At 65.6% G+C, this 461,373-nt stretch carries 392 protein-coding genes, 2 tRNA genes and 1 pseudogene (1 of these 395 running past the window's edge); 157 read left to right on the top strand and 238 right to left on the bottom strand.

From position 1 onward, the window contains the following. The first annotated feature begins 77 nt into the window (after positions 1–77). Complete coding sequence (locus QX108_RS02510; RefSeq protein ID WP_315779007.1) at positions 78–665, top strand: HdeD family acid-resistance protein; 588 nt, start codon at positions 78–80, stop codon at positions 663–665. Positions 666–896: 231 nt separating this feature from the next. Then, positions 897–1,982 carry a 3-deoxy-7-phosphoheptulonate synthase gene (locus tag QX108_RS02505; RefSeq protein ID WP_315779009.1) on the top strand — a complete coding sequence of 362 codons (1,086 nt, stop codon included), beginning with the start codon at positions 897–899 and terminating at the stop codon, positions 1,980–1,982. A gap of 51 nt (positions 1,983–2,033) precedes the next feature. On the opposite strand, the gene QX108_RS02500 is transcribed toward QX108_RS02505, so the two are convergent. Genes QX108_RS02500 through epmA form a run of 3 tightly spaced genes read right to left on the bottom strand, consistent with a single transcriptional unit; the run spans position 2,034 to position 4,467 of the window. After that, on the bottom strand, positions 2,034–2,270 hold the full coding sequence (locus QX108_RS02500) for a hypothetical protein (RefSeq protein ID WP_315719984.1): 237 nt from the start codon (positions 2,268–2,270) through the stop codon (positions 2,034–2,036). 50 nt (positions 2,271–2,320) lie between these two features. Further along, positions 2,321–3,415: a lysine-2,3-aminomutase-like protein gene (locus QX108_RS02495; protein ID WP_315779011.1), complete on the bottom strand. Its 1,095-nt coding sequence runs from the start codon at positions 3,413–3,415 to the stop codon at positions 2,321–2,323. Beyond that, positions 3,412–4,467: an EF-P lysine aminoacylase EpmA gene (epmA, locus tag QX108_RS02490; protein ID WP_315779013.1), complete on the bottom strand. Its 1,056-nt coding sequence runs from the start codon at positions 4,465–4,467 to the stop codon at positions 3,412–3,414. The genes QX108_RS02495 and epmA overlap by 4 nt, the downstream gene beginning before the upstream one ends. Before the next feature lie 138 nt (positions 4,468–4,605). Between epmA and efp the strand changes: the two genes are divergently transcribed. From efp to QX108_RS02475, 3 genes are all read left to right on the top strand, one after another. Further along, complete coding sequence (gene efp, locus QX108_RS02485; protein ID WP_172109165.1) at positions 4,606–5,172, top strand: elongation factor P; 567 nt, start codon at positions 4,606–4,608, stop codon at positions 5,170–5,172. A gap of 53 nt (positions 5,173–5,225) precedes the next feature. Further along, a complete protein-coding gene (locus QX108_RS02480) occupies positions 5,226–6,857 on the top strand; it encodes a M23 family metallopeptidase (protein ID WP_315779015.1) in 1,632 nt (543 codons plus the stop codon). Between the two features lie 75 nt (positions 6,858–6,932). Then, the gene (locus QX108_RS02475; RefSeq protein WP_315779017.1) at positions 6,933–7,196 is read left to right on the top strand and encodes a hypothetical protein; all 264 of its coding nucleotides are present in this window, start codon (positions 6,933–6,935) and stop codon (positions 7,194–7,196) included. A gap of 277 nt (positions 7,197–7,473) precedes the next feature. Here QX108_RS02475 and QX108_RS02470 read toward each other — a convergent pair whose 3' ends face one another. Together QX108_RS02470 and QX108_RS02465 are read right to left on the bottom strand one after the other, a co-directional pair. Then, complete coding sequence (locus QX108_RS02470; protein WP_315719979.1) at positions 7,474–7,656, bottom strand: hypothetical protein; 183 nt, start codon at positions 7,654–7,656, stop codon at positions 7,474–7,476. Positions 7,657–7,716: 60 nt separating this feature from the next. Beyond that, positions 7,717–8,187 (bottom strand): carboxymuconolactone decarboxylase family protein, encoded by a 471-nt coding sequence (locus tag QX108_RS02465; protein ID WP_315779019.1) that lies wholly within the window; start codon positions 8,185–8,187, stop codon positions 7,717–7,719. A 53-nt stretch (positions 8,188–8,240) separates the two neighbouring features. On the opposite strand from QX108_RS02465, the gene QX108_RS02460 reads away from it, so the two are divergent. Genes QX108_RS02460 through QX108_RS02450 form a run of 3 tightly spaced genes read left to right on the top strand, consistent with a single transcriptional unit; the run spans position 8,241 to position 11,056 of the window. Beyond that, complete coding sequence (locus QX108_RS02460) at positions 8,241–8,768, top strand: MarR family winged helix-turn-helix transcriptional regulator (protein ID WP_409998477.1); 528 nt, start codon at positions 8,241–8,243, stop codon at positions 8,766–8,768. A 60-nt stretch (positions 8,769–8,828) separates the two neighbouring features. Further along, a complete protein-coding gene (locus QX108_RS02455) occupies positions 8,829–10,049 on the top strand; it encodes a lytic murein transglycosylase (RefSeq protein WP_315779023.1) in 1,221 nt (406 codons plus the stop codon). Then, on the top strand, positions 10,049–11,056 hold the full coding sequence (locus QX108_RS02450) for a hydrolase (protein ID WP_315779025.1): 1,008 nt from the start codon (positions 10,049–10,051) through the stop codon (positions 11,054–11,056). Before QX108_RS02455 ends, QX108_RS02450 begins: the two co-directional genes overlap by 1 nt. Before the next feature lie 5 nt (positions 11,057–11,061). Here the strand turns inward: QX108_RS02450 and QX108_RS02445 are convergent, their stop codons facing one another. Beyond that, positions 11,062–11,859, bottom strand: a complete 798-nt coding sequence (locus QX108_RS02445) for an NYN domain-containing protein (protein WP_315779027.1) — start codon at positions 11,857–11,859, stop codon at positions 11,062–11,064. A 293-nt stretch (positions 11,860–12,152) separates the two neighbouring features. Between QX108_RS02445 and QX108_RS02440 the strand changes: the two genes are divergently transcribed. Further along, positions 12,153–12,554 (top strand): hypothetical protein, encoded by a 402-nt coding sequence (locus tag QX108_RS02440; RefSeq protein WP_172131909.1) that lies wholly within the window; start codon positions 12,153–12,155, stop codon positions 12,552–12,554. Positions 12,555–12,769: 215 nt separating this feature from the next. Here the strand turns inward: QX108_RS02440 and QX108_RS02435 are convergent, their stop codons facing one another. Together QX108_RS02435 and recJ are read right to left on the bottom strand one after the other, a co-directional pair. Continuing rightward, positions 12,770–13,777, bottom strand: a complete 1,008-nt coding sequence (locus QX108_RS02435) for a serine hydrolase (protein WP_315779029.1) — start codon at positions 13,775–13,777, stop codon at positions 12,770–12,772. An 851-nt stretch (positions 13,778–14,628) separates the two neighbouring features. After that, positions 14,629–16,470: a single-stranded-DNA-specific exonuclease RecJ gene (gene recJ, locus QX108_RS02430; RefSeq protein WP_315779031.1), complete on the bottom strand. Its 1,842-nt coding sequence runs from the start codon at positions 16,468–16,470 to the stop codon at positions 14,629–14,631. Between the two features lie 308 nt (positions 16,471–16,778). On the opposite strand from recJ, the gene QX108_RS02425 reads away from it, so the two are divergent. Continuing rightward, entirely contained in the window at positions 16,779–17,864 is a 1,086-nt protein-coding gene (locus tag QX108_RS02425; protein ID WP_315719971.1) for a methyl-accepting chemotaxis protein, read from the top strand. A gap of 10 nt (positions 17,865–17,874) precedes the next feature. Here QX108_RS02425 and QX108_RS02420 read toward each other — a convergent pair whose 3' ends face one another. The 5 genes from QX108_RS02420 to QX108_RS02400 all read right to left on the bottom strand — a co-directional run bounded on the left by QX108_RS02420 (position 17,875) and on the right by QX108_RS02400 (position 22,788). After that, on the bottom strand, positions 17,875–18,594 hold the full coding sequence (locus QX108_RS02420) for a haloacid dehalogenase type II (RefSeq protein ID WP_315719970.1): 720 nt from the start codon (positions 18,592–18,594) through the stop codon (positions 17,875–17,877). A gap of 15 nt (positions 18,595–18,609) precedes the next feature. Further along, the gene (gene glpX / locus QX108_RS02415; protein WP_172109193.1) at positions 18,610–19,611 is read right to left on the bottom strand and encodes a class II fructose-bisphosphatase; all 1,002 of its coding nucleotides are present in this window, start codon (positions 19,609–19,611) and stop codon (positions 18,610–18,612) included. 204 nt (positions 19,612–19,815) lie between these two features. Then, entirely contained in the window at positions 19,816–21,132 is a 1,317-nt protein-coding gene (locus QX108_RS02410) for a homoserine dehydrogenase (RefSeq protein ID WP_315779034.1), read from the bottom strand. 39 nt (positions 21,133–21,171) lie between these two features. Further along, positions 21,172–22,392 (bottom strand): LL-diaminopimelate aminotransferase, encoded by a 1,221-nt coding sequence (locus QX108_RS02405; protein WP_015666831.1) that lies wholly within the window; start codon positions 22,390–22,392, stop codon positions 21,172–21,174. Positions 22,393–22,596: 204 nt separating this feature from the next. After that, positions 22,597–22,788: a hypothetical protein gene (locus QX108_RS02400; protein ID WP_315779036.1), complete on the bottom strand. Its 192-nt coding sequence runs from the start codon at positions 22,786–22,788 to the stop codon at positions 22,597–22,599. Positions 22,789–23,141: 353 nt separating this feature from the next. Between QX108_RS02400 and QX108_RS02395 the strand changes: the two genes are divergently transcribed. Together QX108_RS02395 and QX108_RS02390 are read left to right on the top strand one after the other, a co-directional pair. Then, positions 23,142–24,947, top strand: coding sequence for a class I poly(R)-hydroxyalkanoic acid synthase (locus QX108_RS02395; protein ID WP_315779038.1), 1,806 nt, complete (start codon positions 23,142–23,144; stop codon positions 24,945–24,947). A 73-nt stretch (positions 24,948–25,020) separates the two neighbouring features. Continuing rightward, positions 25,021–25,419, top strand: a complete 399-nt coding sequence (locus tag QX108_RS02390; protein ID WP_315719966.1) for an MAPEG family protein — start codon at positions 25,021–25,023, stop codon at positions 25,417–25,419. A gap of 8 nt (positions 25,420–25,427) precedes the next feature. Here the strand turns inward: QX108_RS02390 and QX108_RS02385 are convergent, their stop codons facing one another. The 6 genes from QX108_RS02385 to QX108_RS02360 are packed head-to-tail and all read right to left on the bottom strand — an operon-like array spanning position 25,428 to position 31,292. Further along, the gene (locus QX108_RS02385; protein WP_172109203.1) at positions 25,428–26,477 is read right to left on the bottom strand and encodes a LacI family DNA-binding transcriptional regulator; all 1,050 of its coding nucleotides are present in this window, start codon (positions 26,475–26,477) and stop codon (positions 25,428–25,430) included. After that, a complete protein-coding gene (locus QX108_RS02380; RefSeq protein ID WP_172109205.1) occupies positions 26,474–27,118 on the bottom strand; it encodes a ThuA domain-containing protein in 645 nt (214 codons plus the stop codon). Before QX108_RS02380 ends, QX108_RS02385 begins: the two co-directional genes overlap by 4 nt. Before the next feature lie 10 nt (positions 27,119–27,128). After that, positions 27,129–28,226 (bottom strand): Gfo/Idh/MocA family oxidoreductase, encoded by a 1,098-nt coding sequence (locus QX108_RS02375; RefSeq protein WP_315779041.1) that lies wholly within the window; start codon positions 28,224–28,226, stop codon positions 27,129–27,131. Between the two features lie 22 nt (positions 28,227–28,248). Next, a complete protein-coding gene (locus QX108_RS02370; RefSeq protein WP_315779043.1) occupies positions 28,249–29,097 on the bottom strand; it encodes a carbohydrate ABC transporter permease in 849 nt (282 codons plus the stop codon). Further along, complete coding sequence (locus QX108_RS02365; RefSeq protein ID WP_315779045.1) at positions 29,090–30,031, bottom strand: sugar ABC transporter permease; 942 nt, start codon at positions 30,029–30,031, stop codon at positions 29,090–29,092. Before QX108_RS02365 ends, QX108_RS02370 begins: the two co-directional genes overlap by 8 nt. Before the next feature lies 1 nt (position 30,032). Then, complete coding sequence (locus QX108_RS02360) at positions 30,033–31,292, bottom strand: extracellular solute-binding protein (protein WP_315779047.1); 1,260 nt, start codon at positions 31,290–31,292, stop codon at positions 30,033–30,035. Between the two features lie 163 nt (positions 31,293–31,455). Between QX108_RS02360 and QX108_RS02355 the strand changes: the two genes are divergently transcribed. Beyond that, positions 31,456–32,214 carry an SDR family NAD(P)-dependent oxidoreductase gene (locus QX108_RS02355; RefSeq protein WP_315779048.1) on the top strand — a complete coding sequence of 253 codons (759 nt, stop codon included), beginning with the start codon at positions 31,456–31,458 and terminating at the stop codon, positions 32,212–32,214. Between the two features lie 36 nt (positions 32,215–32,250). On the opposite strand, the gene QX108_RS02350 is transcribed toward QX108_RS02355, so the two are convergent. The 4 genes from QX108_RS02350 to QX108_RS02335 form a co-directional block, all read right to left on the bottom strand. Continuing rightward, complete coding sequence (locus QX108_RS02350; protein WP_315719960.1) at positions 32,251–33,477, bottom strand: threonine ammonia-lyase; 1,227 nt, start codon at positions 33,475–33,477, stop codon at positions 32,251–32,253. 118 nt (positions 33,478–33,595) lie between these two features. Beyond that, positions 33,596–34,588, bottom strand: coding sequence for an N-acetyl-gamma-glutamyl-phosphate reductase (gene argC / locus QX108_RS02345; RefSeq protein ID WP_315779051.1), 993 nt, complete (start codon positions 34,586–34,588; stop codon positions 33,596–33,598). An 11-nt stretch (positions 34,589–34,599) separates the two neighbouring features. Further along, a complete protein-coding gene (locus QX108_RS02340) occupies positions 34,600–35,250 on the bottom strand; it encodes an FMN-binding negative transcriptional regulator (RefSeq protein WP_315719958.1) in 651 nt (216 codons plus the stop codon). A 233-nt stretch (positions 35,251–35,483) separates the two neighbouring features. Further along, positions 35,484–36,014, bottom strand: a complete 531-nt coding sequence (locus tag QX108_RS02335; RefSeq protein ID WP_315779053.1) for a DedA family protein — start codon at positions 36,012–36,014, stop codon at positions 35,484–35,486. Positions 36,015–36,284: 270 nt separating this feature from the next. On the opposite strand from QX108_RS02335, the gene parE reads away from it, so the two are divergent. The 4 genes from parE to QX108_RS02315 all read left to right on the top strand — a co-directional run bounded on the left by parE (position 36,285) and on the right by QX108_RS02315 (position 40,554). Then, on the top strand, positions 36,285–38,348 hold the full coding sequence (gene parE / locus QX108_RS02330) for a DNA topoisomerase IV subunit B (RefSeq protein WP_315719956.1): 2,064 nt from the start codon (positions 36,285–36,287) through the stop codon (positions 38,346–38,348). Positions 38,349–38,588: 240 nt separating this feature from the next. Then, positions 38,589–39,380 (top strand): porin family protein, encoded by a 792-nt coding sequence (locus tag QX108_RS02325; RefSeq protein WP_315719955.1) that lies wholly within the window; start codon positions 38,589–38,591, stop codon positions 39,378–39,380. Between the two features lie 189 nt (positions 39,381–39,569). After that, the gene (locus QX108_RS02320; RefSeq protein WP_009027935.1) at positions 39,570–39,755 is read left to right on the top strand and encodes a hypothetical protein; all 186 of its coding nucleotides are present in this window, start codon (positions 39,570–39,572) and stop codon (positions 39,753–39,755) included. Between the two features lie 31 nt (positions 39,756–39,786). Continuing rightward, complete coding sequence (locus QX108_RS02315; RefSeq protein WP_315779055.1) at positions 39,787–40,554, top strand: glucose 1-dehydrogenase; 768 nt, start codon at positions 39,787–39,789, stop codon at positions 40,552–40,554. A 10-nt stretch (positions 40,555–40,564) separates the two neighbouring features. Here QX108_RS02315 and QX108_RS02310 read toward each other — a convergent pair whose 3' ends face one another. Beyond that, a complete protein-coding gene (locus tag QX108_RS02310; protein ID WP_409998476.1) occupies positions 40,565–42,055 on the bottom strand; it encodes a caspase domain-containing protein in 1,491 nt (496 codons plus the stop codon). A 490-nt stretch (positions 42,056–42,545) separates the two neighbouring features. Here QX108_RS02310 and QX108_RS02305 point away from each other — a divergent pair, with 490 nt between their 5' ends. Next, positions 42,546–44,027 (top strand): DEAD/DEAH box helicase, encoded by a 1,482-nt coding sequence (locus QX108_RS02305; RefSeq protein WP_315779059.1) that lies wholly within the window; start codon positions 42,546–42,548, stop codon positions 44,025–44,027. A gap of 331 nt (positions 44,028–44,358) precedes the next feature. Beyond that, positions 44,359–45,426, top strand: coding sequence for a GGDEF domain-containing protein (locus QX108_RS02300; RefSeq protein ID WP_315779062.1), 1,068 nt, complete (start codon positions 44,359–44,361; stop codon positions 45,424–45,426). A gap of 31 nt (positions 45,427–45,457) precedes the next feature. Here the strand turns inward: QX108_RS02300 and QX108_RS02295 are convergent, their stop codons facing one another. From QX108_RS02295 to QX108_RS02260, 8 genes are all read right to left on the bottom strand, one after another. Next, complete coding sequence (locus tag QX108_RS02295; RefSeq protein ID WP_315779064.1) at positions 45,458–45,973, bottom strand: TfoX/Sxy family protein; 516 nt, start codon at positions 45,971–45,973, stop codon at positions 45,458–45,460. A gap of 116 nt (positions 45,974–46,089) precedes the next feature. Beyond that, positions 46,090–46,479 (bottom strand): iron-sulfur cluster assembly accessory protein, encoded by a 390-nt coding sequence (locus tag QX108_RS02290; RefSeq protein ID WP_315779508.1) that lies wholly within the window; start codon positions 46,477–46,479, stop codon positions 46,090–46,092. A gap of 60 nt (positions 46,480–46,539) precedes the next feature. Next, positions 46,540–46,911 carry an SUF system Fe-S cluster assembly protein gene (locus QX108_RS02285; protein ID WP_315779066.1) on the bottom strand — a complete coding sequence of 124 codons (372 nt, stop codon included), beginning with the start codon at positions 46,909–46,911 and terminating at the stop codon, positions 46,540–46,542. Beyond that, entirely contained in the window at positions 46,908–48,155 is a 1,248-nt protein-coding gene (locus tag QX108_RS02280; protein ID WP_315779068.1) for a cysteine desulfurase, read from the bottom strand. The genes QX108_RS02285 and QX108_RS02280 overlap by 4 nt, the downstream gene beginning before the upstream one ends. After that, a complete protein-coding gene (gene sufD / locus QX108_RS02275) occupies positions 48,152–49,474 on the bottom strand; it encodes a Fe-S cluster assembly protein SufD (protein WP_315779070.1) in 1,323 nt (440 codons plus the stop codon). Before sufD ends, QX108_RS02280 begins: the two co-directional genes overlap by 4 nt. Positions 49,475–49,497: 23 nt before the next feature. Further along, the gene (sufC, locus tag QX108_RS02270; RefSeq protein ID WP_315779072.1) at positions 49,498–50,250 is read right to left on the bottom strand and encodes a Fe-S cluster assembly ATPase SufC; all 753 of its coding nucleotides are present in this window, start codon (positions 50,248–50,250) and stop codon (positions 49,498–49,500) included. A gap of 119 nt (positions 50,251–50,369) precedes the next feature. Further along, positions 50,370–51,866 (bottom strand): Fe-S cluster assembly protein SufB, encoded by a 1,497-nt coding sequence (gene sufB, locus QX108_RS02265; RefSeq protein ID WP_315719947.1) that lies wholly within the window; start codon positions 51,864–51,866, stop codon positions 50,370–50,372. 84 nt (positions 51,867–51,950) lie between these two features. Continuing rightward, the gene (locus tag QX108_RS02260) at positions 51,951–53,114 is read right to left on the bottom strand and encodes a cysteine desulfurase family protein (RefSeq protein WP_315779075.1); all 1,164 of its coding nucleotides are present in this window, start codon (positions 53,112–53,114) and stop codon (positions 51,951–51,953) included. Between the two features lie 118 nt (positions 53,115–53,232). On the opposite strand from QX108_RS02260, the gene QX108_RS02255 reads away from it, so the two are divergent. Together QX108_RS02255 and QX108_RS02250 are read left to right on the top strand one after the other, a co-directional pair. Continuing rightward, positions 53,233–54,096, top strand: a complete 864-nt coding sequence (locus QX108_RS02255) for a LytTR family DNA-binding domain-containing protein (protein WP_315779077.1) — start codon at positions 53,233–53,235, stop codon at positions 54,094–54,096. Positions 54,097–54,417: 321 nt separating this feature from the next. Continuing rightward, entirely contained in the window at positions 54,418–55,065 is a 648-nt protein-coding gene (locus QX108_RS02250) for an alpha/beta hydrolase (RefSeq protein WP_006614822.1), read from the top strand. A 388-nt stretch (positions 55,066–55,453) separates the two neighbouring features. Here the strand turns inward: QX108_RS02250 and QX108_RS02245 are convergent, their stop codons facing one another. Next, entirely contained in the window at positions 55,454–56,476 is a 1,023-nt protein-coding gene (locus QX108_RS02245) for an aldo/keto reductase (protein WP_315779079.1), read from the bottom strand. Positions 56,477–56,652: 176 nt separating this feature from the next. Here QX108_RS02245 and xth point away from each other — a divergent pair, with 176 nt between their 5' ends. Beyond that, on the top strand, positions 56,653–57,444 hold the full coding sequence (xth, locus tag QX108_RS02240) for an exodeoxyribonuclease III (protein ID WP_315779080.1): 792 nt from the start codon (positions 56,653–56,655) through the stop codon (positions 57,442–57,444). Positions 57,445–57,462: 18 nt separating this feature from the next. On the opposite strand, the gene QX108_RS02235 is transcribed toward xth, so the two are convergent. After that, complete coding sequence (locus QX108_RS02235) at positions 57,463–58,905, bottom strand: DUF1254 domain-containing protein (protein WP_315779082.1); 1,443 nt, start codon at positions 58,903–58,905, stop codon at positions 57,463–57,465. Between the two features lie 222 nt (positions 58,906–59,127). On the opposite strand from QX108_RS02235, the gene bla reads away from it, so the two are divergent. Further along, complete coding sequence (gene bla / locus QX108_RS02230) at positions 59,128–59,994, top strand: class A beta-lactamase (protein WP_315779084.1); 867 nt, start codon at positions 59,128–59,130, stop codon at positions 59,992–59,994. Here bla and QX108_RS02225 read toward each other — a convergent pair. From QX108_RS02225 to eno, 31 genes are all read right to left on the bottom strand, one after another. Continuing rightward, positions 59,949–60,809: an urease accessory protein UreD gene (locus tag QX108_RS02225; protein ID WP_315779086.1), complete on the bottom strand. Its 861-nt coding sequence runs from the start codon at positions 60,807–60,809 to the stop codon at positions 59,949–59,951. The genes bla and QX108_RS02225 overlap by 46 nt on opposite strands. Continuing rightward, positions 60,806–61,450, bottom strand: coding sequence for an urease accessory protein UreG (gene ureG / locus QX108_RS02220; RefSeq protein ID WP_315719939.1), 645 nt, complete (start codon positions 61,448–61,450; stop codon positions 60,806–60,808). The genes QX108_RS02225 and ureG overlap by 4 nt, the downstream gene beginning before the upstream one ends. Then, positions 61,447–63,153 (bottom strand): urease subunit alpha, encoded by a 1,707-nt coding sequence (ureC, locus tag QX108_RS02215; protein ID WP_315779091.1) that lies wholly within the window; start codon positions 63,151–63,153, stop codon positions 61,447–61,449. The genes ureG and ureC overlap by 4 nt, the downstream gene beginning before the upstream one ends. Before the next feature lie 3 nt (positions 63,154–63,156). Beyond that, complete coding sequence (ureB, locus tag QX108_RS02210) at positions 63,157–63,855, bottom strand: urease subunit beta (protein WP_315779093.1); 699 nt, start codon at positions 63,853–63,855, stop codon at positions 63,157–63,159. 12 nt (positions 63,856–63,867) lie between these two features. Beyond that, entirely contained in the window at positions 63,868–64,545 is a 678-nt protein-coding gene (locus tag QX108_RS02205) for an urease accessory protein UreF (RefSeq protein ID WP_315779095.1), read from the bottom strand. After that, on the bottom strand, positions 64,538–64,987 hold the full coding sequence (gene ureE, locus QX108_RS02200) for an urease accessory protein UreE (protein ID WP_315779096.1): 450 nt from the start codon (positions 64,985–64,987) through the stop codon (positions 64,538–64,540). Before ureE ends, QX108_RS02205 begins: the two co-directional genes overlap by 8 nt. 490 nt (positions 64,988–65,477) lie before the next feature. Then, positions 65,478–65,780: a putative quinol monooxygenase gene (locus tag QX108_RS02195; RefSeq protein WP_315779098.1), complete on the bottom strand. Its 303-nt coding sequence runs from the start codon at positions 65,778–65,780 to the stop codon at positions 65,478–65,480. After that, entirely contained in the window at positions 65,780–67,294 is a 1,515-nt protein-coding gene (locus QX108_RS02190; RefSeq protein ID WP_315779100.1) for an amidase, read from the bottom strand. Before QX108_RS02190 ends, QX108_RS02195 begins: the two co-directional genes overlap by 1 nt. 85 nt (positions 67,295–67,379) lie before the next feature. After that, positions 67,380–68,081, bottom strand: coding sequence for an ABC transporter ATP-binding protein (locus QX108_RS02185; protein ID WP_257164997.1), 702 nt, complete (start codon positions 68,079–68,081; stop codon positions 67,380–67,382). Further along, positions 68,078–68,806: an ATP-binding cassette domain-containing protein gene (locus tag QX108_RS02180; RefSeq protein ID WP_315779103.1), complete on the bottom strand. Its 729-nt coding sequence runs from the start codon at positions 68,804–68,806 to the stop codon at positions 68,078–68,080. Before QX108_RS02180 ends, QX108_RS02185 begins: the two co-directional genes overlap by 4 nt. Before the next feature lies 1 nt (position 68,807). Beyond that, positions 68,808–69,863 carry a branched-chain amino acid ABC transporter permease gene (locus QX108_RS02175; protein ID WP_315779105.1) on the bottom strand — a complete coding sequence of 352 codons (1,056 nt, stop codon included), beginning with the start codon at positions 69,861–69,863 and terminating at the stop codon, positions 68,808–68,810. After that, the gene (locus QX108_RS02170; protein ID WP_012044483.1) at positions 69,863–70,729 is read right to left on the bottom strand and encodes a branched-chain amino acid ABC transporter permease; all 867 of its coding nucleotides are present in this window, start codon (positions 70,727–70,729) and stop codon (positions 69,863–69,865) included. The genes QX108_RS02175 and QX108_RS02170 overlap by 1 nt, the downstream gene beginning before the upstream one ends. 65 nt (positions 70,730–70,794) lie before the next feature. Next, positions 70,795–72,033: an ABC transporter substrate-binding protein gene (locus QX108_RS02165; protein ID WP_172131936.1), complete on the bottom strand. Its 1,239-nt coding sequence runs from the start codon at positions 72,031–72,033 to the stop codon at positions 70,795–70,797. A 99-nt stretch (positions 72,034–72,132) separates the two neighbouring features. Then, positions 72,133–73,182, bottom strand: coding sequence for a substrate-binding domain-containing protein (locus QX108_RS02160; protein WP_315779108.1), 1,050 nt, complete (start codon positions 73,180–73,182; stop codon positions 72,133–72,135). Positions 73,183–73,382: 200 nt separating this feature from the next. After that, positions 73,383–73,859 (bottom strand): GNAT family N-acetyltransferase, encoded by a 477-nt coding sequence (locus tag QX108_RS02155; RefSeq protein WP_315779110.1) that lies wholly within the window; start codon positions 73,857–73,859, stop codon positions 73,383–73,385. A 48-nt stretch (positions 73,860–73,907) separates the two neighbouring features. Beyond that, the gene (locus QX108_RS02150; protein ID WP_376698633.1) at positions 73,908–74,624 is read right to left on the bottom strand and encodes a tetratricopeptide repeat protein; all 717 of its coding nucleotides are present in this window, start codon (positions 74,622–74,624) and stop codon (positions 73,908–73,910) included. A gap of 103 nt (positions 74,625–74,727) precedes the next feature. After that, positions 74,728–76,452, bottom strand: a complete 1,725-nt coding sequence (gene ilvD / locus QX108_RS02145) for a dihydroxy-acid dehydratase (protein ID WP_315779112.1) — start codon at positions 76,450–76,452, stop codon at positions 74,728–74,730. 235 nt (positions 76,453–76,687) lie between these two features. Beyond that, complete coding sequence (locus QX108_RS02140) at positions 76,688–77,659, bottom strand: tripartite tricarboxylate transporter substrate binding protein BugD (RefSeq protein WP_315779114.1); 972 nt, start codon at positions 77,657–77,659, stop codon at positions 76,688–76,690. 73 nt (positions 77,660–77,732) lie between these two features. After that, on the bottom strand, positions 77,733–78,974 hold the full coding sequence (locus QX108_RS02135; protein ID WP_315779117.1) for a threonine synthase: 1,242 nt from the start codon (positions 78,972–78,974) through the stop codon (positions 77,733–77,735). A 141-nt stretch (positions 78,975–79,115) separates the two neighbouring features. Further along, positions 79,116–80,537, bottom strand: a complete 1,422-nt coding sequence (gene lpdA, locus QX108_RS02130) for a dihydrolipoyl dehydrogenase (protein WP_315719924.1) — start codon at positions 80,535–80,537, stop codon at positions 79,116–79,118. Positions 80,538–80,792: 255 nt separating this feature from the next. Further along, positions 80,793–82,154 (bottom strand): pyruvate dehydrogenase complex dihydrolipoamide acetyltransferase, encoded by a 1,362-nt coding sequence (locus tag QX108_RS02125; protein ID WP_315779119.1) that lies wholly within the window; start codon positions 82,152–82,154, stop codon positions 80,793–80,795. 2 nt (positions 82,155–82,156) lie between these two features. After that, positions 82,157–82,462: a DUF5076 domain-containing protein gene (locus tag QX108_RS02120; protein WP_008963957.1), complete on the bottom strand. Its 306-nt coding sequence runs from the start codon at positions 82,460–82,462 to the stop codon at positions 82,157–82,159. Positions 82,463–82,473: 11 nt separating this feature from the next. Then, positions 82,474–83,871, bottom strand: a complete 1,398-nt coding sequence (locus QX108_RS02115) for a pyruvate dehydrogenase complex E1 component subunit beta (protein ID WP_035642138.1) — start codon at positions 83,869–83,871, stop codon at positions 82,474–82,476. A gap of 33 nt (positions 83,872–83,904) precedes the next feature. Then, entirely contained in the window at positions 83,905–84,927 is a 1,023-nt protein-coding gene (gene pdhA / locus QX108_RS02110; RefSeq protein ID WP_315719921.1) for a pyruvate dehydrogenase (acetyl-transferring) E1 component subunit alpha, read from the bottom strand. A 212-nt stretch (positions 84,928–85,139) separates the two neighbouring features. Beyond that, complete coding sequence (locus QX108_RS02105; protein ID WP_315719920.1) at positions 85,140–85,457, bottom strand: septum formation initiator family protein; 318 nt, start codon at positions 85,455–85,457, stop codon at positions 85,140–85,142. Between the two features lie 65 nt (positions 85,458–85,522). Then, complete coding sequence (locus QX108_RS02100; protein WP_315779126.1) at positions 85,523–86,314, bottom strand: aldolase; 792 nt, start codon at positions 86,312–86,314, stop codon at positions 85,523–85,525. A gap of 148 nt (positions 86,315–86,462) precedes the next feature. After that, positions 86,463–87,020, bottom strand: coding sequence for an NADPH-dependent FMN reductase (locus QX108_RS02095; protein ID WP_315779128.1), 558 nt, complete (start codon positions 87,018–87,020; stop codon positions 86,463–86,465). Between the two features lie 147 nt (positions 87,021–87,167). Beyond that, the gene (locus QX108_RS02090) at positions 87,168–88,337 is read right to left on the bottom strand and encodes a serine hydrolase (RefSeq protein WP_315779130.1); all 1,170 of its coding nucleotides are present in this window, start codon (positions 88,335–88,337) and stop codon (positions 87,168–87,170) included. 211 nt (positions 88,338–88,548) lie between these two features. Beyond that, positions 88,549–89,547, bottom strand: coding sequence for an MBL fold metallo-hydrolase (locus QX108_RS02085; protein WP_315719916.1), 999 nt, complete (start codon positions 89,545–89,547; stop codon positions 88,549–88,551). A 121-nt stretch (positions 89,548–89,668) separates the two neighbouring features. Next, positions 89,669–90,808 (bottom strand): zinc-binding dehydrogenase, encoded by a 1,140-nt coding sequence (locus tag QX108_RS02080; protein ID WP_315779132.1) that lies wholly within the window; start codon positions 90,806–90,808, stop codon positions 89,669–89,671. 35 nt (positions 90,809–90,843) lie between these two features. After that, entirely contained in the window at positions 90,844–92,127 is a 1,284-nt protein-coding gene (gene eno / locus QX108_RS02075; protein WP_315779134.1) for a phosphopyruvate hydratase, read from the bottom strand. 159 nt (positions 92,128–92,286) lie between these two features. Between eno and queF the strand changes: the two genes are divergently transcribed. Next, a complete protein-coding gene (gene queF / locus QX108_RS02070) occupies positions 92,287–92,763 on the top strand; it encodes a preQ(1) synthase (protein WP_315779136.1) in 477 nt (158 codons plus the stop codon). Between the two features lie 168 nt (positions 92,764–92,931). On the opposite strand, the gene QX108_RS02065 is transcribed toward queF, so the two are convergent. The 5 genes from QX108_RS02065 to QX108_RS02045 all read right to left on the bottom strand — a co-directional run bounded on the left by QX108_RS02065 (position 92,932) and on the right by QX108_RS02045 (position 98,141). After that, a complete protein-coding gene (locus QX108_RS02065) occupies positions 92,932–93,777 on the bottom strand; it encodes a hypothetical protein (RefSeq protein ID WP_315779138.1) in 846 nt (281 codons plus the stop codon). A gap of 205 nt (positions 93,778–93,982) precedes the next feature. Further along, the gene (locus QX108_RS02060) at positions 93,983–94,555 is read right to left on the bottom strand and encodes a hypothetical protein (RefSeq protein WP_315779140.1); all 573 of its coding nucleotides are present in this window, start codon (positions 94,553–94,555) and stop codon (positions 93,983–93,985) included. A 1,070-nt stretch (positions 94,556–95,625) separates the two neighbouring features. Then, positions 95,626–96,834, bottom strand: a complete 1,209-nt coding sequence (locus tag QX108_RS02055) for an MFS transporter (protein WP_315779142.1) — start codon at positions 96,832–96,834, stop codon at positions 95,626–95,628. Further along, positions 96,834–97,697: a 3-deoxy-8-phosphooctulonate synthase gene (kdsA, locus tag QX108_RS02050; RefSeq protein ID WP_315779144.1), complete on the bottom strand. Its 864-nt coding sequence runs from the start codon at positions 97,695–97,697 to the stop codon at positions 96,834–96,836. The genes QX108_RS02055 and kdsA overlap by 1 nt, the downstream gene beginning before the upstream one ends. Before the next feature lie 117 nt (positions 97,698–97,814). Beyond that, positions 97,815–98,141: an NIPSNAP family protein gene (locus tag QX108_RS02045; RefSeq protein ID WP_009028667.1), complete on the bottom strand. Its 327-nt coding sequence runs from the start codon at positions 98,139–98,141 to the stop codon at positions 97,815–97,817. 165 nt (positions 98,142–98,306) lie between these two features. Between QX108_RS02045 and QX108_RS02040 the strand changes: the two genes are divergently transcribed. Beyond that, on the top strand, positions 98,307–101,129 hold the full coding sequence (locus QX108_RS02040) for a DUF3857 domain-containing protein (protein ID WP_315779148.1): 2,823 nt from the start codon (positions 98,307–98,309) through the stop codon (positions 101,127–101,129). A 5-nt stretch (positions 101,130–101,134) separates the two neighbouring features. Here QX108_RS02040 and QX108_RS02035 read toward each other — a convergent pair whose 3' ends face one another. Both QX108_RS02035 and secG read right to left on the bottom strand, forming a co-directional pair. Then, positions 101,135–102,766 carry a CTP synthase gene (locus QX108_RS02035; RefSeq protein ID WP_172109298.1) on the bottom strand — a complete coding sequence of 544 codons (1,632 nt, stop codon included), beginning with the start codon at positions 102,764–102,766 and terminating at the stop codon, positions 101,135–101,137. A gap of 167 nt (positions 102,767–102,933) precedes the next feature. Next, positions 102,934–103,317, bottom strand: a complete 384-nt coding sequence (gene secG / locus QX108_RS02030; RefSeq protein WP_172109299.1) for a preprotein translocase subunit SecG — start codon at positions 103,315–103,317, stop codon at positions 102,934–102,936. Positions 103,318–103,527: 210 nt separating this feature from the next. Here secG and QX108_RS02025 point away from each other — a divergent pair, with 210 nt between their 5' ends. Together QX108_RS02025 and QX108_RS02020 are read left to right on the top strand one after the other, a co-directional pair. Beyond that, positions 103,528–104,094 (top strand): XRE family transcriptional regulator, encoded by a 567-nt coding sequence (locus tag QX108_RS02025; RefSeq protein WP_315719905.1) that lies wholly within the window; start codon positions 103,528–103,530, stop codon positions 104,092–104,094. A 2-nt stretch (positions 104,095–104,096) separates the two neighbouring features. Further along, positions 104,097–104,624 (top strand): GNAT family N-acetyltransferase, encoded by a 528-nt coding sequence (locus QX108_RS02020; RefSeq protein ID WP_315779151.1) that lies wholly within the window; start codon positions 104,097–104,099, stop codon positions 104,622–104,624. Positions 104,625–104,660: 36 nt separating this feature from the next. On the opposite strand, the gene tpiA is transcribed toward QX108_RS02020, so the two are convergent. Beyond that, a complete protein-coding gene (gene tpiA, locus QX108_RS02015; protein WP_315779153.1) occupies positions 104,661–105,416 on the bottom strand; it encodes a triose-phosphate isomerase in 756 nt (251 codons plus the stop codon). A gap of 223 nt (positions 105,417–105,639) precedes the next feature. Here tpiA and QX108_RS02010 point away from each other — a divergent pair, with 223 nt between their 5' ends. From QX108_RS02010 to QX108_RS01990, 5 genes are all read left to right on the top strand, one after another. Then, positions 105,640–107,550, top strand: coding sequence for a peptidylprolyl isomerase (locus QX108_RS02010; protein WP_315779155.1), 1,911 nt, complete (start codon positions 105,640–105,642; stop codon positions 107,548–107,550). A gap of 21 nt (positions 107,551–107,571) precedes the next feature. Beyond that, positions 107,572–108,585: an anthranilate phosphoribosyltransferase gene (gene trpD / locus QX108_RS02005; protein WP_315779157.1), complete on the top strand. Its 1,014-nt coding sequence runs from the start codon at positions 107,572–107,574 to the stop codon at positions 108,583–108,585. A gap of 16 nt (positions 108,586–108,601) precedes the next feature. Further along, positions 108,602–109,420 carry an indole-3-glycerol phosphate synthase TrpC gene (trpC, locus tag QX108_RS02000; RefSeq protein WP_315779159.1) on the top strand — a complete coding sequence of 273 codons (819 nt, stop codon included), beginning with the start codon at positions 108,602–108,604 and terminating at the stop codon, positions 109,418–109,420. A gap of 6 nt (positions 109,421–109,426) precedes the next feature. Continuing rightward, positions 109,427–109,909, top strand: coding sequence for a cyclic pyranopterin monophosphate synthase MoaC (gene moaC / locus QX108_RS01995; protein ID WP_315779160.1), 483 nt, complete (start codon positions 109,427–109,429; stop codon positions 109,907–109,909). 151 nt (positions 109,910–110,060) lie between these two features. Continuing rightward, a complete protein-coding gene (locus QX108_RS01990; protein ID WP_315719897.1) occupies positions 110,061–112,781 on the top strand; it encodes an EAL domain-containing protein in 2,721 nt (906 codons plus the stop codon). A 252-nt stretch (positions 112,782–113,033) separates the two neighbouring features. On the opposite strand, the gene QX108_RS01985 is transcribed toward QX108_RS01990, so the two are convergent. Further along, complete coding sequence (locus tag QX108_RS01985; protein WP_315779162.1) at positions 113,034–114,368, bottom strand: S41 family peptidase; 1,335 nt, start codon at positions 114,366–114,368, stop codon at positions 113,034–113,036. Between the two features lie 407 nt (positions 114,369–114,775). Here QX108_RS01985 and QX108_RS01980 point away from each other — a divergent pair, with 407 nt between their 5' ends. The 3 genes from QX108_RS01980 to QX108_RS01970 all read left to right on the top strand — a co-directional run bounded on the left by QX108_RS01980 (position 114,776) and on the right by QX108_RS01970 (position 119,432). Beyond that, positions 114,776–115,912 (top strand): alpha-hydroxy acid oxidase, encoded by a 1,137-nt coding sequence (locus QX108_RS01980; RefSeq protein WP_315779164.1) that lies wholly within the window; start codon positions 114,776–114,778, stop codon positions 115,910–115,912. Between the two features lie 45 nt (positions 115,913–115,957). Further along, complete coding sequence (locus tag QX108_RS01975; protein WP_315779166.1) at positions 115,958–116,587, top strand: HAD family phosphatase; 630 nt, start codon at positions 115,958–115,960, stop codon at positions 116,585–116,587. Between the two features lie 2,218 nt (positions 116,588–118,805). After that, positions 118,806–119,432 (top strand): LysE family translocator, encoded by a 627-nt coding sequence (locus QX108_RS01970; protein ID WP_315779168.1) that lies wholly within the window; start codon positions 118,806–118,808, stop codon positions 119,430–119,432. A 25-nt stretch (positions 119,433–119,457) separates the two neighbouring features. Here the strand turns inward: QX108_RS01970 and QX108_RS01965 are convergent, their stop codons facing one another. After that, a complete protein-coding gene (locus tag QX108_RS01965; protein ID WP_315719889.1) occupies positions 119,458–121,014 on the bottom strand; it encodes an ABC transporter substrate-binding protein in 1,557 nt (518 codons plus the stop codon). A gap of 596 nt (positions 121,015–121,610) precedes the next feature. Here QX108_RS01965 and QX108_RS01960 point away from each other — a divergent pair. Then, on the top strand, positions 121,611–122,198 hold the full coding sequence (locus tag QX108_RS01960) for a cytochrome b (protein WP_315779170.1): 588 nt from the start codon (positions 121,611–121,613) through the stop codon (positions 122,196–122,198). Between the two features lie 132 nt (positions 122,199–122,330). On the opposite strand, the gene aspS is transcribed toward QX108_RS01960, so the two are convergent. After that, positions 122,331–124,103 (bottom strand): aspartate--tRNA ligase, encoded by a 1,773-nt coding sequence (gene aspS, locus QX108_RS01955; RefSeq protein ID WP_315779172.1) that lies wholly within the window; start codon positions 124,101–124,103, stop codon positions 122,331–122,333. Positions 124,104–124,357: 254 nt separating this feature from the next. Here aspS and QX108_RS01950 point away from each other — a divergent pair, with 254 nt between their 5' ends. Both QX108_RS01950 and rnd read left to right on the top strand, forming a co-directional pair. Continuing rightward, on the top strand, positions 124,358–125,833 hold the full coding sequence (locus tag QX108_RS01950; RefSeq protein WP_315779174.1) for a protein adenylyltransferase SelO: 1,476 nt from the start codon (positions 124,358–124,360) through the stop codon (positions 125,831–125,833). Positions 125,834–126,232: 399 nt separating this feature from the next. Continuing rightward, positions 126,233–127,381, top strand: a complete 1,149-nt coding sequence (gene rnd, locus QX108_RS01945) for a ribonuclease D (protein ID WP_315719885.1) — start codon at positions 126,233–126,235, stop codon at positions 127,379–127,381. 86 nt (positions 127,382–127,467) lie between these two features. Here the strand turns inward: rnd and QX108_RS01940 are convergent, their stop codons facing one another. Then, positions 127,468–127,635 (bottom strand): hypothetical protein, encoded by a 168-nt coding sequence (locus QX108_RS01940; protein WP_172109316.1) that lies wholly within the window; start codon positions 127,633–127,635, stop codon positions 127,468–127,470. A 29-nt stretch (positions 127,636–127,664) separates the two neighbouring features. On the opposite strand from QX108_RS01940, the gene QX108_RS01935 reads away from it, so the two are divergent. Further along, entirely contained in the window at positions 127,665–127,841 is a 177-nt protein-coding gene (locus QX108_RS01935) for a hypothetical protein (protein WP_315719884.1), read from the top strand. A 21-nt stretch (positions 127,842–127,862) separates the two neighbouring features. On the opposite strand, the gene QX108_RS01930 is transcribed toward QX108_RS01935, so the two are convergent. The 3 genes from QX108_RS01930 to QX108_RS01920 are packed head-to-tail and all read right to left on the bottom strand — an operon-like array spanning position 127,863 to position 129,692. Beyond that, a complete protein-coding gene (locus QX108_RS01930) occupies positions 127,863–128,441 on the bottom strand; it encodes an isochorismatase family protein (protein WP_315719883.1) in 579 nt (192 codons plus the stop codon). Next, on the bottom strand, positions 128,441–129,064 hold the full coding sequence (locus QX108_RS01925; RefSeq protein ID WP_172131961.1) for a GNAT family N-acetyltransferase: 624 nt from the start codon (positions 129,062–129,064) through the stop codon (positions 128,441–128,443). Before QX108_RS01925 ends, QX108_RS01930 begins: the two co-directional genes overlap by 1 nt. Continuing rightward, complete coding sequence (locus tag QX108_RS01920) at positions 129,051–129,692, bottom strand: hypothetical protein (RefSeq protein ID WP_172131962.1); 642 nt, start codon at positions 129,690–129,692, stop codon at positions 129,051–129,053. The genes QX108_RS01925 and QX108_RS01920 overlap by 14 nt, the downstream gene beginning before the upstream one ends. A gap of 55 nt (positions 129,693–129,747) precedes the next feature. On the opposite strand from QX108_RS01920, the gene QX108_RS01915 reads away from it, so the two are divergent. Beyond that, complete coding sequence (locus QX108_RS01915; RefSeq protein WP_172131963.1) at positions 129,748–130,806, top strand: LysR family transcriptional regulator; 1,059 nt, start codon at positions 129,748–129,750, stop codon at positions 130,804–130,806. Here the strand turns inward: QX108_RS01915 and QX108_RS01910 are convergent. After that, positions 130,796–131,947 (bottom strand): autotransporter outer membrane beta-barrel domain-containing protein, encoded by a 1,152-nt coding sequence (locus tag QX108_RS01910; protein WP_315779178.1) that lies wholly within the window; start codon positions 131,945–131,947, stop codon positions 130,796–130,798. The genes QX108_RS01915 and QX108_RS01910 overlap by 11 nt on opposite strands. A gap of 361 nt (positions 131,948–132,308) precedes the next feature. Here QX108_RS01910 and QX108_RS01905 point away from each other — a divergent pair, with 361 nt between their 5' ends. After that, positions 132,309–132,518, top strand: a complete 210-nt coding sequence (locus QX108_RS01905; RefSeq protein WP_008961173.1) for a cold-shock protein — start codon at positions 132,309–132,311, stop codon at positions 132,516–132,518. Positions 132,519–132,722: 204 nt separating this feature from the next. On the opposite strand, the gene purN is transcribed toward QX108_RS01905, so the two are convergent. After that, complete coding sequence (gene purN, locus QX108_RS01900) at positions 132,723–133,376, bottom strand: phosphoribosylglycinamide formyltransferase (RefSeq protein ID WP_315719881.1); 654 nt, start codon at positions 133,374–133,376, stop codon at positions 132,723–132,725. Between the two features lie 13 nt (positions 133,377–133,389). Next, positions 133,390–134,463 (bottom strand): phosphoribosylformylglycinamidine cyclo-ligase, encoded by a 1,074-nt coding sequence (gene purM, locus QX108_RS01895; RefSeq protein WP_315719880.1) that lies wholly within the window; start codon positions 134,461–134,463, stop codon positions 133,390–133,392. 156 nt (positions 134,464–134,619) lie between these two features. On the opposite strand from purM, the gene QX108_RS01890 reads away from it, so the two are divergent. The 4 genes from QX108_RS01890 to ppx all read left to right on the top strand — a co-directional run bounded on the left by QX108_RS01890 (position 134,620) and on the right by ppx (position 139,773). Next, entirely contained in the window at positions 134,620–135,174 is a 555-nt protein-coding gene (locus QX108_RS01890; protein ID WP_315779181.1) for a CDP-alcohol phosphatidyltransferase family protein, read from the top strand. A 59-nt stretch (positions 135,175–135,233) separates the two neighbouring features. Continuing rightward, complete coding sequence (locus QX108_RS01885; RefSeq protein WP_315779183.1) at positions 135,234–135,911, top strand: DnaA ATPase domain-containing protein; 678 nt, start codon at positions 135,234–135,236, stop codon at positions 135,909–135,911. Positions 135,912–136,050: 139 nt separating this feature from the next. Beyond that, positions 136,051–138,246 (top strand): RNA degradosome polyphosphate kinase, encoded by a 2,196-nt coding sequence (locus tag QX108_RS01880; RefSeq protein WP_315779185.1) that lies wholly within the window; start codon positions 136,051–136,053, stop codon positions 138,244–138,246. Between the two features lie 27 nt (positions 138,247–138,273). Beyond that, positions 138,274–139,773 carry an exopolyphosphatase gene (gene ppx, locus QX108_RS01875; protein ID WP_315779187.1) on the top strand — a complete coding sequence of 500 codons (1,500 nt, stop codon included), beginning with the start codon at positions 138,274–138,276 and terminating at the stop codon, positions 139,771–139,773. A gap of 92 nt (positions 139,774–139,865) precedes the next feature. Here the strand turns inward: ppx and QX108_RS01870 are convergent, their stop codons facing one another. From QX108_RS01870 to ndk, 3 genes are all read right to left on the bottom strand, one after another. Beyond that, positions 139,866–140,288: a globin family protein gene (locus QX108_RS01870; RefSeq protein WP_172131969.1), complete on the bottom strand. Its 423-nt coding sequence runs from the start codon at positions 140,286–140,288 to the stop codon at positions 139,866–139,868. 356 nt (positions 140,289–140,644) lie between these two features. Further along, positions 140,645–141,508: a TerC family protein gene (locus QX108_RS01865; RefSeq protein WP_315779190.1), complete on the bottom strand. Its 864-nt coding sequence runs from the start codon at positions 141,506–141,508 to the stop codon at positions 140,645–140,647. A gap of 85 nt (positions 141,509–141,593) precedes the next feature. Beyond that, positions 141,594–142,016, bottom strand: coding sequence for a nucleoside-diphosphate kinase (gene ndk / locus QX108_RS01860; protein ID WP_011926284.1), 423 nt, complete (start codon positions 142,014–142,016; stop codon positions 141,594–141,596). Positions 142,017–142,300: 284 nt separating this feature from the next. Here ndk and QX108_RS01855 point away from each other — a divergent pair, with 284 nt between their 5' ends. The 3 genes from QX108_RS01855 to QX108_RS01845 all read left to right on the top strand — a co-directional run bounded on the left by QX108_RS01855 (position 142,301) and on the right by QX108_RS01845 (position 144,906). Continuing rightward, the gene (locus QX108_RS01855) at positions 142,301–142,585 is read left to right on the top strand and encodes a sulfur globule protein precursor (RefSeq protein WP_172109330.1); all 285 of its coding nucleotides are present in this window, start codon (positions 142,301–142,303) and stop codon (positions 142,583–142,585) included. Between the two features lie 200 nt (positions 142,586–142,785). After that, the gene (locus tag QX108_RS01850; RefSeq protein ID WP_315779192.1) at positions 142,786–142,971 is read left to right on the top strand and encodes a hypothetical protein; all 186 of its coding nucleotides are present in this window, start codon (positions 142,786–142,788) and stop codon (positions 142,969–142,971) included. A gap of 66 nt (positions 142,972–143,037) precedes the next feature. After that, positions 143,038–144,906, top strand: coding sequence for an ABC-F family ATP-binding cassette domain-containing protein (locus QX108_RS01845; RefSeq protein ID WP_315779194.1), 1,869 nt, complete (start codon positions 143,038–143,040; stop codon positions 144,904–144,906). A 43-nt stretch (positions 144,907–144,949) separates the two neighbouring features. On the opposite strand, the gene QX108_RS01840 is transcribed toward QX108_RS01845, so the two are convergent. The 3 genes from QX108_RS01840 to QX108_RS01830 all read right to left on the bottom strand — a co-directional run bounded on the left by QX108_RS01840 (position 144,950) and on the right by QX108_RS01830 (position 147,623). Continuing rightward, positions 144,950–145,450, bottom strand: coding sequence for a hypothetical protein (locus tag QX108_RS01840; protein WP_172109815.1), 501 nt, complete (start codon positions 145,448–145,450; stop codon positions 144,950–144,952). A gap of 207 nt (positions 145,451–145,657) precedes the next feature. Beyond that, the gene (locus tag QX108_RS01835) at positions 145,658–146,110 is read right to left on the bottom strand and encodes a DNA polymerase III subunit chi (RefSeq protein WP_172109333.1); all 453 of its coding nucleotides are present in this window, start codon (positions 146,108–146,110) and stop codon (positions 145,658–145,660) included. Positions 146,111–146,123: 13 nt separating this feature from the next. After that, the gene (locus QX108_RS01830) at positions 146,124–147,623 is read right to left on the bottom strand and encodes a leucyl aminopeptidase (protein WP_315719873.1); all 1,500 of its coding nucleotides are present in this window, start codon (positions 147,621–147,623) and stop codon (positions 146,124–146,126) included. A gap of 338 nt (positions 147,624–147,961) precedes the next feature. Between QX108_RS01830 and lptF the strand changes: the two genes are divergently transcribed. The 8 genes from lptF (at position 147,962) to QX108_RS01790 (ending at position 159,510) form a co-directional block, all read left to right on the top strand. Continuing rightward, a complete protein-coding gene (gene lptF, locus QX108_RS01825) occupies positions 147,962–149,131 on the top strand; it encodes an LPS export ABC transporter permease LptF (protein WP_315719872.1) in 1,170 nt (389 codons plus the stop codon). Next, a complete protein-coding gene (gene lptG, locus QX108_RS01820) occupies positions 149,128–150,225 on the top strand; it encodes an LPS export ABC transporter permease LptG (protein ID WP_172131973.1) in 1,098 nt (365 codons plus the stop codon). The genes lptF and lptG overlap by 4 nt, the downstream gene beginning before the upstream one ends. Next, positions 150,225–152,720, top strand: a complete 2,496-nt coding sequence (locus QX108_RS01815) for an LPS-assembly protein LptD (protein WP_315719871.1) — start codon at positions 150,225–150,227, stop codon at positions 152,718–152,720. Before lptG ends, QX108_RS01815 begins: the two co-directional genes overlap by 1 nt. A 120-nt stretch (positions 152,721–152,840) precedes the next feature. Continuing rightward, complete coding sequence (locus QX108_RS01810; protein ID WP_315719870.1) at positions 152,841–153,779, top strand: SurA N-terminal domain-containing protein; 939 nt, start codon at positions 152,841–152,843, stop codon at positions 153,777–153,779. Continuing rightward, entirely contained in the window at positions 153,779–154,780 is a 1,002-nt protein-coding gene (pdxA, locus tag QX108_RS01805) for a 4-hydroxythreonine-4-phosphate dehydrogenase PdxA (RefSeq protein ID WP_315719869.1), read from the top strand. The genes QX108_RS01810 and pdxA overlap by 1 nt, the downstream gene beginning before the upstream one ends. Continuing rightward, on the top strand, positions 154,777–155,637 hold the full coding sequence (rsmA, locus tag QX108_RS01800) for a 16S rRNA (adenine(1518)-N(6)/adenine(1519)-N(6))-dimethyltransferase RsmA (protein WP_315719868.1): 861 nt from the start codon (positions 154,777–154,779) through the stop codon (positions 155,635–155,637). Before pdxA ends, rsmA begins: the two co-directional genes overlap by 4 nt. A gap of 26 nt (positions 155,638–155,663) precedes the next feature. Next, on the top strand, positions 155,664–156,722 hold the full coding sequence (locus QX108_RS01795) for an alcohol dehydrogenase (protein ID WP_172184914.1): 1,059 nt from the start codon (positions 155,664–155,666) through the stop codon (positions 156,720–156,722). A 391-nt stretch (positions 156,723–157,113) separates the two neighbouring features. Beyond that, positions 157,114–159,510 (top strand): hypothetical protein, encoded by a 2,397-nt coding sequence (locus tag QX108_RS01790; RefSeq protein ID WP_315779197.1) that lies wholly within the window; start codon positions 157,114–157,116, stop codon positions 159,508–159,510. A gap of 69 nt (positions 159,511–159,579) precedes the next feature. On the opposite strand, the gene gmk is transcribed toward QX108_RS01790, so the two are convergent. The 7 genes from gmk to fabD all read right to left on the bottom strand — a co-directional run bounded on the left by gmk (position 159,580) and on the right by fabD (position 166,726). Continuing rightward, positions 159,580–160,239, bottom strand: a complete 660-nt coding sequence (gmk, locus tag QX108_RS01785; RefSeq protein ID WP_315779199.1) for a guanylate kinase — start codon at positions 160,237–160,239, stop codon at positions 159,580–159,582. 3 nt (positions 160,240–160,242) lie between these two features. Then, positions 160,243–161,130 (bottom strand): YicC/YloC family endoribonuclease, encoded by an 888-nt coding sequence (locus tag QX108_RS01780; RefSeq protein ID WP_315719865.1) that lies wholly within the window; start codon positions 161,128–161,130, stop codon positions 160,243–160,245. A gap of 122 nt (positions 161,131–161,252) precedes the next feature. Continuing rightward, positions 161,253–162,533, bottom strand: a complete 1,281-nt coding sequence (mltG, locus tag QX108_RS01775) for an endolytic transglycosylase MltG (protein ID WP_315719864.1) — start codon at positions 162,531–162,533, stop codon at positions 161,253–161,255. A 286-nt stretch (positions 162,534–162,819) separates the two neighbouring features. Next, on the bottom strand, positions 162,820–164,085 hold the full coding sequence (gene fabF / locus QX108_RS01770) for a beta-ketoacyl-ACP synthase II (RefSeq protein WP_172131979.1): 1,266 nt from the start codon (positions 164,083–164,085) through the stop codon (positions 162,820–162,822). Between the two features lie 220 nt (positions 164,086–164,305). Then, entirely contained in the window at positions 164,306–164,545 is a 240-nt protein-coding gene (locus QX108_RS01765; protein ID WP_006610957.1) for an acyl carrier protein, read from the bottom strand. 450 nt (positions 164,546–164,995) lie between these two features. Beyond that, complete coding sequence (gene fabG, locus QX108_RS01760) at positions 164,996–165,733, bottom strand: 3-oxoacyl-[acyl-carrier-protein] reductase (protein WP_172109347.1); 738 nt, start codon at positions 165,731–165,733, stop codon at positions 164,996–164,998. A 33-nt stretch (positions 165,734–165,766) separates the two neighbouring features. Next, positions 165,767–166,726 carry an ACP S-malonyltransferase gene (fabD, locus tag QX108_RS01755; RefSeq protein WP_172109348.1) on the bottom strand — a complete coding sequence of 320 codons (960 nt, stop codon included), beginning with the start codon at positions 166,724–166,726 and terminating at the stop codon, positions 165,767–165,769. 344 nt (positions 166,727–167,070) lie between these two features. Between fabD and rpsF the strand changes: the two genes are divergently transcribed. The 4 genes from rpsF to rplI all read left to right on the top strand — a co-directional run bounded on the left by rpsF (position 167,071) and on the right by rplI (position 169,509). Beyond that, positions 167,071–167,532, top strand: a complete 462-nt coding sequence (rpsF, locus tag QX108_RS01750) for a 30S ribosomal protein S6 (protein WP_315719863.1) — start codon at positions 167,071–167,073, stop codon at positions 167,530–167,532. A gap of 5 nt (positions 167,533–167,537) precedes the next feature. Continuing rightward, on the top strand, positions 167,538–167,777 hold the full coding sequence (gene rpsR, locus QX108_RS01745) for a 30S ribosomal protein S18 (protein WP_006610961.1): 240 nt from the start codon (positions 167,538–167,540) through the stop codon (positions 167,775–167,777). Between the two features lie 132 nt (positions 167,778–167,909). After that, a complete protein-coding gene (locus QX108_RS01740) occupies positions 167,910–168,866 on the top strand; it encodes a DUF2232 domain-containing protein (protein WP_315779203.1) in 957 nt (318 codons plus the stop codon). Positions 168,867–168,915: 49 nt separating this feature from the next. Continuing rightward, positions 168,916–169,509, top strand: a complete 594-nt coding sequence (gene rplI, locus QX108_RS01735) for a 50S ribosomal protein L9 (protein ID WP_315779205.1) — start codon at positions 168,916–168,918, stop codon at positions 169,507–169,509. A 60-nt stretch (positions 169,510–169,569) separates the two neighbouring features. On the opposite strand, the gene QX108_RS01730 is transcribed toward rplI, so the two are convergent. Continuing rightward, the gene (locus tag QX108_RS01730; RefSeq protein WP_315779207.1) at positions 169,570–170,367 is read right to left on the bottom strand and encodes a hypothetical protein; all 798 of its coding nucleotides are present in this window, start codon (positions 170,365–170,367) and stop codon (positions 169,570–169,572) included. 414 nt (positions 170,368–170,781) lie between these two features. Here QX108_RS01730 and QX108_RS01725 point away from each other — a divergent pair, with 414 nt between their 5' ends. The 5 genes from QX108_RS01725 to QX108_RS01705 all read left to right on the top strand — a co-directional run bounded on the left by QX108_RS01725 (position 170,782) and on the right by QX108_RS01705 (position 177,553). Then, positions 170,782–172,032, top strand: coding sequence for a cyclopropane-fatty-acyl-phospholipid synthase family protein (locus tag QX108_RS01725; protein WP_315779209.1), 1,251 nt, complete (start codon positions 170,782–170,784; stop codon positions 172,030–172,032). A 635-nt stretch (positions 172,033–172,667) separates the two neighbouring features. Next, positions 172,668–174,176, top strand: coding sequence for a replicative DNA helicase (locus tag QX108_RS01720; protein ID WP_172109353.1), 1,509 nt, complete (start codon positions 172,668–172,670; stop codon positions 174,174–174,176). Between the two features lie 45 nt (positions 174,177–174,221). Then, positions 174,222–175,409, top strand: coding sequence for an alanine racemase (alr, locus tag QX108_RS01715; protein WP_315779211.1), 1,188 nt, complete (start codon positions 174,222–174,224; stop codon positions 175,407–175,409). A gap of 822 nt (positions 175,410–176,231) precedes the next feature. Next, a complete protein-coding gene (locus QX108_RS01710; RefSeq protein WP_315779214.1) occupies positions 176,232–176,699 on the top strand; it encodes a hypothetical protein in 468 nt (155 codons plus the stop codon). 41 nt (positions 176,700–176,740) lie between these two features. Further along, positions 176,741–177,553: a hypothetical protein gene (locus tag QX108_RS01705; RefSeq protein WP_315779216.1), complete on the top strand. Its 813-nt coding sequence runs from the start codon at positions 176,741–176,743 to the stop codon at positions 177,551–177,553. A 55-nt stretch (positions 177,554–177,608) separates the two neighbouring features. On the opposite strand, the gene QX108_RS01700 is transcribed toward QX108_RS01705, so the two are convergent. Together QX108_RS01700 and QX108_RS01695 are read right to left on the bottom strand one after the other, a co-directional pair. Then, positions 177,609–178,922 (bottom strand): SCP2 sterol-binding domain-containing protein, encoded by a 1,314-nt coding sequence (locus QX108_RS01700; RefSeq protein ID WP_315779218.1) that lies wholly within the window; start codon positions 178,920–178,922, stop codon positions 177,609–177,611. Positions 178,923–178,945: 23 nt separating this feature from the next. Beyond that, on the bottom strand, positions 178,946–179,764 hold the full coding sequence (locus QX108_RS01695) for an SDR family NAD(P)-dependent oxidoreductase (RefSeq protein WP_315779220.1): 819 nt from the start codon (positions 179,762–179,764) through the stop codon (positions 178,946–178,948). Between the two features lie 94 nt (positions 179,765–179,858). Between QX108_RS01695 and QX108_RS01690 the strand changes: the two genes are divergently transcribed. After that, positions 179,859–180,437, top strand: coding sequence for a TetR family transcriptional regulator (locus QX108_RS01690; RefSeq protein ID WP_315779222.1), 579 nt, complete (start codon positions 179,859–179,861; stop codon positions 180,435–180,437). Between the two features lie 154 nt (positions 180,438–180,591). Here the strand turns inward: QX108_RS01690 and QX108_RS01685 are convergent, their stop codons facing one another. Next, positions 180,592–181,170, bottom strand: coding sequence for a GNAT family protein (locus QX108_RS01685; RefSeq protein WP_315779224.1), 579 nt, complete (start codon positions 181,168–181,170; stop codon positions 180,592–180,594). A 59-nt stretch (positions 181,171–181,229) separates the two neighbouring features. After that, positions 181,230–181,472: a hypothetical protein gene (locus QX108_RS01680; protein WP_315779226.1), complete on the bottom strand. Its 243-nt coding sequence runs from the start codon at positions 181,470–181,472 to the stop codon at positions 181,230–181,232. 27 nt (positions 181,473–181,499) lie between these two features. Between QX108_RS01680 and QX108_RS01675 the strand changes: the two genes are divergently transcribed. Next, complete coding sequence (locus QX108_RS01675; RefSeq protein ID WP_315779228.1) at positions 181,500–182,270, top strand: exodeoxyribonuclease III; 771 nt, start codon at positions 181,500–181,502, stop codon at positions 182,268–182,270. Positions 182,271–182,328: 58 nt separating this feature from the next. Here QX108_RS01675 and QX108_RS01670 read toward each other — a convergent pair whose 3' ends face one another. Both QX108_RS01670 and QX108_RS01665 read right to left on the bottom strand, forming a co-directional pair. Further along, positions 182,329–182,847, bottom strand: a complete 519-nt coding sequence (locus QX108_RS01670; protein WP_315719852.1) for a hypothetical protein — start codon at positions 182,845–182,847, stop codon at positions 182,329–182,331. A gap of 178 nt (positions 182,848–183,025) precedes the next feature. Beyond that, positions 183,026–183,751 (bottom strand): alpha/beta hydrolase, encoded by a 726-nt coding sequence (locus tag QX108_RS01665; protein WP_315779231.1) that lies wholly within the window; start codon positions 183,749–183,751, stop codon positions 183,026–183,028. Positions 183,752–183,855: 104 nt separating this feature from the next. Between QX108_RS01665 and QX108_RS01660 the strand changes: the two genes are divergently transcribed. Further along, positions 183,856–184,845: a helix-turn-helix domain-containing protein gene (locus QX108_RS01660; RefSeq protein WP_315779233.1), complete on the top strand. Its 990-nt coding sequence runs from the start codon at positions 183,856–183,858 to the stop codon at positions 184,843–184,845. A 13-nt stretch (positions 184,846–184,858) separates the two neighbouring features. On the opposite strand, the gene QX108_RS01655 is transcribed toward QX108_RS01660, so the two are convergent. Then, a complete protein-coding gene (locus QX108_RS01655; protein ID WP_315779236.1) occupies positions 184,859–185,152 on the bottom strand; it encodes a GlsB/YeaQ/YmgE family stress response membrane protein in 294 nt (97 codons plus the stop codon). 604 nt (positions 185,153–185,756) lie between these two features. Between QX108_RS01655 and QX108_RS01650 the strand changes: the two genes are divergently transcribed. The 3 genes from QX108_RS01650 to QX108_RS01640 all read left to right on the top strand — a co-directional run bounded on the left by QX108_RS01650 (position 185,757) and on the right by QX108_RS01640 (position 189,824). Next, the gene (locus tag QX108_RS01650) at positions 185,757–187,364 is read left to right on the top strand and encodes an amidase (protein WP_315799382.1); all 1,608 of its coding nucleotides are present in this window, start codon (positions 185,757–185,759) and stop codon (positions 187,362–187,364) included. Positions 187,365–187,461: 97 nt separating this feature from the next. After that, on the top strand, positions 187,462–188,262 hold the full coding sequence (locus QX108_RS01645; protein WP_315779240.1) for a hypothetical protein: 801 nt from the start codon (positions 187,462–187,464) through the stop codon (positions 188,260–188,262). Positions 188,263–188,318: 56 nt separating this feature from the next. Then, positions 188,319–189,824, top strand: a complete 1,506-nt coding sequence (locus tag QX108_RS01640; RefSeq protein WP_315779241.1) for an MFS transporter — start codon at positions 188,319–188,321, stop codon at positions 189,822–189,824. Positions 189,825–189,838: 14 nt separating this feature from the next. Here QX108_RS01640 and QX108_RS01635 read toward each other — a convergent pair whose 3' ends face one another. Together QX108_RS01635 and QX108_RS01630 are read right to left on the bottom strand one after the other, a co-directional pair. After that, a complete protein-coding gene (locus tag QX108_RS01635; RefSeq protein WP_315779243.1) occupies positions 189,839–190,657 on the bottom strand; it encodes an LssY C-terminal domain-containing protein in 819 nt (272 codons plus the stop codon). 204 nt (positions 190,658–190,861) lie between these two features. Then, on the bottom strand, positions 190,862–191,125 hold the full coding sequence (locus QX108_RS01630; RefSeq protein WP_315779245.1) for a hypothetical protein: 264 nt from the start codon (positions 191,123–191,125) through the stop codon (positions 190,862–190,864). Here QX108_RS01630 and QX108_RS01625 point away from each other — a divergent pair. From QX108_RS01625 to purF, 5 genes are all read left to right on the top strand, one after another. Then, complete coding sequence (locus tag QX108_RS01625; protein WP_315779247.1) at positions 191,124–191,402, top strand: hypothetical protein; 279 nt, start codon at positions 191,124–191,126, stop codon at positions 191,400–191,402. The genes QX108_RS01630 and QX108_RS01625 overlap by 2 nt on opposite strands. Before the next feature lie 39 nt (positions 191,403–191,441). Beyond that, on the top strand, positions 191,442–192,167 hold the full coding sequence (locus QX108_RS01620; RefSeq protein ID WP_315779249.1) for a sulfite exporter TauE/SafE family protein: 726 nt from the start codon (positions 191,442–191,444) through the stop codon (positions 192,165–192,167). 19 nt (positions 192,168–192,186) lie between these two features. Continuing rightward, positions 192,187–193,686, top strand: a complete 1,500-nt coding sequence (gene radA, locus QX108_RS01615) for a DNA repair protein RadA (RefSeq protein WP_315779251.1) — start codon at positions 192,187–192,189, stop codon at positions 193,684–193,686. 187 nt (positions 193,687–193,873) lie between these two features. Continuing rightward, entirely contained in the window at positions 193,874–194,500 is a 627-nt protein-coding gene (locus tag QX108_RS01610; protein ID WP_172109375.1) for a CvpA family protein, read from the top strand. Between the two features lie 59 nt (positions 194,501–194,559). Beyond that, positions 194,560–196,056, top strand: a complete 1,497-nt coding sequence (gene purF, locus QX108_RS01605; protein ID WP_315719842.1) for an amidophosphoribosyltransferase — start codon at positions 194,560–194,562, stop codon at positions 196,054–196,056. A gap of 3 nt (positions 196,057–196,059) precedes the next feature. Here the strand turns inward: purF and QX108_RS01600 are convergent, their stop codons facing one another. Then, entirely contained in the window at positions 196,060–196,314 is a 255-nt protein-coding gene (locus tag QX108_RS01600; RefSeq protein WP_315799381.1) for a hypothetical protein, read from the bottom strand. Between the two features lie 85 nt (positions 196,315–196,399). Here QX108_RS01600 and QX108_RS01595 point away from each other — a divergent pair, with 85 nt between their 5' ends. Then, positions 196,400–197,143 carry an SDR family NAD(P)-dependent oxidoreductase gene (locus QX108_RS01595; RefSeq protein WP_315779256.1) on the top strand — a complete coding sequence of 248 codons (744 nt, stop codon included), beginning with the start codon at positions 196,400–196,402 and terminating at the stop codon, positions 197,141–197,143. Between the two features lie 311 nt (positions 197,144–197,454). Here the strand turns inward: QX108_RS01595 and QX108_RS01590 are convergent, their stop codons facing one another. The 3 genes from QX108_RS01590 to QX108_RS01580 are packed head-to-tail and all read right to left on the bottom strand — an operon-like array spanning position 197,455 to position 199,885. Then, the gene (locus QX108_RS01590; RefSeq protein WP_315799380.1) at positions 197,455–197,703 is read right to left on the bottom strand and encodes a hypothetical protein; all 249 of its coding nucleotides are present in this window, start codon (positions 197,701–197,703) and stop codon (positions 197,455–197,457) included. A gap of 56 nt (positions 197,704–197,759) precedes the next feature. Further along, complete coding sequence (locus QX108_RS01585) at positions 197,760–198,998, bottom strand: patatin-like phospholipase family protein (RefSeq protein WP_315779260.1); 1,239 nt, start codon at positions 198,996–198,998, stop codon at positions 197,760–197,762. Next, a complete protein-coding gene (locus QX108_RS01580) occupies positions 198,995–199,885 on the bottom strand; it encodes a DUF3313 family protein (RefSeq protein ID WP_315719838.1) in 891 nt (296 codons plus the stop codon). Before QX108_RS01580 ends, QX108_RS01585 begins: the two co-directional genes overlap by 4 nt. Positions 199,886–200,063: 178 nt before the next feature. On the opposite strand from QX108_RS01580, the gene QX108_RS01575 reads away from it, so the two are divergent. The 3 genes from QX108_RS01575 (at position 200,064) to QX108_RS01565 (ending at position 203,287) form a co-directional block, all read left to right on the top strand. Next, positions 200,064–200,684 (top strand): TetR/AcrR family transcriptional regulator, encoded by a 621-nt coding sequence (locus tag QX108_RS01575; RefSeq protein WP_315779262.1) that lies wholly within the window; start codon positions 200,064–200,066, stop codon positions 200,682–200,684. A 95-nt stretch (positions 200,685–200,779) separates the two neighbouring features. Further along, entirely contained in the window at positions 200,780–201,916 is a 1,137-nt protein-coding gene (locus tag QX108_RS01570) for a hypothetical protein (RefSeq protein ID WP_315719836.1), read from the top strand. A gap of 144 nt (positions 201,917–202,060) precedes the next feature. Beyond that, the gene (locus QX108_RS01565; protein ID WP_315719835.1) at positions 202,061–203,287 is read left to right on the top strand and encodes an ABC transporter substrate-binding protein; all 1,227 of its coding nucleotides are present in this window, start codon (positions 202,061–202,063) and stop codon (positions 203,285–203,287) included. Between the two features lie 108 nt (positions 203,288–203,395). Here QX108_RS01565 and QX108_RS01560 read toward each other — a convergent pair whose 3' ends face one another. Beyond that, positions 203,396–204,658: a TCR/Tet family MFS transporter gene (locus tag QX108_RS01560; protein WP_315719834.1), complete on the bottom strand. Its 1,263-nt coding sequence runs from the start codon at positions 204,656–204,658 to the stop codon at positions 203,396–203,398. Positions 204,659–204,850: 192 nt separating this feature from the next. Between QX108_RS01560 and QX108_RS01555 the strand changes: the two genes are divergently transcribed. Next, positions 204,851–207,409, top strand: a complete 2,559-nt coding sequence (locus QX108_RS01555) for a hypothetical protein (protein WP_315779265.1) — start codon at positions 204,851–204,853, stop codon at positions 207,407–207,409. A 52-nt stretch (positions 207,410–207,461) separates the two neighbouring features. Here QX108_RS01555 and QX108_RS01550 read toward each other — a convergent pair whose 3' ends face one another. Beyond that, a complete protein-coding gene (locus tag QX108_RS01550; RefSeq protein WP_315719832.1) occupies positions 207,462–207,833 on the bottom strand; it encodes a c-type cytochrome in 372 nt (123 codons plus the stop codon). 218 nt (positions 207,834–208,051) lie between these two features. On the opposite strand from QX108_RS01550, the gene QX108_RS01545 reads away from it, so the two are divergent. Together QX108_RS01545 and QX108_RS01540 are read left to right on the top strand one after the other, a co-directional pair. Beyond that, on the top strand, positions 208,052–209,224 hold the full coding sequence (locus tag QX108_RS01545; RefSeq protein WP_315779267.1) for an FIST N-terminal domain-containing protein: 1,173 nt from the start codon (positions 208,052–208,054) through the stop codon (positions 209,222–209,224). Beyond that, positions 209,221–210,573: a hybrid sensor histidine kinase/response regulator gene (locus tag QX108_RS01540; protein ID WP_315779269.1), complete on the top strand. Its 1,353-nt coding sequence runs from the start codon at positions 209,221–209,223 to the stop codon at positions 210,571–210,573. Before QX108_RS01545 ends, QX108_RS01540 begins: the two co-directional genes overlap by 4 nt. Here QX108_RS01540 and QX108_RS01535 read toward each other — a convergent pair. The 5 genes from QX108_RS01535 to QX108_RS01515 form a co-directional block, all read right to left on the bottom strand. Further along, positions 210,527–211,249, bottom strand: coding sequence for a response regulator transcription factor (locus tag QX108_RS01535; RefSeq protein ID WP_315779271.1), 723 nt, complete (start codon positions 211,247–211,249; stop codon positions 210,527–210,529). The genes QX108_RS01540 and QX108_RS01535 overlap by 47 nt on opposite strands. A gap of 228 nt (positions 211,250–211,477) precedes the next feature. Next, complete coding sequence (locus QX108_RS01530; protein WP_315779273.1) at positions 211,478–212,164, bottom strand: response regulator transcription factor; 687 nt, start codon at positions 212,162–212,164, stop codon at positions 211,478–211,480. A 72-nt stretch (positions 212,165–212,236) separates the two neighbouring features. Continuing rightward, the gene (locus QX108_RS01525; RefSeq protein ID WP_409998472.1) at positions 212,237–213,367 is read right to left on the bottom strand and encodes a c-type cytochrome; all 1,131 of its coding nucleotides are present in this window, start codon (positions 213,365–213,367) and stop codon (positions 212,237–212,239) included. A 230-nt stretch (positions 213,368–213,597) separates the two neighbouring features. Next, a complete protein-coding gene (locus QX108_RS01520; protein WP_409998501.1) occupies positions 213,598–215,289 on the bottom strand; it encodes a PQQ-dependent methanol/ethanol family dehydrogenase in 1,692 nt (563 codons plus the stop codon). A 1,117-nt stretch (positions 215,290–216,406) separates the two neighbouring features. Beyond that, positions 216,407–220,150, bottom strand: a complete 3,744-nt coding sequence (locus tag QX108_RS01515; protein ID WP_315784615.1) for an autotransporter domain-containing protein — start codon at positions 220,148–220,150, stop codon at positions 216,407–216,409. Between the two features lie 211 nt (positions 220,151–220,361). Between QX108_RS01515 and QX108_RS01510 the strand changes: the two genes are divergently transcribed. The 4 genes from QX108_RS01510 to QX108_RS01495 are packed head-to-tail and all read left to right on the top strand — an operon-like array spanning position 220,362 to position 224,997. Beyond that, positions 220,362–222,095: a winged helix-turn-helix domain-containing protein gene (locus QX108_RS01510; RefSeq protein ID WP_315784618.1), complete on the top strand. Its 1,734-nt coding sequence runs from the start codon at positions 220,362–220,364 to the stop codon at positions 222,093–222,095. Between the two features lie 32 nt (positions 222,096–222,127). Next, entirely contained in the window at positions 222,128–222,463 is a 336-nt protein-coding gene (locus tag QX108_RS33480) for a cation:proton antiporter (protein WP_409998500.1), read from the top strand. A 45-nt stretch (positions 222,464–222,508) separates the two neighbouring features. Beyond that, a complete protein-coding gene (locus QX108_RS01500) occupies positions 222,509–222,871 on the top strand; it encodes a hypothetical protein (RefSeq protein ID WP_315784621.1) in 363 nt (120 codons plus the stop codon). Beyond that, complete coding sequence (locus tag QX108_RS01495; protein ID WP_315784624.1) at positions 222,868–224,997, top strand: pyrroloquinoline quinone-dependent dehydrogenase; 2,130 nt, start codon at positions 222,868–222,870, stop codon at positions 224,995–224,997. Before QX108_RS01500 ends, QX108_RS01495 begins: the two co-directional genes overlap by 4 nt. An 869-nt stretch (positions 224,998–225,866) precedes the next feature. Here QX108_RS01495 and QX108_RS01485 read toward each other — a convergent pair. The 5 genes from QX108_RS01485 to QX108_RS01465 all read right to left on the bottom strand — a co-directional run bounded on the left by QX108_RS01485 (position 225,867) and on the right by QX108_RS01465 (position 243,212). Then, on the bottom strand, positions 225,867–234,506 hold the full coding sequence (locus QX108_RS01485; RefSeq protein WP_315784627.1) for a calcium-binding protein: 8,640 nt from the start codon (positions 234,504–234,506) through the stop codon (positions 225,867–225,869). 48 nt (positions 234,507–234,554) lie between these two features. Further along, positions 234,555–235,130 carry a tetratricopeptide repeat protein gene (locus QX108_RS01480; RefSeq protein ID WP_315784630.1) on the bottom strand — a complete coding sequence of 192 codons (576 nt, stop codon included), beginning with the start codon at positions 235,128–235,130 and terminating at the stop codon, positions 234,555–234,557. Further along, complete coding sequence (locus tag QX108_RS01475) at positions 235,127–239,497, bottom strand: RHS repeat-associated core domain-containing protein (protein ID WP_315784634.1); 4,371 nt, start codon at positions 239,495–239,497, stop codon at positions 235,127–235,129. The genes QX108_RS01480 and QX108_RS01475 overlap by 4 nt, the downstream gene beginning before the upstream one ends. A 147-nt stretch (positions 239,498–239,644) precedes the next feature. Next, a complete protein-coding gene (locus QX108_RS01470) occupies positions 239,645–241,099 on the bottom strand; it encodes an HlyD family type I secretion periplasmic adaptor subunit (RefSeq protein WP_315784637.1) in 1,455 nt (484 codons plus the stop codon). Then, on the bottom strand, positions 241,086–243,212 hold the full coding sequence (locus QX108_RS01465) for a type I secretion system permease/ATPase (RefSeq protein WP_315784639.1): 2,127 nt from the start codon (positions 243,210–243,212) through the stop codon (positions 241,086–241,088). Before QX108_RS01465 ends, QX108_RS01470 begins: the two co-directional genes overlap by 14 nt. 203 nt (positions 243,213–243,415) lie before the next feature. Between QX108_RS01465 and QX108_RS01460 the strand changes: the two genes are divergently transcribed. After that, a complete protein-coding gene (locus QX108_RS01460; protein ID WP_315784641.1) occupies positions 243,416–243,748 on the top strand; it encodes a hypothetical protein in 333 nt (110 codons plus the stop codon). A 26-nt stretch (positions 243,749–243,774) separates the two neighbouring features. Here the strand turns inward: QX108_RS01460 and QX108_RS01455 are convergent. Together QX108_RS01455 and QX108_RS01450 are read right to left on the bottom strand one after the other, a co-directional pair. After that, positions 243,775–243,859, bottom strand: a tRNA-Leu gene (locus QX108_RS01455). A 136-nt stretch (positions 243,860–243,995) separates the two neighbouring features. Continuing rightward, a complete protein-coding gene (locus tag QX108_RS01450; protein WP_283814272.1) occupies positions 243,996–244,286 on the bottom strand; it encodes a FliM/FliN family flagellar motor switch protein in 291 nt (96 codons plus the stop codon). A 20-nt stretch (positions 244,287–244,306) separates the two neighbouring features. On the opposite strand from QX108_RS01450, the gene lipB reads away from it, so the two are divergent. Next, entirely contained in the window at positions 244,307–245,029 is a 723-nt protein-coding gene (lipB, locus tag QX108_RS01445) for a lipoyl(octanoyl) transferase LipB (RefSeq protein WP_315784644.1), read from the top strand. A 2-nt stretch (positions 245,030–245,031) separates the two neighbouring features. Here lipB and QX108_RS01440 read toward each other — a convergent pair whose 3' ends face one another. After that, the gene (locus QX108_RS01440) at positions 245,032–245,460 is read right to left on the bottom strand and encodes a tautomerase family protein (protein ID WP_315784647.1); all 429 of its coding nucleotides are present in this window, start codon (positions 245,458–245,460) and stop codon (positions 245,032–245,034) included. A gap of 110 nt (positions 245,461–245,570) precedes the next feature. On the opposite strand from QX108_RS01440, the gene QX108_RS01435 reads away from it, so the two are divergent. Together QX108_RS01435 and QX108_RS01430 are read left to right on the top strand one after the other, a co-directional pair. Then, the gene (locus QX108_RS01435; protein ID WP_315784650.1) at positions 245,571–246,428 is read left to right on the top strand and encodes a LysR family transcriptional regulator; all 858 of its coding nucleotides are present in this window, start codon (positions 245,571–245,573) and stop codon (positions 246,426–246,428) included. Between the two features lie 59 nt (positions 246,429–246,487). Continuing rightward, entirely contained in the window at positions 246,488–247,549 is a 1,062-nt protein-coding gene (locus tag QX108_RS01430; protein ID WP_315719739.1) for an AraC family transcriptional regulator, read from the top strand. 19 nt (positions 247,550–247,568) lie between these two features. Here QX108_RS01430 and QX108_RS01425 read toward each other — a convergent pair whose 3' ends face one another. Genes QX108_RS01425 through QX108_RS01415 form a run of 3 tightly spaced genes read right to left on the bottom strand, consistent with a single transcriptional unit; the run spans position 247,569 to position 250,248 of the window. After that, positions 247,569–249,005, bottom strand: a complete 1,437-nt coding sequence (locus tag QX108_RS01425) for a TIGR01777 family oxidoreductase (protein WP_315784653.1) — start codon at positions 249,003–249,005, stop codon at positions 247,569–247,571. Continuing rightward, positions 249,002–249,661: a DUF4166 domain-containing protein gene (locus tag QX108_RS01420; RefSeq protein WP_315784656.1), complete on the bottom strand. Its 660-nt coding sequence runs from the start codon at positions 249,659–249,661 to the stop codon at positions 249,002–249,004. The genes QX108_RS01425 and QX108_RS01420 overlap by 4 nt, the downstream gene beginning before the upstream one ends. A gap of 17 nt (positions 249,662–249,678) precedes the next feature. After that, positions 249,679–250,248: a GbsR/MarR family transcriptional regulator gene (locus QX108_RS01415; protein ID WP_315784659.1), complete on the bottom strand. Its 570-nt coding sequence runs from the start codon at positions 250,246–250,248 to the stop codon at positions 249,679–249,681. A gap of 152 nt (positions 250,249–250,400) precedes the next feature. On the opposite strand from QX108_RS01415, the gene QX108_RS01410 reads away from it, so the two are divergent. Next, positions 250,401–251,210 (top strand): class I SAM-dependent methyltransferase, encoded by an 810-nt coding sequence (locus QX108_RS01410; protein WP_315784662.1) that lies wholly within the window; start codon positions 250,401–250,403, stop codon positions 251,208–251,210. A 22-nt stretch (positions 251,211–251,232) separates the two neighbouring features. Here the strand turns inward: QX108_RS01410 and QX108_RS01405 are convergent, their stop codons facing one another. The 5 genes from QX108_RS01405 to QX108_RS01385 all read right to left on the bottom strand — a co-directional run bounded on the left by QX108_RS01405 (position 251,233) and on the right by QX108_RS01385 (position 256,122). Further along, positions 251,233–251,535, bottom strand: coding sequence for an acylphosphatase (locus tag QX108_RS01405; protein ID WP_315719734.1), 303 nt, complete (start codon positions 251,533–251,535; stop codon positions 251,233–251,235). Then, positions 251,532–252,398 (bottom strand): isocitrate lyase/PEP mutase family protein, encoded by an 867-nt coding sequence (locus QX108_RS01400; protein ID WP_315784666.1) that lies wholly within the window; start codon positions 252,396–252,398, stop codon positions 251,532–251,534. The genes QX108_RS01405 and QX108_RS01400 overlap by 4 nt, the downstream gene beginning before the upstream one ends. Positions 252,399–252,540: 142 nt before the next feature. Beyond that, positions 252,541–254,556, bottom strand: coding sequence for an acetyl/propionyl/methylcrotonyl-CoA carboxylase subunit alpha (locus QX108_RS01395; RefSeq protein WP_315719732.1), 2,016 nt, complete (start codon positions 254,554–254,556; stop codon positions 252,541–252,543). A 158-nt stretch (positions 254,557–254,714) separates the two neighbouring features. Beyond that, positions 254,715–254,930 carry a hypothetical protein gene (locus QX108_RS01390; protein ID WP_172108467.1) on the bottom strand — a complete coding sequence of 72 codons (216 nt, stop codon included), beginning with the start codon at positions 254,928–254,930 and terminating at the stop codon, positions 254,715–254,717. Positions 254,931–254,997: 67 nt separating this feature from the next. Further along, complete coding sequence (locus QX108_RS01385; protein ID WP_315784670.1) at positions 254,998–256,122, bottom strand: putative zinc-binding peptidase; 1,125 nt, start codon at positions 256,120–256,122, stop codon at positions 254,998–255,000. Positions 256,123–256,348: 226 nt separating this feature from the next. Between QX108_RS01385 and QX108_RS01380 the strand changes: the two genes are divergently transcribed. The 3 genes from QX108_RS01380 to QX108_RS01370 all read left to right on the top strand — a co-directional run bounded on the left by QX108_RS01380 (position 256,349) and on the right by QX108_RS01370 (position 261,548). Further along, positions 256,349–258,817, top strand: a complete 2,469-nt coding sequence (locus QX108_RS01380) for a PAS domain-containing protein (protein ID WP_315784672.1) — start codon at positions 256,349–256,351, stop codon at positions 258,815–258,817. A gap of 171 nt (positions 258,818–258,988) precedes the next feature. Then, complete coding sequence (locus QX108_RS01375; protein WP_315784675.1) at positions 258,989–260,269, top strand: MFS transporter; 1,281 nt, start codon at positions 258,989–258,991, stop codon at positions 260,267–260,269. 22 nt (positions 260,270–260,291) lie between these two features. Next, entirely contained in the window at positions 260,292–261,548 is a 1,257-nt protein-coding gene (locus QX108_RS01370; RefSeq protein ID WP_315784678.1) for an arsenic transporter, read from the top strand. A gap of 13 nt (positions 261,549–261,561) precedes the next feature. Here the strand turns inward: QX108_RS01370 and QX108_RS01365 are convergent, their stop codons facing one another. Next, complete coding sequence (locus tag QX108_RS01365; RefSeq protein ID WP_315719727.1) at positions 261,562–262,053, bottom strand: ferritin-like domain-containing protein; 492 nt, start codon at positions 262,051–262,053, stop codon at positions 261,562–261,564. Between the two features lie 215 nt (positions 262,054–262,268). Here QX108_RS01365 and QX108_RS01360 point away from each other — a divergent pair, with 215 nt between their 5' ends. Then, positions 262,269–264,125: an alkaline phosphatase family protein gene (locus tag QX108_RS01360; protein WP_315784681.1), complete on the top strand. Its 1,857-nt coding sequence runs from the start codon at positions 262,269–262,271 to the stop codon at positions 264,123–264,125. Between the two features lie 631 nt (positions 264,126–264,756). Here the strand turns inward: QX108_RS01360 and QX108_RS01355 are convergent. Both QX108_RS01355 and QX108_RS01350 read right to left on the bottom strand, forming a co-directional pair. After that, on the bottom strand, positions 264,757–265,881 hold the full coding sequence (locus QX108_RS01355) for a S1C family serine protease (RefSeq protein WP_315784685.1): 1,125 nt from the start codon (positions 265,879–265,881) through the stop codon (positions 264,757–264,759). Between the two features lie 162 nt (positions 265,882–266,043). Then, on the bottom strand, positions 266,044–266,607 hold the full coding sequence (locus QX108_RS01350) for a hypothetical protein (protein WP_315784687.1): 564 nt from the start codon (positions 266,605–266,607) through the stop codon (positions 266,044–266,046). A gap of 365 nt (positions 266,608–266,972) precedes the next feature. Between QX108_RS01350 and QX108_RS01345 the strand changes: the two genes are divergently transcribed. After that, positions 266,973–267,632 (top strand): peroxiredoxin, encoded by a 660-nt coding sequence (locus QX108_RS01345; RefSeq protein ID WP_315784690.1) that lies wholly within the window; start codon positions 266,973–266,975, stop codon positions 267,630–267,632. A 10-nt stretch (positions 267,633–267,642) separates the two neighbouring features. On the opposite strand, the gene QX108_RS01340 is transcribed toward QX108_RS01345, so the two are convergent. The 5 genes from QX108_RS01340 to QX108_RS01320 form a co-directional block, all read right to left on the bottom strand. After that, positions 267,643–268,029 (bottom strand): type II toxin-antitoxin system RelE/ParE family toxin, encoded by a 387-nt coding sequence (locus QX108_RS01340; protein WP_315784693.1) that lies wholly within the window; start codon positions 268,027–268,029, stop codon positions 267,643–267,645. Next, positions 268,030–268,314, bottom strand: coding sequence for a type II toxin-antitoxin system ParD family antitoxin (locus QX108_RS01335; RefSeq protein ID WP_315784696.1), 285 nt, complete (start codon positions 268,312–268,314; stop codon positions 268,030–268,032). It lies immediately after the preceding gene. Between the two features lie 83 nt (positions 268,315–268,397). Beyond that, positions 268,398–268,799, bottom strand: a complete 402-nt coding sequence (locus QX108_RS01330) for a DUF2177 family protein (protein WP_315784699.1) — start codon at positions 268,797–268,799, stop codon at positions 268,398–268,400. A 55-nt stretch (positions 268,800–268,854) separates the two neighbouring features. Beyond that, on the bottom strand, positions 268,855–270,816 hold the full coding sequence (locus QX108_RS01325) for a DEAD/DEAH box helicase (protein ID WP_315784702.1): 1,962 nt from the start codon (positions 270,814–270,816) through the stop codon (positions 268,855–268,857). A gap of 105 nt (positions 270,817–270,921) precedes the next feature. Beyond that, positions 270,922–271,431 carry a Spy/CpxP family protein refolding chaperone gene (locus QX108_RS01320; RefSeq protein WP_315719720.1) on the bottom strand — a complete coding sequence of 170 codons (510 nt, stop codon included), beginning with the start codon at positions 271,429–271,431 and terminating at the stop codon, positions 270,922–270,924. 109 nt (positions 271,432–271,540) lie between these two features. Between QX108_RS01320 and QX108_RS01315 the strand changes: the two genes are divergently transcribed. The 6 genes from QX108_RS01315 to QX108_RS01290 all read left to right on the top strand — a co-directional run bounded on the left by QX108_RS01315 (position 271,541) and on the right by QX108_RS01290 (position 280,409). Next, on the top strand, positions 271,541–272,017 hold the full coding sequence (locus QX108_RS01315; RefSeq protein WP_315784706.1) for a DUF6789 family protein: 477 nt from the start codon (positions 271,541–271,543) through the stop codon (positions 272,015–272,017). Between the two features lie 926 nt (positions 272,018–272,943). After that, a complete protein-coding gene (locus tag QX108_RS01310) occupies positions 272,944–275,028 on the top strand; it encodes a hydantoinase/oxoprolinase family protein (RefSeq protein ID WP_315784709.1) in 2,085 nt (694 codons plus the stop codon). Position 275,029: 1 nt separating this feature from the next. Continuing rightward, entirely contained in the window at positions 275,030–276,685 is a 1,656-nt protein-coding gene (locus tag QX108_RS01305; RefSeq protein WP_315784712.1) for a hydantoinase B/oxoprolinase family protein, read from the top strand. Positions 276,686–277,065: 380 nt separating this feature from the next. Further along, complete coding sequence (locus QX108_RS01300; RefSeq protein ID WP_315784715.1) at positions 277,066–278,067, top strand: TRAP transporter substrate-binding protein; 1,002 nt, start codon at positions 277,066–277,068, stop codon at positions 278,065–278,067. Then, on the top strand, positions 278,060–278,665 hold the full coding sequence (locus tag QX108_RS01295; protein ID WP_315719715.1) for a TRAP transporter small permease: 606 nt from the start codon (positions 278,060–278,062) through the stop codon (positions 278,663–278,665). The genes QX108_RS01300 and QX108_RS01295 overlap by 8 nt, the downstream gene beginning before the upstream one ends. Before the next feature lie 439 nt (positions 278,666–279,104). Further along, positions 279,105–280,409, top strand: coding sequence for a TRAP transporter large permease subunit (locus QX108_RS01290; RefSeq protein WP_315784718.1), 1,305 nt, complete (start codon positions 279,105–279,107; stop codon positions 280,407–280,409). 260 nt (positions 280,410–280,669) lie between these two features. Here QX108_RS01290 and QX108_RS01285 read toward each other — a convergent pair whose 3' ends face one another. Next, positions 280,670–282,373 (bottom strand): Cache 3/Cache 2 fusion domain-containing protein, encoded by a 1,704-nt coding sequence (locus QX108_RS01285; RefSeq protein WP_315719713.1) that lies wholly within the window; start codon positions 282,371–282,373, stop codon positions 280,670–280,672. A 123-nt stretch (positions 282,374–282,496) separates the two neighbouring features. Between QX108_RS01285 and QX108_RS01280 the strand changes: the two genes are divergently transcribed. Both QX108_RS01280 and QX108_RS01275 read left to right on the top strand, forming a co-directional pair. Continuing rightward, a complete protein-coding gene (locus QX108_RS01280) occupies positions 282,497–283,942 on the top strand; it encodes a deoxyribodipyrimidine photo-lyase (protein WP_315784722.1) in 1,446 nt (481 codons plus the stop codon). Between the two features lie 70 nt (positions 283,943–284,012). After that, complete coding sequence (locus tag QX108_RS01275) at positions 284,013–284,306, top strand: histone (RefSeq protein WP_315719711.1); 294 nt, start codon at positions 284,013–284,015, stop codon at positions 284,304–284,306. 171 nt (positions 284,307–284,477) lie between these two features. Here QX108_RS01275 and QX108_RS01270 read toward each other — a convergent pair whose 3' ends face one another. Continuing rightward, a complete protein-coding gene (locus QX108_RS01270; protein ID WP_172108421.1) occupies positions 284,478–284,921 on the bottom strand; it encodes a hypothetical protein in 444 nt (147 codons plus the stop codon). 215 nt (positions 284,922–285,136) lie between these two features. Here QX108_RS01270 and QX108_RS01265 point away from each other — a divergent pair, with 215 nt between their 5' ends. The 3 genes from QX108_RS01265 (at position 285,137) to QX108_RS01255 (ending at position 287,048) form a co-directional block, all read left to right on the top strand. Further along, a complete protein-coding gene (locus QX108_RS01265; protein WP_315719710.1) occupies positions 285,137–285,397 on the top strand; it encodes a hypothetical protein in 261 nt (86 codons plus the stop codon). A 120-nt stretch (positions 285,398–285,517) separates the two neighbouring features. Further along, a tRNA-Arg gene (locus QX108_RS01260) sits at positions 285,518–285,594 on the top strand. A gap of 227 nt (positions 285,595–285,821) precedes the next feature. Beyond that, the gene (locus QX108_RS01255; RefSeq protein ID WP_315719709.1) at positions 285,822–287,048 is read left to right on the top strand and encodes a tyrosine-type recombinase/integrase; all 1,227 of its coding nucleotides are present in this window, start codon (positions 285,822–285,824) and stop codon (positions 287,046–287,048) included. A 34-nt stretch (positions 287,049–287,082) separates the two neighbouring features. Here QX108_RS01255 and QX108_RS01250 read toward each other — a convergent pair whose 3' ends face one another. From QX108_RS01250 to QX108_RS01235, 4 genes are all read right to left on the bottom strand, one after another. Next, positions 287,083–287,307: a helix-turn-helix domain-containing protein gene (locus QX108_RS01250; protein ID WP_315719708.1), complete on the bottom strand. Its 225-nt coding sequence runs from the start codon at positions 287,305–287,307 to the stop codon at positions 287,083–287,085. A 512-nt stretch (positions 287,308–287,819) separates the two neighbouring features. After that, positions 287,820–288,533: a hypothetical protein gene (locus tag QX108_RS01245; RefSeq protein ID WP_315719707.1), complete on the bottom strand. Its 714-nt coding sequence runs from the start codon at positions 288,531–288,533 to the stop codon at positions 287,820–287,822. 423 nt (positions 288,534–288,956) lie between these two features. Further along, positions 288,957–289,202 carry a hypothetical protein gene (locus tag QX108_RS01240; RefSeq protein WP_172133231.1) on the bottom strand — a complete coding sequence of 82 codons (246 nt, stop codon included), beginning with the start codon at positions 289,200–289,202 and terminating at the stop codon, positions 288,957–288,959. Next, positions 289,199–289,879 (bottom strand): sigma-70 family RNA polymerase sigma factor, encoded by a 681-nt coding sequence (locus QX108_RS01235; protein WP_315784728.1) that lies wholly within the window; start codon positions 289,877–289,879, stop codon positions 289,199–289,201. The genes QX108_RS01240 and QX108_RS01235 overlap by 4 nt, the downstream gene beginning before the upstream one ends. Before the next feature lie 25 nt (positions 289,880–289,904). On the opposite strand from QX108_RS01235, the gene QX108_RS01230 reads away from it, so the two are divergent. The 5 genes from QX108_RS01230 (at position 289,905) to QX108_RS01210 (ending at position 292,820) form a co-directional block, all read left to right on the top strand. After that, positions 289,905–290,813: a protein-L-isoaspartate O-methyltransferase family protein gene (locus QX108_RS01230; RefSeq protein ID WP_315784730.1), complete on the top strand. Its 909-nt coding sequence runs from the start codon at positions 289,905–289,907 to the stop codon at positions 290,811–290,813. Between the two features lie 409 nt (positions 290,814–291,222). After that, positions 291,223–291,900: an IS66 family insertion sequence element accessory protein TnpA gene (gene tnpA / locus QX108_RS01225; RefSeq protein ID WP_315784734.1), complete on the top strand. Its 678-nt coding sequence runs from the start codon at positions 291,223–291,225 to the stop codon at positions 291,898–291,900. A 117-nt stretch (positions 291,901–292,017) separates the two neighbouring features. Further along, positions 292,018–292,326, top strand: a complete 309-nt coding sequence (locus QX108_RS01220; protein ID WP_315784737.1) for a hypothetical protein — start codon at positions 292,018–292,020, stop codon at positions 292,324–292,326. After that, positions 292,271–292,468 carry a hypothetical protein gene (locus tag QX108_RS01215; RefSeq protein ID WP_315785159.1) on the top strand — a complete coding sequence of 66 codons (198 nt, stop codon included), beginning with the start codon at positions 292,271–292,273 and terminating at the stop codon, positions 292,466–292,468. Before QX108_RS01220 ends, QX108_RS01215 begins: the two co-directional genes overlap by 56 nt. An 82-nt stretch (positions 292,469–292,550) precedes the next feature. Beyond that, the gene (locus QX108_RS01210) at positions 292,551–292,820 is read left to right on the top strand and encodes a hypothetical protein (protein ID WP_315729294.1); all 270 of its coding nucleotides are present in this window, start codon (positions 292,551–292,553) and stop codon (positions 292,818–292,820) included. A 65-nt stretch (positions 292,821–292,885) separates the two neighbouring features. On the opposite strand, the gene QX108_RS01205 is transcribed toward QX108_RS01210, so the two are convergent. After that, positions 292,886–293,518, bottom strand: coding sequence for a hypothetical protein (locus QX108_RS01205; protein WP_315719703.1), 633 nt, complete (start codon positions 293,516–293,518; stop codon positions 292,886–292,888). Positions 293,519–293,840: 322 nt separating this feature from the next. On the opposite strand from QX108_RS01205, the gene QX108_RS01200 reads away from it, so the two are divergent. Next, entirely contained in the window at positions 293,841–294,014 is a 174-nt protein-coding gene (locus QX108_RS01200) for a hypothetical protein (protein WP_172130570.1), read from the top strand. A gap of 53 nt (positions 294,015–294,067) precedes the next feature. On the opposite strand, the gene QX108_RS01195 is transcribed toward QX108_RS01200, so the two are convergent. From QX108_RS01195 to QX108_RS01125, 15 genes are all read right to left on the bottom strand, one after another. Further along, a complete protein-coding gene (locus tag QX108_RS01195; protein ID WP_315784743.1) occupies positions 294,068–294,487 on the bottom strand; it encodes a hypothetical protein in 420 nt (139 codons plus the stop codon). A gap of 54 nt (positions 294,488–294,541) precedes the next feature. Further along, the gene (locus tag QX108_RS33475) at positions 294,542–295,054 is read right to left on the bottom strand and encodes a lytic transglycosylase domain-containing protein (protein WP_409998471.1); all 513 of its coding nucleotides are present in this window, start codon (positions 295,052–295,054) and stop codon (positions 294,542–294,544) included. Positions 295,055–295,393: 339 nt separating this feature from the next. After that, complete coding sequence (locus QX108_RS01185) at positions 295,394–295,915, bottom strand: YbjN domain-containing protein (protein WP_315719700.1); 522 nt, start codon at positions 295,913–295,915, stop codon at positions 295,394–295,396. Between the two features lie 66 nt (positions 295,916–295,981). Beyond that, entirely contained in the window at positions 295,982–297,040 is a 1,059-nt protein-coding gene (locus QX108_RS01180; protein WP_315784745.1) for a peptidylprolyl isomerase, read from the bottom strand. Then, positions 297,037–297,636, bottom strand: coding sequence for a hypothetical protein (locus QX108_RS01175; protein WP_315784747.1), 600 nt, complete (start codon positions 297,634–297,636; stop codon positions 297,037–297,039). The genes QX108_RS01180 and QX108_RS01175 overlap by 4 nt, the downstream gene beginning before the upstream one ends. A 3-nt stretch (positions 297,637–297,639) precedes the next feature. Further along, a complete protein-coding gene (locus QX108_RS01170) occupies positions 297,640–299,514 on the bottom strand; it encodes a putative porin (RefSeq protein ID WP_315719697.1) in 1,875 nt (624 codons plus the stop codon). Positions 299,515–299,552: 38 nt separating this feature from the next. After that, complete coding sequence (locus QX108_RS01165) at positions 299,553–300,308, bottom strand: TonB C-terminal domain-containing protein (RefSeq protein WP_315784749.1); 756 nt, start codon at positions 300,306–300,308, stop codon at positions 299,553–299,555. Continuing rightward, complete coding sequence (locus QX108_RS01160) at positions 300,305–300,625, bottom strand: hypothetical protein (RefSeq protein ID WP_172130581.1); 321 nt, start codon at positions 300,623–300,625, stop codon at positions 300,305–300,307. Before QX108_RS01160 ends, QX108_RS01165 begins: the two co-directional genes overlap by 4 nt. Positions 300,626–300,803: 178 nt before the next feature. Beyond that, the gene (locus QX108_RS01155; RefSeq protein ID WP_172130583.1) at positions 300,804–301,208 is read right to left on the bottom strand and encodes an ExbD/TolR family protein; all 405 of its coding nucleotides are present in this window, start codon (positions 301,206–301,208) and stop codon (positions 300,804–300,806) included. Between the two features lie 5 nt (positions 301,209–301,213). Further along, entirely contained in the window at positions 301,214–303,190 is a 1,977-nt protein-coding gene (locus tag QX108_RS01150; RefSeq protein ID WP_315719694.1) for a MotA/TolQ/ExbB proton channel family protein, read from the bottom strand. After that, entirely contained in the window at positions 303,190–304,896 is a 1,707-nt protein-coding gene (locus tag QX108_RS01145; protein ID WP_315784752.1) for a ShlB/FhaC/HecB family hemolysin secretion/activation protein, read from the bottom strand. Before QX108_RS01145 ends, QX108_RS01150 begins: the two co-directional genes overlap by 1 nt. 338 nt (positions 304,897–305,234) lie before the next feature. Continuing rightward, on the bottom strand, positions 305,235–306,350 hold the full coding sequence (locus tag QX108_RS01140; RefSeq protein WP_315784754.1) for a FecR family protein: 1,116 nt from the start codon (positions 306,348–306,350) through the stop codon (positions 305,235–305,237). A gap of 120 nt (positions 306,351–306,470) precedes the next feature. Further along, positions 306,471–307,046: an RNA polymerase sigma factor gene (locus QX108_RS01135; RefSeq protein ID WP_315799379.1), complete on the bottom strand. Its 576-nt coding sequence runs from the start codon at positions 307,044–307,046 to the stop codon at positions 306,471–306,473. 95 nt (positions 307,047–307,141) lie between these two features. After that, a complete protein-coding gene (locus QX108_RS01130; RefSeq protein ID WP_315726126.1) occupies positions 307,142–307,843 on the bottom strand; it encodes an energy transducer TonB in 702 nt (233 codons plus the stop codon). A 330-nt stretch (positions 307,844–308,173) separates the two neighbouring features. Further along, positions 308,174–310,114 (bottom strand): substrate-binding domain-containing protein, encoded by a 1,941-nt coding sequence (locus tag QX108_RS01125; RefSeq protein ID WP_315784759.1) that lies wholly within the window; start codon positions 310,112–310,114, stop codon positions 308,174–308,176. Between the two features lie 421 nt (positions 310,115–310,535). Here QX108_RS01125 and QX108_RS01120 point away from each other — a divergent pair, with 421 nt between their 5' ends. Beyond that, positions 310,536–311,132 carry an RNA polymerase sigma factor gene (locus QX108_RS01120; protein WP_172130593.1) on the top strand — a complete coding sequence of 199 codons (597 nt, stop codon included), beginning with the start codon at positions 310,536–310,538 and terminating at the stop codon, positions 311,130–311,132. Between the two features lie 93 nt (positions 311,133–311,225). Here QX108_RS01120 and QX108_RS01115 read toward each other — a convergent pair whose 3' ends face one another. From QX108_RS01115 to QX108_RS01085, 7 genes are all read right to left on the bottom strand, one after another. After that, a complete protein-coding gene (locus tag QX108_RS01115) occupies positions 311,226–325,163 on the bottom strand; it encodes a filamentous haemagglutinin family protein (protein ID WP_315784763.1) in 13,938 nt (4,645 codons plus the stop codon). 260 nt (positions 325,164–325,423) lie between these two features. Then, positions 325,424–326,191, bottom strand: coding sequence for an STN domain-containing protein (locus tag QX108_RS01110; protein WP_315784766.1), 768 nt, complete (start codon positions 326,189–326,191; stop codon positions 325,424–325,426). Then, on the bottom strand, positions 326,140–327,753 hold the full coding sequence (locus QX108_RS01105; protein ID WP_315719686.1) for a PEP/pyruvate-binding domain-containing protein: 1,614 nt from the start codon (positions 327,751–327,753) through the stop codon (positions 326,140–326,142). The genes QX108_RS01110 and QX108_RS01105 overlap by 52 nt, the downstream gene beginning before the upstream one ends. An 11-nt stretch (positions 327,754–327,764) precedes the next feature. Next, positions 327,765–329,690, bottom strand: a complete 1,926-nt coding sequence (locus QX108_RS01100; RefSeq protein WP_315784769.1) for a hypothetical protein — start codon at positions 329,688–329,690, stop codon at positions 327,765–327,767. A 723-nt stretch (positions 329,691–330,413) separates the two neighbouring features. Continuing rightward, positions 330,414–331,772: a carbohydrate porin gene (locus QX108_RS01095; RefSeq protein WP_315784772.1), complete on the bottom strand. Its 1,359-nt coding sequence runs from the start codon at positions 331,770–331,772 to the stop codon at positions 330,414–330,416. A 12-nt stretch (positions 331,773–331,784) separates the two neighbouring features. Continuing rightward, a complete protein-coding gene (locus tag QX108_RS01090; protein ID WP_315784775.1) occupies positions 331,785–332,792 on the bottom strand; it encodes a transporter in 1,008 nt (335 codons plus the stop codon). A 2-nt stretch (positions 332,793–332,794) separates the two neighbouring features. Beyond that, positions 332,795–334,423, bottom strand: a complete 1,629-nt coding sequence (locus tag QX108_RS01085) for an inorganic phosphate transporter (protein WP_315784778.1) — start codon at positions 334,421–334,423, stop codon at positions 332,795–332,797. Between the two features lie 241 nt (positions 334,424–334,664). Between QX108_RS01085 and QX108_RS01080 the strand changes: the two genes are divergently transcribed. Genes QX108_RS01080 through fabI form a run of 4 tightly spaced genes read left to right on the top strand, consistent with a single transcriptional unit; the run spans position 334,665 to position 340,529 of the window. Continuing rightward, complete coding sequence (locus tag QX108_RS01080) at positions 334,665–336,086, top strand: bifunctional enoyl-CoA hydratase/phosphate acetyltransferase (protein ID WP_315784781.1); 1,422 nt, start codon at positions 334,665–334,667, stop codon at positions 336,084–336,086. Positions 336,087–336,089: 3 nt separating this feature from the next. Then, the gene (locus tag QX108_RS01075) at positions 336,090–337,316 is read left to right on the top strand and encodes an acetate/propionate family kinase (protein WP_315784783.1); all 1,227 of its coding nucleotides are present in this window, start codon (positions 336,090–336,092) and stop codon (positions 337,314–337,316) included. A 15-nt stretch (positions 337,317–337,331) separates the two neighbouring features. Then, positions 337,332–339,689, top strand: a complete 2,358-nt coding sequence (locus tag QX108_RS01070) for a DUF3141 domain-containing protein (protein ID WP_315784786.1) — start codon at positions 337,332–337,334, stop codon at positions 339,687–339,689. 12 nt (positions 339,690–339,701) lie between these two features. Beyond that, a complete protein-coding gene (gene fabI, locus QX108_RS01065; protein ID WP_315784789.1) occupies positions 339,702–340,529 on the top strand; it encodes an enoyl-ACP reductase FabI in 828 nt (275 codons plus the stop codon). Positions 340,530–341,283: 754 nt separating this feature from the next. Here the strand turns inward: fabI and QX108_RS01060 are convergent. The 5 genes from QX108_RS01060 to QX108_RS01040 form a co-directional block, all read right to left on the bottom strand. Further along, complete coding sequence (locus tag QX108_RS01060; protein ID WP_315784792.1) at positions 341,284–351,828, bottom strand: LysM peptidoglycan-binding domain-containing protein; 10,545 nt, start codon at positions 351,826–351,828, stop codon at positions 341,284–341,286. Positions 351,829–351,840: 12 nt separating this feature from the next. After that, complete coding sequence (locus QX108_RS01055; protein WP_172130631.1) at positions 351,841–353,256, bottom strand: hypothetical protein; 1,416 nt, start codon at positions 353,254–353,256, stop codon at positions 351,841–351,843. Then, the gene (locus tag QX108_RS01050) at positions 353,253–356,876 is read right to left on the bottom strand and encodes a hypothetical protein (RefSeq protein ID WP_315784796.1); all 3,624 of its coding nucleotides are present in this window, start codon (positions 356,874–356,876) and stop codon (positions 353,253–353,255) included. Before QX108_RS01050 ends, QX108_RS01055 begins: the two co-directional genes overlap by 4 nt. 7 nt (positions 356,877–356,883) lie before the next feature. Next, positions 356,884–357,639 (bottom strand): hypothetical protein, encoded by a 756-nt coding sequence (locus tag QX108_RS01045; RefSeq protein ID WP_172130635.1) that lies wholly within the window; start codon positions 357,637–357,639, stop codon positions 356,884–356,886. A gap of 224 nt (positions 357,640–357,863) precedes the next feature. Beyond that, the gene (locus QX108_RS01040) at positions 357,864–358,259 is read right to left on the bottom strand and encodes a hypothetical protein (RefSeq protein ID WP_315719674.1); all 396 of its coding nucleotides are present in this window, start codon (positions 358,257–358,259) and stop codon (positions 357,864–357,866) included. A 598-nt stretch (positions 358,260–358,857) separates the two neighbouring features. Here QX108_RS01040 and QX108_RS01035 point away from each other — a divergent pair. Then, positions 358,858–360,045, top strand: coding sequence for an acyltransferase (locus QX108_RS01035; protein ID WP_315784800.1), 1,188 nt, complete (start codon positions 358,858–358,860; stop codon positions 360,043–360,045). 150 nt (positions 360,046–360,195) lie between these two features. Continuing rightward, a complete protein-coding gene (locus QX108_RS01030; RefSeq protein ID WP_172109760.1) occupies positions 360,196–360,390 on the top strand; it encodes a hypothetical protein in 195 nt (64 codons plus the stop codon). A 27-nt stretch (positions 360,391–360,417) separates the two neighbouring features. On the opposite strand, the gene QX108_RS33470 is transcribed toward QX108_RS01030, so the two are convergent. Continuing rightward, positions 360,418–360,657 (bottom strand): GCG_CRPN prefix-to-repeats domain-containing protein, encoded by a 240-nt coding sequence (locus QX108_RS33470; RefSeq protein ID WP_409998470.1) that lies wholly within the window; start codon positions 360,655–360,657, stop codon positions 360,418–360,420. Positions 360,658–361,158: 501 nt separating this feature from the next. Here QX108_RS33470 and QX108_RS01025 point away from each other — a divergent pair. Together QX108_RS01025 and QX108_RS01020 are read left to right on the top strand one after the other, a co-directional pair. Then, positions 361,159–361,344, top strand: coding sequence for a hypothetical protein (locus QX108_RS01025; protein ID WP_172108389.1), 186 nt, complete (start codon positions 361,159–361,161; stop codon positions 361,342–361,344). Between the two features lie 173 nt (positions 361,345–361,517). Further along, on the top strand, positions 361,518–361,712 hold the full coding sequence (locus tag QX108_RS01020; protein ID WP_172108387.1) for a hypothetical protein: 195 nt from the start codon (positions 361,518–361,520) through the stop codon (positions 361,710–361,712). 80 nt (positions 361,713–361,792) lie between these two features. Here the strand turns inward: QX108_RS01020 and QX108_RS01015 are convergent, their stop codons facing one another. The 4 genes from QX108_RS01015 to QX108_RS01000 all read right to left on the bottom strand — a co-directional run bounded on the left by QX108_RS01015 (position 361,793) and on the right by QX108_RS01000 (position 364,278). Continuing rightward, on the bottom strand, positions 361,793–362,239 hold the full coding sequence (locus QX108_RS01015; protein WP_315719671.1) for a host attachment protein: 447 nt from the start codon (positions 362,237–362,239) through the stop codon (positions 361,793–361,795). A gap of 135 nt (positions 362,240–362,374) precedes the next feature. Then, positions 362,375–362,788 carry a DUF3775 domain-containing protein gene (locus QX108_RS01010; protein WP_172108383.1) on the bottom strand — a complete coding sequence of 138 codons (414 nt, stop codon included), beginning with the start codon at positions 362,786–362,788 and terminating at the stop codon, positions 362,375–362,377. 189 nt (positions 362,789–362,977) lie between these two features. Continuing rightward, the gene (locus QX108_RS01005) at positions 362,978–363,451 is read right to left on the bottom strand and encodes a hypothetical protein (protein WP_409998469.1); all 474 of its coding nucleotides are present in this window, start codon (positions 363,449–363,451) and stop codon (positions 362,978–362,980) included. Positions 363,452–363,567: 116 nt separating this feature from the next. Beyond that, on the bottom strand, positions 363,568–364,278 hold the full coding sequence (locus QX108_RS01000) for a hypothetical protein (protein ID WP_315784810.1): 711 nt from the start codon (positions 364,276–364,278) through the stop codon (positions 363,568–363,570). A 219-nt stretch (positions 364,279–364,497) separates the two neighbouring features. On the opposite strand from QX108_RS01000, the gene QX108_RS00995 reads away from it, so the two are divergent. Next, the gene (locus tag QX108_RS00995) at positions 364,498–364,881 is read left to right on the top strand and encodes a VOC family protein (protein ID WP_172108377.1); all 384 of its coding nucleotides are present in this window, start codon (positions 364,498–364,500) and stop codon (positions 364,879–364,881) included. Positions 364,882–364,898: 17 nt separating this feature from the next. On the opposite strand, the gene QX108_RS00990 is transcribed toward QX108_RS00995, so the two are convergent. The 9 genes from QX108_RS00990 to QX108_RS00950 all read right to left on the bottom strand — a co-directional run bounded on the left by QX108_RS00990 (position 364,899) and on the right by QX108_RS00950 (position 375,230). Continuing rightward, positions 364,899–365,351 carry a hypothetical protein gene (locus tag QX108_RS00990; protein ID WP_409998468.1) on the bottom strand — a complete coding sequence of 151 codons (453 nt, stop codon included), beginning with the start codon at positions 365,349–365,351 and terminating at the stop codon, positions 364,899–364,901. A 138-nt stretch (positions 365,352–365,489) separates the two neighbouring features. Beyond that, positions 365,490–368,171 (bottom strand): PAS domain-containing protein, encoded by a 2,682-nt coding sequence (locus QX108_RS00985; RefSeq protein ID WP_315784816.1) that lies wholly within the window; start codon positions 368,169–368,171, stop codon positions 365,490–365,492. A 113-nt stretch (positions 368,172–368,284) separates the two neighbouring features. Further along, complete coding sequence (locus QX108_RS00980; RefSeq protein WP_315784819.1) at positions 368,285–369,088, bottom strand: NUDIX hydrolase; 804 nt, start codon at positions 369,086–369,088, stop codon at positions 368,285–368,287. A gap of 2 nt (positions 369,089–369,090) precedes the next feature. Beyond that, the gene (locus tag QX108_RS00975) at positions 369,091–370,044 is read right to left on the bottom strand and encodes a dihydrodipicolinate synthase family protein (protein ID WP_315784823.1); all 954 of its coding nucleotides are present in this window, start codon (positions 370,042–370,044) and stop codon (positions 369,091–369,093) included. Positions 370,045–370,200: 156 nt separating this feature from the next. Beyond that, positions 370,201–371,079 carry an SDR family oxidoreductase gene (locus tag QX108_RS00970; protein ID WP_315784826.1) on the bottom strand — a complete coding sequence of 293 codons (879 nt, stop codon included), beginning with the start codon at positions 371,077–371,079 and terminating at the stop codon, positions 370,201–370,203. 130 nt (positions 371,080–371,209) lie between these two features. Continuing rightward, complete coding sequence (locus tag QX108_RS00965; RefSeq protein WP_315784829.1) at positions 371,210–372,070, bottom strand: MaoC family dehydratase; 861 nt, start codon at positions 372,068–372,070, stop codon at positions 371,210–371,212. A gap of 248 nt (positions 372,071–372,318) precedes the next feature. Beyond that, on the bottom strand, positions 372,319–372,720 hold the full coding sequence (locus tag QX108_RS00960; RefSeq protein WP_315784833.1) for a Zn-ribbon domain-containing OB-fold protein: 402 nt from the start codon (positions 372,718–372,720) through the stop codon (positions 372,319–372,321). Beyond that, on the bottom strand, positions 372,720–373,868 hold the full coding sequence (locus QX108_RS00955) for a thiolase domain-containing protein (RefSeq protein ID WP_315784837.1): 1,149 nt from the start codon (positions 373,866–373,868) through the stop codon (positions 372,720–372,722). Before QX108_RS00955 ends, QX108_RS00960 begins: the two co-directional genes overlap by 1 nt. A gap of 768 nt (positions 373,869–374,636) precedes the next feature. Continuing rightward, entirely contained in the window at positions 374,637–375,230 is a 594-nt protein-coding gene (locus QX108_RS00950) for a hypothetical protein (RefSeq protein ID WP_315784840.1), read from the bottom strand. Between the two features lie 111 nt (positions 375,231–375,341). Here QX108_RS00950 and QX108_RS00945 point away from each other — a divergent pair, with 111 nt between their 5' ends. Continuing rightward, a complete protein-coding gene (locus QX108_RS00945) occupies positions 375,342–375,764 on the top strand; it encodes a hypothetical protein (RefSeq protein ID WP_315784845.1) in 423 nt (140 codons plus the stop codon). Positions 375,765–375,898: 134 nt separating this feature from the next. Here the strand turns inward: QX108_RS00945 and QX108_RS00940 are convergent, their stop codons facing one another. Together QX108_RS00940 and QX108_RS00935 are read right to left on the bottom strand one after the other, a co-directional pair. Further along, positions 375,899–379,390, bottom strand: a complete 3,492-nt coding sequence (locus QX108_RS00940; protein ID WP_315784848.1) for an indolepyruvate ferredoxin oxidoreductase family protein — start codon at positions 379,388–379,390, stop codon at positions 375,899–375,901. 314 nt (positions 379,391–379,704) lie between these two features. Then, on the bottom strand, positions 379,705–380,349 hold the full coding sequence (locus QX108_RS00935; protein WP_172108360.1) for a trimeric intracellular cation channel family protein: 645 nt from the start codon (positions 380,347–380,349) through the stop codon (positions 379,705–379,707). Positions 380,350–380,486: 137 nt separating this feature from the next. Here QX108_RS00935 and QX108_RS00930 point away from each other — a divergent pair, with 137 nt between their 5' ends. Beyond that, positions 380,487–380,915, top strand: a complete 429-nt coding sequence (locus QX108_RS00930; RefSeq protein WP_315784850.1) for a hypothetical protein — start codon at positions 380,487–380,489, stop codon at positions 380,913–380,915. Positions 380,916–381,130: 215 nt separating this feature from the next. Beyond that, a complete protein-coding gene (locus QX108_RS00925) occupies positions 381,131–381,442 on the top strand; it encodes a hypothetical protein (RefSeq protein WP_315726122.1) in 312 nt (103 codons plus the stop codon). Between the two features lie 69 nt (positions 381,443–381,511). Here the strand turns inward: QX108_RS00925 and QX108_RS00920 are convergent, their stop codons facing one another. Continuing rightward, on the bottom strand, positions 381,512–382,330 hold the full coding sequence (locus QX108_RS00920) for an isocitrate lyase/phosphoenolpyruvate mutase family protein (RefSeq protein WP_315784852.1): 819 nt from the start codon (positions 382,328–382,330) through the stop codon (positions 381,512–381,514). 45 nt (positions 382,331–382,375) lie between these two features. After that, positions 382,376–382,690, bottom strand: a complete 315-nt coding sequence (locus QX108_RS00915) for an NIPSNAP family protein (RefSeq protein ID WP_315719657.1) — start codon at positions 382,688–382,690, stop codon at positions 382,376–382,378. A gap of 99 nt (positions 382,691–382,789) precedes the next feature. Between QX108_RS00915 and QX108_RS00910 the strand changes: the two genes are divergently transcribed. Further along, positions 382,790–383,464: a metalloregulator ArsR/SmtB family transcription factor gene (locus QX108_RS00910; protein ID WP_315719656.1), complete on the top strand. Its 675-nt coding sequence runs from the start codon at positions 382,790–382,792 to the stop codon at positions 383,462–383,464. A 162-nt stretch (positions 383,465–383,626) separates the two neighbouring features. On the opposite strand, the gene QX108_RS00905 is transcribed toward QX108_RS00910, so the two are convergent. The 8 genes from QX108_RS00905 to QX108_RS00870 form a co-directional block, all read right to left on the bottom strand. Continuing rightward, on the bottom strand, positions 383,627–383,878 hold the full coding sequence (locus QX108_RS00905) for a GCG_CRPN prefix-to-repeats domain-containing protein (protein WP_315719655.1): 252 nt from the start codon (positions 383,876–383,878) through the stop codon (positions 383,627–383,629). Positions 383,879–383,894: 16 nt separating this feature from the next. Then, complete coding sequence (locus QX108_RS33465; protein ID WP_409998467.1) at positions 383,895–384,095, bottom strand: hypothetical protein; 201 nt, start codon at positions 384,093–384,095, stop codon at positions 383,895–383,897. Between the two features lie 371 nt (positions 384,096–384,466). After that, positions 384,467–384,781, bottom strand: a complete 315-nt coding sequence (locus tag QX108_RS00895; protein ID WP_315719653.1) for a hypothetical protein — start codon at positions 384,779–384,781, stop codon at positions 384,467–384,469. A 55-nt stretch (positions 384,782–384,836) separates the two neighbouring features. After that, the gene (locus tag QX108_RS00890) at positions 384,837–385,553 is read right to left on the bottom strand and encodes an alpha/beta hydrolase (RefSeq protein ID WP_315784859.1); all 717 of its coding nucleotides are present in this window, start codon (positions 385,551–385,553) and stop codon (positions 384,837–384,839) included. Positions 385,554–385,729: 176 nt separating this feature from the next. Further along, a complete protein-coding gene (locus QX108_RS00885) occupies positions 385,730–386,188 on the bottom strand; it encodes a hypothetical protein (RefSeq protein WP_315784862.1) in 459 nt (152 codons plus the stop codon). Positions 386,189–386,583: 395 nt separating this feature from the next. Next, entirely contained in the window at positions 386,584–388,116 is a 1,533-nt protein-coding gene (locus QX108_RS00880) for an acyl-CoA carboxylase subunit beta (protein WP_172108336.1), read from the bottom strand. A 323-nt stretch (positions 388,117–388,439) separates the two neighbouring features. Next, the gene (locus tag QX108_RS00875) at positions 388,440–389,363 is read right to left on the bottom strand and encodes a sigma-70 family RNA polymerase sigma factor (protein ID WP_315784866.1); all 924 of its coding nucleotides are present in this window, start codon (positions 389,361–389,363) and stop codon (positions 388,440–388,442) included. Continuing rightward, positions 389,360–390,118 (bottom strand): SDR family oxidoreductase, encoded by a 759-nt coding sequence (locus QX108_RS00870; RefSeq protein ID WP_315784869.1) that lies wholly within the window; start codon positions 390,116–390,118, stop codon positions 389,360–389,362. The genes QX108_RS00875 and QX108_RS00870 overlap by 4 nt, the downstream gene beginning before the upstream one ends. A gap of 537 nt (positions 390,119–390,655) precedes the next feature. Here QX108_RS00870 and QX108_RS00865 point away from each other — a divergent pair. Next, positions 390,656–390,958: a hypothetical protein gene (locus QX108_RS00865; protein ID WP_172108332.1), complete on the top strand. Its 303-nt coding sequence runs from the start codon at positions 390,656–390,658 to the stop codon at positions 390,956–390,958. A 296-nt stretch (positions 390,959–391,254) separates the two neighbouring features. On the opposite strand, the gene QX108_RS00860 is transcribed toward QX108_RS00865, so the two are convergent. The 3 genes from QX108_RS00860 to QX108_RS00850 form a co-directional block, all read right to left on the bottom strand. Then, complete coding sequence (locus QX108_RS00860; protein ID WP_172108330.1) at positions 391,255–391,956, bottom strand: VIT family protein; 702 nt, start codon at positions 391,954–391,956, stop codon at positions 391,255–391,257. Beyond that, positions 391,953–392,357, bottom strand: coding sequence for an OsmC family protein (locus QX108_RS00855; RefSeq protein ID WP_315784874.1), 405 nt, complete (start codon positions 392,355–392,357; stop codon positions 391,953–391,955). Before QX108_RS00855 ends, QX108_RS00860 begins: the two co-directional genes overlap by 4 nt. Before the next feature lie 149 nt (positions 392,358–392,506). Next, positions 392,507–393,073, bottom strand: coding sequence for a cytochrome b (locus tag QX108_RS00850; RefSeq protein WP_315784877.1), 567 nt, complete (start codon positions 393,071–393,073; stop codon positions 392,507–392,509). A 252-nt stretch (positions 393,074–393,325) separates the two neighbouring features. On the opposite strand from QX108_RS00850, the gene QX108_RS00845 reads away from it, so the two are divergent. Together QX108_RS00845 and QX108_RS00840 are read left to right on the top strand one after the other, a co-directional pair. Continuing rightward, positions 393,326–394,531, top strand: coding sequence for a M20/M25/M40 family metallo-hydrolase (locus QX108_RS00845; RefSeq protein ID WP_315784880.1), 1,206 nt, complete (start codon positions 393,326–393,328; stop codon positions 394,529–394,531). Positions 394,532–394,644: 113 nt separating this feature from the next. Then, positions 394,645–395,190, top strand: a complete 546-nt coding sequence (locus QX108_RS00840; protein WP_315784883.1) for a GNAT family N-acetyltransferase — start codon at positions 394,645–394,647, stop codon at positions 395,188–395,190. Between the two features lie 23 nt (positions 395,191–395,213). Here the strand turns inward: QX108_RS00840 and QX108_RS00835 are convergent, their stop codons facing one another. Further along, positions 395,214–395,561, bottom strand: a complete 348-nt coding sequence (locus QX108_RS00835) for a hypothetical protein (protein WP_315726120.1) — start codon at positions 395,559–395,561, stop codon at positions 395,214–395,216. Positions 395,562–395,834: 273 nt separating this feature from the next. Between QX108_RS00835 and QX108_RS00830 the strand changes: the two genes are divergently transcribed. From QX108_RS00830 to QX108_RS00820, 3 genes are all read left to right on the top strand, one after another. Beyond that, positions 395,835–396,257, top strand: a complete 423-nt coding sequence (locus QX108_RS00830) for a PA2169 family four-helix-bundle protein (RefSeq protein ID WP_315784886.1) — start codon at positions 395,835–395,837, stop codon at positions 396,255–396,257. Between the two features lie 10 nt (positions 396,258–396,267). After that, the gene (locus tag QX108_RS00825) at positions 396,268–396,765 is read left to right on the top strand and encodes a nucleoside deaminase (protein WP_315784889.1); all 498 of its coding nucleotides are present in this window, start codon (positions 396,268–396,270) and stop codon (positions 396,763–396,765) included. A gap of 98 nt (positions 396,766–396,863) precedes the next feature. Continuing rightward, the gene (locus tag QX108_RS00820; protein ID WP_315784892.1) at positions 396,864–397,271 is read left to right on the top strand and encodes a DUF4174 domain-containing protein; all 408 of its coding nucleotides are present in this window, start codon (positions 396,864–396,866) and stop codon (positions 397,269–397,271) included. A gap of 836 nt (positions 397,272–398,107) precedes the next feature. Here QX108_RS00820 and QX108_RS00815 read toward each other — a convergent pair. From QX108_RS00815 to QX108_RS00780, 8 genes are all read right to left on the bottom strand, one after another. Further along, positions 398,108–398,971 carry a hypothetical protein gene (locus QX108_RS00815; RefSeq protein WP_315784895.1) on the bottom strand — a complete coding sequence of 288 codons (864 nt, stop codon included), beginning with the start codon at positions 398,969–398,971 and terminating at the stop codon, positions 398,108–398,110. A 127-nt stretch (positions 398,972–399,098) separates the two neighbouring features. Continuing rightward, a complete protein-coding gene (locus tag QX108_RS00810; protein WP_315784898.1) occupies positions 399,099–400,292 on the bottom strand; it encodes a hypothetical protein in 1,194 nt (397 codons plus the stop codon). A 536-nt stretch (positions 400,293–400,828) separates the two neighbouring features. Beyond that, positions 400,829–402,436 (bottom strand): glutamine-hydrolyzing GMP synthase, encoded by a 1,608-nt coding sequence (gene guaA, locus QX108_RS00805; protein ID WP_315784904.1) that lies wholly within the window; start codon positions 402,434–402,436, stop codon positions 400,829–400,831. A gap of 480 nt (positions 402,437–402,916) precedes the next feature. Continuing rightward, positions 402,917–404,218, bottom strand: a complete 1,302-nt coding sequence (locus QX108_RS00800; protein WP_315784907.1) for an RsmB/NOP family class I SAM-dependent RNA methyltransferase — start codon at positions 404,216–404,218, stop codon at positions 402,917–402,919. A gap of 14 nt (positions 404,219–404,232) precedes the next feature. Beyond that, positions 404,233–404,565, bottom strand: a complete 333-nt coding sequence (locus tag QX108_RS00795; protein ID WP_172108236.1) for an MAPEG family protein — start codon at positions 404,563–404,565, stop codon at positions 404,233–404,235. 151 nt (positions 404,566–404,716) lie between these two features. Next, positions 404,717–405,739: an NADP-dependent oxidoreductase gene (locus QX108_RS00790; RefSeq protein ID WP_315784911.1), complete on the bottom strand. Its 1,023-nt coding sequence runs from the start codon at positions 405,737–405,739 to the stop codon at positions 404,717–404,719. A 195-nt stretch (positions 405,740–405,934) separates the two neighbouring features. Next, the gene (gene guaB, locus QX108_RS00785; protein WP_315784914.1) at positions 405,935–407,422 is read right to left on the bottom strand and encodes an IMP dehydrogenase; all 1,488 of its coding nucleotides are present in this window, start codon (positions 407,420–407,422) and stop codon (positions 405,935–405,937) included. 251 nt (positions 407,423–407,673) lie between these two features. Continuing rightward, positions 407,674–407,922 carry a hypothetical protein gene (locus QX108_RS00780; RefSeq protein ID WP_315770931.1) on the bottom strand — a complete coding sequence of 83 codons (249 nt, stop codon included), beginning with the start codon at positions 407,920–407,922 and terminating at the stop codon, positions 407,674–407,676. A gap of 138 nt (positions 407,923–408,060) precedes the next feature. On the opposite strand from QX108_RS00780, the gene QX108_RS00775 reads away from it, so the two are divergent. Further along, a complete protein-coding gene (locus QX108_RS00775) occupies positions 408,061–409,548 on the top strand; it encodes a DHA2 family efflux MFS transporter permease subunit (RefSeq protein ID WP_315784917.1) in 1,488 nt (495 codons plus the stop codon). Between the two features lie 10 nt (positions 409,549–409,558). Here the strand turns inward: QX108_RS00775 and QX108_RS00770 are convergent, their stop codons facing one another. Continuing rightward, positions 409,559–410,731 carry a sialate O-acetylesterase gene (locus QX108_RS00770; protein ID WP_315784920.1) on the bottom strand — a complete coding sequence of 391 codons (1,173 nt, stop codon included), beginning with the start codon at positions 410,729–410,731 and terminating at the stop codon, positions 409,559–409,561. Positions 410,732–411,098: 367 nt separating this feature from the next. Between QX108_RS00770 and QX108_RS00765 the strand changes: the two genes are divergently transcribed. Continuing rightward, positions 411,099–412,460 (top strand): O-antigen ligase domain-containing protein, encoded by a 1,362-nt coding sequence (locus QX108_RS00765; RefSeq protein ID WP_315784923.1) that lies wholly within the window; start codon positions 411,099–411,101, stop codon positions 412,458–412,460. Here the strand turns inward: QX108_RS00765 and QX108_RS00760 are convergent. From QX108_RS00760 to QX108_RS00720, 9 genes are all read right to left on the bottom strand, one after another. Next, complete coding sequence (locus QX108_RS00760) at positions 412,445–413,503, bottom strand: acyltransferase (protein ID WP_315784926.1); 1,059 nt, start codon at positions 413,501–413,503, stop codon at positions 412,445–412,447. The two genes, QX108_RS00765 and QX108_RS00760, sit on opposite strands and share 16 nt — an antisense overlap. Positions 413,504–413,709: 206 nt before the next feature. Continuing rightward, the gene (locus tag QX108_RS00755; RefSeq protein WP_315784928.1) at positions 413,710–414,927 is read right to left on the bottom strand and encodes a hypothetical protein; all 1,218 of its coding nucleotides are present in this window, start codon (positions 414,925–414,927) and stop codon (positions 413,710–413,712) included. 54 nt (positions 414,928–414,981) lie between these two features. After that, a complete protein-coding gene (locus QX108_RS00750) occupies positions 414,982–416,481 on the bottom strand; it encodes a tripartite tricarboxylate transporter permease (protein ID WP_315719625.1) in 1,500 nt (499 codons plus the stop codon). Next, positions 416,481–416,969 carry a tripartite tricarboxylate transporter TctB family protein gene (locus QX108_RS00745; protein ID WP_172108208.1) on the bottom strand — a complete coding sequence of 163 codons (489 nt, stop codon included), beginning with the start codon at positions 416,967–416,969 and terminating at the stop codon, positions 416,481–416,483. Before QX108_RS00745 ends, QX108_RS00750 begins: the two co-directional genes overlap by 1 nt. After that, on the bottom strand, positions 416,966–417,934 hold the full coding sequence (locus QX108_RS00740; protein ID WP_315719624.1) for a Bug family tripartite tricarboxylate transporter substrate binding protein: 969 nt from the start codon (positions 417,932–417,934) through the stop codon (positions 416,966–416,968). The genes QX108_RS00745 and QX108_RS00740 overlap by 4 nt, the downstream gene beginning before the upstream one ends. Before the next feature lie 203 nt (positions 417,935–418,137). Then, positions 418,138–418,500 (bottom strand): hypothetical protein, encoded by a 363-nt coding sequence (locus tag QX108_RS00735; protein ID WP_315719623.1) that lies wholly within the window; start codon positions 418,498–418,500, stop codon positions 418,138–418,140. 82 nt (positions 418,501–418,582) lie between these two features. After that, positions 418,583–418,861 (bottom strand): DUF3551 domain-containing protein, encoded by a 279-nt coding sequence (locus QX108_RS00730; protein ID WP_315719622.1) that lies wholly within the window; start codon positions 418,859–418,861, stop codon positions 418,583–418,585. A gap of 102 nt (positions 418,862–418,963) precedes the next feature. Then, positions 418,964–419,659, bottom strand: coding sequence for an RlmE family RNA methyltransferase (locus QX108_RS00725; RefSeq protein ID WP_315784931.1), 696 nt, complete (start codon positions 419,657–419,659; stop codon positions 418,964–418,966). Between the two features lie 236 nt (positions 419,660–419,895). Further along, on the bottom strand, positions 419,896–420,969 hold the full coding sequence (locus QX108_RS00720; RefSeq protein ID WP_315719620.1) for a Ppx/GppA phosphatase family protein: 1,074 nt from the start codon (positions 420,967–420,969) through the stop codon (positions 419,896–419,898). A 200-nt stretch (positions 420,970–421,169) separates the two neighbouring features. Here QX108_RS00720 and QX108_RS00715 point away from each other — a divergent pair, with 200 nt between their 5' ends. From QX108_RS00715 to QX108_RS00650, 14 genes are all read left to right on the top strand, one after another. Then, positions 421,170–423,545: a xanthine dehydrogenase family protein molybdopterin-binding subunit gene (locus QX108_RS00715; RefSeq protein WP_315719619.1), complete on the top strand. Its 2,376-nt coding sequence runs from the start codon at positions 421,170–421,172 to the stop codon at positions 423,543–423,545. A 532-nt stretch (positions 423,546–424,077) separates the two neighbouring features. Beyond that, on the top strand, positions 424,078–424,362 hold the full coding sequence (locus tag QX108_RS00710) for a RebB family R body protein (protein WP_172108198.1): 285 nt from the start codon (positions 424,078–424,080) through the stop codon (positions 424,360–424,362). Between the two features lie 73 nt (positions 424,363–424,435). Next, positions 424,436–424,705, top strand: a complete 270-nt coding sequence (locus QX108_RS00705; protein WP_172108196.1) for a RebB family R body protein — start codon at positions 424,436–424,438, stop codon at positions 424,703–424,705. Positions 424,706–424,775: 70 nt separating this feature from the next. Further along, positions 424,776–425,045 (top strand): RebB family R body protein, encoded by a 270-nt coding sequence (locus tag QX108_RS00700; protein WP_172108194.1) that lies wholly within the window; start codon positions 424,776–424,778, stop codon positions 425,043–425,045. A gap of 73 nt (positions 425,046–425,118) precedes the next feature. Beyond that, positions 425,119–425,391, top strand: a complete 273-nt coding sequence (locus QX108_RS00695; RefSeq protein ID WP_172108192.1) for a RebB family R body protein — start codon at positions 425,119–425,121, stop codon at positions 425,389–425,391. A 67-nt stretch (positions 425,392–425,458) separates the two neighbouring features. Next, positions 425,459–425,680 carry a RebB family R body protein gene (locus QX108_RS00690; RefSeq protein ID WP_210265422.1) on the top strand — a complete coding sequence of 74 codons (222 nt, stop codon included), beginning with the start codon at positions 425,459–425,461 and terminating at the stop codon, positions 425,678–425,680. Position 425,681: 1 nt separating this feature from the next. Beyond that, on the top strand, positions 425,682–426,314 hold the full coding sequence (locus QX108_RS00685; protein ID WP_315784939.1) for a RebB family R body protein: 633 nt from the start codon (positions 425,682–425,684) through the stop codon (positions 426,312–426,314). A gap of 101 nt (positions 426,315–426,415) precedes the next feature. Beyond that, positions 426,416–426,760, top strand: a complete 345-nt coding sequence (locus QX108_RS00680; protein ID WP_172108188.1) for a hypothetical protein — start codon at positions 426,416–426,418, stop codon at positions 426,758–426,760. 4 nt (positions 426,761–426,764) lie between these two features. Next, positions 426,765–427,820 carry a hypothetical protein gene (locus tag QX108_RS00675; RefSeq protein ID WP_315719617.1) on the top strand — a complete coding sequence of 352 codons (1,056 nt, stop codon included), beginning with the start codon at positions 426,765–426,767 and terminating at the stop codon, positions 427,818–427,820. Between the two features lie 20 nt (positions 427,821–427,840). After that, positions 427,841–428,533 (top strand): hypothetical protein, encoded by a 693-nt coding sequence (locus tag QX108_RS00670; protein ID WP_315784944.1) that lies wholly within the window; start codon positions 427,841–427,843, stop codon positions 428,531–428,533. A 31-nt stretch (positions 428,534–428,564) separates the two neighbouring features. After that, a complete protein-coding gene (locus tag QX108_RS00665; protein ID WP_315784948.1) occupies positions 428,565–430,982 on the top strand; it encodes a hypothetical protein in 2,418 nt (805 codons plus the stop codon). Between the two features lie 106 nt (positions 430,983–431,088). Further along, positions 431,089–432,402, top strand: a complete 1,314-nt coding sequence (locus tag QX108_RS00660) for an NAD(P)/FAD-dependent oxidoreductase (protein WP_315784950.1) — start codon at positions 431,089–431,091, stop codon at positions 432,400–432,402. Positions 432,403–432,455: 53 nt separating this feature from the next. Then, complete coding sequence (locus QX108_RS00655; protein WP_315719613.1) at positions 432,456–433,340, top strand: hypothetical protein; 885 nt, start codon at positions 432,456–432,458, stop codon at positions 433,338–433,340. Positions 433,341–433,444: 104 nt separating this feature from the next. Then, positions 433,445–434,086, top strand: a complete 642-nt coding sequence (locus tag QX108_RS00650; RefSeq protein WP_315719612.1) for a hypothetical protein — start codon at positions 433,445–433,447, stop codon at positions 434,084–434,086. 934 nt (positions 434,087–435,020) lie between these two features. On the opposite strand, the gene QX108_RS00645 is transcribed toward QX108_RS00650, so the two are convergent. Both QX108_RS00645 and QX108_RS00640 read right to left on the bottom strand, forming a co-directional pair. Further along, a complete protein-coding gene (locus QX108_RS00645) occupies positions 435,021–436,613 on the bottom strand; it encodes a helix-turn-helix domain-containing protein (protein WP_315784954.1) in 1,593 nt (530 codons plus the stop codon). Between the two features lie 341 nt (positions 436,614–436,954). Continuing rightward, a complete protein-coding gene (locus QX108_RS00640; RefSeq protein ID WP_315784957.1) occupies positions 436,955–437,749 on the bottom strand; it encodes a hypothetical protein in 795 nt (264 codons plus the stop codon). A gap of 123 nt (positions 437,750–437,872) precedes the next feature. On the opposite strand from QX108_RS00640, the gene QX108_RS00635 reads away from it, so the two are divergent. The 3 genes from QX108_RS00635 (at position 437,873) to QX108_RS00625 (ending at position 441,419) form a co-directional block, all read left to right on the top strand. Further along, positions 437,873–438,367, top strand: coding sequence for a YaiI/YqxD family protein (locus tag QX108_RS00635; RefSeq protein WP_315784960.1), 495 nt, complete (start codon positions 437,873–437,875; stop codon positions 438,365–438,367). A 5-nt stretch (positions 438,368–438,372) separates the two neighbouring features. Further along, entirely contained in the window at positions 438,373–440,199 is a 1,827-nt protein-coding gene (locus tag QX108_RS00630) for an ABC-F family ATP-binding cassette domain-containing protein (RefSeq protein WP_315719608.1), read from the top strand. A 140-nt stretch (positions 440,200–440,339) separates the two neighbouring features. Next, positions 440,340–441,419: a D-TA family PLP-dependent enzyme gene (locus QX108_RS00625; protein ID WP_315784963.1), complete on the top strand. Its 1,080-nt coding sequence runs from the start codon at positions 440,340–440,342 to the stop codon at positions 441,417–441,419. A gap of 269 nt (positions 441,420–441,688) precedes the next feature. Here the strand turns inward: QX108_RS00625 and QX108_RS00620 are convergent, their stop codons facing one another. From QX108_RS00620 to QX108_RS00580, 9 genes and pseudogenes are all read right to left on the bottom strand, one after another. Beyond that, the gene (locus QX108_RS00620) at positions 441,689–442,915 is read right to left on the bottom strand and encodes a TIGR03862 family flavoprotein (RefSeq protein WP_315784966.1); all 1,227 of its coding nucleotides are present in this window, start codon (positions 442,913–442,915) and stop codon (positions 441,689–441,691) included. Between the two features lie 156 nt (positions 442,916–443,071). After that, positions 443,072–443,989 carry an SDR family NAD(P)-dependent oxidoreductase gene (locus QX108_RS00615; RefSeq protein WP_315784969.1) on the bottom strand — a complete coding sequence of 306 codons (918 nt, stop codon included), beginning with the start codon at positions 443,987–443,989 and terminating at the stop codon, positions 443,072–443,074. 137 nt (positions 443,990–444,126) lie between these two features. Continuing rightward, entirely contained in the window at positions 444,127–444,603 is a 477-nt protein-coding gene (locus QX108_RS00610; RefSeq protein WP_315784972.1) for a MaoC family dehydratase, read from the bottom strand. A 7-nt stretch (positions 444,604–444,610) separates the two neighbouring features. Next, complete coding sequence (locus QX108_RS00605) at positions 444,611–446,338, bottom strand: AMP-binding protein (protein WP_315784975.1); 1,728 nt, start codon at positions 446,336–446,338, stop codon at positions 444,611–444,613. Further along, a pseudogene (gene mmsB, locus QX108_RS00600) lies at positions 446,338–447,237 on the bottom strand (3-hydroxyisobutyrate dehydrogenase); the annotation flags it as partial. The pseudogene mmsB and the gene QX108_RS00605, both read right to left, overlap by 1 nt. Before the next feature lie 18 nt (positions 447,238–447,255). Beyond that, on the bottom strand, positions 447,256–448,332 hold the full coding sequence (locus QX108_RS00595; protein WP_315784978.1) for an enoyl-CoA hydratase/isomerase family protein: 1,077 nt from the start codon (positions 448,330–448,332) through the stop codon (positions 447,256–447,258). Further along, positions 448,329–449,474, bottom strand: coding sequence for an isobutyryl-CoA dehydrogenase (locus QX108_RS00590; protein ID WP_315784981.1), 1,146 nt, complete (start codon positions 449,472–449,474; stop codon positions 448,329–448,331). The genes QX108_RS00595 and QX108_RS00590 overlap by 4 nt, the downstream gene beginning before the upstream one ends. 169 nt (positions 449,475–449,643) lie before the next feature. Then, entirely contained in the window at positions 449,644–451,140 is a 1,497-nt protein-coding gene (locus tag QX108_RS00585; protein ID WP_315784984.1) for a CoA-acylating methylmalonate-semialdehyde dehydrogenase, read from the bottom strand. Between the two features lie 164 nt (positions 451,141–451,304). Next, complete coding sequence (locus tag QX108_RS00580; protein ID WP_315719597.1) at positions 451,305–451,961, bottom strand: TetR/AcrR family transcriptional regulator; 657 nt, start codon at positions 451,959–451,961, stop codon at positions 451,305–451,307. 151 nt (positions 451,962–452,112) lie between these two features. On the opposite strand from QX108_RS00580, the gene QX108_RS00575 reads away from it, so the two are divergent. The 3 genes from QX108_RS00575 (at position 452,113) to QX108_RS00565 (ending at position 455,580) form a co-directional block, all read left to right on the top strand. Next, entirely contained in the window at positions 452,113–452,883 is a 771-nt protein-coding gene (locus QX108_RS00575; protein WP_315784987.1) for an enoyl-CoA hydratase, read from the top strand. A 139-nt stretch (positions 452,884–453,022) separates the two neighbouring features. After that, positions 453,023–454,210 (top strand): acetyl-CoA C-acyltransferase, encoded by a 1,188-nt coding sequence (locus tag QX108_RS00570; protein WP_315784990.1) that lies wholly within the window; start codon positions 453,023–453,025, stop codon positions 454,208–454,210. Between the two features lie 86 nt (positions 454,211–454,296). Next, complete coding sequence (locus QX108_RS00565) at positions 454,297–455,580, top strand: MFS transporter (protein ID WP_315784993.1); 1,284 nt, start codon at positions 454,297–454,299, stop codon at positions 455,578–455,580. A gap of 2 nt (positions 455,581–455,582) precedes the next feature. Here the strand turns inward: QX108_RS00565 and QX108_RS00560 are convergent, their stop codons facing one another. Then, complete coding sequence (locus tag QX108_RS00560) at positions 455,583–457,142, bottom strand: acyl-CoA carboxylase subunit beta (protein ID WP_315784995.1); 1,560 nt, start codon at positions 457,140–457,142, stop codon at positions 455,583–455,585. Next, a complete protein-coding gene (locus QX108_RS00555; protein ID WP_315719592.1) occupies positions 457,072–458,055 on the bottom strand; it encodes an IclR family transcriptional regulator in 984 nt (327 codons plus the stop codon). The genes QX108_RS00560 and QX108_RS00555 overlap by 71 nt, the downstream gene beginning before the upstream one ends. A gap of 370 nt (positions 458,056–458,425) precedes the next feature. Here QX108_RS00555 and glsA point away from each other — a divergent pair, with 370 nt between their 5' ends. Continuing rightward, the gene (gene glsA / locus QX108_RS00550; RefSeq protein WP_315784999.1) at positions 458,426–460,288 is read left to right on the top strand and encodes a glutaminase A; all 1,863 of its coding nucleotides are present in this window, start codon (positions 458,426–458,428) and stop codon (positions 460,286–460,288) included. A 658-nt stretch (positions 460,289–460,946) separates the two neighbouring features. Here glsA and QX108_RS00545 read toward each other — a convergent pair. Next, on the bottom strand, positions 460,947–461,303 hold the full coding sequence (locus QX108_RS00545; RefSeq protein WP_315785002.1) for a Zn-ribbon domain-containing OB-fold protein: 357 nt from the start codon (positions 461,301–461,303) through the stop codon (positions 460,947–460,949). Beyond that, positions 461,300–461,373 carry the 3' portion of a thiolase family protein gene (locus QX108_RS00540; protein WP_315785005.1) on the bottom strand. Its footprint extends 1,063 nt past the window's final position, so only the last 74 of its 1,137 coding nucleotides appear in the window; its start codon lies beyond the right edge, outside the window; it ends in the stop codon at positions 461,300–461,302. The genes QX108_RS00545 and QX108_RS00540 overlap by 4 nt, the downstream gene beginning before the upstream one ends.

The raw sequence follows: 461,373 nt of genomic DNA, 5'->3' as shown, positions 1-461,373 counted from the left end.
CCGGGCAGCCCTGCCTCACCATGTGTAGGGCATGCGGACGCATGCTATCTGCGCGTCGGTTTGCCGGGAGTTCACGCATGCCCCTTCCCCAGGATACGATTCCGCCCGAGCTCGAGCGCATCAAGTCGCAGATGAGCGCGGCCGTGCGTGCGCATTGGAAGGCCTTTCTCATCGAAGGCATCCTGCTCGCGGTGCTCGGCCTGCTCGCGATGGTTCTCACCCCGCTGGCGAGCCTCGCGGTGACGATCTTCCTCGGCTGGATGTTCCTGATCTCGGGCATTGCCGGGCTGGCGCTCACCTTCTGGGCGCGCGGCATGCCCGGCTTCTGGTGGTCGCTGCTATCTGCGGTGTTGGCCATCATTGCCGGATTCATCCTGGTGGCACAGCCGGTCCAGGGCACGCTCACGCTGACCGTCGTGGTGGGCGTCTATTTCCTCGCGGAGGGCGTCGCCACCATCATGTATGCGCTGGAGCACCGGCGCGAGCTATCAGGACGCTGGTCGTGGCTGGCGATTTCGGGGGCCGTCGACATCGCGATCGCCGGCATCATCATCTCCGGCCTGCCGGGCACGGCGACGTGGGCGATCGGCCTGCTGGTCGGCATCAACCTGCTGTTCGGCGGGCTGTCGATGATCGGCATGGCGCTCGCGGCGCGCAACGCCTGAGGCCGGGAGGTCTCGATTTTCCGGATGACAAGCGGCCGCGCGGCCGCTATAGAGCCTGTCATGATCACCGTCGCCACCAGCTATTATTGGTACTTTAGCTACGACAGCTCGCTGGCGGCGGGAGGATCGCGCTCAATCTGACACATTGCAGCAAGATATCCGAACGAGCCGCCAGACCTGGCGGCTTTTTTATTGCCGGCAGGTGCCCACCAAGACACGCAGGAGCCCGCCGTGCTGAGCACCACAGACGATCTTCGTATCAAGGAAATCAAGGAATTGAGCCTGCCCGCGGAGGTGATGGGCGAGATTCCGCGGACCCTTACCGCCACCCGGGTGGTGATGGCCGCGCGCAACGCCATCCACGCCATCCTGACCGGGAGCGACGACCGCCTGCTGGTCATCGTCGGCCCCTGCTCGATCCATGATCCCGACGCCGCGATCGACTACGCCGGCCGGCTCGCGGCGCTGCGCGAGCGCCTGGGCGATCGGCTCGAGATCGTGATGCGGGTGTATTTCGAGAAGCCGCGCACCACCGTCGGCTGGAAGGGCCTGATCAACGATCCCGATCTCGACAACTCGTTCGACATCAACAAGGGCCTGCGCCTCGCGCGCAGCGTGCTCTCGGCGGTCAACAATCTGGGCCTGCCAGCCGGATGCGAATTCCTCGACATGACGACGCCGCAATACATCGCCGATCTCGTCGCCTGGGCCGCGATCGGCGCCCGCACGACCGAGAGCCAGATCCATCGCGAGCTGGCCTCCGGCCTGTCCTGCCCGGTCGGCTTCAAGAACGGCACCGACGGCAACATCCGCATCGCCACGGATGCGGTGAAGTCGGCCGCGCACCCGCATCATTTCATGGCGGTGACCAAGGGCGGCCGCTCCGGCATCGCGGCGACGACGGGCAACGAGGACTGCCACATCATCCTACGCGGCGGCAGCGGCCCGAACTACGACGCCGGTCATGTCGAGCAGGCCTCCGCCGAGCTGATCAAGGCCGGCGTGCCGGCGCGGCTGATGATCGACACCAGCCACGCCAATTCGAGCAAGAAGCCGGAGAACCAGCCGCTGGTGGCTGCCGACATCGCGCGCCAGCTGACCGATGGCGAGCAGCGCATCATGGGCGTGATGATCGAAAGCCATCTCGTGGCGGGCCGGCAGGACGTCAAGCCGGACGTGCCGCTGACCTACGGCCAAAGCATCACCGACGGCTGCATCGGCTGGGACACGACGGTCGAGGTGCTGGAGCGGCTCGCCGAGGCGGTTGCGGCGCGACGGGCGCTGGGCCGCGAGGCCGTGCGAGAGCGCTCGGCCTAAGGCCCATTGGCATGAATGAGCGGTGCGCCTCCGGCGCGCCGCTGGCCGCTCTCAGCAGCCGCGGCAGATGCTCTTGATCTTGCGATCGAGCTCGCGGTCTTCCTTGCTCATGCCGCTCATCGAACTGTCCTCGGCCTGCTCGGCCTTCGGCAGATCGCTCGGCCGCGGCTGGCGGCGCTTCTTCTGCATCTGCGTCGAGGGATCGCCGCTCGCGCCGCTGCTCTGCGCCAGCACGGCGCCATCGGTCACGAGGATCAGGAGCCCCATCGCGAGCGCAAGTTTCTTCATGTTGCTCCTCCGTGTCTGCGGATCGACTTCAGCGGAATCGCCGGGACACTTCATTCCCCGGCGGGCGGATAGAGGTGCGCCTCGCCGCAATAGTCAATCACACGATAGCGCGTTTGCGCAGCTGCGGCATGATCCTGCTCAACAGAATCCTCGGCAGTGAGGTATTGCGGCCCCACCGGCGCCTTGCCGTGGCCGCCGGGAATGTCGAGCACATAATCGGGCTGGCACAGTCCGGAGACGCGGCCGCGCAGCGACCGGATCAGGGCCTGCCCCTGCGCCAGGGTCGTGCGCAGATGCGCGGTCCCGGGTGCGAGATCACCATGGTGGAGATAATACGGCTTGATCCGCGTCTCGACGAAGGCGCGCATCAGGGCCTCCAGGGTCGCCGCATCGTCATTGACGCCGCGCAGCAGCACCGACTGGCTGACCAGCGGAATCCCTGCGTCGACAAGCCGCGCGCAGGCGGTGCGCACCTCGGCGCCGAGCTCGCGCGGATGATTGGCATGCAGCGCGATCCAGGTTGCCGCATTCTGCACCTTCAGCGCATCGACCAGCGCCGGCGTGATGCGCCGGGGATCGGCGACCGGCAGCCGTGTATGGATGCGGATGATCCGGACGTGCTCGATATCAGCGAGATCGGCCATGATCTCCTTCAGCCGCCGCGGCGACAGCATCAGCGGATCGCCGCCGGTGAGGATGACCTCCCAGATTTCGCCGTGCGCGCGAATATAGTCCAGCGCCGCGCGATAGGCGTCCTCCGACAGCGCATTGTCCTTGCCGGGCCCGACCATCTCGCGGCGGAAGCAGAAGCGGCAATACACCGCGCAGACATGCACGAGCTTGAGCAGCACCCGATCGGGATAACGGTGCACGATGCCCGGCACCGGCGCATGCGCGTCGTCGCCGATGGGATCGCCGCGCTCGCCGGGTGTCGCGACCAGCTCGTCGGCCGACGGCACGAACTGGCGCGCGATCGGATCGTCGGGATCGTCGGCGTCGATGAGGTCGGCCAGATGCGTCGTCACCGCCACCGCATAGCGTTCGGCGACGCGCTCCAGCACGGGCTGATCAGCGGGCGCCACGAGGCCCTGCGCGACAAGATCATCGGCGCTGCGCAACGTCGTCGGTCGCTCGATTCTGTTCATCGCTGCTCACCTGCCGGCGGCGTCCATACCACCTGATCGATCCTGACAGCGCCGGCCGCCAGCATCACCAGCCGGTCGAAGCCGAGCGCGACGCCGCTCGCCTGCGGCATCGCGGCCACGGCGGCGAGGAAATCCTCGTCCAGCGGATAGCGCTCGCCATAACGCCGCTGCTTCTCAGCCATCTCGTCCTCGAAGCGGCGGCGCTGCTCGGCCGCGTCCGTCAGCTCGCCGAAGCCGTTGGCCAGCTCGACGCCGCAGGCATAGACCTCGAAGCGCTCGGCGACGCGGGGGTCGCCGGCCTTCACCCGCGCCAGCGCGGCCTCCGGCGAGGGGTATTCATACAGCACCGTCAACCGCCCCTGCCCGAGATGCGGCTCGACATGCTCGACCAGCAGCTTGCTGAACAGGTCCGACCAGGTGTCGTCCGCGCTGATCCGGACCTTGCCCGCAGCGGCCGCCGCGAGCGCCTCACGGTCTCCCGTCCGGTCACGGATGGTGGCCAAGAGGTCGATGCCCGCATGGCGGGCGAAGGCTGCCGCCACCGTCAACAGCTCGGGCTCGGCGAACGGATCGGCGGTCCGGCCGCGGAAAGCGAACTGGCGGATACCGGTCGCCTGGGCGGCATGGGCGGTCACCACGACCGTATCGGCCATGATGGCGTCGTAAGGCGCCTCGGCGCGATACCACTCCAGCATGGTGAATTCCGGCAGGTGCAGGTCGCCGCGCTCGCGGTCGCGGAACACGCGGGCAAACTCGAAGATCCGGCGCTCCCCGGCCGCCAGCAGCTTCTTGCAGGCGAACTCCGGCGAGGTCCTGAGATACCGCTGGCGCTGGGTTCCATCAGCCGCCGTCAGTGCCGTGGCGGGGGCGTGCAGATGGGTCTCGTTGCCCGGCGACACCTGCAGGATGCCGGTCTCGACCTCCATGAAGCCCTGCTCGTCGAACCAGGCCCGCAGCGCACGGACGATGGCGGCCCGCGCCTGGAGAAACGGCCTGACGTCGGCGTGCCGCTGCGGCGACCACCAGGGCGAAGGCGCGGGCTCCCGGGACATCAGGGGATCGCCCGCCGGGGGCGCAAAAGACTGGCAACCCCGGACAAAATCAGTATGTTGCCGCCCGAAACCGCATCCCGCGTCACGTGGCGCCCCGGCCCTGCCCGGCGCCCCCTTTTCAGTGTCAGGAAAACAGCTTTGAAAGTCATCGCCAGCTCTATTCGCAAGGGTAACGTCATTGAGCAAGATGGAAAGCTCTATGTCGTCGTGACCGCCGAGAACATCCATCCCGGCAAGGGCACCCCGGTCAGCCAGATCGAAATGCGCCGAATCAGCGACGGCGTGAAGATCTCCGAGCGCTTCAAGACCACCGACCAGGTCGAGAAGGCAACGATCGAGGAGCGCAACTTCACCTTCCTGTACGAAGATGCCGACGGCTTCCACTTCATGAACCCGGAGACCTACGACCAGGTCCAGGTGCCGAAGGACGTGGTCGGCACGCAGGCGGCCTATCTCCAGGAGAACATGACCGTCAAGCTGTCGATGCACGACGTGGTGCCGGTGGCGATCGCCCTGCCCCAGCGCGTCACGCTCGAGGTCGTCGAGACCGAGCCGGTCACCAAGGGCCAGACGGCGTCGTCGTCCTACAAGCCGGCGGTGCTGTCGAACGGCGTCCGCACCGGCGTGCCGGCGCACATCACGGTCGGCACCCGCATCGTGGTGATGACCGAGGACGGCTCCTATTGCGAGCGCGCCAAGGATTGACGCATGATGGTGCGCGCAGCGATGGCATGATCTGACGCCGGGAGGCGTGGGGATTGGGGGCAAGGATCACCTTTATCACCGCAGCCCTGGCGGCGGTGATCACGCTGGCCGCGACCTCCGCGGGACGCGCGGCCGACTCCTTCGCCACGCCTGCCATCTCGCTTCAGCGCGCCGACTGGCGCGCAGCGCTCGACCAGCTTCGCTCCGAGCTCACGACGGCACCTGACGTCGCAGCCGATGTCGCGCTGTCGGCGCGCCGGCGCGACGTCAGCAGCGATGACCCGCGCCGACGGCCCGCTTTGGTCCAGCTCAACGGCGTGACCTCGACCGTCTTCACGGGGATCGGACGCAGTCCGGTCCCCGTTTTGCTGCCGCTCGACACGTCAGCCTATCTGAGCGCGCGCCGGCGCGGCGCGGTCGATCCGCAGACCCTGCCGCGCTACCAGGCCGACTTTCAGGCCGACCTGTTCGATGCCGGCCCCTCCGGCTACGACGCCGTGTTCTCGCTTGCACCGGAGGTGACCGCCGGCCTGCCGTCGCGGATCTTCGCCAAGCCGGTCGAGGTCCAGATCACCGGCTCGCTCATCACCTACGACATCGCCGATCCCGCCGGCGGCAAGGGCGAGGGCGTGAAGGCGCTGTCGGCGCAATATCCCGACCTGCGCCGCTTCATCCGCGAGGGCTATGTCCGCTACGCCTTCACCCGCTTCGGCGTGCCCTATGTGGTCTCGATCCAGTGCCTCGACAGCGCACTGCGGCCGAAGCGCCTCGCGTGCCGCGAGGCGTATCCGATCGCCGAACGCTTTCTGAGGGCGCTGCGCATCGCAGGCGGCCAACCGTCGCGCAACGCACCGGAGATCACGCCGATCGCCGCCGAGCGGCCGTCGGCGTTCGATGCCGACTTCACCTATCGTCCGGTCGGCGACATCGTCGTCAACTCGGGTGCGCGCGGCCAGGGCGGCCGCGCCGATCCGACCGCCTATTCCCAGATCCGCTATCCGCTCGACGCGCCGGCCTATGTGCATTCGCAATCGTTCGGCCGCCGCCGCACCAGCGACAAGTTCGACCAGCCCTGGAGCCAATATCCCTGGCGCGACAATTTCTGCGAAGCCCGCGACTTCAACGTCGGCCAGTGCGCCAGCGGGTTGGGCCACCAGGGCCAGGATCTCCGGCCCGGCGCATGTCCGGTCCGCCGCGACGGTCCCGACGGCTGCGATCCGCGGCGGCAGCGCGTGCTCGCGGTGCGCGACGGCGTGGTGATCCGGAGCGCCAGGCAACAGGGCGCCATCATCCAGGTCAACAGCGGCACCGAGCACGTCCGCTTCCGCTACATGCACATGAACCCGGCGGCGATGGACAAAGACGGCCTGCTCAACGGCCGCAGACTTCGCGAGGGCGAGCCGATCGGCGTGGTGTCGAACTATCTCGACCATCCCAACGGCACCACGCGGCATCTGCATTTCGACGTCCAGCTGTTCACGCGCGACGGCTGGATCTGGGTCAATCCCTACATGACGCTGATCGCGGCCTATGAGCGTCTGATCGGCGGCCGCGGCCGCGAGGTCGGGGTGGAGATCGCGGCAACGCCGCCCCCGGCGACGACCGGGTCACTCGGAGCGCCGGCACAGGACTCGTCGCCGCTCGGCCCTGCCGCCGATGCCGCTGCCGGGCGCGACCGGAACTGAACGCAACCGCGACTGCGTGACCTGCCGGAACCGACCTCCACCGCTGCGGGTTAGCAGCCAGATGGAGGATGACGGATGACCACGCGCACGCTTGATCGCCGGACCGGATTGGCGCTGATGTCGGCGGCCATCGCGCTGGTCTGCGTCGGGGCGCTCACCATGCTGGTGCGCGACCGCTGGCATCCGCCGGAGATCAAGTCCGCCGAGGCGGCCCGACACTCGATGACCGGCGAAGTCGCCCGCGCCGCCGGCGCCCGCGTGATGCCGACCGACCCGCGCCTCGCCGTGGAGCCGAAGCCCGAAGGTCCCAAACGCGCGCAGCCGGCCAATCCGTTCTGAGAGCACGAGTCTCCCGCCTGCGGCAGGGGAATCGCACGTGGTCAATTTGAGTGTGTCGCGAAACCGTCTCCACATCGTCATGCCCGGGCTCCGTCCCGGGCATCCACGTCGTTCTCAGCATGCTGGACGACGTGGATGGCCGGGACAAGCCCGGCCATGACGACGCAGAGGGAGATGGGCGCAAAACATCGATCGCCATATACGATAGCCCAGCCGCGGGGGGGACGCGACGCCGTCAGCCGCCTCGCAGCCCGCAAGCTGAAGCCATCGTCACGACTCAAGCCGACCACTTGTCCTCTTCACGCCGGTGCTCCTCGGCGTTGAGGCGCTCGGCGATCTCATGTGCCATCGCCTCGTCCTTCGTCGTGGCGATCGGCTTGCCGTTCTGACACCGCACCCGCTCCTTGTCGGCCTCGAGCGGGAAATCGTCCGGCTTGAGCGGCTCGTTCGCATCGGTCATGTGCGCCTCCTCGTCGTTTGAAGGCACAACTCGCACCGCTTCGTCGCGGTTCCCGACGACTCAGGAGGCCACGCGCGCCGGCCGCTCAGCCGGGGTCCAGCGGAACGCGACGCCATAGCGGTTCCAGAGGTTGATGACGCCGATCGCCGAGGTCAGGAACACCAGCTCCGCTTCAGAGAATTCCGCGCGCGCCAGCGCATAGACCTCGTCGCTCACGCCGCCCTCCAGCCGGGTCAGCGCCTCGGTGAAGGCCAGCGCCGCGCGCTCGCGCGCCGTGAACTGCGGCGCCTCGCGCCAGACCACGACCAGATTGATCTTGTCGACGGAGAGGCCGAGCTTCTCGGCCAGCAGCACGTGGTGCTGCACGCAGAACGCACAGCCGTTGATCTGCGAGGCCCGGATCTTGACGAGCTCCAGCAACTGCTTGTCGAGCCCGGCCTTGGCCGCCTGCTGGCTGACCGCGAGAATGGCGTCGTAGAGCTCGGGCGCCAGACTCCTGAAATCGGTGTACTTGCTGCGCGCATGTGACATGGTAGGTTTCTCATGTTATCAGAGGTCTGATAACTTATCAGGGGTCTGATGATATGCGCAAGGCACGGATGTTGACGTCCTCGCGATCGCCTCGAAAGCCTCGCCCCGCGCGCCGGAAGGCAGCCGCCCGCCCGCCTCTCCCGGGCGAGGGCAAGCGCGGCGAGGACGGCCACCTCGCTTATCTGCTGCGCCAGGCGCAGGCGGCGGCGCGGCTCTCGCTGGATCGCGCGCTCACGGCGACCGGCCTCACCCATCCGCAATTCGTGGTCCTGACGATGCTGAAGGCCTATCCCGGTCTGTCCGGCGCCGACTGCGCCCGCGTCGCGCTGCTGACGCCGCAGACCGTGAACGTGATCATCGGCAACCTCGAACGCTGCGGCGCCATTCGGAGCACGCCGCACCCCATCCATGGCCGCGTGCTGCAATGGAGCCTGACCCGCCAAGGTATCGCACTGCTGACCAGGGCGCGCCGGCAGGCCATGGCGCTGGAGCGCAGGCTCGCGGGCGGTCTCGGCGAGCGGGACCTCGCGATCATCCGCCGCTGGCTGGCGCGCGTCGCCGTGGATCTCCACGAGGCGTAAAGGTTCCGGCCCGCTTGAGGGCTTTGCCGCCGGCCCGCATCAGCGGGTAGAATGGGCGCCATGACACAGCCCGATTCCATGACCCGCCGCACCCTGCTCGGCTCCGGCCTCGGCGCCGCGGCGCTGCTCGTTCCGGCCTTGCCCGCCTCGGCCGCGCCGGCTGAATTCGAGGCCTGGCGCGACGGCTTTCGCAGCCGCGCCCTCGCCAAGGGCATTTCACAGGCGACCTGGACGCGGGTCATGGCGCGGCTCGAGCCCGACATGACCGTGTTCAAGGAGATGCGCAATCAGCCGGAGTTCAAGGAGCAGCTCTGGCAGTACATCAACCGTCGCGTCTCCGACTGGCGCGTCATCAATGGCAAGGCGGCGCTGGCAAAGAACGAGGCGCTGTTCGCCCGGATCGAGAAGGATTTCGGCGTCGAGCGCGGCACGCTGCTGGCGCTGTGGGGCGTCGAGTCCGCGTTCGGCGATCCCCTGGTGCAGCAGAACCACATGCGCCCGGTGTTTCCGGCGCTCGCCGCGCTCGCCTGGAACGAGCCGCGCCGCAAGGCCTATTGGGAGACCGAGCTGACCAACGCGCTTAGAATCGTCGATCGCGGCTGGAGCACGCCGGACGAGATGCGCGGCTCCTGGGCCGGCGCGATGGGCCACACGCAATGGATGCCCGAGGTCTGGCTCAATGTCGGCTTCGACTATGACGGCGACGGCAAGATCAACCCGTTCGGACGGCCCGACGATGCGCTCGGCTCGACCGCGCGCTATCTCGTCAACCGCGGCAAGTATCACCGCGGCGAGCATTGGGGCTGGGAAGTCCGCGCGCCCGGCAACATGTCGGGCAGCAGGACCTATGCGGCCTGGCAGGCCGCCGGCGTCACCCGCGCCGACGGCCAGGCCTTTCCGCAGCCTAACGCCACGGCGCAGCTGTGGATTCCGGTCGCGGGCGGCCCCGCCTTCCTGCTCGGTCCGAACTTCTATTCGGTGAAGTCCTACAACCCGGCGATGAGCTACGCGCTCGCGATCTGCCATCTCGGCGATCGCATCCTGGGCGGACCGCCGTTCCTGCAGCCCTTCCCCGGCTCCGAGCGCGCGCTGACGCTCGCCGAGGTGCAGGAGATGCAGAAGCGTCTCACCGCCGCCGGCTTCGACACCGGCGGCACCGACGGCCGCGTCGGCAACGACACCATGAAGGCGATCCGCGACTTCCAGGCCAAGGCCGGCCTCACGCCCGCCGACGGCTATGGCGGGCTGAAGGTGCTGGCGAAGCTGCGACAGGGCGGGTGATGGCCGCACAGCGCCGCTACGTCGCGGTCGTCCTTGCCGTGCTGACGTTGTTCAGTCTCTCGATCGCCGGATTTGCGTACCGCTTCGATGCGCTGACCACGCCGGCGCATCTCGCGGGCCTGCAATCGGCTGAACGCGACAACATCATTCTCCCGGCCGATCTCCGCTACAACGCCGCCTTCAAGCGGGCGCGCATCGCCGAGCTGGCGCCCGACATCATTGTCATCAGCAGCTCTCGCGCCGGCACCCTGCGCGACTGGATGTTCGAGCCCTATCGCTTCTACAACGCCGCCTTCACCGCCTGGACGACGCGGCAGCTCGTCGACGTGTTCGAACATCTGACCCGCGAGGTCCGGCCCCGCGCCGTCATCGTCGTGCTCGACTATTTCATGTTCACCGATGCCTGGGAGGATGCCTACGGCGCGCAGCGCACGATGGTCTACAGCTGGTCGCGCTACGTGTCGTTCAAGCTCGCCCGCCTGATCCGCGCGCTGCCGTCGCCGTCGGCCTTCCGCGAGCAGCGACGACCCGACGGCTTCCGCGCCGACGGCTCTTATCTCTATCCGCAGGACTTCATCGACACCGCACGCGAGAAATTCCAGACCGCGGCGCGCCTGATCGAATCCTCGCCCGGCGCACCGCAGATGTCGGAGCGGCAGAAGGAGCCGGTCGCGCGACTGGCGGCGCTCGCGCGCGAGCGCAACGTCCGGCTCATCGCCGTCCAGCTGCCTTACGTGCGCGCCGCGGTCGACTATCTCGACCATGACGAGGCCTATTGGACCTATTCAGGCGTCTGGCGCGAGTTCGAAAGCCGGCAGACCGCAGACTGGCTGCGCGGTCTCGGCATCCCCTTCGTCGACCTCGCGCGCTCGGAGATTTCCGACTCGTCCCGCAACTTCATCGATGCCTTCCACCCTTCGGAGGATGGCATGGTCAGGGTGCGCGACGTCCTCGCACGGCAGCCTGACGTCCAGGCCGTGCTGCCGGAGCTGAAGCCGGCGCAATAGCCGACTCAGCCCTTGGCCGATCCCTCCCGCTGCGTGGCCTTGGGCGCCCGCGCCTTGGGCTGCGAGCCCGTCGCCGCCTTCACCCGGATGCGCACCGAGCCGCCACCCTTGGACTGCTCCTCGATCTCGAAGCCGCCGGTCTTGCGCACGAGATCGCTGAGCTTGCGGCAGCCATAGGTGCGCGGATCGAAGTCGGACACCAGGTTGGAGAGCTGCTTGCCGACCTCGCCGAGCGCGACCCAGCCGTCCTCGCTCTCCATCTGCGTGATGACCTTCTTGATCATCGGCAACGCCGCGCTGATCGGCAGCAGCGGCTTCGGCGCCGCGGCGCTGTCGGCATCCTTGCTGCTGCCGGCATCGCTGCGCAAATTCTCGGTGTAGATGAACCTGCGGCAGGCCTGCCGAAAGCTCTCCGGCGTCTTCTGCTCGCCGAAGCCGAACACGTCGATGCCCTGCTCGCGGATGCGCGCCGCAAGCCGGGTGAAGTCGCTGTCGGACGACACCAGGCAGAAGCCGTCGAAGCGACCGCTGTGCAGCAGGTCCATGGCGTCGATCACCAGCGTGATGTCGGAAGCGTTCTTGCCGGTCGTGTAGGCGAACTGCTGCTGCGGTACGATCGCATGTCGCGCCAGCGTATCGGCCCAGGGCTTGGAGCGCGGGCTGGAGAAGTCGCCATAGATCCGGCGCACGCTGGCCTCGCCGATCTTGGCGATCTCCTCGAACAGCCCGTCCACGATCTTGGCCGAGGCATTGTCGGCATCGATGAGGACGGCAAGACGCGGCGAGCGGGCTTCGGAGGGCATGGATCGGTCTCTCAAAGGCATCTGGTGTCGTACGTATCACGCTCGCACGCTTGCGTCAGGCAAACTTTCTCTGCGGCTGCGGCGGAGACGCGTCTCCCGCAGAGTACCTTCATTCGCCGACGAGCAAGGCGGCCGCGTCCTTGGCGTATTCTCTCTGGCGGCCCCGAATCCATCGATGACCGTTCGTACACGAACAAATTGAGGGTTTCCGCCGCTATTCGGCGATCGTTTTCACCTTCCCTTAATTCGCACCGCACGACGATGCCGCGACCCAACGACGGGATCTGCGGCAGATGATGAAGGAAGGCACCTATTCCGCCTGGTTCAGGACCCCCAAGGGCCAGGGAACCGGCATCGTTGAGCTCGTTGGCGGCAAGGTCTGCGGCGGCGATACCGTGCTGAGCTACGCCGGAAGCTACGAGGCCCATGGCGATCGGTTTACCGCCATCATCAAGACCAAACGGCACGCCCCCGGACAGCCGTCGCTGTTCGGCCCGGACGAGCTGACGCTCAGCCTCGAAGGATGCTGCCGGGGCACGCCCGTCACCTGCTCCGGCTATGCCGCGGAAGCTCCCGACGTGCCGTTCGAGGCGCTTCTGCTGTTCTCGGCCTCCGACGACGCCGCGCCGCCGCCAGTTCCTCGGCCCACGCCGAAATTCAATCCCGATCAGCTGCCGAAGCCATCCTGGCGCTGATGTTCACGTCGCCCCGCGCGATCGTCATCGTGGCGGCTGTCCCCCCGCGCCCGTGTCCTCAGTCTTCGCGCGATTTATGCTAAAGGAATGGCTGCGCCGCTTGATCGTCGATATGTAAGCCTGCGAAAGCCCCGACGTGGTCCACAGCCGCTCGATCTCGCCCGGAGGGGCGTGATCGGATAGAAGGTCGATCGCCACGACCATCGCCGTGTCGCTCAAGGGACCGACGCGCTGATCCTGCTGACAAGATCGAGAAAGCGCTGTGTGCGAACACCTTGCTTGTTTACGGCAAGATCGACCAGCTCGACCAATATCAGATGTTTGGATGGAACGACCACGACCAGCTGTCCGCCGTAGCCCACGGCATAAAAGCCGCTGACACCCGATCGTACGCTGCTGAAGGTCCACCAGAGATAGCCGTAGCCGCGTCCGGGCTGCTCGGTGTCCGAGAGACGCCTCGTCGAGTCCGTCACCCATTTCGACGGGATCAGTTGAGCCCCATTCCAGCGTCCGCCGTTCAGGAACAGCAGGCCGAACCGCGCCAGGTCGCGGGCGCTCATCCGGAACAGATAGGCCCGATGGACCGACGAAGACTCCCCCAAATACAGGCCATCGTAAGCGGAGAAGTCCTCCATGCCGATTGGCCGGGCAATCCGCTTCTCGAAGCTCGCAAACACGTCGTCGACGGAGCGCTGATAGATCGTGCCGAGCGCGTTGAAGTCCCAGTTGTTGTAGTACCAGAAGCTGCCCGGCGGATGGCTCTCGCGCGCGGGCCGGAGCCGTTTCATCTCGGGCGTCTCATAGGCCGCGAGATGATAGACCCCGGAGCGCGCCATGAGCAGTTGACGAACCGTCGCGGTCTTCTCGACCGGCGAAAGGGCCGGCGGAATATCGTCGATCTCGAGCGCGGCAAGTGTGCTGTCGAGGTTGATCCCACCGTCTTCGATCGCAATGCCATACAACGCGCTCAGCAGACTCTTGCGGACGGACCGGACATTGACCTTCGCACCAAGGTCCCCGAACGAGGCAACAATGTCGTCGTCCCTGACCACCATGATCGCCGTCGGCTTCTGTTCGACCGCGAACTCCTGCACCTCGCGGGCGATGGATGCAGACCACGGCTTTTCATCCGGTCCTGCCGCCTGCCAATTCCGACCCGGTTCGGCGTGCGCCCAACACGATCCCAGCAGGACGGCTCCGAAAACTGCAGGCAAACGTCGCATGGACCCTCCTCAGCCGGCTCGTCACAACTCAACGTAGGGAGCGTAGTGGACGACAGTTGGAAGGTACAGTGGTCACGGCCCTGCGCCTTGCCCGGTGCGCAACACGTACCGGCGCGCGATGATCAATTTCGTCTGCGGCATCAGTCGGATGCCGGCCATCACCGCACCGGCCGGAAGATTTCGCTTGCTCTTATTCCGAAAATCGGAAATAACATGAGTGTCCCGTCCTCATGAGAGGGGCGCTTCGCGATCGTCATGAACGTGGAGGGCGGGGTGCGGTGGCCGCGATCGTGCCGCAGCGTGCTCGATGCGCGCGGACGAACGGCAGGTTGCGGACGTGAAGTCGCGTGGTCCTGGCGCCCCGAAGCTGGCGCCAAGCCTTCGGGGGATGATGAGCCCGCGGGCGACGGTGGCTAACAAGCCGGACACCGGGGAGATCGCGTATAAGCGTGAAGACCACCGCGCAGGGAATGCCGGTTGACCGGCCTACCTGTGGTGACTGCCGCCTGCTTTTTGTTTGCAGGCGGGCCATGGGTGAGGCCTTCACCCGGCATTCCCTGCGCCCTCTCTTATCAAGAGGGTCATTGACGATGCATCACTCGGGCGCGAATGCGCGGCGAGATCGAATGGTCGTGTTGCATTCGGTCATGCGAGGCACGATGCGCGCCACACACCCCGCTGTCGTCCCGGCCCCCGAGCCGGGACCCATACCCACAGGAAGCGGTGTGAGGCAGGATCGCAATGGGCATCTCGTCCTCTCAACATCCGCCGCGGCGTATGGATCCCGGATCGGCGCTCCGCCGACGCGCGCGTCGGCGGAGCTTGTCCGGGACGACACCGTGGATGTTGCTCTACCTGATCATCGCCGGCCCATGATCCGGCACGGCAACATCCAGCACGCGCAGCTGGACGCGCTCGACGCCCTGGTAGCGGTCGACGGTCAGCGTGCCCGCGACATGCAGGACCTGGCCGCGATGCTGAACCAGGGCGTTGCCGAGCTTCTGGCCCACGCTGCGGAATGCGATCGCATTCACGGTGGCCCCATCGCCGGACTTGAAGCGCAGCTTGAGATGCGCCTGCCCGACCTCGTCGGCATAGACCAGCTGATGCGACGGCAGCGCCACGATCGGCTCGGGATTGCCGCTGCCGAACGGCCCCGCGCGATTGAGCGTCGCCACCAGTTCCGGCGTCGCCGCGCGCGCGCTGATCGCCCCGTCGATCAGGATCTCGTTGACGTGACGTGCCTCGGCGACGTCGGCCGCAAGCTCGCTTTCGAGAAAGGCGCGAAACTCCGCCAGCCGCTCCTTGCGCAAGGTGACGCCGGCGGCCATCGCATGCCCGCCGCCCTTCATCAGGATGCCCTGCTCCACCGCGTGGCGCACCGCCTTGCCGAGATCGACGCCGGGGATCGAGCGGCCCGATCCGGTGCCGATGCCGCCCGGCTCCAGCGCGATCGCAAACGCCGGCCGCGCGAACTTTTCCTTGAGCCTGGACGCGACCAGCCCGACCACGCCGGGATGCCAGCCCTCCGACGCGGTCACGATCACCGCGCCCTTGTCCTCCAGGCCGAGCGAGGCCAGCGCCTCGGCCTCGGCCTGCGCCTCGGCGTGCTGCTCGATGATCCGGCGCTCGCTGTTGAGCCGGTCGAGCTCGGCGGCGATGCGCGCGGCTTCCGAGACGTCGCTCTCCAGCAACAGCCGCACGCCGAGATCGGCGCGGCCGATGCGGCCACCGGCATTGATGCGCGGCCCCAGCATGAAGCCGAGATGCCAGGCCTCGGGCGGGCCGTTCAGCCGCGCCACGTCCATCAGCGCGGTATGGCCGACATGATCGCGGCGGCGCATCGCGATCAGGCCCTTGGCGACGAAGGCGCGGTTGAGCCCGACCAGCGGCGCGACGTCGGCGACGGTGCCGAGCGCAACGTGATGCAGCATGCCGAGCAGATCCGGCTCCGGCCGCGTGCTGCTGAAGAAGCCGCGGCCGCGGAGCTCGCGATTGACGGCAACCAGCGTCACGAGAGTAAGCCCGACCGCGGCGAGATGCCCGAGGCCGGAGAGATCGTCCGGCCGGTTCGGATTCACCAGCGCCTCGACCTCCGGCAGCTCCTCGCCGCATTGATGGTGATCGATCACCACGACGGACATGCCCAGCCGCCGCGCTTCCGCGAGCGGCTCCAGGCTGGTCGTGCCGCAATCGACCGTCACGAGCAGCGTCGCGCCTTTGCTGGCCAGCGCGCGGATGGCTTCAACGTTGGGCCCATAGCCCTCGAAGATGCGGTCGGGAATGTGGATCAGCGGATCGAGCCCGCAATGGCGCAGATGCCACGCCAGCAGCGCCGCCGAGGTCGCGCCGTCGACGTCGTAGTCGCCGAAGATCGCAACCTTTTCCCCTTTCACCGCAGCATCGGCGATGCGCTGCGCCGCCGTCTCCATCTGCGTCACCGTGAACGGGTCGGGCATCAGCTTGCGGATGGTCGGGTCGAGGAAGTCGTTGACTGCGTCGAGCTCGACGTCACGCCCGGCGAGCACCCGGGCCAGCATCTCCGGCAACTGATAACGCTGCACGATCGCCAGGGCCCGCGCAGCGCCGCGCGTATCCAGCCGGTCGCGCCACAGCTTGTTGGTCAGCGACAGCCGCACGCCGAGGAACGCCGGCGGGGCGCTCAGAGGCAAGGCAAGGGCGGACGGTGCCATCGGATGAAGGGCCTCGGGTGCGGTCTGGCGATTCGAATTCGACGGCGCGAATCTACAGCAAGTCGGCGGCGTCCACAGGACCGGTCCAAGGAACCCACGGGAATCGCACTGCATCGTCCGTGGAAATCAGGACCAGAGGGGGTCAGCTGATGACATATAATGCGGTCTGCCTAAAATTACAGCTGTGTTCGGGACCGTGCATTAAACAGCCGTTAGGCGAACTCCGTAACATTTCAATCAAATTATACCGAGTGATTGCTCGCAGTCTCCGCATCTCGACTGAGACAGCGATGATATGGAGTTGTTCAATGCTAGCCGCGCCTGAGCTGAAGACCTCCCCCTCGATTGCGCCCTCCCCCACGCCCCCCCAGGACGAGACCGACGTCTCGGCGCTGATCGCGCGGCTGACCGGCGAGGTCAATCAGATCGCCTGCGAGAAGACCAAGTCGATCCAGCAGATCACCAACCAGATGAAGATGCTGGCGCTGAACGCGCTGATCGAAAGCTCGCGGGTGGGCGCGCAAGGCGCGGGCTTTGCCGTGGTGGCCCAGGAGGTGCGTGCGGTCGGCCAGCTGGTCGAGACCATCGCGCGCGAGCTGGAAGGCCAGCTCACGACGCGCACCGGCAATCTCAAGAGCTCAATCGAGCGCATGACCGAGCGGGCGCGCGGCGAGCGCATGGTCGATCTGGCGCTCAATGCCATCGAGCTGATCGACCGCAATCTTTATGAACGCACCTGCGACGTGCGCTGGTGGGCGACCGATTCCGCCGTGGTGGATTGCGCGGCCGCACCCGATACCGACAGCGTCGCCCATGTCTCCGAACGGCTCGCGGTGATCCTGTCGGCCTACACGGTCTATCTGGACCTCTGGCTGTGTGATCCCAGCGGCAAGGTGATCGCCAACGGCCGCGCCGATCGCTACAACGTCGTCGGCCAGAGCGTCGCCGAGACCAAGTGGTTTCGCGAGGCGCGCGGCCTGCGCTCGGGCGACGATTACGTCGCGGGCGACGTCGAGTGCCAGCCGCTGCTCGGCAACGCCCAGGTCGCGACCTATTGCGCCTCGGTCCGAGAGGACGGCAAGGCCCACGGCAAGCCGCTCGGCGTGCTTGCCATCCATTTCGACTGGGAGGCCCAGGCGCGGGCGATCGTGCAAGGGGTGCGCGTCAGCGAGAGCGACAGGGCCCGCGCGCTGCTGGTGGACTCCAATCACCGCGTGATCGCATCGTCGGATGGCCAGGGCATCCTCAGCGAGCGGGTGTCGCTGAAGCTCGACGGCAAGCGCAGCGGCTTCTACCAGGATGCGTCCGGCCGCATGATCGCGTTCCACGCCACGCCCGGCTACGAGACCTACAAGGGGCTCGGCTGGTACGGCGTGATCGTGTCGGGCGCGTGAGGCGGAGGGATCAGCAGCCGAGCCGGTCGGCGATGCCGTTGAAGTCAGCAGCGACGATGTCCCAGGCGCCGGTGGCATCGAAGTCGCGGGTCTGCAGCGGGCCGTATTCGGTGGGGCGGGCGACGAAGGCGGTCTTCAAGCCGTAGCGTTGCGCAGCTTCGAGATCGTTGTTGTGCGCGGCGACCATCATCACCTCGCCGGGCGCAAGACCAAGCAGACGCGCGGCGCCGAGATAGGTCTCGGGGTCGGGCTTGTAGTGCGCGAACAGCTCGGCTGAGAGGATCAGGTCCCACGGCAGGCCTGCGAACTTCGCCATGTTGGTAAGCAGCGCGACGTTGCCGTTGGAGAGCGGCGCAATGATGTATCTGGACTTCAGCCGGGTCAGCCCGGCGACACTGTCCGCCCACGGATGCAGCCGGTGCCAGCCGCGGGTGAGATGATCGAGATCGGCCTCGTTCAGGCCGGTGATGCCGAGCTGCGCGACGAGCGTCTCCAGCGAGCGCCGGTGCAGCACGTCGAGGATGACGTAGCCGCGCTCGGGGTGCCTGCGGACCTCGTCCATCGAGCCGACATAGAGCCCGCGCCAGCCATCGACCAGCGCGGTCCAGTCGCCCTGAATGCCGCGGGTCTTCGACCACGCGGTGAAGTCGTCGATCAGGCTGGTCCGCCAGTCGACGACGGTGCCGAATACGTCGAACACCAGCGCCTTGACCATGGGCAGCTCGGACATGGCAGCGCTCCGCCGTCAGTCGAGGTGGAACTTCTCGAGCTGCCGGTGCTCGGCGCGGATGTAGCGCACGGTGCCGGTGACCGAGCGCATCACGACCGTCTCGGTCTCGATCACGCCGTCCTTGCGGAACTTGACGCCGGAGAGCAGCGAGCCGGTGGTCACGCCGGTCGCCGCGAACAGGCAGTCGCCGCGGGCCATGTCCTCGATGCCGTAGATCATCTTGGGGTCGCCGACACCCATCTTGTGGGCGCGCTCGCGCTTCTCCTCGGTGTCGAGGATCAGCCGGCACTGCATCTGGCCGCCGATGCAGCGCAGCGCCACCGCAGCCAACACGCCCTCGGGCGCGCCGCCGGTGCCGAGATACATGTCGACGCCGGTGTTGTCGGGATCGGCGCAGTGAATCACGCCGGCGACGTCACCATCGGTGATCAGGCGCACGGCGGCGCCGGTCGAGCGCACGCCCTGGATGATGTCGGCATGGCGCGGACGGTCCAGCACCAGCACCGTGATCGCACCGGGCTCGACGCCCTTGGCCTTGGCGAGGCGGCGGACATTGTCGGCCGGGCTGGCATCGATGTCGACCACGCCCTTGGCGTAGCCGGGACCGACCGCGATCTTCTGCATGTAGACGTCCGGGGCATGCAGCAAGGTGCCGCCATCGGCCATGGCCATGGTCGCGATCGCGCCGGGCATGTTCTTGGCGCACAGCGTGGTGCCTTCGAGCGGGTCGACCGCGATGTCGACCTTCGGGCCGGCATTGAGGCCGACCTTCTCGCCGATGTAGAGCATCGGCGCCTCGTCGCGCTCGCCCTCGCCGATCACGACCGTGCCTTCGATCGGCAGCTTGTTGAGCTCGCGGCGCATCGCGTCCACGGCCGCCTGGTCCGCCGGCTTCTCCTGGCCATGGCCGCGCAGCCGCGCCGCCGACACCGCAGCGCGCTCGGTCACGCGCACCAGCTCCAGCGTCAGGATGCGCTCGAGCAACAATTGCTGCGGGACGGAAATCTGCGTCGACATCGGTCAACTCCTCAAGACGTCAAGGCGGCTCACCGCCATCAAATTCTACCAGCCGGATGCCGCCGTCGGGGGCAACTCACGGTTCGGCGGGCCGGCCCGGATGGCCGCTCCCAGCCGCTCGATTCCACCGGTTTGAGCATGAACCTAACCCAAACGCCACGCGTTTGTTTGAGCAGGGACAACCGGTTCCCTGCGCATCCCAGGTTAATTCTTCTCGATCCGGATCACCTGCGGCTTGCCGCTGATGACCTTGTCGCGCTGCACCGCCTGAAGCGCCTTGTGCACGGCGTCCTCATGCGTCGCATAGGTGATCAGGATCACCGGCACGGGCCCGCCCTTGGCGCCGGCCTTCAGCGGCTCGCTGCCGTTGGGGTGGCGCTGCACGATCGATTCGATCGAGATCTTCTGCTCGGCCAGACGGGTCGCGATCGTCGCGGCGGTGCCGGCATGGTCGCGCGCCATCAGGCGGATGTAGTAGCCGCCCTCGTGCCGCTCCATCGGCGCCTTCTCGGTCGCCTGCAGCTTGTCGACCGGTCGGCCGAACGGCGCGGCGCGGATGCCGCGCGCAACATCGGCGATGTCTGCCACCACGGCGGACGCCGTGGCCGCGCCCCCTGCTCCCGGCCCGACCAAGGTGATCGGCGGAATGCCCTCGCCGTCGATCGTGACCGCATTGGTCACGCCCATCACCTGGGCGATCGAGGAGGATTTCGGCACCATGGTCGGATGCACGCGCTGCTCGATCCCCTTGGCGGTGCGCATCGCGACCCCGAGCAGCTTGACGCGGTAGCCGAGCTCATCGGCGGCCTTGAGATCCTCCGGCGCGATCGAGGAGATGCCCTCCACATAGATGGATCTCTCGGCCACCTGGGTACCGAAGGCGAGGCTCGCCAGGATCGCGAGCTTCTGCGCGGTGTCGTGGCCATGAATGTCGAACGACGGATCGGCTTCGGCGTAGCCCAGGCGCTGGGCGTCCTTCAGGCACTCGTCGAACGACAGCCCCTCCTGCTCCATGCGGGTCAGGATGTAGTTGCAGGTGCCGTTGAGGATGCCATAGACGCGGCCGATGCCGGTGCCGGCGAGGCCTTCGCGCAGGGTCTTGATCACCGGAATGGCGGCGCCGACGGCGGCCTCGAAGTTCAGCGCACCGCCATGCTTCTCGGCGGCCTTGGCGAGTTTCAGGCCATGCTTGGCGATCAGCGCCTTGTTGGCGGTGACCACCGACTTGCCGGCCTTGAGCGCGGTATCTATCGCCGACAGCGCCGGATCGCCGGCGCCGCCCATCAACTCGACGAAGCAGTCGACCTCCGGATCAGCGGCCAGCGCCAGCGGATCCCGAGCCCACTTGATGCCCGAGAGATCGACGGCGCGCTTCTTCTTCGACCGCGCCGTCACGGCGACGACCTTCACCGGCCGCCCCGTCCGCTCGGTGAGCACGCGCCCCTGCTGCTCGATCAGACGAACGACCTCGACACCCACGGTGCCGAGGCCCGCGATGCCCACTCTCAGGGGTGCGACCATGGAATCAAAGAACCTGTCGAAAGGAACGTATGGGAGGGTTCAGCGCCGGTTGGCGATGGGAACGACGTTGTGCAACGTTTCGATGCCGCTTTCAAGGAAGCGGCGAACGTTGCGCGCGGCCTGCCGAATGCGCTGCTCGTTCTCGACCATCGCGATGCGGACATAGCCTTCGCCGTGCTCGCCGAAGCCGACGCCCGGCGACACCGCGACGCCGGACTTCTCGACCATGAGGGTCGCGAACTGCATGCTGCCGAGGGTCTTGAACTTCTCCGGCAAAGGCGCCCAGGCGAACATCGAAGCCTCGGGGGACGGAATCTCCCAGCCGGCCCGGCCGAACGACTCGACCAGCGTATCGCGGCGCTTGCGATAGACATCACGCATCTCGCGGATGCAGTCGTCGGGGCCGTTGAGCGCGGCGGTGGCCGCCACCTGGACTGGGGTGAAAGCGCCGTAATCGAGGTAGGATTTCACGCGCGCGAGGGCGGCGATGATGCGCTCGTTGCCGACGGCAAAGCCCATGCGCCAGCCGGCCATCGAGTACGTCTTCGACATCGAGGTGAACTCGACGGCGACGTCCATGGCGCCCGGCACCTGCAGCACCGATGGCGGCGGGTTCTTGTCGTCGAAATAGACCTCGGCGTAAGCGAGGTCCGACAGGATCAGGATCTCGTGCTTCTTCGCGAATGCGACGAGGTCGCGATAGAAATCGAGGCTGGCGACATAGGCCGTCGGATTGCTCGGATAGCAGACGATCAGCGCCAGCGGCTTCGGGATCGAATGAATGATCGCACGCTCGGCCGCCTCGAAGAATTGCGGTGTCGGTTCCGACGGCACCGACCGGATCACACCGCCCGCCATCAGGAAGCCGAAGGCATGAATCGGATAGCTCGGATTCGGGCAAAGGATCACGTCGCCCGGCGCGGTGATCGCCTGGGCCACGTTGGCAAACCCTTCCTTGGAGCCGAGCGTGGCGACGATCTGGGTGTCGGGATTGAGCTTCACCCCGAAACGACGGTCGTAATAGGCGGCCTGCGCCCGGCGCAAACCTACGATGCCGCGCGAGGCCGAGTAGCGGTCGGTCCGCGGCTTGCCCAGGGTCTCCTTGAGCTTCTCCAGCACATGCGGCGGCGCCGGCAGATCCGGATTGCCCATGCCGAGATCGATGATGTCGGCGCCGGCGTTCCGCGCGGCCGCCTTGGCCCGGTTGACCTGCTCGAACACGTAAGGCGGCAGACGGCGGATGCGATAGAAATCTTCCATGGGTCTCTCGGCTCCGGCAACCGGGGGCGGATCAGCCAGCATCGCTGGCACGGTGGCGGCGCTGCCCTGAAATCCGTGCTAGAACATGAACTTAGCACGGCCACGCGGCCTGGCTGGCGACGACACGCTGAGGTGCGGTTGATTCCGGTGTTTTATCATGGACACCGCGCCACGCCAGACAATTACGTCGCCCGTCCCGACCGCTTAGCGGTCCCTGGCACCGGGCGGTCCCGCCGACGCCTGGCGGTCGCGGGCAGCCTTGAGCTCCTGCTCGATCTGCGCTCGCTCCTCCGGGGAGATCATCCGCGTCTCGCGCTCGCGCGGAACGTCGTTGACCGGGAGATAGCCTCCGGGCTCCTTGGGCCGCACGATGGCGTCAGCTTCCAGCGACGGCATGTCGGCAATCGGGCTGGAACAGCCGGACAGCGCCAAGGGGGTGCAAAGCACCACGCTCGCTGCAAGGGCTCGCGCCCACCTCCTCCGCCCCTGATCCGCCGACGTCACGCCAAAGTCCTCACTGACTCCACAACCGCCAGCCGCAATGCGGTGCATTTTGCCGCAGCACAACCCATTGTCACTCGAAAGGTTGGCGGCTTGAACAGGAATTTCGACCGCCTATGAGATCAGTATGACCGAAGCAAGAGACTTTTTCGCAACGCAACACGTAGAAATCGAATTTACCGCAAACTCGCGGATTGTTGATCTCGCGCGGTGACGAAACGATTCCGACGCGATAGTGTAAGATTGCCATGACCGACGTTCCGAACAACACCAATTCACAAAAAACATTCGACGCCGAAGCCTTCGCGACGAACATCGCGAGAGCAATGGAGACCAGCGGCAAGGCCCTCGCTGCCTATCTCAAGCCGCGGGAGACGGGGGAGGTTCAGGACCGGCCGCCGACCGAGCTTGCCGAGGTGGTGAAGTCGTTCACGGCGGTCGCCGACTACTGGCTGTCGGACAAGGATCGCGCCAGCGACATCCAGACCAAGATCGCGAAGGGCTATCTCGACCTGTGGGGCTCAGCCTCGCGGCGCCTTGCTGGCGAAGAAACGCCTCCGGCGATCTCGCCGTCGCCGCGCGACAAGCGCTTCGCCGATCCGGAATGGAAATCGAACCAGTTCTACGATTTCGTCATGCAGGCCTATCTGCTGACGACGCAATGGGCGCAGGATCTGGTCCACAATGCCGAAGGACTCGATCCGCACACCCGCAAGAAGGCCGAGTTCTACGTCAACCAGATCACCAACGCGCTGGCGCCGTCGAACTTTGTCCTGACAAACCCCGAGGTGATGCGGCAGACGGTGGCCACGAGCGGCGACAATCTGGTGCGGGGCATGCAGATGCTCGCCGAGGACATCGAGGCCGGTAAGGGATCGCTCAAGATTCGCCAGTCAGACCCCGGCAATCTCGAGGTCGGCGTCAACATGGCGACGACGCCGGGCAAGGTGATCTTCCAAAATGAGATGATGCAGCTGATCCAGTACGCGCCGTCGACGGAGAACGTGCTGCGGACGCCGCTGCTGATCGTGCCGCCCTGGATCAACAAGTTCTACATCCTCGACCTGCGCCCGGAAAAATCCTTCGTCAAATGGTGCGTCGATCAGGGGCTCACGGTGTTCGTGATCTCCTGGGTCAATCCCGACAAGAAGCTCGGGAATAAGACCTGGGAGGACTACATGAAGGAGGGCCCGCTCACCGCGATGGACGTCATCGAGAAGGTGACGGGCGAGATGAAGGTGCACACGCTCGGCTATTGCGTCGGCGGCACCATGCTCGCGACCACCCTGGCCTGGCTTGCCGACAAGCGCCGCCAGCGTGTCACCTCCGCGACCTTCCTGGCTGCGCAGGTCGATTTCACCCATGCCGGCGATCTCCTGGTGTTCGTCGACGAGACCCAGATCTCGGCACTTGAGCGCGACATGCAGGCCGCAGGCGTGCTCGAAGGCAGCAAGATGGCGATGGCCTTCAACATGCTCAGGTCGAACGACCTGATCTGGTCCTATGTCGTCAACAACTACCTCAAGGGCCAGCCGCCGCAGGCGTTCGACCTGCTGCACTGGAATTCGGACGCCACCCGCATGTCGGCGGCCAATCATTCCTACTACCTGCGCAACTGCTATCTCGAGAACCGCCTGACATCGGGCACGATGGTGCTCGACAACACCCTGCTCGACCTCTCCAAGGTGAAGGTGCCGGTCTACAATCTCGCGACACGGGAGGACCACATCGCGCCGGCCGATTCCGTGCTCTATGGCTCGCAGTTCTTCGGCGGCCCGGTGAAGTACGTGCTGTCGGGCTCCGGCCACATCGCCGGCGTCGTCAACCCGCCCTCGTCGGGCAAATACCAGTACTGGACCAACGACCAGATCCACGACATCTCGCTGAAGGACTGGATCAAGGGCGCGCAGGAGCACAAGGGCTCGTGGTGGCCGGATTGGCGCGCATGGCTGAGCGAGCTCGATCCGGAAGAGGTTCCCGCACGCGGCGTCGGCACCGAGGCCTATCCACCGCTCGAGGACGCTCCCGGCTCCTATGTCCGCGTCCGCGCATAGCGCTGCCCCCCGCAATTGACTATAACCGCTCCGTCCCGCCGGGACGGGACGGATATCAGTTGAGGGGATCTCGATGACGCGCGAACTGTTCTGGCTGACGCTGACGGTCATTCTGACCGGGCTGCTGTGGGTTCCCTATATCCTGAACCGCTGCCAGATCCGCGGCCTCACCGGCGCGATGGCCAATCCGACCCGCAACGACAAGCCGCACGCGCCTTGGGCGACGCGGCTGATGTTCGCGCACGACAACGCGGTCGAGAACCTCGTGATCTTCGCGCCGCTGGTGCTGATCCTTAACGCGATCGACTACTCGACCAAATGGACCGTGCTCGCCTGCGCCGTCTATTTCTGGTCACGCGTCGCGCACGTCATCGTCTATGCGATCGGCTTGCCCGTGTTCCGCACGCTGGCTTTCGTGGTCGGCTTCGCGGCACAGGCGGTGCTGGCGGTCGCAATCTTCGGCTGGCTGTAACCCGTCAGCTACGGCAGATTATCCCGCAGGAAGATGTCGATGCGGATGCGCTCCTGATCGGGGCTGATCGGCTCGCCCGAGCAATGCGCGAGCAGGACCCGTGCCGCGGAGCGCGCCTCGTGGCCCGGATCCTGGTTGATGATGGCGTCGCACGTGCCGCGGACCAGGAACCGCCTCGTGTGCTGGGTCAGCTCATGCGTGATCCAGACCACCTCGCGCGCCCGGCCCGAGGCTTCCAGCGCATCGGCAATGCCGCGGTTGCCGGCGCCGCAGCAATAGATGCCGCGCAGGTCGCCATGGCGCGCGAGCAGCGTGGCAGTGAGCTCCCGCGTGCGCTCGCTGTCGTCGCGTCCCTCGAGGGCTGGCAAGGCGCGCAGGTTCGGGTACTCGCTGGACAGGATCTGGCTGAAGCCGAACTGCCGCTCGGCATGATCGCGCAGCGACAGCGATCCGGCGATGACAGCGACGGTCCCCTCCTGACCGCCGAGGTACCGTCCCATCAGCGTCGCCGCCGTCCGCCCCGCAGCCGGATTGTCGATCCCGACATAATGCAGACGGCGCGAGCTCGGCGCATCCGACACCAGCGTCACCACGGCAACGCCGCGGGCGGAGAGCTCGTCGATCGCGGCCCGCACTCTGGGATGGTCGAGCGCGATGACGGCGACGCCCTGATAGGCCGGCGACAAGGTCTCCAGCGCGCCGGCCAGCACGTCCGGATCGAACACGTCGACATGGATGATATCGATGAAGCCGCGCTGCCCGGCCAGCCACTCCGCGGTGTGCCGCACCTGCTCCGTCAGATTGGTCATGAAGCTGTTGCCGCCGGTCGGCAGCACGAAGGCAAAGCGGAAGCTCTGTCCGCGGGCGAGCCGCGCAGCGGCGATGTCGGCGCGGTAGCCGAGCTTCGCAACGGCGGCCTCGACCCGCGCAACCGTCTTCGCCCGCACGCCCTCGCGACGGTTGATCACGCGGTCGACGGTGGCGAGCGACACGCCCGCCGTCCGCGCGACATCTTCGAGCGTGGCCCGCACCGGCAACGGGGTCGCCTCAGCTGTCACGCGCGCGCCGCCCATAGCATGCCGCGGGTCATCAACGTCCGGATCTCAGGGACGTCGAGCTCGTAGGCGCGGTGGCCGAGGGAGGAGTAGAAGACCCTGCCCGCGCCATAGCGCTTCTTCCAGACCACCGGCATCACCACCCCCTCGATCCAGGGGGCGTGCTCGCCGGTGAAGGTGGTCGTGGCCAACACCTCGTTGGCCGGGTCGACATGCATGTAATACTGCTCGGAACGATGCTCGAAGCTCTTCAGGCCCTTCATGATGGGATCGTCCGGCCTGGTCAAGTCGACACGGTAATCGATGATATTGCCGGGGTGCGCGACCCACTGCCCCCCGCAGAGGAACTGGTAATCCACCGAATCGCGGAAGGCGTCGCACATGCCGCCATGATGACCGGCGAAGCCGACGCCGCTGCGGACCGCCGCGCAGAGGTTGAGCGCTTCGGCCTTTTCGATCTTGGACATCGTATAGATCGGGATGATCAGCGACAGATCGAAAATCGCGGGGTCCGCAAACGCCGCGGTCGTGGTCTCGATCCGCACCTCGAAGCCTTCCGCCTTGAGCCAGCCGCGGATCATCGAGGCGCACAAATCAGGGTCGTGCCCCGGCCAGCCGCCCCATACAATCATTGCCTTGCGCATGTGTCCGTCCTCAGTCGATCTGTCCGGTTTCGCGCCCCGCCGGCAGCATCGCCGGCCGCTCGACGCGGCTCTCGATCCTGACGCGCCGGCCTTCGCTGGCGGAGGTCTGGAAGGCCTCCATTACCTCCAGCACATGAAAGGCGAGCGCGCCGCTGGCGCGGTGCGGCCGCTCGTTCAGGATCGCGGTGGCCATGTCGGCGACGCCGATGGAGCGGAATTCGCCGTCGACGTGGCCGTGCGTCAGCGGCACCGTCTCCCAGTCGCCACCGGTCTTGGCGACCTGGACCTCGCCGCCGAAGCGGTTCGGGTCCGGTACCAGCATGCTGCCTTCCTCCCCATAGATCTCGATCGGCGCGTGTCGGTGCTTCGGCACGTCGAAGCTCATCGTGACCGACACCAACGCCCCGCTCTCGAATTCGAGCGTGCCCGCGACATGGGTGGCGACCTCGACCGGAATCAGCGTGCCATTCATCGGCTCGCTGGTGACGCGGCGCTCCGCACGCGGGCGCGCGGTCGAGCCCTGCACGCCGGCGACTGGCCCGAGCAGCTGCACGAGATCGGTGATGTAATACGGCCCCATGTCGAGCATCGGCCCGCCGCCCCGCAGATAGTAGAAGCCCGGCGCGGGATGCCAGCGCTCATGCCCGGGGCAGCCGAAGAACGCGCTCCCCGCCACGGGCTTTCCGATCGCGCCGTCGTCGATCAGCTTGCGCGCGGTCTGGTGTCCGCCGCCGAGAAAGGTGTCGGGGGCACAGCCGACGCGCAGGTTCTTCTGCGCGGCGAGCTCGATCACCTTGCGGGCCTCGGCGACATCGATGCCGAGCGGCTTCTCGGAATGGACGTGCTTGCCGGCATTCAGCACCGCAAGGCTGACATCGGTGTGGGCGAGCGGCACGGTGAGATTGACGACGATCTCGACGTCATCGCGCCTGAGGAGCTGGTCGACCCGCATGGCCGGCAGGCCGAAAGCAGCACCCTGCCGTTCGGCGACGTCGCTGCGCATGTCGGCGAGTGCCTTCACTTCCAGGACGGGGAAGCGCTGGGCCGCCTTCAGATAAGCGGAGCTGATGACGCCGCAGCCGACGATGCCGATGCCTACTCTTCTCATTGTGGTCTCCGTGAGGCCCCGTTCATCCCTTGACCGCACCCGACGTCAGGCCGGCAACGATGTGCTTCTGCGCCAGAAGGAAGAGGATGATGGTGGGGAGGATGGTCAGGGTGATGAAGGCGAGGATCAGGTGCCACTCGGACGAATACTCGCCCTGATAGACCATGATGCCGAGCGGCCAGGGATACAGCGCGTCGGAGTTGAGCATCACGAGCGGCAGGAGATAAGCGTTCCAGCTGTTCACGAAGGTGATGGTGCCGACGGTCGCCAGGATCGGACGCGACAGCGGCAGCGTCACATAGCGGAAGAACTTGACGTAGCTGCAGCCGTCGACCAGAGCGGCTTCGAGCAGCTCATAGGGGATGTCCTTGAAGAAGCGCCGCAGCAGCAGCACGCTCATCGCGAGGCTGAAGGCGACCTGCGGCAGCGCCACGCCGAAGTAGGTATCGAGCAGCCCGAGATCTCGCACCTTGATGAACAGTGGCAGCACCGCGGTCGCCGCCGGAAACAGCAGGCCTAGCGTCAGATAGCTCAGCAGCATCGAGCTTCCGAAGAACCGGACATGGGCGAAGGTGAACGCCGCCATGGAAGCGACGATCAGGGTCAGGGCCACCGTCAGGGTCGAGATGATGAGCGAGTTGCGAAGCAGCTGCCAGTAGCGACCGGACAACAGGATCTCGGCATAGTTCTGCCACTCCCAATGCTGGGGAAGGCCGAACGGATTGACGCGCAATTCGCCCAGAGATTTGAAGCCGCCGAGGAACGTCGCAAGCAGCGGCACCAGCACGAAGATGGCGACGAGTGTCAGGAACGCCGCCTTGAACAGTGCCGCGGGATCGAACGGCGCTGTTGTGGTCTCTGTCCTATTCATCGCGCATGAACCATCGCTTGTAGGTGAAGGCAAAGGTCACGCAGATCACGAACAGGATGACGCCGATGGCGCTGCCGTAGCCGACGCGCATGCGCGAGATGCCGTTGTTGTAGAGGAAGCTCACCATCGTGTTCGAGGAATCGGCGGGCCCTCCGCGGGTCAGCGGCATGACCAGGTCGAACAGCTGCAAAGAGCCAACGACGGCAAAGAACACCGACAGCCGGATCGTCGGATAGAGCAAGGGGACGACGACGTGACGCAGGCTCTGCGCCCGCGTCGCGCCGTCGATCCGCGCGGCCTCGACCAGGCTCTTGTCGATGCTTTGCAGCGCCGCGATGAACAGCATCATGTGGAAGCCGAAATATTTCCAGACGATGACGATCAGCACCGCCAGCATCGCCGTGTCGGTCGAGGCCAGCAGATGCGGCGGCTCGGCGCCGAAGCTGCGCCAGATCGAGGCGACCAGGCCGTAATCGCCGTCATAGACGAAGCTGAAGATCAGCCCGGTCGCGATCTCGGCGAGAATGTAGGGCATGAAGAACAGCATGCGCAGCGCCACCGCGCCGCGGAACCGCTCCGCGAGCATCAGGGCCAGCGCCAGGGCCAGCGGCAGCTGCACGCACAGCGAGACCGCGATGATCAGGCCGTTGTTGCGCAGCGCCAGCCAGAACGCGCGCGTCTCCAGCACAAAGCGGTAATTGTCGAGCCCGATCCAGTTGGTCGGCTTGCCGAAGCCGTTCCAGTTGAAGGCCGAGTACCAGGCGGCCTCGCCGATCGGCAGCACGACGAACAGCGTGAACAACATCAGCGCCGGCGGCAGGAACAGGATCAGGACGGTGAAGCGGCCGTCCCAGCTGGGCCCGCGCACCACCTGGGCGGCGCGCGATGGCTGCGCAACGCCCATCGCCGGCGAACTCGCAATCGGTCGCGCCACGTCAATTGCCCTGCTTGCGCGCAGCCTCGATCGTCTTGGCCGCCTCCTGCGGGCTCATGCTGCCGCCGGCGATCTCCGCCGAGGCGTCGTTGACGACGCGACCGACCGAAGGACCGAGGCTCTGATCGTAGAAGTTCTGGTGATAGTTCGACTTCGCCAGATTCGACGCGATCTGCTTCATGAAGGAGTTGTTGAGGCCGGCGTCGGCGCCCTGCACCACCGGAACGATGAAGTTGCCGGCCGCAAGCCGCGTCTGTACGTCCTTCGAGATGAAGTATTTGAGGAAGTCGACCGCTTCCTTCGGCGAGCCCTTCGTGATCAGCCAGCCGGTGATGCCGCCGAGCGTGTCGGTCGGCGCGCCCTTGCCGCCCGCCACCGTCGGAAAATCGAACCAGCAGATCTTGTCCTCGCCCAAGCCCACCTTGTCGGCCGCGAGCGCCCGCTGGAGATTGTAGACGGAGCTGATCGCGAGCGTCATCGCCGCCTTGCCGTCGCCGAAATAGCCCACGGCCTGCGGGTTCTTGAAGCCAAGGAAACCGTTCTGGAACGGCTGGAGATCGACCAGCTGCTTGAACAGCTCGCCGGACTTGACGAAGGTGTCGCCGGCGAAGCCGCCGTTCTCGCCGCGCAGCGCTGCCTCGAAGGCCGGCTTGCCGCCGATACGCACGGCGAGATGCGTCCAGTAGAAGTGCAGCGGCCATTTGTCGGCGCCGCCGACCACGATCGGGGTCACGCCCGCCGACTTCAAGGTCTTCACGGCCGCCAGCAGATCGTCCCAGGTCTTGATGGCAGCGGGATCGACCTTCGCCTTGGCCATCAGCTCCCTGTTGCAGACGAAGCCGACCTGCGACAACGCGGTCGGCAGGCCGTAGACGTGGCCATTGTCGGTGAAGGCCGCGAGCGCTGCCGGGGTCAGGCTGTCGCTGTAACCCTTCACCTGATCGGTGATGTCCTCCAACACACCGGCTTCGATCTGCGCCTTCAGGACGCCGCCGGCCCAGCTGTAGATGATGTTCGGCCGGTCCTTGGATTGCAGGATGGTCGGCAGCTTGGCCTTGTAGGCCTCGTTCTCCAGGAACTGCATCTCGACCTTGACGCCCGGATGCGACGCCTCATAGGCGCGGGCGACCTCCTCCCAGATCTTCACCTGGGCCGGGTTGACCTCGATGTGCAACCATTTGACGGTGGTGTCGGCGCTCGCGGCGTTGGCCCAGAGCAGGCATGCGGCAGCGGCGAGTCCCAGCTTCGCGAGCAGTCTCATCACAGTCCTCCCAACCATCTTCTTTTGTTGCGGTAATCCTGTCCTCAAATTTTGAGGTGCGCAACTAAAATTCTGATCTATGCACCTCACTCGGAGGCGTCTAAGCTTTGGAGTCGAGCTGGGCGGCGCGTCGCCCCACGAAAATCAAAGTCGGGAGATGTCCATGGCTGCCACTTATTCCGATCTCGCCCATAAGGTCGTTCTCGTGACCGGCGGCGCATCGGGAATCGGCGCAGCGACCGTGCGGCGCTTTGCACAGCAGCGATCCACCGTCGTGTTCTTCGACATCAAGGCCGATGAGGGCCGCGGCCTGGAGCGCGAATTGTCGGGTCAAGGTCTCAGCGCGCATTTCCAATGCGTCGACCTGACCGACATCGCCGCCTTGCGGGCAGGCGTCGCGGAGGCACGCAAGGCACACGGCGCGATCAACGTCCTCGTCAACAATGCCGCCAACGACGAACGACACAGCACCGAGGAGATGACGCCGGAGTATTGGGACGACCGCGTCGCGGTCAACCTGAAGCACCAGTTCTTCGCTGCGCAGGCCGTGCTGCCGGACATGAAGGCTGTGAATGCCGGCGTCATCATCAATTACGGTTCGATCTCATGGATGGCCGGACAAGGCGGCATGGCCGCCTACACGGCGAGCAAGTCAGCCGTGCTCGGCCTGACGCGCTCGCTGGCGCGCGACTACGGCCCCTACAATATCCGCGTCAACGCGATCGCGCCGGGATGGATTATGACCGAGCGCCAGCTCGAGAAATGGATGACCCCGCAAGGCGAGGTCGAGCTGATGCAGCGGCAATGCCTGAAGCGGAAGCTGATTCCCGACGAGCTCGCGAAGTTCACCGTCTTCCTCGCCTCCGAGGAGGCATCGGCCTGTACATCTCAGCACTACGTCGTGGATGGCGGCTGGGTGTGAGTGACTGCTCCGTCGGTCTATCGCGTCGCAGTCCCCTCAGGTGCAGCGCGCCTTGAAGTTGGCTGCGGTCAGCCTCGTCATCACGTCGTTGAGATGCGCCTGGTCGCGCGTCTCGATCACCAGCTCCAGCAGGGTCGCCTTGGCGGGCAGGTCGGAGAAGGTGCGCTGATGCGACACCTCGATGATGTTGGCGCCGGCATCCGCGAGCAAGGCCGACACGGCCGCGAGCTGCCCCGGGCGGTCGACGATGTCGATCGACAGCTGCGTCAGCCGCCCCTCGCGCGCAAGCTCGCGGGTCAGCACCGAGGCGATCAGGCGGGTGTCGATGTTGCCGCCGCTCAGCACCAGCCCGACATTGCGTCCAGCGAACTGCGCGGGGTGCGCGAGCACCGCCGCGAGGCCGACGGCGCCGGCGCCTTCGACCACCGTCTTCTCGATCGAGATCAAGGTGGCCAGCGCCCGCTCGATCTGCGGCTCGGTGACGAGCAGGATGTCGTCGACGAGGTGGCGGATGATCTCGGTCGTGATGCGGCCAGGCGACTTCACCGCGATGCCTTCCGCCAGCGTATCGCCGCGCATCGGCAGGCCGCTAGCGTTGATGGCGTTGAACATCGACGGATAGAGCTCGGCCTGCACGCCGATGATGCGCAGGCCCGGCTTGAGGGCGCGCGCCGCGACCGCCATGCCGGAGATCAGGCCACCACCGCCGATCGGCACCACCAGCGTGTCGAGCTCGGGGACCACCGCCAGCATCTCGAGCGCGACCGTGCCCTGCCCCGCGACGATCAGCGGATCGTCGTAGGGATGGATCATGGTCATGCCCTTGGCCGCACCGTGCTCCCTGGCGAACGTGCCCGCCTCCTCCAGCGTAGCTCCGGAGATCATGACGTCGGCGCCGTGCCGTTTGGTGTTCTCCACCTTCACCATCGGCGTGCCCACCGGCATCACGATGGTGGCGGGAATTCCGAGACGCCGCGCGTTGTAGGCCACGCCCTGCGCATGGTTGCCGGCGGACATCGCGATCACGCCGCGCTCGCGCTGCTCGGCTGACAGCGCGTTCAACCGGTTCAGCGCGCCGCGCTCCTTGAACGAGGAGGTGAACTGCAGGTTCTCGAATTTGAGCCAGATGTTGCAACCGCAGATCTCGCCCAACGTCCGGCTTTGGTTGCAGGCGGTGGCCAGCACCGCGCCGCCGATGGTGTCCGCGGCGGCGCGCACATCGCTCAACGTCACGGGCAGCGCGGTCAGATCGATGGCGGTCATGGCTCTGCCCATCCTTCAACGTGCATCATTGCACAGCGATGCCGACGAAGCGCCGGCGCTCGCACGATATTGCCGATACGAGCCGACCGCCGGCGCGGTCGGACGGTTCGCGTCGAGCTCAGGCCCCGAGATCGGGCAGCCCAAGCATCAGCCTCATGTTCTGCACGGCCGCGCCCGAGGCGCCCTTGCCGAGATTGTCGAGGCGCGCCACCAGCACCGCCTGGTGATGCTTGTCGCTCGCGAACACATGGAGCTCGAGCTTGTTGGTCTCGTTCAGCGCCTCCGGCTCGAGCCGGCCGCTCCTGGCCGCCGCGCCGTCGAGCGGCATCACCGAGACATACTTGCTGCCGGCATAGTGCTTTGCCAGGGCGGCCTGCAGGTCCGCACCACCGGGCTTGCCCGGCAGCGTGTCCAGTTGCAGCGGCACCGAGACCAGCATGCCCTGCCGGTAGTTGCCGACCGAGGGAATGAAGATCGGCCGCCGCGTCAGTCGCGAATAAAGCTGCAGTTCCGGCAGATGCTTGTGCTCGAGACTGAGGCCATAGAGCTCGAAATTGGGCGCGGTGCCGTTCTCGTAAGCCGCAATCATCGTCTTGCCACCGCCGGAATAGCCGCTCACCGCATTCACGGTGACCGGATAGTCCTGCGGCAGCAGGCCGGCATCGACCAGCGGCCGCAGCAGCGCGATGCCGCCGGTCGGATAGCAGCCGGGATTGGAGACCTTGCGCGCGCTCCGGATCTTGTCGGCCTGGTCGGCCGCCAATTCGGGAAAGCCATAGGCCCAGTCCGGCGCGACCCGATAGGCGGTCGACGCGTCCAGCACCTTCGGCGCCGACGAGCCCATGCCGTCGATCAACGCGACGGTCTCCTTGGCCGCGTCATCCGGCAGGCAGAGGATGACGAGATCCACCTCAGCCATCAGCTCGCGCTTGGCGGCGGGATCCTTGCGCCTGTCGTCGGCGATCGTCTTCACGACGATGTCGTTCTGATGCGCCAGCCGCTCGGCGATCCCGAGGCCGGTCGTCCCCGAGCCGCCGTCGACGAACACGGAACGGGTCGCGGCGCCGGTTGCGGTGTGAGCCTTCGGCGGGCTGCTATCGATCACGGTCATGACACGCTCCTTCAGGTCTGGGGTTCGCCGGCAAAGGCCTGGGGCCGCGCCTGCCGCATGAGAGAGGAAATCTGTTGCGAGCCGATGTCGGACTGCTCGCCGAGCCTGGCTGCAATCGCCGCGTAATCCGCTTCGGACTTGTGCTGATTGAGCTTGAAGCTGCCCTCGACGGTCTCGATCGTCATGACGATTCCGACGATCGCCTTGCGCATCGCCTCGAGGCGTCCCGCCGTCATCTTGTCCGAGGTCCACGGCTTCTTCGGCAGCAGGCGCTGCTCGAACTTGGCACTAACCTCGTCCACCTGCCGCGCAAGCTCAGCCTCGGACAGGATCCGCGCCGTGCCGGTCAGATGCACCGCCTGATAGAGCCAGGTCGGCACCTGGTCGGGCGACACGTACCAGTCGGCCGAGACATAGGCATCGGCGCCGCTCACGGCGAGCAGCCAGGGCGTCGCGCCGTCGGCAACCTTGGCCAACGGATTGTTGCGCGCGACATGAAAGAACGCCTGCGGCGTGCCGTCGTTCAGCGCCCCCAGGTGAAACGGCACCAGCGACGCAATCGGCTTGCTGCCGTCCCACGCGCAGACCGTGCCGAACCCGCGCGCGTCCGCAAAGCCGAGGCTCGCGGCGCGGTCAGGCTTGAAGGGCGGTGGCGTGTACATCGGAAACTCCTGCTGGACGAAGGAGCCGCCTGATCAATCGCGCTGCAAGGAGAAGGATTGCCGCGGGACCGGATCCGGCGGCAAGGGCTGTGATCTCAAACGCAGATCATCGCCCGTACCGCGGGGGTACGACGGCGCATTCCGGCGATCATGTTGGTCGCTGCGTGGATCATGGGCGCAGGCGTATAAGGCCGCACGGTTCCTGCGTCAAGATCGCAACTCTCCGGCGCGCATCAGACCGCACGCCAGAGCCATTCCATGATGCGGCCGATGATGTCGCCAAACAGCAGCAGCACCGCCGACCACATCAGCGCCGAGACGAAATTGGCAACCTGGAACACGAGATAAGGCATCTCGAAGATGCCGGCCGCCAGCGGCACCGAGGCGCGCAACGGCCCGAAGAACCGGCCGATGAAGATGCTCGGTACACCCCAGTCGCGCACGAAGGCTTCGCCGCGCGGCAGCAACTCCGGATAGCGCGACAGCGGCCACATCTGGGCGACACGATCCTTGTAGCGGTAGCCGAACCAGTAGGAGACCCAGTCGCCGAGCGCTGCACCGATGCCGCCGGCCAGCCACACCGGCCAGAAACTGATGCCGGTCGCCCCGATCAGGGCGCCGATCGCAACCAGGGCGCCCCAGGCGGGAATCAGCAGCGAAATGAAAGCGAGCGACTCGCCGAAAGCGAGCAGCAGGACGATCGGAGCAGCCCAGGCCTGATGGTCGCGCACGAAATCAGCAACCGCGCGGCCAAAATCTTCCATCTGCTCGATGCCTTTCCCGCTATGGAGCCCTAAGTCCTTGAAGGCTTTCGCGGTTCCCTGACTCAGACTGGTACGCCACCGGGCCCGCCCACTTCAAGTCACAACAACCGGCCGTCTGCGTGAACGAAGGTCCATCGGCCCAGGGAACGGGCGAAGGCGGTGCCGGAGCGCCCAGGGGCGATGTTTCCGGGGTCATTGTTTTATGCCCGTCCATGGCATAGTCAGGCTCAACGATTCGTTCCATCTTGCGCGAGCGCAACATCAAATTCCATGGGTAAGCCGTTGAAATCAGCTGCAAAAGCCAAGGGCAAGGGTGTCGCCGACCCGTTGGCGGCGTTCGCCGCCAAGGGCAAGGCCCCGGCCAAGCCAGCCGCCCGCGCGGCGGGTGCGGAGGGCGATTACACCGCCCGTGACATCGAGGTGCTCGAGGGCCTGGAGCCGGTGCGCCGCCGGCCCGGCATGTATATCGGCGGCACCGACGAGAAGGCGCTGCACCACCTGTTCGCCGAGGTCATCGACAACTCGATGGACGAGGCGCTCGCCGGCCACGCCACCTTCATCGAGGTCGAACTCGACGCCGAGGGTTTCCTCACCGTGACCGACAACGGCCGCGGCATCCCGATCGATCCGCATCCGAAGTTCCCGAAGAAGTCGGCCCTCGAAATCATCATGTGCACCCTGCACGCGGGCGGCAAGTTCGATTCCAAGGTGTACGAGACCTCGGGCGGCCTGCACGGCGTCGGCATCTCCGTGGTGAATGCGCTGTCGACCCGGCTCGAGGTCGAGGTCGCGCGCAACCAGAAGCTCTACCGCATGATCTTCGAGCGCGGCCATCCGAAGGGCAAGCTCGAGGAAATCGGCAAGGTCGCCAACCGGCGCGGCACGAGGGTGCGCTTCCAGCCCGACCCGACCATCTTCGGCGCCAAGGCGACGTTCAAGCCGCAGCGCCTGTTCAAGATGGCCCGCTCGAAGGCCTATCTGTTCGGCGGCGTCGAGATCCGCTGGAAGTGCGACCCGTCGCTGCTGAAGGGCATCGAGGACGTCCAGCCCGAGGCGACCTTCCATTTCCCCGGCGGCCTGAAGGACTACCTGGCGGCCGCGATCCACGCCGACACGCTGGTCCATCCCGACATCTTCGCCGGCAAGTCCGGCCGGACCGGCGGCCATGGCGGCTGCGAATGGGCGGTGGCCTGGACCGCCGACGCCGACGGCTTCCTGTCGTCCTACTGCAACACGATTCCGACGCCCGATGGCGGCACGCACGAATCGGGCATCCGCAGCGCCCTGCTGCGCGGCCTGAAGGACCACGCCGAGCGTGTCGGCCAAGGCAAGCGCTCAGCCAACATCACCTCCGAGGACATCATGGCGGGCGCCGCCATCATGCTCTCGGTGTTCGTGCGCGAGCCGGAATTCCAGGGCCAGACCAAGGATCGTCTCGCTACCGCCGAGGCTCAACGCATCGTCGAGCAGGCCGTCAAGGATCCGTTCGACCATTGGCTGTCCGGCAACCCGGTGCAGGCAAATCGCCTGCTCGACTTCGTTGTCGAGCGCGCCGAGGAGCGCATCCGCCGCCGCCAGGAGAAGGAAACGGCGCGCAAGACGGCCACCAAGAAGCTGCGGCTGCCGGGCAAGCTCGCCGACTGCACCGACGCCGGCACTGAAGGCTCCGAGCTGTTCATCGTCGAGGGCGATTCGGCCGGCGGCAGCGCCAAACAGGCGCGCGACCGCAAGAAGCAGGCTGTGCTGCCGCTACGCGGCAAGATCCTCAACGTCGCCTCCGCCGGCAAGGACAAGCTGACCGCCAACGCCCAGCTCGCCGATCTCGTGATGGCGATCGGCGCCGGCACCGGCACGTCGTATCGCGAAGAGGATCTGCGCTATCAACGCATCATCATCATGACCGATGCCGACGTCGATGGCGCCCACATCGCCTCGCTGCTGATCACCTTCTTCTACCGGCAGATGCCGCGGCTGATCGACGAGGGCCACCTGTACCTGGCCGTGCCGCCGCTGTATCGGCTGACCCACAACAGCAAGACGTTCTACGCCCGCGACGACGCCCACAGGGACGAGATCCTCAAGCGCGAGTTCAACGCCAACGCCAAGGTCGACATCGGCCGCTTCAAAGGCCTCGGCGAGATGATGCCTGCGCAGTTGAAGGAAACCACCATGGATCCGTCAAAGCGAACCCTGCTCCGGGTGACGCTGATCGCCGATGATCGCGACGGCACCGCCGACTCCGTCGAACGCCTGATGGGCACCAAAGCGGAGGCGCGCTTCGCCTTCATCTCGGAAAAGGCGGAGTTCGCAAGCGACGAACTGCTCGACGTCTAGCTTTTGACCCAACTTCTCGCATCGATTGCAGGTTCCACGCACTCGCGTGGGCCTGCTTTTTCTTTTTATAAACAATCTGTTACCATCGCGCTCGACGTCCCGCACCGCACTTTCCCCTCCACTGTGCTCAACCGGCAACAGCTTTTGGGCACCAATCGGCTATAGTTCAGGCACATCCGGCGAGGGAATCGCCGCCGCTTTCCGGTCTGTCCGACCCGTCGATCTCTTGGGGAATTGAATATGAAAAAGCTTTTGCTTGCTGCGACCGCGGTGGTGGCGATGACGGGTGCAGCGTCGGCTGCCGATCTGGCCGCCCGCCCCTATGCGAAGGCTCCGATGGCTGCGCCGGTCGCGCCGAGCTGGACCGGCTTCTACATCTTCGGCGGTGGCGGTGGCGGCCTCTGGAACGCTGACACCAACATCGTCAGCACTGCGACGGGTGCCGCTCTCATCGGCCTCAACCAGAAGCAGGGTGGCGAAGGCTGGCTGGGCACCGCCGGTGCCGGCTACGACTGGCAGGTGACCCCGAGCTGGGTGTTCGGTATCCTGGCTGACGGTCAGTTCGGCAGCATCAAGGGCACGATCCAGGATCAGGGCCCGTTCATCGCCGGCAACATCAAGAACGACTACTCGTGGGCCGTCGGCGCGCGCGTCGGTTATCTCGTTGCCCCGAACGTTCTGTCCTACGCCAACGCCGGCTACTCCAGCTCGCACTGGAAGGGCACCACTCTCCTCAGCACGGTCACTGGCGCGCCCTCCGGCCTGCACACCGACGGCTTCGATCGCAGCGGCTGGTTCATCGGCGGCGGCGTCGAGAACAACCTGAACTTCTTCGGCATCACCGCGCCGGGCTGGTTCATGAAGACCGAGTACCGTTCGGCCTTCTACGACCGCAAGAACATCACCGAGCGCGTGGATGGCACGAACGCCGCGTTCGGCCGCGACATCACCTTCAAGCCGTGGGTCCAGACCATCACCACCTCGCTGGTCTACCGCTTCAACTGGACCGGCCCGGTGGTCGCCAAGTACTGAGCCGTCCCCACTCGGCATCTCGAATTCGCTGCGAAAAGCCCCGGTTGATCTGGGGCTTTTTGTTTTGACGCGCGATCCGCTGGTCATCCGTCCCTTCCGCCGCTAGCTTCCTCTTCACAAAACTTCACAAAAAAGACGGCTGCAGCGTCTCCCATGCGGTGACGCCGGTCGACGAGGGAGGAAAAGGCCATGCGGAGATTCCTGATGATCGGCGGCCTGCTTCTGCTCGCCGTCGGCCTGCTCTGGGTTGGTCAGGGCACCGGGGTGGTGGCGTGGCCGCGGACCAGCTTCATGATCAACCAGCTGCAATGGGCCGGCTACGGTGTCGGCATGGGTGCGCTCGGCCTGGTGATGATCTGGCAGGGCACCTGCTGACCCTTTTTTCAAATCAATCTGGAGATGATGCATGGCGGGCCGTTTCGACCTCAAGGGCAAGGTTGCGATCGTGACAGGAGGCAATGGCGGAATCGGTCTCGGCATGGCCCGCGGGCTCGCTGAGGCAGGCGCCGATATCGCCGTTGTCGGCCGCAACGAGGTCAAGTCGCAGACAGCCGTGGCCGATCTCACCGCCCGGGGCGTCCGGGCCGTCGCGGTCACGGCCGATGTCAGCAACAAGGACGACGTCGCGGCGATGGTTGCGCGTGTCACGGCAGAGCTCGGCCGCATCGACATCCTGATCAACAACGCCGGCATGAGCATCCGCAAGCCGCCGCACCAGCTCGAGCTGGAGGAATGGCAGCAGGTGATCGACACCAATCTCACCAGCGCCTTTCTGTGCTCGAAGGCCGCCTACCCCGCACTCAAGGCCGCAGGCCGCGGCAAGGTCATCAATATCGGCTCGATGCTGTCGATCTTCGGCGCCAGCTTCGCGCCGGCCTACGCCGCCAGCAAAGGCGGCATCGTGCAATACACGCGCGCTTGCGCCTGCGCCTGGGCGCCCGACAACATCCAGGTCAATGCCATCCTGCCGGGCTGGATCGACACCGATCTGACGCGCGCGGCCCGCAAGCAGATCGACGGCCTGCACGACCGCGTGCTGGCACGCACGCCGTCAGGACGTTGGGGCGACATCGACGATTTCGCCGGGATCGCCACCTTCCTGAGCTCGCCCGCTTCGGACTTCGTCACGGGCACCGCGATTCCGGTCGACGGCGGCTATTCGATCATGGCGTGAAGCCGGCCCGTCAACGCCGGAAGCTCTTGATCTCGGAGACGCTGCCGTCGCGGTAGGTCAGCTCGACCGAGACGAACTTCGTCGCCGGCGGCAGCTTGAGGTAGGGCATGGCGTTGGAAGGGATCGCGATCGGATCGCGCATGTCGCAGCCGGGCATGTTCAGCACCTTGTCCGGCACGGTGCTGTCGATGCCGATGCGCACCTCGCGGATCGCGCAGCGGTACGACATCAGATGCGTGTAGTAGACCAGCAGGCCGTTGAACTCGCGGAACGACAACCAGCTGGTCGCGGTCATATCGAGGATCTTGCGCTGGTCGCGCACCAGCGCGACCTCCGGCTCGAAGCGGATCGGAAACGGCCCCTGCATCTCGCCTGATGCATCGACATAGCGGACCTGGATAGTGCCGGCCGGCGCATCCGCGGGCAATTGGATCGAGGGATTGGGCATGCGCTTGCGCGTGCGCGGATCGAGCACGTCCATGAAGCCGGTCTCGCGGAAGTCTCCGCTCTCCCCCATGCGCCAGGAAATGCCGAGCGTGGGATCGGCGATCGAGAAGGTGACCGTCCAGCCGCCATTGTGGCGCGAGAACATCGCAATCGGCGCGTTCAGGATCTCGTTGGCCGGAGGAATGCGCGGCGCGGAGACGGGAGGAAGCGCTGCGAGCTTCTGCTGCGGCTCGGCGGGCTTGTCGGCGGCGGCCGGCCCCTTTGCCATGCCGTTGAGGAAGACGTCGTCGACCATCTGGTCGAAATAGACCGGGATCTGCTTGTGACGCACGGTCTCGGCGAGCTCGCTGACCGCGCGCCGAGTCCGCTGCGCCACCTGCACCAGGTTGACGCCGGGCTGCGTCAGCTCCTTGGCGAAGGTGCGGGTGAATACCGAGTTCGGATTGGCGTCGTCGTTCGAGAGCCGGTCGAGCGCCGTCTGCCGAGGACCGGCCGAGAACACCGAGAACACGCCCTCGGGCAACTGGGTCATCGGCGCGAGGCCGCCGGCACCTGCGACCGCGCGCGTGCCCGAACGCTCGAACGGATTGTTGCGGCAGGCGTCGAAGACGAGAATCGAGGTGCGCGCCTTCTTGTTCTGCAGCCGCTCGATGATGCGGTCCGCGAGGATCGAGGCGTCGCGCACCAACTCTTCCTGTCCTTCAGTCGCAGCCGGCACGTCGGTCGGCAGCAGGAAGTTCTGGCCCGCAATTTCGAATCCGTGGCCGGCGTAGAAGAAGAATGCGGTGTCACCGGACTCGACGGCGTTGTCGAACGTCAGCAATGTCTGGCTGAACTGCTGGCGATTGAGATTCTCGGCGACCATGACGCTGAAGCCGAGCTGCTTCAGCGTGTCGCCCATCGTGCGTGCGTCGTTGACGGCCTTCTGCAGCTTCGGAACGAAGCGGTAGTCGTTGTTGCCGATCACGAGCGCAACGCGCTTCTCGGCTTGTGCGGCGGCTGGCGCCAGAACCACCACCAGCACCGCCAGCCCGCACGCCAGCCACGTCCGCATCGATCTCATCGTTCGTCCCTGCTCTCATCGCGTGGGCTGCCGCCTTCGATAGTCGGCGGTACGCCGCCCCCGGTTCATGCCCGAACCGCCTGCGGCCGCTCCTCCCCGCCGAACACACGCCGCAATTCCGTCGACAATTCGACCAGAGCGCTTTCCGCGACCGGCCGCCAAGAGCTTCGGAGCACCCGAATACGACAGCTCGACGACAGGTTGCCTGCAAATAATGCAAAAACATTAAGCTTTTTCGGCACTTCCTCCCCCTCTTCCATTGACTTTGCGGGATTCGCCCCTATCTTCCCGTTCAGCGCGGCCGGGATCGGATCCGATTCCCACACATTGACCGCGGGTCAGCGTAAGTCAGAACACCCCCAGCTTCCTTAGAGCATGCCGTTTCGGGGTTGAACGCGACCACAGCCTTTTACCCCTCGATTCCTAACGGCGGCGTCGAATAGAGGCCCCGTCGCCTGTTGGCGCGTGACACAGAGGCTCGATGTCCTTTTCCAATCTCGGCTTGTCCGACAAGGTGTTGGCTGCAGTTGCGGCCACCGGTTACACCACCCCGACCCCCATCCAGGAACAGGCGATCCCTCACGTTCTGGCGCGCCGCGACGTGCTCGGCATCGCCCAGACCGGCACCGGCAAGACCGCCGCTTTCGTCCTGCCGATGCTCACCATTCTCGAAAAGGGCCGCGCCCGGGCGCGGATGCCGCGGACCCTGATCCTGGAGCCGACGCGCGAGCTGGCCGCCCAGGTCAAGGAGAATTTCGACCGCTACGGCGCCGGACAGAAGCTCAACGTTGCCCTTCTGATCGGCGGCGTCTCCTTCGGGGACCAGGATGCCAAGCTGACCCGCGGCGTCGACGTCCTGATCGCCACCCCCGGCCGCCTGCTCGACCACACCGAGCGCGGTGGATTGCTGCTCACCGGCGTCGAGCTCCTGGTCATCGACGAAGCGGATCGCATGCTCGACATGGGGTTCATTCCGGACATCGAGCGCATCTGCAAGCTCGTCCCATTCACCCGCCAGACGCTGTTCTTCACCGCGACCATGCCGCCGGAGATCCGGCGCATCACCGAGGCCTTCCTGCACAATCCGCAGAAGGTCGAAGTGTCGAAACCGGCGACGACGGCGGTCACCGTCACGCAGCTGCAGGTGCCCTCGGGACGCGAGGCGCATCAGAAGCGCGAGGTGCTGCGCAGGCTGTTGCGGGATGCCAAGGATCTCAACAACGCGATCATCTTCTGCAACCGCAAGCGCGACGTCGCCATCGTTCACAAGTCGCTGCAGAAGCATGGTTTCAGCGTCGGCGCCCTGCACGGCGACATGGACCAGTCGGCCCGCACCGCGGCGCTCGATCAGTTCCGCAAGGGCGAGCTGCCCTTGCTCGTGGCCTCCGATGTCGCGGCACGCGGCCTCGACATTCCCGAAGTGAGTCACGTCTTCAATTTCGACGTTCCGCACCATTCGGATGACTACGTTCACCGCATCGGTCGTACCGGCCGCGCCGGACGGACCGGTACCGCGATCTCGATCGTCTGCCCTGCCGAGCAGAAGTCGATGGTCGCGATCGAGAAGCTGATCGGACAGAGCATTCCGACCATCGAAGGCGACTACGAAGTAACCGAGGCCGCGCGCGATGATGATACGCGTGAGCGCCGTCCGCGCGACAGTTCACGCCGCAGCCGCGGCAAGACACCGCGTGAGCGCGAGCCGCGTGAGCCCCGTGAGCGCGAGCACCGTGAACGCGAGCCGCGCGAGCGCGAGAGGGAGCCGCGTCCGGCCGCAGCCGCCCCGCGCTCGGCCCAGCCCGCCTCACCTCGACCCGCACCCAGCGCCCGGAGCGAGCAGCCGCGCAACGAGCAGCCTCGCAATGAATCCCGACGGCCGCGACGCGACCACGACAACGAGCCGGCCGATCATTCGCATCTGCCCGCGTTCCTGCTCCGTCCGGTCCGCGCGCCGCTCCCCTGAGCGGTCCAAGCTCCGGGCTCCGCAGACAGGGGCGCTCGGAGTTCCGCCCGCGTTTTCTTCTGCTGGTCTCACATGGGTTAAGTTGTTCGATCGCGAGTGCAGCGCGATCGTGACTGATGCTGCGTGCTGGCGACGCTCCGACGCAGCTAATTGCGCGCTTATGCAGCTCATTGAACATATGGAATGACGGCCATCCTGTAAGCGTCGCTTGACGTTTGCCCGTGACTCTACGGCCGTATTTACCCCTGGTTCACACACGTCCTTTAGCTTGGCCGGCATTGTTTAAATTCATTGCTGTGACGGCGACGCGGGCGATTGGGGAGAACCTGTTGTGGTCAATGCGCTTGATGAACACGAACGCACGATAGCCTTCGCCGAGGTCGCGCTCAGCCAGATCAAGACGTTGCGTCACGCGGCCAACCCGCGCAACTACGAGATCTGGTACGTCTATGCGACGGGCTACAATGCGCAGCTGAACGAGATCATCAACGGAACGCTGTCCCGCAACGGCAAGCTGTCCCAGGCCGATCTCGACCAGCTCTATGAATCCTATCTCGCGCATCTCAAGACGTCGGACCGCATCGACAAGGTCGGCGCGCGCGTCGTCGGCGAGATCGACGACCTGATGACCATGATCACGGACGCTCTCGGCCGGACTGCGAGCTACGATGCGAGCCTCGCAGGCGCCGACCGGATGCTCGCCGCGGCCAACAGCCGCGAGCAGCTCGTCGATATCATCGAGGCGCTCGCGCATTCGACCAAGCAGATGCGGGAGACCAACCGGGTTCTCGAGGAGCGGCTGTCGCTGTCCAAGGACGAGATCAGCGGACTGCAGCACAGCCTCGAAGCGATCCGTGCCGAGAGCCTGACCGATCCGCTCACCGGGCTCGGCAACCGCAAATATTTCGACCGGATGATCGAGACGGCGGTGCAGACGGGGCTTGCGACCGATCAGCCGTTGTCGCTGCTGATGTTCGACATCGATCACTTCAAATCGTTCAACGACTCCTACGGTCACCTCACCGGCGACCAGGTCCTGCGCCTCGTGGGAATGACCCTGAAGCACGCCATCAAGGGCCAGGACATCGCCGCGCGCTACGGCGGCGAAGAGTTCGCGGTCGTGCTGCCGAACACTTCGCTGCGGCAGGCGTTGACCGTCGCCGACCAGATCCGTCGCGCCGTGACCGCGAAGGAGCTGAAGAAGAAGTCGACCGGTGAGATCCTGGGTCGCGTCACCATTTCGGTCGGCGTGTCGATGCTCCGCGCCGGCGACGACACCGATGCGCTGATCGAACGCGCCGACGCCTGCCTCTATGCCGCCAAACGCGGCGGCCGCAACAAGGTGGTGTGCGAGAGCGATCCCGAATATGCGGCGGCCACGCGCGGCCAGGTCGCCTGACGGCAGCCGACCTGCGGCGTTGCCAGCACCCTCAGCGCGTTCGCGAAGCGGCCCCGCTGCGCGTCTTGCGGCCGGTCGCGGCCGCCTTCCCTGCGGCCGCCTTGCCGGCGCTCTTGGCAGCCTTCCGCGTCTTGGCCGGCTTCACTGCCTTCTTGGCCGCCCGGGGCTTCGCTTCACTTGGGGCTGGCTTGCTGCGCGACGCTCCGCGCTTCGTCCTGGTCCGTTTGCTCAGGGCGGCCCTCTGGGCTGCCGCAAACGCCTCTCTTGCCCAAACTGCAAACTCGTCGGTGTCGTCGAACAGATGCGCCGGCACCTGCCAGTACGACCGCACGGTCATGGTCCGCGCGCGCGTTTCGTACGAAAACGGCTTGGATCCTGCGGCCTCGAACTTCCCGAAGCTCGCTTCGTCGGCCCGCAGATAGAGGCCGCTGCGCAGTGCCAGCGCAAAGTTGATGCCGTCCGCAGAGATCCCGAAACCGGAAAACATCCGCCGGATCGTGACCGGACCGAAGCCCGCGAACAGATCGATCAGGAACTCGCGGTCCATCGCGACACCTCCCGCCAACACCCAGTTGCTCCCTGGGTTTGTCGGTCGGGAACGTGGCGCGTGTCAATGTCCGGAACGCGACAGGTCCGGATCCAGTGCTGACGGAAAGCGAACGGTCACACCTCGGCCGGCTTCAATTGCACCGACTCGCCGCACCCGCAGGCGCTGATCTGGTTCGGGTTGTTGAAGACGAACTGGGCCTGCATCTTGTCGGCCTGGTAGTCCATCTCGGTGCCCAGCAGGAACAGCACCGCCTTGGGATCGACGAGGATCTTGACGCCCTTGTCCTCGACGACCTCGTCGGTCGGCCGGACGTCGTGGGCATATTCGACCGTATAGGACTGGCCGGCGCAGCCGCCGTTCTTGACGCCGACGCGCAGGCCGATGATCTCGGACTCCGCGCGCTCGGTCAGCTCGCGGATGCGCGTGGCTGCCGCATCGGTCAACCGCATCACCTGGGGACGGGGCCGCGGCTTGGGCTTGCTGGCAACTGGCGTGTTCGTCATATCGGTCATCTGGTCAATCCCGGCGTTCGATCAATCCGACCGCCATTCAAACTTCGTGCCTCACCACATGTTGAGCACGAGGCGTGCCTCGTCGCTCATCCGGTCCGGCGTCCATTGCGGCTCCCAGACGATGCTGACGTTGACGATGCCGACGCCCGGGACACTCGCAATCGCGTTCTCCACCATCGTCGGCAGCTCGCCGGCCGCCGGACAGTTCGGCGTCGTCAGCGTCATCAGCACGTCGACGCTGCGGTCGTCCTTGATGTCGACCTTGTAGATCAGGCCCAGCTCGTAGATGTCGGCCGGGATCTCCGGGTCGAACACCGTCTTCAGCGCCGCGATGATTTCGCTGGAGAGCCGTTCGGTCTCCTCCATCGGCAGCGCCGAATGAGTTTCGATAGTCTGAGTTTTGACGTCGGCGGTGTCGGTCATGCAAACAAATCCTGCGCCTTGATCAATGCCTGTACCAGCTGATCGACCTCTTCCCTCGTATTGTACATGCCAAACGAGGCCCGGCAGGTCGCGGTGACGTTGAATCTCTCCAAAAGCGGCATCACGCAATGCGTGCCAGCCCGCACGGCGACGCCCTGGCGGTCGATCACGGTCGCGATGTCGTGGGCGTGCGCGCCCTTCATCTCGAACGAGATCACCGGCCCCTTGCCCTTGGCGGTGCCGATCAGCCGCAGCGAATTGATCTCGCGCAGCCGCTCTTGCGCATAGGTGAGCAGGTCGTGCTCGTGCGCAGCGATGCGCTCCTTGCCGACCGAGTTGACATAGTCGATGGCAGCGCCCAATCCGACTGCCTCGACGATCATCGGGGTGCCCGCCTCGAAACGGTGCGGCGGGTCGCCATAGGTGACGACATCGCGCGAGACCTCGCGGATCATCTCGCCGCCGCCATTGAAGGGGCGCATCGCGGCGAGCCGATCGTATTTGCCGTAGAGCACGCCGATGCCGGTCGGCCCGTACAGCTTGTGACCGGTGAAGACGTAGAAGTCGCAATCGATGTCCTGCACATCGATGGCCAGATGCACCGCCGCCTGACTGCCGTCGACCAGCACCGGAATGCCGCGCGCATGCGCGATGCGCACGACCTCCTTCACGGGCACGAGTGTGCCGAGCATGTTCGACATCTGCGTGATGGCGACCAGCTTGGTCTTCGGCGTGAGCAGCTTCTCGAACTCGTCGATCAGGAAGTTGCCGTCGTCATCGACCGGGGCCCATTTGATCACAGCACCCTGGCGCTCGCGCAAGAAGTGCCACGGCACGATGTTGGAATGGTGCTCCATGATCGAGAGCACGATCTCGTCGCCCTCGCCGATGTTCGGCCCGCCCCAGGACGACGCCACGAGGTTGATCGCCTCGGTCGCGTTGCGGGTGAAGATGATCTCCTCGCTGCGCCGCGCGTTGAGAAAGCGCGTCACGCGCTCGCGGCCGCCCTCATAGGCTTCGGTCGCGGCATTGGCGAGATAATGCAGGCCGCGATGCACGTTGGCGTATTCGCTGGTGTAGGCCTGCGTCATGCGGTCGAGCACCGCGCGCGGCTTCTGCGCCGAGGCGGCGTTGTCGAGATAGACCAGCTTCTTCCCATAGACCTGCAGCGCCAGCGCCGGAAAGTCCTCGCGGATGCGGGCGACGTCGTAGGAACCGTTGGCGACGGCCGGATGCGTGCTCATGCGCGCGCCTCCATCCAGTCCTGGGCGGAAGCGATGACGCGCTCGCGCAAATCATCGTCCTCGATCGCCTCGATGGCCTCACCGACGAAGGCCTGGATCAGCAGCGCCTGCGCCTGCTTCTCGGGAAGACCGCGGGCACGCAGATAGAACAACAGGCTGTCGTCGAGCGCGCCGGCAGTGGCGCCGTGGCCGCAAGAGACGTCGTCAGCGAAGATCTCGAGCTCCGGCTTGCTGTCGGCCTCGGCCTCATCGGACAGCAGCAGCGCCCGCGTCATCATCTTGCCGTCGGTCTGCTGCGCGTCCTGGCAGACGATGATGCGTCCCTGGAACACGGAGTGCGCGCGATCATCGAGCACGGCGCGAAAATTCTCACGGCTGGTGCAGCCGGGCACCGCGTGATCGACCACCAGCGTCATGTCGCCATGCTGCTTGTCGCGCAGCAGGTTGACGCCGTTGACGATCAGCTCACTGCCTTCGCCCGCCATGGTGAAGAACGCCTGCAGCCGGCTGACGGCGGCGCCGCTGGTCATGTTGAACAGGTTGAGCCTGGACTTGGCGCCGACCGTGAACAGTTCGAACGAGACGTTCACGGCGTCAGCGGCATCGCGCATCAGCCGGACATGCGACAACTGAGCCTCGTCGCCGACCCACACCACCGCGGCATCGTTGGCCTGGTAGGCGCCGGCGCCGGCGGCGGCGATCGCGCTCTCGACCAGAGCCACGCGCGCGCCCTGCCCGACCCGCACATGCGAGCGGCTATAGCGCGCCGTCTTGGAGGCGGTGGCGACATGAATGAGTTGCAGAGGCGACGAGAGCTGCGTGCCGTCGGCCACCGTGACCACGACGCCGTCGGTCACGAGCGCCGCGTTCAGCGACAGCATGGGATCGCTGGTCTTGGTGAGCAGCAAGTCGCCACGGGAGTCATTGGATTGCTCGTCGAGAACCGCGCGCAACATCCGCACCGTCACGCCGGAAGGCAGTGCCGCGAGATCCGACAGATCGGTGGCAACGACGCCATCGACCAGCACCAGCTTGGTCGCGCCTTCGATCGCAGCCTCTGCAACCGCAGCCTTCGCCCGCGTCAGCGCTGCGGCATCGGGCGGGCCCGCCAGCGGCAGAACCTCGCGCACCAGCGCGCGCAGGTCGGTGTACTTCCATTCCTCGATGCGCCGGTGCGGCAGGCCGGTGCGCTCGAAGGCCGCGAAGGCTTCGCGCCGGATCTCAGCCACCTTGCCGGTGCCGGGCAGCCGGCCCTGGGCGGCAGCGAACACGCTGCTCGCCGCCGGACCGCTGTCGTTCTTGACCAAAGCTACGTTCATCACAGATCCATTCAGGCCAGCGATCAGGCCGCGTCTTCAAACTGGGCGTAACCGGACGCCTCCAGCTCGAGCGCGAGCTCCTTGCCGCCGCTTTTCACGACGCGGCCCTTCGACATCACGTGAACGACGTCGGGCACGATGTAGTTCAGAAGCCGCTGGTAGTGGGTGATCACGATCATCGAGCGCTCGGGCGAGCGCAGCGCATTGACGCCGTCGGCGGCGATGCGCAGCGCGTCGATGTCGAGGCCGGAATCCATCTCGTCGAGGATGCACAGCGACGGCTGGAACAGCGCCATCTGCAGCACCTCGTTGCGCTTCTTCTCGCCGCCGGAGAACCCGACATTGACGCCGCGCTTGAGCATGTCCTGCGGGATGTTGAGCGACTTCGAGATCTCGCGGACCTTCTTCAGGAAGTCCGGCGTCGAATATTCCTCCTCGCCGCGCGCCTTGCGCTGCGCGTTCAGCGCCGTACGCAGGAAGGTCATGGTGGCGACGCCGGGAATCTCGACCGGATATTGGAACGCCAGGAACACACCCTTGGCGGCGCGCTCATCCGGCTCCATGGCGAGCAGATCCTCGCCCTTGAACAGGATCTCGCCGCCGGTGACCTCATAGCCCGGCTTGCCGGCGATGACGTGGGACAGCGTCGACTTGCCGGAGCCGTTCGGTCCCATGATCGCGTGGACCTGGCCGGCGTCGATTGTCAGCGTCAGCCCGTGGAGGATCTCGCGCTCCTCGACGCGGACCTGCAGGTTCTTGATTTCCAGTAGTGCCATGGTTGTCTCTTCTGTCTGTCCCTCGTCCCGAGGAGCGCCACAGGCGCGTCGCGCAGGACCGAGGCCCATAAAGCTGATGCTGGAAGAAGGCCGCTCAGCGGCCTTCTCACGATGCGGCCTTAGCCGACCGAACCTTCGAGGCTGATCGAGATCAGCTTCTGCGCCTCGACGGCGAACTCCATCGGCAGCTGCTGCAGCACGTCCTTGACGAAGCCGTTGACGACGAGGCCGACCGCTTCTTCCTGCGAAAGACCCCGCTGGATGCAGTAGAACAGCACATCCTCGGAGATCTTGGATGTCGTCGCCTCATGCTCGAAGGTGGCCGAGGAATTCTTGGCCTCGATATACGGCACGGTGTGCGCGCCGCATTTGTCGCCGATCAGCAGCGAATCGCAGGCGGTGAAGTTGCGCGCGCCGGTCGCCTTCCGATGCGCCGTCACCAGGCCGCGATAGGTGTTCTGCGAACGGCCCGCCGCGATGCCCTTGGAGATGATGCGGCTCGACGTGTTCTTGCCGAGGTGAATCATCTTGGTGCCGCTATCGACCTGCTGGAAGCCGTTCGAGATCGCGATCGAGTAGAACTCGCCACGCGAATTGTCGCCGCGCAGGATGCAGCTCGGGTACTTCCAGGTGATCGCGGATCCCGTCTCGACCTGGGTCCAGGAGATCTTCGAGTTGGCACCGCGGCAGTCGCCACGCTTGGTGACGAAATTGTAGATGCCGCCCTTGCCTTCCGAATTGCCCGGATACCAGTTCTGCACCGTCGAGTACTTGATCTCGGCGTCGTCCATCGCGACCAGCTCGACGACGGCCGCATGCAGCTGGTTCTCGTCGCGCTGCGGCGCCGTGCAGCCTTCGAGGTAGCTGACGTAAGCGCCCTTGTCGGCGATGATGAGCGTCCGCTCGAACTGGCCGGTGTTGCGCTCATTGATGCGGAAATAGGTCGACAGCTCCATCGGGCAGCGCACGCCCGGCGGCACGTAGACGAACGAGCCGTCGGAGAACACAGCCGAGTTCAGCGTCGCATAGAAATTGTCGGACGTCGGCACCACACTGCCGAGATATTTCTGCACGAGCTCAGGGTGCTCGCGGATGGCTTCCGAAATCGGCATGAAGATCACGCCGGCCTTCTTCAACTCCTCCTTGAACGTCGTCGCCACCGACACCGAATCGAACACGGCATCGACCGCAATCTTGCGCGTCTCGGGGCTGCCGGCGCCGGGCTTCGGCTCCACACCCTCCAGGATCGCGACCTCGCGCAAGGGAATGCCGAGCTTTTCATAAGTCTTCAGGATCTCCGGATCGATCTCGTCGATCGAGGAGAGCTGCTTCTTCGGCTTCGGCGCCGAATAATAATACAGATCCTGGAAGTCGATCTTCGGGTAGTCGACGCGCGCCCAGGTCGGCTCCTGCATGGTCAGCCAGCGGCGATAGGCCTCCAGGCGCCATTCGAGCATCCAGGCGGGCTCGTTCTTCTTGCCCGAGATGTAGCGGATCGTGTCTTCGGAAAGCCCCTTGGGGGCCTTCTCGGATTCGATGACGGTCTCGAACCCATATCGATATTGATCGACGTCGATCCGCCTGACGCGGTCGACTGTCTCTTGTACGGCTGGCATTCCATCCTCCGCTCGCGGTTTCAAGGACCGCGGTGGACATCTCTGGGAACCGTCTTACGACGTTTCGCAGACGAAATCACGCCCTTAGAATCGCTCAAGCGCTGTTTCGTCACGTCCCTTAAGTAGGGTCAGGGACAACTTTCGCCAAGCCTGCAGACAGCGATCCACCTCCGCCTCCGTCGTGGACCAGCCCAGACTGAGGCGCACCGCTCCCTGCGCGGCCGCGGAACTCACCCCCATGGCCTCCAGCACATGCGAGGGCTGAACCTTGCCCGAGGAGCAGGCCGAGCCGGAAGATACTGCAATACCTTCGAGATCGAAGCCAATCACGGCCGTTTCCGCCTTCAGACCTGGCGCAGTGAACAGCGTGGTGTTGGGCAACCGCGCCGCCTGCGCGGAAAATACCGTCACGTTCTCTGTCTGCCGGAGCCCGGCTTCGAGCCGGTTGCGCAACGCCGAAACGCGCACGTGCTCGGCCTCGAGGCTGGCCAGCGCTGCGCCAGCCGCCGCGCCGAACCCGGCCATGCCGATCACGTTCTCGGTTCCAGCCCGTCGCCCACGCTCCTGACCGCCGCCGCGCAGCAAAGGGATGACGTCGTCGACACCGGCGCCCAGCACCAGCGCGCCCACCCCCTTGGGGCCGCCGATCTTGTGCCCGGAAAGGGTGACAAGGTCTGCTCCTATCCCCTTGATATCCAGTGGAATTTTTCCAAATGCCTGGATCGCATCGACATGCAGCAGGCTACCCCCTCGGCGAACGATCTCGGCAACCTCCGAAACCGGTTGAAGCACGCCGGTCTCGTTGTTGGCGGCCATCACGGAGACCAGGGCCGGCGGACCGCCCGCCAGAAGCGTGTCCAGGCCGCAGAGATCGACCACGCCGGACGAATCGACCGGGATGGTCTGGACTGCCGACGGCGCGAACCGGCCGCCCGCGAGCACCGAGGCATGCTCGATGGCCGACACCAGCAGCCGCTCGGCCGGCCCCGCGGGGGCTTTGAGCCCCGGGCTCAAAGCGAGGACGTTGGCCTCGGTCCCCCCCGAGGTGACCACCACCCGGCGGGGCACCGTTCCGAGCCCGCGGGCGATCACCTCGCGTGCTTCCTCCATCAACCGCCTGGCTTTGCGGCCCTCGGCATGAACCGAGGACGGATTGCCGAGGAGATCCATGGCGGCGAGCATCGCCTGCCGCGCTTCGGGGCGCAGCGGCGTCGTCGCGTTCCAATCGAGATAGATCCTGTCGGCCATCGTCCGTTCTTAGCAAGTTGCACCGCGACCGGCCATCGCGGCCCTCCCGCGATGCTGCTCTGGCGCATGGCAACGTGGTAACGTCGCACACCGGGATTGAGATAGCGGCTGCGCCACCATGAACAAGCTCGTCGTTTCCGTTTTGAGTTCCGTCTCGCGTCCAACCGATCGCATCTTCTACGCGGCCGTCGCCGCGATCTCGCTCGGCACCGGCCTCGTCAACGCCCTTTCAGCCGCGCAGGATGCCGCGAAGCGAGGCGCGATCTATGATGTACGCACGCCGCTGCTGTGGGAAATGACGAGCATCGTCGCGATCATCCTGCTCGCGCCGTTGCTGCTCTTCGCCGTCCGCACCCTTCGCCGGCGTCCGGCCTGGTCCGTCCGCATCGCCATCGCACTCGGCGCGATCCTGGCGTTCTCCGCGCTCCACATCGCCGGCATGGTGAGCTTGCGTAAGCTCGCGCTGTGGGCGGCCGGCAGCAGCTATGATTTCCATATGTCGCTTGCCACACTGGTCTACGAGCTCCGCAAGGACGTGCTGACGGCGATCCTGATCGGAGGCGCGCTCTGGCTGTTCGATCGTGCCTACAACGCAGCGGGATGCGCAGTAGCGCCGAGCGAGGAGCGCCCGGCATCGGCACCAGCCTCGCTTTGGCTGCGCGACGGCGCGAACCGCGTCCGCATCATGCCGGCCGATATTCTCTGGGTCGCGTCCGCCGGCAACTATGTCGAATACGCCATGGCCGACGGCCGTCAGCACCTCGTCCGCGGCACGCTCTCGGCCGTCGAGACCGAGCTCGCCTGCTTCGCCCTGGTGCGCATCCACCGCGGCCGGCTGGTCAACATGGCCAGGGTCACGGCGCTCTCGGTCCTGCCATCGGGCGAGTTCGGCCTGACCTTCGACACCGGGCAATCGGTCCAGGGCAGCCGTCGCTATCGAGGCGCCGTGGCCCATCTGGAGCGAATGCCGGCGGCGCGCTGAAACGGCGGCGTGCGGAAAGTGAAAACTCCAGCATTTTCATTGGATTGCAGAGGCATCCGGGTGGTCGACAGCAGCACCGGTCCGGCGAACCTGCAGCAGCGGCCTCGGCCGCATTCGCCTCACAGTCCCCTTGCCGGGCGTTGAAAACCCTTGCTTTTTGCCCCGCGCGGCATGCTAGAAGGCCAACTTCCAGTCACGCCAGCGCCACTCCGTCCAAGCGCACGGAAGGCGCTCGATCACCACTTTTTCTGCTGATGTCGTCGGCGAGGCGCCAGATGAAGCACGGACGAAGTCGGTCGACGCTCTGCCAAGGATTCTCTGATGCCTGAAGTCATCTTCAACGGTCCGGCGGGCCGCCTCGAGGGCCGTTATCACCCGGCCAAGCAGAAGAACGCGCCGATCGCGATGATCCTGCATCCGCATCCGCAGTTCCATGGCACGATGAACCATCAGATCGTGTATCAGTGCTACTACGCCTTCGCGCATCGCGGCTTCTCGGTGCTGCGCTTCAATTTCCGCGGCGTCGGCCGCAGCCAGGGGTCGTTCGATCACGGCACGGGTGAACTGTCGGATGCCGCGTCCGCGCTCGATTGGGCGCAGACCATCAACCCGGAAGCGCGCGCCTGCTGGGTCGCCGGCTTCTCTTTCGGCGCCTGGATCGGCATGCAGCTGCTGATGCGCCGCCCCGAGGTCGAGGGCTTCATCTCGATCGCGCCGCCCGCCAATCTCTACGACTTCTCGTTCCTCGCGCCCTGCCCGTCCTCGGGCCTCATTGTGCACGGCGAGAAGGATGCGGTTGTTCCGCCGAAGGACGTCAACACGCTGGTCGAGAAGCTGAAGACGCAGAAGGGCATCGTGATCGACCAGCAGGTCATCCCCGGCGCCAACCACTTCTTCGACGGCAAGCTTGAGCCGCTGATGGAAACCATCACGGCCTATTTGGACATGCGCCTCGCCAATGTGAGGTGAGACCTGCGCGCGTCGTTGCGACCTCGATGTGAGGCAACCATTCGGGCCGTCTCGCGCCGCTCGAGGATCGGAGATGAGGCGCCGCGAGTATCAACGCGCCTCTCTCCTTGCTGGCGAGGGCCAGTCACGTATCGGCTGCATCTTCCGGCGCTGCGATGACGGACCAAAATTGATGCGGTTCGCCGGGACGACTTAGTGAGCCAAACATCGTCACATTGAAGACTGCGGGTCCGGCACAGTCGTGAGGCTCAACCGCCGATCGGTCCGGGGTCGACGCCCCCCGTTGTGGCGGCTCCAGAATGACCGGAACGCGGCCACGTGACGATCGAGTAATGATGTTACTGCCGGTCCCGCAGCGCCGTCAAATGGCTCGGCGTCGCATCCACCACTAGCGCCTTTCGTTCAGCATCGGAAAGCCGCGCTGGTGCCAGACCGGATAGGCGGCGGGGATATCGCTAGCGGCATCGAGCGCGGCCACCTGCTCCGCCGCGAGGCTCCAGCCGACGGCGCCGATGTTTTCCACCAGCTGACTTTCGTCGCGGGCGCCGACGATCAGGGTCGACACCGTCGGGCGCTGCAGCAGCCAGTTCAGCGCCACCTGCGGAATGGTCTTGCCGGTCTCCTTGGCGACGCCGTCGAGCGCATCGACGACGCGATACAGCCGCTCCTCCTCGAAATGCGGCCCGGTGCCGGCGATGTCATGGGCGCGGGTGCCGGGCTTGGCCGGCTGGCCCCTGCGGATCTTGCCGGTCAGCTTGCCCCAGCCGAGCGGGCTCCAGATCACGGCGCCGACGCCCTGGTCGATGCCGAGCGGCATCAGCTCCCATTCGTAGTCGCGGTTGAGCAGCGAGTAATAGGCCTGGTGCGCGACGTAGCGCGGGTAACCGTAACGGTCAGAGGACGACAGCGACTTCATCAGGTGCCAGCCGGAGAAGTTCGAGCAGCCGATGTAGCGGATCTTGCCGGCGCGCACGAGCTGGTCGAGCGTCGAGAGCGTCTCCTCGACCGGCGTGTTGTAGTCCTGGCCGTGCAGTTGATAGAGATCGATGTGATCGACGTCGAGGCGCTTGAGCGAGCCCTCGACCGCCTCGATCAAATGCTGGCGCGACGAGCCGTAGTCGTTGGGACCGTCGCCCTTCGGGAACGTGCCCTTGGTCGAGATCAGCAGCCGGTTGCGCTTGCCCTTGATGGCCTGGCCGAGAATGGTCTCGGCAAGGCCGCTCGAATAGACATCGGCGCTGTCGAACATCGAGACGCCATGATCGAGGCAGACGTCGATCAGCCGGCTCGCGCCGTCAGCGTCGGTCGCGCCCCAGGCCTTGAAGAAGTCGTTGCCGCCGCCGAAGGTCGCGGTGCCGAAGCTGAGCGCGGGCACGCGCAGGCCGGAATGGCCGAGACGTCGATGGTCCATGATGATCTCCCCTGGTGTTGACAGCATGAATACGCGGACAGGCGGCCGGCCGCCATGGGGCGCCCTGCATGACCTGGTTGCACCGCCCTGTGAGTCCGCCAGCCAATCGCCTTGACCCGGGGCCCTCCCGCTTGGTCTAACCGGGCCGATCTTCCGAGCCTGCTGGGAACCCGCCGATGCGCATCGCCACCTGGAACGTCAATTCGGTCCGGCAACGGATCGAGCACCTCGTCACCTGGCTCAAGGAGTGCTCGCCGGACATCGTCTGCCTGCAGGAGATCAAGTGCACGGACGACGCGTTTCCCAGGCTGGAGATCGAGGCGCTCGGCTACAACGTCGTCACCCACGGCCAGAAGACGTTCAACGGCGTGGCGCTGCTGTCGAAGCTTCCGTTCGACGAGACCAAGTCCGGTCTCGCAGGCGATGCCGAGGACGTGCATGCGCGGTTCCTGGAAGGCGTCGTCAGCCTCAAGAGCGGCGTCGTGCGCATCGCCTGCCTCTATCTGCCCAACGGCAATCCTGCGAACACCGAGAAATATCCCTACAAGCTCAAGTGGATGTCGCGGCTTCGCGACTATGCGCGCGAACGGCTGAAGACCGAGGAGCCGCTGATCCTCGCCGGCGACTTCAACGTTATCCCGGCGGCTGCCGACGTGTCCAATCCCGAGGCCTGGGTCGACGACGCGCTGTTCCGGCCCGAGACGCGCGAGAGCTTCCAGTCGCTGCTCGGCCTCGGGCTGACCGATGCGCTGCGCGCCGTCAACGACGCGCCGGGACAGTACACGTTCTGGGACTACCAGGCCGGCGCCTGGCAGAAGAACATGGGCATCAGGATCGATCACCTGCTGCTGTCGCCGCAGGCGAGCGACCGGCTGGTCGAGGTCGGCATCGACAGCTATGTGCGTGCCTGGGAGAAGCCGTCGGATCACGTGCCGGTGTGGGCCGATTTCGATCTTGAGACCGCCTAGCCCTCAATCGCGCAATGGCTAGGGCAGCCGGACGATTTCCGGCGGCGCCCAGGTCTGGGTGACGCTCACCTGGGGATCCGGCACGTAGACCCGCAGGATCAGATAGAACGTATCGGTCGACGGCGATTGCAGCCAGTAGGTGCCGGACGGAAGCTGACCGGGATCGGCACTCTGGATCAGGATCGTCATGCCGCCCGCGGCGTCACGGGCTTGGTATGCCGGATAGTAGCCGTTGATGGTGTAGTGGGACGAGTTTGCGACGAGATTGTAGTCGGAGCCGTACATCGTGATCGACCAGAAGCCGTGCCTGGTCACATCGCAAGGCGGGAAGTCGCCGGCGCCGAACATGATCCGGTAGTTGCTGCTTCCATTCAACTGACTGCCGAGATTATCGCTGAATGCGTTGAGATAGACGGCCTCGGCCGGATCGTTGGCGCAGATGCCGGCGAGCGACTGCAACGCACCGCGGGTAATGTAGTCGCTGCTCTGCCCGGCGCGCCCGAGATCCAGCGGCGGATAGGTCCAGCCGTTGATCTGCTTGCCGTGACCCTTGGCCATGGACTTGAGCATCGCCAGCCCGTCCTTGGCCGCACGTTGCAGCCCGGCCCGCGTCGCCTCGGACTGGCGTTCGACGTCCTGACCGGGACCGATGCCGACGGTCGCAAACAGCTTCAGGAGCTGATCCTGCGCGATGCCGGGCGGCAGGCCGGGCGGATCCTGCGTCATCGCAGCGTTCATTGTCCGCCACGCACCCGCCGTGTTGTTGTAGTCGAAGCCGTCGGGGACGAGCACATGGCTCGGCGTCGGCGGCGGCGTGTTGGGCCACAGCGACAGCGGCGTCAGCTGATACTGCGCCTGGATCGCGATCGCCTTGTTCAGATCCTCCTGGGTGGTGTCGTTGACCCCGGTGCGTCCGAGCAGGAAGATGCTCACCGTGCGAGAACGCGGCAGGACGTCGAGCACGTCATCGGGCACCGCGCCGGTCCAGCCGGGACCAGCGATCAGAAAATTGCCCGCCTCCGTGCCGGTGGAGCGGGTCCCGACATAGGCGAAATTGTCGGCATCCATGCACACCATTTCGATGCAATAGAAGCGGTCGGTCACCGCCGGCACCGAGATCACGATCGGATCCTGCGTCACGTCCAGCCAGGCGGTCGCATACAGCGTGTCGCAGTTGGGACTGCCGCCAGACTTGCTGTTCTCTGGGCTTGCGAGCTGCTCACTGCGGTGGAACGAGTTGACCGGCGCGTACAGATCGGGCTTGCCGGCTTGCTGGCTCACCTTCTGGCCTTCTTTCGTGGTCCAGAGCCAGCGCAATTGCGCGTTGTAGATCCACGGAAAGCCCCAGACATAGGCCTGCATTCCCAGCGAATACGCGTAGTTCTCCTGCCAACCGTCGCCTGCGGAGGCAGGCGCCGCTGCGCGCGCCGGACTCGGAGTGCCAATGATGAAATCGTCCATGGTGAATATTCCTCATCAATCGTTGTGACGACATGAAGTATGTGAATCAAAATCGATGGTGCCCTCGATCACGTCCCGTTCGACGGGCTTGAGGCGGGCAATATTTCAACAACAACCTAAGGTAGCGCACGTGATCTATCTTCGTCAACAGCGTCTCCCGCTTGGTTCAGCCGCTGCGCCGAGATAGTGTAGGATATCCGGGATCGCTGTCAGGAACCTCCATTGACCATCTACACACGGCGGCAATTGTTTCCGCTCGCACTCGTACCTCTGTTCGTCAGGCCGGCCTTCGCAGCCGACTTCCAAGAGACCATCGCGGGCATCGAGACCGACAGCGACGGACGTCTCGGCGTCGCGCTGTTGGACACCGCAAGCGGCGCGCTCAGCGGCCATCGGCTCGACGAACGGTTCCCGATGTGCAGCACCTTCAAGGCGCTGCTGGCGGCTGCGATCCTGACCAGGGTCGATACTGGCGCCGAGCAGCTCTCGCGGCGGCTCCCGATCACGCAAGCGGACATCCTGTCCTACGCGCCGGTCACCAAGCTGCATGTCGGAACATCGGGCCTTTCGATCGGCGAACTCTGCGAAGCGACCGTGACGCTCAGCGACAACACGGCGGCGAACCTTCTGCTTGCGACGCTCGGCGGCCCGGCCGGGCTCACGCGCGCGATCCGCGGCTTCGGCGACGCGATCACCCGGCTCGACCGCATCGAGCCTACCCTCAATGAGAGCGTGGCGGGTGATCCCAGGGACACGACGACGCCGGCGGCCATGGCTCAGACCTTGGCGAAGCTCACGACCGGAAACACGTTGTCGGGCGCGTCGCGCGATGTCCTGAATGGCTGGCTGATCGGCTGCAAGACCGGCGCCGCCAAGCTGCGCGCCGGTCTGCCTGGATCATGGCGCGTCGGCGACAAGACCGGCGCCGGCGACAACGGCAGCAGCAACGACGTCGCGGTGATCTGGCCGACGGGCCGCGCCCCTGTGATCGTGAGCTGCTATCTCACCGAGACCAAGGCCGGTGACGACAAGCGCAATGCGGCTCACGCTGCGGTCGGCCGCGCGGTGGCGGCTGCGCTCGGCGCCTGAGCGACGCGCACGCCGAGATCGATCTCACGGACCAGCGCTGCGATCGCGTCGAAGCCGGCGCGTAGCTGGCGCACCTCGCGAGCCGCGAGTCGCACGCCGACGCCAGCGTTGTCCGGCAGCGGGCTCGCGGCCGCATAGAGATCATCGATGCGCGAGAACGCGTCGGCAAGGCGCAGGCGAAGCGCGGCACGGTCGTGCGTCTGCGGCAGCATGAGCACGGCTGAGCCGAACGCGCGGCGCCCGTTGAACGGAGCGCTCGTGGGATCGCGCAGATGCATCCGGTCGATCAGCAGTGGCTCCTGCCCTTGCCGCCGGACGATGAGCATGGAATCGAGCTCGCGGAACAAGCGCCCCTGCCCGTTGGGGTCGTGCATGGTGAACGCGTCGGTGACGAGCGCCGAGGCATCGGCCGCACACTCCAGCTCGAGCACCTGTCGCAAGGCGGCGTCGGGAAACAGGATGCGCGGCTCCGGCCGATAGTCGAGCGACGCACCGGCCGCGACATGCAGCAGCGCCTGCTCCACGGCGCGCGCGCCCGGCTCGGCGCGATGCACCGAGGTCGCGCCCTGCGTGGTCACGCACACGGCCGCGCCCGCATGCAAGGTGAAGCGCTGCGTCAGCCGATCCTCGCCATGCACGGCGCCGCTGCCGGTCTGCAGGATGACGCTGAGGCAATCCGGCCGCGCCACGTCGGTGTGGAAGCTGCGCGTCAGCACGAACGGCCAGGCGAACAGCCGGCGATCGATCACGGTGCGGCCGCCGCGGCGGACGAAGGACAGGTCGAGCCGCGGCTTCTCTGGGCCAAGATCACTCACGTGCGGAACAGCACCTCGCGCTCGAGCAGATCGACGATCGCGTCGATCCCCTCGCCACGCCGGCAGTTGGTCAGCAGCACCGGCCGGCCGCCGCGCACCTCCGTGGCCTCGCGCTGCATCCGGGCGATGTCGACGCCGACATGCGGGGCGAGATCGACCTTGTTGATGACCAAGAGATCGGCGCGGATGACGCCGGGGCCGCGCTTGCGCGGGATGTCGTCGCCACCGGCGACGTCGATCACGAACATCCAGAAATCGGTCAAGTCGCGCGAGAACGTCGAGGCGAGATTGTCGCCGCCACTCTCCAGCAGGATCAGCTCGAGGCCGGGAAAGCGCCGCTCCAATTCGTCGGCCGCCTCGATGTTCAGCGTCGGGTCCTCGCGGATCACGGTGTGCGGACAGGCGCCCGCCTCCACCGCCGAGACGCGCTCGGGGTCGATCAGGCCGGAGCGGCGCACGCGCTCGGCATCCTCGGCGGTGACGAGATCGTTGGTGATGACGGCGATGTCGATGCCGCGCGCCTGCAGCGCAGGGATCAGCTGCTCGACCAACGCGGTCTTGCCGGAGCCAACGGGGCCGCCGATGCCGACGCGCGCGGCGGTCATCGGGGCATCGGCGCGGGTGAGAGCGAGACGGCTCATCGCAGCATGAACCTCCTGGCGAGCGGCACGGTCGTGGCAGGCGGACACATCAAGAGCTTGCCATCGGCGCGCACCTCGAAAGTCTGCGGATCGACCTCGACATGCGGCATCGCGGCGTTGCGGACCATGTCGGTCTTGCGCAGGCGGCGGACATTCTTGATCTGCACGGTCTCGCGTCCGAGTCCCAGCCTGTCGCGGACGCCGGCGTCGACCGCGAGCTTGGACATGAAGTTCACGCCGAGCCGCTGCGGCGCGGCGCCCAGCGCGCCCCACATCCGCTTCTGGATCATCGGCTCGGAGAGCCCAAGGCTGCCATTGCCGTCGCCCATCGCGGCCCACACCGGAAAACCGTCCTTGATCACCATGTAGGGCTTGAGCCCGAACGAGGCGCGCGGCCACAGCACGAGATCGGCCATCTTGCCGACCTCGATCGAGCCCACGACATGATCGATGCCGACCGCGATCGCTGGATTGATCGTGAGCTTGGCGACATAGCGCTTGATGCGCTCATTGTCGGCACGCGTCGTCGTCTCCTCCGGCAGCCGGCCGATGCGGTCCTTCATGACGCTGGCAAGCTGCCAGCATTTGGCGACGTTCTCGGCGAGGCGGCCCATGCCTTGCGTGTCCGTGCCGAAGATCGAGATCGCGCCCATGTCATGCAGGAAATCCTCCGCCGCCATCGACTGCGCGCGCACCCTGGACTCACCGAACATGACATCCTCGGGCGAATTGTAGTTGAGCTGATGACAGATCATCGTCATCGGCACGCCCTCCTCCATCCCGTAGGAGGTGTAGGGATTGGTCGGGTTGGTCGAGGACGGAATGACGTTGGCCCACGACACGACCTTGAGCAGATCGGGCGCGTGGCCGCCGCCGGCGCCCTCGACGTGGTACATGTGGATGGTGCGGCCATCGACCGCCGCCATCGTGTCCTCGCAGAAGCCGTATTCGTTGATCGAGTCGGTATGCAGATGGACGGCGAAATCGTTGCGATCCGCCGCGATCAGCGTCTTGTCGATCACGTCGGGCGCTGCGCCAAAATCCTCGTGGATCTTGACCGACATGCCACCTGCGGCGACCGCCTCCTCGACTGCTTCCGGGTTGGAGCCGCCACGGCCGAACAGCGCGTAGTTCAGCGGTGAGAACTCGATCGAGTTGAGGAAGTGGCCGAAGTTCGGCCCAGAGCCTGAACCGACGTCGAACACCGGCCCCGAGCCATTGCCGACCATCGTGGTGGTGCCGCCGGCGAGCGCATGATCGGACTGCTCCGGCGAGATCAGATGCGCGTGGCTCTCGATCGCGCCGGCGGTGACGATGAACGGACCGCCGGCGATCGGCGCGGTGGTATGGCCGACCACCATGTCGGGATGCACGTCCGGCATGATGTCGGGATTGCCGGCCTTGCCGATGCCGACGATGCGGCCATCGCGGATGCCGATATCGGCCTTCACGATGCCGATGACGGCATCGACGATGGTCGCGTTCTTGACGACGACGTCGAGCGCCTTGTGAGTGGACGTCCGGTGCGCGGCGACGGCCTCGCCGTCGCGGATGTTCTTGCCGGCGCCGACCAGGAGTTCATGGCCGTAGGTGGTGTAGTCGTGCTCGATCTCAGCCAGCAGGCTGGTGTCGGCGAGCCGGACGAGGTCGCCCTTGGTTGGGCCATATAGCTCGGCATAGGCTTTGCGGGTCAACGTGGCCATGGCTCAAGCTCCGAGATAGCCGCGCGACTGCGCGAGCTTCAGCGCGGCGTCGCGCGCGCCGGGGGCGTCGAGCGGACCGTTGACCAGCCCGGCCTGGCCGCGCACGATCCGGTCGCCGGTGATCGGGACCAGCCGCACCGACTTGAAAACGCCCGGCTCGAAGCGGATGCCCAGACCCGCCGGACGGTCGATCTTCATGCCCCAGGCGGCGGCGCGATCGAAGCGCAGCGCGCGATTGATCTCGAAGAAATGGGTGTGGCTGCGCACCTGGATGTCGCGATCCCCGGTGTTGACGACGTCGATGGTGACGGCCGGCAGCTCCGTGAACATCGCGATGTCGTCGCCGCCGACGATGATCTCGCCGGGCACGATCTCCTCAGCGGCTGCGCCTTCTGCCGGCTGGATCGGCTCGAATAGCGCCATCACCTTGGTGCCCTCGGCGAACATCAGCTCGACATAGAGCATCGGGATCATCTGGGCGACGCTGGGCTCGACGTCATCGGTGGTGAGCAGCCGTCCCGCCATGTCGCGGATCTCGGCATAGGGCAGATTGCGGCGCGCCGCGGTCATCACCTCATCGGTGATGTAGGCGACCGCCTCGGGATGGCTGAGCTTGATGCCCAGCTGGCGATTGCGCCGCGCCATCTGCGCGGCGTTGAAGATGACGAGACGATCGAGCTCCGTCGGCGACAGGTTCATCATGGCCAGGGCACCTCAGGTCGTGAACATCCGCACGTGCCGCAACGGCCCGCGCGACACGGCGATATCGATGAAAGGCGTGAAGCTCGACGGCATCGTGTCGTCGTCGGGCGTCTCAGTGAGCAGATCCGCGAGCCGCGCGCGGGCGCGCGCGAGGCTCTGCTGCGACTCGATGTGGCCGATCAGGCCGAGCCGGACGGCGGCGCTGACGAGGCCAGTGATCAGGGTCCAGCCTGAGACCAGCTCGGCGGCATCGAGGCTCAGGCCGGCGTCACGGCCGGTGATCGCCTGCACCGCGGCGAGGTGTCCAAGCCTCGGATCGGCCGAGACGCGTGCGCGATAGGACACCGACAACGGACCTGCGAGCTTGACCCAGACGCCGAGCAGCGCCCTGCCCGCGCGCCGCGATCCCTCGCGCATCTCGGCAGATGTTGTGGTGGCCTCCGCGAGACGGTCGACGGAAGCGATCGCGTCGCTGTCGCTCGCGTGCCACGCGCGGCGCAGCAGAATGCGATCCATGCTGGCCCAGCGTTGCGCGAGGTGGTCGGCGATGACGCCGTCGAGATCGCTGCGATCGGACAGCAGCCCATCGGCCGCCAAGCCCTCGATGCCCCAGGAAAACGCGAAGCCGCCGGCGGGAAAGGCGCTGTCGCCGAGCTGCAGCAGCGCGAGCGTCTCGCCACGGTCAAACATGCGCGCGCTCCACGACCTCGCCGGAGTCGAGCAGCGGCTTGATCCGCGCGCGATAGGTCTCGATCGGGGCGTCGAGCAGCACGACGAGGTGATCGCCCTCGAAGCGGACGCGCCAGTGCAGATTGCCGGCATGCCAGCCGAGCTTCAGCGCGCTCGCCTCGTCGCGCGCCTTCAGGCGCAGCACCTGCTGCTCGCCGAAACGGGCGATGATCGCGCGGTCGGAGTCGAGATGCAGCAGCGCGCCGTCGATGAGTTCCTCGTCGCGGTCGAGGCTGACGGCGCAGTCCGTGCCGCGATCGGTGGTCAGGCGGAAGCGCTTGCGGCCGGAATCTTCCGGCGGCACGAACAACAGCTCGATGCCGCCGCGATGCTCCAGCGTGTGCAGTTGCCGCGCATAGATCTTGTCGTCGGCGCGTCCCATAATGCCGTGCAGACGGAGCATCGGCGTGGTCCTCTTGTTGTTCAGCGCTCGAGGTTCGATTGGGGCCTCATGGTTCGAGACGCCCGCCAAGGGACGGGCTCCTCACCATGAGGGTTGAAAATCGAGAGTGGCTCGGCGATGTCGGTGCGCTCCCTCTCCCCGTTCTTCACGGGGAGAGGGCTGGGGTGAGGGGCAGCCACGAGCACCGGACCCAGCGGACAGCCCCCCTCACCCGGATTGCATCTTCGATGCAATCCGGCCTCTCCCCGCACGCGGGGAGAGGCGAGCAGCGCGCCTCGTGCTGGACTGTCCGAACAACTGATCATGGAGAACGTGCTCATTGACGTAGTTGAGAGCCGTCGGGGCTTACCCGGCCGAAGTCCATCCCTATTGGTCGAGTCTCGATACCCACGATATTTCACCGCGCCACACCCACCGCCCTCGTCCTGAGGAGCCCGCCGCTTGGCGGGCGTCTCGAAGGACGGTTAGTTTGGTCGCCTGTCTCAGCCCCCTACCGCATCGTTGCCGACACCTCCTGCGAGGTTACCAGAATGACCTCACCGTCGAGGATCGGCTTGGCGATGCCGAAGAAGGTCGCCACCGCGGCGGAGCCGTTGTGGCGGTCCATCGCGGCCTTGTCGGCGAAGCGCTCATAGGTGGTGAACAGGCCGGGCTCGGTCTCGCTCTGCGAGACGAAGAACCCGATCGTCTCCGGCTCGTTGGCCGCGACATGGGCCGCGACGGCGACGAGGGCGTCGCGCATCGTGGCCTCGTGTCCCGCCTTGGCCCTGATGACCGCGGTGATGGTGATCATCAGAAGGTCTTCCAGTCGCCGTCGGCCTCGAACGCCGCCGCCGCCTGGTAGATCGTGGACTCGGCGTAGTCCTTGCCGATCAGCATCAGGCCGACCGGGAGGCCGTCGGAGAGGCCGCACGGCAACGTCATCGCCGGATGGCCGGTGACGTCGAACGGGCTCGTCGTCGCGGTCATTTCGAAGGCGCGCTGCACGACTTCGGCGAGCGGCGCATCCTTGGCCGGGATCGGCGTTGCGACGCAGGGCAAGGTCGGCATCAGCAAGAGGTCGTAGGAGCCGAACATCGCGTCATAGGCCGCCTTGGCCTGGATCGCGATGTTGCGTGACTTGGCGTAATAGCGGCCGCGATAGTGCTCGAGACCCCACTGGCCGACCAGCATGGTGAGCTTCAAGGTCACCGACAGATCGTCGGCGCGGTTGCGCCAACCGGAATGCGCGTCGAGCAGGCCGACGTCATAGAGGCCCTTCCAGTTGAAGCCCATGCCGTTGCCGAGCATCATCTGCACCAGGAAGCCTTCCAGCGTGATCGGATTCCACGCCGCCAGCGCATGCATGTGCTCGGGGATCGAGACCTCCGACACCGACGCGCCCATCATGGCGAAGCGCTCGGCGCCGGCCTTGACCTTGCTGACCACGCCCTCCTGCATGTTCGGCGCGCTGAAGCCTTCCTTGAGCACGCCGATCTTCAGACCCTTCACACCCTTGCCGAGCGCCTCGGTATAGGCCGCGACCTTCGGCGCGTATTGGCGCGGATCGAGGCCGTCGGCGCCCGCGAGCACTTCGAGCAGCAGCGCGTTGTCCTTGACGTTGGCCGTCATCGGACCGGTGTGGTCGATCGTCGACTCAATCGGCATCACGCCGGTGTAGGGCACGAGGCCGTGGGTCGCCTTCATGCCGTAGATGCCGCAATAGGATGCGGGGATGCGGATCGAACCGCCCTGGTCGCCGCCAATGGACATATCGACCTCGCCGGCCGCCACCAGCGCGGCGCTGCCCGAGGACGAGCCGCCGGCCGAATAGCCCATCTTCCAGGGATTGTGCACCGGCGCCGGATCGGAGGTGTGGCTGCCGCCCGACAAGCAGAAATGCTCGCAGACGGCCTTGCCGACGATGGTGCCGCCGGCATCGAGGATGCGCGAGACGATGGTGGCATCAGCGGCGGGAATGAAGCCTTCGAGGGTGGTCGAGCCGTTCATCATGGGAACGCCGGCAAGCGCGACGTTGTCCTTCAGCACGACGGTACGGCCGGCGAGCTTGCCGGAGCCAGCGCCCTTCACCTCGGTCTTGATCGCCCAGGCGTTGTACTTGTTCTCCTTGGCCGGCGGCTTGGCGCCCGGTGTGCGCGGATATTTCACCGGCGGCAGCGGGTTCGGCAGTTCGTCGATGATGTCGTACTGATCGAACATGCCGCCCATCAGCGACAGATATTCGGCGGCCTCCTCGACCGTCATGTTCATGTGCAGGCTGGCGGCGAGATCGGCGACTTCCTCGGCATTCGGGCGTTTGATGGACATGAGTCATCCTTTCTTGTGAGGACAAGCTGGAGCAGAGACAGGCGTGTGCAGTTCAGTTGCGCCGGCGCAGCCGCGCCGGAATTGGCTAGCTCGGGACCATCAGACCTTCCCGGGCCAACAAAGTCTCACGGTCGAGTTCCTCGGTGATGCGTCCCTTCTGGATGTGCAGGATGCGGTCCGATAACGACGTGATGAATTCGAGGTTCTGCTCGACGACGATCAGCGACATCTTCCAGCGCGTCTTCAGCGCCAGCAGGGTCTCGATGATCTCCTCGATGATGGAGGGCTGGATGCCTTCGGTCGGCTCGTCCAGCAGGATCAGCTTCGGCTTGGTGCAGAGGCAGCGTGCCAGCGCCAGCAATTGCTGCTCGCCGCCGGACAGCGCGCCGCCGCGGCGGTCGAGCAGCCGCACCAGGCGCGGGAAATCCTGCAGCACGGCGTCAATGACGCCGCGATCCTCCTTCGGCGCCGCGGCGAGACCCATGCGCAGGTTTTCCATGACCGAAAGATCCGGGAAGATCTCGCGGCCCTGCGGCACCAGGCCGATGCCGAGCCTGGAGCGCTCATGCGGCTTGAGATGCGTGATGGTCTTGCCGGCGAACACGACCGAGCCGTCGGTGGTCGGCAGGTGCCCCATCAAGGTACGCAGCGCCGTGGTCTTGCCCATGCCGTTGTGGCCGAGGATGCCGAGATACTCGCCGTCGGCGACCGTGAGATCGACGCCGAACAGGATCGGGATCCGGCCATAGCCGGATTTGAGACCCTTGACCTCGAGAAGCGCGCTCATGCCGCTACCTTCTTGCCGAGATAGACGTCGCGCACGCGCTGATCGGCGAGCACCTTGTCGACGGTGTCCTCGACCAGCACGCGGCCCTGGTGGAACACGGTGACGCGCTTGGCGATCTGCTTGATGAACTCCATGTCGTGCTCGACGACGACGATGGCACGGGTCTTGTTGATCTCGCGGATGATCGCGGCCGTATGAAACGTCTCCTCGTCGGTCATTCCGGCGGCGGGCTCGTCGAGCAGGATCAGTTCGGGCTCGGCGGCGAGCACCATGCCGATCTCCACCCATTGGCGCTGGCCGTGGGAGAGCGTCGCGACGATGCTGTCAGCGTAGTCCGTCAGGCGGATCATTTCCAGCACTGCATCGACCGCCGGACCCTGCTGCCGCGGTGTCGCCTTGCGGCGCACCGCCATCCAGATGTTCTCGCGTACCGAGAGGCCGTTGAAGACGTTCGGGACCTGGGTCTTGATGCCGATGCCCATACGCGCGATCTCATGCGACAGCTTGCCCGCGATCGGCATGCCGCGGAACGCAATGCTGCCCGACGTCGGCACCAGCTGTCCGGTCAGCGTCTTGAAGAAGGTGCTCTTGCCGGCGCCGTTCGGGCCGATCAGGCAGCGCAGCTCCATTTCCTGCAAGGTGAAGGTGATGTCGTCATTGGCGACCACGCCGCCGAAGCGCATCGTCAGGTGTTCGGCCTTGAGCAGAGGGACGAGGTCCGCCATGTCATTCGGCTCCTGCAGGATGCGGCGCCGCCGCTGATGGCACCGGCGGGCCATTCGTCTTCGGTTTCTTGTCCGGGATCAGCCGCATCACCAGATCACGCGCGGTCGGGAAGATGCCTTTCGGCAGCAGCAGCACGAACACGACCAGCACGCCGCCGAGCACGAGGTTCGAGTTCAGCAGCTGCTGCGAGCCGATATAGGCGACGATGTACTCGATGACGACACAGCCGATGATCGGTCCCAGCAAGGTGCCGAGGCCGCCGACGGTGATCCAGATGATGATCTCCGCCGACAAAGACAGGCTGAAGATGGTCGGGCTGACGAAGGCGCCCCAGTTGACGTAGAGCGCACCGGCAAGGCCGGCGATAGCGCCGCCGAGAATGAAGGTCAGGCACTTCACCAGCCGCGGATCATAGCCGAGCAGCGAGGCCCGCACTTCGTTCTCGCGCACGGCGACGATGATGCGACCGGCCGGCAGAGCCAGCAACAGCCGCAGCAGCAGGAACACGCCGAGCAGCACATAGGCGGTCGTCCACCACGACTGCTCCGGCGACAGCACCGTCGAGGGATCGAACGGCATGTTGAAGGTCGGCACCGCCGGCATGCCGTTGAAGCCGCCGAGCAGCGCCTTGCCGATCTTGTAGGCGTCGCCCGAGGTCGAGTTGACCGAGTTGAACAGGATCAGGGTGACGGTCAGCGTGATGACGCCGAGATAGACGTCGGAGATGCGGCCGAAGAAGATGAAGTAGCCGAGGATCGCCGCGAACAGCGCGGGCACCACGATCGCCAGCAGGATTGCCGGAGTGGAGTCCTGGAAGTTCACGGCCGCGATTGCATAAGCGTAGCCGCCGAGGCCGAAGAAGGCGGTCTGGCCGAACGACAGGATGCCGCCATAGCCCCAGATGAAGGCGAGGCTCAGCGCCAGCACCGACATCGCGGCAAACAACGTCAGCTGCATCAGGCCGAACAGCTCGATCACGCTCGGCACGATCGCGATCACGCCGATGGCGACAACGGTGCCCGCGGCCTGGAGAGCGAGACGAAGGCGCTTGTCCATCACAGGTTCCCCTTGAAGAAGCGCCCGGAGATACCCTGCGGCAGCAGACGAATGAGTACGATCGCGGTGGTGAAGACGATGACCTCGCCATAGACGGGTGTGGTGAAATAGGCGCCGATCTGGTTGACCGAGCCGAACAGGCTCGCGGCCGACAATGTGCCGGAAAGGATCGCGGCGCCGCCGCCGACCACCGTCATGAACGCCTTGGCGACATAGGCGCCGCCCATGACCGGCGTGATGCCGGACACCGGCGCCAGCAGGCCTCCCGCGAGGCCGGTGACGGCAGCACCGAGCGCAAACGTGCTCATGTAGACCCGGGCCGGGTTGACGCCGAGCGTGGCGGCCATTGCCGGATTCTGCATCGTGGCGCGGGCCACGAGGCCGAAGCGGGTGTAGCGCATCACGCCGTAGATGATCGCCATCATCACCGCCGCCATCAAGGCGAGGAACAGCGTGTAGTAGCTCGACTGGTAGGAGCCGATCGAGAAGCCGCCGAGCGGCGTCGGCACGCCCTGCTGGGTGTTGCCGTAGATCGTGGTGATGATGCCGATGATCAGCAGGCTGAGGCCCCAGGTGGCGAGCATGGAATCGACCAGGCGGCCGTAGAGGAAGCGGATCAGGCAGCGCTCGATCACGAGGCCGACGATGCCGACGAACAAGGGCGCGACGATCAGCATCGCGATCCAGATATTCACCCCGGCATTAGCCGAGATCACCGTCGCATAGGCCCCCAACATGATGAACTCGCCATGGGCGAGGTTGATGATCTTCATCATGCCGAAGATGATCGCCAGCCCCAGGCACAGCAGGAACAGCGAGGAGATTCCATTGAGAACGTCGAGCGCGAGGATGACGTAGATCGCCATGCGTCAGGTCTTTCAGGGCAGTCCGGAAAATCCGGGCCCCGCCGGATGGCGGGACCCGGCAGGCGTCAGAGATTGATGATGTACTGCTTGACGTCGTTCGGGTTCTTGACGAGGTCGCAGACGCTTGCGGTGTCCGCCGGCTTGGCGTCGGTGTAGGTCTCCAGCACCGACCATTTGCGATCCTTCACCTCGGCGAGGAACGCGTTGCGGACGGTGTGATGGGTCGGCTTGTCCAGCGAGACCTTGCCGCTCGGACCGTCGAACACGAGACCGCTCTCGAGCGCTTCGATAACCTTCATGCGGTCGATGCTGCCGGCCTTCTTGACGCCCTCGGCCCAGAGCATGACGCCTTCATAGGTGCACGAGGCGAGCTCGCTGATATAGGGCGAGTCCGGATGCGCCTTCTTGATCTTCTCGACGAAGCTCTTGGAGGCCGGCGTGGTCAGCTCCTCGAAGTAGCCATAGGCGCCGATGATGGCGTCGCTCTCGGCGGCGTCGAGCGTCGAGGGCTCGTTGACGAGGCCGAAGGTGGTCGAGGCGATCGGGATCTTCCCCTTCATGCCGGCCGCGGTCCACTGCCGGTAGAACGCGGTGTGGTTGCCGCCGACCAGCGCCGAGAGGATGAGGTCGGGCTTGGCCGCCTGGATCTTCGAGATGGTCGAGCCGAAATTGGTGACGTCGAGCGGGAAGAAGTCGGTCGAGAGGATCTCGCCGCCATTGTCCTTGCAGTACTTGGTCATCCACTTCGCGGTGATCTGACCGTAATTGTAGTCGGCGGCGATGATGTAGGCCTTCTTGCCCGCCTTCTTCATCGCGCTCGGCACCAGCTTCTCGACGGTCTGTGCCGGCGTGGTGCCGGTGCAGAAGGTGTTGCGGTCGCAGACGCCGCCTTCGTACAGCGTGTTGTAGAAGTACAGCACCTTGAAGCGGTCGAAGGTCGGCCGGATCGCCTCGCGCGAGGCCGAGGTGATGCCGCCATGCACGACGTCGACCTTGTCCTTCACGGCCAGCTGCTGGGCATATTGCGAGTACAGCTGGATGTTGGACTGGGTGTCGTAGTGCATGACCTTCAGCGGCCGCCCGAGCAGGCCGCCCGCGGCGTTGATCTCCTCAACGGCGAGCTGCAGCGCGTAGACCATCGGTGTGCCGGAGGTGCCGATCGGGCCGGACTGGTCGTGCAGGCTGCCGACGGTGATCGGGTTCTCGGCCGCGAGCGCACCCGAGCGGAACACCGCAGGTGCTGCGATCAAGGTCGAGGTCGCGATGGCCGAGCGTTGCAGGAAACGACGGCGTGAAAGAGTCATAAGGGGTCCCCATGGGTTGGCGATGCTGGTTCACGAGCCGCACGAAGTTTAAATTTACAATATTTGAAATGGCAAGTTATTTTTTGACGCCGCCTGGGTCTAGCGCGATGCGACGACCGAAAAATCGTAGCCGTCCAGCTCGGCGAGATGGATCGGGTGGCGGCCGCCGACCACCGGCCGGGCCTCGTTGCCGCGGGCGGTGCGCCCCTGCAGGGTTCGTCCGAACACGCGCCGGAGATCGCGCGCATCGAAACTCTCGGCGCGCTCGATCAGCGCGGCCAGCGCGTGAATGCCCTCGTAGCAGGACTCGCCATAGCCGTTCGCCGGCGGCGGATTGTCGCCATAGGCCGTGTAGTAGCGCTCGAGAAATGCACCATTGTTGCGCGAGCGCAGTGAGGCGAAGTAGCTGGAAGCCACGTAGACGTTCTCGGTCTCGCTACAGTCGAGGCCATACACGATGGTCTCATCGAAGGCCGAGGAGAAGCGCAGCACGTGGCGGCTGAGGCCGGCGGCGCAGAAGGCGCGATTGAACGCGATGCAGTCGGAGCCGAGGAAGACCGGCAGGACGACGTCGCTACGCGTCGCCTTGATGCGGTCGAGCATCTCGTCGAAGTCATGCACGCCGACCGGCACGTAGTGCTCGCCGGTGACGGTCCCGCCAAATCGAGCGATCAGCCGCCTGGCGATCTGCAGCGAGGAGCGCGGCCAGATATAGTCGTTCCCGCACAGAAAGAAGCGGCGGGCGCGCTTGCACTCGGAGAGCCACTGGATGGCAGGCGCCAGCAATTCGCCGGCGGTCTCGCCGGTGGTCATGACATCGCTGTCCGGCGACAGGCCTTCGAACTGCGGCGTGTAGACGAATGGCACGCGGCCGCGCGCAGCTCGGGCGACTGGATCGCGCGCATAGCTCGGCAGCATTCCGACGAGGCCATCGACCGCGAGCTCATCGACCGCCTCCGCGGCCGCCTGCCCCGCGCTGGCGCCACTGGCACCTGCATCGATGACGACGAGTTCCACCGGCCTGCGGCGGATTCCCGCAGCCTGGTTGAGCTCGGTTACGGCCAGCCGCCCACAGGCTTCGGCCGAGGGCGCCCACAACCCTGCCGAGCCGCGCTGAGGAATGATCAGGCCGATCCGAACGTTGCGCAAACGTACTGCCTTCTGCTGTTGCAGAGGACTTGCACTCACAAATCGTGCCAAGCGCGATTCGGTGCCGGCGCAGTCGTTTGTGCATCAAAGTTCGCCGATTTTGGTCTGGGAGCCGAAGGCTGATCAAAACAGCAGCCACTCGTCGCCCAATCATTGGGCAACGGCAGACAGGACCATGATGACGAGCGGCGCGGTGCGACTCAGCCCACCGGGGCAATGAGCTTGCGCATCGGATAGGACGCGGCGGTGCCGAACTTCCCGGCGGGCGTGCCGACGTCGGCATAGCCGCGAGCGAGATAGAATCGGTGCGCGGTCTCGGTGCTCAGCAGCTCGATCTCACGGGCGCCGAGCGCCACGGCTCGCTGTTCCAGCGCGGCCACCAGAGCCGAGCTCACGCCGCGAAAACGCGCTTGCGGCGACACGTAGTTCGCCGTGATCTCGTTGGGATGAGCGAGGCCGCCGACAGCGAGAATCGTCCCCTCCTCGACCGCGACCAGCAGCGTGCGGCCCTGCCCGTCGGCCCAGCTGGCGACGATCTCCGGTGTCTTGTTGGCGAGCCAGCGGCCGAGGATGTCCGGATTGCCGCGATGATCCGCCCCGCACAATTCCATGATGGAGGCGCGTAATACGGCGCAGGCTGCCTCGGCATCATCAGGCGTCGCATCGCGGATGATCATTCCAGTCCCCCCGTCGCGCGGAGGGAATGCGATGCATTCCGCTTCCGCTTACTCGCGCTTGCCCTGCACCCAGCTCTCGAGCATCTGCAGTGCCGAGGCGCGGTCGTCGTCCGACGCCTTGGCGAAGGCGCGGTTGTAGCTTTCCTTGATCCAGACCTCGTCCGGACCGGCGCTGTCGCGCGCCAGAGTGAGCCACATCAGGCCGCGCGCCGGCTGCCGGGGCAGACGGTCGCCATTGAACAGCATCTGACCAAGCAAGGCCTGGGCCTGATGCTGCCCCTTCTGGGCGGCGAGGCCGAGCCAGCGCGCGCCATAGCGAAAGTCGTCGCGCGAGGCGTCTGCCGTCTTCAGGTACATCCGCGCCAGATCGTACTGGGCGTCGGCATTGCCGAAATAGGACGCCGCGTAGGAGAACATCTCGCGGGCGCGATCCGGATCCGCCTTCACCTTCGTGTTCGGAATGCCGCTGAGATAATAGCGGCCGAGCGCGACGAAGGCATTGGCCACGATCTGGGCCTGCGGCGCCGACGGGCTGTCCTCCGCATGCGCGTTGGCGATGCGGCTGAAATAGTCGAAGGCGCGCATGTCGTCGCGCGCGACGCCGTCGCCGGCGGCGTACATCCGGCCGAGCTTGAACTGCGCGACCGGGTGGCCTTCCTCCGCAGCATATTGCAGCGCAGTCAAGGACTGGGTCGGCGACGTCGAGGAGGTCGTCGCGGGCACGGTCTTGCGCAGCGCGCCAGCACCGGCCTGCGGTCCAGCCACGGCAATCGCCGGCTCCTGGTTGACCGGAGCGCCATCGAACGCGAACGACGACGTCGGCAACGCGAGCGGGGCAACCCCCAGCATCAATGCAAAAATGATCCGATCAGATGTCCGCATAGCAATACTTCTCTTGCGCACCACCTGGGTGGGTGACGGCACCCGCCACGGCCGGTCCAACCTGCTGGGCATATTTCCAAAGTGCACCTGACGTGTGATGGGTCTCACGCGGCGTCCACTTGGTCTTGCGTGTCGCCAGCTCGGCATCGCTCAACTTGACGTTAAGGATACCTGCCTCGGCGTCGATCTCGATGGTGTCGCCATCCTCGACCAGCGCGATCGGCCCGCCGACCGCCGCCTCCGGTCCGATATGGCCGATGCAGAAGCCGCGGGTCGCGCCCGAGAACCGGCCGTCGGTGATGAGCGCGATCTTGCCGCCCATGCCCTGCCCGGTCAGCGCCGCCGTGGTCTGCAGCATTTCCCGCATGCCCGGACCGCCGCGCGGCCCCTCATAGCGAATGACGATCACCTCGCCCTCGCGATAGGTGCGCTTCTGCACGGCCTCAAAGGCATCCTCTTCCCGATCGAAGCAGCGGGCCGGCCCAGTGAATTTCAAGTTCGACATGCCCGCGACTTTCACGATCGCGCCCTCTGGCGCGAGATTGCCTTTCAGACCGACCACACCTCCGGTTGCAGTGATCGGCTGGTCGGCCGGCCTCACCACGTCCTGGTGCGGATTCCACTTCACGCCTTTGAGGTTTTCGGCGATCGTCCGGCCGGTGACTGTGAGGCAGTCGCCGTTCAAATAGCCATGGTCGAGCAACGTCTTCATCAAGAGCGGAATGCCACCAGCCTCGAACATGTCTTTGGCGACATAGCGGCCACCCGGCTTCAAATCCGCGATATAAGGTGTCTTTTTGAAGATTTCGGCGACGTCAGATAAGTCGAACTTGATGCCGGCCTCATGCGCAATCGCAGGTAGGTGCAGCGCAGCATTCGTCGACCCGCCGGACGCCGCCACAACCGCCGCGGCATTCTCCAGCGCGGCCCGCGTGACGATATCCCGTGGCCGGATGTTGGCGGCGATCAGCTCCATGACCTTCTCGCCGGCGGTCATGCAGAACGAGTCGCGAATCTCGTAGGGCGCAGGCGCACCAGCGGAATATGGCAGCGCCAGCCCGATCGCCTCGGACACGGTCGCCATGGTGTTGGCCGTGAACTGGGCGCCGCAGGCGCCGGCCGACGGACAGGCGACTCGCTCGAGCTCGTCGAGATCGTCGTCCGACATCTGACCGACCGAATGCTTGCCGACCGCCTCGAACATGTCCTGCACGGTGACCTGCTGGCCGCGGAAATTGCCCGGCAGGATCGAGCCGCCATAGATGAAGATCGAGGGCACGTTGAGCCGGACCATCGCCATCATCATGCCCGGCAGCGACTTGTCGCAGCCGGCCAGGCCGACCAGCGCATCGTACGCATGGCCGCGAATCGTCAGCTCGACCGAATCGGCGATCGCCTCGCGTGACGGCAGCGACGAGCGCATGCCGTCATGGCCCATGGCGATGCCATCCGTCACGGTAATGGTGCAGAATTCGCGCGGCGTGCCGCCGGCGTGCGCAACGCCCTTCTTCACCGCCTGGGCCTGCCGCATCAGCGCGATGTTGCAGGGCGCGGCCTCGTTCCAGCACGAAGCAACGCCGACGAAAGGCTGGTGGATCTGGGCCGTGGTCAGGCCCATCGCGTAGAGATAGGACCGATGCGGCGCACGCTCGGGCCCTTCCGTCACGTGACGGCTGGGCAGCCTGCGCTTGATGTCGGTCTTCGCGTCCATCGCTGTTCTGGCCTCCCGGTGCTGCGGAGAACGCTAAAATCCTGGAAGTGGATTTCTTGCTACCTCACACGCACTGGTACTATTCTGATCAAAGTATTTCACGACCAGGTGTGGCCAAAAAGCGGCGCGTTTGCGGAGCGCCCGAGATTGTTACCAAAACTTCGTAAACTGTGGCGAGGTCGCAACATTCGTGGCTGTTGCGCAACCATCACAGGCGGAATGAAATACCGCCAGCCTATTCCGGCACCACACCTGCGCCTCTGATCATCGGCCACCATTTGGCGATCTCGTCACGCTGCAAGGTTCCAAGCGCATCGGGGGTGCGCCGATCCGCCGGCGGCATCTGCAATCCCAGGTTTTTCAATTGGCTTTGCACATCCGGATCATTCAGGGCGGCGACGGCCGCGCCATTGAGCGTCTCGACGACATCTTTGGCCGCTCCCTTCGGCAGCCACAGTCCCGACCACAACGTCATGTGGAAGCCCGGCAGGCCCGCTTCGTCGGTGGTCGGAATCTCGGGGGCCGTATCCAGGCGCTTGGCGTCGGTGACGGCATAAGCCCGGATCATGCCGGCACGCACCTGGTTGATGGCGTTCGAGGTCTGATCGACGATGAGATCGATCTGTCCGCCGACGAGATCGTTCATCGCCGGCCCCGTGCCACGATAGGGTACGTATTGCAGCTTGATGCCGGTGATCTGCTGGAAATAGAGCCCGGCGATATGGCTGCCGGAGCCGTTGCCGGCCGTGCCGGCGGAGGCAGGGTTCGGCTGCGCCTTCAGCCAGGCGAGCAATTCGGACAGCGATTTCGCCGGCACGTTGCTCTTGCTGACGATGATCATCGGATTGCTCGGCAGCAGCACGACCGGCTCGAGATCGGCGACGAGATCATAGCCGAGCCGGTAGACCGCGCCGTTGGCGACGTGCGTACCGAGATGGCCGAAGCTCACGGTGTAACCATCCGGCCTGGAGCGCACCGCGCGCCCGACGCCGATCGATCCGCCCGCGCCGGTGACGTTCTCGACCAGCACCGGCTGGCCGAGCGTCTGCTTCATGTGCTCGGCCAGGATGCGCATCATCGCGTCCGACGGTCCGCCGGCGGCAAACGGCACGATCACCGTGATGGCGCGAGAGGGGTAGGTCTCCGCAGCAGCGGAACCGACATACAAGGCAAGCGCCATCACCACAGCGCCAAACAGGCGTCGCATCGCGGTCCTCCCTGAGCGGCCTGATCCTTCTTGTCAGACGATCAGGCGCCAAGCCGCGATGCCGACCGTCCGATTAGAACTGAGTGTAGTCGATCGGCTGATGGCGATCGAGGGTGCGCTCGACCTTCGGCAGCGGATATTTGAGTCCGGTGGCGCAGTTGAACAGCATCACGCGGTCGCTCTTCGTGACGCGGCCGTCGGCGAGGCTCTGCTTGTAGGCGGCGTAGGTCGCAGCGCCCTCGGGGCACAGCAGGAAGCCCTCCTCGCGCGCGACCTCGTTCAGCGCAGAAGAAATCTTCTCGTCATCGACCGCAATCGCGAAACCTTTGCTCTCGCGGACCGCGCGCAGGATGAGAAAATCCCCCACGGCCTGCGGGACGCGGATACCCGACGCGATCGTGTGGGCATCCTCCCAGCGCGTCGCATGCTCGACGCCCTGCTCGAAGGCGCGCACCATCGGCGCGCAGCCGGAGGCCTGCACCGCGACCATGCGCGGACGTTTTGATCCGATGAACCCAATTCTCTCGAGCTCGTCGAACGCCTTCCACATGCCGATGAGGCCGGTGCCGCCGCCGGTCGGATAGAAGATCACGTCGGGCACGTCCCAGCCGAGCTGCTCGGCGAGCTCCAGCCCCATCGTCTTCTTGCCCTCGATCCGGTACGGCTCCTTCAGGGTCGAGGTATCGAACCAGCCGACCTTGGCCTTGCCCTCGCCGACGATTTTCCCGCAGTCATCGATCAGGCCGTTGACGCGATAGACGGTCGCGCCCTGCAGCTCGATCTCGCTGACGTTTACCTCGGGCGTATCGGCCGGGCAGAAGATCGTGGTCTTGATGCCGCAGGAGGTCGCGTAGGCGGCGAGCGCGGCGCCCGCATTGCCGTTGGTCGGCATCGCCATGTGGGTGATGCCGAGCGCCTTGCCCATCGACACCGCCATGACCAGGCCGCGCGCCTTGAACGAGCCGGTCGGCAGCCGGCCTTCGTCTTTCACGATGAGCTCGCCGCCGCCGAGCTTCTTCGACAGCTTTGGCAGATTGATCAGCGGCGTCATGACCTCGCCGAGGCTGACGATGTCCTGGCACTTTCGCACCGGCAGCAGCTCGCGATAGCGCCACAGGTCGGCGGGGCGCTGCGCCAGCGCGTCCTTGGTCAGCGCCTGCTTCACGCCGGCGAGATCGTAGCGCACCAACAGCGGCTTGCCGGCTTTCGACAGGTTGTGGACCTGGTCCGCCGGATAGTGATCGCCTTCCATCGCGCATTCGAGATGGGTGACGAAGGTCGGGCGCTCGGTGGTGAGATTGTCGCTGGATTTCACGGCGGAGCCTTCTTGTTGTGCTCGTCTGGTCATCTCCGTCATTGCCGGGCTTGACCCGGCAATCCATCCTCTTCGCAAAAGGTCTTCCGAAGCGCGATGGATGCGCGGGTCAAGCCCGCGCATGACGAGTGGGGAACTGAACTACATGTTCAGCACACGCCCATAGGCGTCGAGCACGGCTTCCTTCATCATCTCCGACAGGGTCGGATGCGGGAACACCGTGTGCATCAGCTCTTCCTCGGTGGTCTCCAGGTTCATGGCGACGACATAGCCCTGGATCAGCTCGGTGACCTCGGCGCCGACCATGTGGGCGCCGATCAGCTGGCCCGTCTTCTTGTCGAAGATCACCTTCACCAGGCCCTGATCCTCGCCGAGCGCGATCGCCTTGCCGTTGCCGACGAACGGGAAGCGGCCGACGCGGATGTCGCGGCCCTGCTCCTTCGCCTTCGCCTCGGTGAGGCCGACGGAGGCGACCTGCGGATGGCAATAGGTGCAGCCCGGAATGAGGTTCTTGTCCATCGGATGCGGATGCAGGCCCTTGATCGCCTCGATGCACACCACGCCCTCATGCTCGGCCTTGTGCGCGAGCATCGGGGGACCGGCGACGTCGCCGATGGCGTAAATGCCGGGGACGTTGGTCTTGCCGTAGCCGTCGATCACGATGCAGCCGCGGTCGGTCTTCACCCCGAGCTTCTCGAGCCCGAGATTCTCGATGTTGCCGACGACGCCGACCGCCGAGATGACGCGATCGAACTCGGTCGTCTCGATCTTGCCCTTGCCGTCGTCGATCGTCGCCACCACGCTGTCGCTCTTCTTGTCGAGCTTGGTGACCTTGGCGCCGGTCATGATCTTGAGGCCCTGCTTCTCCAGCTGCTTGCGGGCGAGGCCGGCGATCTCGGCGTCCTCGACCGGCAGGATCTGCGGCAGCACCTCGACCACCGTCACCTCGGAGCCCATGGTGCGGAAGAACGAGGCGAACTCGATGCCGATCGCGCCGGAGCCGACGACGAGCAGCGACTTCGGCATCTTGTCCGGCACCATCGCCTCGAAATAGGTCCAGACCAGCTTCTTGTCCGGCTCGAGCCCCGGCAGCACGCGCGGCCGCGCGCCGGTCGCGACGATGATGTGCTTGGCCTGATAGGTGCCCTCGCCCAGAGCGCCCTTGGGCGCCTCGACGTCGGACTTGGTCACGGTGATCTTGCCGGGCGCGTCGATATTGGCGCGGCCCCAGATCACCTGGATCTTGTTCTTCTTCATCAGGAAGCCGACGCCGTCATTGAGGCGCTTGGAGACGCCGCGCGAGCGCTGCACCACCGCCTTGGGATCGTAGGAGATCTTCTCCGCAGAGAGGCCATAGTCCTTGGCGTGCTGCATGTAGTGGTAGATCTCGGCCGAGCGCAGCAGCGCCTTGGTCGGGATGCAGCCCCAGTTCAGACAGATGCCGCCGAGATAGGACTTCTCGATGATCGCGGTCTTGAAGCCGAGCTGCGCGGCGCGGATCGCGGCGACGTAGCCGCCCGGGCCGGACCCGATGATGATGATGTCGAAGGATGTGTCGGCCATGACGGCTCCCGTTCAACTGAAATTCGTAGGTCGATGGTAGGTAAAGGCGCGTTGCGTCGCCTCCGCCATCCGACGATCTCATTATTAGTCAGCGGGCACGACTTGCTCTGCCCACCTTGCTCCTTGCGCCGTCATTCCGGGGCAAGGCCGAAGGCCTTGAACCCGGAATCCCGAGATTGGCTTGCGATATCCTCACCTCGAGATTCCGGGTTCGATGCTGGCGCATCGCCCCGGAATGACGGTCAATCGCTCCGCTCACACCATCATCATCACGGGGTTCTCGATCAGCTGCTTGAAGGCGCCGATCAGTTCGGCGCCGAGCGCGCCGTCGATCGCGCGGTGGTCGCACGACAGTGTCACGCTCATCATGCTGGCGATCTCGATCTTGCCGTTGCGCACGACCGGCCGCTCCTCACTCGTGCCGACCGCGAGAATCGTCGCGTGCGGCGGGTTGATCACCGCGGTGAAGTGCGTGATGCCGTACATGCCGAGGTTCGACACCGCCGTGGTGCCGCCCTGATATTCCTCCGGCTTCAGCTTGCGCGAGCGGGCGCGCGCGGCAAAATCCTTCATCTCGCCGGAGATGGCCGACAGCGTCTTGGTCTCGGCCTTGCGGATGATCGGGGTGATCAGGCCGCCCGGCATCGCCACGGCAACGCCGACGTCGGAATGCTTGTGCTTGACCATGCCGCCTTCGGTCCAGCTGACGTTGCAGTTCGGGATCTTCTGCAGCGCCACCGCCATCGCCTTGATGACGAAGTCGTTCACCGAGAGCTTGTAGAGCGGCTTCTTCTCCTTGTCCTTCGGCGCGGCCGCATTGATCTCCTCACGCGCGGCGAGCAGCTTGCCGATGTCGCAGTCGATCGTGAGATAGAAATGCGGGACCGTCTGCGTCGCCGCCGTCAGGCGCTGCGCGATCGTGCGGCGCATGCCGTCATGCGGGATGACCTCGTAGGAGCCCGGCTCGAACAGCGCCAGGATCTGCTTGTCGGACATGGACGGCGCCACGGCCGGCGCGCCTGCACCCGCAGCGGGAGCGGCCGACGGCGCGGCCTTGAGGCCCTTGCCGGACTTGGCCTCCTCGACGTCGCGCGCGACGACGCGGCCATGCGGACCAGTGCCGGTGATGCGGCCGAGATCGATGCCGGCGTCCTTGGCGAGACGTCGCGCCAGCGGCGATGAGAAGACGCGCGCGTGACCGTTGACCTGAGGAGCAGCAGCCGCAGGAGCGGCCGGCGCGGGAGCCGCAGCCGGCTTCGGCGCGGGCGCGGCAGCAGGAGGTGGCGCAGCGGCGGGAGTTGCGGACGCGGTCGGCTTGGCTTCAGCCTTGGGCGCAGCAGCCGCCGGGGCGCTGCCGGCCGCCTTGACGTCCTCGCCCTCACCCGCAAGCACGGCGATCACGTCGTTGACCGGCACGTCCTGGGTGCCCTCGGGCACGAGGATCTTGGCGAGCGTGCCTTCGTCGACCGCCTCGACTTCCATCGTGGCCTTGTCGGTCTCGATCTCGGCGATGACCTCGCCCGACTTGACCTGGTCGCCTTCCTTCTTGAGCCAACGGGCGAGGTTGCCCTTCTCCATCGTCGGCGACAGCGCGGGCATCAGAATGTTGATCGGCATGATCAGTGACCTTGTTTCGACCTGGGGCTGGTGGTGCCCATATCAGTCGGCCGAGCCAGCTCGGCTTCGAACATCTCGACGATGCGCTGCAGCGCCTCGTCTTCGGAATAATCGCTCTCGCGCGCATAGGCGCGCGCAGCATGTCGGGCGACGTCGACCAGGAGCAGCCCCCACACGTCGGGCTCCTCGAACGCACGCTGGAAGGCGATCGAGAGCCCGCCGTCGAGCACGAAGGCGCGCAACACTTCGGTGGCGTCCTCGCGGCCGACGACGTCGGGCGGCAGCGGCTGCTCCTTGGGTCCGGCCATCTGGGATTCCCTTAGCGGTAGCAGACGGACTTGGCGGCCTGCACGACCTCGGCCGCCGACGGCAGCGCGAGCTTCTCAAGATTTGCCGCATACGGCATCGGCACGTCCTTGCCCGACACGCGCGTCACCGGCGCATCGAGATAGTCGAAGGCGTGCTCCATGATGCGCGCGGCGATCTCGGCGCCGACGCCGCTCTGCGCCCAGCCCTCTTCCACCGTGACCGCGCGTCCCGTCTTCTTGACCGAGGCGATGATGGTCTCGGTGTCCATCGGACGCAAGGTGCGCAGGTCGATCACCTCGGCCTCGATGCCCTCCTTGGCGAGCTCATCGGCGGCCTTGAGCGCGTAGGTCATGCCGTTCGACCAGGAGATGATCGTGACGTCCTTGCCCGAGCGGGCGATGCGCGCCTTGCCGATCGGGATGATGTAGTCGTCGAGCTTCGGCACCTCGCCGGAGTGACCGTACAGCACCTCGTTCTCGAGGAAGATCACCGGGTTCGGATCGCGGATCGCAGCCTTCAAGAGGCCCTTCGCGTCAGCCGCGGAATACGGCGCGACGACCTTGAGGCCCGGAATGTGCGAGTACCAGGACGAATAGTCCTGGCTGTGCTGCGCGGCGACGCGGGCGGCGGCGCCGTTGGGCCCGCGAAACACGATCGAGCAGCCCATCTGGCCGCCGGACATGTACAAGGTCTTGGCCGCGGAGTTGATGATCTGGTCGATCGCCTGCATGGCGAAGTTGAAGGTCATGAACTCGACGATCGGCTTCAGCCCGGCCATCGCGGCGCCGACGCCGATGCCGGCGAAGCCATGCTCGGTGATCGGGGTATCCATCACGCGGCGGGCGCCGAACTCCTGCAACAGACCCTGGGTGACCTTGTAGGCGCCCTGATACTCGGCGACCTCCTCGCCCATGATGAAGACGTCGCCGTCCCTGCGCATCTCCTCGGCCATGGCGTCGCGCAGCGCCTCGCGGATGGTCTGCGTCACCATCTCGGTGCCGGCTGGCACTTCCGGATCGGGCTCGGCGACGCTCTGCGGCGCGGCCACGCCGGTCGGCGCGGGCGAAGCCTGCACGGAAACAGCGGCATCCGCCGGCGGCGCCGATTGCGCGGCCTTCATCTCGGCGGCCGGCGCCGAAGCCTTGCCGAGGTCGGCAGCCGTCTCGCCATCGGCGAGGATGGTGGCGATCGGCGTGTTGACGGCGACGTCGGCGGTGCCTTCGGGGATCAGGATCTTGCCGAGCGTGCCCTCGTCGGTCGCCTCGACTTCCATCGTCGCCTTGTCGGTCTCGATCTCGGCGATCACGTCACCCGACTTGATCGCCTCGCCTTCCTTCTTCAGCCATTTGGCGAGGTTGCCCTTCTCCATCGTGGGCGACAGCGCAGGCATCAAAACTTGAATAGGCATATCAGCTCCAGAGAAATCAGCTTGCGCGCGCGATTAGCGATAGACGTCGGTGTAGAGCTCGGCGGCATCCGGCTCGGGATCGGCCTGCGCGAAATCGGCGGCCTCGTTGACGATCTTGCGCACGTCGGCATCGATCGCCTTGAGATCCTGCTCGCTGACCTTGGCCGCCAGCAGGCGGTTGCGCACCTGCTCGATCGGATCCTGGTCGTGGCGGACCTTCTCGACCTCCTCACGCGTGCGATACTTCGCCGGGTCGGACATCGAGTGGCCGCGATAGCGGTAGGTCTGCATTTCCAGGATGTACGGGCCCTTGCCCTCGCGGCACCAGGCGACCGCCTTCTCGCCCGCGGCCTTCACCGCGCGGACGTCCATGCCGTCGACCTGCTCGCCCGGGATGTTGAAGGAGATGCCGCGCTTGGAGAAGTCGGTCTGCGCCGAGGCGCGCGACACCGCCGTGCCCATCGCATAGCGGTTGTTCTCGATGACGTAGATCACCGGCAGCTTCCAGAGCTCCGCCATGTTGAAGCTCTCATAGACCTGCCCTTGATTGGCCGCACCGTCGCCGAAATAGGCGACGCTGACCGAATCATTGCCGCGGTAGCGGTTGGCGAGCGCCAGCCCCGTGCCCAGCGACACCTGGGCGCCGACGATGCCGTGGCCGCCGAAGAAGTTCTTCTCCATGCTGAACATGTGCATGGAGCCGCCCTTGCCCTTGGAATAGCCGCCGCGGCGCCCGGTGAGCTCGGCCATCACGCCCTTGGCGTCCATGCCGGTGGCCAGCATGTGGCCGTGATCGCGATAGCCGGTGATGACCTGATCACCCGGCTTCAGCGCCATCTGCATGCCGACGACCACGGCTTCCTGGCCGATATAGAGATGGCAGAAGCCGCCAATCGCACCCATGCCGTAGAGCTGACCAGCCTTCTCCTCAAAGCGGCGGATCAGCAGCATGTCGCGCAGCGCAGCCAAATCCTGGTCTCTGGTGAATTCCGGCGGCGGGCCGTTGTCTCTGTCCTGCCCTTGTTCCTTTGCGGCGGTCTTCTTGGGTGCGGCCATGGCAATTCCGGATGAGAGAAAAAGTAGCTTTCTCTAGCTCAACTCCATGGCACGTAAAAGGACTGCGTGAACCACCATTCACTTTGCTGCGCCGCACTAAAACGACGCGAAATTATTGAATCCGATCGGCGCTGTTTTTGAAATTCCCTGCGTCAGCGGCTGCCAATTTTTAGGCAGTCACGTCATCGCCATCCGCCGCCAAGCGCCACGCGTCACTGCGGCCGAACGATGCGGATCAAATCACGCGGGTTGGCATAGCCGAGCACGAAGCGCGCGCGCTCATCGAGCATGTCGGGATCGACCCGGTCGGAGCGCAGCAGCGACACCCGCTTCTCGCCTTCCGCCCGCTCCTGCTTCAGCCGGACGAGCTCCGAGGTCAGCGCGACGATCTCCTGGTCGAGCTCCTGGCGGGCATTGAGCCCGTAGCGGCCGGTGTAGGCGTTGATACCGAAATAGCCGATGATGGCCGCCGCCATCGTGTAGAGGGCGAGCCCGGTGAGGAATGATTTCAGGCGTGCGCGGGAGACCATGGCCGGCAGAATGCGGCGCCCCCGGTTAAGGAATCGCTAACCCTGCTGGCCCGCCCGCTGTGCGCTCAACCGCGATAGGCCGGCTCCTCGAGGTCGAGCGTCCGCTTGATCGCTTCGAGATGCAGCCGGGCCGATTCCGCATCCCCCTCGCGCATCTGGCGCGCGGCGGCTTCGGCGATCTCGCGCGCGACCGGCACAACCTTGCGCCCGGTCGACAGCGCCAGGCACTGCACCTGGCAGGCGCGCTCGAGGTAATACAGATCGTCCCAGGCCTCGGCGATGGTGGGCGCCAGCACCATGACGCCGTGATGCTTCATGAAGACGATGTCGGCCTCGCCGATCGTGCCGGCGATGCGGTCACCCTCGCTGTTGTCGAGCGCGAGGCCGTTGTAGTTCTCGTCGACGGCGGTGCGGCCGTAGAATTTCAGCGCCGTCTGCCCGGCAAAGATCAGCGGTGCGCCCTCCGTCATCGAGAGCGCCGTGGCATACGGCATGTGCGTGTGGAAAGCGACCTTGGCGCGCGGCAGCGCCTTGTGGATGCGGGCGTGGATGTAGAACGCCGTCGCCTCGGGACGGCCGTCGCCGGCAATGACGTTGCCGTCGAAATCGCACACCAGGAGCTTCGAGGCGGTCAGCTCGCGGAAGGCGTAGCCGTAGGGATTGACGATGAAGAGGTCGTCATAGCCGGGCACCAGCGCCGAGAAGTGATTGCAGATGCCCTCTTCCAGCCCGTAGCGCGCGGCCATGCGGAAACAGGCCGCGAGATCGGTCCGCGCCTGCCAGACCGCTTCCGAATTCAGATCCGGCTGGTTCGCCCCGGGGGTTGACGTGCTGGCGGGTGTGAAGGCGTGGGCCATCGAAGATCCTTGGCAGCGCGCGTTCCCGCGCGGGTGACCGGCCCTTGCCTTGAAACGGATCGGGCAAGGCGCGTCAACGCCCCGCCCCGCTCATAACCGTCATGCAGCCGGCGACAGCGGGATGTGCCGCCGCCGGGCTGTCATGAGATCAGCCGTTCTGCTTGGCCACGAAGGCGGCGAAGGCGTCGAGATATTGCTGCAGCACCGTCTTCAGCGCGTCCTTGATCAGCTCGCCATTGCCATCGAATGCATCGCCGACGCCGTTCAGGTAGATCTCGGGCTGGCCCATCACGGGGCCCGAGATGCCCGGCATGATGTTCTGCAGGTGCTTCGCCGCGGCGACACCGCCGAGCGGACCCGGCGAGTTGGAGATCAGGCCGACCGGCTTGCCCAGAAACGAGCTCTGGCCATAGGGGCGCGAGGCGATGTCGATGGCGTTCTTCAGCACACCCGGAATCGAGCGGTTGTATTCCGGGGTCAGGATCAGCACGCCGTTCGAGGCCTTGAGCTTGTCGCGGAAGGCGAGCCACTCGGCCGGCGGATTGGCCTCGACATCCTGGTTGAAGAACGACAGGCCTTCCGGCGTGACCACTTCGATCCTGAGGCTGGCAGGCGCGAGCTTGGCCATCGCCTTGGCGATCTTGAGCGTGAAGCTCTCCTTGCGGAGGCTGCCGACGAGCGCGACGATGGAATACGGGGCGGGCATGGGGGAATCCTCTTGAGAACGAGATGGTGCGGCACTTAAGGCACGCGGCCGGGAACATGCAAGTGCATGGACTGGCGTGCCGGGAAACTCAGCGTTTCAGCGCGCGAGCCGCCTGACGGGGCCGCCTGAGGCCCAGCCGCTCCGGATTCAGCCTGCCCCCTTGATGCAGCGGGCGAATTCCGCGACGGCCTGATGCGTCAGCCAGATCGCCTGGCCGTCGACCGGCTGAGCCCAGCTCGAGACTTTCGCGATCACGATCCCGTTGGCGGCATCGACGAACAGGTTCTGGCCGTGAATGCCCATTGCGAACAGCAGTTGCGGCTGATCGTTGGTGACGTACCAGCCGCTGCGATAATGCATGTTGCGGCTGATGGCGGCAAAGCTGTCGCGCCACTGGCCGTCGCGCCAAGCCTGCGCATCGCCATTGTGCCTGATGTCGTCGAGCCAGGCTTCGGGGATGATCGCGTGCGAGCCGCGGCGGCCGCCCGACAGCACGAGCTGGCCCAGCCGGGCGAAATCGCACAACGTGGCGCAGAAGCCGCCGGTGCAGCGCGGCGCGCCGTTGCGGTCGAGCGTGATGAAGGCCTCGCCGCTCGCCCCCATCGGCTGCCACAGCAAGGTGCCGACCAGGCTTGCGAAGCTGCGGCCGGTGGCGCGCTCGATCGCCCACCCCAGCAGATCGGTATTCGAAGACACGTAGCTGAAGGGACCGCCATGCGGCTTGGCCTGCGCGCGCATCGTCGCAAGGAAATCGTGCAGGTTCGGCGTCGTGCCTGATGCCACCGGCTCCCAGCCGGCAGCGTCGGCATAGGCCTGGAGACCGGCGGCATCGAAGACGATGCCGGCGCGCATGTCGGTGAGCTCGCGGATGGTGGCGCCGCGATAGGCCGTACGTTCGACCTCCGGCACGTAGCGCGTGACCTCGGCCTCGATATCGATCTCGCCGCGGTCGGCGAGGATGCCGAGCATCAGGCCGGTGATCGACTTGGTCGCCGACATCAGGATGTGCGGCGTGTCGCGATCGGTGCCGCCGTCATAATGCTCGAACACGATGCGGCCGTCGTGCAGGATCAGGAGCCCGTCGGTCGCCGTGGCCTTGAGGAAACCATCGAGGTCGAGCGTGCCGCCCTTCGGCAGCTTCAGACTGAAGTCATCGAAGGCGACTGGAGCAGCCGGCAGCGGCCAGGCGCTGCCCGGTGCGCTCGCGATGTCGGCCGCCGGCAGGATCTGCCGGATATTGTGGAACGCCCAGCGGCTGAACGGCGCGGTGCGCCAGTTGGAGAGATCGGCGCTGGCGGGAGACGGATCGGTCGACATGCGAGGCCCTGCGGATGCGAGGCGTCCGACATAGGCGTTAGCGGCCGCAGGGGAAAGCCCGGCATTGCGCGTATGCAAAAACGAACAGGCCGCCCGGAGGCGGCCTGGCACAGTCTCTCCTGCGTCATTGCGAGGAGCGAAGCGACGAAGCAATCCAGAGTCCCGACCGAGCCCCTGGATTGCTTCGCTTCGCTCGCAATGACGGAGAAACTCAGAGCACCGGATTCCACGGCGCCGGGATCAGCCGGTACTTCGCGCCATCCTTCTCGACATAGCCCACCGAGGGGAAGGAGAAGTGGAAGCCGATCACCCTCGCCTTCTCGGCGGCGGCCATGTCGTAGAACTTGTGCCGCGTCTCCTGGGCCTGCGCCGCATCGGTGTCGAACATCACGTGCCAGTCGGGATTGCGCAGGAACAGCTCCGGCACGTTGGTGACGTCGGACTGGATGAACACCTTGGCGTTGCCCGAGGCGACCGCGAACGAGGTGTGGCCCGGCGTGTGACCGGGGGTCGCCAGCGCGGTGATCCCGGGCGCGACCTCCTTGTCCCACTCGTACTGTGTGACCTTGCTCTCCAGCCCGCCGAACACCTTCTTGAAGTTGGCGAAGTTGCCCTTCATCAAATCGGTCTGCGCCTTGGCGGCATTCTCGTCACTATTCCAGAACGCCCATTCCTTGGCCGGCACCTTGAGCTCGGCATTCGGAAACGCCAGCGAGCCGTCGGCGAGCTTGAGGCCGTTGATGTGGTCGCCATGCATGTGCGAGAGCACGACGACGTCGATGCTCTTGGGATCGACGCCCGCGGCGGCGAGGTTCTGCAAGGTACGGCCGACCGCGCCCTTGCTGGCCTCGAAGGCGCCGGCGCCGTTGCCGGTGTCGATCAGGACCAGCTTGGAGCCGGTGTTGATCAGCTGCGGATTGAAGGGAATCGTGATCATGCCCTTCGGCATGTAGGCGCTTTCGGCCGCTGCGAGCGCGTCGTCCTTGGCCGTGTTGACCACGAACTTGTCGGGCATCGGGAAGGTGCGCGCACCGTCATTGACGGAGGTGCATTCGTAGTCGCCGACCTTGTAGCGATAGAAGCCGGGCGCCTGGGCGCCGGCGGGCGCGACCGCTGCGCGCGCCTGCCCGCCGGTCAGCGATGGCAAGGCGCTCGCGGCGCCGGCAAGGGCCGCACCGGCCAGAAATCGACGGCGATCCAATTGGCTCATGACAAGTCTCTCCTCAGTGCTTGATGCGCGGCAGACACCGCCCCCTGAAAAACCGGGCGGATTGTCTCCGGCCGCGGGCCAAACGCAAGCCCGTCAGCAACGTCCGGGGAGCGACGTTAGGTCACTTATCTTTGTTGGGGGCGATAAGGAATTTTTCGCCGGTGGCCCGTTTGGCGTACGCGGCGAGGTTCGCCGGATCGAGCGATTCCGCGAGCGAGACCACCTTGGTGTAGTGGCTGGCGAACGTCGTCTTGAGCTCGTCGACGACGCGCTGCCGCAGCCGTTCGCCATCCGCCCGCCCGATCTTCATCAGGAACGGAAACAGCAGCCAGCCGCCGACGCTCCAGGTCATGCCGAAGCCGCGCGTGATCTCCGTCGGCCGGGTGTCCAGGCTGCCGTAGATGTAGACCTGCTTGTGCACGTTCGATCCGTAGCGGCTGTAGGGGTGCTTGCCGGACTTGTTGATCGCGGCTTCCATCGCATTGAGGATCTGGCCGGCGAGCTTGCCGCCGCCGATCGCGTCGAAGGCGATGGTGGCGCCGGTCTCGACCAGCGCCGCAATCAGCTCGTCCATGAAGTTGGGCGAGGTCGAATCGACCACGTACTTCGCGCCGAGGCCGCGCAGCAGCTCGGCCTGCGCCTGGCTGCGGACGATGTTGACCAGCGGAATGCCGTCCTTGAGGCAGATCTTGTTGAGCATCTGCCCGAGATTGGAGGCGGCCGCGGTGTGCACCAGCGCGGTATGGCCCTCGCGCTTCATCGTCTCGGTCATGCCGAGCGAGGTCAGCGGATTGACGAAGCAGGAGGCGCCCTCCTCCGGCGTCGTGCCCTCAGGCAGCGGCAGGCACTCGGAGACCTTCAGGCAGCGATACTGGCTGTACATCGCGCCGCCGATCGCCGCGACGGTGCGGCCCATCAGCGCCTTGGCGGCGTCCGAGGAGCCAGTCTTGACCACGACACCGGCGCCCTCGTTGCCGATCGGCATCGACTCGTCGACGCGGGCGGCCATGGCGCGCATGCCGGCTTCCGGCACCTTGGCCGTGATCACGGGGCGATCCTTGGTGCCCGATGCCTTGACGGTCGAGAGGTCGGCGGCACCGACGAGCAGGCCGAGATCGGACGGATTGATCGGCGCCGCCTCGATGCGCACCACCACTTCGTCCGGCCCCGGCTCAGGGGTCGGCACATCGACCAGCGACAGTTCGAGCTCACCGCTGCGCGTGATCAACGTCCGCAGTTGCAGGCCAGTCTCGCCACTCATCCGTGCCTCCCTGTTCTGTCGTCTTCAGCGCCGGCTCAAGCCAGCGCCTTCAGCGCCGCGCGGCCGGCGTACTTCGCCTGCGAATCCAGCTCCTGCTCGATGCGCAGCAGCTGGTTGTACTTCGCGGTGCGGTCGGAGCGCGCCAGGGAGCCGGTCTTGATCTGCCCGCAATTGGTCGCGACCGCGAGATCGGCGATGGTCGAATCCTCGGTCTCGCCGGAGCGGTGCGACATCACGGCGGTGTAGCCGGCCTTGTAGGCCATCTCGACCGCGGCCAAGGTCTCGGTCAGCGTGCCGATCTGGTTGACCTTGATCAGGATCGAGTTGGCGCGGCCGTTGCGGATTCCGTCGGCGAGGCGGTTGACGTTGGTGACGAACAAATCGTCGCCGACCAGCTGGCACTTGTGGCCGATCAGGTCGGTCAGCTCCTTCCAGCCGTCCATGTCGTCCTCGGACATGCCGTCCTCGATCGAGCAGATCGGATAGCGCGCGACGAGATCGGCGAGATATTTCGCCTGCTCCGAGCGCGAGCGGCTCTTGTTCTCGCCCTCATAGACGTACTTTCCGTCCTTGAAGAACTCGGTCGCGGCGCAGTCGAGCGCCAGCATCACGTCCTCGCCGGCGGTGTAGCCGGCCTTGCCGATCGCGCTCATGACGAAGTCGAGGGCTGCGTCCGCCGACGGCAGGTTCGGCGCGAAGCCGCCCTCGTCGCCGACATTGGTGTTGTGGCCGGCCTTCTTCAGCTCGCCCTTCAGCGTATGGAAGATCTCCGAGCCGCAGCGCAGCGCCTCGGCAAAGGTCGGCGCGCCCACCGGCATGATCATGAATTCCTGGAAGTCGATCGGGTTGTCGGCGTGGACGCCGCCATTGACGATGTTCATCATCGGCACCGGCAGGGTGCGCGCCGAGGTGCCGCCGACATAGCGGTACAGCGGCATGTCGTAGGAGATCGCCGCCGCCTTGGCGCAGGCCAGGGAGACGCCGAGGATGGCGTTGGCGCCGATCCGGCTCTTGTTCTCGGTGCCGTCCAGCTCGATCAGGATCTGGTCGATCTGGACCTGGTCCTGCACCGACATGTCGCTCAGCGCCTCGTAGATCTCGTCATTGATGGCCTCGACGGCCTTCAGCACGCCCTTGCCGAGATAGCGGTGCTTGTCGCCATCGCGCAGTTCGACCGCCTCATGGGCGCCGGTGGAGGCGCCGGAGGGAACCGCGGCGCGGCCGACCGAGCCGTCCTCCAGCACGACGTCGACCTCGACCGTGGGATTGCCGCGGCTGTCCAGGATTTCGCGGCCGATGATGTCGACGATGGCGGTCATGGGGGGTCCTCGTGAGGCGTTTCCGGGTGGGCTTTGCTGCGCCGCTTCTACCGCAAGGTCGGGAGGCCGAAAAGGCCACCTCACGCGGAAATCACGAACCGGATGACGCGGGCGCTCCGATTGGCTAAACGGGCGCCTCTGCGGCAGGGGACACGACACATGGCGAAAAAATCCAACCCATCCCTGACATCGGCCGGCCTTCAGCTGGGCCGCGAGGTGGCAGCCCCGGACAGCCCGGAGGCGGCCAAGCTCGACCGCGTTCCCAATCCGCAGAAGGACACCGATTACCTGGCCCGCTTCACGGTGCCCGAGTTCACCTCGCTATGCCCGGTGACGGGCCAACCGGACTTCGCCCATCTCGTCATCGACTACGCCCCCGGCCCCTGGCTGGTCGAATCCAAGTCCCTCAAGCTGTACCTCGCGAGCTTCCGCAACCACGGCGCCTTCCACGAGGACTGCACGGTGGCCATCGGCAAGCGCCTCGCCGCCGAGATCAAACCCAAATGGCTGCGCATCGGCGGCTACTGGTACCCCCGCGGCGGCATCCCGATCGACGTGTTCTGGCAGACGGGAAAGCTGCCGAAGGGCCTGTGGGTGCCGGAGCAAGGCGTGGCGCCGTATCGCGGGCGGGGGTGAGGCGCCGATTGCTCGTCCCTCCTGCGTCACACCCACCGTCATTCCGGGGCAAGGCCGCAGGCCTTGAACCCGGAATCTCGAGATTGTTTTGCGTCCGTTCCTTAGCTGGCCATTCCCAAATGCCAGTCGCAGGCGTCGGTTGCATCTCACTTCGAGACACGGTCATCGTCATTTTGCGTCATGGCCCGAACCTGCCAGCATTTCCATGAGGATCACCGTTATCCTCGCGGCGTCCGCATACGTAACGTTCGAGTCTATCTGCTGCGCCCTCTGAGCCACTTCATCTATGAATTGACGCGCAAGCTCCTCATTGTCGCTTCCACGCACGGCCCAAAACCGATTCACCAGCTCTGCATCTCGGACAAGCTCGATCGCCACAGGCCTCAACTCCTCGCGTGAGCGCATGAACCTTCGTGTGACGGTCTCCTCGGAAGCAGTGGTCCCAGCCTTCGAACCATTCACTGCCGGGCCGCTCATGATCCGGAGGGCGGACCTCGGTCGTCCTTGATCAGGCGTATTGGCTCGCTCCAGATCAGACTCGGTGATGACGCGCTGCCAGTCGCGATACTTGTCCGCACTGATGGGCACGCCGATCAGGTGATAACCCGAGGAGTCTTCGTACATCGCCACGACATACTCTTGCGCAAGCTGATGCAGCGTGCTGGGACCTCGCGCGTAGCTTCGATCGCCTCCGAACCTTGCCGTGATGCGCTCCATCTCTGGTCGCTTGCCACGGATGACGTCGAGCACCTGGAGCCACGCCGACCAGGGCTCGCGGGGAATGATCTGCGGAGGCTGTCCAGACTGGTCCGGCCCGACAAGATAGGCGGGCCGGCTCAAAACCCGCACCTTCGCCAATACGATCTGATCCTCTGACGACAGCGCTTCGGGTATCGGGATCGCCGGAGGCACCTCTTCCGAGAAGTAGGTGAGCAGTCCATCGGCCGTCGCCTTCGCGACAGTCGCGGTCCAAATCAGAACGGCACAGACCAGACAACCAGCCAACGATCTCATCACTCTCGACCTCGATCCGCCCTGGGACTCGGATGCCGCGTCGCAATTGCATACGACCCATTCATAGCATTGATCGCGCGAATTTTTCATGCAGCGTCACTGAATCCGGTCTGTCACCCAACCCAGCAAGCTGCCGCGGGCCGGTGTGACTGAGCAGCATCTCACGCCGTTTTGCATCCAGGCTCAGGGAGCAACCGTCCACCTCTCAATACACGTGATGGCCTTCGAACTTCGCCTTGTAGGCCGCCGGACACAGCACCTCGAACGTATTGATGATCTCGAGCGTCCTGCAGGCGGTGCAATTGCCGATGATCTTTTCGTTGCGATGATCCTTCCAGTCGGTGCGGATCATCGTCTTGCCTTCGCCGCTCCGCTCGGGCTCTCCCGTGCCGACCAGCGAGTAGTTGCCGAACTCGGTGTAGACGGTGTTCTTCGAGCACATCGCCCGACGCTTGAGCTGCTTGCCGGCGTTGATATCCATCATCTGCTTGGCGCAGCGCGCCACCTCGGCGGGCTTGATGTCGTCGGGCGGCGGCTCGCGCAGGCAGCTCTCGATCGCATCGTCGAGCTCGATGCGGAACGTCACCGCCGCACTGTCGCTGTCCGGATCGGTGCGCGTCAGAATGGTCGCATCGCCCCGATGCGAGCTGAGCAGGATCTTTGCCGGCGCTCCCGGGCTCACAGCGCCCTGCTCCGGCTTCGCCGGCGGCTGCGCCAGCGCACTGGACACGCTCCCTGCCATGAGTGCAAACGCCAACAGCCAACGCTTTGCCGTCATCCCGCCATTCTCCCCACGCTCGCGCGATTCTAGCGAGAACAAACCAGCAACACAAGCAGATAATACCTCAGGTTGCCGCGTGGCACTATGCTTCGCCACGCGCCGCCCAACCGACGCCGGCCGCGTCCCCTGAGTCGCCCGACGGGCATGCCCCTGCCGCTCGTCTCGCTCTCGTTCGCTTGTCTGACGGCTGCGCCCAAAGCAGCTTTTTCGCCAAGCCTCCAATCCGATGCCCCTCTCCAGGGGCTTCCGGTAAAAAGATTCTTGTTTCCATTTTTCAGAATTCATGATTGACTACCCCCATCCCGTCTCGATCTGAGGGGCGCTTCGCGGTCGTCACGGACGTTGAGGCGGGATGTGGTGGGCGTATCGGTGCTGCAGCGTGGCTTGGCTGCGCGGACGAACGGCATCGATGCGCACGGTCAAGTCGCGTGGTCCTGACACCCCGACGCTGGTGTCAAGGTCGAAGGGCTGGACGAGCCCTGCGGCCGACGGTGGCCAACAAGCCCGGAGCACCGGGGAGAACGCGAAGCAGCCGTTCCAACCATCGCGCGGGGAATGCCGGGATGTCTCGGCTGAACCTGTGGTACCTGCCGCCTGCATTTTTTTCTGCAGGCGGGCCATGGGGGCGGCCAGCTCCCGGCATTCCCCGTGCCCTCTTCGAGGAGAGGGCATGTCCAGAGGCAAAGCTCGGACGCAACTGCGCCGCGAGATGGCGGCGGTGCGTCCCGCGGCGAATGATGAGCCGGACACAGATGTCTCAGCCGCGCATGTTCAACATCGAGAGCAAGAAAGGGCGTCCTCGCTCTCGCCCACGGCGAACGCAGCGGACGATGGGCATTATGCGCTCCCCTGTCTCCACGTCGTCATGGCCAGGCTTGTCCCGGCCATCCACGTCGTTCGGCATGCTGAGAAGGACGTGGATGCCCGGGCCTTCGCCGCGCCGAAGCGGCTTCGGCCGCGCAGGCGGGACAAGCCCGGGCATGACGGAGAAACAAATGAGCAGCCCTTCCTGCGGCCCTGGCCCTACGTCGGCGAATGCGGCCATGCGCCCGCACCGGAGACGACCTTCACGTCGCCGCCGCATCCGCCGGCGGCCGTTGCCGCAGCAGCGCGGCGCAGGCGAAGCCGAGCGCGACCATCAGGGCGGCGGCGATGAGCAGCGTCGGCTGCTTGCCGCCATGCACCACGCCAAAACCGTAGGCGATCGGGCCGACGGTCTGTCCCAGGAAGAAGAAGAACGAGTGCAGCGACATCGCGGTGGCGCGGGCACCGATCGACAGCTCGCTGGCGAACACCTGCAGGCAGCCATGGATCATGTAGAAGCCCCAGCCCATCATCAGCATGCAGGCGAATTGCAGCTTCCAGCCGGGGCCGAAAGCGAGCGCGGCGAGTTGCAGGGCCACCAGGGCAGCGCCGGAGATCATCATGCCCTTGACGCCGAGCCGCGGCAGGAAGTTCGAGACGGTGGCCGTGTAGAACAGCCCGCCGACCGCAAAGCCCGCGATGACAATGCCGGCGATCGACAGCGAGGTCTCGCCGAGATCGAACAGGAACGCGGCGATGAACGGAAACAGCCCGAACACGCAGCAGCCTTCGACGAACACTGCCGGGAAGCAGAAGCGCGCATTCGGATTGGTGAAGATGGTGCGATAGCCCCTCTTCAAGGCGGCGAGATCGGTGGTCGCGGCGTGGGTGACCTTGGCGCCGCGGAAGCCGGCGGCGACCGCGAAGGAGGCGATCAGCCCGAGCGCGCCGAGGATCGCGAGCACGCCGCGCCAGCCGATGAAGTCGCCGATGATGCCGGACGCGGTCGCGCCGAGCAGGTTGCCGGCCATCGAGCCCGCCAGCGTGCGGCCGATCGCGACCTGGCGCTTGTCGGGCGCGACCAGATCGCTGGTCAAGCCGAGCGCCACCGGAAACACGCCGCCCGAGGCGATGCCGGCGAGGATCCGGCTGGCGAACAGCAGCGGAAACGAGGTGGCGAGCGCGCCGAGCACGCTGGCGACGCCGAGCAGCGCGAGGCACAAGGTCATCAGCCGCGCCTTGCCGAACAGGTCGGCGGCGGCGCCGATCGCCGGCTGGATCAGCGCGTAGATCAGCGCATAGCCGGCGGCGATGCCGGCCGCGGTGGCGATGCTGATCGAAAAATCCTCGGCGACATGCGGCAGCACCGGATCGAGCGCGCGCGTCGACAGCGCCGCCGAGAAGCCCGCCAGCGCGATGATGTTGACCGCTGGCGGAAACTTAGTCTCGGGCTTGGCGACGGGCTGGTGCATCAGCTGATGGCGCCCGCCGTCTGTCCCTTGGCAAGCGCGTCGAACGCCATCAGCGTCCGCAGCAATCCCTCGAACTGCGCCAGCGGCACCATGTTCGGACCGTCGGAGGGCGCATGATCGGGATCGGGATGGGTCTCGATGAACACGCCAGCGACGCCGACCGCCACGGCCGCGCGCGCGAGCACGGAGACGAATTCGCGCTGGCCGCCCGACGAGGTGCCCTGCCCGCCCGGCTGCTGCACCGAATGCGTCGCGTCGAAGATCACCGGCGCGCCGGTCGTCTTGGCCATGATCGGCAGCGCGCGCATGTCCGAGACCAGCGTGTTGTAGCCGAACGAGACGCCGCGCTCGGTCGCCAGCACGTTCGGATTGCCGGCGCCGGTGATCTTGGCCACGACATTGGCCATGTCCCAGGGCGCCAGGAACTGGCCCTTCTTGACGTTGATCACCTTGCCGGTCGCGGCGGCCGCGAGCAGCAGGTCGGTCTGCCGGCACAGGAAGGCGGGGATCTGCAGGATGTCGACGGCCTGCGCCACCTCGGCGCACTGGCTGGCGTCATGCACGTCGGTCAGCACGGGAAGGCCGAGCGAGGCGCGGATCTCGGCGAAGATCGGCAGCGACTGTGCCAGCCCGAGCCCCCGCGCGGCCGAGCCAGAGGTGCGGTTGGCCTTGTCGAACGAGGTCTTGTAGACGAGGCCGATGTTCAGGCGGCCTGCGATCTCCTTCAGCGCCGAGGCGACCTCGAGCGCGTGGGCGCGGCTCTCGAGCTGGCACGGCCCGGCAATGACCGCGAGCGGCAGCTGATTGCCAAACTTCACGGAGCCGAGGCTGACGACCGGCGCGGCAGAGATCGGAGCGTTCACGACTTCATCCTCTTTGAGCGCGCGACCATGGCCCGGCGCGGGCCTCCGGATCAACCCGGCGCGCGCCCGCGAATAGCAGGGTTGCGGGGATCGGTCATCCCCGCCCCTCGCCGGGTCCTATTTCAGCGCCGAGAACGCCGTGGGCACCAGGAACTGGCTGGTGATGTTGGCGACGATCTGGCCGTCCTCCTCGCTCTTGGCGCGCGCCGCGATCCAGGTCGGATCTGTCATGAACTTGGTCCATTTGGTCTCGCGCTCGGCGAGCGACTCCCAGGCGAGGAAATAGGTCAGATCCTGGTTGGATTCGCCGATCAGGGTCGTGAAGAAACCCACGGGGCGGATGCCGTGCGTCTCCCACAGCTTCAGCGTGGTCGTCTCGAAGCGCTTCAACAGCGCCGGCAAGCGGCCGGGAATGCAGCGATAGATGCGGCTTTCGTAGATCATGGCAACGGACCTCCCCTTCGTGATCGTTCAAGCGTGATCGATGCCGCGTTTTGGCAACAATTGCCGCGGTCGTCAAAGCCGTTCGGCCGCAGCGGGCCGTCGCGGTTCCCCACCTTGCGCAAAGCGCAACGCGCTTGCACAATCTCAATGGCATCGAGGTGGGGCATGTATCGTTCAGGGTTCATCCGGGTCGTCATTTTCATCGCCTGCATTCTGGCGTCGTACCCGTCCGCGGCGCAGCAGACGGCCACTCCGAATCTCGCCGAGGTCAAGCCGGCCGCCAACGCCTTCACCCTCGCCGATCCGGTCCCGTCCTGGGTGGTCGAGAGCACAGCTCCCGAGGTCAGCGCGCCGGCGCCGATCGTCATTCGCCTTTCCGAGACGCAGTATCTGGTCGATCGCGAGCCGGTCGTGTTCGTCCGCCGTATCACCGCCATCAACGACGCGGCCTCGCTGGCCGCGGCCGGCCACATCGCGATCTCCTTCGCGCAGGATTATGAGCGGGTTCAACTGCACTGGATCCGGATTCAACGCGGGCAGGAGCAGATCGACCGCACCACGACCTCCAAGCTGCGGTTTTTGCAACGCGAGCAAGGCCTCGAACAGGGCGTGTATAGCGGCGATGTGACGGCCTCGATCCTGATCGACGATCTGCGCGTCGGCGACACCATCGACCTGGCCTACTCCCACCACGGCCAGAACCCGGTGTTCGCCGGCAAGTTCATCGGCCTGACCAGTTGGGATCAATCCCATCCGACGCTCAGGCGCCACGTGATCTTCAGCCATCCGGTCAGCCGGCCCATTGCATGGCGGATGATCGGCGACCGCACCGGCTCGCCGGTCGTGCCGACCGAAACACTCCGCAGCGGGTTGCGCACGCTCGACTTCGACGAGCGCGGACTGCGCGAGGCCACTGCCGACCCGCAGACGCCGCACGACTATTTCGCCTTCCGTTTCTTGCAATTCTCGGAGTTCGGAAGCTGGCAGGAGGTCGCGCAATGGGCCACCGCCCTGTTCGAGGTCAACACCGCTGCGAACGAGGAGGTGGATGGCCTCGCCAAGACGATCGGCACCCTCGACTCGACTGATCAACGCGTCGCGGCGGCGCTGCAGATCGTGCAGTCGCAGATCCGCTACTTCTCGGTTTCGCTCGGCGAGAGCTCGCACCGACCCGCCTCCCCGGATATCGTGCTGCGCCGGCGCTACGGTGATTGCAAGGACAAGTCTTTCCTGCTCGTCACGCTGCTGCAGCGGCTCGGCATCCAGAGCCGCCCGGTCCTGCTCCAGATCGGTCGCCGCCGCGGTCTCGAGGAGGTGCTGCCCAGCCCCGAATTCTTCGATCACGTCATCGTCGAAGCCGTCGTCGACGGCAAATCCTACTTTCTCGATCCGACACGCCTCGGCCAACATGGTCGCCTCGACCGCATGGGCCAGGCGCATGCGGGGGTCCAGATCCTGCCGGTCGCGCCCGAGACCGAGCGCCCGTCCGCGATTCCCGTGCGCGCGGCCGACGAGGTCGACGACGATCTCACCGAGCGCGTGACAGTCGACAAGCTCGGGGACGACGCGCAACTGTCGGTGAAGCGCGTGTGGTCCGGGCTGAGCGCCGAACGGCTGCGCCTCGTCTTCGAACAGACGACGCGCGAGCTGATCGCGAAGCGGGTCGGTGACATGCTCGAGGACAGATATCCAGGGGCCGTTCTCGCCGCCGATCCCGCTGTCCATGACGACCAGGAGCAGAACATCCTCTCGATCGAGGCCACCTTTCGCGTTCCTAAGATCGCGACCGAGCGCAGCGGGACCTGGGTGATCCGCTACAAGCCGGACAACCAGTCGGGCACGCTGCCGCTGCCTCCCTCGGCGACACGAACCATGCCGCTGGGCATCTCCGCCCATCCCTATCACGCGCGATATCAGATCGAGATCACGCTGCCCGACGCCGTCAGTGTCGTGGCCGACCCCTACACGGAGACCGTGGCCAACGATCATTTCAGCCTGACCAGCTCGCGCTATTTCCGCGGCAACGTCGCCCGCAGTCAGGTCGAGCTCACGACGCTCCGGCCGTTCGTGGAGGGCAACAGCTATTCCAAATATGCCGATGATTTGCGCGCCGCCAACCGCGCCATCGTCGGCTTTTTTGCGTTCGGCAAGTCCGACATCAAATCCAGCGAGGCGGGAGCCGATCAGGCCACCGACCGTTTCCACCGCATGCTGCTGGACGCCGTCCAGAAGACGACCGACACCATTTCGAGCGGCAAGCTCACCGGGTCGGACCTCGCCGACGCGCTGTGCCAGCGCGGCAGCTCGCTGGTCGAGCTCGGACGCGTCGACGAGGCGATGCGCGACGTCGCCGAGGCGTTCCGTCTGATCCCCAATACCAGCGAGGCGTTCAGCTGCCGTGGCGGCGCTCTGTACGAGTCCGGACAGTTCGAGCGCAGCATTGCCGATCTCTCGAAGTCCATTTCGCTCGGCGCGATCACCGCCTCGAACTATCGCTCCCGCGGCGCGGCCCGATTCTACGCCGGACAGATCGAACAGGCCGGCGCCGATTTCGCCCGCGCGGTCGAGCTGGCCGAGGGCGACAACAAGATCTATTGCGAGCTGTGGCTGCTGGCCGTCTTGGGCCGCGCCGGCAAGCCCGTGCCGGACGCGATCGCGCAACGCGCAAGCGCGGCCGCCAAGGGACCGTGGCCGCTGCCGGCTTTGGCGATGATGACGGGCGCCCTGTCGCCGGACGACCTGCTCAAGACGTTCGACGACAAGAAGGGCGACGAGCGCAGGATGCTGCTGTCGGAGGCCTATTTCTACATCGGCCAGCACGACATGATGCGCGGCGACAAACAGGCGGCGAAGCTGAACTTCGAGAAGTCACGCGAGCAGGGCGTGATCCTCTACACCGAGCACATCGCCGCCGGTTTCGAATTGCAGCGGCTCGCCAAGGAGAGCGTCGGAGCCGCCGCGGCGCCCGCGGCGAAGCCCCTGCCCTGAGCGGCCTACACCAGCCGCGACTGCACCACCGCGGCCTGGATGAACGACGCGAACAGCGGGTGCGGCTCGAACGGGCGCGACTTCAGCTCGGGGTGGAACTGGACGCCGATGAACCAGGGATGGTCCTCGTACTCCACGATCTCCGGCAGCACGCCGTCGGGCGACAGGCCGGAGAACTTCAGGCCGTGCTGCTCGAGCCGGTCCTTGTAGGCGGTGTTGACCTCGTAGCGGTGACGGTGCCGCTCGGAAATCTCGGTCGCGCCGCCATACACCTCGGAGACGCGGCTGCCGCGCTTGAGCGCCGCAGGATACGCGCCGAGCCGCATCGTGCCGCCGAGATCGCCGCTCTTGGAGCGCTTCTCCAGCTCATTGCCGCGCAGCCACTCGGTCATCAGGCCGACCAGCGGCTCCCTCGTCGGACCGAACTCCGTGGAGTTGGCCTCGGTGATCCCCACCAGATTGCGCGCGGCCTCGATGACCGCCATCTGCATGCCGAAGCAGATGCCGAAATACGGCACGTCACGCTCCCTGGCGAACTGCGCCGCGCGAATCTTTCCTTCCGCGCCGCGCTGGCCGAAGCCGCCGGGCACCAGGATGCCGTTGACGTGCTCGAGGAACGGCGCGGGGTCCTCGTTCTCGAACACCTCGCTCTCGATCCAGTCGAGCTTGACGCGGACCTTGTTGGCGATGCCGCCATGCGACAGCGCCTCGATCAGCGACTTGTAGGCATCCTTCATGCCCGTGTACTTGCCGACGATCGCAATCGTCACGTCGCCTTCGGGATTGCGGACGCGCTCGTTGATCGTGTGCCAGCTGGCGAGCGCTGGCGGCACCCGCGGCTCGATGCCGAACGCGGCCAGCACCTCGTCGTCCAGACCGGCGGCATGATAGGCCTCGGGCACGGCATAGATGTTGTCGACGTCGCGCGCCTCGATCACGGCGCTCTCACGCACGTTGCAGAACAGGCCGAGCTTGCGGCGCTCTTCCTTGGGAATCGGACGGTCGGTGCGGCACAGCAGGATGTGCGGCTGGATACCGATCGAGCGCAGCTCCTTCACCGAATGCTGCGTCGGCTTGGTCTTCAGTTCGCCGGCGCTCGGAATATACGGGAGCAGCGTGAGATGGATGTAGATCGCGTGATCGCGCGGCAGCTCGTTGCCGAGTTGCCGGATCGCCTCGAAGAACGGCAGGCCCTCGATGTCGCCGACGGTGCCGCCGATCTCGACCAGCACGAAATCGTATTCGTCATTGCCCGACAGCACGAAATCCTTGATCGCGTTGGTGACGTGCGGGACGACCTGGATGGTCGCGCCGAGATAATCGCCGCGGCGCTCCTTGGTCAGGATGTCCTGGTAGATGCGTCCGGTGGTGATGTTATCGGCCTTGGTCGCGGGCCGCCCGGTGAAGCGTTCGTAATGGCCGAGATCGAGGTCGGTCTCGGCGCCGTCGTCGGTCACGAACACTTCGCCGTGCTGATACGGCGACATCGTGCCTGGATCGAGGTTGAGATAGGGGTCGAGCTTGCGAAGCCGGACCTTGTAGCCGCGGGCCTGCAGCAGCGCGCCTAACGCGGCTGAAGCCAGACCCTTTCCGAGCGAGGAAACCACGCCGCCGGTGATGAAGATGTACCGCGCCATGGGACCCTACCTTTAATGCCGCGCGCGCGATTCGCCAAAACGAATCGCCTGCAGCCCGCAACAACGTCGCGGGCCTGTGGGTTACGTCAAAATGTGAATGGTCTCAGGGACTTGAGACCGCCTCCTGATGCAGGGCGCCAAGTGCGTTCCTGCATGGCTTCCCCGCGTTATTGCGACTGCGGAGCGGACGGCGCGCTTGGCGCCGCAGGCGCCTGCTGCTCGTCGGCCTTCTTGAGCTGGTCGAGCACGCCGCCGCTGCCCGGCGCCACCGGCGTCGCGCCACCGGATTGCGTCTGGCCGGGCATGTTGCCGAGAATCGAGGTCGGCTTGCGCTCGAGGCCGGCGAGCCAGGTCAGTAGCAGGCTGGTGATGAAGAAGCCGACCGCCAGCACCGCCGTCGTGCGCGTCAGCAGGTTCGCGGTGCCGCGGCTCGACATGAAGCCGGCGCCGCCGCCCATGCCGAGGCCGCCGCCTTCGGACTTCTGCAACAGCACCGCGCCGATCAGGACGGCGACGATCATGAGGTGGATGACGATCAAGACAGTCTGCATGGTGACCTTCCGTCACAAGCCCTCGCTGGCCCCGACCGGAGGCCGGGATCGCGAGAGCTTCGCGGGCTATTCGGAAATTTGCGCGGTGTTACACGATCAAATCGGGCAACGCCACCCCGCAGATAATCGCAGCCGCGCTTCTCACAAGCGCCGACGCAAGCGGTGTCGCTTCGTCTTGAAAGCCGAACCACATTCCATTATCAGAGACGAATGGATCATATAATAGACGATTTCAGCCAACGGCTCGCCCGGCGCCTCCAACTGGAGCGCGACGGCCGCGGCTGGTCGCTGGCCGACCTGGCCGAGCGCTCGGGTGTCTCGAAAGCCACCATCAGCAAGATCGAGCGCGCGGAAGTGAGCCCGACCGCCGTGGTGCTCGTCAAGCTGGCCAGCGCCTTCGAGCTGACGCTGGCGGGCCTGATGCTCCGCGCGGAAGCCCAGCCGGAGCGCGTATCGAGAGCCGGCGAGCAGCCGGTCTGGCGCGATCCCGACACCGGTTATGTCAGGCGTCAGGTGTTCCTGCGCCCGGACCATCCGGTCGAGCTGGTGTCCGTCGAGATGCCCGCTCGCCGCAGCGTGACCTTGCCGGCCTCGTCCTACATCCACATCCGCCAGCTGCTCTGGGTGCAGAGCGGACGCCTGACGATCATCGAAGGCGCGGAGCGCCATGAGCTGGGCCCTGGCGACTGCCTGGGCTTCGGCCCGCCGATCGACACCACCTTCGCCAATGAGACCGATGCGCCCTGCACCTATGTGGTGGCGCTTGCCCGGAGTTGAGAATGTCCACGATTCGAATTGCACCCCTGTCCGATACGGCAGCCATTCGCGCCGGGCTGAATGAGATGCTGATCGAGACGGTGGCGAACGGCGGCTCGGTCAGCTTCATGCACCCGCTCAGCACCGACGACGCCGACGCGTTCTGGCGCGATTCGCTGTCGAGCGCCGCGCGCGGCGAGCGGATCGTGCTCGGCGCGATCGACGGCGATGCGGTGGTGGGGACCGTGACCTTGCAGCTCAAGCTGCCGCCGAACCAGCCGCATCGCGCGGAGATCGCGAAGATGATGACGCGTGTCAGTCACCGCAAACGTGGGATTGCCACTGCGCTGCTGCGCGCCGCGGAAGCCCTGGCTCGCCAGCACGGACGCACGATGCTCGTGCTCGACACAGCCGAGGACGGCGGTGCGTCGGAGCTCTACGAGGGTCTCGGCTTTCAGCTCAGCGGCATCATTCCGGACTATGCCGTGAAGCCGCATGGCGGCCTCACCGGGACCAAGATCTATTGGAAGCGGCTCGGGGAAGCGGCGTGACGCGCGGGTGCTCACGCGCGGTGTTGAGATGTCCCTTCAACACCCCTTCGCAATTGCGAGAAAATCCGCGGCCTTCAGGCTGGCGCCGCCGACCAGCGCGCCATTCACGTTCGCGACCGCCATCAGTTCGGCGGCATTGGAGGGCTTTACCGAACCGCCGTAGAGGATCCGCATCCGCGCCCCCTCCCCCTTGAAGCGATCGGTCAGCAGCTCCCGGATAAAGGCATGAATCTGCTCGACATCCTTCGCCGTCGGCGTCAGACCGGTGCCGATGGCCCAGACCGGCTCATAGGCGACGACCAGATTGCCGGCCTGCGAACCCTCGGGAAGGCTGAGGTTGAGCTGCCCGCGCAGGATGTCCAGCGTCTGGCCGGCATCGCGTTGGTGCTGGGTTTCACCGATGCAGACGATGGCGACCAAACCGGCACGCCAGACCGCCTCGGTCTTCTGGTGCACCACGACATCACTTTCACCGTGATCGGCCCGCCGCTCCGAATGACCGACGATGATGGCGCGCGCGCCGGCATCGGCCAGCATCTCCGCCGAAAGGTCGCCGGTATGGGCGCCCGACGCCTTGGCGTGGCAGTCCTGCGCACCGACAACGATCGCCTCGTTGCCATGCGCCTTCTCGGCAAAGGCCGACACCAGGGTCGCCGGCGGACAGACCAGTAGATCGGCCTTCGCCGTGACCTCCGCGGCCCCCGCCATCATCGCCTCGAACTCGGCGATCGAAGCCCTCAGGCCGTTCATTTTCCAGTTGCCGGCAATCAGGGGGCGGATGCGGTCGGTCATGGCAGGATTCCAGCAAGCGTTGTGACAGGAGATCGGCTAGCAGAGCCCCTGCAGGAGTACCAGAGCGGGAACGGTCTTCCCACCGCTTCAATCCGCCTCAGGCGCGAGGTTGCGACCGGGCGGCTGCCTCATTATAAGCCGTTCCAACTCGGTGACGCCCTTCCGCGGAATTCGCTCCAAGGTGCGGCCCCTTCATCCTTTTTCCTGCAGACAGATTGGACCCATGCTTCGAGGATTACGCAAGGCCTCATCAAACTGGCTCGGCAAGACCATCATGGCGGTGGTCATGGGCGTTTTGATCGTCAGCTTCGGCATCTGGGGCATCGCCGACATCTTCAAGGGCTTCGGCCAGTCGACGGCTGCAACCGTGGGACGCACCGAGATCTCGATCAACGAGTTCCGCCAGATCTATACCGACCGGCTGCAGCAGATCGGCCGGCAGATCGGCCGTCCGTTGACCACGGATCAGGCCCGCATGTTCGGGCTTGACCGCTCCGTGCTGCAGCAGACGATCGCGGAAGCTGCGCTCGACGAGCAGGCCCGCCGGCTCGGTCTTGGCCAATCCGATGCCGAGACAATGCGGGTGATCCTCAGTGACCCCAACTTCAAGGGCCCGAACGGCGCGTTCGATCCCCAGCGCTTCCAGGCCATCATCCGCAATTTCGGCTTTACCGAGCAGCGCTATCTGGCTGACCAGCGCCGGCAGTCGCTGCGTCGGCAGATCACCGGCACCATCGCGGCCGGGCTCGAGCCGTCGAATACGATGCTCGATGCGCTGAGCCGCTTTCAGAACGAGCAGCGCTCGATCGAATACATCAAGCTCGACGCGGCGCAGGCCGGCACTATCGAGGCACCCGCGCCTGAAGTCCTTGCGGCCTATTTCGACGCGCACAAGGCGCAGTTCAAGGCGCCGGAGTATCGCAAGCTTTCGTTCGTCGTAGTGACCCCAGAAGAAATCGGCAAGTGGACCACCGTCTCGGACGAGGATGCGCGGAAGCTGTTCGATCAGCGCAAGGCTCTGATGGGCACGCCGGAAAAGCGTCAGGTCCTGCAGATGACCTTCCCGAGCATGGAAGAGGCGCAGGCGGCTCGGGCGCGGATTGCGTCGGGCGAAGTCACGTTCGACGAGCTCGCCAAGGAGCGCAACCTGAACCCTGCCGACCTCGATCTCGGATTGGTGACGAAGTCGGCCATCCTCGACCCTGCGGTCGCCGATACAGCGTTCTCGCTGCCGACCGGCGAGGTCAGCCAGCCGGTCAAGGGCGCCTTCAACGTGGCGCTGGTGAAGGTGAGCGCGATCCAGCCCGGCCAGGAGCCGGCCTATGAGAGCGTGGCCGCCGACATCAAGAAGGAGATCGCCGCCGACCGCGCCAAGTCGGAGGTCGCCACGCTCCGCGACAAGATGGAGGACGAACGCGGGGGCGGCTCGAGCGTCGCCGAGGCCGCCAAGAAGCTCGGCCTCAATGCCGTAACGATCGAAGCGGTGGATCGGTCGGGCAAGGAGCCGAATGGTCAGCCCGTCCCGAACATTCCGCTTGGCCTCGATGTCGTGTCCCAGGCGTTCAACAGCGACGTCGGCGTCGACAATGAGCCGATCTCGTTCCGCGGCGGCTATGTCTGGTTCGAGGTGCTCGGCATCACTCCGCCGCGCGACCGCCCCCTCGACGATGTCAAGGAGCAGGTTGCAGCCAAGTGGCGCGACGACGAGGTCGCGGCGCGGCTCCGCGCCAAGGCGACCGAGCTTGCGAAGAAGCTCACCGAGGGCGCCAAGCTTGTCGACGAGGCGACATCGCTCGGCGTCAAGCTCGAGACCGCAAGCGCATTCAAGCGGGATGCAACCCTGCCCGGCGTCCCGACCGGCGCCATCACGGCAGCGTTCCGCACGGCCAAGGACGGCGTCGGACAGACCGAGGCGGATGGCGGCCGGCAGTGGATCGTGTTCCGGGTCACCGACATCGTCGAGCCGAAGGTCGATCTCGCAGCCGACGACGTCAAGAAGCTGAAGGAGCAGTTGCAGCGGGCCCTGGCCGACGAGCAGGGCACATCGTATGTCCTGAAGCTCGAGAAGGATATCGGCACCACCATCAACGAAGCGGCCGTGGCCCAGGTGGTCGGCGGCGGCAGCAATCAGTGACGGCTCGCGAGGAAACGCGTGATGGACGATCTCAAGTCGATCATTGGCAAGGTCGCGACCGGCGCGCCGCTGTCCCGTGAACAGGCCGCGTCCGCCTTCGACAGCATGATGTCGGGCGAGGCCACGCCGTCGCAGATGGGCGCACTGCTGATGGCGCTGCGCGTTCGCGGCGAGACGGTCGAGGAAATCACCGGCGCCGTCAGCGTGATGCGGGCGAAGATGCTGCGCGTCGACGCACCAGCAACCGCTGTCGACATCGTCGGCACCGGCGGTGACGGCTCCGGCTCGGTCAACGTCTCGACCTGCGCCTCCTTCATCGTGGCCGGCGCCGGCATTCCGGTCGCCAAGCATGGCAACCGCGCGCTGTCGTCGCGATCGGGCGCCGCCGACGTGCTCGCTGCGCTGGGCGTCAAGATCGACCTGAAGCCGGACCAGGTCGGGCGCTGCGTGCGCGAGGCTGGCATCGGCTTCATGTTCGCGCCCGCTCATCATCCGGCGATGAAGAACGTCGGCCCGACCCGCGTCGAGCTCGCGACCCGCACCATCTTCAACCTGCTCGGGCCGCTGTCCAACCCCGCCGGCGTCAAGCGTCAGATGGTCGGCGTGTTCTCGCGGCAATGGGTCGAGCCATTGGCACAGGTGCTCAAGAACCTCGGCTCGGAAGCTGCCTGGGTCGTGCACGGTTCCGACGGGCTGGACGAGATCACACTGACCGGCCCGACCTTCGTGGCGGCGCTCGATAACGGCCATATCCGCACCTTCGAGATCACGCCCGAGGAAGCCGGGCTCGGCCTGTGCGGCAGCGACGGGCTCAAGGGCGGTGACGCCGCGGCCAACGCGGTGGCGCTGCAGAGCGTGCTCGACGGCCTGCCCAGTCCCTACCGCGACGTTGCCCTGTTGAACGCAGCTGCAGCCCTGGTCGTTGCCGGCCGCGCCAAGTCGCTCAAAGAGGGCGTGGCGATCGGCAAGGACTCCCTCGACAGCGGCGCCGCCGCGGCGAGGCTGAAGCAGCTGATCGCAGTCTCCAACGGCTGATCTCGCGGAGCGCGTCATGTCCGATATCCTGGCCAAGATCGAAGCCTACAAGCGCGAGGAGATCGCCGCCGCCAAGCATGCGTGCCCACTCTCGGTGCTCGAGGCCCGTGCCCGTGACGCCTCGCCGCCGCGCGGCTTCGTCGCGGCGATCCGGAGCAAGCACGCCAAGGGCGACTATGCGCTGATCGCGGAGGTGAAGAAGGCCTCGCCCTCGAAGGGCCTGATCCGCGCCGATTTCGACCCGCCCGCCCTCGCCAAGGCCTACGAGGCCGGTGGCGCAGCCTGCCTGTCGGTGCTCACCGATACCCCGTCTTTCCAGGGGCATCTGAACTTCATGGTCGCGGCGCGCGCCGCCACCGCCCTGCCCGTGCTGCGCAAGGACTTCATGTTCGACACCTACCAGGTTGTCGAGGCCCGGGCGCATGGCGCGGACTGCATCCTGATCATCATGGCGGCGCTCGATGACGCCGCGGCGCAAGACATCGAGGCGGCGGCACTCGACAGCGGGATGGACGTGCTGATCGAGATCCACGACCGCGCCGAGCTCGACCGAGCGTTGAAGCTGCGCTCGCCGATGATCGGCATCAACAACCGCAATCTGCGCACCTTCGAGACCACGCTGGCAACCTCCGAAGCTTTGGCGCCGCTGGTGCCAAAGGAGCGGCTGCTGGTCGGCGAGAGCGGCATCTTTACGCCCGCGGATCTCGCGCGTCTGGCACGCGTCCAGATCCAGACCTTCCTGGTCGGCGAGAGCCTGATGCGGCAGGCCGACGTGACGGCCGCGACACGCGCACTGCTCGCGCGAGATGCCGCCTCCGTCAGCGCGGCTGAGTAGCTGCAAATGACCGACAAGCCGTCCCTCACCCATATCGACGCCCGCGGCGAAGCGCGCATGGTCGACGTGTCGGACAAGGCCGCGACGGAGCGGGCCGCAACAGCCGAAGGTCGCGTGGTGATGAGCCCGGCGACGCTGGACCTGATCGTGTCGGGCAACGCCAAGAAGGGCGATGTGCTGGGCACGGCCCGCATCGCCGGCATCATGGCGGCCAAACGGACCTCCGAACTCATTCCGCTGTGCCACCCTCTGGCGCTCTCCAAGGTCACCGTCGATATCACGCCTGACGCCGCCCTGCCCGGCTGCATCGTTACGGCGACCGTGAAGGTGACCGGCCCCACCGGGGTAGAGATGGAAGCGCTCACCGCCGTGTCCGTCGCCTGCCTGACCATCTACGACATGATCAAGGCCGCCGAGCGCGGGGTCCGCATCGAAGGCATCCATCTGACAGAAAAGATCGGCGGCAAGTCGGGCCATTATCGCGCCTGACGGTATCAGGAAGCCAATTACAACTTCAAATTAATCGTTCGCTAACTCATCTTGCTAACCTCACTTCCATTGCGGGCCTGTAGCCATTGCTATGGGAGGGACGTTGTAGCGGTCCATCCTCAAACGCTCTTTGCACGCGTATTCGGGACCGATGACGACGAACACCAGTCCAGGAAGTGCCCTCAAGGCTTCGGCTGACCGCGGCGGACCAATCCGCTGGCTGGTTGGCGGAGGCCTCGTGCTGATTGCGGCCATCGCGATCGGCGCGACCATCATGGCCGACAGCTTTCGGGAGCGCGCGCTGAACAGCGCGACGCGCGAGCTGGAAAACACCGTGCTGCTGCTGGCGCGTCACTTCGATCAGCAGATGGAGGACCTCGGCGCGATCCAGCGCGATCTCGCCAACTACGTCCGGCTGAGCCGCATCGACACCAGCGTCCGCTTCAAGGAGCAGATGGGCACTGCGGCCGTCAACGCAATGCTGAAGGGCAAGCTGAGCGCGGTGTCCTATGTCGGCGGCGTCAGCATCTTCGATTCCGACGGCAACCTGATCAATTCGGCAACCGCTTGGCCGGTGCCGCCCGTCAACGTCGCTGATCGCACCTATTTCAAGCGGCTGAAGTCTGACCCGACGGCGCCGCAATTGCTGATCGAGCCGGTCGTTAGCCGCGTCACGGGAACGAACGTTGCCGTGATCGCGCTCAAGCTGACCGCCCCGAACGGCGAGTTCCTCGGGGTCATCAGCCGCACTCTCGAACCGGTCAACGTCGAGCGCTTCTTCGCGTCCGTCGCGCTCGGACCGGACGCTGCGATCTCGATGATGCATCGGGACGGCGTCTTGCTGGCACGCTATCCTCGCCATGAGGGGATGCTGAGCCAGAACTACAAGGACGCGCCGATCTTCCGCCAGATCCTGGCCGGCGACGGCAACACCACCGGCATCTTCAGCAGCCCGGTCGACGGCGAGCATCGCATTGGCGCGTCGCACCGGCTGACGAGCTATCCGCTGATCGTCACCGCGACGACCACCGTGTCCGCGGCGCTGGCCGACTGGCGCGAGCAGATGAGGTTCCTGATCGCCGTCGGCTTGATCTCGGTGCTGCTGATCGCCGGCATGCTCACCGTCGTCGTGCGACGGCTGATCAGCGATCACGAGGCCTCGAGCCGCCGCTTGACGCTGGAGAAGGAACGCCTCGACAAGGCCGTCAACAACATGACCCAGGGTCTGCTGCTGTTCGATGCATCGGAGCACCTGGTCATCAGCAATCAGCGCTACATCGACATGTACGGCCTGTCGGCCGATGTCGTGAAGCCCGGCTGCACGTTCCGCGAGCTGATCGCCCACCGCAAGGCATCCGGCTCGCTCGCCGGTGACGACGCAGAATATGCCGATGCCGTGTTGCGCAACATCGGCCGCAAGACCTCCCAGATCATCGAGACCACCGACGGCCGCTGGATCCAGATCGTCAACGAACCGATCGTGGGCGGCGGCTGGCTTGCAACCCACGAGGACATCACCGAGCGCAAGCGGTCCGAGGAGCAGATCACGCATCTGGCCCACTATGACGCCCTGACGGATCTGCCCAACCGCACCCTGTTCCACGAGCGGCTGAAGCAGGAAATGGCTGGCGTGGCGAGCGGCCGGCAGCTGGCGCTGCACTACATCGACATCGACGAGTTCAAGGGGGTCAACGACTCGCTGGGCCACCTGATCGGCGACGAATTGTTGAAGTCGGTTGCAAGAAGCCTGCAGGCCTGTGTCGGAACCGCCGGCTTCGTCGCGCGTCTGGGCGGCGACGAGTTCGCGGTGGTGCAGACCACGATCAAGAGCCGCGAGGACGTCAGCTGCCTGATCGACGAGATGCTGGCCGCCATCCGCGCCCCGCGCGACTGCCTCGGCCACCAATTGACCGCAGACGCCTCGATCGGCGTGGCGCTGATTCCGCAGCACGGCACCGACATCGACCAGATCATGAAGAACGCCGATCTGGCGATGTACGCCGCCAAGGCTGCGGGACGTCGCACGTGGCGCTTCTTCGAGCCGGAGATGGACGCCCAGGTCAAGGCCCGCCATCAGCTCGAGGTTGACCTGCGCCAGGCAATGGTCGACGACCAGCTCGAGGTCTACTACCAACCCTGCCTCAGCCTGCAGGACGACCGCATCGTCGGCTGCGAGGCGCTGGTGCGCTGGAGGCACCCGACCCGCGGCTACGTCTCGCCCGCCGAGTTCATCCCGATCGCCGAGGACACCGGCCTCATCAACCAGCTCGGCGAGCGCGTTCTCAACGTCGCCTGCACCGAGGCTGCGACATGGCCGGATGACATCCGGCTCGCGGTCAACGTCTCGCCGGTGCAGTTCAAGAGCGGCACGCTCGCGCTCAAGGTTGCCAAGGCGCTCGCGGCCTCCGGCCTGTCGCCGCGCCGGCTGGAGCTGGAGATCACCGAGGCCGTGCTCATTCGCGACGACGATGCGCTCGACACCCTGCACGAGCTGCGCGCGCTCGGCGTCCGCATCGCGCTCGACGATTTCGGCACGGGCTATTCCAGCCTGAGCTATCTGCAACGGATCCCGTTCGACAAGATCAAGATCGACCGCTGCTTCGTCAAGGACATCACGGAGAGCGAAGGCTCCGCCGCGATCGTCCAGGCCGTCGTCAACATCGCCGCGATCCGCAAGATGTCCACGACGGCGGAAGGCGTCGAGACCGAGGCGCAGCGCCAGGTGCTGAAGCGGCTCGGCTGCTCGGAGATGCAGGGCTACCTGTTCAGCCCCCCCAAGCCCGCAGCCGACGTCCGAGGCCTGTTCGAGGCGCATCGCGCCCATGGCCGGAACGGGTCGACCGGCCGTCGCCCGCGCTCCGATGCGGCCTGACGGACAGGCTTTCAACCGCTAAAAACCGCTGCAATCTGGTCCTTTTCCGCAAGCCGTTTGCAAACCCTGTCTTCAGATCACCGCGCCGGACGCTTGCAGGCGGCCCGCGCCGCGGAAATATCTCGAGCGGCGGACATGGCCATGTCCGCCCGTGCACACTGGTCGAAAACCACGACGGGACGGCTGCAAAGCCGCCCCGTCGGTGTGAGAGCGGAGCAGGCGCGAACTCCCTCGCACCCTGCCCTTTTCATCTCAATTCGGCACCGCTGCCTTGGCCCGGACGTCCGCATTCACGGTGACGCCGCGCAGCACGTTGAAGGCCGCGTGCAAGGCCTTGTCGTCCTTCTCGTCCGGCGGAACGTAGGACTGCGAGCCGGTCTGCTCGGTGCCGTCGGCAGCCGACAGGTGGCCGCGCATTCCCGCCTCGCCCTTGAGGTCGGCACGATCCTTCAACTCGTCCGGAACGTCCTGCTTGACCTCGATGTCCGGCGCGATGCCCTGCGCCTGGATCGAGCGACCGGACGGCGTGTAGTAGCGCGCCGTGGTCAGCGCGAGCGCACCATTGCCGGCACCGAGCGGAATGATCGTCTGAACCGAGCCCTTGCCGAACGAGCGCGTGCCGACCAGCGTCGCGCGCTTGTGATCATGCAACGCGCCCGCCACGATCTCCGACGCGGACGCCGATCCGCCGTTGATCAGCACCACGAGCGGCTTGCCCTTGGTGAGATCGCCGCCGCGCGCCGTGAAGCGCTGCGTCTCCTCGGGATTGCGGCCGCGGGTGGACACCACCTCGCCTCGCGGCAGGAACGTGCTGGACACCGACACCGCCTGGTCGAGCAGGCCGCCCGGATTGTTGCGCAGATCGACCACGAAGCCCGCGAGCTTCTCCTGCGGAATCTCCCTGGAGATGCTGGCGACCGCCTTGCGCAGGCTCTCGGTGGTCTGCTCGTTGAACGAGGTGATGCGGATGTAGCCGATATCGCCGCCTTCGGTGTGATAGCGCACCGGCCGCACGCGGATGATCTCGCGCGTCAGCGTGACGTCGAGCGGCACGTCCTTGCCCTTGCGGATGATGGTGAGCTTGGTCTTGGTGTTGACGCCGCCCTTCATCTTGGCGACCGCCTGCTCGAGCGTCAGGCCCTGAACGCTGTCGCCGTCGATCTTGGCGATGAGGTCGCCGGAGAGGATGCCGGCCTTCGAGGCCGGTGTGTCGTCGATCGGCGCGACGACCTTGACCAGCCCCTCCTCCATGGTGACCTCGATGCCCAGGCCGCCGAACTCGCCGGTCGTGGTCTCCTGCATGTCGCGCCAGGACTTGTCGTTCATGTAGCGCGAATGCGGATCGAGCGAGGACACCATGCCGTTGATGGCGCCCTCGATCAGCGCAGGATCGTTCGGCTTCTCGACATAGTCGGCACGAACACGCTCGAACACCGCGCCGAACAGATTGAGCTGCGAATAGGTGTCGGCCATTCCGGCGGCGGCCTTCGCCCGTGCGACGAGTTGCGCACCCTCGGGGCCTGCGACCATCAGGGTCAGACAGACGCCGGTCATCGTGCCTGCCAGGAACAGCCAGTTTTTCCGCATTGCTTTGCTTCCCGAGGGTTTGCTTGGTGGCCGGCGGATCACATGGTCCGAACGCAACGCCGGCAGGATTGGCCTACGAACTCACACCACATTTCCGGTTTCTTCAAGGCCGATATCCGGCCCGGAACATTCCACCAGAGTGCCGCCAGGGGCCGTGGCGTTGTCAACCGAAATGGACGCTCCCCGGCCGAAATCAAGATCGCGATCACGCCGGCATCATGCCCGACCGTGATTATCCGGTCTTTCACGGTCGCCGCCCGATCACAACTCGACGAGCCGTGTCCGCAGCGGCGAATCGATGCGCAGGCGTGGCGCGCGCGGCCAGCCGCAGTTCGGAATGGCTTGCGTATGGCCCGTCCGATGGGCGATGTTGGATAACAAATGATAATCTTTGCTGGGAGGCAGGCATGAATCAACAGACCCCGATCGAAGCGGGCTGGCGCAACGTCGAACTCGGCGCCAGCGACGAGAAGTTCCAGAACCTTCACGAGTTCATCCGCAAGGCACGAACGCAGCTCAACCAGAACGCCTGGGACTACATCATCGGCGGCGCCGAGACCGAGACCACGCTGCGCCGGAACCGGATGGCGCTGGACGAGATCGCGTTCCGCCCGCGGGTGCTGCGCGACGTCTCGCGGGTCGACGCCTCGGTCGAGGTGCTCGGACGCAGGCTGCGCCTGCCCGTCGTGCTGGCCCCGGTCGGTGCGCTCGAGATCTTCGATCCGATGGGCGCGGCCTCCGTGGCGCGCGGCGCCGGCCGGTTCGGAGCTGCGCACATGCTGAGCTCGGTGTCGGAACCCGGGCTGGAGATGACGGCCGAGGCCGCGCCGGACGCGCTGCGCATCTTCCAGCTCTATGTCCGCGGTGACGACGCCTTCGTCGAGGACTATGTGAGCCGCGCCGTGGCGAACCGCTACACCGCGTTCTGCCTGACCGTCGACACCGCCCATTACAGCCGGCGCGAGCGCGACATCGCCAAGCGATATGTCCGCGAGAGCAGGCTGCGCGCCACCGGCGGCGATCACCAGAAAGCGCTGAGCTGGCACACCGTGAAGCTGATCAAGGACAAGTTCAAGCTGCCTCTGATCATCAAGGGCATCGCCACCGCCGAGGACGCAAAGATCGCGCTCGATCATGGCGTCGACTGGATCTACGTCTCCAACCATGGCGGCCGCCAGCTCGACCATGGCCGCGGCGCGATGCACGTACTGCCGGAGATCGTCGCGGCGGTGAAGGGCCGTGCCCGGATCATGGTCGACGGCGGCTTCTGCCGCGGCACCGACATCGTCAAGGCGATCGCCTCGGGCGCGGACATGGTCGGCATCGGCCGCCTGCAATGCTGGGCGCTGGCCGCCGCCGGCGAGGACGGCATTCTGCGCATGTTGGAGCTGCTGGAGGACGAGGTCATTCGCGCGCTCGGCCTGCTCGGCGTCACCTCCTTCGCCGAGCTGAACGCGTCCTATCTGCATCCGGCAACTGCCACCACCATGCCCGGGGTGTTCAGCGCGTTTCCGCTGGCCGACATCGAGCCCTACCGCTATTGACGAGGCCCTGCTTCGGCTTTCTCTCCGGCAAAGACGCGCGTCGCGATGCTTCCCTCTGATCTCCGCCCTGGCGCCGCCGACGCGCTGCTGTTCGATCTTGGCCGCGTCGTGATCGACATCGATTTCGTCCAGGTCGTATCGCGCTGGGCCGCGCATGCGGGCTGCGCGCCGGAGCAGATTGCGCAACGCTTCGTGCGCGACGAGATCTATCAGGGTCATGAGCGCGGCACCGTGTCGGATGCCGACTTCTTCGCCCATCTGCGCCGCCAGCTCGGCATCGACATCACCGATGCGCAGTTTCTCGACGGCTGGAACGCGATCTTCGTCGGCCCGATGCCGGGCATCGCCCCCTTGCTTGCCCGCGCCGCGGACGCGCTTCCGCTCTATGCCTTCTCCAACACCAACCAGCCGCATATCGATCACTTCTCGCCGCGCTACGCCGGGCTGCTCGGCCATTTCCGCGAGATCTTCCTGTCGTCGTCGATCGGCCTGCGCAAACCCGATGCCGCGGCGTATGAGCACGTGGTGCAGGCGATCGGCGTCCCCGCCGAGCGCATCGTGTTCTTCGACGACCTCGCGGAAAACATCGAGGGGGCCCGCGCCAGCGGGCTGCAGGCCGTGCTGGTGCGCTCGACCGGCGACATCGCTGCGGCGATGCAGGCGCTCGGCATCTGATCGCGTCTCGGCGAGACGTCGGATGGCTGACATGCCTGCGAGCACGCGAGACGATCGGAGCCATTTCGCCGAGACGTTCGGGATGCCTTCGTTGCGCTCGCAAGGACGGTGTTCAATCATGCAAACTTGTTCTCGCGGCACGCCGTGCCCGAGTCTCGCTGCTTTCGTTCACCCTCCCCAAACGGAGGGCGCAGGGAATGCCGGGCTGCTGGCCGCAACCCATGGCCCGCCTGCGAAGAAAAATGCAGGCGGCAGGTACCACAGGTTCAGCCGACATCCGGCATTCCCTGCGCGATGGGCTTTGCGGCTGCTTCGCGCTCTCCCTGGTGCACCGGGCTTGTTGGCCACCATGGCGACAATGCGCTGACGCGCATTGCGCTTGACACCAGCGTCGGGGTGTCGAGACCACGCGACTTGACCGTCTGCACCGTGCCGTTCGTCCACGCGCCATCGGCACGTTGCGAACACGATGCAGCCACCGCCTCCCACCTCACGTCTCGTGACGACCGCGAACCGTCCCTCTTCATCGAGGCGGGATGCCCGGAAATGTGAAGGTGATTTGCCCGACGACACAAGAGGAATAATTGCGGCAAACCAACACGACGGGCAGTTTGCGCATGGCGGGGATGTGGCAATTGCCCGTCGGGCGCAGAGAGACGCAGGGTGTCACTCGATAGTCAACCACTGACATCTAGCTGAGCGAGGCGGTCATCCTACAGGCGCCTACCTTGAAGCGTGCCCACATTCCCTCTCGCCCAGGATTGCATCGTCGCACTCGCAAATAATGATTGAGTCCGTATAAGGCGCTCGATCACATTCAGGCCAGGGAGGTGCCTTGTTTCGCGATCGCCTGCATCAGCACAACGTAAATCGTTTGGAGAATCGATAACAGCACTTTCCGAGCACCAGGTGCTAACGCGGAGGTGCTTTGCCTTGAACCCATCTGGCCGGATTGGCGTCCGGAAACCAGGTTTGGTCTAGACCGACGTGTGTCCTCCGGATCCCGAGAGTGCGATACTCAATTAGCGGATGGATCGTACCTCTAAACTGGTTCCCAGTAGCGTTGGTGATCGGACATCGGAAAAACCACTTCTGTCCCGGCCGCATGTCCACGGGGCGCACGGCATCCTGAAACTTGATGTCGCCACCCGTTTTATTGTTCAGAACGATAGTACCGATCTGCAGCGAGCCACCCTGGCTGGGGCTGCAGGAGAACACGACGTCGGTCATGCTGAGCAGCCAACTGGGGTTCCTCACAACATACGGAAGTGCGAACGGTGACGCGTCCGGCCCCTGCAGTTCGATTTCAGGAATCGTTTGGGAGTAAATGCCAAGCACGGCCGAGACGGCGGCCACCGCCCCGGCGAGGAGCTTCCAAACCTTTTTTAGCCTCGCCCAGAGCCTTAGCCAATTGCGTAATGGTTTCGGCGGCTCGCCTTTCGGGGGATCTGGGTGCTTGGGGCGCGGCTTTACTCTTGGTCCTTTGGACTTTCCCATGACGTGCAGTTGTCTCGGCCTCTCCGATCGACCTTAGCACGCGCCTCTACTAAGGTCTGACAGTCCAGCGGATGTCCACCGGAATCGCTCTTTCTGCCTCCGACCAGAGCCTACGGACCAACCGCCAGGTAAGTCGCTGCAGCCTGAAACAACGCTGCTACGGCCGCTGCCGTTGCGGCTGCCGAACTCAGTCTGCTCTGCCGGGTGAGGGCAAGCGCGAGCTTCTGCAGGTCGTCCGCCTGTTCTGGCTCGACGTCACTATCGAGGTTAGCCGCTATGTGGCCGAAGTCGATTCTACGGACGGATTTCGGAGTTGGGATTTTTGCAGACCAAAGCCACAACGCTGAAGCGACAAGTGCAAAGGACGCTGACATGTAGTTCAGACCGCTACTAGTTATGTTCATAGAGGTATCCCGGCGAATGGACCTGCCCGTCGATCAAATGGCTTCGGCGAGCCTATCTCTCGGCCGAGAACGCAGACAACCACCAAGCGCGCCTACAGTCGACCTGGCAGACTCTCAGACTAGGCGTAACAGCTCCGCGATCGAGGCGCTAGCGTCGGTGGATGCCGGGTCCTGGAGGTGTTATCGAAAGAAGACGGAAGTTTGTGGCTGCCTGCAGTCTCAAACCGCCTCGGTAGAGCAAACTTCGTCGAGCTGCTTTGCCCCCTCGTCGAATTGATCTAAAAGGCAATACGTTAGCGCAACACGAAGTCCGTCGCATGCCCCACCTCCCCACCTTCTTTCTCTTCCTCTCCGCCGCGATCATCGTCGCCCTGACGCCCGGCCCCGGCATCTTCTACATCGTCGCGCGCACGCTGGCCGGCGGGCGGAGCGAGGGGCTGGCCTCTAGTGTGGGGCTCGGGCTCGGCGGCCTGGTGCACGTCGTCGCCGGTGCCGTCGGACTCTCGGCGCTGGTGATGGCCAGCGCGGAGGCGTTCACCGCCCTCAAGATTGCGGGCGCATTCTACCTGATCTGGCTCGGCATCAAGACCTGGCGGGAGGCGCGGATCGCGGCGCCTGCGGAGGTGACGACGACCGGCAGCCAGCGTGCGTTTCGCGAGGGGATCGTCGTCGAAGCACTGAACCCGAAGACGGCGGCATTCTTCCTTGCCTTCATCCCGCAATTCGTCGATCCCACCGGTCCGATCGCGGCGCAGTTCATCCTGCTCGGGCTGATCTCGGTCACACTCAACACCAGCGTCGACCTGGTCGTGACGGTCTGGGCGGCCAGAGCACGACACGGCTTGGTCGGCCGCCCAAGCCTCGTGACGCGGATGCGGCAGACATCCGGCGCCGTGATGTGCGGTCTCGGCGGGGCGCTGCTGTTCGCGCGACGGGCGAGCTGAGCTCGCCCCGCCGCGCACGTCGCTCCTACTCCAGCTCGATCGCCTGGTAGGTTCCGGTCTCGTCGAGCGCGGTGCCCCAGATCTTGTGCGAGGCCTGATGCTCGGCGCGTCCGAAGGAGAGCTTGCTGCCGAGGCCGAGATCGATGCTCTGCATCGACTCCAGCGTATCGACCAGCCGCTCGGTGTCCAGCGGCGTCGTCTGCTTCAGCGCCTGGATCAGGATGCTCGCAGAGATGAAGCCCTCCAGCGAAGTGTAGTCAGGCGCTTCGCCGGGGAAGTACTTGGCCAGTGCGGTCTTGTAGTCGAGCACGAGGCTCGAATAGCCCGCGACCGAGGGAACGCCCTGCGTGACGATGACGCCGTTGGTGTATTTGCTGCCGAGCAGCTTCAGCTCGGCGGCCAGCGACGACGATCCGACCGCCGAGATGTTGGCATAGATCAATCCCGGCACCGCCTCGTGGGTCTTCTCGATGAACTTCGCCGCCGCGCGGTCGGTCGCGATCATGATCACGGCCTTGATCGCGGGCTTGGTCTGCGCCTTCAGCTTGCTGACGGCCTCGTCGACGTCCAGCGAGCCGCGCGGAAAGCCGTAGCGGATGATCGGATCGGTGATGCCGAGCGCGCGGAAGGCCTTGGCGACGCCGTTGGCGCCGTCGTCGCCATACGCATCGTTCTGCGCGAACACCGCGATCTGCTTCGCCGGAATGCGCTTGACCTTCATTAGATAGCGCACGATCGCGGCGGTCTCCTCCGCGTAGCTTGCACGATAGTTGAAGACGTAGCGGTCCGGCGGATCGCGGCGCACGACGGCGGAGCCGCTATAGGGCGCAAAGAACAGCGCGCGGCGCTCCAGCGCGTAAGGAATCGCGACCGCATTGTTGGCCGTGCCCATGTTGCCGATGAAGCCGAAGACCTGGTCCTTCTCGTACAGCTGCGTCATGGCGCCGAGCGTCCGCGTGGGATCATAGCCATCGTCGGCAGCGACCAGCCGCAGCTTGCGGCCATTGATGCCACCGGCATCGTTGGCGCGGGCGAACGCCGTCTCGATGCCGAGCTTCATCTGCCGCGCGGACTCCTTGCGGACGCCGGAGAACGGAATGACGGTGCCGAAGCGGATCTCGGAATCGCTGACGCCATGCGGAAGCGGTGGCGGCAGATTGGCGGTGGGCTGCGTCGCGGCGGCTGCGGTCGTGGGCGCCAGCGCAAAGGACAGCGTGGGAGCTGCGGACTGCTGCTGGCTGAGGGATCGCTCGAGCTCGGTCAACTGACGTTCCGCCGTGAGACAATTCACCTGCGAGGACGCGACCCGGCCGCGGCCCTCGGCGATGTAGCTGTTGAAGCTGCGGATGAGCCCATCGCGCTCGCCGCTGTTGGACGAGCCCTGACGGATCACCTCGCTGAACTGATCGATGATGGTCTGGACGCGCCCCTGGGCAATCTCGCGGCAGGTCGCGGCCTGACCGACGACCGGCCCGACGCGGGAGGCGAGATCACGAACAACATCGGGGGAAATGGGGGCAGCGGAAGCGGAAGATGCGAAGAAGCAGACTCCGAGAAGGAGCGCACACCAGCGAACGGTCATTTTTGAGCTATCCGTTTTCTTCTGATTGGTTGGCTATGTTCACTACGTGAGTCAGACAGGCATCGTATTAAGGACAGGTTGCATGACACCGCAACATCCATTCGTCCGATCGCCGGCTCCTGGAACTTGCCGCACGCGACATCGCGCCACCGCGTTTCGGGCGACGTCATGCAAGGTGCCGGACTAACAACCCGCATGCTCGATTAGTTCTGAGAATCAACGGTTTGCCGAGGTGCGCGGCGGCCGGCCTCGCCGTCCCGCCGATGCTGCCGATGCGGCGCCTGTGATGTATCCGGCCCGGCCTGGACGCTATCGGACGCCACGATGAAGTTGTTCGCAGTCTTAACCGGCGTTAACGCGAGTAGATCAAATGCAGAGCGACGCTTTCAAGGCTGGGTCATCTTGCGTCCGACGAAGCGCGCCGCGCGACACGACCAGCGACGGCTTGCCGCAGTTCGGCATCGATAACGACAAGGTGAGACGAATTTGACGGGAGCGACCGCTTGGCGCGCGCGCAAGCCTCTGGCCCAGCGGGCGCTCTGACGATAGCAGCAGATCGCGGCTGCCGGTGCGCCGTGAGTGCGAGGGGATCCGTGATGCCGTGGAAGAATACCAAGATGGAGTTCGGCGCGATCGCGAAGTTCTTCCATTGGACCAGCGCGGCGGCATTCATCGCGGCCTATGCCGTCGTGTACTACGTCATCTGGTTCATGGACGACACGGCCCCGGAGGTGCTCCCGGTCCTCAATGTCCATTGGGTTCTCGGCATCTTCGTCGGCGTCTCCGTCGTGCCGCGCCTGCTGTGGCGGCTCGTCAACGTGCAGCCCGATCAGCCGCACGCATCGCATGCCGAGGCATGGCTTGCGCACGCCGCGCATTTGGGGCTCTACGCCCTGCTGATCCTGATGCCGCTGACCGGCTATATCGGCACCGATGCCCCGACGGATTTCGGAGCGTTCGCGGTGCCGAGCTTCCGCGAGACCGCGCTGTTCGGCTGGATCGAGACGCGCTGGGGGGTGTCGTGGGAGGCCTTCGAGCCGCCGGTCGATGCGATCCACCATTTCGTCGGCAAGTGGATCGCCTGGGTCGTGGTCGGCCTGCATATCGCCGCTGCGCTGTTTCATCACCTCGTCCGCCGCGACGGCGTGCTGACGCGGATGCTGCCGGGACGCGGAAGCGCGTGAGTACCGTACTCAGCGCGCCCGTCATTGCGAAGAGCGAAGCGACGAAGCCATCCAGGGGCGCGCTTGCCGCCCTGGATGACTTCGCTTCGCTCGCAATGACGCCTGGTAAAGCGTCGATCGTGCCGTGCCGACCTACTTGGCCGGCAGGTTGGTCTTGATGTGCAGCTCGCGGAGCTGCTTGGTGGTGGCTTCCGACGGCGCGCCCATCAGCAGGTCCATGGCCTGCTGGTTCATCGGGAACAGCGAGATCTCGCGCAGATTGGTGGTGCCACACAGCAGCATCACGATGCGGTCGACGCCGGCGGCCATGCCGCCATGCGGCGGGGCGCCGTACTGGAAGGCGCGGTACATGCCGCCGAAGCGGTCGACCACCTCCTGCTCGCCATAGCCCGCGATCTCGAACGCCTTCACCATCGCTTCCGGCTTGTGGTTGCGGATGCCGCCGGAGGCGATCTCGTAGCCGTTGCAGGCGATGTCGTACTGGAACGCCTTGATGGTCAGCGGGTCCTTGGTCGTGAGCGCCTCGAGGCCGCCCTGCGGCATCGAGAACGGGTTATGCGAGAAGTCGACCTTCTTGTCGTCCTCGTTGTACTCGTACATCGGGAAATCGACGATCCAGGCCAGCGCGAAGCGGTCCTTGTCGATCAGGTTCAGCTCCTCACCGACCTTGGTGCGGGCGAGGCCCGCGAACTTCCAGAACTTGTCGGGGTCGCCGGCGACGAAGAAGGCGGCATCGCCCTCCTTGGTGCCGAGCTGGCTGCGGATCGCAGCCGTCCGCTCCGGGCCGATGTTGTTGGCCAGCGGGCCTGCGCCCTCGCCGCCCTCGCGCCACATGATGTAGCCGAGGCCGGGCTGGCCTTCGCCCTGCGCCCAGGAGTTCATGCGGTCGCAGAACGCACGGCTGCCGCCACCCGGCGCCGGGATTGCCCAGACCTGATTCTTCGGGTCCTCGAGCATGCGCGCGAACACCTTGAAGCCGGAGCCGCGGAAGTGCTCGGAGACGTCCTGCATCTCGAGCGGATTGCGCAGGTCGGGCTTGTCGGTGCCGTATTTGCGCAGCGCTTCCGCAAACGGAATACGCGGCCAGCCCTTGGTGACCGGCTTGCCCTTGGCGAAATCCTCGAACACGCCGGTGATGACCGGCTCCATCGCCGCGAACACGTCCTCCTGCTCGACGAAGCTCATCTCGACGTCGAGCTGATAGAACTCGCCGGGCAGGCGGTCGGCGCGCGGGTCCTCGTCGCGGAAGCACGGCGCGATCTGGAAGTAGCGGTCGAAGCCCGACATCATCAAGAGCTGCTTGTACTGCTGCGGCGCCTGCGGCAGCGCGTAGAACTTGCCGGGATGGATGCGCGAGGGCACCAGGAAGTCGCGCGCGCCCTCCGGCGAGGACGCGGTCAGGATCGGCGTCTGGAATTCGAAGAAGCCCTGCTCCTTCATCCGCCGGCGCATCGAATCGATGATCGCGCCGCGGGTCATGATGTTCTGGTGCAGCCTGTCGCGGCGCAGGTCGAGGAAGCGGTATTTCAGCCGGATGTCCTCGGGATAGTCCTGCTCGCCGAACACCGGCAGCGGCAGCTCGGCCGCGGGGCCGAGCACCTCGATGTCGGCGACGTAGAGCTCGACCTGCCCGGTCGGCAGCTCGGCGTTCTCGGTGCCCTCGGGGCGGCGGCGGACCTTGCCTTCCATGCGCACGACCCACTCCGAGCGCAGCTTCTCGGCGAGGCCGAACGCCTTGGAGTCGGGATCGACGACGCATTGGGTGATGCCGTAATGGTCGCGCAGATCGACGAACAGCACGCCGCCATGGTCGCGGATGCGATGGCACCAGCCGGACAGCCGGACCGTCTCTCCGATGTTGCTGTCGCGGAGCGCGCCGCAGGTATGGGTCCGGTAGCGATGCATGGTCGTCCTGAATGGTCGGCGTGAGGAAAAGGGAATCGGCGCAGCCGCGAAGGCGCATGGCCGAATGCGCGCAGGGTTTAGCCGAGCCGCCCCGGCGCGGCAACCGCAGGAACGGCTTTTCCGGCCAAGAGGCTGGAAGCCTGGGCCGCGATTGCAACCACCGGCGCTGCCGCCGAATTGGGCTGGCGCTGAAACGCTCATCTGGCCGTCGTTTGGGCTCGAAAAGCGGCGTTCTCGCGCTTATCTTGGGAGGTATGACCGTGCATTTCCCCTTCCAGAACTCCTACGCCACGCTGCCGGACAATTTCTTTGCCCGGGTGGCGCCGACCCCCGTCGCCGCGCCGCGGCTGATCAAGCTCAACCGGCCGCTGGCCGAGGATCTCGGGCTGAACCCGGCGGAGCTGGAGACGCCGGAGGGCGCCGCGATCCTGGCCGGCAAGACCGTGCCTGATGGAGCCGAGCCGATCGCGATGGCCTATGCCGGCCACCAGTTCGGGCATTTCGTGCCGCAGCTCGGCGACGGCCGGGCGGTGCTGCTGGGCGAGGTCTTCGACCGCAACGGCGTCCGCCGGGACATCCAGCTCAAGGGCTCCGGCCCGACCCCGTTCTCGCGCCGCGGCGACGGCCGGGCGGCGCTCGGGCCGGTGCTGCGCGAATACATCGTCAGCGAGGCGATGGCCGCGCTGGGCATCCCGACCACAAGGTCACTGGCGGCGGTGGTCACCGGCGAGCAGGTCAATCGCGGCATCGCCCTGCCCGGCGCCGTGCTGACGCGGGTGGCCACCAGCCACATCCGCGTCGGCACGTTCCAGTATTTCGCCGCGCGCCAGGACACCGAGGCGGTGCGCCGGCTCGCCGACCACGTCATCGGCCGGCACTATCCGGATCTCGCCGGCGCCGAGCGGCCGTATCACGCCCTGCTCGACGCCGTGATCTCGCGCCAGGCAAAGCTGATCGCCGACTGGCTGCTGGTCGGCTTCATCCACGGCGTCATGAATACCGATAACACCTCCGTCTCCGGCGAGACCATCGATTACGGCCCCTGCGCCTTCATGGACGCCTATGACCCGAAGCAGGTGTTCTCCTCGATCGACGAGTTCGGCCGCTACGCCTTCGCCAACCAGCCGCGCATCGCGCTGTGGAACCTGACCCGGCTGGCCGAATGCCTGCTGCCGCTGTTCGGCGACGACAGGGACGAGACGATCAAGCAGGCCGAGGCCGCGCTCGACGGTTTTGCGGCTCAGTTCACCGAGGCGCACCAGACGGGCCTGCGCCGCAAGCTCGGCCTGTTCACGCAGACAGAAGGCGACCAGCCGCTGGCGCAGGCGCTGTTCGACACCATGGCCGCGGCCAAGGCCGACTTCACCCTGACGTTCCGCGGCCTCAGCGACGCCGCCGGCAGCGGCGATCTCGGCGAGGTCCGCGTCCTGTTCGAGGATCCCACAGGGTTCGACGAATGGGCCGCCCGCTGGCAGCAGCGGCTGGCGCAGGAGCCGCAGACCCCGGCCGAGCGGCGCGAGGCGATGCGCAAGGTCAATCCGGCCTTCATCCCGCGCAACCACCGCATCGAGGCGGTCATCACCGCGGCGGTCGAGAACGACGATTACGAACCGTTCGAGGAGCTGCATGCGGTGCTGGCCAAGCCCTACGAGGACCAGCCGGAGCGGACCGATTATGCCTTGCCGCCGCAGCCGGAAGAGCGCGTGCTGCAGACCTTCTGCGGCACCTGACACGCAGTCTTAACTCCCCGTCCACCATCGCCGGCACCGCGCTGGGGTCCTTAAGAAACGATCAACGCAGCCCCGACAAGTTGAAGCGAATTGTCGGGGAGGTCTGAGACGTGGACGCGCTGGTGTTCGAATTCATGGGTCTGGCGATGATCGCGCTGTGCCTCATCGTGCTCGCGGTGCCCTCCGGGCGGCGGCCCTCGGGCCGCGTCAGGCACCACTGACCGGCCTCCGGACCGGGTCATCATCAACCATAGAGCGATCGACTGACACCGCGGCGCTTGCGTTCGGGACGGATTGGGCCGACAAGCGGAGATGAATTTCGTCTCGTACCCTTTGCCGACACCCTTGACTTGTCAGCGTTTTCGGACGACGGCGTAAGAGCCTCGTCATGGATCGTTCATGGACTTGATCACGACCACCGCGGACCTCGCAGCCGCCTGCGCCCGCCTCGCCCAGCACCCGGTCATCACTGTCGATACCGAGTTCCTGCGGGAAACCACCTACTACCCCCTGCTCTGCGTCGTGCAGATGGCGAGCCCGGACGAAGCCGTGGTCATCGACGCGCTCGCCGAGGGCATCGATCTCAAGGCGTTCTTCGAGCTGATGGCCAATGAGAAGGTCCTGAAGGTCTTCCACGCCGCCCGCCAGGACATCGAGATCATCTGGCACCGGGCCGGCATCGTCCCGCATCCGATCTTCGACACCCAGGTCGCCGCGATGGTGCTGGGGTACGGCGACAGCATCGCCTACGACCAGCTGGTCGAGCGCATCACCGGCCACCGACCCGACAAGACCCACCGCTTCACCGACTGGTCGCGCCGGCCGCTGACCAAAGAGCAGGCGCATTACGCCGAGGCCGACGTCACCCATCTGCGCGACGTGTTCGCCGCGCTCGACGCCGACCTGAAGAAGCGCGGCCGCAGCGACTGGGTCAGCGAGGAGATGGAAATCCTGACCTCGCCGAAGACCTACGACTTCCACCCCGAGCGCGCCTGGGAGCGGCTGAAGACCCGCGTCCGCAAGCCGAAGGAGCTCGCGGTGCTGATCGAGGTCGCCGCCTGGCGCGAGCAGGAGGCGCAGAGCCGCGACGTCCCGCGCAGCCGCGTCATGAAGGACGATGCCGTCGGCGATATCGCCACCCACGCGCCGACCTCGATCGAGAAGCTCGGCAATCTGCGCTCGCTGCCGAAGGGCTTCGAGCGCTCCAAATGGGGCTCGGACATCGTCGCCGCCGTGCAGCGCGGGCTGGCCCGCGATCTCGCGGCCTTGCCCAAGCTGGAGAAGCCGCGCAACAACTCCAACGGCGCCGCGATCGTCGAGCTGCTCAAGGTGCTGCTGCGCATGACCTCGGAGCGTCACGCGGTGGCCAGCAAGGTCATCGCCACCGTGGATGATCTCGAGCAGATCGCGGCGGACGACAATGCCGACGTCGCTGCGCTGCAGGGCTGGCGCCGCGAGCTGTTCGGCGAGGCGGCGCTGGCGCTGAAGCACGGCAAGCTGGCGCTCGCCATCGACAAGGGCCGCGTCGTCAGGGTCGACCGGGCCTGAGCGGCCGCACCGGTCCCGACGTCCCCTCCGGGGCGTTTACCCAGTTGATTGCGGACCGCGTGGCAAGCGGCCACGGTCGGCCCACCTTATTTGGAATCGGACGGCCCCCTCAACTCTGCCGCGATTGTCTGGGACACCTCGACCAGAGCCAACGAAAGGATATAGGCGCTGGTCGGCAGGTCGAGCTGGCGCGCCTTCGCAATGGCCGCCTGGAGGCTGCTCGCCAGCTCTTTGAGCTCTTCCTCTCGGGTCATGTCATGGTCTCGGTGCTGGAGCTGCCCGTGTGAGCAAAGACGATTGCGAGCCGCCGGAACAGAAGCTGCTGCGGCTGCTCAGCGAAAATCCTGTTGATTTGCACGTCGTCGAGGCGCTGCGCCTGGTCGTTGCATTCAACAAGATCAGCAACCCGTCCGATCGCCGCATGGTCATCGAGCTGGCTGAACGGCTCGCCGGCGGCTGACGCCAGCCGAGCTCCTGCCGTTCAGACCGCCAGCCGGCCGCTCGCGGCCATCAGCTCGGCGCTGTCGACCACGCCGGCAAAATTGCTGATCACCCGGGTGACGACCAGCTTGTAAGAGACAACGTCACCGACGCACGCCTGACGGCAGGCCACCGCATCCCCGATCACCTGATAGCGGTGGCTGCGATGATAGCCGTCGACGACGGTCGAGAGGATGGTCTCGTCCAGCGAGAAGCCGAGCACGACGCAGCGGATGCTGCGCATGTTCGACATGTAGTCGGCGAACCGCGCCGAGCTGTAGGCCGACGGCAGCGGGTGCTCGAAGGCGATCTCTCCCGGCTTCGGCTTGAAGTCGTCGAGCCAGTTGGTGAGGTTCGAAGCCGGATTGAACCAGGCCGCCTGCGCGATCCGCTTGAGATGGATGACGGGCCAGAGATTGTCCCGCCACAACGCGATCAACTGCCGGCAGCGCGCCATGGTGGCGTCGCCGTCGGCGATCAGGTGCTTGCGTCCTTCAGTGAGATACTCGCACTGCAGGTCGGCACACACCAGAACCGGCGGATCCGTCTCGGTCGCGCCGAACAGATCGCGGTTCCCCATCACGGTCTCGCTGCAGCAAAATCGCGCAGAGGCGAGGACGCCGGCCGCCCGGCAGACAGATCGAGCACGCCCGGCCGATCCCAATCGCCCTCGGGCCGGATGATCATGTAGGGATCGCTGTCGAGCGTGATCGCGTCGTCGCACGGCTCGAGATCCAGCACCATCTCGGTGTAGGAGAAATCCGAGAAGGTGAGCTTGCGGTTGTGACCGAGCGGCTTGGCGCCGAAATGTGCCCAGAAATCCACCAGGCGATCCTGCGCGTGGCCGTAGGCCTTCTTGAAGCCCTTGCGCCTGCAGTAGTCGAGCGCCTCCCGCACCAGCTTGAACGACAGCCGCGACCGCCGATATTGATGACGGACCGCGAGACGCTCGACCTTGGCGAACTCGCCGAAGAAGCGCACGCGCACGCAGCCGGCCGGTTCCTTGCCGACGAAGCCGAGGAAATGCGCCGCGACGAGATCGTTCCCGTCGAACTCCTCCTCCATCGGACAATCCTGCTCGGTCAGATAGACCGCCGACCGGATCGCCGTGACGAGCATCAAATCGTTCGGATCTCGCGCGATGCGCACCGTGATCGTGCGTGGGCCAGACTTCGTCGTCCTGACTGAACTAATGCCGTGCATCCGCAAGACTCCCCTTTTCGCAATTCGTGGTCGATTGAATGGAAGGCGCGATCATGTCGGGCAGCCGGTTCCAAGGCCGCTGATACCACCAGAGGTCCGGCTGAAAGCTCGCAACCGGCGCGAACCCAAGCGCGCCGAGGAACGCGCGCCCCTCCGGGCTCGAGGGCTGGGCGTAGTAGTCGGCTGCATGGTACCGCGGTCCGCGCAGCGTCTGCGCGACATTGCCGAGCCCGATCGCGCCTCGTCCCTGCGCCACCAGCGCCCAGACGTAGATGGCCGCGACCTCCTCGCCTGGCCGCGCCAGATATCGGCGCGGCGGATCGTTCAAATGGAATTCGTCGAGCAGCAGCGCATCCAGGCCCGCACAGTTCAGATAAAGGAACGCGATGCCGCCCAGCAGGGCTCGGCCGCGACAGAGCACGAAGATCGAGTCCGGATCGTGCCGCAAGAACTCGGCAAGCTCCGCCTCGGAGGCGCGCACGCCCGGGATCTCGCGCCGCGCCAGCGCCGCGAGCTCGCCGAGCCGATCGGAGGTGACCGCCTGCGCGGTGATCAGATCAGTGCAGGGCAATGCGTCGAGCTGATGTCGCACTGTGAATTCTGTGCTTCCGCGCTGCAGGTTCTGCATCTATGTTTCCAGCTTGGCTTTGATGACGTCATCATACTTGTCGGGGCTGGAGTGTATGCGGCAACATTTGCATCGGGGTGCTGCATCTACGCAGCGCGGGAAATCTGACGAAACGCTTAATGCCTCGTGGGAAGATTTAAGAGCATTTCTCCTTTGCACGCGGCACAAGAGCTTCAGGAACGCGGCGGAGGTTCTCGGACTGACCGGCACCACGCTGATGCGCAAGATCGACCGGCTCGAGGACGAGCTGGGGTGCAAGCTCTTCATCCGCGATCAGTCCGGACTTTCGCTGACCGACGAGGGCCGGTCGCTGCTGTTCGACGTCGAGCAGATGGAGCGGCTGAGCTTCAACATCTTCCGCCGCGCCTCGTTGTCGACCGACACGCAAGGATCGGTGCGAGTCGCCGTGACCGAAGGCCCCGGCAATTTCTGGGTGCTGCCGCGGCTGATCGATTTTCAGAAGACCTATCGCAGGATCACCGTCGATCTGAGCTGCGCCATGCAGCAGGCCGATGTCTCACGGCTCGAGGCGGACATCTCGATCCAGTTCGAGCGGCCAACCAATCCGGACGTGATCGTCACCAAGCTCGGCCGGCTGCACATCTACGGCTTCGTGTCGGAATCCTATCGCGAGGCTCATGGCCTGCCGGCCTCATTGGCGGACCTCAGGAACCACCGCATCATCAAGCAGCACGGCGTGCAGCTCGACGAGACCGGCTATGCGCGCATCCTCGGATTGGAATCGCTCGAAGGCATCGTCGGCATCTCCACCAATTCCAGCGTGGCGGTGCTCTACGCGGTCGAGCGCGGCGCCGGCATCGGCTTTCTTCCGACATCTGCGGTCGCGCTGGGCGCGCCGCTGGTTCCGGTCGATCTCGGCATCAACTACCACATGGATCTGTGGCTGACCTATCACAAGGAGTTTCGCAGCTCCGATCGACACAAGGTGGTCATCGACTGGCTCAAGCGCATCTTCGATCCGAAAGTTCACGCCTGCTTCCGCGATGATTTCATCCACCCCCTCGATCTCGTGCCGATGATGGCCGAGGCGCGCCACGTCGTCGGCTTCAACGACTATGTGGCACCGAGGCCGGTCGGATCGCCTACCATTTGAGCTCGACGCCCAGCGTGCCCTGATGCGACTGCAGCGCCGAGCGCAGCTTGGCATCGTAGTTCAGGTAGAGGCGTGCCGTGCTGCTCAGGGAGAGTGACAGTGCCGCGCCGGCGTCGGCGCCATAGCGTCCTTCGCCGAGCCCCTGCAGGGTGATGCTCTGCGCGCCGAGGCTGACGGTGACCGCGCCGAGATTCTGCGCGAAGTTGTCGACGAACTTGCCGTAGGCGGAGAGATCCAGAATCCTGCCGTCGACGACGAAATAGCGGCCGACCTCGGCGCCGACCAGGACACGGCCGCGCTCCAGCGACGTGCCGCTGACCGACAGCGGGTCGAGTCCGCCGGCTTCCTGGAATGCCGCGGTCGTGGCGCGCGCATATTCGAAGGCGAGCTTCGGAACCACGCGGCTCTCGCCGAAGCTCCAGTAGTAGTCGAGCTCGCTCAGCACCCCCGTGATGTGGGCGCCATAGACGGAGGTCGTCGCACCGAGGATGGTATCGCGCCGCGCATTGATGCCGCCGAAGCCGTGGACGATGGCAATCGCCCAGGTCCACGGGCCGTGGTCGACGGAAGCGTTGAATCCGAGCTGGGTCAGGTCCAGCGCTGCCGACTGCAGCGCCAGCGGCACGTCGACTCGGGTCCGGCTCTGGTCGATCGACAGCCCGACGTTGACACCGGGTGCGAGCCGCATGCCGATACCGGCAACGCCGCCCCACGTCACCCTCTTGTCGCCCACGAAGTCACCTTGGGCGTTGGAACGAGCCGTCACGCCATAGGCTTCGGCCCAGCTTCGGAACCGGGGCTGCTCCGACGCCTCGGAGGCACCGCCGCCACCGGGATTGCTTCGCTGCAGCCGGCTGCCGCCAAACGTCGCCTGATTGCCGAGCCGTTCGAGGAAACTCGACCCGAGGTCGAGCACCGTTCGTCCGGATGAGAGATCGGAACTGACGGCACTCGGAACCGGGCTCGGCGAAGGGCTGGGCGTCGGAGCTGGTGTTGGACTTGCGGCGACGCTCGGAAGGCTCGCGGCATCAGTCGCGCTCGTCGCCAGACAACCGGCGGCGAGCGCAGCAACGAACGACACGGCGACGAGCGCGCCGGTGCACGGTCGTCCGTCCCGTCCAAGCTGAAATGGTCCCCGCATCGGCTCTGTCCGCCGTCCGCTCAAATCTGTCTAAATGTGGCCGAACGATTTGCCTGTAGTTCCCGAGCGCGGTCAATCGCGATCGGCTTCGCCAAGCCCGCGTCCGACGAATTGTGGTTCCAACGCCACAACGACGGCCGTGACGGGCTCCTGCAGCCGCGACTCCGCGACGCGTTCTCATCTCGCGCCCCAACTTGATATCGATGAGAAATCGTGTTGCAATCCCAGCAACAATCGGATTTGGCCGTTCGACTGTGCGTTTCGTGAATTCGAAAATCCAACAGACTTCGGAAAGCCCGCTTGTGGCGTGGCACGCGAGAGCGTGACCGCGTCTTTTTTTCGTCTAGACGAGGAGACGGCGATGCCGACCTACAAAGGCAGCGTGAAATGGTTCAACCCGACCAAGGGGTATGGCTTCATCAAACCGACCGGCGGGGACAAGGACGTGTTCGTCCACATCTCGGCCGTGGAGCGCGCGGGGCTGACCACGCTCAACGAAAACCAGCCGATCGAATACGATCTCGTGGAGAGCCGGGGAAAGACGTCGGCGGAGAACCTGAAGCTCTCGTGAGCCAATGTGCGGCGGAAGCGCCGCAGCTAACGAACTCCGCGCAAGGCTTGCTACGCGGATCACCAGACTTCGTCAGCTTTTGATGCACCCCCGGCCTCGCCGGGGATTTTTTTGTCAGGACGCAGCCTCAGCGATGACGATGCACAACTGCGTCTGCGGAGAGAACCGTCTCAGATAGAGAGAAACACACACCACGTAGAGCAACTACGAGACCATCGGCCAGATCAGCGCCTGCTCCGCCTGCTCCGTCGCCGACGTCCGGCACAGATCGCCTTCCAGCCGCACCTGGTCCCTTGCGAGCAGCTTGAGCGCCTCCGGATAGATCCGATGCTCGACGCCGAGAATGCGCTGCGACAGCGTCTCCGGCGTATCATCGTCCCTGACCACCACAGCGCCCTGCATGACGATCGGTCCCGCATCCGTCTCTGGGATGACGAAATGCACGGTCGCACCCGACAGCTTCACGCCGGCGCGCAGCGCCTGGCCGTGCGGATCGAGGCCTGGGAACGACGGCAGCAGTGACGGATGGATGTTCAGCATCCGGCCATACCAGTGCTGGACGAACTCCGCCGTGAATAGCCGCATGAAGCCTGCGAGGCAGATGATCTCGACGCCCCGCGCATCCAGCGCCGCCTGCAGCTTGGCTTCGAAGCCCGCCCGGTCCTTGCCGAACGGCTTGCTTTCGATGACCTCGACGGCGATGCCGCTCTCCGCCGCCTTTTGCAGACCGGCGGCGTCGGCGCGGTTGGACATGACGACGGCGATCTCGGCCGGAAAATCCGGCTGCGTGGCCGCTCGGATCAGCGCGGCCATGTTGGACCCACGGCCGGAAATCAGGATGGCGACGCGGCGCTTCATCTCGTCACTCGTCTCACAGGGACAAATCGAGCGCGCCGGTATAGATCACGCGCTCCTCGCCTGCGGCAGCAACGACCTCGCCGAGCCGTGCGACGTGCTCGCCATTGGCGGTGAACACCTCGGTCACGGCATCGACGGCCTCGGCCTTAACGATCACGATCATGCCGATCCCGCAATTGAAGGTGCGGAGCAGCTCGCGCTCGGCAATGCCACCCTGCTCCGCCAGCCATTTGAACACCGGCAGCACCGGCAGATGCGCCAGGTCGATCGAGACGCCGAGATGCTTCGGCAGCACGCGCGGAATGTTGTCGGTGAAGCCGCCGCCTGTGATGTGCGCCAGCCCCTTCACCGCGCCGGTCTCGCGGATCGCACGCAGACAGGATTTCACGTAGAGCCGGGTCGGCGTCAGCAGCGCGGCTCCCAGGGTCAGGACCGGCGCAAACGGCGCCGGGGCATCGAAGCCGAGGCCAGACCGGGCAACGATCTTGCGCACCAGCGAATAGCCGTTCGAATGCACCCCCGACGACGCGAGCCCCAGCACCACATCGCCAGCGGCAATGTCCGGCGACGGCAGCAGGGTGCCACGCTCGGCCGCGCCAACCGCAAAGCCGGCGAGATCATAGTCGCCATCCTTGTAGAGGCCCGGCATCTCCGCGGTCTCGCCGCCGATCAGGGCGCAGCCGGACTCCCGGCAGCCCTCGGCGACGCCTGCCACGATCGACGCGGTCGCCTCGGGATCGAGCTTGCCGCAGGCAAAGTAGTCGAGGAAGAACAGCGGCTCGGCGCCCTGCACCACCAGGTCGTTCACCGACATGGCGACCAGATCGATGCCGATCCCGCCATGCAGCCCCGTCTCGATCGCGATCTTCACCTTGGTGCCGACCCCGTCGGTTGCCGCCACCAGCACCGGATCCTTGAAGCCGGCCGCCTTCAGGTCGAACAGGCCGCCAAAGCCGCCGATCTCGGCATCCGCGCCGGCGCGCGCGGTGGCGCGCACCATGGGCTTGATCAGATCGACCAGACGATTGCCGGCATCGATATCGACGCCCGAATCTGCATAAGTGAGCCCGTTCTTGCGCTCGGTCATGGTCAAAACCCCTAATCTGGCCGCTGGTTACGTCGGAATCCGGCTGCGCGCAATGGCTCGCAAGGGGCTCGTCCCCATACTATCTAGGAACCGGACCGGTTCGCCCCGCTTCGGAATCGGGTTGGATTTGATCGAGTTGTCGTCGGGACGTTCTGTGTGACCATTCCCCACTCTATCCCCAATCTCATTACACTCGGCCGAATCCTGCTGGTTCCGATCGTCGTCTGGGCGATCGCGGCCGGCGAGATGGAAATCGCGTTCATGGTGTTCGTCGTCGCCGGCGTGAGCGACGCGGTGGACGGTTTTCTGGCCAAGCGCTTCAACCTGCGCTCCGAGCTCGGCGCCCTGCTCGACCCGCTCGCCGACAAGGCGCTGCTGGTGTCGATCTTCGTCACCCTCGGCATTTGGGGGGCCATCCCGCGCTGGATCGTGATCCTGGTGGTGTCGCGCGACATCATGATCGTCGCCGCCGTGATCGTCTCCTGGCTGTTCGACCGGCCCGTCGCAATGAAGCCATTGATGGTCTCGAAGCTGAATACCGCCGCGCAGGTCGGATTCGCAGGGCTGGTGCTGGCCGCGCTCGCGTTCGGCTTCGAGCCCAGGCCCTACGATGTCGTGCTGATGGTGCTCGTGACGGTCTTTACCCTCGTATCGGTCGGGCTGTATCTCGTCGAATGGGTGCGCCACATGAACACGATCGAAGTGCGATGAGCCCGCCAGGCAGGCCCTGTACCGCCCCCGCCGACGACACGACACGGAGCACGTCAACCTTGGCCGGCCATATCCCCCCTCGTCAATTGGCGCTCGCGCTGCCGCATGCGGAGAGCCTGACGCGGGACAATTTCTTCGAGGGGCCGGGCAATGCGGCGGGGCTCGCGCTGGTCGATGCCTGGCCGGAATGGCCCGCGCGGACCATGTTCCTCGTCGGCCCCGACGGCTCGGGCAAAAGTCATCTGGCGGCGATCTGGGCCGAGCGCTCCGGCGCCCGCTCGCTGTCGGCGCATGCGCTGGAGGCGAGCACCGTGCCCGGGGCGCTCGCCACGGGGGCCCTGGTGCTGCAGGATCTGACGGCGACCGATCTCGACGAGCGGGCGCTGTTCCACCTGCTGAACCTGGCGCGTCAGGACGAGGCCTACATCCTGGTCACGGCGCGGGAGGCGCCGGCGGCGCTGCCGATCGGGCTCGCCGATCTGAGATCGCGGCTGCGCGCCGTTCCCGTGGTCACGCTGTTGCCACCGGACGACCAGCTGTTCCGCGCCCTGATCGTCAAGCTGGCCGCGGACCGGCAACTGGCGATCGACGAAACGGTCGTCAGCTACCTCGCCACCCGGATCGAGCGATCCTACGCTGCAGCCCGCGAGACCATCGCGCTGCTGGACAATGAGTCGTTGAGGCTCGGCCGACCGGTCACCCGCGCACTGGCCGCCGAGCTGCTGCGCCCGGTGTGACGGGCGGCCATCTTGACGCCGGTCCGCCGGGGAACCTCAATGGTGCCGGGAACGTCATCCCCTGGTCACCCAGAGTGGGCTACGGTCGAGGGTGAGCGCCCTGATTTGATGCCGTGATCGGATATGGATCGAATTTCTGATGGATACCGAACAAGTTTCTGAGATCGTTTCGAAAGAGCCGGCTGTGGCGGCGCCGCTGCAGATCGCGTCGAGTCCCGAGCGCTTCATCAATCGGGAGCTATCCTGGCTGCATTTCAACCGCCGCGTGCTCGAGGAGTCGGTCAATCCGCGCCATCCGGCGCTGGAGCGGGTGCGCTTCCTGTCGATTTCCGCCAACAATCTCGATGAATTCTTCATGGTCCGCGTCGCCGGCATCCGCGCCCAGGTGCGCGAGGGCATCGCCGAGCGCAGCCCGGACGGGCTGACGCCGACCGAGCAGCTGAAGCTGATCAACGAGACCGTCTCCCAGCTCGCCATCGACCAGCAGGCGATATGGCGCGACCTGCGCAAATTTCTCGCCGAACTCGGCATCGTGCTGGTCGACGGCCAGGACGTCAGCAAGAGCGAGCGGGTCTGGATCGAGGACCATTTCCTCGCCAACATCTTCCCGCTGCTGACGCCGCTCGCGATCGATCCGGCGCATCCGTTCCCGTTCATCCCGAGCCTCGGCTTCACCGTCGCGCTGCAGCTGACGCGCACCGCCGACGGTCGGCCGATGAATGCGCTGATCCGCATGCCCGGCAAGATCGACCGCTTCATCCGCTTCCCCGGCGCCAAGGACGGCGCGATCCGCCTGATCACGCTGGAGCAGGCCACCGGCCTGTTCATCGGCCGGCTGTTCCCGGGCTATACCGTCAAGGGCCAGGGCGCCTTCCGCATCATCCGCGACAGCGAGATCGAAATCGAGGAAGAGGCCGAGGACCTGGTGCGGCTGTTCGAGACGGCACTGAAGCGGCGCCGCCGCGGCTCGGTGATCCGGCTCGAGATCGAGGCCAACATGCCGGAGGAGCTGCGCCGCTTCGTGCAGAATGCGCTGTCCACGACCGACGACGAGGTGTTCGTCGTCGACGGCGTGCTGGCGATGAACGAGCTGTCGCAGCTGACGCGGGTCGACCGTCCCGACCTCGAATTCGCGCCTTACGTGCCGCGCCATCCGGAGCGCGTCCGTGACCATGGCGGCGACATCTTCGCCGCCATCCGGCAGAAGGACCTGATCGTCCATCACCCCTACGAATCCTTCGATGTCGTCGTTCAGTTCCTGCAGCAGGCGGCGCGCGATCCCGATGTCGTCGCCATCAAGCAGACGCTGTATCGCACCTCCAACAACTCGCCGATCGTCCGCACGCTCGTCGAAGCCGCCGAAGCCGGCAAGTCGGTGACCGCGCTGGTCGAGCTCAAAGCGCGGTTCGACGAGGAGGCCAATATCCGCTGGGCTCGCGATCTGGAGCGCGCCGGCGTGCAGGTCGTCTACGGATTCCTCGAGCTGAAGACGCATGCCAAGCTGTCGATGGTCGTGCGCCGCGAGGGCGGAAGCCTCACGACCTATGTGCACACCGGCACCGGCAACTATCACCCGGTGACGGCACGCATCTACACCGACCTGTCCTACTTCACGTCCGACCCGGTGATCGGCCGCGACGTCACGCGGGTGTTCAACTACATCACCGGCTATGCCGAGCCGATCGACATCGAGAAGATGGCGGTCTCGCCGCTCACGCTTCGCAAGCGCATGATCGAGCACATCCAGGGCGAGACCAGCTTCGCTCGCCAGGGCAAGCCGGCCGTGATCTGGATGAAGATGAATTCGCTGGTCGATCCCGACATCATCGACGCGCTGTACGAGGCCTCGCAGGCCGGCGTGTCGATCGAGCTGATCGTGCGCGGCATCTGCTGCCTGCGTCCGGGCATTCCCGGACTCTCCGACAACATCCGCGTCAAATCGGTGATCGGCCGCTTCCTCGAGCACGGCCGCATCTACTGCTTTGGTATGGGTCAGGGCCTGCCGAGCGCCAAGGCCGCCGTCTACATCTCCTCGGCCGACATGATGCCGCGCAATCTCGACCGCCGTGTCGAGGTGCTGTGCCCGCTGCAGAATCCGACCGTGCATCAGCAGGTTCTGGAGCAGATCATGGTCGCCAATCTGAAGGATACCGAGCAGAGCTGGCAATTGTTGCCGGATGGGTCGTCAACGCGTATGAAGGCCGCGAAGGGCGAGGAGCCGTTCAACCTGCACAATTACTTCATGACGAATCCGAGTCTGTCCGGCCGTGGAAAGTCGCTCAAGGAATCATCGCCGCGCCGGCTCACGCGCCGGAACGAACGCAACTCTTCGTAGCGGCGACGCTCGTCAGAGGACGCCGCGGTGAGACGGCCCGCTGCCAAGGCGGCCAGCGTTGGCGTCATCGACATCGGCTCGAACTCGGTCCGCCTCGTCGTCTACCAGGCGATGGAGCGCAGCCTCGTCACCGTGTTCAACGAGAAGGCGCTGTGCGGGCTGGGCCGCGAGGTCCAGACCACGGGCCTGCTGGCGACCGATGCCGTCGACAAGGCGCTGACCGCGCTGAAGCGCTTTCGCGCGCTGTGCAAGGTGCAGCAGGTCGGCAGCGTCTACGCCATCGCGACCGCCGCCTGCCGCGACGCCTCGAACGGCCCCGACTTCATCGCCAAGGCGGAGAAGATCTGCGGCGCGCCGATCCAGATCCTCACCGGGCCCGAGGAAGCCCGCTATTCGGCGCTCGGCGTCATCTCCGGCATTCACAAGCCCGACGGCATCGTCGGCGATCTCGGCGGCGGCTCGCTGGAGCTGATCGACGTCCGCGGCCACCAGGTGCGCAGCGGGGTCACCCTGCCGCTCGGCAGCCTGGCGCTGCAGGATCTGGCAGAGAAGTCGCTGAAGAAGGCGCAGCGGATCGCCAGCGAGGCGCTGACCGATCTGCCGCAGCTGCTGACCGGCGAGGGCCGCACCTTCTACGCCGTGGGCGGGACCTGGCGCGCGCTGGCCCGCATTCACATCATCCAGAGCGGCTATCCGCTCGGCGTCATGCACGGCTATGCGATCCCCGCGACCGATGCCCTCGCCTTCGTGCGCCGCCTGCGCCGGCTCGTCGCCGCCGACATGCTGGCCGACATCGAGGCGATCGCCGAAGCCCGGCGCCCCCTGCTCGCCTATGCCGCTCTCGTGCTCGAGCACATCATCCGCGTTGCCAAGCCGACCACCGTGGTGTTCTCGACCTTCGGCGTGCGCGAGGGCCTGCTGTACTCCAAGCTTCCCGATGCCGAGCGCGCCAAGGACGGCCTGCTCTCTGCAGCGCAAGGGCTGAACGAGCTGCTGTCGCGCTCCGCCCAGCATGCGCGCGAGCTGATCGACTGGACCGACCGGCTGTTCCGCGTGGTGCATATCCGCGAGACCGAGGAGGAGCGAAGGCTGCGCCATGCCGCCTGCCTGATGTCCGACATTGGCTGGCGGATGCATCCGGATCATCGCGGCGAGCAGACCTACGGCATCATCCTCAACGGCAATTTCGGCTCGATCAGCCATGAGGGCCGCATCTTCGCGGCGCTGTCGGTGTTCTTTCGCTACGAGGGCCTGGGCGACGAGGCCGCGGCGCCCGCCCTCACCGAGCAGCTGAGCCCGGCGCAGATCGATCGCGCGCGTCTGCTCGGCACCGCCTTCCGCGTCGCGCATCTGATCTCGGCCGCGCGGCCGGGCGTGCTGCCCGCCACGCATTTCCGCACCCAGGACCGCAAGCTGATGCTGGTGTTCGAGCATCATCTGGTCGACCTCGTCGCCGACCGCGTCGGCGGCCGCTTCAAGCAGCTTGCGCGGCTGGTCGGGCGTTCGGGCTCCGTGGTGCTGAACTGAGCGGCCATGTTCGAGGCGTTCGCCAACGATCTGCACGACACGGCAGGAATCGCGAGGCGGCCCCCGCAAGCGTTCCGCCTGCTTGAGCGGGATCAGGGCCGCGGCGCCCGCGCAGAGATCGCGATCATGCGTTGCGCGATGATGCCGTAGACCTTGCGCCAGGCCTGCTCCACCTCGTCGCTCCATTGCGGGCCAAGCCCCCTGGCCAGCGTCCACAACAGCGCTTCGCCGACCACGGGATAGTGCTCCGGCTTCACGCCGTAGCGCGCATGGTTGCGGCCGAGAATGTCGGTGCTCGACATCAATCCCGTCATCTGGTCGAGACTGCCGACGAGCACGGCCAGCGTTGCGATGAAGTCGCGCTTGAGCACGTCCATGTCGTCGCGAAACATCGGGCGGCATTCCGGGGCGAGCTCGAAAACACGGTTGTAAAACGTCGTCGTCATGTCAGAGGCATTGGCAAACACCATGTCGAACGACGATCTGACGTGACCGATCTCCTCTGCAGTCAACATTCTCAAGTCCGGTTCAAGGCGTGCAAATCAGCAGCGAGGAATGAGTACGACGTGGTGGTGTCGCCGCGGCCCATTGTGGTTCAAGACTACGAGGAGCTGACAACCGACCCTACGGTATTTGCCCGAAGCGCGGCACCTTGCCGCAGCCGTATCGACATCGGGAAAGATGCGGCACGCAGGTCCGGCCGCGAGAGAGCTGGTGCCGGGTCTGCTCACGGCAGCGCTTCGCGGCCATCACTCGGCTCGATCATCACGACCAGCGCAAAGGCTGATTGAGACGCAGACCGGGCGGACCGCTCATGTGACGAGCGGCCGCGACCGACGCAGCATGAGAAGTCTGAACCGCGGCGGATCAGCTACGGCAGGTTGACGCCGCGCGCGGGCACCGCCTCGAGTTCGTCCTTGGCCTGGTGCTCCAGGGCGCGACGGCGCCAGATCGAGCCGGTGACCAGCACGACCGCGGCACCGAGCAGCGACATCAGCGTCTCCATGACGTCGACATGGCTCGAGAGATGCGTCTTGCCCGCGAACAGACCCGAGGCTGCCTCGACGTTGATGACCACGGTGCCGTCGAGGAGATGGTGCAGCATCGGCTCGATGGCCGGATCGGTCGCGATCACCTCGCCGGCGACCCAACCGAGCAGCATGGCGCCGAGCCAGACCAAGAGCGGAAAACGGTCGAGCACGAGCATGATCAGCGCGGCGCCCGCGATGATCAACGGGATGCTCATGGCAAGGCCGATGATCAGCAGCGAGGCCTGGCCGTTGGCGGCGGCTGCCACCGCGATCACGTTGTCGAGGCTCATCACGAGGTCGGCGAGCGCGACGATGCGCACCGCGTGCCAGAGCGTGGTGCCGGCGGCGATGTCGTCGTTCTCGTCCTCGGGCACCAGCAGCTTGGCAGCGATCACCAGCAGCGCCAGGCCGCCGATCAGCTTCAGATAAGGCAGCGCCATCAGGGTGGCGACGATGCCGGTGAACGCGATGCGCAGCGCAACGGCGATGCCGGAGCCGGCCACCATGCCCCAGACGCGATGCTTGCCGTGCAGGCCGCGGCAGGCGAGCGCAATCACCAGCGCGTTGTCACCCGACAACAACACGTTGATCCAGACGATCTTGCCGAGCGCGAGCCAGAAGCCCGGGCTGTGCAGGTCGGCTTCGAATTGAGCGAGCAAATGGCCGTAAGTGGCGGGATCAGCAAGCTGCGATAGCCAGTTCACGGCCAGACCTTTCAGATGCGTTCGACGGGATTTCGCATGCGGGCGATGCTGCGGCGAAGCTTGGGCCTCGCCGCAGCGAACCCGCTCAGCCGACGATCTCGTTGCCGGCGAAGAACTGCGCGATCTCGATCGCGGCGGTCTCCGGCGCGTCCGAGCCGTGCACGGAATTCTCGCCGATCGACTTCGCATGCGCCTTGCGGATGGTGCCTTCGGCCGCCTTGGACGGGTCCGTCGCGCCCATCACGTCACGGTACTTCAGGATGGCGCCCTCGCCTTCCAGCACCTGGACCACGACGGGGCCGGAGATCATGAAGTCGACCAGCTCGCCGAAGAACGGCCGCGCCTTGTGCACGGCGTAGAAGGTCTCGGCCTGGTCGCGGGTCATGCGGATCCGCTTCTGGGCCACGATGCGCAGGCCGGCCTTCTCGATCAGCGCGTTGATCGCGCCGGTCAGATTCCGCTCGGTCGCGTCGGGCTTGATGATGGAAAAGGTGCGCTCAATCGCCATGATATCGTCCTTGGAGATGCGGGATTTGGGTGAGTTGCGGGCTTATATCGACGCGATTGGCCGACGGCAAGCGACCGGGCCCCTGCCGGAGGCGCGACGCCTTACGACAATTTCACGATTCTGAACATAGTCTGAAGGCGCCGTGCGACCAGCGTTCAGCTGCCGTGGTCTAAGGTGATCGGTATCGGGCGAGGATGAACCAGCCGCCTTCCGCTGGCCGCCTTCTCCCAGCCTCATCCGTCGGACAATTTCGGCGCCACAGCGCTGTCATCCAGGAGACGATCATGTTGCGCAAACTCTCCCTCACCGCGGCGGCCGCAATTGCCCTGGGCACAGCCGCCCTCGCCCCGACCGCCGCATCGGCAGGATGGCATGGCGGCGGCTGGCACCATGGCGGCGGCTGGCATCATGGCGGGGGCTGGCATGGCGGCTGGCACCGTCCGTTCTACGGCCCCCGCTTCTTCGTCGGCGGCCCGGCCTACAGCTACGGCTATGGCGGCTGCTACGTCCGCCGCGTCGTTCCGACCCCGTGGGGACCGCGCTGGCGCTGGATCAACCGCTGCTACTGATTTGAGCCTCTGATACGAGCCTCGGCGCGGCACCCGCCCCCCGCCGCTCCGAACTCGCATCGCCCCGGCGTTCCCCCACGCCGGGGCTTTTTTCATGCATTTTCAACTCAATCCGGTGCATTCCGGCAGCAGACCGGAAACAAATCGGCCACCCACGACTTGATACGACATCGTATTGCAACTGCTCGTGGAACTCCGTCATGACTGGCCGCACCGCCGATTTCAGCGAGGCGCTCGATCGCAAGACCAGCCGGTCGATCTGCGATGCCGTGGGCGAACGGCTGCAGCGCAGTCTGCCGCCCGACGACTCTCATCTGCCCGATCCGCTGGCGCACCTCATGAACGAGTTGCGTAAGCGCGATGAGCCGCTCGCGCGCTTCGATTAAGGCCGCTGCGCCTGAAACGGCGACAAAGCGGTTGCGTTTGGCCGCGCGCGCGGTGACAAGGCGCGAATGCTTTCCTTCACCGACATCTCCATCCGTCTCGCCGGACGGCTGCTCATCGACCAGAGCACGGTGCAGATTCCGCCCGGCGCGCGCGTCGGCCTGGTCGGCCGCAACGGCACCGGCAAATCGACGCTGTTCAAAGCCATCCGCGGCGAACTGTCGCTGGAGAGCGGCAGCATCAGCCTGCCGCCGCGGTGGCGCGTCGGCAGCCTGGCCCAGGAGGCCCCCAGCGGGCCCGAAAGCCTGATCGAGGTGGTGCTGCGGGCCGATCTAGAGCGTGATGCGCTGTTGCGCGAGTCCGAGACGGCTGACGACCCGGACCGGATCGCCGAAATCCAGACCCGCCTCGTCGACATCGACGCGCACTCGGCGCCGGCGCGCGCCGCCGCCATTCTCAGCGGCCTCGGCTTCTCCGCCGCCGACCAGGCCCGCGCCTGCTCGGAATTCTCCGGCGGCTGGCGCATGCGCGTCGCGCTCGCCGCCACCCTGTTCGCCGCGCCCGACCTGCTGCTGCTGGACGAGCCGACCAACTATCTCGACCTCGAAGGCACGCTGTGGCTCGAGGATCATCTGGCGCATTACCCGCGCACGGTGATCGTGATCAGCCACGACCGCGACCTGCTGGAGACCTCGGTCGACCAGATCCTGCATCTGGACCGGGGCAAGCTGACGCTCTATCGCGGCGGCTATTCCTCGTTCGAAGAGCAGCGCGCCACGCGCGAGATGCTCGACGCCAAGGCGGTCAAGCGCCAGGAGGCCGAGCGCGCCCGGCTACAGGCCTTCGTCGAGCGCTTCAAGGCCAAGGCCTCGAAGGCACGCCAGGCGCAATCCCGCGTCAAGATGCTGGAGCGGATGAAACCGATCGCCGCGCTCGTCACCCAGGACGTGCGCGAGATCACTTTCCCCGCCCCGGAGCGATTGCTGTCGCCGCCGATCATCGCTGTCGACAACGCCTCGGTCGGCTACGATCCCGCGCAGCCCGTGCTCAACCGCGTCACCTTGCGCATCGACAATGACGATCGTGTCGCGCTGCTCGGCTCGAACGGCAACGGCAAGTCGACGCTGGTGAAGCTGCTTGCCGGACGCCTCGCGCCGTTCTCCGGCAAGGTCACGCGCGCCGACAAGCTCTCCATCGCCTATTTCGCCCAGCATCAGCTCGACGAGCTCGACGAGACCGGCTCGCCCTACACGCATGTCCGCAAATTGATGGCCGAGGCGCCGGAGTCCAAGGTGCGCGCGCGCGCCGGTGCGATCGGCTTCTCCGGCAAGGCTGCGGATACGCTGGTGAAGAGCCTGTCGGGCGGCGAGAAGGCGCGACTGCTGCTCGGCCTCGCCACGTTCTTCGGCCCGAACATGATCATCCTGGACGAGCCGACCAACCATCTCGACATCGACAGCCGCGCCGCGCTGGCAGAAGCGATCAACGAATTTCCGGGCGCGGTGATCATGGTGTCGCACGATCGCTACCTGATCGAGGCGTGCGCCGACCGGCTGTGGGTGGTCGCCGACAAGACCGTCAAGACCTATGACGGTGATCTCGACGATTACAGGCGCATGATTCTGTCCTCGCGCAGCGGCGCCGCCGCGCGTGAGACGGACCGCGCACAGGTGACCGAGAAGACGGAGCGGCCGCGCGCCGACAACCGGCGCGGCGCACTGAAGCAGAAGATCACGGCCGCCGAGGCCGAGATTGCCCGCATCACCGAGATCATCGCCAAGATCGACGGCGCGTTGTCGCTGCCCGACATCTTCACGCGCGATCCGAAGCAGGCGGCGCAATTGTCGAAGGCGCGAGCCAATGCCGCCGATGCGCTGGCGCGAGCCGAGGAGCAGTGGCTGGAGGCCAGCACGCTGTATGACGAGGTCGCCGGTTGACGAACTGATCGTCGCCGATCGAACCCGCCGGCGGCGAGCCCGCTCAGGTTGCGCGCTTCTTGGCCGCCTTAGGCTTGGCCATCTTCGGCGCCGGCCCCGGATCGGGAGCGCGCTCCACCGAGGACAGGCGGCCTGCGGTGAACGTGTAGACGCCGGCCCGTGCGCCGCGCAGCCACGTCACGGTCGCAACGCGATCGCCGCCATTGTTACCGATGTTGACGCTGTCGGGCGCGCCGATGCCTCGCACGACGTCGCATTCGGTGTGACCGAGCGCGACAGTGCCGCCTGCGGCCGGCGGCGGCGCAGCGGCCGCATCGTTTGTCAGCGCATTCGCACCGGCAGCACCGCCAGCCGGTGCCATGCCCGGACACGCGCCCTCCGCGCTGACGAGATCGTCGGCGTTGACGGGCTTGTCAGGCGTGAGCGGCGGCGCGTCGATCGAGATGTTCTTGATGAACAGACGCTGCGGCCGATTGAACCATTCGGCGTCCTTGGACAGGAAATCCGGCGTGCTCGAGCATCCGGACACGACCGCTGCAAGCACAAGGAACGGCAGAACGCGCGTCAGTTGTTTGGTGTGGTCTCGCACGATGAACCTTGCTGAATTGCAACTTGTGGACACTCTAACGTGTTGTCCCATCATCACTTTGCGGCACGTTCGTGGCTTTGCCAACGCTCTGCCGGCAAATCGGCAGATTATCATTAATCGCGCGGCGCTGCCATCATCGGCACGCTCGCTCCGCTTACGCCATCATTGTCGGCGTTGCCAGCGCCCACGCTCGTCGGCCTGCCAATAGGTGACCTCGAATCCACGTGTTTTGCAATCGGTCCATGCCGATCGCGCTGCAGCAAGCGCATCGGCGTCGTCACCGTTGAAGACCAGCACCATGCGCTCATAGCTGTGTGAATCGGCCGGCAGCGCCGCGTTGTCCACCAGAAACCGGACGTTCGCGCCGTTGGGATTGCTCTCCTCCACCGAAAGCACGATCGGCTGATCGGCCACATCGGCCACGCGCCAGGTGGCGTGCGGCAGAAACGAATCGTCACGATAGGTCCACAGATGTGCATCGAGCGCATCTGCACGCTCCTCCGAGGTCGACTGCACCACGACACGCCAACCGCGCTCGAGCGACTTCTCGAGCAGCGGCGGCAGCACGCCTTCCAGGGTCATGTTCTGCAGATGATAGAACAGGACTTCGGTCATCGGCTCGGCTCCGTCACGCCTTCCCTTCGTACGAGTCCCAGACGAGACGGTCGAGCAGGCGGACGCCGTAGCCGGATCCCCAACTCTGGTTGATCTCGGATTTCGGCGCGCCCATGGCCGTGCCGGCGATGTCGAGATGCGCCCACGGCGTGTCGTTGACGAAGCGCTGCAGGAATTGCGCGGCCGTGATCGAGCCGCCGTGGCGGCCGCCGGTGTTCTTCATGTCGGCGAACTGCGAATCGACCAGCTTGTCGTATTCGGGACCGAGCGGCATGCGCCAGACCTTCTCGCCGGTCTCCTGCCCCGCCTTGAGCAGCTTGTCGGCCAGATCGTCGTTGTTGGAGAACAGGCCCGCATGCTCGGTGCCGAGCGCAACCATGATCGCGCCGGTCAGGGTCGCCAGGTCGATCATGAATTTCGGCTTGAACTTGGTGGCGACGTACCAGAGCACGTCGGCGAGCACGAGCCGCCCTTCCGCGTCGGTGTTGATGATCTCGATGGTCTGGCCGGACATCGAGGTGACGATGTCGCCGGGACGCTGGGCATTGCCGTCCGGCATGTTCTCGACCAGCCCGATCGCACCGATCACGTTGGCCTTGGCCTTGCGGGCCGCCAGCGCATGCATCAGGCCGACCACGCAGGCCGCGCCACCCATGTCGCCCTTCATGTCCTCCATCGAGCCGGCCGGCTTGATCGAGATGCCGCCGGTGTCGAAACACACGCCCTTGCCGATGAAGGCGACCGGCTGCTCGCCTTTCTTGCCGCCATCGTAGCGCATCACCACGGTGCGGCTCGGCCGCGCCGAGCCCTGGCCGACGCCGAGCAGCGCCCCCATGCCGAGCTTCTTCATCGCGGGCACATCGAGGATCTCGACGGTGACGCCGAGCTTGCGCAGCGCGGCGGCGCGCTTGGCGAACTCCTCCGGGTAGAGCACGTTCGGCGGCTCGTTGACGAGATCACGCGCCAGAATCACGCCATCGGTGACGTGGGCGCGCGGCGCGAACGCCTTCTTGGCCGCCGCGACATCCGCGACCGCGACGGACACGGCCGCGCTGACGCCCGCCTCGTCGTCCTTCTTCTTGGTCTTGTAGCGGTCGAATCGATAGGCCCGCAGCCTGATCCCGGCGGCGAGCGAGCTGACCTGATCCGGCGTCATCGGTCCGGCCGGCAGCTCGGCCAGCACCGTCACCGGTTCAGTTCCCGCATTGAGTTTTCCGGTTAAGGTCCCGCCGAATTTGAGGAAATCCTTGTCCTTGAGGTCAGCGCCCTTGCCCGTCCCGATGACGATCAAGCGCTGAATCTTGATTCCTTCGGGGGCCAGCAGGTCCAGCGCGGCGCCATCCTTGCCCTTGAATCGTGCGGCCGACGCGGCACGCTTGATCAGGTCCGAAACCCCTCCCAGCGCCTTCTCGGTCGCGGCTCCAAGTCGCAGCGAATCGTCACAGAACGCCACCACGATACCGCGCGGAGCGGTCGACAGCGGAACGAAGCCGACCTTGACGGTGTCGGACATCAAGCAATCCTCCAAAATTTCGACGTGAGAGCCGCCGCGACCGGCCAAAATCCGTGCGGACAGGCGAGGATGGCGGCAGTTCGGAACCCAACTTGGCAACAGTATGACCCGGCTTGGCCGGAGCTGCCAAGCCTTCCCGTGGCGGAGCGGCCACATCAATGAAATTTTGATCGTATTTTCGTGACGCCACGCCACAGCCATTTTGTCGACGGATCAAAGGGATGGTAAAGATATTCACTGCCCTTGGAACGTGACGGCGCAGGCAGCGTGGGGACCCGTTTCGAGGGGTGGCTGCAGCGCTCGTTCCGGGACCGCTGATTGGGGATCGAGCGCACACGATGGGGTCCATCGACAGGTACATCTTTCGCACGACGCTCGCGTCGTTTGCGTTGGTCCTGGTGAGCCTCACCGGGGTGATCTGGATCACCCAGGCGTTGCGCGGCATCGACCTGATGACGAGCCAGGGCCAGACCATCCTGACCTTCCTCGGCATCACCGGCCTCGTCATTCCCTCGCTGCTCGGCGTCATCGCGCCGATCGCGCTGATGATCGCGGTCTCGCACACGCTGAACAAGCTCGCGACCGATTCGGAGATCATCGTCATGAACGCCGCCGGCATGTCGCCGATCCGGCTGTTCGTGCCGTTCGCCTATGCGACCTGCGTGGTCGCCCTGCTCGTCACCTTGCTCGCGTCCTATATCGCGCCGGACGGTCTGCGCCGGATCAAGCAGTGGGACGCAGAGATCACCGCCGACGTGCTGACCAACATCCTGCAGCCGGGGCGGTTTGCGCAGCTCGACCAGAACCTGACGATCCGGATCGGCGAACGCCAGCCGGGCGGCGAGTTGAAGAACATCCTGATCGACGACCGCCGCGATCCCAAGGAGCGGATCACGATCATCGCCGAAAAGGGCACCGTGGTGAAGAACGCCGACGGTTCGTTCCTGGTGCTGGAGGACGGCAATCTGGAGCGGTTCGAGATCGGCAAGCGCGAGCCGGCGATGGTCGCGTTCGCCCGCTATGCCTTCGACATGTCGAAGTTCTCGAATCAGGGACGCGACGTCACGCTCGGCATCCGCGAACGCTATGTGTGGGAGCTGATGGCGCCGGCCGAGGATGATCCGATCTACAAGCAGATCCCCGGACAATTCCGGCAGGAATTGCACGACCGCTTCCTCGCCCCGATCTACCCGTTCGCCTTCGCCGCGCTCACCTTCGCATTTCTGGGAGCGCCGCGGACCACGCGCCAGAGCCGAAACTTCTCGTTCGGCAGCGCCATCCTCGCCGTGTTCGGCGTCCGCATGGCCGGCTTTGCCTGCTCGGTCATGACCGTGAAGACCCCGGTCGCCGCACTGATCCAGTACCTGATGCTGTTCGGCGCCCTTGGCCTGTCCATCTGGATCATCGTCGGTGGCGTGGTCGTCGAGCCGCCGGCGCGGCTCATGGAGGCCATCAACCGCTCCAATGCGCGAATCGCGCGGCTGTTCAGAAGGCCCGCCACCGCATGAGCATGATCACGAACACGCTCGGGCGCTACTTTGCCGGCCGTTTCCTGGTTTCGGCGGTTGGTGTATTCGCGAGCATCTTCCTGCTGCTGGTGCTGGTCGACTACATCGAGATGGTGCGCAGGACGTCGGGCCTGGCCTCCGCCTCGGCCCTGATGGTGGCGGAAACCTCGCTGTTTCGCGTGCCGCAGCTGCTCGAGAAAATGATGCCGTTCTGCGTGCTGATCGGCGCCATGACCTGCTATCTCGCGCTGTCGCGGCGGCTCGAACTCGTGGTGGCGCGCGCCGCGGGCGTCTCGGCCTGGCAGTTCATTGCGCCGGCGCTGGCGAGCGCGATCATGCTCGGCCTGATGGCGACGACGCTCTACAATCCGATGTCGGCCAATCTGCGCGAGCTGTCGAAGCGCATGGAGGCCGAGCTGTTCGGCGCGGCCCCGGGCGGCGGCGTGCAGGATGCGTCGGGTTTCTGGCTGAATCAGCTCAATCCGGACGGCTCGGTCATCATCAACGCCGCGCGCAGCGAGCAGCAGGGCGTTCGGTTGACCGGCCTCACGCTGTTCCGTTTTGATACGCAGAATCGCTTCAAGGACCGAATCGAGGCGCGCGAGGCGAGTCTCGAGGAAGGCCAATGGGTGTTCAAATCGGTGCGCCGATTCTCGCTCGATGCACCGCCGGTGGACGAACCGACGTTCATCCTGCCCACCACCTTGACGCCGGCGCAGGTCCGCAACAGCTTCTCCACCCCCGAAACTGTGTCGTTTTGGCAACTGCCGAGCTACATCCGTTCGTCGGAGAGCTCGGGCTTCGCGACCGCAGGGTACCGACTGCAGTATCATAAGCTCATCGCGCAGCCGTTTTTGCTGGCTGCGATGGTCATGCTGGCTGCGTCCGTGTCCCTCAGGTTCTTCCGTATGGGTGGCGTTCAAAAAATGGTTTTGAGTGGCGTGGGCGCCGGCTTTCTGCTCTACGTGCTGTCGAAAGTAACGGAAGATTTGAGCAAGGCTGCGTTGATGAATCCGATCGCTGCGGCGTGGCTGCCCGTGTTCGTCGGCGGCCTCACCGGTTTTATGGCCTTGCTCTACCAGGAGGACGGCTAGTGTCGTTCGTTGCCGTCCGTCAGACCGCGCTCGCCGCGCTCCGGCTGCATGCCGTTGCGCGCCTTGCTTGCGCGGGCGCCCGTTGCGCCGGGTCTGCCGTACTCGTCTGCGCCGTCGCACTGACGCTCGGCCTCGTGGCCGATTCTGCGCTGTCGCCTGCCGCTGCCCAGAGCTTCACCTACAATCCGCGCCCGCCGAAGGCGCCGCCGCCGCGCGTCGCCAACGACAACCAGATGCTGGTGCAGGCGACCGAGGTCGATTACGACTACAACAATTCGCGCGTGTCGGCGGTCGGCAACGTTCAGTTGTTCTATAACGGCACCTCGGTCGAGGCGGACCGGGTGATCTACGACCAGAAGACCAAGCGCCTGCATGCGGAAGGCAACATCCGCATGACCGACGCCGACGGCAAGATCACCTACGCCAACAGCCTCGATCTTTCCGACGACTACCGCGACGGCTTCGTCGATTCGCTGCGCGTCGAGACCGAGGACCAGACGCGGATGGCGGCCACCCGCGCCGACCGCTCCAAGGGCAATTACACGGTCTTCGAGAACGGCGTGTACACCGCCTGCGCGCCCTGTAAGGACAATCCGAAGAAGCCGCCGCTGTGGCAGGTCAAGGGTGCGCGCATCATCCACGACCAGACCGAGAAGATGCTGTATTTCGAGAACGCCCAGCTCGAATTCTTCGGCGTCCCGCTGGCCTATATCCCCTACTTCTCGACGCCTGATCCGACGGTCAAGCGCAAGAGCGGCTTCCTGATGCCGGGCTTCACCCAGACGGGTGGCTACGGCTTCGGTGTCGACATCCCCTACTACTGGGCGATCGCGCCGGATTACGACGCGACCTTCACGCCGCGCATCACCTCCAAGCAGGGCGTGCTGGTGCAGACCGAGTTCCGCCAGCGCCTCAGCAATGGCGGCTATCAGGTGCGCCTGTACGGCATCGACCAGCTGAACCGCAACGCGTTCGCCGGCCAGCCGGGAGACCGCCAGTTCCGCGGCGGCGTCGACACCAAGGGCCAGTTCGCGCTCAACGACAAATGGGTGTTCGGCTGGGACGGCATCCTGCTGTCCGACTACATGTTCCTGTCGGACTACCGGCTGGCGCAATACCGCGATCCGTTCAACTCGTTCATGAGCCTGCCGACGGAAGCGATCTCGCAGCTGTATCTGACCGGCGTCGGAAGCCGCAGCTTCTTCGACATCAGGGCGATCCACTATCTGAGCTTCTCCGGCAACCAGCAGACGGTTCCGATCGTCTATCCGGTGCTGGATTACTCGAACGTGCTCAACTACCCCGTGTTCGGCGGCGAGTTCAGCTACAAGACCAACTTCGTCAATCTGACCCGCGAACAGGCGGTGTTCGATCCGATCACCACCACGGCCAACACCAACGGCCTGTGCACGACGACGTCGGCCGACCCGCTGGCGCGCCTGCCGACCCAGTGCCTGCTGCGTGCCACGCCTGGAACCTATACGCGCCTGAGCGCGCAGGCGCAGTGGCGGAAGTCGTTCACCGATCCCTACGGACAGATCTGGACGCCGTTCGCGATCCTGCGCGCCGACGCGATCAATGCCAACGTGACGGCCCAGCCCGGCGTCGGCAACTTCCTGCCGACCGGCGACACCCAGGCGCTGCGGCTGATGCCGACCGTCGGCCTCGAATACCGCTACCCGTTCATCAACGTTCAGCCGTGGGGCACCACCACGATCGAGCCGATCGCCCAGGTCATCATCCGGCCGAACGAAACCTATGCCGGCCGGCTGCCGAACGAGGACGCCCAGAGCATGGTGTTCGACGCCAGCAACCTGTTCAGCGTCGACAAGTTCTCCGGCTACGACCGCGTCGAAGGCGGCGGGCGCGCCAATGTCGGCGTGCAGGCGACCACGCAGTTCGACCGCGGCGGCACCATCAACGTGCTGTTCGGCCAGTCCTACCACCTGTTCGGCCTGAACTCGTTCGCCGTTCAGGACATGAACAACACCGCCATCGGTTCCGGCCTGGACAAGAACGTGTCCGACTACGTGGCCCGGGTGGATTACTCGCCGAACCGGACCTACACGTTCAGCATGCGCAGCCGGTTCGATCAGCAGAACCTGAACGTCCAGCGTTTCGAGGCGGAAGCCAAGGCGAACTTCGACCGCTGGTCGATGGCCCTGACGTATGGCAACTACGCCGCCGATCCGGCGATCGGCTACCTCGCCCGACGCGAGGGCATCCTGGGCAGCGGCTCGGTCAAGGTCGCGCCGAACTGGGTCGTGACCGGTGCTGCGCGATGGGACCTCGCGGCCAACAAGATCAACCAGTATGTGATCGGTGCGGGCTACGTGGACGATTGTTTCGTGCTGGCCGCCAACTATGTAACGTCGTATAATTATACGACAGGCACCACCGCCCCCGTTCTGAGCCATGCCTATATGCTCCAGATCGGACTCCGGACACTCGCCAATTCCTCGTCGACGGGAACCGGGGCTGGGGGCCTTCAGTAGCGCGCGCCAGTCTCCGGCCGGCTCCCTTGGGTCTGAGAAAAGGCCCGCGTCGAGAGTCTTGCGGTTGAGAGCCGTGGCGCCGCTTTCAGTTGGATCCATTGCGAACAGCGAAGCTTGGCCATGACGATTGCGTTCCCTCCTCGCCTTCGGGCCCTGACGATCTGCGCGGTTGCCGCGCTGGTCTGGGGCTGTGGCATGATCTCGGCCCAGGCTCAGAGCATCGTCGTCATGGTGAATGGCGATCCCATCACCAATTACGACGTCGAGCAGCGCACCAAGCTGAACTTCCTGAGCACCCGCAAGCAGCAGTCTCGCCAGGAGGTCATCAACGAGCTGATCGACGACAAGGTGAAGATCAAGGAAGGCAAGAAATTCGGCGTCGAGCCGACCTCCGCTGACGTCGACCAGTCCTACGCCGGCATGGGCTCCCGCATGCGCCTCAATGCCGATCAGCTCACCAAATCGCTCGAGAGCCAGGGCGTCCGGCCGGAGACGCTCAAGGCCCGCATCAAGGCGGAGATCGTCTGGACCAGCCTCGTGCGCGGCCGCTACAAGGAACGCCTGATCGTCTCCGACAAGGACGTGGCTGCAGCCGTCGCCGCGGCGGGCGGTGACTCCGACCAGCAGGGCCAGGCGTTCGAGTACAAGATGCAGCCGGTGGTTCTGATCGTCGCCAATTCGTCCAATCAGGGCGCGATGGACATCCGGCATAAGGAAGCGGAAGCCCTGCGCGCGAGGATCCAGAGTTGTGCCGACGCCAACTCCATCCTCAGAACGACGGCCAATGCCGTGATCAAGGAGATCGTGATCAAGACTTCTGCCGACATCCCGCCGAACTTGCGCAAGCTGCTCGACGACACGCCGATCGGCCATCTGACCCCGCCTGAAGCCACCAAGCAGGGCATCCAGATGGTGGCCCTCTGCGCGCGCACGCCGACGACGATCGACACGCCGAAGAAGCGCGAGATCAAGGAGCAGATGTACGCGAAGAAATACGAGGCGACCTCCAAGGCCTATCTGCAGGAAGTCCGCAAGGCGGCGATGATCGAATATCGCTGATGACCAAGCCCCTCGCGCTGACCCTCGGGGAGCCCGCAGGCATCGGACCCGACATCACGTTGCAGGCCTGGCTGCGCCGCAATGCACTCGGTCTCCCCGCCTTCTACGTGCTCGGCGACCCGGCTTTTCTGGCGCAGCGCGCCAAGCTGCTCGATCTCCCCGTTCCCATCGCCGAGGTGCGACCCGAACAGGCGCCGGAGGCCTTTGCAGCGGGACTTCCCGTGGTCTCCACGGGTCATCGCGTCACCGCCTTGCCCGGCCGCCCCGATGCGACCAGCGCCGAGGCCGCCATCGGCGCGATCCGCCAGGCCGTTGCCGATGTGAGGGCCGGACGGGCCGGCGCCGTCGTCACCAATCCGATCGCCAAGGCCGTGCTGTACCGCGCCGGCTTCTCGCATCCGGGTCACACCGAATTCCTCGCCGAGCTCGCTGCCGACGGCGGCGCGGTGCCGCAGCCCGTCATGATGCTGTGGTCACCGACGCTGGCCGTCGTGCCCGTGACCATCCACGTGTCCTTGCGCGAGGCGATCGAGCAACTGACGAGCCCGCTGATCACCTCGACGACGCGCATCGTCGCCGCCAGTCTGCGGCGCTATTTCGGAGTCTCACGGCCGCGCATCGCCATGTCCGGACTCAATCCGCATGCCGGCGAGGATGGCACGATGGGCACCGAGGAGGACACGATCATCGCGCCGGCGATCGCGACCCTGCGCAATGCGGGACTCGACGTGCAGGGGCCGCTGCCGGCCGACACGATGTTTCACGATGCCGCGCGCAAGAGCTATGATTGCGCCGTCTGCATGTACCACGACCAGGCGCTGATCCCGATCAAGACGCTGGCGTTCGACGAAGGGGTCAACGTGACGCTCGGCCTGCCCTTCATCCGCACCTCGCCGGATCACGGCACGGCCTTCGGCATCGCCGGCAAGGGCACCGCCAACCCGGCGAGCCTGATCGCGGCTCTCCAGCTCGCCGCGCGCATGGCCAGCCAATCGTCATGAGCGCGATCGACGACCTCCCGCCGCTGCGCGAGGTCATCCGCGAGCACCAGCTGTCGGCACGCAAGGCGCTCGGCCAGAATTTCCTGCTCGATCTCAACCTCACGGCCCGGATCGCGCGCGCCGCAGGTCCCCTGGAGGACGCCACCGTGGTGGAGGTCGGCCCGGGTCCGGGAGGCCTGACGCGGGCCCTGCTCGCGCTCGGCGCCCGCCATGTGATCGCGGTCGAGCACGACGAGCGCGCGATTCCTGCACTGCAGGCGATCGCCGACCATTATCCCGGGCGGCTGGAAATCGTCTGCGGCGATGCACGGACCTTCGATGTCGCTCCCTATCTCGGAAGCACCAAGGCGAAGATCGTCGCCAACCTGCCCTACAACATCGCGACGCATCTCCTGATCGGCTGGCTCTCCGCCGAGCCGTGGCCGCCCTGGTACGACATGATGGTGCTGATGTTCCAGCGAGAGGTCGCCGAGCGCATCGTCGCGCGCGAGAACGAGGAGGCCTATGGCCGGCTGGGCGTGCTCGCCAACTGGCGCTGCGAGACCAAGATCCTGTTCGACATCTCGCCGTCCGCCTTCGTGCCGCCGCCGAAGGTCACCTCGTCCGTGGTGCGGCTGGTGCCCCGCGCGGCGCCCGAGCCGTGCGACCGCCGCGCGCTGGAGCAGGTCGCCGCCGCCGCCTTCGGCCAGCGGCGCAAGATGCTGCGGCAGAGCCTGAAGTCCCTGCCTGCCGATCCCGCGCGGCTGGCAGCGGCCGCCGGCGTCGATCCCACCCGTCGCGCCGAGACCATCCCGGTGTCCGGCTTTGTTGCCATGGCTCGCGAATTGACCAATAGTCGCAACGACAACAAGACCTAACAACAAGCATTTCAGGGAGATTCATCATGGCGTTGATGCGCCGCCAATCGCTCGTCAAGTTCGACGCGCCGCTGTGCGAGACCATCGTCGAGACACCGAAGCCGCAAGGCCGCGAAGTTCTGGTTCGCATCGAGCGCTGCGGCCTGTGTCACTCCGATCTGCACATCCAGGATGGCTATGCCGATCTCGGCAACGGCAAGCGCCTGGACACGACGCGCGGCATGACCCTGCCCTTCACGCTCGGCCATGAGATCGCCGGCGTGGTCGACGAGGTCGGACCGGACGTGCCGAAGGAGCTGATCGGCGCCCGGCGTGCGGTGTTTCCATGGATCGGCTGCGGCCAGTGCCGCGACTGCGTCAATGGCGACGAGAATCTGTGCGCCAAGCAGCGCTTCCTCGGCGTCTCGATCGACGGCGGCTTCGCCACCCACGTGCTGGTGCCGGATGCGAAGTATCTGCTGGAATACGATCCGCTGCCGGTCAACCAGGCCGCGACGCTGATGTGCTCCGGCGTCACGGCCTATGGCGCGCTCAAGCGCCTCGTGGACCGGCCGCGCCAGCGCAATCTGCTGCTGATCGGACTCGGCGGCGTCGGCATGATGGGGCTGTCGTTCGCGCAGGCGATGTTCAAGCAGCCGATCTCGGTGGCCGATCTTTCGGCCGCCGCGCGCGAGACCGCGCTGAAGAATGGCGCCGCGACGGCCTACGATCCGGCCGAGCCGGATGTGATCAAGCGCATCCTCAAGGAGACCGAAGGCGGCTTCGACGAGGTCGTCGATTTCGCCGGCAACGAGAAGTCGATGGCCTTCGCGGTGTCCGTCGTTGCACGCGGCGGCAAGATCGTCGTGTCCGGACTGATGGGGGGCCAGTTCACCCTGCCGATGGTTCAATGGGTCTACAAGCGCATGACCATCGAAGGCTTCATGGTCGGCACCCTGACCGAGGCGCACGAGTTGATGGCGCTGGCCCGCGCCGGAAAGATCAAGCCGCCGCCGATGCGCGAGGAGCCGATGGGCGACGTGCAGAAGTGGATCGATGCGCTGCGGGCCGGACACGTGGTCGGTCGGGTCGTCCTCACGAACTGATGAGTCGTGGCCATCAATTCGCAGGCGGCCGCAGGTCTTGCACCGTCGCCGCCTGCTGCTCCCCTCGCCCCCGCATCTTGCGATCAGGCGGAGGGTGATGCGACCGCATTGCCCTGCGCCCCGTCCACCGATCGTTCGTCCACAAACGTAGCGGTTGTCGGTGCCGTGTTCTTGATCGCGGAGGGTGAAACACGCCGTCGGTCGTCACCGATGCGACCGATCTGGCGCGACATCGCGGCCAAAACCGCGAAGGCAGACAGAATCTCTTGTGGGAAAAAAGCCGCACTCGGCTACGAAAGGACCGAGCCAGAATTAATCCGGAATTGCGGCTCATTGCCACCCAACTTGTTTCCGAGAACGCGCCGTTGCGTAAGCGTATCCGGAGTCGTCAATGGCAAGCCGAACGGCAGGAGTTGCATTTGCCATTGCGACCGGCATTGCAGCGACCGTACTGTTCGCGCTGCCGCGCGCTGCCGTGACGGCTGAGGAATGCCTGACGGAGCCGACCGGCGACAAGTCCGACGCTCAACATTGGTATTATCGTTTCGACCGCGGCACCAATCGGCGCTGCTGGTATCTCAAGGACGCAAATGGCCGTGAGATCACCGCGCCTGCCCGCGCGACGCAGCAGCCGGCCCCCTGGGACTTCGCCCAGCCCGCGGCCCCCAAGCTGACACCGCGACGTACCGATGGTCCAGCACTGCGCTCCGGCGCCGACGCGATGGCCGAGCTGCCGCAATCCCGCCTGCGCACCGGAGTCGACCCAAGGGGCACCCCGAAGCCGCAGAATCTCGCCATCACGCCCACGACCCTGACGGCCTCGGACGCCAGCCTGCCGCGCAGCCTCGATGCCTCGCCCTGGCCGTCGGCGCCGCCGCAACAGGCGGATACCACGCCGATGGATACGGCGCCGGCAGCCATGGCAGATGACGGCGATGCCGGTGCCGATGCCGGCGCCAATGCGGCTTCTGCGGGCGACGGCCAGGGTACCGCCGCGTCCAAGGCGACCAAGCCCGAAGCGCCGATCCACATGCTGATGCTGGTGGTGATCGGCGCACTCGGAATTTCGGGCCTGCTCGCCAGCGCGCTCTACCGGCTCAGCCGCATGGGACGGCGGCGCCGGCGCAACGGCAGCTGGCACGAGGATGCAGTGCAATTGCGCCGCGCCCGCACCAAGCCACGATCCAAGGCGGCGCCGACGGGAATGCGTGCCGGTCGCGGCGGCATGGCCCACGCGCCTCAGGCCGATAGTGGCCGCGGCTCACAGCCGGCCTCGGCGCTCGACCTTGCGAGCGCGCGGCTGTCGGCATCTCAGCCGGAGCACCTGGAGTCGCGTCCGCACCGACAGGGGCCATCCCCACAGCACCCGGACCATCGTCAGCCCGTCTCGGCACGCCGGCGCGAGCTCGACGCTGCGATGGACATGCAGCGGCCGCAGAGCACCGACGCCGTGTGGCAGGCTGCGGACCAGCTCGCCGACCGCTCCGCAGCCCGGCGTGCGCCTGCCGCCGCCGAGCAGATGGCAGCGGCCGCCGCTCAGCCGGCTCCTGCTGCGATGATGGCGCCCCCAGCGCCGCCGACGCAACAACAACAGATGGTTGCTGCCCAGATGGCTGCGGCGCAAGCCGCTGCCGTCAAGATCGCGGCTGCCAAAGCCAGCGCTGCGGCGACGCTCGCTCCCCAGGCGTCGCCCGCTCACGCGGCACCGGCCGAACCAGCCGCGAACTCCTGGTCGGCGCCACAAAGCTCTGCAGCAGCCATTCCAACGCCAGCCTTCGTGACCACCCCGCCTCCCGCGCCGCCGGCCCAGGATCCCGCGCCGGCTGCACCGCCGGCCCCTGTCGACGTCAGCGAGATCGTGTCGGCTCTACGCAAGGCCCGCACCAGCGAGGCCGCATCGCCGTCGGCGGGCGCAGCTCCGCTCGACGCCGCCAAGGTGATTGCCGCGCTGCTGGTGTCGCGCGCAGCCAAGCGGCGGACGACCCAGGCAACAACGAACGAGAGCGGCGATACCCCGTCGGTAGCCGTCGCCGCCGAAGCGCCCCCGCCGCCGGCGGCGGAGGCCGCCATGTCTCAATCTGCCATGTCTCAATCTCAAGCCGCGCAACAGCTCATGAATCGTCTGCGCAGCCGCCAGCTGGCGGCTCAGCCCGGGCCTGCCACATCGGATCAGCCTGCCGCCGCCGCAGAGGAGGCCGAAACGGGCGACCCTGCCGCGGCGCTGATCGCAACGCTTCGCGCGCATGCAGCGCGGCAGCCCGCCTATCAGGCGGATGACAACATGGAAGCGGCTGATGCGGCAGCCCTGCCGGAGGCGCCCACTGCCGACGACGACCTCGACGATCCCGCGGCAGCGCTGATCAATCTGCTGCAGTCGCGCTTCTCCTTGCCGGAAGACGAGCTGGAGACGGAGCCGCCTCGGGACGCCCGGGAAGAGTTTGCCGTCCAGGCGCCGCAGCCCGTCGTGCAGATCCACGACGATCCTACCGCTCAGCTCATGAGTTTGCTGGAATCGCGATCATCGATCCCGGCCGCACCGCCCGTCATCGACAGACCACCACCGCAGCAGCAGCCGCCCAAGCGGCACATGCCGCAGCAGCCGCATCAGCAGCGGCCGCCGCAGCAACGGCCCCCGTTCGCGCCGACGCCGTTCGAGGATCCGGCGACCCCGCCGCTCGATTTCATTCCACGGCCGCCGGCTCTGCGGCCTCGGCCTCGCAACATTCAGCAGGACGAGTCGCTCGACGGCATCCAGGACATCCTGGCGCGTCTCGGCCGCAGAGCCTAGAGCATGAACCGGACAAGCGGAAACCGGTTTTCCGAAAAGATCATGCTTGAGCAAGCATGATAGAGAGCGTCAGCTTCCGAGCTGGCGCTGCAGTTCGCGGACGAAGGTCGTCAACCCGGTCCGGCGCTCGCGCTTCAGGCGCTCGGCCTTGAGGATCGACTGCACCTCGGCAAACGCATCGTCGACGTTGCGGTTGATGACGATGTAGTCGTACTCCGCCCAGTGGCTCATCTCGTGGCTGGCACGGCTCATGCGCCCACGGATGACCTCGTGGGAATCCTGCGCGCGCGTATGCAGCCGCTTCTCGAGATCGGCAGCGGACGGCGGCAGGATGAATACGCTGACCACGTCCTGCCGCGCCTTCTCGCGCAATTGCTGCGTGCCCTGCCAGTCGATGTCGAACAGCACATCCTGGCCGGCCGACAGCGCCGCCTCGACCGGCGGCCGCGGCGTGCCATAGCGGTTGTCGAACACGGTGGCCCACTCGAGCAACTCGTTGCGCTCGACCATCTCCTCGAACCGCGCACGGTCGACGAAGTGATAGTCGCGGCCGTCGACCTCGCCGGGCCGCATCGGCCGCGTCGTCGCCGACACCGACATCTGCAGGCCCGTCATGCGCTCGATCAGCAGGCGGGACAGCGTCGTCTTGCCGGCGCCCGAGGGCGACGACAGCACGAACATCAGGCCGCGCCGCTCGACTCCATCAAGGCTTCCGTCGTGAGCCGCCATGGATCACTCCAGATTCTGAACCTGTTCGCGGAACTGCTCGACCACGGTCTTCAGCTCGAGGCCGATATTGGTCAGCTCGATGTCGTTCGACTTCGAGCAGGTGGTGTTGACCTCGCGATGGAATTCCTGGGCGAGGAAGTCGAGCCGGCGGCCGACGGACCCGCCCTTGCCGAGCATCTCGCGCGCCTGCGCGATGTGCGAGGCGATGCGATCGAGCTCCTCGCGCACGTCGGCCTTGGCCGCGATCAGCAGCGCCTCCTGCGCCAGGCGATCGGGATCGAAGCGATCGGACGTTTCGAGCAAGGCCGCAACCTGCTCCGCGAGCCGGGCCTTGATGGCTTCGGGCTTGCGGCCGGGCGATGCTTCCGCCTTCTTCGCCAGCATTTCGATCTCGTCGACGCGCTGGTTGAGGATCTGCCCAAGCGTGTCGCCCTCGCGCCGGCGCATCTCGACGAGATGTTTCAGAGCAGTTTCGAACGACGCCATGGCAGCGTCCTTGGCAGCCTTGTCCTCGGCCTCGTCGCTCTCCGGCTCGGCGACCTCGATCACGCCCTTGATGGACAGCAGGCCATCGATGCTCGGCGCGACCGCATCGATCCTGCCGGCGAGCGAGCCCGCGACCTTCACGACAGCAGCCAGCACGTCCTCGTTGATGCGCACGGTCGTACCGGTCTCGGCACGCTTCACGGTGAGGTTCGCATAGACGGTGCCGCGGGAGAGCACCTCGGTGGCGCGCTTCTTGGCGAACGCCTCGACCTCGTCCCAGCCCTGCGGCAGGCGCACCCGGACGTCCAATCCCTTCGCATTGACCGACTTCAACTCCCACTCGAACGAGTAGGGACCGCTTGCCCCGTGGCTACGGGCAAAGCCGGTCATGCTCGACAGCGCCATTTCGTCAATCTCTCCGGCAGATCAGCAGCGGGGACAGACTCGCCCCGCCAAAAGTGCGCGAACCTTACGGGCTTTTGGGCAAATGTTAAGCCCGGTTCTGCGCGGCCGGCCTGCGTGGGAAATTATTGCTGAACGACCGGCGGGCTCGGCTGCGCGGCGCCCTGCCGTGCCCCGTTGCCGGGTGCAATCCCGCCGGGGGCACGGTTGGCAGGCGGCTTCTTCGCCCCCGCGGGCGCCCTGGGAGCGGCTGCCCCGGCCGCCGGATCCACCGCTCCGCCGGCAACGGCAGGCAACGCCTCGTCCGGCTCGACGGTGTCGTTCTGGGTCTGCCGTTCCATCGCCCTGAGCTTCGCGACGTTCTTCTGGTGCAGGTCGTAGGTCTCGGTGAAGGCATGGCCGCCGGTGCCGTCAGCCACGAAATAGAGATCGCGCGTGCGTGCCGGATTCGCCGTCGCTTCCAGCGAGGCGCGGCCGGGATTTGAGATCGGACCGGGCGGCAGGCCTTCGATCACATAGGTGTTGTAGGGCGAGGGCTGAGTGATCTCGCTGCGCTTGATCGGACGTCCCAGCGTCCCCTTGCCGCCGACCAGGCCGTAGATGATGGTCGGATCGGACTGCAGCTTGATCCGCTGCCTCAGCCGGTTCACGAACACCGCGGCGACGCGGCTGCGCTCGTCGGGCTTGCCGGTCTCCTTCTCCACGATCGAGGCCAGGGTCACCAATTGCTCGGGCGTCTTGACCGGCAGATCGGGACTGCGGCGCTCCCAGATCTCGGCGAGCACGCGCTTCTGCGCCTGTTGCATGCGCTGGATGACCTGATCGCGGCTGGTGCCGCGCGGGAACTTGTAGGTCTCCGGCAGCAGCGTGCCCTCGCGCGGAATCTCGCGGACGCTGCCGGTGAAGATCTCGTTGTCGGACAGGCGGGCGACAATCTGCTCGGAGGTCAGGCCTTCGGGAATCGTGACGCCATGCTGCACGACCTTGCCTTCGACGATCACGCCGATCACGTCACGCAGCGACGCATTCTTCTGGAACGCATACTCGCCCGGCTTCAGGTCGGAGCTTGCCTTCAATGCGTAGACGCCGCCAATGAATATCCAGGGATTGACGTCGATGACGCCTTCGCGCGCCAGCACGTCGGCGATGTCGCGCTTGCCGGCGCGCTGGGGAATGTTGACGATCCTGTCTTCCTGCAGCGGCCCGGCGGCCTCGAGGATCTGCCGGCCATAATAGTATGCCGCACCCGCCCCGATCATCGCGAGCAGAAGCAGCGTGATGATCGCATTGCCGACCACGACGAAGGGGTTGCGTGCCCGCTCGGAGCGGCGCGGCGGCGGCGGCACGCGTTCGGGCTCCAGCGCTGCGCGCGGACTGCGGGGCGAGATGGGCGGCCGTTCACTCATCGATGCAACCTTCAGTCCTGTCGCTCTCGTCGCGGCCGTGCGCTCCCCAACGCAAGCGACCAGAAGTCCACGCCCATCTCAACGATTCGTCATCGAATACGGCGAAAAGGTGTTTTCGCCGGGCCTCCCCGCCATGCACATCCGCTTACCGTATCGGCGTCCAAAGCCGACCGAGAAAGACCCGCGAAGTTAAAGACACGCGAAGTCTTGGGTTCTAGTGTGGCTGCAGTCGGATATCCGCGTGACCAAGTGACCATCGGTCCGAGCGGCACTCCGGCCTTCCGCACTAGCTCACCACGCGCCGCAGGATCACCGAAGCGTTGGTGCCGCCGAAACCGAACGAGTTCGACAGCGCCACGTTGATCTCGCGTTCGCGAGGCGCGTGCGGCACGAGGTCGATCGCCGTCTGCACCGACGGGTTCTCCAGATTGATCGTCGGCGGAGCGATGTTATCCCGAATCGCGAGAATGCTGAAGATCGCTTCGACGGCGCCCGCAGCTCCGAGCAGATGACCGATCGATGATTTGGTCGAGGACATCAAGACCTTTGAGGCGGCATCGCCGAGCAGACGCTCGACTGCACCGAGTTCGATCTCGTCACCGACCTGCGTCGAGGTGCCGTGGGCGTTGATGTAGTCGATGTCGGCGGCCGTGATGCCGGCACGCTTCAACGCCGCGCTCATGCTGCGGAAGCCGCCGTCACCATCGGGCGACGGCGAGGTAATGTGATAGGCATCGCCCGACAGGCCATAGCCGCAGACCTCGGCGTAGATCCGCGCGCCGCGCGCCTTGGCGTGCTCATACTCCTCGAGCACGACCACGCCGGCGCCCTCGCCCATGACGAAACCGTCGCGATCCTTGTCGTAGGGCCGCGAGGCCCGTTCCGGCGTTTCGTTGAACCCGGTGGAGAGCGCGCGTGCCGCGCAGAAGCCGGCCATGCCGATTCGGCAGATCGGCGACTCCGTGCCGCCGGCGACCATGACGTCGGCATCGCCGAGCGCGATCAGCCGGCTCGCATCGCCGATCGCATGCGCGCCCGTCGAGCAGGCCGTGACCACCGAATGATTGGGGCCCTTCAGCCCATGCTCGATCGAGACATAGCCCGAGGCGAGATTGATCAGACGTCCGGGAATGAAGAACGGTGAGACCTTCCGGGGGCCGCGCTCCTTGAGCAGGATCGCGGTGTCGGCAATGCCCGAGAGGCCGCCGATGCCGGAGCCGATCAGGGTGCCGGTCGCGCAGCGGTCCTCTTCCGTTGCGGGATGCCAGTTGGCGTCATCGAGCGCCTGACGCGCAGCCGCCATGGCGAAGATGATGAAGTCGTCGACCTTGCGCTGGTCCTTCGGCTCCATCCACTGATCGGCATTAAACGTGCCGTCATTGCCATCGCCGCGCGGCACCTGGCAGGCCACCCTGGCGGGCAGATCGGAGACGTCGAACGACTCGATCACGCGCGCACCGCTCTTGCCCTGAAGGATCCGCTGCCAGGTCGTTTCCACACCACAGCCAAGCGGCGAAACCATGCCAAGGCCAGTGACGACAACCCGCCTCATGTTCGTTTCTCCAGACCCGACCTTGAGCGCTTGTGAACCGGCTGACGGCCGTCGCGGCACCTCGGGTCAATTGTTCGAGCAACACGTTCTGGCCGGGCATCGCGTCCGAATGGTGCCTTGCCGGCCGCCAGATGACGGCCTACCGCATGCCGCCAACAGCAAGAAACCGGTCGACCGCACAAGACGGATCGGCCGGTTTCGCACAACTCTCGCCGGAGCGTCAGCTCTTGGCGTTCTTCTCGAGGAACTTGGTGGCGTCGCCGACCGTCAGGATGGTCTCGGCAGCGTCGTCCGGAATCTCGCAACCGAACTCTTCCTCGAAAGCCATGACGAGCTCGACCGTGTCGAGGCTGTCGGCACCGAGGTCGTCAATGAAGCTCGCGTTGTCGACCACTTTCTCGGGCTCGACACCAAGGTGCTCGACCACGATCTTCTTAACCCGCTCGCCAATCTCACTCATCGTTCAACCTCGTGCTTGTTCCTTTAAGACCCGACCCCCGGATGATCCGCATCACCCCGGCCGTCAAACTTCCTTCGCGATCGCGCAAAACCAGATTTGCCCCGCAGCGCCCCTTTACCGAAATTGGCGGACAACATGCGGTCCGAAAACTTCGGAAACGGGGCCACTCACAAACTCCAATCCACACACTCCATGAGGCCGGTACGCCTCCGATCCTGGACGCTCGAACAGGAACCCGGATCAGCAGCACCAGCCGGACGGAGGCCCGGCGAACGATGGCAGCTCGCCCCGCCAATATACAGGGTTTGGAAATCCTGCAATGGCGTTCTTCGTGCCCCCGTGAGCGGCTCGGTTACCATACACGCGAATCATTGACCACACGGCCCCGGCCCGTAAGCGCGACGTCTTTTCGCCGCATTCCGGGCCGCGGGCCAGGAGCTAGATCAAGAGCTAGATCATGGCCATGCCGCCGTTGACGTGGATGGTCTGGCCCGTGACATAGGCGGCCTCGTTGGAGGCGAGGTACACCGCAGCTGCAGCAATGTCCTCGGGCGTACCCAACCGCGCCGCCGGCACCTTGGCGAGGATCGACTCGCGCTGCTTCTCGTTCAGCGCGTCGGTCATCGGTGTCTTGATGAAGCCGGGTGCGATGCAGTTGGCGGTCACGCCGCGCTTGGCGTATTCGGCGCCGAGCGTCTTGATCATGCCGATGATCCCGGCCTTGGACGCGGTGTAATTGCCCTGCCCCGGATTGCCGGTCACGCCGACGATCGAGGTGATCGCGATGATGCGGCCAAAGCGCTTGCGCATCATCAGCTTGGTGGCGGCGCGCGACAGGCGGAAGGTGGCGGTCAGGTTGACCTTGATCACCTCGTCCCAATCCTCGTCGCGCAGCTGCACGAACAGGTTGTCCCGGGTGATGCCGGCGTTGGCGACGAGAATGTCGACCTGTCCCATGGCCTGCTCGGCAGCCGGGACCAGCGCCTCGACCTCGGCCGCATCCGACAGGTTGCAAGGCAGCACATGCACGCGGCTGCCCAACTCGCCCGCCAAGGTCTCCAGCACCTCGCGGCGCGTGCCGGACACGGCAACGGTCGCCCCCTGGGCATGCAATGCCTTCGCGATCGCATTGCCGATGCCGCCGGTCGCGCCGGTGACCAGCGCGGTCCTGCCACTCAGATCGAACATCCAACTCTCCTCAATGCCGCCTTACGCGACGCTCTACGACGTTTTGGCTGCAGCCAGCGCATCCTTGGCGGCCGCGATGTCCGCCGGCCCGCCGACGGCGACGCCCACTGCGCCCTCCGCGATCCGCTTGACCAGGCCGCTCAGCACCTTGCCGGCACCGATCTCGAAGAATCGCGTCACGCCCTGGCCCGCCATATAGGCGATCGATTCGCGCCACCGCACGGTCCCCGTGACCTGCTCGACCAGACGACGGCGAATCTCGTCGGGATCGCTGATCGGCGCGGCCAGAACATTGGACACGACCGGCGCGGCCGGCGCCTTGATCGTCACCTTCGACAGCGCCTCGGCCATCACATCCGCGGCCGGTTGCATCAGCTGGCAGTGGAACGGCGCAGACACCGGCAGCAACATGGCGCGCTTGGCACCCTTGGCACGCGCAATCTCGACGGCGCGGTCCACGGCAGCCTTGTTGCCGGAGACGACCACCTGGCCACCGCCGTTGTCGTTCGCGGCCTGGCAGACCTCACCCTGGGCCGCCTCTTCGGCCACGGCGACCGCAGCCTCGTAATCCATGCCGAGCAGCGCCGCCATCGCGCCGACGCCGACCGGGACGGCCTTCTGCATGGCGAGGCCGCGGGTGCGCAGCAGGCGGGCGGTATCGGCAATCGTCAGGCTGCCGGCGGCCGCCAACGCCGAATATTCGCCGAGCGAGTGGCCGGCGACGAAGGCCGCGTCTCGGCCGACCGAGAACCCCGCCTCCGTCTCCAGCACCCGCAAGGTCGCCATCGACACCGCCATCAGGGCGGGCTGGGCATTCTCGGTCAGTTGCAGGGTTTCGGCCGGACCTTCCCAGATGATGGCGGTCAGCTTCTCGCCGAGGGCAGCGTCGACCTCATCGAATACCGCGCGGGCCGCCGGAAATGCGTCCGCAAGCGCCTTGCCCATGCCGACGGCCTGGGACCCCTGCCCCGGAAAAGTGAATGCTGCCGTCATGGCCGCTCCCTGAACGTTCCAAAATCCCTGGAAATGAGTAACTTTGGCCGGAAAGACACTGGCAACGGCTGTCATGTCAAGCGCGTGACGGGCGCAATTCGACCACTTTCCCTTGCCTCGGCGCCGAAAATCGGTATATAGCGCGCCATCCGTGGATCCCGAGCCGGGAGCTGAACGGACGGTCCCAGCAAATTTCACCTGCTATTCCAGGCGACTTTGATGTGGCAGGGCCAGTCGGCCCGTCGTCCCGTGTTCCCGCCTTCTGAGCTGACGTCTGCGAGTCCTTTCCACAAGGGCTCGAAGGGCTTGACGCCGGGATTTGCGCCAACTTGGAAAGGACAGCCATGCCGCTTTACGAGCATGTTTTCCTCGCGCGTCAGGACGCGAGCACCCAGCAGGTGGAAGAACTGACGGCTCAGATGACCGGTATCGTCGAGGGTCTCGGCGGTAAGGTCACGAAGACCGAGAATTGGGGCGTTCGCTCCCTCACCTACCGCATGAACAAGAACCGCAAGGCGCACTTCGTGCTGCTCAACATCGACGCGCCGTCCGCTGCGATCGCCGAGATCGAGCGTCAGGAGCGGATCAGCGAGGACGTCATCCGTTACCTCAGCGTCCGCGTCGACGAGCTCGAGGAAGGCCCCTCGGCCATGATGCGCAAGGCCGATCGCGACCGTGAGCGCGACGACCGCGGCGGTGGCTTCCGTGGTGAGCGCGATGGCGGCGGCTTCCGTGGCGATCGCGGTGACCGTGGTGATCGCGGCCCGCGCCGGCCCCGTGACGAAGAAACTGCGGACGAGGAGTAAGATCAATGGCTGAAGCCCCCGCACGTCGCCCGTTCTTCCGCCGCCGCAAGACCTGCCCGTTCACGGGTCCGAATGCGCCGAAGATCGACTACAAGGATTCGAAGCTGCTGATGCGCTACGTCTCCGAGCGCGGCAAGATCGTGCCGAGCCGCATCACGGCGGTGTCCGCAAAGAAGCAGCGTGAGCTGGCCCGCGCCATCAAGCGCGCCCGCTTCCTCGGCCTGCTGCCCTACGTCATTCGCTGATTTCAGCGTCAAACCGGCGGCCTCGCGCCGCCGGTTCTCTTGACTCGAATTCTCATAAGGCTTCCGGGTCGTCCGGTTGCCGATGGTTGGGGCCTCGATGCCTCTAACCGCTCGAAGGGAGCGGGACAGCTGATGATCGCACCGATTCTCATCGCGCTCGCGGCAGGCGCCGCCGCCGCCGTCATGTTCGCCTCGATCGTCTCGGGCGTCCTGATTTCGCTTGCCCTGTTCTATCTGGCGCCGCTGCCGCTGATGGTGACCGCCATCGCCTGGGGCCCACTTTACGCCAGCATCGGCGGCATCGCCGCGGCGATCGGGCTCGGCCTGCTCGTCAGCTTCCCCTACTGCATCGCCTTCGTCGTGGCCGTGGCGCTGCCCGCCTGGTGGCTCGGGCACCTCGTGATGCTCGGCCGTGCGGCTGAGGCGACCTCGCCCGACGCGCCGGGTGCAATCGAATGGTATCCGATCGGTCGCATCCTGCTGTGGATCTCCGCCCTGGCGGCTCTCACGACCCTTGCCGCCCTGCTGACGCTCGGCACCGATGCGGACACGATCACCGGCACCCTGCGCCGCGCGCTCGCCCGGATCTTGAACGCCGCCGACTCTCCGTTGCCTCCGGACGCCGACCGATGGATCGACGCGCTCATCCGAATCGCGCCTGGAGGGGCGGCGATGTTCGCGACTCTGACGCTGAGCCTCAATCTGTGGCTCGCCGGCAAGATTTCCGCGACCTCCGGTCGGCTGCGGCGGCCCTGGCCGGACCTGCGAGCCACCGCGCTGCCGCCGATGACCCTGGTGGCGCTGCTGGTCGCCATCGGCTTCGCCTTCAGCAGCGGTCTTCCAGCCCTGATCGCCGTGATCGTCGCGGCGGCGCTGCTGATGGCCTACGCGCTGACCGGCTTCGCCGTGCTCCATACGCTCACGCTGGCGCTGCGCAGCCGCGCGCTGTGGCTGGGCTCGATCTACGTCGTCATCGTGCTGTTCATCTGGCCGGTGCTGGCGATGGTCGTCCTCGGCCTCGCCGACGCCGCCTTCGACCTCCGCCACCGCTTCGGCCCGCGGCAACCGCCGCCGTTGCCGGTGCCGTAGACCTTCAACCTCACACCAACCGCTTCCGAACATCTCAAGGAGAACATCGATGGAAGTCATTCTGCTGGAACGCGTCGCCAAACTCGGCCAGATGGGCGAGATCGTGAAGGTCAAGGACGGGTTCGCCCGCAACTTCCTGCTCAAGCGCAAGAAGGCGCTGCGCGCGACCGCCGAGAACAAGGCCAAGTATGAGGGCATGAAGGCCGAGCTCGAGGCCAACAACATCAAGGCCAAGGGCGAAGCGTCCAAGGTCGCCGAGAAGATCGACGGCCGCGACATCGTCATCATCCGCCAGGCCTCCGAATCCGGCCAGCTGTTCGGCTCGGTCTCGGTCCGTGACATCGTCGCCGCGCTCGCCGCCGACGGCATCACCGTCAGCCGTCCGCAGGTCTGGCTCGATGCGCCGATCAAGACCATCGGCCAGCAGAAGATCACCATCGCGATCCACCCGGAGGTCGAGACCTCGGTGACCGTGACGGTGGCCCGCAGCGCCGACGAGGCCGAGCGCATCAAGCGCGGCGAGGACATCTCGACCCGCCAGGAGGACCGCGACGCCGCCGCCGAGGCCATCGCCGCCGCCGGCGAGTTCTTCGATCCGGAGGCCCAGGACGAGGGCACCGCCGGCGAGACCGCCGAGCAATAAGCGCCCTCCAGCGCCGCTTGCAGAAAAGCCCGGCTCAGCGAGCCGGGCTTTTTATGTGTCTCATCGCGACGGCGACGACGGCACCGAGGGATCCGCCGGCACCGACTGGGTCGTCGCCGGCGCGGGGGTCACCGGCGGCACCGGATCGGCGCGCAGCGACGGCGCGGCGTCACTCGACCTCGGCGTCTCCACCTTCGGCGGCTCGGCGCGGGCGGCATTGTCGTCGCGCGCCGGCGACGGCCGGGTGGCCCCGGTGGAGTCGTTGCGCATCTCATCCGCAGCGGCTCCCTCCTGGGCCGGCTTCTTGCGCTTGCCGACTTTGCCTTTCTTGCCCGGCGCACTGCCCTCGCCATCGGCGGGCCCAGCGACCGGATCCTTGCCGTCCGCTCCGGCCTCGGGCTTCGGCTCGGCCGGCGCCGATGGGTCCGAACGCTTCGAATGGTGACGCGAGCGGCGGCGCGGCTCGGCCTGGCCGTCCGCCTCGGCGGCAGGCTTCGCCTCGGAAGGCTCGGCGGCAGGCGACCGGGCGCGGCGCTCGGACCGCGTCTCCTTGCCGTCCTTGCCCGAATGCCCCATGTAGCGCGCATCGGCCGCGCCGTTCGAGATCAGGTAGTTGGCGAGCACGCCGGCCATCTCGGGACTGGTCGTGTAATGCTGCCGCAAGAACCCCGGCAGCGAGCTCGCCGACGTGTTCTTGGCGAGGCCGCGCGGAGATTTGTGACAGACCACGCAGGTGCCGTTGTAGAGCTGAGAAGGCGTCTTGCCCGCATCCAGATTTTCCTGCGCCGCGGCCCCATTCGCGAGCATCGTGCAGAACACGGCCACCGCCGCCGCCAAATTGAGCGCTCGGCCCACCATCCTCATTCTCCAGCTATCGTTTCGCCCTCACGACGCGGTCTCTGCCCGATACCGCCGCCATGCTCCTCTTCACCGCCCGGACGCAACGACCGCAACCGCGGCCGCTTTGCCTGCGCGACGGCAGACCCATGAGCCCACTGCCGGCCCTCACATTCCGGCTGCCGGTGTTGCAACCGGCGGGCGCCTTTTTAGCGAATTGGCGAGGGAATGAAAGCGCACAGATCCTGCTGCGCGGAGATGTCCATCGCTCAATCTCATTTGAAATAACCGCTTTGTGTTCACCCGAGGGGCACCACCTATGCCCAACGACTAACATAAATTGAGAGGACATGGGAACCAAACGGGGCGGCATGCGTCGTGTGCGACAGCGGGAAAAGTCGGCATCTCACGGGGATAACTCGTTGGGTGGTGTGGATGGACCGTTTGTTGCGTCGTCTCCTCAGTCGTTTCATCTGCCGTGGCTCGATCAGCTTCACGACCGCTGACGGTGCGACATTCCGCTGCGGCGATGGCACGGGTACGCCGGTCGCCGCCAGGTTCCTCACCCGCGCGGCCGAGCGCCGGATCCTGACCAACCCCGAGCTCGCGCTCGGCGAAATCTACATGGATGGCTCCCTGGTCATCCAGCAAGGCTCGATTGCCGACCTGCTCGCGGTGGTGATGGATCAGCCGGAGATGGTGCCGCGATGGGCGAAGATGCAATGGTGGCTTCGCTATGGGATCAGACTGCTGCGTCAGCTCAACATCAAACAACGCGCGCGCCACAACGTCGCCCACCACTATGATCTCGACGGCCGGCTCTACGCGCTGTTCCTCGACGCCGACCGGCAATATTCCTGCGCCTATTTCGAGCGTGCGGACGCAACGCTCGATGACGCCCAGCTCGCCAAGAAGCGCCATATCGCCGCCAAGCTCATGATCGGCCGCAACGACCGCGTGCTCGACATCGGCTGCGGCTGGGGTGGTCTCGGCCTGTATCTGGCGGAGATCCTCGGCGCCGACGTCACCGGCGTGACGCTGTCGACCGAGCAGTTGCAGGTCGCCAGAGCCCGCGCTGGGGAACGGCACCTCTCCGACTCCGCGCGCTTTCTGCTCCAGGACTATCGCGACGTGCCCGGCACGTTCGACCGCATCGTCTCGGTCGGCATGTTCGAGCATGTCGGCGTCGCCTTCTACGACACCTTCTTCCGCCGTTGCGCCGAGCTGCTCGCCGAGGACGGCATCATGCTGCTGCATTCGATCGGACGCTCCGAGGGGCCGGACGCCACCAATCCGTGGATCGCCAAATACATCTTCCCCGGCGGCTACATCCCGGCCCTTTCCGAGGTGCTGCCGGCCATCGAACGCGCCGGCCTCCTGGTGTGCGACATCGAGATCCTGCGGCTGCACCACGCGCAGACGCTGAAGGCCTGGCGCGAGCGCTTCATGGCCCGCCGCGAGGAGGCCGTGCAGCTCTACGACGAGCGCTTTGCGCGGATGTGGGAGTTCTACCTGGCTTGTGCGGAGATGGCGTTCCGCAAGCAGAACATGATGAACTTCCAGATCCAGCTGGCCAGGCGCCAGGGCGTGGTGCCCATGACGCGCGACTACATCCATCACGAGGAGACCCGCCTGCGCACGCTCGAGCGCGGCATGCGGCCGGCACTGCGGATGGCAGGAGAGTAGTGAGCGCGAGCTGCGATCACTGACGGACCATCGAACGCCTCCGCTCGACTCTCGCGCGCCCGCAACTTCAATTTCGAGATGCTCACCCGACGAAAAGCACGCCCAAAGCGAGATCGCAGCGATCCGCCTCAAACTTTCGAACAAATCGTTCGATCTGTGAACTGGCTCACAGACCCCGTGAATGTCCGGCCGTAATGTTCCGGCATGTCCCAGAGCCCCACGCAAGCCATGTTGGAACCCAAGACCGACTTCAGCACCGACTACGCGCTGATTGCCGCCGGCGTGGGCGCATCCCTCATCGCGCTGCTGTATCTGCTGCTGGTCTGACGCCACGCGCCGCCCGGAAGCCCGCCCTTGCGGGCTGACCGCTGCCGGCTTCTTCTCCCGTCTTGCCCAGTCTTGCCCGCTCGCCGAGGCTCGCGGTTGCGCGGCGGTTCTCGCCCCCTGATTGAAGCGAAGTTCCGTTCCACCATGAGCGGCCGCGAGTCCCTCTGATCCCGTCAAGCACGGCATCTGGCGAGTCCGGATTCATCCACCAGATTTACCGGACGGTGAATAGCGCGCAGCTTTCGCTTCCGCTCAGGCAGCGACTGGCGCTTTATCCCCTCCCCTTCAAAGCTGCTAAACACGCATCCATGGCATTGACCGATTCGAACGTTCTCAAGCTGGCTCCCACGGACGCCGCCACGCCGGCCTATCGCAGCGCGCCTCACAACATCGAGGCGGAGCAGGGTCTGCTCGGCGCCATCCTGGTCAACAACGACGCGTTCTATCGCGTGTCCGACTTCCTCGAGCCGAAGCATTTCTTCGAGCCGCTGCATCAGACCATTTTCGAAACCACGGGCAGCCTGATCCGGATGGGCAAGGTCGCGACGCCCGTGACCTTGAAGACGTTCCTGCCGGCCGACGTCGACCTCGGCGGCATGACCGTCGGGCAATACCTGGCGCGGCTCGCAGCCGAGGCGACGACGATCATCAACGCGCAGGACTATGGCCGCACCATCTATGACCTGTCGTTGCGCCGCGACCTGATCGGCATCGGCGAGGACATGGTCAACGTCGCCTATGACGCGCCGGTCGATTTCGCCCCGCGCAACCAGATCGAGGACGCCGAGCGAAGGCTTTATGAGCTCGCCGAGTCCGGCCGCTACGACGGCGGCTTCCAGAAATTCTCGCAGGCGCTGACGACAGCGCTCGACATGGCCGCCAAGGCGTTCCAGCGCGACGGGAAGCTGTCGGGCATCTCCACGGGCCTGCGCGATCTCGACGCCAAGATGGGCGGCCTGCAGCATTCGGACTTGATCATCCTCGCCGGCCGTCCCGGCATGGGCAAGACCTCGCTCGCCACCAACATCGCCTACAACGTCGCCCAGGCCTACGTTCCGGAACTGCAGCCCGACGGCACCTATCGCGCCGCTCAGGGCGGCGTGGTCGGGTTCTTCTCGTGCGAAATGAGCGGCGAGCAGCTCGCCACCCGTATCATCGCCGAACGCTCCGGAATTCCATCGAGCCACATCCGCCGCGGCGGCATCACCGAGGCCGATTTCGAGAAGCTGCGCGAGTGCTCGATCGAATTGCAGTCGCTGCCGTTCTATGTCGACGAAACCGGCGGCATCTCGATCGCGCAGGTGATGGCCCGCGCCCGCCGCCTGAAGCGCCAGAAGGGCCTCGACCTGCTGGTGATCGACTACATCCAGCTGCTGTCGGGCTCGGGCAAGCGCGGCAACGACAACCGCGTGCAGGAAATCACCGAGATCACCACCAGCCTGAAGGCGCTGGCCAAGGAGCTCAGCGTGCCCATCATCGCGCTGTCGCAGCTGTCGCGCCAGGTCGAGAACCGCGAGGACAAGCGGCCGCAGCTGTCGGACCTGCGCGAATCCGGCTCGATCGAGCAGGACGCCGACGTCGTGCTGTTCGTGTATCGCGGCGAATACTACCTTGCCGCCAAGGAGCCGCGCCCCGGCACCGAGGAGCACCAGAAGTGGCAGATGGAAATGGATCTGGCGCTCGGCAAGGCCGAAGTGATCATCGGCAAGCAGCGCCACGGCCCGACCGGCACGGTCGAATTGCACTTCGACGCCTCGGTCACCCGGTTCGGCGATCTCGCCCATGACGGCATGGTGCAGCAGAACCACGACTATTGACCGTGTGCTGTTGAACGCAGACGCTGCGGCGCGTAAAAGCGCCCCATGAGTGTTCCCGAACCGAAACCCGCCGAGCAGCCCGCATTGGCTGACGATGTCAGCCAAGTTCCGGCCAGCGCCACGGGCGTGCTGACCATCGATCTCGACGCGCTCGCCGCCAACTGGCGCAAGCTGGAAAAGACCGCGGTGCCCGCCGAATGCGCTGGCGTGATCAAGGCCGACGCCTATGGCTGCGGCATCCCCCAGGTGGCGCGCACGCTCGCCGCCGCCGGCTGCAAGACCTTCTTCGTCGCGACGCTCGGCGAGGCCAGGACCGCGCGTGCCGCCCTGCCCGACACGGCCGCGCTCTACGTGCTCGACGGCTTCTTCCAGAACACCGGCGACGACTACGCGGCGATCAATTGCCGCCCGGTCATCGGCGACCTCAACGAGCTTGCCGAGTGGGACATGTTCTGCCGCCGCACCGGATGGAAGGGCGGTGCCGCCATCCATGTCGACACCGGCATGAACCGGCTCGGCCTGCCCCCGATCGATGCGCAGGGCATGATCCCGCGCATCCAGACCGGCGACCACGGCATCACCCTGGTGATGAGCCATCTCGCCTCGGCCGAGCAGGTCAACAGCCCCGCGAATGCGCGCCAGCTTGCGGCTTTCCGCGAGGTCACGAGCGTCTTCACGGGCGTGCCGGCTGCGCTCGCGGCCTCCTCCGGCATCTTCCTCGGCGCCTCCTTCCAGTTCGACATGGTGCGTCCCGGTGCGGCGCTCTACGGCGTCAATCCGACGCCGGAGGCCGACAACCCGATGCAGCCGGTCGCCGAGATCAAGGCCCGCATCGTGCAGCTGCGCGACCTCGCCCGCGGTGACGCCGTCGGCTATGGCGGCACCTGGACCGCGCGCCGGCCGACCAAGCTCGCGATCCTCTCCGCCGGCTATGCCGACGGCTATTTCCGCGCCGCCTCGTCCAACGACGGCACCCGCGGGGCCGACGTCATCATCGCCGGCCAGCGCTGCCCGATCGCCGGCCGCGTGTCGATGGACCTGATCGCGGTCGATGTCACCGACCTGCCGCCGAAAGCCGCCCGCCGCGGCCACTTCGCCACTTTGCTCGGCGAAGGCATCACCGTCGACGAGCTCGCGCATCATTTCGGCACCATCGGCTACGAAGTCCTGACCAATCTCGGCCGCCGCTACCACCGCATCTACAAGGGCGGTGCGGCGCCCGCGGAGAGCTGATCGTCTGACGGCGACGCTTGGCCAACGACGCGATGCCGTGCCCGTGCGCCACCTTCCGCTGTCATCGCCCGGCTCGACCGGGCGATCCAGTATTCCAGAGACGGCTGTGAGTCCTCGATGGGCCGCGGCGTACTGGATCCCCGCTTTCGCGGGGATGACGACCGCGTGTGAGGTGGGACCATTCGATCTCATTGGAGGCCACGCCTCCTCATTCTCGCGCGCCGTTCGCGCCGAGTCGTACATCTCGTTGTCACCCTCTCGAAGACGAGGGCGCAGGGAATGCCGGGTGCTGGCCGCAACCCATGGCCCGCCTGCAGAAAAAAAGCAGGCGGCAGTCACCACAGGTCCAGCCGGTCAACCGGCATTCCCTGCGCGATGGCCTTACGCCTTATACGTACTCTCCCCGGGGATCGGCTGTCTTGCCCCCGTGACCGGCGGATCATCACCGCCGGCGTAGCATCAGCGTCGAGATGCCAGGACCATACGTTTTCGACGTGCGCCCGTGCCGTTCGTCCGCACGGCATCAAGCCATGCTGCGACCCGAAACGCCCACCGCATCCCACCCCGCGTGTCATGACGATCGCGATACGCCCCTCGTATCGAGGCGGGACGGCGACATACAATCATAATTTTCGAAAAAACGAAAGACAAATATTTTTCCGCACAGCACTGGACAAGGTAAGTCGCTTTGAATTTGCTGAGAAATCCGACTTCTCCGGGCACGAATGAGAATCCTGTCGGGCAGATCAGCAGCGGCTTCTGGATGTCGTGTTCGGGATGATGTGATATGGACGTCTTCCAGCCTGCAAGCGAGACCGGCGCATGATTTGTGAGCAGTCCCGAATTCGATTGGCCCTGGCTCTGCGGCGCTACGTCGCCGGACGGATCGACAACGACACTCTGTATGAGGTCGAGGTTGATTGGCGCGATCGCGGAGCGGTTGCCGTCAAGCAGGCCGCATGGACACTCTACGACGATACAAAGAGCCATTATGCAAAGGGCCGGCACAAGATATCCCGCCGCGATCGACGCAGCATCGCCAAATGGATCGTGTTCCTGCACAGTCGTAGTGAGTATCTCTGGCCCGAATACTCGTTCCTTCAAATCGTGAACTGGCCGATGAACATCCTGACTTTCGGTTGGTGGGAACGCCGCAAGGCTCGGCGATGGCAAGAGTTCGAAGAGGCAGGCGAGTTCGCGGCTTGGCCGTTCATTGCGATGTCGGACCTTGAGGCTGCGACGGCGAAGCCTCGATATTTTGCAGGAGTTGGGAGAAGCCGACGAGTCTAAGCGCCTCAGGTCAATGATCGGTCCCTCGTCCAACGAAAGACGTGGCTGTGTTCTCCAAACTCAAGGAAATCGCCAGCGGCGCTGCGAAAAGTGTCGGCGGGCAGTTTGCGAAAGCCTCCAGCGCCATTACCGACCTTGCCGCCAGCCTGGCGACCCGCGCAGCGGCGGCAGCGGATCTCGGACGGATTCTCGATATCATCGAGATGGTGCCGGGCGTCAAATTCGAGCGCCCCGAGATCGATGCCGGCTATCTCGACACGCTGCTGGCGGCCGTGCAGATGGGCGAGCTCACGCTCGCGATCCACTACCGCAAGGAAACCGATGCCAGCGTGGTGCGCCTGCATCCTCTTCCTGCGGCGGCTGCCAACGAGCTGACCGGGTCGGACAGGTTCTTTGCGAAGGTCCTGATCAACGGCGACGACGACAAGCCGGCCATCCAGATGCTGATCAATTCCGAGCATCTGGCGAACAACTACAGGCACGTAACCGCGGATACGCTGATCAACGCGCTGGCCTTCCCGATCGAGAACGTCAAGGGCGGCTTCATCATCGCCCGATCGTTCCGTGCGATCGCGCGGCCGATCGCAGGCTGGCTGCTCGGGATCATCTTTGACCAGGGGGAAAAGCTGCGTCGGCGCTTCCGCAACGAGCGCGACGACGATGTGCCGCAACCAACTTCACCGCCGTCGGGGGAGCAGCAAATTGACCATCCAGCCGCCGCCTCGACGGCCTCGGGAGACAGCGACGGCTCCAGCTCCGGCGTCCGATCGAACAAGAGCACGCTGGCGGATGACGATCACCCGATGGAGCGGGAACAGCCTCGCCAGGATCGCCGATCCGACCAGATCGTGTGACAGCGTTGAAGCGACTCCTCGCGCGCATCCCTTGCGTGATGACGCCTGTCTCCCATCAGGACGGAAAGCATTTCCCGAACGCCGCCATCAGCCGCACCGGCCCCTTCAGCTTCAGCGTGCGCGTCAGGATCAGTCGCGCCACCGAGATCTCCTTGGCGAGGAAGCGCAGCCAGTTCGTTGCATCGGCGGTGATGCTGAGATCGGCCTTGCCGACATGGCCCGGCTGCACGGTCAGCCGGCGGTCGCGGATGGTGACGGTGGCCTGCGCCGCCTCGGTGCCAGTGAATGTGAAGTGATAGGTCGCGTCCAGACCCCTGGACTTGCCCGGCTGGAAGGTCAGCCGCATGCCCTGGAGGAAGCCGCGGATCGAGGTCGCCCGCGCGCTCGACCGCACGAAGCGGATCTTTTTGTGCTGAAAGCGCCGAGCGACGTAGTCGGCGGCGTCGCTGCCGGGCACGACATAGACCGGCTCGGTCTTGCGCGTCAGCGGCTCGAGCACATCAGCGACGTGCTGCTTGCGGTCTGCGAGATAAGGCCCGATGACGTCATGGCCGGCCGGGCAGACAGCAAGGCAATAGGCGGCGTTGTAGTTCGGCCCATAGGACAGGCTCTGCCAGCGCGTCACCGTCTCGGCGTAGCTCATGCGGCCGCGCAGGTCCTTGGCCGATTTGGCCTCGGCGATGTCCTCGACGAAGTTCACGAAGCCGCCCATGAACTGCTGATAGTTGTGGGTGAGGCAGGCGGAGAAGTCGAAGGCGCCGTCGGGCTTGATCGCGCCGACCGGACAGGCGGCGACGCAAAGCTTGCACTCCAGGCACGGATTGTGCTCGAGCGGGGTCGCGACGGCATCGACCTCGGCGGCGATCAGCACCGTGCCGAGCAGGATGAAGCTGCCGAAGCGCGGATGGATGACGCTGCGATGGATGCCCATGCGGCCGAGCCCGGCCGCCTCGGCGGCGCGCTTGTGCGAGACGATCCAGGCGCGGTCCGGGAAGTTGTCCATCTCCATCGGAAACGCCATCGCCGGATTGAGTGCGCGGATGCCGCGATCCTCCAGTGCGCGGACGATGCCGCGCGCGACCTCGTCGATGTGGTCGCCGGAGCGGTGAAACTCGAGATTGGCGACCGAGCGCGCCGGTGAGCGGACCGGCTCGCGATGCATCCGCCCGACCAGCACCAGCAGCGTGCGCGCCTTCGGAAACGCTGCGAGGATGTAGGGCCGGTCCTCGGCAAGACTGGGATCGTCGATCGAGGCGAGGCCGCAATCATCGGCGCCGCAGGCCCGCGCGAGATCGAGCAGTTCCGATGCCGGAAGCCGCGGCAGCGGAGGCGATGGAACGGCAACGGGGGACAGCGTGTCGGTCGTCATGGCATCGTACTCCGGTCATCTGCTCATGCCGTCTGCGTCATGCCGGCCATCACCCGCGCCAGCATCGCGGCACGGGCCGAGCGCGGCAGCAGCATCAGGCTGGCCTCCAGCGCCTTGGCGAGTAAGCCGGGCCGCACCGTGGTGCGCCGTCCGAGCTTGTTGAGCGTGCCGACGGCGACCTCGTCCGGCGTCTGGCCGCTGCGGATCGCCATGCGGGCGCGCTGGCCGAAGCCGCTCATCACCGGCCCCGGCGCCGAGGCCAGCACGTCGACGCCAAGGGGCTTGAGCTCGGGCGCGAGGCCCTCTGCGAGGCTCTGCACGAAGGCCTTTGTCGCCGCGTAGTTGGCGGCGCGCGGAACGCCCTGGAACGCGACCAGCGAGCTCATCAGCACGATGCCGCCGCGCCGGCGCGCGGCGAAGCGCCGGCCGAACAGATGCGTGAGTTGCGCCAGCACGCGGCAGTTGACGTCGATCATGTTGAGCTCGGCTGCAAGATCGCCCTCGACGAACGGGCCCGAGGTGCCGAAGCCTGCGGCCGCGACCAGCAGGCCGACATCGAGATGCGCAGGCTCCCGCTCGATCCGGGCGACGTCCTCCGGCACCGAGAGATCGGCTGAGATCACGACAGGGCGAGTGCCTGCGCGCGATTCGAGCTCGGCGGCCAGCGCTTCCAGCACGGCCTCGCGCCGTGCGACCAGCACCAGGCCGAAGCCAGCCTCCGCCAGCCGCATAGCGAACGCGCGGCCGATCCCGTCTGAGGCGCCGGTCACCACCGCATGGGCACCGTAGGCCCGCCTCAGGCGCTCCGCCTGCGCCAGCGGGCGCCGCGATGGATTGGTCATCTGTCGGATCCAATTTAGATTACGATCGAACTCTAATTGCAAAGATGTCGAACGACCGCTAAATTGTCAAGCGCAACGAGACAGGTTCGATCAGATGCGCAAGACCCGCGAACAAGCCGCTGAGAGCAGAGCGAAAATCGTCGATACGGCGGCGCGGCTGCTGCGCGAGCGCGGGGTGGCCGGGGCAAGCATCGCCGACGTGATGAGCGCCGCCGGCATGACCCAGGGCGGCTTCTACCGGCACTTCGCCTCCAAGAACGACATGCTCGCCGCCGCCACCCGGCATGCCTTCGCGACCATGGCCGGCGGCATCGACCGCGACACGGACACCGGCGGTGCCGAGGCGGCGCTCGCGGCCTATGTGGCGCGCTATCTTTCGGCCGAGCACATCGCCCACCCCGGCCTTGGCTGCCCGGCGGCAGGCTTCGGCGCCGACGCCGGGCGGATACCGGACGTGCTCGGCGTGGAATTCGCCGACGGCGCCGAGCAGTTGATCACGCGCGTGGCGGCAGGCCTGGTCGCGCGCGGCGCGGCCGAGCGCGGGGCGCGCGGCGAAGCGATCCGTATGCTGACGATGCTGATCGGCACCGTGGTGATGGCCCGCGCGCTCGGCCCCTCGGCGCTGCAGGACGAGATCGTCGCGGCCGCACAGGACAAGCTGGTGCTCGATTGAGCAGCGGGCTTATGCCCCTTGGTGGGCGCCACATTCGCGGCGTCGAGCACGGTATCGGGGAATTTCGGTGACGCTGCACCAAACCCTCACCGTATGGCGCGAAACACCATTGGGCGCCACCTCCACAGGCGGCTCCCTGTCGTCACTGCTGCGCTCACGCCGGCAGCGGATTCTGCGTCCATCCCCGATCATCCTTCGCCAGCAGCGCATAGAGCATGTCGTCGCGCCACTCGCCGCCGACACGCAGGTGATCGCGCAGCCGGCCCTCGCAGCGGAAGCCGAGCTTCTCGGCGAGTTTTCGCGAGGCAGTGTTGTCTGGGTGGATGAACGCCTGCACCCGATGCAGGCCGAGCTCGCCGAAGCAGAAGTCGAGCATCGCCCCGACAGCCTCGAAGGCGATGCCCTCGCGCTGCCGGGCGGGATCGACGATGTAGCCGATCGTGACGCGCCGGCTGCGCATGTGACCGTCGTGATAGTTGACCATGCCGATGCAGCGGTCGCTCGCCGCCTCCGCCACGGCCCAGAACCGATAGTAGGTCGGCGTGCAATCGATGAAGCGACGGACGCTCCGCTCGCTCTCGCTGGCTTTGCTGTGGACCGCGTGGTCCCAGAAGCGCATCGCGCCCGCGTCGCTGAAGCAGCGATGCATCCCTTCGGCATCATCGGGTCGAAACTGGCGCAGCTTCAGCCGCGGGGTCGAGAGGATCGGATGCGGGATCGGCGCTTTGGCCATGATGGTGCTCGCGGGGTGACTTGCAAACGCAGCGCTGGGGCAGACCGCATCCGCGCCATCTACTCCTTGGCCTCGGCCTTGTACGAGTCCAGCATCTTCTTGCAGGCGTCGGCGAGCTGCGCATAGTTCCGCGTGAGGCAGGCGATGATGCGGCCGCCGCCGGGAATCAGGCCGAGACAGAACTTGTCGTAATCGGCCTGGCAGGCGGCGCGCTCCTCGTCGGTCGGCTGCCGCTGCGCGTGCGCCGCAGGGACGGCGACTATCGTCAGCGTGAACAAAATCGCGGTTGCGAGCTTTTTCATCCGGCCTTTCCCCCAAGCGGCAGCATCATGAAGATCGCGACCTTCAACATCAACAATGTCCGGCGGCGTCTCCCCAATTTGCTGGCCTGGATGCGCGCGGCCAGGCCTGACATCGTCTGCCTGCAGGAGCTGAAATGTGCGCAGGCCGAATTCCCGATCGATGAGATCGCCAAGGCCGGCTACGGCGCGGTGTGGCAGGGGCAGAAGACCTGGAACGGCGTCGCCATTCTCGCCCGCAAGTCCGAGCCGGTGCTGACGCGCACCGCCCTGCCCGGCGCGCCGGCGGACAAGGAGGCGCGCTACATCGAGGCCGCGGTGCGCGGCATCGTCGTCGGCTGCCTGTATCTGCCGAACGGCAATCCGCAGCCGGGGCCGAAATTCGACCACAAGCTCGCCTGGTTCAAGCGGCTGCACAGGCATGCGGCCAGGTTCATCAAGGACGACCTGCCGGTCGTGCTGGCCGGCGACTACAACGTCGCGCCGACGCCGCAGGACATCTATCCGACGCGGTCATGGGACAGTGATGCGCTGATCCAGCCGAAGAGCCGCGCCGCCTTCGGGGCGCTGCTCGATCAGGGCTGGTGCGATGCGATCCGCACGCTGCATCCTGACGCGCCGATGTTCACCTTCTGGGACTACAAGCGCAACCGCTGGCCGCGCGACGCCGGCCTGAGGCTCGATCATCTGCTGCTGAGCCCGGCTCTCGCCCCGCGCCTCGGCAAGGCCGGCGTCGATCGCGCCATCCGCGGCGAGGATGGCGCCAGCGATCATGCTCCGGCCTGGATCGTGCTCAGATAGCTCCGAGATCCCGGCCGCCTCATCCACCGTTCCGACCAAATGTCGGGACACGACGAGATCAGCTGCGCTCGGGCCAGGTCTCTTGCAGCTTGGTCGTACGCTCCGGCAGCCCCTCGGTCAGCACCGCCATGCCGCCGCACACCGGCAGATGCACGACGAGGCTGGCGGCATCGGGCACGTTCGGCCGCGGCGTCACGTTCCACAGCATGATCTCCTGGCGGGTACGCCGGATCTCCTTGAACTCGTAGCTGAAGGTCTCCGATCCGCGCGGATATTCGCGCCAGAGGTTGCCCTCCTTGCGGAAGCTGCTCTGGGTGCCGCCGAAGTGATCGGCGTAGCTGAAGCAGGCCGGCAGGTTCAGCATGTCCAGCGTGGCCGAGCCGATGTTCGACACCGCGGGAATGACGCTGTTCACGGCGCCGATCGCCGCGAACACCGTGGTCAGCGCGCCGGCCGCCATCGCCAGCCAGCCGGTGGTCCAGCCCGTCTTGGCGGCGGACGCGGGCGCGTTCGAGGTGTCGCTGAGAGCCTCGGACGCAAGAACCTTGGACGAGGACGTCAGATGGAGCTGGGCCATGACTGCGATCTCCGATGTTTCGGCAGGGGGATTGCTGACCAACCGGGTCCGTTCATCGGAGATTAATCTTGCAGGTCCCGGCGGCGGCGAATGTGAGGCGGATCACAACCGGGGATATTCGTGCACGACCGCCACACGGCTGACGGTCAGCGCTCCTGCCCTATCAGTTCCTTGCCTATCAGTCCCGGCCCGCATCCATGATCGCCTGCGCCAGCCGGGCCGGATCGGAGAAGCACAGCTCATGGCTGCCGGGCAGCTGCACCAGGCGGAACAGGCCGAGCTTGCCCGAGAGACGCGGATGCCATGGCAGGCTGTGCGGCAGCGCCGTGTCCTCGGTGCAGTTGATGTAGGATTTGGCGATGGTCATCTCGGCCGGATTGGTGCGGAGGGTGATCGCGTCCGTGAACGTCTTGTTCGGATGCGGATTGAGCAACTCATAGGTCCGCGTCGCGGTGGCGAGATCGGCGTCGTTGATGAAGGCCTCGCGCCAGATCGGGAACGGCAGCACCACCGAGCCGTCGCCGCGCTCGGCCGCGACGGCGTCGAACAGCGCGACGTAGTGCGGCGGCACCATGTCGTTGAGGCACTCGCCATTGTTGGGCACGAACGCATTCCAGTACACCAGCCGGCGGATGCGCTGGGGAATGCGATCGGCGACGCCGGTGATGACCATGCCGCCATAGGAGTGGCCCATCAGCACGGCGTCGGTGATGTCGTGCTCGGTGAAGTAGTCGCAGATCGAGGCGATGGCCTCGTCGAGCCCGGTGGTCTTGGCATCGCCGGGACGGTTGCCACGGATGGTCGGCAGGTGGACGACATGACCGGCGGCGCGGATCGGCGCCGCGACCGGCTCGAGCTCGGCGCCGGTATGCCAGGCGCCGTGGACCAGGACGTAGGTTGACATGATGAGGTTCCTTTGCACTCTTGAAGGTGGTGCAAGGAATGATGGCCGGACGGCGCCTGCCGCGCTTGGCTGCAACTGAACCCAATTGGTCTCGGAGTGAACCGGTGCCGGCCGTGCAGCAGGAACGTCAGCGGAGCTGGAATACGGCGGCGGTGCGGCCGGAGGAGCAGTTCTCCTATTATCGCGAGGCGATCTGCCAGGCCTTCATGAACCTCACGCCGGAGCCCGCGCGCGCCATCGGCTTCGCTGCCGACGTGCAGAGCATCGTCGTCGGCGACGGCGCCATCAACCGCGTGACCTTTCCCGAGCACGTTGTGCGCCGCTCACGTGCGGATATCGCGGCCTCCGGCCAGCGCTGCTTCTATCTCAACCTCAAGCTCGCCGGGCGATGCACCATCCTGCAGGACGATTGCGAGGTCAGCCTGTCCGCCGGACAGGTCGGGATCTTCGACAGCGACCGGACCTTCGTGCTGCAGCACGACCGCGGTCCCTCGCTCGGCGTCATCTCGTTCCGCGTCCCGGCAACGGCGCTGTGCGACCGCATGGCGACCGTGCCGGACCTCGCGCCGGCGCGGCTGTCCGACGACCCCTGCGTCGGCGCGCTGATCGTCGAGACCGCGCGCTCGCTCAATGCCAATGCGCTGCGGCTCGCGCCGGGCGATGCAGCAGCTCTGTTCGGCGTGCTGCTCGACCTCGTGGCGCTGAGCCTGTCGCGCAGCCACCGCCGCGAGGCGCTGGCCACCACCTCCTTCGCCGATGCCACAACGCTGGCGTTGCGCCGCGCGATCCATGCGCATCTGCGCGAGCCCCGCCTGACCGTGGCGACCATCGCAGCCCGTGTGGGGATCAGCGAGCGCTACGTCCACAAGCTGCTGGCGCGCGCCGGCACCAGCTTCTCGGAGCTCGTGATGGAGCGAAGGCTCGACGGCGTCGCGCGCGATCTGCGCGATCCGGCTTGCGCCGGCCGCGACATCGGCAGCATCGCCTTCGACTGGGGATTTTCGGATCTGTCGCACTTCTCGCGCCGCTTCAAGCAGCGCTTCGGCCTGCGCCCGCGCGACTGGCGCGCGGACACCACGCCACACTCGGGCTGACGACCGCCTGGGATCAGCGCGGGCTCGGTTCGCGCGCGACGCCCCACAACCAGATTGCCGCCAGCAGGACGAGCGAGCCGACGAACGCCGCGATGACGTCGCGCAGCGAAATGACGATGCTGCCCATGCCTGGAAACAACCCGAACAGGTTGAACAGGACACCGCCGATGAGGGCGCCGACGCACCCCAATCCGATGTTGGTGAGGAGCCTGAAACCTGCTCGGCGGCGCTTCACCAGGATTCCGGCAAGGCCGCCGCCAATCAAGCCGACGACGAGCCAAGTCCCTGCATGTACCAGTGTGAACATTCTTCACTCCGTCGATCTGCCGTCGTCCCTTAGTTGGAGCGGCGCGGCCAGCAGCAAGATCATGAGAGCACGTTGTCGAGCGAAGCGGGACCGCCGGTTGCTACACGGATGCAGCCAGGTCAGGGGTCTTGCTCGCAGAGCCACACGAATCGCGCACTTGCAGGTTACATCGATTTCGTTGCCATGAGCTGAACTCTGCCCATCAGATGAGTTCGCGACCTAATCGCAAACTGCGCGATGCGGAGGCCGGCGTCCCTCACAATGTGATGCGGCCTGCTTGCTTCAAATGGCGATTCCGCCTCGAAGTCGCGGAGTTACTCCGAATTGATGATCATTCTAACCTATTCGTCTCGAACACGCGCAGCTCATGCGAACGCTTCGCGCGCAATGGACTACGTAGTTCCCCCGAGTTCATGCGATCCGCGGAATCGGGAATAGTGACTTTCCCGCAGAGCGTGCAAAGGTGAATTCATGTGCGTCGCATGCAACTGGGCGAGATTTCGCGGTTTGCTTCAGTTTGATTGTGAATCCGCCTCCTCCAGAGAGTCGCGGCGCTCGCCGCGGCCGATGTGGCCGAACATTGAGGTGCTGATGACCGTCATGAATGGCCGGCGCAGCCACGAACAACGAAGCTGAATCCAACGTTTTTCTTGGATCGTCACCTCACGATCAGATCGAAATACTCGGACCGATTCCCGGAAATACGGAGGCGTATATGATCGATAGACGAATGCTCATCAAAGGCACGGCAGCGGCGTTGGTCGCGTCCGAACTCGGCTTGCCGGCCGCCCGCGCCGAGTCCGCCGATCCGCTCTGCTACGCATCGGTCGCCGATCTCACCGCCATGTTCCGGGCCCGCAAGGCGTCGCCGGTCGATCTCCTGAAGGCGCAGATCAAGCGGATCGAAGCCTATAACCCGAAGGTCAATTGCATCACCTACGAGCACTTCGACCAGGCGATGAAGGAGGCCAAGCAGTCCGAAGACCGTTATCGGCGCGGCAATCCGAGGCCGCTCGAAGGGATCACGGTGGCCATCAAGGACGAATTCTCCAGGCCGGGCTGGCGGACGACACAGGGTTCGCTCATCTACAAGGACTCGCCGCCGGCAACGGAGAACGCGGCCATCATCGACTCGCTCGAGGCGGCCGGTGCCGTGATGCCGTTCCAGACGACCGTGCCGGAATTCTATCTTTTCCTCGGCGCATCCACCCGCGCCTGGGGCACGACGCGCAATCCATGGAATCTCGAATATTCTCCGGGCGGGTCGTCGGCGGGGTCCGGCGCGGCGTTGGCCGCGGGCTTCACGACGCTCGCCCTCGGCTCCGACATGGGGGGCTCGATCCGAATTCCCGCCTCACAATGTGGTCTCTATGGCTTCAGGCCGCCGTTCGGACGCGTCGCCGGCGGGGAAATCCCGTTCTCGACCTCAGGCCCGATGGCGCGGCGCTTCGACGACCTCGTCCGCCTCCAGAACGCGATCGTCGGTCCGTCCGATAGGGTGATGGCCGCGATGCGCCCTCGGCTCGACTATCCCATCCGCTATCCTCGCCTTTCCGGGTGGCGCATCGCCGTCGATTGGGGCGCCGGCATTGCGGAGGCCATTCCGTCCGTGAAGGCTGCGATGCTGGGAGGCATCGCGGCGCTGCGCGCCGCGGGTTGCACGGTGGACGAGGTGGATTGCGGCTTCACGAAGGCCCACAAGATGGTCTTCATCCGTGGGCTGATGTCGACGTCCATCGGCACCGCGATCGAGATCTCGAATGCGCATCGCGATCAGCTCTCGCCCTACATGACCGAAATGCTCGACCAGGTCGGCCCGGTCGGACCGCGCCAGGCCGAAGAGGCCGAAGAGTTGCTGCAGCGGCTGCATCGCCAGGTCCAGCAGCGCGTGTTCGGCAAGGGCTACCGCATCCTGCTCATGCCGACCATGGCAACGCCTCTCGTCGGGGCCGACATGTTCAAGAGCAAGGACAACAAGGTGGACCCGTGGGTGGGCACCGGCCTGAACTTGGCGCTGACGTGGCACTGGAATCTGCTCAACCGCTATCCTGTCGTCGATGTCCCGCTCGGCCTGGTCGAGGACCGCATGCCTTCGGGCATGCAGGTGATCGGCCAGACATACAGCGACCTCGACACGTTCCAGTTCGCATCCAACTGGTCCCGTCTCCGGCGGTCGCTGTTCGCGGGCGAGCGTTTTCCGACCTTCACCTGATGCAGCGGGGGGCCACACGGTGCGAACGCGAGACGGTGGCTGCAAGAGCAGCGCTTCGACGGCGAGGTCGGGGAGGACGCCGAGAGCCTTCCGACGGGTGGTTCTGTTGCTCCTGATCACGGCGCTCTGCCATGACTCCGCCGCCCTGGCACAGCAGGCCAGGACGCCGTCGCTCGAAGATCTGGCCAGGGCGGCGCAGAACCCGATTGCGGACACGATCAGCGTCGGCCTCGAGAACATCGCGATGCCGAATACGGGCCCGTACCGGCAGACGGCCGACGTCTTCAAGATCGAGCCGGTCATCCCGTTCCAGCTCAATGCCGACTGGAATCTGGTGACGCGCACGACCATTCCCGGCATCGCGCAGGTCCGCTTCTCCCCCGAGCAGGGCCGGATCGGCGGGGTCGGCGACATCAACCAGATCTTCGCACTCACCCCGTCGCATTCGGGCGCCCTCATCTGGGGTGTCGGCCCGACGTTTTCATATCCGTCGGCGACCGATCCCGCCCTCGGTTCGGGAAAATGGAGCGCAGGTCCGACCCTCGTCGCGCTGACCATGCCGGGTCCATGGGTGCTCGGGGTACTCGCCAACAACATCTGGTCGTTTGCCGGTCCGAGCGACCGCGCGCCGGTGAACCAGATGATGCTGCAGTACTTCGTGACCTACAACTTCTCCGACGGGTCCTACATCAGCTCGAGTCCCATCATCACGGCGAACTGGCTCGCGAAGGGCAATGATCGCTGGGTCGTCCCGATCGGCGTCGGCGTGGGCAAGCTGTTCATGGTCGACAAGCAGCCGATCAATGCCGAGGTGGGCGTCTACTACAACCTGCTGAAGCCGGACCAGGCATCGCATTGGCAGTTTCGGGCGAGCCTCGCCTTGCTGTTCCCGAAGTGAAGCTGCGCTCGGACACGATGCCGACCCGATCATTCCGGACCTGACAAGGCGCGCCGATGTCGAAACGCAATCGCTGGCTCATCCTCCTGACCGTCTCCGGCGCGCTGGCGCTCGTCGTTATCGACATGACGGTGCTGTATACGGCGCTGCCCAGCCTGACCCATGAGCTCGGAGCAACAGCCTCGGAGAAATTGTGGATCGTCATGGCCTATGGGCTCGTCGTCGCCGGTCTCCTTCCGGGCTTCGGTTCGCTCGGGGATCGCGTCGGGCACAAGAGGACATTCGTCGCCGGCCTCATCGTCTTCGGACTGGCCTCGGTCGTCGCGGCCTATTCGCCGACCGCCACGATCCTGGTTGGCGGACGCGTCCTGCTCGCGGTCGGCGCCGCGCTGATGATGCCGGCGACGCTGTCGATCATTCGCATCACCTTCTCCGATGACCACGAACGGGCACTCGCCATCGCGATCTGGGGAGCCGTAGCGTCCAGCGGGGCTGCGGTCGGCCCCTTGGTCGGTGGTGTCCTGCTGGAATATTTCTGGTGGGGCTCGGTCTTTCTGATCAACGTGCCGCTCGTCGTCCTGGCGCTGGTCGCCGGCCTGCTGCTGATTCCTGCGCCGCGAGATCGAGCTGAGCGCGACTGGGACATCCTCGGTTCAGTGCAGGTGATGGCCGGGCTGATCGGCTTCGCCTACGTCGTCGAGGAGCTCGGCAGCCGCCAGTCTTCCTATGTCGTCCTTGCCGGCACGGCTGTCGCGACGGTCATCATGTTGACGGTGTTCGTACGCCGTCAACTGCGTCTCGAAGATCCCCTGCTCGATTTCACCCTGTTCCGGAATATCGAGTTCACGCTCAGCGTAATCACCGCGATCGTGGCTTCGCTTGCCATTGCGGGCACCGAGCTCGCGATCAGCCAGCGCCTGCAACTCGTCCTCGGCTACTCGCCGCTGCAGGCGGCATTGTACATCCTGCCGGCTCCGCTCGGTGCGTTCATCGGCGGGCCGCTCGCGAGCCTGATGCTCCGTCGCGTGGGAGCTGCCACCACGATGTCCGGCGCGCTGTGGATCGCCGGAATCGGCGCGGCCGGCTACCTGCTCTGCTACAACGCCAGCCTGGCGCTGCAACTGATCTGCATCGCGATCAACGGGCTCGGGCTCGGCGCATCCATTGCCGCCGCCTCCAACGCCGTGATGAATCACGCGCCCGAAGGCCGCGAAGGCATGGCCGCCTCGATCGAGGAAGTGTCGTTCGAGCTCGGCGGCACCATCGGCATCAGCATTTTCGGAAGCATCCTGTCCGGGGTCTATACGGCCTTCATGGTTCTGCCCGACGGCCTCGGCATTCCCGCAGCTGCGCGCGACAGCATCGACGAGGCGCTGATCGCGGCCGAACGCCTGCCGGCCGAGCTCGCGGCCATCGTCACCTCGCACGCTCACCGCGCGTTCGATCAGGCGTTCCTGACGGTCGTCTGCGTGGCGATGCTCGTCCTGCTCGGCACCGCCTTCCTGGTCCGGCCCCGAGCAGAGCGAACGACATCAAAAGAGGCTCGTCAGCATGTCCATTAGACGGACGACGGCAATCATGTGCCGTCGTCCGTGGTGGAGACCAACATGCTCGCCAACGCAATGTCACCGTCCGTCACGTAGTGATTGACCCGCTCAGGAAGGCTCTGACCGGCCTTGTACAGCTCCACGATCTCGATCGATCGTGTCCTGATCAGCTCGGCCATGATGTAGTCCCGCTCGGCGTTGACATCCGGATCGGTGGCGTGCGTGACCTGAAACGTCAATCGAGTAAACGACAGGCCGGTGTCCTTCGTGCCGGCTCCAACCCACAGAGCGGGCTCATCGACCGCCGGCTGATCGGCGTTGGACCAGAAATCGCCAGCGTTCCAGGCTTGCTCTGCGTGTGCCAGGCCAACGGCCCAAAACCTGACGTGATGGCGCTTTCGCGGGCTGTTGCCGATGGCTTTCTGAAAGCCGATATCCTGGCCGCGTCCGAACAGATAGAGCGTGCTGAACGGAGCGGCGGGGTAAGGCGTATCGAGGACGAAGGCGCGGATCATGGCCCAAGAGCTCGTCAGACCCAATCGGTCCGCTTCAGACCAACCGACCGCAGCAAAGCTCGCGCGAAGCTGTTGGAGCGTCCCGACCAGGGCGAGATTGACGGGGTCGCCGGGCAATCCATCACCCGTGATCGTGTAGCTGGGCACTCGCCGCTTCTGAAGAATCCTGAGACTCAACCGGATCACGCGCGGCAGAACGACATAGGCCGCGAACGCGTAGCTGACGCCGACTGCGACAATCCAGGGCAGCCTGCGGTTCGCGGTCTCGAACACCACGAAGACGATCAGCCAGACCGTGAAGATCCCCAGCCCGGCGACCAGCACGCGTTGCATGAGGCGTATGAGCAGTCGCACTGGATCGGCCCGACGAAAGGAAGTAAGCGGCAGTCGGTGTTTTCCGGAAGGTGTCCGATCTCCATCACAATGGCAACACCGCACCTGAACACATGAAACGGCCCGGTCGGCGGCATTTCGACCGGCTCGTCCGCGCTCGGTTGCTCGACATCCGCACTCCAACGCAATCGGACTGCGCGGGGCTTACGCCGACAGCCGCTCGGCGTTGGCCGCGACATAATCCCGATAGAGATCGACGACCGCCGCCGGGCTCGCGCCGGCCATCAGCTTCGCCGTCGCCTCCAGGGCTGCGGCGATCTTCTCGCTGACCATCAGCTCCGCCTCCTCGCCCGCATCGGCTTCGCCGCGCGCGAACTTTTCCAGCCGGAGCCGGATGACCTCCGCGGCTTCCATGGCCAGCATCGCGGCCGTGAACCAGGGGAACTGGGCATCGGCGGTTGCCGTCATGGACGGCCGCACCTGCAAGGACATTGGCGTTTTGCTCATCGTCATCGTCCGGCAAGATCAGCGGACATGCGAGGAATACGCTTCAACTTTTAATGATGCGGACGCACAATCATCGGCGATTTCGAGTCGGCGCGAACCAGCCATTAACCACCGCACCATCCTCCGTCATTGCGAGGAGCGCAGCGATGAAGCAATCCAGGCCGGCACCCGTGGCCCCTGGATTGCTTCCTCCGTCGCCCTTTGGGCTATGGCGGACAAGTCGCTTCGCTCGCAATGACGGAGGACAGATCTCGCGGCCATCCCGGAGGACGACATCTTGGGCTTCCTGTTCGTCCTCGCGGTCGGTCTCGTCGCCGGCACCTTGTCCGGCATCGTCGGCACCGGGTCGTCGATCATGCTGATGCCGGTGCTCGTCTATGAATACGGTCCGAAGGAGGCCGTGCCGATCATGGCGGTCGCCGCCGTCATGGCAAACCTATCGCGCATCCTGGCGTGGTGGCGCGAGGTCGACTGGCGGGCGTGCGCGGCCTATTCGGTGACGGGCATCCCGGCCGCGGCGCTCGGCGCGCGCACCTTGCTGATCCTGCCCTCTCAGGCCGTCGACATCACCATCGGGCTGTTTCTGATGGCGATGGTGCCGGTCCGGCACTGGCTGGCGCGGCACGAGATCAAGGCCAACCGCTGGCATCTCGCGCTCGGCGGTGCGGTGATCGGATTTCTGACCGGCATCGTGGTCTCGACCGGGCCGCTCAGCGTGCCGTTGTTCCTGTTCTATGGGCTGTCGAAGGGCGCATTCCTTGCGACCGAGGCCGCGAGCTCGCTCGGGCTCTATGTCTCGAAATCCGTCACCTTCCAGCGCTTCGGCGCGCTGACGCCGGACATCCTGCTGAAAGGCCTGATCGCCGGCGGCTCGCTGATGGCCGGCGCCTTCGTCGCCAAGCGCTTCGTGCTGAAGATGCAGCCGGATGTGTTCCGCCTGGTCATGGATGGCATCATGCTGGCCGCAGGCCTAACTATGCTATGGAACGCCACCCACTCCTGACCGCATCGATTCTCCCGACATGGCCAAGACCACGCTCTCCTTCGTCTGCCAGAACTGCGGCGCGGCCTATTCGCGCTGGCAGGGCAAATGCGAGGCCTGCGGCGAGTGGAACACGCTGGCGGAGGAAGACACGACGGGCGCGACCTCGGCGCCGGTGTCGCTGCGCTCCAAGCGCAAGGGCCGCACCTTCCAGCTGGAATCGCTGACCGGCAAGAGCATCGACGCGCCCAGGCTGTCCTCGGGCATGACCGAGCTCGACCGCGTCACCGGCGGCGGCTTCGTGCGCGGCTCCATTCTCCTGGTCGGTGGCGATCCCGGCATCGGCAAGTCCACGCTGTTGACCCAGGCCACCGCGATGATGGCGCGCGCCGGTCATCGCGCGGTCTACATTTCAGGCGAGGAGGCCGTGGCGCAGGTGCGGCTGCGCGCCGAGCGCCTCGGGCTCGCCGACGCGCCGGTGCAGCTGGCGGCCGAGACCTCGGTCGAGGACATCATCTCGACCCTGTCCGAGGGCGCCGTGCCCCGGCTGATCGTCATCGATTCGATCCAGACGATGTGGACCGATACCGTGGAATCGGCGCCGGGCACGGTCACCCAGGTGCGCGCCTCCGCGCAGAAGCTCATTCGCTTTGCCAAGAAATCCGGCGCGGCCATCATCCTGGTCGGCCACGTCACCAAGGACGGCCAGATCGCTGGTCCCCGCGTCGTCGAGCACATGGTCGACGCCGTGCTGTCGTTCGAGGGCGAGGGCTCGCAGCAGTTCCGCATCCTGCGCGCGGTGAAGAACCGCTTCGGGCCGACCGACGAGATCGGCGTGTTCGAGATGACCGGCCTCGGCCTGCGCGAGGTCACCAATCCCTCCGAGCTGTTCTTGTCCGAGCGCGACCTCGGCAGCCCCGGCACGGCCGTGTTTGCCGGCATCGAGGGCACGCGCCCGGTGCTGGTCGAGATGCAGGCCCTGGTCGCACCGACCTCGCTCGGCACCCCGCGCCGCGCCGTGGTCGGCTGGGATCCGAGCCGGCTGTCGATGGTGCTGGCGGTGCTCGAGGCGCATTGCGGCGTCAAGCTGTCCGGCCACGACGTCTATCTGAACGTCGCCGGCGGCCTGCGCATCCACGAGCCGGCGGCGGACCTCGCCGCCGCCGCGGCGCTGGTCTCCTCGTTAGTGAACGCGCCGTTGCCGCCGGACGCCGTCTATTTCGGCGAAATCTCGCTGTCCGGCGCGGTCCGCCCGGTGGCCCAGACCTCGGCGCGCCTGAAGGAGGCCGCCAAGCTCGGCTTTCTGCGCGTGGTGCTGCCGGAACGCGCCCGCGGCGAGGCCGGCGGCGATGCCGGGCTGAACCTCAATACCGTCGGCGGATTGACGTCGCTGGTCGCTGACATTGCGGCCCGCGGCACCCCGCGGGCACGTCAAGCCAGCAGCCGGGACGACGAGGAGTCGCGCGACCAGGGCCGCCGTGGCCCCAGCCATGCCGAAAAAAATGCCACACCAGCGAGATTCCGCCGCCAGGACGGCTAGGCGGACCGTGACGTTCGCGTGACTCGCCGCTATACAACGCCGCAACCGGGCGCGCGCAGGCCATCGCGTGCTGCCTCCGGACTTGCCGGGGAACCCTGCTTTCCTCCACGCGGAGGATCGCTCCTCGGTCGATTCGACGCGAACCTTGAAGCGAACCTTGGACCTGTGAAGCGGACCTGAGCAGCCGATGCCGATAACGATCCTCGATCTCATCCTGCTCGGCGTGATGCTGGTGTCGGGGCTGCTCGCGATGGTCCGCGGCTTCATGCGCGAGATCCTCTCGATCGCGGCCTGGGGCGCGGCCGCCCTGGTCACGCTTTATTCATTCTCCAAGCTGCTGCCGACCGCCAAGACCTACTTCAACAACGATACCGTCGCGAGCGTCGTCGTCGTCGCCGGTACTTTCGTGGGCACCCTGCTCATCGTCTCGGTGATCACGGTCAAGATTTCCGACATGATCCTCGATTCGCGGATCGGCGCGCTCGACCGCACCCTCGGATTCCTGTTCGGCCTCGGCCGCGGCCTGCTGATCGTCGTGGTCGCCTTCCTGTTCTTCAGCTGGCTGGTGCCGGACAAGCAGCGTCCGGACTGGGTCACCTCCGCCAAGTCCCGCGTCGTCCTGCAGGGAACCGGGGATTGGCTGATGTCGCTCTTGCCTGATGATCCCGAGAACACCATTTTAAAGAAATTCAAGAAGAACAAGCCGGACGACGACCAGACTGACACCGAGTCGCCCGCAGCGGGCGGCGATGGGTACAGCAAGCCTGCCCGCGACAGCTTGAAGAAGCTGATCGAGAAACCCGCGGCCAAGTGAGCCAAGCCCAGAAGAGAGGCGCGATGGACCAGCACCACGATTCTTCCGGCGAAGCCCAAATGGATACCTGCGCGGATCTGGACTTCGGACCTCAAGCCTACACGAGAGACCCAGACCTGGACGGAGACACGCTGCGCGAAGAGTGCGGCGTGTTCGGCATTTATGGGCACAACGACGCCGCCGCGATCACCGCGCTCGGCCTGCATGCGCTCCAGCATCGCGGCCAGGAAGCCGCCGGCATCGTCTCCTATGACGGCGCCCGCTTCCACAGCGAGCGTCGCCTCGGCCTGGTCGGCGACACCTTCTCCCGCCGCGAGGTGATCGAGCGCCTGCCCGGCAATGCCGCGATCGGCCATGTCCGCTACGCCACGACCGGCGCGACCATCCTGCGCAACGTGCAGCCGCTGTTCGCCGAGCTCGGCGCCGGCGGCTTCGCCGTCGGCCACAACGGCAACCTCACCAACGGCCTCACGCTCCGCCGCGAGCTGGTGCGCGCCGGCGCCATCATGCAGTCGACCACCGACACCGAGGTGATCCTGCATCTCGTCGCGCATTCCCGCCGCAGCAATTTCATCGACCGCTTCATCGAGGCTTTGCGCGCGCTGGAAGGCGCCTACTCGCTGGTCTGCATGACCAACAAGAAGCTGATCGGCGCCCGCGATCCCCTCGGCATCCGCCCGCTGGTCTATGGCGAGCTCGAAGGCTGCCCGATCCTGGCCTCGGAGACCTGCGCGCTCGACATGATCGGCGCCCGCTACATCCGCGACATCGAGCCGGGTGAGGTCGTGATCTTCGACGAGACCGGCATGCACAGCCACAAGCCGTTCCCGCCGAAGCCGGCGCGTCCCTGCGTGTTCGAATACATCTACTTCGCGCGCCCCGACTCCGTGGTCGGCGGCCGCTCGGTCTATGAGGTGCGCAAGGCGTTCGGCGCGCAGCTCGCGCGCGAGAGCCATCCCGAGGTGGACGTGGTCGTGCCCGTGCCGGATTCAGGCGTGCCGGCGGCGATCGGCTACAGCCAGTATTCCGGCGTGCCGTTCGAGCTCGGCATCATCCGCAACCACTATGTCGGCCGCACCTTCATCCAGCCGACCCAGGCGATCCGCGAATCCGGCGTGCGCATGAAGCACTCGGCCAACCGCGCCGCCATCGAAGGCAAGCGCATCATCCTGATCGACGATTCGCTGGTGCGCGGCACCACCTCGCGCAAGATCGTGCGCATGATGCGCGACGCCGGCGCCACCGAGGTGCATTTCCGCCTGGCCTCGCCGCCGATCCTCTACCCCGACTATTACGGCATCGACCTGCCGGACCGCGGCGGCCTGCTGGCGGCGACGCATTCGCTCGAGCAGATGCGCGAGCTGATCGGCGCCGATTCGCTGGCCTTCCTGTCGATCGACGGCATGTACCGCGCCATGGGCGAGCCGGCCCGCGACCCCGCCGCGCCGAAATACGCCGACCACTGCTTCACCGGCAGCTATCCGACCCACCTCACCGACCAGTCGCTGGTCGAGCCGTCCCAGCAGCAGCTGTCGCTGCTGGCGGAAGCGAGTTGAGGCTCAAGCCGTGAGCGTGCAGGCCGTGAGCGTGCCCTGCAGCTCCTTGCAACGACCGGCGACGCGCTCCTGCTTGCGTTCGTCGTGTTCGCGTCCCGCCAGGGCCTGAAGGTCACGCCGGACGATCGGCCGGATCGCAGCGGCCAGGCCAACTACGGCGATGGTGGCAGCGATACGTGAGGGGCGCATCAAAGATTGTGCGTCGTCCCGGCGAACGCCGGGACCCATAATCACCGACAGCGGTTTGGCGGACAGCACTAGCCACAACCAGCCAACTCCATCATAACCGCCGCGGAGTATGGGTCCCGGCGTTCGCCGGGACGACGGCCGTGAGATCATCGTGATGACCCTTCCCCTCGCCAATCGGATTGCCCTCATCACCGGCGCCTCGCGCGGCATCGGCCATGCGACCGCCCGGGCGCTCGCCCGCGCCGGTGCGCATGTCGTGGCCGTGGCCCGTACGCAAGGCGGGCTGGAGGAGCTCGACGACGAGATCCGGAAAGACACCGGCAGCGGCGCCACCTTGGTGCCGCTCAGCATGACCGACAGCGACGGCATCGCCCGGCTCGGCGCCGCGCTGCATGAGCGCCACGGCAAGCTCGACATCCTCGTCGGCAATGCCGCCGTGCCCGGCCCGTCCTCGCCGCTCGGCCATATCGACCTCAAGCCGTGGAACGACGTCGTCGCCGTCAACCTCTCCGCCAACTTCCAGCTGATCCGCTGCATGGAGCCGCTGCTGAAGGCCTCCGACGCCGGCCGCGCGGTGTTCCTCACCTCGGGCGCCGCCCACAAGGCGCAGGCCTATCTCGGACCCTACGCCGTCACCAAGGCCGCGCTGGAGACCCTGGCGCGCGTCTGGGCCCACGAGACCGAGCGCACGCCTTTGCGCGTCAACCTGTTCAGCCCCGGCCCGATCCGCACCCGCATGCGCGCCACGGTGTTTCCCGGCGAGGACCCGATGACGCTGGAGACGCCCGAGCAGGTCGCCGAGTTCATCCTGCCGATGTGCCTGCCGTCGTGGACCGAGACCGGCAAGCTCTACGAGTACAAGACCCGCACGCTGAAGAGTTTTCAGCCGCCGGCGTAAGTGGCCGGGAGAATCCCGTCTGCCGGCCTCACCGCGCAACGATGACGTCGTCTCGGACCTCATCGATCCATGCCCGGCCATGAGCGACACCCACAGCTGTCGTCCCGGCCACCGAGCCGGGACCCATAGCCACGGGCGGTCATATTGCGCGAGATCGCAACTCCGACTGTCTTCCCCAACACACATCACGCGGTATGGGTCCCGGCGTTCGCCGGGACGACGGCGGAGGATGTCGCCGGGACCGAGACTCTCAGTTCGCCAACTCTCAACACCGCATGAGTGAAGCGAGCTGTAGCCGATTGGCATTGGAGCTATTTCGGAGCGGCACTCGTCGCTGCAGGCTTTGGCGTCGTGGCCTTCACCGCTGCCGGCACCTGGCGATCGCGCACGGCCGCCAATTCCTTGCGCAGCTTCTCCTGCTGCTCCGTCGTCAGTACCGGGCGCTGATCATCATGCGGCACGTCGTTGACGGGGAGATAGTTGTACGTGGCGCCGTATTGCGCGCTTTCGGCTGTCGGCGTCGTTCCAGTCGTCGTGCAGCCGCCGAGCAGCAGCAGCATCAACAGCGTCGTCGCGAGCGCTGTTCGCCCCATCGAAGGCAAGCCCGTATGCGACGTCATCGGGCCAACGCCATCGTGGGCGCCGAACTCTGCGCGGTGATGCCATGCTCGTTGGACTGCAGGCCCGGCAGAGCCTTCACCCACGGATAGCCGCGGCGGCCCATGTCGCGGCCGCGGTCGAACAGCGCGGTCATGTAGGTGCGGTCGAAGGGACCATCGGCCTTGACCTGGAAATCGCCGGGCACGCTGGCGAGGTTGAAGTCGATGCCGTTGAACTTCGCGACCGAGTAGATCCGGTAGATGTCGCCGATGCCCTGGTTCTTGATCAAGGTCGAGAGCGAGCGCTGCGTCACCGAGAGCACGTCGGCGCCGACGCTCTCGAATTGCGGATCGATGCGGGCATTGCGGATGACGTAGAGATGCGCGCCGTTCACCGTGCGGCGCGGGCCGCGGCCGGAGACGAGGCGCAGCACCGAGGGGCCGATGAAGACCTGGCGGGTGACACCGCCATCGACATGCAGCTCGTCATAGTCCTTGTCGCCGATCCGAACCTTGATGCGGACCGGCGCGAAGGCGCCGGGCACCGTCGCCGAGGCCAGCAGCACCTTGCGGAACAACTCGATCGCCTCCGGCGTGTCGGCCGCGGCGATGCGGCCCATGTCCCACAGCACCGGCCGCTGCGCATCAAGATTGGTGGTGCCGACAAGCAGCACCCTGCCCTTGCGGCTCTCGCGGGCGACGTCGCGCAGGAAGTCGCGATCGACATATTTCTCGATCAGCCGCGACAGCGGCGTGTTGTCGGCCAGCGCCGATCCCTGCAGCAGGCCGGGAATGTTGGAGGTGAAGATGTCCTTGCGTTCATAGGCGGTGAACACCTCCTGCAGCCGGTCGTCATGCGCGCGGCCGAGAAAGACGAACGGCGCGATCAGCGCGCCGGAGCTCACGCCGGTGACCATGTCGAAGTTCGGCCGATCGCCGGCCTCGCTCCAGCCGACCAGCAGCCCGGCGCCGAACGCGCCGTTCTCTGCGCCGCCGGAGATCGCCAGAAAATTCAGCGAACGCTGGGCGGGAAGCATGGCCGAGGCGCGCTGCACGGAGGCTTCGGCAAAGCGCGGCGCCGGCTCGTCGCCCCAATAGCGCACGTCGCGAAAACCGACCGGCTCGGCGCTGGCGGCCGCGAGCTCGGGCGCCGCATTGCGCGGCATGATCGCGGCGCAGGCCGCCAGCGGCAGCGCGACGGCGAGCGTCAGCAGCACACGCGAAACGACGGTGCGGACATCAACGGCCGGGGTCATCGCGCGGGCTGCTGCTCCATGCTCGCGACCATCGGCGGCGGCGGTTGCGCAGTAGAGCTCGCCTCCTCGGCGCCCTTGTCGGTCCAGCCCGGCGGCAGGCCGAGACCGGCGCCGACAAACCCCTTCACGCCGGGAAAGCGCCCGAACTGCTCGCACGCGGCATATTTCGGCGCGCCGCCCAGCTTGGCCGGCAGGCTCGACGCCGACGGCAGCGACGGCAGGCCGCCGAACGGCGACTCGCCGGTCGACACCAGCTTGGCGAAATCGGCACCGAACTCGGACGCGAGATCGTAGGCATCGCCGTCATTGGCCATGCGGGCCGTCGAGACCGAACTGGCGCCGCGCGCCCACACCATCGCTGCGGCCTGGAAACCGGCGAAGTTGCGCGCATCGGCCTCGACCGACAAGGTTCCCAGCCCGATCGGCAGCCGCGGCACCGGCACCGGCACGCCCGGAAGCGCCACGCTCTTGGCGACCGAGGCCGCCTGCGAGGCCGCGGATGCGGTCGCGTTGGTGGCGGTCGCATGAGTCACGGTCGCCCTCACCGTCAGGTCGGAATCCTCTCCCGGCGAGACGATGCGGAAGCGCTCGCTCAAGCGCAGGCACATTTCGCGGCTGATCACATTGGCCACCAGCTTGCGCTCGGATTCGTCCAGGGTGACGCCGGGACGCGGCGGAAATGCGGTCGGCTCGATCCGGACGGTCTTCGCTTCGATCAACTCTTGCTTGTTGGCCTTGATCTGAGCCCGGGTCACGAGACCGTTGGCGTCAGCGAGCCGGTCGTAATTCCGCAGCGAACCGGCGCGTTCCAGCGGTGCGGTCGCGCAACCCGACTGCGCCAAGGCCACCGAGAGAAGCGCCGTCCACTGCAGCGAGGCGACACGCATGACGCGGGAATTCCATTGATAGAGAACTTACTCTATTTATTCTCACAAGCGTCGGCGCTTGTCCAACAAAGCTAGATCAAATTCTCTAGATTACAGCGGCGAGAAATATTATTTTATATTACAATGAGTTGTCGGGAGCCCGCGATTTTGGCGAGAGTTGGGCGGCGGAATTGAAGCGATGCGGAAGGTCGATCCGGTCAAGCATGAGCAGAAGCGCCGGGGCATTCTCCAGGCGGCGCTGTCGTGCTTCGTCAGGAGCGGGTTTCACGGCGCCAGCACCACCGACATCTGCGCTGCCGCCAAGATCAGCCCGGGCCACCTCTATCACTACTTCCCGAGCAAGGAGGCCATGATCCAGGCGCTGGTTGAGATGAACCTCGGCCATGCCGCGGCGCGGCTCCAGGCCGTGCTGGCAGCGCCCAATGTGATCGACGCGCTGGTGCAGGAACTCGAAAACAGCAGCCTCCACCAGCCGCAGGCTCAGGTGCTCAGCACCGAAGCGCTGGCGGAGGCTTGCCGCAATCCCGACTTCGCGGCGATCGTCCACGCCCAGACGCGCGCGATGCGCACGCTCCTGGTCGAGTTCCTCGTCCAGGCGCAGCAGCGTGGCGAGGTCGATGCCCGGCTCGATCCCGAGGCGACCGCCAATATCCTGCTCGCCATCGTCGACGGCGCCCGCGCTCTGCCCGTCCGCAATCCGGCCGTCGATGTCCAGGCGAGCAGCGCGCATCTGCGGATCATGCTGAGACGCTTCCTTGCGCCGCCCGCCGCGACCGGGCACACGGCCGCTCCCACCTGACGCCCGCCGCCACTCCAATTGACACCCTCCCCTGCGCACGATTGACTGCTTGCAACAAAGCGGCCGATCGCAGCCGATCTCGGGGGGAGGATGCCATGACGCGAGCACCGCGCAGACGCGCGATCGATCTTGCCCTGATGATGCTTGTCTCGGCGATTGCGGCCACCGTTCTTTTGCTGCCGCGCAGCGTCAGCGCCGCCGACATCCCGACCTTCGCCGTCGAGCCGTCCTGGCCGAAGCAGCTGCCCAACAATTGGATCCTCGGCCAGGTCGGCGGCATCACCGTGGATGGCCAGGGCCACATCTGGGTCATCCAGCGGCCACGCTCGCTGACCGACGACGAAAAGGGCGCAGCGCTGAATCCGCCGCGCTCGAAATGCTGCATTCCGGCGCCGCCGGTGCTGGAATTCGACGTCGACGGCAATCTGCTGCGCGCCTGGGGCGGCCCGGGACAGGGCTACGAATGGGTCGGCCGCGAGCACGGCATCGAGGTCGACGAGCGCGGTTTCGTCTGGATCGGCGGCAATGCCGACAACGACAACGCGATCCTGAAGTTCACCGTAGACGGCCAGTTCGTCGCCCAGATCGGAGCGATTGCGCCGAGCAAGGGCTCGAACGACACGACGCAGCTCGGCAAACCGGCGGAGACCGCGATCGACAAGGACGCGAACGAGATCTATGTGGCCGACGGCTACGGCAACCGCCGCGTCATCGTATTCGATGCGACGACGCTGGCCTACAAGCGGCATTGGGGCGCGTATGGTCGCGCTCCCGACGATGCCAAGCAGCCGCCCTACGATCCCAAGGCGCCGGCGGCGCAGCAGTTCGGCAATCCCGTACACTGCGTGAAGATCGCCGACGACGGCCTCGTCTATGTCTGCGACCGCATCAACGATCGCATCCAGGTGTTCAGGAAGGACGGCACCTTCGTGACGGAATGGTTCTTCGAGAAGAACACGCTGGGCAACGGCGCGGTGTGGGACGTCGCGATCTGGCCCGATCCGAAGCAGACCTATCTGTTGTCCGCAGACGGCGAGAACAACGAGATCCGCATCATCCGCCGCTCCGACGGCAGCGTGGTCGGGAGCTTCGGCCACAATGGCCGCAATGCCGGCCAGTTTCATTGGGTGCATGCGATGGCCGTCGACAAGCAAGGCAACGTTTATACCGCCGAGGTCGACACCGGAAAGCGCATCCAGAAATTCAGGCTGACCTCGGACGCCCTGCGTTAACGCTCACCCCATCAGCACAAAGCTTGGGCGCCCCTCCCCCCTATTGGCGCATTGCCGCAACCCACGAGACCGGCTATCCAGGATGACAGACGGCAAGGGGCGCCCAACAAGCCCCGCCGCGACACGACACCAGGGAGGACTTTGATGACGACGTCTCATGCGCGCCGGATGGCCGCGTTGCTTGCTGCCACCGCGCTCTGCTTTGCCGGCTCCGCCTTCGCCGACGATAAGGTCGTCAAGATCGGCGTGCTCAACGACATGTCGAGCCTCTATGCCGACATCGGCGGTCCGAACTCGGTTGCGGCCGCCAACATGGCGGTCGAAGATTCCGGCCTCAAGGCCAAGGGCTGGACCATCGAGGTCATCAGCGGCGATCACCAGAACAAGCCCGACGTCGGCGTCAACATCGCGCGGCAATGGATCGACACCCAGAAGGTCGACGTGATCATGGACACGCCAAACTCCGGCGTGGCGCTGGCCGTCTCCAATCTGGTCAAGGAGAAGAACTCGATCCTGCTGAACTCGGGCGCAGCGAGCGCCGATCTCACCGGCAAGGCCTGCAACGCCAATACCATCTCCTACACCTACGACACCTACATGCTCGCCAACGGCACCGGCAAGGCGCTGACCAAGGCCGGCGGCGACAGCTGGTTCTTCCTCACCGCAGACTACGCGTTCGGTCATGCGCTGGAGCGCGACACGTCGGCGGTGGTGACCAGCAGCGGCGGCAAGGTGTTGGGCGCGGTCAAGCACCCGCTCAACACCGCCGACTTCTCGTCCTTCCTGCTGCAGGCGCAGTCCTCGAAGGCCAAGGTCATCGGCCTTGCCAATGCCGGCGGCGACACCACCAACTCGATCAAGCAGGCCTCCGAATTCGGCATCGTCCAGGGCGGCCAGAAGCTCGCCGCGCTCCTGCTGTTCGTCAACGACGTGCATGCGCTGGGGCTGAAGGTCGCGCAGGGCCTGACGTTCACGGAATCGTTCTACTGGGATCTGAACGATCAGACCCGCGAATGGTCCAAGCGGTTCCAGAAGGTGTCACCGAAGGGCACGATGCCGTCGATGACGGTGGCCGGTGTCTACGCCGGCACGCTGCATTACCTGAAGACGCTGGAGGCGCTCGGCGGCAATCCGCATGACGGCGTCAAGGTGGTGGCCAAGATGAAGGAGATCCCGACCGACGACCCGCTCTTCGGCAAGGGCCCGCTGCGCGCCGACGGCCGCCGCCTGATCCCGGCCTATCTGTTCGAGGTCAAGAAGCCGGACGAGTCCAAATATCCGTGGGACTACTACAAGCTGATCGCCAAGATCGCGCCGGAGGACGCCGCCAAGCCGCTCGAGGCCAGCGAGTGTCCGCTGGTGAAAAAGTAAGCCTGCGGCCCTCGACGGACCCTCATGGTGATGAGGCGCCTCGCGCCGTCTTCCAACCATGAGACCTCCGATCCCGATCAACCCTCATCCCACACGCAACGCCGCGTGTCAGGATGAGGGTTTTTCGTTGCCCGCACGCAGTGTTTGGATGGCCATCACGAGTGCTCCGATCAGCAGCGCCGCAGCCAGCAGGAACGGCGCGCCCGGCAGATGCATCGGCGCGGCAGCGCCGATGAAATAGGCAAAGGTCAGCGTGAACAGGAACGGGCCGGCAAGCTGGGCCATGCTCTGCACGCTCGACGTCGCGCCCTGCAGCTGCCCCTGTTTGTCGGGCGCCACCAGCCGCGTCATCAGCGCCTGGATCGCGGCACCCGACACGCCCCAAAGCGCCATCGCGGGAATGCCGAGCCAGCTCAACGTTCCCGTGGGCGCAAGGCCGAAGATCAGAAATCCCACCGCGCCGGCCGATAGTCCCAGCATCAGCGCGCCGCGCTCGCCGAGCGAGCGCACGATCAGCCCGACCGCCCCGCCCTGCACGATCATGGCGCAGACCCCGACGATCGCCAGCGTGAGGCCGACGGTGCGCGTGTCCCAGCCATAGCGATAGGTCGCATACAGAACGAAGGTCGACGGCAGCACGACATGGGCGAGCTGGGTGATGAAGTTGACGGCGGAGAGTCCGGCGAGCGTGCGGTCCGAGCGCAGCAATTGCAGCGCGCCGAGCGGGTTGGCGGTTCGCCAGCGGAACGGACTGCGCCGTTCGGGCGAGAGCGATTCCGGCAGCACCAGCAATCCATACAGCGCGTTGGCGAAGCTGAGCCCGGCTGCCGCCCAGAACGGCAATCGCGGATCGATGTCGCCGAGCAGTCCGCCGGTGGCCGGACCCAGCACGAAGCCGGCGCCGAACGCCGCGCCAATGCGGCCGAAGATCGCCGCGCGGCGCTCCGGCGGCGTCAGGTCGGCGATGTAGGCAAACGCCGTGGAGATGCTGGCCGAGGTGACGCCGGAGATCAGGCGCCCCAGAAAGAGCCAGGCCAGCGAGGGCGCCAGCGCCATCAGCACGTAGTCCGCCGCGAGCCCGAAATTCGACAACAGGATCACCGGCCGCCGCCCGAACCGGTCGGACAGGCTGCCGAGCACCGGCGAGAACACGAACTGCATCAGCGCCCAGGCGGTGCCGAACAGGCCGAAGATGCGCGCCGCCTGCGCGGTGTCGTTGCCGACGAAGCCTTCGATCAGCTTCGGCAGGATCGGCATGATCAGCCCGAGCGCGAGCATGTCGAGCAGGATGGTGACGAAAATGAACGCAACGGCACCGCGGCGTGGCGACTGCGGCATGCCGTCGGATCTGTTGACGTCGCTCTCGACCATGACCTGCCATCGGACAACCGTCCGCGGCAGCCGCGGCACGAGCCGCCGACTTATACACGCGCGGCCCAGGCCGGCAATCCGGAAGCTCAGGAGGCGCGCGACACGGCAAAGCCCGCGACGATCCAGACGAGTTCCATCGCGGGGCCCCGTCGCAGTTTCGATGCTCCCGGCGCAACGGCGACAGGTAGCCATTTGGCTATCTCGACCAGAGATAGCACCATGCAACTTAATACCTTCGAGGGTGAATGCTGGTTCGACGAAATCACGCACGCCAGCACGTCTGGAGGCAAGGAGACGACCATGTCCGCCACTCTGACAGCCGAGCGCAAGACCGTCTGCTCCAGCGTCCTTGATGAATTCATCGCGACCCAGCGCTCCAGGGCCGGGCGAGACCGGAACATCCCGATCCTGCTTGGATTGAATGGCCTCGCAAATCTGCGGGATGGTGCTCTCTACGCCGACACCATCGACCAACGGCAATGGGAGGCGATGTACGGTGAGCTGGCCGTTGCGGCGGAGCAGACCATTCCGCCGCTTTCCGCCATGTTCGACCTCGCCGACTCGCAGCAAGGCGCGGTCGCGATCGGCGTTCTGAACGTGCAATACCAGGCCCCGGACCGCAGGCTGGCGGGGGCGTTGCGCCGGGCCGTCCGCGATCAGGCAGCTCTGGAGTTGCCGCCGGGGACCGACATCTCCGACATGATCGAAACCAGGACCGCGTTTGCCGCCTGTGCGATCCTGCCTCCGGCCTATTGGGGCGTCTCCCGCCAGCAGGAGGTGCACGACGGGCTCGAGGTGCATTTCAAGCTGGACAGGACGCTCTACGTCTCGAACGGCGAATTGCCGGACCGTGTCGAGATCGATTTCGGCGACGGTGGAGGCTTTCGGCCCGCCCTGTTCGACACCGAAAGCATCGTGACGTATGACGAAGCCGGAGAGCAGCGCATCGTGCTGCGAGCATGGTTCGGCGACGAGGCCCGCTGCGCTGCCTTTCGATTCATCGTGGCGGACGCCGCTCGGCACGCGACTCCCCCCGAGCGTGGCAACGGCGCGCCCGTCCCGGCCAGTCGGATTCACGTGAGGGCGAGCATCCCCCACGAGGGCAAGCTCTACCAGGGAGTGATGCACGTCTACTGGGCCTGGAGCAACAGGAGCGGAAAGCTCAGAAAGCCCCTGCTGCTGGCCGAGGGATTTCCGGGCAAGAACGATGCAAACGCCATCTACGATTATTTCAATGGGTTCACGGGCGAGCGCAACAACCCCAATGCCAAGCTTGCGGACGAGTTGCGCGTCGCCGGCTACGATCTCGTCATCCTGATTTTCGACGAACGCGGCTCTCCGATTCAGGGCAACGCGTTCGTCTACCTCGAGGCGCTGTACTGGATCCGTGACAACAGCGCGCAAGGCCGGCCGCGAGTTCATGCCATGGGCGGCAGCATGGGCGGCCTGATCGCCCGCTATGCGCTCGCCTACGCCGAGCAGCAGCGGCTCGACCCCGGCGACGTCGCGGCCCTGACGACATTCGACTCGCCTCATCAGGCGGCCAATGTGCCGCTCGCCGCCCAGATCACGGCAAGGTTCTTCGCCTATCGCCAGCCGGATCCCGACACGCTGCTGAATTATCCTGCGGCCAAGCAGATGCTGATCCATCAGGTCTGGCGCTGGGATGGCGAACGGGAGTCATTGACCAAGCCGGAGTTCAACAAGTTCTATACGGAACTGGAGGCACTCGCATTCCACGGCTATCCGACCCGACCGAGGAAATATGCCGTCTGCAACGGCGCGCCTGCTTCACATGCCGCCAGCATTCCAGGCGGCGCCAAGACCCTCTCGGTCGAACGAACGGATTCACCGACCGTCTACAAGGTGGAGCTCTGGGCGACACCGAACAAGGTCTTCAATTCCAAGACCTACTATGCCGAGCTCTACATGTGGGACCAGGCGCGCAATGCGCGCGTCTTCTACTCTGTGGACTCCGACGCCCAGGGCTTCTACACGCGCGACGGCTGCGCCGGCGGCCTCGCCAAGAACTTCAAAACGATCTACGACGCATTGATCTGCCCTCAGAGAGCGGCTCTGCACTACGACGTCAACTGCTTCATCCCGGTGCACAGTGCGCTCGGCGTTCCCTGTCAGGACGCCTACGCGTTCGAGGCGAGAACGGTGCAGCCGGGTGAGACACCGTTCAACAGATGGTACGTCCCCGCCGGGAATCAGCAGCATTGTACGGTGGACGAAGGCATCAAGAACTGGGTTCTGGCCCGGGTCGCGGAGCACGTTCTTCAAGCCGGCGACACGATCGCATTGAAGGCCTCGAACGGCCTGTATCTCTCGCGCTACTGGGAGGACAACCGCGACTGTCTGTACGCTTCGAAACCTGCCCGCGACTATTTCTGCCTGTTCAAGGTGGTCGCTGCCGATCGGGGCGGGTTCGCGCTGAAGGCCGACAACGGCAACGGCAAATATCTGCGCAAGGGACAAACCAACTACGTGGCCCCCGACGGCGACGCCATTCGGTCGGACTCCACCTTTACGCTCGACGAGTTGTCCGGCGGAGAGCATATACGCCTGAAGCTCGAGAGCGGGGGATATCTGCAGTATCGCGGCTCCAGCGAACGGAATCGGATCGGCGTGTCGGCCGATGGCGGCGATGTCACGAACAGGTTTGTCTACGAGCGCGTTGCGCCCTCGCAACAATCCGACGAGACCGAGCAGTCCGGCGACCTCACGATCCATTCGGCCGCCGACTAGGCCCGCGGCGTCCACCGTCATCGCGCGGAAGCCAAAAGCTTCCCTGGCTGCGCTATTTCAGCGTCGACAGATAGGCGACGACGTCGGCCCGCTCCTTCGCGTCCGCCAGTCCTTTGAAATACATCTTGACTCCGTGAACGTCCCCACGCGGATCGGCGATATAGGCGTCCAGAGCCGCTGCGGTCCAGGGCGCATGGTTCCTTTTCATGCTCTCCGAATATGCGTAATCCGGCACGGCGGCTGGCTGCCGGCCAACGATGTTCCAGAGGCTCGGGCCGACCTTGTTGACGCCGATCTCGGCAGAGTGGCAGTTTTGGCAGATGCGCTGGAAGATGCTTTTCCCGGCGGCGGCATCTCCGTCGAGCGCGTGCGCGCTCGGGGCCAGGCCGGCGAGAACGGCGGCAAGAGCGATGCGGCGGAGCATGTGAATCCTTCCCCTCTTTCGCGCCGGAGCGGGCGCGGGCCAGCCCCGCGGCCAGACCATGAGCAGATCCGCACAGATGATCGGACGACTGCCCGATCCAAGTCCTTGTCCTGGATCAAGCCGCGCAGTTGCCGTTGCTGCTCAATTCGCCTAATCTTCTAAAAAAACGAACGATCTGCAACACGATGCTCGAAAGTGTCGTTCAGGGAGGTGCCCCGGTGGGAAACGCCGATCCTCGGCCCGCGCGTCCGTCCGGCGTGATTGCGGCGAAGTCGAAGGCTGCGACGGAGGCCGCTGCGGTGGCCGACATCTGCGGCCAGTTGCCTGCCGACGGCCTGGCCATGGTGCTGATCTTTCTCTCGCCCCATTACGATCCGAACGCGTTCATGTCGGAGATGACGATCCGTCTCGCGGACATCCCCGTGTATGGCTGCACGACGGCGGGAGAGCTGTCGCCCGATGGCTGGGACGACAACAGTGTCGTCGCGCTCGGCTTTGCCGCCGACGATTTCACCGTGTTCGCACAGCCCATCTTCGGGTTGTCCGGCTTTCGCGTCGACGAAGGCCGGCGCCTTGGCCTCCAGTTGAGGCAGAATCTGTCGCAGCATGAAGGCCGCGACGGCGACAGCGTATTTGGCCTCGTCCTGATCGATGGCATGTGCCAGCGCGAAGAGGCCATCATGTCGGCGATCTATGCGTCGCTCGACAACATTCCCCTGGTTGGCGGGTCGGCCGGCGATGGTCTGCGCTTCGAGCAGACCTGGGTCTTTCACGACGGCAAAGCTCACACGGACATGGCCGTCCTCATCCTGATCAGGACCTCATTGCCGTTCCGGCTGTTCAAATGCGACAATTTCGAGCCGACCTCGACCAAGATGGTGGTGACGGAAGCCGATCTCGAGCAGCGCATCGTCAAGCAGCTCAATGCCGAGCCGGCGGCGGAGGAATATTGCCGCGCGATCGGGATCGCCGATTCCGAGCTCGACCCGTTCCTGTTTGCGGCCCATCCGGTCCTGGTGCGCGTGGGAGGATCGTATTTCGCGCGCTCGATTCAGCGGGTGAGCCCCGACGGCTCGCTGCGGTTCTTCTGCGCCATCGACGAAGGCATGGTGCTGACGGCGGCGAGGTCGCGCAACTCGGTGGCGGCGGCCCGCGAGATGCTGGCCGAGGTCCGCGACGACATCGGCGAGGTCTCGCTCTTCATCGGCTTTGAATGCATCCTCAGGCGCCTCGACGCCGAGCAGCACCAGTTTGCGCGCGAAATGTCCGAGCTCTACCGCGAGAACCGGATCGTCGGTTTCCATACCTATGGCGAGCAGTACGGCTCGATGCACGTCAATCAGACGCTGACCGGGGTCGCGATCGGCAAGCGTCCGGGAGCGCCGCAATGACCGGCGCCGGGTCTCCGGACGACCTGCAGCGCGAGGCGGCCAAGCTCAGGAAGATCAACGCCGCGCTGATGTCCCGGGTCGAGCGCTCGATGGACCAGCAGTTCAATGCATTCTCGCTGTTCGAAACGGCGATCGCGCTCGATCACCAGGTGCGCGAGCGGACGCGGCAGCTGCGCGATGCGCTGCGTTCGATAGAAACGGCGAACAAGGACCTGTTTCGCGCCAAGCAGCAGGCCGAGGCGGCCAGCTCCCTGAAATCCTCGGTTCTCATCTCCGTCACGCATGATCTGCTTCAGCCGCTCAATGCCGCGCGGCTGACGCTGTCGACATTGGCCGACGAGGTCTCGTCCGAGCGTGGCACCGCCATGGTCGGCCAGGTCGACCATTCGCTGGCCACGCTCGAGGATCTGCTGCGGTCGCTGCTGGAGATTGCCAAGCTCGATGCCGGCGCCCTGCGGCCCGACATGAGGCCGATTTGGCTCGCGAGCCTGTTTGCGCCGCTCGAACGCGAATTCGCTCCGATCGCGGCCAGACGCGGCCTGTCCTTGCGTATTTGTCCCTCCTCGGTCGCGGTGATCTCGGATGCGATGATGCTGCGGCGCATCTTGCAGAACCTCCTCGCGAACGCGCTGCGCTACACGCGACAGGGCGGCGTCGTCATGGGATGCCGGCGAGGACCGGGCGCAGACCGGGTTCGGATCGAGGTCTACGACACCGGCCCGGGCATTCCCGGGCCGCAGCAGGAGGCGATCTTTCTCGAATTCCAGCGCGGTCAGCCGAGCGCCGAGGACCAGGCCGGCTTCGGGCTCGGCCTGTCGATCGTCCGCCGCTTCGCCAACGCATTGAACCATGAGGTCGGGCTGGCGTCGCGCATGGGCCACGGCTCGACGTTCAGGCTCGCGCTCGACCGGGCGGACCCGGCCGCCGTGCTGCCGGATCCGCATCCTGCCGAGCACGTCGAGCATGATTTTGGCGGGCTCGAAGGCGCAAAGATCCTGCTGATCGAAAACGATCTGGCCACTGCAGATGCCATGGTCAGTCTGCTGGAAAAATGGGGCTGCGACGTCGTGGCCACGGCATCGACGACGGACGCGCTGCTGCGCCTGAGCGCGCTCGGGGCAATCCCCGAGACGATCATCGCGGACCTCCACCTGGAAGGCGACGAGAGCGGGCTTGCCGCGATCCGGGACATCCGGCAATTCCTCGGGCGAGAGGTTGCGGCGATGATCGTGACCGCCGACTATTCCGAAGACGCGGCCAGGGAAGCAAGCCAATACGGCCTCGAGATCCTGACCAAGCCGGTCAGGCCTGCGGAGCTGCGCGCGCTGTTGTCGTTCCTGCTGTCATGAGTTCGTCGGCGCCGCTCGGCCGCGGTCCGCTGATGAGATTGACGAAGTCGATCTTCTCCATCTCGACGATCGCCTTGGTCCGGCTCATGACGCGGAGCTTGCGCAGGATCTCCGAGACGTGGACCTTCACCGTGGTCTCGCAGATCCCGAGCTCATAGGCGATCTGCTTGTTCTGCAGCCCGCAGCGGATCAGATCGAGCACGCGCAGCTGCTGCGGCGTCAGTTCGTGGAGACGCTTCAGGAGATCGCGAGCAGGAAGACTGGCGCGGCGCGTGCCGGTGCCGAGCGAGCCGGCTTCGACATGGACGTCGCCTGACAGCACCGCCTTGATCGCATCGGCCAGTTGAAGCTTGGAGGTCGATTTCGAGATGTAGCCGGAGACACCCAGCGCGAGAACATGGGCGACGAGGCCCGGATCCTGATGCGCTGACACGACGAGGATCGGCGTGCGCGGCGCAGCCTTGCGGACGCGAATGACGCCGGAGAGTCCGGTCGTTCCGGGTGTCGAGAGATCGAGCAGGATCAGGTCGAATTTCGCCGGGGATGAAAGAAGATCGACGGCCATGTCGATCGATGTCGCCTCGCGCATCTCGGCATCGGCCAGAGCGGCGCGGATGGCGCTCTCCAGCGCCTCGCGAAACAGCGGATGGTCCTCGATGATGAGCAATCGAGCCACGTGCCTGTCCCCTCCCCGGCCGGACCGGAAATCCGGCTTGGTCATTGTCGCGGACCCGACATTCAAAGCAGTGCGCGCACCGCATCTTCGAGCCGATGTCAGGGCCGGAGCAACAGCGATAGCGCGGAGGTCGGTCGCAATCAACGGCCAAGATCAACGCCCAAGATCAACGCCCAAGACGTCGGCGATGTCGCGACGGCCGCGACGTCTTGCGCCGCAGCAATTCCGCTACGGGTTTCTGCGCGAGGCGGTGCGCGGTCCCTGACGGTCGGCCGGCGCGGGCAGCGCGATCTTGCCGATCTCGATGACCGCCTTGTTGCGGCTGAACAGGCGGAGCTTTCGCAGGATCTCGGTGATGTGCGCCTTGACGGTCGACTCCGCGAGCTGAAGCTCGCCGGCGATCTGCCGGTTCTGATAGCCACGCCTGATCAGGTCGAGCACGCGAAGCTGCTGCGGGGTCAGCTCCGCGAGCCTCGCCTGCAGCGCGCGCGAGGAGCCGTTGCCCTGTCGCTCCGCCGCGGGCACGAAGTCCTTCGGGACCGAGATCGAGCCGCTGAGCACGCGCTCGATCGCCGACGTCAGCTCTCGCTTCGAGGTCGACTTCGGCAGATAGCCGGCGGCGCCGAGCGACAGCGCCTCGCGCACGACGTTCGGGTCTTCCTCACTCGAGACGATGGCGACCGGAAGCCGCGGATGCGTGGCGCGCAGTTGCAGGAACCCCGAGAAGCCCACGGCGTCGGGAAGCGTCAGGTCGAGCAGCGCGAGGTCGATATCGGGTGCTCTTGCGAGGCTGGCGAGCGCATCGGCAATCGACAGCGCCTCGAAGATCTCGGCATCCGGATGCGCCAGACGCACGGCATTGCCGAGCGCTTCGCGAAACAGCGGATGATCGTCGATGATCAGGAAGCGCGTCATGTCCGACTCTCACTTGCCGCCGGCACGGACCGGGTGATCCCGACAGGCCGGGCCGCCCGATGTCCGCCTCCTTCAATTGGCCGTTTCGGACGTCTGCACGGTCAGCAGGAATGAATAGATGCTCTCGAACTGGTCGTCGGTAAAGACCTCCTTCCAGGCGGGCATGCCCTTGGAAGGACGGCCTTCATGCACCGTGCTCCAATATTTGTCGCGCATGTCCTCGCCGTAGCGGGTCTGCAATCGTCGCAGGTCGATGCGCCGTTCCGCCTGCACGGCGTCGGGTCCGTGACAATGCGCGCAGGTGCCGTTGAAGATCTCCTTGCCCAGCGTCACCGCCTCGGTCTTCGACTGGCCCGCGGTCGAGTCCGAAACCCTCGTCACGGCGGACTCGGCAACCGGCTGGCGCAGAAGCCGAGCAGGCTCGATCAGCGACGCCAGCCTGATCGGACGCGGCACGGCGCCGAGCCTGATCGACGGCTCGCTCGGCAGCCCGTATTTGACCGCCAGCTCGGCGATCCCGGCTGCGAGCTTCGGCAATGCGGCGTCGATCTGATCGCGCAATTGCGTGGAGCTCTTGGCGAGGCCGATCGCGGCATCCCAGGACAGACCGTCGCCCTCGACCGGCTGGATCCGGAAGCTGCCCTGGTAGGTCGTCTTGTTCAGCCAGCCTGCGACCGGTCCCCAGACGAAGGCGATGTCGACCTTGCCCTTCGCCAGCGCCGCCAAGCCCTCGTCCGGCGTCAGCACCGTCACCTTCTCGATGTCATCAAGCTGGGCCAGCAGGTTCTGCGGCGTGGTCTGATATTGCACGGCGACCCGCTTGCCGCGAAGGTCGTCGATGCCATGGACGACCAACGTCTCGCGGCTGACGAGTGCGTAGGTTTCGGTCGCGATCTTCTTCGAGAAGATCACTGCCGGCCCCATGAAGTCCGCTGACAGCGGCAGGCCGATCATCGCGTCGCACTGCTTGCCGAGCAGCGTCACGCGCACGGTTCGCTTGCCGAAATAGGATTTGTACCAGTCATACGTCACGGGGCGACCGAGCTCGCGTGACAGCGCCTGGCCGACCTCGAGATAGAATCCCGGCTGCGCCGGATTGTCGCTTGAAAACGGAAGATTGGTCGGATCCGCACAGAGCCGCAGCGGCTCCATCTCATGAACCAGGGCTGCGGCCGGCGCGGTCAGCAGGGTGCAGGCCGTCAAGGCGACGAGAGCCGTCGCGCGTGCTGCCGGTTCGGCGGCGGCCCGTCCATTCGAGCCAGTCTGTCGGCGATTCAGGCGCATCCTCGGTCCCTCGATCTTGTTTGTTGTTTGGATGGTACGGCTCGCCCTCGCGAGCGGGCCGTGTTGCTTCGTCCGCTCGACGCGGATTGGCCGAGCGCTGCGCGTGTCCCCGCGGCCGGGGACACGCGCAGCCGTCGCGAACGTTGCGGCTATTGGACCGCGAACACGAACAGGGCGCCGCCTTCAGGAGCTGCGTTCGTCATCTTCTTGCCGATCTCGCCCAGGAACGCCGGGATCGAGGCGGTGCGGCCGACGACGACGGCGACGTACTGCTTGCCGTCGACCGAATAGGTCACCGGACCGGCGCCGATGCCGGAGCCGAGATTCTTCTTCCACAGGATCTTGCCGGTCTTGGCGTCGATGGCGCGGAAGTCGCCGTGCAGGTTGCCGGAGAACACCAGGCCGCCGGCGGTGCTCAGCGTGCCGCCGTTGAACGGAAGGTCTTCCTGAATCGACCAGACCTTCTTGTTGTTCACGGGATCCCAGGCGATGAGCTCACCGAGGAATCCGCCGGGCCCTTCCTTGGTCGGGAATTCCGCGCCGAGATAGAACACGCCGCGCTTGTACGAGACGTCGCTGACCGACCAGTCCATGCAGACGTTGTTCGTCGGGATGTAGACCAGGCCGGTGTCCGGATTGTACGACATCGGCTGCCAGTTCTTGCCGCCGATCAGGTTCGGGCAGACGTCCTTGACGGGATGTCCGGGGCCCGGCCGCTTGTCCGGATCCTCGACCGCGCGCAGCGTGGAGGTGTCCCATTTCTGCGCCCAGTTCGCGAAGACGTACTTCTCGGCCGAGATCACCTTGCCGGTCTCGCGATTGGCCACGAAGAAGAAGCCGTTGCGATCGGCCTTCATCAGCGTGGGAACGGCTGCACCGCCAACCTTGAGGTCGGCGAGAATGGCCTCGTTGACGCCGTCATAGTCCCAGGCATCGGCCGGCGTGGTCTGGATGTGCCACTTGATCTTGCCGGTGTTCGGATCGAGCGCCAGCGTGGACGCCGTATACAGATTTGTCAGCTTGCCGAAATCGCCATTGCCGGTCGAGCGCACGGCGGTGTTCCAGGGACCTGGGTTGCTCGTGCCCCAATAGACCGTGTCGCTCTTCGGATCGTAGGAGCCGACCAGCCAGGCCGCGCCGCCGCCATGCAGGCCGGTGTCGCCCTTCCAGGTCTCGCTGCCGGGCTCGCCGGGCGCGGGCACCGTGTAGGTCTGCCAGACCATCTTGCCGGAGTTGATGTCGTAGGCCTGAAGCGAGCCGCGCACGCCGTACTCGCCGCCGCCGAAGCCGGTGATGACCTTGTCGCGCACGACCAGCGGCGGCGAGGTGATCACCGAGCCCTGCTTGTAGTCGACCACCTTGGACGTCCACAGCTCCTTGCCGGTAGCGGCATCGAGCGCGGTCAGCTTGCCGTCGAGCCGGCCGACGAACAGCTTGCCGTCGGCATAGGAGATGCCGCGGCTGTTCACGTCGCAGCAGGCATATTGCAGCGTGTCGTCCGGAATCTCAGGCTCGTAGGTCCATTTGCGCGCGCCGGTGGCGGCATCCAGCGCATAGACGTATTTCGGTCCCCATGAGGTCGAGACGTAGAGCGTGTTGCCGATCACGATCGGCGAGGCCTCGTTCGAGCGCAGCGAGGCCAGCGAGAACGAATACACCAGCGACAGCTTGCCGGCGTTCTCGGTGGTGATCTCCTTCAGCGGACTGAACCGGGTGTTGCCGTAATCGTGCCCGGCCATCGCCCAGGCGCCCGGCTCGCTGGCAGCCTTCAGCGCCGAGTCGTTGGCGCGGACGCCCAGCGTGCCGGCAACGAGGAACGCAACCGTCGAGATGCCAGCCAAGAATCTCCTGCTCGTGAAGTTCATCAGTTCCCTCCGCTTATGTCTTTGTTGTGGTCGTATGGCGCGTGCGCCAGGCCCGAGATGAGCGGTCGCGCTGCGAGCAACGGGGCGATTACAGCATCAGCTCTGCCCGGCTCTCATAGGCGGAAGGTAGTAGGCGCGCGGGATCGGGGCCGAACGCCGATTATCACGACCGTTCATCGACTTACCGAAATTTCATCACCTGTGTGCGGAAGGATCGTCATTGCCGGGATGAACAGGCGCGCCTCCACTGCGCGGTCTCGTTGCAGCCTGGCGTCCTCGCGGTTGCACACCGAGGGACGCCCTCTCTCGAGATGACGCCTCGAACAAGCCGGGCCGAACGGCGGCATCTTCTGGTTCGGACGCGGCCGCCCGCTGGAATACGCAGGGCTCGGTGCCGGACAGGGAAAGCCGGCGCAAAGCTCGCTTTTGGCCTGCTGACGCCTCGCACTCCGCGGGGTCGCACGAGCTGTGATCAAGCTGATTTGGCCCGTCCAGACCTTCTGAAGAAAATAATCTTGTTGCTATTTTTCCGAATACATGATTGAGTGTCGCCATCCTGGACCCGCCGAGAGGGGCGCTTCGCGATCGTCACGAGACGTGGGGTCTGGGGATGCGGTGGCCGCAGGCGTGCTGCAGCGGGCTCACGGGCTCGCCGACGAACGGCAGGTGTGCGGACGTGAAGACGCGTGGTCCTGGCGCCCCGATGCTGGCGCCAAGTCGTCGGGCGATGATCCCGAGGGCGACGGTGGCTAAAGAGCCGGACACCGGGGAGATCGCGACATAAGCGTGAAAACCATCGCGCGGGGAATGCCGGGATGTCTCGGCTGAACCTGTGGTTCCTGCCGCCTGCATTTTTTTCGCAGGCGGGCCATGGGTGCGGCCAGCGCCCGGCATTCCCCGCGCCCTCTCATTCTCGAGGGCGGAACGAGCGGCACAACTCGGACGCGATCGCGCCGCGGGACCGCAGCCCCTCGCCCGAACGAAGGGCGCGAGGCCGCGACAAACCGCAAACAGATTTGAATTTGGGGAGAGAGGGATGGTGCGCTCGGAGGGCGGTCGCATCTACTGCGATTTCGATGGCTTGCCAAAGTCATCACCACGCATAGCGGACGACGCCTTTGCCGGCATAGCTCTTCGTCACATGGGAGAACTCGCCTTCGAAGGTCGCAGCGGCGGACCAGCCGTTCAGCCATTTCATTTCTGCGGAGGCGGTGGTGAGTGCGGAGTCCGCTGCCGGTCGTGCGCCGCTGACGACAAAGCTCGTGCCGGGCAGCGCCTGGAACGTCGCAGCGACCGAACGGTCCGGATTGAAGTCGTGCGCCCAGGCGGCGCGGCCGCGCAGGGTGAGAACCGCGTTCTGCATGGCAAAGGACTTGTCGGTGCGCAGGCCGAGTTCGCTGCGCGTGGCGGTCACGCTCCTGGCGGCATAAGCCAGCGCGAAGGCGTTGCTCCCGGAGACCACCGTTTCGGCATAGGCCGGCAGGGTGAACGTCGTGAACTGGCCCGCGGCATATGGCGTGAGGCCGAAGCCGCCGGCCCGCGGCGCAACGAGGCGATAGCCGCCCTCGATACGTCCGCTCCAGGCATTGGCACTGAACTCGGCACGCAGGCGATCGACGCCGGCGAGCGTCACGGTGCGATCGGTGGTGACATCCTGCCAGCCATAGGCCAGCGCCGCGGTGATGTAGCTCGGGCCATTGGTGTGCCGGAGATAGGCGCCGGCCTGGAACAGGTCCGAGCGGCCCGTGCCACCGCCAGTCACGGAGAAGCTGGTGCCACCGCCGGCGAGCGCGAAGCCGGCCAGCGTTCGTGGCGAGAAGGCGTACTCGGCGCCGGCGGCGGTGCCGAACAGCCGGCCGGTCACACTGTTCGATCCCTGCGCGGTGCTGCCGTCCGTGGTCTGCGATCCGCCGAAGCCTGCAGCCCACACGTTCCAGCGCTGCTCGAAGGTCTCGGCCGGTGGCACCTTGGCGAGCATCGCATAGGCGTCGCGCCCGGCGCCTGCCGGCCCGTGGTCGGCATAGGCCGGCGGCGCGGATGCCGCCGCTTCGCGGCCCGTGCTGAAGGGATCGGTCAGCAGGCCCATGAACTCGCCCATCGCCTGGAACGTGGTCGCTTGCGACCCCGCCGCGGTCTCGCCGGACGCCTGCGTCAGGCCGGCGGCCGTGAGCGAGCCGTAGATCAGCGGGATGCTGCCATTGCCGTTGAAGGAGTTGACGAGAGCGTTGCCGACATTCTGCTGATTGCCGCCCGGTCCGCTGCCCGGCGGCGGGACGAAGCTCAGCGTCAGGTTCAGATAGGCGTGGGTGGCGTCGTAGCTCAGCTCGGTCCGGAAGTTCGACGAGAGGTTGGTATCGACCCGCGGGGTGAACGCGCCGCTGACGCTGCCGGCGGTCAGGATCGTGTACCGCCGGCCGACGTTGCCGCCCGCGAACGCCGCATTGACGGTTGCGCCGCCCAGTGTCGCCGCGCCGGTCACGTTGACGAAAGAGGCCGTCGCCGGATTGACCTCGACGAGATAACGGGCGCCCGACTGGAACGCGAGATTGCCGGAGATCGCGAGCGATGTGCCGGCGGTGCCGTTGCCGCCCAGCAGCGAGCCGCCGCTGTTGATCGCCGTGCCGCCGACCGTTCCCGTGCCCATCAGCGTGCCGTTCGCATCCACCGTCACCCCGATCGAGGTCGCGATCGAGCCGTCCACGCGCAGCACGCCGCGGTCGACGCGTGTCGCACCCGCATAGGTGTTGGCGCCCGTCAGGGTCAGCATGCCCGCGCCGGTCTTGACCAGCGAACCACTGCCGGAGATGACGCCGCTCACCTCGGTCGAAAAATCGTTCGAGCCGACGGTCAGCTCGTTGGCGCCGAGGAGGTAGTTTCCGGCTCCGGCGATCGATCCCGCGCTCAGCCTCTGGAGGCTGCCGGGACCGAGGCTGTCCGAGAAATCAACGATACCTCCGGCGTTGTTGATGAGGGCAGCGTTTCCGGCCGTGCTGGTGTTGTGGAATTGCAGGCTGCCGTTGTTGGTGATGGTGGCGTTGCCCGCCGTGCTGAAATCGAAGAACGACAGAACGCCGGCGTTGGTGATGGCGGCGCTGGCTGCCGTGCCGCTGCCGCGGAAGTCCAGGATGTTGTTGTTGGTGATGGCGGCATGGCCAGCGCTGCTGAAGACTTGCAGACTGCCGGTGTTGGCAATGCTGGCACTGCCCGCCTCGCTCGATTGGAGGAACTGGATGGTGCCGGCATTGGTGATCGTGGCATTGCCCGCCGTGCTGGTGTCAATGAAATCCATGCCGCCAGTGTTGGCGATCGTGGCGTTGCCTGCCGTGCCGGTGCGGGCGAAAAGCAGGTATGAGTTGTTGATGATGATGGCGCTGCCCGCCGTGGCTTCGTCGAAAGTCAGGCCGTAACTCAAACTGCTGTTGATGATGGTGGCGCTGCCGGCCGTGCTGCCATTGATAAACTCGAGGTAGCTGTTGTTGGCGATGGTGGCGTTGCCCGCCGTGCTGGCGTCCTGGAAATGCACGGAGCCATCGTTGGTGATGGTGGCGCTGCCGGCCGTGCTGGTGTCATGAAAACTCAGGACACCGTTGTTGTTGGCGATGGTCGCGCTGCCTGCGGTGCTGGCATTGCGGAAATCGACGTAACCGAAGTTGCTCGTGATCGCCGTACCGCTCATGTCGGCGTTGACGACATTCAGCGTGGACCAATTGCCGACGGTGATCGCCCCCAGAATGGAGCCGACTCGGCTGGCAGTGCCGAGTTGCAACGTGCTGCGACTGTTGGAGGAGGCGCTGGTGATGGTTGTGCCACCGGTATAGGTGTTGGCGCCGGTCAGCGTCAGCGTGCCCGCGCCGGTCTTGTCCAGCCTGCCGCCGATGCCGGAGATCACGCCGCTCATTTCGGTCGAGAGATCGTTCGAGCCGACAATCAATCGATTGGAGCCGAGGATGTAATTGCCGGCCCCCGCGATCGACCCGGCGGTCATCGACGTGTCGACGCCCGAGATATCGACAGTGCCTCCCGCCTGGTTGATGAGGGCGGCATTGCCGCCCGAGCTGACGTCGAGGAATTGCAAAGTGCCGCTGTTGGTGATGGTGGCGCTACCGCCCGTGCTGGCGTCGCGGAAGGTCAAGGTGTCATTGTTGGTGATGGCGGCGCCGCCGGCGGTGCTCGTGCCCAGGAAGTTCAGATAGTGGTTGTTCGAAATATTGGCACTGCCCGCCGTGCTGGCTCCGCTAAAGTCCAGGCCGCCATTGTTGGTGATGGTGGCGCTGCCGGCCGTGCTGCTGCCGTAGAAGAGCATGACGCTGTTATTGGTGATGGTGGCATTGCCGGCCGTGCTGGTCTCGACGAAATTCAGGGCGTTGCTGTTCGTGATGGCGGCGCTGCCGCCGGTGCTGCTGTTGCGGAACTCCATGAACCCGCCATTGGCGATGGCGGCGCTGTCGGCAGTGCTGGCGTTGTAGAAAGTCAGGCTGCCGAGGTTGGTGATGCTGGCGCTGCCGCCATTGATGGCGATGCCGGCTCCGGTGAAATCCTGGGTCGTGGAGGCCGCGATATCGAACGCGTAATTCGAGGCTGCGGCATTGAACGTCCAGCCGCCGAAGGTCCCGGAAGACCCCAGCGTCAACGCGGTCGTGCTCGAGGCGCCGAACGTGGCCGTGCCGGTCGGCACGCTGCCCGGGGTCCAGTTGTTCGCGTCGTAGAAATCGTTCGACCCCGGAGTGGTCTGCCAGCTCGCGTCCTGCGCCCGTGCCGGCCCAGTCGCCGGGAGCATCCAGACCAGAGCCAGTGCCGACGACGTCAGCAGCGCGCGCCGCAGGCGGAGCGTCGCCACGAAACAATATTTCCCTGTATTCAACGCTTTCCCCTCTCGCTGACCGCGAGTCCGCGAGGGGAGTCATCTCATTGGCCGGGGGTGGTGTCTTGATAAGGGGGCCGGCAGCTTTCTGAAGATTTCTGATATTTGCGTTTCAGACCCGATTTTCGGGCATTTTCGACAGACTTCCGCTTATAAGCCGGCGAGAGGGACGCTTTTGGGGGATAGATTGCTTCGTTTCGCGGGCTTCGTGCTGGACCAGCAGGTCGCGGAGCTGCGCAGGCCTGACGGCGGGGTGATCAAGCTCCGGCCGAAGACCTTCGAAATGCTACGGCTTTTCGCCACCAGCGGCGGCCGGGTCCTCAGCAAGCAGGAGCTGATCGACGCGGTCTGGCCGGACGTCCATGTCGGCGAGGACAGCCTGTTCCAATGCATCCGCGAGCTTCGCACGGCGCTCGGAGACGACCGGCGGCAGTTGATCAGGCTCGCATCCGGCGGCGGCTATCTGCTGACGGCGGAGGTTGAGGTCGAGCCCGAGGTCACGGCGGGCGGCGAGGTGGCTCCGCTCGCCCAGGCCGTGGAGACGAGTCCCCCGGCGCCCGCCAACGGTGCCGTGATACAGGCAACGTCGCAACGCTCAATCTTCGGTTTCAGCCGGCGGGCCATGGTCGCCGCAATGGCCGGGCTTGGTGCGATCGCGGGGCTTGCGGTGGCTGCACCGGTGTTGAAGCCGGACCTCCTCTTCAGGCGAACGCCGCCGCGCATCGCCGTGATGCCCATCGTTGACGCCAGCAGCGATTCGCGCGGCGTGGTGATGGCGGCGGAGGTCACCGGCCGCCTCGTGGACGGTTTTGCCAAGATCCAGAACGTCAGCGTGGTCGCGCCACGATCGGCGGCGGTCGCAGGCGTCGAACCCGCCGGGCTGCCTGCCGCATCATCCGATTACGAAATTCGCGGCGAGTTGCAGCATGGCGATCAATCCTGGACGCTGCGGGCGCGCATGATCAAGACGACCACCGGCGAGGTTCAGGCGGTCGCCGCCGCTTCGGTCGCCGCTGACGAGGCGGACGCGCAGCTTGCGCAGTCCCGCCTCGCCGCCGGCGTGGGTCATGTCCTTGCCCGCCGCCTCAACGAAATGCTGGAGCCCAGCGCGCCGCCGTCCAGCCCGCGCGGATCGTCCGCGGGCGGTGACAAGGTAGCCCTCGAGCAGGCGCTCGCATCGATCAATCAAACCACGCGCGAGCGCTATGGCGCGGCGCAGTCGATGCTGCAAAATGCGCTCACGGAGGATCCCGACAATGTCGACCTCGCCGTCGCGCTTGCCTCGCTGCAGATGCGCGGAATTCAGATGGTCTGGTTCAGCCCGGAGGAAGCGGCCGCGGTCGAGGCCAGGGCCGACGCGACGCTTGAGCGGGCGCTACGGTCGAAGCCGAATTCCATTCCGGTGCTCGAGGCCCATTGCCGCTTCCTCAGCGCCACCAACCATTTCGTCAAAAGTCTCGTGACCTGCGCCAAAGCCTTGAGCTTCGATCCGTGGAACGGGTCTGCGCTTTATCTGATCGGCCTCGGGCAGATCTTTCTCGGCCGCTTCGACGATGCGCTCGCGACATTCCAGCAAGCCGATCGTTACGACACGCCGCCGGCCTCGCGCTGGACCTGGCTGCTCGGCGCGGGCTGGGCGAATCTCTTGATGGGACGCGACGAGGAGGCGTTGCCATGGCTGCAACGCTCGATCGCGATTACGCCGGCGACCGGCCGCTCGCATATGCTGCTCGCCGCTGCCTACCAGAGATCGGGCCGGTTCGAGGAGGCGAGAGCGGCGATGGCGGAGGGACTGAGGCTGCGTCCCGGCACGACGAAACTCAACGTCACGCCGCCTTGGAAAAATGTGAGCCCGGTGTGCCTCGCAGCCTCGGCTCGCATCGTTGAGTCCATGGTCGATGCAGGCTTGCCGGAGCAGTAAGGCCCGCTGGCCCATCTGCCGGCAAGCGCGAAATTCCGCTTCTGGGTCTTGCTGGCGGCTCCATCGCCTACAGGGCCATGCACGCGATCGACGACTACGCGATCGAGGTTCTGCTGTCCCTGGCGCTCGTCACCTCGGTGTACGCGATTGCCCTGCGGCTGCATTGCAGCGCGCCGCTTGCCGTGGTGGCGGCTGGATTGCTGATCGGAGATCGCGGCCGCAGGGGTCGACGCTCGGTCTCGTCGCCAGGCGGACGTTGTCTCTGCCGGCCAAGGCCGGCCGCTGAGCTTCGCCTCTGCCACCCGCCGGACGGACATGGGCGGGAGGAACCGCCGCTTCGAAAGAACATTCTCTTCCTGTTCATTTGATACATCCTGCCGCTCCGGCAGGCCATGAAGCCTGGACGCAGTCACTTGACCTCATCTCACAGCCATCCGCTCGGTCCCATCATCGTCCTCGTCGCAGCCGCCGCAGGCGCGCTGCTCGGTCTCTACTATTATTTGACTCCCTTGACCGGGGTCACCGGAGCGCCCGGCGTGTTGCTCGTCATCGGGTCCAGCCTGGCCCTCGTCATCGATGCCTTCATCCTGTGGCTCGGCGGGCGCGGATGGCTGTTCGGGGTGTTCTGGACGCTCGGGGTGCTCGGCGCACTCGGCACCGTCGTCGCGGCCTGGTTTCTGCACGCGTGGTGGCTCGCGGCGGCAACCGTTTTCGTCTTCGCCGGCTTGATCGTGACGCTCGCGGCGCCCTCCCAGCCGAGGAGGGTCGCGGCATGACAATCCGTACGCTGCTCCGTCGAACGCCAGCTGCGGCGCTTGCACTCGCGATGGCCGCCGCGCTGCCGTCGGCCGTCGCCCAGAACGACACGAACAATCCGGCGGCCACCTCCGGGGGCATCCCCAGTGAGGGCCAGCATGATCAGTCGCTGCCGCGTGGCAATGTCGAAAACCCATCGTCGGCACCGGCCAGCAGCCCACAAAGAACGACCAACGCAGCGACGCAGCAGCCGTCCGCAAGTCTGCCCGCGCCGAAGCCGATCGCGCTCGTCCCGGAGCATCCCACCTGGAATACGTTTCACGGCCAGCTCAACGCGCAGAAGTACTCTCCCCTCGCCCAGATCACGGCCGACAACGTCAAATCGCTGGTGAAGGTCTGGGAATATCACACCGGTGACGTGTCGGACGGCTCGGGCGATCTGCCGACCAGCGTCTGGTCCGCCACGCCCATCTTCGCCAACGACACGCTCTACATCGGCACGCCGTTCTATCGCGTCATTGCGCTCGACCCCGGCACCGGCCAGGTCAGATGGACCTTCGACTCCAAGTCGACGCTGAAGGCTCTGACCCAGCCGGCGCTGAAAAATCGCGGCGTCGCCTATTGGCAGTCGCCCGCTCCCGTCGCCGGCCAGCCGTGCCAGAAGATCGTCTATCTCGGCACCATGGACGCGCAGCTGTTTGCCATGGATGCCGACACCGGAAAGCTCTGCCGCGACTTCGCGAACAACGGCGTCCTCAACGTCGACCAGTGGAACGACGTGAACAACAAATACCCGTTGTCGCTGCTGCAGCCGCCGACGGTCGCGGGCAATCACGTGATCGTCGGCTGGGCCGGCAAGGACTGGGCCTATGCCGAGGCTCCTCCCGGCACCGTCTTCTCGATCGATCCGCAGACCGGCCAGCGGCAATGGTCGTTCGCCGCGCTGCCGCCGGAGATCGCGCCGCGCACCGGCACCGCCAATGTGTGGACGGGCATGTCGGTCGATGAAGGCCTGGGGCTGGTCTATCTCCCCGTCTCCAGCCCCTCCCCGAACTACTGGGGCGGCAACCGCACCGAGACGATTCCGCTGGCCACCTCGACGACGGCGCTCAATCTCGAAACCGGCGAAGTCGTCTGGTCGCGGCAATGGGTGCATCACGACATCTGGGATTACGACATCAACTCCGCGCCGACATTGATGGACATCACCGTCAACGGCCAGCAGATCCCGGCCTTGATGCAGGCGACCAAGATGGGATTCCTGTTCGTCGTCGACCGCCGCACCGGCAAGGACGTCTGGCCGATCGAAGAGCGCAAGGTGCCCGGCGGCGACGGTTCGATCCAGGGCGAAGTCTACGCGCCGACTCAGCCATTCCCGACCAAGCCGGCGCCGCTGCTCGATCAATCCAGGAAGCCTCCCATCTGGTGGGTCGCCGACGCGCTCGGGCTCGGCCAGTGCTCGCGGCTGTGGAAGAGCCTCAACTACGCCGGCATGTACTCGCCGCCGACGCATAAGGACAACGGGGTTCTCGCCTATCCCGACTCCGCCGGCGGCGTGCAGTGGGGCGGCGTCGCGTTCGATCCGCGCGGCAAGACCGCGATCGTCAACTTCTCGCACGTGGTGCAGTCCATCAAGCTCTACCCGCGGACGGAATATGAGCAGCGTGCAGCCGGCTCGGGCAACGAGCAGGGCTTCTATCCGCAGGACGGCGCGCCCTATGGCATGTCGCTCGACAACGCGCTGAACTGGCTCGGCATGCCCTGCTGGGCACCGCCCTTCGGCGAAATCGCCGCCATCGACATGTCCACCGGCGACATCAAGTGGCGCCGTCCGATCGGCGCGTCACAGAAATGGGGCTTCTACATGCCGGAGTCGATGGGCTCGGTGACGATCGGAGGTCCCGCGGTGACGGCCGGCGGCGTGATCTTCATCGGCGCCTCGATGGACGCCAAGGTGCGGGCCTATGCCTTGTCCGACGGCAAGGAGCTGTGGTCCGACATCGTCCAAGCCCCTGCGGTCGCCAATCCGGCCGTCTACGAATACAAGGGCCGCGAGTACGTTGCCTTCGTCGCCGGCGGCAACACGATCCTCAAGGACCAGGTCGGCGATCAGGTGGTGGTCTATGCTCTGCCCCAGCGACACTAGGGATCGGCGTTCCGCCGCGATGTCGGCACGCTCGCAACGCCTCCGGTCAGCAATCGTCATGGCTCAACACGCCGGCCAAGGCGCGTCGCCTCGTCGATGGCCCCGTCGATCTGGGCAATGCGCCGCCCGAGGCGGGCCTCGACGTCTGCGGTCAATCGCTGGATGATTTCCTTCAAGTGAGCAGATCGTCGGCATTTTGAAGGAGCACGAGGCTGGCGTTCCCGCCGGAGATCCAAGCTGCAAGCATAGCGTGAGCGACGTCAGCAAATAGAAGCAGGGCCAACTGCGGCGGAATGGACCTCTTGGAGGCCAAGCGGCTGAAGATCCGGGAGGATGAGAACACGTAGCCGAAGCGGCCGCGGGCGGGTTGCCATGTCCGACTATGCGTCAAGGATCTCCTAGCAAAGAAGCAGTCACGCCGGCGGCGAAGCGGAAGGTGTCGTACACCTCAGGGGCGTTCACGGAATCGATCGGTTGGCGCATAAAGCCACTGTCTGTTGCGGAATGACGGTCAGATATCAGACGAGCCGGTCGGATGACGCAAAGCTGCGGCACATCATTTGCGCATGCAGCTCAAGCGGGATGGCTACCTAGTCAGTGACAAGGAGGTATTCCGGCTGTACCGAGGAACGGCGCACGGACTCTCGCTTGGGTCGTGCACTACTTGGCCATGACCTGCACGAGCCAAGTAAGCTGTTTGCCCAACTTCAGCAGCAGCCGCAACGCGGGCAACGCCAGCCCCTCCCCCTGACTGCACTCATAATGGCGCCCTGCCTACCAACTTGCCGATGCGCCAGTGGCCAAAGGTCAGGCACGGCCCCCCTGCGTCGCGCGGTGTGCCGTGCCTCCTACAGAGCTTGCTGCGAGGCCTACACGTGCCACGCCGTGGCGATCGAGGCTTGCAGGGTCGGGTCATTCGGCGCAGCCTGGTTGGTGGCGCCAGTCAAATCAAAACCGGCATGGCTCGACGAATGGCTCGCCATCGCCTGCACCAATTGTGCGATCTGGCTGTCGATCTTGAGGCCCGGCGCGGTGATTTCCTGCAGCGGGATCGAGTTGCTGCTGAACCAATCAAGCGCGCTGGTCTGGCTCGCGCTAGGGCTCTCGAGCATTGAGCTGGTCATCGCCAGCGAGGTCGGGTTCGGCGGATCGATATTCGTCACCGTGGTAATGCTGTTGACAACCGGAGCAGCAGGCGTCGAGGACGTGACCGGCAACTTGAACACGACGCCGCCGGTGCCGCCGAGGTAGGTGGTTCCGTAAAGACTGCCACCGGCGTCCATGAACAGGCTCGCGCCGGGCCCTTTGCCATTGTTGCCATTGAACGACGTCAGCACCGTGGGCGTGCTGCTATAGCCGGTCGCCGTCTTTGTTAGCTCGAAGATCGTTCCCTGGTTGTTTGTTCCTCCGTTGAGCGTCGTGCCGAACAGATTGCCCGCAGCATCCATGATTAGGCCACCGTAGGGGTTGAGCCCGTTGGTTCCGTTGAACGAGGCAAGCATGATCGGCGCGCTGCCATAGCCGTCTGCAGTCTTCACGATCTCGAAGATGGAGCCGGCATCGTTGGGTCCCCCGGCCTCTGTCGTGCCGAACAGATTCCCCTCGGCATCGGCGATCAGGCTACCGAAATACGGGTTCGAACCGTTGGTGCCGCTGAACGACACCAGCACCGTCGGCGTGCTGCCGTAGCCGCTCACGGTCTTGGCGATCTCGTAGACGGTGCCAAGATTGTTTGCCCCGCCATTGGTCGTGGTGCCGAACAGATTGCCGGATGCGTCCATGTACAGGCTAGCCATCGGGTTGGCGCCGTTGGTACCGTTGAACGACACCAGCACCGTGGGCGTGCTGCCATAGCCGCTAGCCGTTTTGGGGATCTCGTAGACGGTGCCGTAGCCGCCGGCGCCGCCGGTTGTCGTGGTGCCGAACAGGTTGCCGGCCGCGTCGATGATCAGAGCGTCTTGTGGCGCTGAACCGTCGGTGCCACTAAAGGAGGCCAGAACGACCGGAGTGCTGCTGTAGCCGGTGCTCGTCTTGACGATTTCGTAGACGGCGCCATAGCCATTGGCGCCGCCGGATCGCGCAGTGCCGAACAGGTTGCCGGCCGCATCCATCACCAGCCCGCCTCGCAGGTTGTCGCCGCTGATGCCGCCGAACGAGGCCAGCACGATCGGTGTGCTGCTGTAGCCGCTGCTGGTCTTGGCGATCTCGAACACGACACCTCCGTTGGCAGATCCGCCATTCTGGGTGGTGCCATAGAGATTGCCGGCCGCATCGCTGATCAGAGCGCTGAAAGGACGATTGCCATTGGTCGTGCCGTTGAACGAGGTCAACACCGTCGGTGCACCCGCATAGACTGCGGTGGTGTAGCCGCTGCTCCGGTCCGCCAAGGTGAACGTGGTGGTCTGGCTGCTGTTGGCCTGCCCAGCGGCCGGCGTGAAGGTGAGCGCCCGGAGCTGGCTAGTGATCGTGGTGGCGCTCCCCGATAATGTGTAGGTGCTGCCCGAGCCGCTTAGCCCGGCTCCCGACAGCGTCCCTCCCGCGCCGCTCAGCGTGATGGTCAGCGTGTCGGTTGCACCGAGATTCAGATCCGTGATCGTCACACCCGCGAACGGATGCACCGGGGTCTCCGATGTCGTCGTCTGTCCTGCGATCGTGCCGGTGATGATCGGCGCAACGCCGCCGGGCGTATCGACAATGGCCGCGCTGGCGCCGGCATTGCCATAGCTGTCGCTCACGCTGGCCACGAGATTGTTGATGGCACGGCTCGGCAACGTCACGTTGAAGGAAAACGTGCCGTCGGATTGAACGGCCGTCGTCGCCAACGCCATGCCGTTGTCGGTCAAGGTCACGGTCCGGCCGACCACGGTACCTGCGCCATCCAGGCTCACCGTCCCCGTAATAGTCTGAGCTGCGCCATAGCCGGTGGAGCCGACCCCGGTGATCGTCACCATCGGAGCAACGTTGTCCAGCGTATCGACGACCGCAGCGCTGTGGCCAACATTGCCGAAGGCGTCGGCCACGCTGGCGACCAGGGCGTTGGCGCCCTGATATGGCAGCGTCACGGTGAGCGCGAACGTGCCGTTTGGCTGAACCGTCGTCGTTCCCAGGACCGTCCCGTTGTCCGTGACGGTGACGGTCTGGCCGACAACGTTAGCGACGCCGCCGAGGCTGACGGTGCCGGTAACGGTTTTAGCCGCGACATTGCCGGCCTGCGCCGAACTCGTGATCGCGACTGTGGGCGCGACACTGTCGAGCACCACGACCGCCTCGGCGCTGGTGCCGACATTACCGTAGCTGTCGGCCACACTGGCAACCAGCGCGTTGGCGCCCTGGTTTGGGAGCGTCACGGTCAGCGCAAATGTGCCGTCGGCCTGCACGGTCGTCGTTCCCAGCACCGCGCCATTGTCGGTGACGGTGACCGTCTGACCGATCACCGCGGCAGCACCGCTCAGGCCGACCGTCCCGGTAACCGTCTGGCTGGCAATGTTGCTCGTTTCCGCGAGACCGTTGATGGCCACCGATGGCGCAATCGTGTCGAGCGTATCGACCACTGCCGCACTGGCGCCAGTATTGCCGAAGCTGTCCGTGACGCTGACGACCAGCGCGTTGGCACCCTGGTTGGGCAGCGTGACGGTCAACGAGAACGTACCGTCGGCCTGCACCGTGGTCGTCCCCAGCGACACGCCATTATCCGTGAGGATCAAGGTCTGCCCAGCGACCTTGGCAATCCCACCCGATGTCACCGTGCCCGCGATGGTCTGGGTCGCCACATTGCTGGAGACCGCAGGGCTAGTGATCGTCACGGTCGGCGCGGTCATGTTGCGTAGATCGATCGCGGTGCCGCTGGCGCCGAATTGGAGCAGTTCGACCACGGGGCCCGCGGCCTGGAACTGGTCCTTGATGGTCAGCGTCTCACCGCTCGACAAAATGCGAACGAGAAGGTCGTTGCCGCTGCGCGTGATGTCAACGTCGGCCTGGTTCAATCCCAAGAGCTTGACGACATCATTGCCGGTGTTGGTCGCAGCCTCCTGGATCACATCGTTGCCAGATCCTACCCTGAAGAGATAGGTGTCCGCACCTCCGGCCCCGTTGAGGAGATCGTTGCCGCCACGGCCGTCGATGATCTCCGCATTCGCCGTCCCGTTGATCGTGTCCGCGGCGTCCGTGCCGAGAATGACCGGCTGGTTGGTGACGATGCTGGCAACATTCTGCGCGGTCCAGGTGACGCCGTCGCTGAAGCTCACGCTCGCCAGATTGCCGCCGCTGAACTGGCCTTTCACCGTGACTGTGTTGCCTGTCAGCGTGTTCTCGATCACGAGATCCGCGCCGTTACCCGGCCGGCTGAGGATGACGGCCGTGGACGCGATGTCCTGTATCACCAGCAGATTGTCGCTCGTGTTGTCCTCGATGACATCATTGCCGCCGGCCGAGTTGTAGATATAGGTGTCCGATCCGCTGCCGCCGTTCAGATAGTCGTTGCCGGCGCCACCGTTGAGCGTGTCGTTGCCGCCAAGACCGTACAACGTATCGTTGCCGCTGGTGCCGACGATTACGTCGTTGTTCTGATCGAAGCCGGTGATCGTCGTCGCGCCGGCCGCCATCTGCTGCGCGATATAGGCGCTCTCCAGCTGCTGCTTGCTCCACACCGTGCCGTCGCCGAGCACCACCTGCTCCAGGCCGACACTGCTGCCGCTGTCGAACGAGACCATGCGGACCGATCCCGGCTGGTCGCTGAAGCTCAAGGTCACATCGCTGCCGCTGCGGCTGATGACCAGATTGGCCGCGGTCAGCCCCGTGCCCAGGACCAGCCTGTCGTTCGAGCCGTCGAACGCCGTGCCATCCGTGATCACGTCGTTGCCGTCGCCGGCATTGTAGACATAGGTGTCAGAGCCGCCGCCGCCGTCCAGCGTGTCGTCGCCGCGGTTGCCGGTCAGCGTATCGTTGCCGCCGAGACCATACAGCGTGTCGTTGCCGCTGGTGCCGCCGATCACGTCGCTGTTCTGGTCGAAGCCGGTGATCGTCGTCGCGCCGGCCGCCATCTGCTGCGCGATATAGGCGCTCTCCAGCTGCTGCTTGCTCCACACCGTGCCGTCGCCGAGCACCACCTGCTCCAGGCCGACACTGCTGCCGCTGTCGAACGAGACCATGCGGACCGATCCCGGCTGGTCGCTGAAGCTCAAGGTCACATCGCTGCCGCTGCGGCTGATGACCAGATTGGCCGCGGTCAGCCCCGTGCCCAGGACCAGCCTGTCGTTCGAGCCGTCGAACGCCGTGCCATCCGTGATCACGTCGTTGCCGTCGCCGGCATTGTAGACATAGGTGTCGGAGCCGCCGCCGCCGTCCAGCGCGTCGTTGCCGCCGTTGCCGGTCAGCGTATCGTTGCCGCCGAGGCCGTACAGCGTATCATTGCCAGCGGTGCCGCCGATCACGTCACTGTTCTGGTCGAAGCCGGTGATGGTCGTCGCGCCGGCCGCCATTTGCTGCGCGATGTAGACGCTCTCCAGCTGCTGCTTGCTCCACACCGTGCCGTCGCCGAGCACCACCTGCTCCAGCCCGACGCTGCTGCCGCTGTCGAATGCCACCATGCGGATCGACCCCGCCTGGTCGCTGAAGCTCAGCGTGATGTCGCTGCCGCTGCGGCTGATCACCAGATTGGCCGCAGTCAGTCCCGCGCCCAGGACCAGCCTGTCGTTCGAGCTGTCGAACGCCGTGCCATCCGTGATCACGTCGTTGCCGTCGCCCGCATTGTAGACGTAGCTGTCGGAGCCGCCGCCGCCGTCCAGCGTGTCGTTGCCGCCGTTGCCGGTCAGCGTATCGTTGCCGCCGAGGCCGTACAGCGTATCATTGCCAGCGGTGCCGCCGATCACGTCACTGTTCTGGTCGAAGCCGGTGATGGTCGTCGCGCCGGCGGCCATTTGCTGGGCAATATAGGCGCTCTCCAGCTGCTGCTTGCTCCACACCGTGCCGTCGGCGAACACCACCTGTTCGACACCGGTACCTGCTCCACCGTCCTCGGAGACCAGGCGAACCGAACCCGGCTGATTGGTGAAGCTGATAATGATGTCGCTACCGCTACGGCTGATCAGCAGGTTCTCCGGGGCCAGACCGGCCCCCAGCGCCAGCCTGTCGACGGCGCCATCGAAGGCGGAGCTGTCGGTGATCCTGTCGTTGCCGTCGCCGGCATTGTAGATGTACGAGTCCGACCCGCCGCCACCGTCGATATTGTCGTCACCAGGTCCGGCGGCGATGATATCCGATCCGCTGGTGCCGGTCAGAGTATCATTGCCCGCCGTTCCCACGATGGTGACCAGCATGGCGCGCAGCACGGCCGGAGACCACACTGTTCCGTCCGCAAAAACGATGGTCTCGACGCCTTGTCCGTTGAGGGTGTCCAGCTCTGCCTTCAGCAGCACCGAACCGCCGTCGCTGCCGCCCGCGGTGCTGGGCGCGATCACCAGGGTGACGTCGGTCCCGCTGCGCGTCACCGACACGCGAGATGGCAAGATATCGATCAGAACGAGCCTGTCGACGCTACCATCGGCCGCTCCGCCTTCGGTGATCGTGTCGTTGCCGTCGCCGCCCTTGTAGAAGAACGTATCGGAGCCGGCGCCACCATTGAGCTGATCAGCGCCAATGCCGGCATTGATGATGTCGACCCCAGATCCGCCATTCAGCGTGTCGTTGCCGGAGGTGCCATAGATCAGCCGCCACGCCGCGCCATCGCTGAAGGAGATCGTGCTCAGGCCTTTCGCCGCAGCCCCGAGGAACGTGACACGATCGTCGGTGCCGGCAAGCGCCACGGTGACGTCGCCATTGACGGCGGTCTGGACGGTGACCTCGGATTGCGCAATCCCTGCAGCCAGCTTCAACGTCGCTCCGGTGCCGGTCAGGGTGACGTTCGCATGACCAATGCCACGCTTGACAATAACGACATCATTGGCGGAGCCGGCCGTGACGGTATCGCCGCCCGGCCCGAGCTCAAAGATGTTGGTCCCGTAGGAACTCCCGGTGAGAACGGTGTTCGCATCGGTGCCGATATAGGTGAAGGTTAGCGGCTTCGTCAGATCCCAACTCGTGCCATCCGCAAAGCGGACCGTCTCGACCGCAGCGGATGAACCGGTGAAGGCCGACTGGATCAGGACCGAGTCGGTCGAGTTGCGGAACCGGACATACAAATCACTGCCGACGCCCTGCAGGATGGCATCACCAGCGGCGAGGCCGCGGCCGAACGTCAAGGTGTCATTTCCGCCGGACTCGATGATCGTGTCCTGCCCATCGCCGGCATTGAAGATGTAGGTGTCATCACCGCCCCCACCCTGCAGCACGTCATTGCCGCGGAGCCCCTCGATCGTATCATTGGCACCGGAGCCGACGATGGTCTCGGCCGCATTGGTCCCGAGCGTGACAGTGTCGGTTCCACTGATAGCCGCGGCCAGGACGTCGGCGCTCGACCACACCGTCCCGTCGTCGAACACGATCTGCTCGATCGTTCCGGTGCCGGCAAACTGGCCCGTCAAGGTCAGCCGGCTGTTGAGATCGGCTTCGAACAGCAGCAGAGCGTTGTCGCCGCTGCGCACGCCATGAACCTGGCTCGGCACGATGCCGTGAAGCAGAACCGTATCGCCGTCGCTGCTGGCCTGATCGTCGATGATGTCGGCGCCATCGCCGAGCGTGTAGACATAGGTGTCGGCACCGCCGCGCCCGATCAGCCGGTCAGTGCCGGCGCCACCGGTCAGGATGTTTGCTCCGTCGTCGCCGCCCAGGACGTCGTCGCCACTGGTCGGCACCAGCGACTTCAAAAGAATCGCGGCACGGTCCCAGACCGTGCCGTCGGCAAATTGCACGAGATCGACGCCGCCCGTGGTGCCGACCAGCTGATTGCCCAGCACGACGCTATCGCTACTGCCGGCAATGCTCAGAACAATATCCTGCCCGCCATTGGCCTGCGTGACCACGATGTCGGTCGGTACAATGTCGGCCGCGAACTGCAGCCGGTCCACATCGGCTGCCGCGCCATTGTCGTTGATGCGGTCGGTGCCGCCGCCGCGGCCGAACAGGTAGGTGTCGTTGCCGACGCCGCCCTCGAGCGTGTCGTTGCCTCCACCGCCGGCGAGCGTATCGTCGCCGCCCGCACCATAGATCACATCATTGCCGGCGCCGCCGGTCAGCACGTTGCCGGCATAGTCGCCATACAGCGTGGCGCCCGCCGCGGTCGGCAGGGTCGCCTGCGCCAGCAGGTCCGCCCGGCTCCAGACCGTACCATCGGCGAACACGACCTGGTCGACGCCGCCGGTCTTGGCGATCAGCTGGTTCTGCAGCAGAACGCTGTCGGTCGTTCCGCCGATCGAGAGCAGCAGGTCGCGTCCGCCATTGACCTCGGTCACTGTCACGGAACCGACCGCGATGCCGGTTCCCAGCCGCAGCGTATTGACCTCGCTGCTGTTCGAGTTGCCGTTGTCGACAATCGTGTCCTGGCCGTCGCCGAGATTGAACAGATAGGTATCGTTGCCGGTGCCGCCAACCAGAACATCATTGCCCGTTCCGCCCGACAGAACGTCGTCGCCTCCGGCGCCATACAGCGTGTCGTTCCCGGCCCCGCCGTTCACCGCATTGGCGAGATAGTCACCATAGAACGTGTCGTTGCCAGCAGTCGGCGCCGTCGCCTGCGCCAGCAGCGCCGCGCGCGTCCACACCGTGCCGTCGGCGAACACCACCTGATCGACGCCGCCGGTAGCCGACACCAGTTGGTTCTTCAACGTAACCTTGTCGGTCGTGCCGCTGATCGTGAGCACGAGATCCGCGCCGCCATTCGCCTCGGTCACCACCACGTTCGCAGGCAGGATCCCGCTGCCGAACTGCAGCGTGTTGGTCTCGCCGCTCGCCGCGCCATTGTCGGTGATCGTGTCCTGGCCATCGCCGAGGTTGAACACATAGGTATCGTTGCCGGTCCCGCCCGACAGCGTGTCATTGCCGGTCCCGCCGATCAGCGTATCGTCACCTGCGCCGCCCGACAGCGTGTCATTGCCCGCACCGCCGTTTAATGTATTGGCATTGTAGTCGCCATAGAACGTATCATTGCCGCTCGTCGGCACCGTCGCCAACGCTAGCAGCGCCCCCCGATTCCAGATCGTGCCGTCCGCAAACACGATCTGATCGACGCCGCCCGCGGCCGACAGTAGCTGATTGCGCAAGGTGATCTTGTCGGTTGTGCCGGTGATACTCAACACCAAGTCACCGGTACCGGACTCCTTGACGGTTACTTGAGCCACCAAAATCCCAGCCCCGAATTGCAGCGTGTTGACCTCACCACTGCCGGCGCCATTGTCGGCGATCGTGTCCTGCCCGTCACCGCGGTTGAAGATATAGGTGTCGTTGCCGAGCCCACCCTGCAGCGTATCGTTGCCAAGACCACCAATTAGCGTGTCGTCACCGGCCTGGCCGTAAAGCGAGTCAGCTGATGGGGTTCCAGTGAGCGTGTCGTTGCCCGATGCACCAATAATCGTTGTCATTGTTCAATCCCAACAAATCGACCCATCGCTTCCATGTGCCTCGGCCAACTATTCGCGTAACGACACCAAAACCTCAGCTGCCTGCTTTAGCCCACCTTGCGCAGCTCTTTCGAGCAATTGAATCGCTTCTCCAGTCTTACCTGAGTGCAGCAAGCGAATTGCAAACAAATAGACCGTCTCTTCGTGACCACTATCAAACGCCCGCTTGTACCACCCTTCCGCCATTTCACGGTCCACCGAAATTCCGTACTCTCCGTGCTCCAAATACCACGCCAAATGATGCTGAGCATCAGCATTTCCAGACGTAGCTGCACGCCAGAGCCAGCGGTTTGCTTCTTCTACGTCCATCGGCATTAAGTCTCCGAATCTGTATGACTGGCCAAGCTCCCATTGCGCCTCGGCGTCACCTGCGTCTGCCAGCTTACGCAATTCGGAACTCCAACGCGCGACCTCACCATCAATATGAGGAATGGCCTCGCCATCGCGGGACCATCTAGCTAGCGTCAAACACGCCACTGGGTCTCCACTATCGGCGCACTCCCTAATCAATTGCGTCGCGACCTCCAGCCGATCATTGTTGTATGCGTCGATTGCAGCCAAAAACTTCGCAGATCGCATTTTCATTCTTCGCCTCCTCCGCGCCCCCTGAACCCGGACCGACGTCCTCCTCCCATGTAGCCAAGTCGCTCCAACTGCGTTGCTGTCGGCCCACCCCTATGAAATATCTGTCGATTGACTCTGTCGAAAAACCTCTTCTCTCCCTCTGTAAGGCTCTCGCAGACCTTTCGCATTTGCTTACTTTTACGATAAATTTCATCATCTTCTGGCGTAAGTGGGCGCCAATTTTCCGTCGAAACTCTGGCTTCATTGCCCGCTGAGTCTTTCACATGAATATGATAGCTCTCGCCCGCCCCAGCCCTCGCATGCTCGTTTCCTCCGGCAGGCGGCCCGGGATACGAGTGAAAAGTAACGCCATCATCTCGATAGATTTCGAGCAATCCAGTCGGATCAATATTTGATACGGGGTTTCCACCAGCGTACAAGTAAACATTCGCTCCTGCCGTGAGCCCGATCGGATCGACTTGAAGGTATCGTGCCGTAGTCGGATCGTAGTGGCGATACCAATTGGAATGCAGTCCGGATTCCAACAGGAAGTATTGCCCCGGAAATCGCAGATTATTCGTGGCCGACCCCAGGATCACGTCGACGCTGCCAAATGGCAAGAGATATGCATTCCACGACACGTTCTTCGTGCTGTCCGTCATCCGAATCGGACGGTCGAGATGGTCGGCGTGAACGAACCAGAGGTTTGCCGCGGACGTATCGAGATCAGCTGCCACGGTGAGCGGCATGTCGTCGAGCCAGACATACTCCCGGGTCACGACGCCGGAGGCCGTCGCTTCGGCGATAAGACGACCAGTGAGATCGTACACGTAATGTATGGTAGCGGGTGGCGAGGCTGTCCGTAGCGTACGGACGGCCATTCGCTCTAAACCATCATAGCCGTAGTCCGCCGTGACGGTCGAGTTGAGACGCAGCTGATCGAGCCGACCGCGGTTGTTGTACCGGTAGCTATAGATCGTGCCGGAGCGATTGTCGGTGACGAGATTGCCCGCCGCGTCATGAACGAAGGTACGGACGCTGGCTCCATTACTGGTCACGTCGACGAAACGGTTTGACGTGGCCTCGTAGTCCGTGACCTTCTCCGCGACGATGCCGCGGCTGGCATAGGACTCGAGCCTCCGATTGCCGACGGCGTCATAGGCATAGCCGAGCATGCCCCAAGGACCGATGGCATTTTCGAGCCGGCCGGTCGGCGTATACGAGTAATTCTCGCTACGCGGCGCATCGACGCTGTCGGTGATATCGGTAATGTTGACGCCGTCGTTGCGGCTGTATTGGCGATTGACGACATCGGTTCCAGGAGAAGTGTCCGTCACCCGCAGTTGGCTGAGCAGGTAGTCCTGATCATACGTCTTGATCAGGGTCAGACCATTGCCATAGGTCAGCGACTGCAACAGCCCGGTCGCGCCATACGTCACGTTCGACGCGAGTGGCACGGTCGCGCTCGCGGTCCGCGAAGTCACACCGACGATACGGCCGAGTGTATCTCGGCTGTAGTCGATCACCCGACCAGACGGGTACGTCATGCTGATGACGTTGCCATCGAGGTCATAGCCATAGCCGACGACATAGACGGCGGAGCCCGTGACTTTGCGCTCCTGCGTTACCTGGCCGAGCGCGTTGAAGGTCCAGTCGATCGAGCCAGTGGCATCCTGGATCCGGGTCACCCGGCCCCTGCCCTTGTTGCCGTTAGCCGTGTCGTCCCAGGTATAGGTGACGTTCTCGCCGGGCGCCGCCGGATACTGCTTAGCGAGCAGGCGGCCGGCATTGTCATAGGTCAGGTTGGTGACGACACCACGAGCGTCGACGATCTGCGTCGGCTTGCCCTGGACGTTATAGGTGTAAGTTGTCGTACCGCTGTCGGGGCTGACCCGCTGGATCACCTCGCCGAAGCCGTTGCGGACGTAGCTGGTGGTCAGCGAGCGTGGGTCGGTATAGGCGGTGACGTCGTCGGCGCCATTGCGGGTCACGGTGACCGAGCTGCCCTCCTCATCCGTCGTGCCGATCAGACGGTTCAGGCCGTCGAAGCTCGATCCGAACACGTTGGCACGCGGATCGGTCACCGACACCTCGTTGTGGGTGCGGTCGTAGCCGTGCGTCCAGGTCTGCCCTGACGCCCCGACGAAGGTCAGCAGCCGGCCGAGTTCGTCATAGGTCGCGGTCTGCGATGACTGCAGGATGCCGCTGGGATCCTTGATCCGCCGCGCGGTGACATTGCCAAGAGTATCGCGGTCGTATTCGATTGTGGCCCCGGTATTGTCCTGCACGCGGAACAGGCGACGGCCATCATCATAGGTATATTGCAGGAACGCGCCGTTCGGCCTCGTAATCTTGCTGACGTCACCCATCGGGGTGTAGTCAACCGACGTCGTCGCGACCAGCCCGCTTGGATCGACGACCGTGCTCTTCAGTCGGCCGAGCGGATCATAGGTCAGGTTGGTGTAGACGCCATTGGGATCGAGGATCGTGGTCGGCTGCCCCCGCCCGTTGTGCGACATCACCTTGGTGACGTGCCCCACCTCGTTGGTGATCGTCGCCACGAAGCCGGTCTGGTCATACGTATAAAGGACGGTGTCCCCGACTCCCGACAGCGGGCCATCGACCGAGGCCAGCAGACCTCCAGTCGTGTAACCATAGGTCCAGGTCCGGGTCTGGCCGTTGGTCGAATACGGCACGGTCTGGCTGGTCGTATCCGTCTTCGTCAGCTGCGTCAGAAGCCCACCGGTCCAGGTGAAGTCGGTGGTCACACCGGGCTCGACCGCGCGCGTCGGGACGTTCAGGGTCGGATGCCAGGTGTAGCTGTTGGACTGCGCAAGCGACGTTCCATAGCCTCGCGTGATGACCGTCGGATTGCCACGACTGTCACGGACGTAATGCGTGGTCCGCCCCTCCTCGTCGGTCTCGTCCGTGACATAATTGTTGACGTCGTAGCCGATGACGGAATTGGAGCCAACGCAGTTGGCGGACGGCTGCCCCTCGATGCTGGCGAGGATGTTGTTACCCCGCGCATCCTTGGTGTAGTGATACACTGCCACCTTAGACAGCGGATTGGTCACCGTCACCGTGTTGGCCGCATCGTTGTAGGCGATCGAATAGCGCTCGACGCCGCCGGCATGCTCCGATGTAAGCACCCTCCCCTTGGCATCGTAGGTCCAAGTCGCGTAGCGTACGCCGGCCTCGTTGGTGATGCCGGTCAGCGCGTAGGGAAAGCTCGCATTCTCGTAATGATAGCGGATGCGCGGATTGTCCGCCGTGTCCACGGTCGTGTCCGGCTGAATGACGTATTCCAGCGCGAACAGGTCCGCTGCCATCTGCAGCGGATCCGGACCGCTCCTGCCGACGATGGCGTAGCGCGGAATGAACTTGTAGCGATAGACCTGCCCGCCGGGCACCGTCATCGTGTCGAGCAACCCCTGCGGCGTATAGGTGAACTGCAGAGTCCGACCGAAACTGTCGGTCACCAACGTGTTGTTGCCGGCACTGTCATAGGTCAACGTCTGAACGTAACCGCTCTGGAACACGATCGACTGCAGCACGCCATTGGCGTCGTAGACCCGGCTGATATTGTCATCGGTCGTCAGGGTAAAGAGCTGCGTGGTCGCATTCTTGACGAGCGTCGCGGCGCGACTACGGTTACCAATGACGAGGCTCTTCAGGCTCCAGTCGTAATAACTCTGCGCATAGAGACCGGTCGAGCTGACATAGCTGAAAAGAACGACCTCTCCATTAGGGAGCGTAACCGTCACGCTATTGGAAGTGACGATCGCACCGGAATCGAAGTTAGATCGCCATCCGTTACCGAGCCGCGACGGACGCAGACGTCCGCTCAGCGTCGCTTGATCGCTCGTATAGAAGCGCTCGAATTTGAGCGACGCACCGCCGTCGCTCGTGCTCTGGGTCGAGAAATCGGTATAGGTCTCAATCTTCATGCCACTGCGAAGATCGACGGGATTGGCGACCTGGTCTCGACAGGACGGGCAGTGATCCGCCGGGGGAGCAGCGAGACACCCCGATCCGGTTAGAACTTCACCACTATCGCAGTTGAGAAACGCTACACCACCCCGGTAAGCTCCATTCGAATTCCCGTCACAAACCGCACCGGCGAAAATCCCGCTGCTGCCCGCCCCGTTCAGATAGCACCTCGTCAGGACGACGCTTGGGTCGCTGCTCCAATAAGCCCAGAAGTCCTCCTGCGCACAGGCAATACCATCCGAACCGCAGTTCCCATTGTGATAGCTGGCCCAGTGACCCGCATGCGCCGGCTGGGGCGCAAGACAGACGATGAACGAGACACAGAACAAGATGACTGCGACGATAGAACCGCGCAGCCAAGTCAGCTGCGCAAACCTATTTCCAACCCGGATCATGTGCCCCCACACGAATCAACCACGTCTCAACCTGAGATCAACTACACGGTATTTTGTCACCTCAGGATGTCAATTCGACAACAGCCCTTTCCTCGTCGGCATCCCAACAAAATCGGTGATGAGGCACGGCATTTTCGCGGAATAGTTTCATCGCTCGCGAAGACTCTCGGATTTGTATCTGAGCAGCGGCGACATCACATACTCGATGATCCGTCTCGTCCCCGTCTTGATCTCCACCGTCACCGCCATGCCCGGCGCCAGCGCGACCATCTTGTCCTCGACCTGCATCTGCTTCTCGTCCAGCGACACCCGCGCTGAGTAGATGAACTCCTGTCCCGCCGGCTCGCTGGTCTCGGCCAGCGCGCCTGCCGCCTTGCCGCCGTTCTGTTTGTCGGTCGGCTTCTCGCGGACGATCGAGTCCTGCGACACGCTCAGCACCTTGCCGTGGACGAGGCCGTAGCGGGTGAAGTTGAAGGTGTCGATCTTGATCTCGGCCGGCTGGCCGACATTGACGAAGCCGATGTCGCGGTTTGAAATCATGACCTCGGTCTCAAGCTTGCTGTCGGCGGGGACAATGAGCATCAGTTGTTGCGCCGGCGTGACGACGCCGCCGACGGTGTGCAGCGCGAGCTGCTGCACGGTGCCGTCGATCGGGGCGCGAAGCACCTGCTCGGCGATCTTGCGCTCGGCCTTGACGAGGTCCTGGGTCAGCTCATCGGCCTTCTTCTCGGCATCAGCGAGATCCGACAGCACCTGGCGCTCGAAGCCGGAGCGCGTCTGTGCCAGCTGCTGCTCCAGCGCCAGCCGCGCGGCCTCGATCTCGACCAAACGCCGTGTCTGCACGATGCGCTCGTTCTGCTGGTCGATCAGGCGCGACTGCGCGTCGATATAGGCGATCTGGTTGCCGTATTGGATCTCCTTGGCGTTGCGGCGAATATCGGCGGTCTCCTGCAGGAACGGCAGCGTCGCGTCGATCTTGGCAATGCTGGCTTCTACCGACTGCGCCTCGGCGCGCTTCTGAGCGACCTGCTGCTGGTTCGATGCGAGTTTCGATAGCTGCTCGGCGGCCTGGGCCTGCAGCGCGGCGCGGGTGCGCGCGGCGTCGGTAGGTGGCGCACCCTCGGGCACGCTGAGCGGCCGCAGCGCGGCCAGATCATCGAAGCTGTCACGAAGCACGCCAAGCCGGGCGACGTCGAGCTTCGCCTGCATCAGCCCCTGCGCGACGCGGCGGCGCTCGGCCTCGGTCACGGTGCGGTCGAGCTCGACCAGCACGTCGCCGGCCCGCACCTTGTCGCCGTCCTGGACATGGATGGCGGCGACCATGCCGGCCTCCAGCGGCTGGATCGTCTTGGTGCGGCCGGTCGGCACGATCTTGCCCTGCGCCGAGGCGATGATGTCGACGTGGCCGACGATCGACCAGCCGATCGCGATCGCGAAGAACAGCATGATGCTGCCGGCGATCGCGCGGCCCGCAGGTGAGGCTGGCGTCTCGACGATCTCCAGCGCCGCCGGCAGGAACTCGCGGGCATCGTTGCGGCGCCGACGCCGCGCATCCAGCGAGATCGGCGCGTTGTCCTGGCGCTTCGCCTCAGCCGACGACATGGAGCCCCGCCTGGATCTGATGCAGGGTCGCATAGCGGCCGGCGCGCTTGATCAGCTCGTCATGGGTGCCGTCCTCGACGAGGCGCCCATTCTCGATGGTGATGATGCGGTCGGCGTTGCGCACCGCCGACAGCCGGTGCGCAATGATGAAGACGGTGCGCCCGGCGCAGATCTTGCGCATGTTGCGCTGGATGATGTTCTCGCTCTCGTAGTCGAGCGCCGAGGTCGCCTCGTCGAAGATGAGGATTCGCGGATTGGTGACCAGCGCACGCGCGATCGCGATGCGCTGGCGCTGGCCGCCGGAGAGGCTCGCGCCGCGCTCGCCGACCACCGTGTCATAGCCGTCGGGCAGGCCGAGGATGAACTCATGGGCGCCGGCGAGCTCGGCCGCCTGGATGACCCGCTCCATCGCCATACCGGGATCGGCGAGCGCGATGTTGTCGCGGATCGAGCGGTTGAACAGCACGTTCTCCTGCAGCACCGCGCCGATCTGCCGGCGCAGCCAGGTGACATCGGCGACCGTCAGATCGACGCCGTCGATCAGGATGCGGCCCGCTTCGGGGACATACAGCCGCTGGATCAGCTTGGTCAGCGTCGACTTGCCTGAGCCGGAGGGTCCGACGATGCCGACCACTTGGCCCACCGGCACCTTCAGACTGACATCGTGCAGCGCCAGCGGCCCATCGATACGATAGCGGAAATGGACGTGATCGAACACCACCTCGCCACGCAGTGGCGGCAGCGCCGCGCGGCCGGGATTGAAGGCCGGTTCTGGTGTGGTGTTGAGGATGTCGCCGAGCCGTGCCACCGAGAGCCGCGCCTGGTGGAAATCCTGCCACAGCTGCGCCAGCCGCAGCACCGGCTGGGCCACCCGGCCGGCCAGCATGTTGAAGGCGATGAGCTCGCCGACGCTCAGATTGCCCTCGATCACCAGATGGGCGCCGAAATACAAAGTCAGCGCGGTGACGATCTTGCTGATGAACTGCACCGACTGGCTGGCCCAGTTGCCGAGCGACAGCACGTCGAAGCTGGCGCCGACGTAGCCGGCGAGCTGCTCCTCCCAGCGCCGCTGCATCTGCGGCTCGATCGCCATCGCCTTCAGGGTCTGGATCGCGGTGACGGTCTCGACCAGGAAGGCCTGATTTTCGGCGCCGCGGTCGAACTTGACGTCGAGCCGCTTCTTGAAGATGGGCGTCACACCGGCCGACAGCGCGATGTAGAACGGGAACGAGCCGATCACGATCCAGGTGAGGTACGGCGAGTAGTAGAACATCACCCCCAGAAACACGAAGGTGAAGGCGAGATCGATCACCAGGGTCAGCGCCGAGCTGGTGATGAAGTTCCTGATGTTCTCGAGCTCGCGTACCCGCGCCACCGAATCGCCGGCGCGCCGCGCCTCGAAATAGGCGATCGGCAGCGCCACCAGATGTCGGAACAGCCGCGCGCCGAGCTCGACGTCGATGCGGTTGGTGGTGTGGGAGAAGACGTAAGTTCGAAGACCGCCGAGCACCGTCTCGAAGATCGTCACTGTGACCAAGCCGAACACCAGCACGTCGAGCGTGGTGTAGCCGCGATGGGTCAGCACCTTGTCGGTGACGACCTGGAAGAACAGCGGCGTGACGAGGCCGAACAGTTGCAGGAAGAACGACGCCAGCAGTACCTCGCCGAGCAACCGGCGATATTTCTGCATCGCCTGCAGAAACCAGGTGATGTCGAAGCGCCGCGCCAGATCGGTGAGCGAGGCGCGCCGCGCCATCAGCACCACCGTGCCGGTCCAGTTGGATTCGAACTCGGCGCGCTTCACGCTCTGCGGCCGGTTGATCCGGGGGTCTTGGATGAGCGCCGTCTCGGCCGTGACCTGACCGAGTATGACGAAAGAGCCGTCAGCCCGCGCCGCGATCGCCGGCAGAGGCAGCTTGGCAAGCCCATCCCAACTCTGACGGACCGAACGCGCCTTCAGCTTCAGCTGCTTGGCGCAGCGAAGCATCTCGTTGACGCCGACTGGCGTGCCCGCCAGCTGATGTGCAATCTGCGCAGGATCAATTGCAACCTGATGAAACCGCAGCAACAACGTTAGGCAGTCGAGCCCCGTATCCCTCTGCCCCGCATCCATTGCGTCAAACTACCAAAAGTTGTGCGACCATATGGTGCACAGGAGCCTATTGAAGGGCAAGATTGAGGAGGAGAGCGCGCCGGTAATTTTACCGATGTTTCATATCAGCAACAAAACTGCATCTCATGGTTGTGGAGGTTGATTGAACGACCTTCACGCGGAAAGCGCCTGAAGGGGCGCGTGCTGCCGATGAGCAAGAAGGCGTGGGCGATGAAGTTCAGAAATACGCCGTCCTCGCGGGCGTCAACGAGGCGAAGAAGAGCTGCCATGGTGTGCGCAAGGCGCGCGCCGAGGTGGCCGCCTATGCCGAGTGCACCGAGAGCCAGATGATGGCGATGTTCGGCTGGAGCGACCCGAAGATGCCGGCGCACGACATCGCGCAGGCCAACCGCGAGAAGCTCGGCATCAGTGGAATGGACAAGGTGGTCGCGTTCGACCAGGGCCAGGAACTGGATGATTTTCTGCGGCCCTGTCGCGGACAACAGGACGGGAACGAAGTGGTAACATTCCCGGGTCACATCCGGAAAAAACCGTAACGATTTCAAGGGAAAACGTGGGTTTGTGGTGCGCTCGGAGGGACTCGAACCCCCACGGTGTTACCCACTGCCACCTCAAGGCAGCGCGTCTACCAATTCCGCCACGAGCGCTAAAAGAAGCCGGGACCAGAGGAAAATGCGGCACCGGATCAGTGGCGCCCGTGTATCAAATCGATGTCGGGGGGACAAGGCCCGCCCTGCCCCTATCTGCGGGTTTTGTGGACAGTTTTTCGAAAGCTGCCCAGCGCTATCGCGTGGTCGGCGTCGGTGATCGCGGCAGCATCTGCTTGACCTCGACCGCAATGCGGTTGCGGTCGACCAGGACCACGCCATTGGCGATCGGCAGATTGTTGGCGAGCACCTTGACGTCGTCGGCCTCGGTGGCGTCCAGCTCGATGATGGCGCCGCGGGACAGGCGCAGAACCTGGTGAATGGGCATTGAACAGGTGCCGAGCACGACCATGAGGTCGACTGTCACTTTATCGAGGGTTGACACTGCAGGACCACCGAAGTCACTGGATTCCGTTACCCGAGACATCACCATGTTGTGGTTAGCCAATGGTTAACAGCCGCGAAACGCTCGACCTGACCACCTTCGCGGGCCCTCCCGGCAATGCCGTGGCGTGGCGGATCTCCGATTCGCTCGAGGACTATGCGGCGGCCATTGCCTTCATGGAGACCCGGGCGGCGGCGATTGCGGCGCATGAGGCCGACGAGCTGGTCTGGCTGCTCGAGCACCCGCCGATCTACACTTCCGGCACCTCGGGCAAGCCTGAGGACCTGCGCGACCCGCGCTTTCCCTTCGTGCCGACCGGCCGCGGCGGCCAGGTCACCTATCACGGTCCCGGCCAGCGCGTGGCCTATGTCATGCTCGACCTCAAGCGGCGCCGCCCCGACGTCCGGGCCTATGTCGCCGCGCTGGAGGAGACGATCATTCGCACCCTGGACGCGTTCAACGTGCGCGGTGAGCGGCGCGAGGACCGCGTCGGCGTCTGGGTCAGGCGGCCCGACAAGGGCGCCGGGTACGAAGACAAGATTGCCGCCATCGGCGTGCGGCTGAAGCGCTGGGTGACCTTCCACGGCATCGCCATCAACGTCAAGCCCGACCTGTCGCATTTCCAGGCCATCGTGCCCTGCGGGGTCACCGACCCCCGCTATGGCGTCACCAGCCTAGTCGATCTCGGCCTGCCGGTGACCATGAGCGACGTCGACGTCGCGCTCCGGCAGGCGTTCGAGAGCGTGTTCGGCGCGACGCGCGTCACCCTGCCAGAGGGCGCATGAACTCAGGCGGCGCCCCGCTGTGGCGGCGCATCGAGCTTCGCCGCGACGTAGCGGTGCTCCTGGCTCAATCCGCCGAAGCCGTAGGCATCCGCCTTGACCTCGTCGACATGCAGATAGGTCTCATGGTGCAGCGGGCCGATCAGCTCGGCCATGCGCGCGAACACCGCGGCGAGACAGGCGGCCTTTTCGTCCTTGGTGTTGGTACCTTCCGTCACGTGGATGTCGATCCAGTAGCTGGCGAGCCCCTGCTCCGCGAGCGAGGCACCGCCGGCGAACCAGTCCGCCGGATCGGCTTCGGAGACAATGACTGCCGTGACCTTGGGATCCTTGTGCAGGATGCCCGCCGTCAGTTCGGTCACGGCGGCTGCGATGTCCTTCTTCAGCGACGGCGCGTGACGCCGGCTGGCATAGACGATGTTGATCAGAGGCATGGGTTGGCTCCTTCGGATGAGGCGGCGGCGCCGCGCATGCCAAAGAACCTAGCGTCTGCCACATCATTTCGGTATGCTATCATTATTGATATCAATGATAAGCATTACAAATGAAAACCACGCTCGACATCGCCGCCGTCCGCGCCTTCCTGCTGGTCTCCGACCTGGAAAGCTTCACGCGAACGGCCGAAGCGCTGGGGACCACGCAGGCCGCGATCAGCCTGAAGCTGCAACGGCTGGAAGCCGCGTTGGGAAAACGCCTGCTGGAGCGGTCGCCGCGAGCGGTGCGGCTGAGCGCGGACGGTGCGGCCTTCATCGACAACGCCCGCGCGCTGGTGGCCGCGCACGATCTCGCGCTGACGGCAGCGCCGAAGATCCGCCCGCGTCTGTCGCTCGGCATCAGCGATCATGCCGCCGGCCCGGAGCTGGTGCCGATGCTGCAGAAATTTCAGGCCATGACGTTGGAGCTGACGCTGTCCGTCGGCATCGGGCTCTCGCGCGACCTGCTCGACCGTTATGATGCAGGTTCGCTCGATGCGGTCATCGTGCGGCAGGAGGCGTCCCGCCGCGGCGGCGAGACCTTGGCCGACGACGATTTCGGCTGGTTCGCCAGCCCGCGGTTTCGCGCGCCCACAGGCGGTCCGTTGCCGCTCGCGGTGCTGGCCGCGCCCTGCGGCGTACGTGCCATTGCGGTCCGCGCGCTCGACAAGGCCAGACTGCCTTATGCAGAGGCATTCGTCGGCGGCGGCGTTGCGGCCGTCGCCGCCGCAGCGCAGGCCGGCCTTGCGATCGCGCCATTGGCCCGCCGAATCGCGCCGGCCGGTCTCGTCGAGATCGGATCCACGCTCGGCCTGCCGAAGCTCGCGCGCTCGAAGGTCGTCCTCCACGCCAATGTCGGCGACCCCGCCAAACGAACCGCGTTGCGTGCATTGGCCGCGGCATTCCGAAGTGCGTCGCCCTCGAAGTAATTGACGTCGACCGGCCGTGATGTAGCATGGGTTAATGATCGGAGCTCAGGAGCAGCGGCTTGAACCGTCTCTTGACCGCAGCTGACATCGTCAGCGCTTCCCCCAAGCCGGGCCCGGCAACGACGGGCACACTCGGCCTTGCATCGGGCGGCCTCGAGCCATTGCACCGCCACGCGCTGCTTCGAACCTCCAATGCCGACGTTCTGCGTGACCTCGCGGGCCGTCGGCTCGGCGCCGAGCGCGTCGACTTTCGAAATGCCGAGCGCTTCGAGGCCGTCGTCAATCTGATCGAGCTCGAGACGATTGGCCTCGCCTACGGTACCATGACCTGCGACATAGTCTCCGACCATCGGCCGGCCGATTTCATCAGGGTCCAGATGGCGCTCAAAGGCCGCGCGGTCAGCTGCGTCGGGGGTGAGGCGACAGACGTCAACGAGCATCAATTCGCGGTGGCGGCGGCAGGTGTCCCCTGGCAGATGGCCTGCCAGGGCGGTCATCAACGGCTCACCTTGCGGCTCGATCCACAGGCGTTGCGACAGAGGCTGACGGCGCTGGTCGGCGTGCAGCCGCGCGCCGATTTTGCCATCGACCCAGCCATTCCGGCTGCCGAGCCGCAGGCCCGCAGCCTGCTACGGCTGCTCGATTTCCTCGCGACCCAACTCAACGCGCAGGACTCCGCCTTTCCGGCCGCGGTCTATCGCGAGCTGGAGGATGCGGTCCACGTCGCCTTCCTCTGCGCCAGCCGCCATCGCTTCCACGACATGCTCGTCGACCCCGCTCCGCTGCCCGAGTTCGGGCTCGTGAAGCGGCTCGAGGATTACATCGAGGCTCATTGGCGTGAGCCGATCACGATCGAGCGCCTCGCGCGCGAGGCCGGCGTCAGCGCCCGCTCGATCTTCCGCCTGTTCGAGCGCGTTCGCGGCTATTCGCCGATCGCCTTTGCAAAGTCCGTCCGCCTGCGCCGCGCCCATGAGATGCTGCGCTCGGGCGATCCGGCGGTGACGGTGGCGACGGCGGCTGCCGCCTGCAACTTCGCCAATGCCGGTCACTTCGCGCGCTACTACCGCGCCACGTTCGGCGAGCTTCCGTCGACCACGATCGCGCGCGCCGCGCGGTCGTGAGTTCGCCGTCCCTCGCTGCTCACAGGATGGCCTCGAGCGCACTGCGCAGGCTCTGGTGGCGAAACACGAAGCCGCTCGACAGCGCCTTGTTGGGCACCACGCGCTGACCGCCGAGCAGCAGCTCCTCGGCGAAGTCGCCGCCGATCCGGCGCAGCACGCCGGCCGGAACGCGCAAAAGCGCCGGGCGCCGCAGGCAGCGCGCCAGCTCGGCCGTGAACGTGACGTTCCGCACCGGCAGCGGTGCGGTCGCGTTGACGGGGCCCGCGATGGCGTCGGTCACAATCACATGCGCGATCAGCCTGATCAGATCGTCCCGCTCGATCCAGGACATCCATTGCCGGCCGGAGCCGAGCGGACCGCCGAGGCCGAACTCGAACGGCGTCAGCATGCGCGACAGGAAGCCGCCGTCGCGGCCGACGACGAGGCCGATGCGCAGCAGCGCGACGCGCACGCCCTGCGACTCGGCGCGACAGGCCGCCTGCTCCCAGGCCTCGCACAGGTCGTGGCTGAAGCAGTCATGCGACTTGGCCGTTTCCGTCAGCGGCTGGTCCTGCCACAGGCCGTACCAGCCGATCGCCGAACCATTGATCAGCACCTTCGGCTTGCGGCCGAGCCGCGCGATCAGGGCAACGACGGCATCGGTGGTCGTCAGCCGCGACTGCAGAATCGCCGCGCGCTTCGCCGTCGTCCAGGCGGCGTTGCCGATCGGCTCGCCGGCGAGATTGACGATGGCATCGATGCGGGTATCGGAGGCAAGCTGGTCCAGGCAGGTGATCAGGGTCAGCGGCGACGGCAGTGCAGCCGCCCTGCCCGGATCGCGCACCAAGGCGATCACGTGATGGCCGGCCGCCGTCAGGCTCGCCACCAGCCGCGCGCCGATGAAGCCGGTCGCGCCGGTGACGAGAATGGTCTGCGTCGGCGGCAGCGCCGCGACCAGCACGCCTGCATCCGGCAGCGACATCCGCGCAAGCCGCCGCGCCGCAGTGAAATCGCGCAAACCGCACAGAGCCGCGCCGATTGCGGCCGCGGCGGCAATCCAGCTCAGCGGGCCTGCAAAGGCCGGCACGATCGCCAAAGGCCGCGTCGCCCAGCCGATGAGGAGCGGCACCAGCAGCATCAGGATGGCGCCGTAGTTGATGGCGAGCAGCGTGTGGTTGATGCGCTCGCTCGGCGGCAGCTTGCGTGTCAGGTCCTCCTCGACGAAGTCGGTCAACGTGATCGCGATCTCCGCGACCAACACTGCGAGCAAGAGCACGGCGAACAGGCCATGCGGCTCGCACCAGCCGAGAACGGCGAACAGCAAGGCATAGAGCAGATTGCGCGCGCCGTGCAGCTTGAGTTCGCCCTGCTGCGACGGCCGCCACGCCAGCCGCTCGGTGAACTCGTGATGATAGAAGGTGTCGAACACGCCCATCACGACCTGGACGGCGATCAGGGACCACAGCAGCGGCGTCATGGCGCGGACTCCCGGAACGTGGCGCTCTGGCGGATGATGCGGCCAAAGCGCGGATGGACGATCTCGAGCGCGAAGCGGAAGGCGCCGCCGCCGAGATCAGAATGGGTGACGGTGAGATTGCCGGGCGTGAGCCAGGACGGCAGCGTCCAGCGCCGGCCGGCAAAGGCGAAGGTGTAGCCGGCGCTGTGGAAGACGAGCGCGCCATCCGCCACACGGACACGCAGGCTCATGCTCAGGCCCCAGCCGAGATATTCCTCGAGCCCGGTGGGGCCGGCGAAGCGCTTGGCCGAATGGATCACCTGCGGAAAGGCGTGCGGACGACCGCAGATGCGGGTCCAGATCTGGCCGCCGCTCGCGGCATCCTCCGTCACGGCGACGATCATCGGCACGCCGGCATTTGCGCTCGTCGGCAGCGGCCCGCCGATCAGCCGAGCGGCTTGCGCGAACCAGAAGCCGGCACGGCTGAGCTCGGCCTGGTCGATCTCGCCGACATAGACCACCGTCGCGCCGTCGAGGAGACGCTTGGAGAAACGGCGCCAGATCGACACCGGCAGTCGTCCCCAATCCTCTGGCGACAGCAGCGCGCGAAACCGGTGATCGTCGTGGAGCCTGGCGTTGGAGGGCGCTGAAAGTCCGAGATGTCGTAGGCTCACCATGACGCACCTCCCCGATCCTAATCGCTGCCGGACCTCGAACGTCCGGCCGGCAGCAGGTTGGCAATCTTCTCGCCGAGCTTGATCAGCGCCACCAGGCGCGGCCGCGGCACCCTCAGCATCTGCGCGTACCAGCGGTCGACCAGCTCGGTGAACGCCAGCATGTCCTTCAGCCGCTTGTTCGCGACCGCGCTGATGCTGGGATCGGCCGTCGCCTCCGCCACGCAGGCGCGTAGCGCCGCGATGGCAGGATCGATCTCGCGCTGCTTGCGGCCGGCGGCGATACGCTGCGCGACCTCCCAGATGTCGGTCTCGGCCTCGAAATGATCGCGGCGGTCGCCGAGGATCGGCACGCGCCTGATGAGATCCCAGGCGAGCAGCTCCTTCAGCGAGTTCGACACGTTGGAGCGCGCCATGCCGAGCGTGTCGGCGATGTCCTCCGCGGTCATCGGCTTCTCGGCGAGATAGAGCAGACCGTGGATCTGGCTCACCGAGCGGTTCACGCCCCACTGGTCGCCCATGTCGCCCCAGTTGAGGATGAAGCGTTCGACCGCGGGCGGAAGTTTCTTCTTGCCGGTTGTTTCTGTCATGACAGAAATATCTGACTGGCGAGAGTGAATGTCAAGAGCCATCCGGGGTGAACCGGGCAGGCGATCGGCAAGACGCAAGAAGAGGGCGCAAAGCCGCCGCAGCGCGCTGACCGCCTGATCGCCCCCCTGCCCTTCTGGTACAGGAGCAAGCCATGACGGCGTCCGACAAGGCCTTCACCGGATCGATTGCGCAGATCTACGATCGAATGCTGGTTCCGCTGATCTTCACCTCCTATGCACAGGATCTCGCGCAGCGCATCGGCGCTCGTCAGCCACGCGATGTCCTGGAGACGGCTGCCGGAACCGGCGTCGTCACGAGGGCGCTGCATGCGAAGCTGCCGCCCGACGTTCCCATCACGGCGACCGATCTCAACGAGCCAATGCTGATGCAGGCGAGAACGCATCTCGCCGGCGCCGCTCGTGTCCGATGGCAGCAGGCCGATGCGTTGGCGCTGCCCTTTGCCGATGGGAGCTTCGATGTGATCGTGTGCCAGTTTGGCGCGATGTTCTTTCCCGACCGCGTCAAAGGTTATGCCGAAGCGCGCCGCGCCCTGCGGCCGGGGGGGCGTTTCGTCTTCAACGTCTGGGACCGAATCGAGGACAACGCCTTTCCCCTCGTGGTCCATGAGACGCTGCAGCAGCTGTTTCCCGATGACCCGCCGCAGTTCTTCACGCGCACGCCGCACGGCTACTACGACACCGAGCGGATCAAGGCGGATCTGACCGCGGCCGGCTTCACCGACATCGCGATCGAGACGGTTACCCATCGCAGCCGCGCGGCCTCGGCGCATGAGCCGGCGATGGCATTCTGCCAGGGCACGCCGATGCGCGGCGAGATCGAGGCGCGCGGGACGCCGGGGCTCGAGGCCGCGACACAGGCGGTTGCGGAGGCGCTCGAACGACGGTTCGGAGCCGGCCCGATCGAGGGGGCCATTCAGGCGCTCGTGATTTCGGCCGTCTGACCGCCGAGTTCCGTCCGAACGGCTAAGAGGTCGGCAGCACCGAGAACGACTCGCCGGACCGGCGCAGCCTGATCTGATCGGCCGTCCCTGCCGCGTCGATCACATCATCAACTCGCGCCGCCGGAGGTCCCTTGCGGCAGGCTGAGACCATCGCCGCGACATCATCGGCAGGACCGGCGAACACCGCCTCGACACTGCCGTCGGCGCGGTTGCGGACCCAGCCTTCGAGGCCGTTCAGGATGGCCTGATCCTCGACCCAGGCGCGATAGCCGACGCCCTGGACGCGGCCGCGCACCGTGACGTGAACGATCGCGCGATTGCTCATGATCCAAGCCCTAGAAAATCGCGCAGACGCGTCTTGACGTCGGCGTCGCGCATGACACGCGCAGTCAACTCGGCGGACGGCAGCCCCTTCAGCTGCTCCGGCGAGGCACCCTCGCGCAGCGCCTTCAGCGTCTCGTAGACCGCCTGTGTCGCCGCAGCGATCGGAGCATGGCCCTGCAGCGCGATGCGAACGCGGCGTGCGGCGAGATAGCCGAGGTCGGACATCTCCTTCGGCGCGCCGCCGAGCACGATCGGCAACGTGGTCGCTGCGGCGATCGCATCGAGCTGAGCGCGCACGGTGATGCCGGTGAAGAACAGTCCATCGACGCCGCACGCCTCGTAGGCCTTGGCCCGCGCAATCACCTCATCGAACGAGGTGATGGAGACGGCGCCGGTCCGCCCCAGGACGACCAGCGAGGGATCGCTGCGGCCGAGGAGCGCAGCCTTGATCTTGCCGACGCCTTCGTCCAACGAGATCAGCTGCGGCTTGGCCGCACCAAAGGCCTGCGGCAGCAGCGTGTCCTCGATTGTGAGACCGGCAGCACCGGCAGCCTCCAACTCCTGCACGGTGCGCCGCACGTTCATCGCATTGCCATAGCCGTGATCGGCATCGACCAGCACCGGCAACGCCGCGGCACGCGACATCCGTCGCATCTGCTCGGCAAGCTCGGTCAGGGTGATCAGCGCAATGTCGGGATCGCCGAGCACAGCGAGCGATGCCGCGGAGCCGCCGAACATGCCGAGTTCAAAGCCGAGGTCTTCGGCGATGCGGATCGAGATCGCGTCGTAGACCGAGCCGGGATGGATGCAGCGGTCGCCGGCGAGGATGGAGCGTAACGCTTCTCGACGTGCACGGAAGGTCATCCCAGGCTCCTCTCTCGTCATTGCAAGGAACCGACCGATCGCGCAAGGCGCAAGCCGGTGACGGGCTCCGCGACGAAGCAATCCAGAGTCATCCGCCGAGCCCTGGATTGCGGCGCTGCGCTCGCAAGGACGACGGTTAGACTTACGCGAACTCCAGGATCAGCGCGTCGACGGCCAGCGTCGCTCCCGCCGAGGCGTGGACCTTCTTCACGGTGCCGTCCTGCTCGGCGCGCAGCACGTTCTGCATCTTCATGGCCTCGACCACGGCCAAGGTCTCGCCGGCCTTGACCTCCTGCCCTTCGGTCACGGCGATCGAGACCACGAGGCCGGGCATCGGGCACAGCAGCTTCTTGCCGCTATCGCCGGCGGTGACGACCGGCATCAGCCGCGCCGCAGCCGCCTCGGCTTCGGTGTAGACATAGACGGGAGCTTCGACACCCTGATGCGCAAGCCGCATGCCATTCGGGATCGGGCGCGTCTGCACGGCGATCTCAGCGCCGTCGATGGTGCCGTGCCACACCGCGTCACCCGGCTTCCAATCGGACACGAGCTGATGCGCCGGACCGACCTTGCCGTCGGCGGCGACGAAGCGGACCGTGATCGCGCCCTGATCCCTGGTGATGTCGAGCAGGATCTCGTCGCGGCCGAGCCACACCGCGCGGCGGCCCTGCCGCTTCACCGGACGGCCGATCATCTGCTGCGAGATCTGCCGCTTGCGCTCGCCGAGCACGTGATCGATCGCAGCCCCCACCGCCGCCAGCCGGCGCGCGATCTCGCCTTCCGGCGCACGCGCGGCAAAGCCCTTGGGAAACTCCTCGGCGATGAAGCCGGTCGACAGCCGCCCCTCGCGCCAGCGCGGATGGTTCATCAGCGCCGACAGGAACGGGATGTTGTGGCGGATGCCGTCGACGTAGAACGCATCGAGCGCAGTCGACTGCGCCTCGATCGCCGCGGCGCGCGACGGCGCGTGGGTGACGAGCTTGGCGATCATCGGGTCGTAGTAGATCGAGATCTCGCCGCCCTCCTGCACGCCGGTGTCGTTGCGCACGGTGATGCCGTCCGCCTTGCTCTCCGCCGGCGGGCGATACTTCACGAGGCGGCCGATGGACGGCAGGAAGCTGCGGAACGGGTCCTCGGCATAGACACGCGATTCCACCGCCCAGCCGGTCAGGCTGACATCCTTCTGCGCCAGTGCGAGCTTCTCGCCGGCGGCGACGCGGATCATCTGCTCGACGAGGTCGATGCCGGTCACGAGCTCGGTGACGGGATGCTCGACCTGGAGACGCGTGTTCATCTCCAGGAAGTAGAAGCTCTTGTCCTGGCCGGCGACGAACTCGACGGTGCCCGCGGAATCGTAGTTCACGGCCTTGGCGAGCGCGACCGCCTGCTCGCCCATCTTGCGCCGTGTCTCCTCGTCGAGCAGCGGCGACGGCGCCTCCTCGATGACCTTCTGGTTACGGCGCTGAATCGAGCATTCGCGCTCGCCGAGGTAGATCACGTTGCCATGCTTGTCGCCGAGCACCTGGATCTCGATGTGGCGCGGATCGACGATGAACTTCTCGACGAAGACCCGGTCATCGCCGAACGAGGCCTTGGCCTCGGCCTTGGCGAGATTGAAGCCTTCCGCCACCTCCGCGGTCGAGTGCGCGATGCGCATGCCCTTGCCGCCGCCGCCGGCGGAAGCCTTGATCATCACGGGATAACCGATCTCGTCGGCAATGCGCACGGCGTGCTTGTCGTCCTCGATGACGCCAAGGAAGCCGGGCACGGTCGAGACCTTGGCCTTGGCCGCAGCCTTCTTCGATTCGATCTTGTCGCCCATCGCGGCGATGGCGCCGGGATTGGGGCCGATGAAGACGATGCCGGCCTCGGCCAGCGCGCGCGGGAATGCCTCGCGCTCGGACAGGAAGCCATAGCCGGGATGCACCGCCTCGGCGCCGGTCTTCTTGCAGGCCTCGACGATACGGTCGATCAGGAGATAGCTCTCGGCGGCGGCCGGCGGCCCGATCAGCACGGCATCGTCGGCCATCTCGACATGCAGCGCGTCACGATCGGCTTCCGAATAGACCGCAACGGTCCTGATTCCCATGCGGCGGGCGGTCTTGATGACCCGGCAAGCGATCTCGCCGCGGTTCGCGATCAGAATGGTCTTGAACATGTTTTTTCTTGATACCTTTGGGCGGGCTCCCCGCTCACGGCACAGGCGCGACCACCGCGAGCTCCGCGGTTCGTCTATAGCAAAATCGCCCGCGCGCAACCCGCCTGTCGGTGCGATCCCTGCGCATCTCGCAGGCATGCCAGAGACCAGCGCTCCCGTCACCCGGAATAGCTGTGGAAACGTCCTCGCGCGTAGGCGTGGGAGACCGCCTTCATCAGCTCGGTGACCTCGGTCTCGAGATAATCGTTTGCAACAATCAGCGCGCGAATGGTCGCCCTGAGGTCACCACCGCAGGCTGCGATCGCCTGATCCACGGCTTCATCGAGTGCACCATCGGCGGGCTCCCCGGCTTTGGCATGCAATTCAGACGGCATGGCGTGATGGCGATCCTCGCTCCAGTCGCCCTCATGTTCACTTTATGTTCTCTCGAGTCAAGGCAGATCACGCCGCCCCGACCTCCTCCTGGTCCTGCTGCGGCTCGGCCTCGGGTGCCAGTGCCGCCTGCTTCTCCGGCACCCCCTCGCGCACCAGCTCGTGAATGAAAGCGAGCTTGGCGATGACCGGAGGCGTCAGGATGAAGGGATAGAGGTCGCGCGCGCCCATCGCCCGGGCGACGCTGTTCATGGCGAAGGTGAAGGGCAGCCAGGCATTGACGATCGTGTCGAAATTCTCGGCGACATAGGGATCGAACGTGACACGCGCGGTCAGCCCGCCGATCTGATCGGCCGGCGGGTCGATCTCGATGCCGAATTCGGAGGCCATCTCCAGCGTGTCGACGATGTGCAGATAGTGCGCCCAGGTCTCGGCGAAGTCCTCCCACGGATGGGTAGTCGCATAGGCCGAGACGTAGTTGTCCTGCCAGTCCGCCGGCGCGCCCGCATCGTAGTGACGCTTGAGCGCCTCGCCATAATCCAGGCTGTCGTCGCCGAACACGGCGCGGCACTCATCGAGCCTGCCGGCATCGCGCACCAGCACGTCCCAGAAATAGTGCCCGACCTCGTGGCGGAAATGACCAAGCAGCGTCCGGTACGGCTCGTCCATCTCCAGCCGGCGCCGCTCGCGTTCGATGTCGTCGGCCTCGGCCAGCGCGATCGTGATCAGCCCGTTGTCGTGGCCGGTCAGAACCTTTTGCTGGCCGGCGGGATCATCGGCCAGGAAGTTGAAGATCAGCCCGTGCTGAGGATCCTCTGTCCGGGTTTTGAGCGGCAGCTGCCAGCGGATCAGGGAATAGAACAGCCGGTGCTTGGCCACCTCCAGCTCGCGCCAGCCGGTAAGCTGCGCAGGGTCAGACAGATTGGGAATGGTGCCGTTGTGACGGCAGGCGCGACAAAATCCCGCGGTCTCACCGACCTCCAGCAGCCAGTTGCAGGCGTCGTGCTCGGCATTGGCGCAGAAGAATCGCCCCTCGCCCCCATCCGCCAGCGTCCGAAACCCCTCGTTGGCCGGCTCGATCGCCGACAGGATCTGCCGCTCCGGCATGAACGCGAGCTGGTGGCCGCAGCGCCCGCAGCTGCGATTCTCGAAATACAGGATGTTCTTGCAGGCCTGGCAGACGAAGAGCTTCACGGGGAGGACCTACGCGTTGCATTGTTCAGCGCCTGACGACGCGCGACAGTAACAGTCCGTTCCGGGGATGCGGAACTTTTTATCTGCCCCGGCGTTCCCGTCATGCAGGCGTTTGCCTGCCTCAATCGCTGGCCAGTTTGCTTTTCGTGACCCTAATGTCGCCACGCTTCCGAACAGCCGCAGTGGAATCCTGCGGCGACCGTTCGTCCACCCAGTGCAGGTCAGCATGAGCAGCGCGGATGCGCCCAGACACGACGCGCTTCCCGAGGCCGCCGGCGCAATCGAGCTGCGGCAGCACATCGAGGAGATCGCACGCGACCGCGACCAGGCCTATCGGGCCCTGCAGGAGCGCGAGGCGGAGCTGGCGCGGATCCAGCGCATCGCGCGGGTCGGCGGCGTCGAGGTCGATCTGCGTGAAGGCTTTCGCAACCGCCGCTCGCCCGAATATCTGATCATTCACGGCCTGCCGCCCGAGGCGGCCAACGAGACGCACGAAGATTGGGTCAAGCGGGTCCACCCCGACGATCGCGTCAAGGCCGAGCAGGACTTCATCGCTGCGGTCAAGAGCAAGCAGGAGGACTATACCACCGAATACCGCATCATCCGTCCCAGCGATGGCGAGATCCGCTGGATCCGCGTCATTGCGCGCATCGAGCGCGACTGGAACGGCCGCGCGATCCGCCTGGTGGGAGCGCATATCGACGTCACCGACCAGATGCTCGCGCAGGCCAAGCTGCGCGAAAGCGAGCAACGCTTCCGGCTGATTGCCGACAGCGCGCCGGTGCCGATCTGGGTGACGAAGCTCGATCGCACCCGCTCCTTCGTCAATCGCGCCTATGTCGATTTCCTCGGCGTGTCCGCCGAGGAGGCCCTCGCCTTCGACTGGCGCAAGGCGCTGCATCCCGAGGACCTGCCGCGCATCCTCGCGCAGCAGCAATCGGGCGAATGCTCGCTGAAGCCGTTCTTTCTCGAAGCGCGCTATCGCCGCGCCGATGGACAATGGCGCTGGCTGCGTTCGGAATCGCAACCGCGCTGGGATGCGAACGGCAAGCACATCGGCTTCATCGGCGTCGCCCACGACGTGACGGCCGCCAAGCAGGCTGAGATCGAGCTCCGCCGCATCAACGAGACCCTGGAGGAGCGCATCCGGGAGCGCACCGCCCAGCTCGCGGCCAACGAGGCGCGCATGCGCGCGATCTTCGACACCAGCAATCAGTACCAGGGCATTCTGGACATCGAGGGCCGCGTCACCCATGCCAACCGCATCGCGCTGGCCGGCATGCGCGCCGGCGACGTCGACGTGATCGGCGTCAGGCTGTGGGAGGCGCCATGGTTCACCCAGACCCCAGGTGTGACAGAGATGGTGCGCAAGGCGTTTGCGCGCGTACTCGAGGGGGACAGCTTCAGCACCGAGGTGCGGCTGGATTTCGCCAGCGGCGAGCGGCATTTCGAGCTGTCGATGCGGCCTCTGCTCGACCAGCACGATGCGATCATGGGCGCCGTGGCCGAGGCCGTCGACATCACCGAGCGCATCCAGGGCGAGGAGCTGCTGCGCCAGTCGCAGAAGATGGAGGCCGTCGGCCAGCTCACCGGCGGCGTGGCGCACGACTTCAACAATCTGCTGACGATCATCCGCTCGGCGACGGATTTCCTGCGCCGCCGCGATCTGCCGGAGGAGCGGCGCAGGCGCTATGTCGACGCCATCTCCGAGACGGTCGAGCGCGCCTCGAAGCTGACGGCGCAGCTGCTGGCGTTCGCGCGGCGGCAGCCATTGACCCCACAGGTGTTCAATGTCGGCGAGCAGGTCGACAGCGTGGTGCAGCTGATCCGCCCGCTCGTCGGCAGCCGCATCCAGATCGAGCTTGCCGTCGCCGACAGCAGCCTGTTCACCCTGGCCGACGTCGCGCAATTCCAGACCGCGCTGATCAATCTCGCAGTGAACGCACGCGACGCCATGAACGGCGAAGGACGGCTGACGATCAGCGTGCAGAGCACCGAAGCCATCCCCGCGTTGCGCGGCCAGAGCGCGCGACCCGGCGCCTTCATCGCCATTTCGGTCGCCGACACCGGAGGCGGCATCGCGCCTCAGCATCTCAACGCGATCTTCGAGCCGTTCTTCACCACCAAGGAAGTGGGCAAAGGCACCGGCCTCGGCCTCAGCCAGGCCTTCGGCTTCGCCAAGCAGTCGGAAGGCGACATCGCCGTGGATAGCAGGCTGGGTCATGGCGCGAGCTTCACGATCTATCTGCCGCAGGCATCGGCGCCGCAGACCGGCCCGGATGCGAGCTTGGCCCGCATCGAGCCGGCCACTATCGGTCGCGGCTACCGCGTGCTCGTGGTCGAGGACAATGACGAGGTCGGGCAGTTCTCGACCGAGCTGCTCGAGGACCTCGGCTATGTCACGCGCCGTGTCGCCAATGGCCAGGACGCCCTGGCGATCCTGGCCGACAACGAGTTCGCCGTCGATCTCGTCTTCTCCGACGTGATCATGCCCGGCATCAACGGCCTCGAGCTCGCCGGCATCATCCGCGAGCGCCACCCCGGCCTGCCGGTCGTACTCACCTCCGGCTACAGCCACGTTCTGGCGGAGAATGCCCATCATGGCTTCGAGCTGATCAAGAAGCCTTACTCGGTTGAGTCGCTGTCGCGCATCCTGCGCAAGGCGATGGCGGAGAAGGCACCGCTGCCGCGGTGAGCGGCCCGTAGCTGCAGAGAAGCGTGCTGTCTTCGCTTCGTCATCCCGGGCCTGGTCTTCGGGCCCTCATGTCGTGCATGGCAAGCGGCGGCGAGCGTCTCGCGCCGGCGGCCGTCACGGAACCAAGTCCCGTGCACGGATGTTGCGCTTGCTCACGCGCAACGAGGCGGCATGACCGGAGTCAAACCCAGCAAGGATCTCGTTCATGCGAGCCGTGCGCTCGACGCCGCCAATTTCTTCCTGGCGGACGTGCGCGACGGCCTCGGCCCCTATCTCGCGATCTACCTGCTCACCGAGCAGAAATGGGACGAGGCCTCGATCGGCGCCGTGATGTCCTTGGCGACGATCGCGGGCATCGTCGCCCAGACGCCGGCCGGCGCGCTGGTCGATGCTGTCAGGGCCAAACGCATGATCATGATCGCGGCTGCGATCGTCGTCACGGCAGCGTCATTGGCACTGCCGCTGATGTCGAGCTTCTGGCCGGTCGCGATCTCACAGAGTATCGCCAACGGCGCCGGCGTGATCTTCGCGCCGGCCATCGCCGCCGTGTCGCTCGGAATTGTCGGCGCCAGGGCGTTCACAGCCCGTGTCGGGCGCAACGAGACTTTCAACCACGCCGGCAATGCGGTCGGCGCCGTGATCGCCGGCGCTGCCGCCTATGCGCTGGGACCGTCAGCCGTGTTCTACCTGATGGCAGTCACCTCCGCCGGCAGCCTCATCAGCGTGCTCGCGATTCCCGAGCGCGCCATCGATCATGACGTCGCCCGCGGCCTGTCGCATCAGAAAGAAGGCGCCGCCCACGACCAAGGCGATCAGCCGTCCGGTCTCGGCATTCTCCTGACCTGCCGTCCACTCCTCATCTTCGCGATCTGCGTCGCGCTGTTTCACCTCGCCAATGCGGCGATGCTGCCGCTGGTCGGCCAGAAGCTGGCGTTGCAGGACAAGAATCTCGGCACCAGCCTGATGTCGGCCTGCATCGCCGCGGCGCAGCTGGTCATGGTGCCGATGGCGCTGCTGGTCGGAGCGCGCGCCGACCGCTGGGGCCACAAGCGATTCTTCCTGGCGGCCCTGCTGATCCTGCCGCTGCGGGCCGTGCTCTACACGCTCTCGGACGACAAGGCCTGGCTGGTTGCCGTGCAATTGCTCGACGGCGTCGGCGCCGGCATCTTCGGCGCCATCATGCCGGTCATCGTCGCCGACCTGATGCGCGGCACCGGCCGCTTCAACGTCGCGCAGGGCGCCGTCATCACCGCGCAAAGCATCGGGGCTGCGCTGTCGACCGCACTCGCCGGCCTCGTCGTGGTCCATGGCGGCTACAGCGCCGCATTCCTTGCGCTCGGCGCGACGGCGGCCCTCGCCGTGATCGTGTGCTGGCTGCTGCTGCCGGAGACGGGCGGCACCGAGGCCTCGCAGCCCAACGCGGTCCCCTCGCCCGCTATCCCCGCCGAATGATTTGTTCTATCGATCCCCGATCATGCTCCCACACCCGACCTTCGTCGCCTACGCCATCATCATCCTCGCCACCGCCGGCGTCATCATCCGCCCGTTCCGCCTGCCCGAAGCGATCTGGGCCGTCACCGGCGCGGTGCTGCTGGTCGCGCTCGGTCTGCTGCCGGCGGCCGACGCGCTCGCCGGCATCCGCAAGGGCGTCGACGTCTATCTGTTCCTGATCGGCATGATGCTGATCGCCGAGCTCGCCCGCCGCGAGGGCCTGTTCGACTATCTCGCCGCCTACGCCGTGGAGCACGCCCGCGGCTCGCCCCAGCTCCTGTTCCTGCTGGTCTACGCGGTCGGCACGCTGGTCACCGTGCTGCTGTCCAACGACGCCACCGCGATCGTGCTGACGCCTGCCGTCTATGCCGCGACACGCGCGGCCGGCGCCTCGCCGCTGCCCTATCTCTACGTCTGCGCCTTCATCGCCAATGCCGCGAGCTTCGTGCTGCCGATCTCCAACCCGGCCAACCTCGTCGTGTTCGGCGAGCGCATGCCGCATCTGACCGAATGGTTGCGTCAGTTCACGGTGCCATCGATCGCAGCCATCGCGCTCACCTACGTCGCGCTATGGTTCACCCAGCGCCGCGCGCTGCGCGAGGAGACGCTGCGGACGGATGTCGAGAAGCCGCAGCTGAGTCGTGAAGGCCGGTTTGCCGCGATGGGCATCGTCGCCATCGCCGCCGTGTTGCTCACCGCCTCCGCGCTCGACGTCCAACTCGGGCTGCCGACCTTCGTCTGTGGCGTGGTCACGGCAGCCGCGATCCTGCTCGTCAGCCGGCAGTCGCCCTGGCCGATCGTGAAAGGCGTGTCCTGGGGCGTGCTGCCGCTGGTCGGCGGCCTGTTCGTGATGGTGGAAGGTCTGAGCCGCGCCGGGGCGATCGGGCAGTTGAGCGCCTGGCTGCATCAGGGTGTCGCCAGCTCACCGGCTGGAACGGCTTGGGCCGCGGGTCTGATCACCGCGGTCGCGGACAACATCGCCAACAATCTGCCGGTTGGGCTGGTCGCAGGCTCGGTCGCTGCGAGCGATCACCTGCCGCACGAAGTCATCCGGTCGATCCTGATCGGGGTCGATCTCGGCCCCAACATCTCGGTCACGGGCTCGCTGGCCACGATCCTCTGGCTGACCGCGCTGCGCCGCGAAAAGATCGAGGTGTCGGCCTGGCAATTCCTGAAGGTTGGACTCATTGCAACGCCGCCAGCGCTGCTGGCAGCACTGGCGGCGGCAATCCTATCCTGATGCTCTGCGACGATCAGGCGGCGGCTTCGTAGTTGACCGCGGTCTCGGCGATCTTGGTCAGCGACTCGTCGGTTTTCTTCTCCTCGTTGAGGGTCTGGTCGAGCAGCTTGGCCACCTTTGGCAGGTTGAGCTTCAGGGCCCATGCCTTGAGGGTCCCGTAACGCGACATTTCGTAGTGCTCGACCGCCTGCGCTGCGGCAAGCAGACCCGCGTCGAGCGCCTGCGTGCCCTTGTACTCGTCCATGATCTCCTTGCCCTCGTCGATGATCCCCTCGATGGCGTCGCACTTCTTGCCGCGGGCAGGCTTGCCGAGCATTTCGAACACCTGCTCCAGGCGCTCGATCTGGCCCTCGGTCTCATCGTGGTGCTTCAGGAAGGCAGCCTGCAGCTTCTCGGACTGCGCCGCCTTGGCCATCTTGGGCAGGGTCTTCAAAATCTGCTTCTCGGCGTAATAGATGTCCTTGAGAGTATCGAGAAAAAGTTCGTTGAGATCTTTGTCGGCCATGGTGGTTCGCTCCAGTGAGTGTTGTGTCGCTTCAACTGAAAAGCCACATGGCGGTTCCTACCGTGGGCTACCTCCGAGTGAAAAACTGGCGAAGCCGCGGCGAGACCGAAACGACGGCACTTGGGGACTTGTAACAAAACCGTCACTCGGCAAAACTAAAGCTCTTGCCTGCGGCGAGACGCCGCGATTCCGCCGATTGCTTTCAGGAGTTTTCAATGCGCCGCTCGCTCGTGCTGCTGTGCGCCGGACTGGCCCTGTTGTCGTCCAGCGCCGCATTTGCAGAGAACGCCACGCCCCGTAACCTCATCCTGTTCATTCCCGACGGCCTGCGGGCGGCGAAGGTCACGCCTGAGACCGCGCCGGCCATGGCGGCCGTCCGCGACAAGGGCGTCAATTTCAAGAACTCGCACTCGCTGTTTCCGACCTTCACCATGGCCAACGGCTCGGCGATGGCGACCGGCCACTATCTCGGCGACACCGGCACGTTCTCGAACACGATCTTCACCGGCTACACCTCGGTCCCGGCCGGCGACACCGTCGTCCCGTTCATCGAGAACGACGCCGTGCTCGGCGACATCGACGAGCATTTCAACGGCGACTATCTCAACGAGGACACGGTCCTGAAGCTGGCCCGCAAGGCCGGCTATTCGACCGCGGCGATCGGCAAGCTCGGCCCGACCTATCTGTTCGACCACACCGCCTGCCCCTGCAAGCCGGGCGCATCCTCCTCGATCGTGATCGACGATTCCACCGGGGCCAAGAATGGGGTGCCCATCACCGACGAGATCAAGGACGCGCTGACCAAGGCCGGCCTGCCGCTGGCGACGCCGTCGCGCGGCGACAATGGCAAGGCGGGCGACGCCAAGACGCCCGGCACGACCTCGGCCAACGTCGCGCAGCAGGCCTACATGGTCGACGTCGCCACCAAGGTGGTGCTGCCGATGTTCAAGGCGCGCAACAAGCCGTTCGTGCTGGTGTTCTGGTCGCGCGATCCCGACGGCAGCCAGCACAATCATGGCGACAGCCTGAACACGATCACGCCGGGCATCAATGGCCCGACCTCGATGGCCGGCATCAAGAATGCCGACGACAACCTCGCCGCGCTGCGCAAGGCGCTCGACGATCTCGGCCTGTCCGCCACGACCAACATTATGGTGCAGGCCGACCACGGCTTCTCGACCATCTCCAAGGAGAGCAAGACCTCGCCCTCGGCCAAGGTCAGCTATGACGACACGCCGAAGGACTTCCTGCCGATGGGCTTCCTGGCGCTCGACCTCGCCAAGGCGCTCGACCTGCCGCTGTTCGACCCCAACGACAAGAACGCCGCCGTGCCCGCCGGCAAGCATCCGAAGGCCGGCAACGGCGTGCTCGGCAAGGACCCGACCAAGCCCGATCTCGTCGTCGCCACCAATGGCGGCTCCGACCTGATCTATCTGCCGAACAACGACAGGAAGCTGGCCCGCCGCGCCGTGAAGGCGCTGCTGGAGCAGGACTACGTCTCCGGCATCTTCGTTGACGACAAGCTCGGCGAGATCCCCGGGACGCTGCCGCTGTCGGTCGTCAATCTCGACGGCAAGGCGGTGACGCCGCATCCGGCGATCGTCGTCAACTTCCGCTCCTATGTCGCGCCCGGCTGCGACGTGGCGAGCAACTGCTCGGTCGAGGTCGCCGACACGGTGCTGCGCCAGGGCCAGGGCATGCACGGCTCGTTCAGCCGCGGCGACACCTACAACTTCATGGCCGCGATCGGCCCGGACTTCAAGGCAGGCTTCGTCGATCCCCTGCCCGTCAGCAACGCCGATGTCGGCATCACCGCGGCCAGGCTGCTCGACCTCAAGGTCGCCCCGAAGGGCAAGCTCATCGGCCGCGTCATGACCGAGGCGATGCCGAACGGCGCGACGCCGAAGGCCACCTCCGATGTCATCAAGTCGGACCCGGCCGCCGGCGGCCTGCGCACCGTTCTGAAGCTGCAGCGCGTCGGCTCCCAGCGCTATTTCGATGCCGCGGGCTTCCCGGGCCGCACGGTGGGCCTGGACGACGAAGCGCCGAAGAAGACGGCGGCGATGAAGTAGTCAGTGCATCGCGTGTCATCAGATCACGAGAGTGCCCCGCGAAAGCGGGGCATTTTTGTTTGGAACGCAGGCGTGCCCAAGCACGGGTCCGTAGCCGCACAAGCGATTTATCCGCCGCAAGCGCAACTCTCTCCGTCATTCCGGGGCATTCGCGCGCAAAATGGCGCAGCCATTTTGAAGCAACGCGAATGAGCCCGGAATCCATAACCACGAGCGGCCATGAGTCGGAGAGGGATGCCACCCATCTCGCGCCACACGCCGGCCTGTGGCTATGGATTCCGGGCTCACGCCCTGCGGGCGTGCCCCGGAATGACGGGTGGAGAGATCGCATGACCGGGCGAGCGAAGCGACTTGCGGCAGGGCTATCGCATATGATGATCGAGGTTATGTGCTCGGCTCTCTCCGCGTCGTCATGGCCGGGCTTGTCCCGGCCATCCACGCCGTCCGGCACGCTGAGAACGACGTGGATGCCCGGGACAAGCCCGGGCATGACGGAGTAACTCATGTCCAGGGTCGCTTGCCGCGACGGCTCCGGATCTCCATATGCGATTGCCCTGCGACTTGCGGGGAGACTTGCTTTGCAGACCGCTTCGGTCTCGGGCGTGGTCATCGCTGAATGGGCGCGAATTCCTCACCGCGCCACATCGAGCGTCACCCGGACCTCGATTGTCTTGCGATTGCGGAGCACGCGCAGCACGACGCGATCGCCCGGGTTCTTGGTCTCCAGCGCGCGCGTCATGTCGTCAGGCGAGTCGACCGCCTGACCGTCGATCGCCAGCACCACGTCCCCCAGGGCGAAGCCGCCGTCGCGGGTCAGCCGGGCCGGGATCAGCCCGGCCTTCTCCGCCGCCGAGTCCTGCTCGACGTCGAGCACGAACACGCCGGTGACGCCGAGCCGCGCGGCCAGCGCCTCATTGGCCTTCGCATCCGTCCGGATCCCGAGGCTCGGGCTGACATAGCGGCCGCTCGCGATCAGCCGCGGCACGATGCGGTTGACCTTGTCGACCGGCACGGCGAAGCCGATGCCCGCGGAGGCACCCGAGGGACTGTAGATCGCGGTGTTGACGCCGATCAGGCGGCCGGCGCTGTCGAGCAGCGGGCCTCCGGAATTGCCGGGGTTGATGGCGGCATCGGTCTGAATCAGCCCGTTCAGGGTCCGCTCCTGCGTGACCTGCAGATTGCGGTTGAGCGCGGAGACGATGCCGGTGGTCAGCGTGCTGCTGAGACCGAACGGATTGCCGATCGCGAACACCTTCTGCCCGACCTTGAGATCGGCGCTGGTGCCGACCGGCAGCGGCTTCGGCCGGTCGACGCCGACGCCGATGACCAGCACCGCGAGATCGTTCTCCGGACTGGCGCCGACCAGCGCCGCGCGGAACGAGCGGCCATCGGTGAGACTGACCAGCGCCTCGGTGGCGCCCTCGATGACGTGATAGTTCGTCACGACATGGCCGAGCTCGTCCCAGACGAAGCCGGAGCCGGTGCCAGAGCGCTCCTGCTGGGCGTTGCCCGTCCACGGATTGACGGACTGTTGAACGGTCGTGATGAACACGACGGAGCCGCTGCGGCTCTCGAACAGCGCGATCGTGCTCTTCTCGTCGGCGGCGAGGTCGCCGCGCGGCGTGATGTCGCGCGGCTTGGCGCGCAGGCCGAGCAGCTCGGCCTGGATCAGCGGGAAGGTCTGCCAGGCCATCATGAGCAGCAGCGCCGTCGCCGCCACCGCCAGCAGGCGCGCGGGAAAGCTCCATCGGCTCATGTCGGCAGCTCCGTGCTCGGTCTCATCACCGTCGATCTATTGACCGGCAGGAGCGCATCATCAAGAGGCTGAGCATCAAGACGCAAGGCGATGGAGCACCAAAAGAAAAGAGCGCGATGGAGGCATCGCGCTCTCGAAATCTCATGGCAGGCTCGCTCGACCTTACATCCCGATATCGATCATCGACGGCAGCTGCGCCAGCGGCAGTACCGAGACGCCGACCAGGGTCGCGACCATCGCCCGCAGCGCGCGATTGCCGTGGTGCTTGCCGCGCATGCGCTTGGCGACCCACTCCAACGCATCGGTGCGGACGCCGCGCGCGTTCATCGGCGCCCAGCTCTCGATCGGCGTCTCAGCCGACAGCGCCACGCTACGCGGCGGCACCGGCAGGCCGGAGGCGGACGCGGTGTGATGCGCGATCGCCTTGGCGAGCAGATCCTCGAAACGGCCGTCATCCTTGCGCTCGGTTGCGGCGGCGTCGATCTCGAACAATGCCTCGGCCTCGGCGCGGCTGACGGGGGTGTCGTTGATCGCGGCTGATGTCAGGATACGCGTGCACCAGGCGGCGTCCTCAGCGTCGAGCATGCGGGAGAAATGCACGCGGCCTGCGGTGGTCGGGCCCTCGCCGGTGATCACGCCGTCGCGCACGATGCCGAGCGCGGAAGCAGCGGTCTCACACGAGGAGGGTTCGAGACCATCGATGGTTTTTGGTGCAGAGCTAGCCATGTTCTCTTCTCAGTTGCTGTGTTGACCCACCTTGTCGGTCCGCGTCTGAACGAGTGGTTAATGGTTCGAAACGGCGTTGTGGGTTTTTGTATCGGTTGCCCTTTTGCCGCAGTGACCTCGATCACGGTTCAAAGCGGGCTCAAGCGAGGGGCGGCGTGTTGCGACCGAGACGTGGCGAAATCTGGGCAGCCGGTAGTCTCACGGATGTTTCGCCGCAGGCGCGGTCCTCAAAAGAAGTTGTTGCGCGCGAGGGCTGCAGGAGAACGATGTTCTCTTTTTTCTGGAACGGTTCCCATCCCAGGCGGTATTTCCTATAGTCGAGAGAACAATTTAGCCGCTCCCTTCCCAATCACGCGAGGACTCCCATGGCTCTGCAAATCGGCTCCACCGCGCCCGAATTCGAGGCTCAAACCACCGAGGGCAAGATCAAATTCCACGACTGGATCGGCGACAGCTGGGCGCTGCTGTTCTCGCATCCGAAGGATTTCACCCCGGTCTGCACCACCGAGCTCGGCGCGCTGGCGCGGCTGAAGCCGGAGTTCGACAAGCGCGGCGTCAAGCTGATGGGCCTGTCGGTCGACCCGGTGGACAAGCATGCGCAATGGTCCGAGGACATCCGCGAGACGCAAGGCGCGGCGCCGAATTACCCGATGATCGGCGACACCGACTACAACGTCTCCAAGCTCTACGACATGCTGCCGGCAGCGGTCTCGGGCGATCCGGCCAAGCGCACCGCGGCCGACAATCTGACCGTGCGCAACGTGTTCATCATCGGCCCGGACAAGAAGATCAAGCTGATCCTGGTCTATCCGATGACCACGGGCCGCAACTTCCAGGAAATTCTCCGCGTCATCGACTCGCTGCAGCTCACCGCAAAGCACCGCGTCGCCACCCCCGCCGACTGGAAGCAGGGCGAGGACGTCATCATCGCGGGCTCCGTGTCCGACGACGAGGCCAAGACGATCTACCCGGACGGCTGGAAGGCGCCGAAGCCGTATCTGCGGGTGGTGCCGCAGCCGAAGTAAGCTGCCGAGCTCATTCGCCCTTCCCGGACGGGAAGGGCGAATGCCGCGGCAGGTCCATGCGGTCGTGCAGGATGCGGCCGATCTCGATGACGCCGGGGCCGCCCACGCGGTAGATCAGCAGATGTCGTCCAGCGCGGCTGTGTCGTGAAATGTGAAGCGTGCGAACGCCGGGCATGATTTCGTTGCGGGGTCTCGACCCCGCCACATCAGGACCACTCGCCAAGTCTCCGATCGCGCGCAGCAACGTGTCTCGGTATATCTCCGCTTGGCGCGAACCGAAATGTTCAACCGTCCATTTCAGGATATTCGCGAAGTCGAGCTCTGCCAGGGCACTGAGACGAACCCGCCACGCCTCTCCCATCAGGAACTCCCATCCGGGCGCTGCGATCTGCAGCAATCATTCTGCGCGATTGATGAGTTTATCCGAAAGGCCATTGAGATAGGCCCGCAGGTCGTCGAGGGTGGCGAACTCCTTGAACTCACCGCGATCGAGCGCAGCAAACCCGGCCTGGGCGGCCTCGCGCAGACCGGTTAGGCGTGCGGCATCTTCGGCCTCGCGCTGCTCGATCAAACGCAGGCCGTCGCGCAAAACCTCAGTCGCGTTCTGGTACCGGCCGGAATCCACCAGATCTTTGATCATCTTGTCCTGATCGTCGGTCAGAACGACGTTTCTTACCGGCATTGCGAGCCCATGACCTGAGTGAACGGTCGCATTATGCCACGGGCCGCAGCTTCTGTCGCGAGGCTTCCGGGCAGAGCACCGCGTCAGCCCCGCGGCGTGACCCAGTCCGCGATCAGCAGCCCGACCGTGGCCGACACCGCCGTCACGAACACGCCCCAGCTGATGTCCACCGCGACCACCGTCCAGGTCCACTGCTTGAGCATCGCGAGCGAGGTCAGCTCGAAGGTCGCGTAACAAAAAAGGCCGAACAGCGCGCCGTAGAGCAAGGTCGACCGCCAGGTGGCGTCGGCAGTGCCGTTCACGAAGATCAGCACGCCGGCGATATAGATCAGGTAGAACAGCACGGCCGGAACGGGGCGGACCTCGCCGAGCATCTCGCCGACCTGCGACTGGAAGAAGCCCTTGGCGACGATGGCCAGGAACGGAATGTCGAAGCCGAGCAGCACGGCCAAGGTTGCGAAATACAGGACGGCGTAGCGGCTCAAGGACGGCTCCTCCCTCACGGTTTACCGGTCGACGCGAGCGCCTCGACCGGCCAGCTCAGCCGCGACGCTTGGTCTTCGGCTTCTTGCCACCTGGCGCCTTGGCGCGCGGATGGCTTGAAGGAAACGCCTGACCGCCATGGCCGGACTTGTCGCGCGGTTTCTTTTTCTTCGCGAACGCAGGTTCGCGGAACGACTTCGACGGAGCCTCGCGATGCGGCTTGCCGCGCGGCCTCTCCTCCGCGCGTTCGCGCGGCTCGTCACGGTGGAGCGGGTGATAGGCGCCCTCCTCCGCCTTGCGCCGCGGCGGCGGCTTTTGCGGCCGAACCTTCTCGGCCGCAGGCTGCCCGACGGGCGCCGCGCCGAGCGGCTCGATGCGGATGGTGTCCTCCTTGTCGGGACGGCGGATGTTGGCGGCAAAACTGTCGGCGACGCGCGCGGCGATCTCGAACTCCGTCGTCGTGTCGGAAATCTTGATCGCGCCGATGTCCTGCTTGTCGATGCCGCCGCGGCGGCAGATCATCGGCAGCAGCCAGCGCGCTTCCGCGTTCTTGCGGCGACCGATCGCGGCGCGGAACCAGACGCTCGGCTCGCCCATGCCGTGGCGCGACGGCTTACCGCCCTTGGTCCGCGGCGCCGGCGCGCGCTGCTCACCCTGCGACGGTCGCTCGCGCGCGGCACGCTCGGGCCGCGACCGGCCGCGATCCTCGACGGCATCGAGGATGTCCTCCGGCGACGGCAGCCGGGCGCGATAGAGCCGCGCCAGCGCGGCGGCGATGTCCTCGGCCGGCCGTTGCGCGAGCAGGATCTGCGCGAGCGCCAGATCATCCGCCGTCGTCTCTTCGGTAAAGATCGAATCCTGCAGCATGCGCTGCTGATCGAGCTTGCGGATCTCGTCCGCCTGCGGCGCCGTGCCCCAGACGGCCTCGACGCCCGCGAGGCTCAACAGCATCTCCGCGCGGCGCCGCCGCGCCGGCGGCACCAGGAGCACGCTGACGCCCTTGCGCCCGGCCCGCCCGGTGCGCCCCGAGCGATGCTGCATCACCTCGGGATCGTTCGGCAGCTCGGCATGGATGACGAGATCGAGATTGGCGAGATCGATGCCACGCGCCGCGACGTCGGTCGCGACGCAGACCCGCGAGCGGCCGTCGCGCAGCGATTGCAGCGCCGTGGTCCGCTCGTTCTGCGTCAACTCGCCCGACAGCGCGACCACCGAGAAGCCGCGCTCCAGCAGCGCCGCCTGCAGATGCCGGACGGCCTCGCGGGTGTTGCAGAACACGATCGCACTCGGCGATTCGTAGAAGCGCAGCAGATTGACCACCGCGTGCTCGGCATCCCCAGGCGCGATACGGATGGCGCGATACTCGATGTCGGCGTGGCCGCCCTCGTCGCCCTCGACCTCGATCCGGAACGCGTCGTTCTGATACTCCTTGGCCAGCGCCACGATGCCGCGCGGGAACGTCGCCGAGAACAGCAGCGTCCGACGGGTCTCGGGCGTGGTCTCGAGGATGAATTCCAGATCCTCGCGAAAGCCGAGATTGAGCATCTCGTCGGCCTCGTCGAGCACCAGGGCCTTCAATTCCGAGATGTCGAGACGGCTGCGGCGGAGATGATCGCACAGCCGCCCGGGCGTGCCGACGACGATATGCGCCCCCGCCTCCAGCTCGCGCTGCTCGCGGCGCGGATCCATGCCGCCGACACAGGAGATCACCCGCGCGCCGGCATGTTGATACAGCCAGACAAGCTCGCGCTGCACCTGCAGCGCCAATTCACGCGTCGGCGCCACGATCAGCGCCAGCGGCGCCGCGGCCGGGCCGAAGCGCTCGGCCTCGCCCAGCAGGTCGGCCGCCATCGCCAGCCCATAGGCCACGGTCTTCCCCGAGCCGGTCTGCGCCGACACCAAGAGGTCGCGGTCGACCGCCTCGTCCGCCAGCACGGCCAGCTGAACGGGAGTGGGCGTTTCAAAATTGCGTTCGGCCAGCGCGCGGGCCAGCGGCGGAGAAGTCACGGGAAAGGACAACTGGGGGAAAACCTCGTTTCGAGTCCGGCTGCTTTACGCCATGCCGGGCCGGAACACGAGGGCCGTGAACGCCCAATTGCCCCCCCGCTCAGCGTGCGGAGCCGATTACTCCTCGCTCCAGGGCCAGTGCCAGTGATGCCAGCCCCAGTTGCGCGGCCCGCTGGCGTCCATGGCCGCCTTCTGCTTGTCGTCGAGCGAATCGTACAGCGCCTGGAACGCCGGCCGGACCAGCTTGATCGCCTGCTGCATGGCGTCCAGGCGCTGCTCCGCGAGCGCGAGACGTTCGGTGGCCCTGGTGGGAAACGCCGTCGGACAGTCCTTGGTGATCAGCTCGGCCGCCTTGGCCGAGGCCGTCTTGAGATCGTCGAGCCTGGCCCGCTGCGTCTCGTTCGGCTTGATCGCGCTCTCGATCTGCGACAGGCGCCATTCGGCAAACCCGGCCATGCGCGGATTGCAGAGAAAGCCGAATCCCCGCCCGCCCATCATGCCGGGCCCCATCATCATGCCCGGGCCCCAGCCCGGCGGTCCGCCTGCGCCAGGCTGGGCGAAGGACGGTGCGACGGTCGCCGCCATGACTGCGGCGGCCAGGATCAACGCGCGTGGATCTGCTCGCATGGTGGAACTCCCTTGACGTGGCATCAATGAGTTCGTGCAAACTAACCGGGCAGCGAACGCAGCTGATTGAGCAGGATCAACGGAACCGTCATCGGGGCGAGGTGACGCGATGCAAACGAAACGCAGCTTCCGCTGGGTCTGGTCGTCGATCGCGGCATCGGGCTGCGGGACGCTGGCGCATATGGGGCTGATGCAGCTCAAGGCCGCGCTGCACCTGCTGCCGCAATTCGATCCGTCGTCCGCGCTGCTCGACACGCTCCTGCCACTGCTTGACGTAACGCATCTGCAGGCGCCGCTGTGGCTGCTCTCGCAGTTCAACGGAGCCTTCATCATCGGCCTGCTGTTCGGCCACTTCTTCCACCGCCTGCCGGGCCGGAGCGGCCTTGCCAAGGGTTTTCTGCTCGGCCTTGCCGCCTGGGCAATGCTTGGGATCGCGCTGTTTCCGGCCATCGGCCTCGGGCCGTTCGGCCTGTCGCTCGGCCTCGGCGCAGGCCCGGCGCTGTTCTCGCTGGCCATGGTCGAGACCTACAGCCTGGTGCTCGGCGTCGTCTACGCGGCCCTGCAGACACCGCCTCGGGAAAATTGAGCCTACGCGTGCGAGGCGATTCTCCCGCCGACGGCCCGGCGCGACTTCGATAAACCAGAAAATTTCTCTTTCGCCTTTTCGGAATTCGTGTATGATCCGCGTCGTCCTGCCCCATGCAGAGGGACGTACGCGTCGTCACGAACGTCGGGGCGGGATGCGGTGCCGCAGGTCATGCCGGATGCGCTCGATGCGCAGACGACCGGCAGGATTGCGGACGTGAAGTCGCAGCGTCCTGATACCCCGAAGCTGGTATCACCCGCGCGATGCGCGTCAGCGCATTGTGCGGCATGGTGGCCAAAAAGCCGGCGCACCAGGGAGACTGCGTATAAGCGTGAAGACACCGCGCAGGGAATGCCGGATGTTCGGCTGAACCTGTGGTACCTGCCGCCTGCATTTTTTTCGCAGGCGGGCCATGGGTGAGGCCTTCACCCGGCATTCCCTGCGCCCTCTCGGTTGCGGAGGGTGAATGAGACGCAGCAAACCTCGGGCTCACCACGCCGCGGGAATGCGAACGCTTGCTTATGAAATCCTCCGCACGCGCCCCCTCCTCCGCCGTCGTCCCGGACAAGCCGCGTCGCGCGTCAGCGCGACGTGGCGCAGATCCGGGACCCATACTCCGCGGCGGACATGAGGCGGGCGGTGTGAAACGACCAGCCTGCCCCAAACCACTCCCTGGGAGTATGGGTCCCGGCGTTCGCCGGGACGACGGCGGAGAGTATGATCGGCACCGGTGCCTGGACTCGATGTCGATGCGATGTTGCTACCGAACAATGACATCGTCGATCAGCAAGGTTGAGCCCGCGCGACATCGCGACCTCCAATCCGCATCGCACAAAACGCAGAGCAGCAACACGCATCTCCGCTGGCGCAATGGCATGGGACTTGCTCAAATCGCACCTCAATTCGTCGCTTGCGGAGATGACCGAATGCTTGAAGGAGCCGAAGTCCGGCTGGCCGTGGATATCGGAGGCACGTTCACCGATATCGTTCTCGACATCGGCGATCACCGTCGCACACGAAAGGTGCTGACGACGCCGACACAGCCGGAGCAGGCCGTGCTGGACGGGACGCGCCTGATTCTCGCCGATGCGAAGGCCCGCATCTCCGACATCGACGTCTTCATTCACGGCACCACGCTCGCGACCAACGCCATCATCGAGCGACGCGGCGCGAAGACGGCGCTGATCGCGACGTCAGGCTTCCGCGATGTTCTGGATATTGGAACTGAGAGCCGCTACGACCAGTACGATCTCTCGATCGACAAACCGAAGCCGCTGGTACCGCGCAGCTTGCGCTTCACCGTCCCTGAGCGCGTCGATGCTCATGGCGACGTCAGGCTGCCGCTCGATGAAGCGGCGGTGCGCGCGCTCGTTCCACAATTGCGCGCGCTGGAGGTCAGCAGCATCGCCATCGCCTTCCTGCACGCCTACGCCAATCCTGCGCATGAGCGCCGCGCCGGCGAGATCCTTGCCGAAGAGTTGCCGGGCGTCTCGATCACGCTGTCCTCGGCGGTCTGTCCCGAAATCCGGGAATATGAGCGCACCTCGACGGCCGTCGCCAACGCCTATGTGCAGCCTCTGATGGACTCCTATCTCGCGCGGATGGATCAGGCGCTGCGTATCGAGCAGTTCCGCGGCGCGATCTATCTCGTGACATCAGGCGGCGGCGTCACCTCGATCGACACGGCGCGGCGTTTCCCGGTGCGCCTCGTGGAATCCGGCCCCGCCGGCGGCGCGATCTTCGCCGGCCAGATCGCGGCCCGGCTCGGCGAGCGCAAGGTGCTGTCATTCGACATGGGCGGCACCACCGCCAAGATCTGTCTCATCGAAGACTTCGAGCCGGAGAGCTCGCGGGTGTTCGAGGTCGACCGCGCCGCGCGCTTCCTGAAAGGCTCCGGCCTGCCGGTGCGCATTCCCGTCATCGAGATGGTCGAGATCGGCGCCGGTGGCGGATCGATCGCGCGCATCGATGCGATGAAGCGCGTCACCGTCGGTCCCGAAAGCGCCTCGTCCGAGCCGGGCCCGGCGTGCTACGGCCGCGGCGGTCAGCGTCCGGCGGTCACCGATTCCGACGTCGCGCTCGGCATGATCGATCCCGACGCGTTTGCGGGCGGCACCATCAAGCTCGATCCGGAATTGTCGAAACAGGCCCTGCTCCGCGACGTCGGCGCGCCGCTCGGCCTGGATGCCGAGACCGCGGCCTATGCCGTGCACGAGGTCGTCTGCGAGAACATGGCGAGCGCCGCGCGCGTCCACGCCGTCGAACGTGGCGCGATCATCGGCCAGCACACGCTGATCGCGTTCGGCGGCGCCGCGCCGCTGCACGCCGCCCGCGTCGCCGAGAAGATCGGCGTCGCCAGGGTGATCGTGCCATCGAATGCCGGCGTCGGCTCGGCCGTCGGCTTCCTTGCCGCGCCGATCGCCTATGAGCTGGTACGCAGCCGCCACGCGCGGCTGGATGACTTCGACACCGCGCTCGTCTCCGGCCTGCTGCAGGAGATGGCCGATGAGGCCCGTGCCCTCGTCGAGCCCGGCGCGGCCGGCGCACCGGTCCGCGAGCGCCGTGCGGCGTTCATGCGCTATGTCGGCCAGGGTCACGAGATCAGCGTCGAGCTGCCAAACCGCGCACTCACCGCGGAGGACCTCCCTGCCCTGCGCAAGACCTTCGAGGCCGGCTATGCCGCGCTGTTCGAGCGCGCGATCCCAGGTGCCGCGATCGAGGTGCTGAGCTGGTCGGTGCTGGCCACGACAGACGCCCGCCAGCCGGCCACCGTCGCCGAGATCACGCGCAAGCCCGCCGGCGCGGCTTCGGGCCACCGCAAATTCTTCGACGGCCGCGCCGGCCGCTTCGTCGACATCCCACTGTACCGCCGCGAGCAGATGGCGCCCGGCGCGGTCATCGCGGGACCAGCCGTGATCGCCGAGGACGAGACCTCGACCTTCATCTCCAACAGCTTCGACGCGCATATCGACGGTGCCGGCAGCATCGTCATGGAACGGAAGGCGGCCTGAGATGAGCGCATCACAAACCAGCCTGATCGACCTGCAGATCATGTGGCACCGGCTGATCGCCGTGGTCGAGGAGCAGGCCCAGGTGCTGCTGCGCACCGCCTTCAGCCCGATCGTCCGCGAATGCGGCGACCTCTCCGCCGGCGTGTTCGACCTCAAGGGCCGCATGCTGGCGCAGGCCGTCACCGGCACGCCGGGCCACGTCAACTCGATGGCCGAGTCGGTGAAGCACTTCATCGCGCACTTCCCGATCGAAACGATGAAGCCCGGCGATGCCTACATCACCAACGATCCCTGGATGGGCACCGGCCATCTCAACGACTTCGTCGTGACAACCCCCTGCTTCAAGGACGGCCAGCCGGTCGCTTTGTTCTCCTGCACCAGCCATCTGATGGACATCGGCGGCATCGGCTTCGGCCCCGATGGCACCGACGTGTTCATGGAGGGGCTGTACATCCCGATGCTGAAGCTGATCGACCAGGGCGTCGTCAACGAGACCCTGATGGCGATGATCCGCGCCAACACGCGGCTGCCAGTCGACACCGAGGGCGACACCTACTCGCTCGCCGCCTGCAACGATGTCGGCTGCCAGCGCCTGGTGGAGATGATGCGCGAGTTCGGCATCCACTCGCTCGATGAGCTCGGCGACTACGTCTGCGACCGCTCGCGCGAGGCGGTGCTGGCCGAGATCGCCAAGCTGCCGAAGGGTACCTGGCGCAACGAGATGGTGGTCGACGGCTACGATGCGCCGGTGACCATCAAGGCGGCGCTGACGATCAGCGATGACGGCATTCACGTCGATTTCGACGGCACGTCGACAGCGTCGAAGTTCGGCATCAACGTGCCGCTCTCCTACACCACAGCCTACACCGTGTTCGGTCTCGGCTGCGTGGTAGCGTCAGCGATCCCCAACAATGCCGGATCGCTGTCGCCGTTGACCGTGTCAGCGCCTTCGGGCGCGATCCTCAACGCGCCAAAGCCCGCGCCGGTCGCCTCGCGCCACGTCATCGGCCAGATGCTGCCCGACGTCGTGTTCGGCTGCCTGCGCCAGATCATTCCGGAGCGCGTGCCCGCCGAAGGCACCTCCTGCCTGTGGAATCTCAACGTCCGCGGCCAGACCCGCTCCGGCGCCGGCGGCAATTACGGGTTCTCGATGGCGGTCACCTCGAACGGCGGCACCGGCGCGCGGTTCGACAAGGACGGGCTGTCGGCGACGGCCTATCCCAGCGGCGTGCGCGGCACGCCAGTCGAGATCGCGGAGACGCAGACGCCGCTGATCTTCTGGCGCAAGGAGCTGCGCCCGGACTCCGGCGGCGCCGGCCGCACCCGCGGCGGCCTCGGCCAGATCATCGAGGTCGGCAGCGGCGTCGATGCGCCGTTCGACATCCTCGCCGCCTTCGACCGCATCGACCACCCGCCCCGCGGCCGCGACGGCGGCCACAATGGCGAGGCCGGCTATGTCGGGCTCGCGTCGGGGAAGAAGCTGCGCGGCAAGGGCTTCCAGACCGTCCCGCCGGACGATCGCTTGGTGGTGCTGACACCGGGTGGCGCGGGCATCGGCGATCCCCGCGCACGTGCAGCGGAGCTGGTGCAGAGCGACGTCGAGAGCGGGCTGGTGTCGGCGGACAACGCGGCGAAGGTCTATGGGCATGGACTGTGAGCAACTCGTACGCGCCGAACGCCAGACGCTTCGCAAGCCCGGGAGTCCGTTCGTGAGATCATCTCTCCCAGTCCTCGTGGGAGGAAGGCGCGCAACTGTTACTCCTCACCCTGAGGAGCTCGCCGAAGGCGAGCGTCTCGAAGGGCGAGGCCCGGACTTGGGCCTCATGGTTCGAGACGCGTCGCAAGGGCGACGCTGCTCACCATGAGGGTCAAGAGCCGAGATCGGCACTGCAAACCTGACCATGAACACACCGAAAGGCATGTTGATGGACAGGGTCGACATTCGAGACCGGCGCCGCACGTGAGAGGCGGCCGCAACTCTGCCTACCTCACTGCATCCTTTAAACTCGATAGCTCAGCAACGAAGCGGAGACCCTCATGATCACGCGACGCACATTCACCACCGGAGCAGCCTCCCTGCTCGCTGCGACCCAGGTCTCGACGCGCGCCCGCGCGGCCACGACCAACTGGGACATGTCTACCGTCTGGCCGGACGGCAACTTTCACACCCAGAATGCGATGGCCTTCGCCGAGGAGGTGAAGAAGCAGACCAATGGCGCCGTCAACATCACGGTGAAGGCCGGCGGCCAGCTCGGCTTCAAGGGCCCCGAGCATCTGCGCGCGGTGCGCGACGGCCTCGTGCCGCTCGCGGACGTGCTCAACATCCAGCAGGTCGGCGACGAGCCTTTCATGGGCGTCGAGAGCATCCCCTTCCTCGCCGGCTCGATGGACGAGCTCAAGGTGCTGCACAAATATGTCCGGCCGGAATACGAGAAGATCGCCGCGCGCAACAACCAGAAGATCCTCTACATCGTACCGTGGCCGACGCAGTACCTGCATCTCAAGGTCAAGACGACTGACGTCGCGGGCTTGAAGAACATCAAGATCCGCGTGCCCGACAAGAACGCGGTCGACATGCTCAACGCCATCGGCATGGCCGCGGTCATGATCCCCTGGGGCGAGACCATTCCGGCGCTGGCCTCCGGCGCGGTCGCCGGCGTCTCCACCTCGTCGGTGTCGGGCGTCGACGGCAAGTTCTGGGAGTTCCTCAAATACGTCTACCCGACCAACCATGTGTGGTCGTCGCAGATGCTCAATGTGAACCTCGACTCGTGGAAGGCGCTGACGCCGGAGCAGCAGAAGACCGTCAGCGACATCGCCGCCAAGATGGAGCCGACGTTCTGGGCCAACTCGGTCAAGGCCGACGTCGACAGCCTCAACCGGCTGAAGGAGGGCGGCATGGAGGTGGTGCCGGTCTCGGACGCGATGATGACGGAGATCCGCGCCAAGACCGCGCCGCAGATGGAGGCCTTCCTCAAGCGCGTGCCGGCCGCCGAAGCGCCGGTGAAGGCCTATCTCGCCGAGATGAAGCGTGGCTGAGGCCGCCGTGGAGCCGTCGCCGGGCGATCGGGCGAGCCTCAATGCAGCGGCGCCCGCGCCGCTGCGCATCCTGCTCGACGTCATCGACCGGCTCGGCCGGCTCGATGGCTGGATCGGCGGCGGCTGCCTGCTGCTGCTGACGGCGCTGATGCTGGCGGAGGTGACGACGCGGGCGCTGTCGAACGTGCTGCCGTTCTTCCCGCCGACGATCTCGATTGCCTGGGAGTACTCGTCCTACCTGATGGCGGCCTCGTTCACTTTCGGCGCCGCGATGACCTTGCGGGTCGGCGGCCACATCCGCGTGGTGCTGCTGCTGAAGAACGTGCCCGCCCCGCTGCAGCGCGCGCTCGAGGTGCTGGCGGCCGCCGCCGGCTTCGCCTTCATGGCCTTCCTGACCTCGGCGATGACGAAGTTCGCCTTCGGCTCCTTCATCCGCGGCCAGGTCTCGACCTCCAGCGACACCCCGCTGTGGTTTCCGCAGGCCGTCGTCACCTTCGGCATGCTGCTTCTCACGCTGCAATTTCTGGCGCGGGCGATTCAGGCTGCGTTGGGCTTGCCGCTGGAGGACCACCGCATGAAGGCGTCGCCGGTCGAATGAGGAGACGGGCTTATATCGCGACGATCAGTTCACGGCGGGCAGCGGGCGCCGAGGTACGTAGTTCGTGCCTGAGACCTGATAGTTGTAACCGAGCCCTCGCCCCGCAAACGGTGCGCCCCCTCTCCCCGTCCTTACGGGGAGAGGGTTGGGGTGAGGGGCAACCGCACGGGAAGTGTGCGCGGATGGACCTGTACGCACTCGAACAATCCTGCCGATTAGTTACTCCGTCATGCCCGGGCCTGTCCCGGGCATCCACGTCGTTCTCAGGATGCCGGACGACGTGGATGGCCGGGACAGGCCCGGCCATGACGCCTTGGAAGCAGGCGAGCTCAAAACCTCGATCGTCAAACGTCGTGCCCGCTTCGCACATATGGGCTCCCCACCCCGGCCCCTCTTCCGCCCTCCCGCCCGCCCTCCTCACCGCGGACTCCCCCACCCCATGACCATCGAAGTCATCGCCCTGTTCGTCATCCTGTTCGCGCTGCTGGCCGGCGGCCTGTGGATCGGGCTCACGCTCGCCTTCACCGCGACCCTGCTGCTCGCGATGTTCCGCTCGATCCCGCTCGACAAGCTGCTCCCGCAATACGCCTGGAACATCCTGACCACCCAGGAGCTGCTGGCGCTGCCGCTGTTCATCCTGATGGGCGAACTGTTGTTCCGCACCCGCCTGTCGCGCTCGCTGTTCCAAGGCCTCGCGCCCTGGGCCGGGCTGCTTCCGGGCCGCCTGCTCCACGTCAACGTCATCGGCTGCACCATCTTCGCCGCGATCTCCGGCTCGTCAGCCGCCACCACGCAGGTGATCGGCCGGATGTCGCTCAACGAGCTCTTGCGCCGCGGCTATTCGCGCGACATCGCGATCGGCTCACTCGCCGGCGCCGGCACGCTCGGCTTCCTGATCCCGCCGTCGAACATCATGATCATCTATGGCGTGCTCGGCGACGTCTCGATCCTGAAACTGTTCACCGCTGGCGTGCTGCCCGGCCTGCTGCTCGCCGGCACCTTCATGGGCTGGGTGATGCTACACACCACGCTGAAGCCTGCGATGGTGCCGAAGGCCGAGGCGCAACTGTCGCAGGTGCCGTGGGCGGAGCGCTTCGCCGCGCTCAAGGACCTCGCCCCCGCCCTGTTCTTGATCGCCTGCGTGCTCGGCTCGATGTATGGCGGCCTCGCCACGCCGTCGGAGGCCGCCGCGGTCGGCGTGCTCGGCGCAGCGCTGGTGGCGTATTTCCAGGGTGCGCTATCGCAGCAGGTCATCCGCGACGTCATGATCGGCTCGGTCATCACCTGCTCGATGATCGCGCTGATCGTGCTCGGCGCCTCGATCCTTGGCAACGCCGCAGCCTTCCTCGGCATCCCCCAGGCGGTGGCCGCCTTCGTCAAGGGCCTCGGCCTGTCGCCGTTCATGCTCATCGTCGTGCTGATCGTGTTCTACCTGATCCTGGGCTGCTTCCTCGACGGCTTCTCGATGATCGTGATGACCCTGCCGATCGTGCTGCCGATCGTGAAGGGCGCCGGCTTCGACGAGGTCTGGTTCGGCGTTTTCCTGGTGCTCGCCGTCGAGATGGCCCAGATCACGCCGCCGGTCGGCTTCAACCTGTTCGTGATCCAGGGCCTGACGGAGGACGGCCTCGGCTATATCGCCCGCGTGACCGCCCCCTATCTGACCATCATGGTCGCCTTCGTGCTGCTGCTCACCCTGTTCCCGGGCATCGTGACCATTCTGCCCAGGCTACTCTACGGGTAAACCATGGGATCGGAATGAGCTCTCTCCCCACCGTCATTCCGGGGCATTCGCGCGCAAGACGGCGAAGCCGTCTTGAAGCAGCGCGAATGAGCCCGGAATCCATAACCACGAACGGTCGTGGCGTGGCGAGATGCGAGTGGCGCCGCTCTTCGAACCAACGACCGGTCGTGGTTATGGAATCCGGGCTCGCGCTTCGCGCGCCCCGGAATGACGAGAGAGCGAGGGTCCGGATGGGTTTCAGCGCCATCCGGCCGGGCAAATCACGCCGCGCGCATCCCGTCGAGGAACTTCTGCACCTCGGCCTTCAGCCGCAGGCTCTCGCCGGACAGCGCCTGCGCCGAGGCGAACATGCGGTTCGAGCTCTCGCCGGTCTCGCCCGCTCCGCGCGCCGCGCTGCGGATGTTGTTGACGACCTCGGCGGTGCCGCTCGCCGCCGAGCGGACGCTCTGGGTGATGTTCTGGGTGGCGGCGCGCTGCTGCTCGACCGCCGCCGAGATCGACGCCGCGATGCCGTTGATGCGCTCGATGGTCGAGCCGATCGCCTTGATGGCGTCGACCGATTCCTGCGTCACCGTCTGCATGTTGGCGATCTGGCTGGAGATCTCCTCGGTGGCCTTGGCGGTCTGGCCGGCCAGCGTCTTGACCTCCTGGGCCACCACGGCGAAGCCGCGACCGGCATCGCCGGCGCGGGCGGCCTCGATGGTGGCGTTGAGCGCCAGCAGGTTGGTCTGCTCGGCGATCGAGGTGATCAGCTTGACGACGTCGCCGATGCGGTTGCCGGCGTCGGAGAGCTCCTTGATGCGCTGGTCGGTCGCGGTCGCCTGGTTGACCGCCTCGGCCGCGATGGCGTTCGACTCCTGCACCCGGCGGATGATCTCGCCGATCGAGCCGGACAACTCGTCGGACGCCGCAGCCGCAGTGCGGACGTGCTCGGACGCGCTTTCAGAAGCACCGGCCGACTGCCCCGACAGGTCGGCGGTGGTGCGCGCCGCCTGCGTGAGCTGGCGCGCCTCGCGCTCGAACTCGCTGGACGAGGTCAGCACGTTCTCGATGATGCCGCCGATGCTGGCCTGGAACGAATCGACGAAGCGCTGCAACTCGGCCTTGCGCTGCTCGACCGCAGCCGAAGCGGCGGCCGCCTGCTCCTCGCGCATCCGGCGCCGCTCGCCGGCGGCGCTGCGGAACACGACCAGACTGCGCGCGATCTCGCCGATCTCGTCGCCGCGGTCGTCCGACTTGATCTCGGCAGTCTCGCGGCCTTCGGCGATGGCCGTCAACGCCTCGGTCACCGAGGCCAAGGGCCTGGTCACGCGCCGGACGGCCAGCATGGTCAGCCCCAGCACCAGCAGCGCTGCGATGGCAGCGGCGATGCTCATGGTCTGCATGGCCTGCGACAGCATCGCATCGAGCTCGGCCATCGGCACGCCGACATAGAGAATGCCGATCACCTTGCCTGCGGGATTGGTGACGGGGAAATAGGCGGTCATGAACGGCTTGCCGAACAGCGTAGCGGGACCCTTATAGGCCTCGCCACGGCGCAGCAGCACCTGCGCCGGGTGGTCGGCGGCGAGCTGAGTGCCGACGGCGCGGTCGCCGTTCTCCTTCTTCACGTTCGTCGAGCGCCGCACGAACTGGCCGCTGTCGTCGACCACGAACAACGTGGCGCTGCCGCCGACATAGGAGACTGCGCGGTCGACGATCGCGTGGTCCTTGACCTCGGGGATCGCCGGGATCTCAATGCGTGTCACCGCTCCGTTCTGCACGCCGATCTTGGCGTCTTTGAAGGTCTCGGCAAAGGTCAGCGCGAAGGTGCGCAGATTGCCCTCGATGTCGCGCTTGGCGCGCTCGTTGAAATCCGAGGTGAGCGACCAGTAAGCCGCTCCGACGACGAGCGCCGTATTGAGCGCGATGACGACGACGGCGCCGATCAGCGCCTTGGTACCCAGCTTCAACTTGAACGACACGTCTTCACCTTCCCAGGACTGCAACCAATTCTCAAACTGCCCGTAGTTGGTTTCAAAGCAGTTATTTTCCGGAGCGTAGAATACCGGAAGCCTCGTCAAAGAACGGCAATCAGATACCCGAGCATGTCATCGAACCCTATCATCGTATGGTTTCGCGAGAGCCTGCGCCTGTCCGACCACCCCGCGTTGTATACCGCAGCGATGTCCGGCAGCCGGGTGGTGTGTAGTTACGTCCACGATCAGCAGAGCCCCGGGATCCGTCCGCTCGGCGGAGCGACGCAATGGTGGCTGGCGCAATCGCTGCGTGCACTTCGCGCAGAGCTCGAGGCGCTCGGCGCCGATCTTGTGATCCGCCGCGGGCCTGCGGCCAAGGTGCTCGGCGAGCTGGCGCGCGAGATCAAGGCCGGCGCGGTGTACTGGAACGACGTCGCCCAGGCCGGTCCGCGCGCCGTGGCCGCGGATGTCGAGGCCTCGCTTGGCGACATCGGCGTCGCATCGCGTGTGTTTGCCGACGACCTGCTGGTCGATCCCGCCGAGCTGCGCGGCAAGGATGGACGCGGCCCGCGCGTGTTCACGCCATTCTGGAAGCGTGTGCTCGCCTTGGGCGCCCCGCCGAAGCCCCTGCCCACCCCCGCCAGGCTCGCCTGCGTGACCGGCGCATCGGGCCTCGCCATCGACGCCCTGGGGCTGGAGCCGACGAAGCCCGACTGGGCGGGCGGCCTCCGCACGACGTGGCAGGCCGGCGAGCGCGCAGCGCAGCAGCGCCTGACGCGTTTTCTCGAATCCGCCGTGCACGGCTACGCCAGCGACCGCGATCGTCCCGACATCGAGGCCACCTCGCGGCTATCGCCGCATCTACGGTTCGGCGAGATCAGCCCGCGCCAGATCTGGCACACGGCACGCTTTGCCGCCGAGGAGCGGCCCGCCTGCGCACGCGGCATCGACAAGTTCCTGAGCGAGCTCGGCTGGCGCGAGTTCAGCCGCCACCTGCTCTACAACAATCCCGACCTCGCCACCCGCAACCTGCAGCCATCCTTCGACGCCTTCCCCTGGACGAAGGACGACGCCGCACTCGCTGCGTGGCAGCGCGGGCAGACCGGCTATCCGATCGTCGACGCCGGGATGCGTGAGCTGTGGCACACCGGGAGCATGCACAACCGCGTCCGCATGGTCGCGGCCTCGCTGCTCGTGAAGCACCTCCTGATCGACTGGCGGGCGGGCGAGCAATGGTTCTGGGACACGCTGGTCGACGCCGACCCCGGCAGCAACCCCGCCAGCTGGCAGTGGGTGGCCGGCTCGGGCGCGGATGCCGCACCCTATTTCCGCGTCTTCAATCCCGTGCTGCAGGGCGAGAAGTTCGATGCCAACGGGGCCTATGTACGGCGCTGGGTTCCTGAACTGGCGCGCCTCCCCGCCGGGCTGATCCACCAGCCCTGGGCGGCGAAGCCGCTCGAGCTCGCCGAAGCCGGCGTCGCGCTCGGCCGCTCCTACCCGTCGCCGATCGTCGAGCACAAGCACGGGCGCGAGCGCGCGCTGGCGGCCTACGCGAGCTTGCGCACAAGTGATTAGTTGCGCTCGCTTTGACAGCTGAGAGAATCCAGCTATCGTCGTAGGGTTTCCAACAGATCGGGGGACCGATATGGACGACACCACACTGACCGACCCGACCATCGCCGCACCGGGCACGCCGCCCGAGGCCGCGACGGATCCCGTGACCGCCGCCGCGCCGAAGGCGAAGCGGGCTTCCAAGACGTCGGCCAAGAAGACCGCGAAGAAGGCCGCTCCCAAGCGGGCTGCTGCCAAGGCCAAGAAGGTTGCGACCAAGAAGTCGGCCAAGAAGACCGTGAAGAAGGCCGCCAAGAAGACTGCGAAGAAGACGGCCAAGAAGGCCACCAAGAAAGCGGCCAAGAAGACGAAGAAGGCCAAGCGCTGAAGCCGACTGGTTCGGGATGGTAAGGCAGAGGCAATCGCCCATGCTGATGGTCCCGGCGAAACAATCCAGTGCCCGGTAGTGGGGACGATCTGGCGCTGGATTGTTTCGGATGTCGTGGCCGGCCTCAGCTCTTCGCTGCAGTGCGCGAGGCGGCGAGCGGGCAGTTGCGCTTCACCAGGAATCGGGACAGGGATCGACGATCTTCCAGAGATCGACGCCGTTCTTGATCCGCTTCATCTCGGTGGTGAGCCCGCCATTGCGGCGGATCCAGTCCTTCACCGTGTCGGGATAATAGGACATCAGCTCGGATGTCCCCTCGAAGCTGGTGACCTTGATGCCGAAGGTGAAGGCCTTGTCGTAATAGGCCTGATGGAAGCCGAGGCTCGCCTTGGGCGTGACGCAGATCTTGTTGAGCGGGACGAAGCCGAATACGAGCGTACAGGCGGAATTGCAGATGCCGTCGATGATCACGCGCTGCCGCGTGTCCCGGATGTGCTTGTACCGCGCCTTGTACTCCTCAATGTAGCCGCCATGATCCCGCGTGATGTGCAGATCCGCCCGCGCCGGGGTCGCGGCGACCAGGGAAAGCACGACGCATGGGATCAGGCGGTTCATCGATCGGACGGGAACCCGGTCTCATCTGGGCGGGGGCAAGGCAAGGTCCTGCGGCCCGATGCGCGACGCATGCGCGGGAGCTTGTCACGGATTCGTTAAGCATGCGGAAAAGGCCAAAATTTTGACCGAACCGCCGCTTTGACGCACCCTTTCCGGCACTTCGCAGTTAAATTGTCAGCAATTGGCCCATCTTGGCGTCGTTCTCGGAGAAAAACATGAGCAAGCTCGTATCGTCAGCGGTCGCCCTGATCGTGGCCGCCGCTGCCCTAATCCCGGTGACATCGGAGGCACGCAGCCACCATCGGCACCACCGCCACCACCACGGGCTGCCTTACGCGATCAGCTTCCTGCACAATTATGGTCCGGGACCCCTGCCCGGCACTTTCGCGTTCTATGACGGCCCCTCGACCAACCACTGCTACCAGAGTTCGGCCGCCTATATCGGCCAGGACCGGCGCCGGCATCCCTGCTTTTGAGGCCCCGTTCGCCTTCACGAGGCTCGCCCGCCCGGCGAGCCGACGATCCGCTGGCGGAGGCTGGCCTTGGCAGCCCAACTCTGGTATCCGGATTCGTGCGGGGGGTTGCTCCCTCGCTAGGCGCTCGTAGCTCAGCTGGATAGAGCATCGGATTTCGATTCCGAGGGTCGGGAGTTCGAATCTCTCCGAGCGCGCCAGGGCCGTCTTCGCCCCCCATCACCCGCCATCGCCGACCATCACTGAAGCGCACGATAAGCGCTTGTCAGATCGTGGTTTTTCGCGTTTTCGGTGACTGCAGCGCACGATCGGCGATCGTCGGCGAACTCCGCCAGACCGTCCATTTGGCCATCCCTCGATCTGAGTTAGAATCCCCCTCACCTGAAACGCTGCATTTTTCGGCGAGGGACAGGAGTTCGAATCTCCCATGCAGTTTCTAACTCAAAAGCCCGAGATCACCGCCAAGAACTATCTCTCCGTCGGGCCCGGCGAATACCCGTGCGGCAACAACCTCTATTTGATCGTCACCCCAAGTGGCGGCCGCCGCTGGGCGTTCCGCTACCAGCGCAACGGCATCGTCAAGAAGATGGGTTTTGGTTCGGCCAAGGAAACCGGCCTGAAGTTGTCCGAGGCCAGGGATAAGGCGATTGACGCTCTGCGGCTGCTGGCCAAGGGGACCGATCCGCGAGAGCACCGTGACGTCGAGAAACGCCGCACCCAGGGATCGCGCCAGTTCGGCGAATTCGCCGAGGAATGGCGGCGAACCTACGAGACCGGCATGAGGCACAAGGCCGCAAAAGCAAAGTTGAAGCGCATCGTGCAGGTCATCTGCCGCCCACTCCACAAGCACTGGGTCCACGAGATCGAGACCGCCCATGTCGTCAACGTGCTCATGCCGATCTGGCAGCAGCCCGAGACCTCCCGCTCCGCACGCCAGATCATCAAAAAGATTCTCGACGCAGCGATCGCCCATAACCTGCGACCGAAAGACAACCCGGCTGATTGGGCCAGCCGACTGCAACCGATCATGCCGAGGCAACGGCGGCGTGGCACGATACGGGGCGGCCACAAGGCGATGGACTACCAGGACCTACCGGCGTTCATGCACAAGCTCGGCGCCATCTCGACACAAAGCGCGCGGGCGCTCGAGGTCATCATCCTGACCCTGGGACGAACCGCCGAAGTTCAGAACATGCGCTGGGCGCAACTCGATCTCGATAACGGAATCTGGGATCTTGGCTTTCTCGGCACCAAGAACGAGCGGTTGAAGCGCACGCCGTTGCCCCGGCAGACGTTGACCTATTTGCGCGAGGCTTACGACAGCCGCGTCAATGACGAATTCGTGTTTCCCGGTCGCAGTCTCAAGAGACCGATGAGCAACATGACCATGCTCAAGTATCTCAAGGAGCTCACCGGAGACGACTCCCTGACTGTGCACGGCTTCCGCACGACGTTTCGAACCTGGGCGCAGGAGCAAACCCACTTCGAGGAGGAAATCGTCGAGCATTGCCTGCACCACATCACGGGCGATGATGCCGAAAAGGCCTATAAGCGCGGCGAGGCCCTGAACAAGCGACTGCATGTGATGCAGACATTCGCGGACTTCGCAACGCAACCACCAAAGAGCAATGTGACCCCGATGAAGGTCGCCTGAAAGTTCAAGCTATCCCCCGGCCCCGCCGAGGATGTCACCGCCCGGGCTGCTTGGTCGCGTCGGGCAGGCTTTCCAGGAAGGACGCCAGATCTGCGCGCGTGATGATCGTCCGCGTGCCATACTTCCGAACTCGCAGCCGCCCTTCTTTGATCGCCTTGTAAAGCGACGTCTGGCCCAGCGAAGACAGTAGCGCAGCCTCAGGAACGGTGAGGCCGAGCTTTTCCGCAGCGTTTCGGAGCATCGGTTCGCGCTTTGGCATCTAGGGGTGGTTTCGCTTCATTTGTCGCCCGCGACGACATCCCAGGCACGCAGGTCCGACGGATGAAGGCTAAGCGAATGCTTGGCAACATCCGAAGTCCTTAGGCGTAGTTTCGGATGCGGTTTCGTACAATTGGGAGAGTTGAGAATCCTGACTCAGCGAAGCGCGGGTGCCGAGATCAGCTAAAAGGGCAGCCGCAGTGCCAACACAGTGTGGCGACTGTTGCCCCCTTTGCTGCGATCTCGGTTCCACAGCTCTCCAAATCCCTCCGGACATCCTTGGAGTGTCTCAAAGGCGATCGGTGCGGGGATAGAACCGATCCATTGGCTTCAGTCTCCTGCGCCCGCACTGGGCTTTGCAGCGCATGTTACGAGGAGGCAAAGATCAGGACGATACACGGCATAGCTTCCGGTTCGCCCCTGGACTGCCCCGCCGGCTCTCCCCAGCGGTCTGGAGCTTCGTCACGTCACTGCACCCAGCACAATCTGGGCGCCCCGCGACAGCCCGATCGCTTACCTGCCCTTCGTTGGACCGCCACCCAGCAAATGTCGGTATCGGGTCCGGAGCTCCATGATCGCAAACCGATCGAGCTCACCCCGCCGGTAGCGTTGACGCACCTCGTCCCGTGCTGGATCTGGAAGCGCGACAATCAATTCCCAACCTTCAGCGGCGTCGTCGAAAAGGTCGACAATACCTGGATCAAGACGAGCATCATCCTGGCGCTCGGCCATCTGATCGCGCGCCCCGCCGATGATGTCCGGCCGACCGTCAGGAGCGAGGAGCCCCGGCAATGCAGGTCTGTTTTTATATAGTTCTTTATAGGCAGGTCCCTCAGGGCCCTGCGGTGAGTCTTTATACGCAGGTCCCTTTTGGACCCGCGGAGCCGCAGGTCCCTTTCGACCCCGCGGACGCGCCGACTTATCCACAGGCGCCGGCACGTCACGAACGACGTAATCGATCTCGCCGAACCGATGTCCGTCGACAATTCGTTGCGCTTCGCGTGTGACGTAGCCGGCGGCGATCAACTCTCGGAAGATGCGCTGGAGCTTCTTGCGGCCGACCAGGAGCGTTCGCCCGATATGATCGAGGCGGACATGCCAGTTGTGGGGGCGTGACAAGAGATAGCCGAGAACGCCCTTGGCCTCGATAGAGAGGCGGGGATCCGCGAAGACCGCGTTCGGAACGATGGTGAACTGCGCCTTGTGCTCGCGACGGACAATGGTCACCGGCGGGTGACCGTCCAGGTGAGCCCATGCAGATCGGCGCGAACTCGAGCCGCCTGACGGCACCCTGCCCCTCCGGAACGGCGTGCGAAGCTCACGGGAGGATACGCCGGGTTCAGGAGCTTGCAGGACCTCGCATTGGTCGGAGCGCGCAACTCACTCAGGCAACGGCCGCACGACGACATATATCGATTGTGCCACAGCAACTCCGGACTCGCATATCGCCGAGTCTTCGCTGTGCTACGTCGCCATGCGATCGACAGGCCGCGGAAGTCTAGGCAACGCGAGAGGCGTCAACCAAGATGAGCGTCGCCAGTACAAGGCTCGCCGTGGACCACATGCTGTCCCCAAACCGGCCGCCCTGCTCAGCCGACTGTCCTTCACAGAGACCGGCTCCCCTACTCTTCCAGGCCTTCTCCCACCCAATCAGTGCCGATTGTGATGTGATAGGACAGACTCCAGGCCGCGTTCTGGATCGCTAGAGTTAACAATGCGGGGCTCGCCGCTCTCGGCAGCCTGCGCTGCTTTGACGAGACGCCTGACCTGCCGTGCCGTGCCGGCCAGGGCACGTCCCTGGATCTCCCGCAGTTCCTCGTCAGTCGCCGCAATCACGTCATCGCTGAGCGCCTGGAGCAGGCGCGCGAGTTCGAGGCGGGGGTGCCAACGTGTCATGGCGTGCTCCAATTCCGTTGGTGGCGGAGCAGCGCGCGCCGCATTCGCCGCCGCGCAGTATCGTAAGCGATAGCCGAGATGCCATACGCCCGGCAGATGTCCCTGGCCGTCAGGCCGTTGGCCAGCCCGTCGATGATCTGCAACACGACCGGATCTCCTGCAAACAGCCGGAACACCTCGGCGAGCCCTGCGACCGCCACAGCCACGCGTTCGGGATCGGCCAATTCGTCAACGGGATCGCTCGGGACGCCGTGCTGGCCGGGATCATCGCGGCTGACCAGTAGCCGTTGCTCGCTCCGAACGCGCCGCCAATAATCGTCGCAGAGGCTGCGCATGACGCCGGATAGGAAAGCCAGGATCGGCACACCCAACGGCCAGACCCGCGATCCGTCGAGAACGCGGAGGATGGCCTCATGCAGCACGTCGGTCCAGCCGATCCCACCGGGCAGCCCGCGGCTCCACAATTGCGCCAGAGCTTTCAGCCGCACCAGATCGGTCTCAGACAAAGCCTCGATCGCCGCCGCCGCATCGGCGACGGTGCGACCGGCGTTCGAGCCAACTCCAGGGGTGCCAATCGATCGTTCCATCACCCCTATTATGCGGCCAAGCAGATACGTTGCGGACAGCCTCAGGAAAAATTTTGCGCCGTGTCCGCGGTACCGATCCGAGATCCGCATCCTCTCCATGTTGGAGGAGAGAACCGTGGATCAGATCGCAAATGCACGCCGCTGGTATGCCGACGACCTACGCTGCAAGACGCCCATTCTGCGCAACCCACACATCGTCGAGGCCTTCGGCGCCGTCCCGCGAGAGGCGTTCGTTGGCCCAGGTCCTTGGTGGATCATACCCTACCCCTACCGGGAGCCGTTCATCACCCCGGACGACGATCCGACTTGGCTCTATCACGACGTCCTGGTCTCGATCGACCCGACCCGGAAGCTCAACAATGGGATGCCGAGCTTTTGGGCGCGCAATTTCGAGCACCTCGATATCGCCCGAGGTGAACGCGTGCTGCAGATCGGAGCGGGCAGCGGCTACTATTCGGCCGTGCTCGCCGAAATCGTCGGGCCCTCCGGGCGGGTGAGGGCGGTCGAAGTCGACCCGGCTCTCGCCGCTCGAGCTCACGCCAACCTTAAGGGCTGGCCGCAGGTCCAGATGATCTCGGGCGACGGCCGAGATGTCCATGCCGAGGCGAGCGACCATGACGTCGTGATCGTCTTCGCAGGCTGCACGCACCCCGCTCCGCAATGGCTGGATGGCCTCGCCGACAACGGCCGGCTGCTGCTCCCGCTGACCAGCGAAGATTGGTCCGGCTTCCTGCTGCGCGTGGTCCGCCGCGGTGCCTCCTTCGGCGCCGCGTCGATCGGCGGAGTCAGCATCTATCCCTGCACAAACGGCCGCGATGAGCACGCCAGCCGCCGGCTGAAGACCGCCCTCGAGAACTCGCCGATGATGAATGTTCCGATCGAAGCACTGCACCGTGGCATTCCGTCATTCGCCGAGTCGGAACGGGTCTGGTACCAGGCACCCGGCTTCTGGCTGGAGCGACAGGGATCGGAGGTCGATGCGACCGCACGGCAAGCCGAAGGCGGCAACAACGACACCGCCTGATGCGCGATCCGAGGCATCGGCTAAGACAGCCTTCCCCCAGCCCCTGGCGGAATGCGTCAGCGCAGACTCGCAGGCGCCACGGCCGCGATACGGCTTCATCCGCCGGCGCAGACCGCGTAGCGGATTCTGCCCTTGGCGCGGAATGATTCGAGTCTTCGCCAGAGTTCGCTACAGCACGATCAGTGCCGAAATAGTCTTTGATTTTGCTGACAAAACTCTCCGTAGCGGCACGCCGACCGACCGACCGGCACGGTTGAACGCACGCCATGTCAGTGGCTTGCCGTTCAACCGGCGAGCCGCTTTTATCTTGCCTTTGACCGTCGCCCCGTAACCGTCCGGTCTCTGCACACCTTCCCCCTCGTGTGTTGTCGTTCCATTTCGAGTTCTCTGCTGCTGTGGGGAATCTCCGGTGGGATCCAAACATTTCGAGAACAAAGCGCGCCGCGAATGGTGGTCGCTGCACATCGAGGCGTGGCGTCGCAACGGTCTCGGGATCCGCAAATACTGCCTGCAACAACGTCTGACCGAGAACACCTTGCGGCGTTGGTCGAAGCGGCTGGCCAGCAACGAGACCGCGCTTGAGCTCGAGAAATATCAGACGGAATTGCGCCGCGAGCGCGCCCGGGAAGGGCGGGAAACGGCGCTCCGAAAGCAGAAGCAGCGCAGGTTCACGATCACCTCGGATGTACGCAATCGGGCGTCCCAGGCGTTCTGGGCGATGCATGTCGAGGCGCTGAACTGGAGCGGAATGGGGCTCCGCACCTACGCCGCGGCGATGCAGCTGTCGCCGCATTCGCTGCGCAAATGGCGCGACCGACTGGCCACGGGCGAGGTCACGATCGACTGGCGCGCCCATCTTCATCCCTCCGCCCGTCCGGCCGTTAGCACTAGTGCTAGGAACTCACAGCCCGAACGCCACTTGACAGCCGCCAAAATCGGCGATCCGGCGGCGGCGCCGGCACCGGTTCGCCGCTTCTTCAGCGACGAGGAGAAGCTCGCGATCGCCAAGGAAACCGAGCTATCAGGCGCCAAGGTCTCTGCCGTCACGCGCAAGCACGGCATCGTCACCGGCCTGCTGTTCCGCTGACGCGGGCAGTTCGGCATCGCGCAAAAGAAGCGCTCCAAGCTCGCCCCCGTCGTGTTGCCCGACGACACGCCCGCCCCGCGCGCCCTGCGCGATCTCGTGCGTCTACCGGAGCGCATGATGGCTGTCGACCTCACTGACGGACGGCGTGTCTTCGCTCCCGCCGACAGCGATCCGGATGGTGCGGGAGCAGATAGAGAGCGGAGAGAGAGCATCATGATGTTCGTTCCCACGGGCGTAGAGGTACACCTGACACTCAGCTATACCGGCATGCGCAAGGGCATGGACGGGCTTGCAATGCTGGTGCAGGCCCCGCTGAAGAAGGGATCCTTTCTCCGGCCATCGGCTTGCCTTCGGCAAGAAGGCATCGCTCCTGAAGTTCCTGTTCTGGGACGGCAACGGGCTCTGCCTGTTCACCAAGCGCATTGATCAGGCGGCTTCGTGTGGCCGGAGATGGCGGGGACGATGGCTCACTCAAGCTCACGCTGGCGCAACTCACGATGCGGATCGAATGCATCGACTGGCGCGCGCCAGAACGCGTATGGAAGCCTGCGATTGCAGGATGATCTAAAAAACTTGGTGCTGAACTGAGGTACGAAACAGGAGCAGCGACTGCAGTTCGGTCGCAGCTCCGAACGCATTAACCCGACCAACTGGCACTCGGTCTCGAGGATCTCGACAGTGACATTGGCCGCATCGAGGAAGCACAGCGGAGGCTCGCTCCGGAAATCAAAGCGCCACCGCGACGTCGTGCGTTGCCCGATCATCTGCCACGCGAAGACGTTCTGCTCGACGTGAAAGACCGAATCTGCGGTTGCCGTGGGGGCGCTCTTCATCTGATCGGCGAGAGCGTCAGTGAGATGCTGGATTGGGTTGCGTTGTGCGTACGACGTCCCAAAAAGGCGCTGCGAACGCAGAAGTAACGCAGATTACGATCAACTCGGATGTGCGCGGTCGCGCGTTCTCAGGTGAACGGACAGACCGCCGCTCAGCGCGCCCGCCGAGTGATCCGGTCTCCTGTGCGCGTCGCCGCGGGTGCTGGTCGAGCCACGCTCTCGGCGAATTGCCCGAGTTGCGGCATCGGCAAAGTCACCGAGGCCAGCTCCCGCCGCAGGGTCACCTCGCGCGGCTTCACGGCATAGAGCAGCCATCCCTCATGCAAGGCGCCAACACGCAAGCGTAGTGACTTCTGCGACACAGGATCGACGAAGATGCCAAAGCTCTCCTCGTCACCGATAACCGTGCCCACGAGTTGCAGGGGTGGACGTTCCGGTTCCCTGGGCGGGGGCAACGGCGCGCGCATCACGGTGACAGGCGCCACGGTTGACGGCGGCGGCCGCCGCGACGCCGAGAACAGCGGACGATCGCGCGTCGCTGACAATGCAGCGAGCGGAACGTCCCACAGCGGATTTGCGCTGCTCACCGTGGTCCCTGCCGCGACCGTGCGAGTTGACGTCGGCGGAACAGCGAGCGGATCGCCATCGCGGCTCGTAGGCGCGGCCTGCGTCGGCGTAGCCGGCTCGCGCACGTTGCCTTGACCACCAAAGGCCTGACCAAAGGAGCAGCCGACCACACAGGCCGCGACGAGTGCGACCGCGCGTGAATTGACCCATGATCGCATCACATCTGTCCTTGGCATGGCCCGGAGACGATGAACAGCGCCGTCACCGCGGCGTTTCCGTCTGCGCCGGTCGCGTGCCGACGCCGCTCGTGTTGCGCGCACACAGGCGCGTCGTCCGACAAGACTGCTCGGCTCGCATCACCGAATCATGCTGACCAGGACCAATGTCGTCAGTCGAATCCAGTTCACCGGCGCCGCGAGAAGCGGCTGGCTCCAGTGATCGCCTGCCAGCCGTCTCTGTCTTGCCCGAAAAGTCATAAATCTGTAACATGAAACCGTTTCGGAGCCGGCCGCGTCTTGATCGGCAATGGAGTGAACTCTCATGCAGCCTCGTCAGAATCCTCTCGGCGAACGCGATCGCTTCCTCAAGGCCTTGCGCGACGAGTTGCTCCAATTCGAGCGGCGGGAGCTGGAATTCCGCAAGCAGGATCGCAAGCAAAGAGCGGCTGAGATCGGTCTGCCGTTGGCTGACGCTAGAGACATCCCGGTGAGCTGAAGCGTCTTCGAAGACACGAGACCATACGCGATCATGTCCACCTGCCGACGTCGTCAGCGTCGGCCAAAGCCGGAGGGAAACACCGCGGTGGGCCGAAGCGGCACGACTGAGCGCCCGAAATTGCTGCCATATTGCTGTTGGACGGCCGGCACATTCACTGTTCCGACCTTGAGATCGGATGATCGCGCATCGATCGGCGCCTGATTGATCGACGGATTGACGGTATCCACCTTGCGCCGCAGTTTCACGTTGATGCAGTCGAACAATCCGTCCTGGGTGACGGTGCCGTCGGCGCAGCTACTACGTTTGCCGGCCGAGGTGTCTGCGCGACCGCCCAGTATGGGAGCCACCGACGTGCCACTTGGCGCCGGCCGCAAGGGGCTGGACGGCGGACGATCCGGTGCATCCACCGTCACGGGTGGCAGAAATTGCGGATCGGCGGCTTGGACCGGACTCATCATCAGGGTAGACATCGCCGCGGCCCTTACTGAGAGCGAGCATGAGTACCTGGAATGCGAGGCCATGGCTCACTTTCCTGCCCGTGCCTGGGTCACGAGCATGCTCAGCCTCGCGTTGAGGGATACGAGATCGACGCGCGCCGTCGCCCCCGTCACGCACTTCCGGCCACAGGCTCCGCTGAAGCGTGCGGCGAGACCGACAGCCGCGCCGGGAGCGCCGAAAGTCGGTGTCGGAACGTCGCCGGTGACGGCGAAGCCGCGGGCGGTGAGCTTGCCGCGGACAGCGATGCAGTAGTTCACGGACAGATATGAGAACCGCGTCTCGCCGTGGCCGGCGCGATATTTCATCGTGGCCGTGCAGAGATCGCCGCCAGCCAGCCGCCACGCCTGCGCAAGGTAGCGCACACCATAATGGATGTTGGTCTCGGGCACCCCGAGCTCGGCCGTGCTGCCGCTGAACCCGAGCATGCGCGCCGTCGACGGCAGGATCTGCATCAGTCCGATCTCGCCGGAGCCGCCCACGGCATCCGGATTGTAGCCGCTCTCGACCGCCATCACGGCTTCGGCAATTTCGGGGGCCAATCCCTGCCGTCCCGCCTCCTTGGCAATCAGGTCACGATAAGTACCAACTCGCTCTGGGACCGCTGCAAGGGACCTTGCGCCGCTGGAGTCGATCGACGACGACGGCTTTCTGGACGATGCAGCGGCGGGCTCCGGCGGGACAGCGCCCGGTGTTGTCCCTGTCTCCGCCATGGGATCAGAACCCGCGCGCTGCTCAGCGACAGGCTCTGCCCGTGCCTGCTCGACATGACCTGCAGATGCCACCGCCATCGCCGTGGCAGCGAGCGCGATTACGCCGAGACGCTTCATTGGAGACCTACCAGGTGCGACAGCATCGGCGAAGATGGCGACCTCGCTGGCCTATTGGACCGGATGCGCGGGGTTGAGTTCGGCCGTCCGGCTGCCGCTCGCAGCCGCCGCTTGCGGTCCAGACTGGGTCTGCTTTGGCGATGCCAGCGCCGCAAGCTCTTCGCGCAGAAAGCTCACGAGCTGCTGCACGAGTTGATCCCAGATCTCGATCTGACCACGCACATGGCTTGGCGCAACGCCGCCCGCGACCGACATGTCGGACGTCAGCACGAGGAATGGCGCACTGAAATGCAGCCGTGCGAAACGTCGGGTCGCGTTCCAGCGATTGACCAGGTCCAGCGGTAACTCACCCTGCACGTGCAGCACCGCGATCAGTGCCAGGTCGACGAAGGCCGGCTCGTCGCCCGGCACCGGATTGCCCGGGCGAATGTCAAACGCAATCCCATTGGTCGCAGAACGCAGATAGGCGACATCAGCGGCTGGATCCGTCAGCGTCTCCACTCGATAGCCGGCGAGCTGAAACAGCTCACGGAGACGGTCGAGGGACAGTTTGTCGATCATGGTCTCGGACATCAGAAAGCTCCGTGAGAGCGGGACGTGGAGTGGTGGCTGTGCGAGCCCGCCAGTCGCGTTTGCGTGCTATCTCGCTGCCGAGACCTGCTCACTGAGCAGGTTCGACAGCGCGAGCTCGTTGATGACAGGCGGATGCTGCTTGACGATCTCGGCCAGATAGGCACGCCGCAGAGCGGCGGCGCGCTCGTTACGCATCTGCTGCACCAGTGCGTCACGGACTTCCGGAAGGGTCCGGGTGTAAGCGGCCTTGGTGTCCACCAGCTTGATGATATGCCAGCCGTCTTCGAGCCGGACCGGCTCCGACATCGCGCCCTTGGCGAGCTCCATCACCGAAGTGCGGATCTCGGGCCGAATCTGGCTTTCGACGATCCACCCGAGATCGCCGCCGTTCTTGACGTCGCTGTTGTCATTGGCGATGGCCGCGAAGTCGGCGCCGAGCGCCTTCAGCCTGCGCTGAGCGTCATCGATGGCCTTCTTGGCCTTCTCTTCGGCCGCCTTGTCCGCGTCCTTTGGGATCGGCACGAAGATCTGCGCCAGCTGAAACTGCCGAGGCATCAGCAAGGCGGCGCGGTTGGCATCATAGACCTTCTGCAGCTCATCGTCGCTCGGAAAGCCGGCCGGCGGGGTCGAAATCGACTGCAGATACAACTCCACCACCGCGCTCTCCCGCACGCGGTCGAGCTGCTCGGCGATGCTCGGCTGCTGGTCCCACTTCCTGGCGACGACCTCCTGCAGCACGATGCGGTTGGCGAGCATCATGCGGACGGCCTGGCTGAGCAGGTTGGGATCCTGCCCGAACGCGGCACGCTCGCGCGGCCCGAGCGCTGCGACATAGTTGCGGATCTCGTCGGCCGACACGTTGGTGCCGCCGACGCGCGCGATCACCTCGTCGCTTCCCCCGCCCTTTCCTTGCCCGACGCCTTGCGCCGGAACCGCCGGCGCAGGCTGCGTCGTCGCTGGCGCAACGGGCGCTGCCGGCTTCGGCTTCACGGCCGCAGGTGCCTGGCTGCGCGGCGGCGCCGTCTGAGCAGAAACGGCCAGGGGAATGCAGGCCAGCGCCATGGCCAGCGCCCAAGCCTGGAATGATCGCATGCGGGCTGCGCGGCCGAACGCTGACGAGTTCATGGTGCTGCCTTCTGGTCGAGGATCTTGTCCTGGAGGTCCTGAATCGCGTTCTGGATCTCGACGCGCCGCAGACCGAGGACGGGCTCACGTGCGACGATTGTGTCGCCAACGGTGACACTTTGATAACGTTGCAGCAGGTCCTGACCATGCTTGATCAGCTGCGTGTTCTTGGCGACACAGCTATCGGCCGAGGCCTTATAGGCCTTCGCTTCGGCCTCGAACTTCGCACGGGCCGCGTCGCGATCGCGGGCGACGGCAGCCGCCTCCTCATAGGCGGCCTTCCACTTCTCCAGCGTGTCGTCGCGCTCCGCGAGGCGGCGGTTGAACTCCTCCGTCGTCTCGCGCTCCCGCTTCTCGATCTTGCGGGTCTCGGCCTTCGCAGCTTCGACCTGAGCCTTGGCGACGACTTTTTCTTTGTCTGCTTCGGCGAGTTTGGCCTGCAGCGCCGCCCGCTGGTCCTCCAATTGACGTGTCTGCAAGGTCGCCGCGCGCAGCGCCTCGCGCAACCGGTCGGCGTCGCTATCGGCCGCACGAGACGACCCGATCGGACTCCACGCGGCCGCGGCGATGATGACAATCAATGATCGCATGCGCATTGGTCAGAACTTCGCGTTGAGATCGACGAGAACGACATCCACGGCATAGGGCACGCCGCCGATATTGTTGGCGCTCAGCCAGCGCAGCGATGCCCAGACATTCGGGCTCAGTCCATAGCTTCCGCCCAGGAAATAGCCCTTGAGGTTGGTGCCGCCCAGACCGAAGTCGGAATCCACGAATGCATCCACGGTCGCATCGGATTCGAGATATTTGTAGCCGGCATGCACGCTCCAGTCGCCGAGATGCCTGATCTCCTTCTTTCCGACCGTGACCCGCGCCATCCAGCCCTTGTCGCCGCCGTTGAACGGACCGACGGTCTTTCCGTCGGACGACGCAGCACGGTTGTTGAGCGCCACGCCCGGCGACGTAATGCCGACGCTGGCCGGAAGACCCGTCCCCGCAGCCGCCAGCCCGCGATTGAACGCGGTGTTCCAGACGAACTCGCCGTCGAGCACGATGTGATACGGATGGAAGTCGCCCAGATCGAGCGACGCGCTGACCGTCATCGGCCGGAATTGCTGGAGCAGGCCATAGTATTGGTACAGAGAGGTCGTCCCGAAGTTGTTCCAGGAGCCGACCTGTAGGTTCCGCAGGAGCATGTAGGTGTTGCCCTTCTGGGCGAACAACGGCCGCGTCTGATCGGTATTGCAGATGTCCGAGCTCGACTGCACGTAGCAAGGCTGCGACGCCTGTCCTTGCACGTTCTCGAAATCATAGAAGGCCGCAGCCAGACGCAATTCACGGAAAGAGTCGAACCGTGACGAGAAGCCCACCTGACCTCCAAACACCCATTTGTCGCGGCTCGCGAACTTGGAGTCGAGCTGAGCCAGATTGGTACCCGCGTTGAAATCCGTGTTGAAGATCGGGAACGCGCCGAGCACGCCGAACGGCGTGAAGCTGTCGGATACGGCATATCGGCCTTGCACGGCGAAGCCGTCGAAGCCGAGATCGCGGTGCCAGACGAGATCAGTCGGCGACCAGAACGGATTATCGAAACGTCCGACCGATGCCACGAGGTTGCGGTCCCAGGCCTGATAGGTCAGGTAGCCCCGATCGAGCCATAGTCCGAACTTCGAGAAGTTCGAACCTCCACCGCCCATGGTCTGGTTGGTCGACACCGGCGAGTTCGACTCGCCGGTTGCAATCCGAATCCCTGCATTGAAGCCGCTGGTGAGATCGGCCTCCATGCCCAGGCGCGCGCGGAGCTTGATCTGATTGCGGTTCTGGGTGGTGTTATAGGTCGGCAGGTTGTACGGGCTCGCCATGTCGTAGGGCGAGCCGGTGTTCACCGCGTTGAAGTTGAGGGCATCGAACTGGTCGTTGCCCGTCGGAAAGAAGCTGCCCTGGTAGCGGCCACGAATGTCCCCGTAGAAGCGGATCCGCTGCGCCCATTCCGGATATTTGCCCGGGGAGGCCCAATTCTCCTGCTCCGCCTTCGCCATCACCTCGCGCTTGATGTCCTCGCGCAGCTGCCGCTTGACGATCTCGGGCACGTAGGTGACGTGCCGTGTCCCCTTCGGCTCGCTCGCCGCCGCAGCGGCATTCGCCGCCTTGGCCGCTTCGTCGGCCCTCGTGGATGCAGCCTTCGCCGCCTGACGGGCGATGTAGGCCTCATCATCGGCCTGCTTGATCAGCCCAGCCGCCTGATCTTCGGTCAGAACGCCCTGCTTCACGAGGAGATGAACGAGATTGATCGTCGCATTCGGCGAAGCCGGTCTTGCGTCCGACAATTTGGGCCTGGCCGCGCCGGCTTTGCTGTCCGGCATGGCGGTTTGCCCTGCGGCCTGGCCAAATGCCGGGGCGGCACCCCCCATCGCCGCGAGCGAGGCGGCGATCAGGACCGCACACCGGCGTGCATTTGGAAGAGTCTCAAACATCGTCCCCAGTCCCCTTAGTTCGCAGTCCATGACGGAAATCAGCTCGGCCGGCTCGCCGTGACGCGCGTCACGATCGGCATCGGCATGTCCTTGGGCGGCGGCTGACGGAGCGTCAGATTGCCGAGGACATCGTCGCGGAGCGCCTGATCCAGCTCGGCATCCCCCGTCGACGACAGCAGTTGCACGCGGCTGACACGCCCGGAGCTGTCCGCCCACAGGCTGATCTGCACGCGGATGACCGCCTTCTTAGTCTTCTCGTTCGCACGCAACGCCGCCTCGATCTGTTGTTGAATGATCGATGCGTACCAGCCCCAGCGGCTGCTGCCGCCACCGCCCGCACCGCCATAGGGATTGCCGCCGGGTTTGCCGCCGAGACCGAACAGATCGCCGGGGCCAGTCGCCTTCGCATCGAGCGACAGCGGGCCCGGCGGCTGATCGTCCTTGGCATCCTTGATCGGCTTGTCCTGCGGCTTGTCGACCGGCCGTTCCTCCTTGAACTCCGGCTCCGCCATCTTCGGCTGCTCGAGCATCTTCTGCTCGACCGGCGGCGTCACCTTCGGCGGCGGGGGCGGGGGTGGCGGCGGCGTGACGGCGAGCAGCGTGATCTCGTGAACCTGGCGCGGCGGCGGCGGCTGATCGCGCTGTGCCAGCACCCAATAGGCGACGCTGCCTAGCGGGAGAACGATTCCTGCGATGGCGACGACGATGCGTAGCGTCGATCGCAACCGGCTCGGCGGCGCATCTCCTCTTGCGACGTCGGCGGACACCGATCGGCTCGTCTGAAGTCTGCTCACGACGAGCTCCCGCTCGCCCCGAGGTCACCGTGCCGCTCGGCCAAGTACTGCAGCACGAATTTCACCAGCATGGCGAAATCCGGGGTCTCGAACGTGATCTTCGAATCCGGCGCGGCGGCAATCTTCAGGAGGAACGTGTCCGGCTGATGCCGGATCTCGACATAGGCATCGCGATCGATCGACAGGCGCGGATGCGGACCATGCGACATCGTGATCAGAAACGGGTCGCTTTCATCCTCCGCGCCGAGGTAGAGACCGCGAAGCGTCGGCACGAGACTGGCAAGCAGAGCCTCGCTGCTGGCCGGAAACGGGAGCACTGCGGCGGATGCTCGACTGCCGGCGACCGACTCCGACCTGCCATCCGATTGCGCTGGCGAGAACGGCATCCGTGTCCGCCGAGCGAGCTCACGCATCTGCACCAGCACTCTCTCGGGGGAATGCGGACCTGGCGGTTGGGTGGGGGGCGATTTGCGCATGTGATCAGACCCGCATCGATCACTTCACCAGCGGCTTGGTCGCGAGCCCGACCTGCGTCAGGCCGATGCGGCCCAGCAGGTCGAGAACGTCCATCACGCTCTGATATTGCGCCTGCGCGTCGCCGCGCAGCACCACCGGGAATTCGGGCGTCAGCGCCTTTTGCTGGATCAGGCGCTGCTCCAGCTCCGGCAAGGTGACCGGAATGGTGTCGAGGAAGATCTTGCCGTCATTGGCGATCGTGATCGCCTTCGTGGTCTGCGTCGCGAGGCTCGGCGCGGCCGAGGCCTTCGGCAGGTTGACCTTCTGCCCCTGCACCGTGGCAGTCGTCATGATGATGAAGATGACCAGCAGCACATAAGCGAGATCCAACATCGGCGTGATGTTGATATCGTCATAAGGCTTGGAGTCGGCATTGACCTGCATGGCAGCTACTCCGCCGCCATGCGACGATCGGACTGATCCGCGGAATGGAGTTCCGCGAGCCGCGTCACCAGTTCGTCGACGAAGACCTGGATATCGCCGGTGAGATCCTTGATCCGGGAAATCAGATAATTGTAGCCGAACAGCGCCGGGATCGCGACGCCAAGGCCGGCGACGGTCGCAACCAGCGCCGCGGCAATGCCTGGAGCGATCGCATTGACGTTGACGTCGCCGCTTGCCGCGATCGCCGCAAAGGTGATCATCACGCCGACGACGGTACCGAGCAGTCCGAGGAAGGGTCCGCCCGAGATCGCGATGGTCAGGATCACCATGAGCCTGTTCAGGCGCTGAACTTCCCTGACGACACCGCCATCAAGGGCCGCGCGGATCGCGGCGATCGACGTTGCGGAAAGATAGGGCAACGAGCTTCGCGCCGAACGGCGCTGAATCTCCTCGGCCGCAACACGATAGATGCGATAGAGCGAGGACGAGCGCACCACGATCGTATCGCGCTTACCGATGCCGCCCGACAGCGATGCCACGGCCTCGGCGTTGCCACTGGATAAGACGGCGAGATCGAAGTTCGGATCACGATACGCCTGCAGGAAGCGGGCATTGGCCTTGGCCTGTCGGCGAAGATAGGAGGCCCGGTCGAACATCACCATCCAACTGATCGCTGCCATCACCAGCAGCACGCCGATCACCACCCAGCCGTCGAGCGTGACCGACTTCAGGATCACTGCGAAATAGCCCGACAGCCAGCTCGCCGTCTCCTCGTCCACGCTGAAGGCGATCAGCTTGCCGTGGTCGAGTCCCTGCCCGATCGCAGCGATGCGGATGAAGCCTTGGGGACGCGCGACCTTGCTGATCTGGAGCTCGTCGATGTCGCCGACGAATGCCGCTGCCGTCGGGCCTGCCGCCGCGGCATCATTAGCGAGGGACGGCGCGGGAGCAGCGTCCGTAGCGGCTGCATCGCCGGCAGCTGAAGAGACCGGCTGCGCCGCAGCCGGAGTCGCGCCGGCGTCGGAGCCGCCGATCTGCGCCGTGGTATCGAGCGCCGGCAGGCCGGTGTCGAGAGCGGCATAGGGACTGCCGTCGAGATAGAGCGTGGTCTTTCCGGATGCTGCGACGACCGCCAGATGATGCCAGCTCGCCGCAGCGATCGGCGCCGCCGCCGCGCTGCGTTGCGACGAGCCACCAGCCGAGACCTCCACGAACGGCACACCATTGTCGAGACCGACGAGGATGCCGTCGCCGCCGTTGCGGCGGCTGAACAGGACGGCGTTCGGCTGCAGCGCGGCCGGCTTGACCCACAGCGACAACGTCCAGCCGGCGTCGGCAACCGTCGCCAGCGATGATGCCGACGGCAGCATGAGGGGCGCGCGCCCGTCGAGGCGCAGGCCCGTGCCGATCAGCGCGCCCTCCGCGGGCTGTCCGACGCTTTGCGCATTGTTGCCCCAGACCGTGGAATCCAACGCCGGCGTGCCACGTTCGTTGAAGTGATACACGACCGCGAAATCCGGGTCGTAGCTGCCTTTGGCATCCGCGTTCGGCACGGCCTTCTTGTTACCGTAGTAGAGCCAGATCTCCGTCTTGGCGCCCGAGGCGAGGCTGGGCACCGACACCCAGACCAACGCCTCGCCGAGCAGCGCGTCGTATTTTTCGATGTGATGCTTCAGCGGAGTCTTGTCGTCGCCGGCGACGAAGCGCAGGTCACTGCCATCCTCCTTGGTTGCGCTGAACCGGAAATTGCCCGGGTGCAGCCTGATCAACACGGGGATGGTGCCGATCGGATCGGTGACGTTGGCGCCGGACGCGCTGGCATCGATGCTGATCTTCTTGCGCAGCTGCCAATCGTCGTTCCACCAGGCGCTGGCCGGAGACGACAGGATCGCCAGCGCGGCGATCGCACCGAACAGTCGCGCGGCAAGCTTCACGACAGCGCGCGGGCTGCCAGCATCCCGGTTCTTACGTCGCGTTACCATTAGAATTCGCCCCAGAGCCGGACATTGAGGCGCGGATGCCCCGCGCGGGTATAGGTTTCGTCGGTCATTGGCACCGACAGCGCAAACAGGCCATTGAACGCGCTGAACATCCTGAACCGGGCGCCGACGCCGTAGCTCCATAGATTTGATTGCGCTATCTGATCAGACAGCGCGCGTTGCACGTGCACGAGGCCGGCATCGGCAAACACGAACAGCCGCGTCTCGTTGAAGGTCGTGAACCGCGGCGCGCCCTGCCCCGTCTCATCCTTCATCTGCTTCTGCAGCATGGCGCCGATATCGGGACTGCGCAGTTCGAAGCTGCCGGTGACGCCATCGTCGCCGAGGGTCTCCGATTCGAGATAGCCGCGCACCGTGTCGAGACCGCCGGCGCTGATCTGCTCGCTGGACACCAGCGGGCCGTCGGCCTTCTGCGCCTGCAGCCGTCCCCACATCTGATAGCCTTCGGGCAGCTCCTGCGTATGCGAGATGTCGAGGTTGAAATGCGTAAAGCTGGCGGATGCAGAAAAGCGCTTGTTCTCAAATGCCTGATGGTCGCTCGACAGCGGGCGCAGATTGGACGTCAGCGACGCGTTGAACTGTGTCGTGAAGTTTTCGCCCTGGAACGTTCCCGTATAGCTCGCGACCGCAGGAAAATAGGTGACGGGGGACGCGAAGCCGCTGCCGTTCAGCGAGACCAGTTGGAAGAAGTGCTTGTAGTCCACGCCGGCCGACAGCGTCTGGGTGAAACCGTCGCGTCCGGGCAGCGTCATGACCGCACGAGTTCCGACGATCTGGCCGGGGCCGACGATGTTGGTGCCGCCGACGGTCGCGACATCGCTGTTCGATTTGACGGCATAGGCGAGCAGAGCGAGCCAATCGACGGGCAACCGTGCGAGATAGGACACCGACACGACCTCCGCATCATTGCGTCGCTGTGGCGCCACCTGATAGCTGAGTGTCAGCGAGTGTCCGAGCTGCCAGAGATTGTCGTAGCGGACGGTCCCGATCGCCCTGGTCGCGGTCGTACCGCCCGAACGCCGATTGTTGATCTCGAGACTGCCATGCAAGGGAGCCTTGTCCTCGACATTGAGGTCGACATCGACCGTTCCTGGCGTCACGCCGGCACGCAGCGCCGGCGTGACGCGGCGATCCGGCCATTGATTGAGACCGTAGATGTCCTTGGTGAGATCGTTGAAATTGGGGACCGAGCCCTCCTTCAGCGATGGCGCGCCCTCCCTGATCTTGTCAGTATCGAAATAGCGCGAGTTCCTGACGCGTAGGCGGCCGACCTTCAGCTCTCTCACGTTGAGCACGACTACTTTATTGGCTGGATTCTGCGGCGGCACCTCGACCGAGACGGTCTGAAAGCCCCTGTCGTGATAGGCCTTCTCGAGCGCCGCACGCGCCTTCTCGACATCGTCGGCGGTCTTGTTCGGGCCGAGGAAGGGATAAATCGCCTCTTCGAGGTCGACCTGCGTGAGCTTCTCCGCTCCCTTTACCGCAAAATCATCGATATCGAAGCGCAATGCGGGGCCGGGAGCAGGCCTGGCCGGAGCGGCGCCCGCAGCAGCCGGCGATGCTCCCGCCGCCTGGGCCCGCGCGGGAGCAATACAGCCGCCGACCAGGACGGCGGCAGCCAGCACGACGACCTCCGCGCCGAACGACGTCGGACGCGCGGAGCGGCGCCCGCCCCTCTCCTCTTCCATTCTGACCCGCACCGACGTCCGCTCATCAACCGGCACGCACATGACGTCGCGACGGGAAGCCGCGACCATGGTGCCTCGGTCGGAAAGACGATCGGACCCGCGCGAGACTGAATCGATTTCTTAACGATTGCTTCGACGAAGCGGAACGATTCGCCGGCCCTGGGTCGGCGTTCGTACAACACCTGCATGAGGGCAACCCTCGGCGGCTGCGGTCACGGCACTTTGGCTGGATCGGTCAAGAGAAGATATACCGAGCGAGCGACCTGCTCGTGGGGCGATGCGCCGTGCAGAATCCAGAGGACTTGCGAACGGCACGGATCTTCATCCAGCGAGGCGCGTTAGCTCAGCAGGACGAGGCCTCCCGGCAGAGGCCGCGCCTTGGCGCCGAAAAGGCTCTCGGCCTGACTGATGAAGTCGTCCAGGCGATCGAGACGGAAGGTGCCCGAGATCATGCGCCGTCCGAGCTGCTCGTCCATGACCACGATCTTGCCCGGGCGGTAGCGGTTGATCTCGGCCACTAAGCGGGTCACCGGCCAATCACGGACGATCAGCAGGCCGTTCTGCCAGGCCTTGACGGCGTCGACGTCCAGCCGGGAGGTCGATCCCAGTCCGTGGTCGACCGTGTATGAGACCTGCTGGGCTTTGACGATCTTGGTCCCTCGCCCGCCGCAGGCGACGTCAACGCTGCCGTCGAGACAAGAGACGGTCACGACGCCGCCCAGGCACTTCAGATTGAAATCGGCATGCAAGGCCGTGACGCGCCCGCCCGCTGCATCAATGATCACCGGGTCCTGCGCTGCCGGCGCACATTGCACGGCCGCCTCTCCTGAGAGCAGTTCGAACCGTCGCGGCCCGTCTACCGTCCGCAGCGCGATGCTGGTTTGGGTGTTCAGCACGACCGAGGCGTCGCTGGTCAGCGCAACGCTGCGCCGCTCGCCCTTGGCTGTCCGCATGTCCGCCGACAGCTCCTGCAGTGAAGGCCAGAGTTCCAAGGGCGGGCGCACCACCAGGTATCCCGCAGCCAGCGACGCGGCGGTCGCCATGGCTCCTCCGATCAGCGCGCGGCGACCGATCGCGGCACGGGACGCAGGCGCGCGCCGAGCATCGACCTGAGCGAAGGCCGGGTCCGCGGCGAGCTGGCGGGTCGCATCACCGAACCGGCGCCACAGCATGACAGCCTGTCGGAATGCAGCCTCATGCTCGGGGCTCCGTTCGCGCCATGACGTCAAAGCCGCGGCGTCATCCGAGGTTGCCTCCCCGGAATGCAGACGGATCACCCATGCCAGGCCCTGACGCAGGGTCTGATCCATTTCCGTGCGGTCGTCGTCGCCTGCGATCAAGATCAGGTCGCTCGCTTGTTTCGGCGGCCAGAGGGCGACTCCCTCATGGCGACGCCCTGCGGTCATTCGATAGACGACCCGCATAGCGCTGGACCGAAATGAAATATCGAACAATCTGCACGTTGAATCTCGACATGGGCAGCGGCTTGAATTGCATTCCAGCCGCAATGCGTCGTTGCTTAGCGTATCTGCCCGGAATGCGGCAAGGCTGCCGCTGGCCGGAAACGCGCCTCGTTAGCCCAGTTCGTTGGATCGAGACGACGCACGAGGACCAAATCGACGCACGACCTTGCGTCCAAGCCGCCGGCTGAGATGCTCCATGGCGTGCTGCAGGTCGAATTCGACAGTCCGCACATTGATGCCGAAGCGTGTGGCAATCTCACGATGCGGAACAAGCTCGATATGAGCGCATATGAACACATCGCGCTTTCGCTGCGGCAGTTCCGCGAGCGCCCGTTCGAACAGCTCGAATTCCAGGCGCGACTCGAACGCGGCAGCCGGTCCCGGCCGGTCGTCGGGCAAGGCCATGATCGCTTCGATTTCCGAAGCGTTGAGGAGGCGGCGCTCGCCCTTGCGATGATCCTTTGCCAAATTGAGCGCCATCCGAAACAGATAGTCGACAGGACTGCGCAGGGGAACCGCGTCCGACACGCGGTCGGCCCGCACGAACGCCTCATGAAGCGCCTCGCGCGCGACGTCCGGTGAGCCAAGGCAACGCGTCAGACGGCGGGCCAAACTCTCGTAATCAGCTACGAGCACATCGCGCAGCGATTTGCTGTTCGAGTAAGACACAACGCCGCCCCGTAACATCAGCCGTTTTCCGACCGATCTCAGCCCCACCAATGTACCTACCGGGGGAGAATGACAGCTACGTGACGACTCGCGTTCGCAAGGCCGTTGGACGGCTACTGTGGCAGGTCGAACGCGATCGTGTAGTCGAGATTGAGCTGTGCAGGCAACTCGACGGGGATGCTCGGCAGCGGCTGAGCCCTTTTCACCATGTCGACGGCGGCAGCATCGAGCAACGCTGCCCCTGAGCTCGAAGCGATGCGGACCTTCGTAACCGTGCCATTGCGTTGCAGGGTGAGTACGAGGCCGACGGTGCCCTGGATGCGCTCGCGCTCGGCGCGCTCCGGATAATACTGAAATCTCGCGATATGGGACTTGACGCTCCGGACGAACGTCATCGTCTTTTGATCGGGCGTCGTCAGAGCAAGGGCCAGTTGCGAACCGGGAATCGGCGCGTCCCATGCCGGAGAGGGCGGCAGCTCTGCCAGTGCATGCGAGGATGTTGGCTCCGATGATGGAGCGTTTCCCGAGGGCACATCAATTGGCGCAGCAGAGACCGCCGAATCCGATCTCGAGACGCTCGTCAAAGCCGGCTTCGGCCCGGTGATCACGGCGTCCCGATGGGGCGTCTCCGCCGTCTGCGACGCGACCAGACGGACCTGCATCACATTGTCGACGGGACCGAGACCGTCGCCTGCAGGGGTGTGGCGCAGCCAATAGACACCAAATGCCAAGAGAGCCGGAACCGTCATTGCAACGGCTGCGAGCGAGCGCAGCCCGAGCGCCGGCGCTGCCGCATGCCAATCGTGCAACGGCACCTCGTCCAACTGCCCGGATCGCCACGTGTCCCGTCCCATCGAATTCAACCCATCCAATCGCTCAGACGGACATCACGAACTAAGCGGTCGAAACGCATCGAGCTCAATCCGATCTTCACCGCCAGCGTCGTCGGAATGAGCAGGGTGGTATCTCGTTATTCAACAGATGTCGAGGTGCGATGCAATCGTTTCAGACTCTCCAGAGGAGATGATCACCCATGACGTGCAGTCGGCGAGATCGATCGAAAATGAGAAGGCCGGGCGCGATCAGGGCGCCCGGCCTCGAGAGTTGATCCGCGTTCAACGCGCGATAGGCGGCTCAATCACCGCTTACTGCGCACCCGCGCCGACGGCCACGGAGCTGCAGCCGTCAACCTGGGTCGAGCTGCCGGAGATGGCAGTGCCGCTGCCAGCCGTCAGATACGACGAGTTGATCACCGTGGCGAAGTTGGCATTCAGCGCATTGAACCCGTTGTTCTGGAGCACGCTTGCCGCATCCTGGCTCGCATAGAACCAGGACAGGAAGTTGGTGATATCGGTCACGCGGGTCGGGGCCGACGCCGTGTTGTAGCAGCTGTAGAGATAGGCGAAGGTCGTGCCCGTGACGGGATAGGCGCCCGCAATGATCGGCAGGCCGAGCTGCGACTTGCCGACCACGTTTATGCCGGCCACCTTACCGTCGTCAGGAACCACCGTCGTGCCGTCGCCCAACGTTGTACCGGCGACATACACCTGATTGTACAGATTCCAGGCCGTATAGGTTGTGCCCGTGGGGACCGCAACGCTCTTGAAAGCGTTATCGCCCGATGTCGGGGTCGGCGCGATGAAGCTCTCCCCAAGGTCGCCCGGGTGATAGATGCCGCGGGCTCGCTGCTCGTCGTTCTGGATGCTGGCCGAGGCCGGAGCACCGTTGGCCGGATTGTAGGGCTTGGCGAAATCGTTGCTGACATAGCCGATGCGACCGCCCAGGTAGTTGCCGTTGGCATCCTGCGCATTGCTGCTCACGGTGTCGGCGACTTCGCCGGTGCCGTTGCCGGCGAGCCAGCCGCCCGTGCCGGTCGAAACGTCGACGCCCTTCACGGCCTTGATGTTGGCGATCAGGATGGCGAACGTCGTCGACGGCAGATTGGCGGCCGAGGCGTTGGTTTTGGCGGCGATGGTCGTGGTGGTGGTGGTGCCCGCCACCTGGTTGTTGAGCGTCACGGCGGTGCTCGGGAAGGTGACACCAACACCGGTGAAGATCTTCGCGTAGTTGTGCGAACCATCGACGTCCAGCTGCGGGCAGCTGTTGGCGAGGAAGTTGGTCAGAATGTAGCTGGTTCCGGAGCCGTCGGACCGGAACGCAACCTGGATCGGCAGCGAGTTCGACACATAGGCCTGGGCCGCGCCGCCGTTCCCGGTGTTGTCGTCCATGAAGGTCTGCACGCGAGCCTGGCCGACATTGTCGAGCGCTGCAATCGCGGCCGTCGAACTCCAGTCGCGCACCTCGCCCGAGAAGATGGCGCAGAGCTGAGCGGTCGAGAGCTGGATCGCCGAACCGGGCGTGCCTGCGGTGCCGGCCGAATTGACGGTCCAGGTCGCCACCGGCGTGTTGCTGGTGTTGACGACGACCGCGACCGGCGCCTCGATCATAGGCAGCTGGATCGCCGGGCCGAACCCAGCGGCGTTATACGTGGTCGCCGAGGACGCGTTGCTGGCGGCGATCGCCGTCTGATCCTGCCAGTTGCTGGCCGGGGTGAAGTTGGTCAGCGCCGTCGCGGTCAGCGTGTTCGGAAGCGGCGAGTCGCCGGCGCCGAAGTCGACGCGTGCGTAGGGATAGGTCGCGAGCGCCGCGACGCTGCTCTCGAGGAAGACCGGCGGAACGGCCGGCAGAGACAGCGAGGGCGCGCTGCCGCGCAGCAGCTGTTTCGGATCGTTGGTGATGAACGCGCGCTGGCCGGCGCCGGAGCCGACAGCAGCATAGAGACCGACCGTTCCGAGCGCACCAACCTGACCGCAATTGGCCCCGTCCTGAGATCCGGGCAACAGGCCGGGTGTAGGAAGCGTCGCATCGAAGCTGGGCGAGAAGCTGTAGCCGTCATTGGTCACGGTCTGGGCGTTGTAGCAGTCCATGACCTGCCGCATGGCGAGCGACACCAGCGTGCTGCCGCCGCCATACACCGCGGTCTGAGCCGCAGCAGGCTGCACGGCTGCGGCGAGAGCCGCAGCAGCCGACAGCACGAACACCGAGGCGGTGCCGCGCAGGCGGTCGATGGAAGAGCGATGAGTCATCGGAAGTCTCCATGAGGTTGCAGTCGAGTTGCGAGCCATCGAGACGCAGCGATGCCAGCTGCTTCGAGGAAGAGAACCGTCGCCATTTAATTGTTAGTCGAACGAGACATCCCGCTCTCGGACGACCCGCGCGGTCATTGAGACGATCGACGGTTCAAAACAGTCTCTCGCATCGTTGTGATCGGTGGCTTGCAGTAGTGAGACAATTCACGTCGCGTCTCGGCGAATCTCTTTCCGAAAAAATCTCGCTTCATGTTCGAAGAGCGAGCAGCGCCTATGGCGCAATCCCGCGCAACGCGCATTTCAGACACGTGCCGCAACACATGTCATGGGTCAGTCATCGTGAGCCGGTACTTTATTAGTGACGAGACCTTCGCGGCCGCGTGTTCCGAAAGGTCACCCTGGGGCGGGCGTTTCCGAGATGCGGGATTCGGGCCGAGCGGCGCTGCTCAACGCGCTGATCGATGGCTATGACGATCTGAAACGACGACTCGCACGGCGGTTGGGTTCGACCGAGCTGGCGAGCGAGGCGCTTCAGGATACGTTTCTCCGCCTGGAGTGCGGCAACGACGTGGGCGCCGTCCAAAGCCCGCGTGCCTATCTGTTCCGGACTGCGCTCAATCTTGCAAACAACCGGCGCGTTGCCGAAAACCGCAGGCTCACGACATCCGAGATCGACGCGCTGCTGGACGTCCCGGACGACTCGCCCGATCCGGCTCGCATCGTCGAGTCCCGCTCCGAGATCGCTGCGCTGGGGCGCATTCTGCTGCAGCTGTCAGCGCGCCAGCGCGACATCGTCTTCGCCACCTTCGTCGACGAACAGTCGGTGCATCAGATCGCGCAGCGGCACCGCGTGTCCGTGCGCCGCATTCAGGTCGAGTTGCGCGAGGCGCTGCTCTATTGCGCAGGCCAGCTCGAGCGATCGCTGGAGCGCCGGCTGCCGTCACGCAGCGATGCTCACGCGTCGCACCGCCCTGCCCTGCGCCCATGGACGCCTGCGCTGGAGGATACCGGCTAACCTGCGAAGCAACGCGGTCACATCGCGCCCCGCGTGATGATCAGCGCGCCGGCGAGCCGTGGTTCCCGCCCCCGCGTCGGTGCGGAGCAAGCATCACGGTTGGGACCGACACTCCCCCGAGCCCTCGGTGCAGTCCTGCTGTGTGGCGCCGCTGCCCTGAGGCGGCGTCGCGCCTCCGCCATTGCGCGCGGGGGCCTCACCGCCAGAGTTCGCCTGGCTGCCGCCATAGCCGAGCACTTCGACGATGATGATGGAGGCCCGCCCGTCCGCGGACGACTGCTGCGACGGTGCGAGCTTCTGCGGCGCGGCCGCGGTATTGTTGCCGAGAGTCAATGCCGCCACCGGCGGCGGCGCCACCGTGGGAATGCCCGTCGCAGAGCCCTGCACATTGATGTTGAAGGCGTTGAGGATGCGCGCCGCACCCAGACTGAGATCGCCGGCGACACGGATGCCGGCCGAGCCTGCGTCGATCGTGCCCGTCGGCGCGTACAGGTTGACATTGCTCTTCGTCGGGTCCTGTCCGTTCAACGTGATCAGCGCTGCGATACCGGCACCGGTCACCAGCCCGGTCGGATTCAGGTAGCAATAGCCGTTGGCGTCACAGATGGTCTGCTGCGGCGCACTTGCCGCATAGGTCTTGGAGCCCTGCCCGGCGTTGATGTCGCCATTGGCGGAGAACATGTCGATGTCGCCGCCTTGCATGGTCATCAGCCGGCTCTGCGCAAGCTGGATCGTGCCGTCGCTGTAGCCGCGGATCGTCCCGCCGGCGAGCGTGAGTATCCCTTCCTGGACGGGAGACAGCAGGTCACGTCCATTACGACCGACATTCATGTTGCCGCCTGGCACCAGGATGTTGATGTCGCTGCCCATCTGTGTCTCGAGCACCGAGCCGCCGAGCGAGATCGTGCCGGTCACAACGCGGCTGGCAGCGCCATTGACGCCGTTGACAGGGCGGTTATCGGTGTAGCCCAGCGCCGCCGGGAACAGCGTCGAAATCGCAGCATAGGCGCGGCCATACTCCCCGGCATACGCGCTCGCCGGATCGTTGCGATCCTTGCCGACCCGGATGAGGAAGTCGTTGAAGCTGCGGTCGATCGCGAGCTTTTCGCGCAAGGTCGGCATGTCGCCTCCGACGGCGATGCTAGAAAATCTCGCACTTGCCGCCTCCCTGCTGATGCCGAGCGCGCCGGCGATGTCGGCCAGGAAATCAAACCCGACGGCCTGCGGAGACTGCACGACGTACTGATTGACGAAAGCCACGTAGTTGGCACGCGCGCCAGTTCCGAAATAGTCGCTCAAGGCTTGGTCGACCAGCGCGTGCTGCTTGCCGATGGCGAGCGCGTTGAAATCACGCCAAGCCTGCGCCCGCGCGGCATCGTCCCAGCTCTTGGCAGGATCAACTCCGTCGTTCAGCTTACCGGCGATGAGCCGTAGCAGATCGATTCCACTGGTGGAGGACCGGACCGGATCGACATACTCGGCGATGGCAGACGCATAGTCCATGAGCCGCGGCTTCACGCCTGCCAGGACGTAGATGTCGGCGCTCTGGTTCGGCAGGTATTTGACGAGCTTCCCTGGTACGTCGGCATTGGTGCCGTAGTTGCTGCCATTGCCGGCCGCAATCAATCCTGCATAGCCGCTCGCGCTCTGGCGGAGCGGACCGATGTTGTGCCCGGCCTGGACCAGCCACGATCCCGGACCATAAAGAGTGTAGGACCCGCCGATGATCGAGTTCCCGGCCACCAGCGAGGTGACATCGTCGGTGTTGTTGTTCTGGAAGGTGATGGTGGCGTTGCCTGCGTTGCTTTGCGGAACACCGTCGACCACGGATGTGAGGACGAATTGAGAGAGGATGTTGTTGCCTGCGGTTACGTCGGCGGGCTTGATCAGCGTCAGGGTACCCGTGCCCGCGAACGTGATGTCCTGCCCGGCGGCGATGATGACGGGCGTGGGATCATTGGCGTGCAGCGCCTCGGTCAGATCCGCAAGCGGCCGCCCGAGCGGATTGATGTAGTTCGCGGCGGAGCCGGCCCCACCGTGCACGTACCTGCTGGATGCACCGGTTGCTAGATCAAGCATGACGAGTCCCGAGCCGGCGCCGAAGTTGATCGACTGCGCGGCGATCAGCGCCAGCGTTCCGGAGACCGTTCCGTCGTAGCTCGGGATCGGGACGATGTTGATGCTCTGCCCACCAATGACGATCGATCCGTTCAAAGCCGCAACGTCGAGCGTGGCGGGATAAACGATCGGCGCGTTGCTGCCCGTGACGGTGCCTCCCTTCGCCACGACCGCGCCCGCTGTGGCGGTCGCCAACGTGACATCGCCGGAAACGGCAGTCAGCGAAATCCCGCTCTGGGCGCCGTAGGTGGTGAACGGCGAGCCCATCCAGGATGACGTTGAGCTGGCGGCTCCGCCCGGCAGGCTGGTAACTGTGATGGGGGAGCTTACCGCGAGCTGAGCGGGATCATATGCCGACAACAGGTTGATGCTGCCGCCCGCCACCGCGCTGATGAAGCCGGTCTGCACCGCCAGGATCAGATCCAGAGGTTTGCTGGTCGGCGAGGTATTGGCCGACTTCGCTGTTGCATTAGAGTTTCCGGTCACCAGCGCCGCCGAAATCGACGAGTTGGGATCCGCGCTGATCGTGCCGCCGACCTTGATCCGGCCACTGCCAAGACCGACCAAGAAGTCGCTGCTCAGCAGATTGCCGCCGGCCTGCACCACCAGATTGCCGCCGCCATAGGTGATCATGTGCGCCGGATCGTTGGCGTTGAGGCCGCCGGCAACAACGAGGGTTTCCGGAAGCGAGACTCCGATCTGCTTGATGTCGCTCCCCGCCGATAGCGTCGCGTTGCCGCCGCCGAGCGCGCCGATGCCCTGGAAGAATGATGCGTAGTTGATCCAGGCCGCGGTCTGGCAGCTGTTGAACGCGGTACAATTGGCGAACGGTGTCGCCGTGCCGTTGCCCCAGCCTCCATGGAAGTACCAGTTACTCCACAGCTGCATGGAGCTCGCGTAATTTCCAGACGCATCGCTGATCGGCGTCTCGATGCCGACGATCGACTGACCAGCGGTGATGGTCACGGAGCCGCCGCCGATTGCCCAGGTGGGCGTGTTCACATAGCCGTTCGTGCAGGCGAGCCCGGCACAATTGTCTACAGGTGGAAGCGTCAGAGCGGTGAAGTCGGCAGGCGTCGATGTCGCGACCCCCGCCGTATAGACGGCGCCCGGCGCAGACTTGTCGAGCAGTTGGAAGTTGCCGGCAGCAGCGATGGTGATGCTTCCCGTGCCGGTGCGCACCAGTGTCGGAATCATCCTGAGAGATGTCGTCGTGGTCGTTCCCGACGTCGTCGTGACCGGCGAATACACATGACCGTCGATCGTCACGTTCCCGGTGCGGCTTGCCGTCAGCGTGGACACGGGAGCCACCGCGTAGGGATTCGCCGTGGTGTCGCGAGCGGAGGTGAACGCCGCGCCGGCGACCAGGTTGATCGAGAACGAGCCGCTGTTGACGCCCGGAATCCGCGACATGAGATCCGCGGCCGCCGTCGTGTTGTAGTCCGCCACATTGCCGGACCGCGCGGGATTGTTGGCAATCAGGTCGGCAACGGCCACCGACCCGCCGAAATAGTCTCGGGTTTCAAAGAAACCGTCGCTGATGCTCGCCTTGACCGCAATGTCGTTGACGGTTCGCAGGGTCAATGATCCCGGCTCGCCGGCCGCGGTGCGATAGGCCAGCGGCGTCTGGGCCGTCGCGACCAGCTGCCCCGTGTAATTCGTGTAGTTGGCAAGGAGCTTGCCTGCGGCGTCGGTGACGACGGTGTTGGCGCTGACCAGAGTGCCGTTCACGGCCGTGAAGGCCGTGGCGTTCACCAGGCCTTTCACGCCGCCGAGATTCCAGTTGCTGGCCACGGTGATGTTGCCGGCATTGGTCGTGGTCGACGGGTTCGACAGAACGATCTCCGGCCGCACGTGCAGGATGGCGCCGAGGCCACCGGCAAAGTCGAACGCATCGCCGTTCCCCGCAGCGACCGAGCTCGCCAGCGACTTCTGGACGAAGCCGGTGAGCGTGCTCTGATAGAAATTGACGTGATTGGCATTGGCGGTGGTCGGCACGAAGATGCCGATGCCCTGGGCGACGCTGGTCGTCTGCGACAGCGAATAGGGCTGGTTGACCGTGTATTTGGCCGTCAGGCTCGCGCCATTTGCCGTGACGGTCGGGGCCGTGGCGTAGGTCGTGTTCGGATTGGTGGCGACGAGGCCGGCCAAGAGCAGGTTCGCGGTTACGGTCGCCGCCGTCGTGCCGCCCGTCACGGTCAGCGTAACCGGGCTGGTGTAGCCGATGGCCGCGGTATTGCTCACGGTGACGGTCGTGACGGTGCCGGCGCTGACCGTCACACCCGTGACGATCAGTCCGCTTCCTCCGGCGCCGCCCGTCAACGTAACCGTGACGGCATTGAGTGTCATGGCTGCATCGGAATAGCAGGTGAACGATGCACCACCACCTTTGCAATTGTTGCGAGATGCGGTGCCGAAGCCAGTCCCTCGGCTCGCGGCCGGGACCGACAGCGCTCCCGTCTGGGTCGTCATGATCGCGGTGGCCACGCCGCTGGCGCCTCCGACCAGAATCGTCGGCACCGCCGTGTAGGTCGTGGTCGTGCTGTAGCTGATCGTATCGCCGGAAATGACGGTGCCGGCGACGCGCGTGCCGGTGCCATCGAACCAGCCGGCGGGATCGATGATGCCGTCGAAATGGGTGGCGCCCGTCGTGGTGTCGGTGGTGCTCCAGGTTGCGTAGGCGTTCAAGGCCAGTCCGCCGCCGGGCGTCGAACCATTGGTCACGACGTTGCCTTTGAAGCGCACATTGACGGTGTAGTCGCTGAGCAGCGGCGCCCGCACGATGACCTGGCCGGCCGGGGCCGTCGGGCCGCCGCTGACATCCAGCAGCGCGCCCGCATCGACCTTGATCCAGCCTGAATTTGCGCTCGACACCTGCTGGAAGCCGTAGATGGGATCATATGCGCCCACTGTCGGCGTTCCGGTCGTCGCCAGCGTGATGGTGCCGCCGCTGGGATTGGTCGCCCCATGGTCGACCGAGGAATAGCGGTCGAACGTGGCGTCGCCCTGGCCGACGGCGCTTGCCAGCAGCCGTGCCGACGATTGGAGCCACACGCCACAGGTGGACGTGCAGCCCGACGCCGAGGGCAACGTTCCCGTGCCGAACAGCGAGATCTGGCCGCCGCTCAGGCCGCGCGCGTCGATCGTGCCACCGACATTGACGCTGCCGCCATTAGCGGTCAGCTGGACATTGCGCGAGGTCAGGCTGGTGCCCGCAGCAAGCTCGATGTCGCCGGCCTGCAGCGTCCCCGTGAAGCTGCCGGAGAAGTTCGGGCTCGTGCCGTCGAGCGGCAGCGCACCGACCAGATTTCCGGCGAGCAGACTGAAAGTGCCGCCGAGATCGTTGAACCGCGCCGACCCGCTGAGCGTACCAGCCAGCGTGGCGGTCCCGGTCGCGCCGTTGTTGCCGGTCTGAATCGCGAGCGAACCTGCATAGCCGGCATACGGGTTGGAGACGTCGATGCTGGCCCCGACGATGCTGACATTGCCGAGATTGGACGTCAGCTGCACGCTGCCGGCCGGCGTGTCCACGAGCTGATTGTTCACCTGGAGCCGCAGCCCCGGAGCGTTGATCGCAGCGCCCGATGCAAGGACGACGTCGCCCGTGGCCGCCGCCATGCTGACCTTGCCGCCAGCGGCATCGATCTGTACGCCATTCTTCGCCGTGACCGATGCTCCCGTCAGGGCCAGACTGCCGCTGATGCTGCCATCGCCGGCCAACGTGCTGTTGCCATTCCCCTGCATCACGAGATTGCCGCGAGCAGTGACGGTCTGGCTTGCGCCGGCTTTCACCACCACGTCTGGCGCCGACAGGATGAGATCGGAGCCGCCCCAGACCGAGATGGTCGGTGCGCTGGTGTAGCCGGTGCCGCCATTGGTCAAGGTCAGCCCGGACACTGCCGAGCCGCCGAGCGTCGCGGTCGCCGTCGCACCGGAGCCGCCGCCTCCGGTGATGGTGACGATCGGCGCGTTCGTAAAGCCGGTGCCGCCATTGGCGACGGTCAGCGAGCCCAACGTCGTGACAGCCTGGGCTGCAGCGCCGGAGCCACCGCCGCCGGAAATCGCGACCGTTGGAATTCCCGTGAAGCCCGCGCCTCCCTGCACGTTCACGCCGACGACGCCGAACTGCGGTTGCAGTCCGACGGTCGGCGCGGCTGCGGTGCCGATCGCGGCGCTGGAGCCGCCGGTCGTGACCGTCAAAGTGAGATTGGCGAGCACGCCGCTGAAGCCGGAGCCGCCCGAGATGATGTTGACGCCGGTGATCGCGCCCGTCGAGCTGACCACGGCCGTTCCGGTCGCCGTGGCGCCAGTGACGGAGTCCTTGATGGTGATCAGATCACCGGCGCGATAGCCCGTTCCGGTGCCGGACGTCGACACGTTGAAGGACACGATGCCGAGCAGCGCCGTACCCGTCGCAGCCATTCCGCCGGAGCCGGAGATCGTGACTGTCGGCACGCTGGTATAGCCGGTCCCGGCGCTGCTGATCGCGACCGAGCTGAGGTTGAACTTTGCCGTCGCGGTGGCAGCGGCGGCATCGATGCTGCCTGTGCCGGCGAAGGCGATGCTCTCGGCCGCGGTCCAATTGACCTTGCTGAAGCCACCGAAGCTCTTGGCGCCCGTGCCTGCGGTGATCACCTTGGCTGCATTGAGATTGAGCGTGCCGCCCGCCCCTGCGGTGACGGTGGCGTCGGAACTGACGCCGGATGCGCCGCGGCTGTTGATCAGGGTGATGTTGGTGGCCGCGATGGTGGCGCAGTAGGCCGAGCAATCCGTTACACTGGCTCCTGCGGTGTTGTTGCCGATGCTGTAGAAGCCGGATCCATCGAATGTCAGCGTCCCGATCGGATTGGCGGCATCACCGAGCATGAGACCCGTCTGGGCGTAAAAATCGAAGCCCGCGTTGCTGCGCAGGGTCACCGAGGAAGCACCGGCAAACAGGCTATTGAACTGAGCCGATGTCAGATTCAGGCCGCTCGTTGCCAATCCTTCGGGACCGAAATTGAACGTGTTTGCTGCAATCGACAGGCTCGACGCCTTGAGCGTGACGCCGGCTGCGAGCGCGCCGCCGTTCACGCGATCAGGCGCAAATGCACCGGACCCGCTGGTGTCGATCATCAGCGAGTTGCCGGCCGTGATCACGACGCCGGCGCCGGCTACCAGTTGCGAGGTTCCGACGTTCGTGCCGATCGCAAAGCTGCCGGTGCCAATGGCGCCGCTGCGCGTGACCGAGACCATGCTGCCGTTCGAGACCCGCAGCAGCGCGCCGTCGCCGCTCAAGGCGATGTTGCGGCTCGTCCCGGAGACGGTGCCCTTCGTGCTCACGACGCTGCCGGCGTCGACGGTGAGCCCTCTGCTGCCGCCGGCCTGGGTGACCAGGATCATCTCAGGCCCGCTGAGCGGATGCTCCGCATCGGTGGCGACCTCGAGATTGAGCGCGACGGCCGTGACCGAGCCCGGAGAGCCGACGGACGCCGTGCCGCCGATCAGCACGCTGCCTGCGCCGAGGCTGCTGAGCTGGTCGGCGTCGAGGAATAGGTAGTTGGCGAACGCCGAGCTGGCCGTGAATCCGCCATTGGCGGCGACGGTTCCGAACTGGCCCAGCCGATCGCTGGCGACGACTGCAATGTTCGCGGCGGCAATGTCGATCTGTCCCGTGGCGCCCTGGACCGTCGGTGCGAGATCGCTGCTGCCGGCAGCGAAATTGTTGCTGCCGCCGAGGGTCAGTCTGCTGGTGGCGCCGATCACGAGCAGACCGCCATCGACCGGCAAGGCGGTCGGAGCAAGACCGTTGTTGACCGTATAGTTCGAGAAATAGCTGGTGCCGCTGGTGATGTTGATCTTGGAATATTGCTCCCACACTGCCTGCGATTGCAGCTGGAACAGAAGCGTTTGCGACGAGCGGGACCCGGTGATCGCATTGCCCAGGGAGCCGGTCATGTAGACGGAGCCGTCGGCACCAGTGAAGCTGCCGGGCGATGTGCCATTGCTGGTCGTGTACTGGACCACGCGGTAGGCGCCGGGCAGTGTCGCGTACATGCCCGGGAGCAGCACGTAGGTGCCGGCCGCGATTCCATTGCCGCCGCTCAGGGTGACGGAGGTCCCCGGCAGGATGCCGGTGGCGTTGTTCATCGCAGTAGCCGGGAGGCTGGACAGCTTGCTGCCGCTCGTCACCAGGCCAGCGGACGTCACGCTCCTTCCTGAATAATAGGGATAGGAGTTGAAGACCGGGTCGTAGGCGGCAACCTGAGCCTCATAGGCCGGCACCAGCGCATAGACCTGACGTCCATCGGCATATGTCGACGAAAAACTGGTGCTCGTACCGCTCGAGGTGACCGTGGAGACCTGCTGGTAGTTCAGAAGGACGTTGCGTGTCCCGCCCGTCCCCGCGACATACTCGACTGCATAGACGTCGCCGCCACCGCTTGCATCGATGCTGCCGCCGAGCGCGACCGACGCACCGTAGATGCTGATCGACTTCGCCGGCGCCGCCGTTTGCTGCGTGACGGGATTTATCGAGGCGGTGGTCGCGTTCGCATTCAGGTCGAGGCCATAGTACCAGGTGGCACCATCGACCGTGTAGCCATAGGGGATGTCGAGCCCGCCGGTCGAGACCGCGGTCAGGCTGCCGGCTCCGAGCGTGACCGATTGGGTCTGGACCAGCGCTCCCGAATAGCTCGTGGCTGATGAGGACACCGTCGCCCGTGTCACCGCCAGCGGCATGTCGGCGGCCGAGCGCAAGCCGACGACGATGCTGCCGAGCGGCGCCCACAACGTGCCATCCTGCTCGATGTTCTGCGCGTCCAGCACCAGCGTTCCGCCAGCCGACAACGGAGCGCTCGGCGAGCTGCCGGCATATTGCTTGATCGCGAGCGTTGGTGAGGAGTCGCTGACGCTCATGGTCGACATCAGCAGAAAGGCGGTGCTCGTGGCCGGGAAGATCTCCGCCGCGGTGATGGTGAGCCGGCCCGGAGTGACGAAGGAGCCGCCGAGCGCCGAGCCCGTCGGCACGAGCGTTTCGCTGCCATAGCGGCCGGGCAGCAGCCGCACCGAGCCGGCCGTGGTCAGCATGGCATTGGCCACGTTCACCAGCGACAGATTGCCCTGGAGGTCGATCCATTGCGTGACGAAGCGGCCATGCGAGACTCCGTCGGAGCCGACATAAAGCGTGCCGTCCGCGATGTTCCTCACCGCGGGGGACGAGGTCAGTTGTTCGGCGGTCGTTCCCGCCAACCGGATGTAGCCGGCGTCGAGGCTGACGGTCGCGCCGCCGACACTGGCCGGCGTGCTGGACAGGCTGGCGAGGGTCGAGCCCGCCGGAAGGATGCTGATGAGATTGCTGCCGCTGTGGAGCACCAGCGATCCGGGCACATGGATGTCCGTCGAGCCGGCGAAGCCGATCGTCGCCGGCTTTGCGATGCCTTGGAGATAGCCGCCCGATGAAAGGGTGACAGAATCGAGCCCGCTGCTGTTGATCATGTCGGCGGTCAGCGTGACCGTCGTCGACGGCGTCGCTGATCCGCTCTGGGCCACGAGAACGCCCGACCTGATCCCGACCACCGATTGCGTGTCGGAATTGTAGACCGCGCCTGCGAAGACCGACGCGTAGGGCGCAAGCGTCTCGGGCAGGATGAAATCCCCGAGCGACAGCGATCCGCCTGCAGCGAGCGCCGAACCTCCCGCCGCAGACAGGCTGCCGCCGAGATGGACGGTGAAGCCTCCGACCTGCAGAGCACCGCCATTGCTCCACACCGCCCTGCTCTCGACGTCGCGGCCGGTGGGAAGCTCGATCACACCCGCCGCACCGGCGATGTTGATCACCGCGCCCGGCTGCACCTCGACCGTGTTGTTGCTGAGCAGCGTCACCGTGCCGCCATCATAGACCGTGCCCGTCGCATAGCGGGTCACCGTCTGGTCCGGCACGAACACGCCGCTGGCGTCGATGATGCTCCCTGCCGCGATGGTGAGATTTCCCGGGCTCGCGATACTGATCGTCCCGCCCTGCGCCCGGACAGTACCGGCCACGGTCGTGGACGCAGTGTTGGAGACCATCATGACCGAGGCGCCTGCGCCGGCTGAAATGGTGCCCTTGAAGCTGATCGCCTGATCGGCGACGATGTCGATCGATCCGCCGGGATCGGCCGTGATCGTGGCGCCAGTCCCGACGGCGATGCCGCCGGTCACGGTGGCGAATCCGGACTGCGACAGATCGATGCCGGATTGTTTGAGCGACAGACTGAGCGGCTTGCGCAGGCCGTCGACGACCGTCCCGGCCTGCGCGAAGTCGCGGGCGCTCCCGGCGCTCGTGTCCCGCGCGGCGAGCGATCCGGACGCCGGCGCGAGCAGATTGGACTGCCTCAGCGTCAGGACGGTGTTCGCGGCGACGTTGACTTCCGCCAGTCCGATCAGCGCGTAGCTGCCGAAGCCGCCACTATTGAAGAAGGAGGTCGGGAGGCTGATCTCGCCGACGCCGCTGCTCTGGGTTTCACCCGCGCCGTAGGAGATGGCCCCGGTGCCGCCGACCTGGACATAGGGCGCCTGCAAGGTGAACGTGCCACCGCCGGAAAAACCCTGGGCGAAAATGCTCCCGTCGAGATAGGTGTTGGCGCGATTGCTGAGCGGAGCAAGCACCGTCGTTCCGCCGCCGTTGTCTGCATAGTAGTAGAACCCTGTTCCCGCCGCGACAATGACCCCGGCGGGACCTCCGATGGCGGTCGCCGCGACGCCGTAGATCGGCGTGGTAAACGACGCGCCGTCATAGGTCTTGAGGGCCACGCTGCCGCCCTTCCCGAGCGGCAGCCCGTCAGCGCCCTTCTTCATCGTTCCGGTGCGATCGACATAGCCGCCGCTGGATGCATCGATCACGCTTCCCTGCGCCAATCTGATGCTGCGCGTCGTGTCCTGGATCGACGTGATGCTGTAGAAGAAGCCGGTGCTGAAATTCATGCCTGCGGTCGTCGTGCCGCTGCTGATGAGCTCCGATGCGAAGACCTCGCTCGCGATCGTATTGATCGTGACCGAGCCGCCGTTGACATAGGCCGATCCAAGCAGCGAGCCCTGGTCGGCACCGCTGTCGTTGACCCATAGTCCGCTGACGTTGAGTTCACCGGTGACGAGAAGATCCTGAAGCGCGACGGACTGCGGGATGCCGCTTGCGATCGTCAAGCCGGTCAGGGAGATGCTGCCGCTCCGGGCCGTGATCGTTCCATCGATCCGCGCGACATTGCCGAGGGTCACGCTGCCGCCCGGCCGCACGGTGAGGGCAGCGTCCGCAGTCATCTGCAGCATGGCATTGCTGCCGGTGTTGATGCTGATGCTGCCGAAGGCGGAGTCCGTCAGGAGATCGCTGAAGATCGGGAAGGCCTGGGTGCCGTCGGCAAGCCGGGCCAGCGTCGGCGTCCAGGACGAGCCCAGCTTGAACGTCGACAGTCCGAACGGATCCAGTCCGGCGTCAGCCTTCGGCTCCAGCAGCACGGTGTAAGTGGCGGCATTGGTGCCCGACAGGGCAATGCTGAGGCCCGCGCCATTCGGCATGGCCTCCAATCCGGCGCGCTGGCGTTCGCCGGCGACGATCGCCGAGGCGAACGATCCCTCCAGAATCGGCGCCGCGGCGCTGAAGCCGACGCTGCCGGCGCCGCGCCCGGAGATGTAGCCCGGATCATAGGAGCCGCGCGACAGGATGCTGGCGTAGGTCTCGCTGACGCCCCAGCGGGCGTGATCGACGCTGAAGCCGCCGAGAGCCGTGAAGCTGAGATCCGACGGAGCACTGCCGATGTTGTAGACGCGCCCGTTAGATCCGATCACCCGCGTCGTGCCGACGAACCCGGGAGCATACTGGACGTAGCCGCCGGAGAGATTGATCGACGATCCCGGCAACGTGATCGCGTTTTGCCCCGCCGAGATCGAGAGCTTTCCGCCCGTGGTCAACAGCTCGTCGATGGTCTTCGGAATGAGACCTGTATAGCCCTGCGCATTGAGCAGAGGCGAGCCGACCCAGGACGAGCCGTCGGCTCGGGTCCCACTCAGCCTGGAATCGATGGTGACGGTGCTGCCGATCAGACCGCGGGCCAACGGCGTGTCGGCGACTTCTGCGGCGGTCACCTTGAAGGTCAGGAGATAGTTGGAGGTCGGCAGGACCACTCCCGCCAGACCCGACAGGTCGATGCTGCTGCCCGATTCCAGCAACACCGTGCCGGTCGTCCCGACAACGGTGCTCCCGCCACTGCTCGTCACTCCGGCGGCCAGCTCGACCGCCGCTCCGGGCGCCCTGAGCAAGGCGCCTCCAGCACCGTCCGCACTGCCCTGCAGATCGATGTCGCCGCTCGCCTTGATCGAGATCTGCGGCTGGACGTTGGCCGCGAAATAGGTCGACGTGGCCGTGCTGGTGGGGATGGTGCTGCTGGTCTCATCCGGCAGGATCGTGGTCAGGCTGCTCTGTCCCAGCACGATGCTGCCGATCGCGCCATTGGCGATCGGTGTCGTGTAACATGTGTTCAGACGGATGGAGCCTGGCCGATTGACGCTCGTCGTGGCTTCGATCACGCCCAATTGGCGGATGCTGTCGGCCACCACGCTGACGGCGCCGTCGTTCGACACGATGAGTCCATCGTTCGTCGCGAGAGCCCCGTTGGGCAGCGCCGTGGCAAGCGACTTGGTGGCCACCGCGGGCGACAGCTGGATAGAGTCGCCATTCGTGTTGACATAGACTTGAGTCGTGCTCGGCGAGAACGACGATGCCGTCAGGGCCTGCGCCACGCCCGTCGCGCTCGACGACGGCTCGGTGAGGACGATGCCGCTTCCGGCCGCCAGGATGATCTGGCCGTTGTTGGCGGTCAGCGTGCCTGAATTGGTGACCGTCGGTCCGATCAGAGCCAGAAAACCGTTGCGGGTGGTCGAGGCCGCCGCATTGATCGTGATGTCCGCCCCCGGCTGCACCAGGATGCCGCCGCCGCCGACCGATCCCAGCGTCTGGTCGCCCATCACGAACACGGCAGATCTTCCGCTGGCCACGGCCACGCCGGAGTTCGTGACCGGCGTGACGAAGAGGCCGTTCTGCGCGAAGTAGTCGTTGGCACTGCTTTCGTTGGCCGGCGCCGCGAACGAATAGGACGTCCCGTTCGCGCTGACGCTCTGCGGGCTGTAGTTCGGGCTCGCGCCGGAGAAGACCGAGGCGGCCGCTGCGACCGATGTTCCGGCGATGTCGTTGGTGGTCGCGATCAGCGAGCCGACGTTCACCTGGCTGCCGCCGCCGAAGATGATGCCGTTCGGGTTGATCAGCAGCACGGTGCCGTCGGCCTTGATGTTGCCGAGGATCTGGCTGGGCCTGCCGGTGGCGTCCACGCGGTTCAGCGCAATCCAGCCGGGATTGCCCTGCTGGTTGTAGACCAGCGTGGTGTTCTTTCCGACATTGAACTGGTACCAGGTCATGATGGCCTGGGGCGCGGTCTGGTTGATCGTGACGGTGGTCTGCCCGTTGGCCGCGCTCGCCTGCACCGGCTGATCGGCGCCGACCCACAAGTTGGTTGACGCTCCGGCTTGCGCGGCATTGATGACGCGCGGATCGACGACGAGCCCGCCGTGCGACAGACCATCGGTGACCGCCGGCAGACCGTTGCCGAGACTGGTCGAAGCACCGGCCGTCGCGACGTTGCGGGCGGCCGCCTGGGCCGCCTGCATCGCCTTGAGCATCGCGGCCGCCCTGGTCATGGCGTCCTGCGACTGCTTGGCGATCGTCGCCGCCTGCTGAGAGGTGGCCGATGCCGCAGCACTCGCCGCCGCGGCCGCAGACGCCGCCCCCGACGCACCGAGCGGACGAGCCTGGACGGCAGCGCCGTTCATGAGCAGCGCGACGGCACTCACGCAGCCGAGCCACAGCAGCCGGTGGAAACGAGCCGGAGCCGCTCGCGTGGCTTGCATGAGCGCGATCATCGGAGCGGGCAGAGGTTGCCTGATCTCGCTTGACGAGCGCGAGGCACGCCATTGGCGCGGCGCCGCCGTCGCAGCGCGCTTCGCCTGCGTTGACCTGCCCTGCGCCATCATCCGCTCCTGACTTCAACGTGATCATCGAGCTCGCCGGCCGGTCGCGGCTCGGCTCACTGCTGAACAGACGATCGATCGGGGCCAGCACTGAAAGAGTTTTGGCCGGGAACATCAGGCGAGCCGTGGGGCGCAGGGGGTCAGTGCGTCCTGACGCTGACGCCGATCCGCACCGGCTGGGCCATTCCCGGCGGCTGGGGACGGCTGACGGTGAGGCCGCGGAGCGCCGCAACCAGGGCCGTGTCGCGCCCGGGATCACCCGTCGTACTCGCCACCATGACCTGGTCGATGGTGCGCTCGGAACTGATCCACAGGTTCACGACGGCGCGATAATTGCCGTCGCGCGTCCTGGGATTGTTGCGCAGCGCGTTGTGGACGTCGATGCGCACGGAGTCGCTGAACTCCTGCGACGGCGCCGATCGCGATGGTCCGCCCTGGACGTGCATCGTGCCCAGCGACAGGTCCGAGCCGAAGCGCGGGGCGGCGCCCTCCACGCGCGCGGGCGCGTCGAGGGTCAGCGTCACCGCACCGGGACGGCTGTACTGCACCTTCAGATCCGTCCCCGCCAGCAGCCTCATCAACGCGTCATGCGAGGTATAGCGCCCGTCGACCGCAGCGGATTGCCGCCCTTCGGCGGACTTGCTTTCATACAGCAATTGAACCCCGGCCAGTTGGCCGAAGGCCTGCAACGCAGCCGCCAATGGCTGTGCCGGGATCGAGAACAAGCGAGGCTGCTCATCTCCGGCAGCTTCACCGGCATGACTTGCCGCGCCGGCGAGGAGAACGAACGCGGCGACAACGAGACGCCACGAAGCAGCACGACGCATCGCGCTCATCCCTGTCCCCACGTCATGAGTCACGCAGCCGGCGCCGCGCCTGAAACACTGTTGGCGTGCAGCGAGCGCCATGTCGACAGCTCCGCAAGCTCGGCTTCCGGCCGCCGCGCAACGATGTCGCCGCGCCCCAGATACAGGCAGCCGGCATTGCCGTCGATCGTGATCCAGTCGCCCGGCGAAACCACGGTGTCGCCGATCCGCGCCAGCGGCGCTTCGCCATCGATTCGAAGCGCGGCACATCCGACGACGCACGGCTTCCCCATCTGGCGGGCGACGAGAGAAGCATGCGCGGTGCGAGCTCCGACGGAGGTGGCGATCGCCGACGCCGCGGCGAAGCCGGCGATGTCGGCGGTGCTGGTGTCGTGACGGATCAGGATCACCGGATCACCGGATGCCGCGAGCCGCTCCGCGGACGCACTGTCGAACGCCGCCCGCCCGGTTGCGACGCCGCCCGAGGCCGCGACCCCGACGGCAGCCGGCTGGCCGGTCGCGACGAGCGAGGTCTCCGTCAATGCCTCGAGACCGACACCTTCCATCCGTTCGAGAGCCTGCTGCGGCGTGATCAGCTGCTCGTGCACCAGGTCGACTGCGATGCGCAGCGCGGCGCGCGGGGTGCGCTTGGCGGCGCGCGTCTGCAGGATCCACAAGCGGCCTTCCTCGATGGTGAACTCGATGTCCTGGACGTCGCGGAACTCGGCCTCCAGCAGCTTCAGCGTGGCGCGCAATTGCCGTGCGACGTCCGGCAGCGTGCGGGACAGCGCGGCCTCCGTCTCCGGCGTCCGTCGGCCGGACACCACGTCTTCGCCCTGCGAGTCGAACAGGACGTCGATCACCGGCGCGTCCGCGCCCGTCGAGGGATCGCGCGAGAAGGCAACGCCCGCTCCCGAGGACGTGCCGCCATTGCCGAACACCATGGCCTGCACTGTCACCGCCGTGCCCTGGAGATCCTCCAATCCCTGGAGCTGTCGATAGGTCCGCGCCCGCTCGCTGGTCCAGGAGCGATAGACCGCCCGCGCCGAGCGCTCCAACTGGACCGCAGCATCCTCCAGCCAGCCGTCCTCATCGGAATCTTCCAGCAACCGTCGCTCCTCGCAGGCCAGCCGCTCCAGCGCCTCGCTGTCCAGCTCACGCTCGTTGGCGACGCCCTCTGCCGCGATCATCTGGTTCAACCGCTCAGTCAGCGGCGCAGGATCCATCCCGATGACCGTCTCCGCATAGCTCTCGAGCAAGCGCCGACGGCAGTCCCAGGCCAGCCGTGGCCGCCCCCTCGCTCGCACCAGGCCGCGCACGGCCCGCGACGTGCAGCCGACATTCAGCACGGTGTCGAGCATGCCGGGCATCGACCGCGCCGCGCCGGACCTGACCGAGACCAGCAACGGATTGCGCGAGCAGCCGAACGACTTTCCGGTGGCCTGCTCGAGAAACGCGATGCCCGCCTTCAAACCGTCGACGAGCTGACGCGTCGCGTGGCCCTTCCCTGCAACGACGTCGGCGCAGAGCTGCACCGGCAGCACGAAGGCCGGCGGCACCGGCAGATCCAGCGCCGCCATCCGTGCCAGATTTGCCGCTTTCGCTCCGACCTCTTCGGCGCCGGGCAGCTCACGCCGGCCATCGCCAATCCGTATGATCGTCATTGCATCATTCCTCACGCCGAGAGGTCACTCATCGTATAGCGCCGCAGCAAATGGCCGAAGCTCGCCAGGCAATCGGTGGCGCGCTCGATCGCACGCGCAAGCTCCAGCGCTGCGAGCGAGGCGGTGACGTCGAGGCCACCGGAGAACACCAGCGCCGTAATCTCGCGCTCCCTCGCATCCGCCTGATGCTCAGCATCCATCAGGCGCGCGACGGCCGCCAAAGCATCCTCCGAGTCCGCGCGGCGGCCCTCTTGAACCTCGGCCGCCGCGGCGAGGCCGGCCGCTGCATGCTCGGTTGCAGTCACCCCAATTCCGGCGAGCGCCTGCAGTGCGGCTCCGATCTCCGGCTTCATCTGGCCCGGCGTCAGAGATGCGATGAACGCGGCCTGCTCCAATTCGTCGATCGCCTGCTCGACCCGGTCGACCAGATCGCCGATCACCGGCCGCGCATTGAGCCGGGTGATCTCCGCACGTGCCTCGATGGCGATCCTGTCGGCCTTCTGCTCGATGCGGCCGGCCCGCTGCGCGAGTTGCTTGACCGCGACGGGACCAGATTCGCTGATCGCGAGGCATTGCTGAACCAGCGCGGCGACGTCCCGCGACAGACCGATCTGCCGCAGCACCATGGCGAGCAATCCGCTGTCGACGCGGTCCAGATGCCTGACGAGATCAGCGCCGATCCGGTCGCGCGCGAGTCGCGACGACTGTCCTTCCAGCAGCGCCTCGGTCGAGATCTGCAGGCATGCCTTGAGAAAGCTGATCGCGGCCTCCCGTCCCAGCACCTGATCGAGTCGCTCGCCGAAACCGATCCGCGTCGGCGCGGCGCTGCGCACGGCTGCACCGAGCAGCTCGTTGCCGCCGAGTTCCAGGAAGCCGCGGTGGCCGATGCGCTGGCGCGCCGCCCATTCTAGAATGCGAACCGCATCGGTCTTGGCGACCCAGCTGCGCAGCAGCTTGCGCGCCTTGTTCCAATCGATCAGGAACACCAGCGACGCCCCGATGGCGGCCAGCAGGTCGTCGCGATCGTCGGGTCCGCCATACTCGTAGGATCCCGTGACGAGGTAGAAGGTCCCCTCGTCCTCGAGTCCGGCAGCCGCATGCTTGTCGAGACCGCTCCATTTCAGCGCACGACCTTCAAACAGCGACACGAAGAATTTCGCGCGGGCCAGGTGAACGTCCGTGTAGGTGATCGTCACCGCGCTGGCCGTGACCACGATGACGATGACATGCGCGTCCGTCGTGCCGATGTCGTTCTGGATCACCAGGCGTTCGCCGGCCCGGATCGCGGTGGCATCGAGCCCGGGGTGGTTGAACTTGAGCGGTCGCGTCTCGCCGAGGCCGCGCATGAAGCTTTCGATCGGCGCGCGATCGCCCTCCTGCACGCCGAAGACATGCGCGCCGGCGATGACCTGCTCGGAATGGCTCGCGGCCAGACGGTTCAGCGCCTTGTGGAGGTCCATCACCAGCCGGTGCAGGCTGTCCGGCCCGTCATGATCGACCCCCGTCAACCGGCCGATGCGGGCGATCTCGATCTCCGGTGTCGCATCCAGATGCCCGGCGCTGCGGATCGAGGCCAGACGTCTGTCGAATTGCTGGCCGCTCGCCGTGTCGCCCGCGGCAACGGCGCTGATCATCGCGAGAATGTCGCTGTCGATGCCTTTCAGGAGCGGCGCGAGCCCGGGAGCCACGACCTTGTCGTCGCCGGCGAGATGGGCTCCGCCGATCAGCGTGACCAGGGCTGCGTGGGCAAGTCCGGCTGCGCGGCTTTCCAGCGTGAGATCGGGCACGTCGCCGCGCGGGTCTCTTGCATGTTGGACCGCGGCCTGCAACGCGCTGAGGCGGAGCTTGATGCGATCGTTGGCGGCCAACCCTTCGGCCACCAGACGTGGCAGGAGGATGTCGGCTTGTCCGAGCTCTTTGACGATTTCAGTCTTCATGGGCCCGTGTCATCATCCATGTCATCGTTACGCGACGCGTTGGTAGCAGCCGCAGATGAAGAGTGTTTGCGCTGGATCATTCACTGAATTGTCACATTCACAGCAGAGCGCACGTCATGCCATGCGCCGGGATGCACTGCTGCTGGCATGTCTTCAGTTCGGAATAAGGTGATGCGTTCTCGCGGCGGATGGAGCCCGAGCCATGCGTATCGCATACCCTCATGACATGCAGGAGGGCGCAGGGAATGCCGGGCGAAGGCCTCGCCCATGGCCCGCCTGCGAAAGAAAATGCAGGCGGCAGGTACCACAGGTTCAGCCGACACTCCGGCATTCCCTGCGCGACAGGCTTACGGCTGCTTCGCGATCTCCCCGGTGCGCCGGCTTGTTGGCCACCGTCGTCAGCGCCGCGCGTCAGTAGCGGCGCGAACTTGACCTCAGCTTCGGGAGGCCAGGACCACGCGACTTGACCGTCCGCAAATGCTCGTTCGTCCGCACGCCCGACAAGGACATGCTGCGAGCTCTCGCGGCCATCGCATCCCCGCCTCGCGTGTCGTGACGATCGCGCGCAACGCCCCTTCCGAATGAGGCGGGATGAGCGGACAAAACCACACCTTACGGAAAAACGCAAGTCTATTTTTTATTTTCCGAACCCCATGACGGTGCGCCTCGGATTTGCGAGTTTCACGCCCGGAAGCGGCCGCCGCATCTTGCGAGCATCGGCCCTCAAAAGGCCGCGGTGGTGCGGACGCCGAATACGATCGCATCGCGGATGCGCCGTGTCTGGGTCGGATCGCTGGGGTCGACCGCGCCGCCGCCGGGATGCATGACATACTCGACGATCGGCTGGACTGCGACGTTGGGAGTGACCTGGAACGAGTAGCTCGCCTCGATGACGGCTTCGAAATCGCGGACCGGCGTCGCTATTCCGGTGGACAGCTGGAGATCCTGATCGTAGCGGCGGACATCGCGGGAGATCCGCGCGTAGGTCGCGGCGATGCCGAACTTGTCGTCCGGCCGTGCCACGCTGAAGCCGGTGAACTGGATGCCGCCATCGATGTAGAAGCTGATGAGGTTGCGGTCGGAGGGGCTGACCGACGTCCTGATGAACAGGCCGGCGCCCTTCGCGGGATCCACGGAGCTCCGCATCAGCAGTTGCTCGACCACGCCGAACACACCCTGATTGCGGCGCATCCGCGCCGGCTCTCCGGAGCTGAGCGGATCGGCCAGCGAGCGGCCGGCGGAGTCGAGATATTGGTTGTCGAACGAGCCGAAATGATACCAGGCGCCGGCCGCGATGGTGCCGGGCAAGGCCGTCGCGCCGAGCTCGAAATTGTACCTGAGCTGGCCGATCACCCAGGGCGGGTCCTGCACCCGGAACAGGATGCCGTGTGGATTCTTGAGCTGAGGATCGCCGGGGCCTGGCGGCGCCGCATCGCCGTTGAACACCGCGAGATAGCCGACGAGCTTCTCCGTCAGCTGTGCCTTGAGCCGGACGCCGGGCACCGCGAGCGGCGGCGATGGCCCGCCGCTCGGCAGGATGATGCCGGTGATCCCCGGCCATCCCAGCGCCGAATTGGCGAACAGGTCGTCATATCTGCTGTCGATGAACTCGATGTCGGACGGCTGCTGGCCGACGCGGACCTGAAGCCTGCCGCCGAGCAGCGCCTGCTCGACCCAGAATTCGTAGAGCCGGCTGGCCGGCAGCGCCTCGACGCCGCTCACCAGCATCAGATTGCCGACATAGCTGCGCGACAGGCCGTCGCCGTGGATCTGGAAGGCGTTGGCGTGGAAGGTCGCGCCGCCCCAGCCGACCAGCTTCTCCAGGTCAATGGTCGTGCCGATATCGAGCCGCCCGGTATAGATCGCGCCGTTGCGGACGCCGCCGATCGGGTTGGCGAAGGTCTCGCCGATATAGGTCAGGTTGAACTGGATGCCCCAAGCAGCGAGCTGCTGCCGGAGATCTTGTTGCCCCGCTACGGAAGCTCGATCGTCGGCCCGGGCCCCAGGCCACAGCGTGCAGGCTGCCAGCAATGCAAATGCGAACGACGAGACCTGCACTCTGACCGACGCTCGAAAAGTCACGCGACGCTCGCTCTATCTGATCAGGCCGATGCGCTTCATCAAGACATGCGAGCCGAGAGCGGCGAGCGCCATCAGCAGAACGGCCGAGATGAAGCCAGTCTCGGAGTCCGTGAACGGCAATCCCTTGGTGTTCATGCCGAAGATGCCGGTCACCAGCGTCGGTGGCAACAGCAGCGCCGTCAGCACCGACAAGATCCGGAGGCTGTTGTTGGTCTGCTCCTCCATCTGCAGATGAAGCTCCTCCTGCAGCAGCCGGCTGCGGTCGCGCAGCTCGACGACCATATGATCGAGCGCGTCGAGCCGCTCGGCGAGATTGCGGGCGCGCAGCTGCAGCGCGGGCTTCGTGTCGGACGGCGCATTGCGGTCGAAGCGATGCAGCACGATGCGCAGCTCGGACAGATGCCGGTGCACTCTAACGCAGGTCCGGCGCAGGCGGCCGAGCGCGGGAAGCTGGTTGTCGCCCTCGTTCGACAGCAGCTTCTCCTCGATCTCGTCGAGCTGCTGCTCGAATCCGTCGACGATGTGTTCCATCGCCTCGGCGACATTTTCCACGATCCGCTCGAACAGTACGGCTGCGCTCGGCACACGCTGACCGGCTTCGAGCGACCGCCGCGTTACGTCCACCGCATGCAGGGCGTGATGACGTCCGCTGACCAAGAGACGCTCGGTCATGACGAAGCGCAGCCGCCCCGCCTCCTCCGTCGAACCGCCGATGTCGCGCGCGAGATCGGCGATCACGCCATGCACGCAGTCCTCGGTGCCATGCAACTGCTGAAAGCTGTCCTTCGACAGCAGCAAGGCGCGCGCGGCCGGCGGCAGCTCGGAATTGCTGAGCCAATGCACGGCGCGCGCATCGGCCAGATTGAAGTGCAGCCAATACCAGCCGTCGTGATCGAGATGAAACGGCTGGTCGTTGGCGAGCGGCTGGGGCGTGCCGTCCGCGGTGAAGCGGAAGGCCCACACCAGCCCCTCGAGGGGCGGCGCCGTCACGGCTGCAAGCGTCGCCCTGTCCGCGCGCATCTTCAGAAGATCCGGCTGAAGATCACGTAGAGCGAGCCCGACAGCAGGATCGCCGCCGGCAAGGTCAGCACCCAGGCCATCAGCAGGTTGCGGACGGTCGCCATCTGCAGGCCGGAGCCGTTGGCCGCCATGGTACCGGCGACGCCCGATGACAGCACGTGGGTGGTCGACACCGGCAGGCCGAACACGTCCGCCGCGCCGATCGTCGCGGCGGCGACGAGCTCGGCCGAGGCACCTTGTGCGTAAGTCAGATGCGACTTGCCGATCTTCTCGCCGACCGTGACCACGATGCGCTTCCAGCCGATCATGGTGCCCAGGCCCAGCGCGATCGCCACCGCGATCTTCACCCAGGTCGGGATGAACTTGGTCGCGCCGTCGAGCGAGGCCTTGTAGGCGTTCAGGGTCGCGATCTCGTCCTTGTTGAGGTCATTCTCCTTGTCCTTCATCAGGAAGCGGATCGCCTCAGAGGCCAGGTACATGTCGTTGCGGGTGTTGCCGACCGCTTCCGCCGGCACCTTGTTCAGCGAGCCGTAGGTCCGCACCTGGTCGCCGACATCCTTCACCAGCACGGCGAGCGAGGGATAGGTGCCCTCGTTGATCTTGCGCTGAGAGACGTAGAGCGTGACGGCAGGGCGCGGATCACCGATCACGTTGTAGCCGGCGGCCTTGGCGGCGATCACCTTGGAGGCCGCCTGCGACGTCTCCTGGAATTTGGCGATCTGCGACTCCGGCAGCGTGCGGTTCAGCGCGTAGGCGGTCGGCACCGTACCGATCAGGATCAGCATGATCAGGCCCATGCCCTTCTGGCCGTCGTTCGACCCATGTGCGAAGGACACACCGGTGCAGGTCAGGATCAAGAGGCCACGAATCCACCACGGCGGAGCCTTGACGCCTTCCGGCGCGGCGTAGAGAGCCGGGTTGCGGACCAGGAATTTGAGAATGTAGAGCAGCGCGGCGGCACAGAGGAAGCCGACGAGCGGCGACAGCAGCAGCGCGTAGCCGATCTCGGTCGCCTTGCTCCAGTCCACGCCGGAGGTGCCGTCGCGGCCGCGCAGCAGCGCGTTGGCAACGCCGACGCCGATGATCGAGCCGATCAGCGTGTGCGACGACGACGCCGGCAGGCCGAAATACCAGGTGCCGAGATTCCAGACGATGGCGGCGATCAAGAGCGCAAATACCATGGCGAAGCCGGCGCTGGAGCCGACCTGCAGGATCAGCTCGACCGGCAGCAGCGAGACGATGCCGAAGGCGACCGCGCCGCTCGAGAGCAGCACGCCGAGGAAATTGAAGAAACCGGACCACATCACGGCGAATTCGGCCGGCAGCGAATGGGTGTAGATCACGGTCGCGACCGCATTGGCGGTGTCGTGGAAGCCGTTGACGAACTCGAATCCGAGCGCGATCAGGAGGGCCACGAACAGCAGCATGTAAGGCAGGTAGGTGGTCACCTTCATGCCGGTAGCGTCGACGTCGACATAGATGCTGTAGGCGACGAACATCAGTCCGGCGGCAAGAATGCCGAGGAAGAGGATCATCGTCAGCGGGTTGAAGCCCTTGTCGAGATTTGGCAGTCCGGCCGGCTGAATTGGCCGCTCGTCGCCGACGGCTTGGTTGACTGTGATTTCGGCCATGTGGCTCCCCGTTACCCCATACTTGGGAAGCCCGATTGTGGAGCGCGGATTTAAAGCGCAGATGACACACGGTCGCACCGCGATCGGAACGCTTGACGGACGACGCAGTCAATCAGCCGTCACGCTTGGATCGTATAGCCAGAGCTAGCCGTATCACGCCGCCGCTCCGTCCATCAAAAGACGCAGCAGACGTGCCGACAGACGCCGTCGAGTGATGCGACTTTCGGCAACGGAGCGCGAAATGACACCGACCATACGCAACAAGACCTGGGCGGAGCTCAAGGTCGGCGACACCGCGTCCATCGAGCGCAAATGCGCGATTCAGGACCTGGTCCTGTTTGCCCATGTTTCGGGCAATACCAACCCGCTGGTGCTGCCGGACGGGAGCACCAATCATGGCACGAAAGATGTCGTGGCACCCTCGATGTGGGTCGGATCGCTGATCTCGGCGGTGCTCGGCAACGTCATGCCCGGCACTGGTACTTTGTATCGCTCGCAATCACTCGAATTCAGGAAGCGCGTGCATGTCGGCGACCGCCTGCGCATCACTGTGACCTGCTGTGAGAAGCGCGAGCAGCCCATCGCGGTGTTTCGCGCCGACATCACCGACCAGGCCGGCGACCTCGTCTGCGCGGGGCTTGCCGAGGTCGACGCACCGATGATCGCGATCGAGAGGCCCGTGCGCGAGCTGCCGGCGCTGATCGTCGACCATGCCGATCATTTCGCCAAGCTGATCGACCTCGCCGCGCAATTGCCGCCGCTCAAGACCGTCATCGTCTGCCCGGAAGATCACAACTCGCTGGCTGGCGCCCTGCTCTCGTCCGAACGCGGCCTGATCCATCCGGTGCTGATCGGCGATCCCGATCGCATCTCCGCGGCGGCGCGCGCGATCGAGGCCGACATCAGCGGCTGGGTGCTGGTGCCCGAGACCGATCATCGTGCCGCCGCCGCCCGCGCCGTCGCGATGGTGCTGGCGAGCGAAGCCGGCGCAGTGATGAAGGGCGCGATCCATTCGGACGAGTTGCTCGCAGCGGTCGTGAAGAAGGATGGCGGACTGCGGACCACGAGCCGGATCAGTCATGTGTTCGCGCTCGACGTACCCACCCTCGACGAGATCCTGTTCATCTCCGACGCCGCGATCAACATCGCGCCGGATCTGCTGGCCAAGGTCGACATCATCCAGAATGCGATCGATGTCGCACGCGCCTGCGGGCTCGACCGTCCCCGGGTCGGCGTGCTTTCAGCAGTAGAGACCATCAATCCGAACATCCCCTCGACCCTGGACGCCGCGGTGCTGTCGAAGATGGCCGAACGCGGCCAGATCAAGGGCGGCATCGTCGATGGCCCGCTGGCCATGGACAATGCGATCGACATGGAAGCCGCGAAGACCAAGGGCATCGCCTCGCTGGTCGCCGGGCACGCCAATGTGCTGATCGTGCCGAACCTCGAGGCCGGCAACATGCTGGCCAAGGAGCTCACCTTCATCGCGCGCGCCGAAGCCGCGGGTCTGGTGGTCGGCGCACGCGTGCCGGTCATGCTGACCAGCCGCGCCGACAATGACCGCGCCCGGCTCGCCTCCTGCGCGCTGGCGCAGCTCTACCATCACTGGCGCCGCGAGGGCCGCGCCTTCACCGGCGCTGCGCAGGCGATGGCGGCGGAGTAGCCGATGACCGATGTCATTCTCACCGTCAACGCCGGCTCGTCCTCGATCAAGTTCGCAGCCTATGAGATCGGCGCCGGCGCGCTGCGCGCGGTCGCCAGAGGCCATATCGACGATATCGGTGACGACACGACGTTCGAGGCCGGCCCGGCCGGCGGGCCCGCCGAGATGCAGCCGATCGATGCGCCCAGGGGCACGGTCGATCACGGCGCTGCACTCCTTCTGGCGATCGACTGGCTGCGGCAACACGAACAGGGTTGTCACGTCGTCGCGATCGGCCACCGCGTCGTGCATGGCGGGCCCGACCATGCCGAGCCGGTCGTGATCGACGCCGACACGCTGCAACGCCTGCGGCAATTCGTGCCGCTGGCGCCGCTGCACCAGCCGCACAATCTCGCTGGCGTCGCAGCGGCGCTGCAGGCTTTTCCCGACGCGGCGCAGGTCGCCTGCTTCGACACGGCCTTCCACCGCCAGCACCCGTTCATCGCCGATACCTTCGGACTGCCGCGATGGCTCTACGACGAGGGTGTGCGCCGCTACGGCTTTCACGGCCTGTCCTACGAATATGTCTCGCGGCGGCTGCGCAGCGTTGCGCCTGACCTCGCGTCGGGACGCGTCATCATCGCCCATCTCGGCAACGGCGCCTCGGTCTGCGCGCTGCGCGATGGCCGCTCGATCGCCTCGACCATGGGATTCACCGCGCTCGACGGCCTGCCGATGGGCACACGCTGCGGCCAGCTCGATCCCGGCGTCGTGCTCTATCTGCTCACCGAGAAGGGCATGAGCGCCGACGAGATCACCCACATGCTCTATCACAATTCCGGGCTGCGGGGCCTGTCGGGTCTCTCCAACGACATGCGCGAGCTGGAGGCGTCCGACGCGCCAGAGGCGCGCGAGGCGATCGACTACTTCGTTGCGCGGGTCCGTCGCGAGATCGCCGGGCTCGCCGCCACCATCGGCGGCGTCGACGCCATCGTGTTCGCCGGCGGCATCGGCGAGCATGCCTGGCACGTGCGCGAGCAGATCCTCGGCGACATGGCCTGGCTTGGCATCGCGCTGGACCGCGAGGCCAATGCGGGCAACGCGCAAACCGTGAGCCAGCCCGGCTCCCGAGTGGCCGTGCTCGTCATTCCGACCGATGAAGACCGCATGATCGCCGAGCACACCGCCGAGATCCTGGGCCTGATGCAAGCCCCCGCGGACTCGATGACGCTCACGCGCCTGACCGCCTGACCAGAGGAAACATCGATGTCGTCGCCCTACAGCCCCGCCACCGCGCTTGCCCGCTCCTTCGGCGCGGCCGGCATCACGACGACGCAGACGCGGCGCGTCTCGCAGAGCTTCAGCCGGCACCTGGAGAAGTTCGCCCGCGAGCATGGCAAGCGGGTGCAGGATTTGATCAGCGAGGGCGCGGGTCTCGCGCAATCGTTCAGCGGCGCGGCACAGGGCAAGCTGCTCGACCATGTCAGGGACTATTGGATCGACGCCGGCCAGCGGATGGCCCTGACGCTAGACGTGCTGCGCGAGCGCGCCGACAACGATGCCCAGCACGAGGCCGCCGGCACGCCGCCGGTCCTGATCTACGACCACGAGGTCGCGCTCGACGGCCGCAGCCTGCCCCGGCCGGTCAACTACATGCTGCTCAAGATCCTGCCGCCCGCGGGCGTCGTCACCTATGAGTGGAAGCGGCCCTATGTGATCATCGACCCGCGCGCCGGACACGGCGCGGGGATCGGCGGCTTCAAGCAGGACAGCCAGGTCGGCGTCGCCCTACATGACGGGCATCCGGTCTATTTCGTCGTGTTTCGGCCGCATCCCGAGCCGGGCCAGACACTCGCCGACGTGATGCGCGCGGAAGCCGAGTTCATCGCGGAGGTGCATCGCCGCCATCCGGAGGCGCCGAAGCCGATTATCGTCGGCAACTGCCAGGGCGGCTGGGCGACGCTGGTCCTGGCCGCGGCCAATCCCGACATCACCGGGCCTCTCGTCGTCAACGGCGCGCCGGTCGCGTACTGGTCGGGCCGGCTCGGTGAGAACCCGATGCGCTACAATGGTGGCCTGCTCGGCGGTATCCTGCCGGCACTCGTGCTGTCCGATCTCGGTGCCGGCGAGTTCGACGGCGTGCACCTCGTATCCAACTTCGAGATGCTCAATCCCGGCCGCAACTATTTCGGTAAGTATTTCGACCTCTATTCCAATCCCGAGAATAACCGCGCGAGCTTCCTCGAATTCGAGCGCTGGTGGGGCGGCTTCCATTTCATGAACGAGCAGGAGATCCGCTGGATCGTCGAGCAGCTGTTCATCGGCAACCGGCTGTCGCGCGGCGAGGCTCGCATCGAGCGCGGCCGCCAGCTCGACCTCAAGGCGATCCGCTCGCCGATCATCGTGTTCGCGAGCTGGGGCGACAACATCACCCCGCCGCAGCAGGCGCTGAACTGGATCGTCGACACCTATGCCGACGAGCACGAGATCCGCATCCGCGGCCAGCGGATCATCTACATGGTGCACGACAAGGTCGGCCATCTCGGCATCTTCGTGTCGTCGTCGATCGCGAGGAAGGAGCACGCCGAGGTCGCCTCGACGATGAAGACAATCGAGGCGCTGGCGCCCGGGCTCTACGAGATGACGATCGACGAGCAGTTCGGCGAGGGCATCGATGCGCGCTTCCACGTCTCGTTCCACGAGCGCAGGATATCCGACATTCTGGCGATCGATGACAACGACCGCAGCGAGGAACGCGGCTTTGCCGCCGTCGCGCGCTTGTCCGAGCTCGGCGCCGAGCTGTACGACCTGACCGCCCGCCCGCTGGTGCAGTCGGTGGTGACGGATGAGATGGCCAGACTGATCAGCGACACGCATCCTGCGCGCCTGCAGCGCCGCGCCCTCGGCCACGACAACGCTGTGACACAAGCCATTCGCGAGGCGGCGGATGAGGCGCGCGCGGCGCGGACGCCGGCCGCACCATCGAACCCGTTTCTCGCGCTCGAGCAGTTCTGGGCCAAGAGCGTGATCCAGGCCTTCGACGCGGCCCGTGACATCCGCGACAGCCTCTACGAGGCGACGTTCCTGTCGATCTACAGCTCGCCGCTGATGGATGCGATCGCCTCGACCCACGCCTTCCAGCGCGTCCACCGCGAGCCGAAGGAGCTGCGCTTCCTGCCCGAGGTGCAGGCGATCCTGCCGGGCATCGATCGCGGCGGCTTCGAGGAGGCGGTGATCCGGATGCTGATCCTGCTCGCGGAATCGCGCGGCTCGGTGCGCCGCGACCGGCTCGAGCGCTCCGCCAAGGTGCTGACTAGGGACGAGCCGTTCGCCTCCCTCGGCGCCGAGCGCCGCGCCGCGCTGATCCGCGAGCAGTCGATCATCGTCGAGTTCGAGCCGGAGCAGGCCATCAAGACGCTGAGCGAGCTGCTGCCTGATGTCGACGACCGCAACCGCGCCATCGACGTGGTCGAGTTCATCGCGGGCAGCGTCGAGGACATGGAGCCGAACACGATCCGCACCCTGCAGCGGCTGCGCGAGGCGTTCGGCCTGCCTCCGCTGGCGCTCGCCGCGGTGTCGGACGATCCGCTGAGGGAGAACGGCGCGATCCGCGACGTCGCCTGACAGGAGAGCATCATGCCCGACACCACCCGCTCGCCCGATCCGCTGCCGACCGTGTGGAATCCCGACGACCGGATCGGCGACATGCTCAAAGGGCGGCGCGGCCTCGTGGTCGGCGTCGCCAACGAGAGCTCGATCGCCTTCGGCTGCGCCGCCAAGCTGCGAGCGTTCGGCGCCGAGGTGGCGCTGACCTATGCCGACGCGCGCACCCGCGACTTCATTACCCCGCTCGCGGAGCAGATCGGCGCCAGCCTGCTGCTGCCGCTGAACGTCGAGCAGCCGGACGAGCTCGAAGCGGTGTTCGCGCGCATCAAGCAGGATTGGGGCCGGCTCGACTTCGTCGTGCATTCGATCGCCTTCGCGCCGAAGGACGACCTGCACGGACGCGTCATCGACTGCTCCGCCGACGGCTTCGCCCGCGCAATGCGGATCTCCGTCTATTCGTTCCTGGAGCTCGCCCGCGCCGCCGAGCCGCTGATGACCAGCGGCGGCGCGCTGCTGACGATGAGCTACTACGGTGCTGACAAGGTCGTAAGCAACTACAACGTCATGGGGCTTGCCAAGGCCTCGCTGCAGGCCGCCGTGCGCTATATCGCGGCCGAGCTCGGCGACAAGAACATCCGCGTCTACGCCGTCTCACCCGGCCCATTGCGCACCCGCGCCGCCAGCGGCATTGCCCATTTCGATGAGCTGATCGAAGCCGCCGTGTCCCGCAGCCCCGGCCATCGTCTGGTTGACATCGCCGAGATAGGCCGCGTCGTCGCCTTCCTGGTCGGCGACGGCGCGTCCGGCATGACCGGCGACACTATTTACGTGGACGCCGGCCTGCATAATGTGGCCTGACGCCGGACTGCCCCGAACATCTGCCGCCGCCGGCGGACCGGCTGGGCCGCGAGAGATCTGCCCTCCGAATGGCGGAACAGATCCGCTGCCTCGAGCAGTGTGCGGCATAGCAAGCTCAGTATGCTAGATGCGAGGAGATCGAACTTTAGCTAGCTACATCAGGATTGCCAGCCTGAACGTCGAGCTGCGTCTCAGCCGCACCTGTTTCGCACCGGAAACGAAGCGGTCAAACGGTCACGAACGCGGTTAAGATCGAACAAAAACAATCAACAAATCTGAACGATATACCACCGCTCATAACGGTCTGCTTGCAGGTTCAGAAGCGAGCAAATACAAGCGGCGCCCAAGGTCGGCAGTTCACAGTGTAACGTCGTGGAGCTTTTGTGCCGGATGCGCCTGTGGCTAGCCCAAGTCGAGCGATCGATGATATTAGCGGAATAGCGAGTAGCCTCACCCTGCTGGCTGATTGCTTTCAGAAGACGTAGCTGTCAGTAGCGACCCATCGATTGAATAGGAGCAAACAGCGCCCTCCCCGCAACCCACGCTTTGTTCGACGCACCAGCCTTTAAACAAGAAGCTTGTTGATAACTGCAAGACGGAACAACCTGTCCCTGTGCTTGTCCCTCGAATTCAAACCCCTGCGAAATAATTCATATAATCAATCGGTTAGGAGCTCAGTTCGAATCTCTCCGAGCGCGCCAGGCCCCTCGTGCGGCCGCTGCGGCGGCATCCGACAGGAGCCGGCCGAGCGCGCTCAGGCGCTCGCGACGTCGTGGGTCAGCCGGCTGACCTGGATCAACGGCTGCGTCGCATCGCCGACGCCGCCGAAGACCTTCAGCTCGATCTCGACACGGGCGTGGCCGGACGTCGTCGGGTTGGTCGCCCCCCGCCAAGCGTCGATCATCTGCGCGAACGGGGCCACGAAGGCCGGCTTCACACCTGGATCGACCACCGACGGGGTCGGCGTCAGCAGGTTGATCGGCAGCCGCACGCGAGGAATTGCCGGCTGGCCGGCCACGATCTCGTAGCTGTACATCCCCTGCATCGCGACCTCGTCGCTGGTGCTGCCATTGCCGTCGGCATAGAGCCCCGCGAAGAATGTCGTCAGACGCGCATCCAGGTTGCCGGACGCGCCCGACATCGCGTCGAGCGAGAACGCGTTGTAGTTCAGCTGTGGAACGACCGTGGAGGCAAAGCGCACCTCCGGCGTCTGGAACAGGAACGCCGGGTTGGTGCTGGTGGTCTTGAGATCAGCCAGCGGGAACAGCGCGAGATTGCGCTGCACGAACACCGACGCCCAGCCGCTCTGGTACAGCAGCACATCGAGCGGGGATACCGAAACGGTTCGGGCGGGCAGCCCACGCGCCTCCTCTTCGCCGAGATAGACCGTCTTACCGTCGACCTGACGCGCATAGACATAAGCGATCTGCACCCCCGCCGGCAGCTCCGCTGGCGGCAGGGCCTGGGGCGTATAGAGCTCGGGCGCGATCGCGATTACGGGAGCCGGAAGCGTGGTGATCCCGTTCGAGATCGTGGCGGCTGCCGCATCCCAGCTCGCCGTCAGGCCATCGATGGTGATGTTCACGAGATTGGTGCGCGCATGTCCGTCCTTGGTGCCGTCGAGCGTCGAAAGGAACTTCACGATCACATGCGCCGGCGCAGCCGCAAGCTTCGCAGATCCGACCGTCTCCCGCGCGTAGGCATCAGCGATCTGCTTGGTCTCCAATGCAAACGCGGCGGTCGCCTTGCGCGCGGCGGCGAGCGTGGCCGGATCAGGCTCTGCGCCATCGATGTTGACGAGAGACTGATTGAGATCGCGAAGGATGGCCGGATAGTTGGTGACGAACTGCGCGAGCGCGGTGAACAGGTCCGGCTCGCCGTCCAGCCGCGCGGCGCCACGCAGCGTCATCGGATTCGGACGGTTGAACTCGACGGTGCAGGACACCGCATCCGCTGCCGCCTGCTGATAGAGATAGTCGAACGCATAGCTCCAGGCGCTCAGCTTCGACGGATCCGTCGCGCCCTCGCCGGTGAGCTGCTGTGCCCGCTGCGCGGAGACGGTCGGCGGCGTCGGCAGATCGCGATTGACCACGGGGATGTTGGCGACCTCGTCGCCGGCCAGCGGGTAGCTGAATGGTCCGTTGACAAAGGCGAGCCATCGCGAATCGACATAGCCCTCGATGCCGGCGACGGTGCGCCGTTCGAATTCGAGATGGCTGAGCGACAGCGTCAATTTGAGCGGCACATAGGCTTGGTCGACGACGTTCTTGGTCGCGAACACGAAGGCCAGCCGCGGATCGTACCAGCTCTTGCTGGTGGGATCGTAGACCTCTCCGAGCGGGATGCGCGTTGGTGTCAGCGTGAAATTCTGATTGTCCGCGGCGCCCTTGATGCTACCGCCCGGCTGACCGTAAAGGTTTGGCGGCCCGGCCGGATTGTTGTCGCCGCCGCCCGTCACCTCGGTCAGCCCGAATACGACGGCCGCGCCGGCGCGATAGGCTGCGCCGAGCTGATTGAGCAGTTGCTGGCGCAGCTTCTCGCTGGCGGCGAATCCGGTCGAAGGATCGCCCGCGCTGGTCGACAGCACCGGCAAGATCTTCAGGCTGATCGTATCGGCCAGCAATTCCTTGGTCGACAGCACGCTGCCGAGCGAGCCGTTCTTGAGTGGATCGGTCACACCGTCGATCCGGTCGAGGATGAAGGCGTGCGGCGCGTAATCAGCCGAGAGGAACTGATCGATCGCATCCAACGCGCTCTGGAACCACTGGTTCAGATCGACGCCGTCGAGATGCAGCGTATCGGAATCGCCGCTGTCATAGCGCGTGATCGTCGCATCGCCGCTTGCAAGCGCCTTGGCGATCGGCTTCGGCGCGAAGTAGCTCGGCGATGTCCCCAGCTTGAAGTGAATGCCCTGGCCGGCCGCCCGGCCGAAACGGACGGCCCAGAGCTGCTGAGCTCCGTCCGCCGCATCCTCGCCGTCGCGGGACAGGCCCTGCCCGACCTTGAGATACCAGTCGGCCGTGGCGAACATCGCCTCGAACGCCTTGCTGAACACCGTGTAGGCGACGTTGCCATCGCCATCGGCGCGCGGCAGGATCGCTGAAGCCACGCCGGTGCCGCCCAGCAGTGCTGCCACCGCCGGATCGACCAGCAGCGGATTGCGGCTGAGCGTGAGCGCCACATCGAGCTCGAGGATGTTGCCGGCGGCGATCGCATTCACGTCGATCGGAAGCGACAGCAACGCTGCCGGGGCCGCTGGCGTCTGTCCCTGCGCCACCCGCTTGAGGTAGAGCACGCAGGCACGCACATAGCCGCGGATGATGTCCGCCTGCACGTCGCTGAGATCCACATCGGGCTTGGCCATCAGCGAATTCGACAGCCGCATCGCAACCGCATTTCCGGACACGCCCGGCACGTGCACCGCGACATTGGTCGAATAGTCCTGATGCAGTTGATAGTAGATCCGAGTGTAAAGCGAGAGATCGTCGGCGGCCCGCGCGGCACCGTCAGGGCCGGTATAGGCGGCACCGTTGAGAGACAGAGAGAGCTTGAACGCGGCCCCGCCACTGGCCTCGTAGCTATAGCTGGCGTTGGTGTTGGTCCAGGCCCCCAGCCCGATCAGTTCGTCGCGATACAGCATCGGCACCGCCGCGCCATTGAGCGCGCCGCGATAGCCTTGCGGCGGCGCCTCGAATGGCGTCACGGTGGTGTTGCCGAAGATGTCGCGCCATTGCAGCGCGACCTGCGCCATGGTGCCGACACCAAGATAGGGATTGCCCGCCTTCGGCGGCAGATCCGGATCGGGTGGATTGGGCGCGGCGTTGACCAGCGCGAACTGCGCAGCGATGCCAATGGATTGGCGATAATCGAGATCGGCAATGGCGACCTGCGCCAGGCGGCTGCCGCGAGTCTTCGCAGAGCGAGCGTGGCTCTCGAAGGCGCTGGACCCATCGTCGTCATGGTCCTGGGGACCGAACGGCATGCCCAGCGGACTCGCCTTGTAGAAGACGCTGCCTGCGAGCCCCGCGGCCAGCGAGGTGTAGAGCTGGTACATCGTCTTCCTGGCGAAGTCGGGCGCTGCGGGATCGTCGGGCGGCAGACCGAGGTTCTCGCGCGTCAGGGAGAACCCGATGTTCTGCGGCGGCAACTGATCGCGCAGGGAGAATAGCTGCGGATCGAGATCGAGCACGGTATTGACCGGGAACAGTCCCGGCGCAGCGCTGGCACCCCGGGCGATCAGGTCGACATCCAACCCGTAATAGGCGGCCATGGCGGCGAAGCTCATCCCGGGCGCGGCTGAGGAACTGACCTGGTAGGTCAGCGGCGGAATGTAGAACACGGCCGCGAGCGCAACCGCGACCTGAGGATTGAACGCCGCAATGTCCTGGCCGGTGATGGAATGGACGGCTCCGGCAGAGAACAGCTTGGCGAGCTTGTCGAGCGTGGCCGGCGCATCGATGACGCCGCCGGCGCCACGGACGAGATCCGCGTCGGTCAGCTGGCGCACCGCGCCCACGATCGGCACCAGCGCGTCCGCGGCGAGCGGCCTGGTCGCGTTGACCTCGGCGATCCTTCCGGGCCCGGGGCCGTAGATCGCCGCGAGCGCGTCGAGCGATGCTCCTGCCGCGACCGGGGCCGTTGGGCCGGTCGAGGCCAGCGACACCGTCTGCACCAGGTCGCTTTGCGGATCGACGGCGTCGGTCGTCACGAAGGCGTTGACGAAGTCGGGAAGCGTCGTGCCGAACGAGTTGCTGCCCTGCGCCGCGAACGTCACGACCACCGTCACAATGCCCGAGCCGGACGAGTCGAAAACGGCGGCCGGCAGGCCCTCGCCGCTTTCGACGTTCTCGTAGTAGAGATAGTAGCCGCCGCTGCGGACCGTGCTGAGCTCCCACATCAGGCGAATGAACTGCGCCGGGGAATTGGCGATCCCGCGCGGCGGAGCGTCTTCGGCCGCCAGCATCAGCCGGAGAGCGGCGGCCGGATTGGTCTCGGTCGACAGGTTGGTCTGGGTGATGAAGGCCAGGAAGTTGGCATCCGCCGGCGTCACCAGCATCGGTGCGCCAGGTCCGGACTGATTGTAGAGCAGGAATACGGCAGAGGCGATGCCTTCGCCCAGCGCGTCCATGGCGGTCAGGATGCGCTGCAGCCGCACCGCATCCTCCGAACTGGGTCCCACCAGCTCATAGACGAACGGCAGCGTTGGGGACGACGCCGGACCGCTCGGCAGATCGCCGGCACCGACGCCCCGGGCAGCGATCGCCGCCGCGTCCGGCAGACGCTTGATCTGAACGTCCAGTCGCGTGCACCAGGCCCACCGTGCGATGCCAGCGTAGTCGGTGCGTCCCGTTGCAGGATTGCTGCGGCCGATCTGTGGCTGGAACTTGGGCAGCAGCGCGTAGGTCGAGCGGAGATCTGACATGACGGCGCGGATCGACTGCTCGCGCATGGCGACCAGATTGGTCTGCGCCGGGGGCAGGCTCCACAACGTCGGCTGTACCTGCGCGCCGGCATCACCGGCCGCGGCCACCCCGCCGCGATTGGTCAGCGCCAACAGACTCGCGACGGATCCGCTCGACCAGCGCGCATAGCCGCTGGCGGTAAACGGCCGCGGCTGGCGCTCGGCGAGCGGCAACGCCGCGAAGGTCGGGCTCGGCGCGAAATTGCCGGGAGCTTTAGCCCAGCTGACCACGACGTTCAGGGCGGCATAGGCCTCGCTCAGATCGACCTCCATGCTGAGGTCGGTGCTGTCGTTCAGCAAGATGAAGTCGAGCGGGACACCGTGGCTCTGCTTCTCGCGCGCGAAGTCGATCTTGTAGCTCGTGGCAGCGTTGGGAGTCGGAAACTGCTGGCCGGTGAGCTGATAGACGCCGTATCCCGATTGTGTCCGCGGATAGAGGAACGCACTGGACAGCGTCAGTCCATCCAGGATCGGCAGTCGTAGCCCGTAGACGAGGAACCGCGAGACCATGCCGGCGGTCTGCCCGACCTGGCCGGTGGCAGCGATCGCCGACCACAGCGCCGCAACCGACTGCGCCTCCAGATTGGCGATCGTGAGCAGGCCGCGCTCCGCCTCCACAGAGAACAGGCCGGGCACGTCGCGATTGGCATCCGCGACCGCCACAGAGGTGGTCTGGAACAGGCTCGCCACCTTGGCCAACGTATCGGACGACGGACCGGATGTTCCCTCCGTCTTGTAGGCGATCGGCCAGATCGCGAGCGGTAAGGTCGGCTGCAGCAGGCCCACGGCGCCGTAGAGCACGCTCTGTGCAGCGAGCGCGTCGATGGAGATAGCGCCGAGCTGCAGCGCGATGTCGTCGAAGCTGTCACCCTGCCGAGTCACGTAAACCTGCTGCTGGCCCTGGCTGTTGGTCAGCGTCAGGCTAACGCCTCCCTGCAACATATGGCGGGACCGGTTGGCGACGATCAGGCGGTCTGGCGTCGACGTCCAGCGCGGCGGCTTCACCGCATCGGAATAGCGGTCCGCGATGCTCTGCAGGGTGTCTCCGGTTTGCACCACGTATTCGAGGCCTTCGATATGCAGCGACAGTCCGGCCCCCAGGGCATGATCGACATTGGGTTGCACGACATCAGCAATCGTCAAGGCATTGCCGGGAATCCTGTTGAGTTCGTCGAGGATCCCACCGATGGCGCTGCTCGGCGCCAGCGGATAGGCGTAGCTCTTCAGCGCGTCGGCCGCCGCCTGGAGCAATTGGCGGGCGATCAGCGTGAAGGTGTCAACGAACACCAGAGCAGCCATCGACTCCGTCGAGTTCGCATCGTTCTCCGCGGCGAGCCGGCGCATCTCCTTGTTCTGAGCCTGGATGTCCGCGGCCACTTGCGCGAACATGTTGCTGACCGCAGTCGCATAGCCGGGCGTCGCCGTGGCGTACGTCTCGAACGCGATCGGCGAGGTCTGGCCACCGGACAAGGCGGGGACTTGCAGCTTCAATCCGTCGAACACCGGAAACAGCACGGAGCCGGCGTCGAGCTTGGCCTTCAGCCCCGAGGACTGAGCCGTCGCCGGGTTCAAGATGTCGAGCCTGAACCCGTCGGCGAGGAACTGCAGCAGCCCGGTGATCGACAGGAATGGATCGGCAGTGTCGGCGAGGCGAGCGACATAGGCCTCCAGCTGGGTGAGCGTCACCGACGTCGCCAGCGTCTCGGCGAGTTCAGCCTCATGGCCGCTCTCGTTGCCCAGCGCATCGATGATCCACGGGAAGTAGACCTCGGCGAGCACGTCGAACGATGTCTTGGTGGCGGACGGAACGCTCGCAGCGGCATCCGGCGCGTCCATCGCAAGCAGGAGCACGAAAGCGCCCTGGTTCGACGCCGCATCCGTTGCGCCCTCCGGAGCAAGCACGGTGTACTGCGCCCCCGCCATCACCGACAGCTTGGGCTTGTCTCCCGCACTGGCCGCAAGGCCCATGCGATGCGCGACAGCCGGCGCGAGCCGCTTTGGACGCGGCTTCAAGCTGCGCGCCAGCCGCATGACCGCGTCCGGTCCGCGCGCGTGAGCCCGCTGCATCAGCAGCGCGTCGGCCCGTCCCCCCTGAACCTCCCACGGCGCCGTGCTGGTCTGTCCGATCACGAAGGTCGCAGACACCTGCGCGGAGAACGACAGGCTGATCGAGATCGAGAACAGGCCGAGATTGATCTTGACCTTGAGGCTGATCGTCACGCTGGCGCTGGCGACCACGGGAATCTCGCGATAGCTCTCATAGGTGAGCTGGATCGACAGCACGATCTTGACGTTGACGGAGGCCGATATGATCGCGAAATCGACGCTGCCATACAGCAGCCCGATGATGCCGACCGTTCCCGACAGCTTGAAATAATAGTCGCTCTGCAGCGCGCCGCTGCTCGCGCGAGATGCCAGTGTGCGCGCAGGGTCATAAGGATGCCACGGCGCCACGACTCCTTCGACGATGCCGAACACCGTCAGCGCAAAGCCCGCCTTCAGCGGACCCTTTTCGAAATTGTAGCCCAAGCCGAGCTGCAGCCCAATGCCGAACTCGATGACCGGATCGAAGGTGCCGAGATTGGTCTTCGGGATCTTGGTCGACGTCGCGTTGGAGAGCTTGCCGATGTAGAAGCCGCCCGCGCCCAGCACCGGAACGCCGTAGACGATCACCGAAATCGAGAACGAGCGGCGGAAATCGAGATTGTACGGGAATCCGATATCGATGAAGAAATCGCCGTTGGTGTAGACCTTGATCCCGAGCTGCGGCAGCGTGATCGAGACGGCGCCAAAATTGAGGTTGCGAATGATGTCCGGGAAGGTGAAATCGATCTGGTAGACGCCGATGTCGTCGGTGATCTTCTTATAGAGGATGTCGACGACGAGATTGGCGAGCCCGCCCATCTTCTCGCCGGCGAGCGCCAGCCGCAGGCCGTAGAGGTTGGGGTCGTTGAACACCAGCATGGCATCGATCGACCAGGTGCCGGCGACCTTCATCAGGCCGAGATGCCCGGCGATGAGCCAGTTGTTCGACTGGTAGTAATAGGGCAGCCCCGGCGCGCCGCCCTGGTCCGCGTTGGGATCCACCGGATTCATCTTGCCCGTCGTGCTCGGGACGGACTGCAGCGCGCAGATCACCTCCTTGGTGCTGTTGAAGCTGGAATGACCGGTGATGCCGATACGCTGTCCCAGCACCAGCAGGAACAGCTTGAACCATTCCTCGCCGCGGCCGGGCACCGATGGCAGGTTCTGCACGTCCTGCCCCTTGGCCGGATCCAGCAGATTCTTGAACGCCGGATCGTCGGCAACGAGCGGGCTCGAACCTTCGATGGCGAGCGTCACCTTGCCGTCGGTGCCGCGACGGAAGGTCAGCGCAGTGATGCTGATGAAACCGAGATTGATCGGGCTCGACAACTCGTAGCTGGCCGACAGGCGCTGCGAGAATCTCTCTCCGTTCTTGAGCGATACGTTGACGCGCAGCGCATCGAGCGAGATCTGGTTGAGCAGGTCCCACGGCGAGTCCAGCGTGAAATACGGGTTGCCGAGCGTGCGCACCAGCGCCTGCACCAGCGAGCCGATGCTCCAGCCCTTGAGGCTGAACGTGACCAGCTCCTTGCCGCTCTCCCACGTCGCACGAAATCCTTCCCAGTCGACGAACAGAATGTTGTTCGAGCCCAGTTCGGTGGTCTTGAACTCGTAGCCCATCGTGAGCTTGAGGTTGATCGCCGTGTAGACCCAGGTCCCTTGCGCGAAACCGGAGAACTGCTGCTGCGCCGGCTTGCTGCCGTCATAGCTGACGCCGAGCCGCGCCGGATCGATGCCGACGGTCTGGTCGCCGAAGGTGAACGTCCAGCTGAACCCGACGGTGATGTCGTAGCTCGTCTTCAACTCGCCCTGCTCGGCCGGAATGGTCGCGGTGATCCCGAATTCGGCGATGACGAGATTGCCGGGCAGGAAGCTCGGGAAACCGTAGGCGCTGCCGGGCGAGAAGAACTGGTCGATCAGCTCCGAGACCTTCAGCGGTTCCTCCAGCGAGGCGGCGAGATCCCATCGCTTGGGCGATTCGAACCCGTCATAGGTCACGCTGACCTTGGTGTGCAGCGGCCCGACGTCGAGGAAGCCGGCGACGCTCGACTTCCACTGCGTCTGCGAGGCGGTCTGCAAGGCGACCGCCCGCGAGGTCTGCAGCATCGGAAGGGGCGCGGCCCGCAGCAACGTCGTTGCGTTGCCGCCCCCCTCCGTCTGCGTCGGAGTCTGCGCCGCGATCGAGACCGTGCCGTCGCGCACGGCAAGGATCGGCTGATCGTTGATCTTCAGCAGGTTGAGCGTCAGGCTGAAACCCGCATCGAACTGGAAGCTCTGCGCGCCGTAATCGACCGCGACCGCGATGTCGCCAAGCTCGAAATCGCCGCCATTCTCGACGTCGAGCATGACGGCCCCGCCGGACAGCGCCGTCAGGAAGTCGCTCAGCTTGGCGGTCCCGGCAAACGACGCATAGAACTGCTTGGCGGACGTGAACTGGACGGTGAACACGCCGTCGCCCTCGCCGTCCGGCCCCTTGAAGACGCTCGGCGCCAGCACGAACTCGGTCGTGAAATCGTAGGTCTGCTGCCGCTTGGCGCCGTCGAACGGATAGGCCATCGACCATTGCAGCGAGAAGCTCGTGATCTTGAAGTCGAGCACGCCGGTCGGCGGCAGGATCTGCCAGCTGGTATCCTTGGAGCTCCCGATCTCGATCGAGACCGCCGTGATCGTCGGCGAGCGGCCGAGGGTGCCGGCGATTGAGAAGCCGTTGAGACCGACGAAAGCGAGAAACTGCTGCAGCACGTCGGGCGTCGCGGCGAGATAGCCGCCATTGCCGCCCATCACCTCGATCACCGTCGCCGGCGTCAGCGGCGCGCCGCCTTCGACGACGGCGAGCGCCACCGAGTAGTTGGCGTCCGCGCCGGGCGTGATCTCGACGTCGAGCTGGTAGGAGCCGGTGCTGCCGACGTCGAACTGCGAGGAGATCGCGAGCGTCGGCGCCTGATCGCCGGCATCCGGATCGGCGGGATCGGCCAGCACCAGCACGCCATCGACCTCGTCCGCACCATCGGGCGCGGGAATGGTCAGAGCCAGGCTTGGGTCTTTGACGGTGAACTGCGACGCGAGCTTGAACGTGCCGTCCTGAATCGCTGCCCGCAGCTGTCCCGGCGGGAACAGCACGGTCTCGCCGTTGAAGATGCCCATGTTGAGAGCGCCGCTCAGCTGCAGATCACCCGCGGGCGCGGTGAGGCCCGGAAACAGCAGCAGGAAGGGCTTGGCAACATCCGGCAGAGCGACCTTGGCAACGAAATTCTGCACGGCGCCGCCGCTCACGGCGCGACCTGCGGAGTCGCCATATGGGTAGGTGCCGGTCGCCGTCGAGAAGACAAAGCTGACGTTCTTCAGCGTGCCGAACTGATTGAACGGGAAGCCGCCCATGAAGGCGAAGCTGCTCGTCCAGGTCCAGTTCGACGGCGTCGCCTCGGCCTGCACGATCAGTTGGTCGCCGTCCACGGAGAACACGAGCGTGGCCTTCGCGGCGAGCGGCGCGGAGGTACCGACGAACGGGATCGTCGCCGATTGCACCGTGAACGCCGTCCCATCGACCGGGCCGACGTCGGACTTTGCCACCGTCACCTTGAAGTCGGCTGCGGCCTTGAGGAAGAAGGCCTGGCTCAGCCACGTGTCATAGTCAGCGGGAAGCTTCACGGCGGGATCGGCGAGGCCCGCCGTCAGGAACGCGGCATTGAGCGCGAAGGCCGTGTCACCGGCAGCGGCTTCGACTGCGGCGCGGAGATTGTCGATAGCGCTCATGCCGGCGCTCCCTCAGATGTCGGCGAAGATGCCGAAGTGATCGCTGGTGTTGCGAACGCGTCCGTAGTTGCTCCAGCCGGTCAGATTTCCGGCGCCGCCGATCCCCGGATAGTTCGCCGCCGTGGGTGCGCCGGGCCAGCCCATCGGCGCCGCGGTGAACTGGTTGGCCAAAGCGATCGCACCGGGGGGAGGATTGTCCGGCGGACCCATCACCGCGTTCATCGGCGTGCCGCTGACGGTGTTCATGATCGTGGTCTGATAGTTGTGCAAGCCATTATGCGGCCAGACCAGCACGTTATCGATCGAGTAGAACGGCGCGGCGACGAAGTTGGAGCCGACATAGCCGTAGCCGGGATAGAAGCTCTGGCCCGGCCCGCCGCCGTTGGACCACAGGAATTTCGACGCGGCGGTCTTGGTCTTGCCGCGGATATGGGTGGAGAAATAACCTTTGTACTGGTCCAGATTGACTGGAACGCCTACTGCCGTCGGACTGACGAGCAGCGTATAGGCGCCTGGGCCACCGGTGAGCGGATTGTAGAGGCCCGAGGCCGTGCCGTTCACCGCGAACAGATTGACGTTGAAATCGCCGCCGATCACCCGCGTCTCGTTGGCGCCCAAGCCGCCTACGATGTCGTTGATGGTCGACAGCGTGGTGATGTAGTTCGCCGCCGCAGGGTTGTTGGGCGGGGAATGGATGCCGAAGATGGTGATGTCCCGCTGCACGTTGCCGAGATTGTCGGCCTCCGTGAACGTCGCCATGAACGGCTCGCGCAACCCGCCGAATGCGACGCCCGCACCGAGCGGCGTGGTGAAGGCGATGCGCGCGGCGACGACATCCTCATTGAGACCGCCATTGTGCTGGGCGCCTGCCGGGATCTGCCGCACACCGCCAAGCCCCGGCGGCACCAGCATTCCGTTGACGTTGACGGCGCCGACCGGCACCGCCATGCCATTGTAGGGCGTAGCGACGCCGCCGCCCGGCGGCACCGACAGGCCGGCGTGCCCGCCGGTCCAGATGTTGGGTCCGGTGAAGTAGCGATTGAGCGTGCCTGCATTGTTGGTGCGCCGAAAGAGAATGCCCACGGTCTCCGAGCGACCGCCGGTCCCCGTATAGAGCGGCGGCACTGCGTTCCATCCGCCGGCCACCATCGTGCCTGGATTGTTGAGCCCGAACTGCACCATGGCGAGCGCATTGATCCCGCCGGTCTGGCTCGCCAGCGCGTTCGGCGCGTTGTCGCCGGAGCTCACCTCGATGATGACGATGATGTCCGGCTGCGCGGCGGCGAGCACGGCGTTGATCACGGCGCGACGCTGGATCGCGCTCTGCATGTCGTTGAGACCGCCGTGCCCGCGCTGCCGCTTGATCGACGCCGAGAAGATCTTGTTGACCGAGAAGTTCTCGATGTTCCAGAACAGGATCCGCGTCATGATGACGGCTCCTGCAGCTCGGGCTTGCGTTTGGCAAACGCGAGCGACTGCTCGCAGCCCGGATTGTCGTCGGCGACATAGGCGGCATACCAGCCGAGACTGCCGGTGTTGTCGGGATCGCCGAACAGGAAGAACTGGATGTTGGCGGACGGCGGCAGCTTGGCGATGCCGAAGATCTTGATGGCGATATCGTCGATCCGCAGGCAGTAGAACCATTTCGGAGCGTCGTTAGCCAGCATGCGCCCCGTTGCTGTCGGCACCGGCTGGCGCAGGATCGAGATCGCGCCAACAGCGACCTTGATGACGCCTTGGATGCTGAACAGGCTGGCGCCGGGTGCTGCGCCCGGCAGGCTCATGCCGATGAAGACCGCATGCTCTGTATCCGAGCCGGTGGTGACCGGCGACCAGGCGGCGAGCAACTGCGACTGGAAGCCGACGCCGGAGGCAAGCGCACCCGGTCCGCCCAGCGTGACGTCGTAGACGACGCCGAACCAGGGCCCCTCCAGCTCAGTGAGGTTGAGCTGCGACGTCACCGGCAGGAAGCCCAGATCGGACGGCTTCTGATCGCCGGAGGCGTTGACGAAGCTCTTCAGCTGCAGCGCGAAGCCGCGGAACAGGCTGGTGTCGCGCATCGTCGAGCCGTTGAGATTCCACGCGAGATTGCCGGTCGCGACCTGGAAACGCTTGGCGCCGGGCGTCGCCTGCGGATAGGTCATTCCCACGGCGAGACCGGAAAAGGCGAGGCCGACGCCAAGCGCCGCCTCCGGCGTGTCCGGCGGACTGCCGAACGACAGCAGGTCGAGCGTCTCTCCGGTGGTGCTTTCGAGCGCGGTGAAATCGAGCTGCCCCCAGACGAGGAAGTTGCTCGCCACCGTCGCGCCCTGGTCCTGGGTGCCGAGCGTGTTGAACTGCACACGGTCGAATGCGACGGCCGGCAGCACGTTCGACGGGCTGGTCAGCACGTTGGTCGTGTTCTGCTCGAAGACATAGGCCGTACGGCCGCCCTGATCGACATAGCTGCCCTTGAGCACGATCCCAGTGAAAGGCTGCGGCTTGCCGCGCGAGTACAGGCGCGACACCGGCGCGCCGAACAGCGCTGCAACCGAGAGCTGGACATGGCTGTCGAACCGCGTCAGCCTGGCATTCTCGAACAAGGATTGCAGCTGCAGCACGGTGAAATCGAAATCGCCGCTCATCTGCACCGGCACGGGCACGTCAGGCGCGACGCCATTGGAGACGTTCATCGCATAGCGCGGATCTTCGTAGTCGATCAGGCCGAACAGGCTGGAGCTGCCCGGAGGCATCGTGATCTTGCCAGTGCTCGCCTCGACGGTGACGCGGCTGACGGTGAAGCCGAAATGATGAGCATTGAAACGGGTGAAGTCGATGCCGGCGGCAAGGCCCGCAATCTCCGGCGGCATGTCGCGTTGGCCGAGATCGGCCGCGAGCACGATGACGCCGGTCCAGTTCGGATCCTGGGCGATGCGCGCGAAATTCTCGTAGAACGGACCCGACGTGCCCTTCGACCTGGTGATCGCGTCTGCGATGTAGTCCTGTAGCCATTGCGACAGACCGGTGTAGGACAGCGCGGCTGTGGCCGGCGGCGTACCGGGCAGCAGCGAGAACTGCTCGGCCGAGGTCCAGCGATTGGCATTGGTGACCCGGTCGAGCAACGAGCCGGAGCAGAACTTCATGATCATCACGTTACGATAGGCGGTCGCCGACGCTCCGGCGCCGACTGCCGCAGTCATGGTCCAGCCCGCGATGTTGACGGTGTTGGCGAATTGAGCCCCCGTGCCGAACGGTTCCGGATTGACGGCGACCAGAAACAGCTGGTTGGTCTGCAATGCGTCCTGCATCGCCGGAGTCGGATGAGACAGCGCGAACGGCAGAGTCTTGCCGTCTTGCTTGAGCGACTGGGCCATGCTGACGTTCAGATAGGCTCCCGTCCCCCGATCGCGCTCGATGATGAAGCCTTGCGGCGTTGTCCCATCGGTACCGGGTCCGTCGGCCAGGGTGCCGTGCAACGCATGCGCGCGCGCCGCCTGAACCCGCGCCGACCACGTCCTGCTGCCATAGCTCGAGATCAGCGATTTGCGAGTTGCGGCGACGATCTGACTTTCGAACTGGACGAGCGTCGCGCCGTCGACGCCGCTGCTCGCAGCTGCTCCGTACGGCACGAGCGGGAATGTCTTGTCGCTGCCCTGAGCGAGCGGCATGAATGGCGGCGCCGATTGCAGGATCGCCGCGTCGTCGGGGGCACCGGCTGCGGCGGCTCCGTAGATCGCGCTGCCTTCCGGCTCGGCGAGATAGTCGACGGCACCGCCTCCGGAGATGATGGTCACCCAGGAGGTCTGATAGTCGTCGGTCAGGCGCGGCGCGACGGCGCCGCTCGCGGGGCGGTTGAGATCCGCCGTCTCGAACGGAAACACCGGCGCATAGCCGGGCTTTGATGGAATGGCGTTGAGACGATCGTTCTGTGCGGCAGGCAGGTTCGCATCGTAGGTCTTGAAGCTGAGAGCTTCCGATCCGAACAGTCCGCCCATCAGCTTCGCGACCTGGCCACCAGAGCTGCCGTCGGCGCTGAGCGCGTATTGGCCCGCCAGGCTGAGATAGGCGGTGCCGGCATCGGTCGCGATCGTTTTCGCGACGCTGGTGGCGAAGGCGAAGCCACCTGCCCCGAGCGCCGGCGCCGTATCCGCGCTGCCGGCCCCGAGCGGCGTCAGCTGCACCACGCGTCCGCCGGTGGTGCGGAATTCGCTGGTCAGCGCCGGCGCGGCCTTGATGGCGAAGCCCGAGCGTAGATAGCCCTGTTCGAGCAGCGCTCCATCAATGACGCGGTTGGCGGGATCACCCAGGTCGAAGGCGCCGGCGATCGAAAGCTGCGCCGGCAAGGCCGCCACCGTCATCGCCGCATACTGCGCCGCCTGCAGCAACGTCGCGGCGCTGTTGTTGATGGTGTAGCGGAAGCCCTGCCCCAATCCCTGGGCGACGAAGGCCTGCTTGGAATCGAGGAGGCCATCGAAGGTCACACAGCCCGTATTGGCGCCGCTGAACGGCACGTAGGCGTAGATGCGACTGTTGGCCGGCGCGATCCGAATGCCGAGCGGATTGTCGCCCTTGCCGGAGAAACCGATGAACGGCGGCGAGCTCGTCGCCGAACCAGACAGGCGCAGAGCCCCGCCATCGATGTCGATGCGACTCTGATCGAGAACGTAGAACTTGGCGTTGCCGGCGAACCAGAGGTTCAGGTTGCCCGACACCTGGTAGACCGGCGGCAGATTGATGAAGCCGACGCCATAGCGCTTGAAATCGCCGAACACGACCGGGTTCGCCGATGCCAGCCAGACGACGGCGCGGTTGCCCGTCGCCGCGCCGATGTAATCACGAACGCGCTTGGCGAACCCGCCGGGATCCCGATCGAGATCGGCGGGCCGCTGCGTCGCGAAGAGATAGCTGCCACCGTACTTCTTCAGCGAGTCGTCGTAGTTGATGAACGGTGGCAGCGACGCACCTGCGCCGAGCAGGTAGCCGGCCCAGCCAACTGAGCCGGCAACCCTGGTCTCATAGATCGCGGCGGAGCCGACCTGCTCGAACTGCGCTGACGCAAGCGCGTCCATGGCCGTATCACCCGATCGGGAAGATGCCGAGCAGCGTACCCGCCAGTGAATAGAGGGCGCGATCGTCGATGATGTCGCCCTTGATGATGGTCACCGTGTACTGCGCCGAGCCCAGCGCCGCATATTGCACGGTAATGCCGGCCTTCCACGTCGTCGCCCCGATGGTGATATCGGCGCCGAGCACCGCAGTGATCTGCGATTGCGATACGATCGGCGTCCAGACCGGGATCCGCCCCTGATACTGGAATGAGACATAGGTGGTATTGTTGGTGTCGCCGCTCGGCGTCGTCACCACATTGCTGTTCGGGCTGGTCGGGGTGTTCACCGTCGGCAGAGCCGTGAACGCCGCACGCGGGTACTCTTCGGTCCGCAACGCGGCGGCCGACGGCGCGGCCTTGACCGACGAGCTGATCGGGAAGATGCCGAGCGTCACGCCCTGGAGCGAGTAGAGGCCACGATCGTCCACGATCTCCCCCGAAATGATGGTCACGGTGTACTGGGTCGATCCGAGCGCCGCATACTGGACCGTGATGCCCTTGCGCCAGGTCGTTGCGCCGATCGTGATGTCAGCCCCGAGAACGACCTGCGGTTGAGCCTGCGACACCACCGGCGTCCAGACAGGGATTCGCCCCTGATACTCGAAGACGAGCTGAGTGGTGTTGTTCGTATCCCCGGTCGGCGTCGCTACGACATCGGTGTTGGGGCTGGTGGGGGTCTTGACGACCGAAGGAGCAGTGAAACGAACGGCTTCGTGATCGACCATAGCTATCTCCCATTTTGTAATAACGCAGGCCGAGACCTGCAGCAGATCCGGGCAACGCAGTTGAAACGAATCAAATATCGATCAAACTACCACTGATTGAAATCTATCAGAGGTTGTGGCGTGTACCAGAGTTGGATGAGACGGTCAATTGTGCCAGATCACAGTCTCTGCACGCGCCCGATAACATTCTGGTGTTTACATTTCGCGCGGAACGGGACGGCCTTTCAGCGGCTGCCCTGCATCTGGAGCATCTGCACCGCACGCTTCATCGCAGCCGCGCGGGTGAACGAGCCCAAGACGGCTCCGGGAAAGCTGCTCTCCTTGCCCGAATCGACGATCGTTCCCGTCATCGTCACCGTGTAGTAGGAGCCCATCGTGTTCATGGCCACGGTCAGCCCCTTGCGCAGGACGACGTTGGCGACGCTGATGTCTTCGGATAGCGTGACCTGAAATTCGCCGACCGACACCAGCGCCATCCAGCACGGAATCGCAGGGTTGACGAAGAAGGTGATCCAGGTGCTTTCGTTGATGTCGAAGGTGGCGGCCGCCTGCGCGCTGCAATCCGTCGTCAACTGGGTGTTGACGGTCTGATTGGTGAGCTGAGATGGTGCAGCGGGCAAGGCGGCTCCCGTCCTCGATCAGGCGCGCAACGTCAAACAACCGTCTGAGATGACGCAATGGATAACTAGCCGCGGTCCGCTGTCGAGTCCATGTGCAAGCTGGACGCTGTCCGGGCCGCCTCGGACGATGCGGTCAGCCGCCTCACCGGCCGGATCTGACCTGCGCAACAATCAGACACGCCGAGCGGCGTCGTTCCGCCGGGTCGCCTGTCGTTGAGAATGGCTCATGCGCGACCGTGCAATGCACGGCCGGTCCCGCCCAGGTGCTGGAATCCCTGGGCGTCGCAACGATGCTTGATCGGTGCGGTCGCCAGAAAAGCCCGCGGCGAGATGGGCCGGCACGATCGTGCCCATTCACGATCAAATCCATTTTTTATTCAATAGGTTAGATGGACGATCACCCCCTACGGTTCGGCCGCGCTTGCCCTCCGCCTTCTCGTGTGGATCGCCGCCGGAATGCCCCAAAGACATCTGCTCCGCGGAATTTGCTCCAACGGACCGGCGATGGATTGCCTGCGGGCACCGGCGTTCCTACAACCGCGCTCATGGATGCAGGGCAGCCCGCCCAGGCTCCCTGATGCGAGGACGATGTCTCCCCGTGAATGATCAACGTTTCATTGGATCCCTGACCGGCCTGCGCTTCGTCGCGGCCGCAACGGTCGCAGTCGGACACGGCGCACCGTCGTTGGGCCAAGGCCGGCCGGCGGAGTTGATCGCGCAGGTCAGCAGCATCGGCATGACCATGTTTTTCGTGCTGAGCGGGTTTGTCCTTTGGCTCAATTACGCCGGACGCTTTCACGCCGAGCCGGTCGCAGGTGCCATTCGGGAATTCGCGATCGCGCGCTTCGCCCGGCTTTATCCGATGTATGCCGTTCTCGTTGCCGCAATCGTCACCTACCTCATGCTCGCCCGGGGACTCTCCGCTCCTTCGCTCGGCTTTATTCTGACGATGACGCAGGCTTGGTTTCCCGTTCAGAACGGCACCATGCTGGTGGCGGTCGTTCCGCACCTCCAACACCTTTGGTCGATCAGCGTCGAACTGTTCTTCTACCTACTTTTTCCGTTGGTCTGCTTTCTGCTGGCCGGCGTCGTTCGGCTGTCGACGATGATCTGGCTTGCGGCAGCAAACATCCTGGCGTTCGCGCTCACGATCGCGGCATTCTTCACCTATGGCGACGCCATGCTGCGGGCTCTCGTGCCGAGCCTGCAGCACAATGGGATGCAATGGCTGACCTACTACGCGCCCTACCTGCACGTGGCACAGTTTCTGGCCGGGTGCTTCGCGGCCATGATCTACCAGAACCGCGCGCGCACCGATCCGGCCCCCACGGAACGACGCTGCGTGACGGTGCTGTTCTGGCTCTCACTCGCGGGTCTGGCCTGCGCGCCGGCGCTGCTGTTCATGCAACCGCACCTGCCCGACTGGTCGTTTGCGATCGAGCTCAGCGTGCGCCTGATCGAGATCACGGCGTTCTCGATCGTCTTCGTTGCCACCAGTCGCTACGGTCATGCGCGGTGGCTGTCGTCCCGCGCCATCATCATCGGCGGTGAATGCAGCTATTCGATATACCTGCTGCACCCATTCCTGATCCGCCTCGCAATGATCGGCAAGCCCGACCAGCCAGGAGTTCTCGAGCTTGCGCTTCGACTCGGCCTGTTCGTCGCGATTACGACGGCGGTCGCCTGGATCACCTATATGGTCGTCGAGGCGCCGTCGCGGGCTTGGATCCGGCGCGCTCTGGGCACCCGTGCGCCGCGCGAGGTGATCCAGGCCAAGGCAAGCTGACACAGCAGCGCGCGTTCTGCGCGGTACCCGGATCCGTGCGTCGCGGCGCGAGGGTGCGGCCTTACCGGCGATTTATGCGGACCATTTTGCGCGAATTTAACAAGATTGCCGCCAGTCTTTCGGACATCCGACGCGGCATGGGATGCAATCGTGATTATTCAGATCAAGGCGATGTGCGAGGCCAACGGTTCGATCCTCGCAGCCACCAGCTATGACGACACCAACGAGGACGCGCGAGCCGCTGCCGTGATCGGCCTGCTCGAGCAAGTGCTGGCACGCTCGGACGATGCGGACGAGCAGCGCCTGTTCACGTTGGACATCGAGGCCATGTCCGAGCCTCTGTAACTCCCCGCCCCGGACCAGGGTCGCCGTTCACTTGCTGACGCAAGCCCTTGCCGGGCGGCTCCATCGGAATGCCGCGCCGCAAGGCGGTCTGGGCCGCGCTCCTGCGGGGCATTCGTTCCATACCGGCGCCCCCTGCTCCCAGCCGTTCACAACACAACCGCCGTTGGGAGCGACATGGCACCCGGGCCCACAAGATTCGTTGGCGGCCGACACACCCGTTCCGGCCGCAAGGCCCGTCGTCAGCACGGCCAGCACTACCAGTCTCATTGCTTCGCTCCCTTCACTCCACGGCCGTTCGTCTCCGTTCTCCGCTGAGAACCTCAAGCGCTTCACTCTGTTCCAGCGCTGGTCGCCCAGCGCGCGCCGCAGTAAGGCACGGTTCTGAAGCGAACCGTTGACCGGACCTGTGACGAAACACCGCGCCGCCCGCCACATGCCCGCCTTGCTCCGTGCACGACTGCGCCACAGCCAGCCATCGAAATGGTCAGGCACTCCGTGGCGAGAAGGTTTTCACCATAGTTGAGAACGTTGCGGGGTGCCGCGCCACGGCAGAAAGACAAACGTCATCTCTCGCCATCAAATGTAACGAAACGATCCGATTTTCACCGCACCATGGCGACAAGTTCGGAAAAATTGGGACAAGGACAACCGACGGGTTGGATCGAGGCCTCCTCGGGGAGAAACGGCGCGGACAGCTGACGAAAGATCGGCCGCCGGGTTGCGCGCGAATACTCGAATGAAAATGCAAGGGAGCAACGGGTCGACACCATGGCTAAGACAATGACGGTTCGCGAAGTCATCGCCAGGTCATATCCCAGTTGGGATTACGCCATGGCCGACCGCTTGATCGCATGGCTGGATCATTGCGGCTATCAGATCGTCGAGAAGAAGCTGCATGAGTCCGCTGTTCTGCCGGCAGACGACTTGCAGCCGCCCGCGATCAACGCCTGCTGACCCATATCGGCCCGCGTCGCAGAGGGCTCGCTCTGCGTTGCATAGGGCGCGGAGTTCGATGCAGCATCGACGGGTCGCGTGACCCAGGAACCCGCGCGTCGTTGTGGGGTTCAACAGCGACACCCGACGAGAATTTCTCGAGCATCACGAGATCAGGTCGCGAAGGATTAAGAATGTCTCGCAAGCTCACGCCGCGCCAAGTCATCGCACGCTCCTACCCGACATGGGATTATGCCATGGCAGACCGGCTCATCGCCTGGCTGCAGGAATGCGGATATGAGATCGTCGAAAAGGAGACGGTCCATCGGGACGCGAGCCTGGTGCCGAACGAGCCGGAGACGGCTGCGTCTCTTGAACGCACGCATTGACCTCCCCCACAGCCGGCCCTGACTGCAGGAGAGATCGGTGATGTCGGTCGGCAAGGTCTTTGCGGCGCCGGACGGCCGGCTCAGGCCAGCAGCTGCTTCTCGATTTCGTAGACCGGAAGCTTCACGAGGTCCTTGTGGACCTCACCATGCAGCACCTTGCGAACTGCGTCGGAATAATCGGCGCGGATCATCCCGAGCGCGCGTGGCGACGCGACCATCGTTACGGCTTTGGTCTCGCCTGAAAGGACGGCGAGATGCAGGCGGTCGGCGATCTGCTTGAGGAAGGCCCGTTCCGCCTGATCGTGCCAATCGGTCTGCTCCACCGAGCTCCGCGCATGGCCGAACGACTGCTGCACCGAACCGGGCGCATCGGCTCCTTGAGCGCTGGTGCGCTCATTCTCATGCTCATGAACCTCCTTGGTGTGCAGGTTCGGAAACATGCTGTCGCCGATGTTCTCGAGGATCAGCGCCTTGCGCCCATCGCAAACGACGACCCAGTCACCGGTCCCAACCTTCAGCTTGTCCATGAGCCTACTCCTTGATGTCAACGACCCCAGCGCGGGGCCGCCTTCGAGTCCCCGCCATGGCACAGCGAGGACATCACTTGGTCATTCCCATGCATCAGCGCCGTTCCTCGCAGCCGATGCCGCTCCCGCCATGCGCTAGAGGCTTTCTTCGAAATCTTCCAGCGAGAGGCCGAACTCCGACAGTGCCTCCTCGAGATAGTCACCGAGCATCGGCGTCTCAATGAGATAGCTGGCCGTGCGGTTGTTGTGCGCCTGAGCCGCCTGCGCGCGAAGCTCGTCCCAGTTTTCCAGCGAGCCGTCGCCGCGCCCCAGCCATGTCAAAGCGACCAAGTCGATCTGCTCATCGACATTGAGGCCCTTGATGAAGCTGACGAGCTCTGATCGGTCCGTGTTCACGCCGCGTCCGCCCGTTGCCGGAGCCGCGTCATCGTCGGTGAGATCCGCCAGCAGCTCGGGCTCGGCCGCCTCCATTTCGTACTGATGGGCCTTGGTCACCACGAAGGCGACCTTCTCCGGCGAGATCGAGAGATTGGGCGGGGTGGTGGTCATTGAGCGTCTCCCTGGGTCCACGGGGCAACGCGCCCTGGTTCCCATCGAGGTGACGCTAGGCGCTCCGGAAGGAGCGCACTTTGCGCAAGATCAAGGCAGTCTGGCGGCGTCCAAGACGTCGCCGCGCCCGATCTCATTCACGAGGACGGCCGCGGACACTCAGCAATGAACGCAGCGAATGACTGGATGTTACCAGGTGGAATAGAACGCGCCAACGTGCGGCTGCTGAGCCACCAGGATCATCGGCTTGCCAGGATGAGCTTTCGCGGTCTTCCGCTTCTTGGCGTCCGAGAGCTTGGTCGCGGTCTCCGGAATCCTGGTCACCGCCCGAGGCGTTTCGACGCCCACCGCGGCAACAGCCTGCGGCTTGGTGTCGGCGACATTCATCTGGGCGAAGGCGTCGCGCACGTCGCCCTTGGCGGCGGCCGCCACGGGCGCAGGCTTCTCCACTTTGGCAATCATCGCAGGCGCCGGCGGCACGACCGACGTGTCCATCACGATCCGCTCTGGCCATTTGCGGGCGGACTGAATGCGTACCGGGGGAAGATCCGAAGCGGAGGTCAGAGTCGTCGGCAACGGTACGCTGGGAAGCACGGCATCCGCGAGGACCAGCAGCGCGAGCAAAGTACCACCGACGAATAGAAAATAACGCAAGATAGGCATAATTCACCGCTCCGTCGGCCCACCTGAGCCGACCATCCACCTAACGGGGACCATGACAGTATGTTCCCGGCCCGACCAATCAGGTTCAATGACCGCGGGAAACTAGCGCGACATAATTAGATTTTCGTCGCTGCAACCAGCGCGCATTTGGCCGTGCTGACGTTAACGTTGACAAATCCGACATGGACCGCGGCGAAGGTCCTGCGGCCGCCCGAGCGGATTTCTCCAGGCACGACCCGCCGACGGTCCGTCACGTGGCTACCATCACGCCGGCTGAAGGCGCAGTTGATCTCGACATCCTTGATGGTGAAGGCGCTGGTGTTTCGCAGCGTGAACGTCACCAGCGCCTTTGATCCGAGGCCGCCGCGCCGCCAGGATTGGGAACTGATGCGCAGACCGGACAGAGCGGCCGGATCGAACGCCGCCGAGGGCGCAGCCTGCATCGCTGGCGCAAGGCTCGCATTGGCATCCATCAGACTCGGACCGGACCTGACCGCGAATGGCGGTGCCGGCGGTGCGTTGGCGCTGTCGGCCACACCCGGCACCACGGACGCAAAGCCGCGCGACGGCTCTGTTCCATCCTCCTCGCCCTCAAACTGTCCGCTCGGGTGATCCAACGTCAGCCGCGCGAGACTGGGATCCGACGGTTCGCCGTCGTCGACAGACATGATCAGCCAGCCGACGGCGCCGCACATGATCAACGCAAGCACCGCAAGGCCGGATACAGCAGCGCCGAGGGGAATGTAAGCCTCGTTGCCTCGGCGCCCCGCCGCCGCCGCGGCGCCGCCGAGCTTGAGTCCTGGCAAACGGAAGAGACCCACGCTCATGTCTGCACCATCGGCTGCCCGGCCGGGCGTATGGGAACATCAATCGGCAAACATCGACAGCGTTGCATGCAAAGCCGACAATTGGAGGGCAGGCCCGGATACAGGTACGTTCGCCGGGCTGGCGCGGCCGGCAACGAGTCGGTAAACATCCGGATCATCGCCAACGCCTTGGAAACGCTGCCGCGCCGCAGACGGTTCACTCTTCGAAAGATCTCGACGATGTTGCATGTCACGTGGGACCACATTCATCTGCGCAGCCCGGATCCGGAGGCGACCGCGAGCTGGCTGCACGAGATGCTCGGCGGCGAGATCGTCCGCCATCCGGGGCGGATCGACGTGAAGCTCGGCGGTGCCAGCGTGTTCATCGCCAAGGTCGAGCCGGGCGACGGCGTCAACGAACCGCCGCTGACGCCGCACCAGGGCCTGGATCATTTCGGCCTCACCGTGAAGGACATCGACGCCGCAGCCGCTGCTCTCAAGGCCAAGGGCGTGACCTTCACGACCGAGCCGACCACGATCCGGCCCGGTGTACGCATCTGCTTCATTCGCGGGCCGCAGGGCATCTCGATCGAGCTGCTCGAGCGCGACCAGAAATACGCCTGAGCCACCGCGCACGCGGCCTACGTCATGCTGCCGGGCATGAAGCAGCGGATCGAGAGCCCTTGATAGCCACGCATCGGCCAGACCATGGTGCGGCCGACGCGGTTGGGCTCCGTGATCACGGCGTCGTCGGGAACGTCGAGCCACTCGCCCTCGATGCGCACGCGGTAATGGCCGCCTTTGCTCTCCCAGTCGACATCGCTGACGGCGCTGCCGTCGGCATCGGAGCAGCATGGGCCCTTGCCGCTGCGCAGGCCGTCGAACCACGCCTTCATCTCCGGCGATGAGTTCGCCCATTGACCGCGGTCGCGTGCCTGCGTCGGCGTGGCGAGAGCGATCAGCAGCGCTGCGCCAGTGACCCGGATGGGTGGCTTCCAGCGTCCGGCCTCCTGCCGCCTTGAACCGGTGTGACGGACAGCCGAACAATCAGCGCGATGCGGCGCATGGCCGCGGGACACGATCCATCTGCTCATTTCCATCTGGCTCCTGCACCACCCCAGGGTGCGCCGATGACGATGCATCAACCGGGCCAGATTTCGATTCGATCGCGCCTTCGTGAGAGTCAATCCGGAGATCGACGTCGTTGCGTCACATGCTTGTTCAGTCCGTCCCTATTCGGCCGCCTGCTCCAACGGCGCGACGCGCGGCAGAATGATCTGGATGCGCGTGCCGGCGCCGGGCTCGGAGTCGAGATCGAGCCGGCCGCCGAGCCGGTTGGTCACGATGTTGTAGACGATGTGCAGGCCGAGACCCGTGCCGCCCTGGTCGCGGCGCGTCGTGAAGAACGGATCGAAGGCGCGGCGGCGGACGTCGAGGCTCATGCCGCAGCCATTGTCGGAAAAGATGATCTCGACATTGTCGCGCCCGGACTCGCGCGCCCGGATCTCGATCACGCCGCTGCGCCCGTCCGGGAACGCATGCGCGACCGCATTGAGGAACAGATTGGTCAGCACCTGGCCATACGGGCCGGGATAGCTGTTCATCACCAGATTGGGCTGGCAATCGACATTGATCGTCAGGTTCTGTCTGCGCACGCCGGGGCGCAGACTCATCACCACCTGCTCAGTGAGGTCGGCGAGATCGAAGCTGCGCTGGTCGGAATAGTTGCGGTCCGCCGCCACCTGCTTGAACGACTGGATCAGCTCGGCCGCGCGGTTGAGATTGGCGACCAGCTGCGCGGCCGCGTTGCGACTGGTCTCGATGAACTCGTTGAGGCTCGAGCGCCTGAGCTCGCCGCGCGTCACCGCCTCGCTGAAGCGCTCGGTCTTGCGCTCGAGCGCGGAGGCCACCGTCAGGCTGATGCCGACGGGATTGTTGACCTCGTGCGCGACGCCCGCGACCATGCGCCCCAGCGCCGCGAGCTTCTCGGCCTCGATCAGCGAGGCCTGCGTTTCGCGCAGGTTGCGGAGCGCCGTCTCGGCGGCCTCCTTGGCTTTGCGCATCTCCTGCTCGCTCTTCTTGCGCTCGCCGATGTCCAGCGCCACGGTGACGATCTTGTCGACCTCGCCATCGGCGTCCAGCAATGGCAGCTTGTTGACCAGCCATTGCCGCATCACGTTGCAGGAATCGAGGTATTCCTCCTCGTAGAAGCCAAGGCCGTCCTTGGTCGCGAGCACGCGCTTGTCGTTGGAGTCGGTCTTGCTGGCGCCGTAGCGCGACATCAGCTCGCCCGTCGTGCGGCCCAGCGCATCCTCAGGCTCGACATTGAAGATGCCGGCCATGTAGCGGTTCATCAGCACATAGCGCAGCTCGCGATCCTTGACGTTGATGACCGCCGGCACGGTGTCGATGACCTGCTGCAGCAAGCGCCGTCCCTCGGCGATGGCATCCTCGGCCCGCTTCTGATCGGTGATGTCGCGGACCACGCCCTCGTAGCGCACGACCTCGCCGTTCTCGTCGCGCACCACGGTGGCACTGTCGGAGAGCCAGCGGATTTCGCCGTTGCGCCGCCGCACCTGATATTCGAACTCGCGCACCATGCCGTCGCGCCGCATCAGCCGCTGGTAGCGCTCGCGCGCCAGCGGATGGACGTAGATCGTATCGGCGATGTCGTTGACGCTCTGGATCAGCTCGCCCGGCGAGTCGTAGCCCATGATGCGTGCAAGCGCCGGATTGGCGTTGAGCACGAGCCCGCCCGGTGTCGTGACATAGATGCCGTCGATCGACGCCTCGAACAGCTTGCGATAGCTCTCCTCGGCCAGGCGCTGTTCGGCCAGCGCGCGAACCGCGGCCTCACGCGCCGCATCGGCGTCCTGCAGCGTCTGCCGGAAGACCTCGGCCGCCCGCGCGATGTCGCCGATCTCGTTCTGAACGTCGGTCTGCGGGATCGACGCCGCCTTCTCGCCGGCGGCGAGAGCCCGGATCGAGCGCGCGATCGAGGCGAGCGGCTTCACCGTCCGGCGCACCACGAACCACGCGGCAAAAATCCCGATCAGAACACCCGCCGTGCCGAAGATGATGCTCTGCCACTTGGTTTCCGCGAGCGTCCGGGCGAAGTCGCGCGACAGCACCTTGCCCTGGCTATCGCTCAGGGTCCGCAGCAGCTCGGTCACGCGCCCGATCAGCCGGCCCTCGATGCCCAGCACCTCCTTGTCGAGCCGCGCGATCTCGTCCTCCGTGCCGGCAATGGAGATGATCGCCTCGGCATAGCGGTCGGCCGCCGCGCGCAGCGTACCATCAGCGATCGGCAGCGCGCGCATGCTGCGGGCCGCCTGCTCGGCGCCGGCCGGATCGCGCGCCAGCAAGGCTGCGCCGATCTGGTTCTGCACCTGGAACAGCGCCCGCGCGGTGCCGCGCTCGGTAACGCCGGCGATGGCGTCTTCGAAACCCGCGCGCGCCGCCGGAAGTCCAGTCAGCAATTCTGCACGCTGCGCGATCAGGGCGCTGATGCGGTCGATGCCCTCGCGGTAATTGGCGAGCCGCTGGGCGACGCCGTCGATGGTCGCCTGCTGCTCCGGCGCCAATTGCAGGCGGGTCTTCTTCAGGAGCGCGCTGAGCTCGGTCGCAGCCTCCATGACGCGGTCCGAGCGCGAGCCGGGATCGGTGACGAAATCACGCGCCGCGAGCCGCAGCTCGTTCATGCGCTGGTCGATCTCCTCGGCGAGATCGCCCACCCCTTGCAGGCGCTGCAGCTCGGCGAAGGTGGAGTCGATGTGACGGATCGCGATGACGCTGGCCATGCTGGTGGCGGTGATGACGGCGAGCAGCAGCAAAAAGCTGCCAAAGATCATCCGTCCGATCGTGAGGGATCGGAGTCGGTCGCAAGCCAAGCCGAAATCAGCGCGTTTACTCATGGGATCCGATGGTCGGAACCGCACTATATACCAACCGCCGGGCGGCTCTACGAACAAATATAGAACAATTTCGCGCGGCAGGGCATCCGTCTGACGAAAAATGCCGTGTGCGGTTAACCGGCCGCACCGAACGCGAACACCTCGCCATCGTAGCCCGCTTCGCGCGGAATCCGCAGTTCGCGGCCGCCATCGGCGGTCTTGGTCATGACCGGCATCACCGTGACGACCCGCATGTCCCGGGCCGTCGCCAGCGCGTCCGCCACCGAGGCCTGCTTGCCGAGCCGGATCAGGTTGCGGGTGGTCGGGAATGGCAGCTTGAAGCGGCCGTCCTCGCCGCCGGCGAGCGCCTCGCGCGGCGATACCCAGATGGAATCGGTCGATTCCCGCCCGTCATGGGCGCCGAGCTGGTCCGGCGGCGCGGCCGCCAGGAAGAACCAGGTGTCGAAGCGCTTGGGCATGCCCTCGGGCGTGATCCAATGCGCGTAAGGAACGAGGGCATCGAGCGCCAGCACCAGCCCGTGGGCCTCGATCACCTCGCGGAAGCTGATCTTGCTCTCGCACAAAGCGAGGCGATGCTCCGCCTCGATGGCGCGGGCGGCCTCCACCTCGATCAGCGCCTGCGCGCCCTTGCGGCGCGCCAGCAGGATGCCGCTCTCCTCGAAGGTCTCGCGGACGCCTGCGATGCGGAAGCCGAGCGCCTCCGCATCGAGCCCGTGATCGCCGGCATAGAGCTCGGGGTTGCCGGCGATCTCGCGATCGCCCCTGTCGACGCTGCCGCCTGGAAACACCAGGGCGCCCGAATTGAACTCGATCTGATGGTGACGCACCATCATGAACAGCTCGATCTCCCGGGCTGCCGCGCTGTCGCGCAGCAGCAGCACGGTCGAGGCGGGACGAACGGCGGCAGCGTCAGCCATGGTTACTCCGCGGCGGTGGCTCGGGGTTGCAGGTTGGCACGGGCGTCATAGCGCGCGACGCGCGAGAGCAGATAGTCGACCTCGGCCTTGGCGGCCGCCGTGATCGCGGAGCCCGGCTTGCGCTGCGCGCTGGAGGCGATCGCGCCGCGCTTCTGCAGCACGTATTTGCGCACCGCGAGCCCTGCCCCCGGCTGCTGCTCGTAGCGCACCAGCGGCAGATGCGCGTCGAACAGGTCATGCGCCGCATCGCGCTTGCCCGCCTGCGACAGCTTGACGACGTCGACCAGCATCTCCGGGAAGGCATAGCCGGTCATCGCGCCGTCGGCGCCGCGCTCCATCTCGAAGTCGAGGAACAGGCCGCCATTGCCGCACAGGATCGACAGCGGCTTAAGCGAGCCGTCCTTCTGGAACGCACGGAGCGCAGAGATCTTCTCCAGGCCCGGCCAGTCCTCGTGCTTGAGCATCACGCAGGACGGGCTATCCATGACGATTTTGCGGATGACGGCCGGCGTGAACTGGACCTGCTGAGTCAGCGGGTAGTCCTGCAGCACCCAGGGAATGTCCTCGCCGATAGCTTCCTGGGCCTGCTTGAAATAGTTGGTGATCTGGTCGTCGGTGCGCAGGCTCGGCGGCGGCGCGATCATGACGCCGGCGGCGCCCGCATCCATCGTGGCGCGGGCCAGCGCGCGCATCGTGGCGAAGCCCGGCGAGGACACGCCGACGATGATCTGCATGGTCTTCGCGCGCTTGACGAAGCGGATCGCGACCTCGGCGGATTCGGCCGCGTCGAGCTTCGGCGCCTCGCCCATGATGCCGAGCACGGTGATGCCGTCGCAGCCCGCCGCGGCGTAGAAATCGACCAGGCGATCGATCGAGGCCTCGTCGATGCGGCCGTCATCGTGGAACGGCGTCGGCGCGATCGCGAAGGTGCCTTTGGCGGCGGCGGTGAGCTTCATCGTCTGGTCTCCAATCTCTCTGGCGTCGTTCCGCAAGGCGCTGCCCGGCGCAGGGCGCGGAGTCGATCTGGCCGATCATCGTTCTGGATTCCGGAACCTACCTTTCGCCTTGCTCTCCGAGCTTCGGCGGGCCACCGGAACGGGGCCAGACATACATCAAAACCGCCGCGCGGACTTTCGAATCTCGTCCTCCGAAAAGAATATCTCCCCTGCATGAGCCGCGATGTCCTCCGCCTTCCAGGCCGAGGATGGCGGCTTCCAGCCGTCCATTTCCATCATACGCAACTCGCGCACGCCGCGCGGGCCGGAGACGCCGAGCACCTTGCCGGTCTGGTCGCCCGAGAGGGCGCTGACCATGTAGAGCACGGCCGGCGCGATCCCTTCCGGTGTCAGCGCCGCGCCGGGGTTCTCCTTGTAGCGCGGCAGGTCGGCGGTCATCCGGGTCAGCGCTCCCGGCGCGAGCGTCCAGACCCGGATGTTGTACTTGCGCCCCTCGATGGCCAGCACGTTCGACAGCCCCCAGATACCGCCCTTGGCGGCGCCGTAGTTGGACTGGCCGAAATTGCCGATCAGGCCCGAGGTCGAGGAGGTGTTGACGATGACACCGCCGCCATTGTCGCGCATCCAGCGGAACACCGGCAGCGTGCAGCAGAAGGTGCCTTTGAGGTGGACCTGGATCACCTTGTCCCAGTCGGCTTCGCTCGCCTTGGCAAAGGTCTGGTCGCGCAGGATGCCGGCATTGTTGACCAGGATGTCGGCGCGGCCGAAATGGCGGATGGCGTCGTCGAACACCGACTGGCCGCCGGCCATGGTGGAGACGTCGGCGGCATTGGCGACCGCGCGGCCGCCCTCGGCCTTGATCGCGGCAACCACCTGCTCGGCCATCGACAGGTCCGAGCCGGAGCCGTCGCGCGGGCCGCCGAGGTCGTTGACGACGACCGCCGCGCCCTCGCGCGCGAACAGCTTTGCATAGGCCTCACCGAGGCCGCCACCTGCGCCGGTGATCAGCGCCACCTTGCCGTCGAGCAGTCCCATGGGCGTGTCCTCCTGCGGTTCTCTCTGCCGTCATTCCGGGGCGCCCGGAGGGCGAGCCCGGAATCCATACTCCCGATCGTGGTTATGGATTCCGGGCTCGCGCTGACGCGCGCCCCGGAATGACGAAAATCTAACTCAGCACGGTCTTCCCGTTCTTGATGACGGTGACGTTGCGGTCCTTCACGCGCGCTTCGAACGAGATCACGTCGCCGTCCTTCCACAGATCGACCGTCACGGTCTCACCCGGAAATACAGGCGAGGAGAACCGCGCGGCGTGCTGCTTGAACGCCGACGCGTCGTAGTCCGCATAGGTCTGCAGCACGGCGCGGCAGGTCAGGCCGTAGGTGCACATGCCGTGCAGGATCGGCCGCGGGAAGCCGGCGCGGCGGGCGAATTCGGGATCAGAGTGCAAAGGGTTGCGATCGCCGCAGAGGCGATAGATCAGCGCCTGATCGGGACGCGTCGTAATTTCGACGCTGCGGTCGGGTGCACGCGACGGCACCGGATGCGGATCGGGGATGCCACTGGCCGGACCACCGAAGCCGCCATCGCCGCGCGCGAAACGCGAGGCGACCAAGGTCGCGAGCGGCGCGCCGCTCTCGTCGCGCAGGATGGTCTGGTGGCGGATGACGGCCCCCTTGTCCTTGCCCTTGTCGGAGACGGCGAGCACCGAGGAGTCGGCGGTGATCTTCGCAGCCACCGCCAGCGGCTTGTGGAAGGTGATGTCGCGCTCGCCATCGACGACCAGCACGCGGTTGAGCTTCATGTCGCCTGGGCCCGCGCCCCACGCGGCAACGGAGGCGAAAGTCGGTACCACCTTCAGCGGCCGCGGTTCAGCAGTGGCCTCGTTGACGAAAGCGAGCTCGCGCTCGTCCATCGGATCGGCGCCCATGCCGATGCCGTAGGCGTACAGCATCACCTCGCGATCACCGTAGGCATAGGGCTGCCCGATCGCCTTCATCGCCATCAGCTCATCGTAGTTGATCGGCATGTCGCCTCCCCGAATTCTTTCTTCGTAGGGTAGGCAAAGCCGAGCGTGCCCACCGCGTTCTTTGATAGACCGGCGGGCACGGCGCTCCGCGCCTTTGCCCACCATACTCAGTCGTTATGGGGTGCACAGCTCGCCCTCCATCGTCATTGCGAGCGAAGCGAAGCAATCCAGGGCCGCGCAAGACGCCCTGGATTGCTTCGTCGCTTCGCTCCTCGCAATGACGCGGAGCTGCATTTGCGCCGCCTCACCTACACCGGCGTGAAGAACGGCAGCGGGGCGCCGTCCGTGGGCTTGAAAACCACTTTCACCCTCTGGCCGATCTTCAACGCATCGAAATCGCAATCCACGAAATTCGTCTGCAGCGACGGCCCCTCCTTCAAGGTCACGTAACCGATCGCATACGGCCCTGTCGGCGACTTGCGCATGATCGAGAAGGTGTAGATCTCGCCCTCGCCCGCACTCTGCTCCCAGACCGTCTGATCCGAGAAGCAGAACGGACAGATCGAGCGCGGGAAGTAGTGCGCCTCGCCACACGACGTGCAGCGCTTGATCAGGAACCTGCCCTCGGCGGCAGCGTCCCAGAACGGCTTGGTCTCGGGGTTGGTGACGGGGGCCGGAAGTTTGGCCGGTAGTTTCTTGGCTTCGGACATCAGACGCGCTCCAGAATGCAGGTCGAGGCGGCGTGGCGCACGCCGAGAAGTCCGCCGGTGCCATGGGCAATGGCGAGGTCACAATTCGGTACCTGCACCTTGGGATGGGCTTCGCCGCGCAACTGGCGCACGGCCTCGATCACCTTGGTCATGCCGCCGCGGTTGACCGGATGGTTGCTGCACAGGCCGCCGCCATCGGTGTTGAACGGCAGCTTGCCGACGCCGGAGATGAGATTGCCGTCGGCGACGAACTTGCCGCCCTCGCCCTTCTTGCAGAAGCCGAGATCCTCGAGCTGCATCAGCACGGTGATGGTGAAGCTGTCATAGATCGAGGCGTATTTGATGTCCTTCGGCGTGATGCCCGCCTCCTCGAAGGCGCGCGGGCCGGACCACACGCCGGCGGAGTAAGTCAGGTCGAGATCCTTGCCGCCGCGCGGGCCCTTCATCGCCTCGCCATGGCCGATCAGCCGCACCAGCGGCTTCTTCAGGCTCTTGGCGATCTCCGGCGTGGTCACGATCAGCGCGCCGCCGCCGTCGGTGACGACACAGCAGTCCATGCGATGCAAGGGATCGGAGATCATCGGGGAGTTGATGACGTCCTCGACCGTGACGACCTCCTTCAGCATCGCGTGCGGATTGTATTGCGCGTGATGCGAGGCCGCGACCTTGATCCAGGCGAGCTGTTCGGAGGTGGTGCCGTAGTCGTGCATGTGGCGCATGGCGCACATGCCGTAAGCGTTATGCGTCGTGGCGCCATAGGCCATTTCGAAATCGGCTTCCGCGCCGGCGGCGCGCGGCGGCATCGGGCCGGTGCGCGGCTTGCCGGCGAGCGTGATCAGCGCGATCGAGCACTTGCCGGCGGCGATCGCCTCGGCCGCATGACCGACATGGATCAGATAGGAGCAGCCGCCGGTCTCGGTGGAGTCGATGTGCCGCACCTTCAGCCCGAGATAATCGACCATCGGCCAGGCGCCGCCCGGCGCATCGCCGGCGCAGAAATAGCCGTCCACGTCCTTCGCGCTGAGCCCGGCATCCTCCAGCGCGCCCTTGGCGACCTCGGCATGCAGCTGCGCGGTCGATTTGTCCGGTGCGTGCCGGGTCGGATGCTCGTAGATCCCGGCAATGTAGGCCTTGCCCTTGATGGTCAATTCGGTCTCCGCTTCCTGTCGTTTCTTGCCCGATGGTTGGAGATTTTCTGAACCCTCGCAGGAGTCTTGGCAAGCGTGGAAAATATTCCGCAGGATGGAGATGGCGCGCGATCGCGCCTCTCACTCCGCCGTCGTCCCGGGCTTGACCCGGGACCCATACCCACCGGCAGATGTTGTTGGATTCGATAGTCGATCAGCGAGCACTCTCACACCCGCCTGTGGTTATGGGTCCCGGGTCAAGCCCGGGACGACACCGGGGGTGTGGCGCGAGCGAGCTGATATCGAACTACACGTGAGCGCACGTTCCCGCGACATCTCTGCCCGGGTCATGCTGATCTTTTCGCCCTCATCAGTCGGAGGGCGCAGGGAAGGCCAGGCGTCGGCTGACGCCTGCGGCCCGCCTGCGAGAAAAAATGCAGGCGGCAGGTACCACAGGTGCAGCCGAGAAACGCCCGGCCTTCCCTGCGCGATGGTCTTCACGCTTATACGCAGTCTGCCTGGTGCGCCGGGCTTGTTGGCCACCATTCGCGACAATGCTTGCGCATTGCGCGGGACACCAGCATCGGGGTGCCAGCACGCTGCGACTTCACGTCCGCGCAAAACCGTTCGTCCGCGTAGCAAGCTACGCTGCGGCTTCCTCGCGGCCATCGCTCCCCGCCTCGCGTGTCGTGACGATCGCGCGCAACGCCCCTCCGAAGTGAGACGGGATAGCGACAATAGAGCATGATTTCTGGTTTTCGTAAAGCAAAATCTGCACGACGGGCATGGTCAAATGCAATTCTCGTTGAGCAGAACCTCAGGCTTGAGCCCAACGCTGAAGGAAAGGACTTTGCCATCCTGCGTCTCGAAGACGATGGCGCGCTTGCCATCGCTTCCCTCTGCGATCATCCAATAATGCGGCGGGGGCTCCGGCTCGGTGACTCCGTGGCGGGCGCGGTCGCGTGCGAATTCCTCGGCCTGCTCCGGACTGATGCCCCGGAAGTCGGGCGACAGCTCCTTCTTGACTTGCGGATATCCGCGGCGAACGTCCGCCTCCGTCGCGCCCACCCCAATCCCGTTCGCATCGACGACGGCCGGATCCGGCTTCGCATAGTCGCGGAGAAACACGGTCACGACGACGATCCGTCCATTGACGATGACGTAGGACAGCGCTTTGTCTTTCCCGTCCCTACGACCGGTGACGTAGCAATCCCTCGCGAATGGCGGCAAGACCGGCCCCAGCTTTGCCTTCAGCGCGCGCTCGGCCTGTGCGACGGTCATGCCGAGATGCACGGGACCCACCCCTCGCCATGAGAACTCGTGGGCATTCACCGCCGGCGATGCGGTGAGGAGCAGCGCTAGTGCCATCAAGGTGCGCCACATCATCGTCTCCGTCCGAGCCTGCACGAAAACTCCTCACGAAATGCGACGGATTTGCGGGGGGCCCCCACCACGAGCCCGTCGCTGCCAAGATAGTCTCGTCGACGGAGAAACATGGCGGAGCCGAAATTCATGTGGGCTGCAATCGCATTTGTCGGCATCCTCGCCGTCAGCTTCCTGAACGTCACCAGCTTCTGCTATCTGAAAGGCCGATATCTTTCCAACAGCGAGCTGTTCGAGCTGGCCATCGCGCACCGCTTTGACGACATGGCTGATCTCCAGCCAGGCGAGACCCCGGCCTCCTATCTGGCCAGACATCCGAACTGCTGCTCGATACCGGATTTCCAGCCGGGCAATTCCTTCGCCAACCTGCTGCTCGGCTACAAGATCCGCTACATCCGCGTGGTGTATCGCTTGCGGCCGGACCTGATTGCGGTCTCGCCGAGCGAGGAACCGTTCTACGAGGCGTTCGTCGAGATCTCGCCGTGCGGCCGAACCTACCACAAGATCGGCATGCGCCAGTCGACGGCGGATTGAAGCCGGCGAATCCGTAGGGCGGGCAAAAGGCGCGACGCGAAGCTGCGCGACGTGCCCACCATTTGGCTCCGAGTCTGCGGTGAGATGGTGGGCACGCGCTGCCGGTGGCGGCGCTTTGCGCACCCTCTGCGCCCCTACTCGGCCGCCATTTGCCGGGGCGCGGGCGGCGGGTTGGCGAGGTCGGCGGCGAGCTGGGCGTAGCGCACCTTGGCATCCTGCACGGCCTTCTCCTTGACCAGGCCGTAGCCACGAATCTTGTCGGGCAGCGACAGGAATTCGGCGGCGATCTCGGCATTGGCCGGCGACAGCAGGCTCAGCACCGTGGCGACGTCCTTCTCGTAGCCGGCGATCAGGTCGCGCTCCATCTTGCGCTCGGCCGAGTAGCCGAAGATGTCGAGCGGCGTGCCGCGCAGGCCCTTCAGCTTCGCCAGCAGACGGAAGGTCTTCATCATACTCGGGCCATAGCTCTTCTTCTTCGGCCGGCCCTGCGGATCGAGGCCTGAGTTGAAGATCGGCGGCGCCAGGTTGAAGGAGACCTTGTAGTCGCCCTCGAAGGCGTCGTGGAGCTGCTTCTCGAAGGTGCCGTCGGAGAACAGCCGGGCCACCTCGTACTCGTCCTTGTAGGCCAGCAGCTTGGCGTAGTTGATCGCCACCGCGCGCGGCAGCGCCTCGCCATAGCCGCCCTTGTCGGCGGCGTCGCGGACTTGGTCGACCAGCTTGCGGTAGCGCTTGGCGAGCCGGGCGTTCTGGTATGCGGTGAGGTAGGTCATGCGATGGGCGATGATCTCGTCGAGCGTCATGGCGTCGAGCGATTTCGGCGGCACCGTCTCGTCCTGGCCGGTCATCATGCCCGCGACGCGCTCGGGATTGACGACCATGAGACGGCCGAGCCGGAACGCCTCGGTGTTCATCTTGACCGCGACGCCGTTGATCGCGATCGCCTTCTCGATCGCCTGCGCCGACAGCGGCAGCAGGCCCTTCTGATAGGCATAGCCCATCATCATCATATTGGTGGCGATGGAGTCGCCGAGCAGCGCCTCGGCGGGCTTGGTGAAGTCGAAGAAGGTCGCGTCCTTGCGGAGCGCGGTCTCCAGCAGGCTCGTCACCTTGCGGTTCTGGAAGTTGAAGTCGCGGTTGAGCACGAAGTCGGCGGTCGGAATCAGATGGCTGTTGATGACGCCATGGGTACGCTCGGAGTCGCAGAGCGTGATCGTCTCCTTGGCGCCCGCCACCACCTCGTCGGCGGCAATGACGAGATCGGCGGTGCCGGTGACGATGCGCGAGCAGGTCACATCCGCGGTGTTCTGCGACAGCCGGACATGGCTGAGCACCGCGCCGCCCTTCTGCGCGAGGCCGGACATGTCGAGGATCATCGAGGCCTTGCCCTCGATATGGGCGGCCATGCCGAGCAGCGCGCCGATGGTCAGCACGCCGGTGCCGCCGACGCCGCCGACGGCGACGTTATAGGGCCGGTCGAGCGCGGGCTTCTCCAGCGGCTCCGGCATCTCGCCGATGTCGCCGAGCTCGGCCGGCGCGCGCGAGCGCGGCTTGCCGCCGTCGATGGTGACGAAGGACGGACAGAAGCCCTTCACGCAGGAATAGTCCTTGTTGCACGAGGACTGGTTGATGACACGCTTGCGGCCGAGCTCGGTCTCCAGCGGCTCGACCGAGATGCAGTTCGACTGCACCGAGCAGTCGCCGCAGCCCTCGCAGACGGCCGGGTTGATGAAGACGCGGCGCTGCGGATCCTCCATCGTGCCACGCTTGCGGCGGCGGCGTTTCTCGGCGGCGCAGGTCTGCACGAACACGATCGCCGAGGCGCCCTTGGTCTGGCGCAGGGTCTTCATGACGTTCTCGAGCTCGTCGCGATGCGCGAGCTTCACGCCCGGCGCGATGCTGTCGCTCGGATATGCGTCCGGGTTTTCCGAGACGAGGTAGATTTCGCGGATGCCTTCGGCGTGGAGCTGGAAGGTGATCTGCTGCGGCGACAGATCGCCGTCATGGCGCTGGCCGCCGGTCATCGCGACCGCGTCATTGTAGAGGATCTTGTAGGTGATGTTGGCCTTGGAAGCGACCGCCTGGCGGATCGCGAGGCTGCCGGAATGGAAATAGGTGCCGTCGCCGAGATTGGCGAAGATGTGCTCCTCGCCCGTGAACGGCGCGATGCCGACCCACGGCACGCCCTCGCCGCCCATATGCGTGAACGTCTCGGTGTTGCGGTTCATCCACAGCGACATGAAGTGGCAGCCGATGCCGGCCAGCGCGCGGCTGCCCTCGGGCACCTTGGTCGAAGTATTGTGCGGACAGCCCGAGCAGAAATACGGCGTGCGCGCCACCGGCGACACCAGCTGCATCTGCGAGGCGTCGCGGCCGTTGAACCAGTCGGCCTTGGCGCGCAGCATCGCCTTGATCTCGGGATTGAGGTCGAGGCGAAGCAGCCGCTCGGTCAGCGAGGTCGCGAGCGAGGCGACGGAGAGCTCGGTCGCGAATGGCAGGAAGCGCTTGTCGTGATCGTCCATCTTGCCGACGATGCGCGGGCGGACGTCGTCGCGCCAGTTGAACAGCTCCTGCTTGACCTGGTTCTCGACGATCTCGCGGCGCTCCTCGATGATGAAGATCTCCTCGAGGCCGACCGCGAACTGCCGTACGCCTTCCGGCTCCAGCGGCCAGGGCATGCCGATCTTGTAGAGGCGAAGCCCGATCTTGGCGGCGACCTCCTCGGTGATCCCGAGCTCGCGCAGCGCTTGGCGGATATCCTCGTAGCTCTTACCCGACGCCATGATGCCATAGCGGGCGTTCGGGGAATCCATCGTGATGCGGTTGACCTTGTTGGCGCGGGCAAAGGCGATCGCGGCAAAGCCCTTGTAGTCCTGCAGCCGGCGGTCCTGCTCGAAGCGGTCGTCCGGCCAGCGCAGATTGAGGCCGCCAGGCGGCAGCTCGAAATCCGTGGGGATGACGAACGGCGTCATTTCGTCGTTGAGGTTGATCTCGGCGGTGGTCTCGACGGTTTCCGTGATGACCTTCATGCCGACCCAGCAGCCGGAATAGCGCGACATCGCGATCCCGAGCAGGCCCATCTCAATCATCTCGTGGATCGACGACGGATAAAGATAGGGCATCAGCGCCGACATGAAGGCGTGGTCGGACTGATGCGGCACGGTGGAGGATTTGGCGCCGTGGTCGTCGCCGGCGAGGCACAGTACGCCGCCATTCTTGGCCGAGCCCGCAGCATTGCCGTGGCGGAAGACGTCGCCGCAGCGGTCGACGCCGGGGCCCTTGCCGTACCAGATGCCGACGACGCCGTCATACTTGCCGCCGGGCGACAGATGCAGCTGCTGCGAGCCCCACACGGCGGTGGCCGCGAGATCTTCGTTCACGCCGGGCTGGAACTTGATGTTGTACTGCTCGAGATGTTTTCGCGCCGAGAACAGCTGCTGGTCGTAGCCGCCGAGCGGTGAGCCGCGATAGCCGGAGATGAAGCCGGCGGTGTTGAGGCCGGCGGCGCGGTCGCGCCGGATCTGGGCCATCGGCAGCCGCACCAGCGCCTGGATGCCGGTCAGGAAGATGTGGCCGGAGCTCGCGGTGTATTTCTGGTCGAGATTGATCTCGCTCTCGTTGATGCCCATTCCGCCCTCTTGCCGTGCTTTTTCGGGGGCGCAGCTCACCGCCCTCGGGCGGAAGCGCGCGTTCTGCCAATCATTTATGTCCGCTTTTGAAGAATGCGCATCACAAATCTCGCCTGCGCAGGGCAGCCACCCGAAATCGCAATTTCATGGCGACGGCCAGCGGCGGCTTTTGCGGTTTATGTCGGAAACGGCCGCCGGCGCGAAATGGGATGATGCGCAGCATGGCTTGGCGAGCGCTGGGAAACGGTTACCGGAGCGTTGCGGCATGCACGATTCTGCCACGACGTCATTGTGCAATGCGACAACGCGGCGGCTCAGCCGCGCTCCTCGCCCGTGAAGACGAAGCGCGGCATGTTCCATTTGTAGCGGATCGCCAGCAGCCGGAACGACAGCCCGAACACGAAGGTCAGCGCCGTCAGGACGCCGCTGCCGAGTCCGAGCGACAATCCCGTGGCATAGATCAAGCCGGTCAGCAGCGACACGCTGGCATAGAGCTCGGCGCGAAACAGCAGCGGCACGTCGTTGCAGAGGATGTCGCGCAGCACGCCGCCCGCGCAGCCCGTGATCATCCCGGCGACGATGACGATGCCGAACGGCACGTTCATCTGCCAGGCGATGTTGCAGCCCGACATCGTGAACACCACGAGCCCGATGGCATCGAGCACGAGAAAGGCGGTGGTCAGCCGGTGCACGACACGCGCCATCGCGATGGTGACGAATGGCGCGAGCAGGGTCAGCAGCAGATAGGACGGCCGCTCGACCCAGGCGAGCGGATAATGTCCGAGCAGAACGTCGCGCAGCGTGCCGCCGCCGAGCGCGGTGATGGCGCCGAGCAGGCAGACGCCCATCCAGTCCATGCTGCGGCGCCCTGCCGCGAGGGCTGCGGTCATCGCCTGCGCCGCCAGCGCCAGCCAGGACAACACATGCAACACGCTGTCAGCCGGCGGCAGGTTCCACATCGAGAGCTCCAGAATCGCAAAGGCGCGCCCGGAACCTTAGCGTGCCGCGACACGATCCAGATGGGGATTTCGTAAGGTTTCGCGGAACGGAGGCAGGGTCGCGCTGGTTGTCCGCAGACAATCGCAAGGAGGATGCAATGGCCAACGAACGGCTTCCGAACGAACGTTATCCCGACGGCATGACCCGGCCGGACATGACGACGCGCCCCGGCATGGGCGCCGCCGACCCGACCGGGGCGGGCATGACGGGCACCGAATACGATCGCGCGGCGCGCATGGATGGTCAGCTGCAGCCGGATCCGGAGCTGTCGGAAGGACGCGCTTCGACCGGCCGCATGGCGGCCTACGCACTCGGCATCGCGATCCTGCTCGGCGCGGTGTTCTACGGCCTGAACAACATGTCGATGCGCAACGACCAGGCCAGCACCACGCCGGCGTCGCAATCGGCATCGACGAAGACCGCCACCACGCCCAACGGTTCGCCTGGCGTGACCACGGGCGCAGCCGGTGATCGCACGACCCCGCCGCCGGCGGCACCGAGCGGCCAGAACAACAACGCGAAATAATCGCGCCCGACGACTCTATCTCGCAGACGGCGATGAGCCGTCACAACTGGCGGCGGGTGAGCAATCACCCGCTGCTTCTTTTTGAGAGAGTCCTTGTCAGCACCAGGCGGGCTCCGGCCGATGATCACGTACCAACAACATTTGGGGTGGAACCAATCACGCCCTTGCCGATTGGCTGTGCGGCACTTTGACCCAATGATTGGAGGAGACACATGATCAAGGTTCTTGCTCTCGCAGCCGCAGCAGGCACGCTCGTGATGACCGCAGCCTCGGCCGCCCCGCTCTCGCCCGACGTTTCGGCCGTCCCGCAGCGCGACGTCCAGAACGTCCGGATGGTCTGCAACGAGAACGGACGTTGCTGGCGCGAGCACCGCGAACGTCGCGTCATCATCGAAGATCGCGACCGCGATTCCTACGCCTATTCCCCGCGCGAGCGCTACATCGAGCGCCGCACCTATGAAGATCGCGGCGGCATCGGCATCCGCGCCCCCGGCGTGAGCGTCGGCATTGGGACGGACCGCTACTGAGCGGTTGGAGCTGCTGAATTGGAAAAGCCGCGGCAGGTCCGCGGCTTTTCTGCATGCGTGGATCTGCTCTCAGCCGAAGATCTTGTTCAGCTCGCCGCCGGGATAGCCTTTCGCCAGCTCAGTGAAGGTGCCCTGCTCTGCCATCTCCTTCGCTGCGCGCATGAAACCAGCCCACGCCATTCGCGCCAGTGATCCGCCGACGCTGATGCGGCGCACGCCAAGTCCCGCGGCCTGCTCCAACGAGAGGCCGGACGCCCCGATCAGCAGGTTCACCGGCTTCGGCGCCACAGCCTTCACCACAGCGGAGATCTCCTCGACCGTCTTGATCCCCGGTGCATAGAGACAATCCGCGCCGGCCTCGGCATAGGCCGTGAGACGGTCGGTCACGAGCCCGAGGTCGGGCTTGCCCCAGAGAAACGCCTCGCAGCGACCGGTCAGCAGCACGTCGCCGCCATTGGCATCGATCGCCTGCCGCGCGGCGCGGATGCGCGCCACGGCCAGTTCGCGCTCATAGAGCGGATCGTCCTTGTCACCCGTGGAATCCTCGATCGACAGGCCCGCGACACCGGTCGCGACCGCGCGCGCCACGTTGGCGGCCACCCCTTCCGGGGCATCAGCGAAGCCGCCCTCGAAATCGGCGTTGACGGGAATGTCGACGGCCGCCGACAACGCGACGAGATGCGCGAGCATCTCGTCGAGCGTCGTGCCCGTGTCGGCCTTGCCGATCGACCACGCGAAGCCGGCGCTCGTCGAGGCTGCCGCCTTGAAGCCGAGATGCTGCAGCATCTTCGTCGTGCCGACATCGAACGGATTGGGCAACACGAAGCAACCCGTCTCATGCAGCTTGCGAAAGGCCGCGCGCTTGTCCGCCGTGGTAGTCACTGCCATGTCATTCTCCCATCTCGCATCAGTTGCACCAGCATAGTACCGCTCTCATGGCGCCGCTACGACGCTGCGCAAGAATGTTCGCTCTTCGCCCAGAATGAGCCTGTGCTCCTCGGCGAGCGCGAAGTTCGCCCTGCCCTCGGCATCCCCGCGCAAGGTCGCGCGATAGCGCTCGTAAGCGGCGAGACTGTCGAAGGAAATCAGGCCATAGGCGATGTCGTTGGTGCCCTCATGGGGCATGAAATAGCCGATCAGGTTGCCGCCGCAGCGCGGAATGATCGACAGCCAGCGCTGTGCGTAGTGCTCGAACACGTCGCGTTTGAACGGATCGATGCGATAGCGGATGAAGACGGTGATGCTCATGACAACCTCGAGTATGTTTGGCATGATCGAGACTATCTGCTTGCCCGACGGAAATGCTTCGGCTAGCATCGAAGTATGAAATCAGGTCCCGATATCGCAATGGTTGCAGCGCTGGTCGGCGATCCCGCCCGCGCGAACATGCTGACCGCCCTGCTCTCCGGACGTGCGCTGACCGCCACCGAGCTGGCACAGGAGGCCGGCGTGACGCCGCAGACGGCAAGCTCCCATTTGGCCAAGCTGGAGGGCGGCGGCCTGATCGAGCCGGAGAAGCAGGGCCGCCACCGCTACTACCGGCTCGCCGATCCCGATGTCGCGGACGTGCTGGAGAAGCTCGCCGGTCTCGCGGCGCGCGCCGGCCACATGCGAGTCCGTACCGGGCCCAAGGAGCCGGAGCTGCGGCGCGCCCGCATCTGCTACGACCATCTCGCCGGCGATCTCGGCGTGCAGATGCTCGACAGCATGGTCCGGCAGAAGCTGGTGCGCCATCGCAAGCAGGAGATCATCCTCACCGAGGAGGGCGAGCACTTCCTTGCGCGACATTTGAGGATCTCGCCGGAAATGCTGACGCACCCGCGGCGGCCGGTCTGCAAGGCCTGTCTCGACTGGAGCGCGCGCCGGCATCATCTCGCCGGCACGCTGGGCGCAGCCCTGATGAAGCGCTTCACCGAGCTCAAATGGGCCGCGCGCGACACCACGGCCGGCAGTCGCATCGTGAATTTCAGCCGCGCTGGGGAAAAGCACTTTGCGGCGCTGTTCGGACCGGCCGGCGACTGACGATCACGCGCTGTGATCGCCGATGCGGATCACCTCGCGTTTCGCGACGCGCCGGCCGAATAAGACGCACTGCTGCTCGACGTTCTGAGCAAGTGGATCAGGCGCAGCAGCAGGGATCGCGCTGCTGCGCAATCCCTGCCCGACTGTCACGCCGAGGCGTTATCAGTTGCGGAAGCAGCGCTTGCCGTAGGGGCCGGTGTGCCATCCCCGAGGACAGTTGTAAAGCGGCCGGCAGGCGCCACGCGGACCGCGGTGAAAGCCGGGTCCACAGCCCTGCGCCACCTGAATGATCTCGGCGGACGAGGCGCCCTGCACCATCGCCGGCGTGATCGGTGCGAGTGGCGCAGCCTGTGCCGTGGACAGGCTGAACAGGCCAACGCCGAGAGCCAAAGCAGCGGCAGCAAGAGTCTTCATCGCTCATTCCTTCCCTTCAACACGCCGCGACGCGGCTCCAACGGTAGTTTGACGGTGATGACGAAAGTTCACGCCTCCGACGCCGATCACCAATGATGACGACGGTGCCAGCGGCGCCGCCAATGCCGATGATGGTGACGCCAGCCCCAATGGCGGCGCCGCCAGCCCCAGTGACGCCGGCGCCAACCGCCATGATGACCGTGACCGTGATGACCATGATGCCCGTGGTGCCCGCCGCGCACCTGCTCCGGGGCGAGCCGACCGGCCTCCTCCTGCGAGGTCACCGCGCGCTCCACATCCATGTCTCTTGCTGACGGAAGCGCACCGTTGAGGGGCGACGGCGCAAGCGGCGCTGCGATCGATTCCGTCGCGCGAAGGGCGGCGCCCGCAGCGGCCACGCAGCCGAGGCCCAATGCCAATCTGAGGAAATTTCGTCGTTCCATCGCGCGCCTCCATGATCCATGAGCTCAGAGCATGAAGGCAGTATTCGACTGATCACCTGAACGTGAGCTGAACTGTCTCACCACATGACGTGCGGCGCGGATATGGCGCCGCCACGCTTTCGTCATGGTCGGTCGATCGCGCGACTTAACCTTCGACGGTCTGCGCCAGCGCGAAGCTCTCGCGGGTCCGCGTCACCTCGGGCCAGTCGCGATTGAAGTCGACGATCAGCCGCTTCATCTCCTCGCCGCCGACGGCCCGCTCCATCGCGGCGACATCATCGAACTGATACATCGCCTGATGCACTGCGGGGTCGCTCAGGCTCCACACCCGCCACGCCTTGCGCACGCCGAAGCTCCTGACGGCATCGGGCAGGTGAACGTCGCGATACCAGCGGTCGAACTCCTCGCGTTTCGAAGCATCGGGCACCGTGGCGCGGACGACGAAAATGGCTGGCGTCATGGGAAGCTTCCGGATGTTGTTGGTCTTGTCGCCGAGCCTAACCGCAATCCGCGGTTCAGCGAAAGCCAGCGGCCAGCGACACCACCTGCCCATCGAGGCCGTTGAAGCCGTGGTGACCGCGGGCTTGACAGGGATCGCCCTGCTCGGCGCCGCCAGACAGCCACTTCACGCGGGCGCGGCCGCCGGCCCATTTGATGAAGGGATCGACCCCAGCGGGCAGCGTCACCTTGCAGGCATCGCCGGTATGGTGAATGACGAGCGTCCGCGGCAGCGTCGCCGGTGAGCCCAGGATCGACATCACGTTCGAGGAGCTGCCGGACTCCGGGCTGAGGAAGCCCGATGTCAGCACCAGCGCATCGGGCCGGGCGCCGCGCGCAATTCCCTCCGCCGCGCGCAAGGTGCCGCGGCTGGTGCCGATCACCGTGACCGGACGCTTGATGGCGGCCATGTAGTCGATGGCGGCCTTGAGGTCGGTGTTGGCGTCTGCGATCATCACCGCGAGTCCGCGGGCGGCATAGGCGTTGCGCGTGCGCACCAGCTGGTTGCCGAGCAGGCTACGAATGTCGCCGTGATCGCCGACATTGATGGCGCCGTCGCCGCCGGGCAGCAGGATCACGCTGGCACGCACCGCCTTCGGCTTGATCAGGGCCACGCGCGAGCCGCCGACCGTGACTGTCTCGTCGGCCCATGCAGCGCTCCCGCAAGCGCAGAGCGCCAGCGCCAGCCAGATACGCACCGTCACGCGACACGACCAAGCCGTTGGTCTGATCATCGTAGCCTTCCCCCGCCCGACTCGCGAATGGCGGGAGAGTATCAGAAATCAACGAGGCCCGGAGTGCCTAGGAGTCCGGGCCTCGTCACCTGGCGACCTCGCGCGAGCGAGGCCGGTCGGTATTCTTCAAAACCTATCGCCCGGTCACGCGGCTCGCATTGAGCTGGCTCAAGACGTCAGTAGCAGCGCGTGATCGTCACGCTGTGATCGCCGCCGCGGCGGCCCGGCACCGTCACGGTCTGCATCGGACAGCTCGAGACGTAGGGCCGATCTGACGGCACGACGTTCGGCGGATAGCGATGCGCCCAGTCCCAGGGCACGTCGTAGGTATAGGTGTAACGCACGTCGGCCGAGGTGTGCTCGGGGATCTGCTGAATCACGGGCTCGCCGGTGCCACCATACGCAAAGGCGCCGGCGGCCGGCAGATAGGAGCGAATGCCGCGGTGGTGGTGGCGAACGAAGGGCCGCACGCCCGGCGCCGGCGCTACGACCTGGCCCGACCCAGCCACAGCGACCGGCGCAGCCACCGCAGCGCCAGACCCGGCCGAGGCGGTCCCCGCGGAGAGCATCAGCGCGGCGGCCCCTGCGCAGGCAACCCAAACTCGATGAGGAAACGCCGATGTTCTATCAGCCATGATACGCGACCTCTACTCTACGCACTCGCCTGCCTTGACCATCAAAGCTAGGCCAGCGGCCCAGTTCCCGCAAACCCATCATTAAAGGTTAGTTAAGCCACGTGCTTAACGCCAGGGCCGGAACCGGCGCCAGATTGCCGCAATCTCCGCAAGGCGAGTGCAGCCGTGCAGAGCCCCCCGCGAGGCTCTGGATTGCTTCGTCGCTGCGCTCCTCGCAATGACGGTGGGTGTGGAGCGCGTTCGGCACGCCTGACGCAGTTGCGCGCTAGGGTGTTTCTCAGCAAGCGCCACATTCGCCGTCATTGCGAGCGCAGCGAAGCGGCCCAGGGCCACGCCTTAGGCTCGCAATGACTTTTTCGCCGCCCCACCGCGCGGACGACCGCTCTCGCGAATGCCTACAGCGGCAAATTGTCGTGCTTCTTCGCCGGCATTTCCATCTTCTTGTCGCGCAGCATCGCGAGCGCACGCGCGATGCGGCGGCGGGTGGAGTGCGGCATGATCACGTCGTCGATATAGCCGCGCTCGGCGGCGATGAACGGCGACAGGAAGCGGTCCTCGTATTCCTTGGTGCGGGCGGCGATCTTGTCGGGGTCCGCCATGTCGGCGCGGAAGATGATCTCGACCGCGCCCTTGGCGCCCATCACCGCGATCTGCGCGGTCGGCCAGGCATAGTTCATGTCGGCGCCGATCTCCTTGGAGGCCATGACGTCGAAGGCACCGCCATAGGCCTTGCGGGTGATGACGGTGACCAGCGGCACCGTGCACTGCGAGTAGGCGAACAGCAGCTTCGCGCCGTGCTTGATGAGGCCGCCATATTCCTGCGCGGTACCCGGCAGGAAGCCAGGCACGTCGACGAAGGTGACGATCGGGATGTTGAAGGCGTCGCAGAAGCGCACGAAGCGCGCGGCCTTGCGCGAGGCATCCGAGTCGAGCACGCCGGCCAGCACCATCGGCTGGTTGGCAACGAAGCCGACGGTGCGGCCGGCGATGCGGCCGAAGCCGGTGACGATGTTCTTGGCGAAGCCTTCCGCGATCTCGAAGAAGTCGCCCTCGTCGACGACCTTCAGGATCAGCTCCTTCATGTCGTAGGGCTTGTTCGGATTGTCCGGAATCAGCGTGTCCAGCGACATGTCGACGCGCTCGATGTCGTCGAAGCTCGGCCATTCCGGCACGCCGTCCGAATTGTTCGACGGCAGGAAGTCGATCAGACGGCGCATCTGCAGCAGCGTTTCGACGTCGTTGTCGAAGGCGCCGTCGGCGATCGAGGAGCGCGTCGCGTGCACCGAGGCGCCGCCGAGCTCTTCCGCGGTGACCACCTCGTTGGTCACGGTCTTCACGACGTCGGGGCCGGTGACGAACATGTAGCTGGTGTTCTTCACCATGAAGATGAAGTCGGTCATGGCCGGCGAATAGACGTCGCCGCCGGCGCACGGGCCCATGATGACCGAGATCTGCGGAATCACGCCGGAGGCCAGCACGTTGCGGCGGAAGACGTAGGAATAGCCTGCGAGCGCCGCGACGCCCTCCTGGATGCGGGCGCCGCCGGCGTCGTAAAGGCCGATGATCGGCGCGCGCGCCTTCATCGCCATGTCCTGGAGCTTGGTGATCTTCAGCGCGTGGGTCTCGGACAGCGAGCCGCCGAACACGGTGAAATCCTTGGCGAAGACGAAGGTCTTGCGGCCGTTGACCGTGCCCCAGCCGGTGACGACGCCGTCGCCGGGAACCTTGGTCTTCTCCATCCCGAACTCGGTCGAGCGGTGCTCGACGAACATGTCGAATTCCTCAAACGAGCCCTTGTCGAGCAAGAGCTCGATGCGCTCGCGCGCCGTCAGCTTGCCGCGCGCATGCTGCGCCTCGATGCGCTTCTCGCCGCCGCCGAGCTTGGCGCCTTTGCGCCGCTCCTCGAGGGTGTCCAGGATATCCTTCATGCGCGTCCGCCCGTTCCCATGCCGTGAATGTTGGCGGCCTTCTAACACGGCTGTTTCGGAACCGAAAAGCCGCTTTCGGTCGCGCGAGGCGGCCTCCACAGCTCGGAATTGGTCGCGGAATCAGAGTCATGGCCGGCCGGCGGGTCCCGCGACTCCGGATTGGGAACGCTTCGGCCGGCTGCCGACACCGGCCCTGCACATCGACCAGAAGCCCGCCGAAGGCGGGTGTCTCGACGGACGGCGGGGCTCGTGCTGCCCGCTCCAAGCCCCACCGCCATATGCGATTGCCCTTCCGGGTGCGGCCGTGAGTGGCGCCGCCGCCGTCACCGCCGCCCCTGCTCGGAGTCCGCCGCCAGCGCCAGTTCCGCATCGGCGATGACATAGCGCACATAACGGTAGTCGCGAATGACGCTGATGTTGCCGTCGCGCCACTCCAGCCACATGATGTAGCTGGGCTTCGGGTCCGCGCAGTCTTCAAACACAGCGATGACCTCGCGGCCTTCGAGCCAGGCCGGGACCAGCCAGATCCCGTCGATCGTGGCGTAGATGCCGAAGAACATGCCGACATCGGCCGCCCCGAGGCGCACGGGATGGGCGGACTGGTGCAGCCTGACGTCGTCGGCAAGCAGCGCGCGCAGGCCGTCCCAATCCCGCCGGTTGAACAGGGCGACGTAGCGCGCCACCGCATCGGATGCGGGTCTGGCCGCCTGCTGCGCGCCGGCCACGGCGTTGATCTCGGCGAGACGCGCGCGTCCGCGGGCGAGATGCGCCTTCACCGAATCCACGGTGAGATCGAGCAGGACTGCGATGTCGGCCAGCGGCTCATCGAGCACGTCCTTCAGGATGAGGACGCTGCGCTGGGGTATCGATAGCTCCGTGAAGCGTGACACCGCCGTTCTGACCGCCTCCTCGCGCATCATCATCTCCACGGCATCGGGCGCGCTGTCGTCGGCGACGTCGCCGGCGGCCTCCATCGGTTCGGTCGTCCGGATCGCACGGCTGCGCAGCAGGTCCAGCGCCCGGTTGTGGGCGACCCGGAACAGCCAGGCGCGCAGCACTCCGATGTCCCGCCTCTCATCCGAGGCGGCGAGCGCCCTCGCCAGGGTATCCTGCACGACGTCTTCGCCATCGATGACCGAACCCATCAGGCGTGCGCAGTAGCGATGGAGCTCGGGCCGCAGCTGCTCCGCAAGGGCGGCGAGCTCGGCCCGCCGCCCTTCGTCGGGAGAATGTCGGCCTGCGCTCAAGCTGCCGCCCCTTCCATGATGGTCACACCGGCGTCGCCATGGAGCCCGAACGCGACGCCATCGGCAAATTGGTGTTCCTCCAGGATCGAGACCACCCGTTCGCCGAACGCGCGCGGCGGCATGGCGGCGCCGAAGCGGGCGACGAACTGCTCCGGTGTGATGCCCATCGATCTCGCATAGGCGCCCGCAGCCGAGTCACCAACCCCGGTGCCCAGGATCATCATCCGCGGCACGATCGCCTGGAAGCGGATGCCGAGCTTCTTCTCTGCCGATACGCCATTGGCGTATTTCGCCATGAGCCACAGCATGCGCTTGGCGCCGGCGTAACCGCCCGACATCTGCGAACCGGCCACCGCCGCCCCGCTCGATCCGATCAGGACTCGGCTGCCCGGCTTGAGGGGAAGCCTGAGCGCCGCCTGCAGCCAATACAGCCCAGCCTTGACGTCGGTCTCCCAGACCATCGAGAAATCCGTCCAGCTCAGCCGATCCAGCCGGCCCATGCGCGGCGTCGTGCCGGCGTTCAGCACCAGGACGTCGGGGCTGACGTCACCGACGATGCGGTGCGCGGCGGCTTCGTCGGTCACGTCGGCCGCGATCGTGGCCACGCCGAGACGGGCTGCAACAGCGTTCAGCGCCTCGGCTCCGCGTGCCACCACGGTAACCCTGGCGCCGTGCGCGACGAGCGCCTCCACCAGGCCCAGGCCGAGCCCGCGGCTGCCACCGGTCACGACGATCGTCTTGTCTTTCAGGCTCATGATCAGGCTCCAATGTCCAGATGAAGTGAAGACGATCGAGGCACGGCAAAAGAGTCAGGCAGCGCCCATGCGCCGGCCCCCCTCGCGCAACGGGCCACAGGGCTGGATGCTCGCGGCCCACCGCCCATCGCGGGAGTCGCGTCATGTCCGTCGACACCACCGCCGCCACCGAACGCCCTCATCTCAGCGTCCAGCGCGTAGCCGGACAGGAGAAGGCGATCGGAGCGGGAGATCAAGGCGGCGTTGAAGCAGGCCTGGGTGCCGGCCGAGGCGGTGGGCCCGACGCCAATGCGCGGATTCCTGGACCGTCCCTCCGCCGCGATGAGGCCACACCCCGTTCAGCGACGCGGCACCGTTCGACAACAAATACCGACGCAGATTTTCTGCATCGACGCAACTAACAACATCTGCAAGCGCCTCGCAGCGCCATTGCATTTTGTCGGATTCCCGACACCGACTCTTCTTGACCCTCGCAACGTGCACTCCTAGTTTCCGCTCCCGCTTGCGGCAATCAACAACACGGCAAGGGTGGAAACGATGGTTCGCGAATTCGAATACAAGGGCGAAGTGTTCCGGGTGACGGCGCATGGCATTCACGGCCATGAGGAGATCTTCATCGTCCACATCGACGACGGCGTCGAAGGCGGCGAGATCTCGATCGATCGGATGACCGAGGAGAACGACACATCGGCTCCGCTGCAGGACATCATCATCATGCTGTGCGACAAGCTGATTCCCGAATCGGGCATCGTCTGCCGCGATCCCGCCGCGCCCTTCGCCTGGCGTGAGGGCAAGGTGGTCTATCAGGTCCATGACGGCGTGCAGGCGCTGAACCACTGAGTTGCACTGCAACTCATCGCGGCGGCCGGCCCGACTCCGATGCTCGCACAGCGGCCGTTCGCGCCGTTGCCAGTCGGCCACCGCGGGCGGCGATGTGCTGAGACGGGGCCGGACTGGCGACCGGGGTGCGCGTTAAGGGTGCGCGCGTTACCTCGGCGACCTGCCCGCCGTGATGGGCGCCGCGGCGGTCCGCGTCTTTCGTTGCTATCGCTGCAACCGGATCGCCTCGATAGGCTGGTGAGACGTCGCATCCCGAGCATCGGCCTCGTGGCCGTCGCGCAGGCGTTACCCCCGCTTCAAACGACGGCCCCGAACAGCTTCCCGATGCCGGCGGTGAGCGCCAGAGCGAAAGCGCCCCAGAATGTCACGCGGACGGTGGCGCGCGGAATGTTGGCCCCGCCGGCCTTGGCGCCGATCGCGCCGAGCACCGCGAGAAAGGCGAGCGAAGCCGCGGAGACGATCGGCACGAGCGCGTTCGCAGGCGACACGACGACCATCAGCAAGGGCATGGCGGCCCCCACCGAGAACATCAGGGCCGAGGTCAGCGCCGCCTGGATCGGCCGCGCTGCCGTGATCTCCGAGATCCCCAGTTCGTCGCGCGCATGGGCCGTCAACGCGTCCTTCGCCATCAACTGTCCGGCCACCTGCCGCGCGAGGGACGCGTCGACGCCCCGCTTGACGTAGATCTCGGCCAGTTCGTCGAGCTCGAACGCAGGGTTGTCGCTCAGCTCCTTGCGTTCGCGCGCAAGGTCCGCCTGCTCCGTATCCGACTGCGAGCTGACGGAGACATATTCGCCGGCGGCCATCGACATCGCGCCGGCGACCAGACCCGCGACGCCGGCGATTAGCACGTCGCTTCGCGTCGCCGCCGCCGCCGCCACGCCGACGATCAGACTGGCGGTCGAAATGATTCCGTCATTGGCGCCGAGAACGGCCGCCCTGAGCCATCCGATCCGGGCAACCAGATGATTTTCGGGATGGACGCGAAGGCGGCTCATGTCTTTCTCCTGATCACGCCGTGGAGCTTCGTTGCGGCCGCCACGGTGTTGGAGATCGTCCCATACTTCCTGACGTTCTGATGCAGCAGCTCGAGCCGGCGGTCGTCCTCGTCGGTGTCGACGATCAGTTCGTAGTCGATCGAGGCCATCATCGGCGGGCTGTCCTGACGGACGCCGGTCAGGCGCACGTCGACGCCGCGCAGATCGAATTTGAGCATCGGCGTCACGCGTTCTATTCCCTTGATCATGCAGGCGGCCACCGCCGCGAGAAGAAGCTCGGCAGGATTGAACGCGTCCCGCCGTCCTTTGACATCGGTGTCGAGCACCACGGTCGCATCCTTGCAGTCTGCGACGCTTTCATGCGCGTCGATCCGTCGGGCGTTGACGTGATACTCCAGCATAGCGAGTCTCCCGGCCGTGTGTCCGTGTGGCATTGGCGGACAGAAGCCCGAGCGGAGCGATCGATCGGATCGCGATGGCGCGCCGTTCGGCTGCAGCGGTTGAGGCGCGCGGGCCGCGAGCGGTCATTCGCGGCTGACGTGCCGTCTCCCTATTTGTCCGCGTGAGGCAGCATGCGAAGCAGCGTCCGGTCCCGGAAGATCCAGTGATGAATCAGCGCGGCCGCCGCATGCATGGCGGCCACGATGACGAGGGCATGGGCGAGAAGCTCATGGACCTCCTTGACGTTGTGGGCGAACGCGCGGTCCCTGGCCCAGGGCGATGCGATCTCGGCGATACCGAACAACGGCAAGGCATCTCCGCGGGCGAACTGCAGCACGATCCCGACGACAGGCACGGCAAAGAGCAGCGCATAGAGCACGTAGTGCGCGAGACGCGCCGCCGGATCCTGCCACTTCCCCATCCATGTCGCGAATTCGCGCGCCTCCGGCGGCGGCGATGGATCGGCCAGCCGCCACGCCAGGCGGACCACAAGAACGATGAGGATCGCGCTGCCGGCCGTCACATGCACGAGCAGACCGGAGTCGCGCGCTGCGCCCTTGGGCAAGATGTCGCCGAAGACACCGAGCGCCCAGGTGACGGCCACGAGCATGACCGTCAACCAATGCAGCGCCTGCGGGATCGCGCCGTAGTTCCTGGTCGAATTGAACAGCTGCATTTCGGGACCTCTCTTTGACTGTGCTCCTCACGCAAGCCTGCCTCGTTGATGTGGATCAAGCGCGTGCCGGCATCGGCCCGGTGCGACGACGCGGCTGCGATAACGTTGGGGTCGACGGGATCGTCGGCATGACGGGCAACTGACCGGCGGCTGTCCCCGTCACGTGGCGCATTGCCGTGTTGCAGCGGCTCTCCTTGCACAGCGCCGCCGCGGGAGCGATGCTGGTCCATCGCGCTGCACCAGGGATTCGCCATGTCCGTCGACACCGCCGCCGCCACCGATCGCCTGATGCGCTTTCTCGCCGTGCCGGGCGTGACCGGTCAGGAGAAGGCGATCGGGCGGGAGATCATGGCGGCGCTGAAGCAGGCTGGCGTGCCGGCCAAGGCGATGCGGCTGGACGATGCCAATACGCGGATTCCGCTGCCGACCGAGACCGGCAATCTGATCGTCGAGCTGCCGGGACGCGGCAGCCGGCACAATCAGCCGCGGATCATGTTCATGACCCACATGGACACGGTGCCGCTGTGCGCCGGCGCGCAGCCGAAGATCACGGGCCGCAAGATCGTCAACCAGGCCAGGACCGCGCTCGGCGGCGACAACCGCTGCGGCTGCGGCATCCTCGTGACGCTCGCGGCCGAGCTCGTCCGGCAGAAGCTCGATCATCCGCCGATCACGCTGTTGTTCTGCGTGCGCGAGGAGAGCGGGCTCTACGGCGCGCGCCACGTCAACACCGACGACCTCGGCGGGCCGGAGATGGCGTTCAATTTCGACGGCAGCTCGGCCTCGTCGGTCACCATCGGCGCCGTCGGTGCCGACCGCTGGGAGGTCGAGATCTTCGGCCGCGCCTCGCATGCCGGCGTCGCGCCGGAGCGCGGCATCAGCGCCACCATGATCCTGGCGCTCGCGCTCGCCGACGTCAAAGCCGGCGGCTGGTTCGGCAAGGTGGTGAAGGGCAAGGGCAAGGACGCCAGACAAGGCACCAGCAATGTCGGCCCGGTCACCGGCGGCGAAGGCCGCCCCGCGGGCGATGCCACCAACGTCGTCACCGACTACGTCCATGTCCGCGGCGAATGCCGCAGCCATGACGCCAAGTTCATCCGCGAGATCACCAAGGCCTACAAGGCGGCGTTCGAGAAGGCCGCCAGGCAGGTCACCAACAGCGAGGGCAAGTCCGGCCGCGTCAAGTTCAAGGCCGAGACCGACTATCATCCGTTCCGCATGAAGGACACCCTGCCCGTCGTGAAGCGCGCCACCGCCGCCGTCACCGACATCGGCGCCACGCCGACCTTGCGCGCCGGCAATGGCGGCCTCGACGCCAACTGGATGGTCCGCCACGGCATCCCCACCGTCACCTTCGGGACCGGCCAGAACGAGCCGCACACGATCGACGAGTGGATCAACCTCGACGAATACGACCGCGCCTGCGCGCTGGCGGTGCGGCTGGCGACGATGGGGTGAATTGCGCCACGCTTCGCTGCGATCGCCGTGTCAGACGGCGGTAAGCTTCACCGCGTTGATATCGCCGCGCCCGGCGGCGGATCGCACGGGGCATCTTGCAGCGAGGACTGGTTTTGCAACACGAGAGCGGAGACGGCCACGTAACCCTCGAGGTCGCCGACGAGCGGGATCTGCCGGCCTTCAAGCAGGAACTGCAGGAGGCCTTCTCCGCCGCATTGACGGACGAGATCGGCTCGGTCCCGGAGCAGGCGATCCCCTCCGGCGACGATATCGAGCAGTCGTTCACCGCACCGGGCGCGGCGACCTATCATGTCCTGCTCGACGGAAGACGCGTCGGCGGCGCCGTCCTGAGCATCGATCCGGTGTCGCATCACAACTCGCTCGACCTGTTCTACATCTCGCTCCGGCAGCATGGCCGCGGCATCGGGCAGCGCGCGTGGCGGGCGATCGAGGCGCGCTACCCCGACACCAAGGTCTGGCAGACGTTCACGCCGTATTTCGAGAAGCGCAACATCCACTTCTACGTCAACAAATGCGGCTTCCGGATCGTCGAATACTACAACGCCCACAACCCGCTGCCGCATCGGCCGCCGCTGGAGGGCATGCCCGACGACGGCGACTTCTTCCGCTTCGAGAAGATCATGCAAGAGGAGCGTTGAGGGGGCTTCACCGCACGGGCAAGCTACGCTCCGAGTCGCCTGGCGTCGCGGACCAGGCGAAGGTCGATGCTGCCGATCAGGTCCGAGCGCAGCGTTTCGGCTTCGGCCATCGCCGCCGTTGTCTGCCGCAGCGTGCTGACGTTCGATCCGAGCGACACGATGCCACCCAGCACCGCAGCGATGGCGCCGAGCAGCGCGGTGGCATTGGACCCGAGCAGGCCGAGCACCGCGCCGAGCAGCAAGGCGGCGCCGGCAGCGATCAGGACCTTCGAAGCCAGGATGAACTTTCGACACCGCTCGGCCATCTCGGCAAGCTGCTCGATCCGCGACTCGATCAGGGCGATTTGTCCGCTCCGGTCGTCTTCATCCATCACCCGCGCCGTCCTCCGCGACATCAGCGCCGACACCATGTCCTGAACCGCCCCGGTCCGGGATCATGCCCGTCGCTCCGCGCGCTGAGCCTACGACGCCGCCCTACCCCGGGCAACCACTTGCGGCGGCGTGAGCGCGTGCAACGACTCCGGCCGCGAAGACGTCACCCACCCCCGTGGCGGAAGGCAGCAGCCCCGGAACAAAGCCGGCAAATCCGGATTGTCCCCGTCGAAATTTCCACACATCAGACACGACGGACCCGCGAGGCGACAATGGCTGCCGACAGCCTGAAGACACTGCACACGTCCCTGATCGATGCGCGCAACGGCTATCAGGAAGCGGCCAAGGACGCCGAAACGCCGGCGCTCAAGGCGCTGTTCGCCGAGATGATCGCGCTCAAGGAGCGCGATCACGCCGAGCTGCATGACGCGCTCCGTCGGATGGGCGAGACGCCGGACGAGTCCGGCTCCTTCATGTCGACGGTGCATCAGACCGTCATCCGCGTCCGCTCCGCCCTGACGGGCCTCGGCACCAATGCGCTGTCGTCCTTCGTCAGCGGCGAGGAGCAGATCCTTGGCCAATATGACGACGCGCTGAAGGACTGCGCTGATGATGCCGCGACCACCGCCACGCTGACCCGGCAGCGCGCGAGCCTGCAGGCGAAGATCGCCCAGATGAAGCAGCTCGCAGCCTGAGCGCCCGATCGTGCCGAACCTGAAAACCGACGAGCATTTCATGCAGGAGGCGATCAAGGTCGCCACCCAGGACGGTGCTGACCCGTCGCTGTCGCCGATCGGCTGCGTGATCGTGCTCGGCTCCGACATCATCGCCGCCGAGCGCAACCATGTCGCCGCCAAGCACGACGCCACCGCGCATGCCGAGATCGAGGCGATCCGCGCCGCCGGCCGCGGCTTCGACGACGGCGAGTTGCGCGGCGCTACGCTCTACACCACCCTGCAGCCCTGCGGCATGTGCACGATGGCCTCGATCTGGAGCAAGGTCGGCCGCATCGTGTTCGGCGCCGGCCGCGACGACGTGCACCAGATGTATTTCGAGGCGCGCCATGTCGACACGCTCAAATTCGTCGCGAACGCCTATCGCGACGACATCACGATCGAAGGCGGCGTCCTGCGCGAGGCCTGCAGCAAGCTGTATTATCGGCCCTGGGACGATGTCCCGGTCGAGGACCAGGGCAACCGCTAGAGCGGGCCGCGCTGGCCGGAGCGGAGGCAGGCGGCACGACCGGAGATCCGGCCCGCTGCCGCCGCCGTTCAGGCGAGAGCCATCAGGAGACCCCGACCATGCGACGGCATCTGCTCACGACCGCGATCCTCGCAGGATTCATCGCCATGCCCAACCCGAGTGACGCCTCCCCGCTCGACCGGTACAAATGGAAGAACCGGCTCCTGGTCGTGACCGGCCCCGACGACGCCGCAGCACAGCAGCAGCGCCGGATCTACGACGCCGCCCAAGCCGGCATGTCCGAGCGCGCGATCGTGCTGCTCGACGCCGTTGACGACAGCGCCGCCTCTCGCGAGCTTCGCGCGGCGCTCGGCAGCGACGTCAGCCGTTTCAAGGTCACGCTGATCGGCAAGGACGGCCACACGGCCTTCACGTCGGACACGCCTGTTTCGGCCGACGCGCTGTTCAAGCGCGTCGACGCGATGCCGATGCGGCAGGACGAGATGCGGCGCGACAGGCCGCGATAAAGACGGCACGCGGCGGCGCTGTTGGATCGCGCCGACCGGATGAGCCGCGGCGCCAAAGGCTCGAGGTCCTGTGCACCGTCAACGACCTGCTCCCGTGCCGCACGGGCGCGCGACATCGTCACGGCAGACTTCTCCACGTTTCAAACAGCAGGCATGACTGAGCCGCCTCGCGGCCGCATGCGCCCGAGCTTTGCGATCGATCGACCTCTCCTGTCGAAGAAGAGGCGCAGGGAAGACCGGGTATCGGCTGACACCCGCGGTCCGCGTGCAGCAGATAAGCACGCGGCAGAACCACAGGTTCAGCCCAATATCCGGCCTTCCCTGCGCGACGGTTTTGCGACTTATAGGCGCTCTCCCCGGGGACCGGCTGTCTTGCCCCCGTCACCAGTGGATCATCACCACCGGCTTGGTCTCAGCGTCGGGAGACCAGGACCACGCCACTTCGCCGTCGCATCGCTCCGTTCGTCGGCACGGGCTGTGACCCCCGGCTGCAGAGCAACGCGCCCGTCGCCTCTCCGGCTCGACGCTTCATGACGATCGCGAAACGTCCCTCTTCAGCGAGCCGGGATGCGCGAGAATGTGAGGGTGATTTGCCCGACGTGACAAGGGATGAGTGCGCGACAAACTGGCACGACGGGCATTTGGCGCATGCGTGGCATGCAAGGATTGCCCGTCGGGCACAGGCCTAAATCCAGCTCGAAATAAAACAGTTTAACTATATGACTTGAATGACGCACCAGGAACAACGCGACAGACAAAACCCGCGCAATGAAACTCGCCTGAGCTACCAATGCCATCTCACCATCACTTGTGACCACTTTCGACCTGAACGCAATTCAGTACGCCTTTCGGATCGAGGGTAGCTCCACTCGCGGACGCGTCGGGATGATCACGCCTTGGTCCCTCCGCAACCATCCTCTGCGCCCCCACTCGTCGTGCAGCAAAGTGAGCCGCAGTCCAACCTCGCGGGTTGTGTTGATTGCCCCTTCCGAGAACGGAAATGACATCGGCGGCAAGAACACCTTGGTGTTTCTTTCGCCGATTGGAGCGCCAAAATGATACTTACCATAGACGTCAGGGATTTCGTCTGCGAATTCAGCCAGTGAGCAGATGAGGGCGACGCGGCCGAAGACACCACTCATAGTCAGCGCATTCTCGCTCGGGGGAGTATCGAGGCCCATGGGCCAGTCGCGAAAGTCTGGATCGTTCCTGTGGGTGAGCGCTACTGCCAGCAACATGTCTGTCCGGACTTCGTTGAAGGCATTTACCTCCGCTGCTCTCTCGCGAAGAGTGTAACGGCGCGTATACAGTCCCTCTGGTTTGTTGGTCGCAGCGGCCCACTGCAACCCTTCGAATTTCCACAACCAACGCACGAGCAACTCAGACTCATCTTCACTTAGGGCCGTTCCCTGCTCCAACTGCCGAAATATTTCAGCCACCGGCCCTTCGAGTGAAGTTCCGAAGGTCTCGTTGCAATGTGCGCAAAGCGGTATGGTCGCCTTATCCGGGTCTATTGTTTGTCCATCAAGCCAAGTAATTCCTTCATGGTGCACTTTCGCACTCTCAATGAGCCACTGCGGAAAGAAATGCTCCTTTGTCATCGGCAGCCCGACACGATCACAGCCAGAGCAGCGCAATTTCAATAGGCGGCGCGACTTTCTCTCCAATGCCTCGGCCTTTCGACGTTCCTGCCGGTTCATCTCGCTGGTACCAATGTGATCCTGCGTCGCTTCCGAGAAGAATTCGAAGATAGACTGCGGAGCAGCCCTCGCTTCTTTGTCCCGAGTCGCTTGAGGAGGCGCATGGCTTTTTCAGTATCGAGCGTGTCTATCCGAGCACCGCACGGAGGGTCGGAAAGAAAGTGGATATTGGGGTCTCGACCGCCTCAGGAGCTTCGAGCGCTCGCCTGATGTGTGAGGATATATCCGTTTGATAGGTGCCAATCCGCGGCGCGAACGAATAGATATCCGACGTGTCGATGATAACTGTCCTCATCTGGTTGACGTCGAATGGTATCGTGTCAGCTTTTCGAACAATCTGTACGATGGGCAATCTCATCATATGACGGATGGCTAGCTCGTAGAACACATTAGGATTGTGGTAAGACATATCAACAATTACGAGCCGGGCCTTGACCAGAAATTCCATGATCTGCTTGGTGATCATTCCCGGCTTGTCTATCTGATCGGCACGCACCAGTGATAAGCCGAACGATGCTACGGACGGTTCGATGAGCGTGCCCATGAACAGGTCGGAATGTTGGCGATACTCGCTGTCAGCGGCGCCAATCGGACTGATGTAAAAGCAGGTGGATTCGAATTTGGCATGATCTGCCGTGATGACAGCACCGGCGGGGGGTGGAGTTGTGGGTGGTAGAACCGATGACGGAAGCGCTCCCAAGATCGTCTGCCCCGGAGGCTGCTGGATGGCATCCACCGCGGCGTCTTTAGAAACGAGCCGTTCGGCTCCAGACAGCATTGCTAAGAGGCCGACATATCGCGCATTAAGAATGAATGTTTCGACAGCCTCAGGAGCGGCATCTCTGCTTTCGCCCAACTCCACAGCCGTATCGACCAGAGCCGTTTTTGCTGGCAAAGCCCTGCCCACAAACCGTTCATGGAGCTTTGCGAAGATTTCGATGTCCTCTATTGCGAGCTTGATCTTTGCGCGTAGTTGGTCTCGCGCTGGTATTTGCGGATCAACAGTGCGCACCCCATCTTGGGTCAATTCGAGCGTCTCGCTTGCATAATTGCCTTTGATGAGCCCATACTTGTTCGCGTTTGTTACGAGCATGCGGCTCGCGCCGCTATCGGGTGACTTGCCGATATGGTCGAACAGCGACAACCTGCGGACGGCTTCCCCGCTTCCGAACTGGAACATGCTTTTCACAAAATCAATGCTATCTTCGAAGGGAGCGGCCGGGAAGCTGCGGACGGTGCGCTTCCGTCGCGCAACCTCCTTTTCAACCTTTTCATTTGCCTCTGCGATGGTCTCCGAAGTAGCGCTTCCCTTGCGTGCCATTTACTGCCCCCTCTTACGAGTTCACAGATAGCACTCGTACAAATAGCAACGCAACCAGAGTACCCGATTGGACCGGTGGAAAGCCGAGAAGATGCAGGGTGCCTGAGCCTCGCCACTAGAGACCTTGTCCGGCTGGGTTCACCCTCGCGAAACGCTGACCTGAGGCACAAAAGCCGTCTTAGTAGAATGCTCTTTTAGAGTGCGATGCACAATTCTCCACGAGTTCAATACCTAATTGGATAAGGTGCTCGTATGGTTGTCATCGGGTGTGCCCGCGTAAGCACCACCGACCAAAAGATGTCCAAGAACCGCATTGCGCGCGACCGATTATGATCTGATCCGCTCTGGAAAAGCACAGCAGGCGTTCGAGGCCTCGAGGAGATGCGTGCCGTCTTTGACTTCCTCCATGGACGACGTGCTCACGGTAACCCGCATCGACCGCTTGGCCCTCAGCATCGGCAACCTCGAGGAGATCGCGGGCGTTTAAGGCCCCTGGCGCATTCCTGCGGCGAATGAGCAGATCATGACGGCCTAGCTCACTCCCACTCAATCGTCCCCGGCGGCTTGCTCGTCACGTCGTACACCACCCGGTTCACGCCCTTCACCTCGTTGATGATGCGCGTCGCCGTGTTGCCTAAGAACTTCATGTCGAACGGATAGAAATCCGCCGTCATGCCGTCGGTCGAGGTGACGGCGCGCAGGCCGACGACGTAGTCGTAGGTGCGGCCGTCGCCCATGACGCCGACGGTCTTGACGGGGAGCAGCACCGCGAAGGCCTGCCAGATGGTGTCGTAGAGGCCGGCCTTGCGGATCTCGTCGATGTAGATGGCGTCGGCCTTGCGCAGGATGTCGAGCTTGTCGGTCGTGATCTCGCCGGGGCAGCGGATGGCGAGGCCCGGGCCCGGGAACGGGTGGCGGCCGACGAACACGTCCGGCAGGCCGAGCTCGCGGCCGAGCACGCGGACCTCGTCCTTGAACAATTCGCGCAGCGGCTCGACCAGCTTCATGTTCATGCGCGCCGGCAGGCCGCCGACATTGTGGTGCGACTTGATCGTCACCGAGGGGCCGCCGGTGAAGGAGACGCTCTCGATCACGTCGGGATAGAGCGTGCCTTGCGCCAGGAAATCGGCGCCGCCGATCTTCTTGGCCTCGGCCTCGAACACGTCGATGAAGAGCTTGCCGATGGTCTTGCGCTTCTGCTCCGGGTCGGTGACGCCCGCGAGCTCGCCGAGAAACAGCTTCGAGGCATCCACATGCACCAGCGGGATGTTGTAGTGGTGCCGGAAGAGATCGACGACGGTCTCGGCCTCGTTGAGGCGCAGCAGGCCGTGATCGACGAACACGCAGGTGAGCTGGTCGCCGATCGCCTCGTGGATCAGCACCGCGGCGACGGCCGAATCGACGCCGCCGGAGAGGCCGCAGATCACCTTGCCCTTCCCCACTTGCGCGCGAATCTTCTTGATCTCCTCCTCGCGGAAGGCGTGCATGGTCCAGTCGCCGCCGAGGCCGGCGATGTTGCGGACGAAGTTGCGGATCAGTTTGGCGCCGTCGGGCGTGTGCACCACTTCGGGGTGGAACATCAGGCCGTAATACTTGCGCGTCTCGTCCTGGATCACGGCAAAGGGCGCGTTCGGCGACACGCCGGCGACCGAGAAACCCGGCGGCATCTGCGTGATGCGGTCGCCATGGCTCATCCACACCTGGTGCTGCTCGCCCGGCTGCCAGACGCCGTCGAACAGCAGGCTCGAGGTCTTGACCTCGACGTCGGCGCGGCCGAATTCGCGGTGATGGCCGCCCTCGACGGTGCCGCCGAGCTGGGCGGCCATCGTCATCTGGCCGTAGCAGATGCCCATCACCGGGACGCCTGACTCGAAGATCAGCTGCGGGGCACGCGGCGAGCCCTCTTCGTGGACGGATTCGGGGCCGCCGGAGAGGATCACGGCCTTCGGGTTCATCTGCCGGAAGGCGGCCTCCGCCTTCTGGAACGGCACGATCTCGCAATACACGCCGTCCTCGCGCACCCGGCGCGCGATCAGCTGCGTGACCTGGCTGCCGAAATCGACGATCAGGATCTTGTCGTGGAGCGCGGCCACGGAGGTGTCGGTGGCGGCGGCGGTCGGGGTGTTGTTGGCTGGGGCTGTCATGGCAAGGAATTACGCCGCTGCGGGGGGACTCGCAACCCTTTGGCTGAGGGGATGCCGCCTCCTCCACGTCATTCCGGGGCGGTCGCGAAGCGGCCGAACCCGGAATCCTGATATTGTCTTGCCCTGCCATCTCGGGATTCCGGGTTCGATGCTTCGCATCGCCCCGGAATGACGGTGGGCTTGTGGCACCGGCCTCATCCCCCGCGCAAGCGGGGTATCCAGTACGCCGCGACGTCTCGGCCGGCCACGGCCGGCGGTGGAATACTGGGTCCCCCGCTTTCGCGGAGGACGACAGCGGAGGGTGCCGCGGCCGCTTGCCCCGCTCTTGCGAGTGGATTGGCCCAACTGCCTGCCCCGCGTCATTGCGAGCGTAGCGAAGCAATCCAGGGTGGCGGGCGGAACTCTGGATTGCTTCGCTTCGCTCGCAATGACGGCGGAAAGAGCTTGGACGGCGGAGAGACTTTCGGACGGCGGAAAGGGCTAGGCCTGCTTCTTCAAGACCGACACGAAGAATCCATCCGTCCCCGTGCGGCGGGGGGTCATCAGCAAGCCTTCTTCCGACTTCAGCGCGACTTCCGCGAACGCCTCCGCCTTGTCCCAGAGGACGGTGGCGGTCTGGTCGGGGGGCTGGATGGTGAATTCGGGGTGGCGGGAGACGAACGCCCGCACCTGGTCGCCGTTTTCCGGCTGGAGCACCGAGCAGGTGATGTAGGCGATGCGGCCGCCGGGTTTGACCAGGGCGGCGGCGCGCTCCAGCACCTCGGCCTGGTCCTTCAGGCGGATCTCCAGCGCGCCGGGGCGCATGCGCCATTTGGCGTCGGGATTGCGGCGCCAGGTGCCGGTGCCCGTGCAGGGGGCGTCGATGACGACGAGATCGGCGGAGGCCTCGATGTCGGCAAGCGGGTCGGCGTCGCCCTTGGGGGTGCGGATCTCGGCGTTGTGGACGCCGGCGCGGGAGAGACGCTCGTGGATCGGGGCGAGCTGGCGCTTGTCGGCGTCGGTGGCGATCAGGCGGCCCTTGCCGCCCATCATCGCCGCCAGCGCCAAGGTCTTGCCGCCGGCGCCGGCGCAGAGGTCGATGACCTGCTCGCCGGGCTTGGCGGCGGTGAACAGCGCCGCGAGCTGCGAGCCCTCGTCCTGGACCTCGATCGCTCCCTTGATGAAATCCTCCTCGGCATGGACGCCGGGATTGCGGGCGTCGGCCCCGAGCGTGATGCGCAGGCCGAGCGGCGACCATGGCGTCGGCTGAGCGCCGAGATGCTTCAGCGAAGCCTGCACCTTCTCGCGCTTGGCTTTCAGCGTGTTGACGCGCAGATCGAGCGGCGCGCGGCTGGCCATCGCCATGGCCTCCGCGACGCGGTCGTCGCCGAACACCGCGGCGAGATACGGGTCGAGCCAGTCGGGATAGTCGCCGGCGACCGGCGGCGGCGCACCTTCGGTGGTGCGCGAGGCCAGCGCCTTCTCCTCCTGCGCGGACAGCGGCGGCGGGGCGAAACGGCTGCCGTCGCACATCGCGGCGATGGTCGGCACGTCCAGGCCGCGCTCGAGCTTGAGCATGCCGAGCACCCGCGCCCGCGCGGTATCGTCCTCCATCACCCAGGCGCTGGAGGCACGGCGGCGGAGCACGTCCCAGACCAGGCCGGCGATGGCGGCACGGTCGCCGGAGCCGGCGAAGCGGTGGCTGGTGCCCCAATCCTTCAGTGCCTTGGCCGCCGGCGCCCTGAGGGACTCGATGGACTCGATGATGTCGATGGCGGCGGACAGCCGGGCGGCGGGGGTCATTCAGGAATCCAGTCTCAGATCAGGAGAAGCATCTTCAGGGCGAAATACAGCCACATCGCCAGCAGCACCAGGGCCGAGGCGGTCCAGGCCAGCCCGCGCTTGTCTGCCCCGCGGATAAAGCCGGCATTGACGAAGCGGGTGACGACGAACACCCAGGACAGCAGCACGATGACCAGATCGGCATGGCGCAGCGGCAGCGCAATCGCGATCAGGGCGTAGAACAGGGTCGGCAGGCCGAATTCGTCGGCGGCGTCCGTGGCTTGGCCGCGTCTCTTATTCCAGAACAGCAGCGCGAAGGTGAGCGCGACCTCGACGAAGACGGGCAGCAGCACCATGGGCAGCGACATCGACAATCCCCCTTGGAATGGCGAAGGCCCGGCATGCTGCCGGGCCCTCTGGATGAACCGGTTCCATCAGGACTCCCGATAAGGGGCTGTGGTTCCCGTGATTTTACGGCCGCGCTGAACTTTCACATCAAGTGTGGCTCAGGCCTTGGGTTTAGGCTTTGTCCGGCCCGACCCGCACCAGCTGCTTGCCGAAATTGGCGCCCTTGAGCAGGCCCATGAACGCGTCAGGCGCGTTCTCCAGGCCCTCGGTGACGAACTCCTTGTACTTGACCTTGCCGTCGCGCACCCAGGCCGACATGTCCTTCAGGAAGGCGTCACGGCGGTCGGCGAAGTCGGAGACGATGAAGCCGCGGATGGTGAGCCGCTTGGTCAGCACGTGCTGCATCAGGCTGCCGGCCCATTTCGGTGCAACGGCCTGGGTGTCGTTGTAATGGGCGATCCGGCCGCAGACGGGCATGCGGGCGAAGGCGTTGAACAGCGGGAACACCGCCTCGAACACCGGGCCGCCGACATTCTCGAAATAGACGTCGATGCCCTTCGGGCAGGCTTCTTTCAGCTTGGCGGCGAGATCGGGATCGCGGTGGTCGAGGCAGTCGTCGAAGCCGAACTCCTTTTTCACGTAGTCGCATTTGTCCTTGCCGCCGGCGATGCCGATGGCGCGGGCGCCCTTGATCTTGGCGATCTGCCCCACGGCCGAGCCGACCGCGCCGGAGGCGGCAGCGACGACCACGGTCTCGCCTTCCTTGGGCTGGCCGATGTCGAGCAGGCCGGTATAGGCGGTCATGCCGGGCATGCCGAGCACGCCGACCGCGGTCGAGATCGGCGCGAGGCTCGGGTCGACCTTGGCGAGACCCTTGCCGTCGGAGATCGCGTGCGTCTGCCAGCCGGCGCGGGCCAGCACGATGTCGCCGGGCTTGAAGCCGGGATTGTTGGAGGCGACCACCTCGCACACCGTCCCCGCCTCCATCACGCCGCCGACCGGCACCGGCTGCGCATAGGACGGCCCGTCACTCATGCGCCCGCGCATGTAGGGATCGAGCGACAGCCAGATCGTGCGCAGCAGCACCTCGCCGGCGCCGGGCGTCGGCACGGCGTGCTCCTCGAGGCGGAAATCGGACGGCTTGGGCTCGCCGACGGGACGCGCGGCGAGCACGATGCGCTTGGCTTGGGACATGGTGTTTCCTCCTGATGTTCTTATGGTTGCCGAGGGAATGATGATCTCTCCTCCGTCATTCCGGGGCGCGCGTCAGCGCGAACCCGGAATCCAGAGGTGAGGTGTGCAGGTGATTGCGCAAGACAATATCGAGATTCCGGGTTCAGCGCGCCGCGCGTTGCGCGTCGTGCTGCCCCGGAATGACGGGCGTGTGGCTTACGCCCCGCCCGGATAGTTCGGGCTCTCGCGCGTGATGGTCACGTCGTGGACGTGGCTTTCGCGCAGGCCCGCGCCGGTGATGCGGACGAACTCGGCCTTGCTGTGGAATTCGCCGAGATCCTTGGCGCCGACATAGCCCATGGCGGCGCGCAGGCCGCCGGCGAGCTGGTGCATGACGTTGCCGACCGGGCCCTTGTACGGCACCTGGCCCTCGATGCCCTCCGGCACGAGCTTCAAGGTGTCCTTGATGTCCTGCTGGAAGTAGCGGTCGGCCGAGCCGCGGGCCATCGCGCCGACCGAGCCCATGCCGCGATAGGCCTTGTAGGAGCGGCCCTGCCACAGAAACACTTCGCCGGGCGTCTCGTCGGTGCCGGCGAGCAGCGAGCCGACCATGGCGACGTCGGCGCCGGCGGCGAGCGCCTTGGCGAGGTCGCCGGAGAACTTGATGCCGCCATCGGCGATGACGGGCACGTCGGCCTTCTTGGCGGCTTCCACCGCATCCATGATCGCGGTGAGCTGCGGCACGCCGACGCCCGCCACGATGCGGGTGGTGCAGATCGAGCCCGGGCCGATGCCGACCTTGACGGCGTCAGCGCCGGCATCGATCAGCGCCTGCGCGCCGTCGCGGGTGGCGATGTTGCCGGCGATCACCTGCACCGCGTTGGAGATGCGCTTGATGCGGTTGACCGCCTCCAGCACGCGCGAGGAGTGGCCATGCGCGGTGTCGACGACGACGAGGTCGACGCCGGCCTCGATCAGCTTCTCGGTGCGCTCGAAGCCGCCCTCGCCCACCGTGGTCGCGGCGGCGACGCGGAGCCGCCCCTGCGCGTCCTTGCAGGCCAAGGGATGCGCGACCGCCTTCTCCATGTCCTTCACGGTGATCAGGCCGACGCAGCGGTACTGATCGTCGACGACGAGCAGCTTCTCGATGCGGTGCTTGTGCAGGATCTTCTTGGCCTCGTCCTGGCCGACGCCCTCGCGCACCGTGACGAGGTTTTCATGCGTCATCAGCTCGGAGATCTTCTGCCGCGGGTCGGTGGCGAAGCGCACGTCGCGGTTGGTGAGGATGCCGACCAGCTTGCCGGGGATGCCTTTGGACCCGCCGGTCACGACGGGGATGCCGGAGAAGCCGTAATCCTTCATCAGCGCCAGCGCGTCGGCGAGCGTTGCATCCGGGGAGATCGTCAGCGGGTTCACCACCATGCCGGATTCGAACTTCTTGACCTGGCGCACCTGGGCAGCCTGGCCCTCGGGATCGAAATTGCGGTGGATCACCCCGACACCGCCGGCCTGCGCCATCGCGATCGCCATGCGCGCCTCGGTGACGGTATCCATGGCGGACGCCATGATCGGAATGTTCAGCGGGATCTCGCGCGTCACGCGCGAGCGGATGTCGACCTCGGAGGGAAGCACATCGGACAGGCCCGGCTTCAAGAGCACGTCGTCGAAGGTAAAGGCTTCGCGAAGTGTCTGGACGGTCGCCATCGTCAACTCCTTGTCTGCGGCCGTAACGGCCGCGATGGGATTTAAGGATGAGCGGCGCCGCCGTCGAGACCATGCCTCGCCGTCGAATCGGAGCCCATCGGTGGGGTTGACGCGGGTCGATAGCATGGGCCTGTGACGAATCAAAGGGCCGATCCGCCCTCCTCCCGCGATTGCGAAAGACGGCCCGGATCGGCCCCAGATGCGCAACAAAAGGTCGCCAAAGCCCCGATTCCGGGGCAGAAGTTCCGCCGTTAGCGCCAGGCGCCCGGCGGCGGCCCGTAGCGGCGGATGGCGTCGACCACCTCACGGTGGCGCCGGTCCTCACGCCGCATGTGGACGGCGATCAGAGCGTGCGCCGAGGGCACCAGCAGCAGCACGTGGAAGAACAGGCCGAGCACAAGGCAGACCAGACACAGCAGCAGGTTGAAGATGGCCGCGAACGGCTGCCCGTTGAGCAGCAGACCCAGCGGCGGCACCAGAGCGGCGAGCAGGTAGATCATCGGCACATCTCCCAAACCACAGGACGCGACAGCGTCGCGCTGCATTTGGGGGGCCATGCCGCCCACGCAATGGCCCCGTTCGTCGCAGGGTGTTAAAGCCCCGGCGCCGGCCCGCCTCCTTCGCTCTCCCAGGATTCGATGAACAAGCAACGAATCATTCCGCTGATCGTCGCCACCGCCCTGTTCATGGAGAATATGGACTCCACGGTCATCGCGACCTCGCTGCCGGCCATCGCCAAGGATATCGGCACCAGCCCGCTGACCTTGAAGCTCGCGATCACGTCCTATCTGTTGTCGCTCGCGGTGTTCATCCCGGCGAGCGGCTGGACCGCCGACCGCTTCGGCGCGCGGCGCGTGTTCTCCAGCGCGGTCGCGGTGTTCATGATCGGCTCGATCGGCTGCGCGCTCGCCAACTCGGTCGAGAACTTTGTGTTCGCGCGCATCCTGCAGGGCATGGGCGGGGCGATGATGACGCCGGTCGGACGTCTCGTGCTGCTGCGCTCCGTCGACAAGAGTGCGCTGGTCGGCGCGATGGCCTGGGTCACGATCCCCGCGCTGATCGGCCCTGTCATCGGGCCGCCGGTCGGCGGCTTCATCACCACCTATTTCTCCTGGCACTGGATCTTCCTGATCAACATCCCGATCGGCATCGTCGGCATCATCATGGCGCTGCGCTTCATCGATCCGATCAAGAGCGACAATCCCGAGCCGTTCGACCTCTATGGCATGGTGCTCGCCGGCATCGGCCTCGCCGGTCTCGCCTTCGGCCTCTCCGTCGCCGGGCTCAATCTGCTGCCATGGTCGGTGGTCGGCAGCCTCGTCGCGATCGGCGCGATCTCGATGACGCTCTATGTGCGCCATTCCTGGCGGACCAATTCGCCGGTGCTCGACTTTTCGCTGCTGCGCCTGCCGACGTTGCGCGCCTCGATCGTCGGCGGCTTCATGTTCCGGCTCGGCATCGGCGCCCTGCCCTTCCTGCTGCCGCTGCTGATGCAGCTCGGCTTCGGGCTATCGCCGTTCCAGTCCGGCCTCGTGACGTTCGGCTCGTCGGCCGGCGCCATGGGCATGAAGGCTTTGGCGGCACGGCTGATCAAGGCCTTCGGCTTCCGCCATCTGATGACGGTCAACGCCGTCGTCAGCTCGGTCTTCCTCGCCGCCTGCGCGCTGTTCACGCCGGCGACGCCGCTCTTGCTGATCGTCATCATCCTGTTCGTCGGCGGCTTCTTCCGCTCGCTGCAGTTCACCGCGATCAACACGGTGGCCTATGCCGAGGTCGAGACCGCGCAGATGAGCCGCGCCACGACGCTGACCAGCGTCAACCAGCAGCTCGCGATCTCCGCCGGCGTCGCGGTCGGCGCATTTTCAGTTGAAACGACGATGTGGGCGCATGGCGCGAGCGAGCTCACCGCCGCCTCCTTCGCCCCGGCCTTCATCGTCGTCGCCATCACCTCGGCGCTGTCGTCATTCTTCTTCTGGCAGATGCCGGATGACGCCGGCAGCGAGATCTCGGGCCGCAAGGTCGCTGCCATCGCCAGCCGCAAGGGCGCCGAGAAAGGCGTCGAGAAGGCTGCGACGAAGTCGGCCAGCGAGACCACGCACGACGCGCGCGATCAGAAGCTCGGCTGAGTGCCGCGGCTCAGGGCTTCCGCGGGGCGGACTTCCAGTAGTCGGCCAGGCGATCGGCCCACATCTTTGCGTGCAGCTCGGTGCCGGCGCGGCTCATGTGACAGCGGTCGTGGCGCAGCGGCAGCCCGATCTGGTCGGTGTCCGGACCGGGATAAACCCCGAGCGAGGGGTTCGGCACGGCTGCCTGCGCGGAACGGATGATCTCGTCAGGAATGGTGCCGCAGAGCGTCGCCTTGGCGATGAAGATCGGTGCGGTCACGTCGGCCGCGCGCAAGCCCGCGATGATCTCGAGATCGTTGCGCAAATAGGACAGCCGCGCCGCCTCCTTCATCGTCGCGCTGACCTGCAGCTGCGTGCCGTCCTCCGCGCCATTGGTCGAGAACGCAAAGGCGTTGCTCTCGCCCTGATGCCAGAGCACGGCGCTCGGCTCGAGACCGGCGTCGCGCAAGCCGGCCAATGTCGAAAGCAGCACCTCGAAATATTTGCCGCCGCGGGCGCGCCACTCCTCGACATAGGTGCCTCCGATCGCGGCGGGCGCGATCACCACCGTCTTCGCAAGCCCGCGATCGATCAGTTCGTCCGAGAGCCGCGTGGCGACGTTCTCGCCGTCGCCTGTCGTGCCCAGCAAAGGATTGCGGGCCACATAGCAGCGGCCGTCGAAGCGGTCGAAATTGTAGAAGCGGTGACGCGGCTGATAGAGCTGTCCGCTTGGATCGGGCGCGCCGGCATTGGAGATGTTCGACTGCCCTGCGGTCAGCAGCACCACCAGCCCGTCGCGGGGAATGGCATTGCAGGGAACCGGCGTGGCCGCGCTGCGCGCCTCCTCGTTGTCAGGCAGGAGACAACGCGAGGCGTTGCCGCCCGCGATGAAATCAGCATCCGACCCGTACAGTGCCTGCGCGAGCTTGCGCTCCTTCAGCAGGCTCTGCACCTCCGGGTCGCCACTTGCGCCGTCGATGCGGCGATCGATGTCGTCGAAGGCGGCGCGGCGCGCGCGCACCTGCGCCACCAGCGCCTGAAAGCTCGGTCGCGTCGAGATCGCGCCGACGGCGCAAGCAGCACAATTGCCGTCGCGCGACTTGGCCGCGGTGGTCGGCTGGCAGACATCGCGTGGCGGCAGCACCTCCGCCGCACCGGCCGTGGCGGGCAAAGAGACCAACCCGAGCCCGGCAACGATTGACATCAATATGCTTCGCATCAGCTCCAGCCCAATCGACAGGGAGAGTTCGGCTACCATGTAACGAGGAATCGGACGATCACGTTGCTCACCGTCATTCCGGGGCAATCCTCAATGCGCAGCCGCGAAGCGTCTATGCGTTGAGGATTGAACCCGGAATCTCGACATGGTCGACGCCAGACGATCTCGAAATTCCGGGTTCAAGGCCTGCGGCCTTGCCCCGGAATGACGGGGGTTGTGAGGCAGGACAATCCGAGACGCTCGTGCGAGGAGAGGTCGGACACAGGCTTTTCCATTATAGTCTGCCACCATGAAGGAAAGCCGAATCGACGCGCAACCGCTCGCCGCCCTGGCGATGGATTGTTGGCCGACAGTGCTTCTGCTGTTGGCAGCGACGCTCGCCGGTCCCGTCCTCGGCGGACTGGTCAGACCGGCCTTCATCCTCGGCTGCGCCGCCGCCGGCTGGTTTGCGTGGCGCCGCAGCGCCGCCGCTCACGTGCAGTCGGCGATCCTCTTGTTCGCCTTTGCCCCGTTCGTGCGTCGCCTGGTCGACATCTCCGCAGGCTTCGACTCCTCGGGCATCATGCTGAGCGGCCCGCTGCTGTTCATCCTCATGCCGATCCCGAGCCTGATCCTCTCGCCCGCGGGCAGAACCGGACCGAGCAATTCGTGGCTGGTGCCGCCGTTCATCATCCTGGCCTGCATCCTCTACGGCGGCGCGCTGTCGATGTTCCAGAACGACTGGTTCAATGCCGCCAATGGCGGCATGAAATGGGCCGCGCCGGTGCTCTACGCGATCGCACTCCAGCAGCAGGCCCGATCCGACACTGTGCTGATCGATGCGATCACGCGCGTGTTCATGCTCGTGTTGCCGCTCACCGGCCTCTATGGCATCTGGCAATATGTCGATCCGCAAAACTGGGATCGGTTCTGGATGGTGAATGCCAGCATCACCTCCGCCGGCTATCCGCTGCCCTACATGGTGCGCGTGTTCAGCACGATGAACGGACCCGCCAGCTATGCGACCTTCACGGCCACCGGCCTGCTGCTGGTCGGCTTCCTGCGGCCGGGCTGGCTGGCGATGATCGCGATGGCGCCGGCGGCGCTCGGCCTGTTGCTGTCGCTCTATCGCACCAGCTGGATCACGCTCGCCGTCGGCGTCCTGTTCTGCCTGTTCTTCCCCGCGACGCGAACGCGCTCTCTGTCGCTGACGATCGGGCTGCTGGCCGCGGTGGTCGTCACCGTCCTGTTCACGCCGTTTGCGGATGTGATCACCTCCCGTTTCGAGTCGCTCGGCAGCGTGTCGCAGGACAGCAGCGGCAGCGAGCGACTCGACGAGTTCGTGATGCTGTGGAACGCGCCGAACAGCATGGTGCTGGGATCGGGCTTCACCATCACAGACGTCGGCGTCGCCGGCGCGATGCCGATCGACGGCCAGATCATCGCAAGCTGGGTGACGATGGGCATCCCGGTCGGGCTGATCTGCCTCGCGGCCTACATCTGGGTTGGTCTCACGGCCACCGCCGCCGCCTGGCGGCTGCCGACGCGCGAGGGCGTCGTGCTCGGCGCGCTCGCCATCAGCGCGCTCTTGATCCAGCTGCCGCTGACCAGCATCTCCTCGGGCGAGGTCTCTGCGCTGTTCTGGATGCTGGTCGCGATGGCCTGTCCGATCGATCAGACGGCCGGACGGAGCCGGTACAGCGCCGCGACCCAGCAACATCACACCGGCGCCTGATCCGATGTTGCCACGCGTGGCGCGATCGCGGCCGATCGCGGCTTACGCTTGCCCGGCGGGGCCAGCCCGAAGACCGCGAGCAAATGAAGCCGCTGCAAGACCACATGGGCGATCAGAGGAAGCACGACACCCGCCGCGGTTCCGGCCAACAGATAGAGCCAGGGCCAAGTCGGGATGTGCGCCTTGAGCATGATGATGCGCATGCCCGAGCCGGCGAGGATGTGCAGCACATAGATCGTCATCGACGCAATGCCGACGGCGGCAAGCCAGCGGTGATGCGCGGGGTCGAGCAGCCGGCACAGCACCACCATGCCGGCGATCCCGAGCACGCACGCCGGCAGCGAGGCAAGGCCGTTGGCGTCCATGCCGGACAGCTCCCCGCCGAGCGCCACCGCAGCGGCGAACGCTGCGGCAATCATGATCAGCAGCGGCCAGCCCCGCGGGCGCCATTCCGCCATCAGGCGGGCGCCATACAGCCCGGCGACATAGAACGGCAGGTGATGCAAGGTCAGCGCGAGATCGGGACGGACAGGAAGCATCAGAAACACAGCGAAACCGGCCAAGGCGAGCGATACGAGGATCGTCCGCGACGGAACGATCACCACAACCAGGTGGCAGAGCATCAGCGCGTAGAGAAACCAGAATTGCGCGATCGGGCGATACCAGATCGCCGCGAGATCGCTCGGATGGATCGGGATGTTGGCATCCCGCGCCAGCAGCATCGTGGTCCCGCCCTGGATCAGCGACCACAGCACGTAGGGATAGGCGATGGTCCAGAGCTTGGAGCTCAGGAACGGTCGCGCGCCGTGCCGCAGGCTGTGCTGCACGTTCAAGCCCGCCAGGAAAAAAAACAGCGGCATGTGGAACGTGTAGAGCGTGTAGTCCATCCAGCGCGCGAGCGCCCCGTCCGGAAAAATCCCGGGGCGCACCAGGCCGCCGAGCACATGACCGTAGACGACCAGGATCACGCCGAGGCCGCGCGCGTAGTCGATCCACACCATGCGCGTGGTGTCAGCCGAAGCCCTCTGCGTTCCAGCATCCATGCCCGATAGGCCCTGCCCTCGCGCAGCGCGTCCGGTCCATCATCCCTGCGACGCCCGCGCGGCACTCCAACGAGACATATCGCACGTGGCCTTCCGGTGCCGTCTGTCTTCGGCGCCGGATACCGGGCATTTTGATGTTAGTCTTAATCACCCCTGACCGAGGCTCGCGAGCCAAAGGGGGTCGTTGCGCAACGATATTCGGAACGTCAGGGCACCTGTTCACCGGTGAACGGGTTCCAGCCGGTCTCCGCCAGCACCGCCCAGGCCGTCGCGCCGAGATGCGGCCGCTTGAAATAGAAGAAATCGGGGATCGTGCTGTTCCCGCTGGGATCGATCGATAGACCTGTGGTCACGCGCGCGCCGCGCGTCGCGTTCAGGAACCCCGAGGACGTCCGGTCGTTGCGCATGCCCGCCAGCAGGCGCTGAGCCGCGGCCTTGTCGCCGACCACGCGATAGGCCAGCGCGGCTTGCGCCGTGCCCTCGACCCAGACGCCGTCGCGATCGCCGTTGAAGTCGAAGCCATTGTCTACGGCGAGATTTCGTTCAGCAAAACCGAGTGCCTTGCGCCAGTCGAGCGCATCCGGGACCGCCATCCAAGGCCAGAGCTGAACGTCGAGCGCGAGCAGATTCCGGTCCGCGAGGCTGCCATCCGGCTTGGTGCCGAGCAGGAAGTGATCGCCTTGGAAGGCGCGATCGAGCAGCCGCCGCGCCGCTTTGGCGGCGTTCAGATAGCGCGGCTCCGACGTGAGGCGTGCCAGCCACGCGGCGACCGCATAGACGTCGGTGTTGTGCTCGGTCGACATCCAGGTCAGCCGCACCTGCTGCGGATCATAGCCGTGAAAACCGCCGCTGAAGCCCTCGGACCCGTTCGCGGCATGGCCGAGGATCCAGTCCATCAGCTGCCGCGCGCCGGACAGATACGCCGCCTCTCCAGTTGCCTGGTGCAAGGTCAGCAGCGCCAGCGCCGCCCAGGCGACATTCCCTGTCGCAGTACCATCCTGTGCGGCATCCTCGCCCCAGATCTTGTGTCGATCGTCCCACCAGCCCGGCAGCAGCGCAGCCCCAGAACCCACGGGACCAGCGCGATAGGCATTCCGCAGCCGGCCATCGTCGAAGCTGCGATCATGGGACATCGCATGCGTCAGGGCGTTGCCGATCGTCCGCGCCTGATCGACGTGGCCGCATGCGACAAGCGCGATCGCGGCGAGCGCGTTGTCGTAGACGAAAGCGGTCGTGGACAGGCCAAGCGGCAATTCCCCATCACCATCGGCCGGCTCGTAGCTGCGAATGAACACCGCCTCCCGGGCCGCGAGCTTCGGTGCAACCGCTTTCATCAGTCCCGGACAGAACGAAACCTCAGCCTGCGTCGCGACCCCACTGCCCAACAGCGCCATCGCCAAGACGACCATGAATGTGAGCCTCATAGTGACGCCACCGCACATATCATGGGCCGCACCGAACCGGTGGTCTGGCCTCCCTCAATCCTCATTCGCCTTGAAGCGCCCGAGGCCCTTCAGGACGAACGGCGCGATCAGCGCAATCAGCGCGACGACCAGCAGCGTCGCCGAGATCGGCGATTGCAGCAACGTCATCGGGTCGCCGAGGCTGATCGCCAGCGCACGCCGCAACTGGCTCTCGGCGATCGGCCCGAGGATGAGGCCGACGACGACGGGCGCGATCGGGAAATCGAAGCGCCGCATCAGGAAGCCGAGCACGCCGAAGCCGGCCAGCATCGACAGTTCGACCACGGATGGCTTTGCGGCGATGGTGCCCATGGTCGCGAACACGAGAATGCCGGCGTACAGCCACGGCGTCGGGATCTTCAACAACCGCACCCACAAGCCGATCAGCGGCAGGTTCAAGACCAGCAGCATCGTGTTGGCGATGAACAGGCTCGCGATCAGGCCCCAGACGAGATCCGGACGCTCGGCAAACAGCAGCGGGCCCGGATTGAGGCCATATTGCTGGAAGCCGGCGAGCATCATCGCGGCGGTCGCCGAGGTCGGCAGACCCAAGGTCAGCAGCGGCACGAGCGTGCCGGCGGCCGATGCGTTGTTGGCCGCTTCGGGTCCGGCGACGCCTTCGATCGCACCCTTGCCGAACTCATCCGGATATTTCGTTAGCCGCCGCTCGGTCGAATAGGACAGGAAGGTCGGAATCTCGGCGCCGCCCGCCGGCAATGCGCCGATCGGAAAGCCGAACATGGTGCCGCGCAACCAGGGCTTCCAGGACCGCTTCCAGTCCTCGCGCGTCATCCACAGCGAGCCCTTGATGGCCTCGATCTTCTCCTCGGTGTGATGCCGGCGCGAGGCGACGTAGAGCGCCTCGCCGACGGCGAACAGGCCGACCGCCAAGGTCGTCACCTCGACGCCGTCGAGCAGCTCCGGCACGCCGAAGGCGAGCCGTGCCTGTCCGGTGAGCTTGTCGATGCCGACAAGGCCGAGCGTCAGACCGATGAACAGGCTGGTGAGGCCGCGGATCGGCGAGTCGCCGAAGGTCGCGGAGACCGTGATGAAGGCGACGCACATCAGTGCGAAATAATCCTCGGGGCCAAAGCGCACGGCGATGTCGACGAGATAGGGCGACAGGAATGCCAGGCCGATGGTGGCGATGGTGCCTGCGACGAACGAGCCGATCGCCGAGGTCGCCAGCGCCGGGCCGCCGCGGCCGGCCTTGGCCATCTTGTTGCCTTCGAGCGCGGTGGCCATCGAGGCGCTCTCGCCGGGCGTGTTGATCAGGATCGCGGTGGTCGAGCCGCCATACATGCCGCCGTAATAGATGCCCGCGAACATGATCAGCGAGCCGCCGGGATCGAGCTTGTAGGTGACCGGCAGCAGCAGCGCGACGGTCAGCGCCGGCCCGATGCCCGGCAGCACGCCCACCGCCGTGCCGAGGAAGACGCCGATCAGCGCATAGAGCAGGTTCATGGGCTGGGCGGCGATCGCCATCCCATGCGCGAGCGCGGCGAAGGTATCCATCACAACAATCTTTCGAGCGGACCGGCGGGAAGGCTCAGGGTGAGGAGACGGTCGAAGGCGACGTAGATGAGCGTCGTCAGCACGGCGCCGATGACGAGATCCATGACGAAGGCGCGGCGGCCGAACGCGGCCGATGTCGTGACGAACAGCGCCGTCGTCGCCAGGATGAAGCCGCCGCCGAAGCCGATGATGCCGATGAGCAGCGCGAGGCCGACGAGGATCAGCAGCACCGCGAACGGATCGGAGCTCTCGCGAGGCGGCAGATTGCCCCTGAGGGCATCGATCAGATTGGCCAGCGCCAAAATGCCGAGCCCGATCGCGATCACCACCGGCATCACCTGCGGCCCCATGCCGTACATCGTGGTCGCAGGGATCTGATTGGCATCGTAGACCAGCACCAGCGCGACCGCCGCGAGCAGCGCCGCGATCACGATGCCGGCCTTGTCGACGCCGCGCGCCGGAGCTTCCGTGCCGACGCCGTCGGTCATGATTTGACGAGACCGACCGACTTCAGCACGTCGGTGACGCGGACGTTCTCCTTCTTGAGAAACTCGGCGAATGCGTCGCCCGGAAGGTAGGCGTCATCCCAGCCCTTCTGCTTCAGGATTTCCTTCCACGCATCCGACTTGACCATCTTCTCGACGGCCTCGCTGAGCGTCTTCTTCTGCTCGGGCGTGATGCCGGGCGCGGCCACGACCGAGCGCCAGTTGGCGAGCACGAGGTCGATGCCCTGCTCCTTGAAGGTCGGGATGTCGACACCGGGAATGCGGTTCTCGGAGGACACACCGATCGCGCGCAGCTTGCCGCTCTTGATCTGCCCGTCATACTCGGAGAGCCCGGAAATGCCGGCGGTGACCTTGCCGCCGAGGATGGCCGCCAGCGACTCGCCGCCGCCCGAGAACGGGATGTAGTTGACCTTCTTGGCATCGGCCCCGATGGCGCCCGCGAACAGCGCGGCCATCACGTGATCGACGCCGCCCGCAGAGCCGCCCGCGAACGTGACCTTGGCGATGTCGGCTTTCAGGGCCGTCGCGAGATCCTGCGCCGTCTTGATCGGCGAATTGGCCGGCACGACGATGACCTGGATCTCCTCGGTCAGCCGCGCGATCGGCGTCACCTGCTCCAGGGTCACCGGCGACTTGTTCATGGCGAGCGCGCCGACCATGACGAAGCCGTTGACCATCAGCTGGTTGCCGTCGCCCTTGGCGCCGTTGACGAATTGCGCGATGCCGACCGTGCCGCCCGCCCCCGCCACATTGGTGACCTGGACGCTGCGCGCCACGCCGGATGCGACGAAGGCCTGCTGCATCGCGCGCGCCGTCTGGTCCCAGCCGCCGCCGGGCGCGGCCGGCGCCATCACCTTGAGCTCGAGCTGCTGGGCAATCGCCGGAGCACCGGCCAGCGACGTCAACACGATGGCTGCGCCGAACAGACGCGTACGGAACGAATTCAAGGCAATCCTCCACGGTGGGCCGAACGAGCGGCTCGCGCTTCTTCTCTTGGCTCTCAGGTTCTTGGCTCAGAGGTGCGACATTTCAGCGGGAAACCCGGCCCCTGTCCAGACAGGAATGGTTGTCGCGCGCATCCGGGCCATCGGACCAGCCTGCGCGCCCGCAGCGGTTGCGCAATGCGGCAGCGAATTCTGGATCGCGGAGACTATCCGCAGGTCCACACCATCCCGATCGGGGTCCGTGTCCAGCACGGACCGAAGCTGCCGCCATTGTATTGGCCGCGGTAGAAGCCGGGACGGCCGAAATAGTGCCACTCGCCGTTGTAGAGCATGTATTTCGGCGTGCCGTCGATATACCAGTGGCGACGGCTGCCGCGTGGCGGACCGTTACGCATCGCCTCCTTGTCGGCATAGAGCGGCAGGCTGTTGTTCGGCGGCTGCTTGTAGCCCGGCAGGAAGCCGTAACCCTGCCAGCGGTGCGCCTTGCGCTTGTGCGACGGCGCGGCCATCGCAACCGCGGGCAGCAGCAGCAGGAGCATCACGAGCGAAATGATAGAACGATGCGGCATTGCGGCAGCCCGATTGCGATGAGGTCCCGGATCCTGAGCTTGATCGCGCGGCACGGCAACGGCCGTTCCGTCATGAAATGTTTCAGTGATGCCGGCGATGCGCGCGGCGCGGTGGCGGCTGCGGCGGGGCATAGAAGGGATTGAGGTCGCACATCGCCGCCCGGCCCGACGCGGTCGCGCGGCATTGCGGCAGCGACGTATAGCTGCAGTCGATCCACTCGCCACCGCCGAACCGGCCGCCTTCATAGACCTTCATGCACACGGGATAGCGCGGATCGTAGGCCTGGGCGTGAGCAGCGCCCGACAGGACGGACCCGACCGCCAAACCCAGCACGAGGGCGCTCCAGTTGAGGACACGCATGCAGGACCTCCGGACTCGACGTCTCGCCGGCCCAGGCCGATTCCCGAGACGGTGATTTCCCCTGCTCTGTATCGCCAGGGCGCAAAAGCCGCAATGACGCCATTACAACAGGTCGGTCTGCTCTCCGCCGCGAAAGCCCATCGCCAGCACGTAGCGCTCGGAGGAACCCTGCCGGCTGGCTGCCGGCTTGACGTGACGGACGCTGGCGTAATCGCGCTTGAGCTGCGCCAGCAGCTCGGCGTCGGCGCCGCTCTGGAACGTCTTGGCGAGAAACGCGCCGCCCGGCTTCAACACCTCGCCGGCAAAATGCGCGGCGAGCTCGACGAGGCCGACGATGCGCAGCTGGTCGGTCTTGCGATGGCCGGTGGTGTTGGCCGCCATGTCGGACATCACGACGTCGGCGCGGCCGCCGAGCATCGCGCGGAGCTTCTCGGGCGCGTCAGCGGCATGAAAGTCGAGCTGGGTGAACGTCACGCCGGGGATCTCGCCCATCTCCAGCAGGTCGATCGCGATCACCTTGCCCTTGCCCGCCTCGGCGCCGACCCGCCGCGCCGCGATCTGGCTCCAGCCGCCGGGCGCAGCGCCGAGGTCGACCACGGTCATGCCGGGTTTCAGCAGGTGATGCTTGTCGTCGATCTCGAGCAGCTTGTAGGCGGCGCGTGAGCGATAACCGTCGCGCTTGGCCTGGGCCACATAGGGATCGTTGAGCTGCCGCTCCAGCCAGAGTTTCGAGGACAGCTTGCGCTTGCCCCCGGTCTTGACCTGCACATGCATGCGGCCGGTGGTGTCTTTTGCCATGTGTTTCTCGATGGTCGTGACCGGATGCCGACGACGTAGGATCGGTCGATGATCAAGGTCCGACAGCCACTATTTGGTTCACCCTCCCCTGGAGGGGGAGGGTCGATCGGGAGCGAAGCGAGCGATCGGGGTGGGGTGAGCCACGGCAAGACTGCCCGTGGGGCTCACCCCACCCCGACTCCCATTCGCTGCGCTCATGGGAGTCGACCCTCCCCCTCCAGGGGAGGGTGAAGAACTCACGCCGTCCTGAGCGCGCCGTCCTCGCGCATCATTTCGACCAGCATGCCCTCGCGCAGGCCGCGATCGGCGACGCGCAGCCGCGGCAGCGGGAAGGATTGCCGGATGGCGTCGAGGATGGCGCAGCCGGCCAGCACGAGGTCGGCGCGGTCGATGCTGATGCAATTGTTCTCGGCGCGCTCCTGGTAGCTCATGGCCAGGAGCTTACCGATGGTCGTCGTGATGTCGGCATCGTTGATCCAGATGCCGTCGACGCGACGACGATCATAGCGCGCGAGGTTGAGATGAATGCCCGCGAGCGTCGTCACCGTGCCGGAGGTGCCGAGCAGATGCATGCCGGCGAGATCGCCGCCATTCTCGGCCGCGAACGGACCGACATGCTCGGCCACCGCATCGACCATGGCGGTGTAGATCTCCGGCGTCACGTCACGACCCCCGAAGCGCTCGGCCAAGGTCACGACCCCGAGCGGGATCGACATCCAGGCCTTGATGCGCGGCTCGGCATTGCGATCCGACGGATCACGCTCGATCCGGACCAGCTCGCTGGAACCGCCGCCGATGTCGAACAGGATGGCCCCGCGCCCGCCAGGATCGAGCAGCGGCGCGCAGCCCTTGACGGCCAGCGCCGCCTCCGTCTCGCGGTCGATCACCTCGAGCTCGATGCCGGTCTCCGCCGCCACCCGGCTGCGGAACCCTTCGGCATTGGCCGCCGCCCGACAGGCCTCCGTCGCGATCAGGCGCAGGCGCCGCGCCTTCTTCGACTGGATCTTGTCCCGGCAGATCGAAAGGGCGGCAATCGCCCGATCCATCGCCGCATCGCTGATGCAGCCGGTGGTCGAGATGCCCTCGCCCAGCCGGACAATGCGCGAGAACGAGTCGACCACGCGAAAACTGTCGCCCGACGGACAGGCGATCAGGAGCCGGCAATTGTTGGTTCCGAGGTCCAGGGCCGCATACACGCTGCTGCCATGGCTGGCGCAGGCTGTGGTCGCGACGTCCAGACCCGGACGCAAGCCGGGCTCCAGGTTCCCGCGCGGCGTGGGACTCTCCCGCAGCCGCGTGTCATTGATCATTCAAATGTCTTTCCGCTGGCCGAACCGGCCCAGATGGAAGTTCTCTTTCCCGAGACATTATCAGTGGATAGCGCCGGCGCAACAGCCCCTCCATCAGGCGTGATGCACCATTCCTAATCAACCGTTGTCCGGCCGCGGGCGCTGCACTATCTGGGAACAGCCCGCATTTGCGACCAATCCAGCCCGTTGGGTCCTCATCCATGCAAGATCACACCTCCCCCGCCTCCCTCGAAAACGCAATTGCGCTGCAGAAATACGGCGTCGGGCAGCCGGTTCGGCGCAAGGAGGACGACACGCTGGTGCGCGGGCACGGCAAATATACCGACGATTTCAACCTGCCCGGCCAGGCGCATGCCTGGATCGTGCGTTCCAGCCATGCTCACGGCATCATCAAGGGCATCGACACCACGGCGGCCAAGGCCATGCCGGGCGTGCTCGGCGTCTGGACCGGCGCCGACCTGGCGGCGGCCGCCTACGGCCCGTTCACCTGCGGTCTGCCGCTGAAGAGCCGGGACGGTTCGCCGCTGCTGCAGACCAACCGCGCCGCACTGACCACCGACAAGGTGCGTTTCGTCGGCGATCCCGTCGCCTTTGTGGTGGCGGAGACCGCGGCGCAGGCCCGCGACGCGGCCGAAGCGGTCGAGGTCGACATCGAGCCCCTGCCCGCCGTCACCAATGCCGAAGAGGCGACCAAGCCGGGCGCGCCGCAGCTCTATGATCACATCCCGAACAACGTCGCGCTCGACTACCACTATGGCGACACGGCCAAGATCGACGAGGCGTTCGCCAAGGCGGCGCACGTGACCAAGCTCGACATCGTCAACACCCGCGTCGCCGTGGTGTCGATGGAGCCGCGCGTGGCGCTGGCCGCGTTCGACGGCAAGAGCGAGCGATTCACCTTGCAGGTGCCGACGCAGGGCGTGTCCGGCAACAAGGCGACGCTGGCCAAGATCCTCAACGTCGCACCGGAGAAGGTTCGCATCGTCACCACCAATGTCGGCGGCTCGTTCGGGATGAAGAACGTCTCCTATCCCGAATATATCTGCATCCTGCATGCCGCCAAGGCGCTGGGGAAGCCGGTGAAATGGCGCGACGAGCGCACCACCGCCTTCCTGTCGGACAGCCAGGGCCGCGACCAGATCATCCATGGCGAGCTGGCGCTCGATGCCGACGGCAAGTTCCTCGCGGTGCGTCTCTCCGGCTATGGCAATCTCGGCGCCTACATCATGGGCGTGGCGCCGCTGCCGCTGTCGCTCAACACCGGCAAGAACCTCGCCAGCGTCTACAAGACACCGCTGCTCGGCGTCGACATCAAGACCGTGCTGACCAACGTGACCCTGATGGGCGCCTATCGCGGCGCCGGCCGCCCCGAGGCCAACTACTTCATGGAGCGGCTGATCGACACCGCAGCGCGCGAGATGGGCATCGACCGTCTCACCATCCGCAAGCGCAACTTCATCAAGCCGAGCCAGATGCCGTTCCCGGCGGCCTCGGGCGTGACCTATGATTCCGGCGACTTCGCCGCGGTGTTCGAAAAGGCGCTACAGGTTTCCGACTATGCCGGCTTCGCCAAGCGCAAGCGCGAGAGCCGCAAGGCCGGCAAGCTGCGCGGCATCGCCGTCGGCTCATATCTGGAGGTCACCGCGCCGCCGAGCGGAGAGCTCGGCAAGATCACTTTCGATGCCGATGGCGGCGTGACGCTCACGACCGGCACGCTGGATTACGGCCAGGGTCATGCGACGCCGTTCGCGCAGGTGCTGTCGGCGCAGCTCGGTGTTCCCTTCGAGAAGGTGCGGCTGGAGCAGAGCGATTCTGATCTCGTGCGGTTCGGCAACGGCACCGGCGGGTCGCGCTCGATCACGGCGACCGGCCAGGCCATCGTCGAGTCCTCGCAGCTCGTCATCGCTAAGGGCAAGCAGGCGGCGGCGCATCTGCTGGAGGCCTCGGAGGCCGACATCGAGTTCGCGGGCGGGCAGTTCACCATCGCCGGCACCGACCGCAGCATCGACATCATGGAGCTGGCGCGGCGCATGCGCGAGGGCAAGATGCCCGAGGGCGTGCCGGCCTCGCTCGACGTCGACCACAATTCGACCGCGACCGAATCGACTTTCCCCAACGGCTGCCATGTCTGCGAGGTCGAGATCGAACCCGATACTGGCGTAGCGCAGATCGTCGGCTACACCGCGATCAACGACTTCGGCACCGTCATCAATCCGATGATCGTCGCCGGGCAATTGCATGGCGGCGTGGCGCAGGGCATCGGCCAGGCGCTGATGGAGCATCTGCGTTATGACGAGAGCGGCCAGCCGATCACGGGATCACTGATGGACTATGCGCTGCCGCGCGCTTCCGACGTGCCGATGATGACGGTCGACAACCATCCGGTGCCCGCCAAGAGCAATCCGCTGGGCACCAAGGGCTGCGGTGAGGCCGGCTGCGCCGGATCCATGGCATCAGTGATCAACGCGGTGATCGATGCGCTGTCGGACTACGGCGTCAAGCATCTGGACATGCCGCTGACGACCGAGAAGCTGTGGCGCGCGATCCAAGACGGCAAGGCAAAGACGGCAGCGTAGTCGCCTCCGCATTGCAGGGAAACGCGCGGGGGCTGTTGCACCCTGCTCGCCGCATCGATCCCTGCCCTCTCCTCCGTCTTGACCGCATTGCGGGCGCAGCGGCGCAGCGAAACAATCCAGAATCTTGCCACGGCGGCAGTCTGGATGGCTTCTCTGCGCTCGCAATGACGGCGCAGCCGGAAGACCGCTTGGCGAACACCGCAGCCGCCGCATTCGCGACTTGCTCTCGCTGACACCGATCATGGGCTTGGGCGGCTGATCCCGTTTCCGAGAAGGCATGCCACCGAAATCCCGTCGTGCGCGTACGGGCAGATCGCTGAATTGCGGCAGAATCGACGGAACGACCCGGCCGTTTTCTCCCGGATTTGTCCCTGAGTTCCATCCCTTTCGACTATCGCGCGAGTTCAGCTCTCCCTAGGGTTGTTGCAACGCCGGTTGGCATCCTCGGGACACGCCCGGACGCCGGTGCCACGCCGAACGACGCGCGATGCGTCACGAGGTGGATCTCGGTTCAAACAGGGAGAAGGACGAGATGGCTTTCCCGACGTCGGTCAATGACCAGATCACCGATTCCGTCACCCAGGCCAACACCAAGGTCCTCGGTGATGCGCCCGCGATCGCGATGGGCAACCTCTATCAGGCCACGGCGCAGGCGCTGGCCAACGCCGCGCACAACGCGACCAATGCGCAGCAGCAGAGCTACGTGACGACCCAGGCCGCGACCACCATGGGCGTCGCCACGCTCTACTCGCTCGACACCGCGACCACCGGCGTCGCAACCGCCGACATCCTCAACACTGGCGTCAAGGGCCTCTGACCAGCTGACGCGCGCTCCGCACCAGTTTGCTTCCCGACCACCTCGATCGCCTTCCACCTGAAAGGACCAAGCCATGGCATTCCCGACCTCAGTCAACAATCAGATCACCGATTCCGTCACCCAGGCCAACACCAAGGTGCTCGGCGACGCGCCGGCGATCGCGATGGGCAACCTGTTCCAGGCGACCGCGCAGGCGCTGGCGAACGCCGCCCACAACGCCACCAACTCGCAGCAGCAGAGCTACGTGACCGCGCAGGCGGCAACGACCATGGGCGTCGCCACGCTCTACTCGCTCGACACCGCCGCCACCGGCGTCGCCACCAAGGACATCCTGTCGTCCTGACGCAGCACGAGCGCGGGACCGGTCACGCCCGATCTTGGCACGCGCCTAACGATCCCAGGGAGCTGGTGAGATGGCATTTCCCACGGCAGTCAACAGTCAGATCACGGACTCCGTGACCCAGAGCAACGTCCAGGTGCTCGGTACGGCACCCGCGATCGCGATGGGCAACCTGTACCAGGCGACGGCGCAGGCGCTGGCGAATGCGGCGCATAACGCCACCCTGGCGCAGCAGCAGATGTACGTCACTGCCCAGGCAGCGACGACGGCAGGCGTCGCGCTGCTGTATTCGCTCGATACGGCGTCGACCGGACTGGCGACGTCGACCATCCTGAAGAGCTAGGCATCGTCCCGCGTGACGCCTGGCCGATCGAGAGACGACCCTACGTCAACAGCACTCGCAAAGGAGAGACATCATGGCATTCCCGACCGCCGTCAACAGTCAGATCACCGACTCCATCAGCCAGGTGAACACCAAGGTGCTCGGTGATGCGCCGGCCGTCGCGATGGGCAATCTGTTCATCGCCACCAGCCAGGCGCTGTCCAACGCGGCCCACAACGCGACCAACAACCAGCAGCAGTCCTACGTGACGATGCAGGCCTCGACCACGCAGGGCATCTCCACGCTGCTGACGCTCGATACCGGGACGACCGGCATCGCCACCGAGAAGGTGCTCGGCCTGGTGTAGCAGGCCGTCCATCGACGGTGCCGCCGGCTAGCCGCAGGCGTGCGCGCTGCCAACGGAGCGGTTCGCCGTGCCAACTGCATCCGCATCGCTGACGGCCGTGGTCGACGGCAACGTGGTCAATGTCGGGCTCGCGCCATCCGTCGCCATGGGGATGACCTATGTGGCGATGGCCGACAGCCTCGGGCTCGCGATGGCGAACGCCGCGGCCAATCAGCAACGTGGCCAGGTCCTGGCCGGCGCGGCGCTCGCGCAGGTCCTGGCGATGATCATCGCGCAAGGGAGCTCGTGACATGAACGATCCGGGGACGGTCAACAGCCAGATCATCGACTCGACCACCGGCGTGGTCACGCTGCTCACCGGGCAGTCTCCCTCGCAGGCCTTCGGGCTGCTCGACGCCGTGATGGTCGAGACGCTCGGCATGGCGATGCACAATGCCATCGGTCGCCAGCAGGGCGCGAGCGTGATCGGCTCGGCAGCGGTGACGGCGGCCTGCGCCAAGATGCTGTCGGTGCCGTTTCCGATCGCACCGCCGCCCGTGCCGAAGCCTCCGCCGCCCTCGGTCGATCCGCTGCCCGGACCGCCGCCCAACACCTCGCCCAGCGCGGCGGTCGCCGCGGCCTTCGCCGAAGCGGAAAGCGCGGTGACGGCCCTGAAGATGCAGGCCAGCGCGGCCTCGAACCTCGCGCAGACCGCGACCGCGGATCTCAACCAGATCGTCGCCGATGCCGGCGGCACGGCGCCGTCGGCCCCGCCTACGCCGGGCACCTCGATCGCCAACGCCTATGCCGATGCCGAGACCGCGATCGATACGCTGAAGGCGCAGGCCGCGACCGCAAACAGCCTGGCACAGACCGCGCAGGACGATCTCAACAAGCTGATCACCGAGGCCGGCGGCACGCCGCCGGCTCCGCCCAAAACCTGATCGCCTCCGGCCAGGCCCCGGGCCGGACAACCTGACGAGACCATCATGATCCGGGATGCCGCTCCCCTGCCGCGGCGGCCGGTTCGGTTGAGGAAACGCAGATGCCGAGCAATGTCGACGCCCAGATCATCGACGTGATCAACCAGGTCCAGAAGGCGACCATGGCGCCGCAGGTCGTGCTCACCAGCGGCGCTGGCAAGGCCTATCAGTCGGTGGCGCAATCGGCGGCAATCGCGATCCAGGATGCGGCGGACGCCCTGCGCAACGTCTCGACCATCGCCACCACCGCCTCCGGCGTCGCCATGGCGCAGCTGCTGGCGACCGGCGAGCCGAAATATGCCGAAGCGCTGGTGACGGCGCAGGGCATGATGAAATCGGCGACGGAGGACTTCGCGCAGATCGGCGCCGCCGCCTCCACCATCCTCAAGAACTTCCCGTCGGGGTGATGTCATGACGGTGACGGTCGCAAACAGGCTGATCCAAGGCCGCGGCGGCCTCTCCGAGATCGGGGCGGTGGTCCTGGCGTTCATCGACGGCGGAGTGCAATGGCTGGACTGGGCGGTGCGCGCGCCGACCGCGAGCTACAGCTTCCCGGACGAAACCAGCATGATGGCCGAGATCCAGGACGGGCTGCACGGCTCGCCGCTAGCGCTGCTGCCCGGCCTGTGCCTGCAGGTCAGTCCGGTCAAGCTGCTGACCTTCAATCTCGGCGACCTGCGCACGCTCGCGAAGGCGGAGACCGGCGCACAGGATGCGGCGACGGCGAGCCAGACCGAGAGCATCCTCAGTGCCCACGGCATACGTGGACAATCGGACCTCGCCGCGGTCCCGGCCCTGCTCACGCAGCTCGGCGTCGCGGCAGCGCCCGTGTTCCAGTGCCTCGGCCTCAACGAGACCATCGCGCTGTGGGAGCTCATCGCGCTGCCACAGCCGCAGGACGGCAACCCCGACATCCGCAACGACGCGGCGGCATTCGCCGTGCAGCAGGCCCGCACGCCCGACGAATTTTGCGACTACTACCGCATCTACATGGCGCTGACGGCCAAGCTCAAGAGCGCCGCCAGCTCCGCCGATCAGCGCCTCTCACAGGCCAATGCCGCGGTGCAGACGCTGCTGCCGCTGATGTTCGGTGCGCTCGACTGCCCGCAGGTCAAGGGCCTGGTGCCGCCGCACGAGGTCGCGGCCGCCGTCAACAATTGGCTGCGCCAGGGCCGGCGGCTCGGCTTCGCCCGGCTGTCGGAGGGCGTCTGCCGCATCATCGAGAGCACGACCTTCACGCAGGAGACCGGCGCGGCCGCCCAGCAGGTCGTCACGCTGTATCTCGCCAACGCCCAGTCGTTCCTGTCCGCCAACCATCCCAAGACCGGCCGGATCAGTCAGGATGGTCGCTCCTGCATCCTGCCGACGCAGTCGGGCAACCTCTACGCCGAGCTTTACCTGGGCGCCGACGGCGACATCACCTTGCGCCAATTCCGGCGGATCGCACCGCCCGCCGAAAAGAGCTGACATCCGAGAGGCAGGCCATCATGAGCGAGCAGCAGCAGATCCCGACCTCGTCGTCCGAGAACGAGCCCGACATCCTGCTCGACAATCCCTATGCCGGACCGATGCTGCCCGAAGCCTTCGTCGAGCAGATCGAGGAGCAGTCGGCGGCAGACCTCGCCCGCCATGCCGAGCTCGAAGCCGAGCTGATCGAGAGCGGCGCCGACGAGGTGGTCGCGATCGAGCAGCAGGTGGAGACGGCGGAGGACGAGACCGTGAGCGAGATCGACGAGCCGGCCGCGCCTCCGCTGTCGTCCCATTCCATCCATCAGATCGAGCACCGCCTCGCCGAGGCCGCGCGGGCGATCGCCGCGGCTCAGCACGCCTTCAACGAAGCGGTCGGCCGGACGGCTGCCGCGATGGAGCGCAAGATGGCAGCGACGCAGGCAGCCATGCTGTCGCGCCGGCCGCAGGTCGAGCCGCTGCCTCCTCCCATGGAATACGCCTCGCCCACGGTCGAGACCGCCGAACAGGCCGTCGCAGCCTCGATCATCGCCACGCGCCAGGCCACGGGCTTCACCGACCGCCAGCTGTCGGCAATGGCCGCCGCGGGCCGCGCCATCATCGCCGAGGCCCAGGAGGCCGCCGAGCAAAGCGTCATCGCCGCCGAACGCTCCATCGGCGCCGCGATGGCCGCGAGCCAGCCGCCGATACAGCGCACCGCAGCAGCATCCTGAGCTGGCGCGCCGCGGACGGAGAACACGACGCATGCCCGGCACGCTCTGCGACAAGGATGACGCGGCCCTCGAGGCCCTCGGGCTGATGGCGAGAACGGTCACGGAGATCATCGCGCAATCGCAGCCGCCCGCTCCGGTCACGATCGACTATGTGAACGACCATCACGACCTGACGATCCGGTGGGTCCGGAAAGGACCAGAATTGCCGCTCTACTGGCCTCCCTATCCGGACGCCATCGCGGCGCTCAGCGCGCGGGAGAGCTCCGCCAAACAACGCCAGCTGCGCTCAAGCCTGCTGATGGAGCAATATTTTCGGATCGAGACGGGTCCACTTCCGCCCGGAGGAGATGCGCAGAACGCTCGTGACAATGTCAATGCGCAGTCGAAGCAGCTGTACGAGGTCGTCGAAGCCTACAAAAAGGGGGGCGATCTCATCAATATCGGTGCCCGCGCACAAGATATCGCAAAGGAGTTCGTGAAGATCTGCCAATACCTCATCGACCTCGATCCGAGCATGCAGACCATCACATGTCTGCAGACCTGCATTCAAATGTGCAAGGCGGTGCCGGTCGAATGCGCGAAGATCAAACCAGGCGCCTTAGTTGACGAAGCGCGCGCCGCCGCCGGCACCTGCCTGAGAAATCTCACTGCCGTAAGCGACGCACTGCACAGCATCGTCCACGGCTTCTGCATCGTGACCAACAACGAGGCCATACCGCACTTCTTCCTTCTGCGTCTTCTCGTTCCCTATAGCCTTCTCGTAAGAAGGAGCGAAGACGGCATCTACCGCAGCATTGCAAGCTCCCAACTGACGAAGCTCATGCACAATGAGCAGGATTGGCTGTTCAAGCTGCTGCAGCGGATGATCGCCGCCTTGTCACGTGAGCTCGACGGCAAGGTCGTCTTCTTCCTTAAAGGCGGTCGCGGCCTGGCCTATCTCCTGGGCACGCCCGAGCGCGGTGAAAACGACTGGGACACGCAGATCCTCATCGATCCCTATCTGCCTCCGGGCGAGTGGTGGCAACTCTACGAGCGGACTCGCGCCATTGTCGACAACATGCTGCTGCGCGACAACTTCATATTCTCCGCCAATCTGATGGCCAATGCCCCCTCCCTCATCGTCTCCACGGAGACCTATGCAAGGACAAGGGCCAGCTCGGTCGAGACCCTCGACAAGGTGATCGACAACGTCTTCGTGCTCGCCTGGCAGGACACGATCGACGAGAATGCCTTGAGTCTGGATCCGTTGCTTTCGCTGGAAAGCGTCTGGCGCGAGATCGCCGACAAGCCGTCAGGCAGTTGCAAGGCGGAGCTGATCGACGTCGGCATTCCGCGCTACTATACGATCGAGCTCCTGCAACAATGGCGGCATGTCCGCCGAAGCATCAAAACGGTCAATGGCGTTCCGTATCCGGGCGCCAGCTACTTCATCGACGATCTGATCGACGTCATCCGGGAGTCCGACGCCGGCATATCCCCCTCGGCGAACAAGCGTGAGACGCGGCTGGCGCGGCTGCTGGAGGTCTTGGGCACGGACGATGCGCAGTTCTACGTGGCATGGGAACAAGGGTTCGTAACGACCGCCGGGCTCGTCTTGTGCCAGCAGCAGGTCTCCCGTGTCGGTCTCCCGCGCATTCGGAATCTCGCGTGGATTTTGCTCGGCCAGTTCTGCGTCGCCTACGAGCTCGCACTCGATCCCGGGCTTGCCGAGGCATTCGATGTCGTGAACAGCGCGACGCTCAAGGATCTGATCGATGGCATGTCCAGCGAGAGCGAGATCAAGCAGGCAGGACTGGTGTTCAAGTGGTGTGACGCCGTCTCCGCCATGATGGTCACGCATCTCGCGGAGCGCGGGAGATTCGTCCTGAGCCAGAACGCGGCCATCTTCGGGCTCACGGCCCAGGTTGCCGTCGCACCGAAAGTGCTGGCCGTGGCGGAAGGAAGCTATGCCGCCAATCTCCACCGTCTCTTCGCGTCACCGACGATCGAGGGCAACGTCATTCCCGCCGAATTTGCCGCCATCGACCTGCACTACGAGACATGTGTGAGCGAAAGCGAGATCTCCGACTCGCAGCTCACCAGCTTTGCCCAGATGGTCGAACAGGCTGCCAGCCAGATCCCGGCCTTCGGAATCGTCGGCAAGATCGCCCCCCTCAACACCGTCAATGTGTTTGCCAAGACATCCCTGCCACTGGGCACGACCAGCTACTGCCCACTGTTGATCCGCTTCTCGCTGCGTCCGCGCCTCAGCAGCAATATCGTTCTCAACCGTGTTGGACCGCTCGCCGTCTTGGGTCTGCTCGAGCTGATACCCTGGTGCCGTGGGCGCGCAGCCGATGTCGGTGAATGGGCGACGCGCTGGAAGCTCGCAGAGACGCTCGGCACGTTGATCGCGATGGAGGCCGCGGTCCTCGCAAGGCCGCCCCGACAGCTCAGGGCAAGGCTCTGAAAAGCGGCGCCGCCTCTGCGCAGGCAAGGGGACGGCGTCGCACATGAACTGAACGCGCCGGGAGCGATACCGCCTCCCTCGATCGTTCCACCAAGGACTGACGAACATGGTCAAGGTCGTCATCATCGGCGGCGGCTGCGCAGGGCTCGGGGCAGCTCAATTGTTGCTGAAGAACAAGCAACACGTCACTCTGGTCGACGCCTACGAGCGCTTCGGCGGCCGCGCCTGGACCCGGCCGGATCAGGGGTTTCCCTTCGATCTGGGACCGCAGTTCATTCAGGACCCCGAGGTCAATCCGTGGACCGGGATCGCGAAGTCGCTGGACTTCGAGCTGCTTCCCCGCGACGACAAGGCCGCCGGGACGTACTACCGCGTCCAGCTCGACGGCGTCTGGCAGAACAGGCTTGGTACCCCTGGGATCAACGAGGTGCAAACGCTGCTGGATGAGAGCTACGCGGCGGCTATTCAGTCCCGCAACGCCGCTCCGATCGCCCAATCCCCCACGTCGGGCGCCGATGCCGCGCTTGCGCTCGGCTCCAGCCAATATGGATCGATCGCGGAATCCGCCGAGCCCTGGCAATATATCGCGGCCGACCGGGAGCGACAGGCTGAAGGCAGCGGCGAGGTTCTGTTCGTCGAGAACGGCATCGGCACCCTCGTCGACGCCTATGGGCGCAGCCTGCAAAAGAGCTTTCCCGACACGCTGACGCTCCACCCCGCGACCGTCGTCTCGGCCGTCCGGCTGCTGACTGCCGAAAATCGTGTGCGGATCTGCGCCGGCGAGCAGGTGGTCGGCGACTACGACTACTGCATCGTCACCGTGCCCTGCAGCGCAATCGCCGGCATTGCGTTCGAGCCGCCGTTGACCTTCGAGCGGACCACCGCCCTGACCTATGTGCTGCTCGGATCCTACAAGAAGGTCGCGTTCTGTCCGAAGCAGATGCCGGACGCGATCGCGCCGAGCTGCGACTACTATGTCCACGACGGCGCACTGGGAGGCTGCTGGCAATATTTCCGCCTGCCGACGGCGCCGCAGGCGTTGATCTGCGTGGCCTCCGGCAACTTCGCTCACATGCTCGACAGGATGGACGACGAGACGGTCGTTGCCGCGCTGTTCAAGGTCCTGAATGCAGCCTACGCGCCCGCGGAGATCGTCCCCCTCCAGAAACCCATGCTCACCAACTGGTCGATGCAGCCTCACATCCGCGGCGCCTACTCGTTCACCCGCTACGACGGCGGCAATGCCAACGATCCGACGGCGCTGAATGCGCGGCTGGAGCTCGGCAAGCCGCATGGCGGGGGACGAATCCTTTTCGCCGGCGAAGCCACCTGGGTGGACGCCTACGGCACGATTCACGGCGCCTTCTACTCGGGTGAACGAGCCGCAACGACGATTTTGCAGAAGGCCGGCTGGGCCTGACGCGCCAGCCGATGGACCATTGATCGACTGATACGAAACTCTGGGAGACTTCCATGCCGAACCTTCCCATGGCCGTCATACGCCGGCTGTTCAGCTACGAGCGGACACGGAACGGGCAGCAGGTCCCGAACACCATCACCGGTCCGCTCTATCAGTATGCGTGCTGGAACTGGGTGCTCAGCGGCGGAACGCTGACCGTTGACGACTTCAAGAGCAACAGCAGCATCATCGCAAACGTGCTGAACACGGACGCGATGGGCTATCCACTGGGCATCAAGCAGGATGCCGCTCAGCAATATCCGCAGGAGGGAAACGCCGTCGATCTCCAGCGCATGGCGGCGTTGTTGCGGGAGGCAACCATGGAAGGACCTGAGCTCGAACAGGACTGCGCGCCCCAGACGGAGTTTCTCGAATGTCTCGTCCGCATCATGCTTCGCGTCAACGGGCTCGAACCGATTCCGTTCGATGCCGACAGCCGCTACAACGTGATCGTCCGCAGCAAGAACTGGTGGAACACCGATCATTGGGCTCTCAGGCTGTATCTCGGGCCAGCGGCCAAGCAGCAGATTCAGACGGTGCCGGATTGGCCGCTGATGTTCTCATGTTCGAAGGTGTGGGATGAAGACCTCGCCTTCGTCGCCGTGACGATTGCCGGACTGCATCAGAACCAGGTCGATCAACTGGCGACCGTGCCGTACTCGACGTGCCGCGGCTGGGTGATGCGGACGAAGAAGGAGGGAGGAAGCTTTCCCTTCGTCTGTCAGGCCCCGATCCGTTCCGGCTCGGGGCAATGCGGCCGATGCGGCTTCGTCGCCTGCGAGGCGCATCTCGGAAGCTACGACGAGGCCGGCGTATTCCACTGGGGCACGCAGGATGACGGCCACTACAAATGCCAACGCTGCGGTGAGGGCATCGTCCATGTGCTGGCGCTGGAATGACTCCGGCCGCGATCACCGATGTCGCGCCCAGCTGCAACCCAGGCGATGGCGTGCCGAGTCCCGCTTGAGACCGCAAGGCAGCTTTGCGCCTCGAGGACCAGATCATGAATGAGAAAGAATTTTGTGAAGGCCTGCTGGCCTGGGCCAACGACCGCGGCATCGCCGGCCTGCAGCTGGTGACGGCGCTCGATGATGGAGGCTACGAGGCTTGGCTACAGGCCGATCTCGCAGGATATCTCAAGGCCAAATACAAGGGACAGATAGCCCGCGAGCAGAGCGTCTACCATCAGGAGAGTTGGCGGGTCGATCTCCTGCTCAACCCCGAATTGTTGACGAAGTATCAAATTCTCGTCGAGATCAAGGCTCAGACGGCAAAGCAGAGTGCGCCGACCTTCATGTCGGAGGTCGAGAAGGATCTCAAAAAGCTGGACGAGGGCCGCCGCAACATCTACGTGGACAGCGGCGCCTTCATGCTCGCGGTCACCATCGAAAAATCCGCGGATGATGGCATGTCTGGCTGGAAGCCGGACGACGTCAACTACATCTTCAACCGCGTGCTGTCGGTCGGCGGCATCGCCTTCTATCTCGCATTTTCGGGCAGCGAGGGGGAATGGCGAGCCGCCAAGGAGATCGACAAATCCGCGATCGACAAATCCGCGATCGGCAAGACCACGATGGAGAGCATGCCCAAGGTCGGCACACCGCGGGTCAATCAGCAGCTCTTCGGCCCGGGTGACAGCTTCTGAGAGCATCCGCGGCTGGACGCGTAATACCCTCTTCTCCCAGGCCGCCCTCCGAGGCCGCTGTCATACTCCGGACCGGTCGATGACGACCATGCGCCGGCGCCGCGCGGTCCTTCGGAGACGAACCAGGCGGCAGCGCCGCGGCTCGCTTGGCGGATCATCGTCGAACACGCTCGATCCTGCTGACGAACGCAAGGCGGATCTCGACGGCGACGCATCAGCGAGCAGCCGCGTCGGATGCGATACGCGCGAACCTGCAACGGACGACTTTGATCGCGATAGCGCTCCCTGATGGGCCGCGGCCCGTGGCACTGGGACGGGGCTGCGGGCCGAACCGGGCGCCGGCACAGCCGCGAACACGTCCGAGAACAGGTCTTCGCCTGGGCTCAGACCTGCCACCGGCCGGGACCGACGCGACGTCTCGGAAGAGCGCTCAGCGAAGATGTCGCCTCCATCCGGGCTCAGGCCTGCCGACCCTTCAGCAAGCACCTTCACAGGACGCGGTGCGGCCGGCAGTCGTGTCTGACGGGTTGCACCCTGCGGAAGCGAGCCAAGGCCGCAAACGCGACCGGGCACCGACACATCCGATCCCAGATCCGAGAAGAGATCGCCATGTCGGCTTCGATCCGGGACGGACCGAGCCCGATGCGGCATCCCGGACCGTGGTTCATCGAACACTCCGGCGGCTTGCGGCTCAAAGGCATCGAACGCTGATGATCGATCGGACGATGTGGATCGTCGCGCGCCCGGGGTTTGCGATCTCGTCGAAGCTTCTGCTTCACTGCCGTCGAACACACTCTGGCTGGACGACATCTGCGACCTCCGAAATCTCGCGCGAGGGTTGCTTCACTTGGCATTATCTCCCTGAGCACGACGGCTGACAAGAACTCTCTGATGACGACAATGGCGATGGCCACGCGAGGCCGATGGACATGTCTCACTCCGCCGCCATGCGCCGGTACTCGCGCGGGGTGCGGCCGACCTGGCGGCGGAAGTATTTCTCGAAATGGCTGAGATCGGCGAAGCCGACCTGCAGCGCCACGTCGGTGATCGGCTGCCGCGCATTGGTGGCCAAGAGCTCCTTGGCTTTCTCGACCCGGATGCGCGACAGCATCGCCTTGCATGATGTCTGCAGGCTATGGCGAAACAGGAAGCTCAGATGCGACTGGCTGACATGGGCCTGTCTTGCCAGCGTGTCGAGCCGGATTGGCTCGGCGTAATGGTCGACCAGATAGATCAGAGCCTTGCGGAGGTTGGGATGCAGGCGCGACAGCGCCTTCACGTCCTTGTTGAGCACGTGATGGACCCAGTCGTCGGGCCCACCGCCATCCGACACCGGCACTGGCGCGACCATCGGCTCGAGAACGGCCTCGGGTGCCGGCGGCGCCATGACCACGGGCGTCGCCGGCGCCGCGGCCTGCTCCGCCTGCGCGTGGAGCGCCGGAAAATAGCGCCTGACGTCGTCGGCGCGGATCCTGGCCCGTCCGGTCATCACCGCCAGCCGGGCGATCACGCGCTCCACCTCGAATGCGTTCTCGGGCCAGGCATAGCTGCGGCACAGTTCGAGCATCTCCGCACTGATCTTGTCCTCTGCGCGGTGACCATGTCCCTCGAGGGCGGCGATCACCAGCGGCTCGATGTCATCGTTGCGCTCGCGCAGCGGCGGCACGCTGACCGGGAGGAAATCCAGCTCCGCCAGCAATTGACGTGCGAAGGCACGCTCGGCCACCAGCCGGGGCAGATCGCCGCTGGCGGACGCGATCACGCGCACCCGCGTCGTGCTGGAGACGTCGAGCCATTGTCCGAGACGGGAATGCATGTATTGCGGCAGCTCGTTCTGCAGGCCCGGCGCCAGCATGTCGATGTCGCTGAAGAACAGCGTGCCGCCCTCGGCCTGCCGAAACCAGTCCTGCGGCGCCCCGCGCGGCTGGGCGCAATTGACCTGCACGAACGGCAGATCGCGGCGCGGTCCACAGCAATGGATGGCGGCCGCCAGATACGGCGTCTCGGTTCCGAACTCGCCCTGCAGCAGGCAAGGCAGATCGCTGTGCGAGGCCTTCTCGACGAAAATTTCCAGGTTGCGCACGGCATCGCTGGCGCCGACCAGCAACAGCGAGCGGCCGAGGCGCTGCCGCGCCCATTCGCAGACCTCGTAGCGCTTCACCACGAAGGCGAGTTGGCGCGCGCAATCCGCCAGCGCCTCAGAAAGGTCCGACCCGCTCCGCCGCCGGTCCCAGGCCAGGTTCAGGCGGCCGATCCCCACATCGGCATAGACCAGCGGCACTGTGACGGATGGCGTCGGTTCGAGCCGCCACTCCGGCGCCCGTCGCGGCTCGCGCTCGGAGGCCGCCGCAGCACCGCCATCCCGCTCGCTGAGCCAGTCCTGCACCGTCTCGGTCCCGGATCTCGACAGCACGATGCGCCCGAGATCGGCGACCGCGATCTCAACCGTCGCTGCGCGCGACAACTCGGCCAGCCGCTGCGCATAGCTCACGAGGAAATCGGCGACCTCCAGATACGGCCGGCTCATCCTGGCCAATTCCCGCCAGGCGTGATCGCCAGCTTCGGGTCCCCTCTGATCCTTCATGATCGTGCTGACGGCACCGGAAATGCGTGTCGACCCAACACGGCAAACTCGCCCCTGCTGCCGCAGACCTCGTCGATGCCGCTCCCGAGCAGAACACGCCTCGTCATGGCATGCCCAGATATGACGCAGCTGGCGGGCACACCGTGTTCGTCGAATACGCTCACCGATCCTCGCCCCTTCACATGACGGGCAGAAGGAAGCATACACAATTTTAGATTGCGTATGAACGGCCTCACTATTAATGATCAAATCGTCTTGATAGCGGCGACGCCATGACGCAGCCGTCAAGCCTGCGGGCGCGGCTGGTAGATTGCGACGTGACGGCAATGGGCCAGCGGCCGATCGCCGTCCGCAACCACCAGCGCGTCGATCTCGACGAAGCGGTGGCCCTTCTTGTCGTAGTTGGCGGTCACCCGTCCCCGCGCCGTGATCTCGTCGGTCTCGGCGATCGCCGCCAGCAATTGCATCCGGCTGCCGACGTGGATCCACGGACCGAGCACGACGTTGTCGACCAGCAGCCGGTTCATCATCCGCTGCAGCATGCCGGGATGACCGAGCCGCTCGTTGGCATAGATCGGATCGCGCTCGCGAATCTCGTCGAGATACATCGTGGCCGCCTGCCCCGGCCAGGCGCGCGGCGCCGTGCCGAGCAGGCTACCGACCGCGAACGAGTCTGCGCCGATCGGCGGCCGCACGGCTGCGGGCGGAACATCGCGATAGTCCGCCAGCGTCACATCCGGCGGGGCCGTTGGCAGCGTTGCGGAACCGGTGGCGCAGAGCTGACCCTGACTGATCACCTCCAGGCCGAGCCCCTCCCCTTCCTCGCTCGCCCTGACTTCGGCGATCTCGCCGTCGTAGACCGGTTTGATGAAGCGCGACTCGATCAGGCCCCGTTCCAGGAACGCACGCCCCCAGCGCGCGACCGGCTGGTGCAGCATATAGGCCAGCACCTCGACGCCGGGCACAAGGCCGCCGGCGAAGCCGAAGCGGCGGGCCACGCCGTCGTCGTGCATCTTGTTCTCGGACTGCTTGGCCGTGTTGAACGCCTCGACCGCGTAAGGCGCGATTTCACCGGACATCCTTGCCTCCCTTCGACCCTTTTCGGCGATGGTAGCGGCAGGAAAGCCCCTGGCAAGCGCAGCGTTTGGCTCGCAATTCCCGGCTCGATGGAGTACCAACCGGCCATCCCGAATGAAGGCCCGATGACGACCGAAACCGCCCCAACCACCATCTATGTCGACGCCGACGCCTGCCCGGTGAAGGACGAAATCTACCGCGTCGCGATCCGGCACGGCCTGCCGGTGATCGTCGTCGCCGGCGGCTTCATCCGCGTGCCCGACGATCCCCTGATCACGCGCATCGCGGCCGGCAGCGGCATGGATGCGGCGGACGACTGGATTGCCGAGCGCACCGGTCTCGACGACATCGTCGTCACCGCGGACATTCCGCTGGCGAGCCGCTGCGTCAAGGCCGGCAGCGCCGTGATCGCGCCAAACGGCAAGCCGTTCACGGAGGAGTCGATCGGCATGACGCTCGCCGTGCGCAACCTGATGACCGATCTGCGCTCCTCCGGAGAGGTCACCGGCGGCCCGCGCTCGTTCACGCCGCGCGACCGCTCCACGTTCCTCTCCACCCTCGACACCACGATCCGCCGCGTGCAGCGCCAACGCGCCGCGCGGGTCCAGCAACAGAGCTAAGCGACATGGCGCCGCCCCTCATCCAGTTGAAAGACATCCGCCTGACCTTCGGCGGCACCGCGCTGCTGCAAGGCGTGGAGCTCTCCGTCTCGCCCGGCGAGCGCGTCTGCCTGATCGGCCGCAACGGCTCAGGAAAGTCAACGCTGCTCAAGATCGCCGCGGGTCTGGTCGATTGCGACAGCGGCACGCGCTTCGTGCAGCCCGGCGCCACCGTGCGCTATCTGCCGCAGGAGCCGGACTTCTCCGGCCATGCGACGACGCTCTCCTATGTCGAGGCCGGGCTCGGGCCTGGCGACGATCACTATCAGGCGCGCTATCTCGTCGAGCAGCTCGGATTGACGGGCGAAGAAGACCCCGCGCACGTCTCCGGCGGCGAGGCGCGCCGCGCGGCGCTTGCGCGCGTGCTCGCGCCCAATCCCGACATCCTGCTGCTGGACGAGCCGACCAACCATCTCGACCTCACCACCATCGAGTGGCTGGAGAACGAGCTCGACGGCCGCCGCTGCGCGCTGGTGCTGATCAGCCACGACCGCCGCTTCCTGACCAATCTGTCGCGCGCCACCGCCTGGCTCGACCGCGGCCAGATCAAGCAGATCGATCGCGGCTTCGCGGCCTTCGAGGCATGGCGCGACGAGGTGCTGGCGGAGGAAGAGCGCGAGCAGCACAAGCTCGACCGCAAGATCGTCAACGAGGAGCATTGGCTGCGCTACGGCGTCTCCGGCCGGCGCAAGCGCAACGTCAAGCGGCTCGCCAATCTGCATGCCCTGCGCCAGCAGCGCCGCGATTATCGCGGCACCGCGGGCGCCGCCAATCTCGCCGCCGCCGAGGCCGACAAGTCCGGCAAGCTGGTGATCGAGGCGAAGGGCGCATCGAAGAGTTATGGCGATCGCAAGATCGTCGACAATTTCTCCATCCGCATCCAGCGCGGCGACCGCATCGGCATCGTCGGCCCCAACGGTGCCGGCAAGACCACGCTGGTCAACCTGCTGACCGGCGGCAGCGAGCCCGACAGCGGCAGCATCCGGCTCGGCGTCAATCTGGAGACGGCGACCCTCGACCAGCACCGCGAGAGCCTTGACCCGCGCACCACGCTCGCCGAGGCGCTGACCGGCGGCCGCGGCGATCACGTCATGGTCGCCGGCAAGCCGAAGCACGTCGTCGGCTACATGGAGGATTTTCTGTTCTCGCGTGAGCAGATGCGCACGCCGCTGGAGGTGCTTTCCGGCGGCGAGCGCGGCCGGCTGATGCTGGCCCGCGCGCTGGCCAAGCCGTCGAACCTCTTGGTGCTGGACGAGCCAACCAACGATCTCGACCTCGAGACGCTGGATGTGCTCGAGGACATGCTCGGCGACTACGAGGGCACCGTCATCCTGATCAGCCACGACCGCGACTTCCTCGACCGCGTCGTCACCTCGGTGATCGTGCCCGAGGGCAACGGCAAATGGCAGGAATATGCCGGCGGCTACAGCGACATGCTGGTTCAGCGCGGCGCCGATCTGAAGCGCGAGCACGCCAAGAAAGCCGAAGACAAGGCGGCTGAAGAAAAGAAGGACACCAAGCCGGCGGCAGCTCAGCCCGCGAGTACGCCGAAGCGCAAGCTGTCCTTCAACGAAAAGCACGCGCTGGAAACATTGCCGAAGACGATCGCCAAGCTGCAAGGAGAGATCGCCAAGCAGCAGGCCGTGCTCGCCGACCCCGCACTCTACGCCAAGGACCGCAAAAAATTCGATGCCGCGTCCCTCGCCATCGCCACCTCGCAAGCCGAACTCACCGCCGCCGAAGACCGCTGGCTGGAGCTCGAAGTGCTGCGCGAGGAGATCGAGGGCGGATGACGCTGCCGTAGGGTGGGCAAAGGCGCGCACGCGCCGTGCCCACCGAATCCTTGCGCAACAGAAGACGGTGGGCAAGCTTCGCTTTGCCCACCCTACGATTGATGGCACACGCTGCCACCGTTGATGATGGAGCTAACAACATGACGACCCTGCTCGCCGCCAAAATCGCCCGGGAGTACGGCACGCCCTGCGCCGTCATCGACATGGACAAGGTGGAGCGCAACATCGCGCGCATCCAGGCGCAATGCGACTCTGCCGGCGTGGCCAACCGGCCGCATATCAAGACGCACAAGAGCCCGGTGCTGGCCAAGCTGCAGATCGAGGCCGGAGCGCAGGGCATCACCTGCCAGAAGATCGGCGAGGCCGAGATCATGGCCGACGCCGGCATCGCCAACATCCTGATCAGCTACAATCTGATCGGCGAGGAGAAGATGGCGCGGCTTGCCGCGCTGCAGGCCAAGGCCGATATGACCGTTGCCGCTGACAACGCGACGGTCATTGCCGGCCTGCCGCAGGCCGCCAAGCAGTCGGGCCGCGCGCTCTCGGTCGTCGTCGAATGCGACACCGGCCGCAAGCGCGCCGGCGTCGAGACGCCCGCCGAGGCGATCCAGCTGGCGCGGCAGATCAAGGCCAGCGACGGCCTGCGCTTCGCCGGCTTCATGCTGTATCCGACCGAGAGCGGCTGGGACGAGGCGCAACGCTTTTACGACGAGGCGCTGGCCGGCGTGCGCGCCGAAGGTCTGGAGGCCAGCATCGTCTCGACCGGCGGCTCGCCGAACCTGAAGAATCTTGGCAAGCTCGAGGGCGCCACCGAGCACCGCCCAGGCACCTACATCTACAACGACCGCATGCAGGTCGCCGCCGGCGTTGCCACCTGGGATGACTGCGCGCTGCACATCTACTCCACCGTCGTCAGCCGCGCCGCGCCCGAGCGCGGCATCCTCGATGCCGGCTCGAAGACGCTGACAACGGACACGGGCGGCCTCGATGGCCACGGCCTGATCCTCGAGCACCCGGAAGCGAAGATCGCCCGCTTCGCCGAGGAGCACGGCTTCCTCGACCTCTCCCGTAGCAACACGCGCCCCAATGTCGGCGACGTCGTCCGCATCGTGCCGAACCACGTCTGCGTCGTCGTCAACATGATGGACGAGGTCGTGATGGTCCGCGGCGAAGAGATCCTGGGCACGCTGCCGGTCGCGGCGCGCGGCAAGCTGCGGTAAGGGCGCAACCCTCTCTACCCGTCATTCCGGGGCAGCCGCGCCAGCGGCTGAGCCCGGAATCCATACGCCCGATCGTGGTTATGGATTCCGGGTTCGCCCTCAGGGCGCCCCGGAATGACAGCGATGTTCGTAGCTGGCCGCGCGGCAAATCGTAAGCTGGGCAAAGGCGGCGGCTGTAGTACTGCGTCATACGCAAGTCGCGATGACGTGCCCACCGTATTGCCGCCGAATACGCCGATCGATGGTGGGCACGCTGCGCTTTGCCCACCCTACAAATTAAGCCACTTCAACGCGCCCTTCCCTGCGGCAACGCCGGTCGCGAACGAGGCTTGCAGCAGATAACCGCCGGTCGGAGCTTCCCAGTCCAGCATCTCGCCTGCGGCGAACACGCCCGGCAGTCGTCGCAGCATGTAGTCGGCATCGAGCTCATCACGCGCGATGCCGCCGGCGCTGGAGATGGCGCGGGCGAGGCCGGCGGTGCCTGTCAGCTTGATTGGTACGGCGTTGATCAGCGCCGCAAGGCGATCAGGCGACAGCGACGACAGAGCCGGGCCTTGTGTCTTCGCCGCCTCCTGCAGCAGACCGATCGCGACCGGTGACAATTGCAGCGACTTGCGCAGCACATTCGAAAACGACTGCTTGCCGCGCGGGGCCGAGAGCTTCTTGATCAGATCAGCGGCCTCGACATCGGGCCGCAGCGCGACGTGCAGCGTCGCCTCGCCATGAACAGCGATCGCCTCGCGCAACTCGGCCGACAGCGCGTAGACGGCGCCTCCCTCGACGCCGTTGCGCGTGATCACGGTTTCGCCGCGTCTGCTGTGCTCTCCGAACGACAACGCGATGCCCTTCAGCGGCTGGCCCTCGAAGCGGTCGCGGAAGATGTCGGACCAGGCGACGGTGAAGCCGCAATTGGCCGGACGGAGCGGCGCGATCGCGATGCCTTTCGCCGCGAGGATCGGCACCCAGCCGCCGTCGGAGCCGAGGCGCGGCCAGGAGGCGCCGCCGAGCGCGAGCACCGTCGCATCGGCTGCGATGGTATGTGGATCGTTTGGCGTTGCAAAGATGAGATGGCCCTGCTGGTCCCAGCCGGTCCAGCGATGCCGCAGTTCGAAGCGCACGCCCTGCGCGTCGAGCCGGCGCAGCCAGGCGCGCAGCAGCGGCGAGGCTTTCATCGCAACCGGAAACACGCGGCCCGAGGAGCCGACGAAGGTCGGCTGGCCCAACGCTTCGCACCACTCGCGAAGTTGTTGCGGCGAAAAAGCCTGGATGGCCGGCACAAGCCAGGGCGCGGCTTCGCGATAACGCGACAGGAATGCCGCCAGCTCTTCGCTATGCGTGAGATTGAGGCCCCCTCGCCCCGCCATCAGGAACTTGCGCGCTACCGATGGCATCGCGTCGTAGACGGTGACGCTGGCTCCGCCCTCGGCCAGCACCTCGGCTGCCATCAGCCCGGCCGGGCCGGCTCCGATGACGGCGATTTGTTTTGAAGATGACATGTCGCCAGTTTAGGCCGCGCCCGTCGTTATGCAAAAAGTCGTCATGCCCGGGCTTGACCCGGGCATCCACGTCTCTCCAAGCGTTCTGTGCCAAAAGTGATGGATGGCCGGGTCAAGCCCGGCCATGACGGCGGAGTGTGGGGCAGGCTTCGCGCCTTAAAGCTTGATCCCCAACCGGGCCGCGGCCTGCGAGACATATTTCTGCGTCTGCTCGAACGCACCCTGCAGGGCCCGCGCCTTCGACATGTCGCTGATCTCGGCAAAGTGCGCCGCGATCGCGTCCGGCGTCCACTCCTCCGGGGGCAGGTTGATGCCTTCGCTCTCCAGGATCTTGATGACCGCGAACGAGCCGGCGCCGGCGCCCATGATGGTGCGGGTGGGCGCGTCCTCGCCGAGGAGATATTCCACCGCCGGCGTGATCGATTCCGGCTTCATCAGCTGCAGCGCCTGCGGCGGCAGCAGTTCTTCGGTCATGCGGGTCGCGGCCGTCGGCGAGATGATGTTGACGCGGATGTTGGTCTTGCGGCCCTCCTCGGCCAGCACGTTCATCAGGCCGACCATCCCTGTTTTGGCCGCGCCGTAATTGGCCTGGCCGAAATTGCCGAATAGGCCGGAGGACGACGTCGTCAGCACGATGCGGCCGTAGTTGCGCTCGCGCATGCCGTTCCACACTGCCTTGCAGCAGTAGAAGCTGCCGACCAGATGCACGTCGAGCACCTTGGCGAAATCGCCGACCTCCATCTTGCCGAACGACTTGTCTCTGAGGATGCCGGCATTGGCGCACATGATGTCGACGCTGCCCCATTCCTTGGTGGCGCGCTCGACCATCGCGGTGACCTGCTCGAAGTTCGAGACGTCGGCGCCGTCGGCCATCGCGGTGCCGCCGGCCTTCCGGATCTCCTCGACCACGGTCTCCGCCGCGGTCATCGAGCCGCCGGTGCCGTCGCGCGCGCCGCCGAAATCATTGACCACGACCTTGGCGCCGCGGCTCGCCAGCCCCAGCGCATGCGCGCGCCCGAGACCATTCCCTGCGCCGGTGACGATGGCGACGCGTCCGTCGAATCTGATTGCCATGATGATCTGCCCTACGGTTTCAGCTCGTCATGCCCGGGCTTGACCCGGGCATCCATCCACTTCGAAAGACTCTCGGTCTTGATGGATCGCCGGGTCAAGCCCGGCGATGACAAAGAGTGGGGTTGTGACGAAGAGTGTTAGCTCAGATAGATCAGTCCAATCCAGTCGGCGACCAGCGCGGGCTTCTCCTCGCCCTCGATCTCGACCGTAACGTTGGTGCGCGACTGCAACTCCTTAGGCTTGCGCAGCGTGGCTTCCGCGAGCACAAAGCGGCCACGCACGCGCTTGCCTGATTTCACCGGCGAAATGAAGCGCAGCTTGTCAAAACCGTAATTGACACCCATCGCCGTGCCCTCGATCGCCGGCATGACCTCGTAGGACATGACCGACAGCAGCGACATCGTCAGAAAGCCGTGTGCGATGGTGGTGCCGAACGGCGTGGCCTTGGCCTTGCCAGAATCGACATGGATGAACTGATGATCTTCGATCACGTCGGCATAGGTATCGATCCTCTTCTGATCGAGCACGTGCCATGACGACACGCCGATCTCCTGGCCGACCATGGCCTGATAGGCTGCAAGCGAAATCGGCGGCTTCTTCCAGATCTGGTTCATGCGTTCCCTATACCTCGTGCCCGGACGGCCGCGTCTTCAACTCCGGGAAGTCCTCTTCCTTGAATTCCGTGCCGCGCAGATGGTCCGTGCGGTTGTCCTCGTGCTCGAGCCGGCGCAGCTGTACGCGGCGGATTTTTCCGGAGATTGTCTTCGGCAGTTCGCTGACGAGCTCGAGCCGGCGGATGCGCTTGAACGGTGCGAGACGCGCCTGCAGATGCTCGAAGATCGACAGCGCCGTCGCGCGCGATCGCTCCGCGCCTGATGTCAGCAACACATAGGCCTTGGGGATCGCGAGCCGGATCGGATCCGGGCTCGGCACGACGGCGGCCTCGGCCACTGCCTCGTGCTCCAGCAGCACGCTCTCGAGCTCGAACGGCGAGATGCGATAGTCGGAGGATTTGAACACGTCATCGGAGCGACCGACGAAGGTGAGGTAACCCTCTTCGTCCCGGAACACGACGTCGCCGGTGCGATAGCGCGTGCCGTCCGCGCCCGACAGCCTGCCGTCGTCGCCTTGATAGCCTTGCATCAGCCCGGCCGGACGCTCACCCGTCAGCGCCAAGGTGATCTCGCCTTCGCTCGCCAGATTGCCGTCGATGTCGGCAACCTCGACGCGGTAGCCCGGCAACGGCCGACCCATCGAGCCGATTTTCAGCTTCTGACCCGGCGAGTTGCCGCAGATCGCGGCGGTCTCGGTCTGGCCGTAGCCATCGCGAATCGTCAGCCCCCAGGCGGCGCGGACCTGATCGATGACCTCGGGATTGAGCGGCTCGCCGGCGCCGCACGCCTCGCGCAGGCTGACTTTGAAGTCGGCGAGATGCTCCTGAATGAACAGCCGCCACACTGTCGGCGGCGCGCACAAGGTCGTCACGCCGCAGCGCTTGATGATCGCGAGCAGCCCCTTGGCGTCGAAGCGCGGCTGGTTGACCACGAACACGGTCGCGCCGGCATTCCACGGCGAGAAGAAGCAGCTCCAGGCGTGCTTGGCCCAGCCCGGCGAGGAGATGTTGAGATGCACGTCGCCCGGCTGCAGCCCGAGCCAGTACATCGTCGAGAGATGGCCGACCGGATAGCTGCGATGGCTATGCCGCACCAGCTTCGGCTTGGCCGTCGTGCCGGAGGTGAAATACAGCAGCATCGGATCATCAGGCTGTGTCGGACCATCCGGCGTGAATGCCTCGGCGGCATCGGCCGCCTGCTCGAACGGCAGCCAGCCGGCCGATGTCGTCGTCCCCACGACGATCCGAACCAAATCATCCGCGCCGAGATCGGCGAACTTCGCGACCTGGTCCTGCGCGGCGACGACAGCCTTCGCGCGGCCACGCTCGAGACGGTCGCGCAATTCGTCGGTCGTCAGCAGCGTGGTCGCTGGAATCACGACCACGCCGAGCTTCATCGCCGCCAGCATCGTCTCCCACAGCGGCACGACATTGCCGAGCAGCAGCAGCAGATGATCGCCGCGCTTCAAGCCTTGCGCACGCAGGAAGTTGGCGACCTGGTTGGAGCGCCGCGACAGCGCGGCGAAGGACAGCTTCGTCTGGCGATCCTGCGCGGCATCGAAGATCCACAGCGCGGTGCGCTCGCGGCTCTCGGGATCGGAGGCGAGCTCGGCATCGAACCAGTCGAGCGCCCAGTTGAACGGCACCGGATCGGGCCAGCGAAAACCCTTCACGGCGGCATCGTAGTCGGTGCGATGCGCCAGCAGAAACGCGCGTGCGTCCTTGAATGTCGTCATCAATTGGTCCCGGCGAGCTTGCGGACGTGCTGAATGATCCCCGAAAAATCGACGCCGCCATGGCCGGCTGCGTCGAACGCCTTGTAGATCTCCTGCGCGTGCTGGCCGAGCGGGGTCGCCGCGCCGGCGGCCTTCGCAGCATCCTGCGACAGCGTGAGATCCTTCAGCATCAGCGCGGTGGCGAAGCCCGGCTTGTAGTCGTTGTTGGCCGGTGAGGCCGGCACCGGGCCCGGCACCGGGCAATAGGACGTCAGCGACCAGCACTGGCCCGACGAGGTCGAGGCAACGTCGAACAGCGCCTGATGCGACAGGCCGAGCTTCTCGCCCAGCGCAAAGGCCTCGCCGACCGCGATCATCGAGATGCCCAGGATCATGTTGTTGCAGATCTTGGCCGCCTGGCCTGCGCCCGCGCCGCCGCAATGGACGATCTTCTTACCCATCTTTTCGAGGATCGGTTTGGCTGCGGCAAATGCGCCCTCCTCGCCACCGCACATGAAGGTCAGCGTCGCCGCCTTGGCCCCGCCCGTGCCGCCGGACACCGGCGCATCCACAGCCGCAATGCCATGCTTGGCCGCCAGCGCATGCGCGGCACGCGCGCTCTCGACGTCGATGGTCGAGGAATCGATGATCAGGGCGCCCTTCGCCATCGCGGGCACGATCTCGTTCCAGACCGCCAGCACATGCTTGCCGGCCGGCAGCATGGTGACGACGGCGTCGGCGCCCTTCACCGCCGCAACGGCGCTGTCGGCGATCTCGGCGCCATCGGCCTTGGCCTGCGCACGCGAGGCCTCGACCAGATCGAACGCGACCACCTTGTGGCCGGCCTTGACGAGATTGGCGGCCATCGGGCCGCCCATGTTGCCGAGGCCGATGAATGCGATCGTTGCCATGGTTCGTTCTCTCCCCTCGACTGCTTGTTATCTCGTTTGCGGAAATGTCAGCTCGTCGGCGCCGATCTCGGCGAGATACGGCGCCAGCATCTCCGGCGTCACCTGATCGACATCCGGCGGCGACCATTTTGGATTGCGATCCTTGTCGATGATCGCGGCGCGCACACCTTCGCGAAAATCGTCGCTGCGGAAGACTTCGAGCGCCGCGCGATACTCGCGCACCAGACACTCCTGCAACGATGTCGCTCCGCGCGCCAGCCGCAGCAGCTTGAGCGTCACCACCATGCCGCGCGGCGACTTCTCTTTCAACGTCTTCAGAGTCGACGACGCAAGCTCGGAGCCATCGGCTTCCAGCGCCGCAAAGATATCGTGCATCTTATCGTGGGCGAACCATGCATCGATCTTCGCCTGCCGCGCAGCGACAGGTCCGGCGGCCTCACCCGCGGCAAAGCCTGCGATCAGCCGATCGATCTCGACCGAGAGCGTGCCCGGCCTGACCTTGGTCAGGACCTCACGCAGCGCCGGCCATTTCTCCGTTGGCACCACGGCGTCCGCAAAGCGCGCGTGGATCGCGTCGGGACCATTCATGGTCTGCCCGGTCAAACCGAAATAGGCGCCAAGTTCGCCCGGCGCACGCGCCAATAGCCAGGTGCCGCCGACGTCTGGAAAGAAACCGAGGCCGACCTCGGGCATCGCGAGCTTGGTCTTCTCGGTGACGATGCGATGCCGGCCATGCGCCGACAGGCCGACGCCGCCACCCATGACGAGGCCATCCATGTACGCGATATAGGGCTTCGGGAACGCCGCAATGCGCGCGTTCATGATGTATTCCTGGCGCCAAAACACTTTTCCGAGGTCGCCATTCACCTTCGAGCTCTCATAGAGCCCGCGAATGTCGCCGCCAGCGCAAAGCCCGCGCTCGCCCGCACCTTCGAGCACCACCACCGCGACGGCAGGATCGGCCTCGAATTGATCGAGCGCCGCGTCGATGCCCATCGACATCTCCAGCGTCATCGCGTTGATCGCCTTTGGGCGATTCAGCCGGATGATGCCCGCCGAGCCTTCGCGCCGAACGATCAGATCGCCTTCGATGACGTCGCTCATCGCGCGCCCTCGATCAGCTTGCGCGACACGATCAGGCGCATGATCTCGTTGGTGCCTTCGAGAATCTGGTGCACGCGCAGATCACGGACGATCTTCTCGATGCCGTATTCACTGAGGTAGCCGTAGCCGCCATGCAGCTGCAGCGCCTGGTTGGCCACATCGAAGCCGACATCGGTGCCGAAGCGCTTGGCCATCGCGCACAGCATGGTCGCATCCGGATCCTTCCGATCGAGCGCCGCCGCTGCTCGCCACAGGAACGTCCGCGCCGCCTCGAGTTCAATCGCCATGTCGGCGATGCGGAATTGCAGCGCCTGGAATTCATCGAGCCGCTTGCCGAACGCCTTGCGCTCTTTGGTGTAGGCCAGCGTCTTGTCGAGCGCCGCCTGCGCGCCGCCGAGCGAGCACGCCGCAATGTTGAGGCGGCCGCCGTCGAGCCCGGCCATCGCGATCTTGAATCCGATACCCTCCTCGCCGAGCCGGTTGGCCACGGGCACACGCGCATTCTCGAAGATCACGGCGCGGGTCGGCTGTGCATTCCAGCCCATCTTGCGCTCGTTGGCGCCGAACGACACGCCAGGGGTCTTGGCATTGATCACGAGGGTGGAGATGCCGCCGGGACCATCGGCGCCCGTGCGCACCATCGCGACGAGAATGTCGGTCGCGCCGGCGCCGGAGATGAACTGCTTCTGGCCGTTGAGCACGTAGTCGTCGCCGTCGCGTACCGCGCGCGTGCGCAGCGCGGCGGCGTCCGAGCCGGCACCCGGCTCGGTCAGGCAGTAGCTCGCGATCAGGTCCATCGGGCAGAGCTTCGGCAGATATTCCTGGCGCTGCGCTTCGGTGCCGAAGGTGTCGATCATCCACGACGCCATGTTGTGGATGGAAATGAAGGCCGACACCGTCGGGCAGCCGGTCGCCAGCGCCTCGAAGATCAGCGCGGCATCGAGCCGGGACAGGCCGGAGCCGCCGACATCGTCGCGGATGTAGATGCCGCCCATGCCGAGCGCGGCGGCCTCGCGCATCACATCGACCGGGAAATGCTTCTCCTCGTCCCAGCGCAGCGCATGCGGGGCGATCTTCTCGGCCGCAAACGCGCGCGCCATCTCGCGCACCGCGATCTGATCCTCATCGAGAGCGAACTGCATTCGTTCTCCGCGTTTCCAAGTTTTTGTTCGTTGACGTGTCCTCGGCCCCCGTCATTGCGAGGAGCGAAGCGACGAAGCAATCCAGACTTATGGACGACGCCCTGGGTTGGGTTGCGTCGCTTCGCCCGCAATGACGAAAATGGGAGCCGTCATCGGCTCCCATATGTCGTCACTTCATCAGCGGGATCGAGAATTCCGCGCCTTCCTTGACGCCGGACGGCCAGCGCGAGGTGACGGTCTTGGTCTTGGTGTAGAAGCGGATCGAATCCGGCCCGTGCTGGTTCAGGTCGCCGAAGCCCGACTTCTTCCAGCCGCCGAAGGTGTAGTAGGCGATCGGCACCGGGATCGGCACGTTGATGCCGACCATGCCGACATTGACCTTGGCCGCGAAGTCGCGCGCGGCGTCTCCGTCGCGGGTGAAGATCGCAACGCCGTTGCCGTAGTCGTGATCCGACGGCAGCGCCAGCGCCTCGGCGTAATCCTTGGCACGCACAACCGATAGGACGGGGCCGAAGATCTCTTCCTTGTAGATCCGCATGTCCTTGGTGACGTTGTCGAACAGGCAGCCGCCCATGTAGAAGCCGTTCTCGTAGCCCTGCATCTTGAAGCCGCGGCCGTCGACGGCGAGCGTCGCGCCTTCCTTGACGCCGATATCGACATAGTTCTTCACACGCTCGACCGCCTCGCGGGTCACCAGCGGGCCGAAATCGGCCGACGGATCCACCGAGGTGCCGATCTTCAGGGCTTCGACGCGCGGGATCAGCTTGTCCATCAGCCGATCCGCAGTGGTCTTGCCGACGGGCACCGCGACCGAGACCGCCATGCAGCGCTCGCCGGCCGAGCCGTAGCCGGCGCCGATCAGCGCATCGACCGCCTGGTCGAGGTCGGCGTCGGGCATGATGATGGCGTGGTTCTTGGCGCCGCCGAAGCACTGGCAGCGCTTGCCGTGGGCAGCGGCGCGCTCATAGATGTACTGCGCGATCGGCGACGAGCCGACGAAGCCCACCGCCATGATATCGGGATCCTCCAGGATGGCGTCGACCGCCTCCTTGTCGCCGTTGACGACGTTGAGGATGCCCGGCGGCAGGCCGGCCTCGATCATCAGCTCGGCGAGCTTCATCGGCACGCCCGGGTCACGCTCGCTCGGCTTGAGGATGAAGGCATTGCCGCAGGCGATGGCGGGGGCGAACTTCCACATCGGAATCATCGCCGGGAAATTGAACGGCGTGATGCCGGCAACGACACCGAGCGGCTGACGCATCGAATAGATGTCGATGCCGGGACCGGCGCCCTCGGTGTATTCGCCCTTCATCAGGTGCGGAATGCCGCAGGCGAACTCGACCACTTCGAGGCCGCGCTGGATGTCGCCCTTGGCGTCCGGAATGGTCTTGCCGTGCTCGCGTGCCAGCAGCTCGGCGAGCTGGTCGTAGTCGCGCTGGGCGAGTTCCAAAAACTTCATCATCACGCGGGCCCGGCGCTGCGGGTTGGTCGCGGCCCAGGCCGGCTGCGCGGCCTTGGCATTCTCCACGGCGGCCCGGAGCTCGGCGCGCGAGGCCAAGGCGACCTTCGCCTGGACGTCACCGGTCATCGGCTCGAAGACGTCGGCCGTCCGTCCAGACGTGCCCTTGACCTCTTTGCCGCCAATGAAATGACCGATCGAACGCATGGGTATCCTCCGCAAGGGGTAAGCAGTGCCGATTTGGCCGGCATCTTGCAGTCTTTGCGGCGTTTGGGAAGGGTCTAAGCGCTGACCGGCGCTGCGAAAATGCCGCCCCTTCGCTTCCCCGTCAAACGCGCGCTCGGACGCGGCGCCCCCCGCGGGCCACAGGCTCAGCGCTTCGCGGACGCCGGCTTTTTTGCCGCCTTCTTCGCCGCCCCCCGCGCCGGCGGCTTGCCGGCCGGCGCACCGTCCGTGGCGATCGCCAGAGCCACCTCGCGTCCGGAGTTCAGGATCTCGTCGGATAATTGGCCGCTTCCGGTGACCCGCGCCATGACGATGGTCCCCATCAAGGTCGCGAGCATCGCGGAGGCCCGCTTGCGCGCGGTCTTGCGCGGCACGTCGATGATGTAATCGGCGAACAGGTCGATCAGCTCTTCCAGCTTCGCTGCGAAAGCCTTGCGCGTCCTGGCGCTCTCGCGCGCGATCTCGGCGCCGAGCGCCGGCACCGCGCAGCCATGGCCAGGATCATCGCGATGCTCGGGCGACAGGTAGCCGTCGACGATCGCGGCGAGCCGCTTTTGTGGCGGCAGCTCTTCCAACAGTTTGCGCCAGCGCTCGACCGAACGGTCGATCGCATAGCCGAACGCCTCGACGACCAGCGCCTCGCGCGATTCGAAATGGGCGTAGAAGCCGCCATGGGTGAGCCCGGCCTCTTTCATCAGATCGGCAACACCGACCCCGTGAGCGCCCTTCTCCCGCAGCCGCACTGACGCCTTGCGCACGATTCGCGCGTGGGTTTCCGCCTTGTGTTCCGGAGAGTAGCGCATTGCCGTCCCATTGAATGTCTGAGGTCATACAATAGCAGCTCTGCGCCCTGCTCGCTGCAGCTATTTGATGAATTCGAGTTGATCTAAATCAACTTCGCTGGCCTGATTTATTCCCGCGACTTTCACGCCCAACAACCCGACGAGGCCGGCCATGGACATGCTCAATTCTCACTGCGGCGTGAGTCGCGACGCCCGCGGCGTGGTCCGGCTGACGATCTGCCATGCCGGCGCGCTGAACATTCTCGGCTCGGCGGCCATCCTTGGCATACAAGCCGGACTGCAATCACTCGCCTCCGACGCCAGCATTCGCGCGCTCGTGCTGGCGGGAGAAAGTGAGAAGAGCATGATCGGCGGCGCCGACATCAAGGAGATGGCGACGCTCGATCAAGCCTCGGCAGAGGCGTTCATCTCGCGCCTGGCCGGACTATGCGAGGCGGTTCGGAACTTTCCAGTGCCCGTGATCGCGCGAATGCCGGGCTGGTGCCTCGGCGGTGGCCTGGAAGTCGCGGCAGCCTGCGACATCCGAGTTGCCTCCCATGACGCCAGATTCGGCATGCCCGAGGTGCGCGTCGGCATCCCCTCGGTCATTCATGCCGCGTTGCTGCCACGGTTGATCGGCTGGGGCCGCACGCGATGGCTGGTGATGACAGCCGAGACGATCGATGCGCCGACCGCGCTCGCCTGGGGACTCGTCGACTTGGTTGCGGCCGAAGGAGAGCTCGATAACGCGGTCGAGAAGGTCATTGCATCGCTGCTCGCCTGCGGTCCCGAAGCATTGCGGGCGCAGAAGGCCCTGCTGCGGCAATGGGAGGATCTGCCGCTGAAGGAGTCGATCGAGGTGTCGATCGGCGCCTTCGGACGATCGTTCCTGACCGACGAGCCCAAGCGGCTGATGCAGCACTTCATCGATCGCAAGCGCTAGGGCGCAATTTTCGCAAAGTTTCCGACTGCAGCCCCCGGCAATGTCGCGTCGTCTTCGGAAGATGTTGAGAGAACTTGCCGGGGTTTTCTTTTCCATGGCGACATTATATGATGATGATAATCCAATCAGGGAGCCAGCCATGGCATCGTCCGATCCCGTCGTCATCTTGTCCGCCGCTCGCACGCCCCTCGGCCGCTTCATGGGCGAGTTGTCGCCGCTCAGCGCGCACCGGCTCGGCGCGCACGTGATCAACGCCGCGCTGGAACGGGCGGCCGTCTCCGCTGACGCGGTGCAGGAGGTGTTGATGGGCAATGTGCTGCCGGCCGGACAGGGGCAGGCGCCGGCACGACAGGCCGCGCGCGGCGCTGGCCTGCCCGATGCGACCGGCGCCACCACCATCAACAAGGTCTGCGGCTCCGGGATGAAGGCGACGATGCTGGCGCACGATATCATCCGTGCCGGCTCGGCCGAGATCGTCGTGTCCGGCGGCATGGAGAGCATGAGCAATGCGCCCTATCTGCTGGCCAAGGCGCGCGGCGGCTATCGCGCCGGCCACGACCGCATCCTCGACCACATGATGCTGGACGGGCTGGAGGACGCCTACGACACCGGCCGCTCCATGGGCGACTTTGGTGAGGCCACCGCCGAAGCCTATCAGTTCACCCGTGCCGATCAGGACGCCTACGCTGTCGAGACGCTGACGCGCGCCCGCAAGGCAGTCGAGAGCGGCGCGTTCGTGGCCGAGATCGCACCGATCACGCTGACGGAAAGATCCGGCCCGCGGCTGGTCACCCATGACGAGCATCCGCTCAAGGTCGATCCTGCCAAGATTCCGGCACTGAAGCCGGCCTTCCGCAAGGACGGCACGATCACGCCGGCGGCGTCCTCCGCCAATGCCGACGGCGCCGCGGCGCTCGTGCTTACGGCACGATCACGCGCCGAGCGCGACGGCCTTCCCGTGATCGCCGAGATCAAGGGGCACGCGACCCACAGCCAGGAGCCGCAATGGTTCACGACGGCGCCGATCCCGGCGATCCGTAAGCTGCTCGACAAGGTCGGCTGGCGCGTCGAGGACGTCGATTTGTTCGAGATCAACGAGGCGTTCGCTGTCGTCGCGATGGCCGCGCAGCGCGACCTCGGCATTCCCCGCGACAAGCTGAACGTCAATGGCGGCGCCTGCGCGCTCGGCCATCCCATCGGCGCCACCGGCGCGCGGCTGATCGTGACGCTGCTGCATGCGATGCAGGCCCGTGGCCTGAAACGCGGTATCGCCGCGCTGTGCATCGGCGGCGGCGAGGCCACGGCGATCGCGGTGGAGCGGCCGTGATGTCCTGAAACGAGGGAACTTTGCCATTTATGTCACCTGCGCCGTCTGCCAGACTGGACGCCGTTTCCTAGCCTCACGAGAACCGCATGATCTCCAATCAGCTTGCCGCAGCCCTCGGACGGCGCAACATCCACTATGGCTGGGTGATGGTCGCCGTCACCTTCTTCACGGCGCTGGTTTCCGCCGGCACGGTGGGGGCGCCCGGCGTGTTCATCGTGCCTTTGCAGCACGAGTTCGGCTGGAGCACCGCGGAGATCTCCTCGGCGCTGTCGATCCGTTTCGTGCTGTTCGGGCTGATGGCACCGTTCGCCGCCGCCCTTCTGAACCGCTACGGCCTGCGCAACATCACGCTGCTGGCCCAATTGATCGTGGTCTCGGCGCTGCTGGCCTCGCTCGCGATGACCGAGGTCTGGCACCTCGTGTTGCTGTGGGGCGTGGTGATCGGCCTCGGCACCGGCATGACCGCGCTGGTGCTCGGCGCGACCATCGCCACGAGGTGGTTCGTCGCGCGCCGGGGCCTCGTCGTCGGCATCCTCACCGCCAGCGTCGCCACCGGGCAGTTGGTGTTCCTGCCGCTGCTCGCCAGCCTCACCGAACGGCTCGGCTGGCGCACGGCGCTGGCGCTGGTCTGCCTCGCGCTCGGCGTCTCCGCGACCGCCGTGCTGCTCTTGATGCGCGACCGGCCAAGCGATCTCGGTCTGCGCCCATTCGGCGACAACGGCACCGATCCGATCGCGGCGCCCGCCCCTGTGACCACGCCGATCCTCGCCGCCGCGCTCGGCACCCTGCGCGATGCGGTGCGGGTGCCGGTGTTCTGGATGCTGTTCGCGACCTTCTTCATCTGCGGCGCCTCGACCAACGGCCTGGTCCAGGTGCACCTGATCCCCATGTGCCTCGACTTCGGCATCCCGCAGGTCCAGGCGGCAAGCCTGCTCGCCGCGATGGGCATGTTCGACTTCGTCGGCACCATCGTGTCGGGCTGGCTGTCGGACCGCTACGACAATCGCTGGCTGTTGTTCTGGTACTACGGCCTGCGCGGACTCTCGCTGCTGTTCCTGCCGTTCACCGACTTCTCGTTCTATGGCCTGTCGCTGTTCGCGATGTTTTACGGCCTCGACTGGATCGCGACCGTGCCGCCGACGGTGCGGCTGACGGCGCAGCGGTTCGGGCCGGAGCGCGCCAATCTGGTGTTCGGCTGGGTGTTTGCCGGACATCAGCTCGGCGCCGGCACCGCAGCCTTCGGCGCCGGCCTGTCGCGCACGCTGCTGCAGAGCTACCTGCCGGCGTTCTTCATCGCCGGTGCGCTCTGCATCATCGCGGCGCTGCTTGCGCTCGCCATCGCGCGGCAGGCGAAGCCTGCCGCGGCGTAACATCACGGCCGCGTCGTCATCGCGGTCGGCGGGCCCGGCGTGCGCAGCGGCTCGGCGAGACGCGCGAACTCGCACAGCAGCGCGCGCGTCTTGCGGGGGTCGATGATCTCTTCGACCCAGAACTTCTCGGCCGAACGGAACGGCGAGCGCAGCTTGGTCAGCCGCTCCTCGATCTCCTTCAGCTTGGCCTTTGGATCGGGCGCTGCATCGATCTCGGCGCGGTAAGCCGCCTCGATGCCGCCTTCGAGCGGCAGCGAGCCCCAATGGGCCGACGGCCAGGCATAGCGCATCGAGAACCGGTCGGCCGGCTGATGCACGACGCCGGCGACGCCGAAATTGTTGCGTACGATCACCGTGCACCACGGCACGGTCGACTGGTTGACCGCCGCCATCGCACGCACGCCATGGCGGATGGTCGCCGCCTTCTCGGCGTCCAGGCCGACCATGAAGCCGGGGCAGTCCATCAGATAGACGATCGGCAGATGGAAGGTCTCGGCGAAGTCGACCCAGCGGATCACCTTCTGGCAGGCATCCGCGGTCCATGAGCCGCCGAAGTGATAGGGATCGCTCGCCAGCACCATCACCGCGCGGCCTTCGAGCCGCGCGAGGCCGACGATCAGCGGACGGCCGTAGTTCTGTGCCACCTCGAAGAACGAGCCGCTGTCGACGACGGACTCGATGATCGGCCGCATCTTGTAGACGCGGCGGCGATCGCGCGGCACGGCGCTGATCAGCTGCTCGTCGGTGCGCTGCGGATCGTCGGTGCAGGGCAAGGTCGGCGGCAGCTCGTAGACCGAGGACGGCAGATAGGACAGAAAACGCCGCGCGCAGGCGAAGGCTTCCGCCTCGGTATCGACGGCATGGTCGACACCGCCGGCCTTGGTCTGGATATCGGCGCCGCCGAGCTCCATCTTGCCGAGGTCCTGGCCGAGCCGCTTCACCACCGGCGGGCCGGCGACGAACATCGCCGATTGCCGCGTCATCACCGAATAGTGGCTCGCCGCCAGCCGTGCCGCGCCCAGCCCCGCGACCGAGCCGAGACCCAGCCCGACCACCGGCACCAGCGACATGTTCTCGGTCGTGTAGCGATACCAGCGATTGCCGCCGATGCCGCCGGGCAGATTGGCAGCGCCCTTGGTCTCGATCGTCTTGACCGAGCCGCCGCCGCCGGAGCCCTCGATGATGCGGATGATCGGCAGACGGAAATCGTGCGCCATCTCCTCGGCCATCAGCGGCTTCGCCGCGATCGACGCGTCGGCCGAGCCGCCGCGCACGGTGAAGTCGTCACCGACCACGACGACCGTGCGGCCGTCGACGCGGGCGCGCCCGAACACGCAATTGGCGGGCGTCACATGCTTCAGCTCGCCCTGCTCGTCATAGTCGCCGAGACCGGCGACCGCGCCGATCTCGTGGAAGCTGCCGGGATCGACGACGCCGTCGATGCGCTCGCGAACGGTGAGGCGGCCCTGGTCGTGCTGACGCTTGACCTTGTCAGGCCCGCCCATCTCCCGCGCGAAGGCCTCGCGCCGGGCCAATTCCTCGAGCTCCGGCTGCCAACTCATTCGTTCCCCCTGCCCCGGTGATGGTCTTCTTATGATTGGTCTTCGCCGTCACAGGAAGCGGCTTCCTTTCCATCCGGCTGTTAAAGACATCGGCTTCCGCGCCTTGCAGCAGGGCCGCGATGTTGCGGCCGAGCTCGCGCATCGGCTGAGCGACCTCGTCGTGCAGACGCTGCTCGTCATACATCGCCGACAGCAGGCCGATCGTCAGCACGACGTTGGTCTGGTACTGCGGCGACCACACCGGCAGCGCCAGGCCGTTGATATGAGGGCTCCAGAGGCCGCAGGCCACCACGTAGCCATGCTCCTTCAGGAACTGCCTGTTGTGCTCGAGCCGCGGCCGCAAGAGACTCGCCGCATCCGGCATCTCGCGCTCCATCTCGGCGAGCAGCGCGTCGCCGATCTCCGGCTCGAGCGCAGCGACATACGCATGCCCCGCGGCCGTCGAGGCCATCGAGATGCGGCTGCCAGTGGTCTCGTGCAGGCCGAGCGCATTCGCGGCGCGGCCGAACTCCAGATAGACCAGATGAAACTGATCGGGGATGACGAAGCCGACGGTGCCCGGCAACTGCTCGGCGACATCCTGCAGACGCTGGCGGATCAGGTTGCGCAGCTGAAGCCCGCGAGTCATCGAGGTGCTCATCGCAACCGCGCTCGGGCCGATGCGGTACTTCTGATCGCGCGGCAGATAGACCAGCTGGCCCATGCGCGTCAGTGTGTGCGTCAGCCGCGACACCGTCGACCGCGGCAGGCCGCAGCGGTTCGAGATTTCGAGATTGCCGAGCCGCGAATCGTGCCCCTCGAAACAGCGAAGCACGTCGAACGCTCGCGACACCACCTGAATGACCTCACCTTCCCCGGCGAGATCTCCGGGCAGCATGCCCGCCCTGCTCAATCGCTCAGACCGTCGTCCCATGCGTTTCCCACCAATTCCGTCCTGCGGAATGATATTCCGCTTATCGAACAAGCTACCGCAGCAATTTTGCCGTCACAACCATAGACCCTCTCTAAAAGCTGCTGTTCTTCAGCGTGTTGGCACAAGACGCGGAATCGCGGTGCAATCTGCACTGGCATGCCAACCATGGCGGTGATGGCAGTTCCGAAGCGCGGCACTGCGGTGCTCCGGCAGCTCGCTCGCCAGCTCCGATGGCGCGGGCCCATGCCACCGCTTCGCCCAATCGGTGAGCAGCAACAGCATTTGACCAGCATTGCGACAAGTGTGGGCTGGCTGCCCCGGCCCGGCTACGACATAACCGGCTCCAGATCTTGTTCCCGCCGAGCTGCCCATGACCACCCGACACCCGAGGCCCATCCAGAACCCGCAGAATTGGGCGTCCGCCGCGATGCCACCGCTGCAGCGCTTCCTGTCGGGCTGCCACGCCGACTTCTGGTCCGATCACGACGGCGCGGTCGCCAACTACATCCCGGAGCTCGGCAAGGCTGATCCGGCGCATTTCGGCATCAGCCTCGCCACGCTCGACGGTCACGTCTACGAGGTCGGCGACAGCCGCGTGCCGTTCACCATCCAGTCCATGTCGAAGCCATTCGTGTTCGCGCTCGCGCTGGATATTCTCGGCTCGGACGCGGTCGAGCGCGTCATCGGTGTGGAGCCGTCCGGCGACCCCTTCAATTCGATCCGGCTGAACGCCGACAATCATCCGTTCAATGCCATGGTCAATGCCGGCGCCATCACCTGCAGCGGCCTGCTCCGGCAGGCGCGGCAGGCGGACGCCTTCGACACCATCCGTGATGCGCTCGGCCGCTTTGCCGGACGCAAGCTCGACGTCGACGATGCGGTATTCGCCTCTGAATCCGCGACCGGCGATCGCAATCGCGCCATCGCCTACCTGCTGCGCACCTCTGACGTCATCAAGGAATCCGTCGACGACGTGCTCGCGGTCTACTTCCGGCAATGCGCCGTGCTGGTCACTGCGCGCGACTGCGCGATCATGGCGGCGACGCTCGCCAATCGCGGCGTCAACCCCGTCACCGGCCAGCAGGTGGTGACGCCCTATGCGGTGTCGCGGACGCTCTCGGTGATGACATCCTCGGGCATGTACGACTTCGCTGGCGAATGGATCTACCGCGTCGGCATTCCCGCCAAGAGCGGCGTCGGCGGCGGCATCCTCGCGAGCCTGCCGGCGCGCCTCGGACTGGGCAGCTACTCGCCGCGGCTCGACGGCCACGGCAACAGCGTGCGCGGCATCAAGGTGTGCGAGGCGCTGTCGGCGCATTACGGCCTGCACATGCTGAACCGCTCCGACGATGCGCGCACCACGATCATCGCCGACTACGACATCGGCGCCAATCCGTCGCGACGCAGCCGCCGCGCCCAGGAGCGCGATATCCTGGCCGCACATCCCGATGCCGTGCGCGTGCTCGAGCTGGTCGGAACGCTGTCGCTCTCGAATGTCGACTATGTCTCGCGGCAGCTCGCCGCCAGCGCGCGCCCGCAATTCGTGATCTTCGACCTGCACCGCGTCACCGCGATGACACAAGCGGGCCTGCGCCTGCTCGCCGAGCTGTTTCACGAGCTGGCCGATTTCCACGTGACCGTCGTGCTGTCCGGGATCCGGCGCTCGTCGCCGGAATGGCAGGAGATCACCGCGCGCACCGGTGACATCAGGAACGTGCGTGACTTCTACCTGCTCGACACCGCGATCGAATGGGCCGAGGACCAGATCGTCTACCGCTACGGCGGCGCGATCGACTTTCTGGAAACCACCGAGCTCGCCGAGCAGCCGCTGCTTGCAGGGATCGGCGAAGAGGAGCGCCATGAGCTCGCGGCGCTGGCGATCATCCGGCATTATCAGCAGGGCGAGCGCATTCTCAGCTCCGGCGAGCCGGCACACGCGCTGTTCTTCCTGCGCTCCGGTGTCGTCCACGTCACGCTGTCCGACGGCATCCGGCTGGCGACGCTCACCGCGGGCCAATGCTTCGGCGAGATGGCGCTGCTGGACCCGGTGCGCTCCGCCGACGTGACCGCCGATTTCTCGGCCACCGCCTTCGAGATCACGCTTGCGGATTTCGAGCGTTTCCGCGTGCGGCATCCGAAAGCGGGCGAGCGCATCATGCGCAATCTGGCGCAATTGCTGGCGGAGCGTCTCACGATCGCCAATGCGAGGCTCAATCTGCTCGCTGCCGACTAAGCCGGTCATCGAAGCGTCGCATGTAGAAGATGCAAATAAATACTCAAGGTTGCAATTCACAGCATTTGATAGCTTCGGTACTACATTTCTCATCACTCGTATTTGTACGGTCTCGCCCAAACGTTACCGGAACACGGTCGCAGGACAACCATAAGCGAGCCCAATTCGCGCCGCATTGCCCGACGATGTTCTGAACCGTCGATGAACGCCGAGTGGGGACTCGCAAAGCGAACGTCGAAGTGGGGTGTTCCGAGTAAAATTCCAGCCGCCGTCGCGTGTGTATTCGCGCAACGGAGAGTCGTGTCCAGTCCAGGGAGGAAACGGCATGAAGGAAGCCACTAAGAGGGCGACATCGGAAGCACTCGCGCACATGCTGGCGGTGACCTCGATGATCGTCATCGCCAGCGTCCTGTTCTACGGGCGATGAAGGGCTGTCTGGAGGTTCTGCGTCGCAGTTTCTTCATCGCCCGTAGGTAGGATTGTGGGCTTGATTGCTCACGCGAACGACCGAGTTGAGTTGCGTTTGAGTTAGTAGGCGTAGCGTACCAGTATTGCGTCAATCGCGCGGCGATCCGGGTCGGGACGAATTTGTATGGCGTATCGTCCCGCCTCGGCCGCCCGCGGCCCGCGTCTCCCGACGTCGCGCGGCCACACATTCTCATGCCCTCTTTCCGAAATATGGCACCGTGCCACCCGCAAAGGCCGTGAAGCGCGCCGCGACGGCGTCGCCGATCGTCAGATCGTGGTCGCCATGGGCCATCATGCGAAAGCCCTCGCGCATGTCCACCAGCACGATGTTGTAGGGCACATACGCGCGGGTCTCCGGGGTCGCGGCACGGCAGACCAGCGACGTCGCGTAGACGGTGCCCTCCCCGCTCGCGGTGTGGTCGGTGAGCGCCAGCGAGCCGCAGGCCGCGCAGAAGTCTCGGCGGAAATACTGCACATGGGCGCAGCACGCGCAGCGCTGATAGCGAATCGCCGCCACGCCTTTGGTCCAATCGTCTCCTTCCCTCATCGCACCCGCTCCCAGAACATGCTGACATGGGACGACAGCACGCCGCCATCGCCGTGCAGAAGCGTCAGCG

The sequence above is a fragment of the Bradyrhizobium sp. SZCCHNR1002 genome (assembly GCF_032381435.1).
GTDB classification, from domain to species: Bacteria; Pseudomonadota; Alphaproteobacteria; order Rhizobiales; family Xanthobacteraceae; genus Bradyrhizobium; species Bradyrhizobium aeschynomenes.
Note: the sequence above shows the minus strand (reverse complement) of the source record. Positions and strands in the feature narration are given on the sequence as shown.

Bases quoted from the DNA above. Each gene is read 5' to 3' on its own strand.
- QX108_RS02410 (WP_315779034.1), bottom strand. From the start codon at position 21,132: ATGGTCGCACCCCTGAGAGTGGGCATCGCGGGCCTCGGCACCGTGGGT.
- QX108_RS01240 (WP_172133231.1), bottom strand. From the start codon at position 289,202: ATGACACGTTGGCACCCCCGCCTCGAACTCGCGCGCCTGCTCCAGGCG.
- QX108_RS02095 (WP_315779128.1), bottom strand. From the start codon at position 87,020: ATGCCCGCCCCGTATTCCATCGTCGCGCTCGTCGGCAGCCTCCGCAAG.
- QX108_RS00960 (WP_315784833.1), bottom strand. From the start codon at position 372,720: ATGTCCGAAGCCAAGAAACTACCGGCCAAACTTCCGGCCCCCGTCACC.
- QX108_RS00590 (WP_315784981.1), bottom strand. From the start codon at position 449,474: ATGCAGTTCGCTCTCGATGAGGATCAGATCGCGGTGCGCGAGATGGCG.
- QX108_RS01680 (WP_315779226.1), bottom strand. From the start codon at position 181,472: ATGAAAAAGCTCGCAACCGCGATTTTGTTCACGCTGACGATAGTCGCC.
- QX108_RS01695 (WP_315779220.1), bottom strand. From the start codon at position 179,764: ATGACCAATCCATCGCGGCGCCCGCTGGCGCAGGCGGAGCGCCTGAGG.
- tpiA (WP_315779153.1), bottom strand. From the start codon at position 105,416: ATGACCGACCGCATCCGCCCCCTGATTGCCGGCAACTGGAAAATGAAC.
- QX108_RS02500 (WP_315719984.1), bottom strand. From the start codon at position 2,270: ATGAAGAAACTTGCGCTCGCGATGGGGCTCCTGATCCTCGTGACCGAT.
- QX108_RS01905 (WP_008961173.1), top strand. From the start codon at position 132,309: ATGCCGACCTACAAAGGCAGCGTGAAATGGTTCAACCCGACCAAGGGG.
- QX108_RS00755 (WP_315784928.1), bottom strand. From the start codon at position 414,927: ATGAGGCTCACATTCATGGTCGTCTTGGCGATGGCGCTGTTGGGCAGT.
- QX108_RS02155 (WP_315779110.1), bottom strand. From the start codon at position 73,859: ATGATCATCCGCGATGCGACGCCTGATGATGCCGAGGCAGCCTGCGCC.
- QX108_RS02325 (WP_315719955.1), top strand. From the start codon at position 38,589: ATGAAAAAGCTTTTGCTTGCTGCGACCGCGGTGGTGGCGATGACGGGT.
- QX108_RS01280 (WP_315784722.1), top strand. From the start codon at position 282,497: ATGTCATCGAACCCTATCATCGTATGGTTTCGCGAGAGCCTGCGCCTG.
- QX108_RS01320 (WP_315719720.1), bottom strand. From the start codon at position 271,431: ATGCGAGCAGATCCACGCGCGTTGATCCTGGCCGCCGCAGTCATGGCG.
- QX108_RS02470 (WP_315719979.1), bottom strand. From the start codon at position 7,656: ATGACCGATGCGAACGAGCCGCTCAAGCCGGACGATTTCCCGCTCGAG.
- QX108_RS00790 (WP_315784911.1), bottom strand. From the start codon at position 405,739: ATGTCCCAAGCCAAGCGCATCGTGCTCGCCGCGCGTCCCGTCGGCGAG.
- QX108_RS01845 (WP_315779194.1), top strand. From the start codon at position 143,038: ATGCTTTCCTTCACCGACATCTCCATCCGTCTCGCCGGACGGCTGCTC.
- QX108_RS00555 (WP_315719592.1), bottom strand. From the start codon at position 458,055: ATGGGACGACGGTCTGAGCGATTGAGCAGGGCGGGCATGCTGCCCGGA.
- QX108_RS00575 (WP_315784987.1), top strand. From the start codon at position 452,113: ATGGACATGCTCAATTCTCACTGCGGCGTGAGTCGCGACGCCCGCGGC.
- QX108_RS02255 (WP_315779077.1), top strand. From the start codon at position 53,233: ATGAACAAGCTCGTCGTTTCCGTTTTGAGTTCCGTCTCGCGTCCAACC.
- QX108_RS01265 (WP_315719710.1), top strand. From the start codon at position 285,137: ATGAGCAAGCTCGTATCGTCAGCGGTCGCCCTGATCGTGGCCGCCGCT.
- QX108_RS02025 (WP_315719905.1), top strand. From the start codon at position 103,528: ATGGATCATATAATAGACGATTTCAGCCAACGGCTCGCCCGGCGCCTC.
- QX108_RS00655 (WP_315719613.1), top strand. From the start codon at position 432,456: ATGCCGAACCTTCCCATGGCCGTCATACGCCGGCTGTTCAGCTACGAG.
- QX108_RS02105 (WP_315719920.1), bottom strand. From the start codon at position 85,457: ATGGTCTCCCGCGCACGCCTGAAATCATTCCTCACCGGGCTCGCCCTC.
- lptF (WP_315719872.1), top strand. From the start codon at position 147,962: ATGGGGTCCATCGACAGGTACATCTTTCGCACGACGCTCGCGTCGTTT.
- lpdA (WP_315719924.1), bottom strand. From the start codon at position 80,537: ATGGCCGACACATCCTTCGACATCATCATCATCGGGTCCGGCCCGGGC.
- QX108_RS01070 (WP_315784786.1), top strand. From the start codon at position 337,332: ATGTCGTCGCCCTACAGCCCCGCCACCGCGCTTGCCCGCTCCTTCGGC.
- QX108_RS01010 (WP_172108383.1), bottom strand. From the start codon at position 362,788: ATGACCACCACCCCGCCCAATCTCTCGATCTCGCCGGAGAAGGTCGCC.
- QX108_RS00595 (WP_315784978.1), bottom strand. From the start codon at position 448,332: ATGAGCGACGTCATCGAAGGCGATCTGATCGTTCGGCGCGAAGGCTCG.
- QX108_RS01025 (WP_172108389.1), top strand. From the start codon at position 361,159: ATGGCTAAGACAATGACGGTTCGCGAAGTCATCGCCAGGTCATATCCC.
- QX108_RS02465 (WP_315779019.1), bottom strand. From the start codon at position 8,187: ATGTCACATGCGCGCAGCAAGTACACCGATTTCAGGAGTCTGGCGCCC.
- recJ (WP_315779031.1), bottom strand. From the start codon at position 16,470: ATGGCACCGTCCGCCCTTGCCTTGCCTCTGAGCGCCCCGCCGGCGTTC.
- alr (WP_315779211.1), top strand. From the start codon at position 174,222: ATGAGTGTTCCCGAACCGAAACCCGCCGAGCAGCCCGCATTGGCTGAC.
- QX108_RS01410 (WP_315784662.1), top strand. From the start codon at position 250,401: ATGACGGCGTCCGACAAGGCCTTCACCGGATCGATTGCGCAGATCTAC.
- QX108_RS01540 (WP_315779269.1), top strand. From the start codon at position 209,221: ATGACCGGCGCCGGGTCTCCGGACGACCTGCAGCGCGAGGCGGCCAAG.
- QX108_RS00810 (WP_315784898.1), bottom strand. From the start codon at position 400,292: ATGGCACGCAAGGGAAGCGCTACTTCGGAGACCATCGCAGAGGCAAAT.
- QX108_RS02495 (WP_315779011.1), bottom strand. From the start codon at position 3,415: ATGAACAGAATCGAGCGACCGACGACGTTGCGCAGCGCCGATGATCTT.
- QX108_RS01610 (WP_172109375.1), top strand. From the start codon at position 193,874: ATGCCGATAACGATCCTCGATCTCATCCTGCTCGGCGTGATGCTGGTG.
- QX108_RS01420 (WP_315784656.1), bottom strand. From the start codon at position 249,661: ATGGTGAGCCTACGACATCTCGGACTTTCAGCGCCCTCCAACGCCAGG.
- QX108_RS01405 (WP_315719734.1), bottom strand. From the start codon at position 251,535: ATGAGCAATCGCGCGATCGTTCACGTCACGGTGCGCGGCCGCGTCCAG.
- QX108_RS01595 (WP_315779256.1), top strand. From the start codon at position 196,400: ATGACCCTTCCCCTCGCCAATCGGATTGCCCTCATCACCGGCGCCTCG.
- QX108_RS02175 (WP_315779105.1), bottom strand. From the start codon at position 69,863: ATGGACAAGCGCCTTCGTCTCGCTCTCCAGGCCGCGGGCACCGTTGTC.
- QX108_RS33465 (WP_409998467.1), bottom strand. From the start codon at position 384,095: ATGGTCATCACGGTCACGGTCATCATGGCGGTTGGCGCCGGCGTCACT.
- QX108_RS01780 (WP_315719865.1), bottom strand. From the start codon at position 161,130: ATGGCGCTGTCGAGCATGACCGGCTTTGCCCGTAGCCACGGGGCAAGC.
- QX108_RS01830 (WP_315719873.1), bottom strand. From the start codon at position 147,623: ATGTCCGACACCGTCAAGGTCGGCTTCGTTCCGCTGTCGACCGCTCCG.
- pdxA (WP_315719869.1), top strand. From the start codon at position 153,779: ATGACCAAGCCCCTCGCGCTGACCCTCGGGGAGCCCGCAGGCATCGGA.
- QX108_RS01810 (WP_315719870.1), top strand. From the start codon at position 152,841: ATGACGATTGCGTTCCCTCCTCGCCTTCGGGCCCTGACGATCTGCGCG.
- QX108_RS01970 (WP_315779168.1), top strand. From the start codon at position 118,806: ATGCCCCACCTCCCCACCTTCTTTCTCTTCCTCTCCGCCGCGATCATC.
- QX108_RS02400 (WP_315779036.1), bottom strand. From the start codon at position 22,788: ATGCCGTCGCTGGAAGCTGACGCCATCGTGCGGCCCAAGGAGCCCGGA.
- QX108_RS00995 (WP_172108377.1), top strand. From the start codon at position 364,498: ATGTTGCATGTCACGTGGGACCACATTCATCTGCGCAGCCCGGATCCG.
- QX108_RS00780 (WP_315770931.1), bottom strand. From the start codon at position 407,922: ATGATCTACCTGCTCGCCGCTCTGGTGCCGCCGCTGGGTCTGCTGCTC.
- QX108_RS01630 (WP_315779245.1), bottom strand. From the start codon at position 191,125: ATGACGGCAACCGCCGATGCCCAGTTCCCCTGGTTCACGGCCGCGATG.
- QX108_RS02280 (WP_315779068.1), bottom strand. From the start codon at position 48,155: ATGAGCACGCATCCGGCCGTCGCCAACGGTTCCTACGACGTCGCCCGC.
- QX108_RS01170 (WP_315719697.1), bottom strand. From the start codon at position 299,514: ATGTTTGAGACTCTTCCAAATGCACGCCGGTGTGCGGTCCTGATCGCC.
- lptG (WP_172131973.1), top strand. From the start codon at position 149,128: ATGAGCATGATCACGAACACGCTCGGGCGCTACTTTGCCGGCCGTTTC.
- QX108_RS01590 (WP_315799380.1), bottom strand. From the start codon at position 197,703: ATGCTGCTGCTGCTCGGCGGCTGCACGACGACTGGAACGACGCCGACA.
- aspS (WP_315779172.1), bottom strand. From the start codon at position 124,103: ATGCATCGCTACCGGACCCATACCTGCGGCGCGCTCCGCGACAGCAAC.
- QX108_RS01675 (WP_315779228.1), top strand. From the start codon at position 181,500: ATGAAGATCGCGACCTTCAACATCAACAATGTCCGGCGGCGTCTCCCC.
- QX108_RS02335 (WP_315779053.1), bottom strand. From the start codon at position 36,014: ATGGAAGATTTTGGCCGCGCGGTTGCTGATTTCGTGCGCGACCATCAG.
- QX108_RS01635 (WP_315779243.1), bottom strand. From the start codon at position 190,657: ATGCAACGCGTGCTGGTCGCCGGGCTGGGGATCTTCACGGTCTGGCTG.
- QX108_RS02085 (WP_315719916.1), bottom strand. From the start codon at position 89,547: ATGAGCCAATTGGATCGCCGTCGATTTCTGGCCGGTGCGGCCCTTGCC.
- QX108_RS02115 (WP_035642138.1), bottom strand. From the start codon at position 83,871: ATGCCTATTCAAGTTTTGATGCCTGCGCTGTCGCCCACGATGGAGAAG.
- QX108_RS01915 (WP_172131963.1), top strand. From the start codon at position 129,748: ATGCGGCAACATTTGCATCGGGGTGCTGCATCTACGCAGCGCGGGAAA.
- QX108_RS00710 (WP_172108198.1), top strand. From the start codon at position 424,078: ATGGCTTTCCCGACGTCGGTCAATGACCAGATCACCGATTCCGTCACC.
- QX108_RS02370 (WP_315779043.1), bottom strand. From the start codon at position 29,097: ATGAATAGGACAGAGACCACAACAGCGCCGTTCGATCCCGCGGCACTG.
- QX108_RS02435 (WP_315779029.1), bottom strand. From the start codon at position 13,777: ATGCGACGTTTGCCTGCAGTTTTCGGAGCCGTCCTGCTGGGATCGTGT.
- QX108_RS01120 (WP_172130593.1), top strand. From the start codon at position 310,536: ATGCGGGATTCGGGCCGAGCGGCGCTGCTCAACGCGCTGATCGATGGC.
- rpsR (WP_006610961.1), top strand. From the start codon at position 167,538: ATGGCTGAAGCCCCCGCACGTCGCCCGTTCTTCCGCCGCCGCAAGACC.
- xth (WP_315779080.1), top strand. From the start codon at position 56,653: ATGCGCATCGCCACCTGGAACGTCAATTCGGTCCGGCAACGGATCGAG.
- QX108_RS01255 (WP_315719709.1), top strand. From the start codon at position 285,822: ATGCAGTTTCTAACTCAAAAGCCCGAGATCACCGCCAAGAACTATCTC.
- trpD (WP_315779157.1), top strand. From the start codon at position 107,572: ATGGACGATCTCAAGTCGATCATTGGCAAGGTCGCGACCGGCGCGCCG.
- QX108_RS01565 (WP_315719835.1), top strand. From the start codon at position 202,061: ATGACGACGTCTCATGCGCGCCGGATGGCCGCGTTGCTTGCTGCCACC.
- QX108_RS01105 (WP_315719686.1), bottom strand. From the start codon at position 327,753: ATGACGATCATACGGATTGGCGATGGCCGGCGTGAGCTGCCCGGCGCC.
- guaA (WP_315784904.1), bottom strand. From the start codon at position 402,436: ATGACAGCCCCAGCCAACAACACCCCGACCGCCGCCGCCACCGACACC.
- QX108_RS01080 (WP_315784781.1), top strand. From the start codon at position 334,665: ATGACACCGACCATACGCAACAAGACCTGGGCGGAGCTCAAGGTCGGC.
- QX108_RS00800 (WP_315784907.1), bottom strand. From the start codon at position 404,218: ATGACCCCCGCCGCCCGGCTGTCCGCCGCCATCGACATCATCGAGTCC.
- QX108_RS01700 (WP_315779218.1), bottom strand. From the start codon at position 178,922: ATGACGACCGACACGCTGTCCCCCGTTGCCGTTCCATCGCCTCCGCTG.
- QX108_RS02310 (WP_409998476.1), bottom strand. From the start codon at position 42,055: ATGCGGACGTGGCTGGCGTGCGGGCTGGCGGTGCTGGTGGTGGTTCTG.
- QX108_RS02195 (WP_315779098.1), bottom strand. From the start codon at position 65,780: ATGATCACCATCACCGCGGTCATCAGGGCCAAGGCGGGACACGAGGCC.
- QX108_RS00560 (WP_315784995.1), bottom strand. From the start codon at position 457,142: ATGAGTTGGCAGCCGGAGCTCGAGGAATTGGCCCGGCGCGAGGCCTTC.
- QX108_RS02235 (WP_315779082.1), bottom strand. From the start codon at position 58,905: ATGGACGATTTCATCATTGGCACTCCGAGTCCGGCGCGCGCAGCGGCG.
- QX108_RS00725 (WP_315784931.1), bottom strand. From the start codon at position 419,659: ATGGCAAAAGACACCACCGGCCGCATGCATGTGCAGGTCAAGACCGGG.
- QX108_RS01110 (WP_315784766.1), bottom strand. From the start codon at position 326,191: ATGGCGCTCGCTGCACGCCAACAGTGTTTCAGGCGCGGCGCCGGCTGC.
- QX108_RS00985 (WP_315784816.1), bottom strand. From the start codon at position 368,171: ATGAGTAAACGCGCTGATTTCGGCTTGGCTTGCGACCGACTCCGATCC.
- QX108_RS00670 (WP_315784944.1), top strand. From the start codon at position 427,841: ATGAGCGAGCAGCAGCAGATCCCGACCTCGTCGTCCGAGAACGAGCCC.
- QX108_RS02060 (WP_315779140.1), bottom strand. From the start codon at position 94,555: ATGACGGCAAAGCGTTGGCTGTTGGCGTTTGCACTCATGGCAGGGAGC.
- QX108_RS02245 (WP_315779079.1), bottom strand. From the start codon at position 56,476: ATGGACCATCGACGTCTCGGCCATTCCGGCCTGCGCGTGCCCGCGCTC.
- QX108_RS01710 (WP_315779214.1), top strand. From the start codon at position 176,232: ATGATTTGTGAGCAGTCCCGAATTCGATTGGCCCTGGCTCTGCGGCGC.
- QX108_RS01940 (WP_172109316.1), bottom strand. From the start codon at position 127,635: ATGACCCGAGAGGAAGAGCTCAAAGAGCTGGCGAGCAGCCTCCAGGCG.
- QX108_RS01880 (WP_315779185.1), top strand. From the start codon at position 136,051: ATGGATACCGAACAAGTTTCTGAGATCGTTTCGAAAGAGCCGGCTGTG.
- QX108_RS00855 (WP_315784874.1), bottom strand. From the start codon at position 392,357: ATGCTGGAGTATCACGTCAACGCCCGACGGATCGACGCGCATGAAAGC.
- QX108_RS01670 (WP_315719852.1), bottom strand. From the start codon at position 182,847: ATGGCCCAGCTCCATCTGACGTCCTCGTCCAAGGTTCTTGCGTCCGAG.
- rpsF (WP_315719863.1), top strand. From the start codon at position 167,071: ATGCCGCTTTACGAGCATGTTTTCCTCGCGCGTCAGGACGCGAGCACC.
- rsmA (WP_315719868.1), top strand. From the start codon at position 154,777: ATGAGCGCGATCGACGACCTCCCGCCGCTGCGCGAGGTCATCCGCGAG.
- QX108_RS00635 (WP_315784960.1), top strand. From the start codon at position 437,873: ATGACGACCGAAACCGCCCCAACCACCATCTATGTCGACGCCGACGCC.
- QX108_RS00890 (WP_315784859.1), bottom strand. From the start codon at position 385,553: ATGATCAGACCAACGGCTTGGTCGTGTCGCGTGACGGTGCGTATCTGG.
- QX108_RS01950 (WP_315779174.1), top strand. From the start codon at position 124,358: ATGACCGTGCATTTCCCCTTCCAGAACTCCTACGCCACGCTGCCGGAC.
- rnd (WP_315719885.1), top strand. From the start codon at position 126,233: ATGGACTTGATCACGACCACCGCGGACCTCGCAGCCGCCTGCGCCCGC.
- QX108_RS01195 (WP_315784743.1), bottom strand. From the start codon at position 294,487: ATGTCTACCCTGATGATGAGTCCGGTCCAAGCCGCCGATCCGCAATTT.
- QX108_RS01350 (WP_315784687.1), bottom strand. From the start codon at position 266,607: ATGGCTAGCTCTGCACCAAAAACCATCGATGGTCTCGAACCCTCCTCG.
- QX108_RS02425 (WP_315719971.1), top strand. From the start codon at position 16,779: ATGCTAGCCGCGCCTGAGCTGAAGACCTCCCCCTCGATTGCGCCCTCC.
- sufC (WP_315779072.1), bottom strand. From the start codon at position 50,250: ATGGCACTACTGGAAATCAAGAACCTGCAGGTCCGCGTCGAGGAGCGC.
- QX108_RS01570 (WP_315719836.1), top strand. From the start codon at position 200,780: ATGACGCGAGCACCGCGCAGACGCGCGATCGATCTTGCCCTGATGATG.
- glsA (WP_315784999.1), top strand. From the start codon at position 458,426: ATGACCACCCGACACCCGAGGCCCATCCAGAACCCGCAGAATTGGGCG.
- QX108_RS01440 (WP_315784647.1), bottom strand. From the start codon at position 245,460: ATGCCTCTGATCAACATCGTCTATGCCAGCCGGCGTCACGCGCCGTCG.
- QX108_RS01345 (WP_315784690.1), top strand. From the start codon at position 266,973: ATGGCTCTGCAAATCGGCTCCACCGCGCCCGAATTCGAGGCTCAAACC.
- QX108_RS00760 (WP_315784926.1), bottom strand. From the start codon at position 413,503: ATGGATGCTGGAACGCAGAGGGCTTCGGCTGACACCACGCGCATGGTG.
- QX108_RS00605 (WP_315784975.1), bottom strand. From the start codon at position 446,338: ATGACGACATTCAAGGACGCACGCGCGTTTCTGCTGGCGCATCGCACC.
- QX108_RS01275 (WP_315719711.1), top strand. From the start codon at position 284,013: ATGGACGACACCACACTGACCGACCCGACCATCGCCGCACCGGGCACG.
- QX108_RS00735 (WP_315719623.1), bottom strand. From the start codon at position 418,500: ATGCCGCATCGTTCTATCATTTCGCTCGTGATGCTCCTGCTGCTGCTG.
- QX108_RS01550 (WP_315719832.1), bottom strand. From the start codon at position 207,833: ATGCTCCGCCGCATCGCTCTTGCCGCCGTTCTCGCCGGCCTGGCCCCG.
- QX108_RS01920 (WP_172131962.1), bottom strand. From the start codon at position 129,692: ATGCAGAACCTGCAGCGCGGAAGCACAGAATTCACAGTGCGACATCAG.
- QX108_RS00750 (WP_315719625.1), bottom strand. From the start codon at position 416,481: ATGGATACCTTCGCCGCGCTCGCGCATGGGATGGCGATCGCCGCCCAG.
- QX108_RS01470 (WP_315784637.1), bottom strand. From the start codon at position 241,099: ATGTCGTCGGCTGAGGCGAAGCGCCAGGACAACGCGCCGATCTCGCTG.
- fabD (WP_172109348.1), bottom strand. From the start codon at position 166,726: ATGACGGCAGCATTCACTTTTCCGGGGCAGGGGTCCCAGGCCGTCGGC.
- QX108_RS01585 (WP_315779260.1), bottom strand. From the start codon at position 198,998: ATGACCCCGGCCGTTGATGTCCGCACCGTCGTTTCGCGTGTGCTGCTG.
- QX108_RS02460 (WP_409998477.1), top strand. From the start codon at position 8,241: ATGCGCAAGGCACGGATGTTGACGTCCTCGCGATCGCCTCGAAAGCCT.
- ndk (WP_011926284.1), bottom strand. From the start codon at position 142,016: ATGGCGATTGAGCGCACCTTTTCCATCATCAAGCCCGACGCGACCGAG.
- QX108_RS02450 (WP_315779025.1), top strand. From the start codon at position 10,049: ATGGCCGCACAGCGCCGCTACGTCGCGGTCGTCCTTGCCGTGCTGACG.
- QX108_RS01060 (WP_315784792.1), bottom strand. From the start codon at position 351,828: ATGAGCGCTATCGACAATCTCCGCGCCGCAGTCGAAGCCGCTGCCGGT.
- QX108_RS01480 (WP_315784630.1), bottom strand. From the start codon at position 235,130: ATGAAAATGCGATCTGCGAAGTTTTTGGCTGCAATCGACGCATACAAC.
- QX108_RS00865 (WP_172108332.1), top strand. From the start codon at position 390,656: ATGGTTCGCGAATTCGAATACAAGGGCGAAGTGTTCCGGGTGACGGCG.
- QX108_RS02205 (WP_315779095.1), bottom strand. From the start codon at position 64,545: ATGTTTGACCGTGGCGAGACGCTCGCGCTGCTGCAGCTCGGCGACAGC.
- QX108_RS00905 (WP_315719655.1), bottom strand. From the start codon at position 383,878: ATGAAGACTCTTGCTGCCGCTGCTTTGGCTCTCGGCGTTGGCCTGTTC.
- QX108_RS00570 (WP_315784990.1), top strand. From the start codon at position 453,023: ATGGCATCGTCCGATCCCGTCGTCATCTTGTCCGCCGCTCGCACGCCC.
- QX108_RS00645 (WP_315784954.1), bottom strand. From the start codon at position 436,613: ATGAGCCGGCCGTATCTGGAGGTCGCCGATTTCCTCGTGAGCTATGCG.
- QX108_RS02445 (WP_315779027.1), bottom strand. From the start codon at position 11,859: ATGCCCTCCGAAGCCCGCTCGCCGCGTCTTGCCGTCCTCATCGATGCC.
- QX108_RS01390 (WP_172108467.1), bottom strand. From the start codon at position 254,930: ATGCCGTCTGAATTGCATGCCAAAGCCGGGGAGCCCGCCGATGGTGCA.
- QX108_RS01305 (WP_315784712.1), top strand. From the start codon at position 275,030: ATGAGCGCATCACAAACCAGCCTGATCGACCTGCAGATCATGTGGCAC.
- QX108_RS02065 (WP_315779138.1), bottom strand. From the start codon at position 93,777: ATGAGATCGTTGGCTGGTTGTCTGGTCTGTGCCGTTCTGATTTGGACC.
- QX108_RS02120 (WP_008963957.1), bottom strand. From the start codon at position 82,462: ATGGCCGGACCCAAGGAGCAGCCGCTGCCGCCCGACGTCGTCGGCCGC.
- QX108_RS00895 (WP_315719653.1), bottom strand. From the start codon at position 384,781: ATGACGCCAGCCATTTTCGTCGTCCGCGCCACGGTGCCCGATGCTTCG.
- QX108_RS00795 (WP_172108236.1), bottom strand. From the start codon at position 404,565: ATGTCGCTGCCCATGGTGCTGCTGCCCGTCTTCGTCGAGGTCGCGCTC.
- QX108_RS00930 (WP_315784850.1), top strand. From the start codon at position 380,487: ATGGCCAACGAACGGCTTCCGAACGAACGTTATCCCGACGGCATGACC.
- purM (WP_315719880.1), bottom strand. From the start codon at position 134,463: ATGACCGAGCGCAAGAACGGGCTCACTTATGCAGATTCGGGCGTCGAT.
- QX108_RS02260 (WP_315779075.1), bottom strand. From the start codon at position 53,114: ATGGCCGACAGGATCTATCTCGATTGGAACGCGACGACGCCGCTGCGC.
- epmA (WP_315779013.1), bottom strand. From the start codon at position 4,467: ATGTCCCGGGAGCCCGCGCCTTCGCCCTGGTGGTCGCCGCAGCGGCAC.
- QX108_RS00680 (WP_172108188.1), top strand. From the start codon at position 426,416: ATGCCGAGCAATGTCGACGCCCAGATCATCGACGTGATCAACCAGGTC.
- purF (WP_315719842.1), top strand. From the start codon at position 194,560: ATGGATACCTGCGCGGATCTGGACTTCGGACCTCAAGCCTACACGAGA.
- QX108_RS02020 (WP_315779151.1), top strand. From the start codon at position 104,097: ATGTCCACGATTCGAATTGCACCCCTGTCCGATACGGCAGCCATTCGC.
- QX108_RS00870 (WP_315784869.1), bottom strand. From the start codon at position 390,118: ATGAGCCTGAAAGACAAGACGATCGTCGTGACCGGTGGCAGCCGCGGG.
- QX108_RS00850 (WP_315784877.1), bottom strand. From the start codon at position 393,073: ATGCAGCTGTTCAATTCGACCAGGAACTACGGCGCGATCCCGCAGGCG.
- QX108_RS02395 (WP_315779038.1), top strand. From the start codon at position 23,142: ATGACCGACGTTCCGAACAACACCAATTCACAAAAAACATTCGACGCC.
- QX108_RS01790 (WP_315779197.1), top strand. From the start codon at position 157,114: ATGGCAAGCCGAACGGCAGGAGTTGCATTTGCCATTGCGACCGGCATT.
- QX108_RS00620 (WP_315784966.1), bottom strand. From the start codon at position 442,915: ATGTCATCTTCAAAACAAATCGCCGTCATCGGAGCCGGCCCGGCCGGG.
- QX108_RS01135 (WP_315799379.1), bottom strand. From the start codon at position 307,046: ATGTTACGGGGCGGCGTTGTGTCTTACTCGAACAGCAAATCGCTGCGC.
- QX108_RS02090 (WP_315779130.1), bottom strand. From the start codon at position 88,337: ATGTCGACCGATCCGTCTCCCGCCAGCGCCGATCTCTCCAACTGGCGC.
- QX108_RS00720 (WP_315719620.1), bottom strand. From the start codon at position 420,969: ATGATCAATGACACGCGGCTGCGGGAGAGTCCCACGCCGCGCGGGAAC.
- QX108_RS02475 (WP_315779017.1), top strand. From the start codon at position 6,933: ATGACCACGCGCACGCTTGATCGCCGGACCGGATTGGCGCTGATGTCG.
- guaB (WP_315784914.1), bottom strand. From the start codon at position 407,422: ATGGCGACCGTCCAGACACTTCGCGAAGCCTTTACCTTCGACGACGTG.
- QX108_RS00545 (WP_315785002.1), bottom strand. From the start codon at position 461,303: ATGAGGGAAGGAGACGATTGGACCAAAGGCGTGGCGGCGATTCGCTAT.
- QX108_RS01085 (WP_315784778.1), bottom strand. From the start codon at position 334,423: ATGGCCGAAATCACAGTCAACCAAGCCGTCGGCGACGAGCGGCCAATT.
- QX108_RS00860 (WP_172108330.1), bottom strand. From the start codon at position 391,956: ATGAGCCGCCTTCGCGTCCATCCCGAAAATCATCTGGTTGCCCGGATC.
- QX108_RS02510 (WP_315779007.1), top strand. From the start codon at position 78: ATGCCCCTTCCCCAGGATACGATTCCGCCCGAGCTCGAGCGCATCAAG.
- QX108_RS02190 (WP_315779100.1), bottom strand. From the start codon at position 67,294: ATGTCCATCAAACGCCCGAATGCCGAGGAAGTCGCCGATCTCGCCGCC.
- QX108_RS01450 (WP_283814272.1), bottom strand. From the start codon at position 244,286: ATGTCTCGGGTAACGGAATCCAGTGACTTCGGTGGTCCTGCAGTGTCA.
- gmk (WP_315779199.1), bottom strand. From the start codon at position 160,239: ATGGCGGCTCACGACGGAAGCCTTGATGGAGTCGAGCGGCGCGGCCTG.
- QX108_RS01435 (WP_315784650.1), top strand. From the start codon at position 245,571: ATGAAAACCACGCTCGACATCGCCGCCGTCCGCGCCTTCCTGCTGGTC.
- QX108_RS01855 (WP_172109330.1), top strand. From the start codon at position 142,301: ATGTTGCGCAAACTCTCCCTCACCGCGGCGGCCGCAATTGCCCTGGGC.
- QX108_RS01175 (WP_315784747.1), bottom strand. From the start codon at position 297,636: ATGCGCATGCGATCATTGATTGTCATCATCGCCGCGGCCGCGTGGAGT.
- QX108_RS02045 (WP_009028667.1), bottom strand. From the start codon at position 98,141: ATGATCTACGAAAGCCGCATCTATCGCTGCATTCCCGGCCGCTTGCCG.
- QX108_RS01930 (WP_315719883.1), bottom strand. From the start codon at position 128,441: ATGGGGAACCGCGATCTGTTCGGCGCGACCGAGACGGATCCGCCGGTT.
- QX108_RS02440 (WP_172131909.1), top strand. From the start codon at position 12,153: ATGATGAAGGAAGGCACCTATTCCGCCTGGTTCAGGACCCCCAAGGGC.
- QX108_RS01465 (WP_315784639.1), bottom strand. From the start codon at position 243,212: ATGGATGCGGGGCAGAGGGATACGGGGCTCGACTGCCTAACGTTGTTG.
- QX108_RS00610 (WP_315784972.1), bottom strand. From the start codon at position 444,603: ATGAACCAGATCTGGAAGAAGCCGCCGATTTCGCTTGCAGCCTATCAG.
- QX108_RS01000 (WP_315784810.1), bottom strand. From the start codon at position 364,278: ATGAGCGTGGGTCTCTTCCGTTTGCCAGGACTCAAGCTCGGCGGCGCC.
- sufD (WP_315779070.1), bottom strand. From the start codon at position 49,474: ATGAACGTAGCTTTGGTCAAGAACGACAGCGGTCCGGCGGCGAGCAGC.
- QX108_RS00775 (WP_315784917.1), top strand. From the start codon at position 408,061: ATGAACAAGCAACGAATCATTCCGCTGATCGTCGCCACCGCCCTGTTC.
- secG (WP_172109299.1), bottom strand. From the start codon at position 103,317: ATGCAGACTGTCTTGATCGTCATCCACCTCATGATCGTCGCCGTCCTG.
- QX108_RS33470 (WP_409998470.1), bottom strand. From the start codon at position 360,657: ATGAGACTGGTAGTGCTGGCCGTGCTGACGACGGGCCTTGCGGCCGGA.
- QX108_RS00625 (WP_315784963.1), top strand. From the start codon at position 440,340: ATGACGACCCTGCTCGCCGCCAAAATCGCCCGGGAGTACGGCACGCCC.
- QX108_RS01575 (WP_315779262.1), top strand. From the start codon at position 200,064: ATGCGGAAGGTCGATCCGGTCAAGCATGAGCAGAAGCGCCGGGGCATT.
- QX108_RS02315 (WP_315779055.1), top strand. From the start codon at position 39,787: ATGGCGGGCCGTTTCGACCTCAAGGGCAAGGTTGCGATCGTGACAGGA.
- QX108_RS01665 (WP_315779231.1), bottom strand. From the start codon at position 183,751: ATGTCAACCTACGTCCTGGTCCACGGCGCCTGGCATACCGGCGCCGAG.
- QX108_RS01125 (WP_315784759.1), bottom strand. From the start codon at position 310,114: ATGACTCATCGCTCTTCCATCGACCGCCTGCGCGGCACCGCCTCGGTG.
- QX108_RS01910 (WP_315779178.1), bottom strand. From the start codon at position 131,947: ATGCGGGGACCATTTCAGCTTGGACGGGACGGACGACCGTGCACCGGC.
- QX108_RS01015 (WP_315719671.1), bottom strand. From the start codon at position 362,239: ATGGACAAGCTGAAGGTTGGGACCGGTGACTGGGTCGTCGTTTGCGAT.
- QX108_RS01335 (WP_315784696.1), bottom strand. From the start codon at position 268,314: ATGCCGGTAAGAAACGTCGTTCTGACCGACGATCAGGACAAGATGATC.
- ureC (WP_315779091.1), bottom strand. From the start codon at position 63,153: ATGGCCACGTTGACCCGCAAAGCCTATGCCGAGCTATATGGCCCAACC.
- QX108_RS00940 (WP_315784848.1), bottom strand. From the start codon at position 379,390: ATGGGCATCAACGAGAGCGAGATCAATCTCGACCAGAAATACACCGCG.
- QX108_RS01370 (WP_315784678.1), top strand. From the start codon at position 260,292: ATGCTCCCACACCCGACCTTCGTCGCCTACGCCATCATCATCCTCGCC.
- QX108_RS02035 (WP_172109298.1), bottom strand. From the start codon at position 102,766: ATGGCGCGGTACATCTTCATCACCGGCGGCGTGGTTTCCTCGCTCGGA.
- rplI (WP_315779205.1), top strand. From the start codon at position 168,916: ATGGAAGTCATTCTGCTGGAACGCGTCGCCAAACTCGGCCAGATGGGC.
- eno (WP_315779134.1), bottom strand. From the start codon at position 92,127: ATGACCGCCATCGTCGACATCATCGGCCGCGAAATCCTGGACAGCCGC.
- argC (WP_315779051.1), bottom strand. From the start codon at position 34,588: ATGACCGTGATCGATAGCAGCCCGCCGAAGGCTCACACCGCAACCGGC.
- QX108_RS00650 (WP_315719612.1), top strand. From the start codon at position 433,445: ATGAATGAGAAAGAATTTTGTGAAGGCCTGCTGGCCTGGGCCAACGAC.
- fabI (WP_315784789.1), top strand. From the start codon at position 339,702: ATGCCCGACACCACCCGCTCGCCCGATCCGCTGCCGACCGTGTGGAAT.
- QX108_RS02125 (WP_315779119.1), bottom strand. From the start codon at position 82,154: ATGCCGATCAACATTCTGATGCCCGCGCTGTCGCCGACGATGGAGAAG.
- QX108_RS00695 (WP_172108192.1), top strand. From the start codon at position 425,119: ATGGCATTCCCGACCGCCGTCAACAGTCAGATCACCGACTCCATCAGC.
- QX108_RS01185 (WP_315719700.1), bottom strand. From the start codon at position 295,915: ATGTCCGAGACCATGATCGACAAACTGTCCCTCGACCGTCTCCGTGAG.
- QX108_RS01685 (WP_315779224.1), bottom strand. From the start codon at position 181,170: ATGGCCAAAGCGCCGATCCCGCATCCGATCCTCTCGACCCCGCGGCTG.
- QX108_RS00885 (WP_315784862.1), bottom strand. From the start codon at position 386,188: ATGGCTGATAGAACATCGGCGTTTCCTCATCGAGTTTGGGTTGCCTGC.
- QX108_RS00950 (WP_315784840.1), bottom strand. From the start codon at position 375,230: ATGTGGCGCACCTTGATGGCACTAGCGCTGCTCCTCACCGCATCGCCG.
- QX108_RS01965 (WP_315719889.1), bottom strand. From the start codon at position 121,014: ATGACCGTTCGCTGGTGTGCGCTCCTTCTCGGAGTCTGCTTCTTCGCA.
- QX108_RS00965 (WP_315784829.1), bottom strand. From the start codon at position 372,070: ATGCCGATCAACTACGATGAGCTGATGGCGATGAAGGCGATCGGGCAG.
- glpX (WP_172109193.1), bottom strand. From the start codon at position 19,611: ATGTCGACGCAGATTTCCGTCCCGCAGCAATTGTTGCTCGAGCGCATC.
- QX108_RS01115 (WP_315784763.1), bottom strand. From the start codon at position 325,163: ATGCAAGCCACGCGAGCGGCTCCGGCTCGTTTCCACCGGCTGCTGTGG.
- QX108_RS01360 (WP_315784681.1), top strand. From the start codon at position 262,269: ATGCGCCGCTCGCTCGTGCTGCTGTGCGCCGGACTGGCCCTGTTGTCG.
- QX108_RS01400 (WP_315784666.1), bottom strand. From the start codon at position 252,398: ATGACCTTCCGTGCACGTCGAGAAGCGTTACGCTCCATCCTCGCCGGC.
- QX108_RS01155 (WP_172130583.1), bottom strand. From the start codon at position 301,208: ATGCAGGTCAATGCCGACTCCAAGCCTTATGACGATATCAACATCACG.
- QX108_RS01740 (WP_315779203.1), top strand. From the start codon at position 167,910: ATGATCGCACCGATTCTCATCGCGCTCGCGGCAGGCGCCGCCGCCGCC.
- QX108_RS02180 (WP_315779103.1), bottom strand. From the start codon at position 68,806: ATGGCGGACCTCGTCCCTCTGCTCAAGGCCGAACACCTGACGATGCGC.
- QX108_RS00585 (WP_315784984.1), bottom strand. From the start codon at position 451,140: ATGCGTTCGATCGGTCATTTCATTGGCGGCAAAGAGGTCAAGGGCACG.
- QX108_RS01375 (WP_315784675.1), top strand. From the start codon at position 258,989: ATGACCGGAGTCAAACCCAGCAAGGATCTCGTTCATGCGAGCCGTGCG.
- QX108_RS01045 (WP_172130635.1), bottom strand. From the start codon at position 357,639: ATGGTCGATCACGAAGCCGTTCGTTTCACTGCTCCTTCGGTCGTCAAG.
- QX108_RS01250 (WP_315719708.1), bottom strand. From the start codon at position 287,307: ATGCCAAAGCGCGAACCGATGCTCCGAAACGCTGCGGAAAAGCTCGGC.
- QX108_RS01415 (WP_315784659.1), bottom strand. From the start codon at position 250,248: ATGACAGAAACAACCGGCAAGAAGAAACTTCCGCCCGCGGTCGAACGC.
- QX108_RS02455 (WP_315779023.1), top strand. From the start codon at position 8,829: ATGACACAGCCCGATTCCATGACCCGCCGCACCCTGCTCGGCTCCGGC.
- QX108_RS01980 (WP_315779164.1), top strand. From the start codon at position 114,776: ATGAATCAACAGACCCCGATCGAAGCGGGCTGGCGCAACGTCGAACTC.
- ureG (WP_315719939.1), bottom strand. From the start codon at position 61,450: ATGAGCCGTCTCGCTCTCACCCGCGCCGATGCCCCGATGACCGCCGCG.
- QX108_RS01485 (WP_315784627.1), bottom strand. From the start codon at position 234,506: ATGACAACGATTATTGGTGCATCGGGCAACGACACGCTCACTGGAACC.
- QX108_RS00945 (WP_315784845.1), top strand. From the start codon at position 375,342: ATGGCGGAGCCGAAATTCATGTGGGCTGCAATCGCATTTGTCGGCATC.
- QX108_RS01205 (WP_315719703.1), bottom strand. From the start codon at position 293,518: ATGCGATCATGGGTCAATTCACGCGCGGTCGCACTCGTCGCGGCCTGT.
- QX108_RS01395 (WP_315719732.1), bottom strand. From the start codon at position 254,556: ATGTTCAAGACCATTCTGATCGCGAACCGCGGCGAGATCGCTTGCCGG.
- QX108_RS02420 (WP_315719970.1), bottom strand. From the start codon at position 18,594: ATGTCCGAGCTGCCCATGGTCAAGGCGCTGGTGTTCGACGTATTCGGC.
- QX108_RS00665 (WP_315784948.1), top strand. From the start codon at position 428,565: ATGCCCGGCACGCTCTGCGACAAGGATGACGCGGCCCTCGAGGCCCTC.
- ilvD (WP_315779112.1), bottom strand. From the start codon at position 76,452: ATGGACGCGAAGACCGACATCAAGCGCAGGCTGCCCAGCCGTCACGTG.
- mltG (WP_315719864.1), bottom strand. From the start codon at position 162,533: ATGAGTGAACGGCCGCCCATCTCGCCCCGCAGTCCGCGCGCAGCGCTG.
- QX108_RS01200 (WP_172130570.1), top strand. From the start codon at position 293,841: ATGCAGCCTCGTCAGAATCCTCTCGGCGAACGCGATCGCTTCCTCAAG.
- QX108_RS01720 (WP_172109353.1), top strand. From the start codon at position 172,668: ATGGCATTGACCGATTCGAACGTTCTCAAGCTGGCTCCCACGGACGCC.
- QX108_RS00745 (WP_172108208.1), bottom strand. From the start codon at position 416,969: ATGACCGACGGCGTCGGCACGGAAGCTCCGGCGCGCGGCGTCGACAAG.
- QX108_RS01100 (WP_315784769.1), bottom strand. From the start codon at position 329,690: ATGAAGACTGAAATCGTCAAAGAGCTCGGACAAGCCGACATCCTCCTG.
- QX108_RS01475 (WP_315784634.1), bottom strand. From the start codon at position 239,497: ATGATCCGGGTTGGAAATAGGTTTGCGCAGCTGACTTGGCTGCGCGGT.
- QX108_RS01020 (WP_172108387.1), top strand. From the start codon at position 361,518: ATGTCTCGCAAGCTCACGCCGCGCCAAGTCATCGCACGCTCCTACCCG.
- lipB (WP_315784644.1), top strand. From the start codon at position 244,307: ATGGTTAACAGCCGCGAAACGCTCGACCTGACCACCTTCGCGGGCCCT.
- QX108_RS01425 (WP_315784653.1), bottom strand. From the start codon at position 249,005: ATGACGCCGCTGCTGTGGTCCCTGATCGCCGTCCAGGTCGTGATGGGC.
- QX108_RS00980 (WP_315784819.1), bottom strand. From the start codon at position 369,088: ATGGCTGACGCTGCCGCCGTTCGTCCCGCCTCGACCGTGCTGCTGCTG.
- sufB (WP_315719947.1), bottom strand. From the start codon at position 51,866: ATGCCAGCCGTACAAGAGACAGTCGACCGCGTCAGGCGGATCGACGTC.
- radA (WP_315779251.1), top strand. From the start codon at position 192,187: ATGGCCAAGACCACGCTCTCCTTCGTCTGCCAGAACTGCGGCGCGGCC.
- QX108_RS02170 (WP_012044483.1), bottom strand. From the start codon at position 70,729: ATGGCGATCTACGTCATCCTCGCGCTCGACGTTCTCAATGGAATCTCC.
- QX108_RS01870 (WP_172131969.1), bottom strand. From the start codon at position 140,288: ATGTTGACTGCAGAGGAGATCGGTCACGTCAGATCGTCGTTCGACATG.
- QX108_RS02100 (WP_315779126.1), bottom strand. From the start codon at position 86,314: ATGGCCCACGCCTTCACACCCGCCAGCACGTCAACCCCCGGGGCGAAC.
- QX108_RS01090 (WP_315784775.1), bottom strand. From the start codon at position 332,792: ATGCGCGCGGACAGGGCGACGCTTGCAGCCGTGACGGCGCCGCCCCTC.
- ureB (WP_315779093.1), bottom strand. From the start codon at position 63,855: ATGATGAACCTGTCGCCGACGGAGCTCGATCGTCTCGTCATCTTCAAC.
- QX108_RS01975 (WP_315779166.1), top strand. From the start codon at position 115,958: ATGCTTCCCTCTGATCTCCGCCCTGGCGCCGCCGACGCGCTGCTGTTC.
- QX108_RS02375 (WP_315779041.1), bottom strand. From the start codon at position 28,226: ATGAGAAGAGTAGGCATCGGCATCGTCGGCTGCGGCGTCATCAGCTCC.
- QX108_RS01050 (WP_315784796.1), bottom strand. From the start codon at position 356,876: ATGGACGCGCTTGCGTCAGCGCAGTTCGAGCAGGTCGGCTCCGCCGCG.
- purN (WP_315719881.1), bottom strand. From the start codon at position 133,376: ATGAAGCGCCGCGTCGCCATCCTGATTTCCGGCCGTGGGTCCAACATG.
- pdhA (WP_315719921.1), bottom strand. From the start codon at position 84,927: ATGGCCGCACCCAAGAAGACCGCCGCAAAGGAACAAGGGCAGGACAGA.
- QX108_RS02390 (WP_315719966.1), top strand. From the start codon at position 25,021: ATGACGCGCGAACTGTTCTGGCTGACGCTGACGGTCATTCTGACCGGG.
- QX108_RS02320 (WP_009027935.1), top strand. From the start codon at position 39,570: ATGCGGAGATTCCTGATGATCGGCGGCCTGCTTCTGCTCGCCGTCGGC.
- QX108_RS02140 (WP_315779114.1), bottom strand. From the start codon at position 77,659: ATGCGACGCCTGTTTGGCGCTGTGGTGATGGCGCTTGCCTTGTATGTC.
- QX108_RS01005 (WP_409998469.1), bottom strand. From the start codon at position 363,451: ATGCCTATCTTGCGTTATTTTCTATTCGTCGGTGGTACTTTGCTCGCG.
- QX108_RS00915 (WP_315719657.1), bottom strand. From the start codon at position 382,690: ATGAGCATCACCGTCTTCATCCGCTATCGCATCGATCCGTTCAAACGC.
- QX108_RS00830 (WP_315784886.1), top strand. From the start codon at position 395,835: ATGGCTGCCGACAGCCTGAAGACACTGCACACGTCCCTGATCGATGCG.
- QX108_RS01625 (WP_315779247.1), top strand. From the start codon at position 191,124: ATGGACGGCCGCACCTGCAAGGACATTGGCGTTTTGCTCATCGTCATC.
- QX108_RS00845 (WP_315784880.1), top strand. From the start codon at position 393,326: ATGTCCGTCGACACCGCCGCCGCCACCGATCGCCTGATGCGCTTTCTC.
- trpC (WP_315779159.1), top strand. From the start codon at position 108,602: ATGTCCGATATCCTGGCCAAGATCGAAGCCTACAAGCGCGAGGAGATC.
- moaC (WP_315779160.1), top strand. From the start codon at position 109,427: ATGACCGACAAGCCGTCCCTCACCCATATCGACGCCCGCGGCGAAGCG.
- QX108_RS02355 (WP_315779048.1), top strand. From the start codon at position 31,456: ATGGCTGCCACTTATTCCGATCTCGCCCATAAGGTCGTTCTCGTGACC.
- fabG (WP_172109347.1), bottom strand. From the start codon at position 165,733: ATGTTCGATCTGAGTGGCAGGACCGCGCTGGTCACCGGCGCGACCGGC.
- QX108_RS01730 (WP_315779207.1), bottom strand. From the start codon at position 170,367: ATGGTGGGCCGAGCGCTCAATTTGGCGGCGGCGGTGGCCGTGTTCTGC.
- QX108_RS02405 (WP_015666831.1), bottom strand. From the start codon at position 22,392: ATGGAAGATTTCTATCGCATCCGCCGTCTGCCGCCTTACGTGTTCGAG.
- QX108_RS01145 (WP_315784752.1), bottom strand. From the start codon at position 304,896: ATGGAAGAGGAGAGGGGCGGGCGCCGCTCCGCGCGTCCGACGTCGTTC.
- QX108_RS01075 (WP_315784783.1), top strand. From the start codon at position 336,090: ATGACCGATGTCATTCTCACCGTCAACGCCGGCTCGTCCTCGATCAAG.
- QX108_RS00975 (WP_315784823.1), bottom strand. From the start codon at position 370,044: ATGAAGCTCACCGCCGCCGCCAAAGGCACCTTCGCGATCGCGCCGACG.
- QX108_RS00630 (WP_315719608.1), top strand. From the start codon at position 438,373: ATGGCGCCGCCCCTCATCCAGTTGAAAGACATCCGCCTGACCTTCGGC.
- QX108_RS01290 (WP_315784718.1), top strand. From the start codon at position 279,105: ATGACCATCGAAGTCATCGCCCTGTTCGTCATCCTGTTCGCGCTGCTG.
- queF (WP_315779136.1), top strand. From the start codon at position 92,287: ATGGCGAAAAAATCCAACCCATCCCTGACATCGGCCGGCCTTCAGCTG.
- QX108_RS01300 (WP_315784715.1), top strand. From the start codon at position 277,066: ATGATCACGCGACGCACATTCACCACCGGAGCAGCCTCCCTGCTCGCT.
- QX108_RS01850 (WP_315779192.1), top strand. From the start codon at position 142,786: ATGACTGGCCGCACCGCCGATTTCAGCGAGGCGCTCGATCGCAAGACC.
- QX108_RS01530 (WP_315779273.1), bottom strand. From the start codon at position 212,164: ATGACGCGCTTCCTGATCATCGACGATCATCCGCTGTTTCGCGAAGCG.
- QX108_RS00880 (WP_172108336.1), bottom strand. From the start codon at position 388,116: ATGAAGGATATCCTGGACACCCTCGAGGAGCGGCGCAAAGGCGCCAAG.
- QX108_RS01310 (WP_315784709.1), top strand. From the start codon at position 272,944: ATGCTTGAAGGAGCCGAAGTCCGGCTGGCCGTGGATATCGGAGGCACG.
- QX108_RS02350 (WP_315719960.1), bottom strand. From the start codon at position 33,477: ATGACCGCCATCGATCTGACCGCGCTGCCCGTGACGTTGAGCGATGTG.
- QX108_RS01220 (WP_315784737.1), top strand. From the start codon at position 292,018: ATGGCTGTCGACCTCACTGACGGACGGCGTGTCTTCGCTCCCGCCGAC.
- QX108_RS01765 (WP_006610957.1), bottom strand. From the start codon at position 164,545: ATGAGTGAGATTGGCGAGCGGGTTAAGAAGATCGTGGTCGAGCACCTT.
- QX108_RS01640 (WP_315779241.1), top strand. From the start codon at position 188,319: ATGTCGAAACGCAATCGCTGGCTCATCCTCCTGACCGTCTCCGGCGCG.
- QX108_RS02040 (WP_315779148.1), top strand. From the start codon at position 98,307: ATGTATCGTTCAGGGTTCATCCGGGTCGTCATTTTCATCGCCTGCATT.
- QX108_RS02055 (WP_315779142.1), bottom strand. From the start codon at position 96,834: ATGCACCAGCCCGTCGCCAAGCCCGAGACTAAGTTTCCGCCAGCGGTC.
- QX108_RS00660 (WP_315784950.1), top strand. From the start codon at position 431,089: ATGGTCAAGGTCGTCATCATCGGCGGCGGCTGCGCAGGGCTCGGGGCA.
- QX108_RS00675 (WP_315719617.1), top strand. From the start codon at position 426,765: ATGACGGTGACGGTCGCAAACAGGCTGATCCAAGGCCGCGGCGGCCTC.
- parE (WP_315719956.1), top strand. From the start codon at position 36,285: ATGGGTAAGCCGTTGAAATCAGCTGCAAAAGCCAAGGGCAAGGGTGTC.
- QX108_RS00820 (WP_315784892.1), top strand. From the start codon at position 396,864: ATGCGACGGCATCTGCTCACGACCGCGATCCTCGCAGGATTCATCGCC.
- QX108_RS01925 (WP_172131961.1), bottom strand. From the start codon at position 129,064: ATGCACGGCATTAGTTCAGTCAGGACGACGAAGTCTGGCCCACGCACG.
- fabF (WP_172131979.1), bottom strand. From the start codon at position 164,085: ATGAGGCGGGTTGTCGTCACTGGCCTTGGCATGGTTTCGCCGCTTGGC.
- QX108_RS01150 (WP_315719694.1), bottom strand. From the start codon at position 303,190: ATGGTAACGCGACGTAAGAACCGGGATGCTGGCAGCCCGCGCGCTGTC.
- QX108_RS00685 (WP_315784939.1), top strand. From the start codon at position 425,682: ATGAACGATCCGGGGACGGTCAACAGCCAGATCATCGACTCGACCACC.
- QX108_RS02080 (WP_315779132.1), bottom strand. From the start codon at position 90,808: ATGAGTGGCGAGACTGGCCTGCAACTGCGGACGTTGATCACGCGCAGC.
- QX108_RS00920 (WP_315784852.1), bottom strand. From the start codon at position 382,330: ATGGCAGTGACTACCACGGCGGACAAGCGCGCGGCCTTTCGCAAGCTG.
- QX108_RS00700 (WP_172108194.1), top strand. From the start codon at position 424,776: ATGGCATTTCCCACGGCAGTCAACAGTCAGATCACGGACTCCGTGACC.
- QX108_RS01365 (WP_315719727.1), bottom strand. From the start codon at position 262,053: ATGGCCGACAAAGATCTCAACGAACTTTTTCTCGATACTCTCAAGGAC.
- QX108_RS02295 (WP_315779064.1), bottom strand. From the start codon at position 45,973: ATGGACCGCGAGTTCCTGATCGATCTGTTCGCGGGCTTCGGTCCGGTC.
- ureE (WP_315779096.1), bottom strand. From the start codon at position 64,987: ATGCTCCGTCTGCACGGCATTATGGGACGCGCCGACGACAAGATCTAT.
- QX108_RS01835 (WP_172109333.1), bottom strand. From the start codon at position 146,110: ATGACCGAAGTCCTGTTCTATCATCTGCAGAACATGACCCTGGAAGGC.
- QX108_RS00705 (WP_172108196.1), top strand. From the start codon at position 424,436: ATGGCATTCCCGACCTCAGTCAACAATCAGATCACCGATTCCGTCACC.
- QX108_RS00565 (WP_315784993.1), top strand. From the start codon at position 454,297: ATGATCTCCAATCAGCTTGCCGCAGCCCTCGGACGGCGCAACATCCAC.
- QX108_RS00730 (WP_315719622.1), bottom strand. From the start codon at position 418,861: ATGCGTGTCCTCAACTGGAGCGCCCTCGTGCTGGGTTTGGCGGTCGGG.
- QX108_RS01725 (WP_315779209.1), top strand. From the start codon at position 170,782: ATGGACCGTTTGTTGCGTCGTCTCCTCAGTCGTTTCATCTGCCGTGGC.
- QX108_RS02185 (WP_257164997.1), bottom strand. From the start codon at position 68,081: ATGAGCGCGCTTCTCGAGGTCAAGGGTCTCAAATCCGGCTATGGCCGG.
- QX108_RS02285 (WP_315779066.1), bottom strand. From the start codon at position 46,911: ATGACCGACACCGCCGACGTCAAAACTCAGACTATCGAAACTCATTCG.
- QX108_RS00770 (WP_315784920.1), bottom strand. From the start codon at position 410,731: ATGTCAATCGTTGCCGGGCTCGGGTTGGTCTCTTTGCCCGCCACGGCC.
- QX108_RS01495 (WP_315784624.1), top strand. From the start codon at position 222,868: ATGACAATCCGTACGCTGCTCCGTCGAACGCCAGCTGCGGCGCTTGCA.
- QX108_RS02340 (WP_315719958.1), bottom strand. From the start codon at position 35,250: ATGTACACGCCACCGCCCTTCAAGCCTGACCGCGCCGCGAGCCTCGGC.
- QX108_RS00815 (WP_315784895.1), bottom strand. From the start codon at position 398,971: ATGAACCGGCAGGAACGTCGAAAGGCCGAGGCATTGGAGAGAAAGTCG.
- QX108_RS02010 (WP_315779155.1), top strand. From the start codon at position 105,640: ATGCTTCGAGGATTACGCAAGGCCTCATCAAACTGGCTCGGCAAGACC.
- QX108_RS00715 (WP_315719619.1), top strand. From the start codon at position 421,170: ATGCAAGATCACACCTCCCCCGCCTCCCTCGAAAACGCAATTGCGCTG.
- QX108_RS01380 (WP_315784672.1), top strand. From the start codon at position 256,349: ATGAGCAGCGCGGATGCGCCCAGACACGACGCGCTTCCCGAGGCCGCC.
- QX108_RS01235 (WP_315784728.1), bottom strand. From the start codon at position 289,879: ATGCGGATCTCGGATCGGTACCGCGGACACGGCGCAAAATTTTTCCTG.
- QX108_RS02380 (WP_172109205.1), bottom strand. From the start codon at position 27,118: ATGCGCAAGGCAATGATTGTATGGGGCGGCTGGCCGGGGCACGACCCT.
- QX108_RS01655 (WP_315779236.1), bottom strand. From the start codon at position 185,152: ATGTTCACACTGGTACATGCAGGGACTTGGCTCGTCGTCGGCTTGATT.
- QX108_RS01055 (WP_172130631.1), bottom strand. From the start codon at position 353,256: ATGACGCGGATCCTGTTCTGGAACATCGAGAACTTCTCGGTCAACAAG.
- QX108_RS01960 (WP_315779170.1), top strand. From the start codon at position 121,611: ATGCCGTGGAAGAATACCAAGATGGAGTTCGGCGCGATCGCGAAGTTC.
- QX108_RS00935 (WP_172108360.1), bottom strand. From the start codon at position 380,349: ATGTGGAACCTGCCGCCGGCTGACAGCGTGTTGCATGTGTTGTCCTGG.
- QX108_RS00835 (WP_315726120.1), bottom strand. From the start codon at position 395,561: ATGGATGAAGACGACCGGAGCGGACAAATCGCCCTGATCGAGTCGCGG.
- QX108_RS00615 (WP_315784969.1), bottom strand. From the start codon at position 443,989: ATGGCAATCAGATTCGACGGACGCGTCGCCATCGTCACCGGCGCAGGG.
- QX108_RS01270 (WP_172108421.1), bottom strand. From the start codon at position 284,921: ATGAACCGCCTGATCCCATGCGTCGTGCTTTCCCTGGTCGCCGCGACC.
- QX108_RS01985 (WP_315779162.1), bottom strand. From the start codon at position 114,368: ATGCGGAAAAACTGGCTGTTCCTGGCAGGCACGATGACCGGCGTCTGT.
- QX108_RS02305 (WP_315779059.1), top strand. From the start codon at position 42,546: ATGTCCTTTTCCAATCTCGGCTTGTCCGACAAGGTGTTGGCTGCAGTT.
- QX108_RS01690 (WP_315779222.1), top strand. From the start codon at position 179,859: ATGCGCAAGACCCGCGAACAAGCCGCTGAGAGCAGAGCGAAAATCGTC.
- QX108_RS00640 (WP_315784957.1), bottom strand. From the start codon at position 437,749: ATGTCCGGTGAAATCGCGCCTTACGCGGTCGAGGCGTTCAACACGGCC.
- QX108_RS01990 (WP_315719897.1), top strand. From the start codon at position 110,061: ATGACGACGAACACCAGTCCAGGAAGTGCCCTCAAGGCTTCGGCTGAC.
- QX108_RS02290 (WP_315779508.1), bottom strand. From the start codon at position 46,479: ATGACGAACACGCCAGTTGCCAGCAAGCCCAAGCCGCGGCCCCGTCCC.
- QX108_RS01315 (WP_315784706.1), top strand. From the start codon at position 271,541: ATGCAAACGAAACGCAGCTTCCGCTGGGTCTGGTCGTCGATCGCGGCA.
- QX108_RS00970 (WP_315784826.1), bottom strand. From the start codon at position 371,079: ATGGGACTGCTCGACGGCAAGGTGGCGCTGATCACCGGCGCAGGTGGC.
- QX108_RS01580 (WP_315719838.1), bottom strand. From the start codon at position 199,885: ATGCGTGTCGCCTCGCTGCAGTGGACGGCGCTTCTCTCGGTGGCCTTG.
- QX108_RS01650 (WP_315799382.1), top strand. From the start codon at position 185,757: ATGGCCGGCGCAGCCACGAACAACGAAGCTGAATCCAACGTTTTTCTT.
- QX108_RS02360 (WP_315779047.1), bottom strand. From the start codon at position 31,292: ATGAGACTGCTCGCGAAGCTGGGACTCGCCGCTGCCGCATGCCTGCTC.
- QX108_RS00580 (WP_315719597.1), bottom strand. From the start codon at position 451,961: ATGCGCTACTCTCCGGAACACAAGGCGGAAACCCACGCGCGAATCGTG.
- QX108_RS01180 (WP_315784745.1), bottom strand. From the start codon at position 297,040: ATGAACTCGTCAGCGTTCGGCCGCGCAGCCCGCATGCGATCATTCCAG.
- QX108_RS02165 (WP_172131936.1), bottom strand. From the start codon at position 72,033: ATGACTCTTTCACGCCGTCGTTTCCTGCAACGCTCGGCCATCGCGACC.
- QX108_RS01355 (WP_315784685.1), bottom strand. From the start codon at position 265,881: ATGAGCCGATGGAGCTTTCCCGCGCGCCTGCTGGCGGTGGCGGCGACG.
- QX108_RS01795 (WP_172184914.1), top strand. From the start codon at position 155,664: ATGGCGTTGATGCGCCGCCAATCGCTCGTCAAGTTCGACGCGCCGCTG.
- QX108_RS01560 (WP_315719834.1), bottom strand. From the start codon at position 204,658: ATGGTCGAGAGCGACGTCAACAGATCCGACGGCATGCCGCAGTCGCCA.
- QX108_RS02250 (WP_006614822.1), top strand. From the start codon at position 54,418: ATGCCTGAAGTCATCTTCAACGGTCCGGCGGGCCGCCTCGAGGGCCGT.
- QX108_RS00910 (WP_315719656.1), top strand. From the start codon at position 382,790: ATGGTTGCAGCGCTGGTCGGCGATCCCGCCCGCGCGAACATGCTGACC.
- QX108_RS00990 (WP_409998468.1), bottom strand. From the start codon at position 365,351: ATGAGCAGATGGATCGTGTCCCGCGGCCATGCGCCGCATCGCGCTGAT.